Origin of the sequence: Nocardioides sp. NPDC023903, assembly GCF_040639295.1 — a bacterium.
GTDB lineage: Bacteria > Actinomycetota > Actinomycetes > Propionibacteriales > Nocardioidaceae > Nocardioides.
Genome location: NZ_JBEZZS010000001.1, coordinates 223,140 through 674,463, shown reverse-complemented (window position 1 = coordinate 674,463; position 451,324 = coordinate 223,140). Strand labels below are relative to the sequence as shown.

General features: G+C 69.3%; 423 protein-coding genes, 2 tRNA genes, 1 pseudogene and 2 riboswitches (2 of these 428 only partly in view). Of the genes and pseudogenes, 268 read left to right on the top strand and 158 right to left on the bottom strand.

Going from position 1 to position 451,324, the window contains the following annotated elements:
* Nucleotides 1–1,167: the 5' portion of a TIM barrel protein gene (locus AB0F44_RS03250; RefSeq protein ID WP_357352591.1), read on the bottom strand. It extends 642 nt beyond the left edge of the window; the window shows 1,167 of its 1,809 coding nt (coding positions 1–1,167); its start codon is at nt 1,165–1,167; its stop codon lies beyond the left edge, outside the window.
* An 82-nt stretch (nt 1,168–1,249) separates the two neighbouring features.
* On the opposite strand from AB0F44_RS03250, the gene AB0F44_RS03245 reads away from it, so the two are divergent.
* The 3 genes from AB0F44_RS03245 (at nt 1,250) to AB0F44_RS03235 (ending at nt 4,262) form a co-directional block, all read left to right on the top strand.
* On the top strand, nt 1,250–1,873 hold the full coding sequence (locus AB0F44_RS03245; RefSeq protein WP_357352589.1) for a TetR/AcrR family transcriptional regulator: 624 nt from the start codon (nt 1,250–1,252) through the stop codon (nt 1,871–1,873).
* 133 nt (nt 1,874–2,006) lie between these two features.
* Nucleotides 2,007–2,867, top strand: a complete 861-nt coding sequence (locus AB0F44_RS03240; RefSeq protein WP_357352587.1) for a shikimate dehydrogenase — start codon at nt 2,007–2,009, stop codon at nt 2,865–2,867.
* Nucleotides 2,868–2,933: 66 nt separating this feature from the next.
* The gene (locus AB0F44_RS03235) at nt 2,934–4,262 is read left to right on the top strand and encodes an MFS transporter (protein ID WP_350657738.1); all 1,329 of its coding nucleotides are present in this window, start codon (nt 2,934–2,936) and stop codon (nt 4,260–4,262) included.
* Nucleotides 4,263–4,307: 45 nt separating this feature from the next.
* On the opposite strand, the gene AB0F44_RS03230 is transcribed toward AB0F44_RS03235, so the two are convergent.
* From AB0F44_RS03230 to AB0F44_RS03205, 6 genes are all read right to left on the bottom strand, one after another.
* Nucleotides 4,308–5,255, bottom strand: coding sequence for an RNA polymerase sigma-70 factor (locus tag AB0F44_RS03230; protein ID WP_357352585.1), 948 nt, complete (start codon nt 5,253–5,255; stop codon nt 4,308–4,310).
* An 81-nt stretch (nt 5,256–5,336) separates the two neighbouring features.
* A complete protein-coding gene (locus AB0F44_RS03225) occupies nt 5,337–6,194 on the bottom strand; it encodes a phosphatidylinositol-specific phospholipase C/glycerophosphodiester phosphodiesterase family protein (protein ID WP_357352583.1) in 858 nt (285 codons plus the stop codon).
* Nucleotides 6,195–6,291: 97 nt separating this feature from the next.
* Nucleotides 6,292–6,663 carry a hypothetical protein gene (locus tag AB0F44_RS03220; protein ID WP_357352581.1) on the bottom strand — a complete coding sequence of 124 codons (372 nt, stop codon included), beginning with the start codon at nt 6,661–6,663 and terminating at the stop codon, nt 6,292–6,294.
* Nucleotides 6,660–7,859: an FAD-dependent oxidoreductase gene (locus tag AB0F44_RS03215; protein WP_357352579.1), complete on the bottom strand. Its 1,200-nt coding sequence runs from the start codon at nt 7,857–7,859 to the stop codon at nt 6,660–6,662. The genes AB0F44_RS03220 and AB0F44_RS03215 overlap by 4 nt, the downstream gene beginning before the upstream one ends.
* 44 nt (nt 7,860–7,903) lie before the next feature.
* Nucleotides 7,904–9,916 carry a family 20 glycosylhydrolase gene (locus AB0F44_RS03210; protein WP_357352577.1) on the bottom strand — a complete coding sequence of 671 codons (2,013 nt, stop codon included), beginning with the start codon at nt 9,914–9,916 and terminating at the stop codon, nt 7,904–7,906.
* Nucleotides 9,917–10,127: 211 nt separating this feature from the next.
* Nucleotides 10,128–10,700 carry a TetR/AcrR family transcriptional regulator gene (locus AB0F44_RS03205; RefSeq protein ID WP_357352575.1) on the bottom strand — a complete coding sequence of 191 codons (573 nt, stop codon included), beginning with the start codon at nt 10,698–10,700 and terminating at the stop codon, nt 10,128–10,130.
* 167 nt (nt 10,701–10,867) lie between these two features.
* On the opposite strand from AB0F44_RS03205, the gene AB0F44_RS03200 reads away from it, so the two are divergent.
* The 3 genes from AB0F44_RS03200 (at nt 10,868) to betT (ending at nt 16,332) form a co-directional block, all read left to right on the top strand.
* Nucleotides 10,868–12,370, top strand: a complete 1,503-nt coding sequence (locus AB0F44_RS03200) for an aldehyde dehydrogenase family protein (RefSeq protein ID WP_357352574.1) — start codon at nt 10,868–10,870, stop codon at nt 12,368–12,370.
* 5 nt (nt 12,371–12,375) lie between these two features.
* Nucleotides 12,376–14,112 (top strand): choline dehydrogenase, encoded by a 1,737-nt coding sequence (betA, locus tag AB0F44_RS03195; RefSeq protein ID WP_357352573.1) that lies wholly within the window; start codon nt 12,376–12,378, stop codon nt 14,110–14,112.
* 72 nt (nt 14,113–14,184) lie between these two features.
* A complete protein-coding gene (gene betT, locus AB0F44_RS03190; protein WP_357352571.1) occupies nt 14,185–16,332 on the top strand; it encodes a choline BCCT transporter BetT in 2,148 nt (715 codons plus the stop codon).
* On the opposite strand, the gene AB0F44_RS03185 is transcribed toward betT, so the two are convergent.
* From AB0F44_RS03185 to AB0F44_RS03175, 3 genes are all read right to left on the bottom strand, one after another.
* Entirely contained in the window at nt 16,313–16,882 is a 570-nt protein-coding gene (locus AB0F44_RS03185) for a Uma2 family endonuclease (RefSeq protein WP_357352569.1), read from the bottom strand. The genes betT and AB0F44_RS03185 overlap by 20 nt on opposite strands.
* A gap of 400 nt (nt 16,883–17,282) precedes the next feature.
* On the bottom strand, nt 17,283–18,557 hold the full coding sequence (locus tag AB0F44_RS03180) for a DUF222 domain-containing protein (protein WP_357352567.1): 1,275 nt from the start codon (nt 18,555–18,557) through the stop codon (nt 17,283–17,285).
* A 394-nt stretch (nt 18,558–18,951) separates the two neighbouring features.
* Nucleotides 18,952–19,347, bottom strand: a complete 396-nt coding sequence (locus tag AB0F44_RS03175) for a hypothetical protein (protein ID WP_357352565.1) — start codon at nt 19,345–19,347, stop codon at nt 18,952–18,954.
* Between the two features lie 106 nt (nt 19,348–19,453).
* On the opposite strand from AB0F44_RS03175, the gene AB0F44_RS03170 reads away from it, so the two are divergent.
* From AB0F44_RS03170 to AB0F44_RS03155, 4 genes are read left to right on the top strand one after another with little or no spacing between them, the layout of a single operon-like run.
* The gene (locus AB0F44_RS03170; protein ID WP_357352563.1) at nt 19,454–20,683 is read left to right on the top strand and encodes a cupin domain-containing protein; all 1,230 of its coding nucleotides are present in this window, start codon (nt 19,454–19,456) and stop codon (nt 20,681–20,683) included.
* Nucleotides 20,680–21,882: a fumarylacetoacetase gene (gene fahA, locus AB0F44_RS03165; RefSeq protein ID WP_357352561.1), complete on the top strand. Its 1,203-nt coding sequence runs from the start codon at nt 20,680–20,682 to the stop codon at nt 21,880–21,882. The genes AB0F44_RS03170 and fahA overlap by 4 nt, the downstream gene beginning before the upstream one ends.
* Nucleotides 21,879–22,268 carry a thioesterase family protein gene (locus tag AB0F44_RS03160; RefSeq protein WP_357352559.1) on the top strand — a complete coding sequence of 130 codons (390 nt, stop codon included), beginning with the start codon at nt 21,879–21,881 and terminating at the stop codon, nt 22,266–22,268. The genes fahA and AB0F44_RS03160 overlap by 4 nt, the downstream gene beginning before the upstream one ends.
* A 52-nt stretch (nt 22,269–22,320) precedes the next feature.
* On the top strand, nt 22,321–22,827 hold the full coding sequence (locus AB0F44_RS03155) for a pyridoxamine 5'-phosphate oxidase family protein (protein WP_357352557.1): 507 nt from the start codon (nt 22,321–22,323) through the stop codon (nt 22,825–22,827).
* 87 nt (nt 22,828–22,914) lie between these two features.
* On the opposite strand, the gene AB0F44_RS03150 is transcribed toward AB0F44_RS03155, so the two are convergent.
* The 3 genes from AB0F44_RS03150 to AB0F44_RS03140 are packed head-to-tail and all read right to left on the bottom strand — an operon-like array spanning nt 22,915 to nt 26,379.
* On the bottom strand, nt 22,915–24,450 hold the full coding sequence (locus tag AB0F44_RS03150; protein ID WP_357352555.1) for a long-chain fatty acid--CoA ligase: 1,536 nt from the start codon (nt 24,448–24,450) through the stop codon (nt 22,915–22,917).
* A 10-nt stretch (nt 24,451–24,460) separates the two neighbouring features.
* Nucleotides 24,461–25,594, bottom strand: a complete 1,134-nt coding sequence (locus AB0F44_RS03145) for a DUF5938 domain-containing protein (protein WP_357352553.1) — start codon at nt 25,592–25,594, stop codon at nt 24,461–24,463.
* A 2-nt stretch (nt 25,595–25,596) separates the two neighbouring features.
* Nucleotides 25,597–26,379, bottom strand: a complete 783-nt coding sequence (locus AB0F44_RS03140) for a glucose 1-dehydrogenase (RefSeq protein ID WP_357352551.1) — start codon at nt 26,377–26,379, stop codon at nt 25,597–25,599.
* Between the two features lie 138 nt (nt 26,380–26,517).
* Between AB0F44_RS03140 and AB0F44_RS03135 the strand changes: the two genes are divergently transcribed.
* Nucleotides 26,518–27,186 carry a TetR/AcrR family transcriptional regulator gene (locus tag AB0F44_RS03135; protein ID WP_350657760.1) on the top strand — a complete coding sequence of 223 codons (669 nt, stop codon included), beginning with the start codon at nt 26,518–26,520 and terminating at the stop codon, nt 27,184–27,186.
* Nucleotides 27,183–27,434 (top strand): hypothetical protein, encoded by a 252-nt coding sequence (locus AB0F44_RS03130; protein WP_357352549.1) that lies wholly within the window; start codon nt 27,183–27,185, stop codon nt 27,432–27,434. Before AB0F44_RS03135 ends, AB0F44_RS03130 begins: the two co-directional genes overlap by 4 nt.
* Before the next feature lie 3 nt (nt 27,435–27,437).
* Here the strand turns inward: AB0F44_RS03130 and AB0F44_RS03125 are convergent, their stop codons facing one another.
* On the bottom strand, nt 27,438–28,304 hold the full coding sequence (locus AB0F44_RS03125; protein ID WP_357352547.1) for a DMT family transporter: 867 nt from the start codon (nt 28,302–28,304) through the stop codon (nt 27,438–27,440).
* A gap of 91 nt (nt 28,305–28,395) precedes the next feature.
* Here AB0F44_RS03125 and AB0F44_RS03120 point away from each other — a divergent pair, with 91 nt between their 5' ends.
* A complete protein-coding gene (locus tag AB0F44_RS03120; protein WP_357352545.1) occupies nt 28,396–28,932 on the top strand; it encodes a DoxX family protein in 537 nt (178 codons plus the stop codon).
* On the opposite strand, the gene nhaA is transcribed toward AB0F44_RS03120, so the two are convergent.
* Nucleotides 28,929–30,812, bottom strand: a complete 1,884-nt coding sequence (gene nhaA, locus AB0F44_RS03115; protein ID WP_357352543.1) for a Na+/H+ antiporter NhaA — start codon at nt 30,810–30,812, stop codon at nt 28,929–28,931. The genes AB0F44_RS03120 and nhaA overlap by 4 nt on opposite strands.
* A 58-nt stretch (nt 30,813–30,870) precedes the next feature.
* The gene (locus tag AB0F44_RS03110; RefSeq protein ID WP_357352542.1) at nt 30,871–32,259 is read right to left on the bottom strand and encodes a hypothetical protein; all 1,389 of its coding nucleotides are present in this window, start codon (nt 32,257–32,259) and stop codon (nt 30,871–30,873) included.
* A 346-nt stretch (nt 32,260–32,605) separates the two neighbouring features.
* Here AB0F44_RS03110 and AB0F44_RS03105 point away from each other — a divergent pair, with 346 nt between their 5' ends.
* Nucleotides 32,606–33,328, top strand: a complete 723-nt coding sequence (locus AB0F44_RS03105; protein ID WP_357352540.1) for a TetR/AcrR family transcriptional regulator — start codon at nt 32,606–32,608, stop codon at nt 33,326–33,328.
* Between the two features lie 50 nt (nt 33,329–33,378).
* Entirely contained in the window at nt 33,379–33,795 is a 417-nt protein-coding gene (locus AB0F44_RS03100; RefSeq protein ID WP_357352538.1) for a VOC family protein, read from the top strand.
* On the opposite strand, the gene AB0F44_RS03095 is transcribed toward AB0F44_RS03100, so the two are convergent.
* From AB0F44_RS03095 to AB0F44_RS03085, 3 genes are all read right to left on the bottom strand, one after another.
* A complete protein-coding gene (locus tag AB0F44_RS03095; protein ID WP_357352536.1) occupies nt 33,784–34,659 on the bottom strand; it encodes an NAD(P)-binding domain-containing protein in 876 nt (291 codons plus the stop codon). The genes AB0F44_RS03100 and AB0F44_RS03095 overlap by 12 nt on opposite strands.
* Before the next feature lie 78 nt (nt 34,660–34,737).
* Entirely contained in the window at nt 34,738–35,556 is an 819-nt protein-coding gene (locus tag AB0F44_RS03090) for a sulfurtransferase (RefSeq protein WP_357352534.1), read from the bottom strand.
* Between the two features lie 24 nt (nt 35,557–35,580).
* Nucleotides 35,581–36,474 (bottom strand): LysR family transcriptional regulator, encoded by an 894-nt coding sequence (locus tag AB0F44_RS03085; protein WP_357352532.1) that lies wholly within the window; start codon nt 36,472–36,474, stop codon nt 35,581–35,583.
* 94 nt (nt 36,475–36,568) lie between these two features.
* Here AB0F44_RS03085 and AB0F44_RS03080 point away from each other — a divergent pair, with 94 nt between their 5' ends.
* Nucleotides 36,569–37,264, top strand: coding sequence for a type 1 glutamine amidotransferase domain-containing protein (locus tag AB0F44_RS03080; protein WP_357352530.1), 696 nt, complete (start codon nt 36,569–36,571; stop codon nt 37,262–37,264).
* Nucleotides 37,265–37,328: 64 nt separating this feature from the next.
* On the opposite strand, the gene AB0F44_RS03075 is transcribed toward AB0F44_RS03080, so the two are convergent.
* From AB0F44_RS03075 to AB0F44_RS03045, 7 genes are all read right to left on the bottom strand, one after another.
* Entirely contained in the window at nt 37,329–38,867 is a 1,539-nt protein-coding gene (locus tag AB0F44_RS03075; RefSeq protein ID WP_357352528.1) for an AbgT family transporter, read from the bottom strand.
* Nucleotides 38,868–38,872: 5 nt separating this feature from the next.
* A complete protein-coding gene (locus AB0F44_RS03070) occupies nt 38,873–39,853 on the bottom strand; it encodes a PHB depolymerase family esterase (protein ID WP_357352526.1) in 981 nt (326 codons plus the stop codon).
* A gap of 104 nt (nt 39,854–39,957) precedes the next feature.
* Nucleotides 39,958–40,719, bottom strand: coding sequence for a creatininase family protein (locus AB0F44_RS03065; protein ID WP_357352524.1), 762 nt, complete (start codon nt 40,717–40,719; stop codon nt 39,958–39,960).
* A complete protein-coding gene (locus AB0F44_RS03060) occupies nt 40,716–41,405 on the bottom strand; it encodes an FCD domain-containing protein (RefSeq protein ID WP_357352522.1) in 690 nt (229 codons plus the stop codon). Before AB0F44_RS03060 ends, AB0F44_RS03065 begins: the two co-directional genes overlap by 4 nt.
* 58 nt (nt 41,406–41,463) lie before the next feature.
* Nucleotides 41,464–42,378: a universal stress protein gene (locus AB0F44_RS03055; RefSeq protein ID WP_357352520.1), complete on the bottom strand. Its 915-nt coding sequence runs from the start codon at nt 42,376–42,378 to the stop codon at nt 41,464–41,466.
* Between the two features lie 4 nt (nt 42,379–42,382).
* Nucleotides 42,383–42,595 carry a hypothetical protein gene (locus AB0F44_RS03050; protein WP_357352518.1) on the bottom strand — a complete coding sequence of 71 codons (213 nt, stop codon included), beginning with the start codon at nt 42,593–42,595 and terminating at the stop codon, nt 42,383–42,385.
* Nucleotides 42,596–42,602: 7 nt separating this feature from the next.
* Nucleotides 42,603–43,199: a CBS domain-containing protein gene (locus AB0F44_RS03045; RefSeq protein ID WP_357352516.1), complete on the bottom strand. Its 597-nt coding sequence runs from the start codon at nt 43,197–43,199 to the stop codon at nt 42,603–42,605.
* A 186-nt stretch (nt 43,200–43,385) separates the two neighbouring features.
* Here AB0F44_RS03045 and AB0F44_RS03040 point away from each other — a divergent pair, with 186 nt between their 5' ends.
* From AB0F44_RS03040 to AB0F44_RS03005, 8 genes are all read left to right on the top strand, one after another.
* The gene (locus AB0F44_RS03040; RefSeq protein WP_357352514.1) at nt 43,386–44,285 is read left to right on the top strand and encodes a carbamate kinase; all 900 of its coding nucleotides are present in this window, start codon (nt 43,386–43,388) and stop codon (nt 44,283–44,285) included.
* Nucleotides 44,286–44,421: 136 nt separating this feature from the next.
* Complete coding sequence (locus AB0F44_RS03035; RefSeq protein WP_357352512.1) at nt 44,422–45,306, top strand: universal stress protein; 885 nt, start codon at nt 44,422–44,424, stop codon at nt 45,304–45,306.
* Nucleotides 45,303–46,289 (top strand): ABC transporter ATP-binding protein, encoded by a 987-nt coding sequence (locus AB0F44_RS03030; RefSeq protein WP_357352510.1) that lies wholly within the window; start codon nt 45,303–45,305, stop codon nt 46,287–46,289. The genes AB0F44_RS03035 and AB0F44_RS03030 overlap by 4 nt, the downstream gene beginning before the upstream one ends.
* 2 nt (nt 46,290–46,291) lie before the next feature.
* Nucleotides 46,292–47,467 carry an ABC transporter permease gene (locus AB0F44_RS03025; protein WP_357352508.1) on the top strand — a complete coding sequence of 392 codons (1,176 nt, stop codon included), beginning with the start codon at nt 46,292–46,294 and terminating at the stop codon, nt 47,465–47,467.
* Nucleotides 47,464–48,627, top strand: coding sequence for an ABC transporter permease (locus tag AB0F44_RS03020; protein ID WP_357352506.1), 1,164 nt, complete (start codon nt 47,464–47,466; stop codon nt 48,625–48,627). The genes AB0F44_RS03025 and AB0F44_RS03020 overlap by 4 nt, the downstream gene beginning before the upstream one ends.
* 173 nt (nt 48,628–48,800) lie before the next feature.
* The gene (locus AB0F44_RS03015) at nt 48,801–51,545 is read left to right on the top strand and encodes a GNAT family N-acetyltransferase (protein ID WP_357352504.1); all 2,745 of its coding nucleotides are present in this window, start codon (nt 48,801–48,803) and stop codon (nt 51,543–51,545) included.
* Nucleotides 51,545–52,543, top strand: coding sequence for a zinc-dependent alcohol dehydrogenase family protein (locus tag AB0F44_RS03010; RefSeq protein WP_357352502.1), 999 nt, complete (start codon nt 51,545–51,547; stop codon nt 52,541–52,543). Before AB0F44_RS03015 ends, AB0F44_RS03010 begins: the two co-directional genes overlap by 1 nt.
* 14 nt (nt 52,544–52,557) lie before the next feature.
* Entirely contained in the window at nt 52,558–54,024 is a 1,467-nt protein-coding gene (locus AB0F44_RS03005) for an AAA family ATPase (RefSeq protein WP_357352500.1), read from the top strand.
* Here the strand turns inward: AB0F44_RS03005 and AB0F44_RS03000 are convergent.
* Both AB0F44_RS03000 and AB0F44_RS02995 read right to left on the bottom strand, forming a co-directional pair.
* Complete coding sequence (locus AB0F44_RS03000; RefSeq protein WP_357352498.1) at nt 53,987–55,705, bottom strand: SulP family inorganic anion transporter; 1,719 nt, start codon at nt 55,703–55,705, stop codon at nt 53,987–53,989. The genes AB0F44_RS03005 and AB0F44_RS03000 overlap by 38 nt on opposite strands.
* Nucleotides 55,705–56,037 carry a metalloregulator ArsR/SmtB family transcription factor gene (locus AB0F44_RS02995; RefSeq protein ID WP_357352496.1) on the bottom strand — a complete coding sequence of 111 codons (333 nt, stop codon included), beginning with the start codon at nt 56,035–56,037 and terminating at the stop codon, nt 55,705–55,707. The genes AB0F44_RS03000 and AB0F44_RS02995 overlap by 1 nt, the downstream gene beginning before the upstream one ends.
* Nucleotides 56,038–56,250: 213 nt before the next feature.
* Between AB0F44_RS02995 and adhP the strand changes: the two genes are divergently transcribed.
* The gene (gene adhP, locus AB0F44_RS02990; protein WP_357352494.1) at nt 56,251–57,267 is read left to right on the top strand and encodes an alcohol dehydrogenase AdhP; all 1,017 of its coding nucleotides are present in this window, start codon (nt 56,251–56,253) and stop codon (nt 57,265–57,267) included.
* Between the two features lie 10 nt (nt 57,268–57,277).
* Here the strand turns inward: adhP and AB0F44_RS02985 are convergent, their stop codons facing one another.
* Nucleotides 57,278–58,252: a 1-phosphofructokinase family hexose kinase gene (locus AB0F44_RS02985; RefSeq protein ID WP_357352492.1), complete on the bottom strand. Its 975-nt coding sequence runs from the start codon at nt 58,250–58,252 to the stop codon at nt 57,278–57,280.
* Between the two features lie 232 nt (nt 58,253–58,484).
* On the opposite strand from AB0F44_RS02985, the gene AB0F44_RS02980 reads away from it, so the two are divergent.
* Nucleotides 58,485–59,681, top strand: coding sequence for a universal stress protein (locus AB0F44_RS02980; protein WP_357352490.1), 1,197 nt, complete (start codon nt 58,485–58,487; stop codon nt 59,679–59,681).
* 12 nt (nt 59,682–59,693) lie between these two features.
* Here the strand turns inward: AB0F44_RS02980 and AB0F44_RS02975 are convergent, their stop codons facing one another.
* Complete coding sequence (locus AB0F44_RS02975; RefSeq protein WP_357352488.1) at nt 59,694–60,677, bottom strand: hypothetical protein; 984 nt, start codon at nt 60,675–60,677, stop codon at nt 59,694–59,696.
* 1 nt (nt 60,678) lies between these two features.
* The gene (locus AB0F44_RS02970) at nt 60,679–61,200 is read right to left on the bottom strand and encodes a flavodoxin domain-containing protein (protein ID WP_357352714.1); all 522 of its coding nucleotides are present in this window, start codon (nt 61,198–61,200) and stop codon (nt 60,679–60,681) included.
* Between the two features lie 155 nt (nt 61,201–61,355).
* Here AB0F44_RS02970 and AB0F44_RS02965 point away from each other — a divergent pair, with 155 nt between their 5' ends.
* From AB0F44_RS02965 to AB0F44_RS02955, 3 genes are all read left to right on the top strand, one after another.
* Nucleotides 61,356–62,105, top strand: coding sequence for a DUF4389 domain-containing protein (locus AB0F44_RS02965; protein ID WP_357352486.1), 750 nt, complete (start codon nt 61,356–61,358; stop codon nt 62,103–62,105).
* A gap of 103 nt (nt 62,106–62,208) precedes the next feature.
* On the top strand, nt 62,209–62,880 hold the full coding sequence (locus AB0F44_RS02960; protein ID WP_357352484.1) for a response regulator transcription factor: 672 nt from the start codon (nt 62,209–62,211) through the stop codon (nt 62,878–62,880).
* A 134-nt stretch (nt 62,881–63,014) separates the two neighbouring features.
* Nucleotides 63,015–64,673 (top strand): GAF domain-containing protein, encoded by a 1,659-nt coding sequence (locus tag AB0F44_RS02955; RefSeq protein ID WP_357352482.1) that lies wholly within the window; start codon nt 63,015–63,017, stop codon nt 64,671–64,673.
* A 14-nt stretch (nt 64,674–64,687) separates the two neighbouring features.
* Here AB0F44_RS02955 and AB0F44_RS02950 read toward each other — a convergent pair whose 3' ends face one another.
* Nucleotides 64,688–66,163 (bottom strand): multicopper oxidase family protein, encoded by a 1,476-nt coding sequence (locus AB0F44_RS02950; protein WP_357352480.1) that lies wholly within the window; start codon nt 66,161–66,163, stop codon nt 64,688–64,690.
* Nucleotides 66,160–66,309, bottom strand: coding sequence for a hypothetical protein (locus AB0F44_RS02945; protein ID WP_357352478.1), 150 nt, complete (start codon nt 66,307–66,309; stop codon nt 66,160–66,162). Before AB0F44_RS02945 ends, AB0F44_RS02950 begins: the two co-directional genes overlap by 4 nt.
* 122 nt (nt 66,310–66,431) lie before the next feature.
* Here AB0F44_RS02945 and AB0F44_RS02940 point away from each other — a divergent pair, with 122 nt between their 5' ends.
* The 7 genes from AB0F44_RS02940 to AB0F44_RS02910 all read left to right on the top strand — a co-directional run bounded on the left by AB0F44_RS02940 (nt 66,432) and on the right by AB0F44_RS02910 (nt 74,672).
* Nucleotides 66,432–68,603: a copper-translocating P-type ATPase gene (locus AB0F44_RS02940; protein ID WP_357352476.1), complete on the top strand. Its 2,172-nt coding sequence runs from the start codon at nt 66,432–66,434 to the stop codon at nt 68,601–68,603.
* Between the two features lie 35 nt (nt 68,604–68,638).
* On the top strand, nt 68,639–69,376 hold the full coding sequence (locus AB0F44_RS02935; protein WP_357352474.1) for a response regulator transcription factor: 738 nt from the start codon (nt 68,639–68,641) through the stop codon (nt 69,374–69,376).
* Nucleotides 69,373–70,485, top strand: coding sequence for a HAMP domain-containing sensor histidine kinase (locus AB0F44_RS02930; protein WP_357352473.1), 1,113 nt, complete (start codon nt 69,373–69,375; stop codon nt 70,483–70,485). The genes AB0F44_RS02935 and AB0F44_RS02930 overlap by 4 nt, the downstream gene beginning before the upstream one ends.
* Nucleotides 70,485–72,122: a sulfate permease gene (gene sulP / locus AB0F44_RS02925; RefSeq protein WP_357352712.1), complete on the top strand. Its 1,638-nt coding sequence runs from the start codon at nt 70,485–70,487 to the stop codon at nt 72,120–72,122. Before AB0F44_RS02930 ends, sulP begins: the two co-directional genes overlap by 1 nt.
* 112 nt (nt 72,123–72,234) lie before the next feature.
* Entirely contained in the window at nt 72,235–73,197 is a 963-nt protein-coding gene (locus AB0F44_RS02920; RefSeq protein WP_357352471.1) for a universal stress protein, read from the top strand.
* Nucleotides 73,198–73,224: 27 nt separating this feature from the next.
* Nucleotides 73,225–73,875, top strand: coding sequence for a hypothetical protein (locus AB0F44_RS02915; protein WP_357352469.1), 651 nt, complete (start codon nt 73,225–73,227; stop codon nt 73,873–73,875).
* The gene (locus AB0F44_RS02910; RefSeq protein WP_357352467.1) at nt 73,872–74,672 is read left to right on the top strand and encodes a hypothetical protein; all 801 of its coding nucleotides are present in this window, start codon (nt 73,872–73,874) and stop codon (nt 74,670–74,672) included. Before AB0F44_RS02915 ends, AB0F44_RS02910 begins: the two co-directional genes overlap by 4 nt.
* Here the strand turns inward: AB0F44_RS02910 and AB0F44_RS02905 are convergent.
* Entirely contained in the window at nt 74,604–75,416 is an 813-nt protein-coding gene (locus tag AB0F44_RS02905) for a hypothetical protein (RefSeq protein ID WP_357352465.1), read from the bottom strand. The two genes, AB0F44_RS02910 and AB0F44_RS02905, sit on opposite strands and share 69 nt — an antisense overlap.
* Nucleotides 75,417–75,426: 10 nt before the next feature.
* Complete coding sequence (locus AB0F44_RS02900) at nt 75,427–75,834, bottom strand: hypothetical protein (protein ID WP_357352463.1); 408 nt, start codon at nt 75,832–75,834, stop codon at nt 75,427–75,429.
* Between the two features lie 274 nt (nt 75,835–76,108).
* Here AB0F44_RS02900 and AB0F44_RS02895 point away from each other — a divergent pair, with 274 nt between their 5' ends.
* The 3 genes from AB0F44_RS02895 (at nt 76,109) to AB0F44_RS02885 (ending at nt 78,941) form a co-directional block, all read left to right on the top strand.
* Nucleotides 76,109–76,804, top strand: a complete 696-nt coding sequence (locus tag AB0F44_RS02895) for a hypothetical protein (protein WP_357352461.1) — start codon at nt 76,109–76,111, stop codon at nt 76,802–76,804.
* 130 nt (nt 76,805–76,934) lie between these two features.
* Nucleotides 76,935–77,882, top strand: coding sequence for a universal stress protein (locus tag AB0F44_RS02890; RefSeq protein WP_357352460.1), 948 nt, complete (start codon nt 76,935–76,937; stop codon nt 77,880–77,882).
* Between the two features lie 120 nt (nt 77,883–78,002).
* Nucleotides 78,003–78,941 (top strand): universal stress protein, encoded by a 939-nt coding sequence (locus AB0F44_RS02885; RefSeq protein WP_357352458.1) that lies wholly within the window; start codon nt 78,003–78,005, stop codon nt 78,939–78,941.
* Nucleotides 78,942–79,026: 85 nt separating this feature from the next.
* On the opposite strand, the gene AB0F44_RS02880 is transcribed toward AB0F44_RS02885, so the two are convergent.
* Nucleotides 79,027–80,601 carry a GAF domain-containing protein gene (locus AB0F44_RS02880; protein ID WP_357352457.1) on the bottom strand — a complete coding sequence of 525 codons (1,575 nt, stop codon included), beginning with the start codon at nt 80,599–80,601 and terminating at the stop codon, nt 79,027–79,029.
* 239 nt (nt 80,602–80,840) lie between these two features.
* On the opposite strand from AB0F44_RS02880, the gene AB0F44_RS02875 reads away from it, so the two are divergent.
* The 5 genes from AB0F44_RS02875 to AB0F44_RS02855 all read left to right on the top strand — a co-directional run bounded on the left by AB0F44_RS02875 (nt 80,841) and on the right by AB0F44_RS02855 (nt 86,219).
* A complete protein-coding gene (locus AB0F44_RS02875) occupies nt 80,841–81,428 on the top strand; it encodes a hypothetical protein (protein WP_357352455.1) in 588 nt (195 codons plus the stop codon).
* Nucleotides 81,425–83,794, top strand: coding sequence for a phosphoenolpyruvate synthase (gene ppsA, locus AB0F44_RS02870; protein WP_357352710.1), 2,370 nt, complete (start codon nt 81,425–81,427; stop codon nt 83,792–83,794). The genes AB0F44_RS02875 and ppsA overlap by 4 nt, the downstream gene beginning before the upstream one ends.
* An 81-nt stretch (nt 83,795–83,875) precedes the next feature.
* Nucleotides 83,876–84,850, top strand: a complete 975-nt coding sequence (locus AB0F44_RS02865) for a universal stress protein (protein ID WP_357352453.1) — start codon at nt 83,876–83,878, stop codon at nt 84,848–84,850.
* A 14-nt stretch (nt 84,851–84,864) separates the two neighbouring features.
* The gene (locus AB0F44_RS02860) at nt 84,865–85,281 is read left to right on the top strand and encodes a pyridoxamine 5'-phosphate oxidase family protein (protein WP_357352451.1); all 417 of its coding nucleotides are present in this window, start codon (nt 84,865–84,867) and stop codon (nt 85,279–85,281) included.
* A gap of 50 nt (nt 85,282–85,331) precedes the next feature.
* Nucleotides 85,332–86,219: a universal stress protein gene (locus AB0F44_RS02855; RefSeq protein ID WP_357352449.1), complete on the top strand. Its 888-nt coding sequence runs from the start codon at nt 85,332–85,334 to the stop codon at nt 86,217–86,219.
* On the opposite strand, the gene AB0F44_RS02850 is transcribed toward AB0F44_RS02855, so the two are convergent.
* The 5 genes from AB0F44_RS02850 to AB0F44_RS02830 all read right to left on the bottom strand — a co-directional run bounded on the left by AB0F44_RS02850 (nt 86,177) and on the right by AB0F44_RS02830 (nt 90,896).
* Complete coding sequence (locus AB0F44_RS02850; RefSeq protein WP_357352447.1) at nt 86,177–87,361, bottom strand: FAD-dependent oxidoreductase; 1,185 nt, start codon at nt 87,359–87,361, stop codon at nt 86,177–86,179. The two genes, AB0F44_RS02855 and AB0F44_RS02850, sit on opposite strands and share 43 nt — an antisense overlap.
* A 29-nt stretch (nt 87,362–87,390) precedes the next feature.
* Nucleotides 87,391–87,585, bottom strand: a complete 195-nt coding sequence (locus AB0F44_RS02845) for a ferredoxin (protein WP_357352445.1) — start codon at nt 87,583–87,585, stop codon at nt 87,391–87,393.
* Entirely contained in the window at nt 87,582–88,994 is a 1,413-nt protein-coding gene (locus AB0F44_RS02840; RefSeq protein ID WP_357352443.1) for a fatty acid desaturase, read from the bottom strand. Before AB0F44_RS02840 ends, AB0F44_RS02845 begins: the two co-directional genes overlap by 4 nt.
* An 86-nt stretch (nt 88,995–89,080) precedes the next feature.
* Nucleotides 89,081–90,301 carry a helix-turn-helix domain-containing protein gene (locus AB0F44_RS02835; RefSeq protein WP_357352441.1) on the bottom strand — a complete coding sequence of 407 codons (1,221 nt, stop codon included), beginning with the start codon at nt 90,299–90,301 and terminating at the stop codon, nt 89,081–89,083.
* Nucleotides 90,302–90,380: 79 nt separating this feature from the next.
* The gene (locus tag AB0F44_RS02830) at nt 90,381–90,896 is read right to left on the bottom strand and encodes a GNAT family N-acetyltransferase (RefSeq protein ID WP_357352439.1); all 516 of its coding nucleotides are present in this window, start codon (nt 90,894–90,896) and stop codon (nt 90,381–90,383) included.
* A gap of 232 nt (nt 90,897–91,128) precedes the next feature.
* Between AB0F44_RS02830 and AB0F44_RS02825 the strand changes: the two genes are divergently transcribed.
* On the top strand, nt 91,129–92,811 hold the full coding sequence (locus AB0F44_RS02825) for an ABC-F family ATP-binding cassette domain-containing protein (RefSeq protein ID WP_357352437.1): 1,683 nt from the start codon (nt 91,129–91,131) through the stop codon (nt 92,809–92,811).
* A gap of 90 nt (nt 92,812–92,901) precedes the next feature.
* Here AB0F44_RS02825 and AB0F44_RS02820 read toward each other — a convergent pair whose 3' ends face one another.
* Nucleotides 92,902–93,150 (bottom strand): DUF433 domain-containing protein, encoded by a 249-nt coding sequence (locus tag AB0F44_RS02820; protein WP_357352435.1) that lies wholly within the window; start codon nt 93,148–93,150, stop codon nt 92,902–92,904.
* A gap of 96 nt (nt 93,151–93,246) precedes the next feature.
* Here AB0F44_RS02820 and AB0F44_RS02815 point away from each other — a divergent pair, with 96 nt between their 5' ends.
* A complete protein-coding gene (locus tag AB0F44_RS02815) occupies nt 93,247–94,020 on the top strand; it encodes a metalloregulator ArsR/SmtB family transcription factor (RefSeq protein WP_357352433.1) in 774 nt (257 codons plus the stop codon).
* A complete protein-coding gene (locus tag AB0F44_RS02810) occupies nt 94,017–94,397 on the top strand; it encodes a VOC family protein (protein WP_357352431.1) in 381 nt (126 codons plus the stop codon). Before AB0F44_RS02815 ends, AB0F44_RS02810 begins: the two co-directional genes overlap by 4 nt.
* Before the next feature lie 27 nt (nt 94,398–94,424).
* Here the strand turns inward: AB0F44_RS02810 and AB0F44_RS02805 are convergent, their stop codons facing one another.
* On the bottom strand, nt 94,425–95,024 hold the full coding sequence (locus AB0F44_RS02805; RefSeq protein ID WP_357352429.1) for a TetR/AcrR family transcriptional regulator: 600 nt from the start codon (nt 95,022–95,024) through the stop codon (nt 94,425–94,427).
* A 61-nt stretch (nt 95,025–95,085) separates the two neighbouring features.
* On the opposite strand from AB0F44_RS02805, the gene AB0F44_RS02800 reads away from it, so the two are divergent.
* On the top strand, nt 95,086–96,348 hold the full coding sequence (locus AB0F44_RS02800) for an oxygenase MpaB family protein (RefSeq protein ID WP_357352427.1): 1,263 nt from the start codon (nt 95,086–95,088) through the stop codon (nt 96,346–96,348).
* 3 nt (nt 96,349–96,351) lie between these two features.
* Here the strand turns inward: AB0F44_RS02800 and AB0F44_RS02795 are convergent, their stop codons facing one another.
* Genes AB0F44_RS02795 through AB0F44_RS02780 form a run of 4 tightly spaced genes read right to left on the bottom strand, consistent with a single transcriptional unit; the run spans nt 96,352 to nt 99,294 of the window.
* Complete coding sequence (locus AB0F44_RS02795) at nt 96,352–96,933, bottom strand: TetR/AcrR family transcriptional regulator (RefSeq protein WP_357352425.1); 582 nt, start codon at nt 96,931–96,933, stop codon at nt 96,352–96,354.
* A gap of 29 nt (nt 96,934–96,962) precedes the next feature.
* A complete protein-coding gene (locus tag AB0F44_RS02790; protein WP_357352423.1) occupies nt 96,963–97,433 on the bottom strand; it encodes a GNAT family N-acetyltransferase in 471 nt (156 codons plus the stop codon).
* Nucleotides 97,430–97,879 (bottom strand): hypothetical protein, encoded by a 450-nt coding sequence (locus tag AB0F44_RS02785; protein WP_357352421.1) that lies wholly within the window; start codon nt 97,877–97,879, stop codon nt 97,430–97,432. Before AB0F44_RS02785 ends, AB0F44_RS02790 begins: the two co-directional genes overlap by 4 nt.
* On the bottom strand, nt 97,876–99,294 hold the full coding sequence (locus AB0F44_RS02780; RefSeq protein WP_357352418.1) for an MFS transporter: 1,419 nt from the start codon (nt 99,292–99,294) through the stop codon (nt 97,876–97,878). Before AB0F44_RS02780 ends, AB0F44_RS02785 begins: the two co-directional genes overlap by 4 nt.
* A 156-nt stretch (nt 99,295–99,450) precedes the next feature.
* On the opposite strand from AB0F44_RS02780, the gene AB0F44_RS02775 reads away from it, so the two are divergent.
* Entirely contained in the window at nt 99,451–99,663 is a 213-nt protein-coding gene (locus AB0F44_RS02775; protein WP_350657846.1) for a dodecin, read from the top strand.
* 24 nt (nt 99,664–99,687) lie between these two features.
* On the opposite strand, the gene AB0F44_RS02770 is transcribed toward AB0F44_RS02775, so the two are convergent.
* A complete protein-coding gene (locus AB0F44_RS02770; RefSeq protein ID WP_357352708.1) occupies nt 99,688–100,188 on the bottom strand; it encodes an Lrp/AsnC family transcriptional regulator in 501 nt (166 codons plus the stop codon).
* Between the two features lie 104 nt (nt 100,189–100,292).
* Between AB0F44_RS02770 and AB0F44_RS02765 the strand changes: the two genes are divergently transcribed.
* From AB0F44_RS02765 to AB0F44_RS02755, 3 genes are all read left to right on the top strand, one after another.
* The gene (locus AB0F44_RS02765) at nt 100,293–101,477 is read left to right on the top strand and encodes an aminotransferase class I/II-fold pyridoxal phosphate-dependent enzyme (protein ID WP_357352416.1); all 1,185 of its coding nucleotides are present in this window, start codon (nt 100,293–100,295) and stop codon (nt 101,475–101,477) included.
* Nucleotides 101,478–101,598: 121 nt separating this feature from the next.
* Entirely contained in the window at nt 101,599–102,306 is a 708-nt protein-coding gene (locus AB0F44_RS02760; RefSeq protein WP_357352414.1) for a hypothetical protein, read from the top strand.
* Nucleotides 102,307–102,630: 324 nt separating this feature from the next.
* Nucleotides 102,631–103,281: a metallophosphoesterase gene (locus AB0F44_RS02755; RefSeq protein WP_357352412.1), complete on the top strand. Its 651-nt coding sequence runs from the start codon at nt 102,631–102,633 to the stop codon at nt 103,279–103,281.
* A gap of 52 nt (nt 103,282–103,333) precedes the next feature.
* Here the strand turns inward: AB0F44_RS02755 and AB0F44_RS02750 are convergent, their stop codons facing one another.
* Entirely contained in the window at nt 103,334–104,083 is a 750-nt protein-coding gene (locus AB0F44_RS02750; RefSeq protein WP_357352410.1) for a hypothetical protein, read from the bottom strand.
* Between the two features lie 293 nt (nt 104,084–104,376).
* Here AB0F44_RS02750 and AB0F44_RS02745 point away from each other — a divergent pair, with 293 nt between their 5' ends.
* The 4 genes from AB0F44_RS02745 to AB0F44_RS02730 are packed head-to-tail and all read left to right on the top strand — an operon-like array spanning nt 104,377 to nt 107,150.
* A complete protein-coding gene (locus AB0F44_RS02745) occupies nt 104,377–104,784 on the top strand; it encodes an SAV_915 family protein (protein WP_357352408.1) in 408 nt (135 codons plus the stop codon).
* On the top strand, nt 104,781–105,101 hold the full coding sequence (locus AB0F44_RS02740; protein WP_357352406.1) for a hypothetical protein: 321 nt from the start codon (nt 104,781–104,783) through the stop codon (nt 105,099–105,101). Before AB0F44_RS02745 ends, AB0F44_RS02740 begins: the two co-directional genes overlap by 4 nt.
* The gene (locus tag AB0F44_RS02735) at nt 105,098–106,342 is read left to right on the top strand and encodes a hypothetical protein (protein WP_357352404.1); all 1,245 of its coding nucleotides are present in this window, start codon (nt 105,098–105,100) and stop codon (nt 106,340–106,342) included. Before AB0F44_RS02740 ends, AB0F44_RS02735 begins: the two co-directional genes overlap by 4 nt.
* Complete coding sequence (locus AB0F44_RS02730) at nt 106,329–107,150, top strand: hypothetical protein (RefSeq protein WP_357352402.1); 822 nt, start codon at nt 106,329–106,331, stop codon at nt 107,148–107,150. Before AB0F44_RS02735 ends, AB0F44_RS02730 begins: the two co-directional genes overlap by 14 nt.
* Before the next feature lie 27 nt (nt 107,151–107,177).
* Here AB0F44_RS02730 and AB0F44_RS02725 read toward each other — a convergent pair whose 3' ends face one another.
* Both AB0F44_RS02725 and zwf read right to left on the bottom strand, forming a co-directional pair.
* Nucleotides 107,178–108,182 (bottom strand): 5'-3' exonuclease H3TH domain-containing protein, encoded by a 1,005-nt coding sequence (locus AB0F44_RS02725; RefSeq protein ID WP_357352401.1) that lies wholly within the window; start codon nt 108,180–108,182, stop codon nt 107,178–107,180.
* A gap of 57 nt (nt 108,183–108,239) precedes the next feature.
* Nucleotides 108,240–109,682: a glucose-6-phosphate dehydrogenase gene (zwf, locus tag AB0F44_RS02720; RefSeq protein ID WP_357352399.1), complete on the bottom strand. Its 1,443-nt coding sequence runs from the start codon at nt 109,680–109,682 to the stop codon at nt 108,240–108,242.
* Nucleotides 109,683–109,789: 107 nt separating this feature from the next.
* Here zwf and AB0F44_RS02715 point away from each other — a divergent pair, with 107 nt between their 5' ends.
* The 5 genes from AB0F44_RS02715 (at nt 109,790) to AB0F44_RS02695 (ending at nt 119,240) form a co-directional block, all read left to right on the top strand.
* Nucleotides 109,790–109,912 (top strand): hypothetical protein, encoded by a 123-nt coding sequence (locus AB0F44_RS02715; RefSeq protein WP_357352397.1) that lies wholly within the window; start codon nt 109,790–109,792, stop codon nt 109,910–109,912.
* A gap of 188 nt (nt 109,913–110,100) precedes the next feature.
* Nucleotides 110,101–111,786, top strand: coding sequence for a DUF262 domain-containing HNH endonuclease family protein (locus tag AB0F44_RS02710; RefSeq protein ID WP_357352395.1), 1,686 nt, complete (start codon nt 110,101–110,103; stop codon nt 111,784–111,786).
* 337 nt (nt 111,787–112,123) lie between these two features.
* Complete coding sequence (locus tag AB0F44_RS02705) at nt 112,124–117,538, top strand: DUF3320 domain-containing protein (protein ID WP_357352393.1); 5,415 nt, start codon at nt 112,124–112,126, stop codon at nt 117,536–117,538.
* A gap of 123 nt (nt 117,539–117,661) precedes the next feature.
* Complete coding sequence (locus AB0F44_RS02700) at nt 117,662–117,976, top strand: hypothetical protein (protein ID WP_357352391.1); 315 nt, start codon at nt 117,662–117,664, stop codon at nt 117,974–117,976.
* A gap of 97 nt (nt 117,977–118,073) precedes the next feature.
* Nucleotides 118,074–119,240, top strand: coding sequence for a hypothetical protein (locus AB0F44_RS02695; RefSeq protein WP_357352389.1), 1,167 nt, complete (start codon nt 118,074–118,076; stop codon nt 119,238–119,240).
* Between the two features lie 457 nt (nt 119,241–119,697).
* Here AB0F44_RS02695 and AB0F44_RS02690 read toward each other — a convergent pair whose 3' ends face one another.
* Nucleotides 119,698–120,114 carry a GIY-YIG nuclease family protein gene (locus tag AB0F44_RS02690; protein WP_357352387.1) on the bottom strand — a complete coding sequence of 139 codons (417 nt, stop codon included), beginning with the start codon at nt 120,112–120,114 and terminating at the stop codon, nt 119,698–119,700.
* A complete protein-coding gene (locus tag AB0F44_RS02685; protein ID WP_357352385.1) occupies nt 120,111–120,740 on the bottom strand; it encodes a hypothetical protein in 630 nt (209 codons plus the stop codon). Before AB0F44_RS02685 ends, AB0F44_RS02690 begins: the two co-directional genes overlap by 4 nt.
* A 251-nt stretch (nt 120,741–120,991) precedes the next feature.
* On the opposite strand from AB0F44_RS02685, the gene pglW reads away from it, so the two are divergent.
* The 6 genes from pglW to AB0F44_RS02655 all read left to right on the top strand — a co-directional run bounded on the left by pglW (nt 120,992) and on the right by AB0F44_RS02655 (nt 138,869).
* Nucleotides 120,992–125,110 carry a BREX system serine/threonine kinase PglW gene (pglW, locus tag AB0F44_RS02680; protein WP_357352383.1) on the top strand — a complete coding sequence of 1,373 codons (4,119 nt, stop codon included), beginning with the start codon at nt 120,992–120,994 and terminating at the stop codon, nt 125,108–125,110.
* Nucleotides 125,111–125,150: 40 nt separating this feature from the next.
* On the top strand, nt 125,151–128,957 hold the full coding sequence (pglX, locus tag AB0F44_RS02675; RefSeq protein ID WP_357352382.1) for a BREX-2 system adenine-specific DNA-methyltransferase PglX: 3,807 nt from the start codon (nt 125,151–125,153) through the stop codon (nt 128,955–128,957).
* A gap of 64 nt (nt 128,958–129,021) precedes the next feature.
* Nucleotides 129,022–132,798 (top strand): DUF6079 family protein, encoded by a 3,777-nt coding sequence (locus AB0F44_RS02670; protein ID WP_357352380.1) that lies wholly within the window; start codon nt 129,022–129,024, stop codon nt 132,796–132,798.
* Nucleotides 132,786–135,449, top strand: a complete 2,664-nt coding sequence (pglZ, locus tag AB0F44_RS02665; RefSeq protein ID WP_357352706.1) for a BREX-2 system phosphatase PglZ — start codon at nt 132,786–132,788, stop codon at nt 135,447–135,449. Before AB0F44_RS02670 ends, pglZ begins: the two co-directional genes overlap by 13 nt.
* Nucleotides 135,449–136,777, top strand: coding sequence for a BREX system ATP-binding protein BrxD (gene brxD, locus AB0F44_RS02660; RefSeq protein WP_357352378.1), 1,329 nt, complete (start codon nt 135,449–135,451; stop codon nt 136,775–136,777). The genes pglZ and brxD overlap by 1 nt, the downstream gene beginning before the upstream one ends.
* Nucleotides 136,755–138,869, top strand: a complete 2,115-nt coding sequence (locus AB0F44_RS02655; protein WP_357352376.1) for a DEAD/DEAH box helicase — start codon at nt 136,755–136,757, stop codon at nt 138,867–138,869. Before brxD ends, AB0F44_RS02655 begins: the two co-directional genes overlap by 23 nt.
* On the opposite strand, the gene AB0F44_RS02650 is transcribed toward AB0F44_RS02655, so the two are convergent.
* The 3 genes from AB0F44_RS02650 to AB0F44_RS02640 all read right to left on the bottom strand — a co-directional run bounded on the left by AB0F44_RS02650 (nt 138,792) and on the right by AB0F44_RS02640 (nt 143,428).
* Nucleotides 138,792–141,092, bottom strand: coding sequence for a DEAD/DEAH box helicase (locus AB0F44_RS02650; RefSeq protein ID WP_357352374.1), 2,301 nt, complete (start codon nt 141,090–141,092; stop codon nt 138,792–138,794). The genes AB0F44_RS02655 and AB0F44_RS02650 overlap by 78 nt on opposite strands.
* 588 nt (nt 141,093–141,680) lie before the next feature.
* On the bottom strand, nt 141,681–142,256 hold the full coding sequence (locus tag AB0F44_RS02645; protein ID WP_357352372.1) for a DUF4276 family protein: 576 nt from the start codon (nt 142,254–142,256) through the stop codon (nt 141,681–141,683).
* The gene (locus tag AB0F44_RS02640; protein ID WP_357352370.1) at nt 142,253–143,428 is read right to left on the bottom strand and encodes an AAA family ATPase; all 1,176 of its coding nucleotides are present in this window, start codon (nt 143,426–143,428) and stop codon (nt 142,253–142,255) included. The genes AB0F44_RS02645 and AB0F44_RS02640 overlap by 4 nt, the downstream gene beginning before the upstream one ends.
* Before the next feature lie 172 nt (nt 143,429–143,600).
* On the opposite strand from AB0F44_RS02640, the gene AB0F44_RS02635 reads away from it, so the two are divergent.
* The 8 genes from AB0F44_RS02635 to AB0F44_RS02600 all read left to right on the top strand — a co-directional run bounded on the left by AB0F44_RS02635 (nt 143,601) and on the right by AB0F44_RS02600 (nt 151,284).
* Nucleotides 143,601–144,674 carry a class I SAM-dependent methyltransferase gene (locus AB0F44_RS02635; RefSeq protein ID WP_357352368.1) on the top strand — a complete coding sequence of 358 codons (1,074 nt, stop codon included), beginning with the start codon at nt 143,601–143,603 and terminating at the stop codon, nt 144,672–144,674.
* A gap of 66 nt (nt 144,675–144,740) precedes the next feature.
* Nucleotides 144,741–145,448 (top strand): class E sortase, encoded by a 708-nt coding sequence (locus AB0F44_RS02630; protein WP_357352367.1) that lies wholly within the window; start codon nt 144,741–144,743, stop codon nt 145,446–145,448.
* Nucleotides 145,449–145,520: 72 nt separating this feature from the next.
* Nucleotides 145,521–146,198, top strand: a complete 678-nt coding sequence (locus AB0F44_RS02625) for a TetR/AcrR family transcriptional regulator (protein ID WP_357352365.1) — start codon at nt 145,521–145,523, stop codon at nt 146,196–146,198.
* Complete coding sequence (locus AB0F44_RS02620; RefSeq protein ID WP_357352363.1) at nt 146,195–147,475, top strand: NADH:flavin oxidoreductase/NADH oxidase family protein; 1,281 nt, start codon at nt 146,195–146,197, stop codon at nt 147,473–147,475. The genes AB0F44_RS02625 and AB0F44_RS02620 overlap by 4 nt, the downstream gene beginning before the upstream one ends.
* A gap of 50 nt (nt 147,476–147,525) precedes the next feature.
* A complete protein-coding gene (locus AB0F44_RS02615; RefSeq protein WP_357352361.1) occupies nt 147,526–148,479 on the top strand; it encodes an oxygenase MpaB family protein in 954 nt (317 codons plus the stop codon).
* Nucleotides 148,476–149,384 carry an alpha/beta fold hydrolase gene (locus AB0F44_RS02610; RefSeq protein ID WP_357352359.1) on the top strand — a complete coding sequence of 303 codons (909 nt, stop codon included), beginning with the start codon at nt 148,476–148,478 and terminating at the stop codon, nt 149,382–149,384. Before AB0F44_RS02615 ends, AB0F44_RS02610 begins: the two co-directional genes overlap by 4 nt.
* Entirely contained in the window at nt 149,384–150,262 is an 879-nt protein-coding gene (locus tag AB0F44_RS02605; protein WP_357352357.1) for a metal-dependent hydrolase, read from the top strand. Before AB0F44_RS02610 ends, AB0F44_RS02605 begins: the two co-directional genes overlap by 1 nt.
* Nucleotides 150,259–151,284 carry a PDR/VanB family oxidoreductase gene (locus tag AB0F44_RS02600; RefSeq protein ID WP_357352355.1) on the top strand — a complete coding sequence of 342 codons (1,026 nt, stop codon included), beginning with the start codon at nt 150,259–150,261 and terminating at the stop codon, nt 151,282–151,284. Before AB0F44_RS02605 ends, AB0F44_RS02600 begins: the two co-directional genes overlap by 4 nt.
* A 44-nt stretch (nt 151,285–151,328) precedes the next feature.
* On the opposite strand, the gene AB0F44_RS02595 is transcribed toward AB0F44_RS02600, so the two are convergent.
* Together AB0F44_RS02595 and AB0F44_RS02590 are read right to left on the bottom strand one after the other, a co-directional pair.
* Nucleotides 151,329–152,960 carry an ABC-F family ATP-binding cassette domain-containing protein gene (locus AB0F44_RS02595; RefSeq protein WP_357352353.1) on the bottom strand — a complete coding sequence of 544 codons (1,632 nt, stop codon included), beginning with the start codon at nt 152,958–152,960 and terminating at the stop codon, nt 151,329–151,331.
* Between the two features lie 255 nt (nt 152,961–153,215).
* A complete protein-coding gene (locus AB0F44_RS02590) occupies nt 153,216–154,787 on the bottom strand; it encodes a SulP family inorganic anion transporter (protein WP_357352351.1) in 1,572 nt (523 codons plus the stop codon).
* Nucleotides 154,788–154,895: 108 nt separating this feature from the next.
* Between AB0F44_RS02590 and AB0F44_RS02585 the strand changes: the two genes are divergently transcribed.
* From AB0F44_RS02585 to AB0F44_RS02575, 3 genes are read left to right on the top strand one after another with little or no spacing between them, the layout of a single operon-like run.
* Nucleotides 154,896–156,395: an arylsulfatase gene (locus AB0F44_RS02585; protein ID WP_357352349.1), complete on the top strand. Its 1,500-nt coding sequence runs from the start codon at nt 154,896–154,898 to the stop codon at nt 156,393–156,395.
* Nucleotides 156,395–157,381: a formylglycine-generating enzyme family protein gene (locus AB0F44_RS02580; RefSeq protein ID WP_357352347.1), complete on the top strand. Its 987-nt coding sequence runs from the start codon at nt 156,395–156,397 to the stop codon at nt 157,379–157,381. The genes AB0F44_RS02585 and AB0F44_RS02580 overlap by 1 nt, the downstream gene beginning before the upstream one ends.
* On the top strand, nt 157,378–158,277 hold the full coding sequence (locus AB0F44_RS02575; protein WP_357352345.1) for an HAD family hydrolase: 900 nt from the start codon (nt 157,378–157,380) through the stop codon (nt 158,275–158,277). Before AB0F44_RS02580 ends, AB0F44_RS02575 begins: the two co-directional genes overlap by 4 nt.
* Before the next feature lie 6 nt (nt 158,278–158,283).
* On the opposite strand, the gene AB0F44_RS02570 is transcribed toward AB0F44_RS02575, so the two are convergent.
* The gene (locus tag AB0F44_RS02570) at nt 158,284–158,484 is read right to left on the bottom strand and encodes a hypothetical protein (RefSeq protein WP_160023944.1); all 201 of its coding nucleotides are present in this window, start codon (nt 158,482–158,484) and stop codon (nt 158,284–158,286) included.
* A 138-nt stretch (nt 158,485–158,622) separates the two neighbouring features.
* Between AB0F44_RS02570 and AB0F44_RS02565 the strand changes: the two genes are divergently transcribed.
* The 3 genes from AB0F44_RS02565 to AB0F44_RS02555 are packed head-to-tail and all read left to right on the top strand — an operon-like array spanning nt 158,623 to nt 160,089.
* Nucleotides 158,623–159,108 carry a DUF1269 domain-containing protein gene (locus AB0F44_RS02565; RefSeq protein ID WP_357352343.1) on the top strand — a complete coding sequence of 162 codons (486 nt, stop codon included), beginning with the start codon at nt 158,623–158,625 and terminating at the stop codon, nt 159,106–159,108.
* Between the two features lie 4 nt (nt 159,109–159,112).
* The gene (locus tag AB0F44_RS02560) at nt 159,113–159,628 is read left to right on the top strand and encodes a DUF1269 domain-containing protein (RefSeq protein ID WP_357352341.1); all 516 of its coding nucleotides are present in this window, start codon (nt 159,113–159,115) and stop codon (nt 159,626–159,628) included.
* A 2-nt stretch (nt 159,629–159,630) separates the two neighbouring features.
* The gene (locus tag AB0F44_RS02555; RefSeq protein ID WP_357352339.1) at nt 159,631–160,089 is read left to right on the top strand and encodes a DUF6069 family protein; all 459 of its coding nucleotides are present in this window, start codon (nt 159,631–159,633) and stop codon (nt 160,087–160,089) included.
* Between the two features lie 21 nt (nt 160,090–160,110).
* Here the strand turns inward: AB0F44_RS02555 and AB0F44_RS02550 are convergent, their stop codons facing one another.
* Nucleotides 160,111–162,711: a LuxR C-terminal-related transcriptional regulator gene (locus tag AB0F44_RS02550; RefSeq protein ID WP_357352337.1), complete on the bottom strand. Its 2,601-nt coding sequence runs from the start codon at nt 162,709–162,711 to the stop codon at nt 160,111–160,113.
* A gap of 210 nt (nt 162,712–162,921) precedes the next feature.
* Between AB0F44_RS02550 and AB0F44_RS02545 the strand changes: the two genes are divergently transcribed.
* Complete coding sequence (locus AB0F44_RS02545) at nt 162,922–164,046, top strand: AI-2E family transporter (protein WP_357352335.1); 1,125 nt, start codon at nt 162,922–162,924, stop codon at nt 164,044–164,046.
* Here AB0F44_RS02545 and AB0F44_RS02540 read toward each other — a convergent pair.
* Nucleotides 163,993–164,193: a hypothetical protein gene (locus AB0F44_RS02540; RefSeq protein ID WP_357352333.1), complete on the bottom strand. Its 201-nt coding sequence runs from the start codon at nt 164,191–164,193 to the stop codon at nt 163,993–163,995. The two genes, AB0F44_RS02545 and AB0F44_RS02540, sit on opposite strands and share 54 nt — an antisense overlap.
* A gap of 150 nt (nt 164,194–164,343) precedes the next feature.
* Here AB0F44_RS02540 and AB0F44_RS02535 point away from each other — a divergent pair, with 150 nt between their 5' ends.
* From AB0F44_RS02535 to cls, 3 genes are read left to right on the top strand one after another with little or no spacing between them, the layout of a single operon-like run.
* Nucleotides 164,344–165,183, top strand: a complete 840-nt coding sequence (locus AB0F44_RS02535; RefSeq protein WP_357352331.1) for a YhjD/YihY/BrkB family envelope integrity protein — start codon at nt 164,344–164,346, stop codon at nt 165,181–165,183.
* Nucleotides 165,184–165,218: 35 nt separating this feature from the next.
* Nucleotides 165,219–165,887 (top strand): GAP family protein, encoded by a 669-nt coding sequence (locus AB0F44_RS02530; RefSeq protein ID WP_357352329.1) that lies wholly within the window; start codon nt 165,219–165,221, stop codon nt 165,885–165,887.
* Nucleotides 165,887–167,365: a cardiolipin synthase gene (gene cls / locus AB0F44_RS02525; RefSeq protein ID WP_357352327.1), complete on the top strand. Its 1,479-nt coding sequence runs from the start codon at nt 165,887–165,889 to the stop codon at nt 167,363–167,365. Before AB0F44_RS02530 ends, cls begins: the two co-directional genes overlap by 1 nt.
* Here the strand turns inward: cls and AB0F44_RS02520 are convergent.
* Nucleotides 167,337–169,073, bottom strand: a complete 1,737-nt coding sequence (locus AB0F44_RS02520; protein ID WP_357352325.1) for a SulP family inorganic anion transporter — start codon at nt 169,071–169,073, stop codon at nt 167,337–167,339. The genes cls and AB0F44_RS02520 overlap by 29 nt on opposite strands.
* A gap of 139 nt (nt 169,074–169,212) precedes the next feature.
* Between AB0F44_RS02520 and AB0F44_RS02515 the strand changes: the two genes are divergently transcribed.
* The 6 genes from AB0F44_RS02515 (at nt 169,213) to AB0F44_RS02490 (ending at nt 173,581) form a co-directional block, all read left to right on the top strand.
* On the top strand, nt 169,213–171,006 hold the full coding sequence (locus AB0F44_RS02515) for a SulP family inorganic anion transporter (protein ID WP_357352323.1): 1,794 nt from the start codon (nt 169,213–169,215) through the stop codon (nt 171,004–171,006).
* Nucleotides 171,007–171,110: 104 nt separating this feature from the next.
* Entirely contained in the window at nt 171,111–171,530 is a 420-nt protein-coding gene (locus AB0F44_RS02510) for a DUF6325 family protein (RefSeq protein ID WP_357352321.1), read from the top strand.
* Nucleotides 171,531–171,544: 14 nt separating this feature from the next.
* The gene (locus AB0F44_RS02505) at nt 171,545–171,871 is read left to right on the top strand and encodes an SHOCT domain-containing protein (RefSeq protein ID WP_357352319.1); all 327 of its coding nucleotides are present in this window, start codon (nt 171,545–171,547) and stop codon (nt 171,869–171,871) included.
* Nucleotides 171,872–171,895: 24 nt separating this feature from the next.
* A complete protein-coding gene (locus tag AB0F44_RS02500; protein ID WP_357352317.1) occupies nt 171,896–172,438 on the top strand; it encodes a DUF1269 domain-containing protein in 543 nt (180 codons plus the stop codon).
* A gap of 56 nt (nt 172,439–172,494) precedes the next feature.
* Entirely contained in the window at nt 172,495–172,923 is a 429-nt protein-coding gene (locus AB0F44_RS02495) for a hypothetical protein (protein WP_357352315.1), read from the top strand.
* Nucleotides 172,910–173,581 carry an HdeD family acid-resistance protein gene (locus tag AB0F44_RS02490; protein WP_357352313.1) on the top strand — a complete coding sequence of 224 codons (672 nt, stop codon included), beginning with the start codon at nt 172,910–172,912 and terminating at the stop codon, nt 173,579–173,581. Before AB0F44_RS02495 ends, AB0F44_RS02490 begins: the two co-directional genes overlap by 14 nt.
* A 57-nt stretch (nt 173,582–173,638) precedes the next feature.
* Here AB0F44_RS02490 and AB0F44_RS02485 read toward each other — a convergent pair whose 3' ends face one another.
* From AB0F44_RS02485 to AB0F44_RS02475, 3 genes are all read right to left on the bottom strand, one after another.
* The gene (locus AB0F44_RS02485) at nt 173,639–176,170 is read right to left on the bottom strand and encodes a LuxR C-terminal-related transcriptional regulator (protein WP_357352311.1); all 2,532 of its coding nucleotides are present in this window, start codon (nt 176,168–176,170) and stop codon (nt 173,639–173,641) included.
* A gap of 334 nt (nt 176,171–176,504) precedes the next feature.
* Nucleotides 176,505–177,146, bottom strand: a complete 642-nt coding sequence (locus AB0F44_RS02480) for a hypothetical protein (protein ID WP_357352309.1) — start codon at nt 177,144–177,146, stop codon at nt 176,505–176,507.
* Nucleotides 177,147–177,219: 73 nt separating this feature from the next.
* Nucleotides 177,220–178,992, bottom strand: coding sequence for a SulP family inorganic anion transporter (locus AB0F44_RS02475; RefSeq protein WP_357352307.1), 1,773 nt, complete (start codon nt 178,990–178,992; stop codon nt 177,220–177,222).
* Nucleotides 178,993–179,131: 139 nt separating this feature from the next.
* Between AB0F44_RS02475 and AB0F44_RS02470 the strand changes: the two genes are divergently transcribed.
* The 27 genes from AB0F44_RS02470 to AB0F44_RS02340 all read left to right on the top strand — a co-directional run bounded on the left by AB0F44_RS02470 (nt 179,132) and on the right by AB0F44_RS02340 (nt 205,328).
* Complete coding sequence (locus AB0F44_RS02470; RefSeq protein WP_357352305.1) at nt 179,132–179,956, top strand: amidohydrolase family protein; 825 nt, start codon at nt 179,132–179,134, stop codon at nt 179,954–179,956.
* An 88-nt stretch (nt 179,957–180,044) separates the two neighbouring features.
* The gene (locus AB0F44_RS02465; RefSeq protein ID WP_350657899.1) at nt 180,045–180,581 is read left to right on the top strand and encodes an MSMEG_0572/Sll0783 family nitrogen starvation response protein; all 537 of its coding nucleotides are present in this window, start codon (nt 180,045–180,047) and stop codon (nt 180,579–180,581) included.
* 10 nt (nt 180,582–180,591) lie between these two features.
* On the top strand, nt 180,592–181,671 hold the full coding sequence (locus tag AB0F44_RS02460) for an MSMEG_0568 family radical SAM protein (RefSeq protein ID WP_357352302.1): 1,080 nt from the start codon (nt 180,592–180,594) through the stop codon (nt 181,669–181,671).
* Nucleotides 181,668–183,080: an MSMEG_0567/sll0787 family protein gene (locus tag AB0F44_RS02455; RefSeq protein WP_357352300.1), complete on the top strand. Its 1,413-nt coding sequence runs from the start codon at nt 181,668–181,670 to the stop codon at nt 183,078–183,080. The genes AB0F44_RS02460 and AB0F44_RS02455 overlap by 4 nt, the downstream gene beginning before the upstream one ends.
* Nucleotides 183,077–183,988 (top strand): carbon-nitrogen hydrolase family protein, encoded by a 912-nt coding sequence (locus AB0F44_RS02450; RefSeq protein WP_357352298.1) that lies wholly within the window; start codon nt 183,077–183,079, stop codon nt 183,986–183,988. Before AB0F44_RS02455 ends, AB0F44_RS02450 begins: the two co-directional genes overlap by 4 nt.
* Nucleotides 183,981–184,295 (top strand): MSMEG_0570 family nitrogen starvation response protein, encoded by a 315-nt coding sequence (locus tag AB0F44_RS02445; RefSeq protein WP_357352296.1) that lies wholly within the window; start codon nt 183,981–183,983, stop codon nt 184,293–184,295. Before AB0F44_RS02450 ends, AB0F44_RS02445 begins: the two co-directional genes overlap by 8 nt.
* Nucleotides 184,292–185,611 (top strand): MSMEG_0569 family flavin-dependent oxidoreductase, encoded by a 1,320-nt coding sequence (locus AB0F44_RS02440; protein ID WP_357352294.1) that lies wholly within the window; start codon nt 184,292–184,294, stop codon nt 185,609–185,611. Before AB0F44_RS02445 ends, AB0F44_RS02440 begins: the two co-directional genes overlap by 4 nt.
* Nucleotides 185,612–185,653: 42 nt before the next feature.
* Nucleotides 185,654–186,508: a carbon-nitrogen hydrolase family protein gene (locus AB0F44_RS02435; RefSeq protein WP_357352292.1), complete on the top strand. Its 855-nt coding sequence runs from the start codon at nt 185,654–185,656 to the stop codon at nt 186,506–186,508.
* Nucleotides 186,505–187,590: an MSMEG_0565 family glycosyltransferase gene (locus AB0F44_RS02430; protein ID WP_357352290.1), complete on the top strand. Its 1,086-nt coding sequence runs from the start codon at nt 186,505–186,507 to the stop codon at nt 187,588–187,590. Before AB0F44_RS02435 ends, AB0F44_RS02430 begins: the two co-directional genes overlap by 4 nt.
* 108 nt (nt 187,591–187,698) lie before the next feature.
* On the top strand, nt 187,699–188,370 hold the full coding sequence (locus AB0F44_RS02425) for a FadR/GntR family transcriptional regulator (RefSeq protein ID WP_357352288.1): 672 nt from the start codon (nt 187,699–187,701) through the stop codon (nt 188,368–188,370).
* Complete coding sequence (locus AB0F44_RS02420; protein ID WP_357352286.1) at nt 188,367–189,791, top strand: amino acid permease; 1,425 nt, start codon at nt 188,367–188,369, stop codon at nt 189,789–189,791. Before AB0F44_RS02425 ends, AB0F44_RS02420 begins: the two co-directional genes overlap by 4 nt.
* Nucleotides 189,788–190,792 (top strand): asparaginase, encoded by a 1,005-nt coding sequence (locus AB0F44_RS02415; RefSeq protein WP_357352284.1) that lies wholly within the window; start codon nt 189,788–189,790, stop codon nt 190,790–190,792. Before AB0F44_RS02420 ends, AB0F44_RS02415 begins: the two co-directional genes overlap by 4 nt.
* On the top strand, nt 190,789–192,240 hold the full coding sequence (gene aspA / locus AB0F44_RS02410) for an aspartate ammonia-lyase (protein WP_357352282.1): 1,452 nt from the start codon (nt 190,789–190,791) through the stop codon (nt 192,238–192,240). Before AB0F44_RS02415 ends, aspA begins: the two co-directional genes overlap by 4 nt.
* Before the next feature lie 114 nt (nt 192,241–192,354).
* Nucleotides 192,355–192,732 (top strand): SHOCT domain-containing protein, encoded by a 378-nt coding sequence (locus AB0F44_RS02405; RefSeq protein ID WP_357352280.1) that lies wholly within the window; start codon nt 192,355–192,357, stop codon nt 192,730–192,732.
* Between the two features lie 137 nt (nt 192,733–192,869).
* Entirely contained in the window at nt 192,870–193,505 is a 636-nt protein-coding gene (locus AB0F44_RS02400; RefSeq protein WP_357352278.1) for a GAP family protein, read from the top strand.
* Between the two features lie 71 nt (nt 193,506–193,576).
* Nucleotides 193,577–194,347 (top strand): hypothetical protein, encoded by a 771-nt coding sequence (locus AB0F44_RS02395; RefSeq protein WP_357352276.1) that lies wholly within the window; start codon nt 193,577–193,579, stop codon nt 194,345–194,347.
* 119 nt (nt 194,348–194,466) lie between these two features.
* Nucleotides 194,467–194,748 carry a hypothetical protein gene (locus AB0F44_RS02390; protein WP_357352274.1) on the top strand — a complete coding sequence of 94 codons (282 nt, stop codon included), beginning with the start codon at nt 194,467–194,469 and terminating at the stop codon, nt 194,746–194,748.
* The gene (locus tag AB0F44_RS02385) at nt 194,745–194,969 is read left to right on the top strand and encodes a hypothetical protein (protein ID WP_357352273.1); all 225 of its coding nucleotides are present in this window, start codon (nt 194,745–194,747) and stop codon (nt 194,967–194,969) included. The genes AB0F44_RS02390 and AB0F44_RS02385 overlap by 4 nt, the downstream gene beginning before the upstream one ends.
* Nucleotides 194,966–195,496, top strand: coding sequence for a hypothetical protein (locus AB0F44_RS02380; protein WP_357352271.1), 531 nt, complete (start codon nt 194,966–194,968; stop codon nt 195,494–195,496). Before AB0F44_RS02385 ends, AB0F44_RS02380 begins: the two co-directional genes overlap by 4 nt.
* A gap of 223 nt (nt 195,497–195,719) precedes the next feature.
* On the top strand, nt 195,720–198,275 hold the full coding sequence (locus tag AB0F44_RS02375) for a LuxR C-terminal-related transcriptional regulator (protein WP_357352269.1): 2,556 nt from the start codon (nt 195,720–195,722) through the stop codon (nt 198,273–198,275).
* A gap of 121 nt (nt 198,276–198,396) precedes the next feature.
* Complete coding sequence (locus AB0F44_RS02370) at nt 198,397–198,945, top strand: hypothetical protein (protein WP_357352267.1); 549 nt, start codon at nt 198,397–198,399, stop codon at nt 198,943–198,945.
* Nucleotides 198,946–198,976: 31 nt separating this feature from the next.
* A complete protein-coding gene (locus AB0F44_RS02365) occupies nt 198,977–200,125 on the top strand; it encodes a DUF4331 family protein (RefSeq protein WP_357352265.1) in 1,149 nt (382 codons plus the stop codon).
* Nucleotide 200,126: 1 nt separating this feature from the next.
* The gene (locus AB0F44_RS02360; RefSeq protein WP_357352263.1) at nt 200,127–201,488 is read left to right on the top strand and encodes a Dyp-type peroxidase; all 1,362 of its coding nucleotides are present in this window, start codon (nt 200,127–200,129) and stop codon (nt 201,486–201,488) included.
* A complete protein-coding gene (locus AB0F44_RS02355; protein WP_357352261.1) occupies nt 201,485–202,345 on the top strand; it encodes an enoyl-CoA hydratase/isomerase family protein in 861 nt (286 codons plus the stop codon). Before AB0F44_RS02360 ends, AB0F44_RS02355 begins: the two co-directional genes overlap by 4 nt.
* 32 nt (nt 202,346–202,377) lie before the next feature.
* A complete protein-coding gene (locus AB0F44_RS02350; RefSeq protein WP_357352260.1) occupies nt 202,378–203,460 on the top strand; it encodes a sulfite oxidase in 1,083 nt (360 codons plus the stop codon).
* Between the two features lie 82 nt (nt 203,461–203,542).
* Nucleotides 203,543–204,316 carry a DUF1295 domain-containing protein gene (locus AB0F44_RS02345; RefSeq protein ID WP_357352258.1) on the top strand — a complete coding sequence of 258 codons (774 nt, stop codon included), beginning with the start codon at nt 203,543–203,545 and terminating at the stop codon, nt 204,314–204,316.
* A 232-nt stretch (nt 204,317–204,548) separates the two neighbouring features.
* Nucleotides 204,549–205,328 carry an ABC transporter permease gene (locus AB0F44_RS02340; protein ID WP_357352256.1) on the top strand — a complete coding sequence of 260 codons (780 nt, stop codon included), beginning with the start codon at nt 204,549–204,551 and terminating at the stop codon, nt 205,326–205,328.
* A 35-nt stretch (nt 205,329–205,363) separates the two neighbouring features.
* Here AB0F44_RS02340 and AB0F44_RS02335 read toward each other — a convergent pair whose 3' ends face one another.
* The 5 genes from AB0F44_RS02335 to AB0F44_RS02315 form a co-directional block, all read right to left on the bottom strand.
* Nucleotides 205,364–205,807 carry a hypothetical protein gene (locus tag AB0F44_RS02335; RefSeq protein ID WP_357352254.1) on the bottom strand — a complete coding sequence of 148 codons (444 nt, stop codon included), beginning with the start codon at nt 205,805–205,807 and terminating at the stop codon, nt 205,364–205,366.
* 115 nt (nt 205,808–205,922) lie between these two features.
* Nucleotides 205,923–207,665 (bottom strand): ABC transporter ATP-binding protein, encoded by a 1,743-nt coding sequence (locus AB0F44_RS02330; RefSeq protein ID WP_357352252.1) that lies wholly within the window; start codon nt 207,663–207,665, stop codon nt 205,923–205,925.
* Nucleotides 207,662–209,353: an ABC transporter ATP-binding protein gene (locus AB0F44_RS02325; RefSeq protein WP_357352250.1), complete on the bottom strand. Its 1,692-nt coding sequence runs from the start codon at nt 209,351–209,353 to the stop codon at nt 207,662–207,664. The genes AB0F44_RS02330 and AB0F44_RS02325 overlap by 4 nt, the downstream gene beginning before the upstream one ends.
* Nucleotides 209,354–209,457: 104 nt before the next feature.
* Nucleotides 209,458–210,390 (bottom strand): arginase family protein, encoded by a 933-nt coding sequence (locus AB0F44_RS02320; protein ID WP_357352249.1) that lies wholly within the window; start codon nt 210,388–210,390, stop codon nt 209,458–209,460.
* Between the two features lie 97 nt (nt 210,391–210,487).
* Nucleotides 210,488–210,573: transfer RNA gene (locus tag AB0F44_RS02315), tRNA-Leu, on the bottom strand.
* Between the two features lie 175 nt (nt 210,574–210,748).
* Here AB0F44_RS02315 and AB0F44_RS02310 point away from each other — a divergent pair.
* Entirely contained in the window at nt 210,749–211,033 is a 285-nt protein-coding gene (locus AB0F44_RS02310) for a hypothetical protein (RefSeq protein WP_357352247.1), read from the top strand.
* A gap of 40 nt (nt 211,034–211,073) precedes the next feature.
* On the opposite strand, the gene AB0F44_RS02305 is transcribed toward AB0F44_RS02310, so the two are convergent.
* Nucleotides 211,074–211,841, bottom strand: a complete 768-nt coding sequence (locus AB0F44_RS02305; RefSeq protein ID WP_357352245.1) for a glycerophosphodiester phosphodiesterase — start codon at nt 211,839–211,841, stop codon at nt 211,074–211,076.
* Between the two features lie 103 nt (nt 211,842–211,944).
* On the opposite strand from AB0F44_RS02305, the gene AB0F44_RS02300 reads away from it, so the two are divergent.
* The gene (locus AB0F44_RS02300; RefSeq protein WP_357352243.1) at nt 211,945–213,258 is read left to right on the top strand and encodes a M20/M25/M40 family metallo-hydrolase; all 1,314 of its coding nucleotides are present in this window, start codon (nt 211,945–211,947) and stop codon (nt 213,256–213,258) included.
* Nucleotides 213,259–213,362: 104 nt separating this feature from the next.
* Here the strand turns inward: AB0F44_RS02300 and AB0F44_RS02295 are convergent, their stop codons facing one another.
* The 4 genes from AB0F44_RS02295 to AB0F44_RS02280 form a co-directional block, all read right to left on the bottom strand.
* Nucleotides 213,363–214,205 (bottom strand): aminoglycoside phosphotransferase family protein, encoded by an 843-nt coding sequence (locus AB0F44_RS02295; protein WP_357352241.1) that lies wholly within the window; start codon nt 214,203–214,205, stop codon nt 213,363–213,365.
* 108 nt (nt 214,206–214,313) lie between these two features.
* Nucleotides 214,314–214,871: a histidine phosphatase family protein gene (locus tag AB0F44_RS02290; RefSeq protein ID WP_357352239.1), complete on the bottom strand. Its 558-nt coding sequence runs from the start codon at nt 214,869–214,871 to the stop codon at nt 214,314–214,316.
* Between the two features lie 46 nt (nt 214,872–214,917).
* The gene (locus AB0F44_RS02285; RefSeq protein WP_160028907.1) at nt 214,918–215,097 is read right to left on the bottom strand and encodes a DUF5703 family protein; all 180 of its coding nucleotides are present in this window, start codon (nt 215,095–215,097) and stop codon (nt 214,918–214,920) included.
* 125 nt (nt 215,098–215,222) lie between these two features.
* Entirely contained in the window at nt 215,223–216,173 is a 951-nt protein-coding gene (locus AB0F44_RS02280; protein WP_357352238.1) for an aldo/keto reductase, read from the bottom strand.
* A gap of 121 nt (nt 216,174–216,294) precedes the next feature.
* Here AB0F44_RS02280 and AB0F44_RS02275 point away from each other — a divergent pair, with 121 nt between their 5' ends.
* From AB0F44_RS02275 to AB0F44_RS02260, 4 genes are all read left to right on the top strand, one after another.
* Nucleotides 216,295–217,119 (top strand): undecaprenyl-diphosphate phosphatase, encoded by an 825-nt coding sequence (locus AB0F44_RS02275; RefSeq protein ID WP_357352236.1) that lies wholly within the window; start codon nt 216,295–216,297, stop codon nt 217,117–217,119.
* A 19-nt stretch (nt 217,120–217,138) separates the two neighbouring features.
* Nucleotides 217,139–218,395 (top strand): threonine ammonia-lyase IlvA, encoded by a 1,257-nt coding sequence (ilvA, locus tag AB0F44_RS02270; RefSeq protein WP_357352234.1) that lies wholly within the window; start codon nt 217,139–217,141, stop codon nt 218,393–218,395.
* The gene (locus AB0F44_RS02265; protein WP_357352232.1) at nt 218,395–219,588 is read left to right on the top strand and encodes a hypothetical protein; all 1,194 of its coding nucleotides are present in this window, start codon (nt 218,395–218,397) and stop codon (nt 219,586–219,588) included. The genes ilvA and AB0F44_RS02265 overlap by 1 nt, the downstream gene beginning before the upstream one ends.
* A gap of 65 nt (nt 219,589–219,653) precedes the next feature.
* Nucleotides 219,654–219,875: a hypothetical protein gene (locus AB0F44_RS02260; RefSeq protein ID WP_357352230.1), complete on the top strand. Its 222-nt coding sequence runs from the start codon at nt 219,654–219,656 to the stop codon at nt 219,873–219,875.
* An 8-nt stretch (nt 219,876–219,883) separates the two neighbouring features.
* On the opposite strand, the gene corA is transcribed toward AB0F44_RS02260, so the two are convergent.
* Complete coding sequence (corA, locus tag AB0F44_RS02255) at nt 219,884–220,864, bottom strand: magnesium/cobalt transporter CorA (protein ID WP_357352228.1); 981 nt, start codon at nt 220,862–220,864, stop codon at nt 219,884–219,886.
* Nucleotides 220,865–220,933: 69 nt separating this feature from the next.
* Between corA and AB0F44_RS02250 the strand changes: the two genes are divergently transcribed.
* From AB0F44_RS02250 to mshC, 4 genes are read left to right on the top strand one after another with little or no spacing between them, the layout of a single operon-like run.
* Nucleotides 220,934–221,671, top strand: a complete 738-nt coding sequence (locus AB0F44_RS02250) for a histidine phosphatase family protein (RefSeq protein ID WP_357352226.1) — start codon at nt 220,934–220,936, stop codon at nt 221,669–221,671.
* A 2-nt stretch (nt 221,672–221,673) separates the two neighbouring features.
* Nucleotides 221,674–222,279, top strand: coding sequence for a DUF3090 domain-containing protein (locus AB0F44_RS02245; RefSeq protein ID WP_350657946.1), 606 nt, complete (start codon nt 221,674–221,676; stop codon nt 222,277–222,279).
* Nucleotides 222,280–222,283: 4 nt separating this feature from the next.
* Nucleotides 222,284–223,057 carry an SCO1664 family protein gene (locus tag AB0F44_RS02240; protein ID WP_357352223.1) on the top strand — a complete coding sequence of 258 codons (774 nt, stop codon included), beginning with the start codon at nt 222,284–222,286 and terminating at the stop codon, nt 223,055–223,057.
* 32 nt (nt 223,058–223,089) lie between these two features.
* A complete protein-coding gene (gene mshC, locus AB0F44_RS02235) occupies nt 223,090–224,322 on the top strand; it encodes a cysteine--1-D-myo-inosityl 2-amino-2-deoxy-alpha-D-glucopyranoside ligase (protein WP_357352221.1) in 1,233 nt (410 codons plus the stop codon).
* A gap of 143 nt (nt 224,323–224,465) precedes the next feature.
* Here the strand turns inward: mshC and AB0F44_RS02230 are convergent, their stop codons facing one another.
* Entirely contained in the window at nt 224,466–225,314 is an 849-nt protein-coding gene (locus AB0F44_RS02230; protein WP_357352219.1) for a PAC2 family protein, read from the bottom strand.
* 189 nt (nt 225,315–225,503) lie between these two features.
* On the opposite strand from AB0F44_RS02230, the gene metH reads away from it, so the two are divergent.
* Entirely contained in the window at nt 225,504–229,217 is a 3,714-nt protein-coding gene (gene metH, locus AB0F44_RS02225; RefSeq protein WP_357352217.1) for a methionine synthase, read from the top strand.
* Here the strand turns inward: metH and AB0F44_RS02220 are convergent.
* Nucleotides 229,199–229,930, bottom strand: coding sequence for a hypothetical protein (locus tag AB0F44_RS02220; protein WP_357352215.1), 732 nt, complete (start codon nt 229,928–229,930; stop codon nt 229,199–229,201). The two genes, metH and AB0F44_RS02220, sit on opposite strands and share 19 nt — an antisense overlap.
* A 78-nt stretch (nt 229,931–230,008) precedes the next feature.
* Here AB0F44_RS02220 and AB0F44_RS02215 point away from each other — a divergent pair, with 78 nt between their 5' ends.
* Nucleotides 230,009–230,410 (top strand): TIGR03668 family PPOX class F420-dependent oxidoreductase, encoded by a 402-nt coding sequence (locus tag AB0F44_RS02215; protein ID WP_357352213.1) that lies wholly within the window; start codon nt 230,009–230,011, stop codon nt 230,408–230,410.
* Nucleotides 230,411–230,420: 10 nt separating this feature from the next.
* On the opposite strand, the gene AB0F44_RS02210 is transcribed toward AB0F44_RS02215, so the two are convergent.
* Complete coding sequence (locus tag AB0F44_RS02210; protein ID WP_357352211.1) at nt 230,421–231,335, bottom strand: hypothetical protein; 915 nt, start codon at nt 231,333–231,335, stop codon at nt 230,421–230,423.
* A 188-nt stretch (nt 231,336–231,523) separates the two neighbouring features.
* On the opposite strand from AB0F44_RS02210, the gene AB0F44_RS02205 reads away from it, so the two are divergent.
* The 10 genes from AB0F44_RS02205 to ribH all read left to right on the top strand — a co-directional run bounded on the left by AB0F44_RS02205 (nt 231,524) and on the right by ribH (nt 241,844).
* On the top strand, nt 231,524–232,021 hold the full coding sequence (locus tag AB0F44_RS02205) for a CBS domain-containing protein (RefSeq protein ID WP_357352209.1): 498 nt from the start codon (nt 231,524–231,526) through the stop codon (nt 232,019–232,021).
* Nucleotides 232,009–232,845 (top strand): formate dehydrogenase accessory sulfurtransferase FdhD, encoded by an 837-nt coding sequence (gene fdhD, locus AB0F44_RS02200; protein WP_357352207.1) that lies wholly within the window; start codon nt 232,009–232,011, stop codon nt 232,843–232,845. The genes AB0F44_RS02205 and fdhD overlap by 13 nt, the downstream gene beginning before the upstream one ends.
* Nucleotides 232,846–232,910: 65 nt before the next feature.
* Nucleotides 232,911–234,065 (top strand): sterol desaturase family protein, encoded by a 1,155-nt coding sequence (locus AB0F44_RS02195; RefSeq protein WP_357352205.1) that lies wholly within the window; start codon nt 232,911–232,913, stop codon nt 234,063–234,065.
* Nucleotides 234,066–234,941: 876 nt separating this feature from the next.
* Nucleotides 234,942–236,486, top strand: a complete 1,545-nt coding sequence (locus tag AB0F44_RS02190; RefSeq protein WP_357352203.1) for a hypothetical protein — start codon at nt 234,942–234,944, stop codon at nt 236,484–236,486.
* Between the two features lie 247 nt (nt 236,487–236,733).
* The gene (locus AB0F44_RS02185) at nt 236,734–237,429 is read left to right on the top strand and encodes an HAD family phosphatase (protein WP_357352201.1); all 696 of its coding nucleotides are present in this window, start codon (nt 236,734–236,736) and stop codon (nt 237,427–237,429) included.
* Between the two features lie 28 nt (nt 237,430–237,457).
* The gene (gene rpe / locus AB0F44_RS02180) at nt 237,458–238,126 is read left to right on the top strand and encodes a ribulose-phosphate 3-epimerase (RefSeq protein WP_357352199.1); all 669 of its coding nucleotides are present in this window, start codon (nt 237,458–237,460) and stop codon (nt 238,124–238,126) included.
* A 50-nt stretch (nt 238,127–238,176) separates the two neighbouring features.
* A riboswitch (FMN riboswitch) is annotated at nt 238,177–238,323 on the top strand.
* A 92-nt stretch (nt 238,324–238,415) separates the two neighbouring features.
* Nucleotides 238,416–239,501, top strand: a complete 1,086-nt coding sequence (gene ribD, locus AB0F44_RS02175; RefSeq protein WP_357352197.1) for a bifunctional diaminohydroxyphosphoribosylaminopyrimidine deaminase/5-amino-6-(5-phosphoribosylamino)uracil reductase RibD — start codon at nt 238,416–238,418, stop codon at nt 239,499–239,501.
* On the top strand, nt 239,501–240,097 hold the full coding sequence (locus tag AB0F44_RS02170; protein ID WP_357352195.1) for a riboflavin synthase: 597 nt from the start codon (nt 239,501–239,503) through the stop codon (nt 240,095–240,097). Before ribD ends, AB0F44_RS02170 begins: the two co-directional genes overlap by 1 nt.
* Nucleotides 240,094–241,365, top strand: coding sequence for a bifunctional 3,4-dihydroxy-2-butanone-4-phosphate synthase/GTP cyclohydrolase II (locus AB0F44_RS02165; RefSeq protein WP_357352193.1), 1,272 nt, complete (start codon nt 240,094–240,096; stop codon nt 241,363–241,365). Before AB0F44_RS02170 ends, AB0F44_RS02165 begins: the two co-directional genes overlap by 4 nt.
* The gene (gene ribH / locus AB0F44_RS02160; RefSeq protein ID WP_350657968.1) at nt 241,362–241,844 is read left to right on the top strand and encodes a 6,7-dimethyl-8-ribityllumazine synthase; all 483 of its coding nucleotides are present in this window, start codon (nt 241,362–241,364) and stop codon (nt 241,842–241,844) included. Before AB0F44_RS02165 ends, ribH begins: the two co-directional genes overlap by 4 nt.
* Nucleotides 241,845–241,859: 15 nt before the next feature.
* Here the strand turns inward: ribH and AB0F44_RS02155 are convergent, their stop codons facing one another.
* A complete protein-coding gene (locus AB0F44_RS02155; protein WP_357352191.1) occupies nt 241,860–242,468 on the bottom strand; it encodes a class I SAM-dependent methyltransferase in 609 nt (202 codons plus the stop codon).
* A 440-nt stretch (nt 242,469–242,908) separates the two neighbouring features.
* Here AB0F44_RS02155 and AB0F44_RS02150 point away from each other — a divergent pair, with 440 nt between their 5' ends.
* The gene (locus AB0F44_RS02150; RefSeq protein WP_357352189.1) at nt 242,909–244,150 is read left to right on the top strand and encodes a DUF222 domain-containing protein; all 1,242 of its coding nucleotides are present in this window, start codon (nt 242,909–242,911) and stop codon (nt 244,148–244,150) included.
* Between the two features lie 381 nt (nt 244,151–244,531).
* Here the strand turns inward: AB0F44_RS02150 and AB0F44_RS02145 are convergent, their stop codons facing one another.
* A complete protein-coding gene (locus tag AB0F44_RS02145) occupies nt 244,532–244,672 on the bottom strand; it encodes a hypothetical protein (protein ID WP_357352187.1) in 141 nt (46 codons plus the stop codon).
* A gap of 225 nt (nt 244,673–244,897) precedes the next feature.
* Here AB0F44_RS02145 and AB0F44_RS02140 point away from each other — a divergent pair, with 225 nt between their 5' ends.
* Genes AB0F44_RS02140 through AB0F44_RS02130 form a run of 3 tightly spaced genes read left to right on the top strand, consistent with a single transcriptional unit; the run spans nt 244,898 to nt 246,833 of the window.
* On the top strand, nt 244,898–245,254 hold the full coding sequence (locus tag AB0F44_RS02140) for a metalloregulator ArsR/SmtB family transcription factor (protein ID WP_357352185.1): 357 nt from the start codon (nt 244,898–244,900) through the stop codon (nt 245,252–245,254).
* The gene (locus AB0F44_RS02135; protein WP_357352183.1) at nt 245,251–246,294 is read left to right on the top strand and encodes a cation diffusion facilitator family transporter; all 1,044 of its coding nucleotides are present in this window, start codon (nt 245,251–245,253) and stop codon (nt 246,292–246,294) included. The genes AB0F44_RS02140 and AB0F44_RS02135 overlap by 4 nt, the downstream gene beginning before the upstream one ends.
* 11 nt (nt 246,295–246,305) lie before the next feature.
* Nucleotides 246,306–246,833: a gamma carbonic anhydrase family protein gene (locus AB0F44_RS02130; protein ID WP_357352181.1), complete on the top strand. Its 528-nt coding sequence runs from the start codon at nt 246,306–246,308 to the stop codon at nt 246,831–246,833.
* A 21-nt stretch (nt 246,834–246,854) separates the two neighbouring features.
* Here the strand turns inward: AB0F44_RS02130 and AB0F44_RS02125 are convergent, their stop codons facing one another.
* Nucleotides 246,855–247,475 carry a hypothetical protein gene (locus AB0F44_RS02125; RefSeq protein ID WP_357352179.1) on the bottom strand — a complete coding sequence of 207 codons (621 nt, stop codon included), beginning with the start codon at nt 247,473–247,475 and terminating at the stop codon, nt 246,855–246,857.
* On the bottom strand, nt 247,472–247,726 hold the full coding sequence (locus AB0F44_RS02120; RefSeq protein WP_160023855.1) for a helix-turn-helix transcriptional regulator: 255 nt from the start codon (nt 247,724–247,726) through the stop codon (nt 247,472–247,474). The genes AB0F44_RS02125 and AB0F44_RS02120 overlap by 4 nt, the downstream gene beginning before the upstream one ends.
* Nucleotides 247,727–247,833: 107 nt before the next feature.
* Here AB0F44_RS02120 and AB0F44_RS02115 point away from each other — a divergent pair, with 107 nt between their 5' ends.
* The 4 genes from AB0F44_RS02115 (at nt 247,834) to AB0F44_RS02100 (ending at nt 250,712) form a co-directional block, all read left to right on the top strand.
* Nucleotides 247,834–248,097 carry a phosphoribosyl-ATP diphosphatase gene (locus AB0F44_RS02115; RefSeq protein WP_008359350.1) on the top strand — a complete coding sequence of 88 codons (264 nt, stop codon included), beginning with the start codon at nt 247,834–247,836 and terminating at the stop codon, nt 248,095–248,097.
* Between the two features lie 9 nt (nt 248,098–248,106).
* Nucleotides 248,107–248,970 carry an ATP phosphoribosyltransferase gene (hisG, locus tag AB0F44_RS02110; RefSeq protein ID WP_357352177.1) on the top strand — a complete coding sequence of 288 codons (864 nt, stop codon included), beginning with the start codon at nt 248,107–248,109 and terminating at the stop codon, nt 248,968–248,970.
* A complete protein-coding gene (locus AB0F44_RS02105; RefSeq protein ID WP_357352175.1) occupies nt 248,954–249,406 on the top strand; it encodes a PH domain-containing protein in 453 nt (150 codons plus the stop codon). The genes hisG and AB0F44_RS02105 overlap by 17 nt, the downstream gene beginning before the upstream one ends.
* Nucleotides 249,407–249,497: 91 nt before the next feature.
* A complete protein-coding gene (locus AB0F44_RS02100) occupies nt 249,498–250,712 on the top strand; it encodes an SGNH/GDSL hydrolase family protein (protein WP_357352173.1) in 1,215 nt (404 codons plus the stop codon).
* Between the two features lie 21 nt (nt 250,713–250,733).
* Here AB0F44_RS02100 and AB0F44_RS02095 read toward each other — a convergent pair whose 3' ends face one another.
* Nucleotides 250,734–251,636, bottom strand: a complete 903-nt coding sequence (locus tag AB0F44_RS02095; protein ID WP_357352171.1) for an aldose 1-epimerase family protein — start codon at nt 251,634–251,636, stop codon at nt 250,734–250,736.
* Nucleotides 251,637–251,695: 59 nt separating this feature from the next.
* Here AB0F44_RS02095 and AB0F44_RS02090 point away from each other — a divergent pair, with 59 nt between their 5' ends.
* From AB0F44_RS02090 to AB0F44_RS02070, 5 genes are all read left to right on the top strand, one after another.
* Nucleotides 251,696–252,571, top strand: a complete 876-nt coding sequence (locus AB0F44_RS02090) for a LysR family transcriptional regulator (RefSeq protein ID WP_357352169.1) — start codon at nt 251,696–251,698, stop codon at nt 252,569–252,571.
* Nucleotides 252,572–252,699: 128 nt separating this feature from the next.
* Nucleotides 252,700–253,656, top strand: coding sequence for an ABC transporter substrate-binding protein (locus AB0F44_RS02085; RefSeq protein WP_357352167.1), 957 nt, complete (start codon nt 252,700–252,702; stop codon nt 253,654–253,656).
* A complete protein-coding gene (locus tag AB0F44_RS02080; protein ID WP_357352165.1) occupies nt 253,656–254,900 on the top strand; it encodes a betaine/proline/choline family ABC transporter ATP-binding protein in 1,245 nt (414 codons plus the stop codon). The genes AB0F44_RS02085 and AB0F44_RS02080 overlap by 1 nt, the downstream gene beginning before the upstream one ends.
* Nucleotides 254,893–255,795, top strand: coding sequence for an ABC transporter permease subunit (locus AB0F44_RS02075; protein WP_357352163.1), 903 nt, complete (start codon nt 254,893–254,895; stop codon nt 255,793–255,795). Before AB0F44_RS02080 ends, AB0F44_RS02075 begins: the two co-directional genes overlap by 8 nt.
* A 30-nt stretch (nt 255,796–255,825) precedes the next feature.
* Complete coding sequence (locus AB0F44_RS02070; RefSeq protein WP_357352161.1) at nt 255,826–256,773, top strand: TauD/TfdA family dioxygenase; 948 nt, start codon at nt 255,826–255,828, stop codon at nt 256,771–256,773.
* Here AB0F44_RS02070 and AB0F44_RS02065 read toward each other — a convergent pair.
* Together AB0F44_RS02065 and AB0F44_RS02060 are read right to left on the bottom strand one after the other, a co-directional pair.
* Nucleotides 256,770–257,309 carry a 4-amino-4-deoxy-L-arabinose transferase gene (locus AB0F44_RS02065; RefSeq protein WP_357352160.1) on the bottom strand — a complete coding sequence of 180 codons (540 nt, stop codon included), beginning with the start codon at nt 257,307–257,309 and terminating at the stop codon, nt 256,770–256,772. The genes AB0F44_RS02070 and AB0F44_RS02065 overlap by 4 nt on opposite strands.
* 1 nt (nt 257,310) lies before the next feature.
* Nucleotides 257,311–257,775 carry a hypothetical protein gene (locus AB0F44_RS02060; RefSeq protein WP_357352159.1) on the bottom strand — a complete coding sequence of 155 codons (465 nt, stop codon included), beginning with the start codon at nt 257,773–257,775 and terminating at the stop codon, nt 257,311–257,313.
* Between the two features lie 90 nt (nt 257,776–257,865).
* On the opposite strand from AB0F44_RS02060, the gene AB0F44_RS02055 reads away from it, so the two are divergent.
* From AB0F44_RS02055 to AB0F44_RS02015, 9 genes are all read left to right on the top strand, one after another.
* Nucleotides 257,866–258,360 (top strand): SseB family protein, encoded by a 495-nt coding sequence (locus tag AB0F44_RS02055; protein ID WP_160023843.1) that lies wholly within the window; start codon nt 257,866–257,868, stop codon nt 258,358–258,360.
* 306 nt (nt 258,361–258,666) lie between these two features.
* Nucleotides 258,667–259,410 carry a translation initiation factor IF-3 gene (infC, locus tag AB0F44_RS02050; RefSeq protein ID WP_357352157.1) on the top strand — a complete coding sequence of 248 codons (744 nt, stop codon included), beginning with the start codon at nt 258,667–258,669 and terminating at the stop codon, nt 259,408–259,410.
* 75 nt (nt 259,411–259,485) lie between these two features.
* The gene (locus tag AB0F44_RS02045) at nt 259,486–259,698 is read left to right on the top strand and encodes a 50S ribosomal protein L35 (protein ID WP_008359371.1); all 213 of its coding nucleotides are present in this window, start codon (nt 259,486–259,488) and stop codon (nt 259,696–259,698) included.
* Nucleotides 259,699–259,746: 48 nt separating this feature from the next.
* Nucleotides 259,747–260,130, top strand: coding sequence for a 50S ribosomal protein L20 (gene rplT / locus AB0F44_RS02040; protein ID WP_160023841.1), 384 nt, complete (start codon nt 259,747–259,749; stop codon nt 260,128–260,130).
* A gap of 84 nt (nt 260,131–260,214) precedes the next feature.
* Nucleotides 260,215–261,006, top strand: a complete 792-nt coding sequence (locus tag AB0F44_RS02035) for an RNA methyltransferase (protein WP_357352155.1) — start codon at nt 260,215–260,217, stop codon at nt 261,004–261,006.
* Between the two features lie 169 nt (nt 261,007–261,175).
* Nucleotides 261,176–262,219 (top strand): MerR family transcriptional regulator, encoded by a 1,044-nt coding sequence (locus tag AB0F44_RS02030; protein WP_357352153.1) that lies wholly within the window; start codon nt 261,176–261,178, stop codon nt 262,217–262,219.
* Nucleotides 262,220–262,223: 4 nt separating this feature from the next.
* Nucleotides 262,224–263,411: an MFS transporter gene (locus AB0F44_RS02025; protein ID WP_357352151.1), complete on the top strand. Its 1,188-nt coding sequence runs from the start codon at nt 262,224–262,226 to the stop codon at nt 263,409–263,411.
* Between the two features lie 69 nt (nt 263,412–263,480).
* A complete protein-coding gene (locus AB0F44_RS02020; RefSeq protein ID WP_357352149.1) occupies nt 263,481–264,683 on the top strand; it encodes an oxygenase MpaB family protein in 1,203 nt (400 codons plus the stop codon).
* A 35-nt stretch (nt 264,684–264,718) separates the two neighbouring features.
* Nucleotides 264,719–265,762, top strand: a complete 1,044-nt coding sequence (locus tag AB0F44_RS02015; RefSeq protein ID WP_357352147.1) for an ATP-binding protein — start codon at nt 264,719–264,721, stop codon at nt 265,760–265,762.
* A 4-nt stretch (nt 265,763–265,766) separates the two neighbouring features.
* Here the strand turns inward: AB0F44_RS02015 and AB0F44_RS02010 are convergent, their stop codons facing one another.
* The 3 genes from AB0F44_RS02010 to AB0F44_RS02000 are packed head-to-tail and all read right to left on the bottom strand — an operon-like array spanning nt 265,767 to nt 269,701.
* Nucleotides 265,767–267,866 (bottom strand): iron ABC transporter permease, encoded by a 2,100-nt coding sequence (locus AB0F44_RS02010; RefSeq protein WP_357352145.1) that lies wholly within the window; start codon nt 267,864–267,866, stop codon nt 265,767–265,769.
* Complete coding sequence (locus AB0F44_RS02005) at nt 267,863–268,876, bottom strand: iron-siderophore ABC transporter substrate-binding protein (RefSeq protein ID WP_357352143.1); 1,014 nt, start codon at nt 268,874–268,876, stop codon at nt 267,863–267,865. Before AB0F44_RS02005 ends, AB0F44_RS02010 begins: the two co-directional genes overlap by 4 nt.
* 27 nt (nt 268,877–268,903) lie before the next feature.
* Nucleotides 268,904–269,701 carry an ABC transporter ATP-binding protein gene (locus AB0F44_RS02000; protein WP_357352141.1) on the bottom strand — a complete coding sequence of 266 codons (798 nt, stop codon included), beginning with the start codon at nt 269,699–269,701 and terminating at the stop codon, nt 268,904–268,906.
* 162 nt (nt 269,702–269,863) lie between these two features.
* On the opposite strand from AB0F44_RS02000, the gene pheS reads away from it, so the two are divergent.
* Both pheS and pheT read left to right on the top strand, forming a co-directional pair.
* On the top strand, nt 269,864–270,985 hold the full coding sequence (gene pheS / locus AB0F44_RS01995; protein ID WP_357352139.1) for a phenylalanine--tRNA ligase subunit alpha: 1,122 nt from the start codon (nt 269,864–269,866) through the stop codon (nt 270,983–270,985).
* Entirely contained in the window at nt 270,982–273,471 is a 2,490-nt protein-coding gene (pheT, locus tag AB0F44_RS01990; RefSeq protein WP_357352137.1) for a phenylalanine--tRNA ligase subunit beta, read from the top strand. Before pheS ends, pheT begins: the two co-directional genes overlap by 4 nt.
* Nucleotides 273,472–273,537: 66 nt before the next feature.
* Here the strand turns inward: pheT and AB0F44_RS01985 are convergent, their stop codons facing one another.
* From AB0F44_RS01985 to AB0F44_RS01975, 3 genes are all read right to left on the bottom strand, one after another.
* A complete protein-coding gene (locus AB0F44_RS01985; protein ID WP_357352135.1) occupies nt 273,538–275,745 on the bottom strand; it encodes an acyltransferase family protein in 2,208 nt (735 codons plus the stop codon).
* Between the two features lie 61 nt (nt 275,746–275,806).
* Nucleotides 275,807–276,838, bottom strand: a complete 1,032-nt coding sequence (locus AB0F44_RS01980; RefSeq protein ID WP_357352133.1) for a beta-eliminating lyase-related protein — start codon at nt 276,836–276,838, stop codon at nt 275,807–275,809.
* The gene (locus AB0F44_RS01975) at nt 276,835–277,812 is read right to left on the bottom strand and encodes a GntR family transcriptional regulator (protein WP_357352131.1); all 978 of its coding nucleotides are present in this window, start codon (nt 277,810–277,812) and stop codon (nt 276,835–276,837) included. Before AB0F44_RS01975 ends, AB0F44_RS01980 begins: the two co-directional genes overlap by 4 nt.
* 148 nt (nt 277,813–277,960) lie before the next feature.
* On the opposite strand from AB0F44_RS01975, the gene AB0F44_RS01970 reads away from it, so the two are divergent.
* Together AB0F44_RS01970 and AB0F44_RS01965 are read left to right on the top strand one after the other, a co-directional pair.
* Entirely contained in the window at nt 277,961–279,079 is a 1,119-nt protein-coding gene (locus AB0F44_RS01970) for an FAD-dependent monooxygenase (RefSeq protein WP_357352129.1), read from the top strand.
* Between the two features lie 153 nt (nt 279,080–279,232).
* On the top strand, nt 279,233–282,202 hold the full coding sequence (locus AB0F44_RS01965; RefSeq protein ID WP_357352127.1) for a BTAD domain-containing putative transcriptional regulator: 2,970 nt from the start codon (nt 279,233–279,235) through the stop codon (nt 282,200–282,202).
* 14 nt (nt 282,203–282,216) lie between these two features.
* Here AB0F44_RS01965 and AB0F44_RS01960 read toward each other — a convergent pair whose 3' ends face one another.
* The 4 genes from AB0F44_RS01960 to AB0F44_RS01945 all read right to left on the bottom strand — a co-directional run bounded on the left by AB0F44_RS01960 (nt 282,217) and on the right by AB0F44_RS01945 (nt 285,531).
* Complete coding sequence (locus AB0F44_RS01960) at nt 282,217–283,035, bottom strand: ABC transporter permease (RefSeq protein WP_357352125.1); 819 nt, start codon at nt 283,033–283,035, stop codon at nt 282,217–282,219.
* A 1-nt stretch (nt 283,036) separates the two neighbouring features.
* Nucleotides 283,037–284,041, bottom strand: a complete 1,005-nt coding sequence (locus tag AB0F44_RS01955; RefSeq protein ID WP_357352123.1) for an ATP-binding cassette domain-containing protein — start codon at nt 284,039–284,041, stop codon at nt 283,037–283,039.
* Between the two features lie 91 nt (nt 284,042–284,132).
* Complete coding sequence (locus AB0F44_RS01950) at nt 284,133–284,687, bottom strand: TIGR00730 family Rossman fold protein (protein ID WP_357352121.1); 555 nt, start codon at nt 284,685–284,687, stop codon at nt 284,133–284,135.
* 10 nt (nt 284,688–284,697) lie between these two features.
* Nucleotides 284,698–285,531 carry a maleylpyruvate isomerase family mycothiol-dependent enzyme gene (locus AB0F44_RS01945; RefSeq protein ID WP_357352120.1) on the bottom strand — a complete coding sequence of 278 codons (834 nt, stop codon included), beginning with the start codon at nt 285,529–285,531 and terminating at the stop codon, nt 284,698–284,700.
* 80 nt (nt 285,532–285,611) lie between these two features.
* On the opposite strand from AB0F44_RS01945, the gene argC reads away from it, so the two are divergent.
* The 10 genes from argC to AB0F44_RS01895 all read left to right on the top strand — a co-directional run bounded on the left by argC (nt 285,612) and on the right by AB0F44_RS01895 (nt 294,685).
* Nucleotides 285,612–286,643, top strand: a complete 1,032-nt coding sequence (gene argC / locus AB0F44_RS01940; protein ID WP_357352118.1) for an N-acetyl-gamma-glutamyl-phosphate reductase — start codon at nt 285,612–285,614, stop codon at nt 286,641–286,643.
* Complete coding sequence (gene argB, locus AB0F44_RS01935) at nt 286,643–287,581, top strand: acetylglutamate kinase (RefSeq protein WP_357352704.1); 939 nt, start codon at nt 286,643–286,645, stop codon at nt 287,579–287,581. The genes argC and argB overlap by 1 nt, the downstream gene beginning before the upstream one ends.
* Nucleotides 287,578–288,753: an acetylornithine transaminase gene (locus AB0F44_RS01930; RefSeq protein ID WP_357352116.1), complete on the top strand. Its 1,176-nt coding sequence runs from the start codon at nt 287,578–287,580 to the stop codon at nt 288,751–288,753. The genes argB and AB0F44_RS01930 overlap by 4 nt, the downstream gene beginning before the upstream one ends.
* On the top strand, nt 288,750–289,673 hold the full coding sequence (gene argF, locus AB0F44_RS01925; protein ID WP_357352114.1) for an ornithine carbamoyltransferase: 924 nt from the start codon (nt 288,750–288,752) through the stop codon (nt 289,671–289,673). Before AB0F44_RS01930 ends, argF begins: the two co-directional genes overlap by 4 nt.
* A complete protein-coding gene (locus AB0F44_RS01920; protein ID WP_350658012.1) occupies nt 289,670–290,197 on the top strand; it encodes an arginine repressor in 528 nt (175 codons plus the stop codon). Before argF ends, AB0F44_RS01920 begins: the two co-directional genes overlap by 4 nt.
* Nucleotides 290,198–290,222: 25 nt before the next feature.
* On the top strand, nt 290,223–291,683 hold the full coding sequence (gene argG, locus AB0F44_RS01915) for an argininosuccinate synthase (RefSeq protein WP_357352112.1): 1,461 nt from the start codon (nt 290,223–290,225) through the stop codon (nt 291,681–291,683).
* Entirely contained in the window at nt 291,683–292,153 is a 471-nt protein-coding gene (locus AB0F44_RS01910; protein ID WP_357352110.1) for an NUDIX domain-containing protein, read from the top strand. Before argG ends, AB0F44_RS01910 begins: the two co-directional genes overlap by 1 nt.
* On the top strand, nt 292,150–293,571 hold the full coding sequence (gene argH, locus AB0F44_RS01905) for an argininosuccinate lyase (RefSeq protein WP_357352108.1): 1,422 nt from the start codon (nt 292,150–292,152) through the stop codon (nt 293,569–293,571). The genes AB0F44_RS01910 and argH overlap by 4 nt, the downstream gene beginning before the upstream one ends.
* A complete protein-coding gene (locus AB0F44_RS01900; RefSeq protein ID WP_357352106.1) occupies nt 293,571–294,140 on the top strand; it encodes a DNA-3-methyladenine glycosylase in 570 nt (189 codons plus the stop codon). Before argH ends, AB0F44_RS01900 begins: the two co-directional genes overlap by 1 nt.
* A 122-nt stretch (nt 294,141–294,262) precedes the next feature.
* On the top strand, nt 294,263–294,685 hold the full coding sequence (locus AB0F44_RS01895) for a single-stranded DNA-binding protein (protein WP_357352104.1): 423 nt from the start codon (nt 294,263–294,265) through the stop codon (nt 294,683–294,685).
* On the opposite strand, the gene AB0F44_RS01890 is transcribed toward AB0F44_RS01895, so the two are convergent.
* Entirely contained in the window at nt 294,682–295,842 is a 1,161-nt protein-coding gene (locus tag AB0F44_RS01890; protein ID WP_357352102.1) for a DUF1015 family protein, read from the bottom strand. The two genes, AB0F44_RS01895 and AB0F44_RS01890, sit on opposite strands and share 4 nt — an antisense overlap.
* Nucleotides 295,843–295,906: 64 nt before the next feature.
* On the opposite strand from AB0F44_RS01890, the gene AB0F44_RS01885 reads away from it, so the two are divergent.
* The 7 genes from AB0F44_RS01885 to AB0F44_RS01855 all read left to right on the top strand — a co-directional run bounded on the left by AB0F44_RS01885 (nt 295,907) and on the right by AB0F44_RS01855 (nt 304,677).
* Nucleotides 295,907–296,956, top strand: a complete 1,050-nt coding sequence (locus tag AB0F44_RS01885; RefSeq protein WP_357352100.1) for an HAD-IIA family hydrolase — start codon at nt 295,907–295,909, stop codon at nt 296,954–296,956.
* Nucleotides 296,953–297,225, top strand: coding sequence for a hypothetical protein (locus AB0F44_RS01880; RefSeq protein WP_357352098.1), 273 nt, complete (start codon nt 296,953–296,955; stop codon nt 297,223–297,225). The genes AB0F44_RS01885 and AB0F44_RS01880 overlap by 4 nt, the downstream gene beginning before the upstream one ends.
* An 11-nt stretch (nt 297,226–297,236) precedes the next feature.
* Nucleotides 297,237–298,100 (top strand): TlyA family RNA methyltransferase, encoded by an 864-nt coding sequence (locus tag AB0F44_RS01875; protein ID WP_357352096.1) that lies wholly within the window; start codon nt 297,237–297,239, stop codon nt 298,098–298,100.
* Between the two features lie 65 nt (nt 298,101–298,165).
* The gene (locus AB0F44_RS01870) at nt 298,166–299,092 is read left to right on the top strand and encodes an NAD kinase (protein WP_357352702.1); all 927 of its coding nucleotides are present in this window, start codon (nt 298,166–298,168) and stop codon (nt 299,090–299,092) included.
* On the top strand, nt 299,085–300,848 hold the full coding sequence (gene recN / locus AB0F44_RS01865) for a DNA repair protein RecN (protein ID WP_357352094.1): 1,764 nt from the start codon (nt 299,085–299,087) through the stop codon (nt 300,846–300,848). The genes AB0F44_RS01870 and recN overlap by 8 nt, the downstream gene beginning before the upstream one ends.
* Nucleotides 300,849–301,018: 170 nt before the next feature.
* On the top strand, nt 301,019–302,950 hold the full coding sequence (gene steA, locus AB0F44_RS01860; RefSeq protein WP_357352092.1) for a putative cytokinetic ring protein SteA: 1,932 nt from the start codon (nt 301,019–301,021) through the stop codon (nt 302,948–302,950).
* A 14-nt stretch (nt 302,951–302,964) separates the two neighbouring features.
* On the top strand, nt 302,965–304,677 hold the full coding sequence (locus AB0F44_RS01855) for a CTP synthase (RefSeq protein WP_160023764.1): 1,713 nt from the start codon (nt 302,965–302,967) through the stop codon (nt 304,675–304,677).
* Here AB0F44_RS01855 and AB0F44_RS01850 read toward each other — a convergent pair.
* The 5 genes from AB0F44_RS01850 to pepN (AB0F44_RS01830) all read right to left on the bottom strand — a co-directional run bounded on the left by AB0F44_RS01850 (nt 304,640) and on the right by pepN (AB0F44_RS01830) (nt 312,012).
* Nucleotides 304,640–306,361, bottom strand: coding sequence for an alpha-glucosidase (locus AB0F44_RS01850; RefSeq protein WP_357352089.1), 1,722 nt, complete (start codon nt 306,359–306,361; stop codon nt 304,640–304,642). The genes AB0F44_RS01855 and AB0F44_RS01850 overlap by 38 nt on opposite strands.
* 38 nt (nt 306,362–306,399) lie before the next feature.
* Nucleotides 306,400–307,362 (bottom strand): TIGR03885 family FMN-dependent LLM class oxidoreductase, encoded by a 963-nt coding sequence (locus AB0F44_RS01845; RefSeq protein WP_357352087.1) that lies wholly within the window; start codon nt 307,360–307,362, stop codon nt 306,400–306,402.
* 8 nt (nt 307,363–307,370) lie between these two features.
* On the bottom strand, nt 307,371–308,993 hold the full coding sequence (locus AB0F44_RS01840; RefSeq protein ID WP_357352085.1) for an alpha-amylase family protein: 1,623 nt from the start codon (nt 308,991–308,993) through the stop codon (nt 307,371–307,373).
* A 3-nt stretch (nt 308,994–308,996) separates the two neighbouring features.
* Nucleotides 308,997–309,470, bottom strand: coding sequence for an SRPBCC family protein (locus tag AB0F44_RS01835; protein WP_357352083.1), 474 nt, complete (start codon nt 309,468–309,470; stop codon nt 308,997–308,999).
* Between the two features lie 109 nt (nt 309,471–309,579).
* Entirely contained in the window at nt 309,580–312,012 is a 2,433-nt protein-coding gene (gene pepN, locus AB0F44_RS01830) for an aminopeptidase N (RefSeq protein WP_357352081.1), read from the bottom strand.
* A gap of 52 nt (nt 312,013–312,064) precedes the next feature.
* Between pepN (AB0F44_RS01830) and AB0F44_RS01825 the strand changes: the two genes are divergently transcribed.
* The 17 genes from AB0F44_RS01825 (at nt 312,065) to der (ending at nt 328,652) form a co-directional block, all read left to right on the top strand.
* On the top strand, nt 312,065–312,706 hold the full coding sequence (locus AB0F44_RS01825; protein ID WP_357352079.1) for an NUDIX hydrolase: 642 nt from the start codon (nt 312,065–312,067) through the stop codon (nt 312,704–312,706).
* Between the two features lie 136 nt (nt 312,707–312,842).
* On the top strand, nt 312,843–313,958 hold the full coding sequence (gene ald / locus AB0F44_RS01820) for an alanine dehydrogenase (RefSeq protein ID WP_357352077.1): 1,116 nt from the start codon (nt 312,843–312,845) through the stop codon (nt 313,956–313,958).
* Nucleotides 313,959–314,156: 198 nt separating this feature from the next.
* On the top strand, nt 314,157–315,065 hold the full coding sequence (gene xerD / locus AB0F44_RS01815) for a site-specific tyrosine recombinase XerD (RefSeq protein ID WP_357352700.1): 909 nt from the start codon (nt 314,157–314,159) through the stop codon (nt 315,063–315,065).
* On the top strand, nt 315,062–317,680 hold the full coding sequence (locus AB0F44_RS01810) for a DUF3516 domain-containing protein (protein WP_357352075.1): 2,619 nt from the start codon (nt 315,062–315,064) through the stop codon (nt 317,678–317,680). Before xerD ends, AB0F44_RS01810 begins: the two co-directional genes overlap by 4 nt.
* Nucleotides 317,681–317,710: 30 nt before the next feature.
* The gene (locus tag AB0F44_RS01805; protein WP_350713896.1) at nt 317,711–317,857 is read left to right on the top strand and encodes a hypothetical protein; all 147 of its coding nucleotides are present in this window, start codon (nt 317,711–317,713) and stop codon (nt 317,855–317,857) included.
* 258 nt (nt 317,858–318,115) lie between these two features.
* A complete protein-coding gene (locus AB0F44_RS01800) occupies nt 318,116–319,111 on the top strand; it encodes a ParA family protein (RefSeq protein WP_357352073.1) in 996 nt (331 codons plus the stop codon).
* Nucleotides 319,093–319,461, top strand: coding sequence for a hypothetical protein (locus AB0F44_RS01795; RefSeq protein WP_160023748.1), 369 nt, complete (start codon nt 319,093–319,095; stop codon nt 319,459–319,461). Before AB0F44_RS01800 ends, AB0F44_RS01795 begins: the two co-directional genes overlap by 19 nt.
* Entirely contained in the window at nt 319,458–320,369 is a 912-nt protein-coding gene (locus AB0F44_RS01790; RefSeq protein ID WP_357352070.1) for a segregation/condensation protein A, read from the top strand. Before AB0F44_RS01795 ends, AB0F44_RS01790 begins: the two co-directional genes overlap by 4 nt.
* Nucleotides 320,362–321,042: an SMC-Scp complex subunit ScpB gene (gene scpB, locus AB0F44_RS01785; RefSeq protein WP_357352068.1), complete on the top strand. Its 681-nt coding sequence runs from the start codon at nt 320,362–320,364 to the stop codon at nt 321,040–321,042. Before AB0F44_RS01790 ends, scpB begins: the two co-directional genes overlap by 8 nt.
* On the top strand, nt 321,039–321,806 hold the full coding sequence (locus tag AB0F44_RS01780; RefSeq protein WP_160023742.1) for a pseudouridine synthase: 768 nt from the start codon (nt 321,039–321,041) through the stop codon (nt 321,804–321,806). Before scpB ends, AB0F44_RS01780 begins: the two co-directional genes overlap by 4 nt.
* 202 nt (nt 321,807–322,008) lie before the next feature.
* A complete protein-coding gene (gene thrS / locus AB0F44_RS01775) occupies nt 322,009–323,298 on the top strand; it encodes a threonine--tRNA ligase (RefSeq protein ID WP_357352066.1) in 1,290 nt (429 codons plus the stop codon).
* A gap of 131 nt (nt 323,299–323,429) precedes the next feature.
* Nucleotides 323,430–324,233 (top strand): AraC family transcriptional regulator, encoded by an 804-nt coding sequence (locus tag AB0F44_RS01770; RefSeq protein ID WP_357352064.1) that lies wholly within the window; start codon nt 323,430–323,432, stop codon nt 324,231–324,233.
* Entirely contained in the window at nt 324,230–324,628 is a 399-nt protein-coding gene (locus AB0F44_RS01765; protein ID WP_357352062.1) for a VOC family protein, read from the top strand. Before AB0F44_RS01770 ends, AB0F44_RS01765 begins: the two co-directional genes overlap by 4 nt.
* A 102-nt stretch (nt 324,629–324,730) precedes the next feature.
* The gene (locus tag AB0F44_RS01760; RefSeq protein WP_357352060.1) at nt 324,731–325,831 is read left to right on the top strand and encodes a prephenate dehydrogenase; all 1,101 of its coding nucleotides are present in this window, start codon (nt 324,731–324,733) and stop codon (nt 325,829–325,831) included.
* Nucleotides 325,832–325,841: 10 nt separating this feature from the next.
* Nucleotides 325,842–326,537, top strand: coding sequence for a (d)CMP kinase (cmk, locus tag AB0F44_RS01755; protein ID WP_357352058.1), 696 nt, complete (start codon nt 325,842–325,844; stop codon nt 326,535–326,537).
* Nucleotides 326,534–327,274, top strand: coding sequence for a lysophospholipid acyltransferase family protein (locus AB0F44_RS01750; RefSeq protein ID WP_357352056.1), 741 nt, complete (start codon nt 326,534–326,536; stop codon nt 327,272–327,274). Before cmk ends, AB0F44_RS01750 begins: the two co-directional genes overlap by 4 nt.
* Nucleotides 327,267–328,652 (top strand): ribosome biogenesis GTPase Der, encoded by a 1,386-nt coding sequence (der, locus tag AB0F44_RS01745; protein ID WP_357352054.1) that lies wholly within the window; start codon nt 327,267–327,269, stop codon nt 328,650–328,652. Before AB0F44_RS01750 ends, der begins: the two co-directional genes overlap by 8 nt.
* Here the strand turns inward: der and AB0F44_RS01740 are convergent.
* Entirely contained in the window at nt 328,649–329,680 is a 1,032-nt protein-coding gene (locus tag AB0F44_RS01740) for a helix-turn-helix domain-containing protein (protein WP_357352052.1), read from the bottom strand. The genes der and AB0F44_RS01740 overlap by 4 nt on opposite strands.
* A 116-nt stretch (nt 329,681–329,796) precedes the next feature.
* Between AB0F44_RS01740 and AB0F44_RS01735 the strand changes: the two genes are divergently transcribed.
* Nucleotides 329,797–333,588, top strand: a complete 3,792-nt coding sequence (locus AB0F44_RS01735; protein WP_357352050.1) for a S8 family serine peptidase — start codon at nt 329,797–329,799, stop codon at nt 333,586–333,588.
* Nucleotides 333,589–333,660: 72 nt separating this feature from the next.
* Here AB0F44_RS01735 and AB0F44_RS01730 read toward each other — a convergent pair whose 3' ends face one another.
* Nucleotides 333,661–334,152: a MarR family transcriptional regulator gene (locus AB0F44_RS01730; protein ID WP_357352048.1), complete on the bottom strand. Its 492-nt coding sequence runs from the start codon at nt 334,150–334,152 to the stop codon at nt 333,661–333,663.
* A gap of 113 nt (nt 334,153–334,265) precedes the next feature.
* Here AB0F44_RS01730 and AB0F44_RS01725 point away from each other — a divergent pair, with 113 nt between their 5' ends.
* Nucleotides 334,266–334,760, top strand: coding sequence for a VOC family protein (locus tag AB0F44_RS01725; protein WP_357352046.1), 495 nt, complete (start codon nt 334,266–334,268; stop codon nt 334,758–334,760).
* Between the two features lie 45 nt (nt 334,761–334,805).
* Here the strand turns inward: AB0F44_RS01725 and AB0F44_RS01720 are convergent, their stop codons facing one another.
* From AB0F44_RS01720 to AB0F44_RS01710, 3 genes are all read right to left on the bottom strand, one after another.
* Nucleotides 334,806–335,384: a hypothetical protein gene (locus AB0F44_RS01720; RefSeq protein ID WP_350658041.1), complete on the bottom strand. Its 579-nt coding sequence runs from the start codon at nt 335,382–335,384 to the stop codon at nt 334,806–334,808.
* Nucleotides 335,385–335,465: 81 nt separating this feature from the next.
* A complete protein-coding gene (locus AB0F44_RS01715; RefSeq protein ID WP_357352044.1) occupies nt 335,466–336,848 on the bottom strand; it encodes a gluconate:H+ symporter in 1,383 nt (460 codons plus the stop codon).
* Nucleotides 336,845–337,345, bottom strand: coding sequence for a gluconokinase (locus AB0F44_RS01710; protein WP_357352698.1), 501 nt, complete (start codon nt 337,343–337,345; stop codon nt 336,845–336,847). Before AB0F44_RS01710 ends, AB0F44_RS01715 begins: the two co-directional genes overlap by 4 nt.
* 147 nt (nt 337,346–337,492) lie before the next feature.
* Between AB0F44_RS01710 and AB0F44_RS01705 the strand changes: the two genes are divergently transcribed.
* Together AB0F44_RS01705 and AB0F44_RS01700 are read left to right on the top strand one after the other, a co-directional pair.
* Nucleotides 337,493–338,230, top strand: a complete 738-nt coding sequence (locus tag AB0F44_RS01705) for an FCD domain-containing protein (RefSeq protein ID WP_357352043.1) — start codon at nt 337,493–337,495, stop codon at nt 338,228–338,230.
* A gap of 61 nt (nt 338,231–338,291) precedes the next feature.
* Nucleotides 338,292–338,365 (top strand) — tRNA-Pro (locus tag AB0F44_RS01700).
* A 130-nt stretch (nt 338,366–338,495) separates the two neighbouring features.
* Here AB0F44_RS01700 and AB0F44_RS01695 read toward each other — a convergent pair.
* The gene (locus tag AB0F44_RS01695; protein ID WP_357352041.1) at nt 338,496–340,379 is read right to left on the bottom strand and encodes a glycoside hydrolase family 15 protein; all 1,884 of its coding nucleotides are present in this window, start codon (nt 340,377–340,379) and stop codon (nt 338,496–338,498) included.
* A gap of 339 nt (nt 340,380–340,718) precedes the next feature.
* Between AB0F44_RS01695 and AB0F44_RS01690 the strand changes: the two genes are divergently transcribed.
* The 3 genes from AB0F44_RS01690 (at nt 340,719) to AB0F44_RS01680 (ending at nt 342,755) form a co-directional block, all read left to right on the top strand.
* Nucleotides 340,719–341,555: a class II glutamine amidotransferase gene (locus AB0F44_RS01690; RefSeq protein WP_357352039.1), complete on the top strand. Its 837-nt coding sequence runs from the start codon at nt 340,719–340,721 to the stop codon at nt 341,553–341,555.
* 169 nt (nt 341,556–341,724) lie between these two features.
* Nucleotides 341,725–342,231: a hypothetical protein gene (locus AB0F44_RS01685; protein ID WP_357352037.1), complete on the top strand. Its 507-nt coding sequence runs from the start codon at nt 341,725–341,727 to the stop codon at nt 342,229–342,231.
* 20 nt (nt 342,232–342,251) lie between these two features.
* Entirely contained in the window at nt 342,252–342,755 is a 504-nt protein-coding gene (locus AB0F44_RS01680; protein WP_357352035.1) for an RDD family protein, read from the top strand.
* 14 nt (nt 342,756–342,769) lie between these two features.
* Here the strand turns inward: AB0F44_RS01680 and AB0F44_RS01675 are convergent, their stop codons facing one another.
* On the bottom strand, nt 342,770–343,303 hold the full coding sequence (locus AB0F44_RS01675; RefSeq protein ID WP_357352033.1) for a cupin domain-containing protein: 534 nt from the start codon (nt 343,301–343,303) through the stop codon (nt 342,770–342,772).
* On the bottom strand, nt 343,303–344,199 hold the full coding sequence (locus tag AB0F44_RS01670) for a LysR substrate-binding domain-containing protein (protein WP_357352031.1): 897 nt from the start codon (nt 344,197–344,199) through the stop codon (nt 343,303–343,305). The genes AB0F44_RS01675 and AB0F44_RS01670 overlap by 1 nt, the downstream gene beginning before the upstream one ends.
* Nucleotides 344,200–344,367: 168 nt before the next feature.
* On the opposite strand from AB0F44_RS01670, the gene AB0F44_RS01665 reads away from it, so the two are divergent.
* From AB0F44_RS01665 to AB0F44_RS01625, 9 genes are all read left to right on the top strand, one after another.
* Nucleotides 344,368–345,714, top strand: coding sequence for an LLM class flavin-dependent oxidoreductase (locus AB0F44_RS01665; protein ID WP_357352029.1), 1,347 nt, complete (start codon nt 344,368–344,370; stop codon nt 345,712–345,714).
* A 75-nt stretch (nt 345,715–345,789) separates the two neighbouring features.
* Nucleotides 345,790–347,358, top strand: a complete 1,569-nt coding sequence (locus tag AB0F44_RS01660) for an ABC transporter substrate-binding protein (RefSeq protein WP_357352027.1) — start codon at nt 345,790–345,792, stop codon at nt 347,356–347,358.
* Complete coding sequence (locus AB0F44_RS01655) at nt 347,355–348,407, top strand: ABC transporter permease (RefSeq protein WP_357352025.1); 1,053 nt, start codon at nt 347,355–347,357, stop codon at nt 348,405–348,407. The genes AB0F44_RS01660 and AB0F44_RS01655 overlap by 4 nt, the downstream gene beginning before the upstream one ends.
* Nucleotides 348,404–349,273, top strand: coding sequence for an ABC transporter permease (locus AB0F44_RS01650; protein WP_357352023.1), 870 nt, complete (start codon nt 348,404–348,406; stop codon nt 349,271–349,273). Before AB0F44_RS01655 ends, AB0F44_RS01650 begins: the two co-directional genes overlap by 4 nt.
* Complete coding sequence (locus tag AB0F44_RS01645) at nt 349,260–350,267, top strand: ABC transporter ATP-binding protein (RefSeq protein ID WP_357352021.1); 1,008 nt, start codon at nt 349,260–349,262, stop codon at nt 350,265–350,267. Before AB0F44_RS01650 ends, AB0F44_RS01645 begins: the two co-directional genes overlap by 14 nt.
* Nucleotides 350,264–351,331 carry an ABC transporter ATP-binding protein gene (locus tag AB0F44_RS01640; protein ID WP_357352019.1) on the top strand — a complete coding sequence of 356 codons (1,068 nt, stop codon included), beginning with the start codon at nt 350,264–350,266 and terminating at the stop codon, nt 351,329–351,331. Before AB0F44_RS01645 ends, AB0F44_RS01640 begins: the two co-directional genes overlap by 4 nt.
* 15 nt (nt 351,332–351,346) lie before the next feature.
* Nucleotides 351,347–352,471 (top strand): LLM class flavin-dependent oxidoreductase, encoded by a 1,125-nt coding sequence (locus AB0F44_RS01635; protein WP_357352017.1) that lies wholly within the window; start codon nt 351,347–351,349, stop codon nt 352,469–352,471.
* A 12-nt stretch (nt 352,472–352,483) separates the two neighbouring features.
* Nucleotides 352,484–353,209, top strand: coding sequence for an alpha/beta hydrolase (locus tag AB0F44_RS01630; protein ID WP_357352015.1), 726 nt, complete (start codon nt 352,484–352,486; stop codon nt 353,207–353,209).
* Between the two features lie 10 nt (nt 353,210–353,219).
* Nucleotides 353,220–353,729 carry a flavin reductase family protein gene (locus AB0F44_RS01625; RefSeq protein WP_357352013.1) on the top strand — a complete coding sequence of 170 codons (510 nt, stop codon included), beginning with the start codon at nt 353,220–353,222 and terminating at the stop codon, nt 353,727–353,729.
* 9 nt (nt 353,730–353,738) lie between these two features.
* On the opposite strand, the gene AB0F44_RS01620 is transcribed toward AB0F44_RS01625, so the two are convergent.
* From AB0F44_RS01620 to AB0F44_RS01600, 5 genes are all read right to left on the bottom strand, one after another.
* Nucleotides 353,739–355,739, bottom strand: coding sequence for an AAA family ATPase (locus AB0F44_RS01620; protein ID WP_357352011.1), 2,001 nt, complete (start codon nt 355,737–355,739; stop codon nt 353,739–353,741).
* Nucleotides 355,740–355,845: 106 nt separating this feature from the next.
* Nucleotides 355,846–357,222 carry a glutamate decarboxylase gene (locus AB0F44_RS01615; RefSeq protein WP_357352009.1) on the bottom strand — a complete coding sequence of 459 codons (1,377 nt, stop codon included), beginning with the start codon at nt 357,220–357,222 and terminating at the stop codon, nt 355,846–355,848.
* Nucleotides 357,219–357,899, bottom strand: coding sequence for a hypothetical protein (locus AB0F44_RS01610; protein WP_357352007.1), 681 nt, complete (start codon nt 357,897–357,899; stop codon nt 357,219–357,221). Before AB0F44_RS01610 ends, AB0F44_RS01615 begins: the two co-directional genes overlap by 4 nt.
* Before the next feature lie 118 nt (nt 357,900–358,017).
* Nucleotides 358,018–359,640: a LuxR C-terminal-related transcriptional regulator gene (locus AB0F44_RS01605; protein WP_357352005.1), complete on the bottom strand. Its 1,623-nt coding sequence runs from the start codon at nt 359,638–359,640 to the stop codon at nt 358,018–358,020.
* 32 nt (nt 359,641–359,672) lie between these two features.
* Entirely contained in the window at nt 359,673–360,773 is a 1,101-nt protein-coding gene (locus tag AB0F44_RS01600; RefSeq protein ID WP_357352003.1) for an NAD(P)/FAD-dependent oxidoreductase, read from the bottom strand.
* A 145-nt stretch (nt 360,774–360,918) separates the two neighbouring features.
* On the opposite strand from AB0F44_RS01600, the gene AB0F44_RS01595 reads away from it, so the two are divergent.
* The 3 genes from AB0F44_RS01595 (at nt 360,919) to AB0F44_RS01585 (ending at nt 363,278) form a co-directional block, all read left to right on the top strand.
* Nucleotides 360,919–361,065, top strand: coding sequence for a hypothetical protein (locus AB0F44_RS01595; protein ID WP_357352001.1), 147 nt, complete (start codon nt 360,919–360,921; stop codon nt 361,063–361,065).
* Nucleotides 361,049–362,143, top strand: a complete 1,095-nt coding sequence (locus AB0F44_RS01590) for a beta-eliminating lyase-related protein (protein WP_357351999.1) — start codon at nt 361,049–361,051, stop codon at nt 362,141–362,143. The genes AB0F44_RS01595 and AB0F44_RS01590 overlap by 17 nt, the downstream gene beginning before the upstream one ends.
* Before the next feature lie 109 nt (nt 362,144–362,252).
* Nucleotides 362,253–363,278 carry a formylglycine-generating enzyme family protein gene (locus AB0F44_RS01585; protein ID WP_357351997.1) on the top strand — a complete coding sequence of 342 codons (1,026 nt, stop codon included), beginning with the start codon at nt 362,253–362,255 and terminating at the stop codon, nt 363,276–363,278.
* Nucleotides 363,279–363,293: 15 nt separating this feature from the next.
* Here the strand turns inward: AB0F44_RS01585 and AB0F44_RS01580 are convergent, their stop codons facing one another.
* Nucleotides 363,294–365,657 carry an arylsulfatase gene (locus AB0F44_RS01580; protein ID WP_357351995.1) on the bottom strand — a complete coding sequence of 788 codons (2,364 nt, stop codon included), beginning with the start codon at nt 365,655–365,657 and terminating at the stop codon, nt 363,294–363,296.
* A 157-nt stretch (nt 365,658–365,814) separates the two neighbouring features.
* On the opposite strand from AB0F44_RS01580, the gene AB0F44_RS01575 reads away from it, so the two are divergent.
* The 6 genes from AB0F44_RS01575 to AB0F44_RS01550 all read left to right on the top strand — a co-directional run bounded on the left by AB0F44_RS01575 (nt 365,815) and on the right by AB0F44_RS01550 (nt 371,928).
* Nucleotides 365,815–366,522 carry a GAP family protein gene (locus tag AB0F44_RS01575; RefSeq protein WP_357351993.1) on the top strand — a complete coding sequence of 236 codons (708 nt, stop codon included), beginning with the start codon at nt 365,815–365,817 and terminating at the stop codon, nt 366,520–366,522.
* A gap of 86 nt (nt 366,523–366,608) precedes the next feature.
* Entirely contained in the window at nt 366,609–366,833 is a 225-nt protein-coding gene (locus tag AB0F44_RS01570) for a heavy metal-associated domain-containing protein (RefSeq protein ID WP_160023692.1), read from the top strand.
* A gap of 18 nt (nt 366,834–366,851) precedes the next feature.
* Nucleotides 366,852–368,036: an aminotransferase class V-fold PLP-dependent enzyme gene (locus tag AB0F44_RS01565; protein ID WP_357351991.1), complete on the top strand. Its 1,185-nt coding sequence runs from the start codon at nt 366,852–366,854 to the stop codon at nt 368,034–368,036.
* A gap of 3 nt (nt 368,037–368,039) precedes the next feature.
* Nucleotides 368,040–369,269: a copper chaperone gene (locus AB0F44_RS01560; protein WP_357351989.1), complete on the top strand. Its 1,230-nt coding sequence runs from the start codon at nt 368,040–368,042 to the stop codon at nt 369,267–369,269.
* The gene (locus tag AB0F44_RS01555; protein ID WP_357351987.1) at nt 369,266–370,648 is read left to right on the top strand and encodes an alanine racemase; all 1,383 of its coding nucleotides are present in this window, start codon (nt 369,266–369,268) and stop codon (nt 370,646–370,648) included. Before AB0F44_RS01560 ends, AB0F44_RS01555 begins: the two co-directional genes overlap by 4 nt.
* Nucleotides 370,649–370,650: 2 nt before the next feature.
* A complete protein-coding gene (locus AB0F44_RS01550) occupies nt 370,651–371,928 on the top strand; it encodes a pyridoxal-phosphate dependent enzyme (RefSeq protein ID WP_357351985.1) in 1,278 nt (425 codons plus the stop codon).
* Nucleotides 371,929–371,931: 3 nt separating this feature from the next.
* Here the strand turns inward: AB0F44_RS01550 and AB0F44_RS01545 are convergent, their stop codons facing one another.
* The 5 genes from AB0F44_RS01545 to AB0F44_RS01525 form a co-directional block, all read right to left on the bottom strand.
* Nucleotides 371,932–372,513, bottom strand: a complete 582-nt coding sequence (locus AB0F44_RS01545) for a DUF5134 domain-containing protein (protein ID WP_357351983.1) — start codon at nt 372,511–372,513, stop codon at nt 371,932–371,934.
* 77 nt (nt 372,514–372,590) lie between these two features.
* Complete coding sequence (locus tag AB0F44_RS01540) at nt 372,591–372,848, bottom strand: HPr family phosphocarrier protein (RefSeq protein WP_357351981.1); 258 nt, start codon at nt 372,846–372,848, stop codon at nt 372,591–372,593.
* A 41-nt stretch (nt 372,849–372,889) separates the two neighbouring features.
* Entirely contained in the window at nt 372,890–374,947 is a 2,058-nt protein-coding gene (locus tag AB0F44_RS01535; protein ID WP_357352696.1) for a fructose-specific PTS transporter subunit EIIC, read from the bottom strand.
* Entirely contained in the window at nt 374,944–375,897 is a 954-nt protein-coding gene (locus tag AB0F44_RS01530; protein ID WP_357351979.1) for a 1-phosphofructokinase family hexose kinase, read from the bottom strand. The genes AB0F44_RS01535 and AB0F44_RS01530 overlap by 4 nt, the downstream gene beginning before the upstream one ends.
* On the bottom strand, nt 375,894–376,676 hold the full coding sequence (locus AB0F44_RS01525) for a DeoR/GlpR family DNA-binding transcription regulator (RefSeq protein WP_357351977.1): 783 nt from the start codon (nt 376,674–376,676) through the stop codon (nt 375,894–375,896). The genes AB0F44_RS01530 and AB0F44_RS01525 overlap by 4 nt, the downstream gene beginning before the upstream one ends.
* 106 nt (nt 376,677–376,782) lie before the next feature.
* Between AB0F44_RS01525 and ptsP the strand changes: the two genes are divergently transcribed.
* Together ptsP and AB0F44_RS01515 are read left to right on the top strand one after the other, a co-directional pair.
* Complete coding sequence (ptsP, locus tag AB0F44_RS01520; protein ID WP_357351975.1) at nt 376,783–378,459, top strand: phosphoenolpyruvate--protein phosphotransferase; 1,677 nt, start codon at nt 376,783–376,785, stop codon at nt 378,457–378,459.
* Between the two features lie 30 nt (nt 378,460–378,489).
* The gene (locus AB0F44_RS01515) at nt 378,490–378,915 is read left to right on the top strand and encodes an SRPBCC family protein (protein ID WP_357351973.1); all 426 of its coding nucleotides are present in this window, start codon (nt 378,490–378,492) and stop codon (nt 378,913–378,915) included.
* On the opposite strand, the gene AB0F44_RS01510 is transcribed toward AB0F44_RS01515, so the two are convergent.
* Nucleotides 378,912–380,090 carry an Ig-like domain-containing protein gene (locus AB0F44_RS01510; protein ID WP_357351971.1) on the bottom strand — a complete coding sequence of 393 codons (1,179 nt, stop codon included), beginning with the start codon at nt 380,088–380,090 and terminating at the stop codon, nt 378,912–378,914. The two genes, AB0F44_RS01515 and AB0F44_RS01510, sit on opposite strands and share 4 nt — an antisense overlap.
* A gap of 99 nt (nt 380,091–380,189) precedes the next feature.
* Between AB0F44_RS01510 and AB0F44_RS01505 the strand changes: the two genes are divergently transcribed.
* From AB0F44_RS01505 to AB0F44_RS01495, 3 genes are all read left to right on the top strand, one after another.
* Nucleotides 380,190–381,689: a DUF3375 domain-containing protein gene (locus tag AB0F44_RS01505; RefSeq protein ID WP_357351969.1), complete on the top strand. Its 1,500-nt coding sequence runs from the start codon at nt 380,190–380,192 to the stop codon at nt 381,687–381,689.
* 74 nt (nt 381,690–381,763) lie between these two features.
* Nucleotides 381,764–382,453 carry a DUF4194 domain-containing protein gene (locus AB0F44_RS01500; RefSeq protein WP_357351967.1) on the top strand — a complete coding sequence of 230 codons (690 nt, stop codon included), beginning with the start codon at nt 381,764–381,766 and terminating at the stop codon, nt 382,451–382,453.
* On the top strand, nt 382,450–385,815 hold the full coding sequence (locus AB0F44_RS01495) for an SbcC/MukB-like Walker B domain-containing protein (protein ID WP_357351965.1): 3,366 nt from the start codon (nt 382,450–382,452) through the stop codon (nt 385,813–385,815). The genes AB0F44_RS01500 and AB0F44_RS01495 overlap by 4 nt, the downstream gene beginning before the upstream one ends.
* 4 nt (nt 385,816–385,819) lie before the next feature.
* Here AB0F44_RS01495 and AB0F44_RS01490 read toward each other — a convergent pair whose 3' ends face one another.
* On the bottom strand, nt 385,820–386,941 hold the full coding sequence (locus tag AB0F44_RS01490) for an ionic transporter y4hA (protein WP_357351963.1): 1,122 nt from the start codon (nt 386,939–386,941) through the stop codon (nt 385,820–385,822).
* Between the two features lie 133 nt (nt 386,942–387,074).
* Here AB0F44_RS01490 and AB0F44_RS01485 point away from each other — a divergent pair, with 133 nt between their 5' ends.
* Nucleotides 387,075–388,799: a gamma-glutamyltransferase gene (locus AB0F44_RS01485; protein ID WP_357352695.1), complete on the top strand. Its 1,725-nt coding sequence runs from the start codon at nt 387,075–387,077 to the stop codon at nt 388,797–388,799.
* A 195-nt stretch (nt 388,800–388,994) separates the two neighbouring features.
* Nucleotides 388,995–389,330, top strand: coding sequence for a DUF1048 domain-containing protein (locus tag AB0F44_RS01480; RefSeq protein ID WP_357351962.1), 336 nt, complete (start codon nt 388,995–388,997; stop codon nt 389,328–389,330).
* A 165-nt stretch (nt 389,331–389,495) separates the two neighbouring features.
* Here the strand turns inward: AB0F44_RS01480 and AB0F44_RS01475 are convergent, their stop codons facing one another.
* The gene (locus AB0F44_RS01475) at nt 389,496–391,109 is read right to left on the bottom strand and encodes a GMC oxidoreductase (RefSeq protein WP_357351960.1); all 1,614 of its coding nucleotides are present in this window, start codon (nt 391,107–391,109) and stop codon (nt 389,496–389,498) included.
* A gap of 288 nt (nt 391,110–391,397) precedes the next feature.
* Between AB0F44_RS01475 and AB0F44_RS01470 the strand changes: the two genes are divergently transcribed.
* From AB0F44_RS01470 to AB0F44_RS01425, 10 genes are all read left to right on the top strand, one after another.
* Nucleotides 391,398–392,741 carry a hemolysin family protein gene (locus AB0F44_RS01470; RefSeq protein WP_357351958.1) on the top strand — a complete coding sequence of 448 codons (1,344 nt, stop codon included), beginning with the start codon at nt 391,398–391,400 and terminating at the stop codon, nt 392,739–392,741.
* Nucleotides 392,741–393,799: a hemolysin family protein gene (locus AB0F44_RS01465; protein WP_350658240.1), complete on the top strand. Its 1,059-nt coding sequence runs from the start codon at nt 392,741–392,743 to the stop codon at nt 393,797–393,799. The genes AB0F44_RS01470 and AB0F44_RS01465 overlap by 1 nt, the downstream gene beginning before the upstream one ends.
* A gap of 42 nt (nt 393,800–393,841) precedes the next feature.
* Nucleotides 393,842–394,531 (top strand): CDP-alcohol phosphatidyltransferase family protein, encoded by a 690-nt coding sequence (locus AB0F44_RS01460; protein ID WP_357351956.1) that lies wholly within the window; start codon nt 393,842–393,844, stop codon nt 394,529–394,531.
* Nucleotides 394,524–395,453, top strand: a complete 930-nt coding sequence (locus AB0F44_RS01455; RefSeq protein ID WP_357351954.1) for a DUF881 domain-containing protein — start codon at nt 394,524–394,526, stop codon at nt 395,451–395,453. The genes AB0F44_RS01460 and AB0F44_RS01455 overlap by 8 nt, the downstream gene beginning before the upstream one ends.
* Nucleotides 395,450–395,782, top strand: coding sequence for a small basic family protein (locus AB0F44_RS01450; protein ID WP_008359542.1), 333 nt, complete (start codon nt 395,450–395,452; stop codon nt 395,780–395,782). The genes AB0F44_RS01455 and AB0F44_RS01450 overlap by 4 nt, the downstream gene beginning before the upstream one ends.
* 19 nt (nt 395,783–395,801) lie before the next feature.
* A complete protein-coding gene (locus AB0F44_RS01445) occupies nt 395,802–397,124 on the top strand; it encodes a DUF881 domain-containing protein (protein ID WP_357351952.1) in 1,323 nt (440 codons plus the stop codon).
* Nucleotides 397,125–397,215: 91 nt separating this feature from the next.
* The gene (gene gcvH / locus AB0F44_RS01440) at nt 397,216–397,602 is read left to right on the top strand and encodes a glycine cleavage system protein GcvH (RefSeq protein ID WP_357351950.1); all 387 of its coding nucleotides are present in this window, start codon (nt 397,216–397,218) and stop codon (nt 397,600–397,602) included.
* A 126-nt stretch (nt 397,603–397,728) separates the two neighbouring features.
* Nucleotides 397,729–398,211, top strand: a complete 483-nt coding sequence (locus tag AB0F44_RS01435; protein WP_160023650.1) for an FHA domain-containing protein — start codon at nt 397,729–397,731, stop codon at nt 398,209–398,211.
* A 3-nt stretch (nt 398,212–398,214) separates the two neighbouring features.
* Nucleotides 398,215–398,967, top strand: a complete 753-nt coding sequence (locus AB0F44_RS01430; RefSeq protein ID WP_350658248.1) for a MerR family transcriptional regulator — start codon at nt 398,215–398,217, stop codon at nt 398,965–398,967.
* Between the two features lie 63 nt (nt 398,968–399,030).
* Nucleotides 399,031–399,498 (top strand): bifunctional nuclease family protein, encoded by a 468-nt coding sequence (locus tag AB0F44_RS01425; RefSeq protein ID WP_091042032.1) that lies wholly within the window; start codon nt 399,031–399,033, stop codon nt 399,496–399,498.
* Nucleotides 399,499–399,511: 13 nt separating this feature from the next.
* Here the strand turns inward: AB0F44_RS01425 and AB0F44_RS01420 are convergent, their stop codons facing one another.
* Nucleotides 399,512–400,339, bottom strand: a complete 828-nt coding sequence (locus AB0F44_RS01420) for a helix-turn-helix transcriptional regulator (protein ID WP_357351947.1) — start codon at nt 400,337–400,339, stop codon at nt 399,512–399,514.
* 151 nt (nt 400,340–400,490) lie between these two features.
* Here AB0F44_RS01420 and AB0F44_RS01415 point away from each other — a divergent pair, with 151 nt between their 5' ends.
* The 3 genes from AB0F44_RS01415 to gcvP all read left to right on the top strand — a co-directional run bounded on the left by AB0F44_RS01415 (nt 400,491) and on the right by gcvP (nt 405,859).
* Nucleotides 400,491–401,897: an MFS transporter gene (locus AB0F44_RS01415; RefSeq protein WP_357351945.1), complete on the top strand. Its 1,407-nt coding sequence runs from the start codon at nt 400,491–400,493 to the stop codon at nt 401,895–401,897.
* Between the two features lie 145 nt (nt 401,898–402,042).
* Nucleotides 402,043–402,660 carry a MerR family transcriptional regulator gene (locus AB0F44_RS01410; RefSeq protein WP_357351943.1) on the top strand — a complete coding sequence of 206 codons (618 nt, stop codon included), beginning with the start codon at nt 402,043–402,045 and terminating at the stop codon, nt 402,658–402,660.
* A gap of 160 nt (nt 402,661–402,820) precedes the next feature.
* A riboswitch (glycine riboswitch) is annotated at nt 402,821–402,911 on the top strand.
* A gap of 77 nt (nt 402,912–402,988) precedes the next feature.
* Nucleotides 402,989–405,859 (top strand): aminomethyl-transferring glycine dehydrogenase, encoded by a 2,871-nt coding sequence (gene gcvP / locus AB0F44_RS01405; protein ID WP_357351942.1) that lies wholly within the window; start codon nt 402,989–402,991, stop codon nt 405,857–405,859.
* A gap of 51 nt (nt 405,860–405,910) precedes the next feature.
* Here the strand turns inward: gcvP and AB0F44_RS01400 are convergent, their stop codons facing one another.
* The 4 genes from AB0F44_RS01400 to pepN (AB0F44_RS01385) form a co-directional block, all read right to left on the bottom strand.
* Complete coding sequence (locus AB0F44_RS01400; protein WP_357351940.1) at nt 405,911–407,134, bottom strand: hypothetical protein; 1,224 nt, start codon at nt 407,132–407,134, stop codon at nt 405,911–405,913.
* A 122-nt stretch (nt 407,135–407,256) separates the two neighbouring features.
* Nucleotides 407,257–410,178: an SMC family ATPase gene (locus AB0F44_RS01395; RefSeq protein ID WP_357351938.1), complete on the bottom strand. Its 2,922-nt coding sequence runs from the start codon at nt 410,176–410,178 to the stop codon at nt 407,257–407,259.
* Nucleotides 410,178–411,377: an exonuclease SbcCD subunit D gene (locus AB0F44_RS01390; protein ID WP_357351936.1), complete on the bottom strand. Its 1,200-nt coding sequence runs from the start codon at nt 411,375–411,377 to the stop codon at nt 410,178–410,180. The genes AB0F44_RS01395 and AB0F44_RS01390 overlap by 1 nt, the downstream gene beginning before the upstream one ends.
* A 61-nt stretch (nt 411,378–411,438) precedes the next feature.
* Nucleotides 411,439–413,889 carry an aminopeptidase N gene (pepN, locus tag AB0F44_RS01385; protein WP_357351934.1) on the bottom strand — a complete coding sequence of 817 codons (2,451 nt, stop codon included), beginning with the start codon at nt 413,887–413,889 and terminating at the stop codon, nt 411,439–411,441.
* A gap of 37 nt (nt 413,890–413,926) precedes the next feature.
* Here pepN (AB0F44_RS01385) and AB0F44_RS01380 point away from each other — a divergent pair, with 37 nt between their 5' ends.
* A complete protein-coding gene (locus AB0F44_RS01380; protein WP_357351932.1) occupies nt 413,927–414,364 on the top strand; it encodes an OsmC family protein in 438 nt (145 codons plus the stop codon).
* A gap of 12 nt (nt 414,365–414,376) precedes the next feature.
* Here the strand turns inward: AB0F44_RS01380 and AB0F44_RS01375 are convergent, their stop codons facing one another.
* Both AB0F44_RS01375 and AB0F44_RS01370 read right to left on the bottom strand, forming a co-directional pair.
* Nucleotides 414,377–415,438 carry an S-adenosylmethionine:tRNA ribosyltransferase-isomerase gene (locus AB0F44_RS01375; protein WP_357351930.1) on the bottom strand — a complete coding sequence of 354 codons (1,062 nt, stop codon included), beginning with the start codon at nt 415,436–415,438 and terminating at the stop codon, nt 414,377–414,379.
* Entirely contained in the window at nt 415,435–416,133 is a 699-nt protein-coding gene (locus tag AB0F44_RS01370; RefSeq protein WP_357351928.1) for an SDR family NAD(P)-dependent oxidoreductase, read from the bottom strand. Before AB0F44_RS01370 ends, AB0F44_RS01375 begins: the two co-directional genes overlap by 4 nt.
* 61 nt (nt 416,134–416,194) lie before the next feature.
* Here AB0F44_RS01370 and soxR point away from each other — a divergent pair, with 61 nt between their 5' ends.
* Nucleotides 416,195–416,668: a redox-sensitive transcriptional activator SoxR gene (soxR, locus tag AB0F44_RS01365; protein ID WP_357351926.1), complete on the top strand. Its 474-nt coding sequence runs from the start codon at nt 416,195–416,197 to the stop codon at nt 416,666–416,668.
* A gap of 105 nt (nt 416,669–416,773) precedes the next feature.
* Here soxR and AB0F44_RS01360 read toward each other — a convergent pair whose 3' ends face one another.
* Nucleotides 416,774–417,490, bottom strand: coding sequence for a peptidylprolyl isomerase (locus tag AB0F44_RS01360; protein ID WP_357351924.1), 717 nt, complete (start codon nt 417,488–417,490; stop codon nt 416,774–416,776).
* Between the two features lie 185 nt (nt 417,491–417,675).
* Between AB0F44_RS01360 and AB0F44_RS01355 the strand changes: the two genes are divergently transcribed.
* Nucleotides 417,676–418,146, top strand: coding sequence for a GNAT family N-acetyltransferase (locus AB0F44_RS01355; RefSeq protein WP_357351922.1), 471 nt, complete (start codon nt 417,676–417,678; stop codon nt 418,144–418,146).
* Here the strand turns inward: AB0F44_RS01355 and AB0F44_RS01350 are convergent.
* From AB0F44_RS01350 to AB0F44_RS01320, 7 genes are all read right to left on the bottom strand, one after another.
* A complete protein-coding gene (locus AB0F44_RS01350; protein ID WP_357351920.1) occupies nt 418,101–418,628 on the bottom strand; it encodes a MauE/DoxX family redox-associated membrane protein in 528 nt (175 codons plus the stop codon). The two genes, AB0F44_RS01355 and AB0F44_RS01350, sit on opposite strands and share 46 nt — an antisense overlap.
* A complete protein-coding gene (locus AB0F44_RS01345; RefSeq protein WP_355021396.1) occupies nt 418,625–418,816 on the bottom strand; it encodes a hypothetical protein in 192 nt (63 codons plus the stop codon). Before AB0F44_RS01345 ends, AB0F44_RS01350 begins: the two co-directional genes overlap by 4 nt.
* Nucleotides 418,817–418,911: 95 nt before the next feature.
* Nucleotides 418,912–420,192 carry a CehA/McbA family metallohydrolase gene (locus AB0F44_RS01340; RefSeq protein WP_357351918.1) on the bottom strand — a complete coding sequence of 427 codons (1,281 nt, stop codon included), beginning with the start codon at nt 420,190–420,192 and terminating at the stop codon, nt 418,912–418,914.
* A gap of 89 nt (nt 420,193–420,281) precedes the next feature.
* Nucleotides 420,282–421,406: an endonuclease/exonuclease/phosphatase family protein gene (locus tag AB0F44_RS01335; protein WP_357351916.1), complete on the bottom strand. Its 1,125-nt coding sequence runs from the start codon at nt 421,404–421,406 to the stop codon at nt 420,282–420,284.
* Between the two features lie 9 nt (nt 421,407–421,415).
* Nucleotides 421,416–422,165: a VOC family protein gene (locus tag AB0F44_RS01330; protein ID WP_357351914.1), complete on the bottom strand. Its 750-nt coding sequence runs from the start codon at nt 422,163–422,165 to the stop codon at nt 421,416–421,418.
* A gap of 96 nt (nt 422,166–422,261) precedes the next feature.
* Nucleotides 422,262–422,537, bottom strand: a complete 276-nt coding sequence (locus AB0F44_RS01325; protein WP_357351912.1) for a Fe-S cluster assembly protein HesB — start codon at nt 422,535–422,537, stop codon at nt 422,262–422,264.
* A gap of 84 nt (nt 422,538–422,621) precedes the next feature.
* Nucleotides 422,622–422,987 (bottom strand): MmcQ/YjbR family DNA-binding protein, encoded by a 366-nt coding sequence (locus AB0F44_RS01320; RefSeq protein WP_357351910.1) that lies wholly within the window; start codon nt 422,985–422,987, stop codon nt 422,622–422,624.
* Nucleotides 422,988–423,138: 151 nt separating this feature from the next.
* Here AB0F44_RS01320 and AB0F44_RS01315 point away from each other — a divergent pair, with 151 nt between their 5' ends.
* A complete protein-coding gene (locus tag AB0F44_RS01315) occupies nt 423,139–423,558 on the top strand; it encodes an SPW repeat protein (protein ID WP_357351908.1) in 420 nt (139 codons plus the stop codon).
* A gap of 63 nt (nt 423,559–423,621) precedes the next feature.
* On the opposite strand, the gene AB0F44_RS01310 is transcribed toward AB0F44_RS01315, so the two are convergent.
* Nucleotides 423,622–424,044, bottom strand: a complete 423-nt coding sequence (locus AB0F44_RS01310) for a PPOX class F420-dependent oxidoreductase (RefSeq protein ID WP_357351906.1) — start codon at nt 424,042–424,044, stop codon at nt 423,622–423,624.
* 83 nt (nt 424,045–424,127) lie between these two features.
* Nucleotides 424,128–424,688: a hypothetical protein gene (locus AB0F44_RS01305; RefSeq protein WP_357351905.1), complete on the bottom strand. Its 561-nt coding sequence runs from the start codon at nt 424,686–424,688 to the stop codon at nt 424,128–424,130.
* Nucleotides 424,689–424,733: 45 nt separating this feature from the next.
* Between AB0F44_RS01305 and AB0F44_RS01300 the strand changes: the two genes are divergently transcribed.
* Together AB0F44_RS01300 and AB0F44_RS01295 are read left to right on the top strand one after the other, a co-directional pair.
* The gene (locus tag AB0F44_RS01300) at nt 424,734–425,063 is read left to right on the top strand and encodes a helix-turn-helix domain-containing protein (RefSeq protein WP_357351903.1); all 330 of its coding nucleotides are present in this window, start codon (nt 424,734–424,736) and stop codon (nt 425,061–425,063) included.
* Nucleotides 425,064–425,126: 63 nt separating this feature from the next.
* Complete coding sequence (locus AB0F44_RS01295) at nt 425,127–426,545, top strand: aminopeptidase (RefSeq protein ID WP_357351900.1); 1,419 nt, start codon at nt 425,127–425,129, stop codon at nt 426,543–426,545.
* Nucleotides 426,546–426,566: 21 nt separating this feature from the next.
* Here the strand turns inward: AB0F44_RS01295 and AB0F44_RS01290 are convergent, their stop codons facing one another.
* Complete coding sequence (locus AB0F44_RS01290; RefSeq protein WP_357351899.1) at nt 426,567–426,917, bottom strand: DoxX family protein; 351 nt, start codon at nt 426,915–426,917, stop codon at nt 426,567–426,569.
* Nucleotides 426,918–427,046: 129 nt separating this feature from the next.
* Here AB0F44_RS01290 and AB0F44_RS01285 point away from each other — a divergent pair, with 129 nt between their 5' ends.
* The 3 genes from AB0F44_RS01285 (at nt 427,047) to AB0F44_RS01275 (ending at nt 428,909) form a co-directional block, all read left to right on the top strand.
* Nucleotides 427,047–427,388 carry a helix-turn-helix domain-containing protein gene (locus AB0F44_RS01285; protein WP_357351897.1) on the top strand — a complete coding sequence of 114 codons (342 nt, stop codon included), beginning with the start codon at nt 427,047–427,049 and terminating at the stop codon, nt 427,386–427,388.
* A 42-nt stretch (nt 427,389–427,430) separates the two neighbouring features.
* Nucleotides 427,431–428,309, top strand: coding sequence for an LLM class F420-dependent oxidoreductase (locus tag AB0F44_RS01280; RefSeq protein WP_357351895.1), 879 nt, complete (start codon nt 427,431–427,433; stop codon nt 428,307–428,309).
* A gap of 96 nt (nt 428,310–428,405) precedes the next feature.
* Entirely contained in the window at nt 428,406–428,909 is a 504-nt protein-coding gene (locus AB0F44_RS01275; RefSeq protein ID WP_357351893.1) for a DUF5994 family protein, read from the top strand.
* Here AB0F44_RS01275 and AB0F44_RS01270 read toward each other — a convergent pair.
* Nucleotides 428,906–430,402, bottom strand: coding sequence for a carboxyl transferase domain-containing protein (locus AB0F44_RS01270; protein ID WP_357351891.1), 1,497 nt, complete (start codon nt 430,400–430,402; stop codon nt 428,906–428,908). The two genes, AB0F44_RS01275 and AB0F44_RS01270, sit on opposite strands and share 4 nt — an antisense overlap.
* A 71-nt stretch (nt 430,403–430,473) precedes the next feature.
* On the opposite strand from AB0F44_RS01270, the gene AB0F44_RS01265 reads away from it, so the two are divergent.
* Nucleotides 430,474–430,986 (top strand): hypothetical protein, encoded by a 513-nt coding sequence (locus AB0F44_RS01265; protein WP_357351889.1) that lies wholly within the window; start codon nt 430,474–430,476, stop codon nt 430,984–430,986.
* 21 nt (nt 430,987–431,007) lie between these two features.
* Here the strand turns inward: AB0F44_RS01265 and AB0F44_RS01260 are convergent, their stop codons facing one another.
* Complete coding sequence (locus tag AB0F44_RS01260; RefSeq protein ID WP_357351887.1) at nt 431,008–431,517, bottom strand: hypothetical protein; 510 nt, start codon at nt 431,515–431,517, stop codon at nt 431,008–431,010.
* A 188-nt stretch (nt 431,518–431,705) separates the two neighbouring features.
* Entirely contained in the window at nt 431,706–432,224 is a 519-nt protein-coding gene (locus tag AB0F44_RS01255) for a pyridoxamine 5'-phosphate oxidase family protein (protein WP_357351885.1), read from the bottom strand.
* Nucleotides 432,225–432,342: 118 nt separating this feature from the next.
* Between AB0F44_RS01255 and AB0F44_RS01250 the strand changes: the two genes are divergently transcribed.
* The gene (locus tag AB0F44_RS01250) at nt 432,343–432,714 is read left to right on the top strand and encodes a hypothetical protein (protein WP_357351883.1); all 372 of its coding nucleotides are present in this window, start codon (nt 432,343–432,345) and stop codon (nt 432,712–432,714) included.
* 13 nt (nt 432,715–432,727) lie between these two features.
* On the opposite strand, the gene AB0F44_RS01245 is transcribed toward AB0F44_RS01250, so the two are convergent.
* Nucleotides 432,728–433,726 carry a helix-turn-helix domain-containing protein gene (locus tag AB0F44_RS01245; RefSeq protein ID WP_357351881.1) on the bottom strand — a complete coding sequence of 333 codons (999 nt, stop codon included), beginning with the start codon at nt 433,724–433,726 and terminating at the stop codon, nt 432,728–432,730.
* A 69-nt stretch (nt 433,727–433,795) separates the two neighbouring features.
* Between AB0F44_RS01245 and AB0F44_RS01240 the strand changes: the two genes are divergently transcribed.
* Both AB0F44_RS01240 and AB0F44_RS01235 read left to right on the top strand, forming a co-directional pair.
* Entirely contained in the window at nt 433,796–434,356 is a 561-nt protein-coding gene (locus AB0F44_RS01240) for a TetR/AcrR family transcriptional regulator (protein WP_357351879.1), read from the top strand.
* 105 nt (nt 434,357–434,461) lie between these two features.
* On the top strand, nt 434,462–435,283 hold the full coding sequence (locus AB0F44_RS01235; RefSeq protein WP_357351877.1) for an alpha/beta hydrolase: 822 nt from the start codon (nt 434,462–434,464) through the stop codon (nt 435,281–435,283).
* Between the two features lie 80 nt (nt 435,284–435,363).
* On the opposite strand, the gene AB0F44_RS01230 is transcribed toward AB0F44_RS01235, so the two are convergent.
* Nucleotides 435,364–436,686, bottom strand: a complete 1,323-nt coding sequence (locus AB0F44_RS01230) for an FAD-binding oxidoreductase (protein WP_357351875.1) — start codon at nt 436,684–436,686, stop codon at nt 435,364–435,366.
* 211 nt (nt 436,687–436,897) lie between these two features.
* A complete protein-coding gene (locus tag AB0F44_RS01225) occupies nt 436,898–437,275 on the bottom strand; it encodes a nuclear transport factor 2 family protein (RefSeq protein ID WP_357351873.1) in 378 nt (125 codons plus the stop codon).
* 79 nt (nt 437,276–437,354) lie between these two features.
* On the opposite strand from AB0F44_RS01225, the gene AB0F44_RS01220 reads away from it, so the two are divergent.
* Nucleotides 437,355–438,134, top strand: coding sequence for a class I SAM-dependent methyltransferase (locus AB0F44_RS01220; RefSeq protein WP_357351871.1), 780 nt, complete (start codon nt 437,355–437,357; stop codon nt 438,132–438,134).
* A gap of 7 nt (nt 438,135–438,141) precedes the next feature.
* On the opposite strand, the gene AB0F44_RS01215 is transcribed toward AB0F44_RS01220, so the two are convergent.
* A complete protein-coding gene (locus tag AB0F44_RS01215) occupies nt 438,142–439,155 on the bottom strand; it encodes a tyrosine-type recombinase/integrase (protein ID WP_357351870.1) in 1,014 nt (337 codons plus the stop codon).
* Nucleotides 439,156–439,299: 144 nt separating this feature from the next.
* On the opposite strand from AB0F44_RS01215, the gene AB0F44_RS01210 reads away from it, so the two are divergent.
* Nucleotides 439,300–440,238 (top strand): alpha/beta hydrolase, encoded by a 939-nt coding sequence (locus AB0F44_RS01210; protein WP_357351868.1) that lies wholly within the window; start codon nt 439,300–439,302, stop codon nt 440,236–440,238.
* Here AB0F44_RS01210 and AB0F44_RS01205 read toward each other — a convergent pair.
* Entirely contained in the window at nt 440,219–440,608 is a 390-nt protein-coding gene (locus tag AB0F44_RS01205; RefSeq protein ID WP_357351866.1) for a DUF1304 domain-containing protein, read from the bottom strand. The two genes, AB0F44_RS01210 and AB0F44_RS01205, sit on opposite strands and share 20 nt — an antisense overlap.
* Nucleotides 440,609–440,667: 59 nt before the next feature.
* Complete coding sequence (locus AB0F44_RS01200) at nt 440,668–440,970, bottom strand: hypothetical protein (RefSeq protein ID WP_357351864.1); 303 nt, start codon at nt 440,968–440,970, stop codon at nt 440,668–440,670.
* A gap of 29 nt (nt 440,971–440,999) precedes the next feature.
* Between AB0F44_RS01200 and AB0F44_RS01195 the strand changes: the two genes are divergently transcribed.
* Entirely contained in the window at nt 441,000–441,206 is a 207-nt protein-coding gene (locus AB0F44_RS01195; protein WP_357351863.1) for a hypothetical protein, read from the top strand.
* On the opposite strand, the gene AB0F44_RS01190 is transcribed toward AB0F44_RS01195, so the two are convergent.
* Entirely contained in the window at nt 441,203–441,559 is a 357-nt protein-coding gene (locus AB0F44_RS01190; RefSeq protein WP_357351861.1) for a TraR/DksA C4-type zinc finger protein, read from the bottom strand. The two genes, AB0F44_RS01195 and AB0F44_RS01190, sit on opposite strands and share 4 nt — an antisense overlap.
* A gap of 55 nt (nt 441,560–441,614) precedes the next feature.
* Here AB0F44_RS01190 and AB0F44_RS01185 point away from each other — a divergent pair, with 55 nt between their 5' ends.
* On the top strand, nt 441,615–442,124 hold the full coding sequence (locus AB0F44_RS01185) for a DUF1772 domain-containing protein (RefSeq protein ID WP_357351859.1): 510 nt from the start codon (nt 441,615–441,617) through the stop codon (nt 442,122–442,124).
* A gap of 113 nt (nt 442,125–442,237) precedes the next feature.
* The gene (locus AB0F44_RS01180; protein WP_357351857.1) at nt 442,238–443,191 is read left to right on the top strand and encodes a hypothetical protein; all 954 of its coding nucleotides are present in this window, start codon (nt 442,238–442,240) and stop codon (nt 443,189–443,191) included.
* A 2-nt stretch (nt 443,192–443,193) separates the two neighbouring features.
* Here AB0F44_RS01180 and AB0F44_RS01175 read toward each other — a convergent pair whose 3' ends face one another.
* Entirely contained in the window at nt 443,194–443,709 is a 516-nt protein-coding gene (locus AB0F44_RS01175; protein ID WP_357351855.1) for a putative immunity protein, read from the bottom strand.
* Nucleotides 443,706–444,095 carry a hypothetical protein gene (locus tag AB0F44_RS01170; protein WP_357351853.1) on the bottom strand — a complete coding sequence of 130 codons (390 nt, stop codon included), beginning with the start codon at nt 444,093–444,095 and terminating at the stop codon, nt 443,706–443,708. The genes AB0F44_RS01175 and AB0F44_RS01170 overlap by 4 nt, the downstream gene beginning before the upstream one ends.
* Nucleotides 444,096–444,375: 280 nt before the next feature.
* Here AB0F44_RS01170 and AB0F44_RS01165 point away from each other — a divergent pair, with 280 nt between their 5' ends.
* The 3 genes from AB0F44_RS01165 to AB0F44_RS01155 all read left to right on the top strand — a co-directional run bounded on the left by AB0F44_RS01165 (nt 444,376) and on the right by AB0F44_RS01155 (nt 447,436).
* Nucleotides 444,376–445,236 carry a zinc metalloprotease gene (locus AB0F44_RS01165; protein WP_357351851.1) on the top strand — a complete coding sequence of 287 codons (861 nt, stop codon included), beginning with the start codon at nt 444,376–444,378 and terminating at the stop codon, nt 445,234–445,236.
* Between the two features lie 94 nt (nt 445,237–445,330).
* Nucleotides 445,331–445,945 carry a GyrI-like domain-containing protein gene (locus AB0F44_RS01160; RefSeq protein WP_357351849.1) on the top strand — a complete coding sequence of 205 codons (615 nt, stop codon included), beginning with the start codon at nt 445,331–445,333 and terminating at the stop codon, nt 445,943–445,945.
* Nucleotides 445,946–446,062: 117 nt separating this feature from the next.
* On the top strand, nt 446,063–447,436 hold the full coding sequence (locus tag AB0F44_RS01155; RefSeq protein ID WP_357351847.1) for a lipase family protein: 1,374 nt from the start codon (nt 446,063–446,065) through the stop codon (nt 447,434–447,436).
* On the opposite strand, the gene ddaH is transcribed toward AB0F44_RS01155, so the two are convergent.
* Together ddaH and AB0F44_RS01145 are read right to left on the bottom strand one after the other, a co-directional pair.
* A complete protein-coding gene (gene ddaH, locus AB0F44_RS01150) occupies nt 447,427–448,197 on the bottom strand; it encodes a dimethylargininase (protein WP_357351845.1) in 771 nt (256 codons plus the stop codon). The genes AB0F44_RS01155 and ddaH overlap by 10 nt on opposite strands.
* Nucleotides 448,198–448,210: 13 nt before the next feature.
* The gene (locus AB0F44_RS01145; RefSeq protein WP_357351843.1) at nt 448,211–448,705 is read right to left on the bottom strand and encodes a GNAT family N-acetyltransferase; all 495 of its coding nucleotides are present in this window, start codon (nt 448,703–448,705) and stop codon (nt 448,211–448,213) included.
* A 74-nt stretch (nt 448,706–448,779) separates the two neighbouring features.
* Between AB0F44_RS01145 and AB0F44_RS01140 the strand changes: the two genes are divergently transcribed.
* A complete protein-coding gene (locus tag AB0F44_RS01140) occupies nt 448,780–449,403 on the top strand; it encodes a class I SAM-dependent methyltransferase (RefSeq protein ID WP_357351841.1) in 624 nt (207 codons plus the stop codon).
* A gap of 4 nt (nt 449,404–449,407) precedes the next feature.
* Here AB0F44_RS01140 and AB0F44_RS01135 read toward each other — a convergent pair whose 3' ends face one another.
* Together AB0F44_RS01135 and AB0F44_RS01130 are read right to left on the bottom strand one after the other, a co-directional pair.
* Nucleotides 449,408–449,890, bottom strand: a complete 483-nt coding sequence (locus AB0F44_RS01135; RefSeq protein ID WP_357351839.1) for a GNAT family N-acetyltransferase — start codon at nt 449,888–449,890, stop codon at nt 449,408–449,410.
* A gap of 21 nt (nt 449,891–449,911) precedes the next feature.
* Nucleotides 449,912–450,130, bottom strand: a pseudogene (locus AB0F44_RS01130) (VOC family protein); the annotation flags it as partial.
* A 38-nt stretch (nt 450,131–450,168) separates the two neighbouring features.
* Here AB0F44_RS01130 and AB0F44_RS01125 point away from each other — a divergent pair.
* On the top strand, nt 450,169–451,324 hold the 5' portion of the coding sequence (locus AB0F44_RS01125; protein ID WP_357351837.1) for a recombinase family protein. Its footprint extends 386 nt past the window's final position; 1,156 of the gene's 1,542 nt are visible here — the first part of the coding sequence; the start codon lies at nt 450,169–450,171; its stop codon lies off the right edge, out of view.

The following is a 451,324-nucleotide window of genomic DNA, read 5'->3' as shown; positions in this document are numbered from 1 at the left end:
GCGCAGCGCCTGCTCACCGGCGTACGTCCGGCGGTGGACCGGCGGCGCCATCAGCCGGGCGGCGCGCTCGGCGGCCGGGTCCGAGTCGGCGACGTCGAAGCCGACGGCCGCGATGCGCGGCTCGGCCGGGCTGCTGGGTACGTCGTTGCACACGATGCGGGCCGAGCCCCAGGTCCACAGGCGCACCTGCTTGCTGCGGTGGCGGCCACCGAAGTCGAAGCCGAGCTGCTCGAGCAGCACCTCGACCCCGGAGGTGTCCGGCGCCTTGATCTCGACGAAGTCGAAGGCCTCGGGCGCGGCCACCTGGGGCAGCCGGGGGAGTGGGCGCTGGGCGTGGTTGGCCTCATCGCCAAGCAGGTCGGCGGTGCGGTCGGCAAGCCAGCGCAGCGAGCGCTGGGCCTGACGGGCGGTGCGGACCGGATCGGTCTGGCGGAAGGTGTCGTTGAAGACCTCCAGCGACAGCGGGCCGTCGTAGCCGGCGCGCAGCACGTGGCCGAGGAACGCCGGCAGGTCGAAGCTGCCCTCGCCGGGGAAGAGCCGGTGGTGGCGGCTCCAGGAGAGCACGTCCATGCTGAGCGCGGGAGCGTCGGCCAGCTGCAGGAAGAAGATCTTCTCGGCCGGGATCTCCTCGATCTGCTTGGGGTCGTGGCCGCGCGAGAGGATATGGAAGCTGTCCAGGCAGATCCCGACGTTGGGGTGGTCGGCGAGCTCGACGATGCGCCACGAGCGCCGGTAGTCGTCGACGAACCGTCCCCAGGCGAGCGCCTCGTAGGCGAGCCGGACGTCGTACGTCGCGGCGAGATCGCCCAGCCGCCGCAGCTGTCCCGCGGAGACCTCGTCGTTGTCGACAGTCGCGGTGCCGACGTTGCTGCAGACCAGCATCAGGTCGATGCCGAGCCGGCGCATCAGCCGGAACTTCGCCTCGGCGCGGTGCAGTACGTCCTGGAAGGCGGTCTCGTCGACGCCTTCGGCGTCGCGGAAGGGCTGGTAGAGGTCGAGGGTGAGCCCGAGCCGTTCGGCGAGCGCCCGGATCTCCTCGGGGGACTGAGGTGCGGCGATGAGGTCGGGCTCGAAGATCTCGATCGCGTCGAAGCCGGCTTCGGCCGCGGCGTACATCTTCTGGACCAGGCCGCCGCTGAGGCAGACCGTGGCGATCGAGGTGCGCATGGTTCTCCGTTCGTCGCTAATGTACGAAACGGTACATACATTGATCCGCGTTGGGAAGCCAGTCGTGCTCTAGGCTCGGTGCATGGTTCAGTCTCGTGATGCCGAACGCACCCGGTCTGATTTGCTCGAGGTCGCGACCGAGATCTTCTCCGAGCAGGGCTACTCCGGTGCGCGGGTCGACGAGATCGCCGAGCGCACCCGCACCACGAAGCGGATGATCTACTACTACTTCGGCGGCAAGGAGGGGCTGTTCCTCGCTGTGCTCGAGGCTGCCTATCGCCGGATCCGCGAGCTCGAGCAGAGCCTGCACGCCGGCGACCTCGAGCCGGTCGACGCGATCCGCCGCATCGCCGAGCTCACCTTCGACCACCATGTCGACCACCCCGACTTCATCCGCCTCGTCTCCGTCGAGAACATCCACCGTGGCCGGCACCTGGAGAAGGTCGAGTCGCTGCGCGAGCTCGGCGCCCCGGCCGCCAGCGTCCTCGAGGAGGTGCTCGCCCGCGGCCGCGCCTCCGGCGAGCTCCGCGCCGACGTCGACGCCATCGACGTGCACATGATGATCAGCTCCTACTGCGTCTTCCAGGTTGCCAACAGCGCCACCTTCGGCTTCCTGTTCGGCCGGGACATGCTCGCGCCGGACGTACGCGAGCGCCACCGCCGCATCCTCGGCGACATCGTCGTCGGTTGGCTCACCGCTCACTGACGCACACCCCCGAAGAGCCCGTTCCCGCGCCGCGGGGACGGGCTTTTTGCCGTGCCGGGGTTGACGATGCGGGGCCGGATGTGATCCCCTTCACTCTCGTAACGTACTAGTTCGTACATTAAGGATCGTCTGGATGAAGTCTTCGTTTCTTGTCGGCCTGATCGGCGCGGGAGTAGGACCCTCGCTGAGTCCGGCGCTGCACATGCGCGAAGGGTTCGAGCACGGTTTGTCGTACGTCTACAAGACGCTCGACATCACCGAGCTGGGCGTCCCGGCCGAAGGTGTGGGCGACCTGATGAGGGAGGCTCGACGGCTCGGCTTCGACGCGCTCAACATCACCCACCCGTGCAAGGAGCTCGTGATCGAGCACCTCGACCGGCTCGACGACACCGCGGCCCGGCTCGGTGCGGTCAACACCGTCGTCTTCACCGATGAGGGTGCGGTCGGCTACAACACCGACACGACCGGCTTCGGTCACGCGCTGCGTACCGGGATGCCGGGTGCCCCGCTCGGCACCGTCGTGCAGCTCGGCGCGGGAGGGGCGGGCTCGGCCGTCGCTCACGCGCTCGTGGGCCAGGGTGTCGACCAGCTGGTCATCGCCGACATGGACCTCGACCGTGCCCAGGCGCGCGTCGAGGAGATCCGGCGTCACCACCCGGAGAGCACCGTCGAGGCGAGCCACGTCGACAAGCTGCCGGCGCTTCTTCCCGACGCTGACGGACTGGTCAACTGCACCCCGGTCGGCATGGCCGACCACCCCGGTACGCCGCTGGACACGAGTCTCCTCCGCCCCGAGCTGTGGGTGGCGGACATCGTCTACCGGCCTCTGGACACCGCGTTGCTGCAGGCGGCGCGTGAGGTCGGCTGCCGGACGCTCCACGGAGGCCACATGGCGGTCTACCAGGCCGTCGACGCCTTCCGGCTGATCACCGGCATCGACCCCGATGCCGAGCGGATGCTCGCCCACCTGCGCGAGCTGGCCGCGGCCGGCTGACCCAAACTTCAGACACCCCCCACCCGTCCGCGGTCAGGAACCGCGGGCCTACCCGAGGAGGACCCGATGGCGGGACCTGACACCGAGAACCAAGAAGGCAAGACCCCGGTACGGGCCGCGCTGGCCAGCTTCATGGGCAGTGCCGTCGAGTACTACGACTTCTTCGTCTTCGGCTCTGCCGCGGCGCTGATCTTTCCGCACGTCTTCTTCCCCAGCACCGGCGATGCCGCGCTGGTGATGTCGTTCGCGACGTTCGCGTTCGCGTACGTCGCCCGTCCTGTCGGCGCGGTCTTCGTCGGTCACTTCGGTGACCGGATCGGCCGCCGGAAGGTGCTGCTGTTCACCCTGCTGCTGATGGGTGGCGGCACGTTCCTGATCGGCTGTCTGCCGACGTACGATCAGGCTGGCTGGATCGCGCCCGCACTGCTGGTCTTCTGCCGGCTGCTCCAGGGGCTCTCGGCCGCGGGCGAGCAGGCCGGCGCCAGCTCGCTCACGCTCGAGCACGCCCCCGACGACAAGCGCTCCTTCTACACGTCCTGGACCCTCACCGGCACCCAGGGCGGCCAGATCCTGGCCGCGCTGGTCTTCATCCCGGTCGTAGCGCTGCCCGACGACATCAAGTACGGCATCGGCTGGCGGATCCCGTTCTGGCTCTCCGCGATTGTCGTGGTGGTGGCGTTCTTCATCCGCAGCCGCCTCAACGAGACCCCGGAGTTCGAGGAGGCCAAGGCCAACAACGAGGTCGCCAAGCTGCCCCTCGCGGTGCTGCTGCGTGACCACTGGGTCGACGTGCTGCGGGTCATCTGCTGCGCCTTCATCGCGGCCGTCTCCACGGTCTTCGGCAACCTGGCCATCGCCTACGGCGTCGCGGTCGGCATGGTCGACTCGATCACGCTGTGGCTGGTCGTCGCGGCCAACGTCGTCGCGCTGTTCACCCAGCCGATGTTCGGCCGGCTCGCGGACCGGATCGGACGCAAGCCGGTCTTCATCTACGGCGCCGTGGCCAGTGCGGTGATGATGCCGTTCTACCTGCTCTCGATGAGCCAGGGCAACGAGCTGCTCGTCTTCGCGCTCGCGATCGTCACCTTCTCCTTCGGCTACGCGGCAGCGAACGCGACCTGGCCGTCGTTCTACGGCGAGATGTTCTCGACCCCGGTGCGCTTCTCCGGTGTCGCGATCGGCACCCAGATCGGCTTCATGCTGGCCGGGTTCACGCCCTCGATCGTCACCGCTCTGGGTGGCGTGCAGGAGGGTGGATGGGTCGTCACCGCGGGCTACACCGCGGTCGTCTGCCTCGTCGCGTCGGTCGCCGCTCTGACCGCCCGCGAGACCAAGGACGTACGCACCGCCGACCTCGGTATGCGGCCGCTGGCCCGGCAGGGCGCAACGGTCTGACCCGCTGACCCGCTCAACCCCCGCGTCGCGGGCTGTGACCACCGGTCACAGTCCGCGACGGTGGCGGTTGCGGCGGCGTACGACGTCCTTCAGGTCGGCGACCGGGCCCAGGTGGCCCAGCTTCTCGGGGTTGGTGACCGAGCGGATCCGCTGGACCTGGCCATCGAGGATGTCGAGGGTCCAGGTGCCGAGGATGGCGCCGTCGGGGTCGCGCAGGATGGCACCCGGCTCGCCGTTGAGCTCGCGCTGCTCGAGGTGGGCGCCGATGGCGAGCAGCGGCGGCACGGCCGCGATCAGGATGCGGGCGGCCTTCTCGGCGCCGTAGCGGCCACCGGAGCCACCGGCGACGCCACCACCGTCGTTGACGGTCTCGACGTCGGCGGCCAGCAGTGCCTGGAGCCGGTCGAGGTCGCCGTCGCGCAGCGCCTCGAAAAACCGGCTGGAGAGCTCGACCCGCTTGCGCCGGTCGGCCTCGAACCGCGGCTTGCCCTCGTCCATGTGCCGCCGCGCCCGGGAGGCGAGCTGACGGCAGGCGGCCTCGGAACGGTCGACCGCCGCGGCGATGTCGGCGAAGCCGAAGTGGAAGACCTCGCGAAGCACGAAGACCGCCCGCTCCAGCGGACTGAGCCGCTCGAGGAGCAGCAGCGCGGCCATCGACACCGAGTCGGCCAGCTCCGTCGCGCGCTCAGGGCTGGCGTAGAGGCCAGCATGCTCGTCGACGTGGCTGTCGGTCGGCAGCGGCTCGGGGAACCACGGCCCGACGTACGTCTCCCGCCGCACCCGCGCGGAGCGCAGCACGTCGAGCGAGATCCGGGTGACCACGGTCGAGAGGTACGCCTTGAGCGAGTCGGGCTGCGTCGAGGTCCCCTCCAGTCGGAGCCAGGTCTCCTGCACCGCGTCCTCCGCCTCGCTCACGCTGCCGAGGATCCGGTAAGCGATCGAGAACAGCAGCGGGCGCAGCTCCTCGAACTCGATCTCGGTCTCAGGTGTCACGGTCGTCCTCCCTCAGGTCCACATCTTCCACCTTCGGGACGAGACGGCGCCTCGGACTGTGACATCGACCTTGGGACGTGCCTACCCGTTGGCGGTCAGGAAGGTGTCCAGATCCTCGAGGTCGTCGGTGTTGATGTGGTCGACCCCGGCTGCGAGCAGCTCGGTCCAGACCGCCTCGCGCGCGGGGCCGTCGGCGTCCGGCGTCGCCCAGAAGCGCACCCGGTAGCCCTGGGCATGAGCGTGATCGACGATCTCGTGAAGTTTGCGGCGCTCGGTCTCCGGCATCGGGCCGATGCCCTGCCAGACGAAGACCTTGGTCCAGTTGTCGCTGACCAGCGGCATCAGCGAGGCCGGCATGCCGGAGTGGAGGTCGCTCATCCGGCCGTCGTAGAAGCTGAACCGCTCGGTCGCGCTCCGCATCGTCTCCAGCGGCCGGTCACCGCTGATGACCGCCTCGACCGGACCGTCCTTGACGGTGCCGTTCTCGTAGCGGGTGAAGAGCTCCTCGTAGCCGCCGAGCTCCTTCTCGATCGCCGCGTAGGTCGCCTCGCCGGTGTTCTTGATGTCGATCAGGAGCTGGAAGGTGCCGTCGTAGCCCGGGTAGACGTCGCGTCCCTTGCCGCTGACGAGCTTCTTGAGTGGGGCGAGGTAGAGACCCTCCAGCGTCCGCGCCGGGTCGAGGTCCTTCGCGTCGTGCGCCACCAGCAGCTCGCCGTCGACCAGCCACACGTCGGCCTCGACGCTCGTGAAGCCGTGCTCCAGGGCATCGAGCAACGGACGCTCGTGCTCGTAGTCGTTGTGCGCATGCGCCTGCGGGTGCGGCGTACCGAGGTCAGCGGACGTCCGCGTGGAGTCGGTCGTGGTCGCCGTGGCGGCGGTGGGGGAGAGGAACGCGGCCGCGGCGAGGACCGCGGTCAGCGACCGGACGAAGGTACGCATCGGGATCTCTTTCGGTGAGGGTGGCCCTCAACCTGGCCGGGCAGCGTGATCCCGTGGCGACCGCCGTACGTCCCCTGCCTGAACTCCTCCCGAAGGCTCAGCCGAGGCAGACGAAGAGGGCCAGCCCGGCATACGCGAGGTTCACGACGCCCCGGGTGACGACCCCGCCGGTGGTGTCGCTGAGGCGGGAGGCACCGGCCGTGTGGCGGAGGTCGTCGAGGTGGACGAGCGTGTAGGCGAGGAACATCAGCACCGCCACGCCCGCCGCCCAGGGGCGGGTGGCCGAGACCAGCAGGCCGATTCCGATCACCACCTCGGCGATCCCGGAGGTGTACACCGTCAGCCGCTTGGCCGGCCACCACTCCGGAACGAGCGGCTCCACCTTGCCGGGCGCGACCAGATGGGCCACCCCGACGACGAGCAGGAGCGCGGCCAGGAGCCAGGCGACGACGGTGACCGCGAGACTCACAGGCTGGGCTCCCGGACCAGCGGCGTGACCGCTGCCGCCTGGACGCGTGCGGCGCGCGACCCGTCCTTGAGGCCGATCGCGGAGCCCGGGTGACGCGCCTCCATTCTCAGGGCCCAGATCGTGCTGCGGCAGACCAGCTCCTTCACCTTCGCTGCGGGCACGCCACGGAGGCGGGCGCCCACGGCCGAGTCGTCGCGGCGGGAGAAGTTCACCAGGCCCAGCCCGCGGCCGATACTGATGCACTCGCCCACGAACCCGATGCTGACCGGCTTCGGTGTCGCGCCCGCGAGGCGCTTGAGCACCGTCTCGGCCGCCAACGGCCCGAGCTGGTTGGCCGCCTGGCAGCTCATCCGGTACGGCAGCCCCGACGGCGCCGAGGCGTCCCCGGTCGCGACGATCCTGTCGTCGTCGACGCTGGTCAGGGTCTCGTCGGTGACCAGCCGGCCGACTTCGTCGGTGGAGAGCCCGCTGCGGCGGGCCAGATCCGGCGCGGTGAACCCGGCGGTCCAGATCGTCACCGAGCTGGTCAGCTCGCGGCCGTTGTCGAGGCGTACGCGGCCGTCCAGCACCTCCGCCACCCGGGCGCCCTCGACGATGCCGACGCCCAGCCGCCGCAGGGCGCGCTCGGCGTCTGCCCGGCCCTTCTCGTGCAGCCACGGGCCGAGCCTGTCGCCGCAGATCAGTGCCACGTTTCGGCCGGCCTCGGCGAGCTCGGAGGAGACCTCGATGCCGGTCGGTCCGCCGCCGACGACGACCACCGGCGCGTCGGCCGGCGTCGTCTCCAGAGCGGCCCGCAGCCGGGTCGCCTCCTCATAGGTCGAGATGCCGAAGGCGTGCTCCTGCGCTCCCGCGACCTGCGTCTCGCCGGTGCTGCCGACGGCGTAGACCAGATAGTCGTACGCCACTTCCTGCCCGTCCTCGAGCGCGACCGTCCGCGCGGCGGCATCGATGGCGCTCACCGTGCCGACGAGCAGACGCACGCGCGGGCTGAGGACGTCGGCGTAGGCCACCACGGCCTCGGACGAGCCGGCGACCAGCTGGTGCAGCCGGATCCGCTCGACGAAGTGGTCGCGCGAGTTGACCAGGGTGATGGCGATGTCGTCGCGCTTGGTGAGTCGGTTCGCGGCCATCACGCCGGCATATCCGCCGCCGATGACCACGACCCGGCTCCTCCTGAAGGTTCCTTGGTTGCTCATACCCCAAGGACACCGGCCCCGCCAGGTCTGTGACATCCACTCGGTCAGGAAACCGTGATGATGAACCTCGCCCTCGAGCCGTCGGAGGCCGTGATCGTGCCGCGGTACGTCCCCGGGGAGTCGTACGCATGAGCGGCCGTCACCGCATAGACCCCGGCAGCGTGAAGCGAATCCCGGGGTTCAGACACGGTGAACCGTGCGGGGACCGGAGCCGACCCGTCCCCGAAATCGACCGTCGCCGTGAGCGGTGCGGTCAGCGACGAGCCACCGGTGCTGTCCGCGTCGTCGACCTCGTCGACGGTGACCGCGGTCCCGTCCGTCTTGGTCCCGGGGGCGGCGAGCAGTCCGACCGACACCGATCCGGCCGATCCGACCGACAGCGCAGCATCGGTTCCGGCCAACTCGGTCGACCAGGCGATCTGTGGCCCGTCGTAGAAGTTGGTGCCGGCGGCGGCCAGTCGCGGACCGACGGAGACGAGCCGCGCCGCGAAGTCCGACGGCGAGCGCAGCGACTCGGCGGTCCAGCCGATCTCCCCGTGCGCGAGGATGCGCGGGAAGATCATGAACTCGGCCTGGTCGACGCCCCGGATCGTCTCGGACCACAGCGGCGCCTCGGTGCCGAGGATGTGCTCGTCCCCGACTCCCGCGATGACCTCCTGCGGGCTCCAGTCGTAGTAGTGCGTGACGTCGCAGTCGCCCGAGCACGCCCAAGAGAGCCCGATCGGCGTCTTCGGGTGATATTTCATGTCGAGGTAGGACATGTTGCCCGGCGAGACGAGCAGCTTGGCGCCGTCCTCGATGACGGCGCGTTTCGCGTGCTCGGTCGTGCCGGCCCAGTACTGAACACCATCACCCGCGGTGAGCCCGGATTCGGCGTACTCGTTCCAGCCGATCGTCTTCTTACCGAGTCCGTGGACGATCGCGAGTGCCCGCTCGACGAACGCCACGTAGCCGGCGTGGCCATAGCGCTGCGTCATCGCATGCGACTCGTCGCCGCCGACGTGCAGGAACTCGGACGGCGTGAGCGCAGCGAGCTGCGAGAAGACGTGCTCGATGAAGGTGTAGGTCACCTCGGAGGTCGGATCGAGGTAGGAGTAGCCGACGTCGATGGTCCCGTTGTGTGGCGCAACCGGCTCGTCCTCGGTCGCCGGGTGGCTCGACCCGGCGGTGTTGAGCTGCGGGATCGAGGCCAGGGCGGCATTCGTGTGGCCAGGGATGTCGATCTCGGGGATGATCTCGATCTCGCGCTCGGCGGCATACCGCACCAGCGAGCGGTAGTCGTCCTGGGTGTAGAACCCGGTGTGACCGTCGGCGCTCTGATACGGGTTGCCGAGCACCGCGGTCGCTCCCGAGACCCGGGTCAGCGCCGTGTAGTCGATGTCGTCACCGGCCGCCCGACCGGAGTTGGTGATCTCGATCCGCCATCCCTGGTCGTCGGCCAGGTGCATGTGCAGCACCGAGATCTTGGCCGCCGCCGCGGCGTCGATGACCTGCTTGACCTCGTCGACCTCGAGGAACGAGCGGGCAACATCGAGCATGAGTCCGCGGTAGCTGAATCGCGGCGCGTCCAGGATCGAGACCGCCGGCACCGTCCACGTCGTGTTGACGCGCGAGGGAGACGCGGCGAACGCCGGCAGCAGTTGACGCAGCGTCTGGGTGCCGTTGAACAGCCCGTGGCGACTCGCCCCGGTGACCCTGACCCCGTTGGCCGTCGAGGAGATCTTGTACGCCTCCGGGTTGCCCTCGACCTCGTCGAACCCGGCCTCGGGGTCGACGGTCAGGACGACGTCGCGAGGGGTCGGCCTGCCGGTGACGACCGGGAGGTCGAAGCCGGTCGCCGGGCGCAGCTCGGCGGCCATGAGGGCACCGACCTCGTCGGCGTCAGTGCCGCGGGCGACGATCCGCGACTGCTCGGTCAGGACGAAACCGGGACCGCCCTTGGCGCTCAGCTGGAGCGGCTTCGGCACCAGGCCGGGCACTGGGGTCTCGGCCTTGCCCAGGTGTTCGGCCCGGGGTTGAGCTGTGGCGGATGACGTCGTCGAAGTGGCGATGAGCATCATGGCGACGCCGACTGCCAACGCCGTTGTCAGAATTTGGATAGAGCCCGAACGAATCATGCGCATGCCTCCATCAGCGGCCAACTCGGTCAACCATCGAGGCTAACGGCGTCGGCGCCGCAGCGTCGCGAAATCAAGCGATCGGGGCGATCTCCGTCCAGGACCCGGCGGTGTGACATCGACTGGAGCGATCCGCGTCGCGGTCGCGCCATCAGGCCAGAGCGGCGACGGCGTCCGCTAGATCGTCGACGGACTGGGCGCGCTCTGGGAGGCTGCCGTCGGGACCCAGGCTGAGCTGGAAGCCCATGAAGGCGGCGTCGATGACGTGGGCTGCCCGTTCGGCGACGACGGGATCCACGCCGGACTTGTCCAGGTGCGCGATGAGAACGCCCATCCACAGCGTGTTGGCTTCGCGGACCGCCGAGACGTACGGCTCCCTGCCGAAGAGACCGAGCGCTGCCGCCTCCACGTAGATCCGGCTGCACCGATCGCCCTCCATCACCGCCCAGAGGTCATAGACGGCCGATCGCAGGTCCTTGGAGGGCTCGAGTGTGGCGACCTCGGCGACCGACCGATCGTTGGATGTGCGGAGCACGTCGGCGACCAGTTGGTCCTTGGTACCGAAGTGGTAGAGCAGGACCCGGTTGCTGGTGCCCAGCTCGGCCGCTAGCGGGCGCAGACTCAGGCCGATCAGGCCGTGCTCGTGGACGTAGTCGGTCGCCCGCTCGGCCCAGGCAGCGCGGCGCTGTGGATCCTTCGCAGGCGCGGTACCACCGGTCGTCATGCGGCGACTGTAACAACCGCCGCTGCCATTTGTATCAGTTGCAACAATTTTGTACCACCTGCAACAATTTTGTCCTCCCAGGCCTTGACCTGGCCCTTCACGTCGGCGCAGGATCATTTGCAATTCACCCGCGGTTGCCTGTTGAGCAACCCGACGTCGGAGGTTGCATGAGCCAGATCTACATCGACGGGCGCTGGTTGCCTGCGCAGTCGGGCGAGCAGCGGGAGATCCGCTGTCCCGCCGACGGCGCGGTCGTCGGAACCGTTGCGGAGGCTGGAGCGGAGGACACCCGGGCCGCGATCGCCGCGGCGCGGAATGCGTTCGACAGTGGCGAGTGGCCGGGGACGCCCGCGCGGGAGCGGGGCGACCTGCTGCTGAGGGTTGCCGATCTGCTCGAGCGGGACACCGCGATCATCGCCCGGGCGGAGTCGCTCGACACCGGGAAGCGGCTGGCCGAGAGCGAGTACGACGTCGCCGACGTGGTCTCGGTGTTCCGCCACTTCGGGCACGTCGCCACCGAGGACGCCGGGCGCGTGATCGACAGCGGCAACCCTGCTGTGAAGAGCCGGATCGTGCACGAGCCGATCGGGGTCTGCGGGCTGATCACCCCGTGGAACTACCCGCTGCTGCAGGTCGCCTGGAAGGTCGCGCCGTGCCTGGCCGCGGGCAACACGTTCGTGCTCAAGCCCAGCGAGATCACGCCGCACAGTGCGATCCATCTGATGAAGGTGCTCGAGGAGGCCGGCCTGCCGGCTGGTGTCGCCAACCTGGTGCTCGGCGAGGGTCCGACCGCCGGCGCCCCATTGTCCGAGGACCCCCGCGTCGACCTGGTCTCCTTCACCGGTGGCCTGGCCACCGGCAAGCGGCTGATGGCCAACGCCGCCGCGACGGTGAAGAAGGTGGCGCTGGAGCTCGGCGGCAAGAACCCGAACATCGTCTTCGCCGACTCCGACCGCGAGACCGCGCTCGACTTCGCGCTGACCGCCGTCTTCCTGCACTCCGGCCAGGTCTGCTCCGCCGGTGCGCGGCTGATCATCGAGGAGTCGATCAAGGACAGCTTCGTCGACGAGCTCGTCGCCCGGGCCGAGCAGATCCGTCTCGGCGGCCCCTTCGACGAGGAGGCCGAGACCGGCCCCCTGACCAGCAGCGCCCACCGCGACAAGGTGGAGGCGTACGTCGCGAAGGGTCTCGCCGAGGGTGCCACCCTCCGCACCGGTGGCAAGCGCCCCGACGACCCCGCGCTCGCCGACGGCTTCTACTACCTGCCGACGATCCTCGACGACTGCACCACCGACATGTCCGTCACCCAGGACGAGTCCTTCGGGCCGGTCCTCACCGTGGAGACCTTCACCGACGAGGACGACGCCGTCCGCATCGCCAACGACTCCATCTACGGCCTCGCCGGCGCGGTGTGGACCTCCGACGCCGGCCGCGCCGAGCGCGTCGCCGCCAGGCTCCGGATGGGCACGGTCTGGATCAACGACTACCACCCCTACGTGGCCCAGGCCGAGTGGGGCGGCTACAAGCAGTCCGGGATCGGGCGCGAGCTCGGTCAGGCCGGGCTGGAGGAGTACCGCGAGACCAAGCACATCTGGCACAACATCGACCCGAGCCCGCAGCACTGGTTCGCCCCGACCTCCCCCAACGTAAGCACCGCCGAGGAGAAGTGAAGACGATGACCCAGACCTACGACTACGTGATCGTCGGCGGTGGCTCGGCCGGCTCCGGGCTCGCCAACCGGCTCAGCGCCGACCCGTCCACGAAGGTTCTGGTCCTCGAGGCCGGTCACAGCGACTTCAAGATCGACCCGTTCATCCACATGCCCGCGGCGCTGCCGTTCCCGATCGGCTCGAAGCTCTACGACTGGGGCTACGAGACCGATCCCGAGCCCCACCTGGGCGGGCGCAAGGTCTACCACGCCCGCGGCAAGGTGCTCGGCGGCTCGAGCTCGATCAACGGGATGATCTTCCAGCGCGGCAACCCGATGGACTACGAGCGTTGGGCGGCCGACCCCGGCATGGAGACCTGGGACTACCGCCACTGCCTGCCCTACTTCAAGCGCATGGAGAGCCGCTTCCTCGAGGACGGCACCTCCGGCGCCGACCAGTGGCGCGGCGGCTCCGGCCCGCTGCATCTCGAGCGCGGCCCTGCCTCCAACCCGCTCTTCTCGGCGTTCTTCGAGGCCGCCCAGGAGGCCGGCTACCCGCTGACCGACGACGTCAACGGCTACCGCCAGGAGGGGTTCGCCCCCTTCGACCGCAACGTGAAGGACGGCCGCCGCTGGTCCGCCGCCCGGGCCTACCTGCACCCGGTGATGAACCGCCCCAACCTCGAGGTCGAGACCTTCGCGTACGCCACCAAGATCCGCTTCGACACCTCCGGCGACGTCCCGCGGGCGACCGGCGTGGACTACGTACGCGGTGTCGGCCGAGCGAGCCGCGATCACACCGTCAGCGCCGGCGAGGTGATTCTCTGCGGCGGCGCGATCAACACGCCCCAGCTCTTGCAGCTCTCTGGCGTGGGGGAGGAGTCCCTGCTGCGGCAGCACGGGATCGACGTCGTGCACAACCTTCCCGGCGTGGGGGAGAACCTCCAGGACCACCTCGAGGTCTACATCCAGTACGCCTCCAAGCAGCCGGTCTCGATCGCGCCCGGCCTGGTGTGGCACCAGCGGCCCAAGATCGCCTGGCAGTGGCTCTTCCAGAAGAAGGGCCTGGGCGCGACCAACCACTTCGAGGGCGGCGGGTTCGCCCGCTCCAACGAGGACGTGGACTGGCCCAACCTGATGTTCCACTTCCTGCCGATCGCGATCCGCTACGACGGGTCGATGGCGCCCGGCCAGGAGAAGGGCCAGCACGGCTACCAGGTGCACATCGGCCCGATGTACGCCGATACCCGCGGACACGTGCGGATCAAGAGCGCCGACCCGATGCGGAAGCCGTCGATGCTCTTCAACTACCTCTCCACCGCGACCGACCGGAAGGAGTGGGTGGAGGCGGTCCGAGTGGCGCGCAACATCCTGAACCAGCCCGCCTTCGCGCCGTTCAACGCGGGCGAGATGTCCCCGGGGCCGAGCGTGGAGACCGACGAGGAGATCCTCGAGTGGGTCCGCAAGGACGCCGAGACCGCGCTGCACCCCTCCTGCACCGCCGCGATGGGGACCGGCGAGATGGCCGTCACCGACCCCACCTCGATGAAGGTGCACGGCACCGAAGGACTACGGGTCGTGGACGCGAGCGTCTTCCCGTACGTCACCAACGGCAACATCTACGCGCCCGTGATGATGGTCGCTGAGAAGGCGGCCGACCTGATCGCCGGCAACACGCCGCTGGCGCCCTCCGATGTGCCCTACTACCGCCACCGCGACGACTCGCCGCTGTGGCCTGCGGGGGACCCGCGCAACAAGTCCTGAAATCCAATCGTGACCCGAACCGGCACCGGGTGGACTAGCCTGCCGGGCACCCCAAACCGGAGGAGACAGCTCATGCCGGAGACAATCGACCCGTCGCGTACGCCCTTGGGTGAACCCGCCGCAGACCCAGACGAGATCCCGACGACGAAGCCGGAGCTGAACAAGACCGTCTTCTTCGGCTCCGCCGGGGTGGTGGTCGCGTTCACGCTCTTCACGCTGCTCGCGCCGGACACCTCTGGCGCCGCGATCGGGCGCGTCGTGGGATGGATCTCGACGTACTTCGGCTGGTGGTACTTCGCACTCGCCGCTGCGCTGATCGCGTTCGTGCTGTTCATCTGCCTGTCCCGCTACGGGCGGATCCGGCTCGGCCCGGAGGAATCCCGCCCGGAGTACTCGATGTTCACCTGGACGGCGATGCTCTTCGCGGCCGGGATCGGCGCAGACCTGATGTTCTACTCGGTCGCCGAGCCCGTCTCGCAGTACCTCACCCCGCCGACCGGCGAGGGCGGCACCATCGCCGCCGCCGAGCAGGCGGTGGGCTGGACGCTGTTCCACTACGGCCTGTCCGGCTGGGCGATGTACGCCGTCATGGGCATGGCGCTGGGCTACTTCTCCTTCCGCCACGGGCTGCCGCTCTCGATCCGTTCCGCGCTCTACCCGATCTTCGGCAAGCGGGTTCATGGGCGGCTCGGGGACGGCATCGACATGGCCGCGGTGCTCGGCACCATCTTCGGCATCGCCACCTCGCTCGGCATCTCGATCGCCCTGCTCAACGCGGGTCTCAACGTTCTCTTCGGCATCCCCGAGGGCCGTGGCGCGCAGGTCGGCCTGGTCGTGGTCGCGGTGCTGCTCGGCACGATCTCGGCCGTCTCCGGGGTCGACAAGGGCATCCGGCGGCTCTCCGAGCTCAACGTGCTGCTCTCGCTGGCGCTGATGCTCTACGTGCTCTTCTCCGACAACACCGCGTTCCTGCTCAACTCGCTGGTGATGAACCTCGGCGACTATCTCGTGCACCTGCCCGGGATGAGCTTCGACACGATGCCGTACGACACCGTCGAGAACCCCGACGTCGGCGTCTGGAAGAACCTGTGGACACTCTTCTTCTGGGCGTGGTGGGTGGCCTGGTCGCCGTTCGTCGGGCTGTTCCTGGCGCGGATCTCGCGCGGGCGGACGATCCGGCAGTTCCTGGTCGGCGTCATGATGATCCCGTTCGGGTTCATCCTGCTGTGGGTCTCGATCTTCGGCAACAGCGCGCTCGGCCGTATCCGCGGCGGCGACGCCGAGTTCGGCGAGCTGACCAACGCCAACTACGCGCAGGGCTTCTACGCCTTCCTCGACAACTACCCGGGGGCGATCGCGCTGGTCGCGCTCGCCACCATGACCGGGTTCCTCTACTACGTCACCTCGGCCGACTCGGGCGCGCTGGTGATGGGCAACTTCACCTCGCGGCTGCCGCACCCGATGGCCGACTGCTCGATCCCGGTGCGGATCTTCTGGTCGGTCGCGATCGGCGCGCTGACCCTCGCTCTGATGTTCGCCGGCGGTGACGCGTGGCTGACCACGCTGACCAACGCGACGATCATCATGGGCCTGCCCTTCTCGATCGTGCTCGCCCTGGTCGCCGTGGGACTCCATCGCTCGCTACGGCTGGAGTCGTTCAAGACCGCGAGCGCACGCTACTCGTTCCCGGGCGCGATCTCCTCGGCCCGCCTGGCCGGGGCGGGCGAGGGCGGCGTACGTCCTTCGCTCGCGCAGCGGTTGCGCCGCTCGGTCACCTATCCCACCGCCAGGGACACCGAGCGATTCATCGACTCGGTCGCGAAGCCGGTCCTCGAGGAGGTCGCCACCGAGCTCTCCTCACACGGGCTGACGTCGGTGGTGACCGAGACCAAGGCCGTACGCGGCGTCGCTGGCGTCCAGATCCACACCGATCTGGAGGACGCGCCCGCGTTCGTCTACAAGGTCACCCCGCTGCCGTGCCCCGCTCCGACCTTCGCCGTCGGCCGGGTCACCGGCGATGTGTACTTCCGCGCCGAGGTCCACCTCGCCGAGGGCACCCAGGGCTACGACGTCAACGGCTACTCACGCGAGCAGCTGATGGGTGACGTCCTCGACCAGTACGAGCGCCACCTCTCCTACCTCCACCTCGTCCAGCAGGAGCAGCTGCCCGGCGAGGTGCCCGAGGTGCCGGCGGCGGACGTCAGCGGAGCAGATCGGTGAGGTCGATCTTGACCGGGAACGGCACCGGGACGTCGAGCCGGTCGCGGAAGATCCCGATCGGGACGTAGGCGTTGGTGAGGTCGTCGCGCTCGTAGACATGGATCGCGGGCGCGCCGTCCTCGTTCTCGATGCGCCAGTAGTGGGAGATCCCCGCCTCGGCGTACTTCTGCGGCTTCACCGCCCGGTCGCGGTGCTCGGACTCCGGCGAGACCACCTCGACCACCAAGGCGACGGTGTCGGCATCGTAGAACGAGGCCTGGTCGGAGATCCGTGCCGTGCTCACCAGCACGTCCGGCTCCGGCCGGTTGCGCCTGTCGAGCACCACCGTCAGCTCCCGATCCACTTCGAACTCGTCCGGCGCCTGCGCAGTCAGCGAGTTGGTCAGGGCCGTGACGAGCCGACTGTGCCAGCGGCGCTGCGGTGACATATTGAAGACCAGGGCTCCGTCGATGAGTTCGGTATGACGCGGCGCCTCGACGAGCATGTCGAGGTCTTCGGAGTACCAACCCTCCTCACGGGGAGGGTGCATCCAGTCGGGCAACGCGGTCATGTTTCGAGGATACCGCCTGTTGTTGGGGTCGGTGGGTGAGCGCGGACGTGACCGTTGCTTCGTTTCAGTGTTCGCCGCCGACCCTTGCTTCGATCGAGAAAGATTTCGCCTGTATCGGGTCGGCGGCGAGAGTGTGGCGCAGCGGATTCAGTTGGGCACGGGCTTGGGATCCGTGGCTGGTCGTGCGCGGGCGGCCCGGTGCCTCGTCGGTGCCTACGACAGTGGGCGTGACCTTGTGAATCGTTCACAGGCGAGCCGTCGCCCACTGATCCGAAGAGTTCCCCACGAGCGCGGAGCTTCCCCACCCTCCGGAGGGTGGGGAACCTTCACCGCGGTGGGGAAATGTCCCCACCAGCAGGGAACCGGCGAGCGTGGAGTCGAGAGGGCCTCGGCGAGCCGGTTAGGGGCGGCGGGTGAACCGGATGCTGCCGTCGGGTAGTCGCTCATGGGTGTAGGCAGGGTTGTGCGCCAGGCGGTGGTGATGGGGACACAGCAGCGCCCCATCTTTGAGGTTGGTCTTGCCGCCGGCGGCCCAGGGGTCGAGGTGGTGGGCGTCGCACCATTCGGGTGGCATGTCGCAGCCCTCGGCTTGGCAGCACTTCTGCTGCAACCGCATCGCCTTGCGCTGGATCGGCTGGAAGAACCGACTGTCCCTACCAGCGTCGAGGACCTGGCCGTCGCCGCCGAGGACCCAGGGGATGATGGTGGCGTTGCAGGCCATCCTTCTGGCCTCGGCTGCGGTGATGGTGGTGCCGTTGGTCTCGTCGTAGCCGAGGGTGGCGATGCCGAGGTCCTTGCGGAGCTCCTCGAGGCTGATGACCACGTTGATGGTGGTCGCGTCACCGCCGTGGCGGGGCAACCCTGCCGGGTCGACGGTCTCCAGCAGCCGGGCGAATCCCTGGCCCATCAACCGCTCCCACGGCGGCAAGGGCGCACCCTTGCCGACCAACTTCTGCTTGCGGGGCTGGGCCCAGGCCTCGACGAGCCGCTTGAACCGCATCCCGATCGAGGTCGAAAGGACGCCGTCGAAGCCGATGGTGCCGTCGTGGTTGTCCCACACCCGCAGCGCGGTCTTCTGCTGGGCGCGTTCCTCTTCAGCCAGGAGGGCTTTGGCTTCGGCGTCCTCGAACCGGACCGGATCGATCTCGGCCAGGATCCGTTTCCCGACGATCCGGAGTTCGTTCGCGGTCATGCGGGTGGCGTAGTCGACCAGCAGCTTCTCAGCCAGGACCAGATCTTCAACGCTCGCGACCGGGTCGGCCTCGATCTTGTCCAACGCCTTCACGATCACCCGGGCCTTGTCCAGGGACACCACGCCTTCAGCCAGGCCGGCAGCAACGTGCTCGTACTTCGCGACACTGGCCGCGAGCTTGATCTGGGACCGGGCCACGCCCTTGTCGATCAAGAGTTCAGCGCGCATCCACGCGGAGGCGTCTTTGGCGCCGGTCTCCTCGGCGATGTCGCCGGCAGAGGCGAGCACCCGGAGTTTGAGCGCGGTCTGCTTGGCCTGGATCCTCTCCAGTCCTACCAGGCGCTCCTTCTTCTGCCCGGTGCGCCAGTAGGCGGGATCTCGGGTCAGCAGCTTTTCGAGGGAGGATTCGATGGCAGCTATCTCTGCGTCGATCGCGTCCTCGGGGTCGGTTGACCACGGGTTGATGTCGCGTTCGAGACTCATCGCTTCCCTCCCTTCAAACGGGTGTTGTGATGTTCTGATTCTACGCCTCGAACACTCGCTTAACCACCCATTTATGCAGGTCAAAGGCGGTTTCGCGTTGAGTGAACGACCTCGTTTCTGTGGATGGTAAGTGGCCCGAAGGGCCACCCTTCCGCCCCATCAACCTCAGCTGTCCCAAACCAGACTCCTCTGCGCCACACCCCGGCCGCCGCCCCGATAACCAGCCAAATCTTTCTCGATCTGGTCCGGAGTCCAGGACCGCGAAGCGGCCGGCGAAGCCGGCGCCCGAAGGGCGTCCTTGACGCCGGTCCAGATCGAGAAGACCCTCCAAGAAAGGGTCGGCGGCCCACCCCAACCAAGAAAACACGGTCCGCAACAGAGGTGAAATTCAGACTCACCCGAAGTCGATGAGCCGCCCGTCCTCATGCATCACACAACCCCGCCCGATCCAAGCAACAGCATGCTCCTTGTCGCCAACAGCAATGTGCGAATAGCTAGGCGGAACCCAGATGAGCTCATAGTCGACGTCACCCAGCGCCGCCTCGGTAGCCCGAACAGCATCGTCGGAAGGGTCGAGGGTGCGTACGGCCTGTTCGACGGAGTCGAAGTACTTTCGGCCGGCCTCGGAGAGTTCCTTGGCGCACCATGCACACGTGCCCAACGACTCGACCTGCGCGGGAGTGGCCCTGACCGGGGCGTCTAGACCGAGGAGCTGGGGGCAGGCCCGGACATGCAGGAGACGACCCGTCGCGTGCGCGACGAAGAGGGTCTCGGGGGTGTCGGAGGGCATCTCCGGAGCCTAGGGGAGTGAGGCATGCCCCGGGAGGTACCTGGGACGAATTCAGGACGTTCGGCCCCCGTGATCGCTGTGGTCCAGGTCACGTACGATCCGGGGTATGGCGCATTACCAACAGCGCGGGCACATCCCGCCCAAGCGGCACACCCAACACCGCGACGGAGAAGGGAATCTCTACTACGAAGAGCTCATGGGCGAGGAAGGGTTCTCCTCGGACTCCTCCCTGCTCTACCACCGCCACATCCCCTCGGCGGTGAAGGACGTACGCATCTGGGAGCTGCCCGACCACGGCACCACCCCCAACCATCCACTGCGCCCGATGCACCTCGGGCTCCACGACCTTTTCCCTGGTGAGGACAGGCTGAGTTCGACTTGGGGGGCCAACGACGCGGTGACCGGGCGCCGACTGGTGCTCGGCAACGGCGACGTACGTCTTCACTATGCGGTGGCGGGGGAGACCTCGCCGCTCTACCGCAACGCGATCGGCGACGAGTGTGTCTACGTCGAGTCCGGGACCGGGGTCGTCGAGACGGTCTTCGGCGACCTGATGGTGGGGGAGGGCGACTACGTGGTGATCCCACGCGCCACCACCCACCGCTGGGTGCCGGTCGGCGACGCTCCGCTGCGGGTCTACGCGATCGAGGCGAACTCCCACATCGCCCCGCCGAAGCGCTACCTCTCCCGGTTCGGCCAGTTCCTCGAGCACGCCCCGTACTGCGAGCGGGACCTCCGGCTCCCGACCGACCCGCAGACCGTGGATACGACCGAGGCGGAGGCCCAAGGGATTGAGGTCTTCATCAAGCACCGCGGCCCGGGCGCCGGCGGCATCGCCGGCTCGGTCCACGTCCTCCCGCATCACCCGTTCGACGTCGTCGGCTGGGACGGCTGCCTCTACCCGTATGTCTTCAACATCGCCGACTACATGCCGATCACCGGCAAGGTCCACCAGCCGCCGCCCGCCCACCAGGTCTTCGAGGGCAACAACTTCGTGATCTGCAACTTCGTGCCCCGCAAGGTGGACTACCACGAGCTCGCGGTGCCAGTGCCCTACTACCACTCCAACGTCGACTCCGACGAGGTCATGTTCTACGTCGGTGGCGACTACGAGGCCCGCAAGGGCTCCGGGATCGGCATCGGCTCGATCACCCTCCACCCCGGCGGCCACGCCCACGGGCCGCAGCCCGGTGCGATGGAGCGCAGCCTGGGCGCGGAGTTCTTCGATGAGCTCGCGGTCATGGTCGACACCTTCCGGCCGCTGGAGGTCGGCGAGGCCGGCGCCACGGTCGACGACGGCAAGTACGCCTGGACCTGGGCGGGAGGCCGCCAGTGACGTCGTGGCTGGACATCAACAACAGTCAGTTCGGCCTCGAGGCACTCCCATATGCCACCTTCCGCACCTCCGCCGACGCGACGCCGCGGCTCGGAGTGCGGATCGGTGACCTGGTGCTCGACGTCGCCGCGGCGGCCGAGGGCTTGGCCGGGCACTGTGAAGGTGGCCTCGACGGGCTGCTCGCCGCAGGGCCGGACGCATGGGCCAAGGTGCGCGCGGAGGTGATCCGGCTGCTCACCGACCCCGCGTGCGAGGCCGAGGTCAGGCCGCACCTGGTACCGATCGAGGACGCCGACCTGCTGCTGCCGTTCACGGTGGCCGACTACGTCGACTTCTACGCTTCCGAGCATCACGCCTCCAACGTCGGGAAGATGTTCCGCCCCGACTCCGAGCCGCTGACGCCCAACTGGAAGCACCTGCCGATCGGCTACCACGGCCGCTCCGGCACGGTGGTCGTCTCCGGCACGGACGTCGTCCGGCCGACCGGGCTGCGGAAGACGCCCGACGGGATCGTCGACGGTCCCTCGATCCGGCTCGACATCGAGGCCGAGCTCGGGTTCGTGGTCGGAGTCGGCTCCGAGATGGCCCACCCCGTCCCGCTCGCCGAGGCCGCCGACCACATCTTCGGGATCACCCTCCTCAACGACTGGTCGGCGCGCGACATCCAGGCCTGGGAGTACGTCCCGCTGGGCCCGTTCCTCGGCAAGTCGTTCGCCACCTCGATCTCGCCGTGGGTGCTCCCGCTCGCGGCGCTCGAAGCGGCGCGCGTCCGGCCTCCGGAGCGAGACGTTCCACTAGCCGGCTACCTGGACGACTCGGCGCTGGCGCCCTGGGCCCTCGACCTCGCCTTCGAGGTGCGGCTCAACGGTTCGCTGGTCTCCGAGCCGCCGTACGCCACGATGTACTGGACCGCCCCGCAGATGCTCGCGCACATGACCGCCAACGGCGCCTCGCTGCGCGTCGGCGACCTCTTCGGCAGCGGCACGATCAGCGGCCCCGAGCCGGGCCAGCGCGGCTCGCTGCTCGAGCTCAGCTGGTCGGGGGCCGAGCCCTTCAAGCTGGACGACGGGTCGGTGCGTACGTTCCTGGAGGACGGCGACGAGGTCACCATCACCGCCACAGCGCCGGCGCCGGGCGGCGGCCGGATCGCGCTCGGCGAGGTCAGCGGGCGGATCCTGCCCGCGAAGGAGCGCGCATGACGTCGGTCTACGAGTTCACGCCCCGCTACTTCGAGGTCGACATGCAGGGGGTGATGTTCAACAGCTGGTACCTCGGCTACGTCGACGAGGCGATGAACCATTTCATCGACGCGCGCGGGGTGCCCTACTCCCGCTGGAAGGAGCTGGGTGTCGACGCCCACCTCGCCCACGCTGACCTGGACTGGAAGGCCGGCATCGGGTTCGGTGACCGCGTCCAGGTGCCGGTGCGCACCACCCGGATCGGGACCAAGAGCTTCACGCTCGAGTTCGAGTTCCGCCGGGGCGAGGACGTCATGTGCGCCGTGTCCGTCGTCTATGTGCTCGTCGCCGCGGACGGCTCGGGGTCGATCGCCATCCCGCCCGAGATCGCCGCCGCGATCGAATAGCCGCGCAAGAACGGTCAAGCGACCCGGAGGCCGTCGGTGTGAGACTCGTCGTGTGCACGAGACAGACGAAGAGATCGCCGACCTGCAACGCCTCCTGGACGCCTCGATCGGCCGCGCGAGCGGCCATCTGACCGGCATCGTCAACAACGACCAGCGCCTGAACGCCCGTCAGCTCGTCACCGAGCTGACGGGCATGAAGGTGCTGGTGCTGGCCACCGTGACCGCCCGTGGCGAGCCGCGGACGAGCTGCGTCGACGGCCACTTCGTACACGGCCGCTGGCTCTTCGGGACCTCTCCCACCGCCATCAAGGCCAAGCACATGCTCGCCCGCCCGGCGGTCAGCGCGACCCACGTCGACGGGGAGCGCGTCGGCGTCTTCACCCACGGCACGGCGCACGTGTTCTCCGAGGGGCCGGAGTTCGAGGAGCACAACGCCTACTTCACCGAGTTCTATGGCTCGGACCCGCAGACCTGGGAGGGGCCGGGCGTCGTCTACGCCACCATCGAGCCGAGCTGGATGGTGGCGTATGCCGCCGAACCCGCTTCGTTCCCGGGCTGAGTGCTTTACGGCCGAGTCGGCGCATCCGCCCCCTCTCGCTCGCTTCGCTTCGCGAGGCACGGGGGCAGATCCGCCGACTCGGCACCACTAAGTGAGGCTCTTCTTGATCTCGGTCTTGAGCACCTTGCCGACCTTCGAGCGTGGCAGATCCGGCCAGACCTCGATCTGCTTGGGGGTCTTGACCGCGCCGATCCGCTCCTTGACGTACGCCTTGAGGTCGGCGACGTCGACCTCGGCACCGGGCCGGGGCAGGATGACGGCGGTGACGCGCTCGCCCCACTTCTCGTCGGGAAGCCCGACCACCGCGCAGTCGGCGACGGCAGGGTGGGTCATCAGCGCCTGCTCGACCTCGGTGGAGTAGACGTTGAAACCGCCGGTGATCACCATGTCCTTGGCGCGGTCGACGATGTGCAGGAAGCCGTCCTCGTCGAGGAAGCCGATGTCGCCGGTGTGGTGCCAGCCGTGGGCGCTCGCCTCGGCGGTCGCCTCGGGGTTGTCGAGGTAGCCGCGCATGACCAGGGAGCTGCGTACGACGATCTCGCCACGCTCACCGGAGCCGAGCAGCGTGCCGCGCTCGCCCATGATCGACACGGTCACCAGCGGTGCCGGACGACCGGCCGAGGAGAGACGCTCCGTGGCGACGGTGCCGTCCTCGTGGAAGTGGTCGGCGGGCGCCATGGTCGCGATCATCATCGGCGCCTCGGTCTGCCCGAACAGCTGCGCCATCACCGGACCGATCCGGGTCAGCGCCTCCTCCAGTCGCGTCGCCGACATCGGCGCCGCGCCGTACCAGAAGCAGCGCAGCGACTCGAGGTCGGTCGACTTCAGCGCCGGGTGGTCCAGCACCAGGTAGATCAGCGTCGGCGGCAGGAACGTATGGGTGACGTGGTGGCGCTCGATGTGCTCGAGGAATGCGCCCACGTCCGGCGTACGCATCACCACGATCTTGCCGCCCAGACACAGCACCGGGAAGCAGAGCACCCCGGCGGCATGGGTGAGCGGCGCGAGCGCGAGATAGGTCGGACGTTCAGGCGCACCCGGCCACGGGTAGGCCATCAGGGTGATGGCCGACATCGTCTCCAGGTTGGCGCCGGTGAGCATGACGCCCTTGGGACGCCCGGTGGTCCCGCCGGTGCCGACGACCATCGCGAGGTCATCGATCTCATCAGCCGGCTCGAACACCTCGTCGGCAGAGCCGAGGAAGTCGTCCCAGTCGATCGCCCAGTCATAGGTCGCGTCGAGGCAGACCAGGGTGGTCAGCTCCGGCAGATCTCCGCGGATCTGGTCGACCAGGCCGGCGAAGGACGACTGGAAGATCAGCGCCGAGCAGCCAAAGAGGTCGAGGAGCTCCCGGTTCTCCGCCGCCTCGCTGCGCGGGTTGATCGGGCACCAGACGCCTCCGGCACGACTGATCCCGAAGACGGAGGCGAAGGCGACCGGGTCGTTGGCCGAGAGGACGGCGACCTTCGCGCCCGGGGCGACGCCGCGGGCCCGAAGGCCCGCGGCGACGCGCACCGAGAGATCGACGACCTCGGCATACGACCAGGTGTCCTCGCCGCAGACGAGACAGGGCGCGTCGCCTCCGAGCGAGGCACCCTTGTCCAGATAGTCGACGAGCCGCATCGGGCCGCCCTCAGCCGCGCTGCCGGGTCACGACCGGCTCCGAGACCAGGCCGAAGGCCTGCAGCTGGCCGAGGAGCTCGCGGTGACCGAACGCCTGGCAGCCCGAGGCGAAGCCCACCCGGCGAGGCGGCTGCTGCAGCAGCGAGTAGGCGACGTACGCCTGCAGCAGCCCGGTCTGCTTGTAGTTCTGGTTGCCGTGGATGACGCAGTGCGCGCGTCCGAGCGGGCCGGAGGCGTGGACCGAGTCGAGCGACTTGTTCAGCCGCGGGTTCTCGCGCGGCGGCATCTGGTTCATCACCTGGGCCGCCGTGGCGGTCAGCGCCTCGTCGCGCTGCTCGGCGTCCATGTCCTTGGTCGCCTCCAGCGCAGCCGCCACGATCTGCGGCACCCCGTTCATCAGCGCGGCGTTGAAGACGCCACCCTGGGCCTTGCAGCTGGCCACCTTCGGGTCACGGCGGTACCAGACCGGGTGCGAGGTGCCGCCCCACGGCAGCGAGAGCGCCAGCTCGTGCTGGCCCGGAACCACCAGCGGGACCAGACCGGCGGTGGGATCGAACTCGACGTACGCGTTCTGCTCGAGGAAGTGCGCCTTCGAGGTCGCCGCGTTGACCAAGATCGTGCGGGTCGAGGCGATCGTGGGGGAGCCACCCCAGAAGACCGCGATGTCGAGGGTGTCGAGGCCGGGCTGCTCGAGGCAGATCTCGGCGGCGATCTCGCCGGTGGTGTACATCTGCGCGATGCCCGGCGCGAGCAGCAGGCCCTTCTCGGCGAACCCCTCGCTGTAGGTCTCGTCGCAGGTGATCAGCCAGTCCTGCTCGCCGGTGGTGTCGGTGTAGTGGACGCCGGCGGCCATCGCCGCCTCCACGACCTCGGGACCGTACTGGGAGAACGGGCCGACGGTGTTGAGCACGACGCGCGCGCCGGTGAGCAGCTCGGTGAGCGCCTCGACGGAGTGCTCGACCTCGGCGATCTCGTAGTCGGCGGTCTCGATGCCGGGCACGTTGGCGGCCATCGAGGCGACCAGCTTGTCCTTGGAGCGGCCGGCGGCCACGAACGGCACCCCGAGCTCGCGCAGGTACTCACACACCAGTCGGCCGGTGTAGCCGGAGGCGCCGTAGACGACGACAGGCTTGTTCTCGCTCATGGTCACATCCCCATTCCGCCGTCGACCGCAAGGCCGACGCCGTTGACGAAGGCCGCCTGGTCGGAGGCCAGGAAGACGACTGCGTTGGCCATGTCCTCGACCGTGCCGAGGCGTCCCGACGGGGTCAGCTCGATGACGCCGCCGACGGCCGCCTCCGGAGACTCGAAGAGACCGAGCTTGGCGACGTCGTCGGCCAGCCTGGCACCCATCTCGGTCGGCACCAGGCCGGGGTAGATGCAGTTGACGCGTACGCCGTAGCCGAGCTTGCCGCTCTCCATCGCCGCGACCCGGGTCAGCCGGTCGACGGCGCTCTTGGTGGCCGAGTAGACCGAGATGCCGGGGAAGGCGATGGTGGCCGCGACCGAGGCGACGTTGACGATCACGCCTCCGTTGCCCGCGGCGCCGTCGGGCCGCATCGTACGCAGCCCGTGCTTGAGGCCGAGGGCGGTGCCAAGCACGTTGACCTCGAGCATCTTCCTCACATCGTTCGGGTCGAGCTCGGTGACCAGGCTGGTGATCTCGACACCGGCGTTGTTGACCAGGATGTCGAGCCCGCCGAAAGCCTCGACCGCGGCCGCCGCGCCCGCCTCCCAGGAGGCGTCGTCGGTGATGTCGAGGTGCACGAAAGTGCCGCCGATGGACTCGGCCACCTTGGCGCCCTGGTCGTCCTGCACGTCGGCGACGGCCACCTTGGCGCCGGCCGCCGCGAGCGCTCGGGCGATTCCCTCGCCCAAGCCTTGGGCACCGCCGGTGACGAGTGCTGTACGTCCACTCAGATCGGTCATCGTGACTCCTTCGTCGATGTGATGTGGACCACAGGTAATCGCGTATCTTGACGAGTGTCAAGATTTCTCTTGACGATTGACCAGAAAATGGTCCGGACGGCATCGAAGGACGCACGGGAGGGGGTATCGTTTCCGCCCATGACCCAGGTCGCCGCACCCAAGTCGCCTCGCCGCACGCCTGCCGACAAGCACGACGAACGCCGCAAGGCCCTCGCCGAGTCGGCGCTGCGTACGTTGGGGGAGTTGGGCTACGCCCGCGCCAGCCTGCGCGAGATCGCCAACAACTCCGAGTTCAGCCACGGCGTCGTGCACTACTACTTCAACGACAAGCTCGAGCTGATCGTCTTCTGCGTGCGCTACTACAAGGAGACCTGCGTCCACCGCTACGACGGTGTCGTCGCCGAGGCCACCTCCCCGGACGACCTCGTCGCCCGGTTCGGCGACAAGCTGGTCGAGACGATCGTCGAGGAAGCGCCGATGCACCGGCTCTGGTACGACCTGCGCTCGCAGTCCATGTTCGAGGAGAGCCTGCGCGAGGCGGTCACCCAGATCGACCAGAGCCTCGAGGACATGATCGCGCGGGTCGTGAACCGCTACGCCGCGCTCGCCGGCACCGAGCCCGCGATCGCGGCGCCGGTGGTCTACGGGATGTTCGACGGCGTCTTCCAGCAGGCGCTGCTTGGCTACCTCAACGGTCGCGACGGCGCTCTGGAGGACCTGCGCAACCAGGTGGCCGGGCTGATGCCGATGCTGCTGGCGCAGCCCGCCGAGACCACCATCAGCCACGAGCAGGGAGAGCTGGCATGACACCGATGATCGGCCTGCCCACCGGAGCCGAGTGGGCTTACCTGATCGGTGGCATCGTGCTGCTGCTGGTCTGGTTCGCGCTCACCGTGTGGTGGCTGGTGATGCTGGTGCAGGCTCTCCGGACACCGGACAGCGTGTGGGCCGCGGCCGACCAGAGCAAGATCCTCTACGTCCTGCTGATGATCTTCCTCGGCTGGCTCGGGGCGCTCCTCTACGTGGTCATCGCCCGGCCCAAGCTCCGTTCCTGAGCGCTACACGACCATCGCGACCACGGCGGCCGCGGCGAGGACCGTCGCGGCGACGCGTACCTTCCCGATCGGCTCGCGCAGCACCAGCGCCGCGGCGAGTGCGACCCAGATCAGGCTCGAGCTGCGCACCGCCGCCACCAGCGAGACCGGGGCGTGCAGGGTGGCGTAGAGGCTGAGGACGTACGAGGTGGGGATCAGCACTGCCAGCACGGCAACGGTCCGCGCATGGATCCTGAGCTGGCGAAGCCCCTCGGCGTACTTGCCATGGACGATCACACTCCACAGCACCACCTGGATGACCGTGCCGACGGCGTAGTAGGCGATCGGGTCGAGGCCGCGCTCGACGACCACCCAGCCGTCGTAGGTCGTGTAGCCGGCGATCGAGACGGCGATGCAGGCCGACCACAGCAGCGGCTTCGCCTGCAGCGAGCCCCGGTTGCGGACGGTCTCGAACAGCAGCGCCCCGACCGCCGCAGCCATCAGGAGTACGCCAGCCCACTGCGCCCAGCTCAGCCACTGCCCGAGCACCACCATGCCGGTGAGCGCCACCACGACCGGGGCGAGGCCGCGGGAGAGCGGGTAGATCTGGCTGACGTCGAAGTCCTGGTAGGCGACCTGGACCAGACCCATGGTCAGCGCATGCATCGCGGTGCTGCCGAGCGAGAGCAGGAGGAGCTCCCACGTCACCGCGATGCCGTGCCCGCGCACGATCATCACCACCGCGGTGACCGTGACGACGAGGCAGCTCTCCACGATCGCCACCGCCCACAGCGCCGGTCTCCCTGCGGGCGCGATGGTCTTCGACGCCGTGTTCCAGGCAGCGTGGGCGACCGCCGAGCCCAGGGCGAGAGTGACTCCGAGCAGCAGCATTCGGGCGAGCCTACGGCGTCGCTGCACGCATCGTGACCGGACTCCTCCTAGGGTGGGCCACTCCAGCCCCACAACACCGAGGACTTCTGTGATGGACCCCGTCGACCTGGCTCTGATGATTCTTCGTCTCGCCGTGGGTGGCACGATGATCGCGCACGGCGTCAACCACTGGCGCGGAGGCGGCAAGATCGCCGGCACCGCCGGCTGGTTCGAGAGCCTCGGCCTGCGCCACGGCACCCTGCAGGCGTGGGCCAGCGTGGTCACCGAGATCGGCGCCGGCGTACTGCTGATCCTGGGCCTGATCACGCCGCTGGCCGCAGCCGGCGTCGTCGCGGTGATGCTCGTGGCCGCGCTGCTGGCGCACCGCCCCAACGGGTTCTTCATCTTCAAGGACGGCTGGGAGTACGTCATGATCCTGGCCGTCGTCTCGGTCGTGCTCGGCGTCACCGGCCCCGGCACGATCTCGCTCGACGCGACCCTCGACATCGTCTACGACGGCTGGATCGGCGGCGCGGTCGCGCTCGGTGGCGGTCTGCTCGGCACCGCCCTGCTCCTGGCTGCCTTCTGGCGGCCGCAGCGGGACGAGGCGCCCGTGGAGGCCGAGGATGAGCCGAGCCCGGAGGCCTAACGCCGCGAGCGGATCCCGAGCCGAGCGGTCTCCCCGGTGGCGGAGCGTTCGAGTTCGGCGATGAGGGTGCGGGCGTCGTAGCGGCCCTCGTGGCGGTGTGACCCGACGAAGAACGTCGGGGTGCCCCGGGCGCCGCTGTCGTTGGCCGAGGCCATGTCCTCGCGGACGTGCTCGGCCAGCGCCGGGTCCTCGAGGTCGCGGAGGAACTGCTCGACGTCGAGCCCGAGGACACCGGCGTAGCCGGCGAGATCCTGGTGCTCGAGCTCGTTCTGATGCTCGAAGAGATGCTTGTGCATCTCCCAGAACTTGCCCTGCCGGGCGGCGGCTTCGGCGGCGACGGCGGCCAGCTCGGCATGTGGATGCTGGGTGAGGGGGAGGTGGCGTACGACGTAGCGGATCCGGGGCCCGAAGTAGTCGCGGACCTCGTTGGCGGTGCCGGTGGCACGGGCGCAGAAGGGGCACTCGTAGTCGAGGTACTCGACCAGGGTGACCTCGGCGTCCTCGGCGCCATAGATGTGGTCGCGCTCTGGGTCGACCGGGGGTGAGAGCAGCTTCGGCAGGGCTGCGTCACGCTGGCCGAGGAAGCGCGCGGCGAGCTGGAAGATCACCCAGCCGAGCGCGGAGGCGATCACGACGGCGAGAAGTACGCCGACGATCGCGTCGCGCTGAAGCGTCTCGGAGTCGAAGGCGAGGGTGGTGATCAGCAGCGCGACGGTGAAGCCGATCCCTGACAGCGCCGCGCCGCCGAGAACATGGCCGCCGCCGACGCCCTGGGGCAGCCTGCCGATCCGCAGCCGCGTGGCCACCAGCGCGCCGCCGCCGATCCCGAGCGTCTTGCCCAGGACCAGGCCGGCCACGACACCCCAGGTCACCGGCGAGCGCAGTGCCTCCCCGAGCACGCCGTCGCGCAGGTCGACGCCGGCGTTGGCGAGTGCGAAGACCGGCACGATGAGATAGCTAGTCGGTACGTGCAGCGTCTCCTGGAGCCGCTCGTTGACCGAGATCGTGCGGGTCAGCTCGTCGCGGGTCTCGCGCTGCAGCGTGGGCAGCGGCGACTGCCGGAAAGCCCGGAACCGCGAGGTCGCGACCTCCATCTGGGCCCGGGTCGGCTCCGCCGCCGGCACCAGCAGACCGGCCAGCATCCCTGCGATCGAGGCGTGCAGACCGGCGCCGAGGGTGGCCACCCAGGCGATCAGGACGAGCAGTACGTACGGCCCGGCCCGCCACACCTTCACCCGGTCGAGCACGAAGATCCCGACGAGGGCGAGCCCGGCCACCACCAGTGGGCCGACCTCGAGGTTCTCGGTGTAGGCGACTCCGATCACGCTCACCGCGACGATGTCGTCGATGACGGTCAGCGTGAGCAGGAAGATGCGCAGCTGGGTGGAGACCGCCGGTCCGACCAGCGCCAGCATGCCGAGCAGGAACGCGGTGTCGGTGCCGATCACGATGCCCCACCCGCGCGCCGCCTCACCGGAGGGGTTGAGCAGCAGGTAGATCATTGCCGGCAGGATCAGGCCGCCGGCGCCGGCGATCAGCGGGACCACCATGCGGCGACGGTCGGTCAGCTCTCCGACGGCGAGCTCGCGGCGTACCTCCAGGCCGACGACGAAGAAGAAGACCACCATCAGGCCGTCGTTGACCCAGTGGTGCAGGTTCATCGAGAGCCCGACGTCGCCGAACCGGACCGAGAACACCGTCTCCCACAGGTGCTCGTAGCCGTGCGACCACGGCGAGTTGGCCCAGGCCAGCGCCAGCAGCGAGGCGATCACCAGCAGCGCGGCGCTCGTCGACTCCAGATGCATGAAGTGCCGCAGCCTGGTGCCGAGCTGCCCGGTCAGGTCCTCGTCACGCCGGCACTGCGTCTGCTGTTTCCCCACGGAATGATCCTAGGCCGGGCCGGAGCCGCGACCTGTGGCTGTCCGTGTGAGAGTCGCCTCAGCGCCGTACGGCGACCAGACCGGCGAGCGTGCCCTGGAGCAGGGTGCCGTCGGGGAGGATCGTGCCGACCATCTGCAGGGTGTTGGCCAGCGGGCCGAGGCCGAGGAAGGTCTCGGAGAGGATCTCGCCGTCGGCGGGGTCGATCCGGGCCAGCCGCCAGGTCAGGCCGCTGCCGCGGCGGGTGACGGTATAGAGGACGTCCTCGCCGCGGGAGAGCCGGGGGACCGCGGCCGAGGGCACCTCGTTGCGCCAGACCGACGCACAGGCGCCGGAGCGCTCGTCGACGTCGATGCGCTCCATGCCGCCGGCGAAGTCGGCCTTTGCCGGGACGGACTCGCCCGCGTCCTCGGTCGCCTGAGCGGGGTAGGGATAGCCGTAGGTGCTGGCGATGTAGACCGAGTTCCCCCAAGCGACGGGTGAGTTCTCTGTGCCACTGCTCTCCTCGGTGAGGATCGGGAGCCGGCAGACCTCCCGCCCGTCGCGCGCCCGGTAGACGAGGAGGTTCTCGCGTGGGCTGGCGTTGTCGGTGATCACCACGAACTCCGCGCCCGTGCGCTCTCCGAAGAACGTCGGCGTCGACCCGCTGCCGTGGCTGAGCTGTCCCGGCTTGCGGGCCTCGCCACGGTCGTAAGGCTGTCGCCAGACGGTGCGCACGGCGTCGCCATCGGCACGCAGGAGGTACGTCGCATGGTCGGTCGTCACCGCGACGCCGCTGGGGGCGCTGGAGATGGAGTTGGCGACCTTCTCGTCGCGGGCGCCGAGGCTCGCGGTAACGACGTCGCCGTCGGGCGTGACGTACCCGGCACGACCCTGGGCGGTCGCGAACCAGACATTGGCGTCGTAGCCCGGTCCGACGGTCGTGACCGCATCGCCCTCCGGCAGGTTCAGCGGCACCTCGCGCTCCACGCCGATCGACCAACGGAGACCGGACTTGGAGTGAGCCAGCCAGAGCAGCGAGCCGGATCCGTCGACGGTGACGAGTCGCGACTCGTTGTCGACGTAGGCGTAGACGCCGCCGAGCAGCGACCCGGCCGAGAGGTGACGGCGGGCTACTGGGAGGAGCGTGGTGGGGTCGAGGAGGTAGAGGCTGGGCGCCCGGTCGATGTACTCGGTGCACAGCGCCTGCACCATCCCGTCGGCACCGGCGAGGATCGTCGGGCACACCGCGGGCAGCGGCACCGGCTGCGCGGGGGAGGAGTCGGCCCCCGGTCCGTCGAACGGCGTCGTGTCGGACGCCCCGGCGTCGCCGTGCATGTTCCAGGTGCCGTCCGGACCCGCGTACGGGTTCGGCGGCATGGTCGCGCCGGCCGCTGGGCCGACTGCCGGGCCGGCCACGAGGACGACGAGAGCCAGAAGGACGGTGGCGAGCGCGGTCCGGCGGGTCATGGAGAGGATCTAAGCATGAGTAAGTCGAGCGGGTCGGTCGGAGATCGTGTGGCGGTCGCCACAGGCGTTACACGAATGTCCAACAGATGCGTGACCTGTCACCCACATCGTCGTTAGCCCCTGTGACGGCGAGTAACAGCCGGATGACAGCGCCGACGCAAGTGGTGCGACCCGGTTCTCAGCCGTACATGGGGGCTTCCGCTGTATGTGTCCGGGTGTTGACGGGCGCAAACACGCACATCGTGGACATAGCCCGATAGAACTATGTCCAATAGGTCCTATGACTCATATTTTGTAGAGGACAAAGTCCTTTCAAGTCTTCCTTGAAAGTCTGGATGGGAGTTAGATGGGCAACATGACAACTAGGCGTTCTCGGCCCGGCCGCCCTAGGCATGTTCCCGACTCAGGTACGACCTCACCGCGTGACCAGATCCTGGATGCCGCATCGCGGCTGTTCGTCTCCCAGGGTTTCGCGGCGACGTCTACCCGCGAGATTGCCGACATGGTCGGCATCCGCCAGGCGTCCCTCTACTACCACTTCGCGGGGAAGGACGAGATCCTCGGCGAGCTGCTCCGCCGGTCGGTCCGCCCGACCACGGACAAGGTCGAGAAGATCCTCGACCAGGTGCCGCCGCTGGACTATGAGACGGCGCTCTACCTGCTGGTTCTCGTCGACGTACGCACCCTCGCCGACGTGCCACACAACGTCGGCATGCTCTACCAGCTCCCCGACGTGGCCAAGTGCGAGGTCTACGACGAGTTCCGCAACGAGCACGCGGAGCTGGCCGGACACTACGCACACCTGGCCGGCGAGATCGCCTCGAAGACGGTCCGCTCGACGGTCAGCCGCAAGCAACTGGGTGACCTGCTCATCCAGCAGGTCGAGGGCGTGATCAACATGCGCACCGAGGACCCGAACCGGAGGATCCCGTGCCGCGAGGCATGGGCGATCGCCGCCACCTGCCTGCGGATCTGCGACGTACCGCAGGAGAAGATCGACGCCGCGGCGCCCATCGCCATCGACCTGCTCCCGCAGTTCATCGACGAGAAGGTCGTCGAGCCCGCCTGACGTTCTATAACCCGGTGGACTCGGGTGCGCGGGTAGGTTTCGATGTGGGCATGACCCTCTTCGTCTCGCACACCACCATCGACTGCCACGACGCGTACTCGCTCTCGGAGTGGTGGAAGGCTCTGCTCGGCTACGTCGACGTGGAGGGTGACCCGAACCTCCCTGGTCACGAGGAGTGCATGATCCTCGACCCGGAGACGGGTCACCGGCTGCTGTTCATCGAGGTGCCCGACGAGGAGCTGCCCGCGAAGCGGATCCATCTGGACCTGCGCCCGCGCACCGGTACCCGCGACGAGGAGGTCGAGCGGCTCCTCGAGCTCGGCGCGACCCAGCTCGCGGATCATCGCGGGAAGTACGGCCCCGGGACCGGCTGGGTGATCTTCGCCGATCCCGAGGGCAACCAGCTCTGCGTGCTGCGCTCCGAGGCGGAGGTCGCCGCGCAGGAGGCGCAGGCGTCAGGGGCGTAGCAGCTCGTACATGCTGGAGAAACCCTGGTCACCGTGGCCCTGGGCGATCCGGCGGTCCATCAGCGACTTCACCTCCCGCATCCGTACCGCCTCGATTCCGGCGGACTCGCGGTGCCCGATCAGGTCGTCCATCAGTGCGGCCTGGACGTCGAGGGAGCCGAGGTCGGGGCCGTACGTCCCGCTCTTGATCGCGCCGGCCATCATCGTGAGCAGGCCGGCGTAGCCGTTCAATGACCCGGCGAGCCGCTCGGTGAACGCCCCCAGGTCCATGCCCTCCGTCTCGACCAGGCTGAGGGTGTGCAGGAAGCCGATCAGGAACTCGTAGCCCATCGCGACCTGGGCGTTGAACTCCACGGCCGCGTACCCGGCGTCGGCTCCGTGGTAGAGGACTGAGCCGAGCTCCCGCAGTGCCGGCTCAGCGGTCTCGAACGCGTCGCGGTCCCCGCTGAAGGCCAGCGACACCTTGGGTGTGCCGACATCGGGCGGGTCTCCCATGATCTTCCCGTCGACGTACGCCGCGCCGTGCTCGGCCGCCCAGCTCTCGTTCGCCCGTGCCTGGGCGGGGGAGCCACTGGTCAGGCTGACCAGGGTGTGGCCGGCGGCGGTCTGCCCGACCGACTCCAGGACGTCCTCGACCGCGGTGTTGTCCAGCAGGCTGAGGATCGTCAGCGGGCTGGCCGCGACCGCCTTCGCCGCGGTGGACGCGACCTCGGCTCCCGCGTCCGCGAGCGCCTCGGCCTTGTCGGCCGTCCTGTTCCAGACCGTGGTCCGGTAGCCGCGTTCGAGGTACGCCCGGGCGATCGCCGAACCCATGTTGCCCATCCCGATCACGGTCACGGCGGGTCGGTCGTTGCGTTCCGTCATGGTCCAGCTCCATCTCTCGTGGTGGATCACCATCGTCAAAGATGAAGTTGACTTGAGGTCAAGGCCATTGCTGTCGAGCTAGCCGGTCTCCACCGGGAGGTCGTGGTTGCTCCACTGGCTCCACGAGCCGGGGTAGAGCGCGGCGTCGTAGCCGGCGATCGCCAGTGCGGCGACCTCGTGGGCAGCGGTGACACCGGAGCCGCAGTAGGCGGTCACCGGCGAGCCGGCCTCGACGCCGAGCGCGGCGAACCGGGCCCGGAGCTCCTCGACTGGTCGGAATCTGCCGTCGGGGCCGAGGTTGTCGGCGGTCGGTGCGGAGACCGCGCCGGGGATGTGCCCGGCCTTCGGGTCGACGGGCTCGACCTCGCCGCGGTAGCGCTCGGCGGCACGGGCGTCGAGCAGAAGACCCTCGTACGCCTCGACCTGCTCGAACGGCAGGACCGGCAGGTGGCCCGGGGTGAGCGTCACCGTGCCAGGCGCAGGCGCGACGTCGTCGGTGGCCAGCGGGTGCCCGGCGGAGGTCCAGGCGCCGAGGGCACCGTCGAGGAGGCGTACGTCGGCGACGCCCGCCCAGCGCAGCAGCCACCAGGCGCGAGCGGCGGAGGTGTTTCCGACGGCGTCGTAGGCGACCACGGTGTCACCTTCGGAGATGCCCCACCGTCGGGCGGCGGTCTGCAGGTTCGCGAGCTCGGGGAGGGGGTGGCGGCCGTCGGTGGGCTCGCCGTGGCGGGCCAGCTCGGTGTCGAGGTCGACGTAGACGGCGCCGGGGATGTGGCCCTCGAGATAGGACTGGTGTCCGGGCGGGCCGCCGAGCTGCCAGCGTACGTCGAGGAGGACCGGGGGCTGGTCGGACGCGAGCGCGGTCGCGAGCTCGTCGGCGTCGATGAGTACGTTCACAGGGGAAGTCTTTCAGGAAAGCGGTCAGGTGCTGGCCCATCCGGCGGCTTCGGCGCTCAGGTGTCGGCAGACGTGGACGGCGGCCGGTGGCGCGCTGGGGCCGGTGACGAGCCAGAGGGTGTTGAGCGGGCCGAGCCTGGGTTCGTGGAGGCGTACGACAGTGCCGTCGGCGAGGGCTCCGTCGACCAGGTAGCGGGGGAGCACCGAGGCCCCGATGCCGGCGACGACGGCGCGGAGGATGCCGCGCAGGTCGGGCAGGACGAGCGCGGTGCGGTTGGTGGGGCGCTCGTCGAACTCGGTGAGCCAGTAGCGCCGGATGATCGGGAGGTCGGGGGAGTAGGCCGCCAGCGGTACGGCCGCGAGCGCGCGCACCGGGTCCTGCTCCAGGTCGGCGGGATCGATCTGTGCCGCGACCGCCGGCGACGCGACCAGGAGGAACTCCTCGTCGACCAGCACGGCCGACCGCAGCCGCTCGTCGCCAGGGCGTACGGAGGAGACGACGAGATCGAGGCGCTCGCCGGCCAGGTCGTCGAGCAGGTCCGGCGCCAGGCCGGTGGTCACCGAGACGTCGAGGCCGTCGCGTACGAGCGGGGCGAGGGCCGGCACGATCCTGGTGGCCATCACGTCGGCGGCGCCGCCGATCCGGATGCTCGCGGGGCCGATCGCGGGCTCGGTGCCGACGGCGCCGCGAAGCCGATCGACCAGCGGCGTGATCCGGGCGGCGAGTGCGTCCGCTCGCCCGGTCGGCACCAGCCCGGTGCGGGAGCGCTCGAACAGGGTCGCGCCGAGATCGTGCTCGAGCTTGCGGATCCGGGCGGTCACCGCGGGCTGGGTGAGATCGAGACGACGGGCTGCGGCGCTGATCGAGCGTTCCCGGTAGGCGTGCACGAACGCTTCCCAGAGGTCGAGCGAGGTCATAGAAATCATTATGACCGCACGGTTGGGTTCGGGAGTGAAGTGGGAGCAGGTCGTCGTTACGTCATCACCGAACCGAACAAGAAGGAAGAAACTCATGACACGCGTACTGATGGTCGTCTCGGCGGCCGATACCCTCGTCCTCGCCGACGGCACCGAGCACCCGACCGGCTACTGGGCCGAGGAGGTCGCCGCCTCTCACGAGACGCTCGCCGGAGCCGGCGTCGAGATCGACATCGCCACTCCGGGCGGCAAGGCGCCGACCGTCGACGCGCTCTCGCTCAGCGAGCAGGGCGGCGTCCAGCCCGAGGACGCCGAGCGCTTCGGTGCCTACCTCGACACCCTCGAGAAGGAGCTCGCCCACCCGCTCGATCTCGCCGACATCGACCCGGCCGCGTACGACGCCGTCTACATCCCCGGCGGCCACGCCCCGATGACGGACCTCGTCGAGGACGCCTCGCTCGCCGCGCTCCTGACCGCCACCGACTCCGCCGGCCGACCGGTCGTCGCGCTCTGCCACGGCGTCGCCGGCCTTCTCGCCGCGACCGGCGAAGGAGGCTGGCTCTTCGGTGGACGTCGGATGACCGGGTTCACCGACACCGAGGAGCAGCAGGGTGGCTACGGCGACAGCATCCCGTTCTCGGTCGAGCAGCGGATGCGTACGGCCGGCGGGATCGTCGAGGTCGGTGACCCCTGGAGCGACACCGTGATCGTCGACGGCACCCTGATCACCGGACAGAACCCGCAGTCCAGCGTTTCGACCGCGAAGGCGCTCCTGGAGCAGCTCGCCTGATCCACTCCCGAGACGTGACAAGGCCCGGCGACCTCAGCAGGTCGCCGGGCCTCGTCGTCGGAGGTCAGCGGACCGGAGCACCCGGGCCGAGCGGGATGCCGAGGGCCCACCAGAGGAAGAACAGAGCGGTCCAGGCGAGGCTCATCGCGATGGCCAGCGGCAGGGTGTAGGAGGCGAGGGTGCCGATGCCGGCGTCCTTGCGGTAGCGCTGCAGGAAGCCGAGGGCCATCACGAAGTAGGGGCTCATCGGGGTGATCGCGGTGGAGCCGGAGTCGGCGATGCGGAAGAGCGCCTGGGTGGTCTCCGGCGGCACCGAGAGCAGCATCAGCATCGGCACCAGGACGGGCGCGGCGATGGACCACATCGCCGAGCCGCTGGTGACCATGATGTTGACGATGCTCAGCAGCGCCAGGACGAGGAGGAAGACCACCCATACCGGGATGTTGCTGGTCTCGAGCGCCTCGGCGGAGTTGACCGCGAGGACGTCGCCGAGGTTGGACCATTCGAAGTACGCCAGGAACTGGGCGATCGCGAAGAAGAGCACCAGCACCGGCGCCATCTGCTTGATCCCTTGGCCCATCAGCGCGGGCACGTCGCCGGCCTTGGTGATCGAACCGGACAGCGTGCCGTACACGGTGCCGGCGAGGCCGAAGAGGAGGGCGACGACCGCGGCGATGCCGGTGAGGAACGGCGACTCGGTCAGCGACCCGTCCTCGCCGCGCAGGGGAGAGGACGGCGGGATCACGATGGCGGCGATGACCACGATCGCGGCCAGCAGGGTCACCAGTGACCAGCGCAGCGCCCGGCGCTCACGGCCGTCGAGCTCGAGCGAGCCGAAGTCGCCGTCGTCGGCGTCCTCGTCGGCGTCGAGGTCGGGCCGCTTGGAGAGCACGAACTTGGTCATCAGGGTGATCACCGCGGCCAGCAGGATCGAGGAGGCGATGTTGAAGAACCAGTTGCTGACGGGGGAGACGTACGCGCTCTCGTCGACGATCTGAGCCGCGGCGGTGGTGATGCCGGCGAAGATCGCGTCGTTGGGCGTGGGGATCGGGCTGGCGTCGTACCCGCTCGCGATCGCGGTGTAGGCGACCACGATCCCGAGGATCGGGGAGCGCCCCACGGCCCGGAAGGCGAGGCCGCCGAGCGGGACCAGGATGATGTACGCAGCCGCCGAGGCCACGTGGGCGACGGTTCCGGTGAACGCGACGGCGAAGACCACCCAGCCCACGGGCACCCGGGAGATGCCGGTCTTCATCGCGGCGGTGAGGAAGCCGGTGCGCTCGGCGACGGCGACGCCCATGATGACCACGACGATGGTCGCCATCGGCGGGAACTCGGCGAAGTTGGAGACCATCGTGGAGACCACCATCGCCAGGCCCTCGCCGCTGAGCAGGCTCTGTACGACGACCTCCTCCCCGTCGCTGGGGGAGATGACCGAGACTCCGGCGGCGGCGCAGATCGCACTGATCACGGCGAGGATCGCGGCGAGGATCCAGAAGAGCCAGAACGGGTGCGGCAGAGCGTTGCCGACGCGCTCGACCACGCCCATGGCGCGGATGATCCACGGCAGCCTGTCGCTGGTGGTGGTTGCGGTGCTGGTCATGGGAGTCACCCTTCGCTGGTGAGGCGGTGGCGGGAGAAGAAGTCCCAGATCACCGTCGCGGACTCGATGGTGTGGGTGACGTGACCGCCACCTGAGTAGATGTCGCCACCCGGCCAGACGTGGCCGCCGCCGTCGACGGCGACGTGCTGGACCTCGGCGCCCTGGTCGCACCCGGTCCATCGGGTGGTCTCGACGTCGCGGTTGGTGCGCGTGGCGGATGCGGTGCAGCCGTTGTGGTCGGCCCAGCCCTGCAACCACTCCGGGATCGCGGGCAGGTCACGGTCGGCGTCGCCCGCATAGGGGATGGTCGCGTCCGCGACACCGTGGATCTCCAGGATCGGGGTCGGCGGTGCCTCGGCGCAGCCGGTCCGGGTGCCCGGGTAGAGGGCGGGCGCGACGGGGGCGACGGCGGCGAACGTGTCCGGTAGCTGGCAGGCGAGCAGGGCGGCCAGGCCGGCGCCGTTGGACTTCCCGGTGGCATAGACGCGGGTCGTGTCGATGCAGTGGTCGGCCTCGATGGCGGCGAGCAGGTCGCTGGTGAAGGCGACGTCGTCGACGCCGGGCGCCTCGTACGGTGCGCCCTGCCAGGCGTTGCGATAGCCCGAGCCGGTGCCGATCGCGCCGTCGGGGTAGGCGACCACGGCCGGGAGGTCGGAGAGCTCGGAGTAGCCCTCGACCTCGACGCCGGTGCTGCCGCGGCCGTGATAGGCGACGATCAGCGGCCAGTCCGCGCGCCGGTCGTAGCCCTCGGGCAGGCGGAGTACGTAGCTGCGCTCGATGTCGCCGCTGGTCAGCTCGTACTTCTGGCTGCTGTCGGACTCCTGGTCCGTGGGTTTGGCGCAGGGCGCTGGGGTGCTCTCGCCAGCCGATCGGCCTTGGCCTGCGGCGTGGGTGAGGGCGGAGGTGGCGGTCGGTGCCAGGGACAGCGCGGCCACCGCCGCGACCGCGACGGCCGGGGCCAGGAGGCGGGATTGTCGTGGGGACATGGGGTGCTCCTTCGGGGCAGGTCGGTGCGTTTTCGGGTGTGCTGGATCGCCCGGCGACGCGGTGTGCGTCCCGGTCGGGTCCCGAGCTGGATGGGGCGGGTGGCCTAGGTGTCGAGCCACTCCTTGATGAAGGCGACGATGCGGTCGGTGGCCTCGGCGAGGATGGCGCGGCCGTCCTCGGCGGTGGCGCGACGCGGGTCGCCGAGCACGCCGCTGAGGGAGAGGCGGTCGTAGGGGAGGGCCACGGCGGGGTGGTTCACCGAGCGGGCCAGCCGGGCGAACGGGTCGAGCTCGTCGGGCGAGGTGGTGCCCGGGGCGAGCAGGTCGTGGCGTACGAGATGGGGGGCGATGTGCAGCATCTGGGCGGTCTCCGCCTCGCCACTGTGACCGGACACCGGGCTGAGCTCCATCGCGGCCACGGCGTCCCTGGCCAGCACGGTCACCGGCGCCCAGGCGAGCTCCAGGTCGGGCCGGTCGCGCAGCAGCTCCTGGGCCAGGGTGCCGAGGGTGGCGTTGTTGCCGCCGTGCCCGGTCACCACCAAGAACCGGCGCCAGCCGTGGACGGCCAGCGACTCGACGTACTCACGTACTACGGCGGCGAACAGCGCCGGGCGCAGGCTCACCGTGCCGGCGAAGGCCTGGTGGTGGGGGGAGACGCCGACCGGTACGCCGGGCCCGATGACGACCTTGCCGGGCAGGGCCTCGGCGACCGCATCGGCGACGGCCTCGGCGCGGATCTGATCGGTGGCCAGCGGGAGTCCGGCGCCGTGCTGCTCGAAGGCGCCGACGGGGATCACCACGACCGTCCCGCTCTCTGCGGCCGCTGCGGCCTCGAGGGTGGTCATCTCGGCGAGCATCGCGGTCATCGGGCCTGCTCCGGACCGAGGGTGGAGGCGATCGCCTCGCGGATCGCGAGCAGGTGCTCGCGGGTCAGGGCGGCCGCGGCATCGGGGTCCCCGTCGCGTACGGACTCGACGATCCGGAGGTGGTCGGCGTGGTCGCGGTCGCGGTCGGTGTAGCGGTGACGGATCTCGATCTGGTCGCGGGCCCTCACCTGGAGCAGCGCCTCGACGGTCTCGCGCAGCAGCAGGTTGCCCGAGGCGCCGGCGAGCGCGACGTGGAAGTGCAGCTCGGGCCGCTCGTCGGCGAACTGCGGCTTGAGCGAGTTGTCGGCCGAGAGCGTCAGCGCGGCCAGGTCGTCGTCGGTGCGCGCTGAGGCCGCGGCCGCCGCGACCGGCGGCTCGAGCACGATCCTGGCGTCGAGGAGTTCGAGGACCGACTCGCTGCGCGACTCCGAGACATGCGGGTTGACCAGCAGGCGCCGGTTCACCCCGCCGCTCACGTAGGTGCCCGATCCGTGCCGGAAGCGGATCACGTCGGTCGCCTCCAGGCGGCGCAGCGCCTCCCGGATCGTCGGTGTAGTCACCTCGAACCGTTTGGCCAGCTCGCGCGAGGAGGCCAGGGCGTCGCCCGGCTCCAGGCCCGCGGCCTCGATCATGGCGACGATCCCGTCGGCGATGCGTTCAGAGAGCGATGATGTGTTGCTGGTCACACTAAGTGACTAAATCACTTATTGAATTGTGCGTCAAGACCTCTTGCCGCGCAGTCCGTCAGCTCGGCAGCGGAAGGACCTCGACCGGGCAGCCCGCCTCGCGAAGCAGTGCGCGGGTCACCCCGCCCAGGTGTGGGAACGCGTTGAGATGCGAGGCTCGTCCCACGACGACGAGACGGGCCTCCTCGCTCGCGGCCACCAAGGCGTCGGCCGGGGCGTCCGCGAAGACGCGGGTCGCGAGGGGTGTCTGGGGATGCTCCGGGACCTGGTCGCGGGCCTTCACGACGAGATCTGCCAGATATTGCTCGCCACGCGCCGTCCAGTCCCGGGTGGTGGTGTGGTCGACCAGGTCCCCGTGAAGGGCCGGGAGGTCGAGACCGTGGAGCATCGTGACGGGCTCACCCAGCCGGGTCGCCTCATGGAGGGCGTGACCCAGCAGCTGCATGTCGCTCTTGTCGTCACTGACGCCGACGACGACTCCGGCGCGGCCCTCGGCCGACCAGTCTTCGGGGACCACGGTGACGGGGCAGTGGGCGTGCGTCGTGACCCGGGAGGAGATCGATCCAGTGAAGATCCGGCGGATGCGAGAGAACCCGCGGCGCTGGATCACGACTCGGTGTGCGTCCTCCGACTCCTCGATCAGGACGTGGGCCGCGTGGCCGCGCAACAGCTCGCCGGAGACATCGACGGCTCCGGCGACGACGTCCCGGGCGACCGCGGTGGCCTCACCGAGCAGCTCTTCGGCCATCCGCCCGACCGCGGAGTCATCGATGATCATCGACTGCGGCTGCATCGCGCCGGGGAGACCGAGGATGGGATCTCCGAACAGGACGTTCGCCTGAAAGACGTGCACCAGGCGCAACGGGTGGCCGCTGGTCGCGGCCAGCCGTCCGGCGTACTCCAGAAGTGCCGTCTCGACCTCGGGATCGAGGACGCCGACGACGATGGGAGCGGGTGCGATGTCGGCGGACATCAGCTCAGCCGGCCATCATGCACATGTGATCCGCGGTGAAGCCGCGGCGACCCTGGTGCATGCCCGGGTTGTGTGAGCCGTCGAAGCCCACGGCCTGAGCGCAGTGGACGACGTGGTGCCCGAACTCCTGCCCGTCCCCGGTGGCTGCCGATGCCGGGGCGACAAGCGCGAGGGAGGCTACTGCCGCCGCTGCTGCTGGGATCAGGATGCGTTTCATGGTGTGTTCACTCCTCGGTGTGTGGTTGCTGCGAGTCGGTACGTATCCGGGTGACTCCCGGGACGGTCGCTGCGGCGGACTCGGCCAGGGCGCGCTCCTTGGGTGTCGCCGGTCCGAAGATCACGGCACCGCCGTCTGCGACGTCGACGACCCAGTCGGGGTGACCGAGCTCGGTGACGAGCGCCGTCAGGTCCCGGACCATCGTGTCGTCGTCGCGGGCCAGCGCGCTGGCCACGTCGCTGCGGCTGATGACCCCGACGAGAACGTCGTCGTCATCCAGGACCGGGAGGCTCTTCAACGACCGGTCGGCCATGATGTCGACCGCCACGGCGACCTCTGCGCTCGCTCGCACGGCGATCGTCACCGGATTCATCACGTCTTCGACGTACGCCGCGGGCCGCTCGGTCACCGGCGCCGGCGGGAGCACATGCGCGCGAGGGTCCTGCAAGACGCGGTCGCGGATCAGGTCGATCTCGGCGACGACACCACAGACGCGGCCCACGGAGGTCACCACCGGCAGGGCCGTGATGTGGTGGTCACGGAGCAGGGCGAGCGCCTCCCTGACGGGAGTCTCTCTCCGTGCGGTGACGGGGGACGGGGTCATGATCTCTCGAACGAGCATGGTCATCCCCGCTGCGAGTGCTGGGCTTTCATAGCGCCAGCCTCGTCCGGCCGAGAAGGTCGGTCATGAGCGCAAGGTCCCGAGTCGGGGAGACCTTCGGCACTCCTGCGGAGATCGCGATCGGAGTGTGCTGGAACCGTCCACGACCATCCGAGGGGAGGGGCCTAGGTGAGGATCGTCGTCGCCATTGGCGGCAACGCCCTGCTGCGGCGTGGCGAGCGGCCGGATGCGGCACCCCAGCGCCGGCACGTGGCCGCGGCGGCGACCGCGCTGGCGGATATCGCTCGCGAGCACCAGGTCGTACTGGTCCATGGCAACGGCCCCCAGGTCGGCCTGCTGGCACTCGAGAGCGGCTCGGACCCCAGCCTCTCGGAGCCCTATCCGCTGGCCGACCTCGTCGCGGAGTCCCAGGGCCTCATCGGGCTCTGGCTCCAGCAGGCTCTGCTCGCCGAGATGGCCGGCGAGGTGGTGACGCTCGTCAGCCAGACCGTCGTGGATCCGGAGGACGGGGCGTTCCAGGTGCCGACCAAGTTCATCGGCCAGGTCTACGACGAGCTGTCGGCGCGCCGTTTCGCGGGCAGATACGGCTGGACCGTCCGGGCCGACCGCGGTGGCTGGCGACGCGTCGTCGCCTCCCCGCTTCCGTGTGACATCGTCGAGCTCCCCGTGGCTGAGCGTCTCCTCGACGCGGGTGTGACGGTCGTGCTCGCCGGTGGCGGGGGAGTGCCGGTCGTGGATCGAGACGGGCGCTACGAGAGTGTCGACGCGGTGGTCGACAAGGATCGGGCGGCTGCCCTCGTCGCGGAGAGGCTCGGCGCCGACCTGCTGCTCGTCATCACCGACGTCGAGGGCGTCATCCGGGACTTCGGCCGTCCCGAGGAGAAGGTGCTGCGCGACGTGAGCGTCGCCGAGCTGTCCTCGATGTGGTTCCCGGCGGGGTCGATGGGACCGAAGGTCGAGGCCGTCTGCGCCTTCACCCGACGGACCGGCCGACGCTCGGCGATCGGCTCTCTCGACCAGATCGACGGCGTTCTCGCCGGTACGGCGGGCACTCAGCTGCGGCGATGACGCCGGTGCCGGCGAGGACTCAGCGGACCTAGGTCCTCCGTGCGTGGCCCTGAAGGCCCTGACGTACGTCGGGCCGTCCCGACGAGATTGGAGGCTCGGGAGCCGGACGCGCGTGCCGTGCTCGCAAGGAGGGCAAATGTCGGAGCAAGACCGGATCCTGGTCGCCGTCGACGGGGGAGAGGGCGGCCGAGCGGCGATCCGCTACGCCGCGGCCCGGCGAGATGGCGCCGGCCTGTGGCTCGTCCACGTGGTCGACCTCGCGGTGGCGACCGGTGTCTTCTACCCGTACGGCTATTCGGGGCTGGCGGACCAGGTGCGTGAGGCCGGCGAGACCGTCCTGGACCGGGCGGAGAAGCTGGCCGCCGAGCTCGTCGGTGCCGACCACGTGACCGCGACGCTCCGGGACGGCGGTGTGGTCGCCGAGCTCGTCCATGTCGCCGCCGACGCCCGGATGGTGGTGCTCGGCGACGAGCGTCGCCACGGTCTGACCCGCATCGTGACCGGCTCGGTGACCGGCCGGGTCGCCTCCCGGGCGCCGGTGCCCGTCGTGGTCGTTCCGACCGGATGGGCTCCCGGTCAGGACGCCTACCGGATCGTCGTCGGCGTCGCGGATCTGGATGCCTCCGCCGAGCTCGTCGCGCACGCGTTGGGCGAGGCCGCCGACCGTGGTGGCGAGCTGGTGCTCGTCCACGCCTGGGAGCTGCCGGCCGTCTTCTACGACACGACCCTGGAACACGACCAGGCCGCCTGGGAGGCGGATGCTCGTCACCGCCTGATGCAGACGCTCGATCGGGCGCGGAACCTGGCAGCACACGCGGTCGGGACCGAGGCATGGATCCAGATCCGCCAGGGGCAGCCCGCCCAGCTCCTCGCCGACGAGTCGAAGGGGGCCGATCTGCTCGTCATCGGCCGACGCGGTCATGCGTTCCCGCTGCGGCGTCTGGGCGGCACCGGACACGCACTGCTCCGGGAGGCCGGCTGCCCCGTCGAGGTGGTTCCTCCCGCGCCCGAGGCGCCATGAACGTAGAGACCTCGCCGCTGCACGCGGCCGAGAACGCTCCACCGACGAGACCCGATGTGCTGCGGTGCACCGACCTCCACCGGTCCTTCGGACCGGTCAAGGCGGTGGACGGCTTCTCGTTCCACATCGGCAGCGGTGAGACGTACGGCCTCCTCGGCCCCAACGGGGCCGGCAAGACGACCATCATCTCGATGGTCGCGGGAGTGCTGGAGGCCGACTCCGGCTCGATGCTGGTCGAGGGCGTCGAGATGAATCCGGGCGCACTCGCGGCCAAGGCGGCCATCGGCTACGTCCCCCAGGAGGTCGCCCTCTACCCGGACCTGACCGGTCGGGAGAACCTGCTCTTCTTCGCCTCGCTGTACCGGATCGGCCGTCGCGAAGCCCGCAGCCGCGTCGAGGAGGTCCTCGACATCGTCGGGCTGACCGACCGCGCGGGCGACCGGGTCCAGAAGTACTCCGGTGGCATGAAGCGCCGGCTCAACATCGCGGTCGGGCTCATCCACCGGCCCCGCCTCCTGGTGCTCGACGAACCCACCGCGGGCGTCGACCCGCAGAGCCGCAACGCGATCCTCGCCAGCGTCGAGCGGCTCAGCACGGAGGGCATGGGGGTCCTCTACACGACCCACTACATGGAGGAGGCCGAGCGCCTCTGCGACCGGGTCGCGATCATGGACCTCGGCCGGCTGGTCGCCGAAGGAACGCCGCGGCAGCTGACCGCGCAGCTCGGCGAGTCCGAGCACATCCGACTCACCGTCGATGGCGACCTGACCCGGGTCGTCGAGGCCCTGCGCGAGCTCCCTCTCGCCAGTCGGGTGACGGGGTCCGGCGACGAGGTCGACGTGCTCGTGCAGGACGCCGAGTCGGCGCTTCCGCAGGTCATCGAGGTGGCTGCCGTCCACGGCACGGTGCGGTCGGTCACCGTGGAGGAGCCGGATCTGGAGACAGTCTTCCTCCGTCTCACCGGCAAGAAGCTGCGGGACTGACGATGCACGCCAGCCTGCTGATCGCGGCCAAGGACCTTCGGCAGCGTGCCCGGGACCGGTCCGCCTTCCTGCTCGCGGTCGTGGTGCCCTTCGCGCTGGCCGCCATCTTCAGCCTGCTGTTCGGGCCCGCGTCCACACCACGCGCCTTCGAGTATGCCGTCGTCGACCAGGACCACAGTGCCGTGTCGCGTACCTTCACCGACGAGGTCCTCGGCGCATTGCAGGAGCAGGGGGTCGCCGAGGTGCGCGAGCTCGATGAGGCGCAGGCACGGGCCGGCGTCCGGGACGGCGACCTGGACGCGGCGTTCGTCCTGCCGTCGGGATTCGCCGCGGACGTCGCGAGTCCGCGCCCTGCCGAGCTGCGGGTGGTCGGCAGCGCCGACTCCCCGACCGGGACCGTGGTGGCGCGCTCGGTCGCCCGCTCCTACGTCCGGGGCCTCGACGCGGCCCGGGTGAGCGTCGCCGCGGTCCAGGCGTCCCGGCCCGGCCTGACGCCCGCCGAGATCGAGCGGGTCGCGCAGGAGACCGTGCACGGCGTCACGCCGGTGGCGCTCGAGGACGTCTCGGCGACCACACGAGTGCTCGACACGAAGACGTACTTCGCGGCCGCGATGGCGGTCTTCTTCCTGCTGTTCACCGTCCAGTTCGGCGTCTCCTCGCTGGTCGACGAGCGCGACGAGGGCACCCTGGCGCGCCTGCTCGCGGCACCTGTCCAACGGTGGGCGATCCTGGTCGGAAAGCTGATCACCAGCCTGGTCCTCGGCATCGTCAGCCTCACGGTCCTGATGGTGGCCAGCTCGGTGATGCTCGGCGCCGACTGGGGCGATCCGCTCGGCGTGGCGCTCCTGATCGTCGCCGGGGTGCTGGCCGGGACCGGCATCGCCTCGGTGATCGCCTCGCTGGCGCGAACCTCCGAGCAGGCGGGAGCCTGGCAGGCTGTCGTCGCGGTGACCCTCGGCCTGCTCGGAGGCGCGTTCTTCCCGGCGCGTCAGGCCGGCGGCATGATGGCGAACCTCAGCCTGGTCACCCCGCACGCGTGGTTCCTGGGCGGGCTCGGTGACCTGGCAGGCGGTGGCGGAGCCGTCCAGGCGCTCCCCTCGGTCGCGGTGCTGCTGGGCATGGCCGCGGTCACCCTCGGGATCGCGCTGCTGCGGACCGGACGGGTGGTGGCGCCATGAGCGCGATCACCATCGCCTGGACCAACCTGCACCGCTTCCTGCGGGACCGCACCAACGCCTTCTTCTTCGTGCTCTTCCCGTTGCTGATGATCGCGGTGCTCGGCCTGGCCTTCGGCGGCGGGTCCGAGCCTCGGCTCGGGGTGGTGCAACCGGCGACCGGCGCGCTCTCGGGCGATCTGGTGGCCGCCTTCGAGGACGCCGACGGCATCGACGTACGCCACTTCGACACGCGCGCCGAGGCGGTCGCGGCGGTCGAGGAGGGCGCTCTCGAGGCGGCGGTGGTGATCCCGAAGACGTACGACACCCGGCTCGCGAGCGGAGCGGACACCACGGTGCAGTACCTGTCCAGGTCCGACCGGAGCGCACAGCAGATCGGCATGATCGTCCGGGCGGTCGTCGACGACCAGGCGGGCCGACTCCGGGTGGCCACGACTCTGCAGGACGAGCTCGGTGGTGGGTTCGGGGCCAACCTCGTCCGCGGCGACGAGTTCGCGGACCAGGTCGCCGACGTCGCCGTCTCGACCACCTCGGTCGGGTCCGCACCGCTGCCCGAGGATCTGGGCCGCTTCGATCTCGGCGCGAGCAGCCAGCTGCTGCTGTTCATCTTCGTCACGTCCATGACGTCAGCGGCGTCGCTGATCGAGACCCGGCGTCTCGGTGTGGCTCGCCGGATGTTCGCCACGCCCACCAGGGCCGCCACCATCGTGGCCGGGGAGGCTCTCGGGCGGGTGGCGATCGCGGTCGTCCAGGGCCTGGTCATCATGCTCGGCGCCGCCATGCTCTTCGGCGTCTCCTGGGGCGACCCGGTCGCCGCGGCGCTGGTGATGCTGTTGTTCGCGACGGTCGCCGGCGGAGCTGGCATGGTGCTCGGAGCCCTTGCCATGAACGTCCAGCAGTCGACCGCGGTCGGCCTCCTGGCCGGGCTGGGGATCTCTGCTCTGGGCGGCTCGATGATGCCGCTCGAGTTCTTCTCGCCCACGATGCTCACCGTCGCCCACCTGACGCCGCACGCCTGGGCAGCTGACGGCTTCGCCACCCTGGTGCGTCACGACGGGACGCTGCTCGACGTCCTGCCCCAGCTCGGGGTGCTGGCCGTGTTCGCGGCAGCCCTCTTTGGGCTCGGCTCGTGGGCGCTTCGCCGCCGGATCCTCGCCGGGTGAGGACGTCGGGCTGACCTCGGCCTGCCGAACGTCCTCGTACCTGGGGGACGTACGGCCCAGAGCCTTCGGACTCCGTTCTCTCGCGGCGCGCGGGCCGCGGGCGGTTCGCTGGTGTTGATGGCCCGACGCGTCCCGTGGCGCGGGTGCGGAGATCGACGGCAGGGGGTAGCACGATGACCGCTCGGATCGAGCTGGGTGTGCAGGGACCGGGCTGGGAGGACGTGCTGCTGCGCGACGGCACGATCGCCCGCATGCGTGATGCGGTGGCAGGGGACCGGGACCGGTTGGTCCGGCTGCACGATGCGTGCTCCGAGGGCGATCGCGGCGAGCCGTTCTTCCACGTCGGCCACCACGACGGAGTGCACTTCGTGGATTCCCTGCTGCCACGGCTCACCAGCGACGAGGCGTTCGGGAAGCTGGCGACCGTCGACGGTGACGTCGTCGGGCTGGCGACCGCCATGAAGACGGGACGCGACGAGGAGGCCGAGCTGGACCTGGTCGTTGCCGAAGGGTATGCCCAACGCGGCGTGGCCACCCTGCTGCTCGAGCATCTCGCCGTCGCGGCGGCCGGCTCCGGGGTGACCGACTTCGTGGCGTACGTGATGGCTGACAATGCCGCTGCGTTCGACGTCATTCGGAACTCCGGGTTCGAGATCACCTCGATTCCGCATGAGGAGACCGTCGAGCTGCGTTTCCCCGTGCGGCTCACCGATCGGGTGCTCGAGGCGATGATCTCACGTGAGCAGCGGGCAGACGCCGATTCTCTACGCGCGTTGCTGCGGCCGCGCTCCGTGGCCGTGATCGGGGCGAGCCGGCGTGTGGACCGGGCGGGGCACCAGGTCGTGCGCAACCTGCTGCGTGCCGGGTTCACCGGCACCATCCACCCCATCAACCCGCACAGTGACTACCTGCTCGGGCTCGGCTGTCGCTCCTCGATACGCGAGGTGGCACCGGTGGATCTGGCGATCGTCGCGGTGCCGGCCGCTCAGGTGCTGGAGGTCGTGCGGGACTGTGCCGACAGCGGCGTACGGAATCTGGTGATCCTTGCCAGCGGCTTCGCCGAGGAGGGCCCGGAGGGACGACGGCTCCAGGACGAGGTCCTTGTGGTGGCCCGGAGGGCGGGCATGCGGCTGGTGGGCCCCAACTGTCTCGGCATCGCCAACACCGACCCCGACGTGCGCCTGAACGCCACGTTCTCGCCGACGAGCGTGGCTCACGGACGAGTGGCGATGATGGCGCAGTCCGGTGCGGTGGGCATCGCCGCGCTGCAACGGGCCCACGAGCTCGGTGTCGGACTGTCGGCCTTCATCTCCTCGGGGAACAAGGCCGACGTCAGCGCCAACGACCTGCTCATGTACGCCGCCGAGGACGATGCCAGCGACGTGGTCGCGCTCTACCTGGAGTCGTTCGGCAACCCACGCAAGTTCTCTCGGGTGGCGAGGCGGCTTGCGGTACGCAAGCCGGTCGTCGCCCTGGTGGGCGGCAGCAGCCGGACCGGTCGGCAGGCGGCCGTCGGTCACACTGCGGCGGCGGTGACGTCCACGTCCGGGGTGGAAGCACTATTCCGGCAGTGCGGTGTGATCGGTGTGGAAGGCCTCGAGCAGCTGCTGCAGACGACCAGCGTGCTGGCCAACCAGCCGCTGCCCGGCGGCCGTCGGGTGGGGATCGTCAGCAACGCCGGCGGTCCGGGCATCCTGGCCGCTGATGCCTGCGAGCGCGCCGGTCTGCAGCTGACGACGCTGAGTGCCGAGACGATGGCCAGGATCCGCGAGACGGTGCCCGACGCGTCGTCGGTGCAGATGCCGGTCGACCTCGGGTCAGGAGTCACTGGAGAGGCCTACTCCGAGGTGGTCTCGACGATCGCCCGCAGCGGCGAGGTCGACATGCTGATCGTGCTGCGCACGGCGTTGCCCGCGCTCTCGTACGCATCCTTTGCCCGTGCGCTGCGCACAGCGTTGCGCCGCGCACCGGGGGATGCCACCGTTCCGGTCGCCACCGTGGCCGTCGTGCTCGACCAGCGGGGTCCGATTCGCCCGATCACTGCCGGGAGCCACCATGTGCCCGTCTTCGCGTTCCCTGAGGACGCAGCGCGTGCGCTCGGCCCGATCGCCACCTACGCAGAGTGGCGGGCCGAGCCACGCCAAGTCGTCGCCGATGCGGCGCCCGGCAGCCGGGCGGCGGCTCGTGACGTGATCACCAGGACGTCTTCGGTGGCGCCGGAAGGAGGCCGGCTGGCGGAGCCCGACGTGCGGCAGCTGCTCGCCGCGTACGGGATCGAGGTCTTGCCGAGCGTGCTCGCCGCCGATGCGGAGGCGGCCGTCGAGGCCGCTGGATGGCTGGGGTACCCGGTCGCGGTCAAGATCGCCGATCCCGACATCGTGCACCGCACCGATGTGGGCGGTGTGCGCGTCGGTCTGAAGGGTTCCGACGAGGTGCGCTCCGCTGCGCAGGAGCTGCTCGGCACCCCGACCGAGCACCCGGGCCTTCTCGTCCAGCGCCAGGTCCCCGAAGGGGTTGAGCTGATCGCCGGCGTCACCCAGGACGAGGTCTTCGGGCCGCTGGTCATGGTGGGGTACGGCGGCACGTACACCGAGCTGATCGACGACCGCAGCTTCCGGCTCACGCCACTCAGCCGTGCCGATGCCGCCGCAGCGCTCGCCGAGCTTCGCACCGCGCCGCTGCTCTCCGGCTACCGCGGCGCTCCCCGGTTGGACGCGGCCGCCGTCGAGCACCTCCTGGTCTGCCTCGGTCGCCTCGCCGACGATGTTCCGGAGGTTGCCGAGATCGACCTCAACCCGGTGATCGTGCACGAGCGTGGCGTCTCGGTCGTCGACGCGAAGGTGCGGTTGCGCCCGCTTCCGCAGGCACCCGACCCCGACCTCAGGAACATGCGCCCGCCCGCGGGGGAGGGTTCCTGATGGCGACGATGCGGGGGTGGCGTACGGCAGGTGACGGGCGCCTGTCGGTCGCCGAGCTCACGGTGCCCGAACCGGCTTCGGGCGAGGTCCTCATCGGAGTGGAGGCGTGCGGCGTGTGCCGGACGGACCTCCATGTCGTCGATGGCGATCTTCCCGCCCGCCGGAGTCCGGTCGTGCCGGGGCACGAGATCGTGGGCCGGGTGCTGGCTGGCTTCGATCATGAGATCGACGGTCCCCGTGTCGGTACACGGGTCGGTGTGCCGTGGTTGCGCTCGACCTGCGGGCGCTGCCGATGGTGTCGAGCCGGCGCCGAGAACCTCTGTGAGCGGTCGCGCTACACCGGGTGGGACGCCGACGGTGGCTACGCCGAGTACGCCGTCGCGCCCGCCTCATACACCTATCGGATCCCGGACTCGCTGGAACCGCTCCAGGCGGCGCCGCTGCTGTGCGCGGGGATCATCGGATACCGCGCGCTACGGCGCGCGGCGCTCCCGCCGGGAGGTCGCCTGGGCCTCTACGGGTTCGGCGCGAGCGCCCACCTGACCGCGCAGATCGCGATCCGCCAAGGCGCGGAGGTGCACGTCGTCACGCGCGGAGAAGCGGCACGCCGGCTCGCGCTCGACCTCGGGGCTGCCTCCGCGGTCGAGCCCGGCAGAGCCGTACCGCCACTCGACTCGGCGATCGTGTTCGCACCCTCCGGTGAGGTCGTACGCGACGCGCTCGCCGATCTCGGCGCCTCCGGAACCTGCGCGGTCGCAGGCATCCACGTCTCCGACATCCCGCCGCTGGACTATCAGCGCCATCTCTTCCGGGAGCGCACGCTCACCAGCGTCACCTCCAACACGAGGGCCGACGGGGTCGAGCTGTTGAGGCTCGCCGGCCGGCTGGGTATCCACGCCGAGGTCACGCCGTACGCCATGAGCGAGGCCGACCGGGCGCTCGCCGACCTCGCCGAGGACCGCGTCCGGGGCGTCGCGGTGCTCGACATGACCAGATGAAGCGAGGCCGCGCCATGCCGTATGGAGACCTGCGTGAGACACATTCGGGCCTGGTGGTGTTCGTGGGGGAGACCGCGTACAAGCTGAAGAAGCCGGTCGACCTCGGCTTCCTGGACTTTCGTGAGCCGGCGGTTCGCCGCCAGGTCTGCAGGCGGGAGCTGGAGCTCAACCGCCGGCTGGCGCCGGACGTGTACGTCGGTCTGACCGAGCTTCCGCTTGCCGACGGCTCCACCGAGCCCGCCGTCGTGATGCGGCGCATGCCCGACGACAGGCGCCTCGCCACCCTTGCCTGGCAAGGACAGGACGTCTCCGACGAGGTGCGCCGTGTCGCTCGGGTCATGGCCGCGTTCCACGCCCGTGCCGATCGGGGCGCCGAGATCGCGGCCGAGGGCAGCACGCCGGCGCTGCGCTCACGCTGGCGGCACAACCTGGAGGAGGTCGCCCGCTTCCTGGACACGCTTCTCGACGGGACCCTCATCGACGAGGTGGAGCGGCTCAGCGGCCGCTACCTGGACGGACGGGAGGCGCTGTTCGACGAGCGGATCCGCACCGGGCGAGTCGTCGACGGCCATGGAGATCTCCTCGCTGATGACATCTTCTGCCTGCCCGACGGACCTCGCATCCTCGACTGCCTCGAGTTCGACGACCGCCTGCGTCGTCTCGACGTGCTCGACGACATCGCATGCCTGGCGATGGACCTCGAACGGCTGGCGGCGCCCCAGGCCGCGGTCGAGCTGATGGCCGCCTACCGCGAGTTCAGCGCGGACACCTTCCCCGCCTCGTTGGCACATCACTACATCGCGTACCGCGCGTTCATGCGGGCCAAGGTCACCGCGCTGCGCACCGAACAGGCTCAGGCGACGCAGCGGGTCGCCGAGGAAGCCGCCGAAGCCGTACGTCTCGCCGAGCTCGCGCGCGACCACCTGCGCCGCGGAGAGGTCAGGCTCATCGCCGTCGGAGGAGCTCCGGGAACGGGCAAGTCCACCTTGGCCGGTGCAGTTGCCGACCGGCTCGACATGGTCTTGCTCAGCAGCGACCGGCTGCGGAAGGAGCTTGCCGGCATCGATCCGATGGTTCACGCCGCAGCTGGGTGGCAGGAGGGCATCTACAGCCCCGCGTGGACGAGGCGAACCTACGCCGAGCTGCTCGACCGCGCGACGGCGCTGCTTGCCCGCGGCGAGTCCGTCGTGCTCGATGCGTCCTGGACGGACCCGGCACATCGGGTTCTCGTGGAGTATGTCGCGAACACGACGTACAGCGACCTCACGATCCTGCGCTGCACGGTCGCCCCCGAGGTGGCCGCCGCCCGGATCGCCACGCGCGACAGCATCTCGGATGCCGACGAGACGGTGGCGGCCCACATGAGTCGAGCCGAGCCAGCTTGGCCAGGAGCCGTCACGATCGACACCAGCGGCACCGCTGCCGCAAGCGCGGAGGCGGCGATCAGGACGCTGAGCCTGCGGACGGGCGCCCGCCGCTGACGGTGTGGTCGATGCGGGCCGCGTGGAGGCGGGCGTGGGTGATGGCTTCGGGGGTGGTGGCGAAGAGGTGTCGCTCGTGGGCGAGCCGCTCGTAGACGCCGAGCTCGGTGAGCACCCGAGCATGTGCGGGGTGCACCCCGGAGAGCAGGACGGTGATCCCGCGACGTTCGAGGCGCCCGATGGTGTCGGCCAGGACGTGCGCGCCGGTGGCGTCGATATGGGTCACGTGGGACATCCTCAGGATCACCACTCGCACGCGACTGACCTCGGCGAGCTCGAGCAGGAAGTCGTGGGCCGCGGCGAAGAACAGCGGCCCGTCGATGCGGTAGGCGACGATGTGGTGGTCGAGCAGGTCGCGTTCCTCGTCGCGATGGTCGAGATCGTCCAACGGTGTCTGCTCGAGCCGCGCGGTCCGAGCGGTCTGCTGCAGGGCGAAGAACCCGGCGACCACCAAGCCGATGATGACGGCCAGCACGAGATCGAGGACGACGGTCGCCGCGGCGGTGAGGATCATGGTCGCGGCATCGCCGCGCGTGGAACGGATCAACGCGCCCAGGCTCGAGACCCGGATCATCTGCACGGCGGTGGCGAGCAGGACGCCCGCCAGGGCGGCCAGCGGGATCTCACCGACCCAGCGGGCCGCGAGGAGGACCACGCCGAGCAGCAGGACGGCATGCACGAGCGCGGCCAGGCGCGAGGTGGCCCCGGCGCGTACGTTGACGGCGGTACGTGCGATCGCCGCGGTCGCCGGGATGCCGCCGAACAGTGGACTGGCGATGTTGGCCAGCCCCTGGCCGAAAAGCTCACGGTCGGGGTCGTGACGCTGCCCGACGCTCATCGCGTCCGCCACGGTTGCCGAGAGCAGGCTCTCGAGCGCGCCGAGCGCGGTGACCGCGACTGCAGCGACCATCAGCGTGTCCAGGTCGCCCCACGGCACGTCCGGCACGTGCGGCGCGGGCAGGCCCGACGGGATGTGGCCGATGGTGGACAGGCCGATGTTCAGCCACGCGTTGGCGGCGGTGACCGCGCCCACCAGCAGGAGGGCGGCCGGCAGCCCGGGGCGCAACCTGGCGACCGTGAGGATCCCCAACGCAACCCCGAGGCCGGCGGCGGGTGCGGCCCAGCCGGGGTCGGCCGCCCACGCGGACACAGCGTCTCCTGCGAGGCTGAGGATCTTCTCGGCGTGCACCTCGACGCCGAGGACCGCCGGGAGCTGCTGCAGAGCGATGATGATCGCGATTCCGGCCGTGAATCCCTCCACCACGGAGACCGGGACGAAGCGGATCGCGCGGCCCGCACCGGTGACGGAGAGGACCAGCAGGAACACCCCCGCGAGGAGGCCGACCACCAGCACTCCGTCGGTGCCGTGGACGGCGACGATCGGGATCAGCACCACGGTCATCGCGCCGGTGGGCCCACTGACCTGTAAGTGGCTGCCACCGAAGACGGCGGCCACCGCCCCGGCGACGATCGCGGTCACGATCCCCGCGCCCGCACCGACACCGGAGCTGACACCGAACCCGAGCGCGAGCGGTAGCGCGACCAGCGCGACCATCACGCCGGCCAGCAGGTCGCGGCCGACCCGACCCTTGGTCCAGTCCTCGCGGCGCGGGCGCAGGGCCTCGAAACGGGAGAAGACCCCTGCCGCGCCGGCCCGGCCCGAGCCCATCAGGGATGACATCACTCGGGTGTGATCATCAGTTCGTCCTCGAACTCGCTGCGTGTCTCGGCCAGGCCCGCCAGGATCTTGCGGGCTGAGAGCAGGAGGTCGCGGACCTCGGGGACGCTGATGGAGTACACGACCTCGCCGGCGCGGCGCTGGGAGACGACCAGCGAGGTGCGTCGCAGCACCGATAGCTGCTGGGACAGGTTGCTGGGCTCGATCGCGATCCGTTCCAGCAGTTCGTGCACGGCGTGGTCGCGCTCGGCGAGAAGCTCCAGGATCCGGATCCGGGCCGGGTGGCCGAGGGTGCGGAAGAACTCGGCCTTGGCCTGGTAGAGCGGGACGCCCATCGAGCCCTCCTCGGGATCGGAACTGGAATGCAGCCATATTACACGACTTGAAAACATCTTCATGTTGTGGTTTCTGCATCGCCGACCAAGTGCCTTTCGGCCCAGGACATTCAGCACTCGGTTCCCGGTGGCCATCTGAGGTGCAGTGGAGGTCAGGTGCCGGCCACGTCTCGAGCCGGTCGAAACTCCGCCAGCCCGAAAGAGAGCATCAACATGAAGGCAGCAGTCGTCATCGGCTTCGACCAGCCCCTGGAGCTCCAGGAGCGCCCCATCCCCGAGCCGGGTCGCGGGCAGGTTCTCGTACGTCTCGAGGCCTGCGGGCTCTGTCACACCGACATCCACGCCGCCCACGGCGACTGGCCGGTCAAGCCCACGCCTCCGTTCGTCCCCGGCCATGAAGGGGTCGGCACCGTCACCGCCGTCGGCGCGGGCGTCACCCACCGTGCGATCGGCGACCGCGTCGCGATCGCCTGGCTCGGCCACGCATGCGGCCGCTGCGACCACTGCATCAACGGCTGGGAGACGCTCTGCGAGGAGCAGCAGAACAGCGGCTACTCGGTGGACGGCGCCTTCGCCGAGTACGCGGTGGCAGACGCGGACTATGTCGTGGCCGTCCCCGAGGCGGTGTCGTCGTTCGACGCGGCACCGCTGACCTGCGCCGGGGTGACGACGTACAAGGCGATCAAGGTCGCCCAGGTCACGCCGGGGGAGAGGGTCGCCATCTTCGGGATCGGCGGTCTTGGTCACCTCGCCGTGCAGTACGCCCGCCTGGTCGGCGCCGAGGTCATCGCGGTCGACCTGACGGAGGAGAAGCTCGAGCTCGCCCGCGAGCTGGGCGCCGACCACACGGTCAACGCGGCCACCACCGATCCCGTGCAGGCGATCGCGGACCTCGGCGGCGCCGATGTCGCGGTCGCGCTCGCGGTCACCCCCAAGTCGTTCGAGCAGGCGTTCGCGTCGCTGCGCCGCGGGGGCCGGCTGGTCTGCGTCGCACTGCCGCCCGAGATCGAGGGCCCGATGCACCTGCCGATCTTCCAGACCGTGCTCTTCGGCATCAGTGTCATCGGCTCCATCGTCGGCACCCGCGAAGACCTCGCCGAGGTCTTCCGCCTCCATGCGCTGGGACGCACCCGTGTCATCGCGGAGTCGCGCAAGCTCGAGGAGGTCAACGAGTCGATCGACGACGTCCTGCAAGGGCGGACCGCAGCACGGCTGGTCTTCGAGCTCTGACGTCGGACGCTCAGATCGCCCTACCCGACGTCGCCGCCGGTATCTGCGGACGTGTCGACGGAAGGTCGTTGGTGAACGCGGCGAGGTCTTCGCCGGAGAACACCGAGGTGCCCGGTGTGGCAATCATGGCCGCGCTGCAGGCGAGGCCGAGCCGGGTTGCCCGGGAGAGCTCCCAGCCGTGCACGAGCCCGGCGATGATCCCGGCGACGAGGGCGTCGCCGGCACCGACGCCGCTGACGACATCGCCCGCGACGGCTGGGAGAAGCTCCGCACCGGCCGGGGTCACCAGGGCGGCTCCCAGATGGCCGCGAGAGAGCACGACCGCGCCCGCATCCGTCGCCAGGAGCAGCTCTCGCGCGCCGGCCAGCTGCTCGTCGAGAGTGTCCAGCCTGCGCCCGAGGTGGTCCCCGAGCTCGCGCACGCTCGGCTTGAGCAAGAAGGTCCCATGCGCTTGCGCGAGGGCATCGCCGGAAGTGTCGAGGACCAGCCGCGCGCCGATCGAGTCGGCCTGGCTCCTCACCCAGGAGACGACGTCGGCGGAGGCGCCGGGCGGCAGGCTGCCGCTCAGCACGACGTACGCCGCCTGGTGCCCCCGTTGGCGTACGACCTCGAAGCAGCGGTGCAGGTCGGTGGCGGAGAGCTCGGTTCCGGGCAAGACGAAGCGATACTCCAGTCCCGTGCTGAGGTCGGTCACGTGGTGGCTGAGGCGGGTCTCGCCGGGGACCTCGATCGCCTCGAAGGGGAGCTCCTCGGCCTCCAGCAGCTCCGTCAGCGCCTGACCGATGTGACCGGCCACGGGAAAGACCGCCAGTGTCGGAATCCGGAGCACGTGCAGCACCCGGGCAACGTTGATGCCTCCGCCGCCAGGGTCGATCCGAGGGCTACTGCCCCGCATCTTGCTACCTGGGATCAGCCTCGGCACGGAGAAGGAGTCGTCCAGTGCCGGGTTCAGGGTGATGGTCACGACGTCCGGTGAGGCGAGCATCGTGGACTCCCTTCCAGAACCGTTGGCTTCCCAGGCAACCACCCCCTGCTCGACGGGACAGGTGGCGGAGGTCCCGGCACAGGTGACCAAGGTCTCGTGAGCTCCGGCTCGACCGGCACAAGACTGAGGATCAGGCGCCGCACGGGCGCCCACGGACTCATGGAGGACAGATGAGGACCATCATCAAGCGCCCGACATCCGGGGCGCCATCGAGCACAACCGGAGCTGATCAGTGAGTTCCCAGACTTCCTCCGAGGTGGAGCGCCACGCCGGCACGGTGTGGGCGGTGGACGTGTTCCTCGACAGCGAGGACGGCACCGTGCACGCCGAGGCGAAGCTCCACGCCAGCGGCCGAGAGGCCTTGGTCGGCACCGGGGACGCGGGTCTGTGCCCCGGTCAGGACCTGGCCGTGGGGGAGACGCTCGCCGCCAGTCGCGCCCTCGAGCAGCTTGCAGTCAGCCTGCTCGGCGACGCACGTCAACTGGTGGAGGGGCCGGGGCCGGAGGCGAGCGAGGAGCCCGAACGACGCATCCGCGCGCGGCGTTCCGTACCGAGGATGCTCGTCGGGATCGATCGGCCGCTCGGCCTCACCTCAGCCGCCCAGTGGTCGCTGACACATGCGGCGGCGAGCGGTCTCGGGATCGAGCTGTGTCACGTCGTCGACGATGCCGGTCCGGCGTGGGAACGTACGCTACGTGGCTCGGTCTCCGACGCGACGGACGAGATGGCAGATCTGGTCGAGGAGGTACGCCAGGATCACCCGGGCGTGAACGTCGCGTCCTCGGTCCTGGTCGGCTCGGAGAGCGCCCTGCTCGCCCGGTCGCTGGGCAGCGTGATGGTTGTCGTCGGCCGTGCCGACGAGGAGAGCGACGACCGCTCCTATGTGGGGGCGACGGCGATCACGATCGCACAGAACGCGTGGGTGCCGGTCGTGGCCGTGCCATCCGGCTGGTCGCCCCCAGCCACCGGGAGCCCCGTGGTCGTGGCGATCGACGCGCTCGAGCCGCACGTGGAGGCGGTGGAGTTCGCCCTGGCCTACGCGCACGAGCAGAGCCTCCCGCTCGTCGCTGTCTCGGTCTGGCAGCCAGGTGTGGCGCCGGGCACGCGCATGCTCCTCGAAAGCGGGGAGGAGTGGATGGAGCGCATCGCCGACGGCCAGGATGCGGCGGTGACCCCGCTACGGGCGCTCTACCAAGACGTCCCGGTGACACAGCGCACTCCGACCGGCCCTCCGGTGGAGGTCATCCTCGGCTTGGCCGAGAACGCATCGCTGCTGGTGGTGGGCAGACCCGGCCACGGTAGGCACTGGCGGATGCCGCTGGGGTCGGTGAGCCGGCGGCTGCTGCATCGTGCCACCGTCCCGGTCGCGGTCGTCCCGACCGGCTGGCACGCCTCTGCCGGTGCAGCGCCCGGTCCATCGGCGACCTGATCGAGCACCAGGTCACGACGAGGCGGCGCTCTCGTGGTGGAGGACGTCGTCGAGGGCACGCCGCGGGGTCGGCGGCAGCGACCGGTGGTGGCGCTGCGGCCAGCCGATGCGTACCAGCACCTGCGGGCAGGAGTTGTCGCCGAGCAGGTCGTGCTGCAATGTACGCCGGGTGGAGCCGACCTCGATCGGCTGCGTGTACGGCACCAGGGCCAGCCCTGAGGTGGTGCACGAGAGCCACATCGCGTCCAGTGCCTCCCCGGCGCGAAGCCAGGAGACCGGATCGTCCGACGCGGTCGCCAGGACCAGCCACTCCTCGGCCGACGGCCCGGCGTCGTCGTGGTCCTCGGTGAGGGTGCCGCTCGGGAAACGGGTGTACGAGGCCGGGTCGGCGTCGGGGGCGAGGAGGCTCGACTCCGGGACGCCCTCTTCGCTGCTTCCGCGCGTCCAGGAGTAGAGCTCGGCCAGGTAGGCCTCGTCGGTGGTCTGATGGGCACGGGACGTTTCCAGGGCGGCCAGGACGACCGGTCGCAGGTTGTCGGAGACCACGGACGCCACGACGCCGTAGTCGAGGACGAGCCCGGAGAGGTGCTCGAGTCGCTGGCGTGGCACCGGCCAGGACGAGACCTGCCGTCGGTCGGTGTGCCGCTGCTCGAGGGCGGCGACCCTGGTGAGGTCCTCGACGTCGGGATCTCGGGGCGTGAACGTCACCACGGCGAGGAGATCGGTACGGCCGCCATCGGGAACGCGGTGCACGCTGCACTCCCAGCCCATCCCGGCAGCTGCCACGACGAGCTCGTGCAGTGCGGCGCCGCAGCTCAACACGAGGTCGCGCTCGTTCGGGTCGGCGTGGAGGAGCTTGCGATGCGGGTCGGCCCGCAGCAGCAACATGGTGTCGCGTACGACCCATGCCCAGGGCTGGGTGTTGTGGACCGATGGCGCACGGCAGGCCAGCTCCACGATCGCACGCAAGGTGGTCTCGTTGGGGAGCGTCGACATCTCAGGCCACCTGCCGCTTCAGCTGGTGGCCGAGGTTCGCGGCCCAGTCGCTGGCGCGTGCCTCTTCGTCGCGGGCGAGGGGTCCCACGGTTGCGGCGACGTAGAAGCTGGTCGCCGGGGGTACGTCGTAGCCGCGGCGGCGCAGCAGATGGGCCACGTGCCGGGCGGCGGAGCCCGGGAGGTGGCGCATCGCTCGCGCCCGGGTGTCGAAGGTGGCGATTCGCACCGACTCCGGCTCCGCATCCGTCAGATCCTCGAGCCACTCCCGGACGCCGCGGGCCTCGACCTCGGCCGGAGCGCCCTGAAGCACGGCGTCGGCGCGCGTGCTGGGCCTGCTCAGCCCGAGCGCGTGCGTCGGTGCCCCGATCACGACCAGGTCGTGGTCGCGGAGCAGGTCATCGCCGGCAAGTGCCACCGGGATCACCTTGACCTTGACGCCGGCGGTCCGGAGTCCGTTGGCGACCGCGGTGGCGATCGTGGCGGTGTTGCCGAACATCGACTCGTACACGATTGCTGCTCGCATCTGGCTCACGTCCTTCCTCAGGCGCCGCGCCCTCCGCGGTCCTGCCAGTGTCACCACCTTCCGGCCGCATCGGCCCGCGCGGGCAGTGGCGCACGTCCCCGACCCGAGGACCTTGGTCCGATGCCGCCGGGCCGCATTGCGCGGAGGGTGGAGACATGAACTCATTCGATTCCCCGGTCGTGCTGGAGGGACGCCTCGACTCCGGGATCAGCCGCGCGCTGTGGCTGGTCAAGTGGCTGTTGCTGATCCCGCACTACGTCATCCTGCTCTTTCTCTGGATCGCCTTCGCCGTACTCACCGTGATCGCCTGGTTCGCCATCCTGTTCACCGGTCGCTACCCGCGAGGGATCTTCGACTTCAACCTCGGCGTGCTGCGCTGGACCTGGCGGGTGGACTACTACGGCTACGCCGCGCTCGGCACCGACGCCTATCCGCCGTTCACGCTCGAGGACGTGCCCGACTACCCGGCCCGCCTCCACATCGCCTATCCCGAGCAGCTCTCTCGCGGCCTGGTGCTGGTGAAGTCGTGGTTACTGGCGATCCCGCACCTGATGATCCTCGCCTTCTTCCTGGGCAGCGGCCTGTACGCGACCCAGGGGACCGACGCGATCGCCTGGTCCTGGGGGAGCGGGATCGTCGGACTGTTGGTCCTCTTCGCCGGCGTGGTGATGCTGTTCGGGCGTCGCTACCCACAGGGCATCTTCGACCTGGTCCTCGGTATCGACCGGTGGGCGGTTCGGGTCGCGGCGTACGTCTTCCTGATGACCGACACCTATCCGCCGTTCCGGCTCGACCAGGGTGGGAGCGATCCTGCCGGTCTGGTCCCGCCGGAGCCGTCGATGCCGTCGGGTGAGTCGGTGGCGCCCGAGCCCGAGCCCAGCCCCGTCGGAACGGGTCAGCAGTGAGCGCGAGCTACCGACGGACGCGGGTGCGTCTAGGGACCTTGGTCCTCGGCCTGCGGGCACGACGCGCATTGGCAGGGGCCATCCTCGGTCGTAGATTGAACAGGTGACCGAATCAGCAGGGCTGGAGAACACAGCAGAGCCCATCAGGGTCTTCCTGCTCGATGACCACGAGGTGATCCGCCGCGGGATCAAGGACCTCCTCGAGGACGAGGACGACATCATCGTCGTGGGCGAGTCGGGCCTCGCCGAGGAGGCTCGGCGCCGGATCCCGGCACTGCGGCCCCATGTCGCGATCCTCGATGGCCGGCTCCCGGACGGGTCCGGCATCGACGTGTGCCGCGACGTACGCTCTGTCGACCCCAGCATCGCCGCGCTGATCCTCACCTCGTTCGACGACGACGACGCGCTGTTCTCCGCGATCATGGCCGGCGCATCCGGCTACCTGCTCAAGCAGGTGCGCAGCGCCGACCTCGTCGAGACCGTTCGCCAGGTCGCCGCGGGCAAGTCGATGCTGGACCCCGCGGTCACCGCACAGGTCCTCGAGCGGATCCGCAGCGGTCCGAAGACCAACTCGGCCTTCGAGCACCTGACCGATCACGAGCGCCGGATCCTGGAGCTCATCGGTGAGGGGCTGACGAACCGCCAGATCGGCAAGGAGATGCACCTCGCGGAGAAGACGGTCAAGAACTACGTCTCCTCCCTGCTCGCGAAGTTGGGCCTGGAGAGCCGCACCCAAGCTGCGATTCTGGTGACCAGGACCTTGCAAGGGGGATAGGTTGGGGGCGTACCACTCATCCGATGGGGAGGGTCGATGTGGGACGCACACCGCCCCGACAGCGTCGTGGATCGAGTTCCACGACCGAAGTAGCGACAGTTCACGGTGCACCGTTCGACGAGCTGCTGACCGAAGTGCTCGACAGGGTCACCGATGCTCGAGACGAGCAGGTGCGGTGGCGGTTGCTGCTCGACGCCATCGTCACGATGGGGGCCGGGCTCTCCATCGACGATCTGCTGGACCGGATCGTCAAGGTCGCAGGGGCACTGGCCGGCGCGAAGTACGCAGCGCTCGGAGTCCTTGCCAGCGGCGGCGAGCGCCGGCTGCGCCTGTTCATCACCCACGGGCTCAGCGTGGAGGACCAGATCCTGATCGGCGACCTGCCGAGCGGACACGGCGTGCTCGGCCTGCTGATCGACCACCCGGAGCCGCTCCGGCTGCCTGAGATCACTGCGCATCGGTCGTCCTACGGGTTCCCCGCGAATCATCCGCCGATGCACTCCTTCCTCGGCGTCCCCGTCCGCATCGGCGAGAAGGTGTTCGGCAACCTCTACCTCACCGAGAAGATCGACGGCGACGAGTTCACCGACCAGGACGAGGACATCGTGGTCGCCCTGGCCGCCGCCGCCGGCGTCGCGATCGAGAACGCCTTGCTGGCCGAGGAGGCTGCCCGCCGCAGCCGGTGGCTCGACGCCCGGGCCGAGATCACCAGTGCGCTGATGGGCGACATCGACCGCACCACCACCCTTCAGCTGGTGGCCGACCGGGCCCGCGAGATCTCCGGTGCCGACGTCTCCTGGATCGTGACCGGACCCACGGCCGAACGGCTGCGGGTGGAGGTGGTCTCCGGGACCGACATCGACGTCGAGGCCCTGAAGGACGCGCCGCTGCGCGAGTCGGTCGCCGGCCAGGCGATCGGCGTCGGCGCGCCGATGATGGTGGAGGACATCGCGACCGCCGCCGGTGGCGGAAGCGCGGCCGCCGTCATCGACCTGAGCGACATCGGGCCTGGCGTGCTCGTGCCGCTGGGACGTACCGACCCCTCCGAGGAGATGAACGCGGTGGGCGTGCTCGCGCTCGCCTGGCGCCGCGAGCACGCGGACCAGGCACAGGACGTGGATCTGGCCGTCGCCAACGCCTTCGCCGAGCAGGTCGCGCTGGCCATCCGGCTCGCGCAGAGCCGCGAGGAGCGCCAGCGCCTGGCCGTCTACGACGATCGCGACCGGATCGGACGCGACCTCCATGACATCGTGATCCAGCGGCTCTTCGTCATCGGCATGCGGCTGCAGGGCGGGCTCAACCTGGCCGAGAGCCCCAAGCTTCGCGCCCGCCTCGACAAGGCGGTGGATGACATCGACGACACCATCCGCGATCTCCGGCGAGCGGTCTTCGAGCTGGGCGCCCCCGAGCACAGCGGTGACATCCAGTCCCAGGTCACCGATGTGGTCAACCGGGCTGCGGAGTCGCTCAAGTTCCGTCCGGCGCTCATCTTCTCGGGTCCGGTCCGGCTCCGGTCCACGCCCGAGGTCACCCAGGACGTCCTCGCCGTCCTCGGCGAGGCACTGTCCAACACCGTGCGTCACGCGCATGCCAGCGAGGTGGAGGTCTCGCTCTCGGCAGGCGCCGACCTCCTGCTCCGGGTACGCGACGACGGAGTCGGGGTCCCTGCCGACGTGGTGGAGAGCGGGCTGGCCAACATGCGGCACCGTGCCGAGCTGAGAGGCGGCCGGTGCACCGTGGAGCCCGCCCAGCCGAAGGGCACCGTGGTGGAGTGGTCGGTGCCTCTCGGCTGAGTGCCCGTCGGCCGTCAGCTGGGGTTGTCGTAGACGAGGGCGGCCATCATCCCGGCCTCGGCGTGGTAGATGTTGTGGCAGTGGGCGGCCCAGTTGCCCGGGTTGTCGGCCTCGAGCTCGACGACCATCCGCTGCATGGGTGTGAGCAGGACGGTGTCTTTGCGCAGGCCGTTGGACAGCGCGAACGTGTGGCCGTGGAGATGCATGGGGTGGGTCATCATCGTCATGTTGGTCATCTGCACTGAGACACGCTTTCCGGGTTCGATCGCGATCGGCTCATTCTTGCCGTACGGCGCTCCGTTGATCGCCCATTCGTAGCTGCTCATCCGCCCGCTGAGAGCGAGATCGACGCTCTGGCCGATTTCCTTGTCCGGAAGGCGAGCAGCGGCGGCGGGCCGTAGATCGGAGCCGAGGAGCACCGGGCCGGTCAGCTCCCGGATCTCCGCCGCACGCGCCGGGGTGGGGATCGGGCCCGGGCCGGTGCGGACCACGGCGAGAGCGGCGCCATCCTTGCCGATCGGCGTGGCCACGAGCGGGAAGACGCCGTCGGCCAAGGTCACGACGACGTCGTATCGCTCACCCATGCCGATGTAGAAGGCGTCTGCCTCCCGCTCCTGGACGGCGAACCCGTCGGTGTGGGTGACGGTCATCCGGTGATCGCCCAACGCGACGGCGAAGATGGTGTCGGCCGCGGCGTTGATGACCCGGATCCGGACCCGCTGACCGGGCTTTGCTCGCAGCACGTCAGGCGCGGAGCCGACGCGACCGTTTATCAGAAAGTGCGGGTAGGTGACGTCGCCGGCGTCCCCGAACGGTGAGCCGCCACCCATACCAGCCATGCCGTCCATGCCACCCATGTGCATGCCGCCGGAGGACTGACCCGCCATGAGCTCCGCGAGCACCTCGTCGGGGGTCGTGCCCGTGCCGTCGATCCAGTCGTCGAGGACGACGATCCACTCCGCGTCGTAGGCGCCCGGCTCGTGGGGATCGTCGATGATGAGGGGTGCGTAGAGGCCACGGTCGAGCTGCACGCCGACATGCGGATGATAGAAGTACGTGCCGGGATCGGGCGCGATGAACTCGTACGTGAACTGCTGCCGGCTGGCCACGGCCTTCTGGGTGAGACCGGGTACGCCGTCGGCCGCGTTCTGCAGGGCGATCCCGTGCCAGTGGACGCTCGTCTCGACCGGCAGCTGGTTGTCGACGGTGATCCGCACCAGGTCGCCCGCCGTCGCCCGCACGAGAGGACCGGGCAGGACGTCGTCGTACGCCCAGGTGGACACGGTCGGGCCACCGAGGTCGAGGGTCGTCGGTCGTGCGGTGAGGGTCTTGGTGACCACGCTCCGGCCCGACCTCGGCTTCAGCGGCGTCGGCGTCGGAGTCGGCACGACGATCCCGCTCCCGGTGGTGTTGCCGGAGCAGGCCGCGAAGAGGCCTCCGCCCGCGACGGCCAGGCCGCCGCGCAGCAGGGTGCGCCTGGACACATTCATGTCGATGTCTTCTCTCGGTCTTCTCTTGTGGGGTCACGCAGGGGGCCGATGATCCAGCCGATCGCGCACGCGACCAGCGCCCACAGCCCGATCAGACCGATCAGGCCGAGGGCCATCCACAGCCACATGCCGCCCATCCCCATCATGAGTTCGATCGTGCCGGTCGGTTCTTGAGGTCTCCGGGAGTTTCCATGAAGGTTTGACGAAGGTTGGCGTCGCGAGCAGCGGATGGCTCGACCGGCGGTCTGCGTTGGGCGAGCATGGGGCCATGAGCAGCCACGAACACGGACCTGCCGCGGCCTCGGAGTGGACCTGCCCGATGCATCCCGAGATCCGGCGGCCCGGTCCGGGAGCGTGCCCGATCTGCGGGATGGCGCTGGAGCCGGTCACGGTGAGCCTGGACGACGCTCCGAGCGCGGAGCTGCGCGACTTGACCCGCCGGCTGTGGATCGGCGTCGTGCTCAGCGTGCCAGTGGTCGTGCTGGAGATGGGGAGCCACCTCATCTCGACCATCGGCGACCTGGTCCCGCCACAGACGTCCAACTGGATCCAGCTCGTGCTGGCCACCCCGGTGGTGCTGTGGTGCGGCTGGCCGTTCTTCGTACGTGGCTGGGCCTCGGTCCGCACCCGGAGCCTCAACATGTTCACCCTGATCGCGATGGGCACCGGCGTGGCATGGCTCTACAGCGTCGTCGCCACGGTCGCGCCCGGTATCTTCCCGGCCTCCTTCCGCAAGGACATGGGCGACGGGATGGCCAGCGGTGCGGTCGACGTGTACTTCGAAGCGGCGGCCGTCATCACCGTGCTGGTGCTGGTGGGGCAGGTGCTGGAGCTGCGGGCACGGGAGCAGACCTCCGGCGCCATCCGTGCTCTGCTCGACCTGGCGCCGAAGACCGCGCGCCGGGTGCGCGCCGACGGCACCGACGAGGAGATCGGGCTCGACGAGGTCCAGATCGGCGACCGGCTGCGGGTACGGCCGGGCGAGAAGGTCCCCGTGGACGGCGCGGTCCTCGAGGGTCGCTCGGCGTTGGACGAGTCGCTGGTGACCGGCGAGTCGATGCCAGTGACCAAGCAGGCCGGCGACGCGGTGATCGGCGGCACCATCAACACCACCGGTGCGCTGCTGATCGATGCCCAACGGGTCGGCACCGACACGGTGCTCGCGCGCATCGTCGCCCTGGTTGCCGAGGCCCAGCGCTCCCGTGCCCCGATCCAGCGCACCGCCGACCGGGTCGCCGGGATCTTCGTACCGGCGGTGATCGGGATCGCGCTGCTGGCGTTCGCGGTGTGGTTCCTGGTGGGACCCGACCCGAGGTTCGCGCACGGCATGATCGCAGCCGTCGCCGTCCTCATCATCGCCTGTCCCTGCGCGCTGGGGCTGGCCACGCCGATCAGCATCAAGGTGGGCGTCGGTCGTGGCGCCGAGCGCGGCGTACTCATCAAGAACGCCGAGGCGCTGGAGCGGATGGAGAAGGTCGAGGTCGTGGTGGTCGACAAGACCGGCACCCTTACCGAGGGCCGGCCGGCCGTCACCGCGGTCGAGGTCGCCGATCCGAGCGGTCCCTCGGTCGAGGAGCTGCTGCGTCTGGCCGCCGCGGTCGAGCGCGCCTCCGAGCATCCGCTGGCCCGCGCGATCGTCGAGGCCGCGCAGGCCCGCGAGCTGATCCTGCCGGAGGTGACCGACTTCGACTCGCCCGTTGGGCGCGGCGTCGTCGGAACCGTCGAAGGCCGCAGGATCCGGCTCGGCAGCTCAGAGTTCCTGGCCGGCGAGCACGTCGATGCCGGCTCGCTCGCCGAGCCGGCCGAGCAGCTCCGCGCCCAGGGCGCGACCGCGATCTTCCTCTCCGTCGACCAGAACGTGGCCGCCGTCCTGGCGATCGCGGATCCGGTCAAGGAGACCACGCCCGCCGCGGTGGCCGATCTCGCGAGCCAGGGTGTGGAGGTGGTGATGCTGACCGGCGACAACCGTACGACCGCCGAGGCTGTGGCCCGCACGCTGGGGATCGAGCACGTCGAGGCCGGTGTGCTCCCGGACCGCAAGGCCGAGGTCGTCCAACGCATCCAGGCCGAGGGCAAGGTCGTCGCGATGGCCGGCGACGGTGTCAACGACGCGCCGGCGCTGGCCGCCGCGGACGTCGGGCTGGCGATGAGCTCGGGCACCGACGTGGCTCTGGAGTCCGCCGGGGTCACCCTGCTCAACGGAGACCTGATGGGGATCGCCCGCGCCCGTCGCCTCTCCGCCAGGACCATGCGCAACATCCGGCAGAACCTGGTCTTCGCGTTCGTCTACAACGTCGCCGGGATCCCGATCGCGGCGGGCGTCCTCTACCCGTTCACGGGCCTGCTGCTTTCGCCGATCATCGCCGCGGCGGCGATGGCGCTCTCCTCGGTCAGCGTGATCACCAACGCGCTGCGTCTGCGTACCGAGCGCCTCGATTGAGACCACCGGACCACGCTGCCCGCCACACTGGACCCATGCACACCCATACCTCGTCGAGCGGCCGGGTGCTCGTCGTCGAGGACGAACGACCGCTCGCCCAGATCGTCGCGGACTACCTCGCCAAGGCCGGGTACGACGCGATCCAGGTCCACACCGGACCCGACGGAGTCAGCACCGCCCGCGACCTCGATCCGGACCTCGTCGTGCTCGACCTGGGTCTGCCGGGGCTGGACGGCGTCGAGGTCTGCCGCGAGATCCGCACCTTCTCCGACTGCTACATCATCATGGTCACCGCCCGCGACGACGAGATCGACAAGCTGATCGGTCTCGGCGTGGGCGCCGACGACTACCTCACCAAACCCTTCTCGCTGCGCGAGCTGGTCGCGCGGGTCCAGGCCGCCCTGCGACGGCCGCGTGCCAGCAGGCTCGCGGCCGCGCCCGACGCCGGACACGCGTGGACCTTCGAGGGGCTGACGGTCGACACCGCCACCCGTGAGGTGACCCGGGCCGGCGTACCGGTCGGGCTGACTCGTACCGAGTTCGACATCCTCGCCTCCCTCGCCGAGCATCCTCGCCGTGCCTTGAGCCGCCAGCAGATCGTCGACATGGTCTGGGGCGAAGGCTGGGGCGGCGACGCGCACATCGTCGATGTCCATGTCGCCCACCTGCGCAAGAAGATCGGCGACGATCCGGCCACGCCCCGTTACGTCGACACCGTGCGCGGCGTCGGCTACCGGTTCGTCGCCGAGCCCTCGAGAGAGGCTGCCGAATGAAGCGACCGACCTGGCGGATCGGCACTCGCCTGCTCCTGGCGCAGGCACTCGTCCTCGTCGCCGCGATCCTCACCGCGGCAGTGATCGCCGCCCTCGTCGGGCCACCGATCTTCCAGGCGCACATGCTTCGGGCCGACCACGCACCCGACCCGTCCGAGCGGATGCACGTCGAGGAGGCCTATCGCACCGCCAGCGCGATCTCTCTCGGCCTCGCGGTCGCCGCCGCCCTCCTGATCGCCCTGCTCGTGACCTGGTATCTCACGCGTCGGTTCCAGACGCCGCTCACGGACATGACCCGCGCCGCCACCGCGATGGCAGGCGGAAGGTACGACGCCCGCGTCCCGGTCGGTGACGCCGGCCCCGAGATGGACTCCTTGGCCGTCGCGTTCAACTCGATGGCCGGCGAGCTCGCCCGGACCGAGGACACCCGGCGCCGGCTGCTCTCGGACCTGGCGCACGAGCTGCGTACTCCTGTCGCGACGCTCGCCGCCTACCTCGAAGGACTCGAGGACGGCGTCACCCCGTGGAACGAAGACACCCGCACACTGCTGGCCGACCAGGTGCACCGCCTCGGCCGCTTGGCGGGCGACATCGATGCGGTGTCTCGGGCGGAGGAGGGGCGTCTGAGCCTCGAGCCGGCGCCGGTGGCGGTCGCGGATCTCGTGGAGACGGCCGTACGAGCACAACAGGCGTCGTACGCCGCGAAGGGCGTCGCCCTCAGCATCGACGGCGGACCTCCCGTCACGATCGACGCCGACGAGTCCCGACTGATCCAGGTCCTGACCAACCTCCTCGACAACGCCCGCCGGCATACGCCGGAGCATGGCAGCGTGAGCATCGACTGGGACCGCGTGGACCAGCGCGTCAGGATTCGCGTCACCGACACCGGCGACGGCATCCCCGCGGCCCAGCTGCCGCACATCTTCGAACGCTTCTATCGCGGAGACACCGCCCGCGACCGCGAGCACCAGGGATCGGGGATCGGCCTCACCATCAGCAGGGCCATCGCGACCGCCCACGGCGGAACCCTGGAGGCAACCAGTGGCGGAGCCGGTGCCGGCTCGTCGCTGGTCCTGACCCTCCCCGTGTCACGGACGTACGCCGCGTGATGCCGCCGTGGATCGCCGGCTACCAGCGGCGCTGGCTGTGGCTCGACCTGCTCGCCGGAGTGACGATCACCGCCTACCTGGTGCCCCAGGTGATGGCGTACGCCGAGCTGGCCGGTCTCCCTCCCGAGACCGGGCTGTGGGCGTGCGTCGGTGCGATGGTGGTCTACGGGCTGCTGGGCACCTCCCGGCTGCTCTCGGTCGGTCCGGAGTCGACCACCGCGCTGATGACGGCGGCGGCGATCGGCGCCACCCCGGCCGCGGCCGACGACCCCGCCTCGTTCGCGGCGACGCTCGCGCTCGTCGTCGCCGCGATCTGCGTGGTGGGCTGGTTCGTGCGGGTCTCGGTGCTGGCCGAGCTCTTCTCGCGTCCGGTGCTGGTCGGCTACATGGCGGGGATCGCGGTCCTTATGATCATCTCCCAGCTCGACAACCTCACCGGCGTCGCGATCACCGGCGACGGGGTGCTGGCGGAGCTGCGCAGCTTTCTCGGCAACCTCGACCAGGTCCATGTCCCCACGCTGCTGCTCGGTGGCGGCGCAGCCGCCGCGATGATCGTCGGCTCCCGGCTCGCCCCGCGGGCACCGGTGGCGCTGATCGGCATGCTCGCCGCCACTGCGCTGGTGGCACTGCTCGGTGAGGGGTCCGGGCTACGGCTGGTCGGCGATATCCCGAGCCGGCCTCCGGCCCCGGGACTCCCGATCCTGGACCCGGGCACCATCGTCGCGATGCTCGCCCCGGCACTCGGCGTCGCCTTCGTCGGCTACACCGACAACATTCTCACCGGCCGCGCCTTCGCCCGCGGCGGCGAACATGTCGACGCGCGGCGGGAGCTGCTCGCCCTGGGCGGAGCCAACCTCGGCTCGGCGCTTCTGCACGGGTTCCCGGTCAGCAGCAGCGGCAGCAGGACCGCCATCGGTCACGCCGTGGGCGGGCGTACGCAGCTGACCTCGTACTTCGCGGCCGCCACCACGGTGGCCGCCGTGCTGCTCCTGGCGCCGGTCCTGGAGGCGTTCCCCGAGGCCGCGCTCGGCGCTGTCGTGGTCTACGCCGCCACCAAGCTGGTCGAGGTGGGCGAGCTGCGCCGCTTCGCCCGCTTCCGGCGCAGTGAGCTCGTTCTCGCCCTGGTCACGACGGTGGCGGTGCTCGCCGCCGGGGTGATGTGGGGCGTACTGATCGCAGTGGGCCTCTCGGTGCTCGACCTGCTGCGGCGGGTCGCTCACCCGCACGACGCGGTCCTCGGCCACGTACCAGGGCTGGCCGGCATGCACGACGTGGACGACCACCCCGAGGCCGAGGAGGTGCCCGGCCTGCTGGTCTACCGCTACGACTCGCCGCTCTTCTTCGCCAACGCCGAGGACTTCCGCACCCGCGCGCTCGCGGCGGTCGACGCCGCCGAGCGGCCGGTGGAGTGGTTCCTGCTGAACGCCGAGGCGAACACAGAGGTCGACGTCACCGCGGTGGACGCGCTGGAGGCGCTCCGCGCCGCGCTGAGCGAGCGAGGCATCGTCTTCGCGATCGCCAGGATCAAGCAGGATCTGCGTGATTCGCTGGCTCCCTCCGGCATCCTGGACCGGATCGGTGAGGAGCGGCTCTTCCCGACCCTTCCCACCGCCGTCGAGGCCTACCGGCAGCGGTAAGCGGCGGACCAAGGTCCTCGGATCCCGGAACCGACGTCCCTGCCCGCTGGCGCCGACCTCGATGAGAGTGGGAACGGGACGGCCGGATGCGCCGCGCCCGTGAGGAGACGACATGTCCGAGAACAACCGGATCCTGGTGGGCATCGACAGGGGAGCGGGTAACGGGGCGGCGATCGCCTACGCCGCGGCTGAGGCCGGCTTGGACGACGCCGACCTCTGGCTGGTGCACGTGACCCTGTCCCAGCCGGCCGATGTGATCGGCCCCTATCCCTACCCATCGTTCGGAGAGGACGTCCGCCGAGCCGGGAACGAGCTGCTGGAGAAGGCCACCGAGGAAGCCGTCGCGTATGTCGGTGCCGAGCATGTGACCGCGACCCTCCTGGAGAGCCCCGTGGTCTCCGGGCTGGTTCACTGCGCTGCCGCCGCCCGGCTGGTGGTCCTCGGCGACGATCGTAGACAGGGCCTGGAGCGCATCATGACCGGGTCGGTCATGAACCGGGTCGCGGGCCATGCGCCGGTCCCGGTCGTCATGGTGCCGAGCGGCTGGTCGCCCGAGAACTCGACTCGCAGGGTGGTCGTGGCGGTGAAGGACTGCGTGAGCTCGGCGGGACTGCTCGCCCAGGCCCTGAAGCACGCGGTCGACCGGAGCGCAGAGCTGGTCGTGCTCCACGCCTGGCAGCTGGACACCGTCTACGACGACATGACCGTGGCTCACCTGGACATGAGCGGCTGGGAGAACGACGCCCGCCGCGCCTTGAAGAACGCGCTGGTCCGCGCCCGTCGCCGAGTCCCGCACGCCGCAGACGTGGACGTCCGGATCGAGGTTCGCCACGGCCAGCCGGCCAGGGAAATCACCGAGGAGACCAGGAACGCCGATCTCCTGATCGTCGGCCGCCGCCGGCACTCCTTCCCCCTGGGGCGTCTGGGCAACACCGGCCGTGCGGTCATCCGCGAGAGCCGCTGCCCGGTCGAGATCCAGCCCCCGATTCCCGATGTCCTCACCGCCGCCGACCTCGTCCTCGAGCACGACGGCCTGTTCGAGAAGGCCGGCGTCGACCCGGCGCCCGCCGTCTGAGTCCCGGGCTCCGACGTGTCGACAGTGATGCCCCGCCGCCTGCGGTTCGGCCGGTCCTGGTTCGTCCGGTGGACCGTGACGGTCACGGTGGCGGAGACTTTGGGGTTCATCGCGCCTGCGTTCATCGGCACCATCACGACCGGCCTGCCGACCTACGCGGCCCTCCCGGCGCTGCTCGCGGCGGGGGCGGTCGAGGGCGCCGTCCTCGGCTGGGCGCAGGTGACCGTGCTTCGTCGCGCGGTCCCTGGTGTGAACGTCCTGCGCTGGGTGATGCTCACCGCGGGGGCGGCGGTGGTGGCGTACCTGCTCGGGACGGTGGTCACGCTGGCCGCGGCCGGATCGGAGTCGGTGCGCATCGTCGTTTCCGCCCTGTGCGGCGCCCTCCTGCTGGCATCGATCGGGGGCGCGCAGTGGATCGAGCTGCGTCACCACGTGGCCCGGGCTGTCACCTGGATTCCGGTCACGGCTGTCGCCTGGCTCCTCGCCCTGGGCGTGTTCCTCGCCATCGCCACCCCGCTGTGGCACGAGGGCCAGCGGGTCTGGGTCGCCATCATGATCGGGGTGGGCGCCGGCGCCGTGATGGCGTTCGTCCAGGCGACGGTGACCGGATGGTGGTTGGTTCGGCTGTTCCACCCGACCCGGGAAGCACCGCTTCGGACAGCGGTGGACTCGAGATGAGATTCGTTCGCTCCAGCACAGCGGATCGGCTGCCCGATGCTGACCCGTCGTGGCACCGGCTCTACCGAGCGGGGGCAGTCTCGGCCGGCCTGGCTGTGGCCCTGTACGTCGCGGCCCTGGTGGTCTTCGCGGTCGCCGCGGCCCCTCCGGCCTCTGGCGGGGCGGAGACGCTCGAGTACGTCGATGCTCATCGCACGATCTACATCGCGCGTCAGCTGATGTGGCTGGTCCCGAGCCTCCTCCTCATGGTGGTCTTCCTCGCTCTCGCCATTGCGCTGAGCCATCTGGACAAGAGCTTCGCGATGATCGCAGGTGTGGTCTCGGGCGCATCGTGGGCGGTGTCGTTCGCCTGGCCGACCACCGGTGACGGTTCGCTGGCCATGGTCGTGCTGAGCGACAAGTACGCGGCCGCCACGACGGCGGCCGACCAGGCCGGCTTCGTGGCTGGGGCCGAGGTCCTGATCGCGCTCAACGATGTTCCGGCGGTGATCGGGGCTCTGCAGACTCTCGGCATCGTGCTGATCTCGCTGCTGATGCTGAAGGGCGTCGCCTGGAGGGGGCTTGCCTGGTTCGGTGTGGTGACCGGCGGCGTCGGGTTCGTCTCGGAGGTCCTGCGACCTGTCCTCGGCTGGGCCTATGCGTTCTACGGCGTCCTGCTGTTCGTATGGCTGATCTGGACAGGCTTCGCGCTGTGGAGACTGGCAGCGGAGGCGATCTCGGAGTCGGGTTCACAGCTGCCGTCCGGCCCGCGAGGGGACCGCGCGCAGCCAGAGGACCAGAGGGACGAGAGTCGCTGAGGCGAGTACGACGAACAACACGACGCCACCCAGCGTCGCCACGTCGGAGGCGGGATCGGCTCGGTGCCCGAGCCACTGGTCGACCGCGACACCGATCGCCTCGATCATCCAGAAGAACAGCCCGGCCCCGGCGAGGAAGACGCCCGAGGGCCGGCGCTGCCAGAGCAGCACGGCCACGATCGCCAGGGCGGGCAGCCAGACCGCGAGGTCCTGGACGTAGATGGGGTTGGTGGTCAGGCCGGTCCCGTCCAGGAAGCCGGGCGGGTCCTCAGCCAGATCAGGTACGACGAACCGCAGCCAGGCCAACGCGTTGAGCACGACCACGGTCAGGATGAACGCGGCGATGCTGCGCGCGGGCAGCCTGCTGCCCGGCACCAGAAGCGGCAGGGGGTCGAGCAGGACGCTGACCAATGACCACAGTGACAGCCCGAGCAGGGCGACGTAGGCCAGGAACAGCTCGTTGAAGGGTGTGGCGTACACCAGCAGAGTGGCGTTGTAGAGGAGGTAGCCGAGCGCGCCGATCAGGGCAGCCCGCCCCCGGACCGAGCAACGGATCGACGTGACCAGTCCCACCACCAGCACCGGCAGCGCCAGCGCGAACATGGTGAGCGCAGTGCCGCGCGCGGAGCCGTTCATCACCGGCGTCCCGTTGAGGATCCCGTCCACGAAGAACGTGGGACCGGCAGCGACCACCACCAGCACTGCAACGGCGGCACAGAGGCGCTGGGTCCGCCGACTGATCACTGCATCGCCCTCACGCGCTTCCAGCCGCGTCAATCGATGAAGCCTCTTCTGCCTGCCGCGCTGGTGTCCACGCCACCACGAGGGCACCCGTCACGAGGTAGATCACCTGCAGGAAATGGAACCCACGGATCGAGGCGACCTCTCCCACGATCCAGAACACCATGATCGTTCCCGCGACGATGCTGGCGAGCTGCCAGCCGTGGCTGCGTTTGGCAAGGGCGGTGGCGGCGATCAAGGAGCTGCCGCCTACCACGGCCATCAGGATCACGCCCGGGAAGTAGTTGCTGGGGAAGTCGGTGTCGCGGACCCAGGATGCCTGTTCGGGAATCCAGTCGGTCATCAGCGCGAGCCCTCCGACCGTGGCGCTCAAGCCGTTGAACAGCAGCAACCCGAGCAGGACCTTGCTCTTGCGGCTCATCGCGCCTCCGTCGCCGGGAACAGGTGGGGGTGTCATCCCTCATGACGTGACCACGCTGGCACCGCTCGAGGTCTCGAAGCAGGTGGCGAAGGTCCTCGTGACTCTGCGCCAAAGTCCTCACAACGAGCGTCCCGGTCACGACATGGTGGTCGATGGGGAACGGTTGGTGAGACTCAGCGAGTGACCTACGCCTGCCGTCGTCGGGGCTTTGGTCCCGGACCCGGAGGAACCCTGGCCCGTCCGCCCGTGCCCGGCCAGCCGGGAAGGTGACCACATGAGAGGTTGGGTCTGGTCGGCCGTGGCCGCCATCGTGGCCGGTTGCGGCATGGCCGCACTCATGGCGTGGTCCGTGCCCATGACGGTCGGTTGGTGGGCGGGCGCGAGCTTCATCACCGTCTCGCTGTTGGTGTGCCTGGGACCCGATACGGGCCCGATCCAGTGGAAGGTCGTGCTCGTCAGGAGCCTGCTGTGGCCGACCACGGCGCTGGCTGCCGCAGGGCTCATCTACGCGCTCGGTTGGACGAGTGGTCTGCTGGTGACCGCCGCGGGACTCGCCGCCGCCTGGGAGATGGGGTGGCTCGGCTGGCCCCCGCGCACCGCGCGACCGGTGAAGCGCCGTCACCGGGTGGGCAGGCGGCGCTCTCGCGCAGAGACAGCGGCAGAGTCAGCGGCAGTGGCGATCAGACCACACGTGATCGATCCGGTCGAGGCTGTCTTGGCGGTCACCGACGGGCTGACCGACTCGGACCTGTGCATGGCCTGGCGATCCAGCTATGTGGCCCTCGACCGGGCTATGGACCCGGGAGCGAAGCTGCGGGCGGTCGAGATCCGCGAGCTGCTTCTCGACGAGCTCGGGCGACGCGACGCCCCAGGACTGGAGGCATGGTTCCGTTCCGGTGCCCGGGCGGCAGGCGGCCCGGACCGCTATCTCCGGGGCGCAGCGCCTCGGCCGTGGGGAGGCGCGTGCTGAGCCTCGGGAGCCTGAGGACTTTGTTCCCGACCTGGCGGACCTACGTCCCTGGCCCCCTCCGCAACCGGCGGGTTTCGCTGAAGGCCACTGGAGCGATCAGCCGATCACCCGATCTCGTGAGGGAGGACATATGACCGCGACCTCGAGTCCTGGCGGGCAGACCGCGGTGGGCGAGGAGCCCTCGGGTCCCCCGACCCGCCCGCTGCCACCGCTCGAACCGAGGGTCGTGGTCGGCGTGGACGGCTCCGAGCCCAACCGAGCCGCTGTGGCGTACGCGATCGCGGAAGCGGCTGCCTCCGGCCGGCCGCTAGTGCCGATCGGCGCCGTCCGACACCCGGTGCGACATCAGGATGGCGCCGTCGACGGGCGCCGGTGGCCCGTGCTGAAAGAGATCGAGCGTCAGGTCGAAGCCGCACATGCCGGCGTACGGACGGTGTCGTTGATCGAGTTCGACCACCCGGTGCCGGCTCTGCTCGGGTACTCGGACGTGGAGGACCTGCTGGTTGTCGGCAAACGTGGCCTCGGCGGTACTCATCGGTTCCTGGTCGGGTCGACGGCGATGAGGGTCGCCGGACGGGCCCTCGGGACCGTGGTGGTCGTGCCGCCTGGATGGAGCCCGACGGACCACCGAGGGGAACCAGTGGTCGTCGGCGTGGACCCGGACAGTCTTCATGCACCGGTGCTGCGCGCCGCGTTCGAGCGGGCCCGCCGCGACGGGGTCGAGCTGGTGGTGATGCACTCGGTCAACCTGCGTCCTGTACTCGTCTGGGACCCGACCGCCAACGCACCGCTCGTACGCGACGGCCAGGAACGCAGCACCGTGAATCTCGAGGCAGCGATCAAACCGCTACGTGAGGAGTATCCGCAGGTCCGCCTCACGATCGAGCGAGACCGCGGCCACGCCGCCGGCATCGTCTTGGCCAGGTCGATCGGTGCTCAGCTGATCGTGCTCGGACGACGCCACGACGCGCGCGGCACCTGGGGCCTCGGACCGGTAGCACGCGAGGTGATTCACAACGCAGAGGTGCCTGTCGCCGTGGTGCCCTGCCCGTCCGAGCCGGATGACCACGATCGTTGAGCGGGCGCGGTCATGGACCTTGATCCCGATGTGCCCGGACCATGGTCTCTCCGCGCGGCGCATGGATGAGGGTTTGCTGGGGGCGTCTGTGGGAGCGAACCGGAGGAGCTGTGCGTTGCGATGACCTATGAGAAGGACCAGGTGAAGGAGAAGGACCAGGTGAAGGTCGTGGTCGGTGTCGACGGCTCCGAGCGCAACCGGGCCGCGGTGGACTACGCCGTCGCCTCGGCGCTGGCGACGAGCGGGCTGCTGACGCTGGTCGGGGTGGTCGACGTCGGCGTCCCTGACCAGCAGGAGGCCGCTGCGGCCCGGGGGCACGAATGGGTGCTCCTCGAGGACATCCGCGACCGCGTGGTGGCCGTGCACCCGCAGCTGAGCGTGCGTACCCTCGTCCGGTTCGGCCATCCGGTGTCCGCATTACTGGCGGCCGTCGGCGAGCGTGACCTGCTCGTCGTCGGGAAGCGCGGTATGGGTCCCTTGCGGAGCATGCGCATCGGGACCACCGCGCTCCGCCTCGCCGCTCGCGCGTCGTCTCCGCTGGTGGTGGTGCCGCCGGTATGGAACGCAAGGCCTCATCACCCGGGCACCATCGTCGTCGGCGTCGATCCGGCGGCGGATGACGAGGAGTCGCTCCGGCTGGCGTTCCGGGAGGCGATGCGGTCTGCGGCACCGTTGCGCGTCGTATCCGCGATCGACCTGCGGCCCATGCTCGTCTGGGACAAAGTCCTCGGCGCGCCCCTCTATCGGCAGTGGGAGCAGCGCAGCGTGGCGGCGTTGGAGGAACTGGTCGGCCCGCTCCGGGACGAGTTTCCCGGCGTGGCGGTCACCGCGGTGCGAGACAACGGCCACGCCGCCGACGTACTGACCGACCACGTCAGCGACCCCCAGCTCATCGTCCTGGGCCGAGATCATCACAACGGTGCCTCGATCGGACTGGGTGCGGTGGCGCGGGAGGTGCTCGACAGGGCCGAGGTCCCGGTGCTGGTCGTCCCCGTGGCGCGGCTGAACGGCCACGGCCGATCGGCACCGATGTCGGACTCGACGGCTGGGGCCGCCTAGAGCCTCCGGAGCCGGCCCAGGGGGTGGGCCGGAGCCGGGGAAGACGCCCGGTGGGGCTGGTCACGCATCAGCCTCACCGGGCAGTTCACTCGTCGAGCGGCGCGCGCCAGGTCAGCTGGGTCTCGCCGGGTTCGCGGTCGCCGATCGAGACCATTCCGCTGAGTTCGATCACGCGCTCTCGTATGTTGCGCAGCCAACTCCCCGTCGTTCCGAGGCCTCCGCCGTCAGTGACCTGGAGTCCCAACCACCGGCGGCCGTCCGCGTCGGTCTCGACGCTTACCTCGACGGAGACCAGGATGGCCTTCTCCTGCCGGGCGATGCTAGAGAGGACTTGGCGCAGCACGGCGAGAAGCTCGTTGCTAATCGTCTGCGGCACCGGCGTATCCACGAGACCAGTGGTGCGGAGCTCGGGAGTGAAGCCGAGAGCGCCGGCGTACTCGGTGAGCAGCGCGTGCAACGAGTCGCGAATCCCCTCCGCTGCGCTCGGCTGGAGCTGGAAGATCGTGGAGCGGATGTCGCGGATCGTGCTGTCGAGGTCGGCGATCGCCTCATCGATGCGGTGCTGCACCCCCGGACCGGTCGCCTTCACCCGGGTGCCCTCGAGGAGCAGGGCGGTCGAGAAGAGGCGTTGGATCACCAGGTCGTGCAGGTCTCGGGCGATCCGGTCACGGTCGGTGACAAGAGCCCCCGCTTGGTGCTCGGCGACCGCATGGACGCGGTCCAGCGCGACCGCCGCCTGGTCGGCGAACGAGGTGAGGAGATCGTGCTGGGACCGGGCGGTCCGGAGGTCGGAGACCACCGCGACGACGACTGCGGGCCTGTACAGATGGCCGCGCAGAGGCGCCAGCACGACCACGGATCCGTCGGCCACCGCCACGGGCGGCACGCTCTCACCCTTGGCGGCGGTCTCGAACGCTTCGCGGACCTCGATGCAGGTGGTGAGGATCTCCGCGGCGGGAAGCCCGTCCGTGGCCAGCACCTCCGGGCCGTCACTGCCTTGCTGAACCACACCGACGCCCTCGGCGCCGCAGGCCGGGCGTATGCAGGTGGCGACCAGCTCGACCGCGCGGACGGTCGTGGTGGGCATCTGGAGGGCGTTGTACATCTGCGACGAGGCGGCAAGCCAGGCGCGCTGCCGCTCGGCGGCGGCAAAGACCCGCGCGTTCTCGATCACGGTGCCGGCCGCGGAGGCCAGTGCGGTGACCAGGACCTCGTCCTCGTCGGTGAAGGGCCGGCCGTGGGCCTTCCCGGTGAGATAGAGGTTGCCGTAGACGGTGCCACGGATCGTCACCGGAGTGCCCAGGAACGACGTCATCGGCGGATGGTGCGGCGGGAACCCGTAGGAGGCTGGATGATCCTGCAGTCGTTCGAGACGGATCGGTCGCGGGTCGTTGATCAGCAGACCGAGGATGCCGCGTCCGTGAGGGTTCTGCCCGATGCGGGACCGGGTGGGCTCGTCGATCCCGTGATAGACGAACTCCACGAGCGTACGGTCGTCGCCGAGGACGCCGAGGGCACCGTAGCGGGCGTCGGTGATGGCGCGGGCAGAGCGCACGATCCGGTCGAGGACCCCGGGAAGGTCCAGATCGGAGTTCATGACGTTGATGGCGTCGAGCACTGCCCGTGCAGCATCCGGCAGCCCCGTCTCCGGCGATGCCATGACGTTCACTCTAGACCGGCGGCGCCGGGACTTCTCGGTAAAGGACTGCAGAGCCCCCACCTCGGTGATTTCCGCCTCGAGATCATCGAAACCGACGAGCGGTCACGGTCGGCAGTCCTGCGGCGCCGGGGACGAAGGGCCCGCTCGGGGCGGACCCCGTTCCCTCGACCCGACGGTTTCGGCGGCGGTTGGCTGAAGGTGTCCGGCCAAGACGGGCCGGCGAGACCGTGGGAGGAATCATGACTTCAATCTCCACACCAGGCTCCGCGACAACGCTGCCGGGGCACTACCCGCTGCCCGCCGCGCGGATGCTCGGGACGCTGAGGATCGCGTTCGGGCTCACGTTCCTGTGGGCCTTCTTCGACAAGCTGCTCGCGTTGGGCTTCCACACCGGTGCGATCACCAACGAGGCCGGCACCCGAACCGGTATCGACTTCTTCGCCCAGGACGCCGCCTGGATCAACGGTGGCAGTCCCACCGAGGGCTACCTGTCCAACGTGCCCGAGAACAACTGGCTGCAGGGCATGTGGAACGACATGGCGGGTCAGCCGTGGGCCGACTGGCTGTTCATGATCGGGCTGCTCGGCGTGGGCCTCACGCTCACGTTCGGCATCGGGATGCGGGTCGGGGCCATCGCCGGCGCGACGATGTACGTCCTGATGTGGTTCTCCAGCTTCCCGCTGGATCAGAACCCGATCATCGACGACCACCTGCTCGGTGCGCTCACGGTCGGCGTCCTGGCACTGACGTACGCCGGCGACACCTGGGGCTTCGGCAAGCAGTGGGCACGGATGCCGCTCGTCATGCACCACCCGTGGCTGCGATGACCACCCGCCCGACGCGCTACACACGTACGTTCGGGGAGGTCGGCATCGCCGACGTCCCCTTGGTCGGCGGCAAGAACGCCTCCCTCGGTGAGATGTACCGCGGCCTCCACGATCGTGACATCCGCGTGCCCAACGGGTTCGCGGTGACGGCCGACGGCTATCGCCACTTCCTGCATGCCTCTGGCATCGACTCGGCTCTGGTGACGATCTTCGCCGATCTCGACGTCGACGACCGCGAGAACCTCGCCGAGCGCGCTGCCCGGGCCCGAGGCCTTCTCCTCACCGCAGACCTTCCCCAGGACCTCGCCGAGGAGGTTGTGAAGGCCTTCCAGACCCTACGGCTGGAGTACGGCAGCGACGTCGCGCTCGCGGTCAGGTCCTCGGCCACGGCCGAGGACCTGCCGGACGCGAGCTTCGCCGGCCAGCACGAGTCCTACCTTCACGTCCAGGGCGAGGAGGCGCTGCTCGACGCCGTACGCCGTTGCTTCGCCTCGATCTTCACCGACCGGGCGGTCGACTACCGGGCGCGGCACGGCTATGACCAGCTGTCGGTGGCGCTCTCGGTCGGAGTGATGAAGATGGTGCGCTCCGACCTCGCCTGTTCAGGGGTCACCTTCACCCTCGACACGGAGTCGGGGTTCCGGGACGTCGTCTTCGTGACCGGCTCCTACGGTCTCGGCGAGAACGTCGTACAGGGCCTGGTCGAACCCGATGAGTTCTACGTGCACAAGCCGACGTACGCAGCCGGCCACCGCGCCGTGCTGAGCCGCCGTCTCGGGAGCAAGGCGGTGCGCATGGTGCTGGGGGAGACCGAGCCGGTGCGGAACGAGCCCACGCCGCCTGCCGACCGCGGCCGTTTCTGCCTCACCGACGAGGAGGTGCTCGAGCTGGCCGGTGCGGCGATGACCATCGAGCGCCACTACGGCAAGCCGATGGACATCGAGTGGGCCAAGGACGGCACCGACGGTCTGCTGTACGTCGTCCAGGCCCGCCCCGAGACGGTGGCCGCGAGGAGGCGACCGGCGGTCATGACCCGGTTCGTGGTCGAGGCGCACGGCGACCTGATCACCACCGGCCGCGCGGTCGGTGCCAGGGTCGGCGCAGGCCCTGCCCGGATCGTCCGCAGCATCGGGGAGGACGTGGGCTTTGCCCATGGTGACGTGCTGGTCGCAACCAGCACCAGCCCCGACTGGGAGCCGCTGATGAAGATCGCCTCCGCGGTCGTCACCGAGCACGGCGGTCGCACCTGTCACGCAGCGATCGTCGCCCGCGAGCTCGGCATCCCGGCCGTGGTCGGCACCGGTGACGCGACCCGCACGATCACCGACGGCGAGGAGGTCACCGTCTCCTGCGCGGAAGGCGATGACGGCCACGTCTATCGCGGCCTGGCCGACTTCCACGCGAACGAGGTCGCCACCGAGCTGACCGCGCGTCCGCGGACACACGTCATGCTCAACCTCGGCAACCCCGGGATCGCGTTCGAGTCGTCCTTCCTGCCCAACGACGGGGTCGGGCTGGCGCGGATGGAGTTCATCCTCGCCGAGCACGTGCGTGTGCACCCGCTCGCCGCGCTGCATCCCGAGCGCATCACCGACGCCGGCCAGCGCGCAGAAGTCCAGCGCCTCGTGGGCGGTGATGGCGCGGCGTACGTGATCGAGAGACTGGCCGAGGGGATCGGCACCATCGCCGCGGCCTTCCACCCCAAGCCTGTCGTCGTGCGCCTCTCCGACTTCAAGACCAACGAGTACGCGGCACTCCTCGGCGGTGCGGCCTTCGAGCCGGCCGAGCCCAATCCGATGCTCGGCTTCCGCGGGGCCGCGCGCTACGCCCATCCGGCCTATACCGAGGGATTCGCGCTCGAATGCGCCGCGCTTCGCCGGGTTCGCGAGGAGATGGGCCTGGAGAACGTCGTCGTCATGGTGCCGTTCGTCCGACGTCTCGACGAGGCCGACCGCGTGCTGGCCCGGATGGCGGAGCTCGGGCTGCGCCGCGGGAAGCACCGCCTGAAGGTCTATGCGATGTGCGAGATCCCGTCGAACGTCATCCTGGTCGACGAGTTCGCCAAGCGGTTCGACGGGTTCTCGATCGGCAGCAACGACCTCACCCAGCTCACCCTCGGCGTGGACCGCGACAGCGAGCTGGTCGCCTTCGACTATGACGAGCGCGACCCTGCGGTCGAGCGGATGATCGCTCTTGCGGTCCAAGGCTGTCGGCGTCACGGCATGCACTCCGGCATCTGCGGCCAGGCGCCCTCGGACCACCCCGAGGTCGTACGTTCCCTCGTCAGGCTCGGCATCGACGCGATCAGTGTCACGCCCGACTCGATCCTCGCGGTCACGCAGACCGTGCTCGCGGCCGAGGGGTGAGCCGTGATGGGCGACCAAAGGCCCTTGCCTCGGGCCGAGGGTCCCTGTCGGAGGACGGCCCCGCGGACCGACGCTGGATACATGGCTGAAGTAATCAACGAGCGTAGAGATCTCATCCTGGCAGGGGTCGACGGCACCGAGGCCGGGCTCGCCGCCGCCCGCTATGCGGCCGCTGAGGCGGCTCGGTCCGGTGCCGCGTTGCACCTGGTCTACGTGGTCGACCCGTACGCACCGCCGCTGCCGACCTGGCCGGTGGCGCCCACGGCCCCCGACTCCAGGATGGGTCAGCTCGGACGAGCGATCCTCGCAGAGGCGGAGGACGCGGTCGCGGAGAGCGGTGCGGTGGTGACCACGGACCTGCTGCTCGGCCTGCCGGCGACGGTCCTGGCCCAGGAGTCTGCCAAGGCACGGTTGGTCGTGCTGGGTGACCAGCCGCGGAGGGGGCTCGACCGGATCATCACCTCCTCCATCCTCGCCCCGGTCGCCGCTCACGCGCCCGTGCCGATGATCGCCGTCCCCGCTACCTGGGTGCCCGGGGACGAACGCCGCGAGATCGTCGTCGGGGTCCAGGACGCCGCCGGCTCCATCGCCCTCGTACGCCGCGGCCTGGAGATGGCGGCCGAGCGGGGCGCGCCCCTGCGGCTTCTGCACGCCTGGCACACCTTCGGGGCCTTCCAGGACTACCTCGCCGTCGGGAGCGAGGAGCAGGCCTGGATCGACCGGGCCGAGCGAGAGCTCACCGCCACCCTGGGCGCGGCCCGAGCGGACTCGGGCCCGAAGGTGGCCGGAGTCGATGCCCGGGTCGACGTCGTGCACGCCCAAACGGCGTACGCCCTGGTGGAGGCATCCCGGACCGCGGATCTGCTGATCCTCGGCCATGGCCGGAGCTTCCGCGGCTTCGGGCATCTGGGCGGGACTGCCCGGGCCGTGCTTCGGGAGAGCATCTGCCCGGTCGAGATCGACCCCTCCGTGGCACCGGCGTTCGAGGGGGACGCCGGAGCCACGGACGGGGTGATGACAGCAGACAGCCGGCCGGTCGGTGCCGGGCGACAGTGACGAAGGAGAAGACGATGTATCTGGCAGCACGATGGTTCCCCGGTCACCTGACCGAGCTCGACCGCGCCGAATGCGTGGAGCTGCTCGAGCGGAGCGAGGTCGGAAGAGTCGCCTTCGGCGACCCGGACGGACCTCTGGTCCTGCCGGTCAACCACGTCATGGTGGGCGAACGGATCGTGTTCCGTGCCGCGCCGCGCACGGCGATCGCGGACCACGTCGGCACCGGACAGGTGTCGTATCAGATCGACGAGTTCGACTCCTACACCTCCTCGGGCTGGAGCGTGCTGGCACGCGGGTCCGCGGAGTTCGTCGACGGCGTCTGGCTGACGGCGCACGACCTCAGGCCGGAGCCGTGGGCGGACGGCCGGCGAACGCTGTTCGTGTGCATCACGCCGACCCAGATCACCGGCCGGCGCGTCGTGCCGGTCTGAACCACCCCCACAAACGAGTAGAGCACAGACGAGAAGACGGAAGAGTCGAGATGACGTACGCAGCAATCCCCGAGGGCGCAGTCCTGGTCGGGGTCGAGAACTGGCCGGCAGCGGCCGAGAGCGTGTCGTGGGCGGTCGAGCAGGCCTACCGCGACGGACGTGACGTGGGCCTGGTCCATGTGGTGTCGGCCACGACCCTGGAGACGCCGCCCGGATTCCGGGCCGGTGCCCCCTCGGAGCCCGAGCAGGCGCACGGGTCGGTGGTGCTGTCGAGCGCCGGTCGCTACGCCGAGCGTCGCCTCGATGAGCTCTCCAGAGCCGCGGCGTTCGACGGATACCGGCGCCCGGAGGTGACCACGTCCCAGCAGATCGGGTCGTTGGAGCCCGCGCTCGTTGCCGCGTCCGGCCATGCGTCGATGCTGGTGCTCGGGTCGAGAGGCAAGGGACCGATCGGCAGCTGGATCCTCGGCTCGGTCAGCCGGTCCGTCGTCTATGACGCGAAGTGCCCGGTCGTCGTGCTGTGCCCGGGCGGCGGCGGCGTGGGCCGAGGTGTGCTCGTCGGCATCGACGGGACCAGCGACTCCATTCCCGCCCTGGAGTTCGCCTTCGACCAGGCCGACCAGCGGAACCTGCCGGTGACGGTGCTGTACTGCTACCGCGCCAGTGGCGCCGAGCGGCCCGACGCCGACCGGGTGCTGGTCGCGGAGTGTGTGGCCGGACTTCGGGAGCGCTATCCGGACCTGCATCCACACCTGCGGATCCAGGCCGGAAGCCTCGGGCACGCGCTCGCGGAGCAGGCCCAGACCATGCACATGGTCGTGGTCGGTGGCGGGGGAGCGGTGGCCAACCATCTCCTGGACCACGCGCACAGCGTCGTCGTCACCGTGCCGACGACCTACTCCCGAGCTGGTACGACGCCTCCCGCCCCGGCCAGGTGAGCACGGACGTCGGATCGAGGCTGGGCGGCGAGGGCGCGGCGGAGCCGGGCGACCGGGCCGGGGCTGTCGATGCCGACCGCGCCGACAGGGCGGCCCTCTCGCCGGTAGAGGATGAACCCGTCGCCGTGGTCCTCCTCATCGGCGGCGGTCGTCTCGCCGACGACCTGGATCCGGTGCCCGTGCCAGGTCGACCAGGCGAACGGTACGGAGGCGAAGACCTCGGTGGCTCCCGCGGCGTTCGCGCCGGCGACCCGGCCCTGTTCACCGGCAGCGGTCCAGTGCTCGTTGCGCTCGCCGTCGACGCACGCCACGTCCCCCGCGGCCCAGACCCCGGGCGCGCTGGTCGCGAGCCGGCGGTCGCAGAGAACCCCGCCGGAGCGAGCGTCCAGGGCGACGCCGCTGTCGGCTAGCCATGCCGTTGCCGGGCGGGCGCCGATGCCCAGGACCACGGCGTCGGCCGCGAGGGTCTCACCGGTGCTCAGCTCGACCTCGTCGACGCCGCGGTCTGAAGTCCTCACGCCGGACACGGTGGTCCTGGTGAGCAGCCTGACGCCGGCGTCGGCGTGCAGCTGCATCAGCCGCCCGGCCGCGAGCGGTCCGACCGCGCGCTCCAGCGGGCGGCTGCTCGCCTCGACGACCGTGACCTCGATCCCGCGGGCGCGGGCGGCCGAGGCGATCTCGGAGCCGATGAACCCGGCCCCGACGATCACCACGCGGCGCGATCGGGCCAGGGAGTCGCGTACGGCGAGCGCGTCGTCGTAGCGACGGAGCACGTGCACGCCGGGGAGGCCGGTCAGCCCGGGCAGGGTGGTTGCCGTGCTGCCGGTGGCGATCACGAGCGCGTCGTAGCCGAGGTCTCCGGCGCTGGTGGTCACCGTCCGGTGCGCGGTGTCGAGGCCGTCGACGCGCACTCCGGAGAGGTGGCGTACCTGCAGCTCCTGGATCACCTCGCTCGACCTCAGCATCGGCACACCGGGCTGCTCGTCGCTGGCGAGCGCCGCCTTCGACAGCGGTGGCCGGTCATAGGGCGGGTGCGGCTCGTCGCCGACGATCGTGATCGGCCCGGACCAGCCGGCCTGTCGTGCGCCTTCGACGGCGCGGAGCCCGGCCAGGCCGGCGCCGACGACCAGAAGTGATGGCATTCGTCTTCCTCCGACTCGATGGGTCGCGCTCAGCCGAGGAGGCGGAGCGCGGAGACCGGGCAGGAGTCGACGGCTGCCTTGACGTACCCGCGGTCCGGGTCGGGCACCTCGTCGGTGAGGACCTCGACGAGGCCGTCGTCGCCGATCTGGAAGTAGGTGTCGGCCTGGGCCTCGCACATGCCGATGCCCTCGCACAGCGTCTTGTCCGCTTCGATCGTGTTCACAGCACTGACTCCTTCAGCGGGATGAAGTCGACCTTCTCGCGTACGCCGCAGTCCGGGCAGCACCAGTCGTCGGGGATGTCTCGCCAGGCCGTGCCGGCGGCGAAGCCCTCGAGCTCGTTGCCGACCGCGACCTCGTACACGTAGCCGCAGCCCGGGCACCGTCCGGCGGCGACCTCGTCGTCGAAGGTCTGCCGGGTCTGGTCGAGCTTCACGGTGTCCTCGGCCGCGGGATCCGCGGGCGGCGGGAACTTGGCGAGCAGCTTGTCGCGCCGGCCGGGGCGTACGTTCGCCTGGCGGATATCGCCGTCGAAGTGGGCGACCACGCGCTTGTCCATCACGCGGCGCCACAGCGGCGGGACCAGGGCCAGCACGATCATGCCGGCGTAGCCGGTCGGCAGAGCCGGGGACTCCCGATAGTCACGCAGGGTCTGGTAGCGCCGGGTGGGGTTGGCGTGGTGGTCGCTGTGCCGCTGCAGGTGGTAGAGGAGCACGTTGGTGGCGATGTTGTTGGAGTTCCACGAGTGCATCGGCAGCACCCGCTCGTAGCGCCCCGACGTGGTCTTCTGCCGCAGCATCCCGTAGTGCTCCAGGTAGTTGACGACCTCCAGCAGGGAGAACCCGATGACGGCCTGGAGGACGAGGTAGGGCAGGATCCCGACGCCCAGCCAGAGCGTCATCGCGGCCCACAGGGCCACGCTCATCAGCCAGGCGTTGAGGACGTCGTTGCCGAGGTGGAACGGGTGGGTGCCCTTGCGCCGGTAGCGCTTGGCCTCCAGGCCCCAGGCGCTCCGCAGCGACCCGAACACCGTGCGGAACCAGAACCCGTAGAGGTTCTCGCCCATCCGGGAGGAGGCCGGGTCCTCCAGCGTTGCGACACGTACGTGGTGGCCGCGGTTGTGCTCGATGTAGAAGTGTCCGTAGAAGCTCTGCGCGAGGGCGATCTTGGACAGCCAGCGCTCGTGGCTCTCCTTCTTGTGGCCGAGCTCGTGGGCGGTGTTGATGCCGATGCCACCGATGAACCCGATGGTGAGAGCCAGGCCGATCTTGTGCGCCAACGGCCAGTCCTGGGTCGCGATCAGGTACATCGCGAAGGCGAACCCGGCGTACTGGATCGGGAGGAACGCGAAGGTGATGTAGCGGTAGTACCTGTCCTCCTCGAGCTCCTCGATGACGTCGTCGGGCGGGTTGGAGCGGTCCAGGCCGGCCGCGAAGTCGATGGCCGGGACGAGGCCCAGGACGACAATCGGCCCCGTCCACAGGAACACGCCCCAGCCGGTCAGGGCGTAGCCGCCTACGGCGATGAAGGCGAAGGACGGGACCACGAGTCCGAGGAGCCATAGGTAGCGCTTCCTGTCCCGCCACCTCTCGGTGGAGCCCCTGTCGACGGTGCCACTGGCGTCGAGTGTCATCTGCTGCCTCCTGTGATCTCGGTTACGACCACTGTCAGAATGGACGTACGCAGCAGCGAAGTCTCTGGCCGATCAGGCCGAATCGCTCACAGAAAACTGTGCGTATTCACAGTCGGCTTCGTGAGGAAGGCGTCGTGGTAGTCGAGCGCCAGCAGCAGGTCGCCGGCCCGCTCGCGCAACGGGCGTCCGAGGAGCCGCTCGGCCTGGGCGACGCGGTAGCGGATGGTGTTCTTGTGGATGCCGAGCCGCTCGGCGAGCCTGTCTGCCGTCTCGGCCGAGGTGAGCACCTCGCGTACGGTCTCGCGGAGCCGGTCGTGGGGCGGTTCGGCCAGCCCGCGCAGCGTCGTCCGGGCGAACCGCTCGGCGGCAGCGGGGTCGTGTGCGATGAGGACCAGGGCAGCCACGTCGTCGTAGGCGGTTACCGGGTCTTGACGGCCCGGTGCCTGTGCGACTCGTTGGGCCGCCTGGGCGTCGAGATGCGCTGCGACGAAACCGTCGAGCCCGCTCCCACCGATGCCCATCGTCACGCGGACGGCTGAGGGATCGATCGCGATGTCGGTCACGGTGTCCGGCTGTTCGCTCAGGGCGAGCCAGGCCCACATCTCCCTGCCGCCTGGGCGCACCAGCACCGACCGGGTGTGGCCGCCGGCTCGGCGGGAGACGGCGGTGAGGGCCGGCTCCAGCTGCTCGATCGAGTCGGCGGTGAGCGCGTGCGCGACCAGGGCGACATGGCCGGGGATGTTGATCGGGTGGCCGTCCAGCGCGGCGGACAGCTCGGTGGGGGAGACGCTCCGGGTGTCCAGCGCCTCGGAGACCACCTCGAAGCGGCGCGCGTCCCCACGCTGCCGGATCCGGTTCGTCTCGGTCTGGTGGATGAGCACCGACTGCTCGACCGAGCAGCCGAACCACGCGGTGGCCTTCGTCCAGAACCAGACCAGCAGGGCTTCGTGGTCGAGATCGCTGGGCGCCTGTCGGACGACCTGCACCGCGAAGTCCCAGCTCGCCTCCTGAGCCCGCTGGTAGACCTTGAGCAGCAACGGGAGACCGAGATGGCGGCGCGCGGCCTCGAGTGCGATGGCGTGTGCGGTCGGGACCAGCTCGAACTCCGCGTCCGGCAGCGTGATCCGGTCGAGGAAGGCGTACCAGTGCTCTTCGACGGCTTTCAGGAGGAGGGGTCGGAGATCGGCCAGATCGATCTCGCCGTCGGCCAGGATCGCGTCGGCGGTCGACGCGGCCCAGCGGGCGACCTCCTCGGGCCGGCGTTGCTCGTCGGCGAATTCCGCCAACCAGTCACTGATGTCGGTCATCGCACTCACCTCTCTCGACGCGCCGGATTCGCGCAGTCTACAAACGCCGGGCCGGGCGGCGGTGGCGCGGAGACGAGGCTCAGATCTGCATCCGGAGGACCGCGCCGGGCCAGGGCTCGGGCTGCCCGGTGTCGACTGTGAACCGTCGCTCCAGCGCGAACCCGAATCCTTCGTACGTCCGGACGAGCGCCTGGTCGTCGCCGGCGTAGCAGTCGAGCCTCAGCTGGGCGACACCTCGCTCCCGGGCGATCCCGACCGCGTCGTCGACCAGCGTCCGGCCGATGCCGGAACCGCTTCGGGCACGGTCGGTGACGAGCAGCTGCAGGTAGAGCTCGGGGATCGGGGCGGGATCGACGTACGGCAGCGGTTCGTCGGCCAGCACGCAGACCCCGACCACCTGCCCGTCCGCCTCGGCGATGCGCGCGGTCCGCTCGGAGAGCATCGTCCGGATCTGCTCCACCCGCGCCTCGACGGACGAGAACGGCGCCTCGCCCCACTGCCCGGTGCGGCCCTGCGAGGCGAGCCAGGCGACGGCGGTGTCGAGGAGACTCATGGCTGCTGGGAGATCGCTGACCGACCCGGTTCTGACACGCATGGAGCGAACGCTGGCACGGCTCCGATCGGCTGTCGAACGCTTTGGACGTGGTGTCGAAAAACCAGTCGCGGGCCCAGATGAGCGGCTGATAGCGTGTGCCGCGATGGGTACTCTGAAGCGATAGATCGGGACGCTGCGTCGAGTCTTCTCCGCAGTGGGTCCTGAGCGACCGCGCCGTCCGACCCGGCGCGCTCGAGGTCCGTGTTCCGACCCGTCGCCAAGAGGAGTCCTCGTGTTCCCGTCTGCTTTCTCTCCCTCCGCCGTACGCAGCCACCGCGTCTGTGAGCTGCGCTCGGCCACCGTCCGCTTCGCCGAGCGGATCGTCCTCGACCGTGTCGACCTCGCCGTCGGCCCGGCCGACCGACTCGCCGTCATCGGCGACAACGGCGCCGGCAAATCGACCCTGCTCGACCTGCTTGCCGGTGCCGTGAAACCGGTCGCCGGGGAGGCCCACGTCGTCATCCCCGGCGGCATCGCACACGCCGCCCAAGAGCCACGGTTCCCGGCCGGAGCGACGGTGCGAGATGCCGTCGACCTCGTGCTCGCGGACCTGCGGGCGCTCGAGTCGCGCATCCAGAGTTGCGCTGAGCGCCTGTCGATCGCCGGCGACCAGGATCAGCCGGCGCTGCTCGAGGAGCTCGGCGAGCTGATCGACCGGTTCGAAGCCCGCGACGGCTACGGCGTCGACCGGCGCGTCGACGCCGCACTCGACCAGCTCGGTCTGGGTGCTGTCGACCGGGGGCGTCCGGTCGAGGGGCTCTCCGGGGGCGAGCGCGCCCGGCTCGCTCTCGCCGTGGCGCTGTCGGCCAACGCAGAGCTGCTTCTGCTCGACGAGCCGACCAACGACCTCGACGGTGCGGCGCTCACCTGGCTCGAGTCGCAGCTGGACGCACATCGCGGGGCGATGGTCGTGGTCACCCATGACCGGGCCTTCCTCGAGCGGAACGCCTCCGACATCGTCCAGGTGCGCGACGGCGGGCTGCGCCGCTACGGCAACGGGTACGCCGGCTTCCTCGTGGCGCGAGCTACCGAGCGGCGACGCCAGGCCGAGCGGCACGAGGAGTGGAAGGCCGACCTTTCCCGCAACGAGGCGCTCGTCGCGGCGAACGCGTTTCGACTCTCCGCGATCCCGCGCAAGCTCGAGCTCGACGGATTCGGTCACGGCGCCTTCCGGGCGCGCAGCCGCGACCATGGCGCGATGGGCCGGATCCGGATGGCTAAGGAGCGTGTCGCCCGGCTGCGGGCCGATCCAGTCGCGCCGCCACCTGAGCCGCTCCGGTTCGCCGCCGGTCTCGGGTCCGACGCGTCGCCGGCCGACGGGCCCTACGTCGCTCTTCGTGACGTACGTCGTGACGCCGGTGCCTGGCTGCAGATGGCCGCGTGGTCCCTGAGTGCCGGGGACCGCTGGCTGGTGACCGGACCGAACGGGGCCGGCAAGACGACGCTCCTGCGGCTGCTGGTCGGCGAGCTCGCTCCGGATTCGGGGACCATCGAGCGCGCCCCGGGGGTGCGGATCTCTTGGCTCCGCCAGGATGTCGCGGCGCCACCTGCGGGCTCGGTCGCCGGCGTGTTCGCCCGAACCGTGGGGATCCACCGCGAGGACGCCATCGAGCGCCTGCGGCGGTTCGGACTGTTGCGCGAGGACGAGCTGGGCCGCCCCGTGCGGGGTCTCTCGGTCGGGCAGCGTCGCCGCCTCGACCTTGCGATCGCGCTGGCAGACCCTGGTGACGTACTGCTTCTGGACGAGCCGACCAACCACCTCGACCCCGAGCTCGTCGATCAGCTCGAGGACGCCCTCGACGCCCATCCCGGCGCCGTCGTCACCGTCACCCACGATCGCCACTGGATCCGCCGCGCCTCGGGGGCGCGGCGCGTACGTGTGCACGGCGGTGGTCGGGCGGAAGTCACCGGCTGAGGTGCTCCCTGGGCGAACGAATTTTCGTTCGCCCAGGCGAACGCCGCACCCGTGGGCCGTCGACCGGCAGGTTCTAGTCGGGAAGCAGCCTCACGCAGATTCGTGCGGCGGAAGGTAGAAGTCACGCTGCGCGAGCGCGGCGGCGTACGCGAAGACCTCGCGGGCATCTTCTGGGGCGAGGAACGGGAAGTCCTCGCAGACCTCCTCGAAGGTCATTCCGGCGGCGAAGAGCTCGAGGAACTGGGCGGCCCCGAACCGGAAGCCGCGAATGCACGGCTGACCACCGAGCTTGTCGGGCTCTACGGTCAGCCGGTCGAAGCCCGGAACTGTCTGTGTCATGCGTTGAAATCTACGCCTCTGGACCTCCTGATTGTTGTCGCGACGAATCAGGCGAACCCATTGACATGAAACCAAATGGTTTCCTATTCTGGATCTGTGGAACAGGTGTTTCGAGCCCTTGGTGATCCGACTCGGCGGGCGCTGCTCGACGCGCTGTTGCAAGAGGACGGGCAGACGCTGTCCTCGCTGGTGAGCCGTCATTCGATGACCCGCCCGGCGGTGGCGAAGCACCTGGCGATCCTTGAGGAGGCCGGCCTGGTGGTCGTCGTGCGCAAGGGACGCGAGAAGCACCACTTCCTCAACGTCGTGCCGATCCGCGAGATCCATGACCGCTGGGTGACGAAGTACACCGAGACCTGGGCGAGTGGCCTCGCCGAGCTGAAACGAGACCTGGAGCGCACGATGGAGAAAGTCTTCGAGATCTATATCCGCACCACGCCGGAGCGGCTGTGGGAGGCGATCACCGATCCGCAGATCCGCGCGAAGTACCACTTCGGTGCCGGTGTCCACTCCGACTGGACCCCGGGATCGGGCTTCACGATGGTGCACCCGGGGTCGAACGGGCCGCTCGCGGAGGGCGAGAACGTCGTCGTGGAGCCGCCGACGCGGCTCGTGCAGTCGATGCGCACGCTCTGGTCCGACGCTGCCGAGGAGCAGGGCACCACTCGCGTGACCTGGGAGATCGAGCCTGTCGGCGACTCCTGCCGCCTCACCGTCACCCATGACCAGCTGCGCGGCGACGCGCCCCCGGAGCTCTACGGCGGCTGGCCGATGATCCTGTCCGGCCTCAAGACGTGGCTGGAGACGGGGGAGACCCTGACCACCCCGGGATCGCAGATGTACGACTCGAACCGAGAGGAACCCTCATGAGCACCATCACCGACATCCGCACCATCGGCATCACCACGTCCGACCAGGACAAGGCCATCACCTTCTACCGCGACACCCTGGACTTCGTCGTACGCCTCGACGTCGACGGTCCGACCCGCTGGATCGAGGTCGCTCCGGCCGGCGCCGACGTCTCCCTCGCCCTGGTCGCCGGCGATCGCGAAGCAGGGGAGGTCACCGAGACCGGCATCCGGTTCAACGTCCCCGACGCGGCCGCCGCACGCGAGACGCTCAGCGCCCGTGGAGTGAGCGTCGGTGAGCTGCTGCTCTGGCCGGGCGTACCGCCGATGTTCACCTTCGACGACCCCGACGGGAACCGCTTCGTGATCCTCGAGCAGACGGCAGCCGAAGCATCATGACCACCCCGTGTCCCTGAAGGTCTCGCCTCATCGAGCGGTGTGGGCCAGGTAGCCCGCGGTGAGCGCGACCATCTCCTCGAGCACGGCCTCGCGCGGGTAGGGCGGTCGGTCGAGCACCCAGCGCAGCGCGATGTTCTCCATCGCCACCACCAGCACCCACGCCGTGATCTGCGGGTCGGGGCGGGTCACCGCATCCGATCCGGCCCGCAGATAGGCGGCCGTGAGGTCGCGTACGCGGTTGACGAGAGCCGCATGGCGATCTCGGTTGCGGGAGGCGGGGAGCTCTTCGATCAGGACGCGCAGGAGGGCCGGATCCTGCTCCAGCCCGGCGAGGAGGGCATCTGCGACCGACCGGATCGCCGGGGTGCCGGTGCTGCTCGCCTGTAGCGCCAACGCCGAGGCGGTGCGCTCGGAGACGTCCTCCCAGTAGCGGCTGATCACGATGTCGAGGATCGAGGCCTTGTCGGAGAAGTACTGGTAGAGCGAGCCGGGGCTGATTCCGGCGGCGACCGCGACGCGGTTGGTCGAGAAGGTCTCGTAGCCGTCGTCGATCAGCACTTGGCGTCCGGCCTCCAGGATGCGCTCGACCGTCGCCCTCGAGCGGGCCTGGGTGGGTGTCTTGCGCATGGCCCTACGTTAGGCAGAACGCGAATTGAAAGCGAGCTCTGGCTCGCATCACGCTTTAAGTATGACAACAGTCGCGCAGCAGGGCACCCAACCCACCGGATTCCCCACACGTTTCCGCGAAGGCGAGGCGCGCAGCCGCCGTCTCGGGCGGCCGTTGCGCCTCCTGGGACGCATCGCCGAGGTCGACGAGGACCTGATGGAGCGGATCGGACGGGCGTTCAGCGAGCGGGATGAGGCCGGCGCGCGGCTGGCGGAGGCGATCCGGATGCGAGCCGGGACGCCGGGCAAGGTCACGATGACCCAGCTGCGTACGGCCCTGGAGCACGGTGTCGCGGCGGTGGAGTCCCCGCCTCCGGCGCTGGCCGACTTCTTCGCGCAGGTCGAGGCCACCCCGGACTGGGTCGACTGGGACCTCGTCGACGAGGGCAGCCGCGTGTTCACGCGACTCGGCCAGAATGCGGCCGACGTGCTCCTGCAGCTCTCGCTCATCAGCGGCTACCGGTTCGGCGGTCCGCCAGACCTGCTCGTGGCCACCGGCGGGCTGACCGGCAGCACCACCCGGCGACGCCTCGCCGAGACCCAGCACTGGGCGGTGAGCCTGCGTAGGCCCGGCGCGCTGCGGCCACCGGCGCCCGGATCGGGTTCGGGTGAGGCGTGGCGGCTCACCGTTCACGTACGGGCCATGCATGCGCTGGTCAACGCCGGGTTCGAACCCAGGTGGGACACCGGCAGGTGGGGGCTGCCGATCAACCAGGCCGACCAGGCGGCCACGCTGGGCCTGTTCGACGGCGTACTCATCATCGGGTGCCGGGCACTGGGAGTGCCGATCTCCAGGCGGGACGCCCGGGCGCTGATGCATCTGTGGAAGTACGTCGGCTGGCTGATGGGCGTCGACGAGGACTTCCTCGTCGACGACGAGTGGGAGCGGCACCGGATCAACTACCACGTGCTGCTCTCGCAGGCGGAGATCTCCGAGGCAGGACCGCAGCTGGCGCAGGCGGCGGTCGACGTCCAGAGGGATCGCAGCTATCCGGGTTGGCCGGGTTCCTTGGAGCGGGTGCGTGGCTGGTACGAGAAGGAGCGGGTCCTCTCGATGCTGACCGTCTTCCTCGGGACCAGGTCGATGCATGAGCTCGGCCTTCCGACGAGACCCCCGTGGGCGCACGCCTACCTGCTGCCGCTGAACCTGCTCAGGTATCGGGTCCTCGGCCGAACCGCGACGGGCCGGGATCGCCTGGAGAGGCGAGGTGAACGAAATGCCGACTCGCTGCTGGCCAGCTACTTCGGCCGAGAGCGCGCGGCGGTCGGCAACCTCCCGGAGTGAGCGTCAGTCGCGGGTGGCACCGGGAGGGGTGAGGGCGGCCTGGACGGTTCCGTCGATCAGGGCGGCGGCGTCGGCCGCCTTGATCTCGCCCCGGAAGACCGCGCCGGAGGCCGCGTGGAGGACGCTCTGGAGCAGGGTCAGCTGCCACTCGAGCGGCTGGTCGTCGCGGAAGCTACCGTCGCGCCGACCGCGCTCCATGAGCGGCTTCCAGCGGTCGACCAGCCCGACGTGAACCGCCTGGAACTGCTCCTGGGGCATGCTCTGCTCGGCCGCGACGATCAGCGCGCCGTACTGCTGCGTCAGTCGCCACGACGCCTCGAGGAGCCTGCTGAGAGCGGCACGGGGATCGCCGTCGAGGTCGACCCCACCGAGTGCTTCGTCGGCCTGCTGGATCGCACGTTCGACGACCTGGGTCACCAGGGTCGCCCGGGACTCGAAGTGGCCGTAGAGCGTGACCCGCCCGACGCCAGCCGCCTTGGCGATGTCGGCGACGCTGACGTCGGGATCGCGGGCGAGGCAGGCGGTTGCCGCGTCCATGATCGACTCGATGTTCTTACGTGCGTCGGCGCGCTTGAGGGTCGTCACGGCCGGAACCTCCCACGAGATGTTGTGCATCAGGGTATCGGCTGCCGTGCGGCCGGCCACGCGCACATCACCTTGGCGCGGACCGTGGCGCCGAGGCGGCGGTAGAACCGGATCGCGGCGTCGTTGTCGGGTTGTACGCCCCAGGTGATCGTGAGGCCGCCGGAGCGGCCGGCCAGCTCGGTCATCAGCAGCCTGCCGACGCCCGCGTCGCGATGGCCGGGACGGACGTAGAGGTCGTCGAGGGCGATGATGTCGCTGCCCGACCTCAGGTGCAGGCGGCGTACGGCAGAGACGTAGCCGACCGGCTCTCCGTCGATCTCGGCGAGCAGCACGATGATGTCCGGGCGCTCGAGGTAGCCGGCCCACTGCGCGGCGGTCACGGTGACGGAGTCGGACTGGGCCTGATGGGCGGCGATCTCGCCGATGAGCGTGCGGACGGTCTCGGCGTCGTCAGGGGTGGCTTCGCGTACGACGACGTCCGGGTCGGGCTGTGCGGTCATGCTGGTTCCCGGTCGGTCGCGGCGTGGGCGTGATGTGCGTGGCTCCCGGAGTATTCGCCAGGGCGCGCGAGCATCGCGACGAGCATGAAGAGCAGCATGAATACGTGACCGAGCAGCATCAGGCCACCCGCGTCGATGACCCCGAGCCAGAGGAAGGGAAAGAGGACCACGAAGCCGGCGTACATCGCCGCTGACATCTCGAGGATCGACCTCGATCCGTGGCCGCGGAAACGCATCCAGGCGGCCATGGGGATCACCATCGTGGTGGCCATGACGAGCGAGTCGACGTCGGCGCGATGCACCCACGCGCTCTCCGGCGCTCCGCCGACGGCGAGCAGCCAGAGCGGGTAGAGCACCATCATTCCGACGGCCATCGCGATGACCATCTGGAGGTAGTGGAGCGCGAACGAGAGCGCGCGGGGTCTGGGGCGGTGGGTCTTCGTCATGAGTCGGTCTCCTGATGGGTCTCGGTGGATGCGGGTCGGCCGGGGATCAGTGCCCCGGCGAGGACGGCGGCGAGCGCTGCGATCACGGCCGCGACCAGGTAGGCCCGCTCGAAGCCGTCGGTGGTGCCGTCGACGAGGCTGGCCGCGGCGACGCCGGACATCACCGCCGCGCCGAGCGAGGCGCCGAGCTCGTGGAAGGTGCTCAGGATGCCGGAGGCCACGCCCGCGAGGTGCGGCTCGACCTGGCTCAGCGCGGTCGCGGCCGCGACCACGAACAGGACCCCGAGGCCGGCGGAGCCGACGCTGACCGCGATCACGGTGGACAGCGTGTTCATGCTGATCGCGGGTACGACGAGCCCGGCGGCAGCGATGAGCAGCCCGGCGACCCCGAGGGTGCGAGCGCCGAGGCGGCCGATGAATCTGCCGGCCAACTGCGCGCCGACCATGGTCGCGGCGGCGACGGGAAGGAACAGCAGCCCGGTCGCGAGCGCCCCGTGCCCGGCGGCGCCCTGCAGATAAAACGTCCCGAGGAAGAACACTGCCACCATCAGCCCGGTCGCCACGAACAGCACGAACGTGCCCGACAAGACCGGCCGCCGCGTGACCAGCGCCGGGTCGATGAGGGGATGACGCGTACGTCGCAACCAGCCGGCCAGGATGGCGTAGCCGACGATTCCGCCCGCGAGGAGGACGAGGGTGCGGCTCGAGGTCCAGCCCTCGTCGCCGGCCTCGATGAAGCCGAGGATCAGCAGGCCGGTGGAGGCGGTGACGATCAGTGCGCCGATGAGATCGAGACGTACGTCGCCTCCCCAGGCCGGCAGCGACGGGAGCTGCCGGGCCAGAAGGATTGCCACGACGACGCCGACGGGCACGTTGATCAGGAAGACCCACTCCCAACCCGGTCCGGCGGTCAGGGCGCCGCCGAGAAGTACGCCGATCGCGGCCCCTCCGGCCCCGAGTGCCGACCAGATCCCGAGCGCGCGGTTGCGCTCCTCGCCGTCGAAGAGCCGGACCACGATCGAGAGGGCAGCGGGGGAGAGCATCGCCGCCCCGACCCCTTGGGCGACCCGTCCGCCGATCGCCATCTCGGCGCTCGTGGCGAGGCCGGTAGCCAGGGAGGCCACGGTGAAGGTCGCGAGCCCAGCGAGCACCACGGGCTTCGGGCCGAACAGGTCGGCAGCCCGCCCGCCGAGCAGCATCAACCCGCCGAACGCGAGCGTGTACGCACTGACCACCCAGGTCAGCGCATCGCGCCCGAGGCCGAGGTCGGCGCCCATGTGCGGCAGCGCGATCGCCACCACGGTGACGTCGAGGATCAGCATGAACTGCGCCAGCCCCAGCAACCCGAGCAGCCGCCATCGGCGCGGGTCGGCGGACTGGTCGACGGCTTCGCCTGCGTTGGTGTTTGAAGTCATGGCGCGCCTCCTGAGGCACAAGTTGAACATTGATGTACGAGATACTAACTCGAACACCGATGTACGACAACGGGGTTTCTCGAGGCGTCACCCCTTGCACGGTCTCGAGGTCGCGCCCAAGGTGGATACAGCGACCATCGAGAGAAGGGCAGGCCCATGTCTTCACACACCTACCGCGTCACCGAGATCGTCGGGACCTCAGACGAAGGACTCGAGCAGGCGATCCGCAACGGCGTCGGCCGAGCAAGCAAGACGCTGCGGCACCTGGACTGGTTCGAGGTCACGCAGATCCGCGGACACGTCGACGACGACGACATCCAGCACTTCCAGGTCGGGCTGAAGGTCGGCTTCCGGATGGAGGACGAGTGACGGCGCCGCGGCGCTGAACGGGGACTACGCGGGGTCGCGCGGCAGTACGCCCGGCCCCTCACGCAGCTCGAACACGAGCTGCGTCTCGGTCTGCCGTACGACCCGGTGGACGGTCACGTGCTGCAGGACGAAGTCGCGCAGGGCCTCGGCATCCTCGACGGCGACGTGGAGGTGGAAGTCGTCAGCGCCGGCGACGTGGAAGGCCTGGATCACACCAGGGGTCGTGGCCAGATCGTCGTAGAGCTTTTCGACGTGCTCTTTGCTGTGGCTGCCGAGCCGCACCTTGATCACGGCCTGCAGCGGGTAGCCCAGAGAACGGACGTCGACGTCGAGGCGGCGGCCGGTGATGACGCCGCTGTCGCGCAGCGCCCGCAACCGGTAGGCGCAGGTCGACTCGGCGAGGCCGAGGCGCGATGCGAGCGCCTTGTTGGTGAGCTCGGGGTTGGCGGCGAGCTCGCTCAGGATGCGTCGGTCGACGGAGTCGAGGGCGGCTGCGGATGGTTGTACTTTCGCCAACGGGCTCACCTGGATCACTGGTCGAATTGCTCGAAGTCGTCAGTATCGGGGATTGGATGGGATCTTCGGCAATCGATATGGCTTGATCTTGTGGTTCCGGCCAGCATCGCGTCATGCCGATTGCGAACCCTCACCTCGACTCGCTCGCCGTCCACGCCGGCCGGGAGGACCTGGCGATGTACGGCGTCCACGCCCTCCCGATCGATCTGTCCTCGACCAATCCGCTGCCCGACATCGAGCGCGGTGGCGCGTCGTACGAGGCGATGGCGACCGGTGGCCATCCGCTCCCGGACGGCGGTTCCGTCTACCAGCGGCTGTGGAACCCCACCGTCGCGCGGTTCGAGTCGGCGCTGGCGCAGCTGGAGCAGGCCGAGACCGCCGTCGCATACGCCTCGGGCATGGCGGCGATGACCGCAGCGATCATCGCGAGCACCTCGTTCAACGGCAAGCGGCACGTCGTCGCCGTCCGCCCGCTGTACGGCGGCACCGACCACCTGCTCGCCTCCGGCCTGCTTGGCGTGGAGGTGACGTTCTGTACGGAGCACGAGGTCGCCGCCTCCGTCCGGTCGGACACGGCGCTGGTGGTGCTCGAGACCCCGGCCAACCCGACCCTCGACCTGGTCGACATCGCGACCGTCGTCGCGGCTGCTGGTGACGTACCGGTGCTCGTGGACAACACCTTCGCCACCCCGATCCTGCAGAACCCGCTCACCCTAGGCGCGGCGATGTCGCTGCACAGCGCCACCAAGTACATCGGCGGCCACGGCGACGTCGTCGGTGGTGTGATCGCGTGCGACGAGGAGATTGCTGCGCGCCTGCGCCAGGTCCGTGCGGTCACCGGTGGCCTCCTGCACCCGCTGGGTGCCTATCTCCTCCACCGTGGCCTCGCCACCCTGCCCACCCGCGTACGGACCCAGCAGGCCGGCGCGGTCGAGATCGCGGAGTGGCTGCAAAGGCACCCGGCAGTCGAGCGGGTCTACTTCCCCGGGGAGGACGATGATCGGGGTCTGGTCGGCAAGCAGATGCGCGGCCCCGGTGCCATGGTCACGATCGCGCTGCGCGGCGGGTACGACGCAGCCGCCCGCGTGACCTCGTCGGTCCAGCTCTTCACCCACGCGGTCTCGCTCGGCGGCGTCGACTCGCTGATCCAGCACCCCGCCGGCCTCACCCACCGCCCGGTCGCGGCTCACGCCAAGCCCTCAGCGAACCTCGTACGCCTCTCGATCGGACTCGAGAGCCCTGAGGACCTGATGACCGACCTCGACCAGGCCCTCTCGAGTACGCCCGAGTTCGCCTGAACAACCTGGGAGGGCCGCGGTCTTCGTGTGCCGAATACTCGGTACCTCGCCCTGCGGCTCCACACCACCGATTCGCCAGGGAGGAGCGTCGACGTCACTGCTACAGCCCAGGGGAGACGCGATGACGCAGAACGCGAACGGGGATACAGAGGCTCCGACCGTGCTCCAAGAGCCAGCACCGGTGCAAGAGAGCCCCGACGTGCAGAACCCGGCGCCGGTCGGCAGGTGGCCGTGGCAGATCTCGGCGGCCATCGCGGCCGTTGCTCTGATCGCTTTGCTTGTGGTCCTGGCGTACGGCTGGGTCTACATCGTCCAGCACAACGAAGCGCAGGAGCGCGCAGACTGGGAGCAGCTGCTCGGCATCATCGACCGGGTCCAGAACATCGCGCTGTTCGTGCTCGGCGCACTCCTCGGTGTGTCAGTCACGGGCGCCGCGGCGAAGGGCGCGGCTACCGTTGCCGACCAGAACAAGAAGGAAGCCGAGAAGCAGCACGATGCGGCCATGCAGAACATGCAGGCGGCGGCGAACAACATGAAGGTCGCCGAGGTCGCCGTACGTGACACTCGCGCCGCCGCGTCGGAGCTCGCCTCGCAGATAGCCCAGGTGAAGGCCAGCTCTGCCCAGGACCTCCTCGACAGGATCGGCGAGAACCTCCAGGTCCTCGACCTTGCCCAGACCAACTCGGCCGACCCGCTGAGCGATCTCGGCCTGAACGGGGCCAGTCGATACGTGGTGCTTCCGGAGTCGACCCTTGACGCCGTGGGTGGCGCACCCGACACGCGCGACGCGGAGAAGCTGGTCGCTGAGCTCCAAGACCGGTGGGCGTGAGCAGGATTTGCTGACCGGCGTCACGTGGAAACCCGATTGTGTCGGCGGGTGAGAAGCGGTCAGGCTGGCACACATGACACGCCCAGCACCGCTCGACGCCGCCCGCGACCTGGTCGGCACGCGAGCTCCTCGCCCTCGATGAGGTGGCCGGAACCAGCTGGGCAACGACGCTTCATGAGTCGCTCCAGCTCGCCATGACAGGCGACACGAAATCACTGGAGCGGGCCGCCGATGCGGCACTCGCGGAGGCTGGAGGCAGGCTCTGGGACGGCCACCGCCAGGTCGCCGCAGGATGGTGACGATGAACAGAACGAGGAGTACGCGATGACGGTTTGGTTCACCTCGGACCTACACCTTGGCCACGCGCGCCTGCTCGAGCTGTCCGAGGCGCGGGGAGCGGCGTTCGCGTCGATCGATGAGCATGATGCGCGTCTGGTGGCGAACTGGAACGAGACCGTGGCGCCGGAGGACACGGTGTGGGTCCTGGGCGACGTAGACATGCACGGCAAAGATGCCTCGCTCGCACGAATCTCCACGCTGGCGGGCACGAAGATCCTCGTGGCCGGAAATCACGACGCCTGCTGGGCGGGCATGCGAGACGGCTGGCGAAAGCGTGACCGTTATCTGGCAGCGGGGTTCGCGGCGGTGATGGACTTCGGGGTTGCCAAGCTCCCGCCCGTACGTCAAGGCGGGTCGGCCACCCGCGTACTGCTGTCCCACTTTCCCTACGCGGGCGACTCGCACGACGAGGACCGCTACTCGCAGTTCCGGCTTCGCGATGAGGGTGTGACCCTGCTCCACGGTCACGCGCATGACGCATTCCGCGAGGGGCGTACGCCCAAGGGGACCTGGGGCATCAATGTCGGTGTCGACTGGTGGGACTACCGGCCGGTCTCGGCAGAGCGGCTCGCTGAGCATCTCGAGGATCTCCGCCATGAGCGCGTGGCCCCGGTCGCGGGCGATTCGGATCGTTAGCGGGACGCCCGACAGCCGTGCCATGTGCGAGCATCCGACCTGCTTCGAGCGATCAGTCGGGGGATCGGTTCATAGACGGGCCGGGCCGACCCTTGGGGTCACGCACCAGGTCGTCGAGATACTCGGAGAGCGGGACCGGTCCTGCGGCCAGGAGGCCGAATGGGACAGAGAACTCCGTGCTCGGGCCACTGAGGGCGATTTCGACCCGTGGCGTTTCACGAATCTCGACTCGGTCCAGCTGGTCCCACGCCGCCTCCCGGGTCTTGCGGTAGCCGACATACGTGATCGTTGAATGCGTCAGGACGAGCCTGTTCATCCGGAAACGTCCGCGAAACAGCATCGCGACGACAGGGATCAGCATGACCGCAACGATCAGCGAGATCGCGAACATCGAAGCCGATCCAGCTTCCATGCCGTCTCGAAAAACGCCGATGGCGAAGGCGATCGGAAACCCAGTCGCGCAAAGCAGCATCGCGATCAGCATTGTGGCCACCGAGCGCAGGCCGTGGATCACGACGCCGTCGTTCGTGGGCGCCGTTTCCAAGGCGGTCGAACGTCGCCGGACTGTGGCGATGACCAACAGTCCGTAGCCAAGAAGGAGAGCCGTGGAGGCGAGCACGGCCGAGATCCGGCCCGGAATCGATCCCGAGGTGCCGACGGTGAACCCGAAGACCGCTATCGGCAGCACGATCAGGGCAATACCGTGTGTCCGCAACAGCGGCCAAGTCACGACGGCGAGCGGTGAGAACTTCCCAGAAACGGGGGCGCCGCCAGCCGATTCAGCCCCAGAACGTGATCGCATCACCTGAATCCTCCAGCCCGTGGTTCTTGTTCGGAGCGTCTCAACTGACACCCAATCCTCATGCAGCGTCGGCGGTATGCCCAACAACTAGTCGCCCGCCGTCCGTCTTCCTCCCAGGTGGCGTGGACGGAGCCCACGCTCGGCGCTGTGCGCGCTCTGAGGATCGACCTGTCTGCACGCCCGAAGAGGACCCTCCGGTAACGTGTGCTGAGGTCGATTCTCGGCAGAAGGGGCCAGATGTGAATGACACCGGGGCGTCTGGACCGACGCCGTTGCCGCCAGACTATCCGCCGATGCTCTACGTCCCGTGCGTGAGGCACGTGAAGGACCCTGACGAACTCGAGGTGGAGTATCGGTCTACGCGGGACGGGCGGATTGCGTTGCTGGTGTACTCGGCCCTCGACAGGCTGCACGCCTGCTGCGGTAAGGGTCAGCCGTGGTTTCTGATGCCGACGCTCAAGCTTGACGACCTCTATCAAGTCCACCCATTCGACACTGTTCTGCTTGATGTCGTGCTTCCTGACGACCTCAAGAAGCCAGCGGAATCGACCGACGGTGACGGGCAGGCACGGGAGTCTGCTGCGTCTGCGGAACGGCCTGCGGTCGCGCCGTCCGAGCCGGGATCCGTTACGCCTTCGGCCGATGGCGGAAGTGTCTATGTGGGGCGAGACTCGTTGGCTAGCCGGATGGGTGGCCGGTGAGAGATGGCGGCGGCGGAGGCCGCGACATCAAGGTCAATGAGGATGTTGTTCGCGGCGCCTCGGAGCAGCTGATCTCGGCTGCGTCTGTTCTGGACCCGGCGGGCAAGTCGTTGCCCGGGCTGGGGAACACCGGCGAGGCCGCGGCGATCCTGGGACTGATCTTGGCGGGCTTTGCCGAGGTGGGCGGCCGGTTGTCCATGGAGTCCGAGACGATCGGTACGGCGGCTCGTGAAGCAGTCAGCGCGACGGCAGATGCCGACCAGCGGGCCGCGGCCGAGTCGCTACTGATCAAGGGTCCGATGGAGACGAAGCAGTGAAGGATGCCGGGGGCGGGGGAGGCACCGGAGGCGACCTCGACACCGAGCTTGATGGCAGCCCCGGTTCGATTCGCGCTGTGGCCGACTGGCTGCGGGGCGACTTCGGAAACGGCGCTGAGGATATCGCCGAGACGGCTCACCGGCAGAAGAACCGGACCGAGTCGGACTGGACCGGGGAAGCCGGCACCGCTTTTGCCGGACGTGTGAAGGAATTGGCCAAGGCGGGTGACGGTGCGAAGACCACAGCGAAGTCGGTCGCTGTAGATGTCGACGCATTGGCTGCGGACCTCGAGCGCGCTCAGAACGATCTCGAGTCTGTCCGGTCGACTGCATCTGGTGATGGGCTTACGGTCGTTGGCACGATCATCAAGAACCCAGGGTCCGGACCCGCTTCTCCTGGAGACTTGCCAGCCGGCGCGGATCAGGCCGCAACCGACGCCTGGAACAAGGCCAATGACGCGGTCGAGGCGCATAACAAACGTGTCGATGCGTGGGATCGCGCGGTGAAGCGGGCGAAGGAGATCTTCAAAGAATGGTACGACTCGCTCGATGACGCTCCGGGGCTGTGGGAAAAGCACCACAAAAACCTTGTCGGGCTGACCGCCCCGCTGCTTGCCAGCAAGTTCGAGATCACCTTGGTTGCCAAGGCGTATCCGGCGCTCGCCGGTCAGATCGACTTCCTCAACGAGCAGGTCGCTCGCAACCTCGAACATGCCGACGCCATGAACGACAACGGCGTCGTGCGCGACCGCTCGCGCTACTACCAGATTCTCGACGAGATCGACGACCTCAAGACCAACCAGATTCCAGAGGCCACCAAAGCGGTCAAGAACATCGAGGTGCCGAAGGGCGTAACCCGCGGTCTGTGGGCCCTCGACGTGCTCGCGACCGGCTACGCGATCAAGGCCGACATGGACGAAGGCGAATCCGCCGGTCAGGCCGTGACTTCCAACGGCGTGTCCATGGTCGCGAGCATCGCTGCTGGTGCCTATATCGGCGGAGTCATCGGGACCGCAATCCCGGTACCTGTCCTGGGCACAGCGGTTGGAATTGTCGCCGGCGCTGCGGTAGGAACGGTAACCGGGGCCATCACATCGGGCTTGATCGACTCGGTCTGGGAGAACGGCCTGACCTCCCTTGATGATGCGGGCAAAGCGATCAACAGCGGGTGGAACGAGGTCAAGGACACCGGCGCAGCGATCGGTGATCTAGCAGAAAGTGCATGGGATGCCGTCTTCTGACCCTTACGTCTCCAGCAGTTCGAGCAGGAGCCGTCGAACGACCCGACTGTCTAAGCCTCTTGGCTGGGTCGTCGCCGTACTGGTTGTTCTCGCGGGAGCGTTCGTCGCCTATCAGGGCGTGGCCGATGCCGGGCTGAGCGGCCCAGGTCGTGCGGTGGCGTTGTCATTGGCAGTGGCGCTGGTGCTAAGCGCCATCGCACTGGTCCTGGCGCTGGTTCCCACCAGCGGGCGGGGACGAGTGAGGTTGACCGATGATGGTCGGACGATCGAGTTGAAGATGAGGGCGCGTACGCCGCTGACCATGCTGCTGGTCGGGATCGGTTTCACCGGGTTCTTCCTCGCGGCGGGAATCGCCGTGGGCGTTCCTGGTGGGGGAGTGCTCGTCTGGGTGATCGGTCTCCTTTTCATCATCCTGATCCCAGACTCCATCAGAGCGCTGGCACGCAAGCCCACGCTCCGCCTGTCTGCCGACAGGGTCGAGCTTCGTGGTTGGACCACCGACGTCGTCATTGCTTGGGACGATGTCCACACCGTTCTGTACGACGACAGCGACCCGATACGTCCGCGTCTCAATCTTCTCGGTCGAACGACATCGCCCTCGTTCACGGTGCAGAGCAGCAAGCTGATCGTTCCGATGGACCGAACGCCCAAGCATCCTGAGCTCTCGGTGTATCTCGCGGCGTTCGACGAACCCGATCGCTTGCGTGCATCTCTAGAGCATCTTCAGCGGATGAGCGCTGGTGAGCGAGCGTCCTGGATCGGGCCCGGAGCGGTTGAGCTTCTGGATGGGACGCTGCAGCGGGCTTGACGCTGTCCGCCCTCTGCGGGATGAGGTCTACGAGACCGTCGAAGCGGGATTCGTACTCAGCACTCGTTGCGCGACGGCGGTGGTGCCTTCGACACCGAGGAAGCCGACGACGCGGGAGACCCGATCCAGGTCGAGGGGGAGGAGGCCGGGGGTGCCGGGGACGTCCGGGGTGAGGCGGAGGTCGAGGTCGTCGCGGCAGGTCATCATCCGCAGGTTGAAGTCGTAACGCGCCCGGGCGTCGGGGGCGGAGAGTGCGCGGACGACGCGCGGGGCGATACGGCGTACGCCGGTGTCGGCCGCCCACGCGTCGAGGATCTCAGTCACCTTCTGCCCGTCGTTGTCGGAGATGTCGGACCAGACGCCGTCCATCGGGCCGACCTGGTCGAGGAGGGCCGCCGCGGACTTCTCGCCGATGCCGCTCACGCCGGGCAGGTTGTCGCTGGCGTCACCGCGCAGGGCGGCGTACTCCAGATAACGCGAGGCCGGCACGCCGTACATCGCATACAACCGGGCGGGGTTGAGCAGGGGAGAGCCGTTGATCCCGCCGTTGATCAGTCGCAGAACCTTGGTGTGCTCGCTGATCAGCGCGAACGCGTCACGGTCGGAGGTGATCACGACGCAGTCCCAGCCGTTGCGGCCGGCCCAGGCCGCGGCGGAGGCGTTGACGTCGTCGGCCTCGAGGCCCGGGGGAGTGACGGTCGCGAGCCCGAGGGCGTCGAGGAGCGAGCCGGCCCGGTCGAGCTGCTCGGCCAGCAGCGGGTCCTTCTCGGGGCGGCCGGCCTTGTAGTCGGGATAGGCGTCCCTGCGTACGGACGCGGTGCGGTCGTCGAGACCGAAGAGCACCGCGTCCGGAGCGAAGGCGTCGATCGAGTCGAGGATCTGCCGCAGCATCCCGTGCAGCGCCCAGGCGGGCCGGCCGGCACGGTCGATCATGCGGGTGTGCGCCCGGGCGTGATGGTTGCGGTGCAGCAGCGACGGGGCGTCGACGACGAGCAGGAGGCGGCGGGGGCTCGGCGAGCTGGTCATCGACATCGCGCCCATCGTAGAGGTGCGATGCCCGGTTCGACCGAGCCCCTGGCCATACGCGGCCTAGTTCGACCGGTTCCTTCCTAGCCGCCAGCCGCCGACCGGCAGCTCGAGCGCCGACTCCGGGCCCCAGGATCCCTGCGGGTAGCTCTCCACGGCGGGCCGATGCTCGAGGACCGGCTGGCAGATCTCCCACAGCCGCTCCACCTCGCGCGCACTGGTGAACAAGGTCCGGTCGCCGTTCATGACGTCGAGAAGCAGCCGCTCGTACGCCTCCAGCGGCCCGGCGTCCGGGGTGTCCCCGGCGAGGTCGAGGCGGAAAACCCCCTCGACCAGCGCCATGCCGGGGCCGGGGCGCTTGGCCCGGACGTCGATCTCGATCCGGGCGTCGTCGCTGAGCTCGATCACCAGCTCGTTGGGCTCTGCCCGGCCGGAGTCCGCCGGCTGCAGCCACTGGTGACGCGGGTCGATGAACCGGATCGTGATCGTCCGCCGTCCGGCCGCGAGCGCCTTGCCGGTGCGAAGGTAGAACGGCACCCCGCGCCACCGGTCGTTGTCGATCCACGCCTCGATGGCGACGTACGTCTCCACGTCGGAGTCTTCGGCGACGTCGGGCTCCTCGCGATAGCCGTCATACTGCCCGAAGACCACGCGCTCGGGGTCCAGCGGCCGAACGGCAGCGAAGGCGGCGGCCTTCGCCGCGCGGATCGCGCCCTCGCGGAAGGCGTGCGGATCCTCCATCGCCACGAACCCGAGCAGCTGGCACAGGTGGGTGGTGACCATGTCGCGCAGGCAGCCGGTGCCCTCGTAGAAGCTGCCGCGCCCGGTGACGGTGAGCTTCTCCGGTACGTCGATCTGCACCGACTCGATGCTGTGCCGGTTCCACGCGGGCTCGAAGAGACCGTTGGCGAAGCGCAGCGCCAGCAGGTTCTGCACGGCCTCCTTCCCGATGAAGTGGTCGATTCGGAAGACCTGCACCTCCTCGAACGCCTCGCTGAGCACCGCGTCGAGCTCGCGCGCCGAGGCAAGATCGGTGCCGAACGGCTTCTCTGCGACCAGCCGGCTGCGGACGTTCAGCTTCTCCCGGGCGAACATCCCGACCATCCCCTCCACGGCCTGCGGTGGCACGGAGAGATAGAGAAGGCGCTGTACGTCGCCGACCGTCTGACCGCCATCCAGCGCGAGCCGGTCCTCGGCCTCGTGCACCGCCTTGGCCAGCGCGGTGCCGTCCTCGGCGGAGGAGGCGACGAACCGGATCCGCTCCAGCAGCGGCCCGGCGACGGACTCGTCGACGTCTCCGACGAACTCCTTCAGCGCCTGGCGAACGTGGTCACGAAAGTCGTCGTCGCTGCCGGGCGAGCGCCGCCCGCTGCCGATGATCGCGAGCTGATCGGGAAGCCGCTTCGCGAGCGCGAGCCGATACAACCCGGGGAACAGTTTGCGCGCGGCCAGGTCACCGGTCGCGCCGAAGAGGACGAGTACGTGCGGGGCTGGTTTGGTGGGCACATCCTTAGTCTCCGCCACCCGCGGTAATCGGTGCCAGGGACTCGCGCTACCAGGGTGCGTTCAGCTTCGAATCACGGTCGCAGCATCGGCTGCCCAGGCTTCGTGAGGTGACGCAAGACGCCGTCCTCGGTGTTTGTGCCGATGACGCCCGTGGCGCCCTCGAGGCTTTCGGGGCGGCATTGGCGGCGGTGTGGGTGTACGTGGCGCGCCCGGCGCTGAGCTCGATGTAGGTGACCTGCGGGTGGTGCGTGTCGATCTGCGCGATGAGCGGAACCCACCATCGGCGGCGCCGGCGGTCAGCGTGACAGGCGCGTCCATCAACGCAAAGGCGAACTCGTCACCGCGGTGAGGCTGTAGCGTCACCCGAGAACCGCAATCGGGCAAACAGCCTCGACACTTTGGAGAGGACTTGGTGCAAGTGAAGTTGCTTGAAGCCGGCGAGGTGCAGGTAGGCAAGGTCTTCTCTGCGGAGTATGACTTCGTGATCCCGGAGTACCAACGACCGTATGCCTGGGGTAAGGACGAGACGCTTCAGCTGCTCGATGACCTCCGTGACGCCCTGACCCGAACCAGCGACGAGCCATACTTCCTCGGGTCGATCGTGCTGGTGAAGCAGAAGGGTCTTCCTACCTCTGAGGTGATTGACGGTCAGCAGCGACTGACGACGTTGACCATCCTGTGCGCTGTGCTTCGAGACCTCACGAGCAACGCCTCGTTGCGGGCTGACATCCATAAGTTCGTAGAGGAACCTGAGGTGGTGTGGGACGACAAGGCAGCACGGGTGCGGCTGAAGCTGCGCAAGCGTGACGCGAAGTTCTTCAAGAAGCACGTGCAGACTGACGGCTCGATTGATGACTTGATGGCTCAGTCCGATCAGGTGCTGGAGACCGACTCCCAGAAGTCAATCCGTGACAATGCCATAGCCCTGTACAGAGCGCTTGCCGGGTGGTCTGCCGAGGAGCGGACGGCTCTCTTCAAGATGCTCGGAGGCCGCACATACCTCGTGGTCGTCAGCACTCCCGACCTTACGAGCGCGTACCGAATCTTCAGCGTCATGAACTCGCGTGGTCTGCCGCTGACGGCGCCAGACATCTTCAAGTCGACCGTGATCGGGGAGATCGCGGACGACGACGAGCGGGCGGCGTACGCCGAGACCTGGGAGGATCTGGAGCAGGAACTGGGCCGTGATCAGTTCGCCGAGCTCTTCCTTCACCTACGCACGCTCGTGGTGAAGAAAAAGGGTGTCAAGGGCTTGCTCATTGAGTTCCCCGAGCTCGTCCTCTCGAAGTACCTGCCGACGAACGCTAAGGGCTTCATCGACGACTTCCTCACACCGTATGCCCAGGCCAACATGCGTCTGGTCAATCGTGACTTCGACAAGACGGACCCGAAGTGGAGCTTGATCAACGGCTGGCTTCAGCGGCTTGCCCAGTTCGATAACCAGGACTGGCGGCCAGCTGCGCTATGGGCGCTGAAGAACCACGCTGACGACCCGGTGTTCCTGGATGCCTTTCTACGGAAACTCGAGCGCCTAGCTGCCAGCCTCTTCGTTCGTCGTATCTACACAACTCCACGGGTGGCTCGCTACAACGAGCTTCTCGAGCAGCTCGATGGCGGCCACGGGCTCGATGCAGACAGATTCGAACTTTCGCCCGAGGAGCGCGCTGCCACGACACAACACCTCGGCGGCGACATCTACCTCGTCAGTAAGATCACCAAGTTCATCCTCCTGCGCACGGACGAGATCTTGGCGAGGACTTCGGGCGTTGTCTATGAGCACGACAAGATCACCATCGAGCACGTTCTCCCACAGACTCCGAGCAGCGACAGCGAGTGGCGGCAGAACTTCACCAACGAAGAACGAGTCGCGTGGACCCACAAGTTGGGCAATCTCGTGCTCCTCAACAGGGCAAAGAACGCCACCGCCAACAACTTCGACTTCGCCTACAAGAAGAATCAGTACTTCACTAGCACGAATGGCGTGGCGAACTTCGCGCTGACTACCCAGGTCATCGGGGAGCAGGAATGGACGCCGAAGGTCATTCAGGCACGTCAGGAGGCGCTTCTTGGACTCTTGATCGACGAGTGGTCGTTGGCGACGTGATGTGCGGCGCCGCGCGATGTTACTCATCGGATCGGATTGAACATTTCGATTCACGGGTTTGTCCGGCACTCCAGGCGCTAAGCACATTGACACGCACGGGGACACCTCGACGCCTCCGATGACGCGTTGATGGGACTGGGTCGAAGTCTTGAGGAAGCCATCCCAGCTTGGCTTACAGGTATGAGGTCGGCAGGTCTCATCCGCGAGCACGAGTCCCGACTGGGCCGTACCCAAATTGGTGTAGCCGGTTCTGCTCTCGAACCTGATCCGGCGAATCGTAAAGATCCTGCTTCTGCCGTACGAACGACGGCTCAGAGTGGTGATCGGGAGTAGAACAGTGCCTCAGGACGACGAGATCAAGGCGGCTCTCAAGGCATGGCGTGACGGACTCGTTGGCTTGACGCGCCAGAGTGCGCTCATCAAGTTCCGCGCGCCCAAGACGTCGTCGCTGCTTATTGACTCCCCGGACGCTGACGAAGTCCTGGCCCTCCTGAGGTCTAGCAAGTCGCAGGCTTTCCGCGGCGACGTGGACCTTGATGACTCGAACGGGCCGCGGCAGCTCCCGTCGGGGGTGTTTTTTCATTCGCCAAGGCCCGACGGCGAGGTAGGCCCTGTGGTCAGGAACCTGATGCGGAAAGCGGCTGCAGAGTTCCTCGATCGAGGTCTAACGGTGCTGTATGTCGCGTTCGGCATGCTGGATTGGCGCGACGTTGATGAGACAGCGATGGTCTCCCCTGTCTTGCTGGTGCCGGTGCAGCTGCTGCCCGAGGGGCCCAAGGGGACGCCACGCATCACCGTTGGTGAGGACGACCCGGTGATCAATCCTGCGCTCGCATTGCGGCTGAAGGAGTTCGGGATCGAGCTTCCGACTGCACAGGACATCGAGGGTCTCACGGTCTCCGAGACCCTAGCCGAGGTACGCGCTGCGCTGACCACTAGCAAGGCGTTCGTCGGTTGGACGCTTCGTGACGCTGTCTACTTGGCTACCTTCTCCTTCGCCAAAGAGGCGATGTTCAAGGATCTGCTCGACAACGAAGCCGCTATTCTTGACCACCCTGTGGTGCGAGCATTGGCGACGTCGGACCCGATGCAGCAGTCGACGGAGTTCCAGTTCGATCCGATCGATCCTGAGGACATCGACAGGCTCGCCCCGCCAGAAGCGACGCCATTGGTCCTGGACGCCGATTCGTCTCAGCGGACCGCGGTTGCCGCGGCCTTGGCAGGCAAGACCTTCGTCATGGACGGCCCACCAGGAACTGGTAAGTCTCAGACGATCGCCAACATGATCGGCGCGCTTCTCCACGCCGGCAAGACCGTGCTGTTCGTCTCAGAGAAGATCGCGGCACTCGAAGTCGTACGCAACCGTCTGGCCGCCGCCGGGCTCGGGTCTTACCTGATGGAACTTCACTCTCACAAGGCCAGTCGAAAAGAGGTCGCGACCGAGCTCTTGAAGACGCTCGACAATGTCGCCAGGCCACCCGTGGAGATGCCGACGCTTGCCCGCCAGTCCCTCAAGGACCGCCGGGAGTCGCTCAATGACTACGCGTCGGCGATGAACGAGATCCGCGAACCACTGAACAAGTCGCTGCACCATGTGCTGGGAGACTACGCGAACCTCGTGGGCACACCGACCGCGCCGGTCCCAGAGGTCGCGCCGACCGATCTCAGCGAAGGCGACTACCTCGGCATTCAGGAGACTCTGGCAAAGCTCGTACGTGCGTGGCGCCCGGCTGCGCAGGGTAACTCGTTCCTGTGGCGCGACGTCGTCGACGAGCAGTCGCTGGAGGTACGCCTCTACCAGGCTGAATCCGCGCTCGAGGAACTGCGAGGTACGGTCGCGCTGAACGCTAACCTGGTCGAGGCATTCGAGCTGACTAGGCCCTCCGACACACCTCAGCTCATCGAGCTGATTGAGCATCAGCATCGCCCACACCCAGATCGCATCGTGGAGCGATGGCTTACGGCTGACTCGGTCGAGGCTCTAGCCTCTGCGCGCGCAGACTTCGGCCAGCAGATCGCTCGGTTGAGGAATGCTGAAGCTGCAGTGCTACAAGCATGCTCGCGACCATGGACCGCCTTTCCTGAACTGGGGTCGCTGCCGCCTACCCCTCTGTCAGTCGCGGTCTCACCACTCGCAGCCGATCTGCAAGCGTCGCCGGCCGCAGACCTGTCCGCGACCGCGGACCGATTCGAGGCCGACGCCCGGATGCTCGGGGAGTGGGTTGGCTCACTCTCGTCGTTGGCAGGCAACCTAGGGCTTCCTCCGGTGGACACGTTCACTGACGTCGAACGCATTGCACGGCTGATTGATCTGCGTTCCCAGAACACCCGTCCGGATCGCCGCTGGTTCACCACCGCCGGGCTCGCTGATGCACGCGCGCTAGCAGCCCAGATGCGCGAACATGTTGCCGCATTGACTGCTTCTGAGGCGAAGGCTGCGGTGGTCTTCACTCCGGCAGCACTTCACGCACCGCTGGCCGATCTGCAGGATCGGTTCGCGAACCTGCACAAGGGTTTGAAGAAACTCTCAGGCAACTACCGCATGGACAAGCGAGCCGTAGCGGGACTTCTCACCGATGCTGCCGACGTCAAGATCGGTATCACGCATCTCGCCGACGCCGTCGCGTGGGGCGAATCCAACCAGGCTTTCCAAAGGCTTGCCGCAGCTCGAGGCGAAGCGCTCGGTACGCACTGGGCAGGGCGGGACACAGACTTCGTATCCCTCGACCTCGCTTTCAGGATCGTGGAAGAAGTCCTCACTCTCACCGTTGGCGAGGTGCCCGCAGCGTTGGTGACCTATCTGACAGGGACTGAATCCAACGACGCGTTCCAGACCGTCGCAGATGCTGCGCGTGCCGATATCGATAGGTGGAAACGCGAACTTCGACCGGCGCCGGCGCTGTCAGGTCGGCCCGAATTGGTGCTCGGATCCATCGGTCATGCCATCGATTGGCTCACCGCCCATGTCCAGCCAGCCCGGCGCGGAGCAGACCGCATCAACGCCGTCGCGAGCATTACTGGTGGCATCCACACGCTGGCCGAAGTCAACGACCTGGTCGAGCTCGTCGCCAACGCCAAACGTGGCACCGAAGAGATCGTCGCCGCCGAAGCGACCTATCGAGCGGTGCTCGGGGACTTCTTCAATTTCGGGGAAACCGATCTTGACCTGCTCGACGAAGCAATCGGATGGGCAATCGGCCTTCGTTTGATCGCAAAGGGACCGCTCACAACCAGCCAAGTAAAGGCGCTGGAGGACTCCAATCTTGTCGAGGCGACGTGGCCCGCCTACGACGGATGGATGCAGGCAAGCAGCAGGATCATCAGCGCCTTCGCTCCCCAGCGGCACAATGAACTCGCCGCGGAGCTTGACGACTACAGCGGTGCCTTGGAGATGACAGCCGACCTCCGAGGCGACACTGTTGGTCAGCAGGAGTGGTTCGACTACCAACACGCGTACGCCGACCTCGCCGCACGCGGACTCGACACCGCCGTCGACTTCTGCATTCAGCAGCGGCTTGCCGAGCGCGAGGTTCCGAACGTCGTCAACCGAGCTCTGCTGCGCGGCTGGTCGGACGCGATGATCCAATCCGACGCACGACTCCGGCCGTTACTCGCGGGGGACCGCGATGCGCTCGTCGAGGAGTACCGAACCCTCGACCGCGACCTCCTCAAAACGGCGACCGCTGACATCGTTCTTGCCGCCAACGCCCGTCGCCCGGTCAACACGACCATGGGCGAACCCGGCGTGATCCGTCGCGAAGGCGGCAAGCAGAGAAAGCACAGGCCAGTTCGCGACCTGATGTCGCTGACTCGCAACGTCACCCCCAGCATCAAGCCGGTCTTCATGATGTCGCCTTTGGCAGTCTCGCAGTACCTGCCATCCGACATGAAGTTCGACGTCGTCATCTTTGACGAGGCATCACAGGTGACGCCGGGAGATGCCATCAACTGCATCTACCGTGGCAAAGCAATGATCCTGGCCGGCGATGACAAGCAGCTTCCACCAACCTCGTTCTTTGAGCGCATGGCCGATGACGAAGACGAGGAGACTGACGTCAAGGACTTCCAGTCAGTCTTGGAGCTGGCGAAGGCGTCAGGGGCGTTCAACAACCTCGGTCTGCGATGGCACTACCGATCCCGGCACGAGGACTTGATCGCGTACTCGAACTACAAATTCTACGAGGGCAAGCTCGTCACCTTCCCTTCCGCGCACGCCGAGGGTGACGACGTCGGCGTCGAGTTCTTCCATGCCCACGGCACCTACCGCCGCGGGGGAGGTGCCTACAACCCGGTCGAGGCGGCAAAGGTTGCCGAAAGGGTCATCGAACACTTCACTAACCGTCCAACCCTGACGCTCGGAGTGGTGACGTTCTCCGTTGCCCAGGCCGATGCAGTCCAGAGCGCCATCGATGAAGCCAGAGTCGACAGGCGCGACCTCGACCGATTCTTCGACACCGAGGACCGCCTCGATGGGTTCTTCATCCGTGCGTTGGAGCAGGTTCAAGGCGACGAGCGCGATGTCATCATCTTCTCCGTCGGATACGGGCCGGACGAAGCAGGCAAGGTGTCAACCGGGTTCGGCGCACTCAACAAGGAGAAGGGATGGCGGCGCCTCAACGTCGGCATCACCCGTGCTCGGCAGCGGGTCGAGGTCGTTGCATCCATGCACGCTGGACAGATCCCGCCTTCGACCAACGAGAACGTCGAGTACTTCCGCGGCTACCTCGACTATGCCGAGAAGGGCCCACAAACGCTCGCCGTCCCGTACTCGTCGACGGGACTCGATCCCGACTCGCCGTTCGAAGAGTCGGTCATTGCAACTCTCCAGGGGTGGGGCTATATCGTCGAACCACAGGTCGGAGCCGCTGGCTTCCGCATCGATATCGGCGTCCGCCACCCCGCTTACCCTGGCATGTTCGCAATCGGCATCGAATGTGATGGCTATCAGTACCACTCCGCTCCAGCCGCTCGCGACCGCGACCGGCTCCGTGATCAGATCCTCGTCGGCCTTGGCTGGCGACTCCACCGGATCTGGGGTACCGCCTGGTACCGCGACCGCACGATCGAGGAGACCCGACTACGGGCTGCAATCGAGGAAGCGATCGCTGCACCCCTTGAAAACCGAACGAAGCGGGTGACGCCCGTCGAACGACCGGTCGTTGAGACCGAACAGGCAGACATCGCAGCTCTACCGACCTGGACAAGCTCGTACACGGTGGCCCCAGCCCGAGGTCTACCTTGGTGGGTAGACCCCGGCGACGCAGGCAATCACCTCCACATGGTCGAAGCCATCGAAGCCCTCGTCGCGCACGAGGCGCCGATTCATCTCGACGTGGCGTACGAACGTCTCCGGTCCTGGTGGAATGTCGGCCGCATCGGCGTGAACATCCGCGCGAACATCGACTTGGCAATCAAGCGGGCGCAGGTGGTCCGCGACGGTGTATTCCTCTTGGCGCCAGCGGCTGACGTGACTCTGGTGAGAATCCCGGGTGGCGGCGTTGCCCGCAAGGTTGAACAGGTTCATCTCGATGAACTTGCTATGGCGGCAGTCTTGACTATTCGCGACGTGGGCGCCGTGACTCGGTCCGAAGCGGTGCAGGGCATCGCTCGTGTCTTCGGGTGGACGAGGACGGGCGCTGTTGTCGAGCGACGCATCAACGAGGCCATCGATCGGGTCATCGCGACCGACGACGTCCTCCGTTCTGATGACGACACCCTCACCCTCGCGAAACCCGCGACTGGATCACGGTGACGTGAAGCTACGACCCCAAGGGCAAAGGCCTGATTGGCGTGGTCAGCGATCCAGTGTGGTGGCCTCCGCTGACCCCGCAGGCACCTAGCGCGGTTGACGGGCGCCGGTTCTAGGATGCCCAACATGACAGACGACGACATGCTCTTTCAGCTCGGCGACGAACCCGAGGCGCAGGCGGCCGCGGCTCAGCCTGCGGCCGCCTGGCAGATCGAGCAACTGCGAACTGCGTTGGACACCCTGGGCATGACGGAGATGTCCGAGCGGCAGAGGGTCGTCGAGGAGCTTGTCGGTCACCCGATCACTGCGTTGAAAGAACTGACGTACGACGAGGTTCGCCCGCTTCTCGAGGGGCTTCACGCTAGGAAGGCGGCTTCGCCGACATCGTCAACATCGGCCTGGGACGATCGCGACGAGGACACTTGGATTGACCGTCTCTGAGCAGCGCCACGGACTGGCGTGCTCTTCTCCCCAATGTGGGGTACGGACTTGAATGCGCGGGTTCAAAGCGGAAGGGGGTTCGGATACGTTTCGCGGCATGCCCCTGGACGTCAAAGAGCAGCACATCGCAGTCTTCGGTGAGAGCGGTTCGGGGAAGACGGTGCTGGTCTCGTCGTTCTTCGGTCCGACTACTGAGCCGGCGTCGTCAAATGACCTGTGGGACCTGATTGCCGACAATCCTGGACAGGGTGCGCGGCTCACGCAGAATTACCTAGGTATGAAGAACTCCTCGAAGACGCCGCAAGCCACCAGGTTCATGGCGACGACGTACTCCTTCACGGTGAGGCTGAAGGGTGGACAAAATAGTCAGCCCTACCAGGGGCTCCGGCTCGGGTGGCACGACTATCCCGGCGAGTGGTTTCACGAGGAGCCCAGCAGCGAGGAGGAGGGCAAGCGGCGTATCGAGACGTTCCGCTCTCTTCTCGGTTCAGACGTCGCGTTCTTGCTGGTTGACGGGCAGAAGCTGCTCGACAACAAGGGTGAGGAGGAGCGGTACCTCAAGGCGCTCGTCAGAAACTTCCGGCAAGGGATGCTTCACCTTCAGGATGACATCCTCCAGGACAAAGGTCCCCTGACCAGGTTCCCGCGGATCTGGATCGTCGCTCTGTCGAAGGCCGACCTGTTCCCGGAATGGAACGTGCATGATTTCCACGACCTTGTTATGGAGAAGGCAGGCGAGGATCTTGCGATGTTTCTCGAGACGCTCAAGCCGATGGTGTCAGCACCCGAAGCGCTCTCGGTGGGGGAGGACTTCATGCTGCTCTCGTCGGCCAAGTTCGAGCTTTCGTCGGCCGGGCCTGAGCCCGTTGACATTGATGTGCGGAACCAGGTCGGCCTCGACCTGATCCTGCCGGTCGCCTTCATGCTCCCCTTGGAGCGGATTGCTCAGTGGATGGAGCAGACACAGATCCCAATGACAGTGCTCCGCGCGTTCGCGGCAGGTGCTGGCGGTTTCGCGAACCTGCTTACAGACAACAGGCAGTTGGTTGAGTCACTGCTGTCGATGATCCCCAGGGTCGGATCTCTCGCTGCTAGGGCAGCGGTCCCTGCGATCATCGATGCTGCCCTGCTCGTTGATGACCGCCTCAAGGAGATGAATGCCCAGGCTCGGGAAGCCCAGAACAATCTGGCGGCCACACTCACGCAGTTCAAGATTGACCTGGAGCGGGGCAGAGCCCAGGGCTTGCTGCGGAGAAGAACGTGAGTGGGACGCCGGACTTGACGGAGCGTTTTATCTGGGCGACCCGTGGGCGTAGCTGGGGCTTTCGGTTCCTACTTCGGGGTGGGATGTCCGATCCGCTCCTGGAGTATGAACGGATCTTCAGGGAGCTTGCGGACGATCCCCTGACCTACGGGCGGGCCGGAGGGAAGGTTGCCCTGCGATTCCCGGATCCAGGTGGTCGGTGCGACACGGCTGGGCGTGTCATCCCACACGAGTTCGTAGTGTCGGGCGACGTTGCAGACCGCATCGAGTCGGCTGAGGACGGACGTGACCAAGTCTGGCCCTTGGTCGAAGTGGTTTATGCCGGCGTTTGGGACGCCAACACGCCGCCCGCAGATACGGACGTCCTACGCGCGTTCCGATCGGTCAATGCGAGCGGAAGATCCGACGGCTCGAAGTAGCGGATGGACGCTTGGCAATCGACGCCGACGTTTCGCCGTCAGATCAGGTTCAGTGCAGGCATCCGGCTCTCCAGGAGCCGACGTTCAAGCGAGTGAGCTTCCTCCCGGCTCTTGCACTCAAGCCAGCTGATCTCGGCGGTCGCGAACCATTCGCTGACGATAGCGATCTGCTCCGGCGTCATCACTGTCGGTCGGCGTCGCGCATACTTGCGGGTGACTCCGAGCGCCTTGACCGCGACCGAGGCCCGAAGGGTGCTGCGGCTTAGGTCCAAGGACGAGCTGAGATGCGTACCGAGTCGGGCACGCAGGTTCCTGGCCTTTCCTACGTAGACGCACTCGCCGTCCTGGAACCAGGCGTACACGCCTGGAGAGCGCGGGATCTCGCCGCTGGACAAGCTTGCGGTGGCGAGACGCGTGGCGGAGAACAGCGCTGCCCATTCTGAGCTCGTGCTCATGGGACCAAGTCGGCCGCAAGCCTCTTGCCAGGTGACCAGTCCTGGCTCCTCAGAGTCTCGTCCGCAGTGACCATGACGAACTTGAGGCGTCGGGCGAGGTCGCCTTGGAGAGCCATGATCCCGTTGAAGAAGGTGCCGGCTCGTCGTCGAGTCGGCGCGTACTCGGCGAGCTTGGACAGAAGGAGCGTCTCGAAGGCCGCCGACTCGACCCAGTCGACCGAGGTGCGGAAACCGAGGAGTGCGCGTACGCCGGTCTTCTCGACGAACGAGCTTGCCTGCTTCTCGTTGAACAACGTGAGGCACGAGCCGAGGTGGATGTAGCAGCCAGCGGCACTCTCACCGAGGACCTCGGCGAGAGCGTCGAGACTGGTGTGGTTGCGGCTCGACCAGGCCAGCCATCCCTTGTCGCCGTGAGCAGCCAGGTAGAGCACGAGATAGTCGTCGTACCGGGCTTGACCCCACAGGTTGAGGTAGTGCTCGACCTCACCGGTGGTGGCGACCTTCCGATGGATAGCCTTGATCGCGCCGAGTCGTTCCAGGAGTTCCAGCACGGGCAGGACTGAGGTGCGCTTGCGAAGGTCCGCATCCCACTCGCCTTCCAGGCAGAAGACACCGTTCGTCGCCATCGTTCCTCCTTCGAGGGTGTTGCGCGGGTCGAGCGCAGCCCCGGTCGCGAGTGACTCTAGGGACCTGTGCAGGAGCCGGGGTGTGTTCCAGCGTTCGCATTCGCGACGTCCCCAACATCGGGTATGGAAGGCAAGCAATCGGCCAACGGGCCGATGACCCGCTGTGGCACGATGTGACGGTACTGATGGTGGATCGATGACGATGGGGATGCAGGCCGACGATGAAGGCTGACTCGGGCCACTGGATTGTCATGGGTCCCGCGGCAACGCCTGCGGAGCAGAAGGCACTCGACGACTTTCGCGAGCTGCTTCCTGAGGACGGGATCACCACGGCCTGGGCGAACCTGACGTTCATCGACAACAACGGACGTTCCGCAGAGATCGACGTCCTGCTGCTGACCAAGTCGGGGCTGTACGTCGTCGAGCTGAAGGGGTGGCACGGCACGATCCGCGGCACCTCGCAACGCTGGGACCACGGCACCCGCAACGTCGAGAACCCATGGTTGGCGACCGACCGGAAGGCCAAGCGGCTTGCTGAGGTCCTGAAGGACGCCGCGCCCAACGCCGCCCGTAAGACGGTGCCATTCCTGAACGCGAAGGTCGTGCTCCACGGCACCGACAGCAACATCGAGCTCGACGAGCGAGGACGCAGCAACGTACTCGCGCTCGACGGTTATGGCGTCAAGGCGAAGCCGTCGCTGCCGAAGCTCAGCACCTTCCTCGCCGAGCAGCCGAGCAGCCCGCACCATCGGATCGACCTCGTCAGGGCCAAGCAGATCCAGGCATTGTGCGGGAAGGCCGGCTTCCGGGCGGCGCCGAAGGTGCGCATGGTCGGTGACTACAAGGTGTCGGACTCGACGCCGATCGCCGAAGGTCCGGACTGGCAGGACGTGCTGGTCGAGCACCCTCATCTGAGCGAGATCAAGCTTCGCGTCCGCCTTTATGACGTCGAGCCGAAGGCGGCGGCGAGTGAGCGCCAGCGAGTGGAGCAGCTCGCACAGCGAGAGTTCCAGCTCACCTACGGCATCAGGCATGACGGCATCGCGGTGCCGAACGAGTTCAAGAAGACCGATGACGGCCCTGCCCTGGTCTTCGAGTACGACGACTCAGAGCTGCCGCTCGACGCCTACCTTGCGACGCAGGGCGCCGAGCTCAGCTTCGAGCAGCGCTTCGCCCTGGTCGACCGACTCGGCGAGATCCTGCGTTTCGCGCACCAGCGTCACCTGATCCACCGAGCGCTGAGCCCGCAGCGAGTGTGGGTCAGGCCGTCGAAGCGTGGATTGCCGAGCATCTCCATCCGTGACTGGTACTTCGGCCAGAAGGACCGCAGCAGCCAGGCCACGACGCGCTGGACCTCGATCAGCGCCGGTGTCAGCGACATCATGGGTGTCGCCAACCAGGAAGACTGGCTCTACATCGCCCCTGAGGCGCGACAGTCAACCGAAGGACTCCCCGGGGTCCCGCTAGATGTCTATGGCTTCGGCACTCTTGCTTACCTCATCCTGACCGGCCGGCCGCCCGCTGAGAACATCGCGGAGCTCGAGCGCAAGCTTGCCGAGACGAAGGCGCTCGACCCGCGTGCCTCCGCACAAGGCATTCCTGACGGCATCGCAGACGTAGTCGCTCTGGCGACGGCCGTCTCCGAATCCGATCGGCCAGAGACGATCTCTGAGGCGGTAGACCTCTTCCGGATCGGCTGGAAGGACGTACGCCAGCCCGACGAGGCCGAGCCAACGAAGGCGGAGGACCCGCTCGATGGGCAGGCGGGCGACATCGTGGCGGACAGGTTCATCGTGGTGTCCCGTCGTGGAGAGGGCTCCAGTGGCATCGCCCTCGCGGTGAATGACTGTGACTCCGGCGACGAGCGCGAAGTCATCCTTAAGATCGCTCGCAGCGCCGGCGCCGACCGCCGCCTGGCCGCAGAAGCGGACGTCCTGCGGGCGCTCGACCACAAGAGGATCGTCAAGCTGATCGACGGTCCCATCGACGTCGACGGGCGCCAGGCGCTCCTCATGACCGACGCGGGCCCGGAAACGCTCGCGACGAGGCTCGCGAAGGAAGGGCGCTCGACGATCGGCCAGCTCCAGCAGTTCGGCAGCGACCTACTGGAGGCGATGGTCTACATGGAGGGCAAGGGCGTCTTCCACCGCGACATCAAGCCGGCGAACCTCGGGATCATCCCCGACCCCGGCTCGCGCAAGCCGACCTTGGTGCTCTTCGATCTCTCGCTCGCCAACGAGAGCATCGACAACGTCGAGTCTGGCACCACCGGATACCTCGACCCCTTCCTCGGCCGCGGACGGCGGCAGCGCTATGACCGTGCGGCCGAGCTGTACGCCGTCTCGGCCACGCTCTTCGAAATGGCGACCGGTGTCCTCCCGTGGTGGTCCAACGGGGCGAGCCAGCCGCCGGACAGCAAGGCAGCGCCGGTCATCGAACGGGCTGCGTTTGAGCACTCGGTCGCCACCCAGCTCACCCAGCTCTTCAAGAAGGCTCTCCACCCCGATGTGGAGCGTAGGTTCCGCAGCGCGGATGAACTCGCGCTGGCCTGGCATGAGGTCTTCGCAGCTCTGGACTCGAGCGAGGAGACTGCTGAGAGCAACGACGAGCTCGCGAAGAAGGCGACGGTCGAGACCCCGTTGGAGCGCTCTGGCCTCTCGGCGCGCGCAAGATCGGGACTGGCACGCCTCGATGTCGCGACGGTCGGCGACCTGCTCGGCGTGCATCCGATCAACATCAACACCATCCGCGGCCTGGGGGAGACCTACCGCAAGGAGATCCAGCGCCGGATCAAGGAGTGGCGGCTGCGCCTGAGTGCCACCGAAGAGGCCAATGTGGCAGCCTCGGGGCAATACGGCACCGAGCGCCTCGTCGCGAGCCTCCTCGACCGCCTCAACAGCGAGGATCAGGTCGTGCTCAAGGCCGTGCTGGGCCTGACCGAAGAGACCGCCGAGGCGCAGCCGACCTGGCCGACTACCGCCGAGGTGGCCAAGCACCTCGGCCTCGCCCGCGATCAGGTCACGCGCAAGGTCGATGCGGCAGTCGTGGCCTGGCTCAAGGACTCCACCTCCCCAGTCCAGGGCGTACTGGACGACGCGACCCGCATTCTGGCCCGGGAGGGCCGCGTGCTCACGATGGCCACGCTCGCCATGGGCGTGGTCGCCGAACGAGGATCGCTCCTCGACGGTCCCGAGCGCGCACGCCACGGGGCCGCGCTCCTGCGAGCAGCCTTCGAGCATGACCTCCGTGACGACGAGCCCAAGCTCGAGCTGCGCCGCAGCAGCAAGCGCGCGACCCTCATCGCCCTGCATGAGACGGCTGACCCCGACGGCACCGGTCGGGAGTACCCGACGGCGGACGTGCTCATCGAGACCGCCGCCGAGCTGGGCAGCGAAGCGGACGCCCTGATCACTGAGGGCGTTGTCGCCCTTACCGTCGCGAGCCGACGACTGCGCGAAGTCGCTGACGAGATCGGTGGCGAGGTCCTGAGCCTTGATGATCGGGGGCTGCTGAGGCTTGGGGCCGAGGCCAGCACGAACGCCGCCGTCTCGGGCTTCGACGAGCTCTACCCGCGTGACCTCGACGCCAAGTCGGCGCTGGAGCTCGCGCTGAGCGGGAAGCCCGGTCGGCAGATCAGCGAGATCTCCGTGCGCAAGAGCGTGAAGACTCGCTTTCCGATGGTGGACCTGCCTACGGCGGCACACGAGCTGGACGAGCTGGTCACCGCGGTGATGCCGGGCATGGTGCGCCGCGGTGACGTCTACGAGCCAGCCACGGCACGCGACAGCTCGATCACCGGCACGACGGGCACGATGCTGCCGCCCACGGCGATCCCTGAGGCAGCCGTCCGGTTGCAGGAATCGCTGCGCCGGCACGGTGCACTCACCCTGTGCACGACCCCGAAGCGCTACCTCAAGGCTTCCACGGACCTCACGACATTCTTCGATGTCGAGGTCCTCGACGTCGCAGCGCTGCTGGTCGAGGCAACCAAGGAGACTGCGGCCTCCTACGACATTGCCTGGCCGTTCGTCCTCGGTGTTGATGCGGGTGAGAAGGGCGGCAGCGACTGGGCCAACCTCACCGGCCTCGTGCGCGAGGCGGTCGAACCCCGGTGGCACCAGCGCATCGCGACCGAGTCACCGCTGCTGGTCGTCAATCCGGGTCCCCTGGTGCGTTACGGCATGAGCAGCTTGCTGGCTCACCTTCTGGATGTTGGCAACCCACGGCCCGCGGCCCGCTGGTTGCTGGTCGCGATGCAGGCCCACCAGGCCGTTCCGAGGCTCGAGGGCCAACCGGTGCCGCTCGGGCCCAGCGGCTGGATCACACTGCCCTCCGACCTCTCGGCCCTGGCTCTGAGCACCGCCGGATGAGTCGCTGTTCCGCCCCACAGGACCCACAGCGTGTGACACGATGCTGTACGCACGCCGGGGCCGAAAGACGAGCGATGTCCGGAGCTGCCGCACAGAGCAGGCACCCCGCCCCGCCGCTGCCACATCTCGACGCCGACGGCGTCGTGCGAGAAGTAGAAGGAACCATTTCTTGATTGACTCCGCCGCGCTCCTCAAGGACCTCAAGGTCCAGCTCAAGCTCCTGCAGGCTGACCTGCGCGAGCGCGCCGAGGACGCAGACAACAGCTGGGGCAAGCGACTGAAGGAGGAGTATGCCGAGGCTCGCCGCCGTGAGCGAACCGGTCACTCCTGGATCGTTTGGCGCGACAACGAGGTCGACCAGGCCGCCGTCGCATGGATCATCGCCACCACGTTCCTCCGCTTCTGCGAGGACAACGACCTGCTGAGCGGCGCCCAGATCGACGGCAGCCCCGTGCCGGTCGGCTGGGTAGCCGGCCCTGGCGACCGCACCGCACGCGCCGAGGAGAATCTCACCGCCTACTTCCTCGTCAACCCGACCCACAACCGCCGCGACTGGCTGCAGCAGGGATTCAAAGTGTTGGCCGCGCAGCCTGCAGGCAAGGCGCTTGTCGACCCGGGACACAACCCGGTCTGGTCCGCGCTGATCAGTCCCGAGTCGGCCACCAGCCTGATCGACTTCTGGCGCCGCACCGACACGTCCGGAGACCTGGTCCACGACTTCACCGACCCTGAACTCGGCACCCGCTTCCTCGGCGACCTCTACCAAGACCTCTCCGACCACGCGAAGAAGACGTACGCCCTTCTGCAGACCCCGGTCTTCGTCGAAGAGTTCATCCTCGACCAGACGCTGACCCCAGCGATCAAGGAGTTCGGCCTCGACGGCCTCAAGCTCATCGACCCCACCTGTGGGTCTGGTCACTTCCTCCTGGGAGCCTTCGATCGGCTCGTCGCGGAGTGGGAGACCGAGGCTCCAGCGATGAACGCCAAAGAGCGAGTACGTCGGGCGATGGACTCGATCCACGGCGTTGACCTCAACCCATTCGCCGTCGCGATCGCTCGCTTCCGCCTCACCGTCACGGGGCTCAAGGCGACGGGCGAGCGGTCCCTGGTCGCGCTGCCCGAGGTGGCTTATCACCTCGCTATCGGCGACTCGCTGCTCGGTGAACGAGGCATGACTCAGACCGAGATCAACATCGACGGTGGTGAGGACGAGCCGGAGTTCCTCTACGACACCGAGGACCTCACCGACTACCACGGCATTCTCGAGCAGGGCCAGTATCACGTTGTCGTCGGCAACCCGCCTTACATCACCGTCAAGGACAAGGCGCTCAACGCCCGCTACCGCGAGCACTACAAGACGGCCGCCGGCAAGTACGCCCTCTCCGCCCCGTTCGCCGAACTGTTCTTCCGCCTCGCCATCCGTGGCGAGCAGAGTATGCCGGCTGGGTACGTCGGCCAGATCACCGCCAACTCGTTCATGAAGCGAGAGTTCGGCAAGAAGCTCATCGAGAGCCTCTTCGCAGGACATCACCTCGGCAACCCGGTCGACCTACGAGCCGTAATCGACACCTCCGGCGCCTACATCCCCGGCCACGGCACCCCGACCGTCATCCTGGTCGGGCGTCGTCGGCGGCCGGTAGGAGAAGTGGTACGCGCCGTGCTCGGTGTACGCGGCGAGCCTGGCCAGCCGAATGAGCCGTCGAAGGGTTTGGTCTGGTGCGAAATAGTTTCCCACCTCGACCAGCCAGGATATGAAGGCAAGTACGTCTCGGTGGGTGACGTGGAGCGTGCACTGCTTGCAGCGCACCCGTGGTCGCTTGCTGGCGGTGGGGCCGGGGAACTGCAGGGGGCTTTGGAGGCGACGGCCCGGTCGGTGCTTGGTAGCCGGACCACAGACATTGGCGTGATGGCGGTGCTCGGCGAGGAGGAGGCATTCGTGATCCCGCAGCGGTCTACCGAGCCGATGCGACCAATCGTTGTGGGTGAAGACATTCGTGATTACTGCCTGACGAGCTCACCGCGTTTGTGGCCCTATGACTCGGACTTGCGTCCGTCAACGGCCGCCCGGGACTCGCATTGGATCTGGCCGTTCCGCAAGGTTGTATCGGGATACTTGATGTTCTCGAAGACCAGGGAGCAGCGCGGCTTGGAATGGTTCGAGTATGGCCTGCTCGCGAAGCCGAAATTGAGGACGGAGCTGTCAATCGGATTCGCATTCGTGGCGACGCACAACCACTTCGTGCTTGACCGGGGCGGGAAGACGTTTAATCGCACTGCACCGGTGATCAAGTTGCCGGAGGGGGCGTCGGAGGAGGAGCATCTGGAGTTGATCGGGGTGCTCAACAGTTCTACGGCGTGCTTCTGGCTCAAGCAGGTCAGCCACAACAAGGGCAGCACTGTCGACACAAAGGGTGCTCGTCAGACACAGGTTCCTTGGGAGGACTTCTACGAGTTCACCGGGACCAAGCTGGAGCAGTTCCCGATGCCGACGACGCTGCCGTTGGAGCGTGGACGGGCCCTGGATTCACTGGCTCAGGAATTGGCAAAGAGCTCGCCGGCGGCGGTGATCGGCGCGTGGCTGACTCTTCAAACCGAGCAAGGCTCTTTGCGTGCTGTGCTCGATAATGCAGAGGATCGGTGGATTGGTCTGCGTCAGCGGATGGTGTTCGAACAGGAGGAGCTCGACTGGGAGGTCTACGGGCTCTATGGGCTGATCGATCAGGCCGCTGATGTGTTGGTCTCGCCACCGGCTCGCTGGCGCTCGCCGGGCTCGACCGACGGGAGCGATGAGGGCTGGAGTGCTGATGGCTCGATCGGGCGTTGGCTTGATCTCGGGGAGCGGGCGTTCGAGGTCAGCTTGGCTCGCCGCGTCGAGGCGGGTGACGAGGAGACGGCTTGGTTCGCTCGGCATTCCTCAAAGCCGATCACGGAGCTGCCGAAGCGTTGGCCGGATGGATACCGAGCGATCGTGGAGCGACGACTGGAGTTGATCGAGTCTGACCCTAGTATCCGGCTCTTGGAGAAGCCGGAGTTCAAGCGACGGTGGGCGGTCACGCCGTGGGAGACTCAGCGAGAGAGGGCGCTGGAGGGCGCGATTCTGGATCGGCTGGAACTGCCGGAACTGTGGCGTGACGAGCAGGGACCGGCGGCGCGGTCGGTCGCAGAGCTCGCTGATCTGCTACGGGCCGATGAGGTGCTGCGGGAGCTGGTGAGCGTGCTGACCGGTGACGTCGAGCCTGACCCGGGAAAGGTGCTCGGGACGCTGGTGGTCGAAGAGGCGGTTCCGTACCTTGCTGCGCACAGATACAAGCCGTCGGGGCTAGAGAAGTTCCGGACCTGGCAGGAGACCTGGGAGCTGCAGCGTCGCGAGGACGCGGGGGAGAAGGTCGACATCGCTGTGCCGCCGAAGTATGGGCAGGTGGACTTCCGCAAGCCGGCGTATTGGAAGGCGCGCGGGAAGCTGGACGTGCCGAAGGAGCGGTTCATCCTCTATCCCGGCCTGGGACGCGAAAGCGATGGGTCGCCGGTGCTGGGCTGGGCCGGCTGGGACCACCGGGACCAGGCGCTCGCGCTGGGACGTGAGCTGCCGCTGCAGGAGTCGTTGGTGTCGTCAACACCCGAGGCGGCTGCCGAAGTGCTGGTGCCGATGGTCGCTGGGCTCGTCGAGCTGGAGCCGTGGCTGTGGCAGTGGCATGCCGAGGAGGACCCGGCGTTCGGCGCGAGCCCGGCGGCGGTGATCGGACAGGTCGTGGATCAGTACCTCGCGCAGCTGGAGAAGACTCGTGATCAGGTGACCGAGTGGGCTCCGTCAGCGACCACACGTGGGCGAAAGGCTAAGACCTCGTGACGTCAGTCATGACAGCATCGGACCAGGACGTCCGGACACCGACTCAGGAAGGGCTGACCAGGCGATGACGCCGACCGATCTCTCGATGCCGTTGCGCGATGCGATCGACATTCCGGTCGTGGTCCATGATGACGACTTCGTCCTGCAGATCCACCGCGCCCAAGAGGCTGCCGATCAGACTCTCGACGACTATGTCGTCACCGACGCGATTGCTGCGGCGATCGACGACGGGCTCAAGATCGTCGAAGGTGCGGTCACGAGTAGGACATCCAAGGGTGCATTCGTACACGGCTCCTTCGGTGCCGGTAAGTCGCACTATATGGCGGTGCTGCATCTGCTTCTGACCGGCAACACGCACGCCCGGACGATGTCCGGGCTTCAGGATGTCGTTGCCGACCGTTCGTCGCTGCTCGAGCGTAAGTTCCTCGCGGTCGATTACCACTTCGTCGGCGCGGACTCGGTTGAGTCAGCGCTCTTCGGGGGATACCTGCGTACGGTCAGGGCGAAGCACCCCGACGCGGTCGCGCCAGTGCTGCACCGCTCCGAGGCGCTCCTGGAGAATGCCGACCAGCTGCGCAAGCAGCTGGGGGACGAGGCGTTCTTCGCCAAGCTCGACGGTGGGACCGGTGGCACCGGCTGGGCGAAGTTTGGCGGCGGTGGGATCACCCCGGCGGCGTACGACTTAGCCCGGTCCGCGGACCCGAGTGACCCCGCCCGGCAGAACCTGGTCGCCCAGCTGGTCAAGAACTATTTCTCCGGGTTCGAGACGACCGGCACCTGGCTTGATATGTCGACGGGGCTCGAGGCGATGGCGAACCACGCCAAGGGGCTCGGCTACGAGGGGATCGTGCTGTTCCTCGACGAGCTGGTCCTGTGGCTATCGGCGCACCTGCGTGACAGCACGTTCATTTCGACCGAGACTTCAAAGGTCGCGAAGCTGGTCGAGACCGGCAACGCCCGGCTCGCGGTCCCGCTGGTCTCCTTCGTTGCACGGCAGCGCAACCTGAAGGACTTCGTCGGAGAGAGCCACGGGGCTGAGAAGGTTGCCCTCGACGACTCCTTCCAGTGGTGGGAGGGGCGCTTCGAGAAGATCACCCTGCCCGCGGCGGACCTGCCCCAGATCGTCCAGCGACGTCTGCTCACGCCGAGCAGCGACGCTGGCAAAACGGCGATTGCTAAGGCGATCGCCAGGGTGCGCGCCAACCCCAAGTCGTACAACCATCTGCTCACCGATGAGGCCCACTCGAGCGCGACTGACTTCCAGATGGTTTACCCGTTCTCGCCGGCACTCGTGGATGCAATGATCGCTCTATCGGCGATCATGCAGCGGGAGCGTACGGCTCTGAAGATCATGAGCGAGCTGCTCGCCAAGGGGCGCGATGAGCTGACCGTCGGCGACGTCATTGGCGTAGGCGATCTCTTCGACGCGGTCGTGCTCGGCGACTCCGAGCCGCTCAGCGACGACATGAAGAGCGTGTTCAAGGCGGCGCGGGTCTTCTACACGCAAAAGATGCGTCCCTACCTACTGAGCCGGAACGGACTGAGCGAGTCCGAGGCGCGCGGACTAGAACGTACACACCCGTTCCGACGCGACGATCGGATCGCGAAGACGCTGCTGATCGCGGCGATCGCCCCGGGGGCTACGTCGCTGAAGGACATGACCGCCTCGAAGCTGGCTGCGCTCAACTTCGGGTCGGTGGTCTCGATGCTTCCGGGGCAGGAGGCCGCGCAGGTCGTGACCAAGGTCAAGGAGTGGTCGGGCGAGTTCGGCGAGATCACCGTTGGTCACCAGGCTGGCGACCCGGTCATCTCGCTGCAGCTGTCCGGCATCGACCTGGACTCAGTGCTGGTTCATGTCCAGATGGAGGACAACGCACCCAACCGGCGGCGGCTCATCCGGGAACTTCTCGTCGAGCAGATCGGCGCGGTGCGGACCGGGGCGATCGGCAGCGAATACTCCCTCACCCACGTCTGGCGTGGTCAGAAGCGAGACGTCGACGTCATCTTCGGCAACATCCGTGACCGGCAGACCATGCCGGAGTCTGCGCTTCAGGCCATCGACGGGCGATGGCGGCTGATCATCGACTACCCGTTCGACGAGGCCGACCATCGGCCGACCGACGATGTCGAAAGACTTCGACAGCTGCGTGAAAGTGGCCTGGACACAGACTCGATCGCCTGGCTGGCGCACTTCATCACGGCTGCCCGGCTGGAGGACGTCGGCAAGCTGGTGACGCTCGATTATCTGCTGACCGGCAACCGCTTCGACCAATACTCGGGGTCGCTTCCGGTCGCCGAGCGAGAGCCTGCCCGCCGCCAGCTGAGCAACCAGCGGGACTCGCTGCGGGAGCAGGTGCTCGCATCACTGCGGCAGGCGTACGGCATCGATGCCGCTTCCGAGGACCAGATGGGCGCTTTGGTGCCGGACGGTCGCGTGTTCGTCGCTCTGGCTCGTGACTACGACCCGTTGAAGCCGTCTTCGCCCAATTTCCAGGGTGCCGTCACCGCGGTCCTCGGCCGAGCGCTCGATGCTCGCTATCCCAAGCACCCGAAGATCGACCGTGACGGTGACGAGGTCCGTCGTGGTGAGCTCACTGCCGTCCTGGACCTGGCTCGACGGGCGATGGCCGCCGGGAGCCGGATCGAAGGGGTGGACCGGCCCACCGCCAACAAGGTGCGCCGGGTCGTCGACGCTTTCGGCGTCGGCAAACTCACCGAGACGACCTATGTGTTGCAGCCGCAGTTCTTCCGGTGGCACGACGACTTCACCAAGGCCGCGGTGTCCGGCGACGTCACTGTTCGCGAGCTACGGGCCTCCATCGCCGACTTCGGGTTCACGACGGACGTGGCAGACCTGCTCGTCCTTGCCTGGGCAGCGATGACCGACCGCGAGCTCAAGCGCTACGGCGGGCGACTCTCGGAACCGGGGATCGGGACCCTGGTGCCCGAGGTGACACTGCACGAGCCGATGCTGCCTACAGCTGAGGAGTGGACCCAGGCGCGGGAGAGAGCGAAGGCGCTCTTCGGGGTTGGCGCGAGCGAGTTCCACCTCTCCAGTGCGTCCCTCGAGCGTCTCAGCGCAGCTATCGGCAGTGAGACCAAGGACCGAGCGGCGGACGTCGACGCCCTTGTGAGACGGCTGGACGAGCACGCTGCCCCGCTGGGGCTCTCTGACGTGAGTCCCCGGCTCGCATCGGCTCGACGGGCACGCGACCTCGTATCCTCGCTCAACCAGGCGAGCAGCGGCATCGATCGGATTCGAGTGCTGGCGGAGTTCGATCTTCCCGACGAGCTTCCGGCGCTCGCGACCTCCATTGCCAGCGCAGGTGAGGTGCAGGCTGCGCTCTCTGGCGCCAACTGGCGGCTGATCGACCAGCTCGCCAGTCTCGGTGGAGATGAGGCTGCTGAGGCCGTACGCGATCTTCAGAAGGTCGCTGAGGCTGAGGAGCTGCACTCCAAGCTGCGGCCGGCGCTCTCGGAGGCTGCGGCGACGGTGACGAGCATTCTTGTCGAGCGGAGTCCGCAACCGAGGGGTCCGTCGCCCGAAGAGCTGGAGGCGACTCGGCGCGCGGAGGAAGAGCGGCGCCGCGCCGAGGAAACGCGGGCACGTGAGCTCGCCGAACAACACCGACGTCTGGCCGAGGAACAAGAGCGAGTCCACCTTGAACGGGAGGAGCTCGACCGTCAGCGGCGCGAGGCGGAGGAGCGGGCGCGGCTGACCAAGTCCGAATACATCGAGCATTCATCAGAGCTCGAGACACTTCTCCGCGCTTTCGTCGAGGAGCTCTCGAACCCGGTGCCGGGCAAGAAGCTGCGGGTGTCGTGGCGATGGGAGGACTGAGCCAGAGCGTCCGGGCTGTCGTCGTGTCCCCGGCGATGGTGCAGCAACGGGCGTCGGACCTGGTGAAGTCGGGTCAACGGGTCCTCGTGCTGCGGGCGCGCCCGCAGTGGAACGGGGGCGACGTCAAGGTTGGCGATCACTCCGTTCGAGTCATCCCGGCGGTCTCACAGCTCGCGATCCTTGATGCCTACGCCTCCCTGGGGCCTGACGACTACGCGGTGATCCTCACCGATAGGCCGGCGAAGGATCTCGGCGAGGCTGTTCTGGCACGGGCCTACAAGCAGCAGGTCGAGATGCCAGATGAATGGCAGGCCGTGCCGCGGCTCTTCCAGGGTGCTCGCGAGGTCAGCCATGACCTTCGACGGCTGGACTGGGCAGCGACGGCGCTGCTGGACCATCAGCCGGTCGGCGGCTGGCCGCGCTCGCCCGATGTCGCGGTGACGGACCGGCACGCGATCGGTGCTCTCCTCGGTCAAGTCACGGGCCTCGGCGCGACGGTCGAGATCGACGGGGCCGTGCTCCTCTCCTCGCTCGGGCGGCGTGACCTCCGCTCGACCTGGGCCTCGGCGGACGAGAGCCTGCGTCGGCATCTGATCGCCTGGGCTGAGGACGAGTATGGTGCGCCGGCCGCATTCGCGCTCAAGGTCGCACAGCGTCAAGAGCATGTGACACCCCTTGCCGTCGGGCTTGCACTTGACGTGCTCTGGCCGGAGGACGGGACAGCACCTGGTCCTGAGCAGGTCGCTGCGCGGGTGCGGGTCGAGCGTTTCGTAGACGGCCGGACGGTTTCTGTGGAAGAGGCCAAGGCTGTTGCTCGGGTCGCGAAGGCGACCGTGCTGCGCGTCGGTGCCGAAGACTCGCCCGAGGTTGCGATCGCATTGCAGCAGGCCGAGGCGCTTCTGGGTGACCTCGAATGGCCTGCTGGTGCAGAGCGTTCCACTGTTCTGCGGCCCGGTTATCGGGCTCGAGTTCGGAGGTTGGCTGAGGCCCTCACCTCCGAGGAGGGCGTTGAAGATGCGTTGGTCGCGGTGCATGAGCATCGCCTCGGCCGGACGTCGCCCGCACCTGAGATGGCGGTTCGTCTTCACCGATGGCTCACCGTGCCGGAAGCTGTGCTCGTAGGCCTGGCCGATGATCTGCAGACACAGATGTCCGACGGCGCCTGGGTCGATGCTGCGCTGGGGGCGCTGTGGAGCGGGTCTGATGATCCGGTGGTGTCCGATGCGTACCGGACTCTGGTGGGTAAGGCCCGTTTGCGTCGCCACTCCCGTGACGAGGCTGCTGCCGGTCGGCTCTCATCGGCGTTGACCGTCGGGCCGCCGGCGCGGCTGTCGGATGCGCCGATCGGTGTCGAGCGCGTCTTGAGCGATGTCGTCGACCCTTGGCGCAAGGGAGGCGCGCTGCTGGTTGTCCTGGACGGGCTGAGCAGCTCGATCGGGACGTCGTTGGCTGGGGAAGTTGCCCGAGCCGGGCTCGTAGAACATGTGCCGGACGCCAGCGCGAAGCGGGTGGGGGCGGTCGCGGTCCTGCCGTCTCTGACGAGCATCTCCCGTACGTCCTTATTCTGCGGCGAGGTGCGCGAAGGAGGAGCGGACGATGAGAAGAAGGGGCTGGCGACTGCCTTTCCAGGCTCCTTGGTCTTCCACAAGAACGACCTTCGGGCGAAGTCCGGCGAGGCGCTACCGGCTGCCGTCGCTGAAGCCGTCAACAACCCGAAGGTGCCGGTGGTTGGGGTGGTCATCAACGCCATCGACGACGCCGTGCACAAGAACGACACCTCAGCCCTGTCGTGGAGCGTTGACCAGCTCACTCCGCTGCGGTCGCTGCTGGACGCTGCAGTCGCCACGCGGCGGACCGTCATCATCACCTCCGACCACGGCCACGTCGTCGAACGTGACACTGAGGCGCTCTCGATGCCTCGCGCCGATGCTCGGTGGCGCTCTGGCGGAGTCGCGCCTCGGGCGGGTGAGGTCGAAGTGAGCGGCGCGCGAGTGGTCGCACCCGAGGGGAGCGCCATCTTGCTCTGGCGAGAGGACGCGCACTTCGGCCCGCGGCGGGCCGGGTATCACGGTGGAGCCAGTCTCGCTGAGATCACCGTGCCGGTGCTCGTCTTCCAGCCGGCAACTGCGTTGGACAAGATCCCGCCAGGATGGATGCAGGCGCCGCCGCAGGTGCCGACCTGGTGGAACGAACCACTCGTCTCACGGGCCGCCGCTCCGATACGGACGGAGGGGACTGCGAAGAAGAAGCGCAAGCCTTCACGCCCTGTGATCAACGATGAGGATGCACTGTTCTCCGTCGATATCCCTGCCGCGCCGTCGGAGACTTCGTCTCGATTCGATGTCGTCGACGCACTGCTTGCCTCCAAGGCGTACGCCGACCAACGCGCGATGGCAGGAAGGCGTGCCCTTCCCGATGCCGAGGTCGCGGCGTTTCTGCGTGTCGTCCTCGAGCGAGAAGGCCGCGCGCATAAGGACACCGTGGCCGCGGCGGCCCGAATTGCCGCTCCCGAGGTGGGCAAGGTCTTCGCCGCCGTCAAGCGGCTGATCAACGTCGAAGGGTTCGAGGTGCTCCGTCTCGACAGCGACGGTGTCACGTATCGCATCGATGAGGCGCTGCTGCGCGAACAGTTCGAGCTCGGCGGTCGATAATGACCGACGTCCCGATCAGTCCACGGCGCCGGCGCGATGTCATCGACGCGCTCCGGCGGGGGACCGTTCCACAGCACGGGCTCGATGTGCTGGCGGTCGGTCTGGCACGCTTCGAAGCAGCCATCGATGACGAGCTCTCCTCGGTCGCTGGCGGCGGTGCGGGCTTCAAAGCCGTTCGGGGTGAGTACGGGTCCGGCAAGACGTTCTTCGCTCGCTGGCTGACCGAGCGAGCCAAAAGGCTCAACTTCGCCACCGCGGAGATCCAGATCAGCGAGACCGAGACGCCGCTGCACAAGCTCGAGACGGTCTATCGGCGGGTGGTCGAGAACCTGTCGACGCCAACTGCGTCCTCAGGGGCGTTGCGGGATGTGGTGGACGGGTGGCTCTACTTCCTCGACCAAGACGCTAGCTCGAACGGGTCCTCGGCCACGGATGAAGCGACGGACGAACTGATGCAGAAGCGGCTGGCGACCGTTTCTCGAGAAGCGCCCGCGTTCGCGGCGGTCCTGCGGCAATATCGGTTGGCGCAGGCATCTGGTGATTCGGCACAGGCTGATGGGCTGCTGGCCTGGCTGGGCGGGCAGCCGCATGTGGCTGCCTCGGTTAAGCGCTCTGCCGGTGTGAGAGGCGACCTCGATCACTATGGCGCACTTGGATTTCTGCAAGGGCTGTTGACCGTTCTGCGCGACTCTGACTATGCCGGCCTAGTCATCGTGCTGGATGAGGTCGAGACGCTGCAGAGGATGAGATCGGACGTACGGGAGAAGTCGCTCAACGCACTGAGGCAGCTGTTGGACGAGATCGACGGTGGCCGTTTCCCGGGGTTGTATGTGCTCATGACAGGCACGCCGGCGTTCTATGACGGTCAGCAAGGTCTTCAGCGGCTACCGCCGCTGGCGCAGCGGCTCCAGACCGACTTCCAGACCGATCCGCGGTGGGACAACCCGCGGGCCCCACAGATCCGGCTGCCTGGGTTCACCCCGGAGTCGCTCGTCGAGCTCGGGAGCCGAGTCCGGGACATCTTCGCAACTGGGGCGGCGGATCCCGATCGGGTTCGAGGGGTCGTGGACGATGAGTATGTCTCTGACCTTGCGTCGGCAGTCGGCGGCGAGCTAGGCGGCCGGACTGGCGTGGCTCCCAGGCTGTTTCTGAAGAAGCTGGTCGCCGACGTGCTCGACCGCGTTGACCTTTACGGGGACTTCGACCCTCGTCGTGACTACCACCTCACCTTGTCGTCCGCTGAGCTCACAGATGTGGAGCGGGAGGCGCAGGCGCGCGGAGATCGTCGGGCCGCGACGTCCGTCGATGACATCGACCTGGACGTCTGAGGATCTCGTGGGCGGCGAGACGGGTCTCGACGAAAGCATCGACTACCACATCGTCAACAGTCTCGGTTGGCGCTCGTTACGGCCGCTGCAGGCGGCAGCGGTGCGACCGGTGCGCAGTGGCGCCGACTGCGTGCTGGTGGCTCCGACTGCGGGAGGTAAAACCGAGGCCGCGATCTTCCCGCTGATCTCCGAGATGGTCGCGGGTGGTTGGTCGGGAACCACGGTCCTGTACGTCACGCCGCTACGGGCATTGCTCAACAACCTGTATCCACGGGTAGAGGCGTACGGCGCGTGGCTCGGTCGGACCGTGTCACTCTGGCATGGCGACGTCGGTGCTTCGGAACGGCGGAGGATCCTGGCGTCCCGGCCCGATGTCCTGCTGACCACACCGGAGTCGCTCGAGGCGATGCTGGTCTCGCGTCGCGTCGACCATGCATCGTTCTTCTCGTCGCTGCGAGCGGTGGTGATAGACGAGCTGCACTCGTTTGCTGGCTCGGATCGGGGTTGGCACCTGCTGGCCGTGCTGGAACGGCTCGAGCGTCTCGCAGGTCGACCGATCCAGAGGGTCGGTCTCTCAGCGACGGTCGGGAATCCCGAGGCGGTGGGCCGATGGATGCAAGGTTCAACCGTTGCCCGGCGGCCGGTCGAGGTCGTGCGTGAAGATGGGGCGGGCGCTTCTGTCGAGCCCGAGGTCAGCCTCGACTACGTCGGAAGCATGGAGAACGCCGCAACGGTGATCTCACGGCTCCATCGAGGTGAGAAGAGACTGGTGTTCCTGGAGTCGCGACGCAGCGCTGAGGAGCTCGCCTTCCTGCTGCGAGAGCGCGGGGTCACGACGTACGTCTCTCACTCCTCGCTCTCGGCCGATGAACGACGGCGCAGCGAACAGGCGTTCGCCGAGGCCAAGGACACCGTCATCGTGGCCACCTCGACGCTCGAGCTCGGGGTCGACATCGGCGACCTTGACAGAGTCATCCAGATCGATGCGCCAAGGGCGGTGTCGTCTTTCCTGCAGCGGCTCGGTCGGACAGGCCGTCGCCCAGGGACTTCTCGCAACACGCTCTTCCTTGCGACTGACCTTGCTGGGTTGTTGTCGGCCTCTGCGTTGCTTCTGTTGTGGGAACGAGGTTTCGTTGAGGATGTCGTTCCGCCGGTGCATCCGCGTCACCTGGCCGCTCAGCAGCTGCTGGCTCTGGCGCTGCAGGAGAGCTCTTACGGTGCCTCAACCTGGCGCTCCTGGTGGCGGGATCTCCCGCTGATGGATGACGGTGCTGAGGTGCTGGAGTTCCTACTCGGTGAAGGATTCCTCATCGAGGACTCTGGGATGCTTTCCATCGGGCCGCGGGCGGAGGAGGAGTTCGGCCGGCGAAACTTCATGGACTTGCTCGCGTCCTTCACCGCCGACCTCGAGCTGCGGGTCGTTGCGGGAACGAAGGAGATCGGTTTCGTCTCTCCTCTGGCGCTCCCGCGGCCTTCCGACCGGAAGCAGAAGCCGCTCGTGCTGGCTGGTCGCGGCTGGTTTGTCCGCAGCATCGACTGGGACCGCTTCACCGTCTGGGTCGAAGAGGTCCCGACCAAGGGAGATGTGAGATGGCCCTCCGACCAGATCGTTGAGTCTTTCGAGATCTGTCAGGCCAAGCGCCAAGTGATCCTTGGCGCCACGCCGTCGGTGACGTTGTCGAAGCGTGTGCCGGTCGTCCTCGAGCGATTGCGTGAACAGCGTGTTGAACATGTTGATGCCGCCTCAACGGTTCTTCAGCGTCGGCCATCAGGGTCGGACATTCTCTGGACTTGGGCAGGGCTGAAGGCCAACGCCACGTTGCTGGCCGGCCTCGGCCTCGACTCGTCCGGCGTCGAGAACGAAAGGATCCTCCTTCCGGAGGACGTTGACCTGCGGCAGATATCAACGGCAGACGCTCGAGTCGTCCCGGTAGTCGATGACGAAGCGGTGCGTGGACTCAAGTTCTCCGCGGCGTTGCCACCGGGCCTGGCTGCAAAGACCTTGGGGGAGCGCTTAGCGGATCCGCAGGGCGCCAAGGCCGTGCTTAGGAGCGCAGTGGCGCAGGCCCGACCGGTGCAGGCCGAGGGTTGAAAGCGCTAGGGCGGGGGAACGGTCAGTGCGCGACTCGCTCATGGTGTGACTGTGGCTCACGTTCTTGGCCGAGACTCCGCAATCGGTGACTATATGAAGCCCCAGTCGATGAGGGTGCATCTGGCTTTCGGTGACGAGGAACTCGTCGTCAGTCAACAGTCCTCGCGTCTTGAGCTGTGCGAGCCGTTCCAATTGGTCGACTAGCGTGGCCCCGGTGGATGGAGTGTCAACGGTCGGTGGTGCCGCTTGAGGAGCGCTTGTTGAGGCCGCAGGCATGCCCAGGTCTGCAGCTGGGGGGCTTTCGTGGTCCTTGGAAGCCGCCGTCAAGCTAGCACTCTCGAAAGGTGACCCAACGATTGTCCGTGAAGTTCTACTGCCGAGCCCCGAATCCATGACCGGCTTCGCGGAGAAGGGCGAGAGGGTCACGTCTGGACTGACGGACTTCTTGGTTGCGGGTTGCTTCTCGACATTGGGAGCCTCTGCCCTCTTTGAAGGTCCCTCTGTGTGGTCCAGATCGGTCCAGCGGGCACGGTCTCCACGCGTGCAGTCGTATTGGACGAAACGGTCGCGTTTGATGACAAGCACGAACCCCCGTGCACGTAGCACATGTGCTCCTGGCGTCTTCCCGCTCTTGGCGTACTTGCCGCGTTTGAGAAGTTCTCCCAGAAGAATTCGGAGCTCCCGCTGCGCCGTCGCGTCGTCAACGAATGGATGTGCGCGCTTGTACTGATCGATGACGAGCTGAGTCACAGCCACATCGTCGGGATCGATTTCGAGCCGAGGTGGGACTTTCGAAGGCACGTCCTGTGCCACCGCCGCGGCAGTCGGTGATGCCCTCGTCTGACGACGATAGACAATCGTCGAGGGTGCGATCTCGTCGTTGCGGAAGGTGAGTGCTTCGACGTGATCAGCGCTTTCAACGATCAGGTCTAGGCAGCCTTCGGTGCCGTCAGTCTCGGTGAGGTCTTCGGCAGTGTTCATGGCGTAAACGACGATGAAGGTCGCCTTTCGGCCGTCTCGTTTGAGGCGGAGGACGCGGCCCATTCGCTGAATCATCTGACGTCGTGATTTGGAACCTCCCATGACGATGGCGAGGTCGATGTCGGGCACGTCGATGCCTTCATCGAGGACCGTGGGTGCCACGAGTGCCTTGAGGCGGCCAACCTTCAGTCCGAGCAGTCGCTCCTTGCGCTCGGCACGTGACAAGTCGCTGTGAACCGGGGCGGCCCTGACGTTCTGCTCGGCCAAAACAGATGCCAGTGCTTCGGCGGTTTCGACCCGGCGGGTGAAGACAATTGCGCCTTTGGAATCACGGACCATGGGGGTGAGGACCTCCATCGCGTTGAGCTTGTTCCAAGCGTTCGTCATCACGTCGATGCGTTGAGAGAACGCTTTCAGGTACCGGCGCGCGACATCGCAGATGGTGGGATCGCTGTCGGCGTCGGTGGCCTGCTGGACCTCATGTAGGAAGACGCCGAACGGATCGGCGCGGAACCCTGCTGCGAGCAGTTGGCTCCGGGTGTCCTTGGCGGTTTCATCGGCGCGTTCGTACGCGTGCCGCTCAGCAGGGGTGAGCGGCACGCCGAGGAGCTTGACGTCGTAGCGCGCCACGATGCCGTCCTCGATTGCGCGGCCGAATCCGATCTTGTAGACAGGCGGTCCGCCGAAATAGTTCAGGAGGGTTTCGAGGCCGTCGTCGTTGCGTTCGAAGGTTGCGGTCAGGCCGAGCCGCCTCCGATAAGATGGATGTAGCGCCTTGCCCCACTGCTCTGCGCCGTAACGGTGGCACTCATCGGCGATCAGGAGCACCTTGCCATCGGCGCGAGTGGGTGGCGCGAGATAGAGCGATTGAACAGTTCCGACGACGACATCGTGCGAATGGAAGTCGGCCTGGCGACCATCGCCGAGAGCTCCAACGGCCCGAATTCCCAACTCGCGCAGACTCTTGACCCACTGATCGACCAGATCAATCGTGGGCACGGCGATGACGACGCTGTAGTCATCAGCGAGGGCTTCGCGTGTGGCTTCGATGCCGACGCGCGACTTACCGGTTCCCGTTACCGCCTCGATGACACCATGGCGCGCGTGGTTGCACCATGCATCCAGCGCTTCGACCTGCCAGGCACGCAACGGCGGGGTGTTCAACGGCCGGCGGGTCTGCCAGTCAGGTGCCGGGCGCGAGGCTTCCAGGAGCCATTCCTTACCGTGGGCGGTGAGGCTCATCTGACCTTGAACATTCACGTCGGTGTAGCGAAGGTGAACTGAACCGGAGTCAAGTCGGTGTCCGTCCAGGCATGTTGTGCGACCGATCTCATCCTTGAACCGCGGCCACATCAGCGGACCAGCCAGGTCGACTCGCGTAAGTAGTTGACGCAAGCGGGACCGGCACAATGATTCAGTCGGAAGCGTCGAAGATGGTGCGGATCTTGCACCTGCAGCAGCGGAGCGGTCGTACACGAGAGATTCCTATCAGGAACAACCGCCGACTTTGCCCGGATCCGCTGCATCTTCTCCAGGTGGTTACCTTTGGCGTACCACTCGGCGACCGTGCTCGGCATCGACATCGATCAGTCGTCGGTGGACATAGCCGTGGCGAAGGCCCGGGAGGCAGGGGTCGAGGACCGGGTGGTTCGCGTGCCAGGACGCTGCTCCTCTTGAGGAGGGACAGTCGATGTGGCGTTCGCCTTCGAGCGCGTGCACGACATGTCCCCGGCCGTTCGAGGTGCTCAGCGCGGTCCGGAGGACGCCGGGCCTGGTGGATCTCGCTCTACCGGCTCTCCTAATCCTGCCCCGCGGCGAGGTAGTAAGAGATCAGAAGCCGGGGCTCTTACCGACCAACTCAATGACGGCGCTCTGCAGACACCGGAAGCTCGGGCACCGTTCGGAAGCAGCGTCGATGTCGAATATGGCGCTGAACGCCACTTGATGAAGGGTTTCCTGATAGGGCTCCAACATCTGGTCTGAGAGTCGGCCTTTCGCATCTCGGGGTGACTCGGGATTGCCAGGAAAAGATGCGTCGTCCTTGACGCTGCGATGCGAGCGAAGCGACTCGATCGCAGCCAAGAACCATGCCTCATATTCTTTGACCGCCACGACGGCTCGGACCTGCGCGCGAAGGTCGGTGTCCACGTAGTCGATGAGCTGGGCCCTGAGCACCGCAGGATCGTCGTCATCCGCGTCGAGAAGCACGAGTACGCCACCATTCGCACCCACACGACTGCCTTGAAGACGTACCGCACGACGGAGCTCGTTCTTCATCGCCGACTTGGGAACGCGGTGGGGTGGGGCGATGATCCTTGCATGTGGCGCGAGTCGACGCATAAGCTCTGGTACAGCTTTTACTTCTCCGTGACCCTCAACGATCACGGCCAAACTCGTGTGGCTCATGCGGACAGCTCGGTGCCATTGTGAGGTTCTGCGGGTTGGAGCTGGTCGACCCGTAGCAACTCGCCCGGAGTGTAGAGGCTCTCTCTAATGGCGGCGAACCCAGGCGCGTCCAATCGGGCGATCACCGATCTCCCGCCGTCGCTGCGCACGGCAATGATCTCCTCGGGGCGCAGGTCGGGTGAATCGAGCAGATCGGGGCTGTGGGTAGTCGCGATCACCTGCCGCGTCCTACTCGCGCTTCGGATGGCGTCGAGGAGAAGACCAGCCCCAGCTGGATGCAACGCCGTCTCGGGCTCCTCGATGACTACCGGCGCGAGATCTGGTCCGCTAGGTGCGAAGAGCGCAACCAAGATGCCTAGAACGCGAAGTGTGCCGTCGCTCATCGAAGTAGCGGGGAAGGTCCACGTGCTGCTTGCTCCGTCTGAACGTTGACGGAACTCCAGAGTCTCCCAGCCACCAAGATTGCGCCGCGCCACCGACTCAATTCCGGGAACAATCAGACGTAGGTAGTCCTCAATCCGAGTCTTCAATGCGGGGTCTGAACGTCGAAGCTGGTCCAGCACGCTGGCGACGTTCGAGCCGTCCCGCTTGAGTAGATCGCCGGCATCTGGTTTCTGCAGCGCCCGCATCGAGTCAGGGTTGAGGCTGAACACATTGATGCCCGCGAGTCCGTCAAAAACGGGCCGGAATGCCTCCTGCCCGGAGAGGGCGACAAGGAGCAACCTATCGTCGGTCACCTTCGGAACGACGACGCCAGCGCTCGCCTGGACCTTCCCGCCGCGGATCTCATAGTGAAAGGTTCCAGTTGGCCCCATCACGTAACAATGCTCGTAGGTAACTTTGAAGTCACCACCCTTGGCCGCGCCGACCTGGAAGCCGAACTGCCCAGAGAAGTCATCGCCGTTGAAGAACACCTCTACGCCGAGATGGGTCGGTCGTCCGCCGGAGCGCCTTCGCACCTCCCCGACCCCGCCTCTCTCACGTAAGGCATTGTCGAGACTCTCATTGAGCGCTTGGGCCACGAAACGCAGACTGTCTACGAAGTTTGACTTCCCGGAGCCGTTAGGTCCGACGACGAGAGAAAGTGGGCCGAGTTGCACGTCGCAAGCTTCAATGCTGCGGTACTGCCGCAACTCGAGCTTCCAGATGTCGAACCGGCGGGAAATTGCCATGCTTCGAGCCTAGCCGAAGCACGGCACTCGTGTGCGGGGGAGACTCCGCACGGATGGCACGCTGCGCTGGACGACATGAACATCGCATCATAGGTCGAAGTGCCATACCTCAAACCAAGTACGACCAGAATCGGGCTGCCGAGGTGAACGTGGCCGGGGAGATGGTGGAGAGATGGATGCATCGCAGCAGACGGCGGATGAAGTCGCTGAGCGGCTTTTCGGTTCGCTTCTCGGCACGGTCGAGATCGTCTCGGTGTTCATCGGAGACCGGCTGGGGTGGTATCGATCCCTGGCGGATGAGGGGCCGGCGAGTGCGGTCGAGCTGGCGGGGCGTACGGGGACACAGGTGCGGTACGCACGGGAGTGGCTCGAGCAGCAGGCGGTGGTGGGGCTGTTGGTGGTCGATAAGGACGGCGAGGCTGACGATCGCCGGTTCGCCATTCCGGCCAGCACGGCGGAGGTGATGACGGACTCGACCAGCCTGGCTTATCTGGTGCCCATCGCCCGGATGTTCGGGACGGTCGGCTCGGCGCTGCCTCGGCTCATGGAGGCGTACCGGAATGGGGGCGGAGTCAGCTGGGACGAGCTCGGCGACGACGCTCGGCAGTCCCAGGCCGATGGCAATCGTCCGTGGTACGAGAAGCAGCTCGGGCCGGCGCTGGCCGGCGTGCCCACCGTTCATGACACCCTCTCCGCTCCGGGATGTCGGATTCTCGATGTCGGATGCGGTGGGGGATGGTCGAGCATCTCGCTGGCTCGCGCCTACCCCGAGGCCACCGTGCTCGGCATCGACATCGACCAGCCGTCGGTCGACATGGCCGTGGCGAACGCCCGCGAGGGGGGTGTCGAGGACCGGGTGCGGTTCGTGTGCCAGGACGCAGCCACCATTGACGAGGGGACCGTCGACGTCGCTTTCGCCTTCGAGTGCGTGCACGACATGCCTCGGCCGGTCGAGGTGCTCAGCGCGGTGCGGAGGACGCTCGTGCCCGGTGGATCCGTGGTGGTGATGGACGAGGCGGTGGCGGACAGCTTCGCGCCGGACGGGGACGAGATGGAGCGGCTGATGTACGGGTTCAGCCTTTTGGTGTGTCTGCCGGATGGGCTCTCCTCGCCCCCGAGCGTCGGCACCGGAACGGTGATGCGCCCATCGACCTTGCAGGGCTACGGCGAGGCCGCGGGGTTCAGCGGGTTCGAGGTCCTCCCGATCGAGGACTTCGGGTTCTGGCGCTTCTACCGGCTGTCCTGATCGGCCTTTCCACGCGGCGTACCGTGGGTTCACTTAACCGGACCCGCTCGAGGCGACTCTATGAACATGACTTCACCCTGGATGGTCGCCGCGGCATTCACCGCTCTTGGTGCGCTCGTGCTCGGAGGGTGCGCCACTCCGGAGAGCGAGGTCGACGAGTTGGCCACGGTCACCACATCGTCGCCCGCTCCGGCGCCGTCACCATCCACTTCGCCGACGCCGCCGCCCTCACCGTCGGCCACCGAGACGCCGCTGTCCTCCGACGGCCGGCCGATGCGCGGGGAGCTGTCCATCCCACGGATCGGCGTCACCGATCTCGAGGTCGTGCCCTATCGAGGATGGACCGACGACGCTCCAGGGACCGAGATCCAGAACGGCGGCGTCGCGGCCAGCCCGTACGGCCCTCGCGGCGGCACCGGGCCTGGTGGGATCGGCAACTACCAAGTGACCGCGCACCGGCTCTCCTCCACGCGGGCGTTCCTGAGGCTGCCTGAGCTCGAGCCGGGGGACCGGGTCCGGTTGCGGACCGAGGAGGCGACGTACGTCTATCGCATCACCGGCACCCGGGAGACGTCGTTCCGGTCGGCGGCGTCGCTGCGCGCGCAGCGCGCCGCCGTCCCCGGCAAACCCGGCCAGGAGCCCACGCGCGCGACGATCACGCTGTCGACCTGCGCCACGCCTGAGGACCACGCCGAGGGCAACTACTGGTCCGACGAGTTCGACAATCCCGAGCATCGCATCGACAAGATCGGCGTCCTCGTCGCCGTGCGATGACCTCTCGGTACGTGACACCCGACACATCTAGAACTATTGCTCTAGAGCGTCTGCTCTATTTAGATTGTCTGCATGGCCCGACAGAGACTCCACACGCTCGACGATCTCCTTGACGTCGCCGAACAGATCGTGACCAGCGGTGACCCCTCCGGGCTGACGCTGCGATCCCTGGCCGCTGCGGCGGGTGCGTCCAACGGGACGATCTACCATGCGTTCGGGTCGAAGGACGTGCTGCTCGCGCGGCTGTGGCTCCGGTCCTCGTCTCGGCTGCGCGAGCTCATGGCGGAGGCGATGACGGCTGGCACCGGATCGACCGGCACCGCTGGGGTGGATGCGGTCGTTGCGGTGGCGCTGGCTCCTGTCGAGTTCGTACGCCGGTTTCCGGCGAGCGCCCGGCTGTTCTTCGCCCAGCGTCGTGATCAGCTCTTCTCCGGTGACCTTCCTCCGGAGGTCGAAGCCGAACTGGCTGCGGTGCAGGGGCGGTTCGTCGAGGTGCTGGTCACGCTGGCGCGTGGCGTGTGGGAGCGCGGTGACCGTGTCGCGGTCGAAGCGATCGCGGTCTGCGTCGTCGACCTGCCCGGCGGGATCGTGCGCCGTTGCCTCCTCGAGGACCGCGAGGCCGACGAGGCAACCGCCTCCCGCTTGGAGGCCGCCGTACGCGCGATCGTCGCGCTTCCGCTGGAGCCACGTCCACCCAGGCCAGCGCCTTCACCATCCACGTCACCGTCCGCACCGAGGAGCAACCCATGAACCGCACCTCAGCCACCACGAGCCCGAACGGCTCGCCGACCAGCGGGAAGGATCGGTCGGTTTTGGCACAGCCGCTGGAGCTGCCGAACGGCTTCGTGATCCCGAACCGTCTCGCCAAGGCTGCCCTCAGCGAGGGCCTGGGGCGTCGCGACTTCACTCCGGGCACCCGCATCAAGAACCTCTACCGGCGTTGGGCCGAGAGCGGTGTCGGGCTCTCGATCACCGGCAACGTGATGGTCGACCGCAACGCGGTCGGTGAGCCGGGCAACGTCGTGGTCGAGGATCATCGCCACGCCGAAGACCTGGCCGAGTGGGCGCGGGTGGCGAAGTCCGGCGGCTCGAAGGTGTGGGTCCAGATCAACCACCCGGGCCGTCAGACGCCGCGTACGCTCACCCCTCATCCCGTGGCGCCGTCGGCGATCGCCGTGCCTGGCGCAGGTGGTCTCTTCGCCGAGCCTCGCGAGCTGAGCGGGCGCGATATCGACGACCTGATCCGTCGCTTTGCGACCACGGCGGCGGTCGTGACCGAAGCAGGCTTCGACGGCGTACAGATCCATGGCGCGCACGGCTATCTGATCAGCCAGTTCCTCTCGCCACTCTCCAACCAACGCACCGACGCCTGGGGTGGGACGCCGCAGAAGCGGCGCCGCTTCGTGGTCGAGGTCTTCCGCGCCATCCGCGCGGAGGTCGGACCACGCACCCCGGTCGCGATCAAGCTCAACTCTGCCGACTTCCAGAAGGGTGGGTTCGGCGAGGAGGAGTCGCTCGAGGTCGTCCATGCGCTCGCCGAAGAGGGCCTGGATCTTCTGGAGGTCTCCGGTGGCACCTACACCTCGGCGGCCATGCTGGGCGTGGACCCGTCGCTGAAGGCGAGCACACGGCGGCGGGAGGCGTACTTCCTCTTCTACGCCGAACGGGTCCGGGCCGAGCTGCCCGAGCTGCCGTTGATGCTCACCGGTGGGTTCCGTACCGCCGGGGGGATGGTCGACGCCGTCGAGTCCGGCGCCGTCGACCTCGTCGGCCTCGGCCGTCCGCTCGCGGTGCAGCCGGACTACCCGGCCGAGCTGCTGGCCGGCCGCGCCGACGAGAGCGTCGTCAGCCCGCGGCGCAGCGGGATCCGGCTGCTCGACAACCTCACCGAGCTGAGCTACTACAGCGTCCAGATGTGGCGGATGGCCAAGGGCAAGGAACCGGCCCCCGGCAGGCACGCCGCCATCAATGTCACCCAGTACCTCCTCAACAACGGCCTGGAGAGCCTGCGCTCCCCGCGCGGCTGACCCGGAAGGAACGACGTGACCATGACACCGACCCAGGATGGTGCCGTCTGATGACAGCTCCTGTGAACCGTACGGAGGGCTTTCCCCCGATCCGGCCCGCGAACCGTACCGAGCTCCTCGCGGCGGGCTCGCCCGTCCGGCGGATCCTCGCGGAACCGCTGATCGCGCTCTATGGCCTGCCCGGATTCCTGCTGCCGCTCATGCACCCGGCGACGGCCTCGGCGACACTGAAGCGCGACAAGGTCTTCGCCGACCCGGATGCCGACATCCTCGACTTCGCCCGGCGCCTTCGCGACACCCTGGAGATGATCTCCGGCGTCGCCCACGCCGGCGACGAGGCCGACCATGTCTCTTACGCCATGCGCGAGCTGCACCGGCCGATGCGTGGTGAGGACACTCGGGGTGCGCCCTACCATGCCTGGACCCGCGACGTCTGGACGTGGAACTGGGCCGCGATCACGGCCGGCTACATGCGCGGCTACGAAGTGCTTCGCGGCTGGCCCACGCAGGAGTTCCGCGACGACGCCTATCTCGGGTTCATCGAGGTCGGTCGGCGCTTCGGTGTGCTCGGGATGCCGGCGACGTACGACGAGTTCCTGACCATCTGGCCGGCGGAGCGTGATCGGGTGGCGGATCCCCGCAACACGGGCGTCCAGACGCTGGTGGGCCTGACTGATGCCCGCGGGCTGCCCGCACCCCGGGCCCTGCGGCGGCTGCCGCTGTCCGTGTGGGCGCTCGTCAGCGCGCCGATCCGGCACTTCCTCAGGGTGGCGATCATGGCCGGGCTGAGGCCGGAGGAGCGCGACATGATCGGCTTTCCCGAGCGCCCGCTGGACCACGCCAGCCTCCGTGTTCACGTGACCTTCTGGCGACTGATCCTCCCGCCCCAAGTGTCCTACCGCGTCGGGCTGGCCTGGATGTCCGCCCGCGCCCGCTGGTCGGAGCCGGTGTGGCGTACGCGCTTCTCGGCCGACGCACTCACCTCGAGGACGGAGTCCGCATGACCACAGTGACCACCAGCGACGGGCATGACCTCGCCGTCCACAGCGCCGGTGACATCTCGAAGCCGACCGTCGTCCTCGTCCACGGGTTTCCGGACGACCACACCGCCTGGGAAGGGATCGTCGAGCGTCTGGCCGCGGATCATCATGTCGTCACCTACGACACCCGAGGCACCGGTGCCTCCGGCAGGCCGGGCCGGATCGCCGACTACCGTCTCGACCAGCTTGCCGCCGACCTGCAGGCGGTCATCGACCACGTCGACACCGGCGGAGGAGTCCACCTGGTCGGCCACGACTGGGGATCCGTGCAGGCGTGGCATCTGATCACCGACCCACGTGTCCGCCGCGTCCTCAGCTTCACCTCCGTCTCCGGGCCGTGCATCGACCACGTGCCGGGCTGGGTCGCCCGCAAGGCGAAGGCGGGCAGGTACGGGGACATCGCCACAATGTGGAAGTCCCCGCTCTACATGGGTCTCTTCTCGATCCCGCTACTGGCGCCGTTGCTGGCCCGTCTCGGACTCATCGATGCGACCCTCAAGCTCGCGATCAAGGCCATCGAGCAGCCCGAGCAGGTCGACCGGCGGCCCGCTGGGCCGAGCGCCCGCCGTAACGCCGCGTCGATCCGCATCTACGGCGCCAACGTCATCTCGCGCCTGCGCAACCCGGCCCGCGGCGGCACCGACGTACCGGTCCAGGTGCTGACTCCGCATCGAGACATCTTCGTCCCGCCGGTCACCCAGCGCGACCCGCATCCCGACATCCCGACGATCGAGATCCGCGAGATCCCGGGCGGGCACTGGGCCCCGACGTACAACCCCACCGTGGTGGGTGACCTGGTGGCGGGCTGGATCGCGCGCCATCAGCAGGCAGACGGCCTGCAAGACATGAGCTCCGAGGAGGTTCGGTGATGAGTGGGAAGCACGTACGGGATTCGCGGCAGGTTGCTCTGAATGCACGCCATGTCACCTGGGACTGGACCGGGTTGGGGATGCACTACATGGGTGGTGACCCGGTGGCGACCCATATCGCCAACGGTATGAACCTGCTGCTTCCCGAGGGTGAGGTCTTCTTCGTCCAGGCGTTCCAGGAGGCACTGCCGCTGATCAAGGACGATGTGCTGCGCGAGGATGTCGTCGGGTTCATCGGACAGGAGGCGATGCATTCCAGCTCGCACCAGTCCATCCTCGACCACCTCGCCGGTGAGGGACTCGACGTCGGGCCGTTCACCGATGAGATTCAGCGGTTCTTCCGTACGGTGCTGGGTCCTCGCGATCTGGAGGGGCGTCGAGCGCGCTCGTGGCTCATCGAGCGCGTGGCCATGGTGGCCGCGATCGAGCACTTCACCTCGTGGCTCGGCGACTGGGGCCTCAACGCCGAGGGATGGGACCGGGCGCTCGACCCGAAGGTCCTCGACCTGTTCCGGTGGCACCTGGCCGAGGAGGTCGAGCACCGGCACGTCGCGTTCGATCTCTTCACCCACCTCGACGGGAGCTACCTGCGACGGGTTCGCAGCTGGATGATCGCGTCGGTCGGTCTGGCGATCCTATGGACCAAGGGCACCGTCTACCTGATGTCGGTCGATCCCGAGCTGAGCGCGGGCCGGCGCAGGATCCGGCTGGTCGACGTGAGACGCGCTTACAGGCGGGGATACATCTTCACCCCCTGGCAGGTCATGAAGATGTGGTTCCAGTACTTCAGGCCGTCCTACCACCCGCGCGACTACGGCTCCACGAGCCAGGCCGTCGCCTATCTCGCTCAGTCCCCGGCAGCGCGAGCGGCCGGATGAGCGACCGCGTCGTGGCGATGCTGGAGCGGTGCGTCGCAGGGTACGCCGACGTCGCCTCACGATCGCGCATCCGGGAGATCGCAGAGGTGGACCGCGACCTGCACGTGGAAGTGACCGCCGCCGACCTCCTCGCCTCCGATGTCATGGGTGTGACGATCGCCGGGTCGGCCGGTGAGGAGTTGCCGGCGTGGCACCCAGGCGCTCACATCGATCTGGTGCTGCCATCCGGGCGGCAGCGCCAGTACTCGCTGTGCGGTGACCCTGCCGACCGTTCCTCGTACAGGATCGCCGTGCGTCGCCTGGACGAGGGTGGCGGTGGGTCGATCGAGGTCCACGAGATGACCGAGGGCACCGCAGTGACGGTCCGCGGACCACGGAACGCATTTCCTTTCGCCTACCCGCACCTCGCGAAGCACGACATCCGTGATATTGCCTTCGTCGCGGGTGGCATCGGCATCACCGCACTGCTGCCGATGGTGCGAGCGGCCTCGGCCGCGGGCGTCCCGTGGAGCCTGACCTACGTCGGCCGGGACGAGGGGACCATGCCGTTCCTGGCCGAGGTCCGCGCGATCGTCGGCGGCCACGTGCGGGTGCTGTACGGGAGACCGAGCCCCGAGGACGTCTTGACCGCGGTCGGATCTGGGACGTCGGTGTACTTCTGCGGACCGTCACCGTTCCTCGACACGATTCGCAAAGCGCTGGCTGACAGGCCGCACGAGGGATTCCACTTCGAGCGGTTCACGCCGCCGGAGACCGTCGATGGCCGGTCGTTCCGGATCCGCCTGGCACGATCCGGACACGATATCGAGGTGCCCGCCGATCGTTCGGCGCTGGCCGCGATCCGTGACGTCCGACCCGACGTGCCGTACTCCTGCCAGCAGGGGTTCTGCGGAACCTGCCGCGTTGACGTCCTACGTGGGAAGCCCGACCAGCGTGGAACGGCGAGCTTCCTGGACCGACCCGGCACCATGCTCGTCTGTGTCGACCGAAGCGACGACCCGAATCTGACCATCGACCTGTGAGTGGCTGTCCGACCGGTGACGCGCCCGGCCGTCGTGGTCGGGCTTCACGTGCCTGACGCGCGACCGGCAGGTCCGTTCAGGTCGCGACGCTGATGCATCCGCCCGTCCCCCTCGAGCTCGATGACGGTGTCGATGCCGATCCGCTCCAGGAAGCCGTGGTCGTGGCTGACCACGAGCAGTGCGCCGCGGTAGGCGTCGAGGGCCTCGGCGAGCTGCTCGACGCTGGTGATGTCGAGGTTGTTGGTCGGCTCGTCGAGGATCAGCAGCTGGGCGGGCGGGTCGGCCAGGAGAAGGCGGGCGAGGGAGACGCGGAAGCGTTCGCCACCCGAGAGCGTACGCACCGGACGGTCCACGCTGTCGCCCCGAAGCAGGAGCCGGGCGAGCTGGTTGCGGATGGTGCCGGGCGGCAGGTCGGACGCCACGCTGCGTACGTTCTCCATCGCACTGGCGTCGTCGTCGAGTCCGTCGAGGCGCTGGGGGAGGAGGCCGACCAGGTCGGTGAGGAGACGGCCATGAGGCCGCCCCGGCACCGGGTCGCCACCTTGGACCAGCTGGTCGAGAAGGGTCGACTTGCCGGAGCCGTTCGCCCCGATCAGCGCCACCCGTTCCGGCCCCTGGATCACGATGGTCCGGTCCTCGTCCTCCAGTTCCGCGATCCGCCGGCCTCGCGGCACTCCGGGGTCGGGGAGGGTGAGGTGGATGTGCTCGTCGTTGCGTACGCGGGAACCGGCTGCGTCGACGGCGGCCTGGGCGGCCTTCACCTTGTCGTCGAGCGTCGAGCGGAGCGAGCCGGCGGACGCCTGGGCCTTGCTGGCACGGTTGCCGGCCAGGATCTTCGGGATCCCGCCGTCCTTCTGGGTCTTCTTCGCCGTCCGCTCGCGACGGGCGAGCTTCGTCTCCGCCTCGATGCGCTGCCGCTTCTCGACCTTGAGCGCCTGCTGAGCCGAGCGCGCAGCCTGCTCGGCGGCCGCCTGCTCCTGTTCCCGGTGCTCCTTCCAGGCACTGTACGGTCCGCCGAACGTGCTCAGCGTCGCGCCGAACAGCTCGGTGGTGCTGTCCATGTGCTCGAGCAGATCGAGGTCGTGGCTGACGACGACGAGCGTCCCCGGCCACTGGTCGACGAACTCGGCGAGCTTGGCGCGGGTGGCTCGGTCGAGGTTGTTCGTCGGCTCGTCGAGCAGCGTGATCGGCGTACGGCGAATGCGGAGGCCGGTGATCGCGATCAGCATGCCCTCGCCGCCGGAGATCTCGGCGACGCGACGGTCGAGGTCGGCCGCGGAGAAGCCGATCTGGTCCAAGGCCTCGTCGGCACGGGACTCGATGTCCCAGTCGTCGCCGATCGTGTCGAAGTGGCGCTGGTCGACCGAACCGTCCTCGATCGCCCGGATCGCGGCGAGGATGCCGTCGATGCCGAGCAGGTCGGCGATCGTCGTGTCCTGCCGCAGGGTGAGCGTCTGCGGCAGGTAGCCGACCTCGCCACTGGCGTCGATCTTCCCGGAGGTCGGTGTCAGCTCGCCCGCGATGAGGCGGAGCAGGGTGGACTTGCCGGCGCCGTTGCGACCGATCAGACCGGTCCGGTCGGTGCCGAAGGTGCCGGTGACCCGTTCAAGCGCGACGGTGCCGTCGGGCCACTCGAAGGTCAGGTCGCGCAGGGTGATGGCAGATGGGGTGGACATGGCTGTGTTCTCTCGTCTCTTCCGTCGAGCGCCGAGATGGCGCGACGGGATCAGGTACGTGTCGACAGGAACGCGAACGTGCCGGAGAGCCCCACGCGTCGACGCCCGGGAAGGGCGGACGCGCGTGTGCGTCGAGAAGTGATCGTTCACCGGTGCGGGATGCCCGCACGGGCGAAGCCACCGGCAGTCCGGTGGCTAGATCTTGTCCACTTCGATCAGCTCCACGCCTTCACTTTAACAGCCATGCCGGCCCGCTCACCCGACGAACCCGTCCTGCTCCGCCTCCACGAACCACGGTGCTCGGCGGAGGACGGGCAGCACATCATCGGGCACGTCGAGGAGCACCAGATCGGTCTCGTTGGCAGCGAGGTCGTCGCGCAGCGAGCGGAGGGTGTTGAGCAGCGGGACGGTGACGTGAATCAGCGCCGAGACGTCGAGGGTGACCGTTCGGGGATCGGCGGCCTGGACCAGCCCGAGCGCCGCGTCGTAGGTCGCTTGGGCGTTGCCGGTGTAGAGGTCGCCTGTGAGCACGAGCGGCAGCACGCCCACTGGCCCCGGCGACGGCTCGAGCCGGCGCACCCGCGGCTGGTTCACCGCGCGGATGACCAGCAGGAGGGTGAGACCGACGCCCACCGCGACGCCGAGGAGCATCCCGCCGGTCAGGCCGACGGCGGCGACGGCGAGCGCGACCCAGAGCTCGGCCCGGTCGATGGCGGCGTACGTCCAAAGCTCTCGCGGGTCCAGCAGACCGGCCACGGCGACCAGCACCATGGCGGCCAGGATGGCCTGGGGCAGGTCGGCCAGCAGGGGAGCCAGCGCGAGAGCGACGAGCAGCGCCAGGCCCACGGTGACCAGAGCGGAGAGCTGGGTTCGGGCGCCCGATCGGAGGTTCACAGCCGACTGCGAGAACCCGCCAGCCGGGGGCAGCGACTGGGTGAGCCCGCCGGCCAGGGCGCCGATGCCGGTGGCGACCAGCTCACGGTTCACATCGATGGGTGGCTCGTGGCGACGCCGGTTGGTCCGCGCCACCAGCACCGTCTCCAGGAACGACATCAGCGCGATCGCGATCGCGCCGGGGAGCAGCCCGATCACGTCGTCGACGACCGGCAGGCTCAGGGACGGCAGCCCGGTTGGCACCGGGTCGATGAGGGCGAGACCGCGATCCTCCACGGCGCTGAGCGCCACCAGACATATGCCCGCCGCGACGACCACGAGTGGCCCCGGCACGGCGGGCGCCAGCCGCCGGAGGACCAGGAGCATCACGATCGCGGCGATCCCGACCACCGCGGTCACCGCCGAGAGCTCAGGGAGCTCGCGGGCGACCGCGACCAGCTCCTCGACGAAGCCTTCCGCCTCCGGGTCCGCCGACAGACCGAGCAGAGCCGGCAGCTGACTGGCGACGACGGTGAGTCCCACGCCGAGCCGGATCCCGGTCATGGTGGCGGGGGAGATGCTCTCGACCAGCGCGCCCAGCCGGGCCAGCCGCATGATCAGCAGACAGACGCCCACCAGGAAGGTCAGCGTGAACGCGGCCCGCATGAGCTCGTCGGGGCCACGCTCCGGCAGGGTGGCCAGCGAGCTGGCCACCAGGACGGAGATGGTCGACGTCGTCGAGACGCTCAGCGCGCGTGAGCCACCGAGCAGGGCGTACGCCGCCATCGGCAGCAAGCACGTGTAGAGCCCGACGCTCGCAGGCATGCCCGCGATCGTGGCGTACGCCATGGCCTGGGGGATCACGACCGTCCCGGTCGCGAGCCCGGCGAGCACGTCGCCGCGCAGCCACGAGCGGTCGTAGCCGCGCATCGTCGGGATCAGCCACGTCTTCACGGCCCCACCCCATCGGGACCGGGTGGTCCGGCAGGTCACCCGAGTCGGGTGAGGTCGCCCGCGCGACGACTTGCCTAGCCTCCGAGCACATACACGAGGAGGTTCTTCATGTCCGACAAGCCCAACATCCTGGTCATCTGGGGCGACGACATCGGCATCAGCAACCTGAGCTGCTACAGCGACGGGCTGATGGGCTACCGCACCCCGAACATCGACAGGATCGCAGCCGAGGGCATCCGGTTCACCGACTCCTACGGCGAGCAGAGCTGTACGGCGGGCCGCGCGGCGTTCATCACCGGGCAGAACCCTTACCGGACAGGCCTGACCAAGGTCGGCATGCCCGGCGCGGACCTCGGTCTGCGTGCGGAGGACCCGACGATCGCGACGGCGCTGAAGTCCCTTGGCTACGCGACCGGGCAGTTCGGCAAGAACCACTTCGGCGACCGCGACGAGTTCCTGCCGACGGCGCACGGCTTCGACGAGTTCTTCGGCAACCTCTACCACCTCAACGCCGAGGAGGAGCCGGAGCAGTTCGACTACCCCTCGGAGGAGGACTTCCCCAACTTCCGCAAGAGGTTCGGGCCGCGCGGCGTCATCCACTCCTGGGCCAACGACGACGGCACCCAGCGCATCGAGGACACCGGCCCGCTCACCAAGGAGCGGATGAAGACGATCGACGAGGAGATCGTCCCCGAGGCGCTCCGGTTCATGACCGACGCGAGCTCGAGCGACACCCCGTTCTTCGTGTGGCTCAACACCACGCACATGCACTTCCGGACCCACGCCAAGGACGGCAGCCGCGGCAAGGCCGGCCGGTGGCAGTCGGAGTACCACGACACGATGGTCGACCACGACGAGCTGGTCGGGTCGGTCCTGGACTACCTCGACGAGAACGGGCTGGCCGACAACACCATCGTCATGTACTCCACCGACAACGGGCCACACATGAACAGCTGGCCCGACGCCGGCATGACCCCGTTCCGCAACGAGAAGAACTCGAACTGGGAGGGCGCCTACCGGGTGCCGGCCATGGTCCGCTGGCCCGGTCGCATCCCCGCCGGGGAGGTACGCAACGGGATCGTCAGTCACAACGACTGGTTCGTCACCCTGCTCGCCGCGGCTGGTGACACCGACGTCGCCGACCGGCTCAAGACCGGGACCGAGCTGGCGGGAACGACGTACAAGGTGCACCTGGACGGTCACAACCAGCTCGACTACTTCACCGGGGAGGCCGAGGAGAGCCCGCGCAAGCATTTCTTCTACGTCACCGACGACGGCGACCTCGCTGGCATGCGGTTCGACAACTGGAAGTTCATCTTCCTCGAGCAGCGTCAGACCGGGACGCTGGCCATCTGGCTGGACCCGTTGGTGGAGCTGCGAGCGCCCAAGATCTACAACCTGCGCCTGGACCCGTTCGAGAAGGCGGAGGGCACGTCGAACACCTACTTCGACTGGATGCTCGAACACGCCTGGCTGCTCATCCCGGCACAGACGTACGTCGCGCAGATGCTGTCCTCGCTGATCGAGTTCCCGCCGCGGCAGACGCCGGCGACGTTCAGCGTCGACCAGCTGATGGAGAAGCTCAAGGCCGGCATGCCGAGCAGCTGATGACCAGCCAGACCATCACCAGCCAGCACAGCACGAGACACCCGGCCGTCGACCTGCCCGGCGCCACCTTCACGATGGGGTCCGACGACCACTATCCGGAGGAAGCCCCGACTCACCGCGTGCGGGTCGGGGCGTTCTCCATCGACGCGCACCAGGTCACCAACGAGCAGTTCGCGAGATTCGTGCGCAAGACCCGCTACGTCACCGTCGCCGAGCGACCGGTCGACCCGGCCGACTTCCCCGACGCACCGCCGGAGAACCTGCAACCGGGCTCGCTCGTCTTCACGCCGACCCCCGGCCCGGTCGACCTCCGGCACGTCAGTCAGTGGTGGACCTGGACGCCGGGGGCGTGCTGGTCAGCGCCGGAAGGGCCGGGAAGCTCGGTCAAGCGCCGGCCCGACCATCCCGTCGTCCATGTCGCGTTGGAGGACGCCCTCGCGTACGCCGCCTGGGCCGGCGGCGACCTGCCCACCGAGGCCGAGTGGGAGTACGCCTCCCGCGGAGGGCTCGAAGGAGCGGCCTTCACGTGGGGCGACGAGCCGCGCCCGGAAGGCCGGATCATGGCCAACACCTGGGACGGTCTCGACTTCCCGTGGCGCCACACCCGCGAGAGCGGCTTCTCCCGCACCTCCCCGGTCGGAAGCTTCCCGGCCAACGGCTTCGGACTCTTCGACATGGCCGGCAACGTGTGGGAGTGGACCAGCGACTGGTGGACCGACCGGCACCCCGACGAGGTCGCGAAGCCGTGCTGCGTACCCGTCAACCCGCGCGGTGGCGACGCCGAGCAGAGCTTCGACCCCGCGCAGCCCCAGTTCCGGATCGCCCGCAAGGTCGTCAAGGGCGGCTCGCACCTCTGCGCCGACACCTACTGCCTGCGCTACCGGCCCGCGGCACGCCGCCCGCAGATGGTCGACACCGGCACCAGCCACATGGGCTTCCGATGCGTACGCCGCCCGGAACCCGAGCAACCGAAGGAGACACCGTGAACGACCAACTGCTGCCGTCCTGGCGTCCGGGTGCCACCCGCGACGCTGTCCTCGCCTTCCTCGACGCGGCCGAGGAGGTGCCCGTGGCCGACCGCATGGCCTGCTTCGACAACGACGGCACCCTGTGGTGCGAGCGCCCGTCCTACGTCCAGCTCGACTTCTTCCTCGACGCGCTGCGCACCAGTGCGGAGGCCGACCCGTCGGTGAAGGAGCAGGCGGAGTTCGCGGCGCTGCTCTCGGGTGACCAGCAGGCGATCGGCGACATCGGGCTGGAGCGGATCGCGATGGCGCTCACCGGCCTCTTCAACGGCCTCTCGCCACAGGAGTTCACCGCGCGAACCCGCGAGTTCATGGCTCACGGGAAGCACCAGACCCTCGGGCGGCTGCACCGCACCTGCACCTACGTACCGATGCTCGAGCTCATCGCCGAGCTGCGGCGCCGCGACTTCGCAGTGACCGTCGTGACCGGGGGAGGGACCGAGTTCGTCCGCGCCATCAGCCAGGACCTCTACGGCGTGCCGCCCGAGGCGGTGGTGGGCACGCTCATCGAGTACGACTACGCCCCGGACCCGCCGCGCCTGAGCCGGTCGGGACGCCTGGTCGGTGCCGCCAACGAAGGCACCGCCAAGGTGTCGAACATCCAGACCCAGCTGGGACGACGCCCGATCCTCGCCGTCGGCAACTCCGGCGGCGACCGGGAGATGCTGGAGTGGGCGGCGGCCGGCGATGGCCCGACGCTCGCGCTGCTCGTCAACCACGACGACGCCGAGCGCGAGTTCTCCTACGTCAGCACCGCACAGACCTTCACCGAGCCCGAGCCGATCACCGACGTCGGTGCCCGGCTCGGCTGGACCGTGATCAGCATGGCCCGCGACTGGGAGACGATCTTCGCCTGACCGTTACTAGTCGGGGATCGTGACGACCTCAATGACGTCGATGTCATCGGCACGCAGCGCGTGCAGGACACCCTGCAGCGCCTCCTGGTCGGGGACCTCGCCGGTGAGCGTCGACTGCTCGTGATGCGCCTGGACGGCCAGCTGGGGGAACGCCTTCTGGAGCTCACGGGATAGTTCACCGTTCACTCTGATCAGGACCCTCGTCATGGTCTTCCTCGACTGCTCACGTACTGCACGCTACGAATCACTCCCGCACCATGGTTCACCGAATTCGGGTGATGCTGGACGCCAGCCGCGAACGGGATCGTCGTCGGTGAACGCAGTCGACGACAGCAAGGACCAGAGATGGCGACCCTGACGGTATGGAAGTACGACACGACCGAAGGTGCAGACCAGGCCGTGAAGAACCTCGAGGAGCTCGTCAAGCAGGATCTCCTGGTCCTCGAGGACGCCGCGACCGTGCACTGGGAGGTCGGCAAGAAGAAGCCGAAGACCCGCCAGCTGACCAGCACCAAAGCCATGGGGGCGATGAGCGGCACCTTCTGGGGCATGCTCTTCGGCCTCATCTTCTTCGTGCCGCTGCTCGGGGCAGCGGTCGGCGCGGCGACCGGCGCCCTGACCGGGTCGCTGACCGATGTCGGCATCGACGACGCTTTCATCAACAAGGTCCGAGACCAGGTCACTCCCGGCACCTCGGCACTGTTCCTGATGACCTCCGACACGGTGGTCGACAAGGTTCACGAGGCCATGAAGGGCCACGAGGGCGAGCTCATCTTCACCAACCTCAGCAGTGAGCAGGAGAAGGCGCTGCGCGAGGTCTTCGCCGAGTGACGTCATGGCCAGCCTGACCGCGTGGGTCTACGACCGGATCATGGGCGCTACGGACGCCGAGGTCTGGCTCAAGGACCTGCAGGAGCGTGGTGCGCTCACCGTGCACGACGCCATCACGCTCACCTGGTTCCCAGGAGCTGAGGAGCCGCAGATCGGCCATCTTCGCCACCGTACGGCGGGCGCCGCAGCCAAGGGCTCGTTGCTCGGTGGTCTTCTCGGGATCCTCGTGTTCAACCCGGTCGCGGGCGCCGTTGTGGGGGCGGCGTCCGCGGCCGCGGTTCAACGTCTGAGGCAGGCCGGCATCGGTGACGAGGTGCTCACCGAGGTCGCCGAGCAGCTCGGGCCCGGCAAGTCCGCACTCGTGGTGCTGAGCAGCGATGCGGACCCGGACGCGGTCGCCGCGGCCATGAAGCACGGAAACCCCACGCTCGTCTACGCCGAGCTGGACGACGAGGTCGCCGAGGAGCTCAAGGAGCTCCTCCGCACCGAGACCACAGAACCGACTGACGACGGAGACTGATCATGGCGATGAACCAACCTCCCACCCGACGACTGCAGCCGACGATCAACGCCGGCCGCCTCTGGGCGGGCGGCGCCGCCGCCGCGGTCGTGGCCGCGCTGCTCGCGGTCGCCGGCATCGTGATCGCCCGGGGCATCTTCGACGTACCCATCCTCGCTCCTGAGGGCGACGGGGTCTGGGGAGACGCCTCGACGTGGTGGTACGCCGTCTGGGCAGCGGTCGCCGGGCTGCTGGCCACGGCCATCGCCCATGTCCTCCTCCTGACCACACCGCAGCCGCAGACCTTCTTCGGCTGGATCGTCGGCCTGGCCACCGTCATCGCGGCGCTGTGGCCCTTCACGTCCGACGCGGGTCTCGACACCAAGCTCGTCACGATGATGATCAACCTGGTGATCGGGATCGCCATCGGCTCGCTGGTGTCGTCCGTCGCCCGGAGCGCGATCGTCCCCGAGATCCGGTGACGTCTCGCGGGCGATGCGGCCTCAGATCAGCCCGCGCTCGCGTGCCTCACGCACCGCCGCCGAGCGCGTGTTCACGCCGAGCTTCTGGTAGATCGAGCGTACGTGCGTCTTCACGGTGTTCTCGCTGACCCTTTCCGCCTCCGCGATCTCGGGGATCGTCAGCCGCGAGGGGAGGTCGTGGAGCACGTCGACCTCGCGGGCGCTCAACAGCGTGCCGATGACCCCGGTGGCGAGGTCCTCAGGCTCGGCGTGGTCGGTGAGCAGGGCCGCGACGAAGTCCTCGGCGGGCCCGAAGCGTGAGCGGTTCTTCGAGAGCAGCGGCTCCAGATGCGGCCACAAGTCGACGAACGGCCGGCGGAAGTTGTTCGGCACCGCCCACTCGAGCGCCTTCCTGAGCGCGTCGAAGGCGCGGACGTCGTTGTCCAGGGACGACTCCAGAGCCGCGGCCAGCACCTGCGCGTAGACGACGGTCGTCGGTGCGTGCGCCGGGCGGGTCCCGTCGAGCACCGGCTCGAGCTCGGCCAGCGCGTCTCGGGCCCGTCCGGTGGCGGCGAGGATCTGCGCGTCCGGGATCGCGCACTCGGCGCTGCCGGGCATCTGGTCGCGCACACGTGCCGCGATCTCCCCAGCCCAGCTCTCGTTGCCGATGGCGAGGGCCATCCTGACCTCCTGAGGCGTGCCGGCGCTGATTGCCGCAGGAGAGACATGGTGGGCGGCGTCGAGCTGCCAGATCCGCCGGAAGGTCTCGGCGGCCGCGGCGCGGTCCGGGCCGGTCGTGGCCTCGAAGGTCGCCAGGGAGTGCATGCCGCGTATACCGAGCCCGACCTCGGCGTTGTTCACCCCGTCCAGCGCTCGCATGCCGAGCTCGGCGTACTCCAGCTGTGCGTGGCCATCTCCCGTCTGGAAGGCGGTCCACGCGGCCACCAGGTAGGAGTGGGCGAGCCTCGGCGAGTCCCGCCAGCCGTGCTGGGTGGCGAACGCGATGGCCTGGTCGGACCAGTCGTGGGCGCCCTGAAAGTCGCACATGGCGCTGGTCATCCCGGACAGCTGCGACATGGTCTCGAGTACGACCTGGTCGTAGCGACGGCTGCGGGCCAGCACGAGCGCCTGCTCGAGGTCGTCGATGGCTCCCTGGTAGTCGCCGGCGCGCATCCGGGCGGGTCCACGCTGGGCGAGGAGCACCAGGTTGACGTCGCTGTCACCCGTCATGGCGACATCGAGGATCGCGCTGTCCTGCATGGCCGCGACGACGTCGCCCCCGGCGAGGGCCCGCTGGACGACGGCCGCGGCGAGCATCGCCTTGTACGTCGGCTCGGACGGCGGATCGCCGGCCGGCACCGCGCCCAGTGCTTCGTCGGCCGCAGGGAGGTCGTTCACGTCCAGCGCCGCCAAAGCGGCGATGACCGCGACCCGATGGTCGGTGACGGGCGAATCGCGGGACCTGATGGCGTCGCGTACGAGATCGCCGCGGCCGGACAGCACCATGTGGAGCCCGTTCGCGCGGAGCAGGCTGTCGAGGAGGTCCTGGTCCCCGCTCCGGGCCGCATGCCGCAGCGCGGTCGCGGCTTCGCCGTGCGCGTCGAGCCAGACTGCGGTGGCCCGGTGTTGGCGCGCAGGAGCCTCGACGTCGCGGCGGGCCATAGCGGCGAGCAGGCAGTTCCGCAGCAGGGCGTGGTAGCGGTACCACGCCGAGTCGCCCGACTGGCTGACGAGCGCGTTCGCTGTGCACAGCCGGTCGAGGAGGGCGCCGGCGTCGGGCCTGCCGGAGAGGTGGGCAGCCAGGTCGATGGACAGGTGGTGGGGCGCGCAGGTCGCGTAGAGGAACTCGACCAGTTCCGGGTCGAGCCGGTGGACGACCTCGGTCAGGACGTACTCGATCACCGTGCGGACGTCGCCGTCGAAGGATGCGACGACCTCGGTGGGGTCGTCGCCGACCATGGCTGCGACCACCGCCATCCGAAGCGCGGCAGCCCAGCCCTCGGTCAGGCCGACGAGATTCGAGATCGCGTCGGCCGTCATCGGTAGGTCGCTGGCCGCGAACAGCTCCAGCGCCTCGCCGTCGGTGAAGGCGAGATCCTTGCCGCGTACGTCCGAGAGCGACCCGTCGAGCCGCAGCCGGTGGAGCGCGAGCGCCGGCTCGGACCGGCAGGCCAGCACCAGCCCCACGTCGGGTGGCAGCTCGGCGAGGAGGATGTCGAGCCCGCGCAGCACCTCGGCATCGTGGAGCAGATGGACGTCGTCCAGCACGATCCAGCGCACACCCGCGACCAGGAGCGACTCGACCACCTTCGTGACGAACCTCGGTTCGGTGCCCTGCCGGGGCGGGGTCAACCCGTCGAGCTGCGCTGTCCTCCCGGGCAGCCCGGCGAGGACGAGGGCCTCGATCAGCGCCGACCAGAACTCGTACGGCCCGTCGTCCTGCTTGTGCAGCGACAACCAGGCAACCGGCTCATCGCGGGCGGCGGCACGGGTGGCCCAGTCGGCCACGAGCATGCTCTTCCCGTAGCCCGCGGGAGCGCAGACCAGAGTGAACCGGCATTGCCCGACGGCGTCCTCGACCAACCGGTCCCGGCTGACGAACGTGGGCAATATCCGCGGGACGCGCAGCCTCGTCGGCGCCACGTAGGCACGAGAACCGGTGTCTAACATCCGCAAACGAACGCTCCTTACGCCTCCGATAAGTCTTTACCGGCAACCATCCAATCAGCGACTCCTCGTTAAAGTAAGGAGCCAAAGGGCCCGTATACGGGGCGGGGAATACGCCCAGTCGGGTGGTCGCGCTCACCCCTATCGGGTGATACGGGCAAACCGGACGGGCTAGACCATGGTGCCGTGAGCCCCAGGACACAGAGCCCGGAAGAGCCGGCCACGAGCTGGCCACCGCAGTTCAGGGTCCTGGCGGTCCTGCTCGGATCCGCTGCGGTGGTGATCCTCGTGGCCGGACTGCAGGCAGCCAGCGGCATCCTCGGACCGCTGTTCCTCGCGATGGTGCTGACCATCGTCGTCCACCCGGCCCGGAACTGGCTGGCGCAGCGCCTCCCGGCCGGCGTCGCCACCGCCCTCTCCATCATCGCGGTCGTCGTCGGGATCGTCGGTCTCGGCCTGTGCGTGCTGCTCGCGGTGGCTCGCTTCGCCACCTTGCTGAGCACCTACGGCGATGTCGCCAAGGAGCGCGTCGAGGACCTGACCGACTGGCTCACCAAGGTCGGCATCGGCACGGACGAGGTGCTCAAGATCGTCGAGTCGTTCGACCTCTCGAACCTGCTGTCCGTGGTCTCCGGTGCACTGAACGGGATGTTCGGGGTGCTGTCCACGATGGTCTTCATCCTGGCCCTGTGCCTGTTCATGGCCATCGACGCGACGGCGCTGCCGCGCCAGCTGGCGTCGGTCAGCCGCCGGCGCCCGGGCCTCGTAGATGCCCTGTCCTCGTTCTCGGTCGGAACGCGTCGCTACCTGCTGGTCTCGACGGTGTTCGGCTTGATCGTCGCCGCCCTCGACACGCTGGCCCTCTATCTGCTGGGCGTGCCGGCGCCGCTGGTGTGGGGACTGCTCGCGTTCCTGACCAACTACATTCCGAACATCGGCTTCGTGATCGGCCTGATACCACCGGCGATCCTGGCGCTGCTGGACGACGACCTCTCGCTGATGCTCGCGGTCATCGCCGTCTACTGCCTCCTGAACGTGGTGATCCAGTCGGTGATCCAGCCGAAGGTCGTCGGTGAGGCGGTGGGCCTCTCGGTGACGCTGACGTTCCTGTCACTGATCTTCTGGTCCTGGGTCATGGGTCCGATCGGTGCCGTGATGGCGGTCCCGTTCACCCTGTTCGTGCGCGCGGTCTTCGTGGAGGCCGATCCGGAGAAGGGCTGGCTGATGCCGCTCATCGCGGGAAGTGCCCCGGTGGAGCTACTCGGGGATGGTGACGATCTCGATGACGTCGACCCCCAGAGAGCTGAGTAGGTCCAGCACACCCTGCAGCTCCTTGGCGTCTGCGAGGTCACCGACCAGGGTCGTCGTCGCCGGCTGCGTGGCCCGGGTCAGGTGAGGGAACGTCTCGATGACGTCGTCCGACACCGACGAGCCCACCCGGATGAGGATCCGGGTCATGAGCGCGTCACGCCGATCAGGTGTCCGTTCACGTTGGCTCCAGAGAGTGGCCTTGGACGGTGGTCTGATCAAGGTAAGCGGACCGGCGCCCGGAGCGGTCACCGGAAACGGGCGAGGGTGAGCCGTCATTCCGCGGGGAACACTGCTCACGTGGACGTGGCTGCCCTGCGGGGCCGGGTGGAGGCCTTGGTCGCCCACGTGCCCCTGCTGCGGAAGCTGGCCACAGAGGTCGTTCGGATCGAGTTCATCGACCGGTGCATGCTGATCGCCGCCCAGGCACTCTTGGCCATGGTGCCGATGCTGGTCGTGCTCGCGGCCTTTTTGCCCCACCTCACCGGGAACGTCCTGGCACAGGTCTCGCAGGTCACCGGCGTCGGCGACGAGGCGGTACGCCAGGTGTCGGGAGAGGTCAACCTGGATCAGGTGCGTTCGGAGACGGGCGCGGTGGGCCTGGCGATCACGATCGTGTCGGCGACGTCCTTCGGCCGCGCCGTGCAGCGGATGCTCGAGCGGGTCTGGGAGCAGGAGCACGTCGGAGGCCTGCGGGGAGCCCGTCGTTGTCTGCTCTGGGTCGTTGCCTGGCTGGGCTGCCTCGGAGTGGTCAACACGGTGGTCAGCCTGCTCACCGATCCCGGGGACCTGCTCCGTCTGTTGCTCCAGATCCTGGGCGCGTGCGCCCTCTGGTGGGGGAGCAGCTGGGTTCTGCTGTTCGGACGTGCCCGGGGACTGCTGCTGCTCCCGGGCGCGGTGCTGACCGGCGTCGTGCAGGTCCTCTACAGCCGAGGCTCGTCGTGGTTGATGCCTGCCTATGTCGAGTCGAACGCCGAGCAGTTCGGGATGCTGGGCGTGATCCTCGCGCTCTCGACCTGGCTGATCGGTTTCGGCGGCATCATCGTCGGCGGCGCGCTGCTCGGCCGGCTGATCGTCGAGGACCCGGTCATCGCCTGGTTCGTGCAGCAGGTGCGTACGTTTCTCACCCGGAGAAGGTGAGGCCGGCGGAGGCCGGCTTGCGCTGAAGTCTGGCCATGGGTGAAGCAATAGGCGAGTCTCTGCCGATCGCCGTGGGTGTGCTCGTCAGCCCCATGCCGATCGTCGCACTGGTACTCATGCTGGTCAGCCGCCACGCCAGCTCCAACGGGACGGCCTTCGTCGTCGGGTGGCTGGCGGGCATCTTCGTGCTCGGTACGCTCGTCGCCCTGCTCGTCGGCGCGGCCGGATCGGGAGACGCGGAGACCCCGACCTGGGCGGCCCTGCTGAAGATCCTCCTCGGAGCTCTGCTCCTCCTGCTCGCCGTACGCAGCTGGCAGGGCAGGCCGGGCGAGGGAGAGCCCGCCCCGACGCCGTCGTGGATGGAGGCGCTGGACGAGTTCAACGCGTTCAAGGCGTTCGGCACGGGCGTACTCCTGGGATCGGTCAACCCCAAGAACCTGCTGCTCGTGGTCTCGGCCGCCAGCACGATCGCGACGGCGACGGCGGTGACCAGCGAGCGGATCGTGGCGATGGCCGTCTTCACCTTCGTCGCCAGCCTGGGCGTGCTGGTGCCGTTCGGCATCTACCTGATGGCCGGTGAGCGCGCGGCCCGGCTGCTGGAGGGCATCAAGGTCTGGATGATCGCCAACAACGCGGCCATCATGACGGTCCTCCTCGTCGTGCTCGGGGCCAAGATGGTCGGCGACGGAGTGGGGGCGCTCTGATGGACGCCTCCACCTTGGTCGCGAGCCTCGTCAGCGCGGCTCTCGTCGTCGCCCACATCAGCGTCTGTGTGGTGGCGCTGGGCGTGATCCCTGGCGGCCGGAAGCCGTCGACGGGCCTTGCCTGGCTGTTCCTCATCCTGGCGGTGCCGGCGTTCGGCCTGCTCGCCTTCCTGCTCTTCGGGAGCACCAGCGTCGGCCGCAAGCGCCGGGAATGGCAGCGCCAGGTCAACGAGCGGATCAGCGCCGAGCTCAGGTACGACCCCGCGGCCCTGACGGCTCCCGCGGGCTCGTCGGCGGGGGCCGTCCGGCTGAACGAGCGCCTGGGATCCTTGCCGCTGACCGGCGACAACCGGGTCGAGGTGCACCCCGAGTACGCGGAGACGATCGCGGCGATGACGCAGGACGTACGCCGGGCGCGATCCTTCGTGCACGTCGAGTTCTACATCTCCGCCTGGGACGACGTCACCAGTGACTTCTTCGAGTCGCTCGTCGAGGCGGTCGACCGCGGAGTGGAGGTGCGCTTCCTCTTCGACCACCTCGGCTCTCGCGGCATTCCCGGCCACCAGGACATGCTGTCGAGGCTCGAGGGTTCCGGAATCAAGTGGGCGTCGATGCTGCCGGTCCGGCCGCTGCGCGGTGAGCTCCGCCGCCCGGACCTGCGCAACCACCGCAAGATCCTCGTCGTCGACGGGGTCGTTGCGTACGCCGGCTCGCAGAACCTCATCGAGCCCGGTTACGACAAGCCCAAGAACCATAAGGCCGGGCGCGAGTGGGTCGACCTGATGCTTCGGATCGAGGGCCCGGCGGTGCGGGACCTGGCGATCGTCTTCGCGACCGACTGGTACGCCGAGACCGCCGAGAACATCCGGGACCTGCTCGCCCCGCGAGCACCCTTGGAGGGCGAGCGGAGCGAACGGGCTGCAAAGGGAGTCGCCTGCCAGGTCGTGCCGAGCGGCCCCGGCTTCGTGACCGAGAACAACCTGCGCCTGTTCAACACGCTGATCTACGGCGCGCAGTCGAGGATCTGCCTGGTCAGCCCCTACTTCGTGCCTGACGAGTCACTTCTCTACGCTGTCACGTCGGCCGCCCAGCGAGGCGTCGAGGTCGAGCTGTTCGTGAACGAGGGCGCCGACCAGTTCATGGTCTTCCACGCACAGCGCTCCTACTACGCCGAACTCCTCGACACCGGTGTCCGGATCCGGCTCTACCCCGCGCCGTACGTCCTCCACACCAAGTTCTTCACGGTCGACGACACGATCGCTGTGGTCGGCTCCTCGAACATGGACTACCGCTCCTTCGCGCTCAACTATGAGGTCATCGTGCTGCTCGAGAGCGAGCAGGTGGTCGACGACCTCCAGAGCGTGCTCGGCGACTACCGGGAGAAATCGAGCGAGCTCAGCATCGAGGCGTGGTCGCGACGCGGGCGCGGGGCCGCGTACGTCGACAACGTCATGCGCCTGACGGCGGCTCTTCAGTAGCTGCGTCTTGGGCAGCCGCCGCGAGGGCGGCCTCGACGGTCGGGTAGACCGGCGGCTCACCCTCCTCGGCGGCCTTCGTCAGGACGTCGCGGACCTGGCCCACGTCTCCGGCGAGCGCCAGGTCGGCGCCGAGGCGCTGCAGATCGGTACGCAGCTGGGTCAGCATCTCGGTGGCGGTGACGTCGATCGACGGTGTCGCCCTGCCGTCGAGCACGACCAACCGAAGGTCTGGCACGTCCGTGGCGAGCTCGCGGATCTGCTCGCGTACGAAGTCGGCGTTGACGAACAGGAGAGGCGCCTCGACCCTGACCACCAGGACACCCGGGATCCCTGCGTACGCAGGGTTTCGGCTCTGGTCGACCCACAGCCCCGGGTGCGCGGACGCACTGCCGTCATCCGTCCCCTCGACAGGGGCCAGCGGCGCGATGTGCGGCCGCGAGGTCCGGGCGATGAGCAGGACGACCGAGGCGGCGATACCGATCACGAGACCGGGCAGGGTGTCGAAGACGAGCACGCCGATCAGCGCCGCCACGGCGCCGACGAAGTCCGCGCGGGCGCTGATCTGGTAGATCTTGGTGACCTGTCCGGTCCGGACCCGCCACAGCCGGCGCAGGGCGGAGATGTCGACGAGCTCGATCACCGCGGCGATCACGATCGCTGCGAGAGTGGCCTCGGGAAGGTCGGCGAAGAGCTTGGTCATGAACAGCAGCGTGAGCAGCGTGAGCACTGCGGCGGTCACCGCCGAGAGCTGCGACTTCGCCCCGGCCGAGCCGTTGACGGCGGTCTTGGACAGCGAGCCGTTGACCACCATGCCGCTGGCGAGGCCGGCACCCAGGTTGGAGACGCCCAGGCCGAGCAGCTCGCGGTTCGGGTCGATGTCATAGCCGCTCTTGGCCGCGTACGTCTTCGCCGCGCCCAGGCCCTCGGCGAACCCGACGAGCATCACGCCGACGGCGGCCGCGAGGAGGTCGCGGAACTCAGGAGCCGACACGTCCGGAAGCCCGATGGCGGGCAGGCCGGCATCGATGTGGCCCACGATGGCGAGCCCGCGTTCGTCGAGGCCGAGCAGGGCGGTGAGCCCGATGCAGACCAGCGCCACGATCAGGGAGGCGGGAAGGAGCGGCACCAGCCGCCGCAGCACGAGCAGGACGGCGAGGCTGCCCACCCCGATGGCGATGGTCAGGGCATCGACGTCACCCAGCTGGCGCAGCAGGTCCCAGGCCTTCTCGAAGAAGTTGCCCGAGCCCTTCTCCACACCCACCAGCGGCGGCAGCTGACCGATGATGATCGTCAGCGCGAGCCCGATGATGAAGCCTCGTAGGACCGGCTCGCTGATGAACGCGGCCAGGAAGCCCAAGCGCATCAGGCCGGCGATGAGTGCGACGATCCCGGTCGCGATGGCCAGCCCGACGGTGAGCGCGACGACATCGGCCCCACCGGACGCGAAGTCCGCCACGATCCCGGCCGAGAGCGCTGCGGTGGCCGACATCGGCGCGACGATCAGATGGCGCGAGGAACCCAGCAGGCTGTAGAGCACCAGGGCGGGCACGGCCGCGTAGAGGCCCACGACCGGCGGCACGCCGGCGATGGTGGCGTACGCCAACGACTCCGGTACGAGCACGGCCCATACGGTGAGCCCGGCGAGGACGTCGGACCTGATCCAGGACGGCGAGTAGCCGCTGAACGACGGAGCGATGAGTCTGGCCACGATCGGTGAGGCTGCTACGCCGGGCCTGTTCCGGGATCGCCCGGAAGGGGTGAGCCTCGGGTCTCCCGTCCCGGGGAGGATGCGTTGACGGCGTGGGCCCGACGTCCGTACGCCTTCCCCTCCCTGGATTGGAGCGCCGGTGGCCAAGGGCGACATGGATCCCGACCCGGACGGTCGTACGTCGCTGCGCAGGCTCTACGCGGGGTCTCTGCGTCGCACCCAGGCACGTGCGGAACGGGTGCTGCGGAGAGAGGTCCGAGAGATCACCCCGCAGAAGCGCCACTGGCGCCGTGACCTCGTCGCCGGACTGCCCGGGGCCATCGCCAGCGTGCCCGACGGGATGGCGTCGAGCGTGCTCGCCGGGGTCAACCCGACCCACGGGCTCTACGCCTCCTTCGCCGGTCCCATCGCGGGCGGCCTGAGCTCCTCGACCCGGATGATGGTGGTCACCACCACCAGCGCCTCGGCGCTGGCCGCCGGCTCGGTCCTGGCCGGTCACGACCCCGACGACCGGTCGGCGGCGATGCTGCTGCTGACTATCGTCGCGGGCGGGGTGATGCTCCTGGCCGCGCTGTTCAAGCTGAGTCGCTACATCCGGTTCGTGTCCTACTCGGTGATGCTCGGTTTCCTCACCGGGGTCTCGGTCAACATCGTGCTCGGCCAGCTACCGGACATCGCCGGCGTCGACGCCGAGGGACCCTTCGCCGCCGCCAAGGCGTGGGACCTTCTCACCCGGCTCGACGAGAGCAGTCTGCCCACCGTAGCGACCGGGCTGGGGGCGCTGCTCCTGCTGCTGGTGCTGGCTCCGACCCGGCTGGCGGTGGCCTCGCCATTGGTCGCCCTCGTCGTGCCGACCGTCACCGTTCTGGTGACGGGGGCCGATGTGGTCAGCGTGGAGGACTCCGGCAAGATCCCGCAGGGGCTGCCCGTCCCGCAGCTGCCCGACCTGAGCCTGCTCGACATGGACATGGTCACAGGTGCGATCGCCATCGCCGCGCTCGTGCTCATCCAGGGGGCAGGGGTGTCCGAAGCCGTCCCGAACCCCGACGGCAGCAGGTCGTCGACGCGCCGGGACTTCACCGCGCAGGGCCTCGCCAACGTCGCCTCGGGGTTCTTCGGCGGGCAGCCGGTCGGCGGGTCCGTGGGCCAGACGGCCCTCAATGCGACGGCGGGCGCTGCCTCGCGGTGGGGTGCGATCTGGACGGGTATCTGGATGGCGGTGATCCTCGTGCTGCTCTCGGGAATCGTCGGCAAGGTCGCGATGCCGACCCTCGCCGCGGTGCTCATCTACGCAGGGGCGGCGTCCATCCGTCCACGCGAGGTGGTGAGCGTCGCGCGGACCGGCGTCATTCCGGCCGTCGCCATGACGGCGACCTTCGTGGCCGTCCTCCTGCTGCCGGTCGCGCAGGCGGTCGGCATCGGTGTGATCGCCTCGCTCCTGCTGCAACTGCGGCAGGACTCCCTGGATCTCCGGCTCGTCCGCATCGAGCGGGACGAGGAGGGGCGCTTCATCGAGAGCCCGGTGCCGCGGACGCTGACGCGTGGCGAGCTCGTCGTGCTCGAGGCGTACGGCTCGCTGTTCTATGCCGGGGCGAGGACGCTGCAGCGTCTGCTGCCGCTCCCTCCCGAAGGGCCTGAGCCGGAGCAGGGCGAGGAGGCGGCCACCGCAGTGGTGCTGCGGCTGCGGGGGCGCACGACGCTGGGCGCCACGTTCTTGAAGGTCGTGGGGGACTACGCCCGGGATCTGGACGGAGCGGGCGCGCGTCTGTACCTGTCCGGGGTCGACCCGGAGCTGGTCGAGCACTGGTCGGCGGACGGCACGCTCCGACGGCTCAGCGGGGTCCACATCGAGCCGGCCACCCAGATCCTGGGGGAGTCCACGCACGCCGCGGTGGTCGCTTCCCGGGAGCCGCCCTCCGACCGGCCGGAATGACCCGGCGGAAGGTCACCCGTTGCGGGTGAGCAGCACGAGCGCATCGCGTCCTAGCGTCGGAATCGTCCTGCCGCCCGGCAGGCGCGTGATACGTGGGAGGCACGATGGAACGCGGCCCGGTCGAGATCCTCTTCCTGTCGATGTCGGAGGACGTCGAGCTCGGCGACCTCGCGGCAGTGCTGCGGCAACCGGTCGAGAGCGGAGTGATCCGGATCATCGACTGCGTGCTGATGGCCAAGGACGCCGGCGGCAGTTTCCGGGCTCTCGACCTGGAAGAGGCCGAGGGTCTGCCTGCGGAGCTCGAGGGGCTTCAGATCGACGCCAACGACCTGCTCAGCGACACCGACATCGAAACGTTCGCCTCCGCCCTCGAGCCCGGTCAGGCCGGCCTCGCGGTCGTCTACGAGCAGATCTGGGCGCGGGAGGCCGTCAGACAGATCCGCAGCGTCGGTGCCGAGGTCGAGCTGTTCCTGCGCGTGCCGCCCGAGGACGTCGACGTCGCCTTCGCTTCCGCCGCCCGCTAGAGAGGAGACACGCTATGTTGCGCAGACGCATGGGTCGGCCCGGTCTCATCGGTGCCGTTGCACGTACGGCCGTCGTCGCCGGAACCGCCACCGCCACGTCGAACGCCGTCAACCGCCGGCAGGCGGCCAAGGCCCAGGAACAGGCCGAGGCACAGGCGTACGAGCAACAGCAGTACGCCGCGGCCCAGCCGCCCACGCCGCCACCGGCCGCTCCGGCGGCCCCCGCGGCACCGGCGCAGAGCGATCTGACCGGTCAGCTCGCCAAGCTGGGTGAGCTGCACAGTCAGGGAGTGCTCAGCGACGAGGAGTTCGCAGCCGCCAAGCAGCGACTGCTCAGCTGACGGACACCAGGAGCGGGGGAGGACATGACGACCGGAACGCTGACCGTGTGGAAGTTCGACACTGCTGACGCAGCCGAGGAGACCATGCACGCGCTGGAGGAGCTGGCCCGTGAGGGCCTCATCGACCTCCACGACGCCGCGGCGCTCTCCTGGCCGTCGAGCACCACGAAGCTGACCAGCGAGCTGCATCCAGCCGCGGCCGGGGGCGGGGGAGAGCTGGGCGAGTCCTTCTGGGGGCTTCTGCTCGGCTACATCTTCTTCGTGCCGCTGCTCGGCGCGGCCATGGGCACCGCCACCGGGCTGTCCTCAGGAGCCCTGAGCGCCGTCGGGATCGACGACGGCTTCATCAACAGGGTCCGTGACCGCGTCACCCCCGGGACCTCGGCACTGTTCGTGCTGACCACGGACAGTGTCGTCGACACCGTCTTGGACACGCTCGGAGGGCGCCTGCCCTCCGATCCGATCTTCACCGACCTGACCCACGGCCAGGAAGCAGTGCTGCGCGACGTCTTCGGTGCCGGAGGATCGCCCGTTGCGGGTGAGCCCGCCGGCGCGGAAGCGGCCTAACTTCTCGTTCACTGAAGCGGTCGACGAGAAACCGCTACGACCACAGGGAGTACCCCATGAGCACCACCACACCACGAGGCGGAGGCTACGACACTCCGGTCAAGACCGCCTTCGCCTTCTCCGGCGCGATCTTCGCAGGCACCATCCTCACGACGGTAGGCATCTTCCAGATCCTCGCCGGCATCGCTGCCGTGGCCGAGGACAAGGTCTACGTCAACGGCATCGACTACGTCTATCAGTTCGACATCACCGCCTGGGGCTGGATCCACATCGTCCTGGGTGCGATCGCGATAGCGGTCGGCATCGGCATGATCCTGGGACAGACCTGGGCCCGTGTCGCCGGCATCGTGATCGCGGTCATCGGCTCGATCTCCGCGTTCATGTTCATGCCCTACTACCCGTTCTGGTCGCTCGCGATGCTGGCGCTCTACATCTTCGTCATCTGGTCGCTCGCACAGCTGATGTCGAGCCGTGCCGAGCTCTGACATGGCGAGCTCCGACATCCCCAGCTCCGACCGCCCGAGCCCCGACGTACGGGGCTCGGGCGTCGGGCCGGATCCGAGCGCGACGCCCGCTCCGGAGCGTCGCGTGGGCTCCGGGTCCGTGTTCGAGGGCCTCGGGGACTACTGGGGCCTGGTCCTGGCCTACGGGCTGGTCACCACGGTGCTCGGCGTCATCCTGGCGGTCTGGCCGAAGCAGACGCTCGTCGTCCTCGCGGTGATCGTGGCGATCCAGATCATCGTGTCGGGACTGTTCCGCCTCATCGCCGCCATAGCCGGCCGCTCCATGGACGGCGGCCTGCGGGCGGTCGTCGGCTTCTCGGGGGCGCTGGCGATCATCGTCGGCCTGCTGTTCCTGCGTGACCCGGTGCAGACGCTGCTCATCGTCACCCTCCTGCTCGGAGCCTGGTGGGTCATCGGAGGCATCGTCGACATCATCGGCGCCGTCCTCCGGCCGGACCCGGGCCGACGGATGTGGGACATCACCGCCGGGGCCATCACGGTCCTCGCCGGTGCCGTGCTCCTCATCAACCCGGAGCTGTCCCTGGGTGCGCTCCTGGTGGTCTCCTGCGTGTGGCTGATCGCCGTCGGCCTCATCGCCATCGTGATGGCCTTCCGCCTCCGCGCCGAGGCCAAGAGCTGAGGTTCGGACCCGGCCGAGAGCGAGCTCATCGCCTCGGCCGGGTCCGCGCGGAGATCGTCAGATGAGGTTCAGGCTCCGCGCCACCGCCAGCGCCTGACTGCGCCGCGAGGCGCCGAGCTTGGCGTACAGGCTGCTGACGTGGGTCTTCACCGTGTTCTCGGAGACGAACAGCGCGGCGCTGATGTCGGCGTACGTCGATCCACGCGCGAGCTCGCGAAGGACGTCGCGCTCCCGGGCGCTCAGGCCGGGGAGAGGCCCGGCCGACTCGTCGACGGTCTCGGTCGGCCGGGGCGTGCCCTGGTCGAAGTACGTCGTCAGGCTGGGCATGTCCGCCATGCCGGACGAGATCCGGCTGATCCAGCGTTGCGGCCGAAGGGCGGGGTACCTTCCCAGCATGGTCTGGACGGGCGTCCCCTGTCGGGTCCAGCCGAGGAACGGGATCGCGTTCTGGCGCACCTCGGTCTCGATCGCGACCTGCTGGAGGTGCTCGGCCGCTGCGGCCACGTCCCCCAGCTCGTGGAGCAGCTCCGCGCGTCCGACGAGCGCGACGCCCCGGGTCATCGGCTGGGACCAGGTCGCCTGCCGCGCGGCCGTTTCGAAGTGGTCCGCGGCGAGTCGCCGGTTTCCGTCGAGGTCGGCACGCAGCGCCTTGACCAGCGCGGCCTCGCCTGCCATCCCGCGCTCGGTGAGCGCGGCCTCCACGGTCTTCAGCGAACGCCGGTCGGTGGCCAGCGCGGCCAGCTCGGCCCGGTTGAGCAGCAGAGCCACCTGCAGGTGGTCCGGCAGCCGGAAGGCCCCGGGCAGGTCCAACGGCTCCCCGAGAATCTGGCGTGCCCGTACGACCGAGTGGCCGGACAGGGTGATGTGTGCCTCCCTGAGTCGCATCCAGAACCGGGTGCACAGGTCCGCGGGATGGAGCGTTGCGTCCGGGATCGGCGCCATCTCGAGCCAGGGGAGCCGTGCGGTGCGCGCCAGGGCTGCGGCCAGCGCGGTCCGGGTGCGGGTGAAGTCGCTACGAGGGCTCGGCTGGCGACCTTGGTCGGCCCGCTCGAGCAGGGTGGCGGCCTCGTCTGCGATCTCTCCGCAGGCCGCCTCGCGACCGAGCATGTACTCGGTCATCGCCAGGTGGCTGGAGGCGTCGGCCCCGACTGCCGGCATGTCCCAGGTGCGGGCCAGTCCGATCGCCGAGGTGAGGCTCTGCTCCGCCTCCAGCAGCTGACCGAGCCAGCTCTGGGTGATGCCGAGCTCGGTGAGCAGCTGCGGCAGGATGTCCGCCTCGCCGCCGGTGCCGTGCCTGCCCCGGACGACCTCGGCCGCCCTGTCGGCCGCCGGGCGGAGGGGCTCGAGACCGAGGCGCGCCCGCATCAGACCGATGCAGGCGAGCTCTTCCTCCGACATCGCCGCCGACTCCGCCAGGCACCGGTCGAGCCAGTGCTCGGCCTCGGGTACGTCGCCGTCGAGCCAGGCCTCGATCGCGAGGGCCAGCCACGCCCTCGGGGTGGTCTCGACGTGCTCGGCGAGGTTGCGTGCGAAGGCGCTGAGGCGGTCGCCGTTGCCCCGCATCACCGCCCGGATGCCGTCGTCGGCGAGCACGACCGCCATCTCCTCGTGGGCCCCGACGGCCTCGAGCCGGCGCAGCGCGCCTCGCGCTTCGCCACGCGTCCGGTCGATTCGGACGGCACGCACCACCGTCGATCGTGCCCGGGCGATGTCGACCCCGCCGGCGACCAGCCGGCGGCGTACGACCTCCGCGAGCAGCGGATGGATCCGGTAGGCCTCCTCGGCCCCAGCGTCGGGGACGAGCGGGACCGCGCGCGTCACCAGCAGCCCGGTGCTCTCCAGATCGGCCAGCGTCTCTCCGGCGCTCGGGTCCTGGGAGAGATGGGCGGCGGTCCTGGCGGTCACGACGGTCTCTGCGGACGTGCACAGCAGCAGGTGTCTCGCGCGTGCGGACAGCGACGCGAACACCTCGCTCGCCACCCGGTCACCGAGGCCGACGGTTCCGTCCTCGAAAGCGGCCTCGCCCGCCCTGCCCGGAGGGCTCGCATGGACCGACCGGGCCGCGAGGACGACCGCGGCACACCAGCCGCGGGCCTGCTGGACGATGGCGTCGATGACCGGTCTGGAGTGGGTGCGGGCGTGCTCGACGATGAGCGCCTCGGCTTCGGCGTCGGTCAGCTGCAGCACGTTGCCTCGTACGACCGAGAAGTTGCCGAGCAGCTCCGGCACGAGCCTGGTGAAGGGCAGGTCCCAACGGCTGATCATCACCAGCCGCATCGAGTCGGGGTCGTCGTTGAGTCTCTCGTTGAGCATCCGATGCGTGGCGGCGCGCAACAGGTGTGCGTCGTCGATGACGATGCGCGGGGGAGTGCCCTCTGCTGCCTCGTCGAGCATGTCGGAAAGCTGATCGGGGGTCATCGTGCCGTCGGCATCCACCCAGCGCTGTGCGCGTGGGGGTTCGTCGCCGGTCTGCTGCCGCAGCCATCCGGCGACCCCCAGGGTCTTGCCGGCACCGGCGGGCGCGATCAGCAGCGTGATCGCGGCATCGGCGGAGCGGTCGAGGTCGGCCCACAGGGAGCGGCGCGGCACGTAGACCCTCGGGAGGCGAGGCCATGGGGCGCTGGCTGGGTCGTCACCTGCCCTCGATGTGGGTACCACCACCGGCGCCTCGCGGCGCGGCATCGGTGCGGGTCCTTCTGTCGTCGAGTCTGTAGCGGGCGCTGACCTGCTGCGCTGCACAACCCCTCCCCTCAGTCAGAGCTCAGATGCCACGCCGGCGTCGTGCGCTCGTGCTGGGGGGAGTGTGCTGATGAGCGGCACCGCGCCGTCGGTGAGCCAGGCATGATTGTCCGGACTTCCCGCGATGCTTCTCAAAGTAAATGGCAAAAGATTGAGAAGGATCACCTATTTCAGGTGACCCGGGTCAGATCATCTTCGGGAACGTCATCAGCACGACTGCCAGGAGCACGAAGCCGACGCCGCCGATGCAGAGCAGCGCCCACTGAGCGCTGCGGCGGCGCATCCGCTCGGAGAGGGCCGCGAAGAAGAGCACGGAGGCGAAGCCGATGGTCAGCACCGTGTAGTTGTCGCCGCGCTGGTTGTTGCGGAGCGCCTGGCGGAACTTGCGGTCGGCCGTCGCGTCTGCGGCTCTCGCGTCGACGGACTCGGGGATGACGTACTCCTTCATGTCGAAGGGCGTGGCGGGAGCGTCGGGGTCCTTCAGCGGCCGGGTGTCGAGCCATCCCGGGAAGACCGTGGCTAACGGCTCCGGGAACCGCGCCTGGAGGAACTCGGTGAGCTCGGTGTCGCCGCTCTGATAGGCCTGGAGCCACTGCGTGAAGAGAGAGACCTGGACCGACAGCTTCCGGTTGGCCGTGGACTCCATCCGGGCGGCCTCGATCCGGTTCGTGGATGCCTGCGAGAACGAGATCGACATGGCGCCGCTCCACTTGCTGGCCTGGAAGCCGGTCCACGCGGTCAGGATCGCCGTCACGGACAGCAGCAGGATCGCGATCAGCTCGCGCCAATCCGTACGCGAGTGCTGAGGGGCCTCCGAGGTCGTCACGGTCCCAGCGTGCGTGCCCCGGGAGGTGTCGGTGATCGCCGGAAAGGGGTGAACCAGCGGACGCTGGCGACGGTTAGAGGGCCATCTGGTCGGGTGGCCAGTCACCCTCGTGCGGGTCGCGGTGGGTGCGTCCGGCCGACGGCCGCTCATGATCCGTGGGCTCGTCCTCGTCCTGCGCCACCCACGCGACGGCGTCCTCGTAGGCCTCCCGGGTGGCCTCCCAGATCACCGCGGTGCCCTGGTAGACCGAGCCTTCCGGGCCGAGCGTGCCGTCGGTCTGCAGCTGGCGCACCAGCCGCTCGTTGTCGGTGACGATCACCAGCCTGCTGCCGAGGTCGGCGAGCCCGGCGGCGTACGTCCCCAGCACCTCGAGCAGGGTCGCGCCGGCGTCGTCGGCGCCACGCAGCCGCAGGATCACCACTGACCTGCGTGAGGCCGGCGTCAGGTCGGGCATCTGCGAGCGCAGCGCGTTGGCCGTGGCGAAGAAGATCGGCCCGTACGGCTGGAGCACCACCACCTCGCGCTCGCCGAGGCTCCCCGGCGGGTTGGTCTCGATGACCCGTTGGTCCGCGCCCATCACCAGCCGGCGGGTGACCAGCCGTGAGGACTGGCCGATCACGAACAGCAGCACCGACAGTCCGACACCGACCAGCACGGCATATTGCAACGGCATCAGCAGGGTGAGCACCAGGGTCGTCAGCATCACCGTCAGCGGCACCGGCCCGGTCTTGCCGACCGCGATCAGCTTGGCTGGCTTGACGGTGCTGACACCGACCACGATCAGCAGTCCAGCGAGGGCCGGCATGGCGACGAGCTCGACGACGGCGGAGAAGAGAGCGATGACGGCGGCCATGACTGCGGCCGCGACCAGGAGTGCGAACCGGTTCCGGGCGCCTGCGTTGACGACCAGCGAGGTGGCCGACATCGACCCGCCCACGGGTACGCCGCGGAAGAGGCCGGAGGCGATGTTGCCCGCTCCCTGGCCGATGAAGTCGCGCGAGGGACTGGTGGTGCCGTCCGGGTTCGGGAAGCCCGCCGAGACCCCGGCGCCCTGGACCAGCCCGACGAACGCGAGCGCGGCGGCGGGGAGGAGGAGGTCGATCGTGGCCGACAGGTCGGGGAACACCGGGAGCGGCAGCGAGCCGGGCACCTCGGCGACGTCGGCGACCAGCGCCACGGTGTCGCTGCCCAGCGTGTTGAGCAAGGCGGCCAGCGCGGAGCCCACGGCGACGGCCACCACCAGTCCGGTGGCGCCCAGGCGGGTGCGCTGCAGGACGAGGATGCCCGCGACGGTGGTCAGGCCGACCACCAGCGACGCGAGGTCGACCCTGTGAAGGTGCAGGAGCAGGTCCAGCGCCGCGGTCACGCGGTTGCTTCCCTGGGAGTCGTAGCCGGTGAAATTGTCGAGCTGTCCGAGCACGATGCTGATCCCGACCGCGGAGATGAACCCCGTCATCACCGACTTGGACACGAACCGCAGCAGCCGGCCCAGGCGGAGCGCGCCGGCGACGATCATGACCACGCCGGTGAGGATCGACAGGGTGGCGAGCGCTCGCACCGGGTCGTCGTAGGCGTCGAGGTCGACGTCGGCGACGATGATCGCCATCGCCCCCGTGCCCTGGATCGCCATCGCCGCGGTCCCGGTGAACAGCGCCCCGCCGGCGAGCCCGAACAGGTAGCCGTAGAGCCCGGCGACCGGGTTCACCCCGGCGAGCAGACCGCTGGCGAGCCCGTCCGGGACCGACTCGATGCCGAGCACGGCGCCGGCGGCGGCATCGCGTCGGACCGTACGCCGATCGAAGAGATGGCGAGGCAGAGAGATCCGCTCGCGCAGCCAGGTCAGCACCGCACCATCGCAGCGCCGCTCGCGTGAGGCCGCCTCACCTGACTCGGGTGAGGCGGGTTACCTCGAACTTACGAACCGAAACGGGTTCCGTATTCCACCCGTAACCAGTCCGAAACGGCTGGGCCGAAGGCTTGATGCCATGACCAAGCCCCTCCGCGACGCCCACCGCCACATCGGCCGGCTGCCGGCGTATCCGTTCTACGGAGGCCCGGCGATCGCCGCCGACGTCACCGCGCGCGGCACCGTGAAGGAGCTGGTCGCGGACCTCGACGCCGATCGGATCGAGCGGGCGCTGGTGCTGCCGAACTACGGCGTGCCCGACCCGGACGCGGCCTTCGCTCTCAATCACCTGGCGATCGAGGCGGCTCAGAGCGACGACCGGATCCGGTGTGGCCTGTGGGTCTCGCCCAAGGCGGCCGACTCGGCCCGCAACGACGCGGCCCTCGCCCTCGCCGGCGAGGAGGGCGTGGCCGCGCTCAAGACCAGCTTCCTGCTCGGTGGGCATCCCGCCGACCCGGAGTGCCTCGAGCAGCTCGACAAGGTCTTCGCCACCGCCCGTGAGCACGACCTGACCGTGCACGTGCACACCTCGCCCGGCGCCGCCTCCGACGTCGACCAGATCGGCACGCTCGTGGAGCGCTACGCCCGGGACGTACGTCTCCATCTCGTGCACCTCGGCGGCGGGATGAGCGGCCACATGAAGCTCATCGGTGGCCGGCTCTTCGACTGGATCGAGGCCGGGATGCAGGTCTACACCGACACCAGCTGGGCGATCGGCTTCGCGCCGGCCTGGCTGGTCCAGGAGATCGAGCGCCGCGGCATCGGGCACGACCGCATCCTCTTCGCCACCGATGCGCCCTGGGGCGACTTCGCCGGCGAGCACGCCCGGCTGGCCGCCGCGGCCGGCGACGGCGAGCTCGCCGACGCCTTCTTCCACCACAACTTCTCAGCCCTCTACGGCTGAGACCGGCAGCTCGACTGCCGGCCGCTCGTCAAGGACGACGAGCCCGCTCCCACCCGCATCGCCCCTTCCACCTCTCTTGGAGACCCCAGTGACCACTGACACCGCTGACATCGACGCCCAGATCGCCGAGAACATGGCCAAGTCGCTCGGCGAGATCCCGCACCCCTCGCAGCAGCCGGGCACCAACATCTACGGCTCGACCAAGATCTTCCCCGACTACCAGGCCGAGGACGGGGAGACGTACTTCACCCTCGTCCACGGCATCCCGCACGAGTCCTCCGTCAGCTTCGTCGCCGTCCTGCAGGCGACCCGGGCGCTGCGCAAGGGCTTTGAGTCCGCCGTCTACTTCTACGGCCCCGGGACGCTGGCGTGCATGGCCTCGCGCGGCTTCCCGACGATGGGCGACGCCGCGTTCCCGGGGGAGACCAACGTCAACGGCGCGATCGAGACGTTCATCAAGGAGGGCGGCACCGTCTTCTGCTGCCGCTTCGGGATGGCGCTGCACGGCCTGCGCGAGGAGGACCTGATCGAGGGCGTCGTGCCCTCGCACCCGCTCGACGTCCAGGACGCGCTGATCCACTACGCCCGCAAGGGCGCCATCATCAACTCGACCTACAACCTCTGAGGGCCCGGCCATGACCTCGCCGATCTCGTCCAGCACCCGCGTCGACGTCGCCATCCAGGGGATCCGCCTGCTCGACGCCCCGGTTGCCCGCCGCTCGGGCGCGGGGCCGAGCGACGACGGGCACGTCCTCCTGGACGGGGTCGGCGCGGCCATCCCGCTCAACCCCCGCAGCCCCTATTCCGTACGCGGCGGAAAGCTGCTCCTCGACGGCGCCGACACCGGTCTCGGGGTCGAGGCCGTCGCCCGGCCACGCTTCTACGACCTGGTGACCGCCGACGGCGTCGGCTACGACAAGATCGCCCGTCTGCACTCGGCCAACGTGCTCGCCACCACCGTCGTGCAGACCTGTGCGCGCTACGAGGTGGAGGAGCGCTGCCGGTTCTGCGCGATCGAGGAGTCGCTGCGCCAGGGCTCCACGATCGCGGTCAAGCAGCCCGCCCAACTCGCCGAGGTCGCCAAGGCGGCGGTCGAGCTTGACGGCGTCACCCAGATGGTGATGACCACCGGCACCTCCCGCGGCCGCGACCGCGGCGCGACACATCTGGCACGCTGCGTGCGCGCAGTGCGCGAGGCGGTGCCCGACCTCCCCATCCAGGTGCAGTGCGAGCCACCTGGCGACCTCGCCTCGATCCAGGAGCTGTACGACGCCGGTGCCCGCTCGATCGGGATCCACGTCGAGTCCCTCGACGAGTCGGCACGGCTCCGCTGGATGCCGGGCAAGGGCTCGGTGCCCATGAGCGAATACAGGGCAGCCTGGGCGGAAGCGGTCCGGGTCTTCGGCTGGAACCAGGTCTCGACCTACCTCCTGGTCGGTCTCGGCGAGGACCCCGACGAGCTGGTCGCCGGCTGCGAGGAGCTCATCGCCATGGGCGTCTACCCCTTCGTCGTGCCCTACCGTCCGCTGGCGGGCACTCTGGCCAAGGACGTCGACGGCGTCGAGGCGCCGCCGCACGCCGACGTCTACCGGGTCACCTCCCGGGTCGCCGCGCTGCTGCGCCGGGCCGGCATGGCCGGCGCGGACCAGGCCGCCGGCTGCGCCTCGTGTGGTGCCTGCTCGGCACTCGGTGCCTGTGGGGAGGAATCGGCATGACCGAGCTCCTCGACGACGTCATCCTCGCTGGTGCTGTACGCCGCTCGCCGAGCCTCGAGGGCTACACCGTGGTCCGGGCCGAGACCGCGGCCGACCTGAAGGCGTACCTCCGGCTGCGCCGGGAGGTCTTCGTCACCGAGCAAAGCCTCTTCCCGGGCTCCGACCTCGACGACGTCGACGACGACCCACGCCGGATCGTCCTGCTCGCCCGCTCGGACGACGGCGAGGTCCTGGGTGGCGTACGCCTTCATCCGGCGCAGCCGGAGGGTCGCGATGTGGGCTGGTGGCGGGGGAGCCGGCTGGCGGTCAAGCAGGACGCCCGCCAGCTTCTCGGTGTCGGTGCGGCGCTGGTTCGGGCGGCCTGCGCGGCGGCCGAGCAGGCCGGTGCGCTCCGCTTCGACGCCACCGTCCAGTCCCGGAACGAGGGGCTGTTCCGCAGGCTCGGCTGGATCCCGCGCGAGCGGGTTCACCTCCACGACATGACCCATGTCGTGATGGAGTGGCCGGTCCGGCGCATCCGGCAGCTGTCCGAGGCCACCAAGTCGCCGCTGGGCGACCTGGTCGGTGCCCTGGTGGGCCAGTCGACCCCGGGATTCCAGGGTGACGACGGGGCTCCGGTCCCGGGCAGCGACCTCGTCGCGGCCTGCGACGCGATCCTTCCCTCGATGGTCGAGCGCGACCCCGAGTGGGCCGGCTGGTGTGCGGTCCTGGTCAACGTCAACGACCTGTCCGCGATGGGCGCGGAACCGGTCGGCCTGCTCGACGCCATCGGGGCCCGCGACGCCTCCTTCGCGCGCCGGATCGTGCGCGGCCTGGCCGAGGCCGCGCAGGCGTGGGGCGTACCCGTCCTCGGCGGACACACCCAGCTCGGCGTCCCGGCCGCGCTCTCGGTGACCGCGCTGGGACGCACCGAGTGGCCTGTCCCGGGCGGTGGGGGAGCACCCGGTGATGTCCTGAGGCTGAGCGCAGACCTGGGCGGAGGGTGGCGACCCGGCTATCGCGGCCGTCAGTGGGACTCGTCCTCGCATCGCACCTCGGCCGAGCTGCGGGCACTGTCCGGAGTCGTGCCGTCGCTGGCACCGACGGCGGCAAAGGACGTCAGCATGGCCGGGGTGGTCGGCACCGCGGGGATGCTGGCCGAGGCGAGCGGCTGCCGCGCGATCATCGACGTCGGCGCCGTCCCAACCCCGGCCACAGCCTCGACCGCGGACTGGCTCACCTGCTTCCCGGGTTTCGCGATGCTCACCGCGGAGGCGGCCGCTCGCACCGAACCCGAGCTGCCCGGCTTCCTCTCCTCGGCCGTCTGCGGCGAGCTCGTTCCCGGCACGGGCGTCGGCCTGCGCTGGCTGGACGGCACCGTCACCGACGCCATCGACCACACCGTCACCGGACTAGGACCTGCTTCATGACCACCAGCACTCAGCCCGGCACCGCCGTGGCCGCCGTCTGCGCCGGCTTCGGCCGCGACGTGGACCAGAACCTCGCCCAGATCGGCGGCCTCATCGAGGACGCCCGACAGGCCGGGGTCGGCCTGCTCGCCCTCCCCGAGGCCTGCCTCGGCGGCTACCTCTCCGTCCTCGGCGCTGGCCGCGACGGCAGCCACGACGAGACGCCCGAGGACCTCCCGCCGGTGATGGACATCGACGGACCCGAGCTCCGGCGCGTCGCCGAGCTGGCCGGAGACATGACCGTGGTCGTCGGGTTGTGCGAGTCCGACGGCGCGGACCGCTACAACACCGCCGCCGTCGTCACCGGCGACGGCGTGCTGGGCGCCCACCGCAAGGTCCACCAGCCGCTCGGCGAGAACCTCTACTACGCGGCCGGGGAGGGATTCGGCTGCGTGGACACACCGGCCGGCCGGATCGGCACGATGATCTGCTACGACAAGGCGTTCCCCGAGGGAGCGCGGGCGCTGGCCGTCGACGGCGCCGAGATCATCGCCTGCATCTCCGCCTGGCCTGCCTCGCGCACCGCCACCAGCGCCTCCATCGAGGACGACCGGTGGACGAAGCGGTTCAACCTCTTCGACGCCGCCCGGGCTCTCGAGAACCAGGTGGTCTGGCTGGCCTCCAACCAGCACGGGACGTTCGGCAAGCTCCGCTTCGTCGCCAACGCGAAGGTGGTCGGTCCGGGAGGCGACATCTTGGCGACCACCGGCGTCGACGCCGGCATGGCCGTGGCCGAGCTGGACGTACCCAGTGCTCTGACGACGGCGCGGCGGGCGATGTTCCACCTCCGTGACCGCCGGCCGGGGGCGTACCCCTCCGCGCTGGCGACCGCCGAGCCGCTCTCCCAGGTGGGTGAGGGGCATGCCTGAGATGACCTTCACCGTGCGCTGGCCCGACGGCAGGGTCGAGGACTGCTACTCACCCTCGCTGGTGGTGCACGACCATCTGGTCACCGGCCGGACCTACGCCGTCGAGGACTTCCTCGACCGCAGCCTCACCGCCCTGGCCACCGCCTCCGAGCGCGTCCGGGCGAAGTTCGGCTTCGCCTGCACCAGCGCGATGGCGACGTCCGACCAGCTGCGGGCCTCGGCCGCGGCGTACGCCTCCGACCAGCGCGTCACCGTCCTCGCCATGCACCCGCCCCTTCCCGTCACCCCGAAGCAGGAGTCCCGATGACCACCCACCGCGCCACCGTCGCGATCGTCGGCGGGGGACAGGCCGGCCTGGCCGCGAGCTGGTTCCTCGTCCGTGACGGGGTCGACCATGTCGTCCTCGAGGCGGGCACCGCCGGCCACGAGTGGGCCGACACCCGCTGGGACAACTTCACCCTCGTGACGCCCAACTGGCACTGCCGCCTGCCCGGCTACGAGTACGCCGGGCCCGACCCGGACGGCTTCATGACCCGCGACGAGGTGGTGGCGTGGCTCGCCGGCTACGCGCCGACCTTCGGCCCTCCGCTGCGCGAGCACACCCGGGTGACCTCGCTGACCCAACGCGCGGGAGGCGGGTTCCTGGTCGAGGCCGAGGGCCCCGATGGCGCCGAGACCTGGGAGGTCGAGCACGTCGTGGTCGCCACCGGCGGCTACCACATGCCGGTCGTCCCGGCCTGGGCGCCAGCCCTCGACCCCGCCATCGACCAGCTGCACTCGGCCGACTACAAGAGCGCCTCGCGGCTTCGCCCGGGCGGCGTGCTGGTGGTCGGCTCGGGCCAGTCCGGTGCGCAGATCGCCGAGGACCTGCACCTGGAGGGACGTCAGGTGCATCTCGCGATCGGCGACGCACCCCGGGTCGCCCGGTTCCACCGCGGCCGCGACTGCATGACCTGGCTGGCCGAGATGGGGCTCTACGACACCCCGGTCACCAGCTATCCGGGCGGCCTGGCCGCGCGGGAGAAGACCAACCACTACGTCACCGGTCGCGACGGTGGACGCGACATCGATCTGCGCCAGTTCGCGGCCGAGGGCATGCGGCTCTATGGCCGGCTCGCCTCCGGGGCCGGCACCGACCTCGTGCTCGAGCCGACGTTGCGGGAGGCGCTCGGCTCCGCCGACGACGTCTACCGCTCGATCTGCCGCGACATCGACGCGCACATCGCCGCTCGGGGCCTCGACGTCCCACCCGCGGAGCCCTATCGCCCGGTCTGGGAGCCGGAGTCGGATCCCACCTCCCTCGACCTCGCCGCGGCGGGTGTCTCGACGGTGATCTGGGCGATCGGCTACCGGCCCGACTACCGATGGGTCCGTGTGGGTGTCTTCGACGGCACCGGACGACCTACCCACACCCGTGGCGTTACCGCGGTCCCCGGGCTCTCCTTCCTCGGCCTGCCCTGGCTGCACACGTGGGGCTCGGGGCGCTACCTCGGCATCGCCGCCGACGCGGAGCACATCGCCGGCACGATCACCGGCAATGGCCTTCGGGCCGTCGAGCGCGCCGCCGAGCTGGCCCGGCGCCGCTCGCCCGGCCCGCTGGACACCTCGGCCGCGGTCGCCTGAGGCATCGTCCACCCAGGATCGAGGACGGATAGGTTGAGGAGCATGTCGAAGGTACGCATCGGGGCGGTCGCGGCCCACTTCGGACGCGATCTGCCGCGCGCGGTCGCCAAGCTCGAGGGGATCGTCGAGGACGCCCGGCGCAACGACGTACGCCTCCTGGTGCTGCCGGACGCGACCCTCGGTGGCTACCTCTCCGACCTGCGTCACCCCGACCCGCACGCGTTGCCGCCGGCCCTGGCCGAGGACTCCTTCGAGATCGGCCGGATGATCGCGATGGCCGGCGAGATGGTGGTCTGCCTGGGGTACGCCGAGGAGGTCGTCGTCGACGGTCAGGCGCGGCTCTACAACTCCGCCGTCTGTCTCAGCGGTGACGGCGTGCTCGGCCGGCACCGCAAGGTGCACCAGCCCGCCGGCGAGTCGCTGGTCTACGCGGCGGGGGAGGGGTTCGCGGCCTTCGACACCCCGGTCGGGCGGCTCGGGATGCTCATCGACTACGACAAGACCTTCCCGGAGGCGGCCCGCACCCTCGCCCTCGACGGCGCCTCGGTGATCGCCTGCCTCTCCGCCTGGCCGGCCTCGGTGACCGACCGCGCCTCGCGTCTCCCGCAGGACCGCCAGTCCCGGCTCTTCGACCTCTACGACCAGGCCCGGGCCGCCGAGAACCAGGTCGTCTGGGTCTCCTCCAACCAGACCGGCGTCATGGGCGGGCTGCGGTTCCTGGGACAGGCCAAGGTGGTCGGTCCCGGTGGCGAGATCCTGGCCCGCACGACCTCGAAGGGCGGCCTGGCCGTCGCGGAGATCGACGTCGAGGCGGAGATCGCCCGGTCGCGGCGGGTCCTCCACCACCTCAAGGAGCTGACCCCGACGGCGTACACGTTCCCGGGGAGCTCGCGATGAGGATCGCGCTGCTGACGTACTCCACCCGGCCCCGCGGTGGGGTCGTGCACACGCTGGCGCTGGCCGAGGCACTCGCGGCGCTCGGCGAGGACGTCCACGTCTGGACCCTCGGCCGCCACGGCGACACCGCGTTCTTCCGGCCGGTCGACCCCGCCGTCACGGTCCACGCGGTGCCCTTCGAGGCCCGCGACGAGGAGACGGTGGGGGAGCGGATCGTACGTTCCATCGACGTCCTGCGAGCCGCCTTCGCGCAGCAGCGGGACCGCTACGATATCGTGCACGCCCAGGACTGCATCAGCGCCAACGCCGCCCTGCCCTGCATCCGCACCATCCACCACCTCGACCACTTCACCACCCCGCAGCTCGCCGCCTGCCACGAGAAGGCCGTCGTCGATCCGTACGCCCGCATCTGCGTCTCGCAGTCGGTGGCGGACGAGGTCGCGGCCGGATGGGGGCTCACCCCCACCGTCATCCCAAACGGCGTCGACGCCGCCCGGTTCGCGGCCGGAGCCACCGACGCCGCCGGGCGTGCGGCGTGGCGGGCGCGGCTCGGCCGCTACTTGCTCGCCCTCGGTGGGATCGAGCCGCGCAAGGGATCGCTCGACCTGCTCGAGGCGTACGCCGCGCTGCGCGCCTCCGATCCCGGTCAGGCCGACCTGACGCTGGTCTTCGGTGGCGGGGAGACCCTCTTCGACTACCGCGACTATCGGGCGGCGTTCGACGCCCGGGTCCGCGAGCTGGACGTGCCCGTCGTCATCACCGGAGTGCTCGAGGAGGACGAGCTCCCATCGCTGGTCGCCGAGGCCGGCGCCCTCGCGATGGTGTCGACCAAGGAAGGGTTCGGGCTCGCGGCCCTGGAGGCCCTGGCCGCGGGCGTACCCGTCGTCGCCCGTGACCTGCCCGTGCTCCGCGAGGTCTTCGCCGAGACCGTCGCCTACGCCACGACGCCGGCAGAGATCTCCGTCGCGCTGGGCAAGATCCTGGACACGCGGCCGGACCCGACCGGCGGGCGGGACCTCGCCGCCGGCTACACCTGGGCTCGCGCCGCCCGCGCCCACCGCGAGTTCTACAGCCGCATCTGAGGTTCCTGAGCCGTGCCGGGTTGACAGTCGCCGGTGACGCCCATCACACTCACTGCCATGAACCTGTCAGACAGGCAAACAGTCAAACCGATCCGGCGTGCCAATGCCATGGAGCTCGTCCTCGCCGAGCTGCGCTCGGAGATCGAGTCCGGCACCTTCCCCGTCGGCACCCGGCTGCCTTCCGAGGCGACCCTGGTCCGCGACCTGGGGGTCAGCCGCCCGGTCGTCCGTGAGGCGCTGCGGGCGTTGCAGGCGCTCGGCATGACGGAGTCGCAAACGGGGCGGGGCACGTTCGTGGTCTCCGACCGTGCCGCCGACAACCCGACCTTCGGCAGCTACTCCGCGCGCGACCTGGTGGAGGCACGTCGACATGTCGAGGTCCCGGCCGCCGGGTACGCCGCGGCTCGGCACAGCGGTGACGACCTCGACGAGATGCGCAGCCTGCTCGAACGGATGGAGCGCGAGGAGGACGGCGCGGTCTGGGTCGCGCTCGACTCCCTGTTCCACATCGCCATCGCCCGCGCGTCGGCCAACCCGGTCTTCGGCAAGGTGATCGAGGAGATCCGCGAGGCCCTCGCGACCCAGTCCGCCCTGCTCAACAAGCTCGACGAGACGCGGCGTACGGCTTCCGACGCCGAGCACCGCCTGATCGTCGACGCCATCGCCTCCGGGTCCTCGGACACCGCGGAGGCGGCGATGCGCGCCCACCTCGAGCACGTCGACGGCGCGCTCGAGGACATCGTCCGCGACCCCACCACCGACAGGAACACCGACCGATGACCCTGCCAACCTCTGCCGACACCGAAGCCCGGCCCGCCGACGCGGGCGACGAGGGCTACGGCAAGTCCCTGACGCCGCGCCACATCACGATGATCGCGATCGGCGGCGCCATCGGCACCGGCCTGTTCCTCGGCGCCGGCGGGCGCCTGGCCACTGCAGGGCCGTCGCTGGCGATCGCGTACGCCGCGTGCGGCCTCGTCGCGTTCATCGTCGTGCGCTGCCTCGGCGAGCTGATCCTCTATCGGCCGTCCTCCGGCGCCTTCGTCTCCTACGCCCGCGAGTTCCTCGGCGAGAAGGGCGCCTACACCGCCGGTTGGATGTACTTCCTGAACTGGTCGACCACCGGCATCGCCGACATCACCGCGATCGCGCTCTACGCGCACTACTGGTCGTTCTTCGCGCCGGTCCCGCAATGGGTGCTCGCCTTGGGTGCCCTGGTGATCGTGCTGACGCTCAACCTCCTCTCGGTGCGCCTGTTCGGCGAGATGGAATTCTGGTTCGCACTGATCAAGGTGGCCACGCTGGTGGTCTTCATGGCGATCGCGATCGTGCTCATCGTGACCCGGCACCCGATCGACGGCACCACTCCCGGACCCCAGCTGATCACCGATCACGGCGGGATGTTCCCCGCCGGCGTACTCCCGATGGTCCTGGTCATCCAGGGCGTCGTCTTCGCCTACGCCTCCATCGAGCTGGTCGGCGTCGCCGCAGGTGAGACGGCGGACCCGCGCCGCGTCATGCCCCGCGCCATCAACACGATCATCTGGCGCATCGGCATCTTCTACGTCGGCTCGGTCGTGCTGCTCGCCATGCTGCTGCCGTGGTCGGCCTACTCCGCCGACGAGAGCCCGTTCGTGACAGTGCTGTCCCGGGTCGGCGTACCGGGTGCGGGTGACGTGATGAACCTGGTGGTCCTCACCGCCGCGATGTCGAGCCTCAACTCCGGGCTCTACTCCACGGGCCGGATCCTGCGCTCGCTGGCCGCTGCCGGCACCGCTCCGCGCTTCGCTGCGGCGATGAACCGGCACAAGGTGCCCTACGGCGGCATCCTGATGACCGCCTGCGTCTGCGTCCTCGGCGTCGGGCTCAACTACGTCGTGCCCGCCCAGGCGTTCGAGATCGTCCTCAACCTGGCCTCGGTCGGCATCATCGCCACCTGGGCGATCATCCTGATCAGCCACACGATCTTCGTACGCCGCAGCCGCACCGGCGAGATCGAGCGTCCGGCCTTCCGGGTGCCGCGGTCGCCGTTCCCGCAGTTCCTCGCGCTGGCGTTCCTCGCCCTGGTCCTGATCCTGATGTTCTTCGACGACGTCGGGCGGATCACGCTGCTCGCGATGCCGGTGCTGCTGGCGGCACTGGTCGGTGGCTGGTTCCTGGTCCGCGACCGGATCGACAGCTCCGCGATGGAGGTGCGATGAGCGGGTCCCACCTCTTGCCGCAGATCGCCGAACCGGCGCCGATGCGGGTGCCCGCCCACGAGCCGCTGGTCGAGGTCTGGCGCGGCGAGATGGTGGAGGGCCTCCACCACGGCTCGGCCGTCCTCCTCGAACCCGACGGCCGAGTACGCCTGGCGGTCGGCGACATCGAGGCGGCGTTCTACCCGCGGTCGGCAGCAAAGCCGATGCAGGCGGTGGCGATGGTGCGCGCCGGACTCGACGTCAGCGACGACCTGCTCGCGCTCGCCGCGTCCAGCCACTCCGGCGAGGCGGTCCATCTGTCGGGAGCGCGCCGGCTGCTGGTCTCCGCCGGCCTCGGCGAGGACGCGTTGCGGAACCCGCCGGACCTGCCGTACGACCCGGTCGAGCGCGAGGCATGGCTGCGTGCCGACCGGCAGCCCAGCCAGCTCGCGCACAACTGCTCGGGCAAGCATGCGGCGATGCTCGTGACCTGCGTGGCCGCGCGCTGGGAGCACGACAGCTACCTCGATCCCAGGCATCCCCTCCAGGTCGCGGTCCGTACGACCGTCGAGGACCTCACCGGGCAACGGGCCGCGACGGTGACCGCAGACGGCTGCGGCACCCCGCTCTTCGGGATCTCGCTCCGGGGGCTCGCTCACGCCGCCCAGCGTCTCGTGCTGGCCCCCTACGGCAGCGCCGAGCACCGGGTCGCCGCGGCGATGCGACGCCACCCCGAGATGGTGGCCGGCAGTCGCCGCGACGTCACCACCCTGATGCAGGCAGTCCCCGGACTGCTGGCCAAGGACGGGTTCGAAGGAGTCCAGATCGCGGCGTTGCCCGACGGCACCAGCCTCGCGCTCAAGGTCGCCGACGGCGCCGATCGGGCCCGCCTCCCGGCGCTGCTCGCCCTGCTGGCCGACAGCGGAGTCGCCCCCGACCTCCTCGCCCCGTTCGCTCCTGCCGACCTGCGCCCCGCCCAAGCGCTCACCCCGACCCGTACCGACCCGACGGAGAAGCCATGACCCGACCGACCCGCCGCGAGCACGACCTCCTCGGCGACCTGGACGTTCCCGCGGACGCGTACTGGGGTGTTCACACTGCCCGCGCCCGCGCCAACTTCCCCATCACCGGCACCACGATCGGCACCTATCCGCACCTGGTGAACGCGCTGAGCGCCGTCAAGCAGGCTGCCGCGCTGGCCAACCTCGAGCTCGGCCTCCTCGACCCCGAGCGCGCCCGGGCCATCGCGTCCGCATGCGCGGAGATCCGCACCGGCGCGCTGCACGACCAGTTCGTCGTCGACGTCATCCAGGGTGGCGCCGGCACCTCGACCAACATGAACGCCAACGAGGTCATCGCCAACCGGGCCCTCGAGCTGCTCGGTCACGACAAGGGCAGCTACGACCACCTCCACCCCAACGAGCACGTCAACCTCAGCCAGTCGACGAACGACGCCTACCCGACCGCCGTCAACGTCGCGACCATCGTCGCGGTCGGTGCGCTGGCCGACGCCATGCGCGTCCTCGAAGACGCGTTCGCCGCGAAGGCCGAGGAGTTCCGCGGCATCCTCAAGATGGGACGTACGCAGCTCCAGGACGCCGTGCCGATGACGGTCGGCCAGGAGTTCCGCACCTACGCGGTGATGCTGGGGGAGGACCGGCTCCGCCTCCAGGAGGCCGTCACGCTTCTGCACGAGATCAACCTGGGCGCGACCGCGATCGGCACCGGGCTCAACGCGCCCGCAGGCTATGCCGAGATCGCCCGACGTCACCTGGCCGAGATCACCGGTCTGCCGCTGGTCACCGCGCCGGACCTGATCGAGGCGACGCAGGACTGCGGGGCGTTCGTCCACCTGTCCGGCGTGCTCAAGCGGGTCGCGGTCAAGGTGTCCAAGACCTGCAACGACCTGCGACTGCTCTCCTCCGGGCCGCGAGCCGGGCTCGGTGAGATCAACCTGCCCCCGGTCCAGGCCGGGTCCTCGATCATGCCGGGCAAGGTCAACCCGGTCATCCCGGAGGTCGTCAACCAGGTCGCGTTCGAGGTCATCGGCAACGACGTCACCGTCACCATGGCGGCCGAGGCGGGCCAGCTCCAGCTCAACGCGTTCGAGCCCGTCATCCTGCACTCACTGGTCGGCAGCATCACCCACCTGGCTGCCGCCTGCCGCGTGCTCGCGGAGCGCTGCGTACGAGGTATCACGGTCAACGGCGATCTGACCCGCGCCCAGGTCGAGCGCTCGATCGGGCTCGTCACCGCGCTGAACCCCGAGATCGGGTACGTCGCCGCGACCGAGATCGCCCGCGAGGCGCTCAGCAGCGGTCGTGGCGTCGCCGAGCTGATCCTCGAGCGCGGCCTGGTCTCACCCGAACGGCTCGCCCACCTGCTCCGGCCCGAGCAGCTCGCCCACCCCGGCACCGCCGAGGAACCAGGCATGGCTGGGCCGGTCGGTTTGGATGTCGCCGGTGCGTGATGGGCGGACCACCTGACGGCGCCTGGGCCAGGTCTCACCCATTGCGGGTGAAGGGAAGCCCTGCTGGAGGGCGAAGCATGTGTCTGCACCTTCCGAATGACAGGAGAACTTCTCATGAGCTTCTGGGACATCATCTGGTTCATCATCGTGTCCTTCGCCTTCGTGGCGTACCTGATGGTCCTGTTCAACATCGTCACCGACCTCTTCCGGGACAAATCGGTCTCCGGGGGTATGAAGGCCGTCTGGATGCTCGGCCTCATCTTCTTGCCGTTCCTCATCGCCGTGATCTACCTGATCGTCCGGGGCAAGGGGATGGCGGAGCGCCAGAACGAGGCGGTCCAGAACGTCCGGGCGGCTCAGGACGACTACATCCGCTCGGTTGCCGGCTCATCTCCCGCTGAGGAGATCGCCAAGGCTCAGCAGCTGCTCGATGCCGGGACGATCACCCAGGCCGAATTCGCCGCACTCAAGGCGAAGGCCGTGACGCCCTGACCGGGGACCGTGCTCTCGTCCTCCCGGGGTGAGGAATTCTGCTCGCGCGTGCCGCACGGTGATCTCGTCAGGTGCTTCATTCCTTTGTGCCGCCCGACACCGATGGACAGCACACGACAGCATTCCGAGGGACCCGGATGGACAACCTGTTGAAGGTCGTGCCGCTGGCGGTGGTGATGATCGCCGGTCCGCAGATCATCACGGCCATCATGCTCGCGACGAGCGAGAGGGCGCGGCGGAACTCCTATGCCTACGTCGCGGGCGCGATGGTGGCGTCCACCGCCGCCACGGCCGTGTTCTACTACGCGGCGCGTGCACTGGGTCTCGAGGGATCCGACGGAGATTCAGGCTCGGCCGTGGTCGACTGGCTCCTCGTGCTCGTGCTGCTGGTCGCGGCCGTGCGGGTGTTTCTCAAGCGGCACGACACCGAGCCCCCGAAGTACATGCGGAAGCTGCAGACGGCAACGCCCAGCGCCTCGTTCCGGATCGGCCTCCTCCTGTTCTTGATCATGCCGACCAATCTGCTCGTCACCTTCACCGTCGGCACGCTCCTGGCGTCCCAGGGGGAGCCGCTGTGGCGGTCGATCGGCTTCTTGCTCGTCACCGGGCTGCTGATCAGCTCACCTCTCCTGGTGCTGCTGCTGATGGGCAAGCGAGCCGACACTGTTCTGCCGGCCCTCCGGAGCTGGATGAACGCGAACTCCTGGGTGGTCAGCGAGATCGTTCTCGCACTGTTCCTGCTACTGCAGATCCAGTCGATCGTGAGCGCTTGACCCAGTGCGGCACCTGGTCGTCCGCTCCGGGTGATGCCCCGGCCCTCTCGGCCGTGGAAGCGTGATCGACCATGTCCACAAGCACCCAGCCACCGGGACTGCTCTCCGCCGAACAGCTCGGTCAGCTGCTCGAGCTGACCAAGCAGGCCGACAGCGTCGAGCTGAAGATGACCGTGCCGAGCGCCGAACGACCTCTGGCCGTGGCCGCCCTGGGGCTGGATCCGCTGGAAGCCCAGGTCCGGCAGGTGGTCTTCTTCGACACCGCTGACCTGGCCCTCAACCAACGCGGGGTCGTCGTCCGCGCCCGTCGGATCCAGGGACGCAACGACGACTCGGTCGTGAAGGTGCGGCCCGTGAACCCGACCGAAGTCTCGAAGGCGCGCAAGTCCAAGAACCTGACCGTAGAGGTCGATGCGATGCCAGGAGGCTTCGTCTGCTCGGCCTCGATGAAGGCGACCCTCGGCCGGACCGACGTCAAGGAGGTCGCCGCGGGCACGAGGGCGATCCGCAAGCTGTACACGAAGGAGCAGCAGAGCTTCTTCCGGGCCAACGCCGCCTCCGACCTCGAGCTCGATGACCTGGTGCGCCTTGGCCCGATCACCGTCCTGAAGCAGAAGGTGAGGCCACAGGGGTACGCCGGCCGGCTGGTCGCCGAGCTGTGGTTCTACCCGGATGGCTCGCGAATCCTCGAGCTCTCCTCCAGGTGCGCACCTGTGAACGCCTTCCAGGTCGCCGCGGAGCTCAAGGCGTTCCTGGTCAATCGTGGACTGGAGATCTCGGGCGACCAGCAGACCAAGACCACAACGGCGCTCGCGTACTTCGCAGGCGAGCTGGCCGCGTAGCCGCACCGGCGAGTCCGTGATCCTCATCCACCGCGGACGACGCCTCGTCGCTGCTTCGGCGCCAGGCTTGCTTCAGCTGTAGCGGCCAGGCACCGAGCGCGGGAAGTCGAGTTGAGACCATGGATCAGAACCCGCGGGAGCCGGCAGCCGCCGCCGCCGCCGATGCCCAGGCCTTCGAGATACGGGTCGCCGGCCTGGTCCCGCAGCAGGTCCTGGTGCAGCTCGTCGACGTCGAGACCTCGTCGCGAGAGATGAGAACCGTGTTGATCCGCCGGTGTCGGGACCAAGCCGAGCTCCACGGGTTCCTCGCGAGACTTCGGACCTTCGGTCTCGAGGTCGTGGAGGTCCGACGGCTCATCACCGGGACGGCGGACGAGGAGTCGAGCGAGGGTGACGAATGAGTGAGGCTGGGCCCGACGCAGAGGTCGTTTTCGAGCTGACCGTCGAAGGCGAGCTGGGTCCGGTGCTCCGTTGCGCGTTGCAACCGGATGTCGTGGAGCGGCAGTCGTGCACGGTCTTTCGAACCACGGCCGGCGCGGGTCTTGGACTGGCCGACCTCGTGGGCATGCTGGATGCGGAGGGGCTGACCGTGGAGAGCATCCGGGTGGCCGGCCTCCGATGAACAGCGAGGATGTGGGCCGCGAGGTCGGCGAGCCGCAAGCGGGACAGGAGCCGCGGTTCGGTCGCGGGCCCGGCGCGGTCGCCGGCGCCGTCTACGGCCTCGTCTCGATCATCGCCATCATCGCCGGAGCCTCACACTTCGACGACTCTGCCGGCCGAGTCCTCGCCTTCGCCGTGGTCTCCAGTGCCGTGATCTGGACCGTGCACGTCTACGCGTCGATCCTGGCCGGCTCGGGGTCGGAGGTCGCGCCGTGGCGCAGCGTACTCATCGCGGCCGTGCGCCACGAGATCGGAATCGTGGAGGGTGTGGTCGTTCCGCTGCTCATCCTGCTTCTCGGAGCGATCGGGTGGCTTGAGGACGGACGTGCCATCGCCTGGTCCATGTGGTCCGGCGTCGTGCTCCTGGTTCTCATCCCGCTGTTCTGGCTTCGTCGCACGGGCCGATCGTGGGCTCGGTCCTTGATCGCGTCCGGGGCGTGCGGGCTGCTCGGCCTGGGCCTGACCTGGATGAAGGTCCTGCTGCACTGACCCACGCGAGCTGACGCATACGGACTATGTACGGCACCAGGGCGTCGTACTAACGTAAAGAGTTCCTCGGGACTGACGTTCCCCCTGTTCAATCCGTTGGGCGCTCTGCGCACTGGTTCGATCTAGGAGGCACGTCGACGCGATGGGTCCTCACCCCGGCGATGGCTGGTTCGGCATCCCGACGATTCCCTCGGCGTACGTCCGGCGACCCCGCCTCTTACAGATGCTCGATCGCAGCGACGCGTGCCCGTTCGTGCTGGTCAGCGCGCCGGCTGGAACCGGGAAGACGGCCTTGGTGGCGGACTGGGTCGCGGCAGGCGAGGAGCAGGATCGCACAGCGTGGATCACCTTCGAGGGGACCGACGTCGCGTTCTGGCCGGGCCTCTTCGGGTGCCTCGAAAGCCTGGGCGTAGCGGTTTCACCCGATACGGTCCGCGGGGACGAGAGCCCGCTCGACCGCCAGGTTCGACGGACGGTTGCGGAGGCGGTCAGCTGCCAACCGGAACGGCTGACGGTCGTGGTGGACGGGTACGAACTGCTCTCCGCCGATGTGGCGGAAGATCTGGACTTCCTGTTGCGCCACACCGGCGACCGCCTCCGGCTGGTGATGGCGACGCGAGCCGATCCGGTGCTTCCGCTGTACCGGTACCGGCTCGATGACATGGTCGTAGAGGTACGGATGTCGGACCTGGCCTTCACCGACGAGGAAGCCGGCGAGCTGATCCTGCGGGCCGGAGTGAACCTGACGCAGGGTTCCGTGGGGGCGCTCAACGCCCGGACGAAGGGCTGGGCGGCAGGGCTGCGGTTCGGCGCACAGCTGCTGCGGCTGCGGCCGGATCCGGATGACGCCGTCGCGGAGATCGTCGGCGACACCGGCAACATCGCGGAGTACCTCGTGGGCGAGGTGCTGGCCGCCCAGAGCCCGGAGGTGCGGGCTCTGCTCCTGGCAACGAGCGTCCCGGACACCATCCAGCCGGGACTGGGCGAGGCGCTTGCCGGTCCCACGGCCGAACGTACGCTGACCTTCCTGACCCGGGACAACGTGTTCATCGAGCCCGTACCCGGCCGTACCGGTTGCTATCGGTACCACCCGCTCTTCCGGGATCTCCTCCGCGCCGTGCTCGCCTATGAGTCGCCTGATGAGATGAGGCGACTGCAGCGAACGGCGGCCGAGTGGTATGCCCACGACGGTCAGGTCACTGAATCTGTTGGTCACTTCGTCGCGATCGAGGCCTGGGAAGAGGCGGCCGCAGAGGTGGTCGACGACCTGGCAGTCGGCCAGCTGTTGCTCGACGACAGCACGAGTGCCTTGACCAGGTCCTTGCGGTCGATCCCGTCCGAGCTGGAGGACCCCGCATCCACCGTCGTGAGAGCAACCCTCGCGTTGGGGGCCGGTGACACCACCAGCTTCACCAACGAACTGGCTCAGGTGAGGATCGGGTCGGGCCAGCGTTCAGGGTCTCATCTCTGGGCCACGAACGTCTCGGTCCGGGTGCTGGAAGCCGTGGGCGCACAGGCGTCGGAGGACCCGAGCGAAGCGATGTCGCTCGCCACGGCCGCCGAACAGGCGTTGGATGCGCCAGACCGCGGGCCGAAGGGCAGCTCCCGCCCCGAGTTGATTGCACTCGTCATCCTCAGCAAGGGCATCGCGGCCCTGCGGCAGGGAAGGCTGGCCGCAGCCGACGCGATGTTCAAGTCTGGCGTCGCCGCGGCTGCGGCCGCCGGATCCGAGGCCGTGCTGGTGGAGTGTCTGGGCTACCAGGCCGTCATCGCCTGCCGCCGGGGCAAGCTCTCCAGGGCTGCGAAGCTCGGGGCTCGAGCGATCGATGCTGCCGAGCGCATCGGTGTCACCCCGGACCGGTTGGCCGCCACCTGGGTAGCCCTGGCCTGGGTCGAGATGGAGAGGTACGACTTGCGCCTGGCAGCCGATCACGTCCAGTCGGTCGAGCGGCTGGACCTGCCGCTGCGGGATCCAGTTCCACCTGCCTTCCTGGCCATGGTCAGGGCGCGCCTCCAGATGGCGCACGGTGACCGGCTGGGCGCACTCAACGGGCTCGAGCAGGCGGCTGCCGGGATCATGGACGAGCATGGCTGGCTGGGTCGGCAGCTACGCATCGAGCTCGCCCACGTCCGAGTCGCCGCTGGTGAGCCGGCGGCGGTGGCTCAGGTCGAGGGCCTCGACGACGAGCCGGAGGCGGCCCTCGTGGTCGGACTCGCTCAGCTGCAGCTGGGCGGTCCGAACGCCGCCAACGCCGCGATGTCCACGGTGTTGTCGAAGCGGGCTGCCGTGCCGATCCAGGTCTCCGGCTGGCTGGTCGAGTGCGCGCGTCGGCTCCACGACGGACCATCGGGTCGGGCACGCGTGGCGCTCGAGCGGGCCCTCACGCTGGCCTCGCCGGAACGAGTGCGACGCCCGTTCCACGAGGCGCCCTCAGTGGTGCGGCAGCTGCTCATGCGGGATCAGCAGCTGAGCGCCGAACACCAATGGCTCTTCGAGATCTCGATGGGCCCGTCACGGAGGTTGTCCGTCCGCAAGCCTGCGCTGGCTGCCGTCGCGGCGAGCCCATCGGAGCTTGTTGTCGAAGAGCTCACGGAGAAGGAGCAGGAGGTCCTGGGTCACCTGGCGGACCTCCTCACCACCGAGGAGATCGCAAGCGTCATGTACATCTCCGTCAACACGATTCGCACCCACGTGCGCAACATCCTTCGGAAGTTGGGCGTCACGCGCCGCAACGATGCCGTCAGGCGGGCACGCGAGTTGCGGCTTCTGCCGCAGTGAGCGGCCGGTCGCAGCCCATCCCGCGGATCCGGGTCATCCGTAGCGGATGAGGTGAGCGGAGCGGACGTCGTCCTACCGTCGGAGGGCTGGAGTCTCCAGCGGGAGAACCCGGAGGTACCCCGTGACCACATCGGACGTCAACGCCCCGCAGCCTGGGCTGAGCGTCGGGACGACGAGCGAGTTCAGCCTGTTCTTCCGGGTCAAGCCCGGTGAGGCGCCGTCCCTGCGCAAGGCACTGGTGGAGCTCCAGGACACCCCCGGCTACCGGCCGGGCGACTACGGGATGGCGATCCAGACCATCCACGAGGCGCGATTCGTGCTGTTCGACGACGACACCCGGCTGGCGTTCATCACCAGCTTCGACGGTCCGTGGGACGCCTACATGGAGGACTTCTTCACCTCGGGTCCGACCTTGGCCCTCTTCGACGTGATCTTCAGCCACGTCGAGGGGTACGACGGGCTGCCGGACGTCGCGGCCGTGCGCTCGTTCGTCCTGGGAGCGGAGCAGAGCGCCGCTGCATACGCCCGCAACTACGGCGGCACGGTCAAGGAGATCCGCAAGGCGCAGCGTGTGAACAGCGCCTTCCAGCAGGTCCTCGATCACCCGCAGGCCGGCGAGATCCTCGAGCACCCGGCGATGCGGCCCTTGCTCGACGAGGCCGGCGACTAGCCGCGCGAGCGGGGCGAGGCGAGGAGCAGCAGTGTCTGATCACATCTCTGGGCCGCGCGCCCTGGCCGATCCGATCGCGGACATCACCGACTTCTACGCATTTCCGGGCCCCGGCTCCCCGGGTCGCCTCGTCTTGGTGATGAACACGCTGCCGATGGCCAAACCCAACGAGCTGTTCTCGGCCGGGTTGCTCTACCGCTTCCGACTGAGGCCTCTGAGCGCGCCCGCCGCAGACTCGACCGGTGGAACGTTCGTCCCGGGCGACGAAGAGATGGTCCTCGACTGCGTCTTCGACCCACCCGAGCATGTGACGAACCCGGATACCGGTCGACCGGACCACGTGCAGCACGGCAGCTGCGTGACTCCGAAGGGCGAGAAGGTCACCTTCCGCGTCAACGACGAGTCCGGCGGCACCGGCGGCGGTGTCCGCGTCTTCGCCGGGGTGCGGTGGGACCCGTTCATCATGGACGCCCGCGCTGCGCTGGCCACGATCGCGACGCGCAAGCTCGCGTTCACCGAGGACGGGTCGATCTTCCTGGACGGCAAGAACGTGCTGAGCATCGTGGTCGAGATCGACACCGGTCTGCTGCCGGGCAGGATGCTCGTGGGCGTGGTGGCCGAGACCCTGACCCGCGGCGAGTTCAACGTCCGCATCGAACGGGTCGGCCGGCCCGAGGTGAAGAACATGATGCTGGCCCCGAAGGACTTCGACCAGGTCAACCAGGATCTGGAGATCCGCGACCTCTACAACATGGAGGACGCGTTCCACCTCGGCGAGTCGTACCACGGGGCTTTCCGGGCGCGCCTGGACGCCAACCTCGCGTTCTGGGACGGCCTCGACGGCAAGCAGGACTGGCCCCTCGGAGAGGACGGGAGCCACCCGCTGACCGACCTCGTCCTCGCCGACTACCTGGTCGTCGACGCCACCTTGCCGTACGCCGAGCAGGGGTCGTTCCTCGAGATCGAGCTGGCCGCCCGACGTGGCGAGCTGCATCAGACGTGCGGGGGCCGGGCCCTGAACGACGACGTGATGGACACCCTCTTCACCCAGCTCGTCAACGCGGGCCAAGGCCCCACGATCCGTGACGGCGTCGACTCCGCCAGCCGCCCGGCCACCACCACGTTCCCGTATCTGGTCGCGGCGAACCCGGATCCACCTGAACCTCCGGAGCATCACTGACATGGACGACGTGACCCTCGAGCTCGACGACATCCAGTCCGGTGCGCTGTTCGAGCGCCCCTCGCCGTACGTGGGTGTCTACCTGCTGCTCAGCATCCACGATCGCCGGGACGGCCGTGAGCTGGTCCGGCGACTGCACCGGCTCCTCACCGCCGCCGGCGAGGCCAGCGAGGAGGGCGAGACCTCGCTGACGGTCGCTTTCACCTACCAGGGGCTGAAGGCGCTCGGCGTGCCGCAGGCGTCCCTCGACAGCTTCGTCCCCGAGTTTCGGGAGGGCATGGCGGCTCGGGCCGAGATCCTGGGGGACGTCGGCGAGAGCAGTCCCGACCACTGGGAGAAGCCGCTGGGCAGCGCCGACGTCCACGTTGCGATCTCCGTGCTCTCGCCAAACGAGGGCCGGGTCCGGGCTGTCGCCGAGAAGGCCCGCCGAGCCCATGCCGACCTGTCCGGCGTCGAGGTCATCTGGCGCCAGGACTGCTACCAGCTCGCGACGGGACGTACGTCGTTCGGCTTCAAGGACGGCATCGGTCAACCCGCAGTCGAAGGAAGCGGCCGACCCGCCACGGACTCGCGCGAGCTCCCGCTCAAGGCAGGGGAGATCATCCTCGGCTATCCCGACGAGACGGGCGAGCTCGCTCCGATGCCGTCCCCTGAGGTGTTGGGGCGCAACGGCACGTACGTCGTGTTCCGCAAGCTGCACACCAAGGTGGCGGCGTACCGGTCCTACCTGCGGGCGAGGGCGACGTCGCGGGCGGAGGAGGAGCTTCTCGGCGCCAAGATGGTCGGCCGCTGGCAGAGCGGCGCCCCTCTCGCGCTTGCGCCGGAACACGACGCCCCTGAGCTCGGCAGCGACCCGTCTCGCAACAACGACTTCGCCTACGGAGACGACCCGCGCGGCTTCAAGTGCCCGGTCGGTGCCCATGCGCGCCGCGCCAACCCTCGCGACGCCTTGAACTATGAAGGCAGCGTCGACGTGCGGCTGCACCGGATGATCCGACGCGGCACCAGCTACGGCCCGGCACTGCCCGACGACGTGCTCGAGGACGACGGGGCCGAGCGCGGCATCGTGTTCGTGTTCGTCGGTGCGCACCTGAAGCGGCAGTTCGAGTTCGTGAAGACCCAGTGGCTCAACGACGGGATCTTCATCGGCGCCCCGCTCGAGTCGGACCCTCTCGCTGGAGCTCGCGAGGAGGCCGGCACGTTCACGATCCCGCAACGACCGATCCGGCGCCGGCTGCAGGACCTGCCGCCGTTCGTGGTCACCCGCGGCGGCGAGTACTGCTTCGCCCCGAGCCTGAGCGCGCTGCGCTGGCTCGCCGACCTGGAACCCGACGACCCTGCCACCCAGAGAGGAAGCAGATGAGCACCTCGAGCACCGACCGCTGGGAAGCACTCGATTTCGCCCCACCGGCCCCCGACATCGAGGAGACCGAACCGTCGGTCCTCCTCGACTACCTCTCCGACGGCGCCGTCGCCCGGATCACGCTCAACCGCCCCCATGCCGACAATGCGATCTCGACCGAGATGGGTGCCCGGCTGACCGAGGCCGTCGAGGAGATCGCGGTGCGGACCGGCGTACGGGTCGTCATCCTGACGGGCGCGGGGGATCGCGCGTTCTCGGTCGGCAGCGACCTGCGGCAGCGCAAGGCGATGACCAAGGAGGACTGGCTGCGGCAGCGCCAGGCCTTCGACCGCACCCTGTACACGGTGCGTCAGCTGCGCAAGCCGATCTTCGCCGCCGTCAACGGGATCGCGTACGGCGGCGGTTGCGAGCTGGCTCAGAGCACCGACTTCATCATCGCCTCCACCACCGCGACGTTCGGCCAGCCCGAGGCGATGCTCGGCCTGGCGGCCGGGGGCGGCTCGCCGGCGCTGCTGCCTCGCCTGCTGCCGCGCGGCAAGGCGCTCCAGATGCTGATGACCGGCGACCCGGTTTCCTCGGCGGAGGCGTACCGGCTGGGCATGGTCAACGAGCTGCACGAACCCGGCGACCTGGCGTCAGCGGCACTGGCGATCGCGGACAAGATCGCCAGCAACTCGCCGACCGCGGTCCAGGCGGTGAAGCGGGCCGTGCACCTGGGGGAGGGGCAGCCGATCGAGGAGGCCATCGCGATCATGATGGACGCCCACTGGCGCTCCGCGGTCCATCCCGACCGCGTCGAGGGCATCGGCGCCTTCAACGACGGCCGCGAACCCACCTTCGCCGACTCCGACTTCTGACCCGTCACCTGCCCCAAGGAGGCTGAACCAGCATGAACGTTGATGAAGAACTCGAGGCGGCCCGGGCCGCACTGGTGATGATCAACCCCGCGCCGTACAACGCCGAGGCGCCACCGACTGCCCTGGTCGGGGACCTCACGCCGGTTGAGCTCCACTACGTGCGCAGCAACTTCGCGGTGCCCGACCACGACGGCACCCTGAAGATCGGCGGCGCGGTCGGCAGGCCCATGACCCTGACGCTCGATGACCTGCGCGCGATGCCTGCCCACGACCGCACGGTCACCCTCGAGTGCGCCGGCAACGGCCGCCTGGAGATGAGGCCGCTGCCGACGGGGGAGCCCTGGGGAGACTTCGCCGTCTCCACCGCACAGTGGACCGGAGCCCGGCTCCATGACGTTCTCGCAGAGGTCAAGCCGGCGACCGACGGGGTCGAGCTCCTCGCCACCGGCGCCGACCACGGGTCGTACCACCTGCAGGCGATCCTCCCGGAGACCGACCAGGACAATCTCACCTTCACCCGCGCGCTGCCGCTGTCGCAGGCCACCGACCCGGATTCGGGGATCCTCATCGCCTACGAGATGAACGGCCGGCCCCTCGGTCGGGACCACGGCGCCCCGTTCCGGCTGATCGTCCCGCACTGGTACGCCGTCGCCTCCGTGAAATGGCTCGAACGCCTCGACGTCCTCACTGAGCCGTACACCGGCGAGTTCCAGACCGGTCACTACATCTACGAATGGCCCGACCAGCCCCACGAGCCCGTCACCCTGATGCGGGTCCGCGCCCGCATCACCGAGCCCGCACCCGGCTCGGTCCTCACCCAAGAGACCTGCACCGTCCGCGGGAAGGCTTGGTCGGGCACCGGTCCGGTCACGACGGTCGAGGTCAGTCTCACGGGCGAAGGCGACTGGCAGCCGGCGCGGTTGGAGCCGGCCGTCCCGGGCGACTTCGGGTGGCAGGACTGGAGCTTCACCTGGGACGGGATCGGCGTCGGCCGGCACACCCTTCGAGCCAGGGCGACCGACGCTGCCGGGAACGTGCAGCCCGATGTACCGCCGTGGAACCGCCTGGGCTACGGGAACAACGCCATCGAAGTCATCTACGTCGACCGACGGTAGCCCTCCAGGATGTGCTGCGCGCACACCGACATGGGCGCGGCACCTCTCGCGGGGCGAGGCTCTCCGTTCGTACGTTTCGGGCATGTCAGCTACGACGGAGCCACCTACACCGACCGGCGCAGGGGTGGCACGGCCGGTGCCGCGCTACGCACGACTCATTCGCGGATTGCAGCAGCGGTTGGTCATCGACATGCCCGGCGGACCGCGGATCGTCGGCTTCGCGACGGTGATCAACTTCCAGAAGTGCTTGATGTTCGTCTACCTGGGCGCACTCATGTGGCTCTACAACGACCACACGCCGGCTGCCGCGAGTACTGCGGCATGGATCTATCTGGCCCTGCATGGCTCGTACGGACTGGTCTGGTACCTCAAGGACAAGGCGTTCCCCGACACCGGGTGGCAGCATCGGCTCACCGTGCCGGGGGCCGTGAACGCCATTCTCGCCGTTCTCGGTTGGTACTGGCTGTTCGGCTGGCTGCTGATCTCCGGTCGCGGAGGCGACTATCCGATCGATGACAGGCCGTGGTTCGCGGTGTGCATCACCCTCGTCGTGCTGGGGTCAGTGGTGATGATCGCGGCCGACGCGCAGAAGTTCTTCACGCTCCGCGTCCAGCGCGGCCTTATCACCGACGGGATGTTCCGCTTCGTACGGCACCCGAACTACACCGGCGAGATGATGATCTACCTCGGCTTCGCGCTGATGGTCTGGCACTGGCTGCCGTTCCTGGTGCTGGCCTGGGTGTGGGGTGGTGTCTTCACGGCGAACATGCTGGCCAAGGAGGCGAGCATGAGCCGATACCCCGAGTGGGCGGCCTACAAGGCGCGCACGCGTTGGGTGATCCCCTTCGTCCTGTGATGCGCGGCGCTGCGCGCGGGCGAGCTCTGGTCCCCGGGTGGTCAGTCGACGAGTCGCTCCTGGCACTGCGCGAGATCGGCTACGGCGTTCACCGCTTCGCCCGCATCGCCGGCTATACCGGGGCGTCGCGCGACACCATTCACGTTGAACCCACCAACGCCTGAACGGCCGCGGTTCCGGCGGCTCGATGATCGCTTTGCTGTGGAGTGAGGGGTCTGGCAGGCTCGTGCCTGTGCTGGCGCTGGCTGGTGTTACCCCGTCGCCGGACTGGCGCCTCGCAGCGGTTCTCGTCGTGCTCGTGGTCTTCGCCGTCGCCGCGTCTCTGCTCGGTCGCTTGGGCGTCGGGCGCGAGCATGTGACCGCGGCTTGCCGCGCGGTGGTGCAGCTGGCGGTGGTCTCGTTGGTGATCGCTGCGACGCTGCGCTCCCTGTGGTGGTCCCTGACCTTCGTGGCCGTGATGCTGATCGTGGCGACCGGCACCTCTGCCAGGCGTATCGGTGTCCCGATGGGGCAGGCCTGGTGGATCGGGTTCGCCATCACCGCGGGTGCGGCACCAGTTGTCGGCTTGTGTCTCGCGTCCGGTGTGATCCCGCTGAATGGGGCGGGGATCATCCCGATCGCGGGCATCGTGATCGGGGGAGCGATGACGTCAGCGACGCTCACCGGTCGCCGGGCCTCGGACGAGCTGGCGGCGCAGCAGGGCGCGTACGAGGCAGGGCTCGCGATCGGTCTTCAGGCCGTCGATGCGGCATCTTTGGTCGTGCAGCCGACCGCGCGAGAGGGGCTGACTCCCGGGCTGGATCAGACCCGTACGGTCGGACTGGTCACCCTCCCTGGTGCCTTCGTCGGCGTCCTGCTGGGAGGTGGAACTCCGTTGGAGGCAGGCGCGGCACAGGTGCTCGTGCTCATCGGGCTGATGGCCGCGCAGGCGATCACAGCCGCACTCCTGCTCCGGCAGATGGCGATCGGTCGGGTCGTACGTCGTGATCTCGCGTTGGTTCATCCCCGCTGAGAGAACGGAGCGGTGTGGGCGGTCGACCAGAGGAGCTAGTGGCGGCGCTTGCGGGTCGCGATCTGGTCAGAGAGCTGCTGCACGTGGGCGGGGTCCGCGTCCCGGGCAAGGGCGACATAGTGGTCCATGACGGCCGGCCGGTAGCGCACGGGCAACGTCTGTCCTGGGGCGAGTCGGGTGAGCTCGGTGATGGTGAGGTTTTCGTCCGCGACACCGCGGAACGAGATGCCGTCGGCGGTCTCCACGTCGAACATCAGCACCACGCGTGGGTTGCTGTTGACCTCCCGCCAGTCGACGAGTACGCCGAGCGCGAGCGCCCCCGCACGCAGTTCCGCATTGCGCTTCCGCGCGTCACTGCTCAGGAGCGGGTTCGGGGCGACGCCGGGGAAGTCGGGCCCGACGCCGAGCGATTCCCGACTCAGGTCGGGCCTGAGCTGCGCCATCAGGTCGTTGAGCTTCTTCTTCTTCGAACCGAACATCCTGGCCTCTCCCTCATACTGGGGCCGGAGTCTCGGCCTGGCTCTTCGCACTGAACCGCGATTGTACGTCGCCGGCCATTCCCTTACTGACGTCCCGTCGGTTTCGGGGCGAGGTTCAGAGCCCGCGCCAGGCCGACCACAGCTGGGCGTATCGGCCCCCACCCGCGACGAGCTCGGCGTGGGTGCCGGTCTCGACGATCCTGCCCTGCTCCATGACGACGATCCGGTCGGCGGACTCGGCCTGGGTGAGTCGATGGGCGATCACCAGTGACGTACGCCCGGAGGTGACCGCCAGCGCGGCCCGCTCGAGGTCGCGCGCGCCGCTCGAGCCGGCCTCGGCGGTGGCCTCGTCGAGGACGACGGCGACCGGGTCGGCGAGGAGCACGCGCGCCAGGGCGAGCTTCTGGACGAGTGCGGGGGTCAGCTGGTGGGCGCCGTCGCCGACAAGGGTCTCCAGCCCGTCCGGGAGCGCGGCGACCTCGGCCCAGGCCTCGACCTCGCGCAGCGCCTTCTCCAGCACCGCATCGTTCGCGCCCGGTGCGGCCAGAGTGAGGTTGTCGCGGACGCTGCCGGTGAAGGTGTGTACCTCCTGGGTGACCAGGGCGGCCCGGCTCCGGCCGCCGCGGACCGGGAGCCCGCCGACCACTACGTCGCCTGCGCTCGGGGTGAGCTGGCCGGCCACGGCTGCGCCGAGCGTCGACTTGCCCGCACCCGAGGCGCCGACCACCGCGACCAGCTCCCCGTCGGCAAGGGTGAGGTCGACGCGGTCGAGAGCCGGCCGGCCCGGCACGTACTCGTGATGCAGGCCGGTGACCACGATGCCGGAGCCGTCCGGCTCCTCGGCGGCCGCCGAGGCCGGGCGCTCGAGGAGGGCGAGCCCGGCGAGGCGTACGAGCGAGGCACCGACCGACTGCACGTCGTCGAAGAGAGCGATGACCGCGCCGATCGGGTTGAAGAGCCGGTGGAAGTAGAGGGCAGCAGCGGTGACGGCGCCGACGCTGGCAGCATCCGCGCGGACCAGGAAGAAGCCGGTGCCGAGGATGGCCAGCAGGCCCATCAGCTCGGCCCGGTTGTTGCGGCCCAGGAAGCGCATCAGCATGGCGAACACCTCGACCGAGATCGACGCCGAGGTCCACGAGGCGGCGCGCACCTTCTCCTGGTGCTGCTCGGCGATGCCGTACGCCCGCAGGGTCCGGTTGCCGTGGACACCGGTCAGGAACGCCTCGGCGCGCACGCCGTTGGCCTCGCGCTCGCGGCGGTAGTAGGGACCCGAGCGGGGGAGGTACCAGCGCAGCGCCATCACGTAGAACGGCGCGGCGAACAGTCCGGCGAGCCCGAGTCGCCAGTCGAGCGCCATCAGGCCGGCTGTCGTGAAGACGATCGCGATCACCGAGTTGAGCATGAGCGGGACGACGTCGGCCATGGAGCCGCCGATGAGGCGTACGTCGTCGCCGACCCGGGACACCAGGTCGCCGCTGCCGCTCTCCTCGAGCCGCTGGGTGTCCAGGTGCAGGGCACGGTCGAGGACCTCCTCGCGGAGCTCCGCCAGCGCGGGCTCGGCCACTCGGGCGAGCAGGTGGATCGAGACCGCCCCGGCTGCGCCGGCGACGAGCGCGGCACCGAGGATCCAGACGCCGGCGGTGACGATGTCGGATCCCGGGGAGCCGGCGCCGACCAGGTCGACCATCCGGCCGAGCATCCAGGGAGCCACCAGGCCGGCCAGTCCCTCGAGAGCGAAGACGGCCAGGCACGCCGCCAACAGAAGCGGACGGCGGGTGAGCAGGCGCCGCGCGAGACCGGCCGCCTCCCGTGGTGTGGAGACGGGGAGCTGCGTCAGCTTCTGGCCCTGGGCGGTCATCGCAGCACCGCCGCGCAGTAGTCGGTGTGGGCGGCCAGCTCGTCGTGGGTGCCTCGGGCCGCCACCCGGCCGGCTCGGACCCAGACCACCTCGTCCGCGGCAGCCAGGAGCAGCGGGCTGCTGGTGAACAGCAGGGTGGCGAGGTCGGAGCCTGGGCTGTGCCGTAGTCGGCGCAGCTCTTCGGCGACGTACTGCTCGGTGACGGCGTCGATCGCGGTCGTGGGGTCGTGCAGGACCAGCACGGGCGTCTCCGCGGCGAGTGCCCGGGCGAGACCGAGCCGTTGGCGTTGGCCGCCGGAGAGGCTCTGCCCGTCGACGGCCACGTGCGTGGCCAGGCCGTCGGGCGCGACCGCCACCAGCTCGGTGGCCGATGCGGCCGCCAGAACGGCCGTGACCTGGTCGTCGTCTAGGCGGTCGAGCGGGTCGACGTTGCTCCGCAGGGTGCCCTCGAAGAGGTCGACATGGTGGTCGGCGACGAGCAGCCGGTCGCGTACGTCGGAGAGTGCGAGCTCGGTGAGCGTCTCGCCGCCGAGCCGGACGGTTCCGTGCTCGGGCAGTGACTCGCCGTGGAGCAGAGAGAGGAGTGTGGCCGGCACCGCCGGGTCGTCGGCGACGACCGCCACCAGCCGCCCCGGCTGCACCGCGAGCGACAGCTCGGCGACCGGACCGGCGGCGACGTGGTCGAGCTCCAGGTCGTGGCTGTGCGCGCGCCGCTCGCCCTCGACGACCAGCGCGGGCGTCGAGAGGAACCCCACGATCCGGGCCGCCGAGGCGCGGGACTGCGCGACCCGGGCGACCAGGGCGCTGAGCATCCGCATCGGCTCGGCCACGAACTGCGCCAGCCCGACGACCGCCACCAGCTCGCCGACGCTCAGGTCGCCAGAGAGGGTCCGCAGGCCGGCGACGATCGCGATCACCGCCAGGAAGACTCCGCTCCCGGCCGAGGTGATGCCGGTCAGTAGCCCGGCCCAGCCGGCGGCGGCGACGCTCGTGTGAGCGGCCGTACGACTCTCGCGGCGATAGCGCTCCAGCGCCACCTCCACGCCGCCGATGCCCTTGAGCGGCCGGATCCCGCGGATCAGGTCGCTGGCGATCCCCGTCGTACGTCCTAGCGCCTCCTGCCGTCGCGCACTGCGGTGGGCGAGGCCTGGTGCGACCAGGTGGGTGGCGCCGAGGACGAGGGGGACGCCGACCAGGACGATCAGGGCGAGCCACGGGTCGATGACGGCGAGGACGACGCCGCTCACCACCAGCCCGATCGCGCCGGCGACCGACAGCGCCACTTGGCGGATGACCTCCCCGACGAGGTCCGCGTCGCCGGTGGCCAGCGCCAGCAGGTCCCCGGAGAGCCGATCGGTCCGCGCGCCGCGCGGGTCGAGCACGTGCCCCGAGACCTCGGTGCGCAACCGATGGCTCTCGACGTGGACGGCGCGGTTACCGATCCGAGCGCCGAACCGGTAGGACAGACTCAGCACCAGGAAGTGCAGGCACAGGACCACCGCCCACAGCACCAGCTCCCGCAAGTCACCGGTCGTCACCGCCCGGTCGATCATCACGCCGATCAAGACCGTGACCATTGCCTCGCACACCTGCCACAGCGTGATCAAGGCCGACGAGGCGATCACGGCGCGCCGCTGACGTCGCAGCGACCGCCGCATCAGCGCACCCGGCGTACGGGGTGTGGACACCGGGTCCTCCAGAAGGTCCGAAGCGGTTGAGTTAGGTCAGCCTAACTTGGACCTGTCTGGACGGGAGCGTCGGCTCCGGCTCCCTGGGCGGCTCTCGCGGTGCATCAGCGTTTCGCCGCGGCGGCGTGGCGGAGGAAGAGGCACTCCATCGCCACCTGCGCGGCGAGGCTCGCCGTGATGCCCAAGTGGTCGTGCGGCGGGCTGACCGTGTTGATGTCGAAGGCCGCGAACTCGAGTCCGCGCAGGCCGCGCAGGATCGCCAGACCCTCCCGCACCGTGATGCCGCCCCAGGACGGCGTGACGACGCCCGGCGAGACCGAGGGATCGAAGACGTCCATGTCCCAGCAGAGGTAGATCGGCACGCCGACGAGCCGCTCCCGGAGGCGAGCGACGAGTGCGGGAATGCCCATCTCGACGATCCGGTCCATCGTGATCACCTCGTAGCCGAGGCCGGTCGCTACGCCGACGATGCCGGGCCGCCCGTCGTACGCGGTGTCGCGCATCCCCACGTGCACAGACCCTGCCGGATCGATGAGCCCCTCGCGGACGGCGTGCACGAACGTGTTGGCGTTGTTGTACTCGTAGGGGTAGATGCCCTCGTAGGCGTCGGTGTGGGCGTCGAAGTGCAGCACCGCGAACTCGCGCCCGAGCGTCTTCTTGAGTGCGCGCAGCTGCGGCAGGGTGACGGCGCCGTCGCCGCCGAAGGTCAGCGGGGTCGCGCCGGCAGCGAGGATCGCGGCGACCCCGGCCTCCACCGCGTCGAAGCTCTGCTCCACGTTGCCTGGCAGCACCTTCGCGTCGCCCGTGTCGACGACGCCGAGATCGCCCAGCAAGTCGACGTCGAAGCCGTCCAGATGCTCGGCGACGAGGGCGGAGTGGGTGCGTACGTGGGCCGGACCCGAGCGCGCCCCGACCCGGGTCGGGTGGTAGCCCATGTCGAAGGGAACGCCCATGACGGCGACCGAGCTGGTTGCGTCCGCCGGCCGGGCGGGAACCCCGAAGAGAGTGCCGACGGGGGCGAGCGAGGCGTTCTCCATGTGCTCAGCATGTCAGAGCCAAGCCGCGACGCGGCTGGACGATCGTGCGGCCCCGTGAAATGCGAGAAACCCCAGGTCTCCCTGGGGTTTCTCGCTGTGCGCGAGGGGGGACTTGAACCCCCACCCACTAATACGTGGACTAGCACCTCAAGCTAGCGCGTCTGCCTATTCCGCCACCCGCGCGCAACAGGAAGAACATTATCAGGAGGGGGCCGGGGTGCCGAATCGGGGGCCTGTGGCGGGATGGGCCAATGATGACCATGGGGCGCGGGGGTGAATCGGGTAGACCCAGGTGGAGGCGTAGGGCACGCTGGACGCAGCGAGGGAGACAAGCCCTCGATCTCGTGGAGGTGGTTCGATGCTCTCTCTGATCGTGATGATCGGGTTCCTCGCCATCGTCGTGGCGCTCGGGGCCGGTGTCGTACTTGCGGTGCGTCAGGGACGCGGTGACAGTGCGACGGATCTCGACGGTGACGGGGTGCCCTATGACGGCGTCGGTGCGGTCGGGCGTACGAAGGCCGAGGAGGAACGAGCCCAGGCAGGGAGTCTGGACTCGCTGGGAGATGCGGGTGGACCGAGTCCGAGCACGGCTGACGTAGAGGCGGCTCGTCGGCTCGACGAGGAGTCGCGCCGGCGGCGCTGAGCCTGCGCTCGACCGACCAGGCTCGACCGACCTGTCAGGATCAGGCCGGCAACAGTGCCCGCGCGGGGTGGTTGCTGGTGACCATCCAGACCCGCTTGTCGTACACGAAACGGCGCAGGCGGCCGGGGTTGTCGACGGTCCAGACGAGGACCTTGATGTTGCGGCGGTGTGCCCAGCGCAGCAGCCATACGTCGGCGAGACGCTGCTCGACGACGACCAGGTTGGAGCGGCAGCGACGGATGCGGCCCTCGGGGAAGAACTCCGAGAGCTTGAGATGGACGAGCTTGAACGGGTGGTGGCGGAAGTCGACGCCACCGAGTGAGAGACCGACGAGGGTCTCGGGGGCGCGGAGGTCGGCCCAGTCACGAAGGACGCGTACGGACTCGTCGACCATCGTGGTCACGATGAAGCTCTCGTTCATCACCTCGAGGGCGATCTCGGCGGCGTCGACCTCGTGCGGGAGCCCGAGGTAGTTCGACGGCGAGGCGAACTTGAGGTCGATGTGAGCGTGCTTGCCGTGGGTGGCGAGCAGCTCGAGAGCCTCCCGGTAGCGCACCAGGCGGTACGGCGCGAGCCGCGACAGCGCTGCGTACGTCCTGCCCGCGATCTTGACCCTGCGGCCGATCCGGTCGCGGATGTGGCCGTCGTGGTGGAGGACGAACTCGCCGTCGCGGGTGCGGTGCACGTCGAACTCGACGTAGTCGACCTCCATCTGGACGGCCTCCAGAAGCGACTCCCAGGAGTTGTCACGGTGCCCCGACTGACGCGCCGCGGCGCGGTGAGCGGAGAGGAGGGCACGCTTCTGCATGCGCCCATGGAAACCCACGCATCCATCCGCACTGAAATCCTCAGGTTGCGCATAGGTGGACGTCAGGGGGCGGTTTGTCGCATGCGGTCGATACGGTGGCGGTATGACCAGCGCCGAGACCGAGGTCGTCGACCTCTGCCGTGACCTGATCCGCATCGACACGAGCAACTTTGGAAACGACCCGGGCCCGGGGGAGCGGAAGGCGGCCGAGTACGTCGCGGCGCAGCTCGACGAGGTCGGCATCTCCTCGGAGATCTACGAGTCGGAGCACGGTCGGGCCTCGGTCGTCGCGCAGTGGGGCGGGGGCTCGACAGGCTCGACCACCGATCGGCAGGACGGGCTGCTCCTCCACGGTCACTTGGATGTCGTCCCCGCCGCTGCGCACGACTGGCAGGTCGACCCGTTCTCGGGGGAGATCCAGGACGGGTACGTCTGGGGTCGAGGCGCTGTCGACATGAAGGACTTCGACGCGATGCTGCTCGCGGTCGTCCGTGAGCGCCAGCGCACCGGGCGGATCCCCGAGCGCCCGATCACTCTCGCCTTCACCGCCGACGAAGAGGCCGGCGGGATGAAGGGAGCCCACGTGCTCGTCGAGGACCACCCCGACCTGCTCGCCCACTGCACCGAGGCGGTCGGAGAGGTCGGTGGCTTCTCGACCACGGTGAAGGGACGCCGCCTCTACCTCATCGAGGCCGCCGAGAAGGGCATGGCCTGGATGAAGCTGACCGCCCGCGGCACCGCCGGGCACGGCTCGATGATCAACCGCGACAACCCGATCACCAGGCTCTCCGGCGCGATCGCGCGCATCGGTGCCCACGAGTGGCCGGTGCAGCTGACCCCGACGATGCAGACGCTGCTCGCCGCGGTCGGCGAGATCGCGGGGGAGGAGCCCACGCCGGAGAACGCCGAGCGGCTCGTGGAGGAGTTCGGCCCGGCCGCCCGGATGATCGGCGCCACTCTGCGCAACGTCACCAACCCGACCATGACCAGCGCCGGCTACAAGGTCAACGTCATCCCCACCGAGGCCACCGCCCATGTCGACGGCCGCTTCCTGCCGGGCTTCGAGGACGACTTCTTCGAGACCCTGCGCAAGCTGTGCGGCGAGGGGATCGACATCGAGTTCGACCAGAACCAGATGCCCTGGGAGACCCCCTACGACGGTGCCCTCGTCGCCGCGATGGAGAGCTCGCTGATCGCCGAGGACCCCGACGCCCTGGTCGCTCCCTACCTCATGTCCGCCGGCACCGACGCCAAGCACTTCAAGCGGCTCGGGATGAGGACGTACGGCTTCGCGCCGCTGCGCCTGCCCGAGGAACTCGACTTCACCGCCCTCTTCCACGGCGTCGACGAGCGGGTGCCGGTTGACGCGCTCCAGTTCGGGGCGCGGGTCATGGACCGCTTCCTCGACCAGGTGTGACCGCAGAGTCGGCTCGAACCGACGAGAAACCCCGCCGAGTCGGCGCGTTATGACGAGCCGACTCGGCGGGGATCTTGGTCAGGACGAGCCGACTCGGCGTCGGTTCAGGGGACTAGGCCGGTGAGGGTGTCCACGCTCAGGGCGGCTACCTCGGCGTGGCCGGTGCGGTGCGCCCAGGCGGCGACCGAGATGGCGTCGCGAACCTGGAGGCGGTGCCAGGCCTCGGGCTCGCGGGGGTCGGAGCCGTAGCCCTCGAGGAAGGCCTTCTCGAAGGTGTCGTTGCGGGGGAAGTCCTGCGCGGAGAGGCGAGAGAGGTCGTAGCGGGCCGGCCGGAAGCCGAAACGGCCGGAGTCGATCACGCGGAGGATGCCCGCGTCGACGACCCAGCTGGTCGGCTGCCAGTCGCCGTGGGTGGGGACGAGCACCGTCGTCGGCGTCGGCCACGAGGTGATCTCGGTGCGAAGACGCTCGGTCAGGCCGGCCTCGAGGCCGGCCCCGTCCAGCGATGCGAGGGCGCGCTCGTCGAGCTCCGGCTCGTAGTCCTCGTCCTCGACGCTGGCCTGGCCGTGGAACGTCGCCAGCAGCTCGCCCGCCTGGCGGTAGATCTCTGGGTCGTGGATGGCGGGCGATGTGCTCGCGGGCTCGCCGTCGAGGTGGGTCATCACGATGATGCGGGCGTCGAGGTCGGCCTCGACGAGGCTCGGCGCGCGGCCGGCGTCGGTCCAGGGGGCCAGCCAGCTGCGGTGGGCCGCGAGCTCACGGTCGATGTGGCGTACGCCTTCTGTCGTGGTCTTCACCAGGAACCGGTCGTCATCGGCTGAGAGCACGAGGGCGGTGGTGCCGGCGCGGTGCAGTGCGCTGCGGTCGGCGACCACCTCGGCTCCGGGGAGCCATTGGTCGAGGAGGTCGCGCTGGGCGGGGGTCAGGGTGTCGAGTGCCGAGATCACGGGCGGATCCTGCCAGCGCTGGGAAGGCTTGCGAGGCCGTGTCGCGGCGAGATGTCCATGTTGTTGGAACCTTGTGGGCGCCGCTTATCCAGATCGGCCCAGATCGGCTCAAATAGGGAGGATGACCTCGGCGTTGAACGTCTCCACGACGGGCTCGCCGCCGAGGTTGGGTCCGATGCTGGTCAGGGTGGCGTTGCCGATCGGGCCGATGCGCATCCAGGTCGCTGGAGGGGCGTTGAGGACCTCGCGTACGAACCAGGCGACCACGAACGCGTGGGTGACCAGCACGACCTCCTCGTCGTGGTGCTCGAACCAGAGCTTGTGCCAGGCGGCGGTGAGGTCGGCGCCGTCGAGGTCGCGCTCAGCCTCCGGTACGTCCTCGAACCACTCCCAACGGTGGGTCGGGTAGTCGCCGCGCCGCTCCGCCGACGGTACCGGGGTGCGGTCGGCGAGAAGGTCGGAGGGCACCGGTCCCGCGCCGAGGTTCTCGGTGAGGATGCCGGCCGTCTCGGACGTACGCCGGCTCGGGCCGTGCAGCACCTGACGGACCGGACGGAACGCGAGTCGGTTGGCGAGCGCCTGGACCTGGCGGCGGCCGAGGTCGGAGAGGCCGGGGTCGGCCGTGTCCCCGCCGGCGGCTTCGCCGTGGCGTACGAGATGGATCACCCGCAGGACCCTAATATCTGGACGCGCGAGGAGCGCGGAGACGCGCTCAGACCGTGAGCCGCTGCCGGATGATCTTGCGCCGAAGCGTCACCCGGCGGGTGCCGTCGGCGGTGATCCGGACGCGGTCGAGCTCCCAGCCGCCGTGCTCGGCGCGCTCGACGAGGAGCTTGGTGACGATGTTGCGGGAGAACTCACGCGAGAAGATCACCTTGTCGTACTCCCACATCACTCCCGGGCGGGGCGGACGGCGTTCGGCTCGAGCCAAGGCAGCACTCCTTCTGATGGACTACTCAGGAGAACCAGTGTGCCTGAAGAGATGTTCCTTCGGGGTGGTGTTTTCGGTCCTGGGACTCAGACGGCGGAGACGTCGTCGAGGGCGAGCGCGATCTCGGGCGGGAGGGTGAGGTCGGCGACCTGCAGCGCCTCCTTGAGCTGAGCCGCGGTGCGTGCGCCGAGGATCGGCGCGGTGACGCCCGGCCGGTCGCGTACCCAGGCCAGCGAGACCTGCAGTGGGGTCCACTCCAGGCCTTCGGCGGCCTTGGCGACGGCGGTGACGATCCCACGGGAGCGCTCGTCGTGGAAGGCGTCCACCCGGGCCGAGAAGTTCGGGTCGGCGCCGCGGGAGTGCGACGGGATGCCGGTGCGGTACTTCCCGGTGAGCACGCCGCCTGCCAGCGGTGACCAGGCCAGCAGGCCCATCCCCAGCGCCTCGGTGGCCGGCAGGACCTCGTACTCGATGTCGCGGGCGAGCAGCGAGTACTCCACCTGCGTCGAGGCCAGCGTCGCCCGCCCGGGGACGGCCCGCTGCCAGGTCGCCGCCTGGGCGGTCTGCCAGCCGCTGTAGTTCGAGACACCGACGTAGGCGGCCCGGCCGCTGCTCAGCGCCATGTCGAGCGCCGTCAGCGTCTCCTCGAGCGGCACCTCGGGGGACCAGACGTGCACCTGCCACAGGTCGAGGTGGTCGACGCCGAGCCGCTTCAGCGAGGCGTCGAGGCCGGTCAGCAGGCCACCGCGAGAGGTGTCCACGCCCCGGTTGCCGCCGCGCCAGGTGATCCCGCCCTTGGTCGCCAGGACGACGTCGTCGCGAGCCACGACACGCTCCTCGAGGAGCGAGCCGAGCAGCGCCTCCGAGGCCCCGTCGCCGTAGCCGGCGGCGGTGTCGACCAGCGTGCCGCCGGCCTCGGCGAAACCGGCCAGCTGCTCACGGGCCTCGTGCTCATCGGTCACGCTGCCCCAGGTCATGGTGCCCAGGGCGAGAGACGAGACTCGCAGCCCAGTGGCTCCGAGGAGTCGGCTCTGCATGAGAACAATCTATCCGTGCCCTCCGCAGGGCCCCTGCCGGACACGCTGGCAGTGACGGCGGACACACCGACAGGGAGGCAGCGGTCGGGTGCTGGGTACATGCCCCTTAGAGTTTCCGCCCGTGGATTATCTGCAGGCGATCGCACTGGGCATTCTTCAGGCACTCACCGAGTTCCTGCCCATCTCATCCAGCGCGCACCTGCGCATCTTCCCCGAGCTGCTCGGCTGGGGAGACCCCGGCGCGGCGTTCACCGCCGTGATCCAGATCGGCACCGAGTTGGCCGTGGTCTTCTACATGTGGCGCAACATCCGCGACATCATCGTGACCTGGTTCCGGAGCCTCTTCAACGCCGAGCTGCGCAGCCACACCGACGCCCGGATGGGCTGGTTCATCATCGTCGGCTCGATCCCGATCGTGGTGATTGGCTTCGTGATGAAGGACATCATCGAGCACGATCTGCGCAGCCTGTACGTCGTCGGCACCATGCTCGTGGTCATGGGCATCGTCCTCGGGATCGCCGACCGGATCGGCGCGAACCGCAAGCATTTCGACGACCTGTCCTGGCGCGACGCGATCCTGATGGGCTGCGCCCAGGCCTGCGCACTGATTCCCGGCGTCTCGCGCTCGGGAGCGACGATCTCGATGGGCCGCGCGCTCGGCTACGAGCGGGCGACCGTGACCCGCTACGCCTTCCTGCTGGCACTGCCGGCAGTCTTCGGCGCCGGCCTGTTCGAGATGGGCGAGATCGCCCACGGTGCCAACCTCTACGGCTGGGGCCCGACGATTGTCGCCACGATCGTCTCGTTCGTCCTCGGCTACGCCGTGATCGCCTGGCTGCTGAAGTACCTCTCCCACAACACCTACACCCCGTTCGTGATCTACCGGGTCGTCCTCGGTCTCGTGGTTCTGGGACTCCTCGGCGCGGGTGTGCTCACCGAGTGGTGATCGTGACAAACTCAGGCACGTGCCTGAGTCCGGTGTGAAGCCCGCCGTAACACCCGCAGCGATCGAGGAAGCCGCTGCGCGCACGATCGCCACGCGCACGGCGGTCGAACGCTCGGTCAGACTCTCAGAGAGGTACGCCGCAGAGGTCCTGCTCAAGCGGGAGGACCTGCAGCTGGGGCGCTCCTACAAGGTCCGGGGCGCCTACAACCTGATGAGCTCGCTGACGCCCGAGGAGCTCGAGCGGGGCGTCGTGTGTGCGTCGGCCGGCAACCATGCTCAGGGTGTCGCTATCTCCTGTGCCCGCCTCGGGGTGCCCGGCCACATCGTGGTGCCGACCAACACGCCCAAGCAGAAGCGGGATCGGATCACTGCCCTCGGTGGCTCGCACGTGACGCTCACCCTGCACGGCTCGACCTACGACGAGGCCTCCGCGTACGCCTACGAGCTCGGTCGCGGGCTCGGGGCCACCTACGTCTCCGCCTTCGACGACCCGCGCACCATCGCCGGGCAGGGCACGGTCGGCTACGAGCTGACCTCCCAGATCGGTGAGCCGCTGGACGTGCTGCTGCTGCCGGTCGGTGGCGGTGGGCTCGCCTCGGGCGTGTCCACCTGGGTGCGCGAGGTCTGGCCGCAGACCCGGATCATCGGGGTCGAGCCCGCGGGCGCCGCCTCGATGGCGGCCGCGATCGAGGCCGGTGGACCGGTCCGGCTGGACACGCTCGACACGTTCGTGGACGGCGCGGCGGTCGCGACCGCGGGGAAGGTGACGTACCCGATCGTCAAGGAGTACGTCGACGATCTCGTCTCCGTGCCCGTCGGGGCGATCTGCGTGGAGATGCTCGAGCTCTACCAGACCGAGGGGATCATCGCCGAGCCCGCTGGCGCGCTTGCGGTGGCGGCCCTGGGGCAGATCGACCTGCGCGGCGCCACGCGCGTCGGTGCCGTTCTCTCCGGTGGCAACAACGACGTCTCCCGCTACTCCGACGTGCTCGAGCGGGCCCTGATCCACCAGGGTCTGCGCCACTACTTCCTGGTCTCGTTCCCGCAGGCTCCCGGGGCGCTGCGCGGCTTCCTCGACGACGTGCTGGCCGATGGCGAGGACATCGTCGTCTTCGAGTACGTCAAGAAGTCCAACCGCGAGCACGGTCCCGCGCTGATCGGCATCGACCTCGACTCTGCCGACGGCCTCGACGGGCTGCTCGAGCGGATGGGTGCCAGCGACCTGGTCATCGAGCGGATCGAGCCCGACTCGCCGCTGTTCACCTTCCTGCACTGATGCGCACTGCCGAGGTCGTGAGGCCTTTCGCTGTCGCCGCGGTCCTGGCCGGGATCGTCGCGGGGTGCTCCAGCCAGGCTGTCGATGCCGGCAGCGATCCCGGCCGGATCACCCACCGCGCCGTCGCAGCGGTCGCGCTCGAGCACCTGCCGACCGACACCTCCAGCCGGTCCGCCTCCTACACCGACGAGTCCACGCCTCGCGAGCAGGTCTCGGTCGACCTTCGCTACGGCGCCGACGGCGAGTACGACGGCGACCTGGTGAACGTCGCCGTCTCGGCTCAGCCGCCCGAGGAGGGTGAGGCGTGCCGCAGCGAGCTCGGGCAGCACTGCGTCGACCTGCCGACCGAGGTGAAGGACGCCGAGATGCAGCTGCGCTGGACCGAGGAGGAGCCCGAGGAGGACCCCGGCGTCGTTGACATCGTGCTGCTGCGCGAGGGTGGTGAGACTGCCTCGATCGGCTACGCCGGCCCGACGATCACCGGTGACCCCCGCAAGCTCGACATGCCGATCGGTGTCGAGAAGCTCGTCGCAGTCGTCGAGGACCCACGACTGCGCTACCAGGCGACCTCCTCGACCCTCGCCCTCGGTGAGGAGCTCGACGACTGGGAGGGCGGCGAGCCCGACCCCGCGGCGTACGAGCTGGTGCGCAACACCGACCACGGCATCGCCCAGGCCTATGTCGGCGGCCGGGGTGGCTACGGCTACTACAAGGGCGTCACCCGGTCGCCGCTGCGGGAGCAGTTCGGCCCCGACGCCATCGGAGGCCGGCTGCTGCAGCGCTCCTCACCCGACTTCACGGGTATGCCGGATGCCGACATCGACGTCCTCGCCGCGCCGTCACCGCCCGCCTGGATGACCCGCGAGCCCTGCTCGGCGCCGGCGCTGCGCAAGCACTGTGTCACCACGAAGGGCGAACGTGGCCCGCTGGTCTTCGCCTGGCAGCCGGCCAAAGACGACGACGCGGGCTGGGCCTGGATGATCTCTGTGCGCGAGAAGGAGGTCGTCGCGGTCCGCTACCAGGGCCCGCGGATGCCCGCCGGCTACGACGATGCGGCGATGCTCACCGAGTGGTACCAGGGCGAGCAGCTCGACTCACAGGGCGGCGAGGCCGACTCGGAGTTCGCCGACGACCTCTCCCTGTGGTGCGACCGGGAGCACCTCGACGCCCGCCCGGTCAAGCAGCTCGACTAGTTTTCCGGGTCTGCAGGCGTAAGATCTCGCGCGTCAACTTCGCCAAACGTGAAACACTGGCAGCAATGAGTACCACCCCGCACCACCTAGCGTGGCTCGAGGCGAAAGCCGAGAAGTACGTCGAAGACGCGAAGGTCTTCACGAGCGCGAGAAGTAGTGACCTTCAGGTCGGCGGACTCACGGGGGAGCAGTGGGCCACCGTGTATCGAGCCGTTGCCCACGAGCTTCGAGAGTGCGCACGCGAGGCCGCAGAGCAACAGCCGCGCCGTCCGTGGCGCAGAGGGTAGCGACGCGGTCAGAACCAGCCCGACTTCCGGAAGAAGATCCACATCCCGGTGATCACGCCGCCCATCAGCAGCAGCGCGAACGGGTAGCCGAACCTCCAGTCGAGCTCGGGCATGTAGGTGAAGTTCATCCCGTAGATCCCGGCGATGAGGGTCGGCACCACGATCATCGCCGCGCCCGCCGAGATCTTGCGCATGTCGTCGTTCTGCTGGAGCGAGATCTGCGCCAGATGGGCCTCGAAGGCAGAGGACAGCAACGTCTCTAGGTTCTCGATCGACTCCACGATGGAGGCGAGATGGTCGAGGACGTCGCGGAAGTACGGGCGTAGGTCAGGGTCGATCCCGCCCTCTCCGTTGGCGAAGCGGCGCACCGGCTCCCGCAGCGGCATCACCGCGCGGCGTACCTCCGCGATCTCCCGGCGGAGCCGGTAGATCCGGGCCGAGTCGTGGGTGCGCTCGTCGGAGAAGACCGAGGTCTCGACCTCGTCGACGTCCTTGGTGAGCTCGGTGGCGACGTCCACGTAGCCGTCCACGATGTAGTCGACCACCGCGTGGACCGCTGAGTACGGACCCTCGTTGAGGAGCTGCTCGTCGCTGGTCTCCAGCAGCTCGCGGGCCGGCGCGAGCCGGGATCCGCGACCGTGGCGGACCGTGATCACGTAGTCGGGGCCGATGAAGAAGGCGACCTCGCCGGTCTCGACGGCATCCTCGGAGTCGACGTACCAGAGCGTCTTCACGACCAGGAACATCCCGCCCTCGTAGCGCTCCAGCTTGGGCCGCTGGTGCGCGGTCAGCGCATCCTCGACGGCGAGCGGATGCAGCCCGAAGGCCTCGGCGACCTCCTCGAGCTCGTACTGGCTGGGCTGGTAGAGCCCGAGCCAGACGAAGTCGCCCTCATCCTTCACGCCGCTGCGGAGCGTGGCGTAGTCGTGGGGCGCGCAGTCGATCCTGTCGCGCGCACCGCCGCGGTAGAGAGCGCTGTCGACGATCACGTTGTCAGGTTAGGCCATGCTGCCCGGCATTGTGGGCCGGCTTCACCGGGATGGATAGGGTCGCCAGTCGTGGCGACGATGATCCTGGTGAGACACGGCCGTACGACGGCGAACGCATCCGGCACCCTGGCCGGCCGGCTTCCTGGGGTGAGACTGGACGAGCGCGGCGTGGAGCAGGCGAGCAGAGCGGCCGAGCGGATCGCGCCGGTCCCGCTGGCACTGGCGGTGACCAGCCCGATGGAGCGCTGCCAGCAGACACTGTCGGTGATCCTCGAGGGTCGCGCCGAGCAGCCCACCGTCGTGGTGGAGGAGGGCGTCTCCGAGTGCGACTACGGCGAGTGGCAGGGGGAGAAGATCACCACGCTGGCGCGCCGCAAGCTGTGGAAGACGGTGCAGACCCAGCCCTCCGCGGTCACCTTCCCCGGTGGCGAGTCGATGGCCGCCATGCAGGCCCGAGGGGTCGCGGCCGTACGCCGCCACGACGCCGCCGTCACGGCCGCGCACGGAGACTCGGCCGTCTGGCTGTGCGTGAGCCACGGCGACCTGATCAAGTCGATCCTCGCCGACGCGCTCGGGATGCACCTGGACCTCTTCCAGCGGCTGCACGTCGACCCGGCCTCGATCTCGGTCGTGCGCTACGGGGAGGGGCGTCCCTCGGTCCTGGCCACGAACACGCATGCCGGCGATCTGTCTTGGCTCGCCCCGAAGCCGGCCGCGAAGAAGGGACGCAAGTCGTCCCGGCGACGCAACGACGACGCGGTCGTGGGCGGCGGCTCGGGTCCTGAGCCTGGTCTGGATAAGGTTTGACCATGCCTGTGATGCACGCCTTCGACCCGCCCGAGCGATTCGTCGTCGGCACCGTCGGCGAGCCCGGGGCGCGTACGTTCTTCCTCCAGGCGCGTGAGGGAGCCCGAGTCGTCTCCGTGGCCCTGGAGAAGCAGCAGGTCACGGTGCTCGCCGAACGGCTCGACGAGCTCCTCGACGAGGTGATGAAGTCGGCGCCCGCCGTGGTGCCGGCGGTCGCTCCCTTCGACCTCGACGACAACGGACCGCTGGAGCAGCCGATCGAGGAGGAGTTCCGGGCGGGCACGATGACGCTGGCCTGGGACCCCGACGAGGACAAGGTCGTCCTCGAGGTCTTCCCGATCAGCGAGACCGAGATCATCGCCGAGGTCGACGAGTCGGGCCAGCTGGTCGACGAGGACGCGGTGGCTGCCATCGAGCTGGACGAGCCGGAGCCCGACGAGGTGCTCCTGGTCCGGATCGCCCCGCGCAACGCCCGTGCCTTCGTGAAGCGGGCCGAGGCGGTGCTGGGCGCCGGACGCCCCAACTGCCCGTTCTGCGGCAACCCGATCGATCCCGAGGGACACCTGTGCGTCCGGGCGAACGGGTTCAAGCGGCGCGACCCGGTCTGAGCAGATGAGCGAGCGAATCATCGCCCCGGAGAGTGACGGGGCCATGGAGCTCGTCGGGCGGCTGACGACGGCCTCGAACGCGACCTTCCTGGCCACTATCGGCGAGACCGAGGTGGTCTACAAGCCGATCGCGGGGGAGCGGCCGCTGTGGGACTTCCCCGACGGGCAGCTCGCGCATCGCGAGGTCGCCGCCCACCTCGTCTCAGAGACGCTGGGATGGTCGGTGGTCCCCGAGACCTGGCTCGGCGACGGGCCGCACGGCCCCGGGATGATCCAGCGCTGGGTCCACGCCGACGAGAGCCTCGACCCGGTCACCATCGTGCCGGAGGGGGAGGTGCCTGGTGGCTACCTCCGGGTCTTCGACGGCTTCGACGATCAGGACCGGGTCGTCACCCTGGCCCACGAGGACACGCCCGGGCTGCGACGGATGGCGGTCTTCGACGCGATCACCAACAACGCCGACCGCAAGGGCGGTCACGTCCTGCCGATCTCCGGTGGGCGCCGTTACGGCTGCGACCACGGGCTGACCTTTCACGAGGAGCCGAAGCTGCGCACCATCCTGTGGGGGTGGCGGGGGCAGGGCTTCTCCGACGAGGAGCTCTCCGGTATCCGTGCGGTGCACGCGGGGCTCGCCGGTGCGTTGGGGCGGGAGCTGGCTGCGTACCTCACGGGTCGGGAGGTCGACGCGCTCGGCCGGCGCTGCGAGACCCTGCTCGCCGAGGGGGTCTTCCCGCGGCCGGAGTACGACCGCCATGTCATCCCGTGGCCGCCCTTCTGAGACACGTGGTCCCCGCCAAGTAGGCTGCACCCATGCGCGCATGGTCTGCACCCGAAGTCCCAGAACTGTCCGTCAACGGGCCCGAGGTGCAGCTCTATGACCATCAGCGGGACGCGGTCGTCCCGACGGAGGGTCAGGGGCGGCGTTCGCTGTACGTATGTGGCATCACGCCCTACGACGCGACCCACATCGGCCACGCCAACACCTACGTCGCCTTCGACCTGCTCCACCGGGCGTGGCTCAACGCCGGCTACGAGGTCGGCTACACCCAGAACGTCACCGACGTCGACGACCCGCTGCTCGAGCGAGCGGACAAGGTCGGGATCGAGTGGGAGGCGCTCGCCGAGCGCGAGACCGAGCTCTTCCGGCAGGACATGGAGGCGCTGCGGGTCGTGCCGCCGCAGCACTACATCGGCGCGGTCGAATCGATCCCGCTGGTGATCTCGCTGATCGGCGAGCTCGAGGAGGCCGGCGCGATCTACAAGGTCGACGAGGACGTCTACGCCTCGGTGGCTGTCGACGACGCGTTCGGCGAGGAGTCTCGCCTGAGCCGTTCGGAGATGCTGGAGCTCTTCGGTGAGCGTGGCGGCGACCCCGAGCGGGCCGGCAAGAAGGACCCGCTCGACCCGCTGCTGTGGCGCGCCGAGCGTCCCGGCGAGCCGGCCTGGCCCTCGCCGTACGGTCCCGGCCGTCCCGGCTGGCACATCGAGTGCACCGCGATCGCGCTGGAGCACCTCGGCGCCGGGTTCACCGTCCAGGCCGGCGGCTCCGACCTGGTCTTCCCGCACCACGAGATGTCCGGCTCGCACGCGCGGTCGGCAGGCAAGGACTTCGCCGAGATCTACACCCACGGCGGGATGGTGGCCTACGACGGCCACAAGATGTCCAAGTCCCGCGGCAACCTGGTCTTCGTCTCCGCCCTGCGCAACTCCGAGATCGACCCGATGGCGATCCGGCTGGTGCTGCTGGGCCACCACTACCGCGACGACTGGGAGTGGACCGACGCCAAGCTCTTCGACGCCGTCGACAAGATCGCCGAGTGGCGCAAGGCCGTCGCTCTCGGCCGCGGCGCCCCCGCGGCCCCGGTCGTCGAGACGATCCTCGGTGCCCTGGCTGACGACCTCGACGCCCCGCGTGCGGTCCAGGCCGTCGACGCCTGGGTCGCCGCCACCCTCGGCGAGGGCGGTCTCGCCGAGACCTCCGACGCTCTCGCCGGCGAGACGATCTCCCAGATCGTCGACGCGGCGCTCGGCATCAAGCTCTGATCGCCGGCCTCAGGGGCCACATGCGTCACACCGCTCGGGCTTTTCCTGCACTTCTCGGGTGTTGCATTGCCTGAGAAGCGCAGGGATACCCGGTTAACCGGGTATCCCTGCAACCGGTTAACCGGGTATCCCTGCAGCCGGTCCTACGAGTCGTCCGTACGCCGCTTGAGGTAGCGCTCGAACTCCCGGGCGATCGCGTCGCCACTGGCCTCGGGGAGGTCGGCGGTGTCGCGGGCCTCCTCGAGGGAGCGTACGTAGTCGGAGACGTCCTCGTCCTCCTCGGCGAGGTCGTTGACGCCGCGCTCCCAGGCTCGGGCGTCCTCGGGGAGGTCGCCGAGGGGGATGGAGCACTGCAGCAGGTCCTCGAGCTTGTTGATGATCGCGAGGGTGGCCTTGGGGCAGGGCGGGGCGGCGACGTAGTGGGGGACCGCAGCCCAGTACGAGACCGCGGGGATGTCGGACTGGACGCAGGCCTCCTGGAGCACGCCGACGATGCCGGTCGGCCCCTCGTAGGACGGCGAGTCGAGCTTGAGCCGGTCGACGAGGTCGGGCTCGGTGGCGGTGCCGGAGACCGGGATCGGCCGGGTGTGCGGAGCGTCGGCGAGGAGCGCGCCGAGGGTCACCACGAGCTGGCCGCCGAGCTCGTCGACGCATTCCAAGATCTCGCCGACGAACTGCTTCCAGCGCATGTTGGGCTCGATGCCGCGCACCAGGATGATGTCGCGGTCCAGGTCGGGCGGGGAGCAGACGGCGACCTGGGTGGTGGGCCAGGTGATGGAACGGAAGCCGTTCGCGTCGGTGCCGGTGACCGGCCGGTTGACCTGGTAGTCGTAGAAGTCCTCGGGATCGATCTCGGCCACCACCCGCGCGTGCCAGACGTCCATTAGATGGTCAACCGTGCCGGAGGCGGCATCGGCCGCGTCGTTCCAGCCCTCGAACGCGGCGATCACCACAGGATCGACCAGGTCGCGGGTCTCTTCGATCTCGATCACACCTCCACCCTAGTCACCGAGGCCAGGGAGTCGGCGTCGTTCACCCTGCGTACACCTTCTCAATTCCCACCTGGTGGACTGCCAGTGTCAGGATTCGGAATGAAATGGCATGGCCTGCGCACCTACGCCGTAGCGTGTTTCAGGCAAAGCCGTGCACACCACCGTGCCCGCCCGGGAGAGGAAACAAGAGTGAGTCTGCGCCCTGATGTCACCGAGACCCTGACCGCCACCCTGAAGGAGCGGATCATGGTGCTCGACGGCGCGATGGGCACTGCGATCCAACGTGACCGTCCCGACGAGGCCGGCTATCGCGGTGAGCGGTTCAAGGACTGGCCCACCGACCTCATCGGCAACAACGACCTGCTCAACCTGACCCAGCCGCAGATCATCGAGGGCATCCACCGCGAGTATCTCGAGGCCGGCGCCGACATCATCGAGACCAACACCTTCAACGCCAACGCGGTCTCGCTGAGCGACTACGACCTGGCCGACCTCGCCTACGAGATCAACTTCGAGGCGGCCCGCCTGGCTCGTGCGGCCGCGGACATCTACTCGACCCCCGACAAGCCGCGCTACGTCGCCGGCGCGCTCGGCCCGACGACGCGTACCGCCTCCATCAGCCCCGACGTGAACGACCCCGGCGCCCGAAACGTCACCTACGAGCAGCTCCGCGACGCCTACGCCGACGCGACCCGCGCGCTCCTCGAGGGCGGCTCGGACCTGATCTTCATCGAGACCATCTTCGACACCCTCAACGCCAAGGCGGCGATCTTCGCTGTCCAGCAGGTCTTCGAGGAGTACGGCCGCCGCTGGCCGGTCGTGATCTCCGGGACGATCACGGACGCCAGCGGCCGCACCCTGTCGGGGCAGGTCACCGAGGCGTTCTGGGATTCCGTACGCCACGCCGACCCGCTCCTGGTCGGCCTCAACTGTGCGCTCGGCGCCCAGGAGATGCGCCCCTACATCGCCGAGCTCTCCCGGATCTCGGACGCGTTCGTCTCCTGCTACCCGAACGCGGGGCTCCCGAACGCCTTCGGCGAGTACGACGAAGGCCCGAGTGACACCGCAGGCCACGTCCACGAGTTCGCCACCGCCGGGTTCGTGAACCTGGTCGGCGGCTGCTGCGGCACCACGCCGGCCCACATCGCCGAGATCGCCAAGCAGGTCGAGGGGGTCGCGCCCCGCGACGTCCCCGAGGTCGAGCCCGCGCTGCGGCTCTCCGGCCTGGAGCCGTTCACCGTGACCGAGGAGAGCCTCTTCGTCAACGTGGGGGAGCGGACCAACATCACCGGGTCCGCGAAGTTCCGCAACCTGATCAAGGCCGGCGACTTCGACACCGCGCTCTCCGTGGCCGCGCAGCAGGTCGAGAACGGCGCGCAGGTCATCGACGTCAACATGGACGAGGGCATGATCGACGGGGTCGCGGCGATGACCCGGTTCCTGACCCTGGTCGCCTCCGAGCCCGACATCTCCCGGGTCCCGATCATGATCGACTCCTCCAAGTGGGAGGTCATCGAGGCCGGCCTCAAGCTCGTCCAGGGCAAGCCGATCGTCAACTCGATCTCGCTCAAGGAGGGCGTTGAGTCCTTCGTCGAGCACGCCCAGCTGTGCAAGCGCTACGGCGCCGCCGCGGTCGTGATGGCCTTCGACGAGGACGGCCAGGCCGACTCCTACGAGCGCAGGATCGCGGTGTGCGAGCGCGCCTACCGGATCCTCGTCGACGAGGTCGGCTTCGAGCCCGACGACATCATCTTCGACCCCAACGTGTTCGCGGTCGCGACCGGGATCGAGGAGCACGCGACGTACGGCGTGGACTTCATCGAGGCCGTCCGCTGGATCAAGCAGAACCTCCCCGGGGCGAAGGTCTCCGGGGGCATCTCCAACGTGAGCTTCTCCTTCCGCGGCAACAACCCCGTGCGAGAGGCGATCCACGCGGTCTTCCTCTACCACGCGATCGAGGCGGGCCTGGACATGGGCATCGTCAACGCCGGCGCGCTGGTGCCCTACTCCGAGGTCGACTCCGAGCTGCGGGACCGGATCGAGGACGTCGTCCTCAACCGGCGCCCCGACGCCGCCGAGCGGCTGCTCGAGATCGCCTCGAAGTACAACAAGGACTCACCCGAGGCGGAGGCCAAGGCCGAGGCCTGGCGCGAGCTGCCCGTCGGCGAGCGGATCACCCACGCGCTGGTCAAGGGCCTGGACGCCTACGTCGAGGCCGACACCGAGGAGCTCCGCGCCGAGATCTCGGCTCGCGGTGGCCGTCCGATCGAGGTCATCGAGGGGCCGCTGATGGACGGTATGAACGTCGTCGGCGACCTGTTCGGTGCCGGCAAGATGTTCCTGCCGCAGGTGGTCAAGAGCGCCCGGGTGATGAAGAAGGCGGTCGCCTACCTGATCCCGTTCATCGAGGCCGAGAAGAAGCCGGGCGATGCCGAGACCAAGAACGGCACCATCGTGATGGCCACGGTCAAGGGCGACGTCCACGACATCGGCAAGAACATCGTCGGCGTGGTGCTGCAGTGCAACAACTACGAGGTGATCGACCTCGGTGTGATGGTGCCTGCACAGAAGATCCTCGACGCCGCCAAGGAGCACGACGCCGACATCATCGGCCTCTCCGGCCTGATCACGCCGTCGCTGGACGAGATGGTCGGCTTCGCCACCGAGATGCAGCGCGTCGGGCTCGACCTGCCGCTGCTCATCGGCGGCGCCACCACCTCGCGGGCCCACACCGCTGTCAAGATCGACAAGGCCTACGACGGCCCCGTCGTCTGGGTCAAGGACGCCTCCCGTTCGGTGCCGACCGCGGCGGCCCTCCTCGACGCCGGCCGGCGCGAGAAGCTGATGGCCGAGGTCAAGGTCGACTACGACTCGCTCCGCGAGCGCCACGCCGAGCGGCGCGAGCGGGTGTCCCTGACGTACGTCAAGGCGAAGGCCAACAAGCCCGAGATCGACTTCTCGAAGTTGCCGGCGGAGCCGGCGCAGCCCGGCGTGCACACGCTGCTGGAGTATCCGATCGCCGAGCTGCGCGACTACATCGACTGGCAGCCGTTCTTCAACGCCTGGGAGATGAAGGGCCGCTTCCCCGACATCCTCAACAACCCGGCGACCGGCGAGACCGCGCGCAAGCTCTACGACGACGCGCAGGAGATGCTCGACAAGATCATCGAGGAGAAGTGGCTCGAGGCACGCGGCGTCTACGGCCTCTTCCCGGCCAACTCGACCGGTGAGGACGTCGTCGTCTATGCCGACGACTCGCGCACCGAGGAGCGCGCCACGCTGTTCCAGCTGCGTCAGCAGGGCCAGCACCGCGACGGCATCTCCAACAAGTCGATGGCCGACTTCGTCGCGCCGGTGGGCGAGGGGGCTGACCACGTCGGCGCCTTCGCGGTGACCGCGGGGATCGGCCTGCCCGACCGGGTCAAGGCGTTCAAGGACGACCTCGACGACTACTCCGCGATCCTCCTGGAGGCGCTCGCCGACCGCCTCGCCGAGGCCTTCGCCGAGCGGCTCCACGAGCGCGTACGCACCGAGTTCTGGGGCTACGCCGCCGACGAGGGCGGCGACGGCAAGCTCGCCAACGAGGACCTGATCGCCGAGAAGTACTCCGGCATCCGCCCCGCTCCGGGCTACCCGGCCTGCCCCGACCACACCGAGAAGCAGACCATCTGGTCGCTCCTCGACGTCGAGGCGAACACCGGCATCAAGCTCACCGAGTCGATGGCGATGTGGCCCGGCGCCTCGGTCTCGGGCCTCTACTACGGCCACCCCGACTCGCAGTACTTCGTCGTCGGCCGTATCGGTCAGGACCAGGTCGCCGACTACGCCCGGCGCAAGGGCTGGACGATGACCGAGGCCGAGCGCTGGCTGTCGCCCAACCTGGGCTACGACCCGGAGGACTGATCCTCGGGGTTGTCCAGCCATGCCGGCGGGACGTGACCAACGCTGACCACGTTCCAGAATGCCGTACGCCGCGTCAGGATCGTGACGAGGTGGTAGCCGTCCGGGTGGCGGGTGAGCACGCCCGCCACCGGGTCGCGCTCCCGGTCCAGGGCCAGCGGGATCAGGTGGGCCCAGGTCTCGGTGGCGGGGTACCAGTAGGCGCCGACCGTCGAGGAGTCCCAGGAGCGGAGGGCTGCGTTTGCCTCGGCGACCGCCGGCCGGAGTCGGGCCAAGAGCTCCTCGGGCTCCATGCCGGCGCGGTCGGCGTGGTCGTACGCGATGTGCAGACCACCCACGGACGTGATCCGTGAACCGTTGTCGAAGGCAGGTGGCGCCCAGCTCTCCAGCGCGGTCCGGCAGCGCTGGCAGTCGTCGTCGCGGCTCCAGTCGGCGAACTCGACGTCGTCGACGGCCAGGTCCTCACCGCGGCTGGTGACCAGCACCAGCCGCAGCCCGTCCTGGTCGCGCAGGGGCAGCGGGTTGTGCTCGAGCCCGTCGCGGAAGTGCAGCAGCGCGGAGGCCTCGTTGACCCCGATCCGGTGGACGACCGCGCTGCGCAGCCCTTGGAGCCGCGCCTTCGGCGACTCCTGCCTCAGCAGCGCCGGATCGACCAGGTCCGCCAGCCACTCGACCAGGTCGACGGTGAGCAGCCGCTCGGCCTCAGCAGGCAGCACGAGTCAGGAGGTCGGGAGCCATGCGGGACACCGTATCCGTCTCCCGGCCGCCCTCGCCGACGCGGATAGGCTCGGACGGTGCGACACGAGGAGCAGTGGGCCAGGGAGCGGTTCGCCGGTGCCCGGGTGGCGCGGCTGGCGACGGTCTCGGCCGATGCGGCGCCCCGGATCGTGCCGATCGTGTTCGCCCTGGTGGGCGACGTGATCATCACCGCGGTCGACCACAAGCCCAAGTCGACCACCCGGCTGCGGCGGCTCGAGGACATCGCGGCGAACCCGGCGGTGTCGCTCCTGGTCGACGCCTACGACGACGACTGGTCGCAGCTGTGGTGGGCGCGCGCCGATGGCGTCGCGCGGGTGCATGCGACCCATGACCTCGCCCCGCTGGTCGCGAAGTACGCCGACTACCGCGAGCAGCCACCCACCGGCCCGGTGATCGTCATCGAGGTCACCCGGTGGTCCAGCTGGTCGGCGACCTGAGGCCCCGGGATCAGCGCGAGCGTCGGAAGGGGCGCAGGATCTCCCCGCTGGGAGACGGACCGCGGGAGGGCATCGCCGGAGGCACCGGCGGGGCGGCTCCGGCCCAGGGGCTGCGCGCGTCCAGGACGGTGGCCCACTGTGACGCGGTGGGACGCAGTCCGGGAGGGCCGGCGGCCTGATCCATCAGCCGGGTCAGCGGACCGACCAGGATGCCGGCCTGGCCGGCGAAGGTCAGATCGGGCCGGAGGGCGGGGGCGGCGTTGCGGTCGCCGGTGAGCACGCGGGCGATCGTGAGGGCCAGCTTGAAGCGGTCGCTGTCGGCCGTCGGCGGCAGGCCGAGGTTGGTGGGGTCCTCCCAGCCGCGGGTGTCGGCAGGCGGCAGCACGCCGTCCTCGCCGGCGGGCCGGATCCCGTCGCAGTCGAGCAGCATGACCCGGGGGATCGGCGACACCGACCAGGCGATGTTGCGCGGCGAGAGATCGCCGAGGACGAGCCCCTGCCGGTGCAGCGCGTCCATCACCGCGGCCAGCGCCCGCATCAGCAGCACCCGCTCGTAGATCCCGGGACTGCGTACATCGCCCGTGTCCACGAGCAGGCCCAGCTCCGCGAGCGCGGTGGCGGGACCGAACCCGGCCAGGAACGGCTCGTGGACCCGTTGCATCAGGAAGCCGGCGGTGCGCAGCCCGTCGAGCACGACCGTGTGCGGCCAGGCGGCGAAGTGGTCCACCAGCAGACCCTCGCTCTCGACCAGCCCACGGATCCGCACCAGCTCCGCCAGGGCACGGCCGTCCACCAGCCCGAGCTCTCGCGTGCGGTACAGCTTCGCGACCGTCCCGGGGTGGTCGGCCAGCTCGATGATGCGGCCCTGAGAGCCCTGGGCGATATGTCGTCCAAGGCTCAGGTCGCTGAGCTGGATCTCGTTCACGGAACCTCCGGCACCCGTCGTAGGTAGGCAGATCGTACGTGGCTCGGCGATCCCGTGCCGAGTCGACGGCTCATCTGGCGGCACCCGGCTGACAGAATGGTCCGGGGCCCGGGACCGGCGACGAGGACGGGCAGCGCGGCGTACCGTGGTCTTCATCAGGACCGGCAGCGCGAACGAGAAGAGGACAGGTGCCCCTCAGCAGGATCGAGGAGTCGACCACCCGCAAGCAGGGTGGGGTCGAGTTCGGCGGCGGACGGCTCGCGTACGCGCCCGGCGAGGCGACCGTGGCCGACGCCATGGTCCGCCGGCCGAAGCTGCTCCCCGCCACGGCGACCGGTCGCGACGTACGCGATCTCTTCGGCGACGACCACGTGCACGCGGCGCTCGTCGTCGATGACGGCCTGCTGCTGACGGTGATCGAACCGCACGAGGTCGAGGCGAGCGGGGACGGACCGGCGAGGACGATGGGCGCGCTGCGGGGCCGCACGGTCGCCCCCGACGCCGACCTCTGGGAGACCTGGGTGTGGATGATCGGCAACCGGTGCCGCAGGCTGGCTGTGGTCGAGGACGGCCGCTGTGTCGGGCTCCTCTGCCTCAAGCGCACCAGCCGGGGCTTCTGCTGCGACGCCGGCATCCGCGCGAGGGCTCGACAGACCACACGACAGGAGCTGACATGGGACGAGTGACAGTTGGACGGCCCGTGCTGCGGGTACGCGACGGCGTGATCTCGCGGCGACCCGACACGCTGGCCGCGGAGGAGCCTATGGAGATCAGGGTCAACGGGCGACCGCTGACCGTCACGATGCGCACTCCCGGGGGCGACTTCGACCTCGCCATCGGCTTCCTGGTCAGCGAGGGTGTCGTGCACTCCGCCGAGGATGTCGCCAGCGTCCGCTACTGCGCCGGTGCCACCGCCGACGGCGGCAACACCTACAACGTGGTCGACGTGGGCCTGGCCGCCCACGTAGCCCCGCCCGACGCCTCCCTGGAGCGCAGCTTCTACACGACCTCCTCGTGCGGACTGTGCGGGAAGGCGTCGCTCGAGGCGGTGCGTACGTCCTCGGCCTGGTCGGTCGCGGAGGACACCCTCCGAGTCACGCCCGAGCTGCTGACCACCCTGCCGGAGCGGCTGCGGGAGGCGCAGCGCGTCTTCGACAGCACCGGCGGCCTGCACGCGGCCGGGCTCTTCGACGCGGAGGGCGACCTGCTCTGCGTACGCGAGGACGTCGGGCGCCACAACGCGGTCGACAAGGTCATCGGGCACGCCCTGCGCGAGGGGCTGGTGCCGCTGCGCAACAGCATGCTGATGGTGAGCGGCCGGGCCTCCTTCGAGCTCGTCCAGAAGGCCGTGATGGCCGGCATCCCACTGCTCGCCGCGGTCTCGGCGCCGTCCTCGCTCGCCGTCGACCTGGCCGACGACAACGGCCTGACCCTGGTCGGCTTCCTGCGCGGCTCCTCGATGAACATCTACTCAGGAACCGACCGCATCGCGGCTGTGCCCGTCGGCTGAGTCCACGTCGGAATTGAGTACGCCGGCTCAGGCGCAGCCGGTGGGGCGGCGGCCAGACTGCTGCCATGTCCGAGACCGACACCGAAACCGCCACCCGGCGCCCGCGCTTCGCCCTGCTGCGCCACCACCTGTTCGCGCCGGCCGCCTCGTGCTTCCTGGGCGTCCTGAGCCTGGCGACGGTGCTCTGCTTCCACTTCCCGGAGCTGCTGACCACCCGTGAGTTCCGCGCGGTCTACACCGAGGACTTCGCGCGTACGCTGCTGCTCGTCGGCCTCGCGGCCGCCTTCTTCGCCGGCACGATCGCGGTGCTGCGCGACCAGCACAAGCGGATGGCCTTCCTCGGCGTCGGGACGGCGACCGCCGCGGTGCTGCTCGGCGGCACCGAGGTCCCGTTCGACGGCCCGGTCAACGACACACCGTTCTCGCTCGGCCTCGACTGGTTCGTGCTCGCCCTGTTCTTCTCCGCGCTGGTCTTCATCCCGCTCGAGCACGCCTTCGCGCGCCGCCCGGTGCCGGTCTTCCGGCCCGGCTGGCGCACCGACGCGTGCTACTTCTTCATGAGCCACGTCCTGGTTCAGCTCATCCTGATCATGGTCACGACCTCGACGTCGCTGGTGGTCTCGTCGGTGAAGGTGCCGGGCGTACAGGCCTGGATCGACGACCTGCCGTTCCTCGTCGCCTTCCTGCTCGCCGTCTTCCTTGCCGACCTGGCCCAGGCGGTGCTGCACCGCTGCTACCACCGGATCATGGTGCTGTGGCGCTTCCACGCGGTGCACCACTCCAGCCCCGAGCTCGACTGGCTTGCCGGCTCCCGGGTGCACTTCGTCGAGACCGTGCTGACCCGCAGCATCGTGCTGCTGCCGCTGCTGTTCCTCGGCTTCTCGACCTCGGTCGTCAACGCATACGCCGTGCTGGTCGGCATCCAGGCGGTCGTCGCGCACGCCAACCTCGGCATCCGATTCGGCTTTCTCGAATATCTGATCGTGCTGCCGCGCTACCACCACTGGCACCACGCCCGGCACCTCGACTACTGGGACCGCAACTACGCCATCCACCTGCCGGTGATCGACATGCTGATGGGCTCCTTCAAGCTGCCACGCGACGGCAGTTGGCCAGAGGAGTACGGCGTCCTCAAGCGCGAGACCGTCCCTGTCGGGATCGTCGCCCAGCACGTCGCCCCGTTCCGCGGCCAACGGACCTACGACGAGTACGTCCGCTAAGGTCGCGTTTCCGTGCGCGAGAGTGATAGACGTCCTGACTAGTTCTGGCGCAGCCGGCTGCGGTGCTCCGGGTGGTTACTTCGTGGGAGACGGGCGTGTCATGCGGGTTGCGGGATCGCGGCGATGTCGGGGACTGCGGCGATGACTGCAGCCGCCCTGCGCCAGACCGCCTGAGTACGGTGTCCCCGGTCAGTGCGAAAGAGCTGGGTCTAGGCGGTCAGGTCAGCGGCGACCTGGGTGAGCATCATCCAGATCCCTGTTGATGTCGACGTGCCGCGACGGGAACGGTCCGAGCCCAAAGCTCGCGGCGTGCCGGATCCTGTCCTAGACCCAAGCGTGAGAACGGTGGGTTGGTCCTCGAGGCAGGCCAAGTGTCGATCAAAATGATGGTGACAGAGGCTTACGAGCGCCAGTGATCGTGCTCATCGAACAGCGACAGCCCAACACCCGGATCCCGGATCCCGGATCCCGGTGCTCGCGGGCGAACGACGACCCGCCTTCCGTCCGGCCCCTTGGCCACCACCGAATCGAGCCAGGTGAGTTCGGCCGCATTCCCACTTCACGTGACCGCCGTCGCGTCGAGGGTGCGGGTCCAGTTCTTCGGGCTAGGTAGATGGCATCGCGCAGGGGTCAATGATCGCGAAGCCGCCCATTTGCGGCGAGCCCGTCCAGCATCTTGTGCGAACCTAGGAGCAAAGTTAGACCGGATCAGCAGTTTGGGCGGTGCTCGTCGTGACCGAGGCGGTCGTCGTCGACGTCCACCTCGATCTCCGGTTCGGCCGGCTGAAGTACTTGGCTAGGTGAAGTACTTGATCGTCCTGCCTCGCGATCACCGACCGCACCACGCCCGGCACATGCAGGTGCGATACTCCCGGAGTGGTACCAACGGACGTCGTCAGGACAAGGGCTCGCGAGGCCGTAGCCGACTTTGCTGTCAAAGCACTTGCGCTACGTCCGCGCCCTAGGGCGACGGGGAACCGCTCTGTCATCGCGTTCGATGACTTTCGCCAGACGGTGCGGCGATATCGGCCGAGCAATCTGCTCCCCGCGCTGGCGGAACTTGCTCTTGTCGGGGCGCAAGAGCCGGAAAAACGTACGGAGCTGATGGTCGCGATTCCGCCGTGGGCGATCGCAACTGCTGCGCGTGAGTCGGTGTTGTGGGGAAACGAGTACCGGCGCGATGACGTCGACGGCGAGGCTCTTCGCCGGATCATGTCCGCCCACGCACGCATCGCCGAGATCGACACTGAGAAGGGCGATGACCAGTTGATTGACGTTCTAACACGTGTCGCCTACGAGCAGTTCCCCTACCAAGCCTCCGCAGCTGCGGAGGTCAGTCGGAGCCAAGCTCTACTAGTCGACGGACTGGGGGAGGCTGGCGCTAGAACTTTCACCTTACAGACCGCCGACCGTCTTCTTGGCGCACCTCTCGGACAGATGGTCGGTGCGACATTCATGCTGCATGCCCTTGCTTCGGGCCGGGGCGGATGGATCGACTTAAGCGCCTTTGACGATCCCTCCTTCGATGTCATCTTCCGTACCTGGCCGCGGGAGGTCCTTGACCTACGTGCAGAGCAGTTGAGCGTCACTTTCGACGAGTTCAAGCAGAGGTACGAAGCTGCACCTAAGGCGCCGCCCGGTAACGCACGGTTCGACTACAACCCGTTGGTGGACGTGCCCTTGCTGAGGATGGGAGATGGTCGCCTTTTAGCGCCTCAGCCGTCGTTGATTATGCGGACGGTGACGCCTGAGGTCCTCTTCTACCGAGGCGTCGAGGAGTTTGGATCTCAGCCATTCGGCACCGATATGGGGCTGCTCACTCAGCACTATGTGGGCAAGCAGTTGAGGCTCTTGGAGCCATCGGTGACGCTCTTCCCGGAGGTCGAGTACTGGGTGGGCAAGTCCCGTAAAGACAGCACGGATTGGTTCTTGGTCTTTGAATCTCTGGTCGTGATGATCGAGGTGAAGTCGGCTCGCTACGGCTGGTTTGCGCAGGCGGCAGGGGACGGATACAAAGACCGTGCCCATAGTCCGCTGGTGAAGGGCGTCGACCAACTGATCACGACCGCGGGCCTGCTGGCTGAAGGCAGACCTGAGTTCGCACATATCCCAACAGATCGGCCCTTGGTGGGGATCTTGGTGACCGCTGAGCCGTTCTACATGGCAAACACACCGTGGGTTCGTGATGAGGTGCTGTCACGAGGTGACATCCCGATCACCGTGGCATCGCTCAGTGATATCGAGCGGATGGTTTGCTTGTCGACCGATGACGTAGAGCGAAGACTCTTGAAGATGATCAACGATCCCGAGCGCATGATGCACCCCCTGGACGTGGGAATGGACCTAGTCGGTGAGGTGCTGCGGAACCCGATTCTGGAGGCCGCGTGGGATGGCTATCCATGGCCAGGGGATCGACAGTAAGAGGGGCCTGACTGACTGGCGCGCACCCGTAGGCCAGTTGCGTAACCAACTTCGGTTGCAGCGTCACCTTCCGAGGTGCCTTTGATTACCGGTGAAAACCTGTCGATTCGAGCCGACAGGCAGTGATGGTGCGGTGGTCGGCGTTGTGGAGCCAGCGAGGCTGCAAGGCGTGTGCAAGGTCCAGAGGCGCTTGGGCTATGGTCAACCCTTGCGAGTAGGACAACACATCGGCGTTCTGGAGGCCACGTTGAGCACCGCTTCTGCGAGCGAACTTGCTGGTCAGATTCATGAGCGCCGATCCGGTCCGCCGAAGGCCGTCCTGATGGACATGGACGGCACCCTGGTCGACACCGAGCCCTACTGGATCGCCGCGGAGTACGCCATCGCCGAGCGGTTCGGGGCGACCTGGTCCGAGGAGCAGGCGATGGAGCTGGTCGGCAACGCGCTGATCGAGTCGGCGCGGTTGGTCAAAGAGGGCATGGGCCTTCCCCACGAGCCGGAGGAGATCGTCGAGATGCTCCTCGACGGCGTGGTCGAGCAGGTCGAGCGCGAGGTCCCGTGGCGACCGGGAGCGCGCGAGCTGCTCACCGACCTGTTCGAGCAGGGTGTGCCGTGCGCGCTGGTGACGATGTCGTACGCCCGGTTCGTCGGCCCCATCCTCCAGCAGCTTCCCGAAGGCACCTTCAAGGTGATCGTCACCGGCGACATGGTCCGCAACGGCAAGCCCCACCCCGAGCCCTACCTCACCGCGGCGGCCGCGCTCGGTGTCGCCGCCGAGGACACCATCGCGGTCGAGGACTCCAACACCGGAGCCCGCTCCGCCGAGGCCGCCGGCTGCACCGTCCTGGTGGTCGAGAACCACGTCCCCGTCGCCCCCGGCGAGCGCCGGGTCTTCCGCGACACGCTCGAAGGAATGACGTACGCCGACCTGGCTGCCCTCTGACCCCTCGGGGTCATCTAGGGTGCCTTCCGTGGGCCACATCCAGATCACTCCGTCCATCCTGAACGCCGACTTCGCCGCCCTCGGGGCGGAGGTTGCCCGGATCCCCAGCGCCGACTGGGTCCATGTCGACGTGATGGACAACCACTTCGTGCCAAACCTGACCTTCGGCCCGGCGATGGTCGAGGCGCTCGCGCGGTCCACGTCCGTGCCGCTCGACGCCCATCTGATGATCGAGAACGCCGACCGCGAGGCCCCCGCCTACGTCGAGGCCGGCTGTGGCTCGGTGACCTTCCACGTCGAGGCCACCAAGGCGCCGGTCCGGCTGGCCCGCGAGATCCGCGCCAAGGGTGCCCGGGCCTCGATGGCGCTCAAGCCGGCGACCCCGATCGAGCCGTACGAGGACATGCTGGCCGAGCTCGACATGGTGCTGCTGATGACCGTCGAGCCCGGTTTCGGCGGGCAGAAGTTCCTCGATCTGGTGCTGCCCAAGATCCGCCGGGCGCGGGCGATGATGGACAAGGCCGGCGTCGAGACCTGGCTGCAGGTGGACGGCGGGGTGTCCTTGGAGACCATCGAGCGTTGCGCTGAGGCCGGGGCCGACGTCTTCGTCGCAGGCTCCGCCGTCTACTCGGCCGCGGACCCCGATGCGATGGTCAACGCGCTTCGCGACAAGGCCGTCTCAGCAGTCGACGCCTGATCCGGCGTCGTGCCACGTGTGTGGCACACTGGTCGTAGACGAGCTTGTGCTCGCGTGCTCTGGGGTCGGTGAAATTCCGAGCCGGCGGTGACTGGATCAAGGTCCAGAAGTCCGCGACCCGATGGCAGCCAGTCATCGGTTGACCAGGTGAGAATCCTGGACCGACGGTTAAAGTCCGGATGGGAAGACGCACGCAGCCCGATTCGTCGTGACCGCTCTGGACCAACAGGGCGCGGCGCGATGTCTCGGCCTGACCCCGGAGTCCGTGAGACGGACCAGAGGGGATCAGATGAAGTGCTTGGACCAGCGTGACCCGGAGCCGGGAGCGATGCGTCGCGCCCTGGAGCTGGCCGCTGCGATCGGCGCCCCGGGACCTGCCATCTACCCGAACCCACGGGTGGGCTGCGTACTCCTGGCGCCTGACGGGTCGATGATCGCCGAGGGCTATCACCGCGGGCCCGGCACGCCTCACGCCGAGGTCGATGCGCTGGCCGGCGCCGGGGAGGCTGCTCGGGGAGCGACGGCAGTCGTGACGCTCGAGCCGTGCAACCACACCGGCCGCACCGGCCCCTGCTCGCAGGCGCTGATCGAGGCCGGCGTCGCCCGTGTCGTCTACGCCCAGTCCGACCCGAACCCGGTCGCCGCCGGCGGTGCCGCCACGCTGAAGCAGGCGGGCATCGAGGTCGAGCAGGGTCTGTACGCAGCGGAGTCCCGTGAGCTCAACCGGGTCTGGACCCGGGCGGCCGAGCTGCAGCGCCCCTACGTCACCTGGAAGTTTGCCACCACGCTCGACGGGCGCAGCGCGGCCGCCGACGGCACCTCGCGCTGGGTCTCCTCGCGCGCCGCGCGGCTCGACACCCACAAGCTGCGGGCACTGAGCGACACGATGCTGGTCGGGACCAACACGGTCGCGGTCGACGACCCCGCGCTGACGGTCCGTGACCTGGAGGACCGGCCGGTCGGCGTACAGCCTCTCCGGGTCGTCATGGGGGAGCGCGACCTTCCTGAGGACCGCCGGATCTTCGACGCGCAGGCGCCGTCCCTCCACCTCCGCACGCGCGACCCACACGAGGCGCTGGCCGCCCTGTGGGAGCGCGAGCGCCGCCACGTCTTTCTCGAGGGTGGGCCGACGCTGGCCGCAGCCTTCCTGGAGGCGGGCCTCGTCGACGAGATCGTCGTCTACGTCGCCCCGTTCCTGCTCGGCGCCGGCCGCTCGGCCGTCGCCGACCTCGGGATCACCACCATCTCCGACGCCTTCCGGCCGCGGGTGCGCTCAGTCGACGTGCTCTCGCCGGCCGCTCCGGGCGAGGAGCCGAACGTTCGCCTGATTTTAGAACCACACAGCATTCTGGAACCGCAGAAAGGGGAGCAGTGATGTTCACCGGGATTGTTGAGGAGCTCGGCACCGTCGCCGGGATCGAGGACCAGGGCGACGCCGTACGCCTGAGCATCTCCGCCGCCACCGTGCTGTCGGACGCCGAGTTGGGAGCCTCCATCGCGGTCAACGGCTGCTGCCTGACCGTTGCCACGCTGGGCGAGAACGAGTGGACTGCCGATGTGATGCTGGAGACGCTCAAGCGCACCAGCCTGCACGCGCTCTCCGTCGGCGACCAGGTCAACCTGGAGCGCGCGGTCACCCCAAGCACCCGGCTCGGTGGCCACATCGTTCAGGGCCATGTCGACGGCGTCGGCCGCGTCGTCTCGCGTGAGCCCAGTGAGCACTGGGAGGTCGTCACGATCTCCCTCGATCCTGAGCTCGCGCGCTACGTCGTTGAGAAGGGCTCGATCGCGGTCGACGGGATCAGCCTCACCGTCGTCTCCGTGACCGACGACGTGTTCACGGTCAGCCTCATCCCCGAGACCCTGGCGCGTACGTCGCTGGGGTTCCGGGCCGTCGGCGACGAGGTCAACCTCGAGACCGACATCATCGCCAAGCACGTCGAGAAGCTTCTGGGAGGGGTTCAGCCGTGAGTATCGAACACAGCGGCATCGAGAACGGCACGGAGCAGTACGTGGGGGTCCGGCTGGATCCGGTCGAGAACGCGATCGCCGACCTGGCGGCCGGCAAGCCGGTCGTGGTCGTCGACGACGAGGACCGGGAGAACGAGGGCGACCTGATCTTCTCCGCCGAGCTGGCGACCCCGGAGGTGATGGCGTTCGCGATCCGCTGGTCCTCCGGCGTGATCTGCGTGGCGCTGCAGGGGGAGCGGCTCGACGCCCTCGACCTGCCGCCGATGACCCGTGTCAACGAGGACCGCAAGCAGACCGCCTATGCGGTCTCGGTCGACGCCCGCGAGGGCGTCTCGACCGGCATCTCGGCCGCTGACCGGGCGCTCACGACCCGGCTGCTCGCCGGTCCGTCGTCGGTTGCCGGGGACCTGACCCGGCCCGGCCACGTCTTCCCGCTGCGGGCACGCGACGGGGGAGTGCTGGTGCGCGTCGGTCACACCGAAGCCGCTGTCGACCTGACCCGGCTGGCCGGTCTGGAGCCCGCCGGTGCGCTGGTCGAGCTCGTCAACGACGACGGCACCATGCAGCGCGCCCCGCAGTTGCGGGAGTTCGCCGACGAGCACGGTCTCGCGATGATCTCGATCGCCGACCTGGTCACCTACCGGCGGCGTACGGAGGTGCTGGTCGAGCGGCGCGCGGTGACGCGGCTGCCTACAGAGTTCGGTGACTTCACCGCGTACGGCTATCGCACAATCGACGACGATGTCGAGCACGTCGCGCTGGTCTACGGGGACATCGCAGGATGCGACCCGGTGCTCGCGCGAGTGCACTCGGAGTGCCTGACCGGGGACGTGTTCGGGTCGCGGCGCTGCGACTGCGGCCCGCAGTTGCGCGAGGCTCTCTCGCGGATCGCGGCCGAGGGCTGCGGTGTGGTGGTCTACCTGCGCGGCCACGAGGGCCGCGGCATCGGGCTGCTCGCCAAGCTGCAGGCCTACCAGCTCCAGGACGGCGGTCGCGACACCGTCGACGCCAACCTCGATCTCGGCCTCCCGGCCGACGCGCGACACTACGGCGCCGCCTCCCAGATCCTGCGCGACCTCAAGGTCGACTCGGTTCGCCTGATGACCAACAACCCCGAGAAGGTGAGTCACCTGGAGGCGTACGGTGTCGAGGTCGCCGAGCGGGTCCCGCTCACCCCGCGACCCAACGAGCACAACCTCGCCTACCTGCTGACCAAGCGTGACCGGATGGGTCACGCGCTGCCCGATCTGTCTGAGGAGAACCGATGAGTGGCAAGGGAGCCCCGACCCCCGAGGTCGTCGACGCGAGCGATCTGCGGGTCGCCGTCGTGGCCGCGCGCTGGCACGACGAGGTGATGGCCGGCCTGTTGAACGGCGCCGAACGAGCGCTGAAGGACGCCGCAGTCGGCGGCCTGACGGTCGTCCGGGTCCCGGGCGCCTTCGAACTCCCCGTCGCCGCGGCCGCGCTCGCCAAGTCGGGCTACGACGCCATCGTCGCGCTCGGCGTCGTCATCCGCGGTGGCACTCCGCACTTCGATTACGTCTGCTCGGCCGCCACCGACGGGCTGAACCGGATCGCGATCGACCACCTCATCCCCGTCGGTTTCGGCCTACTGACCTGCGACAACGAGGAGCAGGCGCTCGACCGCGCCGGGCTCGAGGGGTCCAGCGAGGACAAGGGCTATGAGGCCGCCGCGGCAGCCATGGAGACAGCGCTCGCCCTGCGCGACTGCGTACGCCACTACTGACGGCTCACAGGCTTGTCACTCGGTGCGCGTCGCGACCAGATCACCCTGGCGGCGGCGCGCACCCGGGTCCTGCCGGGTTGACGCCTGCTCAACGACGAACCCGTACGGTGCCAGCAGGTCCCCGAGCGCCTCGGCGGACCAGTAGTACGCCGTGTGCACTGCGTGGTCGAACGCCTCGCCGGGCTCGCCGTCGAAGAAGCCGATCAGCGCCGAGCCGCCTGGCGTGAGTACGCGGGCGAACTCGTCGAGGATCGCGGGAAGATCGGCGGGTGGGGTGTGGATGATCGAGTACCACGCCAGGATGCCGCCGATCGACCGGTCCTCCAGCGGGAGCGCGGCTAGGTCCGCTCGCTCGAAGCTGACGTTTGGATACGTTGCTTGTGCAGCCGCGATGAACTCGGCCGACGCATCCACACCGACCACCTCGCGTACGCCGCTCGCGGTCAGCTCTTGGCTCCAGAGTCCGGGGCCGCAGCCGGCGTCTAGGAGGCGGCCGGTCGTGGTGTGTCGCCACGTCGTGATCGTCTCGCGGTCGCGTTCGGCGAGCTTGTCGATCGTTCCGAAGAGGTCGATGTACTCAGCTGCGCGGCCGTCGTAGGCCGCGCCGATCTCTGTCATGGTCATCGGGGACAGAGGGTAGCGGCTGATGTGTGTCGGTTTGGTCTCGTGCGGAGTTCCAGCGCGGGTGGGGCCAATACGTTGTCTGGGTTGGGAGATTTAGAAGCAGGGTGTCTGGGTTGGGTGCCATTTGGCTGTCTTGCGGGCTTCCAGCAGCGGTCTGGCTTGGGTTTGGGATATCTGTCCCTGATTGGGTTTGGTTGTTTTGCGTTGTGTGGTAGGCTCGGCGCAGGCGTAAACGTGAAGGCCGACCACCTCGAAAGAGGCGTGCCCTATCCACCCGGGAGACATCGGGTGTGGGGTAATCCAGGGGAACCAGGGGCGTGAACGCTGAGCTGCGAGGGTAAGTAATAGCCCGTACTCCGGGCCTCCGAGACCAGCGAACCAACCGGGATTCTGCACAGGCAGAAACCCTTGAGTTCGTACGTCGGGAGGTGACCGGTTCGATGACCACGCTGCAACAGCCACAACACCCTGTCCTGGGGGCCGTGGTCGCGATCACCGCCTCCCTCGATGCGGTTGCTGAGGCGAATCCAGCGTTCATGGCCACCGACCAGAAGGCCGCCACCCTGCTCGAGATCGCCCGGGCCAAAGCCCAGCTGGCTGAGCTCGAACTGCGGGTGCTCGCCGCCGCCGCTGACGTGGCCGCCGAGAGTGCGGCCCGGGATGTGGCGGCGTGGTTGCATCACCACACCCATCAACGCGCCGAGGTCCTCCGCGCCGACCTGCGGCTGGCCGAGGCGCTCGACCGTTCCTACACGCTGGTCGCGGCGGCGATGCGGGCCGGCGCCTGCAACCCAGCCCAAGCCCAGGTGATCGTCGACGCGCTTGACGACCTCCCCGCCGACCTCGATCCCGAGATCAAGACGAAGGCCGAAGAAGCGCTGGTTGCCTATGCGACCGAGTTCGACCCGACCCAGCTGCGTCGCTTGGGGCGGCGGATCCTGGATCTGATCGCGCCCGAGATCGCTGAGGCCGAAGAAGCCCGACGGCTCGCGGCCGAGGAAGCCCACGCGAGGAAGAAGACCCGGCTGGCCATGCGGCGCCTCGGGGACGGCACCACCCGGATCTCTGCGGTGGTCCCGGATGCGGCCGCGGACCGGCTGGCCACCAACCTCGAAGCCTTCGCCTCACCGCGCCGCGATGACGGCACCCGCACCGACACCGGCGACTACCTGCCCTACGACCGGCGCCTGGGACGTGCGTTCTGCCAGCTGCTCGAAACCCTCGACCCGACCCGGCTCCCGATCCACGGCGGCGACGCCACCACCGTGATCGTCACGATCGACATCGACCAGCTCCGCAAGGAAGCCGGCATCGCCCAGATCCTCGGCGGCAGCCCGATCACCGCCGCCGAAGCACGACGCCTGGCCTGCACCGCAAACATCATCCCGGCCGTCCTCGGGAGCGCGTCGGAGGTGCTGGACTTCGGCCGCAAGGAACGCTTCTTCACCGCCGCCCAACGCCGAGCGCTGCTCCTGCGGTCGGCGACCTGTGAAGCCGAAGGCTGTGACATCCCCGGCACCTGGGCCGAGGCCCACCACTGGATCGCCTGGGCCCAAGGCGGAGCGACCGACCTCGACAACGCCGCCCTGCTCTGCAGCCATCACCACCACCGCGCCCACGACACCGCGTACCTCCACGAACGCCTCCCCAACGGCGACATCCGCTTCACCAGACGCACATAGACCGACCGATCACAACCAGTCACCGCACTCGCCGAGCGGACGACACCCGCTAGCCATGCCGAGTCGGCGCATCTGCCCCACGCCACGACACCGAGTCGGCGCGTCTGTCTCACTCCCATGACGCCGAACTACCCAAGCCGATGCCGTCCCTCTGGGCAGATCCGGGTCGAGAGTGCCTGTCTCGTCGACCTCGCTGCGTCCGATGGCGCGGACGCGGACAAGGCCGCCGCCTAGTGACCGCGGGTGTGGGCGAGATCGTCGAAAACGTACCAACCACGCGGCTGGCGCCGGCATCCAGTCGCCCCTGTCACGTGGCGTCCGTATGGCACGCCGGTCGTGGCCGATGTCGCCCTGGCCGACCTCGCTGGGCTCCAAAAGCGTTCACCAGATCCGCTCCGGCGCCGCACCCGGCCCGGGCAACGCTGCGACCGGCGCTCTGCTCGCCACGGCGACGGTGACCAGCTGAACCGCTGCGACCCCGGCCGCCGGCCAGATCTCCGGCTCGAGCCCGGCTTCGGTCACCGCCTCTGCCACGGGTACCGTCGCGCACTTCCGGATTCAGACCTCCGGCGGCACGGCTCTCTCGAGGGCTCCGTCGGCACGGTGAAGGCGCCCGTCAGGCCGTTGCGAACGGCTTCGTGCGGCTGCGAGTCTCGCATCCGCTCCGATTGTGTGAGGCAGACGCGCCGACTCGACGTTGTTGCGGACGGCGTGCCCTCTAGCCCGTCGTTGCGCTACAATTTGCGCATGCATGCAAATACGCAACCTCCGGTGTGGGAGGACGACGTCGTGACTCTTGCCGTCGAGGTGCTGCGGATGTTGGCGGATCCGACGCGTCTGCAGATGGCGGGGCTGTTGCTGGATGAGGAGCGGTCGGTCTCCGAGCTTGCCTCGATGTTGGACAAGCCGGTGCCAGGGGTCTCGCAGCATCTGGCGAAGATGCGGATGGCTCGGTTGGTGACGACGCGGAAGGAGGGGACTTCGGTGCTCTATCGCGTCGAGAACGGGCATGTGCGCCAGTTGGTCCTCGACACGATCGGGCACGTGGAGCATCTCCTCGATCAGGTCCCGGCGCACCACCGGTCCGGGGAGGAGTCGGCATGACCCATACGCTGCACGACCACCCACGCGACCACGCCCACGACAGCCACGGTCACGGACACGGCCACGACCACAGCCATGCGCACGATGGGCGCTGGTCTCGGGTCAAGCACGCGGTCTCGGACGTCTTCGGGGCTCATTCCCACGATGCGGCGGACCAGATCGACGAGGCGTTGGAGGCCGACGTACGTGGCCGGCGGGCGCTGTGGATCAGCCTCGGTGTCCTCGCGCTGACGGCGGGGCTGCAGGCGGTCGTGGTGACTCTGACCGGGTCGGTCGCTCTGCTGGGGGACACGCTTCACAATGTCGCGGACGCGCTGACGGCGGTGCCGTTGCTCGTGGCGTTCTGGCTCGCCCGGCGTCCGGCCAACGACCGGTTCACCTATGGCTACGGACGGGCGGAGGACCTCGCCGGTCTCTTCGTCGTCGCCATGATTGCGCTCTCCAGCATCCTGGCGGGCTGGGAGGCCATCGACCGGCTCTTCCATCCGCGCGAGGTCGAGCACGTCTGGGCGGTTGCGGCGGCCGGGGTGGTCGGGTTCCTGGGCAACGAGATCGTCGCGCGCTACCGGATCCGGGTGGGCCGCCAGATCGGCTCGGCGGCGCTGGTCGCCGACGGGCTCCATGCGCGTACGGATGGCTTCACCTCGCTGGCCGTGGTGCTCGGTGCTGCCGGGGTCGCGGTCGGGCTTCCGTGGGCCGACCCGGTGATCGGGCTGCTGATCGCCATCGCGATCCTCGGCGTGCTGCGCTCGGCGCTCAAGCAGGTCGGCGCCCGGCTGATGGACGCGGTCACCCCGGATGACGTACGCAGGGCTAGGGAGGCGGTCGGCGCGGTGGACGGCGTGCTCGAGGTCCGCAGCCTGAGGCTGCGGTGGATCGGGCACACCCTCCATGCCGACGGCGACATCACCGTGCCTGCCGACCTCCCGGTCTCCGCCGGCCACGACATCGCCCACCACGCCGAGGAGCACCTCTTGGAGGCGCTGCCGCGGCTGACCAGCGTGGTCCTCCACGTCAGCCCCGACGGCGCGCACGCCTAGGATCTGCGTCGATGAACATCTTCGAATTCGACGGCAAGAGTCCGCAGATCCATCCCGACGCCTGGGTGGCGCCGACAGCGACGCTGATCGGTGACGTACGCCTCGGGCCCAACGCCAGTGTTTGGTACGGCGCCGTGCTGCGCGCTGACGTCGGGCCGATCATCATCGGCGAGGGCTCCAACGTGCAGGACAACTCGGTGCTGCACGTACGCCCCGGCTCCTCGCTGGAGATGGGGGCCCACAGCACGGTCGCGCACGGCTGCGTGGTGCATGGGGACCGGATCGGGACCGGGTCGCTGATCGGCAACGGGGCAGTGGTCTCCGACGCCGTGGTCATCGGCGACGGCTGCCTGATCGCCGCCGGCGCGATGGTGGTCGAGGGGACCGACGTGCCCGACCACAGTCTGGTGATGGGTGTGCCCGCGAAGATCCGCGGCAAGATCGAGCCCGGCAGCAACCCCGCGGCGATCCTCGAGCTCAACGCGCCCGGCTACGTTGAGTTCATGAAGTTGCACCGCGCGACCGTACGTCCCGTATAACCCTCATCCTGAGGTTGAGGGTCAGTCGGCGCCGCAGGCCACGCAGTGGAGCGAGCCGACCCGGCGGTCGGCGTCGCAGGTCGCGCATGGGGCGATGGTCTCGCGGCCGCAGCCCTCGCAGTGCTTGCCGCGGACCGGGTAGCCGCAGTAGGGGCAGTCGCCCTTGCGTACGCGCATGGCCGGGATCCGCTTGGCCAGGAGCCGCTGGACGGCGACGAACACGCCCACAGTGGCCGCGGCGCCGAACAGCGACAGGATGAGCGGGCCGAAGTCGGCGTACTCGAAGGTGTAGTGGAAGGCGAAGACCAGGGCCATGATCACCCCGGTCGCGGCGAGCGCGAAGCCGAGCGGGAGGAAGCGGGAGCCGCTGCGGCGCAGCCGGTAGAGGACCCAGAATCCGACCAGGCAGAGCAGGATGATGAAGCCGAGGCGAATGCCGATCTGGATCGCCTCGTGGCCCGGGATCTCGCACGGCGTCTGGCCGTTGTTGCACTGGTCCCAGTCCATGTAGAGCGGCCACCAGCCGGCGACCTTGACGTAGAACCAGACGGTGCCGACGAGCAGGAAGGCGGTCAGCGCGACCGCCAGGAACCGCTCGCTGCGGGTCGACTCGACCTCGTCGGCGGCAATAGGGGTCTTCATGGCGTACTCCTGTGGGCTCGGGTGCGGGGGTGGAAGCCGACCTCGAGGCGGCAGTCGAGAGCGGCGGCCACCCGGAGGAGGGTGTCGATCTTGGGTGGGCGGGACCCGGACTCCAGCCGTGCGATCGCCGACTGCGTCGTGCCGCAGAGCTCGGCGAGCTCGCGCTGGGACAGGCCCCGCGCGACCCGGTGCTCGGTGACCTGCGCGGCGATCCCGACGTAGAACGCGGTGTCCTCGTCGTCGGTGCTCATAAAATCGAAGGTATCGCAGTCCTGCTATGACTGTCCATAGCAGGACTGCTATCGATTCGGTGAGACGATTCGGGTGCGGGGTCGCGTACGGCCTAGGCTTGACGCTCGTGAAGACGTTCGACGAGCTCTGGGCCGAGCTGAGTGAGAAGGCCCGGACCCGACCTGAAGGATCCGGCACCGTGGCACAGCTCGACGCCGGGGTCCATGCGATCGGGAAGAAGCTGGTCGAGGAGGCCGCCGAGTCCTGGATGGCGGCCGAGTACGAGGGCAAGGAAGCGACCGCGGAGGAGATCTCCCAGCTGCTCTACCACGCCCAGGTGCTCATGCTCGCCAGCGGAATCTCGATCGACGACGTCTACTCACACCTGTAGGGAACCCTGATGACAACCGATGACAAGCTTCTCCGGATCGCCGTGCCCAACAAGGGCTCGCTGTCCAGCTCCGCCTCCGAGCTGCTGCGCGAGGCCGGCTACCGCCAGCGCGACGACTCCAAGCGCCTGACCCTCATCGACGAGGAGAACGGCGTCGAGTTCTTCTACCTGCGCCCGCGCGACATCGCGCTCTACGTCGGCGAAGGCACCCTCGACATCGGCATCACCGGCCGCGACCTGCTCCTCGACTCCGGCGCCAAGGCCGACGAGGTCATCGGGCTCGGCTTCGGCCGTTCCCGCTTCCACTTCGCCAGCCGCGCCGGCGCTTTCACCTCGATCGAGGAGCTGCGCGGCAAGCGGATCGCGACCTCCTACGTTGGTGTCGTCTCGGCGTTCCTGGAGCGCGAGGGGATCGACGCGAGCGTCACCCGGCTCGACGGCGCCGTCGAGACCTCGATCCAGCTCGGTGTCGCCGACGCGATCGCCGACGTGGTCGAGACCGGCTCCACGATGCGGCAGGCCGGCCTGGAGATCTTCGGTGAGCCGATCATGCGCTCCGAGGCCGTGGTGATCACCCGTTCAGGGGAGCAGTTGCCGGAGGCGTACGAGACCTTCAAGCGCCGCCTCGACGGCGTCCTGATCGCGCGCAGCTACGTGATGATGGACTACGACATCCGCGCCGAGGACCTCTCCGAGGCGTCCGCGATGACGCCTGGCCTCGAGGGGCCGACGGTCAGCCCGCTGCACCGCGAGGGCTGGGTCGCCGTCCGCGCGATGGTGCCGCGCGCCGGCTCGCAGAAGCTGATGGACGACCTGTACGCCGTGGGTGCCCGCGCGATCCTGCTGACGGAGATCAATGCCTGCCGGATCTGACCTGCCGGTGAAGCTGCCGCACACCTGGCGCCCGCTCGGGGCCCGCGTGATGGGCTGGTTCCTCGTGGCCGCCTTGGCGATCATGTGCACGATGGTCTGGGTCGGGTTCACGCCCGAGATCAAGGCGCAGGTGACCATGTTCGAACGGCTCACCTTCGGTTTCGTCGGCCTGCTGATCCTGACCTGCGTGCACGCGGTGACCCGGTCGCGGGTCGTCGCCCGTGAGGGCGGCCTGACCGTGGTCAACGGCTACAAGCGCCGCGACCTGGAGTGGGCCGAGGTCCTCGCGATCAACTTCCCCCGCGGCGCTCCCTGGCCCAACATCGACCTCGCCTCGGGCCACAACATCTCCGTCCTCGGCATCCAGGCCTCCGACGGGGGCTCGTCGAAGAAGGCCGTACGCACGCTGCGCACGCTGGCCGAACAGCTGTCCTGACAGCGACCCTCCGGCGAACCACTTACTACGCTTCGGGGAAGACTCGCCCGAACCTCTGATGGCGGCGCCCGCGGCGACTTAACGTGTCTGCGTGATCTCATGGACTCGTGCTCTCGCGGCGCTGGCGGCTGTCCTCACTCTGGTCTCGACCGTGCCGGCCCAGGCCGCGCCGGTGCACCCGGTCGGCACCTGGGGCGCCTCGGCCGACGAGGTCGGCGGTGCGACCGGCGCCGCCGGTCTGGCGGACCGGTCGGTGCGCAACCTGGTGCACACCTCGCTGGGTGGCTCCGGCGTACGCATCACCCTCTCCAACGTGTTCGGCGACCGTCCGGTGACCTTCACCTCGGCACACCTCGGTCTGGCCGGGGACGGAGCCGCGGTGGTGCGCGGTACGAACCGGCAGGTGACCTTCGAAGGCGCCGACGAGGTCACCGTCGCCCCCGGCACCGAGGTGCTCAGCGACCCGGTCGACGCGACAGTGTCGGCCGATACGACCCTCGCGGTGAGCTTCCACGTCGTCGGCGAGAGCGGCCCGATCACCGGGCACGACGTCGCCACGCAGACCTCCTACGTCGCCGGGACGGCCGGTGCGGACGTGGCCGGCCAGGAGTCGGGGGAGGCGTTCACGACGCAGATCTCCAGCTGGTACTGGGTCGAGAGCGTCGTCGTCGAGAAGCCGCGCCGGGTCAAGACCGCGGTGCTCTTCGGCGACTCGATCACCGACGGCAACGGCTCCACGGTCGGCGCCAACCGGCGCTACCCCGACGTGCTGGCGGACCGGGTGGCTGCGAGCTCGTACGCCGGCCGATTCGGGATGATGAACGAGGGCATCTCCGCCAACCGCATGCTCGTCGACAGCACCGGTGGCCAGCGCGGTCTGGACCGCTTCCGGCGCGACGTCCTGGACCAGCCGGGCGTCTCCACGGTCGTGCTGCTGGAGGGGATCAACGACATCCGGTGGGACGACGCCGATGACGCCTCCGACCTGATCGTGGCCTATCGCGCCCTGATCGCCCAGGCGCACGCCGAGGACGTGTGCGTCGTCGGCGCCACCCTGACCCCGTACGAGGGCGGCAGCCGCTACACCCCCGCGCGGGACCGGGTGCGGGTCGCGGTCAACGAGTGGATCCGGACCTCCGGCGAGTTCGACGGCGTCGTCGACTTCGACGCCGCCACACGTGACCCTGAGCGACCGGCACGGTTCCTGCCGGCGTACGACTCCGGGGACCACCTGCACCCCGGCGACGCCGGCTACGCGGCGATGGCCGAGGCGTTCGACCTGTCGTTGCTGGAGTGCGACCGCTAGACGATCAGATCCCGGCGACGATCAGATCGCGGTGATGCCCCAGGTGACCTCGTAGCGCTCGTCGGGGGCGAGCGCGACCAGGTCGGTGCCGGAGTTGAACGCGTCCGGGGGAGCGGTCATCGGCTCGACGGCGAGACCGCCGCGTGCCGGCGACTGGTCGTCGGCGCTGTAGACCATCAGCCACGGGTGGTGCTCGTCGACCCAGAGCGCGACGCCACCGTCGGGGCCCTGGATCGTGACGGTCGCCCGCCCGTCCTCGCCACGGTCGAGATCGGTGAAGGCGTGGTCGAGGACGACATCGCCGATGGGCTTGACGGAGGTGAAGTCGTAGGTCGTCCCTGTCGTCGCCTCGCTCGCGGTGGGCAGCTTGCGCTCGGGGTCGGAGAGCAGGCGCGTCCGCGCCGGGAGGGTGAGCGTCCACTGGTCGACCGGACCGGCCCCGGCGGTGAGATAGGGGTGGGCGCCGGCGGCGTAGGGCGCGGGGGAGTCGGCGTGGTTGGTCGCCGACTGGGTCACGGTGAGCCCGTCGGGCCCGATGGCGTACGTCACCTCGAGGTCGAGCGTCCACGGATAGCCGCTCTGCGCCATCAGCCGGGTGGCCAGGGTGATCGAGTCCTTGGCCTCGTCGATGGGCAGCCACTGCGACCACCGCACCAGCCCGTGGGAGGCGTTGTTGCGCGCGACCTCGGTGACCCCGAGCTGATAGGTCTTCCCACCGAACTCGTAGCGACCGTCACGGATCCGGTTGGGCCACGGCGCCAGCAGCTGACCCTTGCCGCCGCTGGACTGCTCGTCGTCGCCGAACCCGGCGATCAGCTCCCGCCCCTCATAGGACAGCAGCCGCAGCGCGCCACCACTCTCCGTCACCGTCGCGGTGTAGCCCCCGCCGTCGATCGTGAACTGCTCTCCACTCGGTCTCAGCACGGTCACAGGCTATCGAGTGGCCGGTCCACCCCGGTGGCCGGTCGGGTTAGCCTCTGGCCATGGAGCGACGACAGCTGGAGTTCTTCCTCGCCATCGCCGAGGCCGGCAGCTTCACCAGCGCCGCGGCACGGCTCCACGTCGCCCAGCCGTCGTTGTCGTACGCCGTGCGCGGGCTCGAACGGGAGCTCGGCGGTCCGCTCTTCGAGCGCCACGGCAGGGGAGTGCGGCTCACTCCGGCGGGCTCGGCGCTGCTCGGGCCGGCCCGCCGGGTCGTACGCGGCTTCGAGCTCGCCGCGGGGGCGGTCCGGTCGGTCTCGGACAAGGGTTTCGGCCGGCTGCGGATCACCTCCAGCACGGTGTGGGCGATCGAGCCGCTGGTGCCGGTGCTGGCCGAGTTCCGGCGGATCCAGCCCGCCGCGCAGGTCGTCGTCACCGACCCGCAGCACCGCTCCGACGTCCTCGACCAGGTGCGCAAGGGCGAGGCCGACGTGGGGCTGATCGACGGCGCGACGCCACACGGGCCGTTCGGCTCGCACCGGCTCGCAGAGCACGAGCTGGTGGCGGTCCTGCCGCCCTCGCGCGAGGCTCCGGAGGAGATCCTGATCGAGGAGCTCGCCGAGATCGGCCTGATCGCGACGCCGGCCGGCACGGCGCTGCGTACGTTCCTGGACGCTCGCCTCGAGGCCGCCGGCCTGCCCACCGAAGTGGCCATCGAGACGGCCCACGTCGCCTCGATCATCCCGCTGGTGCTGGCCCGCGCCGGGGTGGCGGTGCTGACCGAGGGCATGGCAGGAGCGGCGTCGCGGGCGGGCGCGCAGGTCGTGCCGCTGACCCCGGTGGCGCGGGTGAGCGTGTCACTGGTGTGGCTGGAGGAGCGCGGTGACGCGCTTGTCGAGCAGTTCGTCGCGCTGGCTCAGGACCTCACCGACCAATGACTTACCTATAGAGATTCTCTATCGCAGCATCTCGATCCTGGTCTTGCTCACTGTGCGGACGTGCTGGAACACCCAGAAGGCAATGTCTAGTGTGTTAGACATATATGAACCGATTGGATGGAGCACGCATGCGCCGCCCCCAACGCCTTGCTGTGGCCGCCCTCGCCATCGCGGCGACAGCCGGCACCCTGACCGCCTGCACGACCGCCAGCGAGCGTGACGGCTTCGCCCAGAGCGACTCCGGAGGAGCCGAGAACTCGGTGGTCCTCGCCGAGCAGCCCTGGGTCGACCTCCAGGTCGAGAACGAGATCGCGGTCCAGATCCTCCAGGAGCTCGGCTACGACGCGAGCATCAAGAAGAACCTGTCCGTCGAGAACGCGGCGACCGCGGTCTCCTCGGGCCAGATCGACGCCTACCTCGGCAACTGGTGGCCGTCGCAGGAGCCCAGCTTCGGCGACCCAATCGACGAGGGCGACGTCGAGGTGCTCTCCACGATCGTGAAGGGCACCGAGTACGCCCCGGCTGTCCCGGGCGATGTCGCCGACGAGCTCGGGATCGCCTCGCTCGCCGACCTCGACGCCAACGCCTCGACCTTCGGCAAGAAGATCTACGGCATCGAGGCCGGCTCCCCGGGCAACGAGACGATCCAGAAGGCGATCGACGAGGACGCGTACGGCTTGGGGGACTGGAAGCTCGTCGCCAGCGGCACCCCGGCGATGCTCGCCCAGGTCGAGAAGTCGCAGAAGGCCGGCCAGCCGATCGTGTTCCTCGGCTGGAGCCCGCACTGGATGACCGTGCAGTTCGACGCGGCCTTCCTCGAGGACCCCGACAAGGTCTGGGGCGGCGCCGGTGAGATCCGTACGGTCACCCGCAAGGGGTTCGAGGACGACAACCCGGAGATCGCCGAGTTCCTCTCGAACCTGACCTTCACCACCGACGAGGCCGGGCAGTTCTACTACGACCACGACAAGTCCGGGAAGGAGCTCGCCGACATCGCGAAGGCCTGGATCGACGACAACCCCGACAAGGTCGCCGAGTTCCTCGATGGGGTCGAGGACGCCGACGGAGAGAAGGCGGAGATCTGATGAGCGAGACGACACAAGAGCCGGCGATCGTCGGGCGTGGCCTGAGCAAGGTCTACGGCCTCGGCAGGAGGCAGGCCGAGAAGGCACTGGCCGCCCAGGACCCACGTACGGCGGCCGCCGCCGCGGGCGGCTACCTCGGCGCTCACGAGATCGACTTCGAGATCGCCAAGGGCGAGATGTTCGTTGTCATGGGTCTGTCAGGCTCGGGCAAGTCGACCGTGCTGCGGATGATCAACCGGCTCAACGAGCCCAGCGCCGGCGAGCTCCTGATCGACGGCGAGGACATCACCAAGGTCTCCGACCAGCGGCTGCGCGAGCTCCGCAACAACGGCATCGGGATGGTCTTCCAGCACTTCTCGCTCTTCCCGCACCGGACGGTGCGGGAGAACGCGGCGTACGGCCTGAAGGTACGCGGCATCGCGAAGCCCGAGCGTCTCGAGAAGGCCGACGCCGCCCTCGACCGGGTCGGCCTGGGCGGGCGTGGCGACAAGCTCCCGCACGAGCTCTCCGGCGGCATGCGGCAGCGGGTCGGTCTTGCCCGCGCGCTGGCCGTGGACCCGCCGATCCTGCTGATGGACGAGCCGTTCTCGGCGCTGGACCCACTGATCCGGCGCGACATGCAGGACCTGCTGGTCGAGCTGCAGGCCCAGGACCAGCGCACCACGGTCTTCGTCACCCACGACCTCAACGAGGCGATGCGGATCGGCGACCGGGTGATGGTGATGCGCGAGGGCCGGGTCATCCAGCTCGCTCCCGGACCCGAGATCGTCGCCCATCCTGCTGACGACTACGTCAGCGAGTTCGTCTCCGACGTCGACCGCGCCCGGGTGCTCAGCGCCGCCGACCTGATCCGGCCGGCGCGCCTCGTACTCCCCGAGGACATCACGCCCCACGACGCGCTGCGCCGGCTGGGAGAGAACGAGGTCACCGGTGCGTTCGTGACCGGCGCGGACGACAGGCTGCTGGGTGTCGTCACCGACGACCGGCTGGTGAGCCTGACCCGCCGCGGCGCCAAGAGCGTCCACGGCGCGCTGGGGGACGACTACCACCACGTCAAGGAGGGCGACGTGATCGGCGACTTCATGCACCTGGCCGGCCGCCAGGTCGTGCCCGTCACCGTCCTCGACGAGGACGGCAGGCTGCGCGGCGTGGTGCCGCGGGGCGCGATCCTCTCGGCGCTCTCGACCGTGAACGACACCGTGAACGACACCGCCGACGAGGCCGCGGAGGTGGCCCATGCCTGACCTTCACATCGGCGACATCGGTGAGGACGTCATCAACTTCCTCACCGACAACCTCGGACCGTTCTTCGACGGCATCAAGGAGGCGCTCAACTTCCTGCTCCGGATGGTCTACAACGTGCTCGGCGGGCTGCCGCCGGTCGCGATGATCATCGTGCTCGCCGTGATCGCGCTGCTCGTCACCCGCAAGGTCGTGCTGACCCTGGTGCTGACCATCGGGCTGCTCCTGATCGAGTCGATGGACCTGTGGTACGAGACGATGCAGACCACCACCTCGGTGCTCGTGGCGACGCTCGTCGCGCTGGTGATCGGCATCCCGCTGGGCATCTGGTCCGCCTTCTCGCCACCGCTGCGGGCGGCGCTGCGTCCGGTCCTCGACCTGATGCAGACGCTGCCGGTCTTCGTCTACCTGCTGCCGACGATCCTCTTCTTCGGTGTCGGCGACGCGCCCGGCCTGGTCGCCACGATCGTCTTCGCGCTGCCGCCCGCGGTCCGGCTCACCCAGCTCGGGATCAACCAGGTCGACGCCGAGACCGTCGAGGCGGCCACCGCCTTCGGCGCCGGCCGCTGGGAGATCCTGCGCGAGGTCCAGCTCCCGCTCGCCAAGGAGTCGATCATGACCGGCGTCAACCAGGTCATCATGCTGGCCCTCTCGATGGTCGTCGTGGCCGGCCTGGTCGGCGGCTCCGGCCTCGGCGGTGTCGTCGTCAACGCGGTCCAGGGCCTGCAGATCGGTGCCTCGATCGAAGGCGGTCTGGCCGTCGTGGTGATCGCGATCTATCTCGACCGCGTCTCCGCCGCGCTCGGCGGCCAGCGTGGGCTGGTGCCGTCCTGGTGGCCGAAGCTCGGCCGCGGTGCCCACGCGAAGACTCCCGAGCCCGAGCTCACCCCCGCCTGAATCCACATCCCTGATCGGAGGAGAACGACTGTGACCATCACCGAGCTGCATCGCCCCGCGGACGTCGTCGAGACGCCCTCGGGCGTGCGGATCCGTCGCGCCGGCGCCCGGATCGGCGCCGTCATCGAGGGCCTGCACCTGGCCGAGGCCGACGACACCCAGATCCAGGACGTACGCAACGCCCTGCTGCGCCACAAGGTGCTCTTCTTCCGAGGCCAGGACGGGCTCACCGACAAGGCGCAGAGCGCCTTCGCGGCCCGGTTCGGTGAGCTGACGACCGCGCACCCAACGGTCAACACCGGCTCCGGACGGGTGCTACGGGTCACCGCCAACGCCGGGATGGCGGCCAACGCGTGGCACACCGACGTCACCTTCGTCGACCGCGTCCCGGCGATCTCGGTGCTCCGCGCGGTGACCCTGCCGCCCTACGGTGGCACCACGATCTGGGCCAACACCGCGGCCGCCTACGACCGGCTCCCGGCACCGCTGAAGGCGCTGGCCGACGCGCTGTGGGCGGTGCACACCAACTCCTACGACTACGCCCAGCGCGACGAGGAGCACGAGCAGCCCGACGCCAACTACTCCCGCGACGACTTCGCCTCGGTCCACTTCGAGACCCGGCACCCGGTCGTACGTGTCCACCCCGAGACGGGGGAGCGGACGCTGGTCCTGGGCAGCTTCGTCAAGGAGTTCGACGGGCTCACCTCCACCGAGTCGATCCACCTGTTCAACCTGCTCCAGGACCGGGTCACCAAGCTCGAGAACACCATCCGCTGGGCCTGGCAGTCCGGCGACGTGGCGATGTGGGACAACCGCGCCACCCAGCACTACGCGGTCGCCGACTTCGACCACCACCCGCGCGAGATGCGCCGGGTCACGGTCGCGGGTGACGTACCGGTCTCGGTCGACGGGCGGCGCTCGGAGGTCCTCCAGGGCGACGCGCGGGCCTACAGCCGCCTGGACGAGCTGATCTCCTAGCTCGCCCCGACGATGATGTCGGCGCGGGCGGCCGTCTGCTCACGGGCGAACAGCTCGGTCTCGGCCGCCGCCCACGCCTCCCAGTGCGGCGCGAACGCGTCGCCGTCGCGCTCGATGCCGCGCCGCATCCTGGTCTCGTAGGGCGCGTCGACCCAGGCCAGGGCGGTTCGGAGGTCGTCGTACGCGGCGGCCCCGCTGCCCACGCCTTCGATCACCAGCAGCGGGGCGGGAGGCACAGTGACGGTCTCGGCGAACTCGCCCTTGACCCAGTCGTAGCGCCGATAGGAGCCGGTCGCGCCCTCGACCAGGGGGAGCAGGATCGAGTCGAGCTGGTCGGTGATCCCCGGGAGGCCGTCCCAGCCCTCGAAGAGGTCGTCCATGTGGATGACCGGGGCGCCGGTGAGGTCAGCGACGGCGGTGGCCAGCGTGGTCTTCCCCGACCCGGCCGGGCCGTCGATGCTGATGAGCCGCCCGGGACCGAGGGTCGCCGGCCGGCTCATCGCGATGGAGAGCAGGTCGGCTGCGGCAGAGGCCACGTCAGGAGATCCCGTACTTCTTCAAGATGTCGTTGACGTCGGCCATGTCCTCGTCATCGTCGTCGACGACCGGGCCCTTGGCGCCCTTCGGAGCCGCGACCGAGGCCGGCCCGGCCGAACCGGCGGGTGCGGTACCGGCAGCCGCCTTCCGGGCTGCTCGGCTCGGCTTCTCCTTGGTGGGCAGGAGGCGGGCGACGAAGATCAGCACGATGGCGAGGGCAGCGATGCCGAACCCGATCCAGATGGTCGGGCTGAAGACCAGGCGCGCGGCCCAGTCGGCGATCGCGTCGACGATCCTGCCGCCGGCGCGCAGCAGCCCGGTCAGGTACGCCGCCGGGGCGAGCAGCGTCCACCCCGCAGCCTTCACACCGGCGCCGAGGCCGCGCCGTCGGAACGCGACCCAGGTCCAGATCCCGCCCAGAACGGTGAGCGCTGCGGCTAGTGCGAGGTAGGCGCCTTGGTCCATACCTGCAGTCTTCCACCGTCGTGGTCGTCTGGCACCCGGACTGTCCCCGATATCGGCCCTGATGTTGCTCTGTTGTTGAATGGGGAGGCGATGAACGACAAACGACTCCTCGGCACGGCATTTCCCGGCGACACCGGGGAGACCAGCCCTGAGGTCGCGACCGTGATGAGGTCGTACGCCGCGGGCCAGGCCACGCACGCCGACGTGCTCACCACCCTGGCCGCTGCCCGGGTGCTCGTCCCCGTCGTCGCGGTGCTCGGGGAGGTCGAGGTCGACGAGGCCGGGCTGGCCCACGACAAGACCTCCGACATGGCGACCGTGCTGCTCACCGGCGCCGACGGGAGGCAGGCGCTGCTCGGGTTCACCGGCACCGCGCCGCTGCAGGCGTGGCAGGCCGACGCCCGCCCGGTTCCGGTCTCCCTGCGTGACGCCGCCCAGGCAGCCGTCCACGACGGTGCTGACGCCCTCGTGCTCGATCTCGCCGGCCCGGTGCCGTTCGCGATCGAGGGCGACGACCTGCAGAAGGTGGCCGAAGGCTGGCAGCTGGCGACCGTCGGGCCGCGCACGGCCTGGGTGCGGCCCTGACGATCGGGCCTGAGGATTGGGCCTGAGGATTGGGACAGCGAGGAATGTTGCAGTAGTGTTCCGTGTTGACCGATCAGCCGACGTACGCCGTCGGTTTGATCCAGCAAGCGGAGATCACAACAGCGTTCTCCCACCCGCATCGACCGCCCAGCAACAGAGGTCGTCGGGTCCGGTCCCGAAGACAGTGGCCCCAGAATTCTAGGGGTCAATGGATTCGGTGGTGCGAGCCCGTTCGCGGGTGAGCGTCTTGACTGGCTTCCGCTTGTGACAATCCAGCGGAAGCCTTTTTCGATTTCCGGACCGCCCGTGCACGCGGCCCGGAGGCCGAGATCCAGAGCCTCCGCAGCCACAACAACTGGAGGACACATCAGCACTGAGCTTCGTATCAACGACCGGATCCGGGTTCCCGAGGTCCGCCTCGTTGGTCCCAACGGAGAGACGGTCGGCATCGTGCCGACCCCTGACGCGCTGCGCCTGGCCCAGGAGGCCGACCTCGACCTGGTCGAGATCGCCCCGCAGGGCAAGCCGCCGGTCTGCAAGCTCATGGACTACGGGAAGTTCAAGTACGAGAACGCCCAGAAGGCCCGTGAAGCCCGTCGAAACCAGACGAACGTGATCATCAAGGAGATGAAGCTTCGTCCGAAGATCGACAAGCACGACTACGAGACCAAGAAGGGTCACGTCGTGCGGTTCCTCAACGCTGGGGACAAGGTCAAGATCACGATCATGTTCCGCGGTCGTGAGCAGCACCGTCCCGAGCTCGGCTTCCGCCTGCTGCAGCAGCTGGCCGACGACGTCCAGGAGCTGGGCTTCGTCGAGTCCTCGCCCAAGCAGGACGGCCGCAACATGATCATGGTGCTCGGCCCCCACAAGAAGAAGGCCGACGCCAAGGTCGAGGCGAAGGAGGCCAAGGAGGAGAAGGCCGCCGAGCGCGCCGCCGACGAGGCCGCCGAGAAGGCGGAGCGTACGGCTGCGAACGCCGCGCGTCCGGCCTCCACTCCGAAGGTCAAGCGCCGTTCGGAGAACCTCGACCCCGACATCGACGTCTGAGCCTCCCGGGCCCAGCAAGAGACTTCCGCCGCCGCGGCGCCCCGTGACCGGCCGGACGACGAAAGAGAGAAGAACATGCCGAAGAACAAGACCCACTCCGGTTCCAAGAAGCGCTTCAAGGTGACCGGTTCCGGGAAGATCCAGCGCTTGCAGGCCGGCCGTAAGTCCGGCGCTGCGTTCGCCTCCGCGCCGACGACCGGCTCCCGCAAGAAGCACCGTCGCAACGCCGGTCTGGTGGAGCTCGCCCCCGCCGACGTGAAGCGCGCGAAGAAGCTGCTCGGTCGCTGAGACCGCTGATCACCCGAACTTTCCCCAAAGCATTCAAGGAGCACTGAAATGGCACGCGTCAAGCGCGCAGTGAACGCTGCGAAGAAGCGTCGCACCACCCTCGAGCGGGCCTCCGGTTACCGGGGCCAGCGCTCGCGCCTCTACCGCAAGGCGAAGGAGCAGGTCACCCACTCGCTGGTCTACTCCTACAACGACCGCCGCAAGAACAAGGGCAACTTCCGCAAGCTGTGGATCCAGCGGATCAACGCCGCGGCGCGTGCCGAGGGCATGACCTACAACCGCTTCATCCAGGGTCTCAACCTGGCCGGCATCGAGGTCGACCGCAAGATCCTCGCCGAGCTCGCCGTCAACGACGTCGCCGCGTTCAACGCGATCGTCGCCCAGGCCAAGGCTGCTCTGCCGGAGGACGTCAACGCCCCGGCGAACGCCTGAGCTTGCGTCTGAAACGACGCCCCCACCGGCCGCTGTGCCGGGCTGGGGGCGTCGTTCTCTGTTGTGACATGGGAGTCTTCGTCAGTGAATGAGTCGGGGGAGAACGTGAAGCTGTCCGCGGGGAACGCGCGCGTCAAGGAGATCCGCAAGCTCGCGCGACGCGCGGTCCGCTCGGAGCGGCGAGCCTTCCTGGCAGATGGTCCGAAGGCGGTCGAGGGGGCGCTCGGCGTTCCTGGTTGCGTGCAGGAGATCTTCGCGACGGAAGCCGGAGCCGAGACGTACGCCTCCCTGCTGGCCGATCAGCCGGTCACGCTGGTCGAGGACCGAGCGATGGCCGGCCTCTCCGACTCGGTCACCCCGGCCGGGGTGGTGGCACTGTGCCGGTTCTTCGACGTTCCGCTCGGCGACATCGTGGGTCCGCTCGTGGTGATCTGTGCCGACGTACGCGATCCCGGCAACGCCGGCACCGTCATCCGCTGTGCGGATGCGGCCGGTGCGTCCGGGGTCATTCTGGCCGGCGACTCGGTCGACCTCTACAACCCCAAGACCATCCGGGCCTCGGTCGGCTCCGCCTTCCACCTCCCGGTCGCGATCGAGCGGAACCCGCTGGTCGCGGTCAAGGCAGCCAAAGCCGCCGGCCTGACGGTCCTGGCCGCCGACATGCACGGCACCGCCGACCTGTTCAGCGCCGACGCGCTCCTCGCCCGGCCCACCGCCTGGCTGATGGGCAACGAGGCCTGGGGCCTTCCGCCCGATCTCGCCGCCGAGGCCGACGAGATCGTGAGCATCCCGATCTTCGGCAGGGCCGAATCCCTCAACCTCTCCACCGCCGCCGCCCTCTGCCTCTACGCCTCGGCGCGGGCGCAGCGTAGGTGAATGCTCACCGAGGTGACTCGGTGAACGTTGCTGGCCGAGACGTCACTCGCGTCGGCCGAGTCGGCACTTCGGTGACATCTCGGCCGACGTACGTGACGTTTCGGCCGACGCGCGTGACGCCTCGGCGGGGGCTTGACCTTCAACTCGCGTGAAGGACGATGGTTGCGGGATGGATGAGCCACTGTTGACGATCGGGGCGTTCGCGCGGGCGGTGGGCCTGACCGCGAGCGCGCTGCGGCATTACGACGAGTGCGGGTTGCTGGTGCCGGCGGAGGTCGACTCCGGGACGGGCTACCGCTACTACACGCCCGAGCTCGCCGACCGGGCCCGGCTGATCGTGGGCATGCGCGAGGCAGGGGTCCCGATCGAGACGATGCGGGTGGTGCTCGACTCGCCTGCCGGCGAGGCGAGGGCGGCGCTGGCGGGGTTCCTCGAGGACCAGAGCGCGCGCACGGCCAGGGCCGAGGAGGCCGTACGCGGTGTGCTGGCCGCCGTCGACGCCGGTCCCGCCGCGAGGCCTGCGCTCGTGGAGCTGTCCGGTCCCGTCCTGGCCGCGGCGATCCGGCAGGTGCGGCACGCGGCGGAGTCCGATCCGGCCTCCGAGCTCGCTTCTGTTCTCATCGACGTAGGGGGCGCCGGCGTGGACGTGGTGGCGACCAACCGCTACTGGATGGCGGTGCGGGAGCTGCCCGCGGTCGCCGAGGGGGACGGCGGCCGGGCGGTCCTGCCCCTGCCCGACGCGGCCGCGCTGGCCGACCGGCTGGATGCGATCGCCATCGCCGAGCTGCGCATCGCCGACGGCACCCTGACCCTCGCCGCGCAGGAGCTGGGCCGCGACACCACCTACCCGGCGCATCGGCTGGTGCTGGCCGGCCTGGAGCCGGCCGTGACCCGTGCGGTGCTCAGCAAAGCCGACCTGCTCGCGGGTCTAGACGCGGCCGCCTACGCCGAGGTCGACCTCTTCCTCGGCGACCAGGCGCGGCTCCGCTCGCCGCACACCGCCGAGCAGAGCGACGTACGCGGCGTGGTGACCGGCCCGTCGACCCGGCTAAGGCTCGGCACGGCCCTGTTCGGCCGCGCGCTGGCAGCATGCCTGGGCGACGAGGTGCAGCTCGCGGTGACCGCGCCGGACCGACCGGTGGTGGTGACCTCGCCCTACCAGCCAGGGTTCACCGCGCTGGTCATGCCCGTGCGGCACGACTCCCAAGGCTGAGTCCGTGGGAGTGGCCCAGGGCCGGGGGTTCCGCCCCTGGCTGGCAGCGTCGACCGCATCGGTCTTCGGCGACTCGCTGACCTTCTTCGCGATCGGCTGGGCGGCGGCCGGGTTCGGTGCCGACGCGGCCAGCCTGGTGCTGACGATCGAGGGCATCCCGCTGGCCGTGCTGGTGCTCGCAGGGGGAGTGCTGGCCGACCGGATCGGGATCCGGCGGACGATGGCCGCCTGCGACGCCGCGATGGTGCTGGTCATGGCCGCGTTCGCGGTCGGCGCGATCGGTGGCGCGGGACTGTGGATGCTGGTCGCGGTCGGTGCCCTCTCGGGCACCATCCAGGCCCTGCGGCGACCCGCTGAAGGAGTCTTCCCGCGGCTGTTCGGGGCAGAGGATCTGGATCGGCGGATGGCGCTGGTCGGCTCGGCCCACCAGATCGCCCGCACCGCGGGGCCAGCGGCCGGCGGCTTCCTGATGGGTCACGGCGGCCTGCCGCTGACCGCCGGCCTGGACGCGGCCACGTACGCCATCGTGCTCGTCGCGCTCCTCCTGGTCCGGCCACCGCACGAGCCGGCTCACGAGCCCGCCCAGGGCTCGGTCTGGCGCAGCCTGGCCGACGGTGCGCGGACGGCGGTGCGCACGCCCGGGGTCGTTCCGGTCCTGGTCGCCATCACCGGCCTCGCCGCGACCGTGCTCCCGCTGGTCATGCTCGCTCTGCCGCTCGCCGGCCGCGAACGCGGCTGGACGGCCGCCGAGACGGGGCTCGTCTCCGGCGCCTGGGTGGCCGGGGGACTGGTGATGACCCTCGCCGTCGCCCGCTGGGGCGCACCGCGAGCACCGGTCGCGGTCGCCGGCCCTGCAATCGCGGCCGGCGGGGTGGTCCTGCTGGCGGTGCGTACGGAGATCTGGGCGGGGATCCTCGCGGTCGGCCTCGTCGGCGTCGGCACCACCATGCTGACCAGCTACCTCCTGCCGGCCTATGTCGCCCGCACCCCGCCAGAGATGCTCGCCCGGTTCTCGAGCCTGACCCAGCTGGCCCAGACCGGCCCGGTCCTGCTCGCGACGCCGCTGCTCGGTGCGGCGGCCGGGGTCGACGTACGGCTGGCTCTTGCCGTCATCTCCGCACTGCTCCTGGCCACCGTGCCGGCCGCCGCCCGGGTCGCCCGGCTTCCTCACCCGATACCCCACCGGGTCTGATACACGAAAGGTAAATCTGTTTCACTCGGGATGCGGAGGTTCTCTCAGGGCGATGCGAAGGAGCACGGCATGACGAACGTGAGCAGACGACGACTGTTGGCCTCGGGCGGTGCGGCGGCTGCCGCGGGCGCGACCTTCCCGCTGTGGACGTGGTCGCCGAGCGCCTCGATCGCGGGCACGGGGGAGGGGCTGGATCCCGAGTACGTCTGGGACGTCCGCGCCGACCCGGTCATCGAGCGTCTCTACGGCGAAGGCACCGACAAGGTCGCAGAGGTCAACGAGGCCCTGTTGGGCTGGACCACCAACGACCAGCCGGTCCCCGACGGGCTGCCGGGCTACCTGACCGACTTCATCGAGGAGGCACGCCGCCTCCCGACCTGGGCAGACCAGGGGAAGCTGCAGCTGGCCGGCACCTTCAACGAGGAGAGGTACGGCTTCTTCCTCGCGCTCCTCTACACCCTCGGCAGCGGCCTGATCAGCTGCGCCATCAAGCGCGAGGCGTGGTCGGTCTACTACTCCTACGGTGGCGCGAACATGCGCGACCGGATCGCCAAGACGACCGTGCTGGGCTACGACGTGATGGACGCCCAGGGCTGGACCGCCTCCGGACGGCTGATGGTCGACTCGGTCAAGACCCGGATGGTCCACGCCGCCGTACGCCACCTGCTCCCGCAGTCACCGCATTGGACGAAGGTCGGCGCCGGCCAGGAGATCCCGATCAGCCAGGCCGACATCCTGGTCACCTTCCACAGCCTCGGCACCTGGGTGATGAAGAAGTTCACCGAGTGGGACATCGCGCCGAGCAAGGAGCTCGCCGAGGCCTTCCTGCACGCCTGGAACGTCGACCTCCACCTCCTCGGCGTGCAGGAGCAGTACCTGCCGAAGGACTGGGCAGCGGCCTACGCGCAGTACGACCAGGTGATGGGCCCGGCGACGGGCGGCACCCGGGAGGGAGTCGAGCTCGCCCAGGCGCTGCTCGACGCCGTGATCGGCGAGGGCAACCCGCTGCTGCGCCACGAGCTGGAGTCGCTGGGGCGCTACGTGATCGGGGACGCGTACGCCGACATGATCGCCTTCGACAAGGACCCGGTGCTCGCGCCGGTCTGGGCGAGCGCCGTGCCGCTGCTGGTCCGGTCCTACCAGAGCACCGTCCCCAACATCCCGCTCGTCTCCAACCTGCTCCCCGAGGCCGTGCACACCTTCATCAAGATCTACTTCTCGCCCGGCGACCCGGCGCCGATCACGCTGCCGCTGAGCAATCGGCCGGAGTAGCGGCCCAGGACTGTCCGTCGGTCTAGGGTGGCGGCGTGGACGCCAGAGAACTCGCCGATGCCCTGCCCGACGGTGTCGTCGTCGCCGACGCGGATGGCGCGGTCGTCCTGGTCTCCGCCCTGGCCGGGCGAATGCTCGGCGTCGACCCGGTCTCGAGCCTGGGGAAGCCGTTGGGTGACGTACTCACGCTGAGGGACACCGAAGGGCAGACCTGGACCGAGGCCAACCGGCCCTACGACACGTTGCGGACCGTGACCGGCACGCCCGAGCAGGCGTGGCTGCTGCCCGACGGCACCGAGGTGCTGGTCGTCTCGACGATCCGGCGCCCTTCCCTGGATGCCGACGTCGACCAGGTCTCGATCTCGCTGCGCTCGGGCCGAGGCCGCAAGCGCCTGGACCGGGAGCGGTCCGACCTGGTGGCCACGGTCGCCCACGAGCTGCGCTCGCCGCTGACCGGGGTCAAGGGGTTCGTCCAGGCGCTCCTGAACCGGTGGGACCGGCTCAACGACGATCAGAAGAAGCTGATGCTCAAGACCGTCGCCTCCGATTCCGACCGGCTCTCCAGGCTGATCGCCGAGCTCCTGGACGTCGCCCGGATCGACACCGGTCGGCTGCAGCTCTACCCGCGCGCCAGCGACGCGACGGTGCTGGTCACCCGGGTGGTCGAGTCGGTGCGCTCGGCCACCTCCCGGCCGATCGAGCTCGACGTCTCCGCCGGTGAGGACGAGCTCGAGATCCACGCCGACCCGGACAAGTTCACCCAGGTGGTCACCAACCTCGTCGAGAACGCCGTACGCCACGGAGACGGCGTCGTCACCGTGAGCCTGGGTGTGCGGCCGGACGACCCCGACCAGGTCCTGCTGGTCGTCGAGGACCGTGGCGAGGGCATCCCCGCCGAGCTGCGCCTGCGCGTGTTCACGAAGTTCTGGAAGCACGGCGCCCGCGGCGGCTCGGGCCTGGGCCTCTACATCGTCGGCGGCCTCACCCGCGCCCACAGCGGCTCGGTCACGATCGCCGACGCCGACGGCGGCGGGGCCCGCATCGAGGTCAGCTGGCCCCGGAATCCGCCGTCGGCGTGAGTTCCTACGGCCTGGAGCGGGCCAGCAGGAAGATGAAGTACGGCGCGCCGATGAGCGCGACGACGAGACCCGCGGGGATCTGGGCGGGACTGATCGCGGTGCGGCCGATGGCATCGGCGACCACGAGGAGCAACGCCCCGACCAGGATGGCGACCGGTACGACCCGCGCGCTGCGCCCGCCGACGAGGGCGCGCGCGATGTGCGGTGCGACCAGACCGACGAAGCCGACGACACCGACGGCGGAGACCGCCATCGCGGTGAGCACCGCGGCGGTCAGCAGGATCAGCAGCCGTACCCGCTCCGAGGAGACTCCGACCAGCCGTGGCGTGTCGTCGTCCAGTGTGAGCAGGTCCAGCTCGCGGCGCACCACGAAGGCGATGGGAATCGCGACGGCCAGTGCGACCGCGACCGGGATGACCTGCTCCCAGCTGCGACCGTAGGTCGAGCCGGACAGCCAGGTGTAGATCCGCGGCGTGTCCCACGGGTTGGAGCGCACCAGCAGGAAGGTGCTGAGCGAGACCGACCCGTACCAGACGCCGATGCCGATGAGCACCAGCCGGTCGGTGTCGATGCCGTGCCGCCAGGCCAGGCCGTAGACGACGCCGAAGGCGACCAGCGCCCCGACGGTCGCGGCGATGAGCATGGTGGACGTCGACGCCGCGGCCGAGCTGCCGCCGCTCCAGCCGGAGGAGAGCCCGGTGACCACGATGACCGCACCCACCCCGGCGCCGCCGGTGATGCCCAGGATCCCGGGCTCGGCCAGCGGGTTGCGGCAGGTGGCCTGGACGAAGGTGCCCGCGAGAGCGAGGGCCCCACCGGCGAGGACGGCGGCCGCGACCCGGGGCGCGCGCTCGTCGAGAGCGAACTGGACCAGCGGGATGCCCTCACCCTGCAGCCAGGCGACGATGTCGCCGGTGTAGAGCCATTGATGACCGGCGAGCAGGCCGACGATCGTGGCTCCGACGGTCAGTGCGAGCAGCAGGACCAGCACCACCATGAACCGGAGCCGGCTGCGGATGGTGACGGTGGCGCCGGGTGGCCGGCGCGTGGGACCGGAGTCGCGCCCGCCACGGGCCAGGAGCACCATCACGACCGCACCGGCGATCGTCGTGGTCACCCCGGTGGGCACCGACATGGCCTCGTCCGCACCGAGCACCGCACGGACGACGACGTCCGCCACGACCACGACGAGGGCGCCCACGAGACCGGCGGCCGGGATCAGGACGGCGTGCCGGTTCAGGGTCGGCACGACCCGGCCGAGCAGGCGTACCAGGACCGGGGCGCAGAGCCCGACGAAGCCGATCGGCCCCGCCAGCGTCACCGATGCCGCGGTGAGCAGCACCGCGAGCAGGGTCCCGATCGCCCGGGTCGAGCGGACCGGGACGCCGAGGACCGAGGCGGCGTCGTCGCCGGCGGAGAGCAGGTCGAGCCGGCGAGCGAGCAGCAGGCCGCAGACCGTCGCCACCACGACCACCGGCGCCACCTGCCAGAACGCCTGCAGCCCGAGCTGGCTCAGCGATCCGCTGCCCCAGGCGAACAGGCTGGTGGTCTCCTCGGAGTAGAGGATGAGCAGCGTCGAGGTAGCGGCCTGGAGCGCGAGCGCCACCGCCGATCCGGCCAGGATCAGCCGGGTCGTCGAGGTGCCCGCGCCGCCGGCCAGCGCGAGCACGATCCCGGCGGCCACGAGGCCGCCGAGGAAGGCCGTGATGCCGGAGGCCCACAGCGGGACCGACAGACCGAACGCGGCGACCAGGGTGACCGCGAAGTACGCGCCGCCCGTCACCGCCAGGGTGTCGGGGGCAGCCATCGCGTTGCGCGCGAGCGACTGCAGGAGCGCCCCGGCGACGCCGAGGGCGAACCCGACCGCGATGCCCGCGGCGAGCCGCGGGATCCGCGACCCGGTGATGATCTCCATCGTCGACGCGGTCGCGCCGTGGGACTGCTCACGCCCGAGCAGCGCGTCGAGGAAGTCGGCGGGCCCTACGCCCGAGGTGCCCTGGGTGAGATGCCAGGACGCGGTGAGCAGCAGCCCGGCGAGCAGGCACAGGAGGACGACAGACGCGCCTCCGGCACCCGCTCGCGGGGCCTTGACGGCATCGGTCACTTGAGCAGGTCGACGTACGCGTCCAGGACCTGCTCGGCCGAGCGGGGTCCGCCGAAGGTCCAGATGCCCTCGGGGAAGGCGTGGGTGCGGCCCTCGCTGACGGCGGGGATCGACTTCCAGACCTTGTTCTTGGCCAGCTCGGCGTTGATGTCGCCGGCGGGGTCGACGGTGCCGGTGTGGAAGAAGGTGGCGTCGCCGAGCGTGGTCATGCCCTCGATGTCGGTCTGCCCGAGGCCGTACGCAGGGTCGACCTCGCCCGTCCAGGCGTTCTTCAGCCCGACCTCCTCGCCGAGCTCACCGATCAGCGAGCCCTGGCCGAACGGGCGGATCGCCACGTTGGCGCCGTCGATCCAGCCGTCGAAGTAGACGAACTCGGTGCCCGCGGCGTCGGACTCCTCGACCGCCTTCTTGGAGGCGGCGAGCTTGTCCTCGAACTCGCCGACGACCTTTTCGGCTTGCTCCTCACGACCGGTCGCCTCGGCGATCATCTCGAAGGTGGTCACCATGTTGGCGACGGGGTCCTTGGCGTCGGCGCCCTTGGTGGCGAGGACGGGGACGTCGTACTTGGCGAGCTGCTTGAGGATCTCGTCGTCTGCCGTGTAGGCCTCGACGACGATCAGGTCGGGGTTGGTGCCGAAGAGAGTCTCCAGGTTCGGCTCGCCCCGGGTGCCGACCTCGGTGGCGCTCTCGGGGAGCTCCTCCGCGGTGTCCCAGGTGCGGAAGCCCTTGCCGTCGGCGACCGCGACCGGGTCGACACACAGGCTGAGCAGGTCCTCGGTCTGCTGCCACTCCAGCACGGCGACGCGCTCGGCGGGCTTGTCGAGCTCGACCTTGTTGCCGAAGGAGTCGGTGAGGCTGACCGGGCCGGTGGAGGTCGCGACACCCTCGCAGCCGGCGGTGGCCTTCTTCTCGGGCTCACCGGACTCGGCAGCGGTCGTCGTCTGTCCGCATGCGGCCAGCATCAGGGCGCCGGCCGCTGTCAGGGCAGCAGTGGTCGTACGTCGAAACATCGTCTTTCCTCTTCGTGTCCGCCGGCGTCAGAGCCGGGCGTGATGCCTGCCGCGTGGCTCGACCCGGACGCGCCCGGTCTCCAGATCGGAGGTCACCTCGATCGGGAGCCCGTACACCTCAGAGAGGTGTTCGGCGGTGAGCACGTCAGCGGGTTCGCCGGCGGCGTGCACATCGCCGTGGTGCAGCAGTACGACCTGGTCCGCCACTGCGGCGGTCTGGTTCAGGTCGTGCAGGACGACGCCGATGGCCGTCCCGTGGTGGTCCGCGAGATCGCGGACCAAGTCAAGGATCTCGACCTGGTAGCGCAGGTCGAGATGGTTGGTGGGCTCGTCGAGGAGCAGTACGCCGGTGTCCTGGGCCAGGCAGCTGGCCAGCCAGACACGCTGCAGCTCGCCACCGGAGAGCTGGTCTACGGCCCGGTCCGCCATTGTGGCGGTCCCGGTGAGCTCCATCGCCCGGTCGATGCTCTCCAAGTCCTCCTCCGTCAGGGCGGCGAAGCGCCGGCGGTGGGGGTGGCGCCCGAATCCGACGACGTCGCGCACCGTCAGGCCGGAGGGGTGCGGGCGGGACTGGGAGAGCAGGGTGACCTTGCGCGCGAACGCCCGTGCGTTCAGCGGCGCGCTGTCGGCACCCTCGAGCTGGACCGACCCAGAGGTCACCCGGTGCAGCCGGGCCAGGGAGCGCAGCACGGTCGACTTCCCCGAGCCGTTCGGCCCGATCAGCGCGGTCACCCGACCCGCCTCGAGACCGATCGAGACACCATGGACCACGGTGGCACGGGCGTAGCCGAGCACGAGGTCATGACCGGAAAGGGCAGGAGGCATGAGGTGAGGCTAGCCTAACTCTTTCCGGGGCTGTCCATAGGGGCCCGGCATTCGGTCGGCTAAATCTGGACCGTCGACACCCTTCACGGGTTACCGGTTCGCGTCACGGGCCGCCGGATTCCTAGACTGTCGCTCACACACTCGATGCGACGAAAGCCAGTGATGTCCGGTCCCAACACCGACTATGACCCGGTAGAGGTCACCCCCTTGAAGGCAGAGGAGGTCGAGGCCGCGCGCGACGCTGCGCTGAAGGCCATCGACGCCGCGACCAGTCTCGAGGAGCTCAAGCAGACCCGGCTCGACCACGCCGGTGACCGTTCGCCGCTGGCCCTGGCCAACCGCGAGATCGGCGCGCTGCCACCGGCGGCACGCAAGGACGCAGGCCAGCGCGTCGGCAAGGCGCGTGGCGCCGTCAACCAGGCGCTCGCCGCGCGCCAGAAGGTGCTCGAGGCCGAGCACGAGGCGCGGATGCTGGTCGAGGAGACCGTCGACGTGACGCTCCCGACCGACCGGGTCCCGGCCGGTGGGCGGCACCCGCTCACCACCGGCGCGGAGTACATCGCCGACATCTTCGTGGCGATGGGCTGGGAGGTCGCCGAGGGTCCGCTCATCGAGGCCGAGTGGCTCAACTTCGATGCCCTCAACCTGGGCCCGGACCACCCGGCCCGCACCATGCAGGACACCTTCTGGACCGAGCCGGCCGAGAACCACGTCGTTCTCCGGACCCACACGAGCCCGGTCCAGGCGCGCACCATGCTGACCCGCGAGGCGCCGATCTACGTGGTCTGCCCCGGACGCGTCTTCCGCACCGACGAGTACGACGCGACCCACTCGCCGATGTTCCACCAGGTCGAGGGCCTCGCCATCGACGAGGGCATCTCGATGGCGAACCTGAAGGGCACCCTGGACCACTTCGCCACCCAGATGTTCGGCGAGGGCATCGTGACCCGGTTCCGGCCGTCGTACTTCCCCTTCACCGAGCCCTCGGCAGAGGTCGATCTGACCTGCTTCGTCTGCCGTGGCGCGCAGGTCGTCGACGCCGGAGACGGTCAGCTCGTCACCTGTCGCACCTGCAAGGGCGAGGGCTGGATCGAGTGGGGCGGCTGCGGGATCGTGAACCCGCGCGTCCTGGTGGCGTGTGGTGTCGACCCGGAGAAGTACAGCGGCTTCGCGTTCGGGATGGGCATCGACCGCACCCTGATGTTCCGCACCGGCCTGTCCGACCTGCGCACCCTCTTCGAGGGTGACGTCCGGCTTACTACTGCATTCGGGAGTGAACTGTGAAGGCCCCCCTCTCCTGGATCAAGGAGTACGTCGACCTGCCCGCCGATCTCGGCATCGAGGAGATCACCGACCGGCTGACCATGCTCGGCCTCAAGCTGGAGGCGATCGAGACCTCCGGCGCCGGCATCGAGGGCCCGCTCGTGGTCGGCCAGGTGCTCACCCAGGAGCCCGAGCCGCAGAAGAACGGCAAGACGATCAACTGGTGCACCGTCGACGTCGGTGAGGCCAACGGCACCGGTGAGCCCCAGGGGATCGTCTGCGGCGCGCACAACTTCAAGCCGGGCGACAAGGTCGTCGTGATCCTGCCCGGTGGCGTGCTGCCCGGGAACTTCCAGATCTCGGCGCGCAAGACGTACGGCCACATGTCGGCCGGAATGATCTGCTCCGCCCGCGAGCTCGGGCTGGGGGAGGAGGCCGACGGCATCATCGTGCTGCCGGCCGACGCTCCCGCGCCCGGGACCGACGCCCGCGAGGTGCTCGGGCTCGGCGAGGAGATCATCGAGTTCGAGATCAACCCCGACCGTGCCTACGCCCTGTCGATGCGCGGCATCGCGCGGGACGCGGCGCTCGGCTTCGACGTACCGTTCCACGACCCTGCGCAGGTCGACTACCCGGTCGCCGACGGGTCGGGCTACCCGGTCCGGCTCGAGGACGACGGCTGCGACCACTTCGTCACTCGCGTGATCACGGGGTTCGACCCGAGCGCGCCGACGCCCGAGTTCATCAAGAAGCGGCTCGAGGCCACCGGCGTACGCTCGATCTCGCTGGCCGTCGACGTCTCCAACTACGTGATGATGGAGCTCGGCCAGCCGACGCACTGCTACGACCGGGCCAAGCTGTCCGGCGACATCGTGGTGCGGCGGGCGAGCGAGGGCGAGAAGATCACCACGCTCGACGACGTGGTCCGGGTGCTCTCCGAGCAGGACCTGCTGATCACCGACGACTCCGGCCCGATCGGCATCGCCGGTGTCATGGGCGGGGCGTCCACGGAGATCTCGGAGTCGACCACGGACATCGTGGTCGAGGCCGCGCACTTCGACCCGACCACCGTCTTCCGCTCCCAGAAGCGCCACAAGCTCCCCTCGGAGGCGTCCAAGCGCTTCGAGCGCGGCGTCGACCCGCTGCTGCCGCCCGCCGCGGCCCAGCGCGTCGTCGAGCTGCTCGTCGAGCACGGTGGCGGCCAGGCCGTCGGTGTCTCCGAGGTCGGGCCGGGGGCCTCGCTCGAGACCCGCGAGCCGTTCCGGACCATCACGATCCCGGTCGACCTGCCGGCCCGGATCATCGGGCTCGACATCGACGAGGCGACGGTGGTGAAGTCGCTCGAGCTGATCGGCGCGCGGGTCGCCGTGTCGGGTGACTCGCTGCGCGCGACCATCCCGAGCTACCGCGTCGACCTCACCGACCCCTACGACCTCGTCGAAGAGGTCGCCCGCATCGTCGGCTACGACAAGGTTCCCTCGGTGCTGCCGCGCCGGGCGACCGGTGGTGGTCTGACCCGCGCTCAGCAGCTGCGCCGCCGGATCGGGCGTGCGCTGGCCGGCGCCGGGCTGGTCGAGGTCGTCGACTTCCCGTTCGTGGGCGAGGCCGACTTCGATCGCCTCGGACTGCCCGCCGACGACGTGCTGCGGCACACCGTCAAGCTGGCCAACCCGCTCAGCAGCGAGGAGCCCGGCTACACCACGACGCTGCTCCCGGGCCTGCTCAAGGTCGCCGCGCGCAACGTCTCCCGAGGTCAGGACGGGGTCGCGCTCTTCGAGACCGCGACCGTCGCCTTCCCGGTCGACCAGGCCGCGCCGATCTACGGCGTCGACCGTCGCCCGACCGCCGAAGAGCTCGAGAAGCTCCTCGCCGCGATCCCGCGCCAGCCGCTGCACCTCGCAGTCGTGCTCGCCGGGGAGCGTACGCGTGGTGGCTGGTGGGGCGCCGCCGAGACGGCATCGTGGGCCGACGCCATCGATGTCGTACGCCGCCTGGGCACGGAGCTCGGAGTCCCCGTCGAGGTCGCCTCGGCATCGCGGGCGCCGTGGCACCCGGGTCGCTGCGCGGTCGTCGCCGTCGACGGTGTCGAGTTCGGCCACGCCGGTGAGCTGCACCCCAACGTCTGTAAGGCGTTCGGGCTGCCCGCTCGTTCGGCAGCGGTCGAGATCGACCTCGACTTCCTGATCTCGAAGGTGCCCGCCACCGCCGCCGGCCCGGTCTTCTCGACCATGCCGATCGCGAAGGAGGACGTCGCGCTGACCGTGTCGGTCGACGTCACCGTGGCCGCCGTCGAGGCGGCGCTGCGCGAGGGTGCCGGCCCGCTGCTGGAGACGGTGCGGCTCTTCGACGTCTACGAGGGCGACCAGGTCGGCGAGGGCAAGAAGTCGCTCGCCTTCGCGCTGCGTTTCCGCGCTCCCGACCGCACGCTGAAGGCCGAGGAGACGGCGGCCGCACGTGACGCAGCGGTCGCCAGGGCGGCCGAGCTCACCGGCGCCGTCCAGCGCTGAGGATCTGACCAGAACGGGGAGGGCCGCTCGCGTGATGCGAGCGGCCCTCCCTGCTGCGTACGGCCGCTATCCTCGGCCGCGGATGCCCAGCTCGCGGGCCAGCGGCTCGGCGAGCTGGGGTGCGTACTGGCGTGACATGTGGGTGCCGTCGTAGTGGGTGATGGTGTCGCCGACGACGGCGGGGCAGGACCCGTCCCAGCAGAAGTAGGAGCTCATGTCGGCGACGTCGACACCGACCTTCTCGGCCGCCCGGACCTGCACGTCGATCGACCGCTCCCGCGACTTGACCGGGCCCATCAGGCAGTCGCCCAGCGTGGCGCCGGGGCGGGACAGGCAGGTGCCGGCGTTGGCGTCGAATCCCTGGATGTCGCGGATCAGCACCGTACGCTTCGTGTGCTTGTCCACGCGGCGCAGGAAGTCGGCGTAGGCCGGACGCATGAGCTCGTCGATCTTGCTGGTCTCACCGACCCATTCGCCGTCCTCGTCGAAGACGCCCTGGATCGGCGGGGCGGTGGAGACGACGGTCAGGTCGGGGTCGAGGCGGCGGAACTGCTTGAAGGCCCAGCGGTTGAAGTCGTCGCACTCGGTGTAGGGGTCCTTCTCTCCGCCGCGGTCGGTGGTGATCGAGGCTGAGACGCAGCGGTTCTTGACCAGGAAGTACGTCCGGAAGCCATGCTTCTTCGCGATGTCGTTCAGCGTCGGGACCCAGTGCAGGGCATGGGAGTTCCCGAAGACCACCATCGTCCGCTTCCCGTCGGGGTCGCCATCGACGCACAGGTCGCGCTCGGAGTCGTCGGTGTAGTCGCACCTGGTCCGGCCCGGTTTGAGGGAGTCGAGCTCGGTGAGCGCGGGACGCAGTTCGGTCGGGACCGGCGTGTCCTCGCGCGCCGCGAGCACCGAGGCCCGCACCAGCGCCTCCTGCTTGTCCAGCGACGGATCGGCCGCAGGTGCGTCGGCCAGGGTGATCGCCGGCTGGAAGGAGCCGCGGGTGGCCTCATAGTCGGCGTAGGCGGTGCCGCCGAATGCGATGGCCGCCACGAGCGCGATGCTGACCGGGTAGAAGGTCAGCGCGCGCCGGGTCGGCCGCCACAGCGCCCCCTCACGGAACGGAGCCTCGACGAGCCGGAAGGAGACGTACGCCAGCACGAACGCGCTCGCGACGGCCAAGCCGCGCTCGGGCCAGGTGAGCTCACGCTGGAGGACGATCTCGGGCAGCACCAGGAGCGGCCAGTGCCACAGGTAGAGCGAGAAGGACCAGTCACCGATCGCCCGCATCGGTGCCACCGACAGCAGCCGGGCGCCGGTCGTCGTCTGGCCCGAGGGAATGGCCCCGGCGAGGATGACGGCCGCGGAGCCGAGCACCGGGAGCGCGGCGTGGTAGCCGGGGAACGGGGTGGCCTCGTCATAGGCCAGGCAGGCCCAGAGGATCGCGGCCAGCCCGCCCAGGACGAGGATCTCGCGGACCAGGGGTGGGCCCGCGAGCCGCTGCATCACCCGGCTGCTGGTGACCAGGATCGCCAGAGCCGCGCCGATCCCGAGCTCCCAGGCGCGGGTGAGCGAGGAGAAGTAGGCCGCGGTGGCCTCCCCGGGCGTGTGGACGATCGACCAGGCCAGGCTTGCGAGGGTGATCAGCGCGATCGCGGCCAGCAGGAACCTGCGGGGCCGTGCCGAGCCCTGCTCGCTGTCGCGCTCGGCACCGCGTGAGCGGCCGATCCTGCTCGCCAGGACGATGCAGATCAGCGCGACGAGCGGCCAGACCAGGTAGAACTGCTCCTCGACCGCCAGCGACCAGAAGTGCTGGACCGGAGAGGGCGGCAGCTCGGCCTGGAAGTAGTCGGTGCCGGCGATGGCCATCCGGATGTTGGCCGCGAAGGCCGAGGCCCAGACCGCGTCGACGGCGAGCGGGGTGACCTGCGCCGGGCCCAGCAGGACCACCGCAGCGACCACGGTGACCGCCAGGGTGAAGGTGGCGGCCGGGAGGATGCGCCGGGCCCGGCGCGCGTAGAAGCGTCTCAGCGATATCCGGCCGGTGCGGCCGAGCTCACCGACGAGCTGCTGGGTGATCAGGAAGCCCGAGATGACGAAGAAGACATCGACGCCGACGAACCCGCCGGCGAACCAGGAGACTCCCGCGTGGGCGGCTAGGACAGTGAGGATGGCGACGGCGCGTAGCCCCTGGACGTCGCCACGTAGCCGTTTCGCCGGCGCGGAGGCAGGCGAGGTCGAAACGGTCGTGCTGGGGGTTAGGTGGGGGACCTGGAGGTCGTGAGACATAGGCGGGAAAGGTTACCGAGTTCACCCCTTGGATACCCAGATTTGGCCTCGCGGCTGTGTCTCAGCTCGGGTCGGCGGCCTCGAGGTGGCTCAGGACGGTGCCGACGTCCTCGCTCGTCGTCTGCCACGACGTCACGAACCGGACCTGGCCGCCGAGCCGGTAGAAGAGCACCCCGGCCGCCTCCAGGCGGTCGGCCGCCTCCTCGGGGAGGTCCACCCAGGCGAGGTTGGCGTCGACGGAGTTGGTGATGCGTACGCCTGCCGTCCGTAGGCCGGCCGCGAGCTCGGCCATCCGCTCGTTGGCGTTGCGGGCGTTGTGGAGCCAGAGGTCGTCGCTGAGGTAGGCCAGCAGCTGGGCCGACTGGTAGCGCATCTTCGAGGTGACATGGCCGCTGCGCTTGGTGCGGTAGACGAGCTCGTCTGCGGGAGCGTCGGTGAAGCAGACGATCGCCTCGGCCGAGAGTGCGCCGTTCTTGGTCGCGCCGAGGGAGAGTACGTCGACGCCGGCCCGCCAGGTGAGGTCGGCCGGCGCGGCGCCGGTGGCCACGACGGCGTTCGCGAATCGGGCGCCGTCCAGGTGGACCCGCAGGTCGCGGGTCTTCGCGATCCCGGTGAGCTCGGAGATCTCCGCGACGGAGTAGACCGTGCCGTAGTCGGACGGTGAGGTCAGCGACAGGACGGCCGGCTGAGAGTGGTGCGGGTCGCCCCAACGTACGCCGTCCAGGTGGGCCTGCAGCGCCTCCGGCGCCATCTTGTAGCCCTCGCCCGCGACGCCCGTCATGACCGCGCCGCCGCTCAGGTAGGAGGTCGCTCCGCCCTCGCTGCTCAGGATGTGCGCGGTCTCGTGGCACACCACCGAGCCCCAGGGCGGGGTCAGCGCGGAGAGGGAGAGCGCGTTGGCGGCGGTGCCGCTCAGCACCGGGAACACCCGCGCCGTCGGGTGCTCGAAGACCTCCCGGACCCGGTTCTCCAGTGCGGCGGTGACCTCGTCGCCTCCGTAGGCGAGCGCGGAGCCGGAGTTGACGGCGGCCATCGCCTCCATGATCGCGGGGGAGACGGAGGCGGCGTTGTCAGAGCGCAGTTCGACGGTCACGGACCCATTCTGGCGATCGCCTGGTCGCCTCGGTCAGCGGGTCGCTCGCGATGCCGTCGTGCGTACGCCTCGATGCCGTCGAGGAGAAGGCCGTAGCCGAGGTCGAAGAGCTCGTCGAGGTCCATGTCGTAGCCGTCGGCGAGCAGGGCGGTCGGGCCGAAGAGGCGGGCGACGTGGGGGAAGCGGGTCCGGAAGGCGTCGTCGCTGAAGTGGGGGACGTACTGACGATCGGTCCACTCGTCGGCCGAGACCCCGGTCTGGGACATCGCCTCGTCCTCGCGCTCGATGTTCGCCGCCAGCGCGGCGACGTGGTTGTAGAGCAGCACATGCATGTCGAACTGCGTCTTCGGTGGCAGGCCGAGACCCTCGAGCGCGCCGAGCAGCCGGTCGCCGAAGCGGAGCAGGTTGGGGAGCATCATCGGCCGGGTCAGCGGCTGGGTGCGGCCCAGCCACGGGTGGTTGCGGTGCAGCCGCCACAGCTCGCGGCCGAGCGACTCGGCGCGTTCGCGCCAGGGGGCGTCCGGATCGAGGGTGAACGGCGAGGCGGCGTAGACCGCGTCGGCCATCGCCGCGACCAGCTCGTCCTTGCCCTCGACGAAGCGGTAGAGGGACATCGGGGCGACGCCGCAGCGGCCGGCGACAGCGCGCATCGAGACCGCGTCCAGTCCCTCGGCATCGGCGATCCCGACCGCCTCGACCAGGATGCGCTGGCGGGTGAGGGCCTTCGCCGTGGGGGTCCGTGAGGCGTCGTCCCGGGGCGCGACCACCGTGCCTGACCGGGGGCGGGTGATCACCAGCCCCTCGGCGCGGAGGACGTCGAGGGCCTTCGTCGCGGTCGCGAGTGCGACGCCGAACTCCTGGGCGAGCTGTCGGGTCGAGGGCACCTTGTCGCCAGGGGCGATCTCGGTGGCATCGATGCGCCGGGTCAGCTCGGCGGCGATGCGGACGTACGTCGGTTCGGTCGAGCCGGCCACGGTGGCCCTCCTTCTTCTCTGTGCTAGGACAGATTCTAGTCATAGAACCACTGTGCTAGTCCAGATCAAGTTATGTATTGCCAGGTCAGAGGCATGTTCGCTACGGTCCGTCAGGACCCAGATATACGCCGTATCCGAAGGAACTCACATGACCACTGTCCTCATCTCCGGCTCCAGCGTGGCCGGCACCGCCCTCGCCTTCTGGCTCCGCGAGCAGGGCCTGACTCCCGTCGTCGTCGAGCGCGCACCGGCGCTGCGTCGCGGCGGCCAGGCCGTCGACGTACGCGGCGCCGCGCTCACCGTCCTGCGTCGCATGGGGCTCGAAGCCCCGGCCCGGGCGCTGAAGAACGTCTCCAACGGCATGAACATGCTCGACGCCGACGGCAATGAGCTGATGCGCTCGGAGGAGTTCGCGCTCTCCTCGGGGCAGCTCGGCTCCGACGACATCGAGATCCTCCGCGAGGATCTCGTCGACCTCGTCCACGGGCGTCTCGACGGCGTCGAACACATCTACGGCGACTCGATCACCGCGATCCGTGAGGACGCCGACGGGGTCTTGGTCGAGTTCGAGCACGCCGCCCCGCGCCGCTTCGACCTCGTCGTCGGCGCCGATGGCCTCCACTCCAACACCCGACGGCTCGTCTTCGGCCCCGAGGCCGACTACATCCACCACCTCGGCACCTACCTGTCGGTGTTCAGCCAGGAGAACTTCCTCGGCATGGACCGCTGGCAGACCTGGATCAACAACGGCAGCGACGGTGGCGCCGTGATGACAGTGCGCGACAACCAGGAGCTGCGGGTCTTCCTCGGCTTCGCCGCCGACCCCATCGACTACGACCACCACGACATCGAGGCGCAGCGGCGCCTCCTCGCCGAGCACGTGACCGGGTTCGGCTGGGAGGTCCCCAACCTCATCGAGCGGATGTGGACCGCCGAGGACTTCTACTTCGACGCGATGGCGCAGATCAAGATCGACTCCTGGTCGCGCGGACGCACCGTCCTCCTCGGCGACGCGGCCCACTGCGCCGCGCCGCTCTCGGGTCAGGGCACGAGCCTCGCCCTCGTAGGCGCCTACGTGCTCGCCCTCGAGCTCGGTCGCGCCGCAGATCACGGCGAGGCCTTCGTCGCCTATGAGAAGCGGATGCGCCCGTTCGTCGAGGCCAACCAGGAGCTAGCCCTCATCGACCGCCGCACCGTCGACCCCGACGAGTCGACGCGGCGCCTAGATGCAGTCAAGAACCTGATCGACCTCGACGCGGCCGGCTAGGACGCGGGGTAACACGTTGTTCGTAGGACTACTCGCCCTATCTAATGGGGCGAGCAGTCCTACGAACGACGTGTTACATGCGGGCGGCACGTCGAGAAGAAGCTGGATCGATCCCGTACGTACGCGATATATCGCTATGACAGAATGGCGGCTGTGACGACGCTGAGTGTGCTGGACGAGGTCACCTGGGCGGGCGCGCCGGTGGCCGGCGAGCGGACCCGGGCGCTGCTGCGCGCGCTGGTCGAGGCCGGTCCGCGGGGCGCCTCGGAGGCTGCTCTCGTCGAGGCGGTCTGGGGGCGCGACGACGTGCCGGCCAACCCTTCGAAGGCGCTCCAGGTGGTGGTCTCCCGCGCCCGGGCGGCGACCGACTCCGGCGCCATCGAACGTACGCCGCGGGGCTACCGCGTCAACCTCCAGGCCGGCGACGTCGACGCCTGGTCGCTGCGTCCCGAGGCACTGAGGCTGGCCGCTGAGAAGAGGTACGCCGAGGCGCTCCCGCTCCTCGAACGGCTCCTCGGTCTCGACCCCGACGAGGAGGTCACCGAGGCGGTGCTGAGGGCGGTCGCCGCGGTGCACGGTGTGCCGGCGGCGCTGGAGCGCTTCGAGGCGTACCGGACCGGGCTGGCCGACGGGCTCGGCGTCGACCCGAGCCCGCGGTTGCGGGCCGTCCATGCCGAGCTGCTCGCGCGCGACCGCCCGGTGCGCTCGGGGCTGCGTCACGACGCCGACGTGCTGATCGGCCGCGAGCAGGACGCCGCCGAGGTCTCCGCCCTGCTGAAGAGCTCGCGGGTCGTCACGATCCTCGGGCCCGGCGGGCTGGGGAAGACCAGCCTGGCCCAGGTGATCGCCCACGACGCCGAGGAGCCGGTGATCCACTTCGTCGAGCTGGTCGGCGTGACCGCTCCCGAGGACCTGGTCAGCGAGGTCGGCTCGGCTCTCGGCGTACGCGACTCGGTCGCCCACCGCGACCGGCTCACCCCCGACCAGCGGGCCGACGTGCGGTCGCGGATCGCGCAGCAGCTCGACGGCGTGCCGACCCTGCTCGTGCTCGACAACTGCGAGCACATCGTGGCCGCCGTCGCCGACCTGGTCGCGTTCCTGGTCGCTATGGCGCGCGACCTGACCGTCCTGACCACCTCCCGGAGCCCGCTCGCCATCGGCGCGGAGCGGGTCTACCCGCTCGGTCGGCTGGGGACGTACGACGGCAGTGAGCTGTTCCGGCGCCGCGCCGTCGCCGCGCGGCCCGGTGTCCACCTCGACGAGGTCCGGGTCGACGAGATCGTCACCCGGCTCGACGGCCTGCCGCTGGCGATCGAGCTGGCCGCGGTGAAGGTGCGCGCGATGTCGGTCGACGACATCGCGCGGCGGCTGGAGAACAGGTTCGAGCTGCTGCGCGGTGGCGACCGCAGCGCTCCCGACCGCCACCAGACCCTGGTCGCGGTCATCGACTGGTCCTGGAACCTCCTCTCCGAACGCGAGCGGCGGGCGATGCGCTGGCTCTCGGTCTTCCATGACGGGTTCACCCTCGCGGCCGCCGAGGCGATGCTCGGCGCCGACACGTTCGCGGCGATCGAGGAGCTCGTCGATCAGTCGCTGCTGACGGTCGTCGACGCACCGCTGGGATTCCGCTACCGGATGCTCGAGACGGTCCGCGAGTTCGGCCGGATGCAGCTGATCGACGCCGGCGAGGAAACCGCGGCTCGCGCCACGCAGCGCGCGTGGGCGCGGGACTACGCGGACGCGAGCGCCGGCCGGATCTACTCCCCGGAGCAGTTCGACGCCATGGACGAGCTGCGCGCCGAGGAGAGCAACCTCGCCGACATCCTGCGCCAGGTCCTGGCCGACGACGAAGCCGAGTCCGTGATCCGTCTCTTCTGCGCGATGGGTGTCTTCTGGACCATCGCGGGAGAGCACCAGCGGGTGATCATGCTGGCCGGGCCGGTCGCTGATCTGCTCGCCGAGTGGGAGCCGCCTCCCGAGCTGCTGGAGAAGACCCGGCTGGTACTGGCCCTGCTGCTCTTCGGCGCCGCCGTCACCGGTGGCTCCGGTCTCGAGCGCCTGATGACGATCCTGGACCGGGTCGGCGCCGAGGCCGCGGACCCACAGCTCAGGGTGATGCTGAAGGTCATGCAGGCGATGGCCGGCACCGTCGCCGGAGCCGGCCGGCCGCTCGAGGACGAGCTGGCCGACCTGGTCACCGACCCCGACCCGGAGGTGCGCGCTCGTGCCTACACCTTCCTCAGCCACGAGCGGGAGAACCTCGGCGACCCCGAGGGCGCCGTTGCCGCGGGGAGGGAGGCGCTGCGCCTCACCGGCACCGACGGCGGACTGTGGCCACAGGCGATGCTGCACGCCCAGCTCAGCGGCCTCTATGCCCAGCTCGGCCGTCTCGGCGAGGCAGCGGAGCATGCCCGCGAGGCCGTCCCGGTCCTGCGCCGTCTCGGTGCCGACGACGACCTCGTCCAGACCCACGCCATCCTGGTGACGTACGCAGTCGAGCAGGGCCGCCTCGAGGAGGCGGCTGAGATGCTGGCCGAGCTCGCTGAGGAACAGCCGCGCGGTGGCTTCGGCTCTCGGGGCGCCGTCCACGGCGCCCGCGCTCAGCTCCTCCTCGCCCAGGGACGGGTCGGCGAGGGGCTGGCGCTGTTCCGCGAGGTGGTGGCTTCGATGGGCGAGCTGCCGTTCCCGGGATTCACCGACGACCCCGACCTGGTGCCGTGGCGAGTGGCGGCCGAGGCGGTCACCGTCGTCACCTGCGCCCGGCACGCTGAGGGCACCGAGGGCTCAGACCTCTTCGGCGCCCTGGTGGCCAAAGCGCCGCGCCTCGTCTCCGACGAGCGCAGGGCTCAGGACTATCCCGTCACCGGGATGGTGTTCCTCGCGCTCGGGCTGTGGGGCCTGCTGCGGGACGCGCTGCCGCGCGAGGAGTCCGTACGGTTGGTGGTGCTGGCCGACCGGTTCGGCTACTCCCGCTCGTTCCTGGACATGCGCTGGGAGCTCGCGGTCGCCGACGCGACCCGGCTCGCGCCGGGCGTACTCGAGCGGGTCTCGGAGGAGTACGGCGAACGCCGCGGGCTCGCCCTGCTGGACGAGGCCCGCGGCGTCATCGCGCGCTTGGGCTGAGACCGGCGAGCCGGTCAGAGCTTCTTGCTGTAGCTCCACACCGAGAGCGGCGCGAAGATCGCGACGACCGCGGCGCAGCCGACGAGCGCCCACACGACGCTCAGGGTGACGTCGCCGGCGTTCATCAGGTCCCGGGTGGCGTTGATGACCAGCGTGACCGGGTTGACGTCGACGAAGTGCTGCAGCCAGTCCGGCATGGTCTCCTTCGGTACGAACGCGGGGGAGAGGAAGGTCAGCGGGAACATGATCATCATGCCCAGGCCCTGCACCCCGCCCGCCGTCTTCAGGACCGTGCCGAGCCAGGTGAAGATCCAGCTCAGCGACCAGCCGGCGAAGATGGTCAGCGCCCAGCCGGCGAGCACCCCGCCGACGCCGCCACCGGGCCGGTAGCCCATCAGCAGGCCGACCACGATGGTCAGCGTTGCCGCGATCCCGTAGCGGAGCAGGTCCGCGACGGCGGGTCCGGCCAGCGGCGCGATCCGGGCGATCGGGAGCGCCTTGAACCGGTCGAAGACGCCCTTGTCCATGTCCTCGCGCAGCTGGGTGCCGCGAGCCATCGAGGCGGTCAGCGCGGTCTGGGCGAGGATTCCGGTGATGATGGTCGGCAGGTACGACTTCACGTCACCGGAGATCGCGCCGCCGAAGATGTAGGCGAACATCGCGGTGAACAGCAGCGGCTGGATCGTCACGTCGAAGAACTGCTCGGGGTTGCGCATCATCTTGATGTACGCCCGGCGGGCCATGGTCAGCGTCTGGCTTATCGTCTCGCCCACGCCCGGGCGGGCCTTGAGCGGGCGGTCGGCGACGGCGTACGTGGAGATCAGTGCAGCCATCTCAGGCCACCTCCTCGGTGTGGATGTCGGTGTCGGTGCGGGTAGCGTCGTCTGAGCTCTCGGTGCCGTGACCGGTCAGGGCGAGGAAGACCTCGTCCAAGGTCGGCTGCTGCACGTTGGCGGTGGTGATGGAGATGCCCGCGTGGCGAAGGCCGATGAGCACGTCTGCGGCCCGGTCGGCATCGGCCAGCGGTACGTTGACGCCGCCCGCCTCGGGAGTGAGCACCGGGTGATCGCCCGTGACCTTCTCGACCACGGCAGCGGCGGTGGCGACCTGCGTCTTGTCGCTCAGGCGCAGGTGCAGCGTCGAGTTGCCGACGGAGGTCTTGAGCTGCTCCGAGGTGCCTTCGGCGACCTTGACGCCCCGGTCGATGACCGCGATCCGGTCGGCGAGCTGGTCGGCCTCGTCGAGGTACTGCGTGGTCAGCAGGACGGTGGAGCCGCCGGCGACCAGCGTACGGATGGTGTCCCACATCTGGCCCCGGGTGCGTGGGTCCAGGCCGGTGGTCGGCTCGTCGAGGAAGATCAGCGGCGGGCGGGACAGGAGCGAGGCAGCGAGGTCGAGGCGGCGGCGCATCCCGCCGGAGAACTTCGAGATCTGCCGCTTGGCGGCCTCCTGGAGCCCGAAGGACTCCAGCAGCTCCTCCGAGGCGGCCCGGGCGGACTTGCCGGACATGCCCAGCAGGCGGCCGAAGAGGACCAGGTTCTCGGTGGCGGTGAGGTTCTCGTCGACGGAGGCGTACTGCCCCGTCACGCCGACGAGCTGACGCACCTGGTGGGGGTGCGCCTTGACGTCGACCCCGAAGATCTCCGCCTTGCCGGCATCGATCGGGAGCAGGGTCGCGAGCATCTTCAAGGTGGTGGTCTTGCCGGCGCCGTTGGGGCCCAGCACGCCGAAGACCTCGCCGCGGCGGATCTCGAGGTCGATCCCGTCGACCGCGGTGAAGTCTCCGAAGGTCTTGACCAGACCTGAGGCCGATACGGCCAGTTCGGTGGTTGTTGTCATGCTCCCAGGGTGTGGGGCGCCGGTTTCAGGGCGCCTTCACCGTGGTTTCACGACTGCCGGCCCGGTTTCAGTGCCGGTTTCAGTGCCGGTTTCAGCGGGCTGCGTCGAGGCGGGCGAGGACGTCGTCGAGGTCCTCGCCCACCACCAGCGACTCGGCGGGGGAGCCGTGCAGGAAGCCCGCCGCGGCGATGCGCTCCATCATCTCCACGAGCGGGTCCCAGAAGCCGTTGATGTTGAGCAGGCCGACCGGCTTGCCGTGCAGCGAGAGGGTCTGCCAGGTCCAGACCTCGAAGAGCTCCTCGAGGGTGCCGATCCCGCCCGGGAGCGCGAGGAAGGCGTCCGCGCGCTCGGCCATGAGCGCCTTGCGCTCGTGCATGGTGTCGACCACGACCGTCTGCATCCCCGGCGCGCCTTCGACGCGACCCCACTCGCGTTCGACCATGAACCGTGGGATCACGCCGAAGACCTTGCCGTTGCCGTCGATCGCACCCTGGGAGATCTGGCCCATCAGGCCGCCGCCGCCCGCTCCGTAGACCAGCTCGATCTCGCGCTCGGCGAGGCCCTTGCCGACCTCGTAAGCCTTCTCCATGAGCGCCGGGTCGTTGCCGTCGCGGGAGCCGAGAAAGACCGCCAGGTGCTTGATCATGGGCGTGAGATTAGTCGTCGTCGGTGATCGCCTGGTTCGTCAACGCGCGGAAGCGCTCGTAGACGTCCTTGTCGCCGGTGACCTTGATGCCCTCGTCGTCACGGCGGCGCCAGAGCCAGGCGTCCAGGTCGGCCGCGGTGCCCTCGACGACGGCGTCCGGCTCGGTCCCGGCGGGGACGTCGTCCGTAGAGACGACGCTGAGGTCGGGCTCGTCCTCGAGGCTGTCGCCGTTGGGGCGGGTGCCGGAGACGAGGCCGAGCTCGACCCAGGTCTGGGTGTCGGTGTCGACCGCGTCGACGCGTACGTACTGACCGCCTCCGGCGAAGCTCGCCCACTCGGGCTTACCGCCGTAGAACACGTCGAGGATCTCGTCGATCCCGTCGGCGGCCAGGGCCGGGTCGAGCGGCGTCACGGCGCCGGCGGTGAGCTCGGCGTCGAGGCGGTGGATGAGGATCTCGTGGGCCTGCCTGCGGTAGGTGAACGCGGCGGTCTGGTCCGGCGACCAGGACCAGGTGGGCTCCTCGGGCCCGGTCTGCTCCAGGGTCTTGAGGAACCTGGCGTTGAGCTCGTCGAAGTGGGCGAGCAGGTCCTGGTAGGTCGCGTCCTCCGGGCGCTCCGGCTCCGAGTAGGTCTCGCTGCTGGGCTCGGCCGGCCGACTCTCCAGAACGTACGTCCAGAAGTGCTGCACCTCGGCGGCGACGTGCCACAGCAGGTCGGCGGCGGTCCACTCCGGAGCGGTCGGAACCGGGGCGGTGGGGTCCGTGTCTGCGAGTACGGCACGGAAGCGCGCCGACTCCGACCGGATGTGGTCGAGGTAGGCGGTGGGGGTGAGGCGGGTTGTCATGGAGCGAACACTAAGGGCCCACGTCTCAATCTCCGAACGGGTTTTGCGAGATGCATGCAGCCTGACGTATGTTCATACACATGACGAAGAAGCGCGTCGCCGTCGCCGGTGCCAGTGGATATGCCGGAGGTGAGCTGCTCAGGCTGCTGCTGGCCCACCCCGAGGTGGAGATCGGCGCCCTGACCGCCGCCTCCAGTGCGGGCAAGACCCTGGGGAGCCTCCAGCCCCACCTGATCCCGCTCGCCGACCGAGTCCTCGAGCCCACCAACGCCGAGACCCTCGCCGGTCACGACGTGGTCTTCCTGGCGCTGCCGCACGGGGAGTCCGGGCCGATCGCGGCGGGCCTTCCCGACGACGTCGTCGTGATCGACTGCGGCGCCGACTACCGGCTGGCCGACGCCGAGACGTGGACGAAGTTCTACGGCACCGACCACGCCGGCACCTGGCCCTACGGTCTTCCCGAGCTCCCCGGACAGCGGGGCGCGCTCACCTCGGCCAACCGGATCGCGGTGCCGGGCTGCTTCCCGACTGTCTCCACTCTGGCCCTCGCCCCGGCGGTCGAGGCCGGCATCGTCGAGCCCGAGGTCGTCGTGGTCGCCGCCACCGGCACCAGCGGCGCGGGGAAGTCGTCCAAGCCGCACCTGATCGGTGCCGAGGTCATGGGCAACGTCAGCGCCTACGGCGTCGGTGGCGTCCACCGGCACACCCCCGAGATCGTCCAGAACCTCTCCGGACTGGTCGACGGCGAGGTGTCGGTCTCCTTCACCCCGGTGCTGGTGCCGATGCCGCGCGGCATCCTGGCCACCTGCTCGGCCAAGCTCGGCGAGGGCGTGACGGCCGCCGATGCGCGTGCGGTTTATGAGAAGGCGTACGGCGAAGAGCCCTTCGTCCACCTGCTCCCCGATGGCCAGTGGCCCCAGACCCAGGCCGTGCTCGGCTCCAACGCGGTCCACCTGCAGGTGACCGTCGACGAGGCCGCCGGGCGGCTGGTCGTCGTCGGCGCCGAGGACAACCTCGCCAAGGGCACCGCCGGGGGAGCGATCCAGTGCATGAACCTGGCGCTCGGCCTCGAGGAGACCACCGGCCTGACCACGGTTGGAGTGGCCCCGTGATCGATCTCGAGACCGTCGCCCACGAGCCCGGTCGGCCCGACCCCGCCAAGGCGCGTACGCTCGCCGGCGCGCTGCCGTGGCTGAAGGAGTATCACGGCAAGATCGTCGTGGTGAAGTACGGCGGCAACGCCATGACCGACGACAAGCTCAAGCGTGCCTTCGCCGAGGACATCGCCTTCATGCGATTCGCCGGCTTCAAGCCGGTCGTCGTGCACGGCGGTGGCCCCCAGATCTCGAGCATGCTTGGCCGGCTCGGCATCGAGTCGGAGTTCCGCGGCGGGCTGAGGGTGACCACCCCGGAGGCCATGGACGTCGTGCGGATGGTCCTGGTCGGCCAGGTCCAGCGTGAGCTCGTCGGGCTGATCAACGAGCACGGCCCGTTGGCCGTCGGACTCTCCGGCGAGGACGCTGGACTCTTCACCGCCGAGCCTGCCAGCACCGTCATAGACGGTGAGGAGGTCGATCTCGGCCAGGTCGGCGAGGTCGTCGACGTACGTCCCGAATCTGTCCTCGACCTCATCCAGGCCGGCCGGATCCCCGTGGTTTCCAGCGTCGCGCCCGACGTGGACGGCGCCGTCTACAACGTCAACGCCGACCGCGCTGCCTCGGCCCTGGCGGTCGCGCTCGAAGCCGAGAAGCTGCTGGTCCTGACCGACGTCGAGGGTCTCTACCTCGACTGGCCGGACCCCGAGGAGGTCATCGGCGAGATCAGCCCCGAGGCGCTGGAGAGCATCCTCCCGGAGCTGGCCAGCGGGATGATCCCGAAGATGAGCGCCTGCCTCGAGGCGGTCAAGGGCGGCGTCAAGCGCGCCACCGTCGTCGACGGTCGCGCCGAGCACGCCGTACTGCTGGAGCTGTTCACCGCCGAGGGGGTCGGCACCCAGGTGCTCCCCGGCGTCACCACCAAGACCCGCAAGGCAAGGGAGCTCGACAAATGACGACGTACTCTGAGCGCTACGCCGGCGCCCTGATGAACACCTTCGGCGCTCCCAAGCTGGTCCTCACCCGAGGCGAGGGCGCCCACGTGTGGGACGAGGACGGCAAGGAGTACGTCGACCTGCTGGCCGGCATCGCCGTCAACGCGCTCGGCCACGCCCACCCGGCGCTGGTCTCCGCAGTGACCTCCCAGATGGAGTCCCTCGGCCACGTCTCCAACTTCTTCACCTCCCACCCCCAGGTCGAGCTGGCCGAGGCGCTGCTCGCCCGGGTTCCCGGAGGCGAGACCGGCCGGGTCTTCTTCACCAACTCCGGCACCGAGGCCAACGAGGCGGGCTTCAAGCTGACCCGGCGCACCGGGCGGAAGCACATCGTGGCTGCTCAGGGCGCCTTTCACGGGCGTTCGATGGGTGCCCTGGCGCTGACTGCCAAGGAGGCCTACCGGGCGCCGTTCGAGCCGCTGCCGGGCGAGGTCACGTTCGTCCCCTACGGCGATGCCGAGGCGCTGGCGGCTGCGGTCACCGACGAGACCGCGGCGATCATCCTCGAGCCGATCCAGGGTGAGGCCGGCGTCATCGTGCCGCCCGCCGACTACCTGGCTGCCGCTCGGGCAGTGGCCGACGAGCACGGCGCGCTGCTCTGGCTCGACGAGGTGCAGTCCGGCCTGGGCCGCACCGGTCGCTGGTTCGCCCACGAGACCTCCGGCATCACCGCCGACATCGTCACCCTCGCCAAGGGCCTCGGCGGTGGCTTCCCGATCGGTGCCTGCATCGGTCTGGGCCGGGCCGCGACACTCTTCGAGCCCGGCAACCACGGCACCACCTTCGGTGGCAACCCGGTCGCCTGCGCGGCCGGCCTCGCGGTGATCAACACCATCGAGGCCGACGGGCTCCTCGAGCACGTCACCGTGCTCGGCCAGAAGCTGCGCGACGGTCTCGCCGCCGACCCGCGGGTCGCCAGGGTCGACGGCGAGGGCCTCTTCATCGGAGTGGTTCTCGCCGGTCTCGACTCGGGTGCTGTCGCCGCGGCCGCCCTCGAGGCGGGCTTCATCCTCAACAACGCGACGCCCGAGCGGATCCGGATCGTCCCGCCGCTCGTGCTCACCGAGGACGACGCCGAGAGCCTCCTGGCCGCCTGGCCCGCGATCTTGGACGCGGCGGAGGAGAAGAAGTGACCAGACACTTCCTCCGCGACGACGACCTCACCCCGGCCGAGCAGGCCGAGGTGCTGGCGCTCGCGGCGGAGATGAAGCAGGACCCCTACGCCGCCAAGCCGCTCGCCGGACCGGTGACCGTGGCCACGATCTACGACAAGCCGACTCTGCGCACGCAGGCGTCGTTCTCCTCCGGGATCGCTGAGCTCGGCGGTCACTCGATGCTCGTCGACGGCCGCCTGGCCGGGATCGGCGAACGCGAGTCGGTCGCCGACGTCGCCCGGGTGCTCGGTCGGCAGGCGGGCGAGATCGTGTGGCGTACGTTCGCGCAGTCGAGCATCGAGGAGATGGCGGCGTACGCCGGGGTTCCGGTCATCAACGCGCTGACCGACGAGTTCCACCCCTGCCAGCTGCTCGCCGACCTGCTGACGGTGCGGGAGCACAAGGGATCCCTGGCTGGCCTGACCGCGGCCTTCCTCGGTGACGCGGCCTGCAACATGGGCAACTCCTGGGCGCTGGCCGGGGCGATCGCCGGGATGCACGTCCGGTTCGGAGCCCCGGACGGCTACGCGCCCGACGCGGAGGTGCTGGTCAGGGCCAAGGAGATCGCCGAGGAGACCGGCGGCTCGGTCACGGTGACCTCGGACCCGGTCGCGGCGGCAGCCGGGGCCGACGTACTCATCACCGACACCTGGGTCTCGATGGGCAAGGAGAGCGAGGCGGCCGCGCGGGCAGCGGTGTTCTCGCCCTACGCGCTCACCACCGGCCTGCTCGGCCACGCCGACCCCGACGCCGTCGTGCTGCACTGCCTGCCCGCCTACCGCGGCAAGGAGATCGAGGCCGAGGTGCTCGACGGTCCGCGGAGCCTGGTGTGGGACGAGGCGGAGAACCGGCGCCACGCCCAGAAGGCGATCCTGGCCTTCCTGTGGGAGCGACGATGACGACCAACGAGACCCAGCGGCCCGCGACCAAGGGCGCGCGCCAGTCCCTGATCGCCGACATCATCTGGGGCCGGGAGATCCGGTCCCAGACCGAGCTCTCCGAGGCGCTGCTCGCCCACGGGGTCCACGTCACCCAGGCGACGCTCTCGCGTGACCTGGACGAGCTCGACGCGGTGAAAGTGCGGGCTCCTTCCGGTGCGCTGGTCTACGCGGTTCCCGGCGAGGGCGGTGACCGCACCGCCGTCGCACCGGGGGAGTCGGCCAGCGGTCGCAGCAAGCTCGGCCGACTCGCCCGCGAGCTGCTGGTGAGCGCCGACGGCAGTGGGAACCTGGTGGTGCTGCGTACTCCTGCAGGGGGTGCCCAGTACTTCGCCTCCGCCATCGACCGGGCCGAATATCCCGACATCCTCGGCACCATCGCCGGCGACGACACCGTGCTCGTCATCGGCCGCGAGCCGAAGGGCGGCGCTGCGCTCGTCAACCGCTTCCTCAGCCTCGCCGGCAAGACCACAGACATTCCGTAAGTTTCGAAGCAAGGAGCAACATCTCGTGAGCAAGGTCCTGACCTCCCTTCCCAAGGGTGAGCGCGTCGGCATCGCCTTCTCCGGAGGTCTCGACACCTCCGTGGCGGTCGCCTGGATGCGCGACAAGGGCGCGGTGCCGTGCACCTACACCGCCGACATCGGGCAGTACGACGAGCCCGACATCTCCGGCGTCCCGGACCGCGCGATGGCCTACGGCGCCGAGATCGCCCGCGCCATCGACATCAAGCCGCAGCTTGTCGAGGAGGGCCTGGCCGCACTCGCCTGCGGTGCCTTCCACATCCGCTCCGGTGGCCGTGCCTACTTCAACACCACGCCTTTGGGGCGTGCGGTGACCGGCACCATGCTGGTGCGGGCCATGCAGGCCGACGACGTCAACATCTGGGGCGACGGGTCGACCTTCAAGGGCAACGACATCGAGCGGTTCTACCGCTACGGCCTGATGGCCAACCCCGAGCTTCGCATCTACAAGCCGTGGCTCGACGCCGACTTCGTCCACGAGCTCGGTGGACGCCACGAGATGTCGGAGTGGCTGGTCGCTCACAACCTGCCCTACCGCGACTCCACCGAGAAGGCATACTCCACCGACGCCAACATCTGGGGCGCCACCCACGAGGCCAAGACCCTGGAGCACCTCGACGTGTCGCTGGAGACCGTCGAGCCGATCATGGGCGTGAAGTTCTGGGACCCGTCGGTCTCCATCGAGACCGAGGACGTCTCGGTGAGCTTCGTCGAGGGCCGCCCGGTGGCGATCAACGGCAAGTCCTACACCGACCCGGTCGAGCTGGTCTACGAGGCCAACGCGATCGGCGGCCGCCACGGCCTGGGCATGTCCGACCAGATCGAGAACCGGATCATCGAGGCCAAGTCCCGCGGCATCTACGAGGCGCCGGGCATGGCGCTGCTGTGGGCGGCGTACGAGCGGCTGCTCAACGCCGTGCACAACGAGGACACCATGTCCAACTACTACAACCAGGGCCGCAAGCTCGGCCGGCTGCTCTACGAGGGCCGCTGGCTCGACCCGCAGGCGCTCATGCTGCGTGAGTCGATCCAGCGCTGGATCGCCTCGCTGGTCTCCGGCACCGTCACGCTCCGGCTGCGCCGGGGTGAGGACTACACCGTGTTGAACACTGAGGGTTCCCACTTCTCCTACCACCCCGAGAAGCTCTCCATGGAGCGCGTCGAGAACGCCGCCTTCGGCCCCGTCGACCGCATCGGCCAGCTCACCATGCGCAACCTCGACATCGCCGACTCCCGCTCCAAGCTGGAGATCTACGCCGGGCATCCCCTGGACCAGGGAACGGTGCTCGTCGAGCACGGCACCCTCTTCGGCGAGCTGCCCGCCGGCGGCTTCGACCGAATCGCCGCCACCGACGGCAAGCCGCTCCCGGCCGCTCTTCCGATCGAGGAGACCGTCCTGGACGACACCATCCTCGACGAGGCCGCGCTGGAGGCGGGCAACGACTGATGGTGCGTGTGCACCGCGAGTCCGCGCGGGTTCTCCCGGTCAGTGCCGACGGTGAGGTGCTGCTTCTGCAGGACACCGACCCGGGGGACCCGTCGCGGGGCGCCTACTGGACCAGCATCGGGGGCGCCATCGACCCCGGCGAGGCCGCGGTAGGCGCTGCGGCGCGGGAGCTGTGGGAGGAGGCCGGCATCCGGGTCCTGCCCGAGGCACTGGTCGGCCCCGTCCAGATCCACGCCGACGAGTACAGCTGGAACGGCGTCGACTACAGCGGCCACAACATCTACTTCGCCGTCGCGCTCGACCGTGAGGTCGAGATCAGCTTCGCCAACCTGGAGCCGATCGAGGTCGGATCGGTCGTCCAGGCCGGCTGGTGGACGCCGGACAAGCTTCGCGCCGAGGGCACCGCGTCCCCGGGCGCACTTCCTGACATCATGGAGATCGCCATCAAAGCCGTACGAGGAGAGTCGTGACCACGCCTGCCAACACCACCAACGAGGGCAAGCTCTGGGGCGGCCGGTTCGCCGGTGGTCCTTCGCCGGAGCTCGAAGCGCTCTCGCGCTCGACGCAGTTCGACTGGCGGCTGGCGCTCTACGACATCGCCGGGTCGCATGCTCATGCCAAGGCGCTGGGGGCGGCCGGGCTGCTCACCGGTGACGAGGAGAACGAGATCCACCGCGGTCTGGACGTCCTCGCCGACCGGTTCACCGCCGGACGGCTGCTGCCTGCTGCCTCCGACGAGGACGTACACGGTGCGCTGGAGAGGCTGCTCATCGAGGAGATCGGTCCTGATGTCGGCGGCAAGCTGCGGGCCGGGCGCTCGCGCAACGACCAGATCGCGACGCTCTTCCGGAGCTATCTGCTCGACCACGAGCGGGTGTTGCGTGGGCTCGTCCTCGATCTCATCGAGGCGCTCGCCGCGCAGGCAGACGAGAACATGGGCGCGATCATGCCGGGACGTACGCACCTCCAGCACGCTCAGCCGGTGCTGCTCTCGCACCACCTGATGGCGCACGCCTGGTCGCTGCTGCGCGACGTCGACCGACTCAACGACTGGCAGGCGCGGGTCGTGTGCGATTCGCCGTACGGGTCCGGGGCGCTCGCGGGGCAGTCGCTGGGGCTCGACCCCGAGCTGGTCGCCTCCGAGCTCGGCTTCACCGGTTCGAGCGCGAACTCGATCGATGGGACCGCTTCGCGTGACTTCGTCGCCGAGTTCGCCTACGTGTGCGCCCAGATCGGCGTCGACATCAGCCGGATCGCCGAGGAGATCATCCTGTGGGCGACCAAGGAGTTCGACTTCGTCACGCTGCACGACTCCTGGTCGACAGGCTCGAGCATCATGCCGCAGAAGAAGAACCCCGACATCTCCGAGCTGGCCCGCGGCAAGGCGGGGCGTCTGGTCGGCAACCTGACCGGGCTGCTGACCACGCTGAAGGCGCTGCCGTTGGCGTACAACCGCGACCTGCAGGAGGACAAGGAGCCGGTCTTCGACTCCCTAGACACCCTCGAGGTGCTGCTCCCGGCCTTCACCGGTCAGGTCGCGACGTTGGTCTACAACACCGACCGGATGGCCGAGCTCGCCCCTCAGGGCTTCTCGCTGGCCACCGACATCGCCGAGTGGCTGGTCCTGCAGGGAACCCCCTTCCGGATCGCGCACGAGCTCGCCGGCGCCTGCGTCCAGGCGGCGGAGAAGCGCGGCGTGGAGCTGGACGCGCTCACCGACGAGGAGTTCGCCACGATCTCGCCGGCGCTGACCCCTGACGTACGTCTGGTGCTGACCATCGAAGGCTCTGTCGCGTCTCGCGACGGCCGTGGTGGCACCGCTCCCGACCGGGTCGCCGAACAGCTCGCCGAGCTCCGGGCCAAGGCCGCCGGGTTCCGTCCGTCGTAGTGCTCACGAGCCTGCTGAACCAGCGCCCCGAGGTGACCGCTCCGCGGCTCCTCGGGGCGACGCTGTCCTTCGACGGTGTGAAGGTGCGGCTCACCGAGGTGGAGGCGTACGCGGCCGACGATCCCGGCTCGCACGCTTTCCGGGGCGAGACGAACCGCAACCGGGTGATGTTCGGTCCACCGGGGCGGCTCTATGTCTACTTCACCTACGGGATGCACTATTGCGCGAACCTGGTCTGCCATCCGGAGGGTGAGCCCGGAGGGATCCTGCTGCGTGCCGGCGAGATCATCGACGGGATCGAGGTCGCCCGGGAGCGACGTGGAGCCGTACGCGACGTCGACCTCGCCCGCGGACCCGCGCGGCTGTGCTCAGCGCTCGGGATCGACCTCACCATGAACGGGACGACTGACTTCGAGCTGGACCTGGCGCCGGCCGAGACGTGGGCGGGGATCGAGGTGGCCGCCGGACCGCGGGTCGGGCTGCGTCTCGCCCCGGACCGGCCTTGGCGGTTCTGGGTCTCGGGTGACCCGACGGTCTCGCCCTATCGGCCGGCCAAAGCGCTCGGATAGCCGCCGGGACGGGCCGATGACCGTCCACAGGCCTGGTTCGGACCGGGGTTCTCCACAGGCCGCGCGGGCTCGGGCGGGACTGTCGGTGCCCCTGATCAGGATGGTGGTCGGAGGTGATCGAGATGACGGTCGCAAGGGTAGAGAAGGAGCCATCACCGGATGATGGCGAGCGGATCGGGCCGGCCGGCGGGCTGGCGACGGTCAACGAGGTGCGGTTGATCGGCCGGCTGTCGCTGGCCGCGGAGGAGAAGGACCTGCCGAGCGGAGATCAGCTCACCGCGTTCCGAGTGGTCGTGAACAGGCCACGTGACAAACGCCGGGGGAGCAGCCGGGTGCAGATCGACGCGCTCGAGTGTCACACCTGGGTCGCTCGGGTCCGCCGAGCGGCGATGACCTGGCAGGTCGGAGACGTCATCGAGGTCAACGGCTCCCTGCGTCGCCGGTTCTTCAAGACCGGCGGTCGGCTGCAGTCGATGACCGAGGTGGAGGTGTCGTCGGCCAGACGGGTGAGCCGGGCGGCTGCCGCGGCCAGGCAGGCGAGCTAGTGGCGCGACTTCTCCAGCCGCGCCGAGTCCAGAAGACGGATGAGTACGCCCGGGTGCGGCTTGGGCTGGAACGAGGTCGCCTTTTCCGGGAGCAGCTGCCCGATCGAGGCGGAGGAGAGGATCGTGTCGAACGTCGGTGCTGCCAGCAGCACCGCGACGTCGCGACCCGGGCGGGCCCGTTTCAGCGCCGCATCGACCTGGTGGGCGTGCAGCACCCGCGACGGCTGCTTGCGCAGCTCCGGGAGGACGCGGTCGTGCAGATAGCCGACATCGCCGGTGATCGGGCTGTTGGCGGTGTCCACGTCGAGGGTGGCCCAGCCGCGGCCGTCGCTGAGCACGATGACACCGGGTCCGAGCCTGCTCAGAGCGGCGTCGCGGCCGCCGGCGGTCCACTCGGCTCCGACGGACTCGGCCGCGGCCCGTAGGTCGCGCAGGTTCACGCCCGCCAGCACCCGGTGGATCGCTCCGAGCTGCAACGGCGTGTCGTCTTGGTCGATGAGCATCGCCAGACCGAAGTCGGTCGCGGCGCCGTCGCCGGGCTCGGCGAGCCCCTGGAGCTCGGCGTACGCCGCATAGCGGTGGTGTCCGTCGGCGATCAGTGCCTGCTGGCTCGCCCATGCCTTGCGCAGTTGCCCGATCAGCGCCTCGTCGGTGATCGCCCAGACACGGTGGTGCTGGCCGCCGTGGTCGTCGTACTGCTCCTCGGGAGTGCCGCTCTGCACCCGGTCGAGCAGGGCCGCGATCCCGTCGGGTGCGTGGTAGGTGAGGAGGATCGGCGCCGGGTGCACCCGCATCTGTCGCATCCGGGAGGCGAGCTGCTCGGCCTGGGCGGTGCGTACGCCCTCGTGGGGGATGACCGCGGCAACAGCGGGGTCGTCGGTGCGGTGCGAGACGTCGAGGATCCCGACGACGCCACGCACGGTGATCCCGGCAGCGGTGTACTCGTGGAGGTAGAGCGCGAGGTCCTGGTGCTGGCGCAGATCGCCACGCGCCAGCCACGAGCTGATCCGGGAGGCGACCCCTCGATAGGGGCGGGAGTAGAGCCGCGCGGAGGTCGGGTCACCGATCCGCGAAGGCGCCAACGAGAGCGCTCGAAATGGCTCCAGGCGCAGCGGACGCCCGAGGTACGGCGCCCTGACCACACCCGTATCGTCCATCCGCACATCGTAGGGTCACACTGGTGCCATTCGCCGAACCCCCGACCCAGAGAAGGAACTTCGTGTGCTGACCGGCCATCAGTTGAAGGGCTCAGCCCAGGTGCTCGCCACCGCCCATGACGTGGCGATGCTCGACCTCGACGGTGTGGTCTACATCGGCGGCACAGCGGTCCGGCGCGCCCCCGAGTCGCTCGCCGCCGCACGCGAGGCCGGGCTCCGGCTGGCGTTCATCACCAACAACGCCGCCCGGCCTCCGGCCAAGGTCGCCGAGAACATCCGCAACCTGGGGATCGAGGCGACCGCCGAGGACGTGGTCACCTCGGCCCAGGCCGCCGCGCATGTCCTGGCCGAGCGCCTCGCCCCGGGGGCGAAGGTCGTCAACCTGGGTGCCGCCGGCCTGCGCGAGCCGCTCGAGGCCGCCGGCCTGGTGCCGGTGGCCGTCGACGAGGACGCCGAGGCGATCGTCACGGGCTACAACCCCGAGCTGCTGTGGAAGGACATCCTGCGCGCGGCCGTGCGGATCAAGGACGGGCTCTTCTGGGTCGCCAGCAACACTGACATGACCTTCCCGGCGGCCTACGGGATCGCGCCGGGTCACGGCGTCCTGGTCGACACCCTGCGCCGCTTCTCGGGCGTCGAGCCGGTCGTGGCGGGCAAGCCGTCGCGACCGCTGCTGGAGGAGACCATCCGGCGCACCGAGGCCGATCACCCGCTGATGGTCGGCGACCGGCTCGACACTGACATCGAGGGCGGCCGCAACGCCGGCATCGACACGCTGCTGGTGCTCACCGGGGTCACCGGGCTCGAGGATCTGGTCGCGGCCGAGCCGCAGCGGCGCCCGTCCTACATCTCCGCCGACCTGGGCGGGCTGCTGGAGGCCCATTCGGCGCCGGAGACCGACGGCACGACCGCGCGGCTCGGTGGCTGGACGGCAGAGGTACGCGACGGTGAGCTGCGGGTCACCGGCGACGGCGCCACGGACGACTGGTGGCGAGTGGCTGCGGCCGGTGCCTGGGCACACCTGGACGCCACCGGATCGGTGGTCACGATCGGTGCACAGGCCGTGCCGCCTCGCCCGGATGCCGACGGCGGGACGGTAGTCTCGGCCTCATGAGCGAGCAGCATTTCGACGAGACTCCGGCCGAGGACTCGGCCGGTCTGGGCAGCGGCGGCAGTGCGCCGCACACAGGTGTCGCCCGCGTCGACGCGGTGCTCGAGACGCTGGACCGGCTCGACGAGCTCCCGCTGACCGAGCACGTCGGCGTCTTCGAGGCCGCTCACACCGAGCTGCGTCGCGCCCTGGACCCCGACACCGGGACCCACGACGCGATGGCCCGGATCGCCGCGGCGTCCGGCGAGTCCCAGCCGACCGACCAGCCCTGAGAGGCGAGCGCATGCCTCCTCGCCGCCTGCGCCTCGACGCCGAGCTGGTCCGGCGCAAGCTGGCCCGCTCCCGCGAGCACGCCAGCGAGCTGATCGCCGCCGGGCGGGTCACCGTGTCGGGGAACCGAGCCACCAAGCCGGCCACGGGCGTCACCACCGACGTCGCGATCGTGGTCACCGAGGACCCCGACCGACCTGACTTCGTCTCCCGCGGCGGGCACAAGCTCGCCGGAGCCCTCGCGGCGTTCGAACCGCTGGGACTCTCGGTCAACGGCCGCCGCTGCCTCGACGCCGGCGCGTCGACGGGCGGGTTCACCGACGTACTGCTGCGAAACGAGGCCCGGCAGGTCGTCGCCGTCGACGTCGGCTACGGCCAGCTCGCCTGGCGGCTGCAGCAGGACGAGCGAGTCGTCGTCCACGATCGCACCAACATCCGCGACCTCTCCCTCGACGTGGTCGGCGAACCGGTTGACGTCGTCGTCGGCGACCTCTCCTTCATCTCCCTCGAGCTCGTCCTGGACGCCCTGATCCGGGTCACCAGCCCCGACGGTGACCTGGCGCTGATGGTCAAGCCGCAGTTCGAGGTCGGCAAGGACCGCGTCGGCAAGGGTGGCGTGGTTCGCGACCCTGTCCTGCGCGCCGAGGCCGTCAACGCCGTCGCTGCGGCCGCCGCGAGGCGCGGCTGGGGAGCACGCGCGGTCACGACCAGCCCGCTCCCGGGCCCGTCGGGCAACGTCGAGTTCTTCCTGTGGCTGCGCCGCGGCGAGGCCACCGTCACCGAGGCGGAGATCGAGGAGGCCGTACGCGAGCAGCGCGGCCTGGAGAGCCCCGCCACCGGGGTTGTGTCGGTGCCGTCTGAGAAGGTTGATCCGTGACCGATGCCGACACCGCTCAGGTGGACCCAGCGCCTGTGGACCCAGCCGAGGTTCGGCGGGTCTTCATGCTCATCCACACCGGGCGCGAGGAGGCCCGCGAGGTCGGCCTCGCCTGTGCCAAGTCGTTGGCGGTCCACGGGATCGTGGTCAGGGTGCTGGCCAGTGAGGCCGCCGATCTGGGCATCGACCCGGAGGCGTACGAACCGAAGCTCGAGCTCGCCGCCGACGAGGACGACGCGAGCCGTGACTGCGAGCTGGCGCTGGTCATCGGCGGCGACGGCACCATCCTGCGCGCGGCCGAGATCGTCCAGCCCCACCGCACCCCGGTTCTCGGGGTCAACCTGGGACACGTCGGGTTCCTGGCGGAGGCGGAGTACGACGACGTCGAGTCGACGATCGAGGCGATCGTGCAGCGTCGCTACACCTCCGAGGACCGCCTCGCGCTCGAGGTCAGCGTCTTCGAGGACGGCAAGAAGGTCTTCCGTACGTTCGCGGTCAACGAGGCCAGCGTCGAGAAGGCCGCGCGTGAACGGATGCTCGAGGTCGTCGTCGAGATCGACGGCCGGCCGCTGTCGAGATGGGGCTGCGACGGCGTCGTCTGCGCGACCCCGACCGGCTCGACGGCCTACAACTTCTCCGCCGGCGGCCCGGTTGTGTGGCCGGGCGTCGAGGCGCTGCTGCTGACCCCGATCAGCGCCCACGCGCTCTTCGCGCGGGCCATGGTGGTCGCGCCGACCTCGGTGCTGGCCGTCGAGGTCATCTCGCGGGCCGATGGCGCCGGCGTGCTCTGGTGCGACGGCCGGCGTTCCTACGACCTGGGCCCAGGTGCTCGGATCGAGGTCACCCGGGGGGTGGAGCCTGTGAGACTCGTCCGTCTGCACCAGGCCCCGTTCACGGATCGTCTGGTGCGGAAGTTCGGACTGTCTGTGGAGGGATGGCGAGGCGCCGCGGAACGGCGTCCGTTCAGGATGAACGGAGGCGAGAATGCTTGAGGAGATCAGGATCTCCGGACTCGGGATCATCGAGTCCTCGACCCTGGAGCTCGGACCAGGGCTGACCGTGGTGACCGGCGAGACCGGCGCGGGCAAGACCATGATCGTGACCGCGCTCGGGCTGCTGCTCGGTGGCCGCGGTGACGCCGGCTCGGTCCGCAAGGGCAAGAAGGCGGCCCGGGTCGAGGGCGTCATCGACGCCCGGTCGCTGCCCGGCGTCATCGAGGCGACCGAGGAGGCCGGGGGAGAGGTCGAGGAGGGCCGCGTCCTGGTGGCCCGCACCGTTGCCGCCGAAGGCCGAGCGAGGGCGTACGTCGGGGGAGCGACCGTCCCGGTCGCGACCCTCGGATCGGTGACCTCGCCGCTGGTCGCGGTCCACGGCCAGTCCGACCAGCACCGGCTGCTGCAGCCGCGTGCCCAGCGCGACTCGCTCGACCGCTTCGGTGGGGACGCGGTCGCCAAGCTCATCGCCGCCTACGGCGACATCTACGCCGAGCTCCAGAAGGTCGAGCGCGAGCTCGACGAGGTCACCACCCACGCCCGTGAGCGGGCACAGGAGGCCGACCTGCTCCGCTTCGGCCTCGGTGAGGTCGAGGAGGTCTCGCCCGAGTCCGGCGAGGACGTCACCCTCGCCCAGGAGGAGGAGAAGCTCGGCTACGCCGACACGCTGCGCACCGCCGCCGAGCAGGCCCGCGAGGCGCTCTCCTCGGAGGTCGACGCCCCCGACGCGCTGGGCGCCATCTCGGCCGCGCGCCAGGCCCTCGACGGCGTACGCGACCACGACCCTGACGCCGCCTCCCTGGCCGACCGCCTCGCGGAGGTCTCCTACCTGCTCTCCGACCTCGCCGCCGACGTCGCCTCCTATGCGACCGCGATCGAGACCGACCCAGCCCGGCTCTCCGTGGTCTCCGAGCGCCGCGCGGCGCTGACCGCGCTCACCCGGAAGTACGGCGAGACCATCGACGAGGTGCTCGCCTGGGCCGAGACCGGCGCCAAGCGCCTCCTCGAGCTCGACTCCGACGACGACCGGATCGAGGAGCTCCGCGGGGAGCGTACGCGTCTGCGAGCCGACCTCGCCGAGGCCGGCCTGGCGCTGTCCGCCGCCCGCACCGACGCCGCCGGCGCCCTCGCCGAGGCGGTCAGCGACGAGCTCACCGGACTGGCCATGCCGCATGCGCGACTGGTGGCGGACGTACGCCAGAAGGAGACCGACGCGCCTGCGTCGGAGGACGAGCCACACGCACCGCTGCAGGTCGGCTCGGGCAAGGCCCAGCGCTGGCTGCGCTACGGCTCCAACGGCCTCGACGAGGTCGAGCTGCTGCTGGCCGCCAACACCGGCTCGGAGCCCCGCCCGCTCCACAAGGGCGCCTCCGGCGGTGAGCTCTCCCGGGTGATGCTGGCGATCGAGGTGGTCCTGGCGGCCACCAGCCCGGTCCCGACCTTCGTCTTCGACGAGGTCGACGCCGGCGTCGGCGGCACCGCCGCGGTCGAGATCGGCCGCCGCCTCGCCCACCTCGCCCGCACCGCCCAGGTCCTGGTCGTCACCCACCTGCCCCAGGTCGCCGCCTTCGCCGACCACCACGTCGCCGTCGAGAAGACCAGCGACGGCGTGGTCACCAGCTCCGGCCTCACCGTCCTCGACGACGAGTCCCGCGAGCGCGAGCTCTCCCGCATGCTGGCCGGGCTGACTGCCTCCGACACCGCCATCGCCCACGCTCGCGAGCTCCTCGAGGTGGCCCGCTCAGCCAAGCTCTGATCCCGCCGAAACCTCAGTTTTGGCGACCCGAGTCGGTCGTTGTGGCGAACGACACACACCATGGCGACCGTCTCGGCCGCCAAACGTACGCATTCGGCCGCCACAACTACCGACTCGCCGGATGGGAGATCCGGGGACGCGCCCTGGCGCCGGGGGAGGATTGGCGGGACATGAGACTGCCTACCCGCCAGATTCCCTCCGTACTTCCAGGCATCCGCGGCACGCTCCGCTCGGGGCGGCCGACCAGAGCGCTGATCCCGCGGCTCAAAGAGGGCGACATCGCGGTCATCGACCATGTCGACCTGGACCGCAGCACCGCGCTGGCGATCGCGTCGAAGGGCGTGATCGCCGTGGTCAACGCCCAGCCGATGGTCTCGGGCCGCTACCCGAACCGGGGGCCGCAGACGCTGGCCGACGCAGGGATCGAGCTGATCGACAAGATCGGCGAGGCCGGTTGGGAGAAGCTGGTCGACGGGCGGAAGGGCCGGATCCTCGACGGCGAGGTCTTCGACGGTGAGCAGCTGCTGACCTCGGGCCGTGCGCTCGACCAGGAGTCGCTCGACAAGGACCTCGAGGACGCCAAGCGCGGCCTGAGCTCCCACCTGGATCTTTTCACCCACAACAGCAGCGAGCTGCTCAAGCGTGAGGAGGAGGTGCTGCTGCACGGCAACGGCGTACCTCCTCTGGACACGCCGCTGGCCGGCCGTCCCGTCGTGGTGGTCGCCGACCACCCCGACCTGGGCCGGTTGCTCGGCGACCTCGCCGGTTTCCTGCGCGAGCAGCGCCCGGCGATCATCGCGGTGGGTCCCGCGGCGAAGAGGCTGTCCAAGAAACAGGTACGCCACGCCGTCATCGTCCTGGGCCCCGACACCGACACCTACCCCGAACCGAAGGTGCTCACCAGCGCCGCCGAGATCGTCCTCGCGCCCGGCGCCTCCGCGAGCGAGAACGCCACCGAGCTCCTCGACCGGATCGGCGTGCAGCCGAAGCGGTTCGAGTCCGCCCTCGCCCCGGAGGACGCGGCCCTCCTGGTCGCCTACGCCCAGCACCCCTCGCTGGTGGTCGGGGCCGGGCTGAGCACCACGCTGACCGACTTCCTCGAGGACCAGCGCCCGGGACTGGCCGGCACCTACCTGACCCGGCTCGCGCTCGGCCCGACGCTGATCGACGCCTCCGCGGTCCCGGCGGTGCGCCGCAAGGAGCCCCGCAGCCGTCGCCTCGTCCTCCCGATGCTGGCCGCGGTGACGGCGCTGGCGATCGGCGTACCCGCCGGCATCTGGGCCGCCGACCACGACCTCACCGCGATCGGCTCGGGGATCGTGAACAGAGCCGGCGACGGAGCCGCGGCGAGCCCGACCTCCGGCGAGAGCGATACGAAGAGCGCGAAGGACCCGCAGCAGAGCGCCGAGGCCCAGTTCGTCGCCGAGGCCGGCGACGCGCTCCTGCCGGGCAGGCTCACCGGCCAGAAGGTCGCCGTCGTCACCCTTCCCGGCGCTGACCAGAAGACGGTCGCCGCGCTCACCGGCAACATCAAGGCAGCCGGCGGCGAGACGACGGGGGTGCTCGACGTACGACCGAACCTGCTGGACCCGGACCGCAAGCAGTACGTCGACAGCCTGTCCACCCAGCTGGTCAAGCAGCTCGGCCGCGGAGACGCGGGACAGGCGACCTATCAGCGGATGGGCCAGGTGATCGGGGAGACCTACGCCGGCACGAAGCCGCCCGCGGCGTTCGACCAGCCAGCCAAGACCGCCGCTGTGGCGTTGCTCACCGGCGACCTGGTCAAGGCCCAGGGACGGCCGACCGGACCGGCCGGCCTCGTCCTGGTCGTCCTCGGCGAGGACAGCAAGGACACGACCGCGGTCGAGGGTCTGGTCGAGGGCATCGGCGCGACCACGAAAGGCCTGGTCGTGACGGCACCCACGGGCTCCGAGGACCTCGACACGCTCCGCGCCAATGACTGGCCGGGCTGGTTCGCATCGGTCGACGGGATCGAGACCACCACCAGTCAGGTCGCCGCTCCGCTCGCGCTGGCTCGACAGATGAATCAACAAGGTGGCGATTTCGGTGCGTCAGGTTTCGGTGGCCTGCTGAAGCGTTGATAGGATCGAGGCCCATGAAGTCGGCGAGCTTGACCAAGCACATTTTTGTCACCGGGGGCGTCGCCTCCTCATTGGGAAAGGGCCTGACGGCATCGTCCCTCGGCCGTCTTCTCCGTTCGCGTGGCCTGAGCGTGACCATGCAGAAGCTGGACCCGTACCTCAACGTGGACCCCGGCACCATGAACCCGTTCCAGCACGGTGAGGTCTTCGTGACCAACGACGGTGCCGAGACCGATCTCGACATCGGCCACTACGAGCGGTTCCTCGACACCGACCTGGTCGGCCACGCCAACGTGACCACCGGGCAGGTCTACTCCAACGTGATCGCCAAGGAGCGCCGCGGCGACTACCTCGGTGAGACCGTCCAGGTGATCCCGCACATCACCGACGAGATCTCCGAGCGGGTCCTGGCCATGCACGGCCCCGAGATCGACGTGGTGATCACCGAGATCGGCGGCACCGTCGGCGACATCGAGTCGCTGCCATTCCTCGAGGCCGCCCGCCAGGTGCGCCAGCGTCTCGGCCGCGACAACGTCTTCTTCGTGCACGTCTCCCTGGTGCCCTACATCGGCCCGTCCAAGGAGCTCAAGACGAAGCCGACCCAGCACTCGGTGATGGCGCTGCGCCAGATCGGCATCCAGCCCGACGCCATCGTGTGCCGCGCCGACCGCGAGCTGCCCGAGGGCATCAAGCGCAAGATCGCGCTCATGTGCGACGTCGACGAAGACGCCGTGGTGACCGCCGCCGACGCCCCGAGCATCTACGACATCCCGAAGGTGCTCCACCGCGAGGGCCTGGACGCCTATGTCGTACGCAAGCTCGACCTGCCCTTCCGCGACGTCGACTGGGCGCTGTGGGAGGACCTGCTCCGCCGGGTGCACCACCCCAAGGAGGAGCTGACCATCGGTCTGGTCGGCAAGTACATCGACCTGCCCGACGCCTACCTGAGCGTCGGCGAGGCGCTGCGCGCCGGCGGTTTCGCCAACGAGGCCAAGGTCAACATCCGCTGGATCCCCTCCGACGAGTGCGAGACCCCCGAGGGCGCCGCGAAGAATCTCCACGACGTCGACGCCGTCTGCGTCCCCGGCGGTTTCGGGATCCGTGGCCTGGAGGGCAAGCTCGGCGCGCTGACCTACACCCGCACCCACCAGATCCCCACGCTCGGCCTGTGCCTGGGCCTGCAGTGCATGGTCATCGAGTACGCCCGCAACGTGCTCGGCCTGGAGAAGGCCGACTCCACCGAGTTCGACGCCGAGACCCCCGAGCCCGTCATCGCGACGATGGAGGAGCAGAAGGCGTACGTCGAGGGCGCGGGCGACCTCGGAGGCACCATGCGTCTGGGTCTCTACCCGGCCGAGCTCAAGAAGGGCTCGATCGCGGCCGAGGTCTACGGCGAGACCTCCATCGAGGAGCGTCACCGCCACCGCTACGAGGTCAACAACGCCTACCGCGACCAGCTGGAGGACGCGGGCCTGGTCTTCTCCGGCCTCTCGCCCGACAACCAGCTCGTTGAGTTCGTCGAGCTGCCCCGCGACGTACACCCTTACTACGTCTCCACCCAGGCCCACCCCGAGCTCCGCTCGCGGCCGACCCGCCCGCACCCGCTCTTCGCCGGGCTGGTGAAGGCGGCCCTCGACCGGCAGAAGGAGCAGCGGTTCCCGATCGACGAGACCAACCTGCGCCGCGAGGTCAGCGAGGTCGAGCTGCCGGAGACGGCTGACGCCTGAGAAAGACTCGGGCCTCCCACGGCTCGAGCGTCGTGCTGTCGTGCGGTCCCTCGACGTTCGCCAGGACGACGGGGGAGTCCGCGGTCGCACGCTGCAGCCCGGGCGGGACCTCGGCGGCGTCTCCGGAGAAGTTGGCGACCACTCGCAACTCCTCACCGTCTTGGCGTCGGGTGAACGCGAAGAGTTGAGGATCGTCCGGTTCGTCCAGGGTGAAGTCCCCGAGTGCCACCACCGGTTCGTCGTGACGTAGCCGGATCAGGTCGCGGTGGTAGGAGAACACCGAGGCCGGGTCGTCCACCTGGCTCGACGCGTTCACCTCCGGGTAGTTCGGGTTGACCGGCAGCCACGGGCGACCGGTGGTGAAGCCGGCGTTGGGCGAGGCGTCCCACTGCATCGGCGTCCTGCCGTTGTCGCGGCTCCTCGCCCGCAGGGACGCCAGGAGCGCCTCCGGATCCTCGCCCATGGCCACCGACTCCTTGTAGTAGTTGATCGACTCGATGTCGGCGAACTGCTCGATCGAGGTGAACGGGAAGTTCGACATCCCGAGCTCCTGGCCCTGGTAGATGTACGGCGTCCCGCGCTGCAGATGGAGGACGGTGGCCAGGAGCTTCGCCGACCGTTCGCGGAACTCGCCGTCGTCGCCGAACCGTGAGACCACGCGCGGCCGGTCGTGGTTGTCCCAGTACAAGCTGTTCCAGCCGACGTCGGACAACCCCTCCTGCCAGGCGGCGAGGGAGCCGCGCAGAAGGCGCATGTCGAAGGGGAGTACGTCCCACTTCGATGCACCGCGGTCGATCTGCAGGTGCTCCAGCTGGAACACCATGTCGAGCTCCTGGCGCTTCTGGTCGGTGTACTTGCGGGCCTCCTCGATGGAGACGTCGAGGGTCTCGCCGACGAGGAGCAGCGGTCGTTCGACTCCGGCGAAGACCTCGCGGTGCATCTCGGCGAGGTACTCGTGGATCCGGGGCCCGTCGACGACCTGCCGGCCGAGGGTGGCGAAGCGCTCACCTGGCCGGACTTTCCCGTCGGGAAGCGCGGGATCCTTGGAGATCAGGTTGATCACGTCCATCCGGAACCCGTCGATGTCCCGATCGAGCCACCAGCGCATCATGTCGTAGACAGCGTGCCTGACCTCCGGGTTCTCCCAGTTCAGGTCCGGCTGCTTCTTCGAGAACAGGTGCATGTAGTAGTCACCGCTCTCCTCGTCGTACTCCCACGCCGGGCCCGAGAAGAAGGAGCCCCAGTTGTTGGGCTCCGACCCGGGCTCACCGGGGACCGTCCCGTCTCGAGGCGGCCGCCACCAGTACCAGTCCCGCTTGGCGCTGTCGGGTCCGGAGCGGGACTCGATGAACCAGGGGTGCTCGTCGGAGGTGTGGTTCACCACCAGGTCCATCACCAGCTTGATCCCGCGCGCGTGTAGCTGCTTCACGAGCGCGTCGAGATCCGCCATGGATCCGAACACCGGGTCGACGTCGTGATAATCGCTGATGTCGTAGCCGTTGTCGTCCATGGGGGAGGGATAGACCGGCGAGATCCAGACCACGTCCACACCCAGCTTCTCGAGGTGGACGAGATGCTCCAGGATGCCGCCGAGATCACCGACGCCGTTGCCGTCGGTGTCCGCGAAACTGCGTGGGTAGATCTGGTAGACCACCGCGGACTGCCACCATTTCTTCGCACTCACGCTGACGTCCGGTGCCCGCGATCAATCGCGCATATGCGTCAACAGGCGCGAACCTGGGGCAGCACCTTGGCGCCGAAGACGTCCACGAACTCCTCCTGCTCGACCCCGACCTGGTGCAGATACACCCGGTCGACACCGAGCTGGGCGTAGTCGGCGAGCACTTCCGCATGGCGAGCGAGGTCGCTCGACATGACGATGCTGTCCTCGAGCGCCTCGGCCGGTACGTGGGCGGTGGCCGCATCGACCTGCGCCGGCACCTCGAGTTCCTCGTTCAGCACCGGAGGCAGCGCGTTGGCCCGCCACTGGTCCAGTGCCTGGGCACGGACCCCCTCCTCCGAGCGTGCCCACGAGAGGTGCATCTGGACGTGGACCGGTTTGGCGGCCCCCGCGCCCTCACGGAAGGCTCTGATGACCTCACGCAGCCTCGGCAGCGGAGCGTTCACGGTGATGAGGCCGTCCGCCCACCCGGCCACCGCACGGGCGGTCTCCGGGCTCAGTGCCGCGGCGAACAGGGGCGGCGGCTCCGTCGGCAGCGTGTACACACGGGCGGCGCGCAGCCGCACCAGTCCGTCGTGGTCCACGGTCTCGCCGCCGAGCAGGCGGCGGATGACGTCGGCGCACTCGGCGAGCCGCGCGTTGCGTACGTCCTTGGTCGGCCAGGGCCGCCCGGTGACGTGCTCGTTGAGGGCCTGCCCTGAGCCGAGGGCCGGGATGAACCGCCCAGGTGCGATCTCCAGCAGCGTCGCGATCGCCTGGGCTGTGACCGCGGGGTGATACCGGTCGCCCGGGGCGGTGACCACCCCGTACGGCAGCGTGGTCGTGGCCAGGGCGGCGCCGAGCCACGCCCAGGCGTACCCGGCCTCGCCCTGACGTTCGCTCCACGGCGTGAGGTGGTCGGAGGAGAGGACGGCGTCGAAGCCGGCCTCCTCCGCCCGCCGGGCCAGCCGCAGGAGGCGCGAGGGAGCGAACTGCTCATGAGAGGCGTGGAATCCGATCTCCATGGTGGTGCCTACTCACTCCGGAGCCACCGGTAGCCGTAACCGTGCAGTTCGAGCTCCTCACCCTTCGCCGAGTCCTCGTAGGGCTGGTCGACGACGAGCTGATCCCATTCGCGCTGCAGCTCCGGAGGAAGCGTGACCGTGGTTCCACGGCGATCCAGGTTGGCCAGCAGCAACAAGGTGGACCGCTCGTCGGCGTAGCTGACCGCGAACACGTGCCGTTGCGGCACGGCCACCGGTCGCGCTGCCGTGGCGAGGAGCGGACCGTGCTCGCGACGTACGTTCAAGAGCGTGTGCATCGTGCACAGCAGCGAGTCCGGGTCGCGGAGCTCGTCCTCGACGTTGACCTGGGTGTAGCCGAACGGGCCCTTGGTGATGACCGGGTGCACCAGCTGGATCGCGTGGGCCTCGGAGAAGCCGGCGTTCTGGCCCTGCGACCACTGCATCGGCGGCCGGACCGCGGCCCGGTCCGGAAGCTCCGGCTGGTCGCCCATCCCGATCTCGTCGCCGTACAGGATGATCGGACTGCCCGGGAGAGAGCAGAGCAGGAAGGCAGCGAGCCTCCGTTGCCGCGGGTCGCCCAGCATCGGAGCCAGGCGTCGGCGGATGCCGCGACCGAACGCGCGCATTGTCGGCTGCGGGGCGAAGATCGCCATCGTCTCCTCGCGCTCGGCGGGGGTGAGCCGCTCGAGGTCGAGCTCGTCGTGGTTGCGCAGCCAGACCGCGTAGTTGCAGCTCTCCGGCGGAAGCGGCTCCGCCTCCAGGGCGGCCCGCAACGGCTCCGCGTCGTTCCGGGCGAGCGCCAGGAACAGGTAGTTGTTGAGCCAGAAGTTGAGCAGCGTGGTCACCCGGTCGCCGTCGGCGAAGTAGTCGGCGTACTGCTGCGGCTCCACGTCGGCCTCGGCCATCAGCACCCCGTCGGGACGGAAGCGCTGGACGGTGCTCCGCATCTCCTCGAGGAACCAGAAGCCGTCGTCGTGACCGTCCGCTCGACCCGCCTCGGCCACGATGTACGGCGCCGCGTCGACCCGGAACCCGGCGGCGCCCCGCTCGAGCCAGAACTCCATGATCTTGCGGATCTCGTCGCGCACCTCGGGGTTGGCGACGTTCAGGTCCGGCTCGTGTCGGTAGAACGTGTGGCGGTAGTACTGCCCCGCCTCCTCGCTCCAGGCCCAGACCGAGTCCTCCACGGAGGGAAAGATCGGCTCGACGATCGTCTCGTGCGGCTCGTCGGTCCAGATGTAGAAGTCGCGGAACCGCGACTCCCGGTCGCGGCAGGCCGCGCGGAACCACGGGTGCGCCACCGACGTGTGCTGCACGACCAGATCGAGGATGACCTCGAGCCCCAGCTCCTTGGCGCGAGCCATGAGGTCCTCGAAGTCATCCATCGTGCCGAACCGGTCCGACACCTCGACATGGTCGATCACGTCGTAGCCACCGTCGAGGTACGGAGTGCGGTAGAACGGCTGGAGCCATACCGCACTCGCACCGAGATCCTTGACGTGGTCGAGCTTCTCCGTCACTCCGCGGAGGTCGCCGATCCCGTTCCCGATGCTGTCACGGAACAGGGCTACGGCGATCTGGTAGATGACCGCCTTCTGATACCACGGAACATCCTCATCCTCGGGTCGCATGCGTCAGTGACGTACCTCGCCGGTCGGCTTCACCTCGCCACGCCAGGCACCGGTCTCGGTGCCGCGGTGCTCGATGAAGTCCTTGAAGCGCTCGAGGTCGCCCTTGGCCCGCATGTCGACGATCTTCAGCACGTCACCGGTCTTCTCGACCGCGCCCTCGGGCTCGTACTCCAGGCGCAGCGTCACCTGGGTCGTCTTCGCCATCGGGTCCTGGGTGAACGACACCGTCCCCTTGTTCTGGGCACCCTCGACGGCGCGCCAGGTGATGCGCTCGTCGGGAACCTGGTCGACGATCTCGGCATCCCATTCGCGGGTCACACCGCCGATCTCGGCCTTCCAGTGCAGGTGCTTGTCGTCGAGCTGCTTGACCGACTCGACGCCCTCCATGAACTGGGGGAACGACTCGAACTGGGTCCACTGGTCGTACGCGGTGCTGACCGGGACTTCGACCTGGACGCTCTTCTCGATGGTGCTCATGTCGTAACTCCTTCTCGATTGCGTACGACACGAGGGGTACCCGGCGTTCTCGCGGGCCATACCTTCTCGATCCCGGCTGCGCCGATGTTTACGCCGATGCCGGATCGGCTCACAACGCGCGAGCCGCGACCTGCCTCGAATGCACGTCGGCGAGACGGATGACCGTCTGCCGGACGAAGGGGACCAGCGCGCCGCTCTCACAGGCGGCGCGGGCGGTAGCGGCGACGTCCTCACCGGCCAGCACCGGGTAGAAGCGGAGCTGGAGCCCGTAGGCGAGCAGCCCGCCACCCCTGATGTCGGCGACGGCGTCGAGGTAGCGCTGGGCGTACGGCGCCAGGATCTCCTCCTGGTCGGGCCGCCAGAACGCCGAGCTCAGGGCGTACCCGCCGTCGGTGCGCGGCAGCCGGCGCTCGATCATGGTCACCTGCCAGGCCTCCTCCTTGGCCTCCGCGAGCGGCTGCGCCGTGCGTACGCCCAGAGCACTGACCCACGACTCGGGGTCCGGGTCGCGGACCTCCAGGGCGGTGACCGCCTCGGCGTCGTAGTCACCCGTCTCGGCGCGCCGCCCGAGCAGCCGCCAGGCCACCTGTACGTCCCCAGCAGCCCCGCGCTCGGCCAGCGCGAGCTGCTCGGGCGTGGAGGCGTGCGAGGCGAGGACGCGAAGAGCGGTGTCGCGGTTGGCCGGGTCCTCGGCGAGCGCCGCGGCCGCCCCGGCGACCAGCGCGCGCTGCTCGGCGACCCGCTCGGGCGCCGTCCAGAGCTCGGCAGCGGTGACGGCCATGCCCAGGAACTCGCCGGTGACCTGCGGGTTGCGCTCGCGCTCGAGGACCGAGAGGACGCGTGCGACGACCTCTGGGCCGGCGATCTCGCCGCGGAACAGGGCGGTCCAGGCGCTGTTGACCGCGACCGCGCGCGCCACCGCGTCGGGCAGCAGGCCGGCATTCCGGCCGAGCCAGGTCTCGCTCGCCTCGTCCGAGCGCACGGCCGCGAAGGTCACGTCGGTCGCGTTGACCAGGTGAGCGGCCGCATCGGGGAGCGAGACCGCGACGGGCTCGCCCGCCACGGTGACCGGAGTGGTGGCTAGCAGGGCGCCGGAGTCGTCGTAGGAGGCGATGTCGAGCCGGTGCGGACGTACGGTCCCGTCGGCGCTGGTGACCGAGACCTTGCCGTCGGCGAGGGTGATCACGTCGGTGCCGGCGTGGTCGAGCCACGCGGTCGTCCAGGCGGAGAGGTCCTTGCCCGCGGCCGCACCGAAGGCGCCCATCAGGTCGTCGAGGACGGTGTTGCCGTAGGCGTGCTCGGCGAAGTAGGCCTGCAGCCCGGCGAGGTAGGCCTCCTCGCCGATGTAGGCGTGCAGCTGCTGCAGCACCGCCTGGCCCTTCATGTAGGTGATCGCGTCGAAGTTGGCCATCGCCACGTCGACGCTGGACACCACGCCGCGGATCGGGTGGGTGGCGGGCGTCGCGTCGATGTCATACCCCGCCTTCTTCTCGGTCAGCGCGATCGAGGCCCACACGTCGGCGTAGTCGGGGAGCGCTGCCGAGGCCCACACGGCCGCCCACGAGGCGAAAGCCTCGTTGAGCCACAGGTCGTCCCACCAGCGCATCGTGACCAGGTCGCCGAACCACATGTGCGCCATCTCGTGGAGGACCACGTTGGTGCGCTCGGTGCGGTCGGCGTGGGTCGGTGCGGTGCGGTAGAGGTAGACGTCGCTGTGGGTGACCGCGCCCCAGTTCTCCATCGCTCCGCCCATGTCGGGCACGAAGATCTGGTCATAGCGCCGCTGCGGGAACGGCATCCCGAACTTGGTGCCGAACCAGGCCAGCCCGTGCTCGGTGACCTGCAGGATCTCCTCCCGGTCCCGCTCGAGCTGGCTGCGCAGCGACTGACGGGCGTAGAGCCCCAGGTCGTAACCGCCGCGCTCCTCGCGTACCTCGACGAACGGGCCGGCGTTGACCACCACGACGTACGTCGAGAGCGGGGGAGTGTCCTCGAAGACCCAGGTCCGCGCGCCGGCTGCCGCGTCCGAGACGCTCGCGGGTGCGGAGTTGGAGAGCACGGTCCATTGCTCGGGCGCCGCCACGGTGAACCCGTGCACGGCCTTGAGGTCGGGCTGGTCGAAGCAGGCCCACAGCCGGCGGGCGTCGTCGGGCTCGAACGAGGTCCACACGTAGACGTTGCCGTCGGACGGGTCGACCGTACGCAGCACTCCCTCGGAGGAGGCGGTGTCGGACTGGGAAGCGGTCACGACCAGGGTGTTGGTCTCGGCGAGGTCCTCGAGCGGGATCCGGCCGGCGCTGATCGTGGCGAGGTCGAGATCGGTGCCGTTGAGGGTGGCCGCGCTGACCTCGGCCACACAGTCGACGAACGTGCTCGAGCCGGGGGTGGCGGAGAAGGTGATCGTGGAGACGCTGGAGAGCGTCTCGCCCTCCAGCAGACCGGTCATGTCGAGCGCGATGTCGTAGCGCTCGACGGTGACCGTGGCGGCCCGCGCGGCCGCCTCCTCCTGGGTGAGTGAGGCAGGGGCGGCGGGGGAGGTCACTTCGACAAGCTCAGTACATCGCTCTGACATGAGCCGAGGGTAGCCTCGGGCCATGACATCGGACGCACGAATTTCCGACTCGCCCGTGCCACTGGATCAGGGGCCGCTCACCGAGTGGGACGTCCCGGAGAGCTGGCCGGTCGCCTCGAGCGAGGACCTCCACCGTGACGGCTGGGTGGTCGCGCTGCGTGCCGACCGGATCAATCGTCCCGGTCACGAGGACGAGGAGCCGTTCCGCCGCCTGGTCGTCGAGCACCCGGGCGCCGCTGTCGTGCTGGCCCTGGACGAGGAGGAGCGGGCCCTGGTCATCACCCAGTACCGCCACCCCGCCAAGCGACGCTTCGTCGAGCTGCCGGCCGGCCTGATCGACTATCCCGGCGAGGACCCGCTCGCTGTCGCCGTGCGCGAGCTGCGTGAGGAGGTGGCCCACGAGGCGGCCGAGTGGACGCCGCTGCTCGCGACGTACGCCTCGCCCGGTCTCACGGAGGAGATCCACCACTTCTTCCTCGCCCGCGGTCTGACCGCGACGGATCGTGACGGCTTCGAGCTCGAGCACGAGGAGGCTGAGATGAGCATCCACTGGGTGCCCTTCGAGGAGCTCCTGGAAGCCGTGCTGAGCGGCCGTGCGACCGACTCGCCGGTCGTCCAGGCCGTGCTTGCGTACGCAGCTCTCAAATCTCGTGGCAGAGTCTGATCAGGGGGGTCTGGTCAGGACCGAACGACGTGATTTGGTGACTTGCGCCACACCGGGTTAGACATGCCGCGTCAGGCGGCGCACATCCGGCTGACCCGTAGACCCACGGACCACCACATTCAGGGGAAGAAACACAATGAGAATCGGCGTACCCAAGGAAGTCAAGAACCACGAGTACCGGGTGGCGATCACCCCCTCGGGCGTCCACGAGCTGGTGGCCAACGGCCACGAGGTCTTCGTCGAGGCCGGTGCCGGCGTCGGATCCTCGATCCCGGACAGCGACTACGCCGCGGTCGGTGCCAAGATCCTCGGCGATGCCGACGAGACCTGGGGCAACGCCGACATGGTGCTCAAGGTCAAGGAGCCGGTCGCGGAGGAGTACCACCGCCTGCGCGAGGGCCTGACCCTGTTCACCTACCTCCACCTGGCCGCCGACAAGCCGCTGACGGAAGAGCTGCTGGCCAAGAAGGTCACCGCGATCGCGTACGAGACCGTCGAGCTGCCCAACCGGGCGCTGCCGCTGCTCTACCCGATGTCGGAGGTCGCCGGCTGCCTGGCGCCTCAGGTCGGCGCCTACAACCTGCTCAAGGCCCAGGGCGGCCGCGGCACGCTGATGGGTGGTGTCGGCGGTGTTGCCAACGCCAAGGTCGTCATCATCGGTGCCGGCGTCTCCGGGCAGAACGCCGCCAACATCGCTCTGGGGATGGGCGCGGACGTCACGCTGCTCGACACCGACCTGGAGAAGCTGCGGATGTCGTTCTGGCGCTACTCCAACCAGGTCCACGGGCTCGCGTCGAACAAGCTCGCGCTCGAGGAGCAGGTTCTCCAGGCCGACTTGGTCATCGGCGCCGTGCTGATCCCGGGCGCGGCTGCGCCGAAGCTGGTCACCAACGACCTGGTCTCGCGGATGAAGCCGGGCTCGGTGCTCGTCGACATCGCCATCGACCAGGGTGGCTGCTTCGAGGACTCCCACGCCACCACCCACGCGGACCCGACCTACCAGGTCCACAACTCGACCTTCTACTGCGTGGCCAACATGCCCGGCGCGGTCCCCAACACCTCCACCTACGCGCTCACGAACGCGACGATGCCGTACGCCGTCGCGCTGGCCAACAAGGGCTGGACCCAGGCGCTGCGTGACGACGCCGCGCTCGCCAAGGGCCTCAACACCCACGCCGGCCAGCTCACCTACGGCCCCGTCGGCGAGGCGGTCGGGATCGACTCCGTCGCGCTCGCGGACGTGCTCGGCTGATCTCCTCAGGAGTCACAGGAGTCACGCCGTACAGGCAATTCCGGCACTTCTCTGGCAATGCAATGCCCGAGAAGTGCCGGAATACCCGGTTAACCGGGTATTCCTCCCAACCCCTGGTTGGATGGACCCGTGACTGCCGCATCGAACGTCTCGAGCTCCGCTACGGCGGTATCCAATGCCTCGGGCTCCGCTTCGGCGGTGGAGCACGCGATGCGCACCTACCTCGACCACCTCACCGTCGAGCGGGGGCTGGCGGCCAACACGCTGTCGTCCTACCGGCGTGACCTGAGGAGGTACGCCGAGTTCCTCGCCCAGCAGCGCGTCGATGACCTCGCCGGGGTCTCGGAGGCGACTGTGTCGGGGTTCCTGGCGCACCTGCGCGAAGGCAGCGAAGATCATCCGGCGCTCAGCGCGACCTCGGCGGCGCGGACGGTCGTCGCGGTGCGCGGGTTCCACAAGTTCGCGGTGGCCGACGGGCTGGTCGAGGCCAACCCGGCTGGCCACGTGAAGCCGCCGCGCGCGGAGAAGCGGCTCCCGAAGGCGCTGCCGCTGGCCGACGTGGAGGCGATCCTGGAGGCGGCGGGCGCGCCCGGGACGCCGCTCGCACTGCGCGACCGCGCCCTCCTCGAGGTGCTCTACGGCACCGGCGCCCGCATCTCCGAGGCGGTCGGCCTCGACGTCGACGACCTCGACCGGGTCGACCACGTCGTACTCCTGCGAGGCAAGGGCGGCAAGGAGCGGATCGTCCCGGTCGGCTCCTACGCCATCGAGGCGGTCGAGGCCTACCTGACCCGCGCTCGCCCCGATCTCGCGGCCGCCCGCTCAGGCGGCGCCCTCTTCCTCAACGCCCGCGGCGGGCGCCTCTCCCGACAGTCGGCCTGGACCGTCCTGACCCGCGCCGCCAAACGCGCCGGGATCGAGAAGGACGTCTCGCCCCACACCCTGCGCCACTCCTTCGCCACCCACCTACTGGACGGCGGCGCCGACGTACGTGTCGTGCAGGAGCTGCTGGGCCATGCGTCGGTGACCACGACGCAGATCTACACTCTTGTCACCGTGGACAATCTCCGAGAGGTCTTCGCGACCGCACACCCGAGGGCCCTGTGACCGTTTCGACCAAACCCGGCGACTGGATCCCCAAGGTCGGAGCGAGCCCCGACGACGTCTATGAGGCGGTCGTGGCGTGGGCCGAGGGGAGTGGGCGCAGCCTCTATCCCCACCAGGACGAGGCGATCATGTCTATCCTGGCCGGCGACAACGTCATCCTGGCGACTCCGACCGGCTCGGGGAAGTCCCTGGTCGCGGCGGGCGCGCACGCGGCGGCGCTGGCCGAGGACAAGGTCTCGTTCTACACCGCGCCGATCAAGGCGCTGGTCAGCGAGAAGTTCTTCGACCTCGTCGAGACCTTCGGGGCCGAGAACGTCGGGATGCTCACCGGGGACGCGAGCGTCAACGCCGACGCCCCGATCATCTGCTGCACCGCCGAGGTGCTCGCCAACCTCGCGCTGCGAGAAGGAAAGCACGCCGACGTCGGGCTCGTGATCATGGACGAGTTCCACTACTACGGCGAGCCGGACCGCGGCTGGGCGTGGCAGGTGCCGCTGCTCGAGCTCCCGCAGGCTCAGTTCCTGCTGCTCTCCGCGACCCTCGGCGACACCAGCGCCCTGGCCGAGGACATGACCAAGCGAAACGGGCGCGACACCATCCTCGTCGACCAGGCGGAACGACCCGTTCCGCTCACCTTCGACTGGCGTCTCACGCCGCTCCAGGAGACCCTCGAGGAGCTCGTCACCACGGGCCAGGCGCCGGTCTACGTCGTCCACTTCACCCAGAAGGACGCCGTCACCCACGGCACCTCCCTGCTCAACGCCGGCTGGCTCAAGCTCTCCAACGAGGAGAAGGACCAGATCGCCAGGCGGCTCGAACCGGTCCGCTTCGCCGCCGGCTTCGGCAAGACGCTCTCCAAGCTCCTCAGGAAGGGCATCGGCGTCCACCACGCCGGCATGCTCCCCAGATACAGAAGGCTCGTCGAGCAGCTCGCCCAAGCCGGGCTGCTCAAGGTCATCGCCGGCACCGACACCCTCGGCGTCGGCATCAACGTCCCGATCCGCACGGTGCTCTTCACCGGCCTGGCCAAGTTCGACGGCCGCCGCCAGCGCATCCTGCGGACCAGGGAGTTCCTCCAGATCGCTGGAAGGGCCGGCCGGGCGGGCTTCGACACCCAGGGCTACGTCGTCGTCCAGGCGCCTGAGCACATCATCGAGAACGAGAAGGCCAAGGCGAAGTCCGAGGAGCGCCGCAAGGCCGGCAAGAAGAACTCCAAGGCCCAGCTCAAGAAGCCGCCCGAGGGCACGGTCGTGTGGACCGAGGCGACCTTCACCAAGCTCGTCGACGGCGCCCCCGAACCGCTGCAGAGCAAGATGAAGGTCGACAACTCGATGATCCTCAACGTCGTCGCCCGCGACGAGGACGCCTTCGAGGTGATGCGCCGGATCACCATGGACAACCACGAGGAGCAGCGCACCCAGCTCAAGCTCGCCCGCCGGGCCCTGCGCCTGACCCGCTCTCTGGTCCACAGCGGGGTCCTGACCAGGCTCGCCGAGCCTGACGCGTACGGGCGGCGCTATGTCCTCACCGAGGACCTTCCCGCCGACTTCGCGCTCAACCAGCCGCTGGCCCACTTCGCCCTCGCCGCCCTGGACACGCTCGATCCGGAGTCCCCGGAGCACACCCTCGAGATCGTCTCGGTGATCGAGTCCGTCCTCGAGCCCCCGCGCCAGATCCTCTTCGCCCAGCAGCACGAGGCCCGCGGCAAGGCGATCGAGAACATGAAGGCCGACGGCGTCGAGTACGACGAACGGATGGCCCTCATCGAGGAGATCACCTGGCCCAAGCCGATGGCCGAGCGGCTCGAGGCGCTCTTCGAGGTCTACCGCGGCACCCACCCGTGGCTGCCCGAGGACGCCCTCGACCCGAAGTCGATCCTGCGTGAGATGTACGAGCAGGGAATGACCTTCACCGACGTCGTTCGCCGCTACCAGCTCGCCCGCTCCGAGGGCCTGGTGCTGCGCTATCTGACCGACGCTTACCGCACCTTCCGGCACACGGTCCCCGAGAGCCACAAGAGCCCCGAGATCGAGGACCTCATCGAGTGGCTGGGGGAGACCATCCGGCAGACCGACTCCTCGCTCCTGGACGAGTGGGAGGCGCTCTCCGACCCCGAGCACATCCCGTCGGCCGTCGCCCACCACGAGGCGCCACCGCCACCGAGGTCGCTGTCCCAGCAGACCCGTGCCTTCGAGATCATGGTCCGCAACGCGATGTGGGCGCGGGTCGACGCGGTTTCGCGAGACGACCTCGACACGCTGATGTCGCTGGAGCGCTCCGCCGCCGACCGGCTCGAGCCCGCGCGCGATGTCGTGATGACCAGGTCCCGCTGGGACGACGCCCTGGAGGCCTACTTCGCCGAGCACGACGACGTGGGCATCTCCGCCGACTCACGATCGCCCAAGCTGCTCACCTGGACCGCCGAGCGCGGCGCTCCCGCGGGCGTCGACGCGGATGACGAGGCGTACGACGAGACCCGCATCTGGCGGGTCACCCAGACCCTCGACGACCCGGCCGGCGACCACGACTGGGTGATCGAGGCGGTGGCCGATCTGGACGCGAGCGACGAGGCCGGCGAGCTGGTTCTGGCGACGGTGGCGATGCGTCGGCTGTGACGGGTTGCTCCGTTCCGCTAGCGTTGGGGCGTGCGCAAGCTACTGAAGAACCCCGTCGTCGTCGCGGCCATCGCCAAGATCGCCAACGAGGCTCGCAAGCCCGAGAACCAGAAGAAGATCAAGGACGCTGCGAGCAAGGCCTACGACCAGTTCCAGAAGCGCCGTAAGTCGCACTGAGAGCCGCCGATCGAGCGGAGATTCATCCACAGGTTTCTCCACAGCGGAGGCCTGTCCTGTGGGGCTGGCGGTGCGCCAAGTGCACAGGTCATCAACAGATTCCGGTCGCGTAGCAGAATCACCCGGATTTGCCTTGTGACACGCCCGGCGCGGCTCCTACAGTCGCGCAGATCCGGGTCTTAGAGTCGCCGTGTCGACATATAGACCCGCTAGCCGTGATCGTCCCAGGGCCGCGGCAACTGAACCGGGGGTGGAGGAATGGAAGACAGCTATTTCGGAGCAGGTGGCGCGACCGCGCCGCAGATGCCTCCGCAGACGCCGGCAGCCCCGCCGCCGGCCTATCCGCCTTCGGCCCGGCTGCGCGCCAACGCTCCCGAGCCCGACGCGGGCTCGTTCGACGGTCCGGGCAAGAACAAGAAGGGCCCGACCGGTCGCCCCTGGCCCAACCTCCCCGAGCCCGGCCCCGCCACCGGCGGCCCGGCGCGTACGGTCGCGATGGTCAACCAGAAGGGTGGCGTCGGCAAGACCACGACCACCATCAACCTGGGTGCCGCGCTGGCCGAGCACGGCCGCAAGGTCCTGATGGTCGACTTCGACCCGCAGGGGTCGCTCTCCGTCGGTCTGGGTCTCCAGCCCAACGAGATCGAGCTGACCGTCTACAACCTGCTGATGGAGCGTGACATCACGCTCGACGACGTCGTCGTCCCCTCCGGCATCGACGGTGTCGACCTGCTCCCAGCCAACATCGACCTCTCCGCCGCCGAGGTGCAGCTGGTCCAGGAGGTAGCCCGCGAGCAGACCCTGGCACGCGCCCTGGCTCCGGCCGTTCCCAACTACGACGTGATCCTCATCGACTGCCAGCCGAGCCTGGGCCTGCTGACCGTCAACGCGCTCACCGCCTCCGACTCCGTGGTCGTGCCGCTGGAGTGCGAATACTTCGCGCTGCGCGGCGTCGCCCTGCTCAAGGACACCATCGACAAGGTTCAGGAGCGGCTCAACCCGCGTCTGAAGATCGACGGAATACTGGGCACGATGTACGACAGCCGCACCATGCACAGCCGCGAGGTCATGGAGACCCTCGTCAACGGCTGGGGCGACCGCGTCTTCCACAGCGTCATCCGCCGCACCGTGAAGTTCGCCGACTCGACTGTGGTCGGCGAGCCGATCACCGAGTACGCCTCCAGCTCGACCGGCGCCGACTCCTACCGGATGCTCGCCAAGGAGGTGCTGGCCCGATGGCAACGCGGCGAGTGAGGGTTCCGGCCGCCGACGATCTGTTCCGGCGTACGTCCGACGGTGCTGCCGCTGCGGGGCCCGCCGCCGAGGCGAAGGCTCGCCCGGTGCACGCCGTGCCCGAGCCGGCCGAGGAGACGCCGGCCGCCAAGAAGCGGTCCAGCGGCCGCGTACGTCATGACGAGAAGATGACGGTCTACATCACCTCCGAGGAGCTGCTCGACCTCGAGCACGCCCGGCTCAACCTGCGGGCCAAGCACAGCATCGCGGTCGACCGCGGCCGGCTGGTGCGCGAGGCGCTCGCGATCGTGCTGGCCGACCTGGAGGAGTACGGGGACGACAGCGCCCTCGTGCACCGGCTCGCCGAGTGACGGTCACGCAGATGCCGGCTGGGCCGACGACGGATGGCCCTGCGGGGGCCGAGCAGGAGTCGAGCGGCACCGGGGGTTTCGAGGTCCACCTCGGCAACTTCGAAGGTCCCTTCGACCTGTTGCTCAGCCTGATCGCCAAGCACAAGCTCGACATCACCGAGGTCTCCCTGGCCACGGTGACCGACGAGTTCATCGCGTACGTCAAGAAGGGCGCCGCCGACAGCGGGTCCTGGGATCTCGAGCAGACCTCCAACTTCCTGCTGGTCGCGAGCACGCTGCTCGACCTCAAGGCGGCCCGGCTGCTGCCACAGGGCGACGTCGAGGACGAGGAGGACCTGGCGCTGCTCGAGGCGCGCGACCTCCTCTTCGCGCGGCTGCTGCAGTACAAGGCGTTCAAGCTGGTCGCGGCCGTCTTCGGCGAGCGGCTGGCGAAGGAGTCCAAGCGCCACCCGCGCTCGGTCCAGCTCGAACCGCGCTACGCCGGGCTGTTGCCGGAGGTGCTGATCGGGATCGGGCTGGACCAGTTCGCCCAGCTCGCCGCCGCCGCCATGGCACCCAAGCCGGGGCCGCCCGAGATCGGGCTGTCCCACATCCACGGCTCGAAGGTGTCGGTCAAGGAGCAGGCGGCGCTGGTCATCGAGCGGCTGCGCGCCGGGGGACAGGTGACCTTCCGTGGCCTGTGCTCCGACTCGCCGGACACGCTCACCACCGTGGCCCGGTTCCTCTCGCTGCTGGAGCTCTTCCGCGAGGGTGCGGTCGCCTTCGACCAGGTCACCGCGCTGGGCGAGCTGACCGTACGCTGGACCGGCGACGAGGCTCTCGATGTCGATGAGCTGATCCAGGACGAGTTCGAGGGTCAGCCGCCCGCAGCGGGCGGCGCCGATGACGGGGAGAAGGACGATGACTGAGGCTGCGACCGGGGAGACCACCGAGGACACCCTGGCGATCGAGTTCGCCGACCTGCGGCCCGCGCTCGAGGCGGTACTGATGGTCGCCGACGAGCCGCTGGCGGCGGCATCGCTGGCCTCGGCGGTCGGCCACCCCACGGCTGCGGTGATCGACGCCCTGCAGGCCCTGACGGCCGAATACACCGAGCAGGGCCGCGGCTTCGACCTGCGCAACGTCGCGGGCGGCTGGCGGTTCTACACCCGCGAGGAGTACGCCGCCGTCGTCGAGGGCTTCGTGCTCGAGGGCCAGCAGGCCCGGCTGACCCAAGCGGCTTTGGAGACGTTGGCCGTGGTTGCCTACAAGCAGCCCGTCTCGCGCGCCCGGGTCTCCGCGATCCGCGGCGTCAACGTCGACGGCGTGATGCGTACGCTGCTCACCCGCGGCCTCGTCGAGGAGGCCGGGCAGGACCACGAGACCGGCGCCAACCTCTACCGCACCACCGGCTACTTCCTCGAGCGGATCGGCATCACCGACCTCGGCGAGCTGCCCGAGCTGGCTCCCTATCTGCCCGACCTCGCCGACATGGAGGAGGAGCTGACCGAGCAGGTCAGCCAAGAGGCGCTCGCCGCGCAGCCCGAAGAAGGCGCGGCGAATGGGTCCGACTCTGACGATGCGGCAGAATCGCAAGCGTGAGTGACCTGCCTGAGCGAGACGATCTGCCGCTGGACGACGAGGGCCTGATCCGGCTCCAGAAGCTGCTGGCCCTGGCCGGCATCGCGTCGCGCCGCGGCAGCGAGATCCTGATGCTCAACGGCTCCGTCGAGGTCAATGGCGAGGTCGTCACCCGGCTCGGCACCAAGGTCGACCCCGGCAAGGACGTCGTACGCGTCGACGGCAAGCGGCTCCCGCCGATCTCCGGCAAGGTCTACCTGGCCCTCAACAAGCCGCGTGGGGTCGTCTCGACGATGAGCGACCCGGAGGGGCGCCGCAACCTCTCCGACCTGGTCGCCGACCGCCCGGAGCGTCTGTTCCACGTCGGCCGTCTCGACACCGACACCGAGGGCCTGATCATCCTCACCAACGACGGTGACTTCGCCCACCGGCTCGCCCACCCCAGCTACGAGGTCGACAAGACCTACGTCGCCGAGGTCAGTGGCGAGATCTTCCCCAACGTACGCAAGCGGCTCCTCGCCGGCGTCACCCTCGAGGACGGCCCGGTCACCGTGACCAAGGCCCGAATCATGGAGACCCGCAAGGACAAGTCGATCATCGAGCTGGTCATCCACGAGGGACGCAACCGCATCGTGCGGCGTCTCCTCGACCATCTCGGCCACCCGGTCACCCGGCTGACCCGGACTCGGATCGGCCCGGTCCGGCTGGGCACCATGAAGCCGGGCGAGATGCGCGACCTCTCCCGCGAGGAGCTCGGCGAGCTCCTCGACACCACCGAGCTCTGACGGCTCGGAAACCCTGGTGCGTACGCCTGCCCGAGCCGTTAAGGTGATCGGCATGCAGCAGCGCGCGATGAGCACGACGACGCCGGACCCACTCCGGCGCTGACCTGCTGTCCACTTTTCGCAGACCGCCCCGGAGCATTGCTCCGGGGCGGTTCTCGTCTCTGGTGGATGTGCTCCGTGGCCGAAACCCAGGAGCACACTCATGAACCTCGACCCCGCAGACCGTCTCGAGCCCCGCTTCGACCATCGAGACCTCAACCGCGACCTCGCCATCTTCGCCACCGACCCACTGGCCGGCTCCGGGCTGCCGCTCTGGCTGCCCGACGGAGCGGTCATCTTCGCCGAGCTGGAGGGGCTCGCGGCCGACCTGGCCAGGGCTGACGGCTGCGTACCGGTCAAGACCCCGGTGCTCGGGAAACGTGGGCTCTTCGAGCGCTCGGGTCACTGGGCGAAGTTCGCCGAGGACATGTTCCCGCCGATGTCGATGGGATCGGGTTCGGACGAGGACGATCTCGTGCTCCGTCCGGCCAACTGCCCCCACCATGCGCTGGTCTACAAGGCTCGCCAGCACTCCTACCGCGAGCTTCCGATCCGGCTGCACGAGCTCGCCCCGATGTTCCGCGCCGAGCGCTCCGGGGTGCTCTCAGGGCTGAGCCGGGTGCGCCAGATCAACCTCGACGACACCCATGTCTTCTGCCGCCCCGACCAGGTGGCCGAGGAGGCGGGGAAGGCGCTGCGCTCGGCGCTAAAGGCACAGGAGATCCTCGGTCTGCGGGTCGACTACGTACGCCTCTCCCTCCGCGACGCCTCACCTTCCTACCTCGGCTCCGTCGAGCAGTGGGACGGTGCCGAGGAGGCGCTGCGAAAGGCAGCGTCCGAGGCCGGCGTCGAGGTCGTGGTGGCCCTGGGCGAGGCCGCCTTCTACGGACCCAAACTGGACCTGCAGGTCATCGACCCTGCGGGACAGAGTGGATCGTCTCGGGCTCCACTTCGACAGGAGGAGACCATCGCCACCGTCCAGGTCGACTTCAATCAGCCCGAGCGGTTCGACCTGAGCTACGACGCCGCCGATGGCTCCCGAGAGCGGGTCGTGATGGTCCATCGCGGGACCGTCGGGTCGATGGAGCGCGTCACCGCTGCGCTCCTGGAGCGCTACCAGGGTCGTCTTCCGCTGTGGCTGGCGCCGTCCCAGATCGCCGTCCTCCCTGTCTCCGCGGATCAGGACGCTGCTGCTCGGGGGCTCGTCGATGCGCTTGTTGCCGAGGGGCTTCGTCCGCGTCTGGACGCTGGCGGGTCGCTCGGTGCTCGGATCCGCGAGTCTCGTCGTCGGCGGGAGCCGTTGATCGCTGTCATCGGCTCTGTCGAGGCTGATGCGGGGCAGGTTCAGGTGCGTGACGTCTCGGCGGGGGTCGAGCGTCGGGTTGATGTCGATGATCTGGTAGCTGCGATGAAGGCGGCGTATGTGTCGCGGGCGGTTGATGTCTCCTGGTGAGACCTTGGGCCGTCGACCCGGGTCGGCGGCCATCAGCCCAGCCCGCCACACCGCCCCGCGCTATCGCACACCATCCCCGCGCGAGGCGATAGTGCATGGGCAACCCGCTCCGACCGTGGCACCATCGAGATATGACCGTGCCGGAGGTGCTGCGGCCCTATGTCACCTCGCTGGTCACCTACGACGTCGACTTTGGGGCGCCGGGGGTGCATCGGGGGATGCCGTCGACCGAGATCACTTTCGTGCTCTCGGTCGATGAGCCGTTGGTGACCTCATGGGGGAGCGGGACGGAGCCGGTGACGGCTTGGTCACTGGTCTCGGGCCTGCACACTCGGCCGGCGGCGATCCATCATCACGGCTCCCAGCGGGGCGTACAGCTGGGGCTTACCACTGCGGGGGTGCGGGCGCTGTTCGGGATGCCGGCCGCGGCGTGGCACGGCGAGCTCCTCGCCCTGGACGAGGTCGCGGCACCTGGTGGCGTACGTCATCTTCCGGAGCGGCTGGCCGAGGCCGATCCGCGGCAGTGGGCGCGGTTGGTGGTGAGCAGCCTGGTCGAGGCGCTGGCGCGCCACGGCGAGCCCGGGCCGAGGGCGGAGGTGGGGCGTGCGCTGGCGCTGCTGACCGGGGGAGCGGGAGTGCAGCAGGTGGCCGACGACGTCGGTTACAGCCGCCGGCGGATCAGCGACCTGGTGCGCGCCGAGACCGGGGTGGCGCCGAAGCAGTTCCAGCGGCTGGCGCGCTTCGACCGCTCCCGCGGCCTCGTCGGCCGGATGCCGCTGGCCCGGGCGGCGACGGTCTGTGGCTACGCCGACCAGGCGCACCTGACCCGGGAGTGGCAGGAGTTCGGCGGCTGTACGCCGACGACCTGGCTGCGTGAGGAGTTCCCATTCGTTCAAGACCTGGCCGACGCCCAAGCGGTTGACTCGGATGCATGAGCACTGAGCAGAAGAACGATGTAGCGAAGATCAAGTACTGGCAGTCGATGGCGTTCGAGGACGCCGAGGCGATGATGACGTGGCTGAGCGCAATCGGCTTCGTCGAGCACGCCACCTACCGCGAGGGCGGCATCGTGCACCACGCGGAATGGCTCTGGCCTGGGGGAGGCGGGCTGATGTTCGGACAGGTACGCGAGGTCGGCGGCATCAAGAACACCGGTGTGTCCTCCGCCTACCTGGTCACCGACGACCCCGACGCCGTCTTCGACAAGGCGGTCGCCGCCGGGGCCACCGTGGACCGGCCGATGGTCGACCAGGACTACGGCGGCCGTGGCGGCACCGTCACGGATCCGGAGGGCAACTCCTGGTCCATCGGTAGCTACCAGCCGTCCTGATCGCCGGGCGATATCGCACACCCTGCTCGCCGGCCGCGATAGCGCACCGCAGGCGCTGAGACGAGGAGGGTCCGGAGGCACCGACCGTTTAGCCTTGGAGACATGACACAGACCGGGGAAGCAGGGGGAGGGCTGTCGACTCTGGCCGGCCCGGTCGAGATCGTCGGTGTCGGCCTGCTCGGCACCTCGGTGGCGCTCGCCTGTGCCTCCGCCGGGCTCGACGTGCTCCTGAGCGACTCGGTCGCCAGTCACGTACGCACCGCGACGGGCCTCGGGGCCGGCCGCCGCCGCAAGCCCGGCGACACGCCGCAGCTGGTCGTCGTCGCGGTCCCGCCGGCCCACCTCGGTGAGGTGATCACCCGCGCGCTCGCGGACAGCCCCGACGCAGTCGTGACCGACGTCGGCAGCGTGAAGGCTTCGCCGCTGGCCTACGTGCGCGAGCACGGCCCCGGCGACGTACGCCGCTACGTCGGCGGGCACCCGATGGCCGGTAGCGAGCGCTCCGGGCCGCTGGCCGCGACCTCGACGCTGTTCGAGGGGCGGCCCTGGGCGGTCACTCCGCACCAGGAGGCCGACCCCGAGGCGACCGAGCTGGTCGGCGAGCTCGCCACGCTGTGCGGCGCCGTTCCGCTCACCCTCAGCCCTGAGGACCACGACCAGGCCGTCGCCCGCACCTCCCACGTCCCGCACCTGATGGCCGCCCTGGTGGCCGGCCGGCTCGCGGTGGCGCCGGAGGGACACCTCGGCCTCAGTGGCCAGGGGGTACGCGACGTGACCCGGGTCGCCGCCGGCGACCCCGGCCTCTACGGCCAGATCGTGGCCGGCAACGCCCGCGCGGTGACCGACCTGCTCACCGAGGTGCGCGCCCAGCTCGACGAGATGATCGCGGCGGTCGGCACCGGTGACGCGGCCGCTCTGGACGTACTTCTCAAGGAGGGGCAGGCTGGGACAAGAGCCATCCCCGGCAAGCACGGCCGGCCGCAGACCGCGCAGGCGATCATCTACGTCACGGTGCCCGACGAGCCCGGCAACCTGGCCCGTCTCTTCGCCGACGCGGGGGAGAGCGGCGTCAACATCGAGGACGTACGCATCGACCACGACCCCGGCCGCCCGGTCGGTGTCATGGAGCTGATCGTGGCCGACGACGCGGCCGACCGGATGCAGACGGTTCTGGAGTCCCGGGGTTGGGTCGCTCACCGGTAGGCTCCCGCCCGTGAGCAGCAGCAATCCCACCACTGACCCCGCACGCATCGTCATCGCCGTCGACGGCACCTCTGGCTCCGGAAAGTCGAGCACCTCGCGCGGCGTCGCCGACCGCCTGGGCATGCGCTTCCTCGACACCGGTGCGATGTACCGGGCGATGACCTGGTGGATGCTGAGCAACGACATCGACGTGCACGACGCGGATGCGATCGCCGCCGCGGCCGGCAAGCCGGTGATCACCTCCGGCACCGACCCGCTCGCCCCGACGATCGCCCTCGACGGGGCCGACGTCTCGGTCGAGATCCGCAGCGACCGGGTCAACGCCGCGGTCTCCCCGGTCGCGACGGTCCCCGAGGTCCGCGCCCGCCTGATCGCGCTCCAGCAGCAGGAGATCCGGGATGCGCTCGCCGCCGGCTCTGGCATCGTGGTCGAGGGCCGTGACATCGGCACCGCGGTCTGGCCCCAGGCCGACCTGAAGCTGTACGTCACCGCCGACCCCGCCGCCCGCGCCGCGCGACGCGCGGCCGAGGAGGGCGGCACCGACGCGGAGGCCGTCCGCGCGTCGCTGGAGAACCGCGACAAGATCGACTCCACCAAGGGCGGTGCGGTGGTGCCGGAGGGCGCCACCCACCTCGACACGACGCCCTACACGCTAGAGGAGGTCATCGACCTCGTCGTCGACCTCGCCGAGAAGGCGGGGGAGTGAGCGCGAGCCCGCCTGCGGGTACGCCCCGCACCGACCTTCCCCGCACCGACGGGGTCCCGCATCCAAGCCGGTGGGCGCTCTATCACATCAACGTCTACGCCCGGCGGCTGATCCGGCGTCGATTCGACGTGCGGCTGCACGAGACCGCCAACATCCCGGCGACCGGGCCGGTCGTCTTCGCCTCCAACCACATCGGGATCATCGACGGTCCGCTGCTGGCGATCTTCACGCCGCGTCCGGTGCACGCGCTGACCAAGCTCGAGATGTTCGAGCACTGGTTCCTCGGGCCGTTCCTGCGCTGGGCCGGCCAGATCCCGCTCTACCGGTTCGGCAGCGACCCCGCAGCGGTGAAGATGGCGCTGCGGGTGCTGCACGAGGGCAACGCGATGGGCATCTATCCCGAGGGCACCCGCGGCGCCGGCGACCTGTCCCATTTCAACCGCGGCGCCGCCTATCTCGCCCTCGCGTCCGGTGCTCCCGTGGTGCCGGTGACGATGCTCGGCAGCCGCGATCCGGGTGGCGGGATCTCGTCGCTGCCCCACAAAGGTGCTCTGATCGACATCGTCTATGGCGAGCCTTTCCACGTGGAGCGCGTAGGCTGGCCGCGTACCAGGGAACAAGTCGGGCATGTCTCGGGTTTGCTCCAGAAGCACATGCAGGTCCAACAGGACCATGCCTTGGCGTTGACCGGTCGCGAACTGCCCGGTCCGCTACCTAGCGAGGAGAACAATGACTGACCCCGACGTTTCGTACGAAGACGTGCGGAACTTGACCGAGACCGACGAGACCCCGACCGGCCCGCTGCCGGTGCTGGCGGTCGTCGGGCGCCCGAACGTCGGGAAGTCGACCCTGGTCAACCGGATCATCGGTCGTCGCGAGGCCGTCGTCCAGGATGTACCCGGAGTGACCCGCGACCGCGTCTCCTACGACGCCGACTGGAACGGCAAGGCGTTCACGCTGGTCGACACCGGCGGCTGGGACCCCGACGCCCAGGGCCTGGCCGAGCGGATCGCCGCTCAGGCCGAGATCGCGGTCTCCCTGGCCGACGCCGTCCTCTTCGTGGTCGACGCGACCGTCGGCATCACCGACTCCGACGAGGCAGTCGTACGCATCCTGCGCAAGTCCGGCAAGCCGGTCATCCTGGCCGCCAACAAGGTCGACGACCTGCGCACCGAGGCCGAGGCCGCAGCGCTGTGGAACCTCGGGCTCGGTGAGCCCTGGCCGGTCTCCGCGCTGCACGGCCGCGGATCGGGCGACATGCTCGACGCGATCCTCGCGGTTCTCCCCGACCCGCCGCCGCTTCCCGAGGGCACCGAGATCGGTGGCCCGCGGCGGATCGCGCTGGTAGGCAAGCCCAACGTCGGCAAGTCGAGCCTGCTGAACAAGCTGGCGCAGGAGGAGCGGGCGGTCGTCGACAACGTCGCCGGCACCACCGTGGACCCGGTCGACGAGCTGATCGAGCTCGGCGGCCGCGAGTGGCGCTTCATCGACACCGCCGGGATCCGCAAGCGGGTCAAGGAGGCGTCGGGCCACGAGTACTACGCCTCCCTGCGCACCACGACCGCCATCGACCGCGCCGAGGTGGCCGTGCTGGTCCTCGACGGTGGGGAGAAGATCTCCGAGCAGGACATCCGGATCCTGCAGACCGTCCGCGAGGCCGGCCGGGCGCTGGTGATCGCGTTCAACAAGTGGGACCTCGTCGACGAGGACCGTCGCTGGCAGCTCGACCGCGAGATCGAGCGCGATCTCGTCCAGGTGAAGTGGGCCCCGCGGATCAACATCACCGCGCGCACCGGCTGGCACGTCGACCGCCTGGTCCCGGCTCTCGACAAGGCCCTCGAGGGCTGGGAGACGCGGATCGGCACCGGCGCGCTGAACTCGTTCCTCGGTCGCCTCGTCGCCGAGCACCCGCACCCGGTCCGGTCCGGCAAGCAGCCGAAGATCCTCTTCGGCACCCAGCCCTCCACCGCGCCGCCGACGTTCGTCCTGTTCACCAGCGGCAAGCTCGAGGCCTCCTACGAGCGCTTCATCGAGCGCCGTCTGCGCGAGGAGTTCGGTTTCGTCGGCACCCCGATCGTGCTCCAGCAGCGGGTCCGGGAGAAGCGCAAGCGCTAGTTCTCCGGCGGGGCGGGCGTCAGCTGACCGCCCGTCCCTGCCTGCACCCAGCCGTTGTTCGCCGCGTGCCAGCCCAGCTGCATCCGGGTCTCGACGCCGGCCAGGTCGAGCAGTGCCCGCACCCGGCGTTGCACGGTGCGCAGCGACGTACCAAGCTGTTTGGCGACGGCCTGGTCGGTGAGCCCGGCGAGCAGCAGCCCGAGGACCTGCGCGTCCTCGTCGTCGACCTGGTCCGCGACGTCGCCGGTGAGCCCTGAGGTGCCCACCAGCATCGGCGTCGCCTGGTCCCATACGTTCTCGAAGAGGGCGATCAGCGCGTCGAGCAGGGTGCTCTCCCGGACCAGCAGCGCGCCGACGACGTCGCCGGAGGAGGTCAGCGGCATCAGGGCGAGCCGCCGGTCGACGATGATGAGCTTGAGCGGCACGTGATCGGCGAACCGGACCTCCTCGCCCGCGTCCGTCGCCTCGATCGCCTCGTCGACCGTCACGTCGTGGCTCTCGAGCATGCTGCGTTCCACGACGACGCGGTACAGCACGCCGCGCGCGACGGCCTTGTTCTCGGCCGAGTTCTGCTGGCTCGAGGTCACGATCACCGGCGGGCGGACGAATGCGTCGACACGCTCGCGCGCGCCGAGCTGGACCTGCTCGAACCTGTGCCGGACGGCGTCCTCGCCGTGGATGACATCGACGACGTCCGTGGGTCCGCGGCCGGCGGCCGCCACCCGGTACGCCTCGTCGAGGCGGCTGAGCTCGATCTCGGCATGTCGCACCTCGTCCTGCTGTCGAGCGAGCAGCGCGCCGAGTGCGATCGCGGGCGGGGCGGCGGCGAAGCGCCGCTCGTCTCCGGTGATCCGCGCGGCCAGGCCGTACTCCTCGAGCCGGCGCAGCAGCAGATGAGCCTCTCCCGGGGAGGTGCCGAAGGCGCTGAGGGCGGCCGCGAACTCGGCGGCGGTGGCGGAGGGCATGGTGATGAGCTCGCCGTAGGCGAGGGTCTCATCAGGGGTCAGACCGAGCACGTGGCCGAGCATGGCACTTCTGCGACAGGCACGGGGCGTTCCGGCTCTGACGGAGTCTCGCCATGCCGTAAAGCCGCCACGACATCGCTCTTGTCGCCTGTCGCGCCCCATTGACAAGGTCCATCTCCATGAGACCCCCAACCACATCCGGCTTATCGGCCGCCACCAAGGCCGTCGCGGCAGCTGCTGCGGCGACCGCCCTGGTCGCGACCATGGCCACCAGCGCGCATGCGACCCCAGGCACCGATCCGACGCCTGAGGGCCCCCGGACCGACGCCGGCAGCACCACGGCCGGCACGGCACCACGTACGCCCGCCCTCGACGACGGACGGACCACGATCACCCTCGTGACCGGCGACGTCATCGACGTGACCGCCACCGATGACGGCGTCCTGACCCTCGGGTTCGACGCCGCCGGCGGTGCGATCGAGACCCAGCAGGTGGGCGACCACCTCTACGCGATCCCGACCGCTGCCAAGCCCTACCTGGCCGCGGGCACCCTCGATCGTCGGCTGTTCGACCTCACCGCGCTCCTCGAGATGCGCTACGACGACGAGACGGTCGACGCCACGCCGCTGATCCTGGAGCAGGCCTCGACCCGCGCCAAGGCAGGGAAGCTGCCGGGCGCCGAGCGTACGCTCGACCTGCCGAGCATCGACGCTGACGCCGTCGCGGTGAGCAAGAAGAAGGCGTCCGCGTTCTGGTCGGCCGTGGCCACCGACGGCGGGGCGTCCGCGCGCGCCGCGGGTCCGGCCGGGAAGCTCGGGGGCGGCGTCGAGAAGATCTGGCTCGACGGCAAGGCCGAGACGACCCTGGACCGCAGCACCGCGCAGATCGGTGCGCCCGAGGCGTGGGCCGCGGGCTTCGAGGGCAAGGGCGCCACGGTCGCGGTGCTCGACACCGGCATCGACTCCACCCACCCCGACGTCGCCAGCCAGGTCGACGAGGCGCAGTCGTTCGTCCCGGGAGAGGAGGCCACCAGCGACGTGCAGGGGCACGGCACGCACGTCGCCTCCACCGTCCTGGGCACCGGCGCGGCCAGCGAAGGTCTCTACAAGGGCGTCGCCCCGGGTGCCGACCTGCTGGTCGGCAAGGTCCTCGACAACGGCGGCTACGGCCAAGACTCCTGGATCATCGCCGGCATGGAGTGGGGCGCGGCGAACGCCGACATCGTCTCGATGAGCCTCGGCGACTCCAGCCTCAACGACGGCACCGACCCGATGGCGCAGGCGCTCAACGCGCTGAGCGAGGAGACGGGCGCGCTGTTCGTCGTCGCGGCCGGCAACAGCTACGCCGAGGGATCGCTCGGCAGCCCCGGCACGGCGGACGCCGCCCTCACGGTCGGTGCGGTCGACGACGGTGACGTACGCGCCGACTTCTCCAGCTACGGCCCGCGGGTCGGCGACCACGCGATCAAGCCCGAACTGACTGCACCTGGCGTCGGCATCGTCGCGGCCCGCTCCCAGCAAGCGTCCGGCGAGGGCTGGTACCGCTCGATGGACGGCACCTCGATGGCCACCCCGCACGTCGCGGGAGCGGCCGCGATCCTCAAGGGCGCCCACCCCGACCTCACCGGTGAGCAGCTCAAGAACGCTCTGGTCTCCTCGGCCGCCGACATCGACGCTCCGGCGTACGAGGTCGGCACGGGCCGCCTCGACGTGCCCGCCGCTCTCGACGGCGTGGACGGCTCCGGCGACGGGTTCCTCGGCTTCTACGGCTGGCCGCACGACGGCGACGAGCCCGCCAGCGGCACCGTCACCTACACCAACTCCACCGACGCCGACGTGACGCTCGCGTTGAGCACCGACGTCGTCGGGCCCGACGGCAAGGCGAGCGACCTCGTCTCAGCATCTGCCGAGGAGGTCGTGGTCCCGGCCGGCGGAAGCGCCGAGGTCACCATCACGGCCGACGCAGATGACGCCGCCCTGACCGGTAAGTACAGCGGCGCCGTCGTCGCCACCTCTGGTGAGATCACCGTGCGCACCGCGACCGCGCTGGTCAAGGAGGAGGAGCGCTACGGCCTCGACATCACCGCGCTCGACCGGTCCGGCGAGCCCGCCACCGGCTACGTCGACTTCTACCGCTACGGCGACCAGTTCGTCAGCAGCCTGCCGATCGACCCGGCCACGGGCACGGTGCCGACCCAGCGCCTGCAGCCCGGCACGTACTCGGCCACGGCGTTCCTCGACGTCGCCGGCTCCCAGGGCCCCGGCTCGACCGGCGTCGCGCTGGTCGGGAACCCGCAGGTCGTCGTCACCGACAAGGACCAGTCCCTCGTGCTCGACGCGCGCGACGCCGACGAGCTAGCCCTGAAGACGCCCAAGGACAGCGACGTCGCCTACCGCCGGTTCCAGTTCTTCAACGACTCCGGCATCGGCGGGCTCTACGCGACCTTCGGCGCCACCTACGCCGTCCCGGTCGACGTCGACTCGATCTACGCGGAGGCCACCGGCCCCGTCGACAGCGCCGAGTTCGACTTCGCCGTACGCTGGCGGGCCACCGAGCCGGCACTGGACGTGACGGCGCGCAGCTCACGGGCGCTCGCCTTCGACCCGGTCTACCAGCTCGGCTCGTCCAGGCTCGACGGCCGGGTGTCGCTGCGGACCGTCGCCGCTGGCAAGGGCACGACCGCCGACTACGAGGGCGTCGACGCCAAGGGCCGCGCCGTCCTCGTGACCAGGGACGACGCCGTCAGCACCGAGGAGCGGGAGGCCGCCGCCCAGGCGGCCGGAGCGGCGCTGCTCGTGGTCGTCAACGACCGTCCGGGCCCGCTGGTCGACTTCGTCACCCAGGAGGACCTGCCCGTCGTCTCGGTTCGGTCGGCTCAGGGCGAGAAGCTCGTGGCCGCCGCCGCGAAGGGCAGGGTGACCCTGGAGGGCAAGGCCGTGGAGTTCCCGTCCTACCTCTACGACGTCTCCAAGAGCTGGCCCGGTGAGATCCCGGCCGAGCTCGCGCTGGCACCGACGACCCGGCAGCTCGCCACCGTGGAGAGCCGCTACCACGACACCCAGGAGCGGCTCGCCGTCGACGATCGTGCCGACTGCCGCGACTACCAGTGGCCGCCGTGCCTCAGCGTCCGGGCGCTGCAGCCCACGGCGACCGACCGGACCGACTACGTCTCCACCTACGACGGCGTCACCTGGTACGAGAACGTGGATCACGAGAGCACCTGGGAGCAGCGGGGCGTGCGACAGGCGTACGAGCCGCGCAGCACCACGGTGCGCAACTGGTTCGCTCCGGTGACCGCGCCCCGCACCGGCGACGGCTACTGGGGTCCGCGACACAGCGGCGACTGGTTCCAGGTCAACGTCGCCCACGCCAGCGGGCCCGCCGGGATCACCGGTGGGTTCCCGTGGGGCGAGACCCCGGTGACCTCCCGCCTCTTCCAGGGCGACAAGCTGGTGCGCGAGGGCATCGGCCAGGCGGTCCAGGCCGCGGTCCCCGCGGCCGAGGGCCCGCAGACGTACCGGTTCGAGATCGACACCGATGCGGCCGGCGACGCCCACCGATACTCGACCAGCACGCGTACGTCCTGGACGTTCGTGGCCGACCAGGCGGATCCCGTCCCGCCCGGCGAGGCCGGTACGCCGCTGCCGCTGCTCCAGCTCGACTACGACGTGGACACGGCGCTGGACGGCACGGTGCGGGCGGGTGCCGAGGTCCCGTTCGCGGTGGTGCCCTACACCGTTCCGGGTGCCCCGAGGGCCGGCTCCGTGTCCGGGGCGACGCTGGAGGTCAGCTACGACGGCGGCTCGACCTGGACCGCGGTGAAGCTGCGCAAGGACGGTGTCCGTTGGGAGACGCGCCTGCGCATCCCCGCGCGCGGCGCCGACCTGGTCTCGCTGCGGGCCACCGCCCGCGACGACGCCGGCAACACGGTGACCCAGAAGGTCGTCTCGGCATTCGGGGCCGAGCGCTAGCAGCGCAACGAAGAGGCCCGCAGGTCACCGATGGTGACCTGCGGGCCTCGGTCTACGTTGTGGGGCCGACGGCTAGGCGGCGGAGCCGTCCGCGGCGGCCCGGGCCGGCTTGACCTCGAGGCGCTCGAGCACGCCCTGGTAGAGCTTGGTCAGGGCGGCGACCTCCTCGGGGGTGAAGGCGTCGAACATGACCTGGCGGATCAGCTTCACGTGCTCAGGGGCAGCGGCCTCGATGGCCTCGAGCCCGGCCGGGGTGAGGTCGACGAAGGCACCACGCCGGTCGTCGAGGCACTCGCGACGCTCGACGAGGCCGCGCGCAGCCATCCGCATCACCTGGCGCGAGAGCCGGCTCTTCTCCCACTGCAGCTTGTCGCCGAGCTCGTACATCCGCAGCGAGCGGTCGGGGACGTCGGTCAGGTTGACCAGGACGTCGTAGTCGGCGAGGGAGAGGCCGTTCTTGGCCTGGAGGTCGCGGTTCATCCGCGAGGTGAGCTGTGCGTTGACGGCAAGCCAGGAGCGCCACGCGACCTGTTCGTCATTACTGAGCCACTTGACCTCGTCCATAAGGCACACCTTACCGAGTCGGAACTGGTGCTTTCAGCACCGGCGCCCATTACCGGCAACTGTTGACGCAGAAACTAGACTGGATCTGAAACGTTATGGCTGAGGAGAGCACGATGAGCATCGACATGGACTTCATCACGAAGGACCGTGAGCGGATCAAGAAGGAGTACCTCCGCGAGGAGGGCCTCCGCCCGGCCAGCACGGCCCGCGGCATCCACCACACCGCGCTGCTCTCCTCGGACGTACGCAGGTCGATCGACTTCTACCAGGGGCTCCTGGAGTTCCCGCTGACCGAGATCTTCGAGAACCGCGACTACGCCGGCTCCGACCACTTCTTCTTCGACGTCGGGGCAGGCAACCTGCTGGCCTTCTTCACGCTTCCCGGTCTCGACCTGGGCCCGTACGCCGAGGTGCTCGGCGGGCTGCACCACATCGCGATCTCGGTGACCGCGGAGAAGTGGGACTACCTGCGCGCCAAGCTCGATGACGCGGGCGTCGACTACATGGTCGAGTCCAAGTCGTCGATCTACTTCATGGGGCCCGACGGCGAGCGGCTCGAGCTCCTCGCCGATCCGCTGGGGGAGATGTACGGCACCAAGGTGCTCTGAGACCCTGCGCAGCCGGGACGGGCCGTCTGCCCGTCCCGGCCGCGCTCAGGGACGGTCGAACGGGTCCTCGGGCACCTCGAGCTCGAGCTGCTCGGCGTAGACCTGCTCCTCGGCGCGCCGGTCGGCCAGCCACGCCGTCAGCGCCACGACGACCAGCTGCGAGCGGGACTCCGCGGCCATCTCGTGGACCATGGCGTCAAGCACGTCGACGTTCGTCGCCAGCAGACGCAGGGGCATCGTGACGTACGGGTCCTCGAGGCGCTTCGGCTGCGGGACGGTGCGCATGAAGGTGCCGTCGGAGACGGGCCGGGTCTTCTCGCGCAGCGCGGCCTGGTGGGCACGCAGGAGGACCGGCAGCCGGGGGCGGGTCGCCGCGACGGCGTCGAGCATGACATCGACCAACGAGCGCGGGACCTCCTGGCTGTAGGTCTTCCACTGCGCCGCCAGGGATGCCGGCACGGAGAGGCTGATCGCCTGCACCGGCATGCCCTGGCGCCGCCCGGCACCCTCCCGCTTCGACTTCGTGCGGTGGGCCGGGGTGCCCTTGCGAGAGATCGGGTCGAGCTTGCTGGTTGGTGCTGTGTTGCCCGGGGCTGTGTTGTCAGCAAGGGGGAAGTCCGACACGGTGAGCTCCTGTGGTGGGTGTGATCCATGTGTCAGGAGTGATTCTGTCGGACAGCACCGACAGTTTCGCCAGGGCGGGTGTCAGATCACCAGGCTGAGCGCCAGCACGAACACCAGACCGGACACGGAGAGCACCGTCTCCATCAGCGACCAGGACTTGATCGTCTGGACGACGTCGAGGCCGAAGTACTCCTTGACCAGCCAGAACCCGGCGTCGTTCACGTGGGAGAAGAACACCGAGCCGGCGCCGACGGCGAGCACCACGAGCGAGACCTCGGCGGCCGGCATGTTGGCGACCAGATCGACCACCAGCGACGAAGCGGTGATCGTGGCGACGGTCGCGGAGCCGGTGGCGAGGCGGATGAGGACCGCGAGCACCCAGGCCAGCACGATCGCGGACACACCGGAGCCCTGGGCCCAGTCGGCGAGCTGGGTGCCGATGCCGGTGTCGATCAGCGACTGCTTGAACCCGCCACCAGCGGCGACGATGAGCACGATGCCCGCGATCGGCGGTAGCGACATCTCGACCGTCTTGGCGATCTGGCGGCGGTCCATCCCGGAACCGCGGCCGAGCGTGAACATGGCGACGAGGACCGCGATGGTCAGCGCGACGAGCGGGTAGCCGATCACGTCGAAGACCTGCTGGACATTGTTCTCGGGGTCGTTGATGACAATGTCGACGATCGCCTTGGCGAGCATCAGCACGAGCGGCAGCAGGACGCTGAACAGGGTGACGCCGAAGGACGGGCGACGGGCGTCGGCGTTGCTCACCGGGGTGGCGTCGAAGGTGTGCGGCGCGTCCACGACGACCCAGCGGCCCGCGAGCTTGCCGAACAGCGGTCCGCTGACGACGATGACCGGGATGGCGACCAGTACGCCGAGCGCGAGCGTCGTGCCGAGGTCGGCCTGGAGCGCGCCGATAGCGGCCAGCGGACCCGGGTGCGGCGGCACCAGGCCGTGCATCGCCGAGAGGCCCGCGAGTGTGGGGATGCCGACGGTGATCAGTGAGACCTGCGCCCGACGGGCGACGAGGTAGATGACCGGCATCAGCAGCACCAGGCCGATCTCGAAGAACATCGGCAGGCCGATGATCGCGCCGACGAGCGCCATCGCCCACGGCAGCGTACGAACCGAGGACCTGCCCACGATCGTGTCGACGATCTGGTCGGCACCGCCGGAGTCGGCGAGGAGCTTGGCGAACATCGCGCCCAGCGCGATCAGCAGGCCGACGCTGGTGGCGGTCGCGCCGAAGCCTTCACCGAAGGAGGTGATCACGTCCATCACGTTGCGTCCCGCCAGCACGCCGACCGCGACGCCGCCCAACAGGAGCGCGAGGAAGGGGTGCAGCTTCACGTAGGTGATGAGGACGACGATCAGGGCGATCGAGGCCAGTGCGGCGGCGAGGAGTACGCCTCCTGATGCGACCGGTGCGACCGGCTCGGTCGCGGCGGCGAGGATGTTCATGCGGACTCCCTGGTCAGGTTCGAGGTCGGGTTCATGGTGGTGAGGTAGCGGTCGACGATCGCGTCGATGTCCTGGTCGATGTCGATGGTCGTGCCCTGCTCGTCGGGAGCGAGGGGCTCGAGGGTCGCGAACTGCGAGCGCAGCAGCGACGGCGGCATGAAGTGCCCCGCGCGGGCGGCCAGGCGCGCTTCGACCACCTCCGGGGTGCCGCTGAGGTGGAGGAGCTGGAGGCCGCGGGCACGACTGTGGAGCAGATCGCGGTAGCTGCGCTTGAGCGCCGAGCAGCTCAGCACCGCGCCGGTCTGCTCGTGCTCGGCGAGCCAGCCGCCGAGCGTCTCCAGCCACGGTTGCCGGTCGTGATCGTTCAGCGCACGACCCGAGGCCATCTTCGCGATGTTCTCCGGCGGGTGGAAGTCGTCGGCGTCGGCGAAGGGGACCCGGAGGCGCTGAGCGATCGCAGCGCCGACGGTCGACTTGCCGGAGCCGGAGACTCCCATGACGACGAGGAGGCGGTGTCCTGAGCCTGTCGAAGGGGGGTTCTGTGTCACGCGTCACAGGGTGCATCAAAAGGCATCCGTTTGGCAAGGTGGGGTGTCATAACGGATTCTGATTACGTCGCGCTTGGATTGTGCGACGATGCCGCAGTGACGACTTCCAGCGGTGATGCCGTACATCGACTGCACCAGAGCGTCCGAGACGCTCTCGGGCGCAGGATCGTCTCCGCCGAGCTGCCGCCAGGGGCCGTTCTCACGCTGGAGGGGATCCAGGCGACGTACGACGTCTCGCGCCCGGTCGCGCGGGAGTCGGTGCGCGTTCTCCAGGCGATGGGCATGGTCACCACACGGCGACGTGTCGGTATCACCGTCCTCCCGCGGCAGGAGTGGAACGTCTTCGACCCGCTGGTCATTCGCTGGCGGCTCGACGGCGAGGGCCGGCGCGAGCAGCTGCTGTCGCTCTCCGAGCTGCGGCTCGGGTTCGAGCCGATCGCGGCCCGGCTCGCCGCCGAGCGGGCCGAGCCCCAGCACCACGGCGAGCTGGCCCGATCCGTGGCCGACATGGTCGTCCACGCCGCCGCCGGTGACCTGGAGGCCTATCTGGAGGCCGACACGGCCTTCCATCGGGTCCTGCTCAACGCCTGCGGCAACGACATGCTCGCCGCGTTCGGCGACCTCGTCGCAGAGCTACTCGCCGGACGTACGCACCACCACCTGATGCCCGACAAGCCGAACCCGACCGCCATCGAGCTGCACGAGAAGGTGGCGATCGCGGTGCGCAACGGCGACCCGGCGGCCGCCGAGGAGGCCATGCGGGCCATCATCGACGAAGCCGCCGAGGCCCTCGCCTCCGCCGACGACCCGCCGGAGAGGGATACCGATTGGTGAGCGCGTGAAGCCGTGCGGTAATGTTCGGAGCGCTTCGAGCGGAGAAATCCACTCGCAGTTTCGGGCTGTGGCGCAGCTTGGTAGCGCACTTGACTGGGGGTCAAGGGGCCGCAGGTTCAAATCCTGTCAGCCCGACAGATCGCCCCTGACCTGCTCATGCAGGTCAGGGGCGTTTTTGCGTCTGTCCGCGAGGTTCACCACGTTGCCCGTTGGCGGGGCCATGGGCCCATTGGGGTGCTTGCGGCGGCGGCGCGGATGGACGCGCTCAGCCCGGCGGGCGCTCGCGTTCGTCGAGAAGGGCGGCTATACCGTCGCCGGACACGTGACCCGGACGGCCGGCGAGGTCGAGCTGGGCGTCCAGTGTGAGCGCGGCGTTGATGAGCGACAGGTGGGTGAAGGCCTGCGGGAAGTTGCCGATCTGCTCTCCGTTGACGGCGATCTCCTCGGAGTAGAGGCCGACGTGGTTGGCGTAGGTGAGCATCTTCTCGAACACTACCCTCGCCTTCTCGACCCGTCCGGCGCGGGCCATGGCGTCGACGTACCACATGGTGCAGATGGAGAAGGTCCCCTCCGACCCCTGCAGCCCGTCGGGTGAGGCGGCCGGGTCGTAGCGGTAGACCAGGCCGTCGGTCTCCAGCTCCTCCTCGATGGCGTCGAGGGTCGACAGCCACCGCGGGTCCTGCGAGGAGATGAAGCCGACGACCGGCGCCAGGAGCACGGAGGCGTCGAGCACGTCGGTCTCGTAGTGCTGGACGAAGGCCTGGCGCTTCTCGTGCCAGCCGGCGGTCATGATCTGCTCGTAGATGGCCTCGCGCGCCGCCGTCCACCGCGCGATGTCGGCTGCTCGCCCTCGCCCGTACTTCGTGGTCTGCCGGATCCCGCGGTCGAAGGCGACCCAGCACATCACCCGTCCGTACGTGAACGACTGGAGACCGCCGCGTGTTTCCCAGATGCCCGCGTCGGGCTGGTCCCAGTTCTCGGACAGCCAGTTCAAGATCCGGGAGAACGTCTGGAGGCCTTCGTAGCTGGCGGGCAGCGCACCCAGCCGGTCGGCCTCGTAGGCGCAGTCGGCGAACTCGCCGTAGATGTCCTGCTGTATCTGGTCGGCAGCTCCGTTGCCGATCCGGACCGGGCGCGATTCCTTGTAGCCGCTGAAGTGATCGAGGGTCTCCTCGACGAGGTCGGGGGAGCCGTCGACCCGGTACATGATCTTCAGGGGAACGGCTTCGTTGGCGGCTGCGGATTCGCGCGCCCGGTCCCCGACCCAGCGCGCGAGCTGCGCGGCCTCCTCGGTGAAGCCGAGACCGAGCAGGGCGCGTACCGAGAACGACGAGTCTCGGATCCACGTGAAGCGGTAGTCCCAGTTGCGCTCTCCCCCCAACTGTTCGGGGAGGCCGGCGGTGACAGCCGCGATCAGTGCGCCTGTCGGGGCGTAGGTCATCAGTTTGAGGGTGATGGCGGACCGGTTGACCATCTCGCGCCACCGCCCCCGGTAGGTCGAGCGCGCCAACCACGAGCGCCAGAAGCCGACCGTGCCCTCGAGCGCCGCGAGCACCTCTCCCTCCTCGACGCGGCGGGGCCCGTCCCCGGCCGTCTCAAGGACGAAGCCGACGTCCTGGCCCTCCTCGACCTCGAACGACGCCACCACGTCGTCGCCGACCTGTTCGAGGGGTACCCCGGCGTGGAGCACGAGGCGGGTGCCACCCGACTCGAACACCGCCCCCGAAGGGGTCACCTCGACCGTATGGGAGGCACGGCCGTAGTCGAAGCGGGGCGCGCACGAAATCCGGAACCGCGTCCGCCCGCGCACGCCCCGCACGACGCGGACGATCGTGTGCTGATCCCGGGCCACATCGGGATCCGAGATCGGCATGAAATCGATCACCGAGCTCGTGCTCGCCTCGACCATGAACCGGGTGGCGAGAACCGCCGAGTCGCCCAGGTAGGCCTGCCTGGTCAGGTAGCCGTCTCCCTCCGGAGCGATCCGGAAGTGGCCGCCGCGGTCAGCGTCGAGCAGGGACGCGAACACGCTCGGTGAGTCGAAGCGCGGGGTGCAGAACCAATCGAGGTCGCCGTTGCTCGCCACCAGCGCCGCGGTCTGCAGGTCGCCGATGATCGCGTGGTCGGCGATCGAGGGCTGCTCGGCCATGAGCTTCTCCTCATCCTCGTAGGACGGGTGTCGCCGGCGGGCAGACGCCCGCCGGGTGCGGCACCGTTCGCCGTCGGCATCGGTGGTTCGATTCTCGCGCCCCGCCGCCCCACCGACATCACCCACTAGGGATGAAACAGCTGTCGGCGCCCTGACCTCACCGTTGACGGATGGATGGCAGTCAGGGGCTCACCGTTTATCTCCAGCGCCGTTATCCGCAACGGGTGATCCGCTGGGCCCGCCTTCGCTGTTGAACTGGAGCAGTCGCGCTCCGATGTGTGTCGGTGGCGGAGAAGGGAGATCGACATGTGTCGTTGGCTCGCATACTCAGGTTCGCCGGTGCTCCTGGAGGACCTTCTGTTCAAGCCGGAGAACTCCCTCGTGGTGCAGAGCAAGCACTCACGGCTGGGCGTGGAGACGGTCAACGGTGACGGCTTCGGCGTCGGCTGGTACGGCGCCCAGGACACCCCAGGGACCTACCACAGCATCGAGCCCGCCTGGAACGACCGCAACCTCCGAGAGCTCTCGGCCCACGCTTCCGCCGGTCGGGTCTTCGCGCACATCCGAGCGACGACCGGCACGGCGGTCCAGCAGACCAACTGCCATCCCTTCCGCCACGGCCGCTGGCTTTGGATGCACAACGGGGCCATCGCCGACTTCCCGTTGCTGAAGCGCGACCTGACCCTGGCCGTCGAGCCCGGGCTGTTCCCCGACATCGAGGGATCGACGGACTCGGAGCTGTTCTTCTTCCTCGCCCTGACCTTCGGACTCCAAGAGAACCCGCCGGAAGCGGTGGCTCAGGCAGTTGGCCTCATCGAGGAGACGGGGCGACGCCACGGAGTCGAGTACCCGATCCAGATGTCGGTGGCGACCACCGACGGGGAAACGACGTGGGCATTCCGATACTCCAGTGAGGGTAGGTCCCGATCGCTGTTCCACAACACCGACGTCGCCACACTCCGTCTCCAATACCCCGACAACCCAGTACTGCATCAGCTTTCCGATGACGCACGCCTCGTAGTGTCCGAACCGTTGGGGGACCTGCGGGGGGCGTGGCGAGAGGTGCCGGAGTCCTCCTGCCTCATCGTCAAGGGCGGCCGCGAGGAACTGCAGGGGTTCGCACCTTCGCCTGCATCACCCGACGTGGGTGATGAGAGACAGACCAGACGGCTCTAGGCTTCCAGCGATCCACGACCGGAGGAGGCGGAACCGACGATGGGAATCTTGCGCGTACGACGAGGCGACGACACCTTCGTGCTCGAGGACGTCTCCGGCGCGGTCGTCGCCCTCGAGTCGTTGACCGGCTGATTGCCGTGACGCTCCGCGTGTCCAAGCCGGCGAAGTCATGACCGAGGGTCGGCAGAACGGCAAGAGGCTCCTCGGCCGGGTCGCCGGCGCGGTGACGGAAAGGGTCGTCGACACCGTCGACCCCGACATCGTCCTGGAACACGTCGACCTCAACGCGCTGCTCAGCCGGGTGGACCTCGACGCGGTTCTGGCGCGGGTCGACATGAACCGGCTCCTCGAGACGGTCGATATCGATGCGTTGCTCGCACGCGTCGACCTCAACACCCTCCTCGCCGACGTAGACCTGGACGCCCTGCTGAGGAACGTCGACCTCGAGGCGCTCGTACGCCGCTCCGGCATCCCCGACATCGTCGCGGAGAGCACCTACTCGATGGCCGGATCCGCCCTCGACGTCGCCCGGCGACAGCTGGTGGGGCTCGACGTCGTCGTCGACCGGATCGTGGACCGGCTGATGCGACGGAGCGAGGACGAGCGACGGGAAGGGCCGCCCAACCTGGTTGCGGCCCAGCGAGGGGCGCCCGACCCGGGAACGGCAGCACGATGACCCGCCGGGTACGTCGCTCGGTGTCCGGACACTATGCGGGAGCGATCAGCAGGGCAGTTGCCGCCGCCATCGATGGCCTTCTCATCGCCGGCCTCTACACGCTGGGCGTCGCCGGGTTCGGCTACCTGCTCGAGATGTTCACGTCCAAGTCGCTCACCGACGACCGCTCGACCCTGCTCGGGATCGCTGGCTTCGTGATCTGGGCCTTCTGCTACGTCTTCATCAGCCTCGCCATCACCGGCCGGACGATTGGCAAGGGACTGACCGGACTGCGCGTCGTACGCGCCGACGGCGCTGCACCAGGGGTGCGCACCATGTTCGTCAGGACGCTGGTTTTTCCCCTCAGCGTGATCTTCTTCGGGATCGGCCTGCTCCTGATCGTGGTGCAGCGTGAACATCGTTCTGTCCACGACTTGATCGCCAAGACCTGTGTTGTCTATGACTGGGGAGACCGGAGCGCTGAGATGCCGGGACCACTCTCGGACTTCCTCAACCGCGCCCAATCGGACTCGCCGCAGCGCTGACGGCGTCCGCAGGCTCAGGAGCCGTTCTCGTCGCGGAGGCGGACCTCGGACCAGTCGAGCCCGTCGAGATTCACGACGATCGCCTCCTGGGTGGTGCGGGCGATCACGACGACAGCCTCGGTGTCGGTGTCGGGGTTCTCCTCGCGGTGAGGAACCCACGGCGGCACGAAGACGTAGTCGCCGGGGCCGGTCTCCACGCGGGTCTCGACGGGTTCGTCACCCTCGGTGTCGAGGAAGACGAAGACCGGGTTGCCGGAGACGACGTAGATCGCGGTCTCGGAGGCGCCGTGGTGGTGGTTGGCCGAGGCGGTCGAGGCCGGGACGTGGGTCTGGCCCATCCACAGGTTCTTCGCGCCGACGGTCTTGCCGCTGACCGCCTCGAGCCTCCGCATCCCAGAGGTCTGTCCGGTCTGGTCGACCAGGCCGGAGGGAGCCACGTGGTGGAGATGCCGGTGGAAGGCGTCGATCTCGGCGGGGACGAGGACGCCGCTCGGAGTGCGGATGTAGTCCCCCTCGGAGGACCCGGCGGGTACGTGAACGGCGGACATCAGGCTCCTTTGGCCAGGGTGAGAACGGGGTCGTTGCCCGGCAGGGCGAGCAGCGGTCGCAGGACGGCGGCCACCTGTGCGGCCGTCTCCTTGGGCAGGCCGGGTCGGGTGCAGACGTAGAGCGGCAGTGGGTCGGGTGTCGGGAGGTCGGGCACCCGGACCAGGCCTTCAGGCGTCTCGCCGAGGGTGGCCATGAGTGCGACGCCGAGGCCGGCGCCGACGGCTGCCTGAACACCGGCCAGCTGGATGGCCTCGGCGCCGATGGTTGCCGGGATCGAGTGATCGGCGAGCGTCTCCAACGCCCGGCTACGAAGCGCGCACGGTTCGTCGAAGGCGACGATGGGCACGGGGCTGGTCGCCGCCGGGAGACGCCAGGAGTGCGAGGCGAACCAGGTGAGGGTCAGGTCTCCGACATAGAGGGCCCGGGGATCGTCGGCCTGCTGGATCAGCAGGGCCAGGTCGACCCCACCGGTGGTGAGGCCCTCGCGCAGCTTGTTGCCGCGGTCGATCCGGAATCGGAAGTCGCGCTTCGGCACCGACTGGGACAGCGCTCTGGACACGTTGGGCAAGAGCTGTGCGGCGGCGTGCTCGGTCGACCCGATCGTGACCGTGACCGGGGCGTCGGTGGGGGAGGGACGAAACTTCGCCACCGTCTCATCATGCAGCGCGATGATCCGGCGCGCCTGCGTCAGGAGCACAGCCCCATCGGCGGTGAACCGGGATCCACGACCTTGCCGCTCGACCAGCGTGCGCCCGATCGCGGCCTCCAGGCGGCGTACGTGCTGGCTGACCGCGCTCTGGGTCAGGTGCAGCGCGGTGGCGGCCCGCTGGAAGCCGCCGAAGTCTGCGACGGCTACGAGGCTGCGCAGAGGGGCGATATCCAGATTCTGACTCATGTCGATCAGACTAATACACAATTGATGAGCGTTCGTGATGGTTCAGCATCGTGGAACGTCGTTGGACCCGGTGCCATTTGTTTATCAAACTCATAGACATAAGGCTCTCTGGGAAGAGGGCCACCGCGGGCTGACAACCGGCCGCGGCTGACCACCCACGGAGGCAGCATGTCCCGACGCACGATCAAGCTGGGCGCCGTTCCGTACGGCACCGGCGGTCCGGGCCAGCACCGGCTCTGGCTCGACCCGGAGATCCCCGGCGACGCGAGCGTGAACATCGACTGGTTCATCCAGACAGCCAAGCTCGCCGAGCAGGGCCGCTTCGACCTGATGTTCATCGTGGACAGCCAGTTCATCACCCCGCACAGCCCGCCGCACTACCTCAACCGTCTCGAACCGCTCACCCTGCTCTCCGCGGTGGCCACCCACACGAAGCATCTCGGTCTGGTCGGCACCGCGACCACGAGCTTCAACAGCCCCTTCAACCTGGTACGCCGCTTCGCCTCCCTCGACCTGATCAGCCACGGTCGCGCCGGGTGGAACGTGGTCACCACCGGTGACGCCGGCACCGCGACCAACTACGGGCTCGACGAGCACTACGACTACGACACCCGCTACGGCCGCGCCCAGGAGTACGTCGAGCTTGCCCGTGCCCTGTGGGACTCCTACGAGGACGACGCGTTCGTACGCGACCGCGAGACCGCCCGGTTCCTCGACCCCGACAAGCAGCACGCGCTGAACCACGAAGGCACCTACTTCAAGGTCGCCGGCCCGCTCAACCTGCAGCGCAGCCCGCAAGGACATCCGGTCATCTTCCAGGCCGGTGACTCCGACCAGGGCCGCGACCTCGGTGCCTCCATGGGGGAGGGGATCTTCACCCACGCTCCCGACATCGGCAGCGGCCAGGCGTTCTACGACGACATCAAGACCCGTGCCCGCGGCTTCGGCCGCAACCCCGACGACCTCGTGATCATGCCGGGGGTGAAGGTCGTCGTCGGCGACACCGACGAGGAGGCCCGTGAGATCGAGGCCACCGACCACGAGCGCGACCACGGCTTCGCGGAGGCCCTCGCCGAGTTCGGCCGTCCCTTCGGCTGGCACGACTTCCGGCAGTACGACCTCGACGCACCCTTCCCGGCCGAGGCGCTCGAGCACGGCGAGCGATCCTTCTTCACCCAAGCCCAGAAGATCACCCAGCGCGCGGTCGAGAACGGCTGGACGCTGCGCCAGACCGTGGAGGCGACCCGGGTCTTCCGCAAGTCGGAGTTCGTCGGCAGCCCAGAGACGGTGGCCACCAAGCTGCAGGAGTGGTGGGACGCACGGGCCTGCGACGGCTTCAACATCGGCGTCGACCACCCCGCCAACTTCCGGCGGATCGTGGAGGAGGTCATCCCGATCCTGACCGAGCGCGGCGTCTTCCGCCGCGAGTACGAGGCCACCACCCTCCGCGGAAACCTCGGCCTTCCGATCCCAGAGAACCGCCACACCCTGGCTCGCCGCACCACGACGAGCTGACCTCCAACAGCGCTCGGGCGCCGACGACACACCCACCTCACCGCCAGAGACGACACAGGAAGACCGATCCCTCCCATGGCCAACAAGGCACCCGCGCCCATGCGCAAGCTCTCGACCACGTCATCCACGCCGACCCTGAGCCGGCGCAGCCTGCTCGGCCTCACCCTCGGCGCCGCGGCCGTGTTCGCCCTGGAGGCCTGCGGCTCCGAGACCGGCGCCAGTACGTCCGGTGGACGGATCACCTGGGCCTGGCAGCTGCCCACCACCTGGGACCCGGTGACCTCCTCGGCCGGCTCCGACGTCCAGATGCTGGCGCTCGTCTACGAGGCCATCACCGGCCTCGACGAGAAGGGCAACCCGGTGCCGTGGCTGGCCGAGAAGTGGACGTACAACTCCCAGGGCACGCAGGTGACCTTCACCCTGAAGCAGGGGTTGAAGTTCAGCGACGACACGCCCCTGAACGCGGCGGCGGTGGCCAAGTCGATCGAACGCGGCCGGACCGCCGACGGCTCCCTGATCGCGCCCCAGATGATCGGGATCACCAAGGTGACCGCCTCGGGCGACCTCGACGTGGTGCTCGACCTGGCCGAGGTCGACTACCAGATCCCGGCCCTGTTCGCCGGCAAGACGGGCATGGTCGTCAACCCCGCCGCCTTCGAGAAGGACGCCGCCTCCCTGGCCACGAAGCCGGCCGGCTCGGGGCCGTTCAGCCTGACCACGTACGTCCAGAACGACCACGCCGAGCTGGTGAAGAACGCCCACTTCCAGCTCGCCGACGAGATCAAGGTCGACGAGTTCCACCTCTACCCCCAGCCCGACCCGGCCACCGCGGTCGCCTCGGTCCAGTCCGGCCAGTACAACGTCGCCCGCATCTCCGGCGCCCAGGTCGAACAGGCCAGGCAGGCAGGCCTCGAGGTGCAGATCCTCGACTCGATGTTCGTCTCGTGCCTCGACGTACATGCCGGGAAGAAGCCCTTCGACGACCCCGCGGTCGTCGAGGCGCTCAAGCTCGGCATCGACCGGGAGAAGATCAAGAAGGTCGCCAACTTCGACATCGGCGAGGTCAACTACCAGCTCTTTCCCAAGGGGTACGTCGGCTACAACCCCGAGCTCGAGGGCGTCTACGAGTACAACCCGGAGAAGGCGAAGCAGGTCCTCGCGGACGCCGGCCACACCGGCCCGGTCAAGGGCGAGTTCACCAGCAGCGGCCAGGCCGCGGCCGCCGTCGAGCTGATCCAGGCCCAGCTCAAGGAGATCGGGATCGAGCTCACGATCAAGTCGATCCCGCAGACCCAGCACACCCAGCTCGTATACATCGAGCACTCCCAGGCGCTCACCTACGACGGCTTCGCCGGCCGGGAGTCGCCGGTGCAGGCCTTCCAGGTCCTCTTCGGCAAGGAAGGCCTGATGAACCCCAACCGCGCCACGAACCCCGCCCTGGAGGCCCAGCTCAAGAAGGTCCGGGCCACCCCGACCGACGACCCCGCCTATCCGTCGGTCCTGCAGGAGGCGACGAGGATCGCGATCACCAGCTTCCCGAACACCTTCCTCTACAACGCGCCGCGGATCATCGTCCGCAAGAACGCCACTGCGCTGCCCGCCTCGCCGAGCCTGCAGCGCTTCGAGGGGGTGACGACCTCGTGAGCGTGGCCCAAGCCACCGCTTCCACGGCCACGTACGCAGAGCGGCCCGTGGACGCGGCGGCTCGACCGAGGGCCAGGGCCGTCGGCGGCTGGGTCCGCCGCATCCTCAACTTGGTCGCGATCACCGCGGCCGTGCTGTTGCTGGCCTCGGTCATCACCTTCGCGCTCGGGGCGATGGCGAAGACCAACCCGGCCGCGGCGGTGCTCGGCGAGACCGCGACCGAGGCCGACATCGCCCGGCTCGACCACCAGTTCGGTCTCGACCGCCCGCTGGTGGTCCAGTACGCCGACTGGCTCGGCTCCGCGCTGCAAGGCGACCTCGGGGTCTCCTGGTTCACGACCGTCCCGGTCGCCGACAGCATCGCCCAGGCGCTGCCGGTCGACCTCTCCATCGCCCTGCTCGCCATCGTGCTGGCGGTCCTGATCGGCGGGTCGGCCGGGATCGGCGCGGCGCTGAGCAACGGGGGAGTCTTCGACCGGGCGGTCACCGTCGTCTGCTCCCTGCTCGGCACGCTCCCGCCGTTCGTGATCGGGATGGCGCTGATCGTGGTCTTCGCGGTCAAGGCGAAGCTGCTTCCCGCCGGGGGCTACGTACCGATCGGGGAGAACCCGGCCGAGTGGCTCCGCTTCGCGATCCTGCCCTCCTTGGCGCTGAGCCTCGACGTGGCGGCCTCGATCGCCCGGCAGCTGCGCACCTCGCTGGTCGGGGCGCTGCGGGAGAACTACGCGATCGGCGCCCAGATGCGCGGCTTCGGTCGCCGCCGGGTCCTGTTCGGCCACGTGCTGCGCAACGCCGCAGCTCCCACGCTGGCCGTCATCGGCCTGGCGATCCCGCTCGTCATCGGCGGTGCCGTCATGACCGAGAAGCTCTTCGGCCTGCCCGGCATCGCCCAGCTCGCCCTGCAGTCCTCGGAGAAGGGGGACGTACCCGTGGTCCTCGGCACCCTGCTGGTCACCGCGGTCGTCGTGGTCATCGCCAGCCTGGTGGTCAACGTCGCCCAGGCCGCGCTCGACCCGGCCGCCCGCGGCACGAAGGGCTGGAAACGATGAGAACGCTCAAGGCCCTGTGGGCCCAGCCCGCAAGCCGCTTCGCCTTCGCGGTCCTGACCGTGATCGCCTTCCTGGTCGTCTTCGGCGGCGCCCTGGCGCCGTACGACCCACTGCGGCAGTTCAGTGACGAGGTGCTCCAGGCCCCGTCCGGGAAGCACCTGCTCGGCACCGACTACGTCGGGCGCGACGTCCTGTCGCGGCTCATGGCCGGCACCCGGCTCTCGGTGGTCGGTGCTCTGGAGGCGGTCGCGATCGCCGCGGTCCTCGGCGTCCCCTCCGGGCTGGCCTCGGCCTGGATGGGCAGGGTCGGGGAGTGGGTCTCGCTGCGGATCGCCGACACCCTGATGATCCTGCCGTTCACCGTCTTCGCCATCGCCGTGGCCGGCACCATCGGCAACGGCCTGCAGCAGGCGATGATCGCGGTCGGCGTCCTGATCAGCCCGATGTTCTTCCGGGTCACCCGGGCGGTGGCCCTCGGCCTTCGGCGGACGCAGTACGTCGAGGCCGCCGAGCTGATGGGTGCGAGCCAGTGGTGGACGCTGCGCAAGCACATCTGGAGCAAGGTGCTTCCCAACGTCGCCGTCGCCGCCGCGCACGCCACCGGCGCCAGCCTGCTGGTGGTCGCCTCGCTCTCGTTCCTCGGGATCGGCGTCCAGCCGCCGGCCCCGACCTGGGGCGGGATGCTCTCGGCCGACCTCGGCTACCTCGCCCAGCAGAGCTGGGCGCCGATCTTCCCGGCGCTCCTGATGATGGCGACCGTCGGCTCCCTCAACATCCTGGCCGACGGCATCCGTGACGCCGGCACCCAGCGCCGCCGCCCATCCCGGGCGCGCGACCGGAAGGAGACCGTCGATGTCGCAGCCTGAGCCAGACACGTACGCCACCAGCCCCCGCACCCTCACCGTCGAGGACCTGCAGGTCAGCGTCGGGGAGCACCTCGTCGCCGTGAACGGGGTCTCCTTCCAGATCCGCCGCGGCGAGGCCGTCGGCCTGGTCGGCGAGTCCGGTAGCGGCAAGACGCTCACCTGCCGCGCCGTCCTCGGGCTGCTGCCCGAGACCGGTGAGGTCGACGCCGGCACCATCACCCTCGGCGAGGGAGCCGCTGCCGTCGACCTCACCGGCGCCGCACGACCCGCCTGGGACCGTGTCCGCGGCACTCGCATCGGCGCGGTCTTCCAGGATCCCGGCTCCTACCTCAACCCCAGCATCACCGTCGGCCGTCAGCTCGTCGAGCAGCTCCGTGTTCGCGGCGGACTCGGCAAGCCAGACGCCCGCGAACGTGCCGTCGAGCTCTTCGGCCAGGTCGGTCTCCACGACCCCGCAGGTGTCTTCCACCAGTACCCCCACCAGCTCTCGGGCGGGATGCTCCAGCGCGTCCTGATCGCCATCGCCGTCGCCTGCGATCCCGAGCTGCTCATCGCCGACGAGGCCACCACCGCCCTCGACGCCGTCATCCAGGCCGAGATCCTCGAGCTCATCGCCCGCCTGCGCCGCGACCACGAGCTCTCCCTGCTGCTGGTCACCCACGACCTCGCGGTCGTCGCCGAGACCTGTGACCGGATCCTGGTCATGTACGGCGGAGAGATCGTCGAGTCCGGTCCGACCGAGCAGGTGCTCACCGACCCGCGCCATCCCTACACCCGCGCCCTGCTCTCGGTGGCCACCATCGGGGACTGGTCGCGCCGCACCCTCGAGGTCATCCCCGGTCAGCCGCCGGCAGCGGGGGAGCGGATGCCGGGTTGCCGGTTCGCCCCGCGCTGCCGGCACGCAGCCCAGGCGTGCCTCGGCGGACCCGTGCCCCTGACCGACATCGGACCTGTGCGTAGTGCTCGCTGCGTACGTCTGGAGGCTTCCGCATGAGTACGCCGCTGCTGAGCATCACCGATCTCTCGGTCACCTACGCGCCCCCACGCCAGGGCACGCACCTCGGCACTGGCGCCGCGCTGCGAGACGTCAGCCTCGAGGTTCGTCCCGGCGAGATCCTCGGCATCGTCGGCGAGACCGGATCGGGCAAGACGACCCTCGCCCGCGCCATCGTCGGCCTGGTTGCGCCGGCCACCGGGTCGATCGTCTTCGACGGCGCCGACATCGGCGGGCTCACGGGGGCCGCGCAGCGCCGGTTCCGCCGCAGCGGCCAGGTCCAGCTCGTCTTCCAGGACCCGCTGCGCTCCCTCGACCCCGACCTCACCGTCGACCAGATCGTCTCCGAGCCGCTGGCCGTGGGTGGCGTACCCCGTAGCGAGCAGCGCGCCCGGGTCGAGGAGGCCATCGGGCTCGTCGGTCTCGACCCGGCCGACATCGGTGACCGGCTTCCGCGCCAGCTCTCCGGCGGTCAGCGGCAGCGGATCGCGCTCGCCCGCGCCATCGTCACCCGTCCCAAGCTGCTCTTCTGCGACGAACCGGTCAGCGCGCTGGACGTCTCCAACCGCAACCTCGTGCTCAGCCTGCTGGACCGGCTACGCCGCGAGCTCGGCCTCGCCGTCGTGATCATCGCCCACGACCTGTCCTCGCTGGCCGGGATCGCCGACCGGATCGCCGTGTTCTACCGCAGCCGGCTTGTCGAGACCGGCCCGGTCGAGGAGGTCCTGACCCGCCCGGCGCATCCCTACACCGGCCTCCTCACCGCCTCCGCGCCCTCGGTCGGCCACGAGGACCGACTCCGTCCGGCCGACATCCGGCCGGCGACGGGCGCCGATCCCTTCCCCACCGGGCCCGGCGCCTGCGTGTTCGCCGCCCGATGCCGGTTCGCCCACGACGCCTGCCAGCAGGAGCCGTCCGCCCTGCCGCTGCCCGGTGCCACCGAGCGGAGCGCCGCCTGCCACGTCGCCGCCACCTGGCTCGGCCAGATCCGCACCGAGGGCATCGGGGCTCTCGAGCTCGCCAACAACCTCACCGCCAGCGACCTTCCGGCACTCCGCCGGTAGACGAAAGGACCGAGCATGACCTACGACAACGTCGAGATCCTCGGCATGATCGGCACCGCCGACGCCTCCGAGATCCGGCCGTCCGACGGCACCGTCATCGACCCCGATTACACCGCCCGCTTCGCCCAGGCACACGAAGACGGCGGCTTCGACCGCGTCCTGATCGGCTACGGCTCCGGCTGGTCCGAAGGGACCCAGGTCGCCGCGTACGCCGCCGCCCGAACCGAGCGGCTCGGCCTGCTCATCGCCCACCGGCCCGGAGTCGTGCACCCGACCCTGGCCTCGCGCACCTTCACCACGCTCGACCAGTTCTCCAACGGCCGGGTCGCGCTCAACATCGTCACCGGCAGCAGCGACGTCGAGCAGCGCCGCGAGGGCGACTTCGTCCCCCACGACGAGAGGTACGCCCGCACCGACGAGTACCTCCAGGTCCTCCGGGCCGCATGGGACACCAAGGGACCGCGGGACTTCGAGGGCGCCTACTACCGCTTCGAGGGATTCACGCCCCAGGTCTTCCCCTACGCGGACCGCCACCTCGAGCTCTTCTTCGGCGGCAGCTCGCCTGCGGCGTACCGGGTCGGGGCCAAGCACGCCGACACCTACATGCTCTGGGGCGAGCCGCTCAAGCAGACCGGCGAGCAGATCGCCACCATCACCGAGAAGGCAGCCGAGGCCGGACGTACGCAGCGCCCCAGGGTCTCGGTCTCCTTCCGACCGATCCTCGGCAAGACCGACGAGGCCGCCTGGGAGCGCGCCCACAGCATCCTGGACACCGTGAACGGTGAGATCGGCGCCCAGTTCAAGCAGAAGGTCAACAAGCTCCATCCGCAGGGCGCCGCCCCGGAGAACGCCGGCTCGCAGCGGCTGCTCGCGGTCGCGGAGACCGGTGACCTCCACGACCGCTGCCTGTGGACCCCGACCACCAAGGCCGTCGGCGGAGGCGGCAACTCCACCGCGCTGGTCGGGTCACCGGAGACCGTGGCCGCCGCGATCCTCGACTACGTCGAGATCGGCGTGAACACGGTGCTCATCCGCGGCTACGACCCGCTCCAGGACGCCATCGACTACGGCCGCGACCTGCTCCCGCTGGTCCGCCAGGAGCTCGCCCACCGCGCCGCCCGGACCCGCGTCGCGATCTGACAGGAGCAACACATGACCATCGTCACCGAGACCACCATCCGCACCGCCTGGGACGAGCCGCCCGGGGGCACCCCGCGCGGCACGCTGATCGTGCTGACCGGACGCGGGGAGACCGCGGCGACGTACCAGCGCTTCGGCCGTCGGCTCTCGGCCGACGCGTACAAGGTGCGGCTCGTCGAGACCGACCTGAGCGACCTGCCGACAGCTCGTGCCGAGGTCGAACGGCTCTTGGCCGATGAGTCCCTGCCCGCACCCAAGGTGCTGGTCGGCAGCGACGCGGGAGCCACCCTGGCCGCGACGGTGATCAACGACGTCGCCGCGGACGCCGCCGTCATCGCCGGGATCGCGCTGCCGGAGTCGGCCACCATCGACGGCTGGGACGACGAGGTTGACGCCCGCAGCGCGTGCCCCGTCCACCGCAAGGTGATCGGGGATGACGACGGCTTCGGCAGGGGAGCGTTGAGCGCGAAACTTCCCGGCGAGTGGTCCGAGCTGAGCCTTCCGGTCCCCGCGAAGCCCGTGCTGGTCGTGCACGGTGACGCAGACCCGGTCACGCCCGCCGAGCTGGCGATCAAGGCGTACGCCGACGCCCCAACCGTCCACCGCCGGCTCGTCGCCGGCGGGCGCCACGACATCCTCAACGACGTCTCCCACCGCTCGGTCGCGGCCACGATCGTCACCTTCCTCGAGTCGCTCAAGCTCGGCAGCGACCTTCCCGCCATCGTCTACAAGGCGTAGGAGACTCCCGATGACCGTCTCGCCCCTGCACACCAACCAGGACCTCGACCCCGCCGCCCTGCGTAAGGCATTCGGCATCTTCCCGACTGGGGTGGTCGCCGTGGCCGCGCAGGTGGACGGTGGGCCTACCGGGCTGGCTGCCTCCTCCTTCACGAGCGTCAGCCTCGACCCACCACTGGTCTCCTTCTCGGTCGCCGCGACCTCGAAGACGTGGCCCGACCTGCGCCGCGCCTCCCACCTGGGTGTCACCGTGCTGGCCGACCACCAGGGCGAGGTCTGCCGCAGGCTGGCGGGACCGGTCGAGCATCGCTTCGACGGGGCTGCGTACACCGTGACCGAGGATGGCGCCGTCGCACTCGATGACGGGCTCGCCCTCTTCGACTGCACGATCTACCGCGAGGTCGAGGCCGGTGACCACATCATCGTGCTGCTTCGACTGCACGCGGTGGCTCACCCCGACGCCGGCAGTCCGCTGATCTTCCACCGCAGCGGTTTCGGAAGGCTCGCCGACACGGCGTGAACCGCCACTTCACGGTCGAGAACGCAGCTCAAGGCTGAGGAGGCGTTTCGTCGCCCTGGTCTGGGCGACATAGAGGTCGCGCAGGCCGGCATCCCTGGCGGCTCGTACGCCCTCAGGGTCGACGATGATCACGGTGTCGAACTCCAGGCCACGAGCCTCGGGCGCGGCGACGATCGTGGCGCCGGCTCTGTGGACCTCGGCCTCGAGTGCCTGCGAGCGCTCGGTGGTGGCGATGGCTCCGATCAGCTCGCCCGGGTGCTCGTCGGCGATCTCGGTGATCAGGGTGCTCAGCGTGGAGCGGAGGCTCTCCTCGGTCACGTCGAGGATGCGTGGCTGCTCTCCGTGCCGGATGGATCTGGAGAGCCGCTGATCCGGGGCGATCTCGGCGAGCAGCGGTTCGGTCGCGAGCAGGATCTCTGTCGTCGTACGGTAGTTGACCGTCAGCCTGTGGTGAGCGAACCGCTCGCCGACGAACGGCTCCAAGGCCTCGTCCCACGTCCGGAGGGTGGTCGAAGGGCCCGCCTGGGCGAGATCGCCGACGACCGTCATCGACCGGTTCGGGCAACGACGCATCAGCGCGCGCCACTGCATCTCCGAGAGCTGCTGGGCCTCGTCCACCACGATGTGGCCGTAGCTGGTCTCCGGGGCTCCGTCGACGAGTGCGCGGGCCTCGTCCAGGAGGGCGAGGTCTGCGTCGCTCCACCCGTCGCCGCGGCCGACGCCGAGGTCGTTCAGCAGTTCGCGGACGAGATCGTCGGCGACGAGTCGAGGCCAGACCCGGGTGATCGCCCGGTCGATGGACGGGTCGTCGAGGAGATCGTCGCGAATGCTGTCCCAGTCGATGTCCAGATCATCCGTGGAGGGATCGTTCCCCGTGAAGCGGTCGAGATCGATGCCCAGGTGCGCCTCCAGCTCCTCCTCGAAGTCAGAGATCTCCTTCGCGGTGCTGCGCTCCAGCTCGTTGACCAGATCGTCGATGACGTACTCGGTGAAGAGCTCGCGAGCGCGGTTGTGCCCGATGTCCTCCTGCAGCGCCTGGCGCCGAGCGGCGTCGACCACGGCCGGGTCGAGCCGCACCGTGTCATGGGTCGTCTTCAGCTCCAGCGGTACGCCGTGGGGCTGGTGATCCCGCACGAGCCGGGCGAGGTCGTCGGAGAGCGCCGCGCGCCCCTTGATCCGCGCGACGTGGTCCGGCTCGGTCCGCGTCGCCTCGACGCCCACCAGATCGGACATGGTCGCCAGCCGTACGTCGTTCTCGCCGAGCGAGGGCAGCACCTCCGAGATGTAGCTGAGGAACCGCCGGTTCGGCCCGAAGACGAGCACCCCTTGCTCGGCGATCGACGGGAAGGCGTACAGCACATAGGCCGCGCGATGCAGGGCGACGATGGTCTTGCCGGTGCCGGGACCGCCGTCGACCACCATGACTCCGCGATGAGGAGACCGTACGATCTCGTCCTGCTCGGCCTGAAGTGTCGCCGCAGCCTCGTGCATCCGCCCGGTCCGCGCCGTGCTCAGCGCTGCGACGAGCGGACTGTCCCCGACGAGGTCCACGGCCGTCGGCGAGGAGCCGTCGAGGATCTCGTCGTTGATGTCGACGACGCTGCGGCCGTCGAGGCGCAGGTGCCGACGCCTGCGCACTCCCATCGGTGCGGCCATCGTCGCCGCGTAGAACGGTCGCGCGGCCTCGGCCCGCCAGTCGATCAGCAGCGGGTTGCCGCCCTCTGTGCGCAGCCCGATCCGACCGATGTGCAGAGGCTCGCCCTCATCGGAACGGTCGACCCGCCCGAAGCACAGCGAGTGCTCCGCCGCCTGCAGTTGCCGGATGCTCTCGGTGAGCCGCTCGACCTCCAGGTCCCTGGCGTACCGCTCGCTCGGCCCATCGACAGGCGCCGCGATCGCCCGCTCCTGTGCTGCCCGTCTCGCGCTCACCTCGGCGTGAAGAAGCGCGTACATCGCGTCGACCGACCGCTGCTCCTCGTCGACCTGACCGGCCCTGTCCTGCTCGCTCACGTACCCCCGCCTTCCGTTTCCGGGGGTCAACTATGAGCGGCAGCCTGGGTAAAGACAACGTTGATCTTTTTCAGGATCCGTGACCTCGGACCCTCGTCGGGGCGAGTCAGTACCCGGTCCCTCGCTTGACCTGTTCGCGCTCGGTCGGATGGGCGCCGCCCTTCTCGTCCAGGGTCGCGCAGGCGTCGGCTATGTCGCGGGTGAGCCGCTCGACCTGCTCGCGACTCATCGTCTCCTTGACGAGCGCACGCATGATCTTCACGTTCTCCGCGTTGGGCGGCAGCGTGTAGGCCGGGACCATCCAGCCGCGCTCGGCCGAGAGCTGCCAGGCGATGTCGGACTCGTCGTAGGTCGTGCGGTCGCCGGTGAGGCGGAACGCCACGAGCGGGAGCTGCTCGAGGCCGTCGCCGATCACCTCGAAGCGGCCGCTGTCGCGGAGGTTCTTCGCCAGGGCCCTGGCGTTCTGCTGCATCTGCTTCATCACGTACGTGTAGCCGTCGCGACCCAGCCGGACGAAGTTGTAGTACTGCGCCAGCACCATCGACGCACCCGTCGAGAAGTTCAGGGTGAACGTCGCGTCGGTCTTGCCGAGGTAGTTCTCGTAGAACACCAGGTCCTCGGCGAGGTCAGACTTCTCGCGGAACACCAACCAGCCGATCCCGGGGTAGACCAGCCCGTACTTGTGTCCGGAGACGTTGATGGAGCGGACCTGCTCGAGGCGGAAGTCCCAGGGGGAGTCGGGGTAGAGGAACGGCCACACGAAGCCACCGCTGGCCGCGTCGACGTGCAGCGGGATGTCCATGTCCCGCTCCTTCTTGACGTCGAGCAGCAGCTGGTTGATCCCGACGACGTCGTCCATGTGCCCGGTGAACGTCGTGCCCAGGACAGCGACCACGCCGATGGTGTTCTCGTCGAGGTGCGGCGCCACGTCCTCGGGGCCGATGGTGAACTTCTTCTCCTCGAGCGGGACGATCCGCGGCTCGACGTCGAAGTACCGGCAGAACTTCTCCCATACGACGTGGACGTCGCCGCCGAACACGAGATTGGGCCGGTCCACCGAGGCGTTCGCGGCCTTCCGGCGCTGCTTCCACTTCCACTTCAGGGACAGGGCGCCGAGCATGATCGCCTCGGACGAGCCCTGGGTGCGACAGCCGGTCGTCTCGCCGGGGGCGTGGTAGAGGTCTGCGAGCATCCGTACGCAGCGCTGCTCGATCTCCGCGGAGATCGGGTACTCCGCGTGGTCGATGAAGTTGCGGTGCAGGTTCTCCGCGATGATCCGCTGTGCCTCGGGCTCCATCCAGGTCGTCACGAACGTCGCGAGGTTGCGTTGCGGGTCACCTTCCATGACCAGGTCCTCGCCGAGCAGGCGCATCGCGTCGACCGGGCGCATCCCGCTCTCGGGGAAGGTGGTCGATGGGGCCGCCTCGGTCAGGAATCGGTTGCCGTAGAGCCCTTCGGCTTCTGCGTCGCTGAGTCGTGTCATGGCTGAACCGCCGTTCTTGTCGTAGTGGGTGTGTCGAGTGCCTGGATGACCCCGCCGACCGCGAAACACACCGCGCCGGCGAACGTCCCCCAGTTGACGAGCCCGGTGTTGATCTCGTCCGAGGTCGCCGGGCGGGTGAAGGCTGCGATGCCGGCGAGGAAGAAGAGGACAGACCCGAGCTGGTTGACCGCGACCACCCACCAGCCGACCAGATGGGCCAGCACTCGTACGCGCCCCGCGCCCACGTCGAGCATCGCCAGGCGACCGGAGACCAGGAAGCAGACACAGCCGGTCATGTCGGGGAGCCAGATCCAGCCGTCGGACTGACGCGGCGTCAGGCCCGCGGCGAAGGCGGCCACCAGGCTGACCGCGAAGAAGAGCGTCCCCACGAACAGCACGTACGCGCTCAGCCAGCTGCGCGAGTGCGGCCGGAAGCGCCACCAGGGCGTGCGCTCGCCGGTGTCGGTGTCGGTGTTGTTGGCCAGCAGGATCGAGACGTAGCCACCGAGCGAGAAGAAGCAGCCCCCGACCAGGTACGTGACGTTGACGGTGGGCAGGCTGACCACCCCGAGCTGGGCGAAAGCCGCGCCCAGCGCGAACAACGAGCCACCGACAACGAACGCGACAGCGGCGACCAGGTTCAACTGGGTCGTCGGACGCGTCAGTGCCTGGTCCATTGCGGCGGCCACTCCCTCCCTCTCCCTATGCACCGTCAGCCTCGATGAGCCAGGGCGTGGCGTCCTCATCCGGTCCGGGTGATTTCCATCTGCACCGGGCCGCCGGAACCGCTTGTGGTCAGACCACGCCGTGCTCGAAGGCGAAGGCCGTCGCGGCGGTGCGGGAACGAACGTCGAGCTTGGTGAAGATGTTGGAGAGGTGACGGGCGACGGTCTTCTCGCTGAGGACCAGGTCGGCGGCAATCTGGGCGTTGCTGCGGCCGGAGGCGACCAGGCGGAGCACCTCGGCCTCGCGGGCGCTGAGGCCGGCGGGCAGAGAGGCAGGGGCGAGCAGGAGCTCGGCGTCGTCGGCGGCGGGCCGGGCGCCGATCTGGCGGAATACCGTACGTGCCGCCTCGAGCTCGCGCCGGGACGACTCGGTGTCGCCGACGCCGGCCAGTGCGCGCCCGGTCAGCAGCCGCGCCTGGCTCCGCTCGTACGTGGCCTCGGCCCGCGCCCACAGCTGCTGAGCCTTGCGCAGGTAGGGAAGGGCACCGGCTGCGTCTCCCGAGGCCAGCTCGACGGCGCCGTGCGCGTGCGCGGCCGCGGCCTCGAGCCAGACGCAGCCGAAGTGTCCGGCCAGCCCGTCCAGCTCGTCCGCGACCTGTCGGGCCCGGTCGGCCTCGCCAGCACCGAGCAGCACCTCGACGGCCGCAGGCAGGAGCCGGCATCGCTGCACGGGACCATCGGTCTCCACCAGCAGCCGCTCGATGGCGGCGAGCGCCGCCGCGCCCTGGCCGCGAGCCGACCAGAGCAGCGCCAGGCCGGGCTGCGGGTCGAAGCCCCGGTCGGCCGCGCGCTCGTAGGCGGCGTCCGCCTCGGCGTACTCGCCGCGCAGCCGGAGCACCTCGCCTGCCTCGTACGCCGCCAGCCCGGCCGCGTCCGGGGCGTTCACCTCCTGATAGCGGCGGGTCGCGTGCTCGAACTCCTCCAGCGCCAGCTGCCACTGGCCGTGCAGCCGCAGTAGCTGGCCGCGGTGGACGGCGCACTGGCCGGTGAACGTCAACAGCCCGGGCTGGGCGGCACACCAGCGTTCGAGGGCCGCCGTCCACTCCGCCACCCGCCCGAAGTCGCTGATCTCCTGGCAGCCCTCGATCGCGGTGCAGTAGACGTGCCCGGCCACGACCGGGGAGGCCTCGCCCGCGATCACCCGGACCATCGCCTCGTCGAGCAGGGCGAGGCCCTCGGCGACCCGCCCGGAGTAGAGCGCCATCCGTCCCTGGGAGCAGAGCCCCAGCGCCGTGAGGTCGGGTTCGCCGTAACGCCGCCCGCGCTCGGCCACCTTGTCGGCGAAGCCGCCCGCCGTGGCGAAGTCGCCGGCGCTCAGCGCCCGGAACATCCGCAGGAAGTCCACCCACCCGAGCTCGACCCCGTCGTCGACGTCGGCAACCAGGCTCTCTGCACGCGAGGTCCAGCCGCGGGCCAGGGCGCCCTCCCCGTGGACGTGAGAGGTCATCGTGATCCGGAAGGCGCAGCGAACCGAGCGGCCGAGGTCGGAGGCGTCCTGGCTCTTGCGAAAGGCGCGGTGCAGGGCGGTGACCGTGACGTCGTGGTGTCCGGTCAGCTCGGCGGCGACGGCGAAGTCCTCGAGCTCCTCGGCCGAGAGCATCTCCGGGTCGGCGCCCGACCAGGCGGCGTACGCCGCGCCCCAGTCACCGCGGACGAAGTCGGCGCGGGCGCTCTCCAGCTGGACGTGGGCCACGGCAGGCACCTCCACTGGAGAGCGTACTCGGATCAGGCGGCGAGCGAGTGGGGTGCGGCCTGCCGCATCCGGGTCGTGACCCGGTCGGCGACCAGTGCCGCGTCGCGTCCCGCGCCGGCCAGGAGCATCGAGCTGAAGGCGTACTGGAAGCTGAGGCCGCAGAAGAACAGCCCCTCGGCCTCCGCCACCACGCCGCGCATCTCCCTCGGCCAGCCGTCCTCGTCGAGCACCGGGAGGTGGATCCAGTCGAAGACCTGCCGGAAGCCGGTGGCCCACACGACGTTGGTGACCTCGCGAGGCGCGCCGTCGATCACGGGCAGCCCGTCGCGGACCTCCTCGATCCTGGCGGTGACCCGCTCGACGCCGCGGTCGGCCAGGTCCGAGCGCTTCACCCGCAGCATCGGCCCGCCGTGACGCCGGACCTCGGACATCTCCTTGCGGCCGATCGGCGTACGCCGGGTGATGACGTGCCGCCACGCGAAGAGCAGCACGGGGAAGATCACGTGCATGACCGGCGAGTCCAGGCGCGGTGGGATCTCGCCGCAGTCTCGGCCGGCCAGGATCGTCGGCCGCGACTCGGCGACCTCGAAGGCGATGTCGCAGCCGGAGTGACTCGCGCCGACGACGAGCACCGGACCCTCGCGCAGCTGCCCGGGGCGGCGGTACTCGCTGGAGTGGAGCTGCAGGATCGACGGGTCGAGCTGCGCGGAGATCGCCGGGACGTTCGGCGTACGGCCGAAGGAGCCAGTCGCGACCACGACGTTGTCGCAGGTCCAGATGCCGCGGTCGGTCGTCACCCGGAAGCCGTCACCGTCCGGCTCCAGCCTGGAGACTCGGGTCTCGAGCCGCACCGGCAGCTCGAAGGTGCGGGCGTACGTCTCCAGGTAGTCGGCGACGTCATCCTTCCCGGGGAACGACCACCGCTTCGCAGGGAACGCCAAGCCCGGCAGGGAGTCGTACTTGGCGGGGGAGTAGAGCCGGAGCGAGTCCCACTGGCGCCGCCAGTTGTCACCGACCCGAGCGTTCGCGTCGATGATCACGAACGGGCGGCCGCGGCGTCGCAGGTGGTAACCGGTCGCCAGGCCCGCCTGGCCGGCGCCGATGATGATCGTCTCGATGTGTGTGGTGTCCATGCTGATGACGCTAGATCCGCACCTCGCCGCTCCGCGTCGGTCGTACGGCGCATTCGCCTGCGGTGGGTAGTGGGTCGATCTACCCATGGGGCGGCTGCCGCGATTTTCCGCACACGGAGCGCTGAGTTGGGGCGATACTCGGAGGATGACGAACCAGCCCCCGGAAGACTTCAGCAAGCTCCCGCCGTCGGTGCCGCTGGAGGAGACGATCGCCTACCAGCTCGAGGATGTGATCCCGCGCGGCCCCGAAGGTGGCGGAGAGGCGCTCGATGGCGGTGGGGACGGCGACTGAGCAGCCTCTGGAACAGCGGCTACGGGCGGCGATGATCGCCTGCCGCGAGAGCGTTTTTCCGGCGTACGCGAGCCCGGCGGAGGTGTTCGACGGGCTGGCCGAGGCGTGCCGGGAGCTGGGGATCGAGGAGTGGGACGTCTATGCCGAGCGGGGTCCGGTGGCGCGGCTGGAGGCGGAGGTCGGCGAGCTGCTCGGGAAGCCGGCGGCGTACTTCCCCTCGGGGGTGATGGCGCAGCAGGTGGCGCTGCGGATCCACGCCGACAACGCGGGCAACCGGCGGGTCGCGATGCCCGACCTCTCGCACCTGCTCGTCCACGAGGACGACGGACCGAGGATCCTCCAGGACCTGCTGGTCGAACACCTCACCACCGGGCGTACGACCCCGACGAAGGCCCACCTGGACGCGATCCCGGGGCCGCTGGCTGCGTGTCTGGTCGAGATCCCGTTGCGCGATGCGGGTTGCCTGCTGCCGACGTTCGACGAGCTCGCGGAGCTGGCCGAGGCGTGCCGTGAGCGCGGGATCGCGTTCCATGTCGACGGCGCCCGGATCTGGGAGTCGCAGCAGTGGTTCGGCAAGCCGCTGGCGGACATCGCCGGCCTCGCGGACACCGTCTACACCAGCTTCTACAAGGGCCTCGGCGGGCTCGCCGGAGCGGCGCTGCTGGGCGATGAGGACTTCATCGCGCAGGCCCGGCTTTGGCGCCACCGCATGGGTGGCACCCTCTACCGGTCCATCGCCGAGGCGGTCGCCGCCCTGGTCGGCCTGCGGGACCGGCTCCCGCACATCGGCCAGTGCGTGACGTGGGGACGTGCCCTGGCCGACGCGCTCCCGGCGTACATCACCGTCCAGCCGCCCGTGCCGCACACCAACACCTTCCTGCTGTACGCAGCGGGCGACCCGGACCAGGTCAACACCCGCCTCCTCGCCGAGATGGAGGAGCAGTCGCTCGCGTTCAGCAGACCCTGGACGGCGGCCGAGGAGCCGGGTCGGATGGTGACCGAGATGACGGTAGGCCGGGGTGCGCTCGGGCTGGACCCCTCGACGGTCGCCGGGCATCTTGCCGCGCTGCTGGACTGAGGCCGAGCCCCTGCCCGCTCACCCGTCTCGGGTGGTGCGTCGGGGACCGTCCCGTTCCTACGCTCGACGCATCGCGATACCCCACGCTTCTACCGGAGGATGTTGAGAGATGGGCTCCCACCAGGTCGAGACCTCACCGACTGCCAGGACCGGGCAGGTGCTCGTCACCGGCGGCCTGGACCTGGTGGGCAGCGACCGCTTCTACCCCGAGGAGAGCCCGGTGGTCGAGGTCGCCGTGGGTGACGTGTGGTGGGATCCGCACCCGGTGACGAACGCGCAGTTCGCGGCCTTCGTGGCCGAGACCGGGCATGTCACCGTCGCCGAGCGCGATCTCGACCCCGCCGACTTCCCGGGTGCCGACCCGGCGCTGCTGGTGCCCGGTTCGCAGGTGTTCACCCAGGCACCGGGTCCGGTCCCGTTGCACGACTGGACCCGGTGGTGGCGCTGGCAGCCCGGTGCCCAGTGGCGCCACCCCGACGGGCCTGAGGCTGACGTGGGAAGCCGGCCTGGACGCCAGGTCGCGGACTGGACCGAGATCCCGGACCACCCGGTCGTGCACGTCGGCTGGGAGGACGCCCTGGCGTACGCCCGCTGGGCCGGCAAGGATCTCCCGACCGAGGCCGAGTGGGAGCACGCCGCCCGCGGTGGCCTCGTCGGCGCCGACTACGCGTGGGGTGACGAGCTCGCTCCGGCCGGCCGCCTGATGGCGAACACCTGGCAGGGGCAGTGGCCGTGGCGCAGCGAAGACCCGCGCGGCCACGACCGCACCAGCCCGGTCGCCTCCTACCCGCCGAACGGACATGGTCTCTACGACATGGTCGGCAACGTGTGGGAATGGACCCGCACTCCCTGGACGCCCGACCATCGTGACCTCATCGCCCCACCTCACGGCCGGCCCGGGGCGAATGCGCCCGCGCGGCAGGCCGACATCGCTGCGCCCTCCTGCTGCGGCGGCAGTCAACACCCCGGCTCCGTCGCCGACGAGGTCAAGGAGACCGATCGGATGGTGACGAAGGGCGGTTCGCACCTGTGCTCGCCGCAGTACTGCCGGCGCTACCGCCCCGCCGCCCGCCAGGGGCACGGGGTACGGGACACGACGTCGCACGTCGGCTTCCGCTGCGTCGTGGCCGCCTAGACCCCGCTGGACGGATCACTGCTTGTACATGGCGACGCGGAAGAAGTCGGCGGGGTCGATGAGGTGGTCGTGCGAGTCGTCCCCGCCTTCGATCTCGATGAACCTGATCGTGCCGGTGAAGCCGTTGTCGCCAAACCCGTAGTCGTCCGTGACCGGGGAGAGGATGTCACGACCGACGTCGGTCGGCTCGTAGCCGAACCCGATGGGCTGGGTGTGTTCCACGCGGCCTGTTCCCACCTGGTCGTCGTCGATGGTGAGGGTGACGGTGCCGCCCTTGCCGAGCCCTCCACCGTCGTAGGCGAAGGCCATCCCGATCGTGTGCTTCCCGGGAGGCACCGAGCGGTCGCCGCGGACGTGCGTCCGGTCGATGCCGAACAGGTTGTAGCAGAAGGTCGGGACGCCATCCTTGAGATAGAGCGACCAGCCGCCGCCGTGACCACCGAGATTCATCAGCACCCCATGGGCGCCATCGTCCGGTACGTCGACCGACGCGATGAGGGTCCAGGACTTGTTGCGCCAGTTGACGACGTGCTGCTCGGTCAGGCCGCCCATGCCGGGAAAGAGCAGCTGCCTGTTCCCGATGAGCGAGGGCTTCTTGCTGTACTCGGGCAGTACGCGCTCAAACGAGCGGTCATCGAGCGGTAGCGCGCCGTAGCGGGCCGCCTCGATGAGGAAGAGCCGCTGCAGCTGGTGCAGCCGGTCGGGCTGCTCGGCAGAGAGGTCGCGCGCCTGGGACCAGTCGGAGCGGCCGTCGTAGAGCTCCCAGACGTCGTCGTCGAAGGCGATGCCGACGTCGCCCGTGGTCTGCCACGGGGTGCGGTGCTTGGTGACCGCCGACCAGCCCCGGTGGTAGATGGCTCGGTTGCCGAAGATCTCGAAGTACTGGGTCTCGTGTCGTTCGGGTGCGGCGGCCTCGTCGAAGCAGTACGCCATGCTGTGGCCGTGCATCGGCTCCTGGGTCACGCCGTTGACCTGAACGGGGTGCGGCAGCCCGGCGGCTTCCAGCACGGTCGGTGCGACATCGATGACATGAGTGAACTGACTGCGGATCTCGCCCGTGGCCTCGATGCCGTTGGGCCAGTGCACGATGGTGCCGTTGCGGGTGCCGCCCCAGTGCGAGGCGACCTGCTTGGTCCACTGGTAGGGCGTACACATGGCGTGCGCCCACCCGACGGCGTAGTGCGGCGAGGACTCGGGGCCGCCCAGCTTGTCGAGCTGGCTCATCAAGAACTCGGGCGTCTCGAGGGCAGCCATCCCGTTGAGGCTGATGAGCTCGTTGAACGTGCCGTTCACCGTGCCCTCGGCCGAGGCTCCGTTGTCGCCGATGATCAGGTAGACGAGGGTGTCGTCGATCAGCCCCATCGCCTCGATGGCGTCGACCAGACGACCGACATGGTGGTCGGTGTGCTCGAGGAAGCCGGCGTAGTTCTCCATCTGTCGGCGCAGGATGGGCTTGAGAGCCTCGTCCATGTCGTCCCAGGCAGGGATCTCGGCGTGCCGGGTGGTCAGCTCGGTGTCGGCGGGGATGACGCCGAGCTCCTTCTGGCGGGCGAAGGTACGTTCGCGCTGAACGTCCCAGCCGTCGTCGAACTTTCCGGCGTACTTGTCGGCCCACTCCTTCGGCACGTGGTGCGGTGCATGGGTGGCGCCGGGGGCGAAGTACATGAAGAACGGCTTGTCCGGGATCAGGGCCTTCTGTGCCTGGACCCAGCTGATGGCGTGGTCGGTCAGGTCCTCGGTCAGGTGATAGCCCTCCTCCGGAGTGCCCGACGGCTCCACGGATCGGGTGCCCTCGACGAGGGTCGGGTAGTACTGGTCGGTCTCTCCGCCGAGGAACCCGTAGAAATGCTCGAAGCCGTTGCCGGGAGCCGGCCAGCGGTCGAACGGACCGGCTTGGCTGGTCTCCCAGAGCGGTACCTCATGGCACTTGCCGACGTGAGCGGTGGCGTAGCCGTTGAGCTTGAGGATCTCGGGCAACGGAGCGCAGGTGTTCGGGCGCATCGAATTGTAGCCCGGGGTGGACGTCGACATCTCGGTGATGCCTCCCATGCCCACCGTGTGGTGGTTGCGCCCCGAGATGAGAGCAGCCCGGGTCGGCGAGCAGATGGCTGTGGTGTGGAACCGGTTGAACCGGAGACCGCCCGCGGCGAGCCGCTCGGCGACCGGTGTGTGCACGGGGCCTCCGAACACGTTGGACGCGGCGAACCCGACGTCGTCGAGCAGGACGACCAGCACATTCGGGGCTCCGGCGGGCGGCCGGAGCTGCTGGATCGGAGGGAAGTCGACCTCCGGGTCCTTCGCGTCGTAGAGGACCGTCCTGGGGTCCGCGATGTCCGGAGTGGGCAGTATCGACCGCTGGGGCACACGCTCATCGCTCATGGACTGACTTTCACCGACCGATGGGTCGGTCTGGATCACCTCAATCGGGTGAGCGTATTCGGGCTCAGGCGGTGAGCGTCGACCGACGGCGGCGAGCGGCTGGAGTTCGCCCGGAAGGGGTGAGGACGGCGGCCGGGCGCGTGGCGAGGTTGTGCCTATGTGGGAACTCGCCGGGCAGCTGCTGCCGGAGATGGTGGGGTTGGCGGTCACCCCGGCTGCGGTTGTCGCCTGCTTGCTGCTGCTCGGGTCATCGCACCCCTACCGCAACGTCGTCGCGCTGGCGGTGCCCTTCCTGGCTGTCTACGGGGTGCTGTCGGTCGCCGCGCTGGCGGCGGGGCGGGCGGCTGATGCCGCCAGCGACGATCCGTCGACGACTCGCGGCTGGATGAGCATCGTCGTCGGCGTCATCTTCCTCGCCGTGGCGGTCATGTCGTGGCTCCGGCCGCGGCTGCAGTCGGCCGCGGGTGCTGCCTCGGCGCGGGCGACGCACCGGGCGGACACGGAGGAGCCTGTCTGGGTCTCGCGACTACGTGATCCGTCCGTCGGCCTGGTGCTCGCCGCCGGCCTGTTGCTGGCGGTCGTGAACCCCAATGTGGCCATCCTGGTCTCTGGTCTGGGCATCGTGGTCACTGCCGACGTGAGACTCAGCGCGCAGATCAGCGGCATCGTGCTGCTGCTGGCGGCGAGCATGATCGACTTCGTCGTACCTCTGCTCGTCTTCGTCCTCGCCGGCGAGCGTGGCCGCGGCTGGCTTCGGTCCGCGACCGGATGGCTCCTCGCCCACAACCACGTCATCAGCATCGTGGTGCTCCTCGCCTTCGGCGTGCTGTTCGTCGGTCGCGGGCTGGCACAGGTCACGGCCTGAGCGCCGACCGACGCGAACCGACCTCGCGACCCCTCGTTCGGTGATATTTTTGGGCGACCACCGAAGTCCTACTGAAGGGCAGTTTCATGTCGGTTCAGTTCGAAGTGCGCATCGATGGAATGACCTGTCACCGCTGTGTCGAGACCGTGACGAGCGCTCTCGGTGGCCTGGAGGGCGTCGAGGGGGTCGTGGTCGACCTGAACCCGGGAGCCGTGTCGAGCGCCCGCGTCACCGCCGACGGACCGCTCGAACCGAGGGTCGTCAGATCCACGCTCGCCAAGGCCGGATTCACGATCGCTCGCGAACCCTGACCGGCCGAGGAGTCGTCCGTGCCCGGCCTCGGCTCCCGTCAGCACTTCCCAGCTCTCACCGCCGAACCTGACCTCGTCTACCTCGACGCGGCGTCCGGCACTCCCTGTCCCGAACCGGTCATCGCCCAGCTCACCGCCGAGCTGCGCGGGCCCGCCGCCAACCCCGGTAGGGGCGGACACCCGTGGGCCCGGGACGCGCTGCGCCGCTTCGAGGAGTCCCGCGCCACCGTCGCGGCGTTCCTCGGCGCCTCGTTCCCCGACGAGGTCGCCTTCACCCGCGGCGCCACCGGCGCGACGGCGTTCCTCGCCGACCGCTGGGGACCGGCGGCGCTCGCGAACGGCGGGGACATCCTCTACTGCCCCGGCGACCACCTCTCCACGGTGCGGCCATGGCTCCGGCTCGCTGAACGGATGCGGCACCAGGGCGTCCGGGCGGTGGCGTACCGCCGCGACCGGCTGGGGCGTATCGACCCAGACGACTTCGCGCGAGCCGCGAGCGACCGCACCGCGGTCGTCGTCGTCACCGGCGTACACAATCTCCACGGCACCTGGGCCGACCTCGACGCCCTGGCGATCCCGCCGGCCGCGACGGTCTGCCTCGACTGCTCCCAGAGCGCCGGGCGGCTGCCCCTGCGCCTGGCCGAGTCCCAGGCCGAGCTCGCCGTCGTCTCGGGCCACAAGATGTTCGGGCCCCCCGGCACGGGCACGGTCTACGTACGCCGTGGTCAGCATCTTCGGATCGCGGTCGACCGGGCGGCTGCGCGGAGCGGGCCGGCGCGACACGTCTCCCCGCTCACCGACGCCGCCGAGGAGGGCAGCCTCGACGGTGCCGGCGCGGCGGCGCTCGCGAGCGCCACCGCGTTCCTGGACACGATCGGCCTCGACCGGGTCGGTACCCACCTCGCCACCCTCGCCGCCCGCTTCGCGGACGGCGCCTCCCGCATCGGAGGCGTCACCCTCCTCGTGCCGCCGGTCGATGCGGGACGGCCGCACAGCGGGATCTCCGCCTTCGCCGTCGACGGCCAGGCGGGTGCCGACGTGGCCTTCGCCCTCGAACGCCGCGGCGTCTACGTACGTGCCGGCGACCACTGTCTGGACGGGCCGCGGGAGGACGCGGTCCGGGTGAGCTTCCACCTGTACAACGACGAGAACGACGTCGACCGACTCCTGCAGGGCCTCGCCGCCGCTGCCGAAAGGGACTGACACGTGCAGAACGAAGGCATCAGGTACGACCGCGCCGCCGCCGCCCGCATCCTGGCCGAGGTCGCAGGTGCCGACTTCCTGGCCGGCCCGGCCCCGGTGGTGGCCGAGGTGTCGGTGGACTACCGCGTCGAGGAGCTCAGCCCGGAGCCCGGGCCAGAGTCGGAGGGAACGCTGACGACCGGACAGCGGCGCTACCTGGGGTCCTTCATGCAGCCGTGCCGGCCCGACCAGGTCGTCAGCGCCACGCACCGCGTCACCTGGCGCGACTCCCGCGGCATTGCGAACAGCGGCCACATCGGACCGGGGCCGCTCGGCCCGATCCTGCCGATCGCAGCCAGGGAGGCGGTGATCGCCGTCGGTGACGCGGTCGCCGCCGCCGACCCCGTCACGGCCCGCTCGGACGCGCTCGGCGACGACGCCCTCGACGTCCTCGCCGACACCACCACCGACCAGGAGCCCGCCGAGATCTTCCGCGTCGGCGCCGAGGCCGCCGGCCGGGCGCTCGTCCAGCACGGCATGCTCGCCGGTCAGGTCGGGATCGAGGACCCGGTCGAGTTCGCGGAGGCGATGTGGGACTCCGGGCTCTACGGCACGGTCGCGTCGACCTGGTTCTGGGAGCTGCAGGCCTCCACCTACCGCAGGGGCATGATCCCCGTGAGCCTGGAGGGGTCCGGCGGCCGCCTGCGCTACACCGCCGACAGCGTCGCGCTGCTCGCCGAGATGAAGCGCCGCACCATCGCCGACGCCCACGAGGTGATGGACCGGGCCCGCGAGGAGGGCCTCGGGGTGCGTGCCGCCATCCAGCGCTACCACGTCGAGCTCGACCAGATCTCGCGACAGTACGCCCTGCTGCCGGCAGGGGAGCGGCCCGTCTGCCTCGGGCAGCGGGCCCATCAGGTCGACGGGCAGCGCGTCCAGCCGCTCGCCGCCGTCGCCGAGGCGCTCACCGGCGCCTTCCGGTCCGCGGTCGATTCGGTGCGGATCGTCGACATCTCCGAGTCGGCCGCGCGGGACGTACGTTTCGCCGCGGGGGAGCAGGAGTTCGGGGTCCCGGACATGACCTGCCGGCACTGCCGGGTGACGATCACCGCCGTCTTCGACGCCCAGGCGGCCGAGCTGATCGACGTCGACCTGCACGGGAAGCGGGTGCGGGCCAGGTTCACCGACGCCGGGCAGCGCGACCGGGTCTTCGCTGACCTGCGCGACTGCGGCTACACGGTGGCCGACGGGTGAGCCATCGCCTTCCGCTCCCGGCCGCGCGGCATCCGCTCGCTGCCCGCTTCCTCGCCGACCCTGCTGCCGTGGACGAGGCGATCGAACGGTTCGGGTCGCCGCTCCACGTGGTATTTCCCCAGGTCATGGCCGAGAACGCTGCTTCGCTCGCGGGCGTGCTGCGGCGCCACGGCGTGCCGTACGAGATCTTCTATGCGCACAAGGTGAACGCCTCGGCCGCGCTCCTCGCCGAGGCGTCCGCGGCCGGAATCGGCGCGGACGTGGCGTCGGCGGCCGAGCTCGACCGGGCCCTGGCCGCGGGGTTCGCGCCGAACCGGATCGAGGCCACCGGCCCGAAGTCGGCGGCGTTCATCGAGCGGATCGCCGCGTTCGGGGTCACCGCCAACGCGGACGACATGTGGGAGCTCGACCGGCTCGCCGCTGCGGCGCCGGCGGGCAGCGCCGTCCCGGTCCTGCTGCGACTCTCCGGCTTCGCCTCGCCCGCGGTGCCGCAGTCGCGGTTCGGCATCGATCTCGCCGACGCCGACGCCGCCCTCGAGACCGTACGCTGCGCCCCCGGCCTCGACCTGCGCGGTGTCGCGTTCCACCTCGACACGGCCGACCCCGCCGCCCGGGTGGACGCGCTGACCGAGTCGATGGCGGTCGTCGCCGCCGCGCACCGGAAGGGTCTGCGGCCGTCGGTGATCGACATCGGCGGTGGGTTCCGCCAGCGCTTCGTCGAGGACCCCGAGCCGTTCCAGAGGTACTCGCAGGCGCTTGCCGCCGCGGCTCCGGGGGAGCTGGTGTGGCCCGGTCACGACCTCGGGCTCCGGCGCGCTGGAGCCGTCGGAGGGGCACCGGCCGCGCACAAGTACGGCAACCACCACCCTGCCACGGACGTCCTGGAGCGGTTCCTGACCGCCGAGATCGAGCGGCGACCGGTCGCCGAGGTCCTGCGCGAGTGCATGCTCACGCTGTGGATCGAACCCGGCAAGGCCCTGGTCGACCACGCCGGCCTCACGCTGGCGTCGGTGCTCTACTGCAAGCGCGCCGCCAGCCGCGACCTGGTCGTGCTCGACCTGTCCCGCAATCAGGTCACCCCCGCCGACCAGGAGGTTCTGCTGGACCCGGTCCTCGTCGACGGCCACGGAGAGCCACCGGCGGAGGGCGTGTTCCTCGCCGGCCGGCTGTGCCTGGAGTCGGACCTGGTCAGCCGCCGCAAGGTGTTCCTCGAGTCCGAGCCGAGCAGCGGCGACGTACTCGCGTTCGTCAACACCGCCGCCTATCAGATGGACCTGTCGGCCTCCTCCGCCGGCGGGCATCCGCCGCCGCCCAAGGTCGCGGCGGTCTGGGACGGCGAACGGTTCGCCTTCGCCGCCGACGACCACCACGGGAGCTGACCATGCGATACGACAGCGTGCTCGACATGATCGGCGACACCCCGCTGCTGCGGCTCGATCCGGCCGGCCACGGTGTGCCCGAGGCCGAGATCTTCCTGAAACTGGAGTCGGCGAACCCGTTCGGCTCGGTCAAGGACCGCGTCGCCTGGGGGCTGCTGCGCGACCACATGGATCAGATCGTCGAGGACGAGCAGGTCGTCCTGGAGGCATCGAGCGGCAACACCGCGAAGGCGCTCCAGATCATCGCCTCGATGCACGGGGTCCGGTTCCGTGCCTTCACCAACAGGGTTCGGGTGCGCGAGGTCCGCGAGATGCTGTCGCTGCTGGGCGCCGAGGTGACCGAGATGCCCGGTCTCTCCGAGTGTCCGGACCCGACCGCGCCCAACGATGTGTTCGGGGTCATCGGCGACCTCATGGAGGGCGAGCCCGGCCGCTACCACCACACCTCGCAGTACACCAACGAGGACAACCTGAGAGCCCACTACGAGCAGACCGGGCACGAGATCTACCGCGACGCCGGCCCGGTCGACCTGCTGGTGGGCGGGCTCGGCACCACCGGCTCCACCCGAGGGGCCGCGACCTACCTGCGCGAGCGCAACCCGGAGACCGCCGTGGTCGGCGTCGTCGCCGCCGAAGGCGACTTCATCCCCGGCATCCGCTCGGCGGCGGAGATGTGGGAGGTGGGGCTCTTCGAACCCGGCTTCTACGACGCGATCGCCGCCGTCGACTCGGCCGACGCGATCTCCGCGAGCCTCGAGCTCGCCACCCGGCACGGTGTGCTCGCCGGCCCCACCACCGGGGCGGCCTATGCCGCCGCTCGGGAACGGCTCCTGTCCGGCCCCGGGGGCCCGGTCACGGCGGTCGTCATTGCGTGCGACCGCATGGAGCCGTACCTCTCCTACTACCGCCACCGCCGTCCCGACCTGTTCGGCTCGGCCCACCCCGCTCCGGACGAGGCAGCGCCGTCGGCGGCGCCCGAGGAGCTCGAGGCGTGGACCGCAGCGGGCGAGCATGTGGTCGTCGTGGACGTACGCACGGCGCTGGCGTTCCAGGCCGGCCACATCCCTGGTGCGATCAACCTCCGCGACGACCTGCTCGAGCAGGTCATGGAGGCGGGGATGCCGTTCTCCGAGGCGTCCCGAGTGGTGTTCGCCTGCCCGACGGGGGACCGGTCGGCGCGATTCGCAGCTCGGGCCGCCGCGACCGGCCGTCGGGCCTACAACCTCGAGGGCGGCGTCCTCGGCTGGCGGGACAGCGGGAGGCCGCTCGCGGGAGTCTGATCCTCACGCGGGGAGTAGGACGAGCATCGTGCCCATCCCGGCCGCCATCAGCCCATGGCCGATGGCGGGCAGCCGGTGCGTGCGCACCGCGGTCGCGCGCACCAGCCACCAGAGCATCCCGACCGCGCACACCGCGACGAACAGCGAGTTGACCGCGATCGCCCAGCCGGGAGGTTGCCCGGCCGGTGCGATCGCCGCCGCGCTGCCGTGGCCCGCATGACCCTGGACGCCGCTCGCGTGGGCGTCCGCCATGAGCAGCGGCATCGCGGCGAGCATCCAGATCATCGCGGCGTTGAGGGCGAGATGTCCGACCACGTCGGCACGCCGGGCCCTATCGCTCGCGCCCCGCAAGGCGGGCACCAGCGCCAGGGTCAGCACTGCGAAGAGCGCGACCTGCGCCCAGACCGCGACGTCCGAGACGATCACCCAGATCATCAGGATCATCGCGGCGCTCATCGCCGCGTGGTTGAGGTGGAGGACGGTCTCCCCGCCCGAGGGTGGGCAGACCACGAGAATCCAGATCCCCGCGGTGCCCGTGAGCACGAAGGCCACGGTCAGCAGAAGGTCCCAAGGAGGATCGACCACACCAACAACGTACTACCGCAACGCCTCGGAGGAGGCCGGTCGACGATTTCGGTGCCGCAGGCCGGAAAGCGCCTCGCTCAGGCGTCGAGATCCTGGGCGACGAGCGCGGCGATGGTGTCGACCGCGGCCTGGTCCGGTCCGGTGACCTCGACCTTGTCGCCGTTGGCGGCGCCGAGGGTCATGATCAGCAGGGACGAGGCCGCGTCGACCGGCTCGCCGCCGGGGACGGCGAGAGTGATCTCGGAGCCGAGCTCGTCGACCTTCTCGGAGATGATCGCGGCGGGGCGGGCGTGCAGGCCGACGGCGGAGCCGACGGTGACGGTCTGGGTGGGCATGATGCTCCTTCGGTGGTGGATTGTCGGACGTACGGGGTGGTTCAGCTGGTCGCGACGGCCGGGACCGGAGCGCGGCCGACGGACTTGAGGGCGATCACCATGCCTGCGCCGACGATGACGCCGGCGGCGAGCGCGATCAGGTAGCCGAGCACGTTGGTGACGGCGAAGAGGACGAAGATGCCGCCGTGCGGTGCACGTACGCCGACGTCGAAGAGCTGGGAGAGCCCGCCGGTCACGGCGCTGCCGACCATGATCGCCGGGATGACGCGCATCGGGTCGCCCGCGGCGAAGGGGATCGCTCCCTCGGTGATGAACGAGGCGCCGAGCAGCCAGCCGGCCTTGCCGTTCTCGTGCTCTGCGGGGGTGAAGAGCTGCGGACGTACGACGGTGGCCAGCGCCAGCGCGATCGGCGGGACCATGCCGGCGAGCATGACCGCGGCCATGATCCGCAGCTCGGGGGAGTCGGCGGCGAGCGAGGCGGCACCGACGCCGGTGGCGGCGAAGCTGTAGGCGACCTTGTTGAGCGGGCCGCCCATGTCGAAGGCCATCATCAGACCGAGCACCGCGCCGAGGGCGACGGCGCTGGTGCCGTCCAGGGCGGCGAGGCCGTCGGTGAGCTGCTGCATCAGCCAGTTGATCGGCTTGCCGAGCACGACGATCATCACCAGACCGGCCAGGATCGAGGTCACCAGCGGGATCACCAACACGGGCATCAGGCCGCGCGCCCAGCTCGGGACCCGCCATCCGCTGACCCAGTGGGCGATCACGCCGGCGAGGACACCGCCCGCGATCGCGCCTAGGAAGCCGGTCGCGGGTGCCGCGACGCCGTCGGCGTTGACCACGCCGAACAGGTTGGCGGCCAGCGCACCCATGATGAAGCCCGGGGCGATGCCGGGGCGGTCGGCGATGGCGTACGCGATGTAGCCCGCCAACGCCGGGATGAACAGCATGAACGCGGTCTTGCCGATCACGAAGAACAGTGCGCCCAGGTAGACGGCGAGGCCGCTGTCGAAGAGGGCGTGGTCGAGACCGAGAGCCTGAACGTCAGGGAGGTTGGTCAGGGTGTTGTCGACCATGACCGCGCCGTAGACGTCGGTGATGTCGTAGCCGCCGAGCAGGAAGCTCAGTGCGATCAGCAGGCCGCCGGCGGCGACGAACGGGATCATGTAGGAGACACCGGTCATCAGGACCCGGCGGGTCCGTCCGCCCCAGCTCTCCGAGGCGCCGGCGGACTCCGACGAGTCGCCCCTGCCGGACTCGACGCGGGCGGCGCCCGGGTCCCCGGCGGCGGCGAGTGCCTCGGCGATCATCGCGTCGGCGTCGTCGATCGGCCGCTTCACGCCGGAGGAGACCAGCGGCTTGCCGGCGAAGCGGCTCCGGTCGCGGACCCCGACGTCGACGGCGAAGATGGCGGCGTCGGCCCGGGCGATCGTCTCGGCGGGCAACGGCGTCGCCCCGGCCGAGCCCTGGGTCTCGACCGCGATCTCCACGCCGGCTCGCGCGGCTGCCGCCTCGAGAGCCTCGGCCGCCATGTAGGTGTGGGCGATGCCGGTCGGGCAGGCGGTCACCGCGACCAGGGAGCGCTTCTCAGTCGCAGCCGCAGCTGGGGCGGGCTCGGGCGTCGTGCTCTTGGCTGAGGCCGGCACGTCGCCGACCGCTTCGAGGATGGTCTGGGCAGCCTGCTCGGCCGAGTCGGTCTCCCGCAGGGTCTGGCCGAACTCGGGCCGGGCAAGCGCACGGGCCAGCTTGGTCAGGATGGTCAGATGAGTGGCATCGCCGCCCGCGGGTGCCCCGATCAGGAAGGCGAGGTCGGCCGGGCCGTCCTTGCCGCCGAAGTCGACCGGCGGCGAGAGCCGGGCGAAGGCCACCACGGGCTCCTCGACCCCGGAGGTACGGCAATGCGGGATCGCCAGGCCGCCGGGGAGACCGGTGGCGGAGACCTCCTCGCGGGCCAGCGCGTCGGCGACGAGCGCGTCGAGGTCGGTGGCCCGGCCGGAGTCGGCCACGCGCTGGGCCAGGGCACGGATGACATCGAGCTTGTCAGGGCCGAGATCGGCGTCGAGGGCGACAAGCTCGGGGGCGATGAGTGCGGACATCAGAGTCCTCCGGTGATGGGGTCGAGGTCGCGTACGGACACGAGGTCGGCACGGACCTGGGGTGGGGTGGGGAGGGTGGTGCCGGGGAGGCCGGCGGCTGCACTGCCGTACGCGACGGCGAGCCCGAGACGTTCAGGGGCGGAAAGTCCGCGCAGGTCGGCGAGGAGATAGCCGAACAGCGAGCTGTCGCCGGCACCGACCGTGCTGACGACCTCGGTGGGCGGCGGCGTGGCGTGCCAGGTGCCTTCCTTGGAGACGAGGACGGCGCCGTTTCCGCCAAGCGTCGCGAGCACGGCGGTGACGCCGCGCTCGACCAGGGTCCGGGCTGCCGCTGCTGCGGCGGCCGGGTCGTCGAGGGAGTCGGAACCGGTGATGGAGGCCAGCTCCTCGGCGTTGGGCTTGAGCAGGTCGGGTGCGCCGGCCGGGAGTCCGGCGGCGAGCGCCTCGAGGGGTGCCTCGCTGGTGTCGACGGCGATGCGGGTGCCGGTGGATCGCAGCGCGCTCACCACCTCGGCGTACCAACCGGAGGGCGCCTCGGGCGGCAGTGAGCCGGCGAGGACGACCCAGCGGGCCTGCTCGGCCTCCTTCACGAGCCGGTCCGCCAGGGCGTCGAGCAGCGCCGGGGTCGCGGTGGCGCCCGGGCCGTTGAGCTTGGTCGTGGTGCCGTCGGGCTCGGTCACGGTGGTGTTGATCCGCGGCCGGCCGGCGGGCCCGACCGTGACCACGTCGAGCCCCGAGGCCCGCAGCTCCGTGACCATCGGGTCGAGGTCGGGGCAGGGGAGCACGGCACGGGTGGGGACGCCCGCGGCGTACGCGGCTCCGGAGATGTTCACGCCCTTGCCGCCCGGCTGCGAGGTGGTGGTGTGAGCGCGCAGCACCTCGCCGCGGCGCAGCGTGCTGGTGAGCATCACGGTGTGGTCGATGCTCGGGTTGGCGGTCAGGGTGACGATCATGCGATCAGCACCTCGAGGCCGCTCTCGCGGAGCTCGTCGGCGACGTCGTCGTCGATGTCGCTGTCGGTGACGAGCACGTCGACGTTGCCCAGCGCGGCGAAGCGGAGCGTGGTCTCCACGCCGATCTTGCTGGAGTCGGTGAGGCACACGACCCGGCGGGCGGCGTTGACCAGCGCACGCTTTGTCGCTGCCTCCTCGTGGTCGGGGGTGGAGAGGCCGTGAGCCAGCGTCAGCCCGTTGGTCGCCACGAAGGTGACGTCGACCCGCAGCTTGCTCAGTGCGTCCACGGTCTCGGCGCCGACCGCGGCCTGGGTGGCCGGCCGGACGCGACCGGGCAGCAGGTGGAGCTCGATCTGAGGGCTGCCGGCCAGCATGGCGGCGACCGGGACCGAGTGGGTCACCACGGTGAGCTGGTGGTCGCGCGGCAGGGCGTGGGCGAACCTGCTGGTCGTCGTGCCGGCGTCGATCGCGATCGTGCCGCCTTCAGTGGGGAGGAGTGCGAGCGCGGCCCGCGCGATGCGGTCTTTCTGCGCGGTGAAGGTCTGCTCCCGCTCGCCGAGCGCGGACTCGAGCACGGCCATGGTCTCCACCGGAACCGCGCCACCATGGACCCGGCGAACCAGGCCACGTCGCTCGAGAGTGGAGAGGTCTCGCCGCACGGTCTCGGTGGTGACCTCGAACCGCTCGGCGATGTCGGCCACGGATATCCGCCCGCGCTCGGCGACGAGACGGGCCGTCGCGATCTGTCGCTCCTCGGCGTACATCGCGGCCTCCTTCATGATCGGTGTGGTTTCGAGTGGGTTTCGGGGCTGTGAATGCCCACATATGTTGTTTTATGCCCGAATGTGTTGACTCGTCAAGGGGTTAGGGCAGATATTTGTGGTCATGGTCACGTCTCACTCATCTGTCCTCTCTGGCACTCCGGTGGTCCCGGGGATCGTGCTGGCACCCGTCCACGTGGTGCGGACCGAGGTCGATCCCGCCGCGCTCGAGGCCTTCGAACGGCGCGGGTTCGACCAGCCTGAGGACGCCCTCGCGGCCTACCAAGCGGCCGCCACCGCCGTCGCCGACGGGTACGCCCGCCGGGCCGAGCAAGCCTCCGGCGCAGCCGCTTCCGTCCTGAGCGCGAGCGCCGGCCTGGCCCGGGACAAGGGGCTGCGAGTCGCCGTGGAGAAGCACCTGCGGGCGGGGGAGGGACTGGTCGCCTCCTTCGCGGCGGCGGTGGAGCAGTTCGCCACGCTGTTCAGCGGGATGGGCGGCCTGATGGCCGAGCGGGTCACCGACCTGCGCGATATCGAGCGCCGGGTCCTCGCCCACCTCGCCGGCGAACCCGAGCCGGGCGTGGACCTGCCCGAAGGGCGGTGCGTGCTGGTCGCCGCCGACCTGGCACCCTCCGACACCGCCGCCCTCGATCCGGCCCGCGTGGTCGCGCTGGTCACCGAGCGGGGCGGTCCCACCAGCCACACCGCGATCATCGCCCGCCAGCTCGGCATCCCGTGCCTGGTCGGCGTGGCCGGCGCGACCGGCATCGTCTCGGGCACTCCTGTGCTCGTCGACGGCCAAGCCGGGATCGTTGAGCTGGAGCCGGGTTCGGACGCCGCCACCCGCGCCGAGGCCGACTTCGCCCGGCGCCAGGCGGTCGCCGCCTGGACCGGCCCTGGACGCACCGCCGACGGCCACCCCGTGGCCCTGCTCGCCAATGTCGCCGACGGCTCCTCGGCACGCGACGCGGCCGCCGGCCAGGTCGAGGGCGTGGGCCTCTTCCGTACCGAGCTCTGCTTCCTCGACCGCCGTGAGGAGCCCACCGTCGAGGAGCAGGCCGACGTCTACGCCGAGGTGCTGGCACCCTTCGCCGGCCGCGGCCACGTCGTCGTACGCACCCTGGACGCGGGCTCGGACAAGCCGATCGCGTTCGCGACCCATGAGGGCGAGGAGAACCCGGCCCTGGGCGTACGCGGCCTGCGGCTCGCCGCCGACAACCCCGGCCTGCTGGAGCGCCAGCTGGACGCCATCGCGATCGCCGCCGAGCGCACCGGAGCGGACACCTGGGTGATGGCGCCGATGGTCGCGACCGTCCAGGAGGCCGCCGACTTCGCCGCCCTCGTCCGCGCCCGCGGCCTCAAGCCGGGCGTGATGGTCGAGGTGCCGGCTGCGGCGCTGATGGCCCACCGGATGCTGGAGGTGGTCGACTTCCTCTCCATCGGCACCAACGACCTGACCCAGTACGCCATGGCCGCCGACCGGCTGGCCACCGACCTCGCCCACCTCACCGATCCCTGGCAGTCGGCGGTGCTGCAGCTCATCGCGATCACCGCCGAAGCGGGGCGTACGGCCGGCAAGCCCGTCGGGATCTGCGGCGAAGCCGCCGCCGACCCGCTGCTCGCACCCGTGCTCGTCGGCCTGGGCGTCACCTCGCTTTCGATGGCACCCGCGGCCGTGGCCGCCGTCGGCGCCCGGCTCGAGTCCGTGACCGCCGGCCTGTGCGACGAAGCCGCCGAGGCCGCTCTCGGCGCGCTGTCACCCGCCCAGGGCCGTGAGGCGGTTGCGACGCTCCTGGGCTGACTCGGCGGCCGTACGCGGCACACTGGGCTCATGCCCGCGCACTACGTCTTCGCCGAGACCTGGGAGCTGCCTATGTCGACTGAGGTGGTGCGAGATGTGCTGGTCGACCTGGAGCGCTATCCCGAGTGGTGGCCGCAGGTGCGGGCGGTGGCGAAGCTGGGGGAGGACGACGCGTTGCTGGTGTGCCGTTCGACGCTGCCGTACGACCTGGAGATCGTGCTGCACGCGGTCAGCCGCGACCTGCCGACGCTGGAGGTCGGGATCGGCGGCGACCTGGACGGGTTCGCGCGGTGGACGCTGACGCCGGCGCCGGGTGGGAGCCGGATGGTGTTCGAGCAGGAGGTCGTCGTGGACGGCCTGCTCGGTCTGGCCTCGTCCTTGCTGCGGCCGGTGCTGACCTGGAACCACCGGCAGATGATGCTCGGCTGCCGCGCGGGGCTGGTCGCCGCGGTCTAGAGCGCGGAGCCCTTCTGGTATTCGGCCCAGGACAGGTTCCAGTCGCCGAAGCCGTTGTCCCACTCCATCTTCCGGTCGGTGCCGGTGGTCTCGACGATGTCGCCGATGCGGGCCAGGCCGTAGAGCCAGGCGGCGTTGGCGGTGGAGAGGCCGGTGCAGCCGTGCGAGACGTTGGCGTAGCCCTGGGACCCGGTCGACCACGGCGCGGCGTGGATGAACTCGCCGGAGTTGCTGATCCGCATGGCGTACTCGACGTCGTCGAGGGAGTAGTAGTCGCTCGAGCTCTGGTCGGAGATGCCGATCGTCTCCGATCGCATCTCCTTGACGCGGTGCTTCTCGGAGATGACCTTGATCCCCGACCGCGTGGTGAAACCGGGCTTGCCGGTGGTGATCGGGATCGTACGCAGCAGCTTGCCGTTGCTGAAGACCTTCATCTGATGCGTACGCGCGTTGACCTTGAAGACGTGCGCGTCACCGACCTTGTAGGTGGCGGTGCGGCTGTGCTGGCCGTAGACGTCCCCGCCGGCGGAGGCGCCGTTGATGTCGAGGTCGACCTTGATCGTGGTGCCGGGCTTCCAGTACGTCTGCGGACGGTAGCGGGCCTCGGTGTCGGAGACCCAGTACCAGGAGCCGGTCTGGGCTGGGGTGGAGGTGACGTGCATGCGCTTCTCGAAGGAGGCGTGGTCCTTGACGGGCAGGTCGAAGTAGACCGCGACCGGCATCCCGACGCCGACCTCGGACTTGTCGACGGGGACGATCGTGGCGAAGGTCTGCTGGGCCAGGGAGAGCGAGCGGGTGGTGAAGCTGCTGGTGACCTTGCCGGTCTCACCGGTCGCGGTGACCGTGTAGCGCAGCGCCGGGTCGAGCAGGTCGTTGGCCGTCCACGTCTTCTTGTCCTCGGAGAGCGAGCCGGGCACGGTGCGGCCGTCGGGCTTGGCGACCTTCACGCTCGTGAACTCGCCCGAGGTCGCAGTCACCGTCACGGTGCTGTCGACAGGCACGTCCTTGGCCCCGTCGGCGGGGGAGATCTTGGCCGTGAGGGGCGTCGCCGACGGCGAGGCGCTGGCCGACTCGCCGTTCGCGGCGGACTCCGGGCTCTCTGAGTTCCCGGCGCAGCCGGAGAGTGCGATCAGGGCCACCACGGCCGCTACGACAGGAAAAGGACGAACCCGCATGGGATAACTATGCGGTAGGCGGCAACCGAATTCTCGGCGCGTCCGCGCGTGTGATCAAGGTTGTGGTGTTGTCGGTGCTGCCACGTACGGTATCTGCCGATGAGTGACACTCGCGTCGAGGCGGCGTACGTCGGGGCTCTGGCCGCCTTCAAGAACCCGATGCTCGACCTCCTGCACGGCCGGTTCGCGCCGTTCGTGGTGGCGGTGCTCTCGGTGACCTTCACCTCTGAGCGGGCCGCGGTGCCCGTGGTGGACGCGCACGCCGAGATCGGCGACATGCTGGACCGGCTCCGGGCGACCGGCCACGCCGAGGGCGAGGGTGGCGAGGTGATGCTGCCAGTCGGCACGGCGCGCGAGCTGTGCCGCCAATGGGTGCGCGCCGGGTGGCTGCTGCGCCAGATCGAGGGCGAGGACGAGGTCTACCGTCTCTCCGCCCATGCCGTGGGTGCCCTGGAGATCGCCGGACGGGCGAGCGGGTCGCGGGCGCGGGTCTCGGAGTCGCGGGTCAGGACGCTGCTGGAGGCGGTCGAGCGGCTCGCCCTGGATGCCGACCCCGACGTGCTGACCCGGGTGGCGCGGCTGACCGAGGAGATCGCCGAGCGGCGTGCCGAGATCGCCCGCCTGGACCGCACCGGCGTCGTCGACACCGTCGATGACGACACCCTGCTGGAGCAGGCCGAGAACATCCTCCACCTGACCCGTGAGCTTCCCGCCGACTTCGCGCGGGTGGTCGAGTCGATCCGGGCGATGCAGCGTGACGTGGTGACCGACCTGCGCCAGGACGTACGTCCGGCCGGCGAGGTCCTGCGCGAGTACCTGCAGCGCGGCAAGGACGTGATGGCCTCCACGCAGGAGGGCAAGGCGTTCGCCGGCGCGCTGCGGATGATCGGCGACCCGCGCCGCCTCGACGACCTGGCCACCAACCTGCGAACCGTGCTGCGACACCGGTTCACCCGCGAGATGGGCCCGCCCGAACGGGCCGAGCTGGCCGCGGTCGGACGCCGGATCGAGACGGGCGTCGCCGAGGTGCTGGCCGCCCAACAGACGGCCTCCCACGTGATCACCACCCAGGTGCGTACGCACGACCCGGCCCGCGACCGGCAGGTCGACGACCTGCTGCGCGATGTGATGGTCGGCTTCCAGGCGTGGATGCCGTCCTCGCGGCCGGCCGAGTCCGTCGAGCCGCTGCGCCGGCTGCCCGTCGCCGACCTGGGTCACCTGCGCCAGTCGGTCAGCGAGCTGCGACCGCCCGAGCCGCCGGCGCCGCTGGCCGACTGGGGCGATGTGGAGAGCGCTGTCGAGGACACCAAGGCGTGGGGTGGGCCGGGCTACCGGGCGATCGAGGCCCACCTGGACGCCTATGTGGCTGCCCGCGGAACCGAGGAGCCGGTCGACCTGGCCGAGGTCTTCGCGGCCGCGCCCGAGGAGATCCGGCGCCCGGTCGACCTGCTCGGGCTGCTCGAGATCGCGCATCGCCGCGGGATGGCCGAGACGGGGGAGATCTCCACGATCGAGGCGGTCCGGGCCGACGGGATTCGGCGGCGGTTCGCGTTCGGCGGAGTGAAGTTGACGGCGGATGGCAAAGGGGATGGGCGTTGAGTGAGACGGTGACATCGGCCGAGGCTGAGGCTAACCCTCAGGTCGAGGTTGAGGCTGAGATCACGGCTGGAACCGTGGCCTACGGCAGCGAGCCGGAAGGCTTCATCGAGCCCGTCTCGATGGAGGACGACCCGACCGAGCTCTTCGTCGGCGACCGCGGCGTCCTCGACGCCGACATCCGCCGGGTGCTGGTCCAGCTGCTGCGCCGCCGGTTCATCACGGCCGAGAAGAGCCCCCGGCAGTGGCGTACGTTGCTCGACCACCAGGCCGTGATCGAGTCGCGGCTCCATGACCTCTTCATCCGGCTCGTCGTCGACCACGACCGCGGCATCGCCTACAAGCGGCAGGTGCGCTCGGAGGAGCTCGACGTGCCGGTGCTCCTCAAGGACGACGCCTACACGCGCGCCGAGACGCTCGTTCTGGTTCACCTTCGCACCGTCTTCCAGCGTGAGCGTGGCGCGGGGGAGAAGTCCGCGCGGGTGGATGTCGACGAGCTCGAGCAGACCGTGCTGACCTACTTCGACCTCGCCGGCGGCGACGCCGCCGCCCGGCGCGAGATCCGGCGGGCCGTCGAGCGACTCGCTCGGGAGGGCCTGATCGAGGAGGAGTCCGAGGGCCGCTTCCGGATCACGCCGCTCGTCGAGATCGTGCTGAGCGTCGAGAAGCTCTCCGAGCTCAAGGCGTGGCTGAGGGAATCCGCTGGTCGAGGGCCACTTCGTTCAGACCCTCGCGCCAGCGACGACGCGGAGGAGATCGAAGAATGAGCATGATCGACAGCCTCTTCGGCCTCATCCCCGCGCGATCGAACGGGCGGCAGTGGGTCGCGAGCGAGCTGCAGCTGGTCAACTGGGGCGGCTACGACGGCGCTCACCGGGTGCGGTTCTCGCCGAGCGCGACGCTGCTCACCGGAGGCTCCGGGTCGGGCAAGTCGACGCTGATGGACGCCTACATCGCGCTGATCATGCCTCACACGACGCCCTTCAACGGTGCCTCCAACGGCGGCGTCGTCGGACGGCCGCGCGGCCAGGACCAGCGCAACATCCTCTCCTACGCACGCGGCAAGATCGACGAGGCGAAGACCGTCGACGGCACCAAGATCCGGGTCTTGCGCGGCGACGGCCGTGACACCTGGTCAGCGATCGCGATGACCTGGGAGGACCAGACCGGGGCCCGCTTCACCGCGGTCCGGGCCTGGTACGTTCCCGCGTCCGCCAAGAACCTGGACGACGTCACCAAGCTCCGTGCCGTCGCCGAGGCGGGCTTCGACGTACGTGACCTGGAGCCGGTCGCTGCCCACCGTTTCACCCGCACCGCGGTCTCCGAAGTCGGTCTGACCCCGATCGACACCGACCGCGACTTCACCGCGCGGATCCACTCCGCGCTCGGGATCGGTGCCGCCGGCGACGGTGAGAAGGCGGTCAACCTGCTCGGCCGGATCCAGGCTGGGCAGCAGATCACCACGGTCGACGACCTCTACAAGAAGATGGTCCTCGAGGAGCCCGAGACCATAGCGACCGCCGATGGCGTCGTTGCCCACTTCGACGAGCTCTCCGCGACCCGTGACCGGATGGTCACCGCGCAGCAGCAGGTGCGCGCGCTGACGCCGATCCGTGAGCACCGGGCGGCGATCGAGGACGCCGCCTCCAGGCTGGACGTGATCGACGGGATCGGCGCCTTCGGCGACGAGACGACCCCCGCCGGGCTCTGGCGGGCCGGCAAGCGGGTCGACCTGCTGAGCGAGCTGGAGTCGGACCTCAGCTCCCGCAAGAGCGCCGCGGAGAAGACGGTCGCCGAGAAGCAGGCGCTCATCGACGCCGCCGAGTCCGAGCGCGACGGTCTCGCGGTCACCGTCGCCGCCTCCGGCGGCCGGCGCCTCGAGGAGGCCACCCGCGAGATCAGGTCCGCCGAGACCCGGGTCGACAACGTACGCCGCGCCCGCGAAGCGCTCGACAACGAGCTCGCCGTCCTCGGCGCGACGGCCACGAGCCCGGACGAGTTCGAGACCCTCCAGGCGACCGCGCACGAGGCCCTCGTCGATGACGATGCCCGCACGAGTGCCCTCAACGCCTATGCCGCGGCCCGCTCGGCCGAGGCCGACGCGATCGGCGTGGTCGGCCGGCTCGAGAGCGAGCTCGCCGATGCCGAGAAGACGAAGAACAACATCCCCGAGCCGCTGCGGGCGGCCCGTGCGGTGCTCGCGGAGGCGGCCGGGCTGAGTCCGGCAGAGATGCCGTTCGTCGGTGAGCTGGTCGAGGTACGCACCGAGCACGAGGCCTGGCGCGAGGCGTTCAACCTGGCCCTAGGTGGGTTCGCCACCACGATGCTCGTCGACGCCGCTCACGTCGGCGCCTTCCGGGCGGCGATCGAGTCGGTACGCCAGCGCACCCGGATCCGCTACGAGGCCGTCCACACGGGCATGAAGGACGGTGTGCACAGTCTGGACGAGGGCACCCTTCCGGGACGCCTGGACTACCGCCGCGGCGTGTTCACCGGCTGGCTCAAGAAGCGGCTGACCGAACGACACGGCTACGTGTGTGTGCAGACGCCCGCGCTCCTCGGTCAGCACCGGATGGCGCTGACCGTCACCGGCCAGGTCTCGCAGGGGACCCGCGGTGCCCACGGTGGTCACGGCGCCGGCAACGTGCTCGGGTTCACCAACACCCGCCGCGTCGCCGAGCTCACCGAGCTCCTCGAGACGGCGCGCAAGGACGCCGAGACAGCGAAGGTCGCGGTCACAGAGGCCGAGCGGGCCATCAAGGACCTCGACCTGCGGCGTACGTCCTTCAAGGCGGTCTCCGCGCTCACCTGGGACCAGATCGATGTCGCCGGGGCCGAAGGCGAGCGCGACCGGTGGGCGGCGGTGATCGAGGAGGTCACGGCCGACAACCCCGAGATCGCCACGCTGCAGAAGCGGCTCAAGGACGCTCGCGCCAAGGTCGACTCGCTACGTGAAGGGATCGGGGCCGCCAAGAGCACCTTCAAGGACCTCGACGTGCGCTGGAGCGACGTCGTCGAGCAGGTCGACCGCGCCAAGGACGCGCTGGAGGACGCGGAGGCCTCGGGCACCGATGTCGCCCCGGCTCAGGCCGACTATCTCGAGCAGCTCTTCAAGGCGGCCGGCGGTGAGGGGGCAGGCCGGCGCGAGGACGCGCTCGCCGAGCTCGACGCCGTCTTCGCCCGGGCGGGCGAGAACCTCGACGCCGACCGCGCCGCCGCGGAGGAGACGATCGGGGCCGCCCGCGTCCAGCTGCGGCAGACCTTCGAGTCGTTCCTGGAGCGCTGGCCCAACCCGAACCTGCACACCGACCCGGACGCCTCCTACGCCGACTTCGACCGCCTCCTCGACGAGCTGCAGACCAGCGGCCTGCACGAGCTCGAGGTCGAGTGGCGCGACTCCCTGCTCAACCTGTCGGGCAACGACCTGACCAACCTCGATTCGACCCTGGCGCGAGCCGTGCGTGAGATCCGTGACCGGATCGACCCGATCAACCAGATCCTCGGCGAGCTGCCGTTCAACGACGACGGTCACCGGCTGCGGATCGACACCCAGGAGGGCCAGTCTGCGGTACGCGGCCGCTTCCGCAAGGAGCTTCGCGCCGTGCGCGACCTGATCGAGAAGGCCTCGTCCAACGAGACCCGCGAGCAGGCTTACACCCGGATGTCGCGGCTCATCGACCGGATGCGCCGCACGGCGCCGGACTTCGCCGACCTGATCGACGTACGCAACCACGTGCGCGTCAGCGCCGAGAAGGTCGCCGCCGACACCGGTGAGCACGTCGCCCTCTACGACCACATCGGCGAGAAGTCCGGTGGCGAGTCGCAGGAGCTGGTCGCCTTCATCGTCGGCGCCGCGCTGCGCTACCAGCTCGGCGACGCCGGCGCCGACCGGCCTCGCTATGCGCCGGTCTTCCTCGACGAGGCGCTGATCAAGGCCGACGCCCGCTTCACCGGCCGCGCCATCGGAGCCTGGCGAGGCCTCGGCTTCCAGCTCATCATCGGCGCCCCCAACGACAAGCACAGCGCCATCGAGCCGCACGTCGACGTGCAGTACACCGTGCTCAAGGATGCCGAGGGACACTCGTTCCCGAAGCTGGAGGTCGGCCTCGAAGAGATCCCGGCCTCATGACCGGCTAGGGCTGCATCGATAGGAACAGGAACGCGGCCAGCAGGACCAGGTGGACGAACCCCTGCAGGGCGTAGACGCGGCCTTGGACGACGGTGAGCCCGGTGACGAAGACCGAGATCACCAGTAGCACGATCTGGGTCGGCTCGAGACCCAGCTCGAGGGGGCCGCTGAGCCAGATCATCGCGACGGCTAGGGCCGGGATGGTCAGACCGATCGACGCCATCGCGGAGCCGTAGGCGAGGTTGAGGCTTGTCTGGACCCGGTCGCGGGAGGCGTTGCGCACGGCGGCGATCGACTCGGGAGCGAGGACGAGGAGGGCGATCACGACGCCGACGACCGCGTATGGGAACCCGAGGCTCTTGACGGTGCTCTCGATCGTGGGGGAGAGGACCTTCGCCAGGCCGACCACGGCGATGAGGGAGACCAGGAGGAGGGCCAGGCTGAGGCCGGCCTCGCGCGTGGACGGCGGGTCGGCGTGGCCGTCTTTGTCGAGATCGACCAGCCCGGTCATCCGGCCATGCTCGTCGCTGGTGACGGGGAGGAAGAAGTCGCGGTGGCGGACGGTCTGGGTGAAGAGGAAGGCGACGTAGAGCGCCAGCGAGGCGATGGCGGCGAAGACGAGCTGCGAGGTCGAGTACTGCGGGCCCTGCGCCGACGTCGTGAACCTCGGCAGCACCAGCGTGAGACCGGCCAGGGCGATGACGGTGGCGACCGCCGAGCCGGTGCCGGCGGCGTTGAAGCTGACCAGCCCGTGCTTGAGGGCGCCGACCATGAGCGAGAGTCCGACGATGCCGTTGAGGGTGATCATCACCGCGGCGAAGACGGTGTCGCGGGCGTAGGTGCTGGTGCTGTCGCCACCGCTGGTCATCAGCATCACGATCAGGCCGACCTCGATCACGGTCACCGCGATCGCCAGGATCAGCGAGCCGAAGGGCTCGCCGACCTTGTGGGCGACGACCTCGGCGTGGTGGACCGCGCCCAGCACCGCGCCGATCAGCACAGCCGCCACCACGGCCAGGATCGTCCAGTGGTCGTGGCGGAGCCACGAGAAGACCAGCACCACCAGTGCGAGTACCGGCACGACGACTGACCATTGAAGGCGGCCCCGGACCGCTGGCGCACTCATGGGGCGACCCTATCCTGGGGCCGGGGCCGCCGACGGGATGCTCGACGCGCGCTCGTAGCCTGAAGGCGTGCCTTCCTCCTACACCCCTCCGGCAGCGTTCAAGACCCGTCCCGACCTGCTGGGGAGGTTCGGCATGGTCGGCTCGACGCACTGGCTGGCCAGCGGTGCCGCGCAGGCGGTGCTCGAGCGCGGCGGCAACGCCTTCGACGCGGTGGTCGCGGGCGGCTTCGTGCTGCACGTGGTCGAACCCCACCTCAACGGGCCGGGCGGCGACCTGGTCGGGATCTTCGCCGCTGCCGACGGTGCGCCGACGGTGCTGATGGGCCAGGGGCCGGCGCCGGCGGGGGCCTCGGTGGAGCACATGCGGGCCGAGGGGCTCGAGCTGGTACCCGGCTCGGGTGCGTTGGCCGCTGCCGTGCCGGGCGCGGTCGAGGCCTGGCTGATGCTGCTGCGTGACCACGGCACCTGGGAGCTGGGCGAGGTGCTCGCCTATGCCATCGACTACGCCCGCAACGGCCATCCGATCCTGGGCCGGGCGGTCTCCACGATCGCCGCCGTGGCCGACCTGTTCCGCGATCACTGGCCCACCTCTGCTGCCCACTGGCTCGTCGACGGCGAGCTGCCGGAGCCGGACACGATGGTTCGCAACGAGGCGTACGCCGCCGTGCTCGACCGTCTCGTGGCCGCCGGCGAGGGCGCCGCGACCCGCGAGGAGCGCATCGACGCGGCGCGTGCAGCCTGGGGGAGCGGCTTCGTCGCCGAGGCGATCGAGCGGTTCGTAAGTACGCCGCACCGCCACTCCTCCGGAACCGACCATTCCGGTGTGATCACGGCGGCCGACATGGCTGGGTTCTCGGCTGCGTACGAGACTCCAGTGACGACCGAGTTCCGGGGCCACACGATCGCGAAGGCCGGGCCGTGGACGCAGGGGCCGGTGCTGCTGCAGACCCTCAACCTGCTCGAGCCGCTCGATGACGCGCTCCTCGACCCGAGCAACCCGGACGGCGCGCACACGATCCTGGAGGCGACCAAGCTCGCCTTCGCCGACCGCGACGCCCACTACGGCGACGGCGCCGATCCGGCCGTGATCGAGACCCTCCTCTCCCAGGAGTACGCAGCCACCCGCCGGCCCCTGATCACTGATGTCGCCTCGGCCGAGGTGAGGCCCGGGCTGGGTGCGAAGGCCTTCCCGCCCCTGCGCGAGACCTACGACCCCGCCGCCGTCGCGTCTGGGGTGGGCGAGCCGACGGTCTCGCGCGAGGGCGAGACCCGAGGCGACACGTGCCACATCGACGTCGCCGATCGCTGGGGCAACATGATCGCGGTCACCCCCTCGGGCGGGTGGCTGCAGTCGTCGCCGACGATTCCGGAGCTCGGCTTCTGCCTCGGCACCCGGCTGCAGATGACCTGGCTCGAGCCCGGCCTGCCGTCCACGCTCACCCCCGGCCGGCGGCCGCGCACGACTCTCACCCCCACCCTCGTTCTGCGCGATGGTCGGGCCGTCACCGCCGTCGGCTCACCTGGCGGCGACCAGCAGGATCAGTGGCAGCTGCTCTACCTGCTGCGTACTCTCGTCGGCGGCTATTCGCCTCAGGAGGCCATCGACGCTCCGGCGCTCAACTCGACATCGTTTCCCGGGTCCTTCTGGCCGCGTACTTGGACTCCCGCCGGTGCGGTGCTCGAGGATCGGCTCGGGGATTCGGTCGTCGAGGGGCTGCGGCGTCGGGGGCATGCTGTTGAGCTGAGCGGGGACTGGTCTCTGGGGCGGCTTTCTGCGGTTACTCGTGATCCTGAGACTGGGACGCTCTCTGCTGCTGCTAATGCTCGGGGTGCGCAGGGGTACGCCGTCGGGCGCTGACGCCGCTGGCCGACCCCTGGGCGAAGCGAGGTTTCCCGCCGCTCCGGCGGCTCGGCCAGCGGAGCTAGGCGGCTCTCGAGAACTTTCTTCGGATCGGTGCTTGACCTTGACGCTACGTCAGGGCTGCACGCTTCTTACACGGCCCCAAACAAGGGGGACGGGGAAGCACACCAACCGATCACAAGGAGTACGACCATGAACAATCTCCTCAGCCGCCTCGTAGGTGACAAGAAGGACTGGAAGCGCATGGAAGCCCGCGCCGCCGAGCTTCCCGCGGACTACCGCACCGTCTATGGCGAGATGAAGAGCTACATGTGGCGCTTCACCACCGGCGACGGGATGGACATCGTCGCGATCCTCCGCGAGATTCTCGACCTCTTCGAGACCGAGGCGGCTGCGGGTCGTTCGGTCATCGAGGTCACCGGGACCGACCTGGCGGCATTCTGCGATGCACGGCTGCCCGAGCAGCACGACGCCTACCGCGCCAAGCTCCGCGCGAACCTCAACGAGGTCGCTCAGAAGCTTGCGTGAGGTGGCGGGAAAACGTAAGAGCCCCGCTGGCGTCTCGGGTCACCAGCGGGGCAAGAACAATGTTGCCGCATCACCTAAGGGGTTGTCACCCCCTTTCGGCAAAATCTGCAGAATTTTGCATTGCATGATCTTGCTGAAAGGGGGAACGGCTCAGAACGAGCCCCGTCAGATGACCGTTCCGACGTCCTTGGCAACGATGTTGTCCATCGCGCGCTCGGCGACGGCGGCGATGGTCATCGACGGGTTGCACGCTCCGGTGGTCCCCGGGATGAGCGCTCCGTCGAGGACGTAGAGGCCGTCCTGGCCCTGTACCCGGCCGTCGAGATCGCAGACGGTGCCCATGTTGGCGCCGCCGAGCGGGTGCCAGGTGCTGTTGACGATGCTGTTGGTGTCGATCAGGGCGCCGAGGCCGCCGCTGATCTTCGAGACCCGCTCGTGGATGGCGCGATAGCTCGCCGAGTCGCCGCCGAAGGGGAAACGCAGGCTCACCGAGTCGGTGAACGAGCTGTAGCGGAAGCTGCCGCGGTCGGCACTGACGCCGAAGCCGACCAGCATCGTGGCGCCCAGGTCGAGGCCGAGGGGGAGTGGTGGCAGCGACGCCTGGATGACGGTGTTGGCCGTGGTCGGGTCGGCCCAGTCCTGGGTCTGATAGACGACGGGCCCACCCTGCGTACCGGTCAGGTTCTCGTCGAAGGGGCGCCACATGTAGATCCGGTCGCCGTTGGTGCCCCAGCCCTGGCCGAGCTTCTCGGGAAGGTCCGGGATGGTGCCGGTCGCTTCGGCGCGGACCAGGAGCTTGCTGGTGTTCAGCGAGCCGGCCGCCATGACCAGCGCGCGGGTGGTCAGGATCTTCTGCTCGACCACATCACCGGCGTCGTTGGTGCGGTCCACGTGGACCTCCCAGCGACCATCGGCGGCCCGGGCCACGCTCGTCACGTTGTGGCGAGTGGCGACGTGCACCAGGCCGGTGGCCTCGGCCTGCTCGATGTAGGTGACGTCGACGGAGTGCTTGCCGCCGTTGTTGACGCCGAGTGCGCAGTCGCCGTTGGTGTAGGACGGCGTCATCTCGCCGCGCAGCTCCGCGAGCGCGTAGGACCAGTCGATCGGCATCGGGATCTTCTGCAGGTCGTAGCCGGCGGCCTCCACGCGCTGGCCGAACGTACGCGAGACCCGGTAGTTGTCCGAGGCGATCAGCTCGTCGGGCGCGGTCGCGGCGCCGAGCATCTTGGCAACGCGTGGGTAATGGACCCGGTCCATGAGCTCGTAGTCGAGCTCGTTCGGGAACCAGGTGTTGAAGACCTCCGCGGACGGCTGCAGCGTCATGCCCTGGTAGACCAGCGAGCCGCCGCCGACGCCGGCCGCGCACATGGCGAGCATGTTCTGGCCGAGGACCGGCTCGAGCAGGCCGACGTACGGGCCGAAGTTCAGGGGAGTGCCGAGCAGCTTCTGCAGCGGCTTGAGCGCCTCGGGCGCGGTGGTGTGGAACAGCACCCGCTTGTCGAGAGAGCGCACCGTCGGGAAGGTCTGCGCGTCCGGGCCCGTTGGCCAGCGGCGGCCACGCTCGAGCACCGTGACCGGTACGCCGGCCTCCGCCAGCCGCAGCGCGGCCACGCCGCCACCGAACCCGGAGCCGATGACGACCGCCCGGTGCTCCTCCCGCACCAGTCGTACGCGACGGGGCGAGGTGGCTGCGGCGGGACCGGCGAGCAGACCGGACGCTGCGGCACCGGCGGCACTGGCAGCGCCGGCCAGGAACGTACGTCGTGAGGCTGAGGACATGGTCAAGGGGACTCCCTCGGCTCGTGAATCGTCGGTTACTGCCGCGTAAGAGTTGACGAACGGGCCGGGTGTGTCAAGGTTCACAGCCCCGTTCTGGACAACTGTGTCCGGAACGCGACACGTCTCTCATGGCCCCGTACAGCAACGCAGAAGGCGCAACCACAGCCATGTAGGCTGACGGCACTTCCAACAGCTAAGGACGATCTGAACCCCGATGGACGGACCGCAACCCGGCCAATATCCATGCCCGCTGAGTGATTCGCGGCAGCACCCGTCGAGGTTGGTGTGATGACCGAGGTGCTGTTCATCCTCCTGGCGCTGCTGCTGGTCGCCGCCTGTGGTGTGTTCGTGGCCGCCGAGTTCTCCCTGGTCACGGTCGACCACTCCCAGGTGGAGATGGCCGCCGAGCAGGGCGACAAGGCCGCCCAGGGCGTGCTCCGCGCGATGAAGGAGCTCTCGAGCAACCTCTCCGGCGCGCAGGTCGGCATCACCGTGACCAATCTCGGCATCGGCTGGATGTCGGAGCCTGCGATCGCCGAGCTGATCGACGCGCCGCTGCTCGCCACCGGGCTTCCCGAGGGCGCGGTGGCGGCGATCGCGGTGGCCGTCGCGCTGACCCTCTCCACGATCGTGACGATGCTCTTCGGTGAGCTCGTCCCCAAGAACCTCGCGCTGGCGCTGCCCCTGGAGACCGCGCGCGTCACCCAGGGCCCGATGCGGGCCTTCACCCGGCTCATGCGCGGCCCGATCAAGGTGCTCAACGGCACCGCCAACGCCATCGTGCGTCGCCTCGGCATGGAACCGCAGGAGGAGCTGCGCTCGGCGCGCAGCTCGGCCGAGCTCTCCTCGCTGATCCAGCGCAGCGCCCACGAGGGCACCCTCGACGCCGACACCGCCGAGCTGATGGAGCGCTCGGTCGAGTTCGGCACCCGCACGGCGGGGGAGATCATGACCCCGCGCGTACGCGTCCACAGCCTCGACCACAACGACCGCGCCGAAGCGCTGATCGAGCTCACGAGGCGTACCGGCAACTCCCGCTTCCCGGTGCTCGACGACAACGAGGCCGTGGTCGGCACCGTGCACGTCAAGGCGGCCGTGGCGCTGCCGGTGCACGAGCGCCCCACAGCCAAGGTCAAGCACCTGATGGTGCCGCCGGTGGTCGTGCCCGACTCGCTGCGCTTGGACCCGCTGATGGCGCTGCTGCGCGCCGAGGGGTTCCAGCTGGCCGTGGTGCTCGACGAGTACGGCGACCAGGCCGGCATCGTCACCCTCGAGGACGTGATCGAGGAGATCGTGGGCGATATCGCAGACGAGCACGACCCGCTCAGCGCCCGCGCCCGGCTGCGCCGGGACGGCGGCTGGTCGCTGTCGGGGCTGCTGCGTCCCGACGAGGTCGAGGACATCACCGGTGTCGCCCTGCCCGAGAGCGAGGACTACGACACCGTGGCCGGTCTGATGCTGAGCCTGCTGGGCCGCATCCCCGAGCCGGGCGCGAGCGCCGAGCTGACGGTGCCCGGCAACCCGCCGCCCGACTCCGACGATGACGACGTCTACGCGAGGTACGTGAAGCTGACCGTGGAGATCATGGACGGGCGCAGGATCGACCGGATCTCGATGCAGGTGATCGGCTGATGAGCACCACCATGGGACTCGTGCTCGGCCTCGTGCTGCTGCTCGCCAACGCCTTCTTCGTCGGCTCGGAGTTCGCGCTGGTCTCAGCCCGGCGCAGCCAGATCGAGCCCGCCGCCCAGGCTGGCTCGCAGATGGCCCGGATCACTCTGCGGGCGATGGAGAACATCAGCCTGATGATGGCCGGCGCCCAGCTGGGCATCACCGTCTGCTCGGTGCTGCTGCTGGCGATCACCGAGCCGGCGCTCGCGCACCTGCTCGAGCCCGGCTTCGACCTGATCGGTCTGCCAGAGGCCTTCCACCATCCGGTCGCGTTCGTGATCGCGATGCTCGTGGTCACCTACCTGCACGTGGTGGTCGGCGAGATGGTGCCGAAGAATATCGCACTGGCCGGTCCCGACAAGGCCGCTCTCGTCCTCGGCCCGGCCATCTACGCGGTCGTCTACGTGCTGCGCCCGATCATCGTCGCCTTCAACTACGTCGCCAACGCCTGCGTCCGGGCGCTCGGCATCGAACCCAAGGACGAGGTGAGCTCCGCCTTCACCCGTGCGGAGGTGGCCGCCATGGTCGAGGAGTCGCGCGGCGAAGGGCTCCTGGAGGAGGACGAGTACGGCCGCCTGGCCGGCGCGCTCGGCTTCACCGAGAAGACGGTCGCCAAGGTCACCATCCCGATCTCCGACTGGACGATCGTGCCGCGGGGTGCCTCGGGTTCCGACATCGAGGCGGTGTGCGCCACGACCGGCTACAGCCGGTTCCCGGTCGCGGGCGATAACGGCGACCTGGTCGGCTACCTGCACATCAAGGACGTACTCGAGCCCGATGACGTACGCCGCCGGCAGCCCGTCCAGAACAAGTGGATCCGTCCGTTCGCGACGGTCACGCCTGACGACGCGCTCCACGAGACGCTCGAGACCCTGCAGCGCCGCGGCGCCCACCTGGCCCGGGTCGTCCGTGAGGACGGCAGCACCATCGGCCTGGCGACGCTGGAGGATGTCATCGAGGAGCTGGTCGGCGAGATCCGCGACGCCGCCCACGCCGACGACTCAACGGCTACCGACTAGGGTTGGCTCGTGCCGCGTCTGGTGACAGAGGAGAAGCCGCAGATGCCCAACCGTCGATCCGGTGATCCCCGCCTGCAACATGGCCGGGACGCGCGGCGACCGCGGGGCTCGGCCGACCGCAACCAGCCCGTGCTCGGCAAGCTGCTCAGCATCCTGCGGCTCGTCTACGCGCCGGTGATGCTGTGGGCGGTGATGATCGCCGAGGACGACACGATCGCGCTGTCCGCGTTCGGTCTCGCGGTGGTCACCGACCTGCTCGACAGCTGGCTCAACCGCAAGCAGCTGGGACGCCGCCGCTCGGGCGAGCTGCTGGACGTGGTGGCCAACACCGTCTTCGTGCTCGCCGCGACACTCGCGCTCTGGCAGATCGACGTGATCCCGTGGCCGATCGCGCTGCTGGTGCCGCTGCGGCTCGTCGGCCTGTTGGCGATGATCCCGGCGCTGCGCAGCCGTGGGGTGCGTACGCTGCCGGTGCATCTCCTCGGCAAGGTGGGGGCCTTCTGCCTGCTGGCCTCCTTCCCGCTGCTCTACCTCACCCATGAGATCCCCGAGACGCTCGACCTCGGCCTGGAGCCGAGCCTGCCGATCCAGCTGGCGCAGGCCTTCGGCTGGGCGTTCGCGCTGTGGGGGATCCTGCTGCTGTGGTGGAGCCTGGTCCTCTACGCCCAGGAGGTACGTCGCCTGATGGCCACCACGCCACCGCTGGAGAAGGGCGGGGCGACCCGTGCCTGACCAGATCCCCGGCTCCGAGGACCTGCGCGCCTACGTCACCAAGCCACTGCTGGACCGCATCACCGACAATGCGATCGACTCCGACTACATGGCCGCTGCCGCTAGGCGCGAGCCCACGGCGGAGGAGCCGACCCGGCGTCGCCGGCCGGGGATGTGGGCGATGGTGGTCGTGGGACTCTTCGCACTGCTGGCCACGACCGCCGCGGTGCAGACCTCGCGCAACGAGGACGTCCGCCAGACCAGCAGACAGGTCCTGGTCGACCGCATCGAGCAGCGCCAGGACCGGATCTCCGACCTGCACCAGCAGATCTCCGAGCTGCGCGAGGACAACCAGAGCCGCGAGTCGGCGCTCAACGCGCTCGGGCTGCGGGCCGAGTCGGCGTCCTCGACCGCCGCGGCGACCGCGGAGGAGACCGGTTTCGCCCCGGTGACCGGCTCGGGGATCAGGATCACCATCGACAACGCCGCCGACGGCAACGAGGGCGGCACCGTGCGCGACTACGATCTCGCCGTGATCGTCAACGGCCTGTGGCAGGCGGGTGCGACCGCCGTCGCCGTCGACGGCCAGCGGGTCACCCCGCGCAGCGGCGTGATCACCTCCGGCGCCGCCCTCCGGATGAACGACGTCTCGCTCTCTCCGCCCTATGAGGTGTCGGCCATCGGCGACACGCGTACGCTGGCCGCACGCTTCGCCGAGACGGTCTCCGGCGCGATGATCCACACCACGACGCAGGACTACGGGATGCCCTACGACGTCGAGAACATCGACCGGCTCACCCTTCCCGCGGCGCCCGCTGATCTGCTGGAGTTGACCCACCTCGGGGCCAAGTCCGACGACAAGGGCACCAAGGGCTCCGAGAAGCCCACCGACAACACCGACGAAGACTCTGAAGAGAACAGCGAAGGGGACCGCGAAGAATGATCGCCGTCATCGGCCTAGTGATCGGCATCGTGCTGGGACTGTTCTTCCAGCCCGAGGTGCCCGTCGGCCTCGCGCCTTACCTGCCGATCGCCGTCGTCGCCGCGCTGGACGCCGTCTTCGGTGCGCTGCGCGCGTTCATGGACGGCATCTTCGACGACAAGGTCTTCGTCGTCTCGTTCATCAGCAACGTGGTCATCGCCGCCGGCATCGTCTACCTCGGTGACCGCCTCGGCGTCGGCGGCCAGCTGTCCACGGGCGTCATCGTCGTCCTCGGCATCCGCATCTTCACCAACGTCGCAGCCATCCGGAGGCACATCTTCCATGCCTGACCGGAAGAGGAGGCCACCGGTGAAGCGGACCGCGGCCAAGCGGACTCCTGCGAAGAAGGCACCGGCGAAGAAGCCCGCCACGCCTCCGGAGGAGACCGTCACCGAGGACGTCACCACGCCCGAGGCCTCAGACGATGGTACGCAGCCTGCTGAGCAGACACCCGCGGAGACTGTCGAGACGACCGACGCCGCGGAGGCCGAGGAGCCGTCGGAGACGGACGCGGTCGATGAGGCCGGGTCTGATGAGGGTGGGTCCGAGGAGACTGTCGACGCGCCTGAGGAGCCGGTGGCCGAGGAGTCGGACGACACCGAGGTGACGGAGGACGAGCCGGTCGAGCCCACCGACAAGGCGGACGACGTCGAGCCTGTCGAGCCCGTCGACTTCGTCGAGCCTGCTGAGCCTGTCGAGCCGGCCGACGTCGAGGAGGCGGCCGCCGAAGACCTCGAGAAGGCCGACGAGCCTGAGGAGCCCGCTGAGAGCACGGAGCCCGACGAGGTCGAGGACGCGGCTGAAGACGAGCAGACCAAGCAGGCCGATGGGGCCGACGAGGTCGCCGAAGCCGAGGAAGTGCCGAAGACCCAGAAGCCTGATGAGTCCGACGAGCCTGACGAGCCCGAGGAGGAGCCGGCGCCGCTGGTCGGCCGGGCGCGGCTCTTCGACGCGCTGACCCACTTCCGGCGCGGCCAGGTGGCCGTCGCGGTCCTTCTCTGCGTACTCGGCTACGCCGCCGTGGTGCAGGTCCAGACGAACACCGAGGACTCGACGTACGCCGGTCTGCGCGAGCAGGAGCTGATCGACATCCTCTCCGGCCTGGCCGGCACGACGCAGAAGGCGCAGGAGCAGATCGAGGAGCTCGAGGCGACCCGCGACGAGCTCGAGGACCAGACCCTCCAGCAGCAGACCGCGCTCCAGCGTGCCGAGGAGCAGGTCGACACGCTCCGGGTGATCGCCGGGACGGTGCCGGTCAGCGGCCCGGGGATCACGATCGAGATCGACCCCGGCGCCGACCCGCTCCGGCTGACCGCGCTCCTCGACCTGATCGAGGAGCTGCGTACGAGTGGTGCCGAGGCGATGGAGATCGAGGGGGCCGACGGCGAGGCCGTACGCCTGGTCGCGTCGTCCTCGATCGAGGTCAGCCAGCCCGCCGAGGGACTCAACGTCGGCGGCGAGCTGATCAGCCCGCCCTACCGCCTCCAGGTGATCGGCCCGCCCGACACGCTGGCCGGTGCGATCGACTTCTACCAGGGCCCGCAGGACCAGCTCGAGGAGCAGGGCGCGGAGGTAAAGGTGGAGTCGGAGGAGAAGATCGACATCGAGTCGATTCACACCGTGTCCCGCTGACCGTTTCGTCGGTGGGTCGCAGTAGGGTTTCGACAACGGCTGCGGGACGATCTTCCGCAGCCAGACCAGTACGCCTGATGAGGAGATGGCCGTGTACCCCGAGGACCTGAAGTACACCAGCGAGCACGAGTGGCTGCGCAACCCTGGCGAGACCGAGGGCTCCGTACGGATCGGGATCACCAACTACGCCCAGGACGCCCTCGGCGACATTGTCTACGTGTCGATGCCCAGCCTCGGCGACACGATCAAGTCGGGCGAGAGCTGCGGCGAGCTGGAGTCGACCAAGTCGGTCAGCGACATCTACGCGCCGATCTCCGGCGAGGTCGTCGCGGTCAACGGATCGCTTGACGCCACACCCGAGCTGGTCAACGACGACCCCTACGGCGGGGGCTGGCTCTTCGAGGTCACGCCGTCCGATCCTGCCGAGCTGGAGAGCCTCCTCGACGCCGCGGCGTACGAGGCATCACTCGACGCCTAAGGCTGTGCGCTAAGAATTGGCGCAGCCCAACCGAACACCTGGGCCGACCTGATAGGTTGCGGATACCATCCCTCAACGTTCACTTGAGGGTAGGTGCCCGGCCCTCGATGAACCTGGAGCTCAAAAATGTCCGTGTGCCCCGCTTGCGGCAGCCAGAACCCCGACGAAGCGCGGTTCTGCTCGCAGTGTGGCGTAAGCCTGACCGGGACCGACCAGACCTCGACGATTCAGCTCGGGGCTGACGCCGACACCTCCGACCGGGTGCTCAGCCCGGTCGAGGCGGCCACCGTCGAGGCCCTGCCGCGGGGCAACGGCATGCTCGTCGTGCAGCGTGGTCCCGGTGCCGGAAGCCGCTTCTTGCTCGACCAGGACACCGTGGTCGCGGGTCGCCACCCGGACAGCGACATCTTCCTCGACGACGTCACCGTCTCGCGTCGCCACGCGGAGTTCGCGCGCACCGGCGACACCTTCGAGGTCTCCGACGTCGGCAGCCTCAACGGCACCTATGTCAACCGTGACCGGATCGAGAAGGTCGTCCTCAAGGACGGTGACGAGGTCCAGGTCGGCAAGTTCCGGCTCGTCTTCTACGCCGGACACGAAGGGGCGTAGCCGATGGCCGCCGCCGCGATGCCTGACCCACAACGGCCGGCTAGCGACTCGGGGGAGCGGCTCAACATCGGGCAGGTCCTGGACCAGTTGCGTCCGGACTTTCCCACGGTCACCATCCCGAAGATCCGGTTTCTCGAGGACAAGGGACTGATCAAGCCGGAGCGTACGCCCGCGGGCTACCGCAAGTTCTCCCGCCGTGATGTGGAGCGGCTGCGCTATGTCCTGAGGATGCAGCGCGACCACTACCTGCCGCTCAAGGTCATCGGCGAGCACCTCGACGCGATCGACCGAGGCCTCGAGCCGCCGGCGATCGAGGCGACCGTGCCCACGGTCCCGACGGTCGCCCTGACCCCCAGCGGCGCGCCCGGGGCGGAGTCGTTCCGTCGTACGGACAACATGCGGATCTCGCGACGCGAGCTCCTCAAGGTGGCCGAGGTCGACGACGCCCTGCTGACCGAGCTGGAGAAGATGGCACTGGTGGTGCCGCTGCGCAGCGGTCACTACGACACCGACGCCCTCGCGATCGCGCGCACGGCCAAGGAGCTGGCCGAGTTCGGGATCGAGCCCCGTCACCTGCGCGGCATGAAGGCCGCCGCCGACCGCGAGGTCGGTCTCATCGAGCAGATCGTGGCGCCGCTGCGGCGCCCCGGGAACGCTGGAGCGCAGGGCCGGGCCGAGGAGATCGGCAGCGAGATCGCCTCGCTGGCGGTCCGTCTGCACGCCACCTTGGTGAAGTCAGGGCTGCGCGACCGCTGACTCGGTTCATTCGCCGGTCAACCGGGCTGCTGTCGCGACCCGGAGACGGGTAGGGTGGATGACATGCGCGAGGTCGATGTGCTCGGAGTCCGAGTGGAGATGCCCTCCAACCAGCCGATCGTGCTGTTGCGCGAGGTGGCGGGTGAGCGATACCTGCCCATCTGGATCGGCGCGGTGGAGGCGACCGCGATCGCCTTCGCCCAGCAGGGTGTGGTGCCGCCGCGGCCGCTGACCCACGACCTGCTCAAGGACGTGCTGGAGGCGACCGGCAACGAGCTGACCGAGGTGCAGATCACCTCGGTCACCGACCGCGTCTTCTACGCCAACCTGGTCTTCGCCTCGGGCGTCGAGGTGAGCGCGCGACCTTCGGACTCGATCGCGCTGGCGCTGCGTACCGGGACCAAGATCGTGGTCTCCGACGAGGTTCTCGACGAGGCGGGACTCGCTGTCCCGGCCGAGCAGGAGGACGAGATCGAGAAGTTCCGCGAGTTCCTCGACGAGATCACCCCCGAGGACTTCGAGTCCCACTGAGGCTCGGGCGGGATCACTCGCTCAGCGCGAGCATCGCCTTCTCATCGATCGTGTCGGCCTCTGCCTGGTAGACGACCAGGCGCTGACCGCCGGTGCGGGCAAGCTGCATGACCTCGTAGGTGAGCGTCATCCGGCCCACGTGCGGATGATCGAACGTCTTGGTGCCACCGCTGCGCTCGCAGACGTCGTAGCGTTCCCACATCTCGGCGAACTCCGGCGACTTGAGCAGCAGCTCGCCAACGAGCGCCGCCAGCCGGGGTGAGTCGACGTCGGTGCCACCGATGGCGCGCAGGTGGGCGACCGAGCTGGCCACCGTCTGATACCAAGGGTCGAGCAGGCGTCGGCCCACCGGGTCGAGGAAGTGGTAGCGGGTCAGATTCCGGTGCTCCCGCGGCCCCTCCCACAGCCCTGGGTAGAGCCGCCGGCCCGGCCCGTTGGCGGCAAGTGCATCGTTGTGCCTGCTGAAGACGAAGGCAGGCAGCGGTCGCAGCTGCTCGATCATGGCGAGCACCGAGGGACGTACGGTCGTGTCGGTCGTCGCCCGGGGCTCGCTGAAGCGTCCCGAGGCGACCTCGGCCAGCTCGTGCAGGCGCTGATGGGCATCGCCGGTCAGGCGCAGCGTGCGGGCCAGGGAGTCGAGGACGGCCGTCGACGGGTTGGTCTCCCGTCCGCGCTCCAGCCGGGTGTAGTAGTCGACCGACACGCCCGCGAGAGCAGCCAGCTCCTCGCGCCGCAGTCCAGGCGTACGCCGCACGCCGGTGCCGGCGGGCAGACCCGCCTCCTCCGGCGTGACCCGTGCCCGGCGGGCGCGCAGGTAGCGCCCGAGCTCAGTCGAAGCCATGTCACTCATCCCTACCAGTGTGCCGCAGGTCTTGCTCGCGTGAGGGGCCGTGCCACACCCACCCCTGGTGACACCCCGGCATCGCGCGGTCTGCCTCCGCGCGCGCGACGCGACCAGACTTTCGGGGACAACGACCTGGAGGAGGAGCACGATGACCGCAGTTGCCCACGAGGCGTCGAGCGGAAGTCCGGCAACTGTGCCGGCGGGGAGCTTTCGAGCGCTGCTCGCTGCGCTGCTGGGCTTCACGGTGATCACCGTCGACGTCTCCGCGGTGAACATCGCACTGCCCTATCTGCATCGGGACCTGGGCGGAGGGATGGCCGGGCTGCAGTGGGTCGTGGACGCGTACACGCTGATGTTCGCGGCGCTGATGCTCTCGGCTGGAGCGGTGACGGACCGGGTCGGCCCGGTGCGGGCCTACGCGCTGGGCGTGGTGCTGTTCACCGTCGCATCCGTGGCCTGCGCGGCCGCGCCGGTGATGCCGGTGCTCATCGCGGCGCGAGTGCTCCAGGGCGCTGCCGCCGCGCTGGTCATGCCGGCGTCGCTGGCGCTGGTCCGGGTGGCGTACGACGACGCGCGGGCCCGGGCGCAGGCCATCGCCGTGTGGACCATCGGCGGATCCGCGGCGATGGCGCTGGGTCCGGTGGCCGGAGGCCTGCTGAGCGAGTACGCCGGCTGGCGCTGGGTGTTCCTGGTCAACGTGCCGGTCGGGATCCTGATCGTGGTCCTGCTGGCCGGCCTGCGGATCCGGGCGGTACGGCGCCGGGCGCCGCTCGACCTCCTAGGCCAGGCGCTGGCCGTGGTCGCGCTGTCCGCGCTGACGTACGCCGTCATCGACGCCGGCCACACTGGCTGGCACATGCCCGCCCTGCTCGCGGCGGCGGTGGCGATCTCGGCGGCCGTCGCCTTCGTCGTGGTGGAGCGCCGCTCGGCGGCGCCGGTGCTGCCGCTCGGTCTGGTCGCTCGGGGCAGGGTGGCGGTCGCGCTGGTCTCCGGGTTCGGGATCAACTTCGGATTCTACGGCGGGATCTTTCTGCTCGGGCTCTACTACCAGCAGGTGCGGGGCTGGAGCGGTGCCGCGGCGGGGCTGATGTTCGTCATCCCGGCGGCCATGACCACCTGCGCCAACGTGCTCGCGCCACGTCTGGCGTACGTCATGGGCCGGCGCCCGCTCATCGCTGGCGGCCAGCTGATCCTCGCGGTGGGGATGCTCGCCCTGCTCCCGCTCACGACGACCACGCCGGTCTGGCTGGTCCTCGTCCTGCTCGTCCCGCTCTCCACCGGCGGCGCGCTGGCGATCACGCTCGTCACCGCGGACCTGATCGACGCCGTCGAGCCCGCCCGGGTCGGTGTCGCCACCGGCGCGCTGAGCACGTTCCGGCAGACGGGCGGCGCGATCGCGGTCGCCATTTTCGGCGGTCTGGGAGCCGGCGCGAGCGGGATCCTCACCCTTCCCGGGATGCGGGTCTGCCTCCTCGTGGGAGCCGTGGTACTGGCGCTGACGGCATTGGTCGCGACGACCAGGCGCCGCAAGCCTCATGCTCTACTTGAGGGTTAGGCTGGACGACACGCCGGAGGGGGTTCTTTGACCAGGGCCCTTGCGGCGCTTACCTTGTAGTTGTCTCTGTTGTAACTCCAACGATGTGGTCCCCCCGCCGCAGCCGTTCATTCCCCGAGTGGAGTTACGCACAACGGAGTAGACGATGGAGGACATCGTGTTCGACCACGAACAGAAGCCCGGCCACGGCGCCGATGACGCGCAACGCGCGGCGGAGCAGGCTGACGAGCAGGGCCTTCTCTTCACCGACGATGTCTCGACCCTGCCCAGCGACACCGGTTACCGCGGCCCGACGGCCTGTAACGCGGCCGGGATCAGCTACCGCCAGCTCGACTACTGGGCCCGCACCGGTCTCGTCGAGCCGAGCGTGCGCGGGGCCACCGGCTCCGGCACCCAGCGGCTCTACTCCTTCCGCGACATCCTGATCCTCAAGGTCATCAAGCGACTCCTCGACGCCGGCATCTCGCTGCAGCAGATCCGCGCTGCCGTGCAGCACCTGCGCGAGCGGGGCACCGACGACCTGACCCGCGTCACCCTGATGAGCGATGGCGCCTCGGTCTATGAGTGCACCAGCAACGACGAGGTCATCGACCTTCTCCAGGGCGGGCAGGGCGTCTTCGGCATCGCCATCGGTGGCGTCTGGCGCGAGATCGAGGGCACCCTCTCCGAGCTCCCGAGCGAGCGTGCGGCCGAGGACGGCGAGCAGGTCGCCTCGATGTCCGACGAGCTCTCCGCCCGCCGCGCCGCCCGCAACGCCGGCTGAAGTAAACCTCACGTAACACTCGACCCCGAGACCCCGCAGAGACGACCGGAGCGAGGTCGAACGGCGAGCTTGCTCGTCCGTTCGCGCAGAGCGAGGGAGTAACCGCGCGGAGCGCGGAGGCGGGGCCTCGGGGTCGAGTCGTTTATGCTGGTGGTGCTGACCATCCCGCACGGGAGAGCTCCTCTCGAAGGGGCGCCGAAGGGGCAATTCCTCCCCGGAAACTCTCAGGCATCCACGACTGTGCGGACCAGGCAACTCTGAAGCGGCGCAGGTGCGGTGACAGAGGGGGAGGGCGTACGAGTTGTCTTAGATGCCCTCAGGAGCCACTGTGTCCGACACGCCCACTCTGTCCGAGCTCGACGCCGCCTCCCCGTTCGTGGAGCGCCACGTCGGACTCTCGGCCGCCGACGAGGCGACCATGCTGCAACGGCTCGGATACGACTCGGTCGCGGCGATGATGGACGCCGCGGTGCCGGCCGGGATCCGCTCGGTCGAGTCATTGGACCTGCCGGCCGCGCTGAGCGAGGCGCAGGTCGCGTCGTTGGCGCGGGAGATCGCCGCCTCCAACAAGCCCGGCGAGCCGATGATCGGGCTCGGCTACCACGCCACCGTGACGCCGCCGGTGATCCGTCGCAACGTGCTCGAGGACCCGAGCTGGTACACCGCCTACACGCCCTACCAGCCCGAGATCTCCCAGGGCCGCCTCGAGGCGCTCATCAACTTCCAGACCATGGTCGGCGACCTGACCGGTCTGCCGGTGGCCAACTCCTCGCTCCTGGACGAGGGCACCGCGGCCGCCGAGGCGCTGGCGCTGGTGCACCGGGCGAACCGCAAGGGTTCCGGCCCGTTCATCATCGACGTCGACGCCCTGCCGCAGTCGATCGAGGTCGTGAAGGTGCGCGCCGAGGCGATGGGCCTCGAGGTCGTCGTGGCCGACCTCTCGCAGGGCCTGCCCGAGGGCGACGCGATCGGCGTGCTGGTCCAGTACCCCGGCGCCTCCGGTCGCGTGCCCGACCTCAAGCCGGTCATCGACGCCGCCCATGAGCGCGGCGCGCTCGCAGTCGTCGCCGCCGACCTGCTCGCTCTCACCGTCCTCGAGGCGCCCGGCACCCTCGGCGCCGACGTCGTCGTCGGCTCCACCCAGCGCTTCGGCATCCCGCTCTTCTACGGCGGCCCGCACGCCGGCTACATGGCCGTCCACGAGGGGATCGAGCGGCACCTGCCCGGTCGCCTCGTCGGCGTCTCCGTCGACGCCGAGGGGCGGCCCGCGTACCGCCTCGCTCTGCAGACCCGCGAGCAGCACATCCGCCGTGAGAAGGCGACCTCCAACATCTGCACCGCGCAGGTGCTGCTGGCCGTCGGCGCTTCGATGTACGCCGTCTACCACGGCCCCGCCGGGCTGCGGACGATCGCGACCCGCACCCACCGCTACGCCGCCGTGCTGGCCGCCGCGCTCAAGTCGGCCGGGCTCCCGCTGGTCTCGGAGACGTTCTTCGACACGCTGGGTGTCACCGTGCCCGGCCGGGCGGCCGACGTCGTCACCGCGGCCCGTCGCTTCGGCGTACATCTTCGTCTCGTCGACGCCGACACCGTCGGCATCTCGACCTCGGAGGCGACCACCCGCTCGACCCTGTCGGCCGTGCTCAACGCCTTCGGCGTCTCGGGGGCGGACCTGGACGAGATCGACCGCACCACGGCCAGCGCGCTGCCCGACGGCCTGGTGCGCACCACCGACTACCTCACCCACGAGGTCTTCAACGCGCACCACAGCGAGACCCAGATGCTGCGCTACCTGCACAAGCTGGCGGCGCGCGACTACGCGCTCGACAAGGGCATGATTCCGCTCGGCTCGTGCACCATGAAGCTCAACGCGACCACCGAGATGGAGCCGATCTCGCTGCCCGGCTTCGCCGACCTGCACCCGTTCGTGCCCGCCGAGGACGCCGCCGGCTACACGCGCCTCGTCGGAGAGCTGGAGGGGTGGCTGGCCGAGGTCACCGGCTACGACGAGGTCTCCATCCAGCCGAACGCCGGCTCGCAGGGCGAGTTCGCCGGCCTGATGGCGATCCGCGGCTACCTGGACGCACAGGGCCAGGGGCACCGCAAGATCTGCCTGATGCCTTCCTCGGCGCACGGCACCAACGCCGCCTCGGCCGTGATGGCCGGGATGAAGGTCGAGGTCGTGAAGTCGTCCGAGGACGGCACGGTCGACCTCGACGACCTGCGGGCCAAGCTCGACGCCCATGGTGAGAACGTCGCCGCGATCATGGTGACCTACCCCTCGACCCACGGGGTCTACGAGGAGGGCATCACCGAGGTCTGCTCGCTGGTGCACGAGGCCGGTGGTCAGGTCTACATCGATGGCGCCAACTTCAACGCGCTCCTGGGCTACGCCAAGCCCGGCGAGTTCGGCGGCGACGTCTCCCACCTCAACCTGCACAAGACCTTCTGCATCCCGCACGGCGGAGGCGGCCCGGGCGTCGGTCCGGTCGCGGTTCGTTCCCACCTGGCGCCCTACCTGCCCTCGCACTCTCTGCACCCGGACGCCTCGAAGCGCTCGGGTATCGGCGCGATCTCGGCCGCTCCGTACGGCTCGGCAGGCATCCTGCCGATCTCGTGGGCGTACGTCCGGCTCATGGGCGCCGAGGGCCTGACCCGGGCGACGTCGGCCGCGGTGCTGTCGGCCAACTACGTGGCCGCGCGGCTCAACGAGCACTTCCCGGTGCTCTACCGTGGCGAGACCGGCCTGGTCGCCCACGAGTGCATCCTCGACCTGCGGCAGATCACGAAGGAGACCGGTGTCACCGTCGACGACGTGGCCAAGCGGCTCATCGACTACGGCTTCCACGCCCCGACGATGTCCTTCCCGGTCGCCGGCACGCTCATGGTCGAGCCCACCGAGTCCGAGGACCTCGGCGAGCTGGACCGGTTCATCGACGCGATGATCGCGATCAAGGGTGAGATCGACCGGGTCGCCTCGGGTGAGTGGACCGCCGAGACCTCGGTCCTGCGCGGAGCCCCGCACACCTCTCGCGCCCTCGTCGGCGACTGGGACCGTGCCTACTCCCGCGAGGAGGCCGTCTTCCCGCGCGGAATCGACCCCGACAAGTACTGGCCGCCGGTGGCCCGCATCGACAACACCTACGGCGACCGCAACCTGGTCTGCTCCTGCCCGCCCGTGGAGTCCTTCGCCGAGTGACCCATTCGCCGAGTCGGCGCGTCATGACGCGCCGACTCGGCGAGGTTTTGGTCAGTTGAGGGTCATGGTGGGCTCGCCGTTGGCGTTGAGCCCGGTGCCGTGGGTGCAGGTGCCGGCCCTCGGCGCGCCACCGTTGTAGGCCTGGCGCAGGCAGTTGCGCAGGGCGAGCTGGCCCCAGTGGTTCGGGTGCAGACTCTCCTGGATGTAGTAGTTGCCGCTCGTGGTGGAGACGGTGCGGATCTGGTTGACCCACTCGGTCTTGTCGACCGCGCCGGAGGCTCGCCAGCTCGACAGCCCCTTCTCCTCGAGAAGGCCCACCGTGTTCTCACACAGACGGCGGCCCGCGAACGCGCCGGAGACGTTGAGCGTCTTGATGTTGGTCAGCCCGGAGTCGGTCGCCGCACCCGAGATCGCATTGTTGATCGTCGGCAGGATCGTGTTGTACGCGTAGTCGGCGTCCGCGTTCCAGAAGCCGCAGCCGCCGGTGTTCTGACGGGTGTAGCCAGACTCGCTGTAGCGGTAGACCGACGAGGTCGCCAGCGGCGAGGGCACGTTCTGGACGATCAGGGTCCACGCGTTGTCTGCGTAGCCCGCGTTGCGCATGGCGGTGCGTACGTTCTGGAAGGCGGTGGCGATCCTCGCGCGCACGGCGGCGACATTGCTGGCTGCCATCGCGCTGGTGACGACCGAGTCGTCCTTGCAGTAGTCCTTGCTCCAGGACGGCGAGGTCAGGAAGTTCTGGACGCACTGGGTGACGATGCTGCCGAAGTTGAAGTCGTTGCCGCCGATGCCGATCGTCACCGCCTTGACGTTGTGGCTCGCCGCGAAGTTCTGCAGCATGAGGGCCTGGCCCTGGTTGCCGCCGCTGGAGTAGAAGTCGATGCCGGGCTTGAAGTAGCCCTCGTTGGTCGTGGTCGTGCTGACCTTCGCGCCCGAGCAGGCCAGGTTGAGCCCGTTCGCGCCACCGCCGATGTACGCCTCAGCGGCCGTGCTGCGGTGGCACCGGTTGATCGTCTCGGCCGTGTGGGTGGCGTTGTCGAAGTACGTCGCGCTCCCGCCCGCGTCGATCAGCGACTCGCCGGAGTTGCTGTTGCCGGCCCAACGGCCGGCCTCACCGGAGACGTAGCTGTCACCCACGGTGACCATCCACGGCGTGCCGCTGCCGGGGCCGTCGGCGTGTGCAGGAGAGGCCATCAACGATGTTGCCGAGAACAGGGATGCTGGCAGGAGAAGGGTCGCGGCGACCTTGGCGACACGGGTGGTGAGACGCGGCACGGAAACCTCCGGTTGGGTTTGGGACGGCTTCCGCGGTGCGGAGCCGCCTCAGGCTAGTGACGTACGTCACGCCAGGGAATGGCCGGGAAGTAACACCTGTCGATCCGTTACCGACTAGTTGGTCAGGCGCCGAGGACCTGAAGGGTGGATCCCTCGCGGCCCTTGGCGACCGCCAGCTGGGTGGGGATGCGCTCGCGCATCTCGGTGACGTGGCTGACCACGCCGATGATGCGACCGCCCTCGCGGAGGGTGTCGAGGACATCGAGTACGTCATCGAGGGTGTCGGCGTCCAGGGAGCCGAAGCCCTCGTCGACGAAGAGGGTGTCGAGCATCTGGCCGCCGGCCTCGTTCATGATGACGTCGGCCAGGCCGAGCGCGAGCGCGAGGGAGACCACGAAGGTCTCGCCCCCCGACAGGGTGGCCGGGTCCCTCGACTCGCCGGACCAGTCGTCTCGGACCATCAGCGCCAAGCCACCGCGGCGGTCGCCGGCACCCTTGGCCGCGGAGTGCTCCAGGGCGTAGCGCTGGTCGCTCATCTTCGCCAGCCGCTCGTTCGCGGCGGCGACGACCTGGGTGAGTCGGTAGGCGACGACGTAGGCCGACAGGCTCATCTGGAGCTGGTTGTCGCTGCTCTTGCCCTCGGCGAAGGCGGCGATCCGGACGGCGACCTCGAGGTCGTCGCGTACGGGGGCCCAGGCCGAGAGCGCCCGGGTCAGGTCGCGTTGCAGCGAGTCGAGGCGGGCGGCCCGGTTGGCGGCGGTGTCGGCCGCCGAACGGGCGGCGTCGGCGGCGTCAGCGGCCTTGCGGTGGGCGGTGGTGAGCGCCGACAGGTCCGGCTCGTCGGTGGCCAGGATCTCCGCGGCGCCGGGGGAGTCGAGGGTCGCTCGGGCGGCCGCCAGACTGTCGGCGTACGTCTTGATCTGGCTGTTCAGCGCCGCGACCCGCTCCGGGGGGAGAGCAGCGGCGAGGGCGCTCTCGGGGGTATCGAAGCCTGCCCGGAGAGCGGTGGCGGTGAGGGTGCGCTCAGCGCCGGCGAGCGCCTCGGCGGCGCGGGTGGCGGCCTCGAGGCGCTCGAGGCTCGTGGTCGCGGCGCGGTGGTCGCGGTCGAGCGCGGCGAGCAGGGCGTCGAGATCCGGGTGGTCGCCACGGACCTCGGTCAGCTGTTCCTCGAGACGTTCGCGTTCCTCGGTGAGGTGACGCAGGGTGGTCTCGAGCTCGGCGGCGCGGGTCTCGAGGTCGGCACGGAGCGTCGCCGAACGGGCCCGGCTCTCCTCGGCGGCGGTGAGCTGGGCGCGCAGGCTGGCCTCGCGGGCGGCCGTACGCTCCAGCCCGGCCAGCCGCTCGGCCATCGACGCGGCCGGCTCGTCGGTCTCCCCGGCGGCCTCCTGGGCGAGCTGGAGACGGGTGGTGAGGTCGCGTACGTGCTGGTCGCGGGCGTGCTCCTCGGCGCTGGCATTGTCGTAGGTCGCCTGGGCGGCTTTCTCGGCAGCCGCGTCGGGGGCGCCGTCGGCGGGGGAGGCCTTATGCGGGTGGTCGTGGGACCCGCACACCGGGCAGTCCGCGCCGACCGCGAGCGCGCCGGCGAGCTCGGCGGCGATGCCGTCCAACCGGGCCTGGCGTACGTCGAGGTAGAGGGTGCGTGCCTCCATGGCGGCCGTTCTGGCCGACTCGTGCCTGGCCCGGGCGTCCACGAGTTCTCGGGTCAGCCGGCCGACCTCGGTGACCGCGGCGACCTGAGCGCGCAGCACCGGGATGGCCGCGGCGGCCTCGGTGGCCGCCGCCAGGTCAGCGGTGAGGGCCTCGGCCTGCTGCGGCAGCTCCTCGGCGAGCCGCGCCTGCTCGCGGGTCTGGGTGAGGAGGCGGTCGCGCTGCGTGCCAGTGGCCGCCAGCTCGCGGGTGACCTCGCTGAGACGGCGCTGGACCGGCACCAGGGCACGGGCGTGCGCGAGCTGGGCCGAGATCCGGTCGACGGCTGCCTTGGCATCGGTCAGGGTCAGGTCGCTCGGGGCGAGCGAGGTCGCCTTGGCGTGCTCGCGCCGTGCCTGGTCGGCGAGCTCGCTGACCCCCGCCACGGCCTCGGCACGCTGGGCCGCCTCGACGCGGCGTACGCGCTCCTCCTGCTCCTCGGCCGTGGCGACGAGACGGCTCTCGGCGGCAGCGGCCGCACGCAGGCCACGCTGCTTCTCGGCCATCGCTCGGGCGGCGTCGAGGGCGGCGAGGGTCTCCGACTCCGCGGCCAGGGCCTCCATCGCGGCGCCGGAGGTGACCGCCTGCGACTCGGTGGCCTCCTCGGCCAGTGCGCGGGACCAGGTGGCGATCGCGCCGTCGCCGGCGGGGAGGCCGAGGTCATGGACGTCCCAGTCGTCGGGGAGCGTGACGGCCGCGGTCTCGCTGATTCGGCTGACCACCTCGGCGACGCCGGCGTTGAGCTCCTCGGAGCGCCGCCGGAGCTCGACGCGGCGCTCACGTAGCCAGCGCTCGACATCGGCGAAGCGCTCGGTGCGGAAGAGCCGCTCCAGCAGCCGCTTGCGCTCCTCGGCGCTGGAGCGGAGGAAGGCCTGGAAGCGGCCCTGGGGGAGCATCGCGACCTGCACGAACTGGGTCAGCGTCATGCCGAGGAGGTCCGAGACGAGGTGGCCGGCCTCGTCGAGGCGGGTGGTGAGGGTGCGCCACTCCTCGCCGACCTGCTCCATGAGCACGACTGAGGCCTGCTGGGTCGTGGTGCCGGCGCCACGCCGCTTGGGCCGCTCCCACGACGGTGAGCGGGTGATCCGGAAGCGTCGCTGGGCGAGTGTCGCCTCCAGGACGACCCGCGTCGCGACCTCGGCCGGGGCCCGGTCGCTGCGCAGCCGCTTCGCGACCGAACGGTCACCGGGGACGTCGCCGTATAGCGCGAAGCAGACTGCGTCCAGGACGCTCGTCTTGCCGGCTCCGGTGGCGCCGGAGAGCAGGAAGAGCCCTGCCTCGGAGAGCTGGTCGAAGTCGACGCTCACCGTGCCCGTGAACGGGCCGAACGCGGACACCTCCAGGTGGTGAAGGCGCATCAGAAGAGCACCTCGAGCCACTCCTCTTCCTCGTCCCCGCCGGAGCGCGAGTCGAGCGAGTCGACCTCGGGGTCCTCACAGCAGGCGTCCACGGCGGTCTGCAGCAGCGCCAGCTCGGCCTTGGCCGCGGGCTCGCCGCGGAGCTCGGCCACGAACTCGGTGACCAGGTCGATGTCCCGCCGCGGCCGGGACGGGTCGGGCTGGGACAGGGCACCCAGGACCGGCGCGGTCGACTCGAACCCCAGCACGAGGGTGTGCGGGAACCGCCGCCGCAGCCGCTCCATGGCCTGGGCAGGGCGGATCCGGTCGGTCAGGGTGATCTGCAGCCACGACTGCTCGTGGACCTCGTGACGGGGGTCGCTCAGGAGCTCCTCGAGGGTGCCTCGCAACCGGGCCAGGCCACGCGGGACCGGCGCCTCCACGAACTCGCTGGCGACGAAACCGGACTCGTCGAGATCGATGAGCCAGGAGCCCTTGAGATGGTTGGCCTCGGAGAAGGAGTACGCCAGCGGGGAGCCGCTGTAGCGCACCGTGTCGGTGATCGTGTGGCGGCCGTGGAGGTGACCGAGGGCGGCGTAAGAGATGTCCTCGAAGAGGCTGGCGGGAACCATCGACACGCCACCGACGGAGATGTCGCGCTCGGAGTCGGAGGGCTCCGCACCGGTGACGAAGGCATGGGCCATGACGACGCTGCGGCCACCCCGGCCGTCTAGGTCGGCGCGTACCCGCCGCATCGCCTCGCCGAGCGCCGCCTGGTGGGAGCGCGACTCCAACCCCCAGGACGCCCTGGCAGCGTCGGGATCGAGGTAGGGGAGGCCGTAGAACGCCACCTCGCCGTGCGCGTCGGGGAGCATCACCGGGCGGCCGACGCCGGCCAGGTCGGTGCGGATGAAGATGCCGGCGGCGTCGATCAGCTCGGAGCCGAACCCCAGCCGCTGGGCCGAGTCGTGGTTGCCGCTGGTGATGACGACCTTCGCCCGCGAGGCCGCCAGCCGAGAGAGCGCCTCCGAGGCCAGCCGCACCGCGTCGACCTGCGGAAGCGCACGGTCGTAGACATCGCCGGATACGCACACCACGTCGACGGATCCCTGCTCCACCACGGAGAGGAGATGATCGACGTACGCCGCTTGGTGCCCGAGCATGCCCTCCCTGTGGAAGGACCGGCCTAGGTGCCAGTCGGAGGTGTGCAGGATCCGCATGAAACGAAAACTATCGGTGAGCACGGACAGTCTTGCCCCCGACTCACCGCCGGAGCCTCGGCTACGCGGGATAGGTAACCTTGATCGCCAGCTGCCGCTGCAGGTTGTCGGCGGCATCGGCCACCCGGCGGCGTACGCCCGGGTCGAGATCGAGCTCGATGACCGCCCGCGCGGCGGCGAGGGTCTCCTCGGTCACCGAGCCGCTCGGGAAGAACGCCTCGGCGGCCTCGGCGAGGCTCCAGCCCGAGCGCTTCTCGGCGGTGGCGGGGAGCTCGGCGAAGTAGCGCTCGACGTACCCCGCGGTGAGCTCGGCCGGCCCGGTCCAGAATGCCCGCCCGGCGGCCAGGATGTCGTAGTTGGGCAGGTCGGTCTCGCCGGTGAACACCGACCAGCCGTACGTCTTCGCCTCCGCGTCGGGGATGCTGACCAGGGCGCCGTTGAGGTGGATGCGTGCCTCGTTCGCCGGCTCCGCGTCGTACGCCGCCTGCAGCTCCTCGCGGGTCGCGAAGCCGTTCTCGGCGAGCTTGGCGAGGATGCGCCAGCGCAGGTCGAGGTCGGTCTCGATCCCGGCAGGGGGAGTGGCGAGCCATTCCCGCAGCAGGGACTCGGAGCTCGCCGAGCGGATCGCCGCGCGATAGGAAGACAGCTGCAGCTCAGACCCGGGAGCGACCTCGGCGAGCTTGCGGAGGGCGGCCTCGTGGAGCCGCTCGCGCGCCCCTGCGGGTGCCAGCGGTACCACCGAGCCGAAGAGCCACGGCATGGTGCGCCGCGGGGTGTCCTCGAGGTCCTCGACGGGCAGCGACGCCTCGGCGATGTCGATGACGTCGGCCGGGTCGACCGCGGCGTTGAACCAGGCGCTGCGCAGGTTGTTCCACACGCCGGCGCGCAGACCGTCGTCGGTGACCTCCGGGAGGGCGGCCTTGAGCGCCTGCACCGTCTCCCAGTCGGGGATGGCCGAGGCCCAGGTGTCGTCGTAGGGGTCGAGCACGACCGCGTTGGCGGCGACCTGGAGCGGCGTCTTGTCGCCGCTCACCGTGATGTCCTCGGTGGTCCACTGGGTGCCGTTGAGGACCACCGCGCGGAAGGTGTGGGAGCGGTCGGCGGGGTGCAGCGACGGAGCGGTGCGGTTGACGACCATCTTGGCCGGGTCCCACGAGAGCGTGTCCGGGCCGGCGGTGAGCAGCCACTGGGTGGTGAAGGTGTCGAGGTCGAACTCGACGCCCGCCTCGGCCGCGGCAGAGGCCCAGGAGCCGAACAGGTCGTGCATCGTCGCGTTGCCGAACCGGTGCCGGTTGAAGTGGTCGATCGCGCCGGCGAAGAAGACGTCGTCGCCCAGAGACGCGGCGAGCTGGCGCAGGATCGCCGAGCCCTTGGAGTAGGAGATCCCGTCGAAGTTCTGCAGCGCCGAGACGGCGTCCTCGGCGCCGTTGCCGGCGACCGAGTGCGTCGAGCCGCGCTGGTCGGCGGTCAGGCCCCACTGGCGGCGGGCGTAGGACATGTCGGCCCAGGCGTCGGCGTACTCGGTCACCTCGGCGGTCACCCGGTTGCCCATGTATTCGGCGAACGACTCGTTGAGCCACAGGTCGTCCCACCACTGCGGCGTGACCAGGTCGCCGAACCACTGGTGAGCCATCTCGTGGGCGACCGTGGTGGCACGCTGGATCCGCATGCCACGGGTCACGCGAGAGGTGAAGACGAGCGGGTCCCGGAAGGTCACGCAGCCCGGGTTCTCCATCGCGCCCGCGTTGAACTCCGGCACGAACGCCTGGTGGTAGTTGCCGAACGGGTAGCGGATGCCGAAGAGCCGGTGGAACTCGTCGAAGCATTGCTTGGTGATCGTGAAGAGCTCCTCGGCGTCCTTGTCGAGGTCGGCGGCGATGCTCTGCCGCGAGCTCAGCGACAGCGGGATCCCGTCGTGCTCGTCATGGATCATGTGCCACGGGCCGGCGACGAGCGTGACGAAGTACGTCGAGAGCGGCTGGCTCCGCTCGAACTCCCAGGTCCCGGGCGCAGTCTGGGTGCCCGGCGCGTTGCCGATCACCGTCCAGTCGTGCGGTGCGGTGACGTGGAAGGTGTAGGGCGCCTTCAGGTCGGGCTGGTCGAAGCAGGCGAAGATCGTCGGGGCGGCGTCCATGAAGCACATCCCGTAGACGTAGGCCCGCCCGTCGGCCGGGTCGACGCTGCGGTGGAGTCCCTCGCCGTCGTTGCGGAACGGCATGGTGGCCTCGACGACGAGCTCGTTCGGGCCCTCGTCCGTGCTGATCGGGAGACGCCCCTTGGCGAGCGTGGCCGGGTCGATCGGAGCCCCGTTGAGGCTGATGCGCTCGACCGAGACGGGCTTCAGGTCGAGGAACGTCGGTCCGCCGCTCGAGGTGAACCGGATCGTCGTGACGGAGCCGAACGTCTCCTCGCTGGAGGCGAGATCGAGGCGTACGTCGTAGTCCTCGATCTTCAGCAGGCTGGCACGGGCGGCGGCCTCGTCTCGGCGCAGGGGCAGGCTCTGGGTGCTCACGTCGCACAGGCTAACGGGCGGATGGCACTCTTTCCCCATGACTGACTCTGCTGCAGACCTGCGCTCGGTATCTCTGGAGAAGATCGGCGAGCACCGCTTCCGTGCGACCAACGAGCGCGGAGGCACCGTGGTGATCGGCCACGGCGACGACCCCGACTTCACCCCGGTCGAGCTGCTCCTCGCCGCCCTGGCCGGCTGCAGCGCCCTGGACGTCGACTTCATCACCGGCAAGCGGTCCCCGATGGAGACCTTCGAGGCCCTCGCCGCGGCCCGGAAGATCCGCGACGAGCAGGGCAACCGCCTGGTCGACATCGCGGTCACCTTCGACATCACCTTCCCCGAGGGCGAGGCCGGCGATGCCGCCCGCAAGGTACTCCCGGACGCGATCAAGAAGTCCGAGACCCGCCTGTGCACCGTCGGCCGCACCGTCTCCGTCGGCACCCCGGTGGCTTACGGCGAGGGCGCCCTGTCCTAGGGGGCGGCGCGCTCAGGGGAGCAGGAGCGCGGAGTCGCCGAACTCGTGCCACAGATAGCCCTCGGCGACCGCAGCGTCGTAGGCAGCCTGGGTGAGCGCGGGACCGGCGACAGCCTCGACCAGCAGCAGATGGCTGGCCTGTGGGTCGTGCCAGCCGGTGATGAGCCCGTTGACGACGTACGGCGGGTTGGCGGGCGTGATGACCCGGTCGGTCCAGCCGCTCGCCGCCCTGACCGCGCCGGTCGCGGGGATGACCGCCGACTCGAGGGCTCGGGTGACGGTGGTGCCGGCCGCGACGACGCGGCCACCGGCGTACCTGGTCTGCTCCACCAGCCGGGCCGTGGTCTCGGAGACCTCGAACCACTCCGCCCCGGGGGCCTCGCCGACCTCCTGGGAGGAGACGCCGGTGTGCAGGGTAATGGGCGCGATCTGGATGCCGCGCGTGACCAGCTCGGTGACCAGCGGGTGGGTGAACGGGCGCGCCGCCGAGGGCATCTCCGCGCTCCCGGGGCGGTGCCCGAAGACGGTCTGGTAGGCCGAGAGCGGGTAGCGCCGGTCTAGATAGCCGTACGCGATCGGGCGGCCCGCCCGCGCGAGCTCGGCGGTCACGTCGCCGGTGACCCGGGCCCGCCACAGCCGATTGCCCTCGCCAGTGGGGGAGGAGGCGCGGCCGTCGGGGTAGGGCTCTCGGAGCGTGACCCGGAGACCGGCGGTCACGATCACGTCGCCCTCGTCGGCGTCGAGCACGGGCCGTGATGCGTCCGGGGCCGAGCGGATCTCCACGGCCCAGCCCGTGTCGAGACGCTGGGCGAGGTGGAGCACCACCCGGCCGCGCCCGATCAGGTCGGCGTCGAGCTGGCGCGCCTCGGTCACCGAGTCGTTGACCACGACCAGGTCGCCGGGGGAGAGGTGGTCGGCAAGACTGCGGAACCGGGAATGTCGTACGCCACCCGGTGATGCCACGAGCAGCCGCACCCCGTCGCGTTCCATGCCGCGCCACTCCGCGGGCGCGGGGGCTGTGGTGTCCTCAGGAAAAGGGAACGTGGTGGTCGGTCGTTCGGCGAGCATGGTCATCGGGATACCCCTACTGATGCGAGTTCGGTGGCGCGGTAGCGCCCGGACGGCTGGTCGCCGGAGAGCAGTGCGAGCAGGTGCGGAACGACCGATTCCGGCAGCGGCCGGTCGGAGATGTCCTCACCGGGGAACGCGGCCTCGTGCATGGCGGTGCGCATGTCGCCGGGATCGACGGCGTACGCACGGATGCCGTTCTCCTCGCCGAGGGTGAGGATCAGGTGGTCGAGCGCGGCCTTGCTCGCTGCGTACGTTCCCCAGGTCGGGTAGTGCTCGACCGCCGCGTCGCTCGAGACGCCCACGAGGGTGCCGCGCGAGGCGATCAGGTAGGGGAGGAGTCGCTGGGTGAGCGAGAGCGGAGCGAGCAGGTTCGTCTCGAGCACGCTCGAGAAGAGGCTCTCGGGGACCTCGGCCAGCGGCAGCATCGGGCCGAGCTCGCTGGCGTTGTGCACGAGCAGGTCGAGGCGCCCGTGGCGGGCGACGGCGGCGGCGATCGCGTCCTGATGGTCGAGATCGCGTACGTCGCCGCTCAGCGTCGTCACCCGTGAGCTGTCTGGCAGCGCGGCATGGAGACGGTCGGCGTCGCGGGCGTCGGTGACGACGCTCCAACCCTTGTCGATGAGGGAGGCCGCGAGGGCGAGTCCCAGCCCTGCGGATCCGCCGGTGATGACGGCTACTTCGTTGTCTGATCTGTTCATGCCCCCTAGGATTCAACCTAAAGTGAACTTGAGATCAAGGGCTGTGACAGAAAAGAGTGAGATGAACACCCACGACCTGCTCACGATGGGCGAGGTGACTCGGCGCAGCGGCTACGCGGCCTCCGCGGTGCGCTACTACGAGAGCCAGGGCCTGATCCGGGCCGAGCGATCGGCCGGAGGACAGCGTACGTTCGAGCGCGGCGTCTTGCGCCGGCTTGCCTTCATCAGGGCGGCCGCCAACGTCGGGCTCTCCCTGGACGAGATCAAGGCCGAGCTCGACTGCCTGCCGGGGGACCGCACCCCCACGAAGGCCGACTGGGCGCGCATGTCCCGGCACTGGCGCCGCCGTCTCGAGGAGCAGATCCACGCCCTCGAGCGTCTCCGCGACAACCTCGACTCCTGCATCGGCTGCGGCTGCCTCTCCCTGCAGCGCTGCGGCATCTCCAACCCCAACGACGCCGCGGCCGCCCAGAGCCCCGGCGCCGCGTACCTCCCCAAGGTACTGCGCCGCGACCCACCCCGTCGCCGCGCCTAGCCAGCCGAGGCGTCACTCCCGTCGGCCGAAGCGTCACCTACGTCGACCGAGGCGTCACGTGCGTGCCATCTCGGCCGACGTAGGTGACGCCTCGGCGAGGTTTGATCAGCCGACGGTGATGGTCTCGAACTCGACGGGCGTCTTGGGGGCGCCGGTGCCGTCGGGGCCTGCCTCGGCCACGCCGGCCTCGCCGACCTTCTCGAGGGTCTTGATGGCGGCCTCGTCGAGGGTGCCGAAGACGGTGTAGGCCGGCGGGAGCTGGGTGTCGCCGAAGACCATGAAGAACTGGCTGCCGCCGGAGTTGGGCTGGCCGGTGTTGGCCATCGCGAGGGTGCCGGCGGGGAAGGTGTCGGTGTCCTTGAACTCGTCGGGGATCGTGTAGCCCGGGCCGCCGGTGCCCTCGCCGGTCGGGTCGCCGCACTGCAGCAGCGCGAAGCCGGGGTTGTTGCCGAGGCGGTGGCAGCTGGTGGCGTCGTAGTAGTCCTGGGAGGCCAGCGAGAGGAACGAGTTGACCGTGCAGGGCGCCTTGTCGGCGTCGAGCGTGATCGCAAGCGGGCCGACGGAGGTGTTGATGGTGGCGGCGACCTTGCCGGTGTACTGCGCGGTCTTCTCCGGCTGGTCGACCTCCTTGGAGGCACCCATCGGGTCCTCGACGTAGTCACAGCTCGTCGAACCGGGCTTCACGATCGACTTCCAGTCGCTGGACTCGCTCGACTTCGGGCCCTTGCTCTCCGTGGCCTGGCCGCCATCGTCGGAACCACAGGCGGAGAGCGTCAGGAGCAGGGCAGCGGCGGCAACGGCCGGGAGCGCACGAGAAGGCATGCCCAGATGCTAGGGGAGCGGCCCGAACAATCCGTCGACCGACCCCACGTGGCACAGCCGGCGTCATCCGTCGCCAGCATCGGAGTCGCGCACTATCGCACAGGCTGGTTGCCAGCCGCGATGCTGCACCAGCCTCGTCGCACCCACCCAGCCACGACGGGGGAGGGGTGGGCTACCCTCCTGCCGTGCCATTGATTTGCCTGCGTTTCGAGCTCGACGACCTGACCCGGCCCGAGGTGATCCGGCTCCTGGAGGAGCACCTCGAGGACATGTACGCGGCGTCGCCGGCGGAGTCGGTGCACGCGCTCGACCTCGAGGCACTGAAGGTGCCCGAGATCGCGTTCTGGTCAGCCTGGGAGGGCGACGAGCTCGTCGGCTGCGGCGCGCTGAAGTCGCTCGGCGAGGGCGACTACGAGCTCAAGTCGATGCGCACCACGGCCGCCGCCCGCGGCCGCGGCGTCGCGACCGCGATGCTGCGCCACCTGCTGGCGGAAGCCAGGTCACGCGGCGGTCGCCGGGTGCTCCTGGAGACCGGGACCGAAGGCTTCTACGAACCCGCCCGGCGCCTCTACGCGGGCAACGGCTTCACCGAGTGCCCGCCCTTCGGTAGCTACGTGCTCGACCCCAACTCGGTCTTCTTCGAGCTCTCGCTGTAGTCGTCGACCGGCGGAGCGCCGCGTCGGAACAGCAGGTCGTCGAGAGCGAGCTTGGTGCGGCGTACGACGATCAGGTAGACCGCGATCGCGAGCCAGCCGAGATCGCGGAGGGTGTCGGCGAGATAGCTGGGGTCGGCCGAGGCCCCGCCACCGCCGAAGCAGCCGCAGTCGATGTTGAGCCCGCGCGCCCACGCCGCGGTGATCCCGACGAGGAACGAGCACAGGCCGAGCGCCGTCGCCACGGCGGCGGTGCGCGTGAACAGCCCGAGGATCAGCAGCACGCCGAGGACGACCTCGGCGATCGGCATCGCGATGGCGTACGCCGGGGCCAGCTGCCACGGCAGCAGCTGGTAGCCGCGCACCGCCTGCTCGGTGATCGCCGGCTCGGGGAGCTTGGCGAGTCCGGCGGCGAGGAAGACGAAGCCGAGGTAGAGGCGGCCGGCGAGACCGATCCAGCCGAGCAGATCAGCGCGGGTTCTCATGAGAGCACCACCCAGGAGGTGCGGAGGACGCCGAAGACGACGAACGCCGCCACGACCGCGTAACCGGCCCAAAGCACCGGCGCCGGCGAGACCTCGTCCCGGATCTCACGCCGCACGAACCACACCCCGAGCGCCAGCACGGCCACGGAGACCGCGACCAGCCCGACGACGTACCACACCTCGTTCACGTCGCCAGCGTGCCACAGCCGAGACCCGGAACCATCGCCCGGACGCCCGCCTTCAGCGCATCTTCAGGCTGCGGGCCGCCTTCTCAGGAAACACGTCAGGGTTGCAGCCACCACGGGCTGGTGTAGGCGATGCCCAGGTCGTTGCAGGGATGGCCCTCCGGCCCTGGGGTCGCGTTGGCCTGAGTCGGGTCGCTGACCCGCAGCAGCACCCAGTCGCCGTCATCGACGGAGACGGGCACCGTGACCGAGACCGGGTCGCCGACGCGGAACGCGACGACGTCGGCCACAAGAGGCACCGACGGACCCGGGCGCAGCACCTGCAGATGCAGCTCCCGGCCGATCCACTCCTCGTCGCGAGCCAGGTCGAGCGTGAACCGCATGTCGCCGCCACGGCCGGGGACCACCGAGCCCATCCGGTGCTCGACGCCGTCCAGCGTGGCCGCCGCGTCGACCCGAAGCCCCGAGGTGCGGGTGGCGAAGAACCTCCGCGCCCGCATCGCCTCGAAGACGCCGGCGCGGTCGTGGGAGGCGACCCACAGCCCGGTGCGTCCCTTGCCCTCCGGGTGGCCCCAGTCGGTGCCGTGCTCGTCGGTGACTCCGCTGATCCCGGTGCGCCAGCCGGCGTTGAGGCACTGGCACAGGGGAGAGGTCCGCCCGTCGGCAAAGCCTTCGAAGAGATAGTCGTCCCCACGGTTGAACATCTCCAGCGACACCATCCGCTCCCGGGCCCGCGCGTCGTAGCGGAACTCCTGGAACCGGAACGGCTCCCGCCCGGGATGGTTGAACCCGGCGATCCCGTCTGACCCGCCATCGATCAGCGGCGTGGAAGGCGAGCGCATCAGCCAGTCGAAGAACGGCCGCATCGCACCGGCGTCGACGATGTCAGTGAAGTGCTTGCTTCCCCACACGTTGATATGACCCAACAACGGCTCCGACCACTCGAAGCCACGGATGGCGGTGAAGGTGCCGTCGGCATTGGCAGCATCGGCCAGCTCGCGAGTCCGGGCCCAATCGGAGCGAGTGATGCCGCCGATCTGCTTGTACGCCGCCGGCAGCAGCCCCGCGAGCGCATCGCCGAGGATGTGGTCCGAGACCGTCGCATGGTCTGTGAGCGCCGCGACGTCCAGCCCGGCGCTCCGCATCAAGTCGAAGGCGAGGTCGGGGTCGCCGGAGCCGTCCGACATCAGCGTGTGGTTGTGCAGGTCGGCGTGGACCAGCGTGGTCCCGGACGAGAGCCGCGACAGACGGCTCGCCCCCACCCCGGCCCGAGCGGTAGCCGAGGCCGCAGCACCGGTGAACGGCGAGGCCATCGACGCCAGCAGGAGCCCGGCTCCCGCCGCCCCCAGTGCCGTACGCCGCGTGAGCGGCCTGCTCATCGACCGAAGAGTCCCATGCTGCTGTCCGTGTCCGAGGCACATGGCCCCTATTTCACGCAGATCCCAGCGGCGTACGGGAGGCTTTCAGATCACAGGTCGGTGAAGTCGGCGTAGAGACAGGCATGGTCGGAGGCCGCGTGCTGCTCCGCGGTCAGTGTCGGGAACAGGTCCCACGGGTCCTTGGTCCGCGGCCCGTGCCACACGCCTTTGCGGAAGACGCCGCCACCGGTCTGCTTGGCGCGCAGCGCGGGGGAGAGGAGCAGGTAGTCGATCTTGGAGTCCTCGTTGCCGGAACCGTACGTTCCGCGGCGGTGGTTCCAGTCCCAGTGCTCGTGCTCGCTGGCGTCGGCAAGCCCGTCGACCGACAGCAGCGGCTTCAGCGACTCGCTGGAGGGGGAGTCGTTGAGGTCACCGGCGACGCAGACGTGCTCGATCCCTTCCCCGAGCAGTCCCTGGTAGATCTCCGCAACCCGCTTCGCCTGCCGGCCGCGGCGCTTGGCACCCAGCGGATCGCCCTTCTCCGAGTAGCCCTTGGACTTGAAGTGGTTGGCGAGCACCACGATCCGCGCGCCGCTGGGAGCGTCGAGGTGATACTCGCAGCAGTCGCGGGAGAAGATCACGCCCTCGTCGTCGCGGTCGAAGATGTGAGTGCGCAGCTGCACCAGGCGGTAGCCGTCGCCGACCATCACGCCGACGTCGATACCGCGTTCGTCGTTGCCCTCGACGACCATCACCTGCTCGTACGCTTCGGCGCCGACCTCCGGCAGCAGCGTCTGGGAGAACATGTGCAGCCCCGGGCGGTCGTCGGCCTCGACGACCACCGCGACCTCGGCCCGCAGCTCGGCGAAGACGCGCGCGGTGTTCTCCGTGGCGATCTCGTCGACGGCGATGGTCTTGAGCTCGACGAACCCGACCCAGTCGTTGCGTCCCTTCGCGACCAGCTCCACCGGCCCCGAGCGCGGGCGTTTGAGCAGCTTGCCGCGCATCTTCCGCAGCCGTGCGAACTCGCCCTCGTCGCTCTTCAGCAGGCCGAGCTTCTCGAGGTTGGCCACGATCTCCTGCTCATCGCCCTGATAGCTGGGCTGGGCGAGAAGGGTGGAGACGCGGGAGTGAGCGGTCAGGACCGCTCGCCGCGTCTTGGCATCGGCCGCTTCGGCGTCCATCGCCTTCGGTCGCGCGAAGAGGTTTTCGACGTTGAACGATGCGAGGCGCATCTCCCCAGGCTAGGCCACCCGAGCGGTCACCGGGTCGCGATCGGTGAGGCAGTAGATCTGCCCGTACGGCGCGCGCATCACCGTCCACCACTCGAAGACGCCGACCGTGTCGGCGCCGAGCGCCTCGTGGCGGCAGGTCTCCGAAGCGCGGTTGGCGACCGCGAAGTCGGGATGCGCCCTGACCTCACCGTCCTCGTCCTCGAGCCGCTGCAGGAGGAACCGGAGCCCGCCGTGCGGATCGGGGTCGGCGAGGCGTACGAACTCGGGGGACTTGGTCTGCTCGGGAGTGCGCCCGGTGACCGCAGCCCAGAAGGCGACCTCCTGGTCCCAGCGCGAGCGAGGGATGTCGATGCACACCTGGTCGAGCACCCGCTCCGGCTCCGAGCGCGCGAAGCGCGGCTGGGTCCCCTCGCCGAGCGTGTGGCAGAAGAGCATGCCTCCGGGGGAGCGCATCACCGGAACGCCGTCGTAATTCCATGCCGGACTCGCTCCGTGGGACGTCGACCGCTCGACCGCAGCCTCACGATCGGCGGCGTCGAGATCGACATGGATCCGTGGCTCGCCGTCGTCGAGAGCCTGCATCTTCAGCCAGGAATCGCCCGTCTGCGGCACGAGCGTGAGGAACTGGTCATCCTCGCCCCTCGGCGGCGAGAGCGCCCATCCTGTGGCCGCCGACCAGAATCCGACCGCCTCCTCCCATCGTTCACGCGGGACGTCGAGGAAGAGATGGAACCAGGCAGGTTCGCCAGTGGTGCTCATGTCCGCGACCCTACGCGTGCGGCGAGGCCGATGTGGCCGAAAACGACGTACGCCGGGGTGCACCGCGACTGCGGCACACCCCGGCGTAGCACGGGATCAACCCTGCTGAGAGATTCCGAACTGGACGTTGCCGGAGGCATCCATCCCGGCGTCGAGGACCTTGTCGTCGAGCTCGGCGGCGGCGCCCTGGTCGAGGAAGACCTTCGCACCCTCCTGCTCGATGACCTGGTCCTCCGCCTCGGCGGTCGGGACCAGGGCGGCGCTCAATGCGCCGTCCGGTTCTGCGTTGGAGGCGAGCCGGAGGCCGGCGCCCTGGGCCTGCTCGGAGATCGAGCGGACGATCGTGGTGGCGTTCTCGGTCAGCTGAAGCATGTCGAGATCTTCCATGGTTGGGTACGGAGTACCCGCTCAACCATTCCTCACAGATCGGCCTCGTTCAAGCCCGGCATGCCGGGCTCAGGCCTCCCAGCCCTCCGGACGCAGCTTCTTCGGGAGCTTCGAGACGACCGTCGCGTACGACTCGTCGACCGCCTCCAGGAGCTCCTCGTCCGGGATCGCACCACCCCAGGCGAGGTCGTTCCACCCCGAGCGGCCGATGTAGCCGGTGACGCTCACATCGTCGGGATAGCGCAGCAGCCACTCGTCGGCGATCTCCCGGGACGGCCCGCACTTCAGCCCCACTTTCGTGTCCCCGAGGAACGCGAAGATCTTGCCTCGCTCACCCGGGCCGACCTTGATCACCGGGTGCTCGTGGTCCCACGGGTTGTCCGGCCAGGCACCGGGCTTGGTGAGGCAGTAGGCCTGCAACGACGTCACGTCCATGGCGACCATGGTGCCACCGACGGAGGCCGTGAGGGGCCGCGATTTGGGGCGGGTCAATTGCTGCTTCGCGGGCCTAGAATTGATCGCGAGGACAGTCGTTCTTCCTTTGGCATTGGGCTGAGGAGGTGAAACTCAAATGTCGTCTGAACACATGTCCATTCAGGAACATCCCGACATCGCGGCACTCCGAGACCGGTTCGATCTGACCGGCTCCTCCGCCACCGCTCAGGTGGTCGAGGGTGTCACGATGATGGCCGGTCTCTATCTGGCCATATCGCCGTGGGTCGTCGGCTTCAACACCACGGCATCACCATTGATGGTCAGCAACCTGATCATCGGTCTCGCCGTCGCTCTGCTGGCGCTCGGGTTCGCGTCGGCGTTCGGCCGCACACACGGTCTGGCCTGGACCGTACCGCTCATGGGTGTATGGGCGATCGTCTCGCCGTGGCTCATGAACGGCGTCGACACAACCGGTGGAATGATCGCCTCCAACGTGATCGTCGGAGCCGTCATCATGCTGTGCGGACTCGGCTCGTCCGGGCTCGGCACATTGTTCAATCCGCGTAGGTGAGCGCGCGGAACCGTCACCGACCGGCCGAGCGAGGAGCGCTCGGCCGGCCTTCCGGCGGCTGGGTCAGCCGATGTCGGCGCCGTAGACCTTCGTGACCGCGATGGTGATGAGCACGCGTCGGTCCTTGACCATCACCTCGCGGTACTCCTCCCAGTCGGGGTGCTCGCCGGCGCCGCGCCGGTAGTAGTCGACGAGCGCGTCGACCTCTGGGCTGTCGGGGCTCACGCCGGGTCCGGTGAGCGTGACCGTGCCCTCGGCTGTCGCCCAGGACCGCCCTCCGGGGCCATCGACCTCGATCGCCGCCCGCGGGTCGCGGCGGAGGTTCTTGGTCTTCACCAGCCCCTCGCGGGTGGAGATCAGGATCTCGCTGCGCTCGTGGTCGTAGTACTGCCACACCGGCGAGAGCTGCGGTAGCCCGTTCGCCTTGATCGTGGCCAGGATCCCGTGGCGGGTCGTGGCGAGCAGGTCGTGCGGGTCGAACGTCATCTGACGCGCCTCCTCGATGCGGTCTGTGCCGACTAGAAGACACTCCGGCGCCAAATCCTTCCCTTGGACCTTTCTCGGCGTGATCACCGGGGGATGGCGTCGGTCCCGGGTTCGAGAGGAAGGCGAAGGGTGCGTACGGCGTAGGAGATCGCGTGGTACCAGCCGGCGAGCAGGGTGACCTCGAGCGCCGCATCCGTGCCGACCGCCTCGACCAGCTCGGACCAGGTGGCGTCGTCCAGCTCGTTGTCGTGGTGCAGCGCGTCCACGGCGGCGATCACCGCGGCATCGGCCGGCTCGGGCCAGCATGGATCGTTCGCCGTTCCCGCGCCCAGGGAACGGAGCTGGGCCTCATCGAGCTCGGCCTTCGCGCCGAATGTCGTCACGTGGATGCCCCATTCGTAGTCGGCGCCGCACAGCGCAGTCGTACGCAGGATCACGATCTCCCGGTGGCGCAGCGTCATCGCCGCGCGCCGGGACAGGTAGTAGGACCCCCAGCCGGAGATCCCGCGAGCGAGATCCGGTCGTCGGGCGAGGACGCGAAAGAGCTGGATCGGCGGCCCGAGCAGGTCGAGGGCCGCAGCGGTCTCGTCGTCGTACGGCGGTTCGAGCGGTTCGACTCGAGGTTGCTTCGAATTCAGAGGCATGTCTGGCACACTAGGTCACATGCTTCGAAAAAGAAAGCAGATGTCATGACCACCCCACTTCCCGGGAAACCGGTTCGGGGCTCCACCACGGGCCGGCCGATCATGGCCCTGCTCGACCTGCTGGGCCGCCGCTGGACCCTGCGCGTGATCTGGGAGCTCCGCGAAGAGACGGCAGCACCGACCTTCCGTGATCTGCAGAACCGGTGCGGGGGAGTGTCCTCGAGTGTGCTCTCCGCCCGCCTGCGCGAGCTGACGGAGGCCGGGGTCGTGCAACATCTCGGCGACGGATACCGCCTGAGCGAGACCGGTCGCGACCTCCTCCGCAGGCTCGAGCCGCTGGACGAGTGGGCCACCCGCTGGCACCCCAGCGATTAATCGGCGGCGGTGTCGTCGGAGACCCGCTAGGTTGCCGAGGACCCGCACCGAAGGAGACCCCACATGCGTGCATTGATCGGCCGGATTCTGGTGGCGATGGGGCTGGCATCCCTGCTCCTCGTCACACCCGCCAGCCCCGTGGCAGCCGCCGAGGACGACATCCTCGACCGCCTGCTCGCCATCGAAGGCGTCAGCCTGATCCAGGAGAAGCCCGTCCAGGGCTACCGCTACTTCGTCCTGAACTTCACCCAGCCGGTCGACCACCGGCGGCCCGACGGTGACACCTTCCAGCAGCGGTTCACCGTGCTCCACAAGGACACCGCCCGCCCCACGGTGTTCCAGACCAGCGGCTACAACGTCTCGACCAACCCCGGCCGCAGCGAGCCGACCCGCATCATCGACGGCAACCAGGTGTCGATGGAGTACCGGTTCTTCACCCCGTCGCGGCCCGACCCGGCCGACTGGGACGACCTCGACATCTGGCAGGCCGCCAGCGACCAGCACGCCATCTTCAAGGCGCTGAAGCCGATCTACTCCGCCAACTGGCTCGCCACCGGCGGCTCGAAGGGCGGCATGACCGCCACGTACTTCGAGCGGTTCTACCCCCGTGACATGGATGGCATCGTCGCCTACGTCGCGCCGAACGACGTGGTCAACCGCGAGGACTCCGCCTACGACGAGTTCTTCGCCACCGTCGGCACCGAGGACTGCCGCGACCGGCTCAACGGCGTCCAGCGCGAGGCGCTCGTCCGCCGCGAGCCGCTCAAGACGAAGTACGCCGAGCTGGCCGCGGCCGAGGGCTACACGTTCGACACCGTGGGCAGCCTGGACGCTGCGTACGAGATGGTCGTGCTGGACTACGTCTGGGCCTTCTGGCAGTACGCCGGCACCGCCCAGTGCTCGAACATCCCCGCCGACGCGGCGACCGCCAGCGACCAGGCGATCTGGGACTCGATCGACTACTACTCGGGCTTCAGCTTCTACACCGACCAGGGTCTGAGCCCCTACACGCCGTACTACTACCAGGCGGGCACCGAGCTCGGCGCCCCGACGATCGGCTTCCCGCACATCGAGGACGAGCTGATCCGCTACGGCTATGCGCCGCCGCGCAGCTTCGTCCCGCGCGAGATCGACATGCGGTTCGACCCGTCCGCGATGCGTGACGTCGACTCGTGGGTGCGCAAGCACGCCAACCAGATGCTCTTCGTCTACGGCGAGGCCGACCCGTGGGGTGCCGAGCGCTTCCGCCCGGGCATCTTCGCCAACGACTCCTACGTCTTCACCGCGCCGGGCATGAACCACGGTGCCAACGTTGCCGGCCTGGTCGCCGACGAGCGCGAGCTCGCCACGGCCCGGATCCTGGAGTGGGCCGGAGTCGCGACCGCCGCGGTCGAGGCCGACGCGTCGAAGGCGAAGCCGCTGGCCACCTACGACGCGAAGCTCGACAAGCGCGACCTCAAGCGGGAGCCGCTGCTGCGCTGACCGCGGCCGGCGTCTCCGGGTTCAGAGTGACAGCACCCGGAGGACGAGCGCCGCGACGGAGACGAGGGCGAGAGCCACCGTGGGCACGGAGCCCTTGGTGTCGCCGGCCCGCAGGTGGGTGATGATCGCGCCGATGAAGTAGAGCGCGAGCGCCCCCGCGGCCGCGACACCGAGGGCTCCGACCCAGTTGCCGACAACGAGGCCGATCGCGCCGAGAATGAGGAGAACGCCGAGAACGGGTACGTGCTTGGCGGCGACGCCGAGGCCACCCATCTGCTCGACCAGGGCCGGCTGCCTGGTCACCTTGGCCGTCCCGGATGCCAGGCAGACGAGGGCGAGCAGGGACGAGACGACGATGTACGCGATGAACACGCGTGTACTCCTTTGGCGGACCCGCTCGGGCGGGTGATCTCGAGGCCGGTCGATGGGCCGGCAACCGCAGAGTCTGTGTGCGGGGGCGACACGTTGGCAACTAGAGCATTAGCAACTTATCCTGAGTAAGTGACCATCAACGCTGCCCAGATCGACGGGAAGTCGTGCACCGTCTTCCAGCGCACGCTCGAGCGCGTCGGACAACGCTGGTCCGGGGCGGTGCTCTATGCCGCCGTGGGCGGTGCGCGCCGCTTCGGTGAGTACCGGCGTACGGTCGAGGGGATCTCGGACCGGATGCTCTCCCTGCGCCTCAAGGAGCTCGAGCGCGACGGCTTCCTGGTGCGGGAGGTGATTCCCTCGACTCCGGTGCAGGTCCTCTACCGTCCGACCCCAGTCGGCGCGGAGCTGATCGCCGCCCTCCAGCCGCTGGGGGAGTGGGGCCACAAGCACCTCGCAGAGCTGCCCGATTGAGGGCTTGTCTTCGAGCGCGCTCGAAGACATAGCGTCTGAGGTATGGATCTTGGACTCCACTACTTCTCATTCACCCACCCCGAGTGGGAGACCGCGCTCGCCGACAAGCTGACGGAGACCGCCCGCATCGCGGACCAAGGCGGCGTCGACCTGCTCACCGTCATGGACCACTGGTTCCAGATGGAGCAGGCCGGCGGCCCCTTCGAGCCGATGCTCGAGGGCTACACCACGCTGGGTTACCTGGCCGGGATCACCGACAACGTACGCCTCAGCCTCCTCGTCACCGGAGTGACCTACCGCCACCCGGGGCTGCTCGCGAAGATCGTCACCACGCTCGACCGGCTCTCCGGCGGCCGCGCGCTGCTGGGCATCGGTGCGGCGTGGTACGAGCGCGAGCACCAGGGGCTCGGCGTGCCGTACCCGTCGACCGCCGAGCGGTTCGAGCGCCTGGAGGAGACCCTGGAGATCTGCCGCCAGATGTGGTCGGAGAACGACGGCGCCTACGAGGGCAAGCACTACCAGCTCGCTGAGACGATCTCGCTGCCGCAGCCGGTCAACGGCACGGTGCCGGTCCTGATCGGCGGGGGAGGCGAGAAGAAGACGCTGCGCCTGGTCGCCAAGTACGGACAGGGCACGAACCTCTTCGGCGGCCCCGGCCCCGAGGCGGTCGAGTCCGTCAGGCACAAGCTCGAGGTGCTGCGCGGCCACTGCGACGACCTCGGCACCGACTACGACGCGATCGAGAAGACCATCCTCTTCCAGGGCCCCTCGGTCGAGGACCCGGACGCCTTCCTGAAGTCGATGGAGGAGTACGCCGCTCTGGGCATCACGCTCGTCGGGCTGATGCCGACTCCGTACGTCGACCCGGTGCCGTGGACCACCTCGCTCGTCGATCTGGTGCCGCGGTTGAAGGAGATCTAAGAAGCCGGATCTCGTTGACCGGCACCGTACACTTGTTCTAACCACACTGCCGGCCGTACTCGTCGAGTCCGCAGGGCAGCACGAAGGGCGGGCGTCATGACGACGTCACCGACAGTAGAGCTCATCACCGCGGTTCGCGTCGATCTTCGGATCCGACTGGACAACAGTTTCTCGTCCGGTCCGATCGACGGAGCCTGGTGGCCGCAGTCACGCGACCTTCAGGCCGAGGCCGCCGATCTCGTCGATCACTTTCCCCACCGCGTTGGCCGGATCTCGCGGCTGTTGTTCTCCCGGCCCGACTGGGACTCGGTCGCCGGGGCGCCGAGCGTCCGCAAGATCCGCGCCGCGCGCGGGATCGTGAAGGTCGGCTCGTTCCCGTCCGACGACACCCACCTCGTGGTGGTTTCGATGGCCACCGGGGACCGGCTGCGCCTGCTGGTGGTGCCTCACGACACCGCCCCCGACCGCGCCGAGAGGATCATGGAGCAGGCGGCCGACGACCGGAACACCTACCGTCCGGCGCAGCTGCTCGGTCTCGATGGTCCCGACCAGAGCGAGATCGGCCAGCAGATCTGGGACAACGACGGCGGAGCCTTCTAGGCACGGCGCAGCGTGGCGGCGATGACGCTGCGGGTCTCGGCAGGGTCGATGACATCGTCGATCTCGAACATCCGCGCGGCGTTGAGCGCGCTGGCCTGCTTGCGGTATTCATCGGTGAGAGCGGAGACCCGCTCCTCACGCTCCGCCTCGGGCAGCTCGGCGAGCTCGGCGGCCATGGAGAGGCGTACCGCACCCTCCAGGCCCATCGGGCCGAGGTGGGCGTCAGGCCATGCGACGGTGAGCAGCGGGCGATGGGTGCTCCCGCCGAGCATCGCCTGCGCACCGAGCCCGTAGCCGCGTCGCAGGATCACGCCGACCAGCGGAGTCGACAGCTGCGCACCGGCGACGACCATCCGGGACGCGTGGCGGACCAGGCCGCCACGTTCGGCGTCGGGGCCGACCATGAAGCCTGGGGTGTCGACCAGCGAGACCACCGGGAGGCCCCAGCGCTCGCAGAGCGCGAGGAAGTCGGCGGCCTTGACCGACGCGTCGCTGGTGAGCGCTCCGGCAAGGTGCGTCGACTGGTTGGCGATCACCCCGACCGCGATCCCGTCGATCCGCGCCAGCGCGGTGACAAGCTCGGGGGCGTACGCCTCACGGAGCCAGGTCACCGAGTCGACGTCGGCAAGAGCCTCGACGACCGGACGTACGTCGAAGGCCTCGCGGTCGTTGAGGGGGAGAAGCGTCCGCAAGTCCGCCTGGTCGCCGGCCTCGCCGCCATCGGCGGTCGGCTCGAGGTAGGAGAGGATGCTGCGTACGGCCTCGACGGCTGCCGCCTCGTCCTCGACGAGCAGGTCGATGACGCCGTTGGCGGTCTGGTCCTTGACTGGTCCGATCTCCTCCGGCGCGAAGCTTCCGAGCCCGCCGCCGGCGATCATCGCCGGCCCGGCCATGCCGAGGTTGGCGTCCGGGGTGGCGATGCGGAGGTCGGCACTGCCGGCCAGGACCGCATTGCCGGCGAAGCACCGCCCTGAGACGACGGCGATCCGCGGCACAACGCCCTCGAGCTCGCCCCAGAGCGCGAACGAGCCGACGTCGAGCGCGGACACGAGCGGGATGTCCGTGTCACCGGGACGACCGCCGCCACCCTCGGTGAAGAAGACCGCCGGCAGCCGCATCCGCCCGATGACCTCGATCAGCCGGTCCGACTTGCGATGCCCGCGCATGCCCTGCGTACCGGCCATCACCAGGTAGTCGTAGGACAGCACCGCGCACGGCTTCCCGGCCACGGTCGCGGTCCCTCCGACGATGCCGTCGGCGGGTGTCTCGACGACGAGCTCAGCCAGGTCACGGCGGCGTTCCTGGGCCGCGGTGATAAACCTCCCGTACTCGACGAACGAGCCCGGGTCGACCAGGTCGGCGATGTTCTCCCGAGCCGTACGTCGCCCCTTGGCGTGCCACCGGGCGACCTTGTCGGCTCGGGCCGCGTCCGTCGTCAGGAAGCGGCGGGCGTAGAGCTCGGTCAGTCCCGTGGCAGGCGTGTCGTCGGTCACGGGCACATGGTGCCACGGGCCAGATGTCGGCTTCCTTGAAAGCGCTCGATGCGTGGAGTAAGAATGATTACATGCTTACAACTGAGTTGCGCGGGTGGTTCAGCGGACGACTGCCCGATGGTGTGTACGACGAGATCGTCGATGTGGTGGTCGACCGCGAGGAGATCACCGTCATCGGGCGGATCAAGGAGCCGAAGACCGCTGAAGGCGCTTCGGACGAAGAGCGAGCTGCTGCCAACGAGGGGCGGGCGAGCGAGTTTCGCGAGCGCACCCGTGAGGACCGGATGGCCGTCGCGCGGCAGGCCGAACGCAAGTTCGACCGGAAGGTGTCGTGGGCGGTCGAGATCGGGGGAGAGCGGCACCTCTTCACCAACGTCTCGGCGCCGGTCATGACCCGACTGCGTCAGCCCGAGCGCGCTGTCCTCGACCTGTTGGTCTCGGGCGGCGTCGCCCGGAGCCGCAGCGATGCGCTCGGTTGGTGCGTCAAACTCGTGCAGCAGCACTCGAGCGAGTGGCTCGAGGAGCTCCAGCAGTCGCTGGTCAACGTCGAGCGAGTACGCGCCAACGGTCCCGACAAGGACTGAGGCGTGTCGTGAAGCGGGTCGTCAGTCGACCAGCTCGCCGAAGGAGAAGGTGCCCGGGACGGTGATGGTCGCCAGGCTGTCCTCGTCGGTGACCGAGATGCTCGACCAGGTCGACACCGTGTGCACTGCCTTCTGCCCGTTGGGGCAGTCGAGAACGGTGCTGGGCGCGGGTGCGGTCACCGTCAAGGAGCCGGTCACGTTGCCGTTCCTGGCAGCCTTGAACTCGCCGGACTTCGAGTAGTCGCCGCTGATCACGGTCTTCTTCGGGTCATCCGGGTTGTGACCACCTCGGTTGACGCACTGATAGGTCGCGTCGAGGTGAGCGGTCACGGTGATCGTCTCAACCGAACCGCTCTCGAGGCCGGCCTCCTTGAACGCGACGGTGACGGAGGACGGATCGGCGTCCGTGACCTTGGTCAGGTTCTTGATGAAGTGCGGGCTGCCGCTCGCGAAGGCGGGTGCGGCGGCCAGGGCCGTCGCACAAGCGGTGGCGGCGATCGTGGTGAAGATGCTTTGGATGCGCATGCTCATGTTCCCCCAAGATGAAGTGTCCTGGGTGCAGTTACCCGGACGCTGTGGAGTGTGGCACGGCGATTCGACGGGCATCCATAGCCCTTTCGGCCTATTCGGAAGAGATCTAGGGCGAACGCGCGCAAACACATCGATCTGATGCCTCGGCATCAGACGACAGTGGCGCCCGTCCCGGCTCGCGGAAAGTCCTAGTGGGTACGGGCAGCGTCTCGCTCGGCGCGCTGCTGAACCAGCTCCTCGACCTGAGTCGGAAGCGTGGTCTCGAAGTCGATCAGCTTCGCCCAGGTAGGGGTGACGACGATCCGGACCATGCGCTCGTACAGCGAGCGGACCTCGGCCTCCCAGACGACCCGCTGCTCGGGCGTCATCTCGTAGGAGCCGTTCATCTGGAGGTACTCCCAGGGGATTCCCTCGACGAGGTCGAGCTCGACCGTGCCGCGGATGAACAGGATCTTGGGTGGGTGCACCTCGGTGTCGATGGTCAGCGCGACCACCGGGTTGTGACGCAGCGAGATGAGCTTGGGAGAGTTCGGCGTGGTGCACATGACGACCTCTGATCCGTTCCAGGCGAACCCGATCGGGACGGCCCTCGGGGTGCCGTCCTTGGCGACGTACGCCAGTCGGGTCAGGTCGCGCGCCAGGAGCTCCTGGCTCAGCGGGCGGCTGAGAACCTCGTTGATCTCGTCGGGCTGCATGGTGTTCGACATCTGCTTCTCCTTGGATGCGGGCGACCTCGACTGTCGCCTTCATTCCATGAACGGAGTCGTTCGCGTCGTCTCTACATTCTGCGCACCGGATGACCAGCCGTCGGACAGGATGGTTCTCATGGACTCTGAGAGTGCGCGGCGCTCGGCCGCCTTCGTAGGACTCGCCACGCTGCCGATCGGGGCAGCGATCCTCTTTGCGCCGGATCGGGTGGGCCGGGCGCTGAAGCTCGGTGACCACCCCGCGGTGCTGCGAGCGATCGGAGTCGCGGACCTGGCGCTCGTGCCCGGGTTGCTGGCGGGTCGCCGCAGGCTGCCATGGATGGCGGCTCGCGCCGGGCTCAACGTGGCGATCGCGGCGTACTGCGTGAGCCTCGCGCGCAGCGAGGGCAACATCGGGCCGAAGATCGCAGCGCCGGCCCTGGCGCTCGCCACGGCTGCCGACGCCCGGACGATCCTCGCCCTGCGCCGTAGCGAGAGTCGCCGGTCCTGAGCGGCTGCGCGGTCTAGGTCCCGCTCGACACCATCGTCGCCGCGCGCGCCGCGACATCGATCTGGGCGCGGAAGCGGCGACGGTAGGCCGACGGCGAGACACCCAGGCGTGCGACGAAGGTGCGGCGGAGGGCCTCTGCGCTCGAGAATCCGGCATCGGATGCCGCCTGCGCCACCGAGCAGCCGGCCTCCAGCCAGCTCCGCGCGAGGTCGAAACGGACGCTGGCGGCGTACTCGGCAGGGCTCATCCCGACCTCGTCCTGGAAGAGGCGCGTGAGGTGGCGAGGGCTGATGTTGGCGTGGCGCGCCAGTGAGATGACGCTGTGCCGGTACGACGGATCCTGGGCGATGAGCTCGGTGATGACACGCACCGGGCTGTCGGGCACCGCGACGGCACGCAGGGGAGTGGAGAACTGGGTCTGCTCGCCCGATCGCCGCAGGTAGATGAGCAGCCCCTGCGCGACCCGGCGGGCCGCTGCTGCGCCGAGGTCGTCCTCGACCAGGGCGAGCGCGAGGTCGATGCCGGCGGCGACGCCGGCCGATGTCGCGACGTACCGATCGCGTACGAAGATCCGGTCAGGCTGGACATCGACGAGGGGGAACCGACGCGCCAGGTCGTCGGTGAACTTCCAGTGCGTGGTCGCGCTGCGACCATCGAGCAGACCGAGCTCGGCGAGCACGAATGCGCCGCTGCAGATCGACACGACACGGCTGGCCCGATCGGCCAGCGTTGCCGCGGCGGTGAGCAGCTCGTCGGTCACGAAGACCGAGGGCGCACGCTCGCTGCCCGGGACGATGAGCGTGTCGAGAGGTGGGGCGTCGGCTGCGGAAGCACTCACCGCGACACCGCCGCCGACCGACGTCGTCACCGCGGCGCCCGAAGGCGAGAGCAGGACCACCTCGTACGCCTTCGCCGCCTGGTTCGCCTCCACGAAGACCTCGGCGGGACCGACATAGTCCAGCGCTTTCACGCCGTCGAACAGGAGGAATCCGATCCGCCTCGTACCAGCCATCAACGTCCTCTCTGGGTTATGGAATGAGTATTCCATAACGTCCAAGGCGATGACCGGTAGATTCGGGGAATGGCCAGACCTCGGGAGATCTCAGTCACAGCGGTACGTGACGCGGCACTCGACGTGTTTCGCGAGCACGGCTACGAACGCGCCTCCATGCACGACCTCGCCGCGCACACGGGTGCCGGCAACGGCAGCATCTACGCGGCGTTCGGGAGCAAGCGCGGCCTCTTCCTCGCGGCCCTCGAAGCGTACTGCGGCGGCAGGATCACGCTGACGACGGAGGCATTGGCGGGGGAGGGCGGGGCACGTGAAGCCGTACGCCGTTACTTGCTGCGCATCGCCGACGACTGCACCGCAGATCCGCGGCGGCTCGGCTGCCTCATGGTGCGGTCCCTGGCAGAGCTCGCCGACCGTGACCCCGAGGTGGTCGGCATCTGCCGGCGGACCCTCGACGCGATGGAGGAGCGAATCGCGGCCCGGATCGGAACCGGCACCGGAGCAGGCACGCTCGCGCACGAGATCCTGCTCTTCTCTCAGGCACTGATCCAGGCCGGGGCCACCGCCACGTCACGGCGAGAGCTGCGCGAGTCGGCAGACGCTTACGTCGACCGGCTCGTCCTGGCCTGACGCGTCCGATTCCGAGGGATTCGCGGCCGCTCCGGCAGGCGACTCGGTGCGGTGTGCGCGGCGAGGATGGTGATGTCCTCGCTGCACCGATCAAACAGGAGCACCATGCCCTTCTTCACCACATCCGACGGCACCGACATCCACTACTCAGACTGGGGGACCGGTCAGCCGATCGTGTTCAGCCACGGTTGGCCCCTGAGCTCCGACGCGTGGTCGCTCGAGCGCAAGACGCTCGCCGACGCCGGCTACCGGGTCATCGCCCACGACCGCCGCGGCCACGGAAAGTCCGCCCAGCCCTGGCAGGGCAACGACATGGACACCTACGCCCGCGACCTCGCCGAGCTCGTCGAGCATCTCGACCTGCGTGACGCGGTCTTCGTCGGCCACTCGACCGGCGGGGGAGAGGTCGTCCGTTGTGCGGCCCAGCACGGGAACGGCCGCGTCGCCAAGGTCGTCACGATCGGAGCGGTGCCGCCGATCATGCTCAAGACCGAGGCGTACCCCGAGGGCCTTCCGATCGAGGTCTTCGACGGGATCCGGGCCGGTGTGCTCGCCGACCGCTCGAACTTCTACCGCGAGCTCGCGCCGTCGTTCTTCGGCTTCAACCGCGAGGGTGTCGAGACCTCGCAGGGCGCGATCGACGACTTCTGGCGCCAGGGGATGCTCGCCGGGATCCAGGCGGCGTACGAGTGCGTTGCTGCCTTCTCGGCGACCGACTTCACCGAGGACCTCAAGGCTCTTGACGTGCCGATCTTCGTCGCGCACGGCGACGACGACCAGATCGTGCCGATCGGGAACGCGGCGCTGAAGTCCATCGAGCTGGTCAAGGACGGCACGCTCAAGGTCTACCCGGGCGCGCCGCACGGGATCTTCGGCACGTACCAGCAGGAGCTGATCCAGGACATCCTCGACTTCATCAAGAAGTGACCGGGGAGTGACTCCTTGGGTGCGGTGCCGCCTCGTGCGGTGCCGCACCCGGCCCTCGTCCTGGATCCAGGGATCAGCGGTCAGGGCGCGATGTTCTGGTTGTGGCTGAACAGGTTCCCCGGGTCGTAGGCCTGCTTGACCTTCCGGAGTCGCGCGTAGTTGCTGCCGTAGGTGTCGGTGACGCGGCCCTGGTCGTCGTCGGACATGAAGTTCACGTACCCGCCGGCCTCGGAGTGCGGCGTGAGCGCGGCGGCGTAGTCGCGGACCCAGGCGATGTTGGCGGCGTCGTCGGAGGCATCCGGCCAGGCGGAGACGATGACCGTCGAGAACGTCGCGTGCCGGTAGGAGAACGCGGTGTCCGTCGCACCGACACGGGAGGCGGCACCGTTGATCGGGTACAGGTGCATCGTCGAGCTCGCGTTCGGCGCCTTCGGACCGTGGGCCAGGTGCACCTCGATCGCTTCGTCGGTCAGCTCGGTGACGTAGTTGCCCTTCCAGTAGCTGCGTACGCCACGGGGGAAGAGGTCGTCGAACGCGCTGTTGAGCCACGGGTACGGCATGGGGGCGACCATCTCGCCGACGCGCGGCGCGAGGTCGCGGAACGGCTGCATCGCCGCCTCGCTCTCCTCTGTCGGCCCGCTCCAGTGGACGACGGCGACGCAGAACGTGTCGCCGTGGCGCTCCTCCGGAAGGAAGGGGAGGGGAGGTGCCACCTGGAACGCCGGGAAGCCACCGCAGCGTTCGTCTGCTTCGGTGACCCAGGTGCGGAAGAGGCGCAGCAGGTCGCCGGCGTGCTCCAGCTCGTAGAAGAAGAGTCCGACGACCGGCTGGTCGACGGGGTGCAGGTCGAACTCGAAGGCCGTGACGACCCCGAAGTTCCCGCTGCCTCCGCGGAGCGCCCAGAACAGGTCGGCGTTCTCGGACTCGCTGGCGTGGCGGAGCTGCCCGTCGGCGGTGACGACGTCGACCGATCGAAGATTGTCGATCGAGAGCCCGAAACCGCGCGTGAGGTATCCGATGCCGCCGCCGAGCGTCAGGCCGCCGACGCCAGTCGTCGAGACGATCCCGCCCGGCGTGGCGAGGCCGTGCGCATGGGTGGCTTCGTTGAGGTCGGCCAGGGTTGCGCCGCCGCCCACTCGAGCGGTTCGAGCGTCGGCATCGACCTCGACGGAACGCATGGGGGACAGGTCGATCACCAAGCCGTCATCGATCGTCCCGTAGCCGGGTGAGCTGTGGCCCCCGCCGCGCACGGCCAGAGGCAGGCCGGTGTCGCGTGCGAAGTTCACCGCAGCGATGACGTCGTCGGCGTCCTCGGCCTGCAGGACGGCGACCGGTCGACGGTCGATCATTCCGTTCCACACGGCTCGTGCGGTTTCGTAGTCGGAGTCGTCGGGCGTGATCACACGCCCTCGTACTTGGTCGCGAAGTTCAGTGGTAGGTGTCATGACGCCAGCGTCATCCGCAGCGATCGCACCTCCCTGTCCTGAGACGCCACGTCATCCAGTTCCGGTACGAGAAGGGTCCCTTCAGCGCATAACTTGACATAATGTGCATTATCGGCGAATCAGGGCGATAACCGTCTCCGCACGTCAAGGGCCGTTCTCGGCCTGTGGCTTATTGCTGGTCGCGCCACGTACCGGTCCAGTCATACAGCGGAGCGGTGGTGGCGTACTCGCGGAGGTAGGCGATGCGATCGCCGTCGAGCCTCGCAATCGTGGATCCCTCGAAAACGGCGGCTTGATCTCGCCAGGTGCACGCGAAACTCCATTCAGCCATCATGAAGTCACCAGCTGCGGCAATCGTCGTGATGTCCCAGGCGTCGACGCGACCGCCGGCGGCAAACCACGCGTTCATCCATTGCTCCACGCGTGGGCGACCCCGGTAGACCGGTCCATAGGACTCGATCACTACGCAGTCATCGGTCAGCGTGGTCAGCACCGCGCCGACGTCGTGGCGCCGCCAGGCATCGATGTAGGTGTGCAACTGAGTCACCACTCGGCGACCTTAGCGGGTCGGCTGGTGCGCCACAGCGTGAACTGTGGCGGATAGCAGGCAAGTAAGGTGCGCTGTTGTGGCAGATGACTTCGACCCGACCGCACACAACCGGGTCGCGTGGGACGAGCTGGTCGACAGTGACAACGAATGGTCTCGGCCGGTTGGTCCCGAGGTCATCGCCCGGGCACGTGAAGGTGATTGGTCGGTGGTTCTGATCGGTCACGAGCTGATTCCGCGTGACTGGTTCCCGTCCGAGCTGGCCGGTGTCCGGGTGCTCTGCCTTGCATCTGGCGGCGGCCAGCAAGGCCCCGTCCTTGCCGCAGCGGGCGCCACGGTGACCGTCTTCGACAACTCTCCCAAGCAGCTGGCCCGCGATGACGAGGTGGCGGCTCGTGACGGGCTGGAGCTTCGTACCGTCCTCGGCGACATGCGCGACCTCAGTGTCTTCGACGACGCCAGCTTCGACGTGATCGTCAACCCGGTGTCGAACGTGTTCTGTCCCGACCTCACGCCCGTCTGGGAGGAAACGTCCCGCGTGCTGCGCCCTGGCGGGACGCTCCTGGTCGGATTCATGAACCCGGACGTCTACATCTTCGACGAGGTGGCGCTCGACCGACGGGAACTGGTGGTACGTCACCGGCTGCCGTTCAGCTCGCTCGACCTCTCCGAGGCTGACCGGAAGCGCGCCTATGGAAGCGGCCCCATCGAGTACAGCCACTCGCTGACCGCGCAGATCGGCGGGCAGCTGGCCGCCGGGTTCATCCTCACGCACCTCACCGAAGCGCCGCACCACGCAGACATCACCGCGCAGCACCTCCCCGGCTACATAGCGACCCGTGCAGTGAAGCCAGGGTGAGCAATGGTCAGTCAGGTGGTGGCGCAGCCGTCTCTCGCAGGACCTCACGCGCCGGTGAGAGCAGCACGGCATCGCGCGTGTCGGCGGCGGTCGCCTTGACGTAGATCCCGGTCGTCTTGAGATCTTCGTGGCCGAGCAGCCCCTGCACGGCAGGCACGGGTACGCCCGAACGGATCAATCCCTTGGCTGCACTGTGCCGGAACGCATGCGCGGCTTCGCCAGGCTGCTTCGGGACACCCGCGAGGCGGATCCAGGTCTCGACCAGATGATTGAGCGCGCCAGGACGCAGCTGTTTGCCGGAGGTCAGCACGAACAGGCTGTCAGCCGCGTCACGAGCGCCGAAACGGGCCTCCAGCTCGGCCAGATAGAGGTCGACCGCATCCACGGCCTCGGGCGGCAGCGGCAGGTTGCGCTGCTTGTCGCCCTTGCCGATGACCCGCACCAGCGTCTCGCCGTCGGGCTCGCGCCGGATGGCGCCGATGGTGAGACCGCACAGCTCCGCGGCACGTACGCCGGTGGTGACCAGCACCGCGAAGATCGCCCGGTCGCGAGCCGGCCAGCGGCGGCGGTCGGTGCCTTCGCGCGGTGTCGAGGCGACCCGCGCCAGGCGGCGGAGCTCGTCGACGCTCCATCCGGCCGGCAGCCGGCTGGGCCGCTCGGGTGCCTCGATACGCAACGTGGGATCCACCAGCAGGTGTCCCTCGAGCTGCAGCCAATGGGTGAAGAGGCGCAGCGTGCCGACGCGACGCTGACAGGTCGCCGCGGCCGAGCTCTCCCGCAGCGACCTGTATGCGATGCGTACGTTCTGGTCGGTCAGCGCCGAGATCGGCACCAGCGCCAGCACCTCGGCATCGGGCTCGCCGCCCGCGTCGACATGCAGCTGCCGCGCCCAGGCCGCGATGTCCTGGCGGTAGGCACTACGGGACTTGTCGTTGAGTCCGCGGCGCGTGAGTGTCGCCCGGTCGGTCAGGAAGTCCTCGACGACATCGCCGAACATCACACCATCGTCAGGTACGCTCACATCCCCCGATATTACAGTCTTTTCGAACATTTCTGCGATAGGGGGTACTATCGCGGAAATCCGGTGAGGTGGCAGACTCCAGCCGTGGCCGACACCGCTGTAACTCACCGCACCGAACACATCAATGGAATCGACCTTCACTGGGTGGAGTCAGGACCGGCCGACGGCCGGCTCGTGCTCCTGGTGCACGGGTTCCCGGAGTCCTGGTACTCGTGGCGCCACCAGATCGCGGCGCTCGCCGACGCTGGCTACCGGGTGGTCGCGATCGACGTACGTGGATATGGCAGGTCCTCGAAACCGGGTGCCATCGAGGACTACCGGATGCTGCGCCATGTCGGCGACAACGTCGGCCTGGTGCACGCCCTGGGCGCGCAGACAGCCACCATCGTCGGGCATGACTGGGGCGCTCCCATCGCCTGGACAACGGCTCAGCTGAGGCCCGACGTCTTCACCGCCGTGGCCGGCCTGTCGGTGCCGTTCAGCCCCTCCGGACGCCGGCGGCCGACCGAGGCGATGGCGGAGGCCGGCGGTGACGACGAAGACTTCTACATCTCCTACTTCCAGACCCCGGGCGTCGTCGAGGCCGAGATCCTGCCCGACGTACGCCGCTGGCTGCTCGGCATGTACTACTCGATCTCGGGCGATGGTGTGCTCGCCGCCGGTGGGGATCCGCGCGGAGCGCTCGGGTTGGTGCCGCGCGGCGACCGGCTCTCGGACCAGTTCGTCTACCCCACCGATATGCCCGAGTGGCTCACCGAGGCTGACGTCGACTTCTACGCCGCCGAGTTCGCCGACTCCGACTTCTTCGGACCGCTCGCGCGCTACCGCAACATCGACCGCGACTGGGAGGATCTCGCGGCCTTCGGCGACGTGCCGATCACCGTGCCGTCGCTCTTCGTCGCCGGCGAGTACGACGGCCCGGCGATCACCGGCCGCCGCCAGATCGAACGCTTCGACCAGACCCTGCCGGGACTCACTCGGATGGAGGTACTCCCCCGGTGTGGACACTGGGTCCAGCAGGAGCGCCCCGAGGAGACCAACCAGCTCCTGCTCGAGTTCCTGGCTAGCGCAGCGCGACGCTGATCGCCAGGAGGACGACGGCGAGCAGTGGGATCACGCCCTGCTTGAGGGCTGCGCTGCGCTTGTCGGGCGAGAAGATGAACAGCACCGCGGCCGCGGCTGCCATTGAGCCGGCTCCCGCGAAGACCAGAGCAACGCCGACCGCTGCGGAGCACACCGGGTACAGGACGATGCCGACAGCGGTGACGATGGCGAGGAAGAGGTTGTAGAAGCCCTGGTTGAAGGCCAGTTCCTTGGTCGCCTCGGCCTCCTCGGCGCCGATCCCGAACACCGCCCGCGTCTTCGGGGTCGTCCAGGTCAAGGACTCCATGACGAAGATGTAGACGTGCACCAAGGCGGCCAGCCCGGCGAGCACCAATCCAGCAACGACCATCACAGACCTCTTCCGGGTTGGGTGCTCGAGCACCGGCTGAGGCTGACAGTAACCGATCGTCAGAACCGCACCGGGAACACCTCGGTGCGCGCGACGGCCGCGTCGCGCTCGGCGCTGAGTGCCGTACGCCGCTCGTCGTTCATGTAGGCGTCCAGCGAGGCCTGGTCCGGGAACCGGAAGAGCTGGATCTCGTCGGGCTGCCCGGGTGCGTCGTCGGCGATCGCGCGGTGCACCACTTCGCCGCCGTGTTCCGAGATCAGCCTCAGGACCCGGTCCTCGTAGGCATGGAGGGCATCGGCCTCTCCCCCATGCGCCCACAGCAGACAGCACAGGCGGATCGAGTCATCGGTGGCACCTGACATGACGGCCACCGTACCGAAGGGACTCGCGCATGGACGCGGCCGACATCGGGTACCTGCGCGCAATGACGAGCTACGTCCTGGACATGGTAGGCGCCACGGTCGTGGTGCTCATCGTCCTGATGGTGCTCGCGGCGGCGGCCGGTTTCCTGCTCGCCAGGCTGGAGAGGCGGCGCGCCCGCCGGATCCACGACGACCTCGTCGAGATGCGCGACCAGCCCGGTCGCCACCGCCGCTAGCGCAGCCGTCCCCTCGGCTTCCCGGCACAGTTGATGCAGGTACGCGCCACCGGGCGCGCCTCGAGCCGGCCCTCGCCGATCGGCTCGCCGCAGTCCTCACAGGTCCCGTACGTGCCCGAATCGACCCGCTCCACGGCAGCCTCGATCTCGGCGAGATGCTCTCGCGCCTGACGTACGAGCGCTTGGACCTGGGATCGCTCGAACGCGATCGTCGCGCCCTCCGGATCGTGCTCGTCGTCGGCGTTGGTGTCGCGCGAGGCCGCGACGACGGCGTCGAAGTCGTCGCTCAGGTCTGCCAGGCGTGCGAGCGTCTGCCGACGCTCCGCAGCGAGCCGTACGCGAGCCTGATCCATGTGGTCGACGGTAATTGGATGGCCCACGCCACCGAAACCCGATTGTCTGGCTCCCGTGATCGAGGATGTCCGAACTCTGGCGCTGGTCGCCGCGACGATGACCATGGGCCTGATGGCGGGCTACTTCGCTCTCTACGCCCACACGATCATGCCGGGCCTGGGCATCACGGACGACCGTACGTTCGTCGGCTCGTTCCAGGCGCTGGACCGGGCGATCATCAATCCGTGGTTCATGGCGACCGGGTTCCTCGGCTCGCTGGTGTTCACCGCGCTGGTTGTGGCGCTGTCCCTCGGGTCCGCTGAGCGCGGGCTGCTGCCGTGGGCGCTGGCCGCGCTGGTCCTCTACCTGGTCGCCTTCGTCATCACCATCGCAGTGCATCTTCCGCTCAACGACGCGCTCAAGGCGGCAGGATCACCGGACCGGATCGCCGACCTCGGCCAGGTCCGCGCGGCGTTCGATGAGGCGAGATGGGTCCGCTGGAACGTCGTACGCACCGTCGCCACGACGGCTGCCTTCGGCTGTCTCGCCTGGAGCCTTGTTCTCCAAGGTCGCCTGTCGGCCTGACTCACGAGCGCGGCTAATTGGCGTGGCGCCCGGGTGGTGATCGGGCCAGGATCGGTGGATGTCGCAGGTCTCGGCTGCCACTGCTTCGCCCGCACCGAGTCAAGGAGCGTTTCATGAACCGACGTCTACCGACAGCCGTAGCGATCGCGATGACTGCGATCACCGCGCTGCCCGCCACCGCGGCGGCGGCCTCCGATCCGCACCTCCCTGATACCTATGTCGTCTCCGAGGAGCCCGGCTTCCAGCCCGAAGGCATCGAAGTCACCCCGAACGGCACCATCTACGTCTCCAGCATCGGCAACGGTGACGTGCTGCGCGGCCACGTGACGAGCACACGGTTCGAGCAGTTCGCCTCCGGCGCGGCCGCAGGCCGCGCACATGCGCTGGGACTGCATGCGGATTCGCACGGCCGGCTGTACGTCGCGGGGAAGACCCAGCTCGACGTCTACCGCGCCGACGGCACTCTGCTGACGACGCTGCGTGCCGAGTCCGGACCGGTCGGCGAGCCGTTCCTCAACGATCTCGTCATCACGCCGCACGCGGTCTACGTCACCGACTCCACGAACGCCGTGGTGTGGCGCGCACCGCTCGGGGACGAGGTCGGTCCGCTGGAGCGATGGTTCGACGCGCGCACGGTCGTGCCGGGGTTCCCGCCGGAGTTCATGTACCTGAACGGCATCGACGCCTCCGAGGACGGCGAGACACTGCTCGTCTCGTCGCAGGGCCTCGAGAAGCTGATCCGGGTCGACGTCGCGGATCGCTCCGGTGAGCTGGTGGACCTCGGCGGGCACAGCTTCGGGCCTGACGGCATCGAGCTGCGCGGCACGACCCTCTACGCCGTCCTGAACTACGCAGCTCCGGGTGGCGCGCAGGGCGTGTACGTTGCCGAACTCGACGAGTCGCTGAGCCACGGTCAGGTGATCGCATCCGCCGCCGAGGGGTTCGCCACGCCGACGACCTTGGCCGTGACCCGCGGCCGGGTCCTGGTCGTGAACAGCCAGATCGATGACGGAGCCGGGACTCCCCCGTATACGATCTCTGCGGTCGACGACCCCATCGCGGACTGACCTCAGCAGTCGAAGACCGACCAGCAGATCGCGTTGCGGATCCGCTGGTCGTCGAGGACGAGGTCGCGGACGGGGTCCGGGAGCTGCTCGCGCTGCCAGCGGCACTCCCGCCTCCCAGCTTCGATGGCCTCGCCGGGAGGCGCGGCGTCGCGTGCGGCCTTGATGGCGTACGCCGCCGCGCCCAGGTCGTGGGCCGCGACGTGGGCGACCACGCCGGCCTGGCCGGCGGCGTAGGCGGCATTGCGAGCGGCTCCGCGCAACGGCCGGGCCGCACCCATGGCGTGACCGCCGAGAGCGCGGGCCTCCATCATCTTCAGCTCACCTCGGGTCCAGGCCCGCGCCGCCTCGATGGCCTCGCGCGGACGGGGGTCGTCGGGGCACTCCACCTCGAAGAGCGGGAGGACGTGCTCGGCGCAGGTCGCGGCCCACAGCGCGAGCAGCTGGTGGTCGGCGTCGGTGAGCGTGCCGCCGCGGCGGACGGTGATCAGGCGCGGGTCGCGCTCCTTGGCCAGGATCATCGCTCTCCCCCGGTCTCCGGGCGGTCCGGTCCGGGGCCGTCGGGATGGGTGAGGTCGTAGGCGGCAGAGACCTTCTTCGGTACGCAGAGGCGCCAGGCGTCCACCACGAACTCGCACGCCTCGACGGGGTCGAGCGCGGCCAGGGACGACTCCACCCAGTTGAACCGCATCTCCGACTCGCGGGGCAGGTGGAACCTGTCGGGCGCGCTGGCGACCAGCGCGGCGCGCTCCTCCTTCGGGAAGCCGAACCCCATCTCGGTCTCGTCCAGGGAGAAGGCGACGTAGACGATCGACCCGACCCGGAACTTCAGCCGATTGCGTACGAAGACCTCGTAGGACCGCTCCAGGCTCGAGCCGAGCCAGTGCACGTCGTCCACGGTTGCCATGCTCCGGAGCGTACCCATGTCTCGATGGCGACGAAGAGCTCATTCTCTTTGGGCACCGGCGTCCGTTACGGCTCAGTTAAATCCCTCCGGTCATGGACAAATCTGCAAGCGTTACATTCCCGTGCAACGAAATTTGGTGTTGAGTCAGCGCTCGAAATCCAGGCCCCAGACCCCGTGGGCCCGGACTGAGTGAGAGGACCCCCATCACATGATGTTGAACCGTTCAGCTCGCATCGCAGCGACGGCAATCAGCTTGGCGCTCGGTGCCGCGTCGGTGGCCATGACCGCCGTCCCTGCAGCGGCGTGGGCTCCGCAGGAGTCGAAGGCCGCCTGCATCGAGCCGGCCGACCACGACGAGGCCGACGCCGCCCGAGGTGGCTCCGGCGGGGACCACCGCGAGATCTCCGCGGCGGAGCAGCAGCGGATCGAGGCCCGCACGGCGGCGATCCTGGCCAAGAAGGGCAGCAACGCGCGCACCGCGGCCACCGTTCCCGTCTACATCCACAAGATGCTGGGCACCGACGGATCCGGCGACGTGACCCAGGCGCAGATCGACGCGCAGATCGCCGAGCTCAACCAGGACTTCGCAGGTCAGGAGCTGGCTGGCACGGCCGCAGACACCGGTTTCACGTTCACGCTCGCGGGCGTCGACACCTACTACAACAACCAGTGGCACAAGGACCGCCAGTCGACGACCTACCGCACCCAGACCCGCCTGGGCGGCAGGAACGCGCTCAACATCTGGCTCGTCGACTTCGGCTACCTCGGCATCGCGACGTTCCCGTGGGACTACTCGCGCAACCCGGGCATCGACGGCATCCGCGTGCAGTACTCCTCGCTTCCTGGCGGCTCGGCCACCAACTACGACCAAGGCAAGACCGCGACCCACGAGGCCGGCCACTGGTTCGGGCTCTACCACACCTTCCAGGGTGGCTGCACCACGACCAACGACGAGGTCGCGGACACCCCGGCTCAGGCCAGCTCGACCTCGGGCTGCCCGACCGGCCGTGACTCCTGCAGCCTGCCCGGCCTGGACCCGATCCACAACTACATGGACTACAGCTACGACAGCTGCTACAACCAGTTCACCCTGGGTCAGAGCACCCGGATGGACCAGATGTGGGCGGCCTACCGCGCCTGATCATCGGGCCTGATCATCACCGCTGCTCGCCTGGCGCGTCCTGTGTGACTCGCCAGGCGAGCAGCTGCCATGTCCGGAGCGTCATCATGTCTCCATGGCGACGAAGACCGATCTGAAGAAGACGCTCGACAGCTTTCGGGCACGCCAGGGCGAGTTCCGGGTGCTCGAGGTGCCGCCACTCCCCTACCTGATGGTCGACGGGCACGGTGACCCCAACACCGCCCAGGAGTACGCGGATGCGCTCGCGACGCTCTATCCGGTGGCGTACAAGCTGAAGTTCGCCAGCAAGAACGAGGGCCGTGACTACGTGGTGCCGCCGCTGGAGGCGCTGTGGTGGGCCGAGGACATGGACGCGTTCACCCGGGCACGGGACAAGTCCCAGTGGGACTGGACCGCGATGATCATGACGCCCGACTGGATCACCGAACAGATGTTCGACGAGGCGGTCTCGAAGGTCGGCGCCAAAGACCGCCCGGCAAGCCTGGACAAGGTGCGGCTGGAGACGCTCGCGGAAGGCACCTGCGTGCAGACGCTGCACATCGGGCCTTACGACGACGAGGGTCCGGTGCTCGAGGAGCTGCACGAGCGGTTCATCCCCGAGAACGGGCTGCGGATGACCGGGAAGCACCACGAGATCTATCTCGGTGATCCGCGGCGGGTGGAGCCCGCGAAGCTCCGGACGATCCTGCGCCAGCCGCTCGCCTCATAACGCCCGCGAATCTCGGTGTACAAGTGTGGACTGAAACCCTTGTCACCGTGACGGCGCTCACATTACTCTTCAGTAACTCGGGACGAAGCGGTCCCGCTTACGTGAGGAGAGTCCCCCATGGCTCAGCACGCATCGAGACTGTTCGTAAAGCGTCCCGGCAAGCACGCCGCACGCACCCTGGCGACGGCTCTGGCCGTCGCCGCTGTCATGCCCGCCGCCCTGGCCGCGCCGGCCGAAGCCGCCGACCAGAGCACCGCCGTCGTCTCCCGCGGCGTCGAGATCCCGGAGTTCTACAACCCACCAGCCGAGCTTCCTGCGGCGGACGGTGAGCTCGTACGCACTGAGCCACTCCCCCTCGGCGTCGGTCTCTCGATCCCGGGCATCGGCTCACTGCCCGGCACCGCGACCCGCGTCATGTACAAGACGACCGACAACAACGGCGCCGCGGCTGCGGTGACCGGCGCCTACATCGAGCCGTTCGCGGCCTGGACCGGTGCCGGCGACCGGCCGCTCGTGGTCGTAGCACCCGGCACCATGGGCCAGGGCGACCAGTGCTCGGCCTCGCTGGGGCTGGAGCGTCCGATCCTCTTCAACGGCAAGACCGTCTCGGTGGGCTACGAGGACATCGGGATCTACCGCCTCCTGGCGCGCGGTGTGGCGGTCATGGTCACCGACTACGTCGGCCTGGGAGCCACCGACCGGCTCCACACCTATGTCGACCGCGTCGACGGCGGACATGCCGTCCTCGACGCCGCGCGGGCAGCGCGCGCGGTCCCGGACGCATCGGTGACCGCCGGGTCGCGGGTCGCCCTCTACGGCTACAGCCAGGGCGGCGGCGCGACCGGGTCGGCCTCCGAGCTCGCCGCGACGTACGCCCCCGAGATCAACCTCGTGGGTGCCTACGTCGGCGCTCCGCCCGCCGACCTGCGGGCGACCGCGGTCGGGATCGACGGGTCGGCGCTGGTGGCGGCGCTGGCCTGGACCATCAACGGTCTCGCCCAGTCCAACCCGGAGCTGCGGCCGATCCTGGACGAGAACCTCAACGAGGCCGGCCACGCGGCGCTCGAGGACCTCTCGACAGCGTGCGTCGCCGACGGCATCTTCGGCTACCCGTTCCAACGAAGCGCCAGCTGGACCACGACCGGCGAGAGCCTCGACGACATCATCGAGCGCGAGCCGACGGTGCGGGCGATCATCTCCGAGCAGAAGCTCGGGCACCTCGCCCCGCGGATCCCGGTACGCCTGGCCACCGGCACCCAGGACGACATCGTCCCGCACGAGCAGTCCCGCCAGCTCGCCGTCGACTGGTGCGGTCAGGGAGTGAAGGTGACCTACCAGGCGGTCGTCCTGCCCAACCTCGGCGACGGGCTGGTCACCAACCACGTCACCCCGCTGCTCGTCGACCAGACCGCCGCAATCAACTGGATCACCGACCGGGTCAAGGGCGTCGCCGCCGGATCCAACTGCGCGTCGATGCCCGTTCAGCCCTGAGCTGTTCGTAGCCGCACGGACAGGCAGGTGACACAGCCTTCGAGCTTCTCGAACTCGGAGATGTCGACCGGCACGACCGTGTAGCCACGCTCTTCGAAGATCGCTCGGCTCAGCGGTGCCGAGGCGGCCATCAGCAGCGTGCGGTCGTCGAGGACGACCACGTGGGAGCCCGGTTCCTCCGGGACCGGCAGGAACCGGGCTCCCCACACGCTCGGGTCGTCGACCAGCGGCTCGTGGCCGATGACGGTGCCGTCGGGCAGCGCGGTGACGGCCGACTTGAGATGGAGCACCTTCGTGAGGGGGACCGCGAGGACCTCGGCGCCCAGCGGTCCGAGCAGTGCCCGGAGCTGCGCGATCCCCTCGGCGTTCGTACGCCCGCCCTCCCCCACCCACACGGTGTCGCCGTGCTTGAGCACGTCGCCGCCATCGAGGGTTCCGGGCGCCTCGATGTGGGCGATCCGGTAGCCCCGCGCGCGGACGGCGTCCTCGGCCGCGTCGATCTCCGGGCGCCGTTCCAGCGCACCCGGCCGGCTGATCACGGCCAGATCCCCGAAGACGACCATCGTGTCCTCGACGAAGACCGAGTCCGGGCAGTCGTCGGCGGGGTCGACCTCGTGGGTGGTCCAGCCGACGGAGCGCATCGCAGCGACGTACGCCTCCCACTGCTCGTGCGCGAGATCTACGTCGACCGGGCTCCGCTCGATGTGGGTGACGAGCCCCTCGGCGAGGCGGGGCGAGGGGCGGCGTACGAGAGCGTGCATGAGTGAAGTATCCCTATCCGATCCAGAACCGGAGCTCGTTGCCGAGCTGCTCGTCGATCACCCCGCCGTTCTTCTCGATCACCCGCCGGGACGCGTCGTTGTCCGGGGCGCAGGTGAGCAGGGCGCGCGAGACGCCGTGCTCGCGGGCCTTCTCGAGGCCGAGCTCGAGCATCCGGGTCGCGTGGCCCTGGCGCCGCCACGGGGCGACGACGTGGTAGCCGATGTGACCGCCGTCGACGGCGAGCTCCGGTGTCAGCGTGTGGCGTACGACGAGGGTGCCGAGATAGTGCTCCTCGGAGACGTACCAGTAGACCGTCGACATCACGTCCCAGCGCTCCTTGTCGTAATCCCTGGCAGCGACGAATGCGTCGAAGTCCTCGCTGGCCGGCCCGAGCCAGTCGGTGTCGGTGCCACGCAGGAGACAGTCGGCCTGTTCGCCGGTGAGATAGGAGGTGCGTACGGCCGTCGTCGGACGGACCAGGCGGGGTGGTTCGCTGAGGGTGATCATCGCCGGCCAGGCAACCACACGGCGTGCCCAGAACGCACCAGATTTTGGCGGGGGCGGCGGCTAGATTGAGCCCCATGAGCGAGGACGAGGGACGCAGGATGTTCGAGCCGGAGTCGTGGGAGGAGCGCTACGCCGGTGAGGAGAAGGTCTGGAGCGGCAACCCGAACCCGCAGCTCGTCGCCGAGGTCTCCGAACTCACGCCCGGGACGGCGCTCGATGTCGGCTGCGGCGAGGGCGGCGACGTCATCTGGCTCGCGCAGCAGGGCTGGACGGTCACCGGCGCCGACTTCTCGGTCAACGGGCTGGCCCGGGCGAGGCGGCATGCCGAGGACGCCGGGGTCGCGGACCGTACGTCCTGGTGGCAGGTCGACGCCCGCACCTTCGACGCCGGAGACCGGCAGTTCGACCTGGTCACCTGCCACTTCCTGCACACCCCCGACGGGAGCATGGTCGATGTCGCCGGCCGTCTGGCCACCGCGGTCGCGCCCGGTGGCCACCTCCTCGTCGTCGGCCACGCGCCCTCCGAGGTCTTCGCGCGCCACGGCCATCACAACGCGATGTTCCTCGCCTCGGACCTGATCCCCGGCCTGCCCGACGGGTTCGAGCCAGTCGTCGTCGAGCAGCGCCCCCGCCTGACCATCCGCGACGGCGTCCCGGTCCAGATCGACGACTCAACCCTGCTCGCGCGCCGAGGGTAGGGCCTCAGCCGCGGACCATCCTGCGCTCGATGCCTACGAGGTCGGCCTTGGTCTCGCCGTCGAACCGGAAGCCCTGACGTTCGTAGAACGCCGTTGCGCGCTGGTTGCCGTCGAGAACCCAGAGGTACGCAGCAGAACCCCCGATCGCGGCCTCGAACAGCGCATGGCCGAGGCCGGTGCCGTACCTCTCCGAGCGGACGTAGAGGGCGGAGAGCTCGAGCGACGGCAGTCCCGGGTGGTCGTCGCGAGCAGGCCCGGAACTGGCGAAGCCCAGCAGTCGCCCCGGCTCGTCGGCCTCGGCCACCAGGTTGGAGATCGGGCCGGTGTCGATGTTCGTACGCCAGCGATCGACCCTCACCGACCGCAGAGATCTCCGCTCAGCGAAGATCCGGTCGGGCATCAGCCCGGCGTACGCCTCCTCCCACACGTCGAGATGGAGGTCGGTCAACGCTTCGGCGTCATCGACGACAGCCGCCCTGATCTTCATGCCCGGAGGATAGGGAGAGGCTCAGTCGAGACACCACTCGTTTCCCTCGGGGTCCTGCATGACGATGAAGCCGAGGCTCATCGGCGGGTCGGGTTCGAAGCGGCGGACGCGGGTGGCTCCCAGCGCAACGACGCGCTCGCACTCGGCCTCGAGTGCGGCCATCCGCTCCTCGCCCTGCAGTCCGGGAGCGGCGCGGACGTCGAGGTGGACGCGGTTCTTGGCGGTCTTCGACTCGGGGATGTGGTACGAACTAATAACACTCCCGAACGGACCCGCTCATGACCATCGCGCTGTACACCCGCCTCTCCCCCAAGCCCAACGGCAAGTACGAAGGGGTCGACGACCAGATCACCTGGGGCACCACCTACGCCGCGAACACGTGGCCCGGCGAACCCGTCGAGATCTTCGCCGACCGAGGCATCTCGGCTGCCAATGGCGACCACCGGCCCGACTTCGAACGCCTCCGTGAATGGATCCGGGCCCGGAAGGTCGACCGTGTCTGGGTCGTCGAGCAGTCGCGTCTCACCCGCGACGAGATCGAGTGGTTCAACCTGCGGGCGGACCTGATCGGCGCCGACATCACCGAGGTCCACACGAATCGGGATGGCATCGTGAAGGTCATGGACGCGGTGGCCGGGATCAAGGCGGTGATCAACGCCGACGAGCGCCGGAAGATGCTCCGCCGTCAGGCCGACACGCTCGCTGAGAAGGCCGGACGCGGTGAGCCGCCCGGGGTGAAGCCCTTCGGGTACGTGCACGCCAAGACCGACGACGGCGTGAGGACTTACGAGGTCGTTCCCGAGCAGGCCGCCGTGATTCGGTACGCCGCTGAGAAGGTGCTTGCAGGCTGGTCGCTGGCCTCCGTCGCGATCGAGATGAACAAGCCCGCCGCCGAGCGGGACCCCGAACTCGTGCCGACCTCCGGCGATTACGCCGACACGTGGAAGGACGGCGTGCTCGGTGTCCACGATGGAAGGATCACCCCGGGTGCGGTCAAGAACTGGCTCACGGTCCCGACCATCGCTGGGTTACGGCAGCACTCCGGCGAGGTCATCGGCGACGGCAACTGGCCCGCGATCCTCGACAAGGCCACCCACCGAACCCTGAAGGCTCGCTTGACCGGTGAGCGCGCGGTGAAGCGCGCCAATGGCGGCACCTATGCGATCGGGTCAGCCCACAAGGGCTTCAGCGGTCGAAAGTACCTCCTGACCGGAGGGCTCGCGATCTGCGGCTACAACCACGACGACGACACGACCTGCGGCGTGGCCCTCACCGGCATGCCGATCCGCCTTCGGCTGCGGAAGGGCGAGACCACGCCGCGTGTGAAGCCGTACCTGATGTGCCACCCGAAGAACGGTGGCAAGGGGCACCTGGGGATCATGCTCCCCGAGATCGAGGAGTACGTCGTCTCGGAGTTGTTCAAGCACCTCGACA

What these genes read in the sequence shown, in the direction of transcription:
- AB0F44_RS03245 (WP_357352589.1), top strand. Translation starts at nt 1,250, where the DNA reads ATGGTTCAGTCTCGTGATGCCGAACGCACCCGGTCTGATTTGCTCGAG.
- AB0F44_RS03240 (WP_357352587.1), top strand. Translation starts at nt 2,007, where the DNA reads ATGAAGTCTTCGTTTCTTGTCGGCCTGATCGGCGCGGGAGTAGGACCC.
- AB0F44_RS03235 (WP_350657738.1), top strand. Translation starts at nt 2,934, where the DNA reads ATGGCGGGACCTGACACCGAGAACCAAGAAGGCAAGACCCCGGTACGG.
- AB0F44_RS03225 (WP_357352583.1), bottom strand. Translation starts at nt 6,194, where the DNA reads ATGCGTACCTTCGTCCGGTCGCTGACCGCGGTCCTCGCCGCGGCCGCG.
- AB0F44_RS03215 (WP_357352579.1), bottom strand. Translation starts at nt 7,859, where the DNA reads ATGAGCAACCAAGGAACCTTCAGGAGGAGCCGGGTCGTGGTCATCGGC.
- AB0F44_RS03210 (WP_357352577.1), bottom strand. Translation starts at nt 9,916, where the DNA reads ATGCTCATCGCCACTTCGACGACGTCATCCGCCACAGCTCAACCCCGG.
- AB0F44_RS03205 (WP_357352575.1), bottom strand. Translation starts at nt 10,700, where the DNA reads ATGACGACCGGTGGTACCGCGCCTGCGAAGGATCCACAGCGCCGCGCT.
- AB0F44_RS03200 (WP_357352574.1), top strand. Translation starts at nt 10,868, where the DNA reads ATGAGCCAGATCTACATCGACGGGCGCTGGTTGCCTGCGCAGTCGGGC.
- betA (WP_357352573.1), top strand. Translation starts at nt 12,376, where the DNA reads ATGACCCAGACCTACGACTACGTGATCGTCGGCGGTGGCTCGGCCGGC.
- betT (WP_357352571.1), top strand. Translation starts at nt 14,185, where the DNA reads ATGCCGGAGACAATCGACCCGTCGCGTACGCCCTTGGGTGAACCCGCC.
- AB0F44_RS03185 (WP_357352569.1), bottom strand. Translation starts at nt 16,882, where the DNA reads ATGACCGCGTTGCCCGACTGGATGCACCCTCCCCGTGAGGAGGGTTGG.
- AB0F44_RS03180 (WP_357352567.1), bottom strand. Translation starts at nt 18,557, where the DNA reads ATGAGTCTCGAACGCGACATCAACCCGTGGTCAACCGACCCCGAGGAC.
- AB0F44_RS03175 (WP_357352565.1), bottom strand. Translation starts at nt 19,347, where the DNA reads ATGCCCTCCGACACCCCCGAGACCCTCTTCGTCGCGCACGCGACGGGT.
- AB0F44_RS03170 (WP_357352563.1), top strand. Translation starts at nt 19,454, where the DNA reads ATGGCGCATTACCAACAGCGCGGGCACATCCCGCCCAAGCGGCACACC.
- AB0F44_RS03160 (WP_357352559.1), top strand. Translation starts at nt 21,879, where the DNA reads ATGACGTCGGTCTACGAGTTCACGCCCCGCTACTTCGAGGTCGACATG.
- AB0F44_RS03150 (WP_357352555.1), bottom strand. Translation starts at nt 24,450, where the DNA reads ATGCGGCTCGTCGACTATCTGGACAAGGGTGCCTCGCTCGGAGGCGAC.
- AB0F44_RS03145 (WP_357352553.1), bottom strand. Translation starts at nt 25,594, where the DNA reads ATGAGCGAGAACAAGCCTGTCGTCGTCTACGGCGCCTCCGGCTACACC.
- AB0F44_RS03140 (WP_357352551.1), bottom strand. Translation starts at nt 26,379, where the DNA reads ATGACCGATCTGAGTGGACGTACAGCACTCGTCACCGGCGGTGCCCAA.
- AB0F44_RS03135 (WP_350657760.1), top strand. Translation starts at nt 26,518, where the DNA reads ATGACCCAGGTCGCCGCACCCAAGTCGCCTCGCCGCACGCCTGCCGAC.
- AB0F44_RS03130 (WP_357352549.1), top strand. Translation starts at nt 27,183, where the DNA reads ATGACACCGATGATCGGCCTGCCCACCGGAGCCGAGTGGGCTTACCTG.
- AB0F44_RS03125 (WP_357352547.1), bottom strand. Translation starts at nt 28,304, where the DNA reads ATGCTGCTGCTCGGAGTCACTCTCGCCCTGGGCTCGGCGGTCGCCCAC.
- AB0F44_RS03120 (WP_357352545.1), top strand. Translation starts at nt 28,396, where the DNA reads ATGGACCCCGTCGACCTGGCTCTGATGATTCTTCGTCTCGCCGTGGGT.
- AB0F44_RS03110 (WP_357352542.1), bottom strand. Translation starts at nt 32,259, where the DNA reads ATGACCCGCCGGACCGCGCTCGCCACCGTCCTTCTGGCTCTCGTCGTC.
- AB0F44_RS03105 (WP_357352540.1), top strand. Translation starts at nt 32,606, where the DNA reads ATGGGCAACATGACAACTAGGCGTTCTCGGCCCGGCCGCCCTAGGCAT.
- AB0F44_RS03100 (WP_357352538.1), top strand. Translation starts at nt 33,379, where the DNA reads ATGACCCTCTTCGTCTCGCACACCACCATCGACTGCCACGACGCGTAC.
- AB0F44_RS03095 (WP_357352536.1), bottom strand. Translation starts at nt 34,659, where the DNA reads ATGACGGAACGCAACGACCGACCCGCCGTGACCGTGATCGGGATGGGC.
- AB0F44_RS03085 (WP_357352532.1), bottom strand. Translation starts at nt 36,474, where the DNA reads ATGACCTCGCTCGACCTCTGGGAAGCGTTCGTGCACGCCTACCGGGAA.
- AB0F44_RS03080 (WP_357352530.1), top strand. Translation starts at nt 36,569, where the DNA reads ATGACACGCGTACTGATGGTCGTCTCGGCGGCCGATACCCTCGTCCTC.
- AB0F44_RS03075 (WP_357352528.1), bottom strand. Translation starts at nt 38,867, where the DNA reads ATGACCAGCACCGCAACCACCACCAGCGACAGGCTGCCGTGGATCATC.
- AB0F44_RS03070 (WP_357352526.1), bottom strand. Translation starts at nt 39,853, where the DNA reads ATGTCCCCACGACAATCCCGCCTCCTGGCCCCGGCCGTCGCGGTCGCG.
- AB0F44_RS03065 (WP_357352524.1), bottom strand. Translation starts at nt 40,719, where the DNA reads ATGACCGCGATGCTCGCCGAGATGACCACCCTCGAGGCCGCAGCGGCC.
- AB0F44_RS03055 (WP_357352520.1), bottom strand. Translation starts at nt 42,378, where the DNA reads ATGTCCGCCGACATCGCACCCGCTCCCATCGTCGTCGGCGTCCTCGAT.
- AB0F44_RS03050 (WP_357352518.1), bottom strand. Translation starts at nt 42,595, where the DNA reads ATGAAACGCATCCTGATCCCAGCAGCAGCGGCGGCAGTAGCCTCCCTC.
- AB0F44_RS03045 (WP_357352516.1), bottom strand. Translation starts at nt 43,199, where the DNA reads ATGACCCCGTCCCCCGTCACCGCACGGAGAGAGACTCCCGTCAGGGAG.
- AB0F44_RS03035 (WP_357352512.1), top strand. Translation starts at nt 44,422, where the DNA reads ATGTCGGAGCAAGACCGGATCCTGGTCGCCGTCGACGGGGGAGAGGGC.
- AB0F44_RS03030 (WP_357352510.1), top strand. Translation starts at nt 45,303, where the DNA reads ATGAACGTAGAGACCTCGCCGCTGCACGCGGCCGAGAACGCTCCACCG.
- AB0F44_RS03025 (WP_357352508.1), top strand. Translation starts at nt 46,292, where the DNA reads ATGCACGCCAGCCTGCTGATCGCGGCCAAGGACCTTCGGCAGCGTGCC.
- AB0F44_RS03020 (WP_357352506.1), top strand. Translation starts at nt 47,464, where the DNA reads ATGAGCGCGATCACCATCGCCTGGACCAACCTGCACCGCTTCCTGCGG.
- AB0F44_RS03015 (WP_357352504.1), top strand. Translation starts at nt 48,801, where the DNA reads ATGACCGCTCGGATCGAGCTGGGTGTGCAGGGACCGGGCTGGGAGGAC.
- AB0F44_RS03010 (WP_357352502.1), top strand. Translation starts at nt 51,545, where the DNA reads ATGGCGACGATGCGGGGGTGGCGTACGGCAGGTGACGGGCGCCTGTCG.
- AB0F44_RS03005 (WP_357352500.1), top strand. Translation starts at nt 52,558, where the DNA reads ATGCCGTATGGAGACCTGCGTGAGACACATTCGGGCCTGGTGGTGTTC.
- AB0F44_RS03000 (WP_357352498.1), bottom strand. Translation starts at nt 55,705, where the DNA reads ATGTCATCCCTGATGGGCTCGGGCCGGGCCGGCGCGGCAGGGGTCTTC.
- AB0F44_RS02995 (WP_357352496.1), bottom strand. Translation starts at nt 56,037, where the DNA reads ATGGGCGTCCCGCTCTACCAGGCCAAGGCCGAGTTCTTCCGCACCCTC.
- adhP (WP_357352494.1), top strand. Translation starts at nt 56,251, where the DNA reads ATGAAGGCAGCAGTCGTCATCGGCTTCGACCAGCCCCTGGAGCTCCAG.
- AB0F44_RS02985 (WP_357352492.1), bottom strand. Translation starts at nt 58,252, where the DNA reads ATGCTCGCCTCACCGGACGTCGTGACCATCACCCTGAACCCGGCACTG.
- AB0F44_RS02975 (WP_357352488.1), bottom strand. Translation starts at nt 60,677, where the DNA reads ATGTCGACGCTCCCCAACGAGACCACCTTGCGTGCGATCGTGGAGCTG.
- AB0F44_RS02970 (WP_357352714.1), bottom strand. Translation starts at nt 61,200, where the DNA reads ATGCGAGCAGCAATCGTGTACGAGTCGATGTTCGGCAACACCGCCACG.
- AB0F44_RS02965 (WP_357352486.1), top strand. Translation starts at nt 61,356, where the DNA reads ATGAACTCATTCGATTCCCCGGTCGTGCTGGAGGGACGCCTCGACTCC.
- AB0F44_RS02950 (WP_357352480.1), bottom strand. Translation starts at nt 66,163, where the DNA reads ATGAATGTGTCCAGGCGCACCCTGCTGCGCGGCGGCCTGGCCGTCGCG.
- AB0F44_RS02945 (WP_357352478.1), bottom strand. Translation starts at nt 66,309, where the DNA reads ATGATGGGGATGGGCGGCATGTGGCTGTGGATGGCCCTCGGCCTGATC.
- AB0F44_RS02940 (WP_357352476.1), top strand. Translation starts at nt 66,432, where the DNA reads ATGAGCAGCCACGAACACGGACCTGCCGCGGCCTCGGAGTGGACCTGC.
- AB0F44_RS02935 (WP_357352474.1), top strand. Translation starts at nt 68,639, where the DNA reads ATGCACACCCATACCTCGTCGAGCGGCCGGGTGCTCGTCGTCGAGGAC.
- AB0F44_RS02930 (WP_357352473.1), top strand. Translation starts at nt 69,373, where the DNA reads ATGAAGCGACCGACCTGGCGGATCGGCACTCGCCTGCTCCTGGCGCAG.
- sulP (WP_357352712.1), top strand. Translation starts at nt 70,485, where the DNA reads ATGCCGCCGTGGATCGCCGGCTACCAGCGGCGCTGGCTGTGGCTCGAC.
- AB0F44_RS02920 (WP_357352471.1), top strand. Translation starts at nt 72,235, where the DNA reads ATGTCCGAGAACAACCGGATCCTGGTGGGCATCGACAGGGGAGCGGGT.
- AB0F44_RS02915 (WP_357352469.1), top strand. Translation starts at nt 73,225, where the DNA reads ATGCCCCGCCGCCTGCGGTTCGGCCGGTCCTGGTTCGTCCGGTGGACC.
- AB0F44_RS02910 (WP_357352467.1), top strand. Translation starts at nt 73,872, where the DNA reads ATGAGATTCGTTCGCTCCAGCACAGCGGATCGGCTGCCCGATGCTGAC.
- AB0F44_RS02900 (WP_357352463.1), bottom strand. Translation starts at nt 75,834, where the DNA reads ATGAGCCGCAAGAGCAAGGTCCTGCTCGGGTTGCTGCTGTTCAACGGC.
- AB0F44_RS02895 (WP_357352461.1), top strand. Translation starts at nt 76,109, where the DNA reads ATGAGAGGTTGGGTCTGGTCGGCCGTGGCCGCCATCGTGGCCGGTTGC.
- AB0F44_RS02890 (WP_357352460.1), top strand. Translation starts at nt 76,935, where the DNA reads ATGACCGCGACCTCGAGTCCTGGCGGGCAGACCGCGGTGGGCGAGGAG.
- AB0F44_RS02885 (WP_357352458.1), top strand. Translation starts at nt 78,003, where the DNA reads ATGACCTATGAGAAGGACCAGGTGAAGGAGAAGGACCAGGTGAAGGTC.
- AB0F44_RS02880 (WP_357352457.1), bottom strand. Translation starts at nt 80,601, where the DNA reads ATGGCATCGCCGGAGACGGGGCTGCCGGATGCTGCACGGGCAGTGCTC.
- AB0F44_RS02875 (WP_357352455.1), top strand. Translation starts at nt 80,841, where the DNA reads ATGACTTCAATCTCCACACCAGGCTCCGCGACAACGCTGCCGGGGCAC.
- ppsA (WP_357352710.1), top strand. Translation starts at nt 81,425, where the DNA reads ATGACCACCCGCCCGACGCGCTACACACGTACGTTCGGGGAGGTCGGC.
- AB0F44_RS02865 (WP_357352453.1), top strand. Translation starts at nt 83,876, where the DNA reads ATGGCTGAAGTAATCAACGAGCGTAGAGATCTCATCCTGGCAGGGGTC.
- AB0F44_RS02860 (WP_357352451.1), top strand. Translation starts at nt 84,865, where the DNA reads ATGTATCTGGCAGCACGATGGTTCCCCGGTCACCTGACCGAGCTCGAC.
- AB0F44_RS02855 (WP_357352449.1), top strand. Translation starts at nt 85,332, where the DNA reads ATGACGTACGCAGCAATCCCCGAGGGCGCAGTCCTGGTCGGGGTCGAG.
- AB0F44_RS02850 (WP_357352447.1), bottom strand. Translation starts at nt 87,361, where the DNA reads ATGCCATCACTTCTGGTCGTCGGCGCCGGCCTGGCCGGGCTCCGCGCC.
- AB0F44_RS02840 (WP_357352443.1), bottom strand. Translation starts at nt 88,994, where the DNA reads ATGACACTCGACGCCAGTGGCACCGTCGACAGGGGCTCCACCGAGAGG.
- AB0F44_RS02835 (WP_357352441.1), bottom strand. Translation starts at nt 90,301, where the DNA reads ATGACCGACATCAGTGACTGGTTGGCGGAATTCGCCGACGAGCAACGC.
- AB0F44_RS02830 (WP_357352439.1), bottom strand. Translation starts at nt 90,896, where the DNA reads ATGCGTGTCAGAACCGGGTCGGTCAGCGATCTCCCAGCAGCCATGAGT.
- AB0F44_RS02820 (WP_357352435.1), bottom strand. Translation starts at nt 93,150, where the DNA reads ATGACACAGACAGTTCCGGGCTTCGACCGGCTGACCGTAGAGCCCGAC.
- AB0F44_RS02810 (WP_357352431.1), top strand. Translation starts at nt 94,017, where the DNA reads ATGAGCACCATCACCGACATCCGCACCATCGGCATCACCACGTCCGAC.
- AB0F44_RS02805 (WP_357352429.1), bottom strand. Translation starts at nt 95,024, where the DNA reads ATGCGCAAGACACCCACCCAGGCCCGCTCGAGGGCGACGGTCGAGCGC.
- AB0F44_RS02800 (WP_357352427.1), top strand. Translation starts at nt 95,086, where the DNA reads ATGACAACAGTCGCGCAGCAGGGCACCCAACCCACCGGATTCCCCACA.
- AB0F44_RS02790 (WP_357352423.1), bottom strand. Translation starts at nt 97,433, where the DNA reads ATGACCGCACAGCCCGACCCGGACGTCGTCGTACGCGAAGCCACCCCT.
- AB0F44_RS02785 (WP_357352421.1), bottom strand. Translation starts at nt 97,879, where the DNA reads ATGACGAAGACCCACCGCCCCAGACCCCGCGCGCTCTCGTTCGCGCTC.
- AB0F44_RS02780 (WP_357352418.1), bottom strand. Translation starts at nt 99,294, where the DNA reads ATGACTTCAAACACCAACGCAGGCGAAGCCGTCGACCAGTCCGCCGAC.
- AB0F44_RS02775 (WP_350657846.1), top strand. Translation starts at nt 99,451, where the DNA reads ATGTCTTCACACACCTACCGCGTCACCGAGATCGTCGGGACCTCAGAC.
- AB0F44_RS02765 (WP_357352416.1), top strand. Translation starts at nt 100,293, where the DNA reads ATGCCGATTGCGAACCCTCACCTCGACTCGCTCGCCGTCCACGCCGGC.
- AB0F44_RS02760 (WP_357352414.1), top strand. Translation starts at nt 101,599, where the DNA reads ATGACGCAGAACGCGAACGGGGATACAGAGGCTCCGACCGTGCTCCAA.
- AB0F44_RS02755 (WP_357352412.1), top strand. Translation starts at nt 102,631, where the DNA reads ATGACGGTTTGGTTCACCTCGGACCTACACCTTGGCCACGCGCGCCTG.
- AB0F44_RS02750 (WP_357352410.1), bottom strand. Translation starts at nt 104,083, where the DNA reads ATGCGATCACGTTCTGGGGCTGAATCGGCTGGCGGCGCCCCCGTTTCT.
- AB0F44_RS02745 (WP_357352408.1), top strand. Translation starts at nt 104,377, where the DNA reads ATGCTCTACGTCCCGTGCGTGAGGCACGTGAAGGACCCTGACGAACTC.
- AB0F44_RS02730 (WP_357352402.1), top strand. Translation starts at nt 106,329, where the DNA reads ATGCCGTCTTCTGACCCTTACGTCTCCAGCAGTTCGAGCAGGAGCCGT.
- AB0F44_RS02725 (WP_357352401.1), bottom strand. Translation starts at nt 108,182, where the DNA reads ATGTCGATGACCAGCTCGCCGAGCCCCCGCCGCCTCCTGCTCGTCGTC.
- AB0F44_RS02700 (WP_357352391.1), top strand. Translation starts at nt 117,662, where the DNA reads ATGACAGACGACGACATGCTCTTTCAGCTCGGCGACGAACCCGAGGCG.
- AB0F44_RS02695 (WP_357352389.1), top strand. Translation starts at nt 118,074, where the DNA reads ATGCCCCTGGACGTCAAAGAGCAGCACATCGCAGTCTTCGGTGAGAGC.
- AB0F44_RS02690 (WP_357352387.1), bottom strand. Translation starts at nt 120,114, where the DNA reads ATGAGCACGAGCTCAGAATGGGCAGCGCTGTTCTCCGCCACGCGTCTC.
- AB0F44_RS02685 (WP_357352385.1), bottom strand. Translation starts at nt 120,740, where the DNA reads ATGGCGACGAACGGTGTCTTCTGCCTGGAAGGCGAGTGGGATGCGGAC.
- pglW (WP_357352383.1), top strand. Translation starts at nt 120,992, where the DNA reads ATGGGTCCCGCGGCAACGCCTGCGGAGCAGAAGGCACTCGACGACTTT.
- pglX (WP_357352382.1), top strand. Translation starts at nt 125,151, where the DNA reads ATGCTGTACGCACGCCGGGGCCGAAAGACGAGCGATGTCCGGAGCTGC.
- AB0F44_RS02670 (WP_357352380.1), top strand. Translation starts at nt 129,022, where the DNA reads ATGACGCCGACCGATCTCTCGATGCCGTTGCGCGATGCGATCGACATT.
- pglZ (WP_357352706.1), top strand. Translation starts at nt 132,786, where the DNA reads ATGGGAGGACTGAGCCAGAGCGTCCGGGCTGTCGTCGTGTCCCCGGCG.
- brxD (WP_357352378.1), top strand. Translation starts at nt 135,449, where the DNA reads ATGACCGACGTCCCGATCAGTCCACGGCGCCGGCGCGATGTCATCGAC.
- AB0F44_RS02655 (WP_357352376.1), top strand. Translation starts at nt 136,755, where the DNA reads ATGACATCGACCTGGACGTCTGAGGATCTCGTGGGCGGCGAGACGGGT.
- AB0F44_RS02650 (WP_357352374.1), bottom strand. Translation starts at nt 141,092, where the DNA reads ATGAGCCTCACCGCCCACGGTAAGGAATGGCTCCTGGAAGCCTCGCGC.
- AB0F44_RS02645 (WP_357352372.1), bottom strand. Translation starts at nt 142,256, where the DNA reads ATGAGCCACACGAGTTTGGCCGTGATCGTTGAGGGTCACGGAGAAGTA.
- AB0F44_RS02640 (WP_357352370.1), bottom strand. Translation starts at nt 143,428, where the DNA reads ATGGCAATTTCCCGCCGGTTCGACATCTGGAAGCTCGAGTTGCGGCAG.
- AB0F44_RS02635 (WP_357352368.1), top strand. Translation starts at nt 143,601, where the DNA reads ATGGATGCATCGCAGCAGACGGCGGATGAAGTCGCTGAGCGGCTTTTC.
- AB0F44_RS02630 (WP_357352367.1), top strand. Translation starts at nt 144,741, where the DNA reads ATGACTTCACCCTGGATGGTCGCCGCGGCATTCACCGCTCTTGGTGCG.
- AB0F44_RS02625 (WP_357352365.1), top strand. Translation starts at nt 145,521, where the DNA reads ATGGCCCGACAGAGACTCCACACGCTCGACGATCTCCTTGACGTCGCC.
- AB0F44_RS02620 (WP_357352363.1), top strand. Translation starts at nt 146,195, where the DNA reads ATGAACCGCACCTCAGCCACCACGAGCCCGAACGGCTCGCCGACCAGC.
- AB0F44_RS02615 (WP_357352361.1), top strand. Translation starts at nt 147,526, where the DNA reads ATGACAGCTCCTGTGAACCGTACGGAGGGCTTTCCCCCGATCCGGCCC.
- AB0F44_RS02610 (WP_357352359.1), top strand. Translation starts at nt 148,476, where the DNA reads ATGACCACAGTGACCACCAGCGACGGGCATGACCTCGCCGTCCACAGC.
- AB0F44_RS02605 (WP_357352357.1), top strand. Translation starts at nt 149,384, where the DNA reads ATGAGTGGGAAGCACGTACGGGATTCGCGGCAGGTTGCTCTGAATGCA.
- AB0F44_RS02600 (WP_357352355.1), top strand. Translation starts at nt 150,259, where the DNA reads ATGAGCGACCGCGTCGTGGCGATGCTGGAGCGGTGCGTCGCAGGGTAC.
- AB0F44_RS02595 (WP_357352353.1), bottom strand. Translation starts at nt 152,960, where the DNA reads ATGTCCACCCCATCTGCCATCACCCTGCGCGACCTGACCTTCGAGTGG.
- AB0F44_RS02585 (WP_357352349.1), top strand. Translation starts at nt 154,896, where the DNA reads ATGTCCGACAAGCCCAACATCCTGGTCATCTGGGGCGACGACATCGGC.
- AB0F44_RS02580 (WP_357352347.1), top strand. Translation starts at nt 156,395, where the DNA reads ATGACCAGCCAGACCATCACCAGCCAGCACAGCACGAGACACCCGGCC.
- AB0F44_RS02570 (WP_160023944.1), bottom strand. Translation starts at nt 158,484, where the DNA reads ATGACGAGGGTCCTGATCAGAGTGAACGGTGAACTATCCCGTGAGCTC.
- AB0F44_RS02565 (WP_357352343.1), top strand. Translation starts at nt 158,623, where the DNA reads ATGGCGACCCTGACGGTATGGAAGTACGACACGACCGAAGGTGCAGAC.
- AB0F44_RS02560 (WP_357352341.1), top strand. Translation starts at nt 159,113, where the DNA reads ATGGCCAGCCTGACCGCGTGGGTCTACGACCGGATCATGGGCGCTACG.
- AB0F44_RS02555 (WP_357352339.1), top strand. Translation starts at nt 159,631, where the DNA reads ATGGCGATGAACCAACCTCCCACCCGACGACTGCAGCCGACGATCAAC.
- AB0F44_RS02540 (WP_357352333.1), bottom strand. Translation starts at nt 164,193, where the DNA reads ATGACCCGGATCCTCATCCGGGTGGGCTCGTCGGTGTCGGACGACGTC.
- AB0F44_RS02530 (WP_357352329.1), top strand. Translation starts at nt 165,219, where the DNA reads ATGGGTGAAGCAATAGGCGAGTCTCTGCCGATCGCCGTGGGTGTGCTC.
- cls (WP_357352327.1), top strand. Translation starts at nt 165,887, where the DNA reads ATGGACGCCTCCACCTTGGTCGCGAGCCTCGTCAGCGCGGCTCTCGTC.
- AB0F44_RS02510 (WP_357352321.1), top strand. Translation starts at nt 171,111, where the DNA reads ATGGAACGCGGCCCGGTCGAGATCCTCTTCCTGTCGATGTCGGAGGAC.
- AB0F44_RS02505 (WP_357352319.1), top strand. Translation starts at nt 171,545, where the DNA reads ATGTTGCGCAGACGCATGGGTCGGCCCGGTCTCATCGGTGCCGTTGCA.
- AB0F44_RS02500 (WP_357352317.1), top strand. Translation starts at nt 171,896, where the DNA reads ATGACGACCGGAACGCTGACCGTGTGGAAGTTCGACACTGCTGACGCA.
- AB0F44_RS02495 (WP_357352315.1), top strand. Translation starts at nt 172,495, where the DNA reads ATGAGCACCACCACACCACGAGGCGGAGGCTACGACACTCCGGTCAAG.
- AB0F44_RS02470 (WP_357352305.1), top strand. Translation starts at nt 179,132, where the DNA reads ATGACCAAGCCCCTCCGCGACGCCCACCGCCACATCGGCCGGCTGCCG.
- AB0F44_RS02460 (WP_357352302.1), top strand. Translation starts at nt 180,592, where the DNA reads ATGACCTCGCCGATCTCGTCCAGCACCCGCGTCGACGTCGCCATCCAG.
- AB0F44_RS02455 (WP_357352300.1), top strand. Translation starts at nt 181,668, where the DNA reads ATGACCGAGCTCCTCGACGACGTCATCCTCGCTGGTGCTGTACGCCGC.
- AB0F44_RS02450 (WP_357352298.1), top strand. Translation starts at nt 183,077, where the DNA reads ATGACCACCAGCACTCAGCCCGGCACCGCCGTGGCCGCCGTCTGCGCC.
- AB0F44_RS02445 (WP_357352296.1), top strand. Translation starts at nt 183,981, where the DNA reads ATGCCTGAGATGACCTTCACCGTGCGCTGGCCCGACGGCAGGGTCGAG.
- AB0F44_RS02440 (WP_357352294.1), top strand. Translation starts at nt 184,292, where the DNA reads ATGACCACCCACCGCGCCACCGTCGCGATCGTCGGCGGGGGACAGGCC.
- AB0F44_RS02435 (WP_357352292.1), top strand. Translation starts at nt 185,654, where the DNA reads ATGTCGAAGGTACGCATCGGGGCGGTCGCGGCCCACTTCGGACGCGAT.
- AB0F44_RS02430 (WP_357352290.1), top strand. Translation starts at nt 186,505, where the DNA reads ATGAGGATCGCGCTGCTGACGTACTCCACCCGGCCCCGCGGTGGGGTC.
- AB0F44_RS02425 (WP_357352288.1), top strand. Translation starts at nt 187,699, where the DNA reads ATGGAGCTCGTCCTCGCCGAGCTGCGCTCGGAGATCGAGTCCGGCACC.
- AB0F44_RS02420 (WP_357352286.1), top strand. Translation starts at nt 188,367, where the DNA reads ATGACCCTGCCAACCTCTGCCGACACCGAAGCCCGGCCCGCCGACGCG.
- AB0F44_RS02415 (WP_357352284.1), top strand. Translation starts at nt 189,788, where the DNA reads ATGAGCGGGTCCCACCTCTTGCCGCAGATCGCCGAACCGGCGCCGATG.
- aspA (WP_357352282.1), top strand. Translation starts at nt 190,789, where the DNA reads ATGACCCGACCGACCCGCCGCGAGCACGACCTCCTCGGCGACCTGGAC.
- AB0F44_RS02405 (WP_357352280.1), top strand. Translation starts at nt 192,355, where the DNA reads ATGAGCTTCTGGGACATCATCTGGTTCATCATCGTGTCCTTCGCCTTC.
- AB0F44_RS02400 (WP_357352278.1), top strand. Translation starts at nt 192,870, where the DNA reads ATGGACAACCTGTTGAAGGTCGTGCCGCTGGCGGTGGTGATGATCGCC.
- AB0F44_RS02395 (WP_357352276.1), top strand. Translation starts at nt 193,577, where the DNA reads ATGTCCACAAGCACCCAGCCACCGGGACTGCTCTCCGCCGAACAGCTC.
- AB0F44_RS02390 (WP_357352274.1), top strand. Translation starts at nt 194,467, where the DNA reads ATGGATCAGAACCCGCGGGAGCCGGCAGCCGCCGCCGCCGCCGATGCC.
- AB0F44_RS02385 (WP_357352273.1), top strand. Translation starts at nt 194,745, where the DNA reads ATGAGTGAGGCTGGGCCCGACGCAGAGGTCGTTTTCGAGCTGACCGTC.
- AB0F44_RS02380 (WP_357352271.1), top strand. Translation starts at nt 194,966, where the DNA reads ATGAACAGCGAGGATGTGGGCCGCGAGGTCGGCGAGCCGCAAGCGGGA.
- AB0F44_RS02375 (WP_357352269.1), top strand. Translation starts at nt 195,720, where the DNA reads ATGCTCGATCGCAGCGACGCGTGCCCGTTCGTGCTGGTCAGCGCGCCG.
- AB0F44_RS02360 (WP_357352263.1), top strand. Translation starts at nt 200,127, where the DNA reads ATGGACGACGTGACCCTCGAGCTCGACGACATCCAGTCCGGTGCGCTG.
- AB0F44_RS02355 (WP_357352261.1), top strand. Translation starts at nt 201,485, where the DNA reads ATGAGCACCTCGAGCACCGACCGCTGGGAAGCACTCGATTTCGCCCCA.
- AB0F44_RS02350 (WP_357352260.1), top strand. Translation starts at nt 202,378, where the DNA reads ATGAACGTTGATGAAGAACTCGAGGCGGCCCGGGCCGCACTGGTGATG.
- AB0F44_RS02345 (WP_357352258.1), top strand. Translation starts at nt 203,543, where the DNA reads ATGTCAGCTACGACGGAGCCACCTACACCGACCGGCGCAGGGGTGGCA.
- AB0F44_RS02335 (WP_357352254.1), bottom strand. Translation starts at nt 205,807, where the DNA reads ATGTTCGGTTCGAAGAAGAAGAAGCTCAACGACCTGATGGCGCAGCTC.
- AB0F44_RS02330 (WP_357352252.1), bottom strand. Translation starts at nt 207,665, where the DNA reads ATGACCGCCCAGGGCCAGAAGCTGACGCAGCTCCCCGTCTCCACACCA.
- AB0F44_RS02320 (WP_357352249.1), bottom strand. Translation starts at nt 210,390, where the DNA reads ATGGAGAACGCCTCGCTCGCCCCCGTCGGCACTCTCTTCGGGGTTCCC.
- AB0F44_RS02310 (WP_357352247.1), top strand. Translation starts at nt 210,749, where the DNA reads ATGCTCTCTCTGATCGTGATGATCGGGTTCCTCGCCATCGTCGTGGCG.
- AB0F44_RS02305 (WP_357352245.1), bottom strand. Translation starts at nt 211,841, where the DNA reads ATGCAGAAGCGTGCCCTCCTCTCCGCTCACCGCGCCGCGGCGCGTCAG.
- AB0F44_RS02300 (WP_357352243.1), top strand. Translation starts at nt 211,945, where the DNA reads ATGACCAGCGCCGAGACCGAGGTCGTCGACCTCTGCCGTGACCTGATC.
- AB0F44_RS02285 (WP_160028907.1), bottom strand. Translation starts at nt 215,097, where the DNA reads ATGTGGGAGTACGACAAGGTGATCTTCTCGCGTGAGTTCTCCCGCAAC.
- AB0F44_RS02280 (WP_357352238.1), bottom strand. Translation starts at nt 216,173, where the DNA reads ATGCAGAGCCGACTCCTCGGAGCCACTGGGCTGCGAGTCTCGTCTCTC.
- AB0F44_RS02265 (WP_357352232.1), top strand. Translation starts at nt 218,395, where the DNA reads ATGCGCACTGCCGAGGTCGTGAGGCCTTTCGCTGTCGCCGCGGTCCTG.
- AB0F44_RS02260 (WP_357352230.1), top strand. Translation starts at nt 219,654, where the DNA reads ATGAGTACCACCCCGCACCACCTAGCGTGGCTCGAGGCGAAAGCCGAG.
- AB0F44_RS02245 (WP_350657946.1), top strand. Translation starts at nt 221,674, where the DNA reads ATGCCTGTGATGCACGCCTTCGACCCGCCCGAGCGATTCGTCGTCGGC.
- AB0F44_RS02240 (WP_357352223.1), top strand. Translation starts at nt 222,284, where the DNA reads ATGAGCGAGCGAATCATCGCCCCGGAGAGTGACGGGGCCATGGAGCTC.
- mshC (WP_357352221.1), top strand. Translation starts at nt 223,090, where the DNA reads ATGCGCGCATGGTCTGCACCCGAAGTCCCAGAACTGTCCGTCAACGGG.
- fdhD (WP_357352207.1), top strand. Translation starts at nt 232,009, where the DNA reads ATGGGACGAGTGACAGTTGGACGGCCCGTGCTGCGGGTACGCGACGGC.
- AB0F44_RS02195 (WP_357352205.1), top strand. Translation starts at nt 232,911, where the DNA reads ATGTCCGAGACCGACACCGAAACCGCCACCCGGCGCCCGCGCTTCGCC.
- ribD (WP_357352197.1), top strand. Translation starts at nt 238,416, where the DNA reads ATGAAGTGCTTGGACCAGCGTGACCCGGAGCCGGGAGCGATGCGTCGC.
- AB0F44_RS02170 (WP_357352195.1), top strand. Translation starts at nt 239,501, where the DNA reads ATGTTCACCGGGATTGTTGAGGAGCTCGGCACCGTCGCCGGGATCGAG.
- ribH (WP_350657968.1), top strand. Translation starts at nt 241,362, where the DNA reads ATGAGTGGCAAGGGAGCCCCGACCCCCGAGGTCGTCGACGCGAGCGAT.
- AB0F44_RS02155 (WP_357352191.1), bottom strand. Translation starts at nt 242,468, where the DNA reads ATGACCATGACAGAGATCGGCGCGGCCTACGACGGCCGCGCAGCTGAG.
- AB0F44_RS02150 (WP_357352189.1), top strand. Translation starts at nt 242,909, where the DNA reads ATGACCACGCTGCAACAGCCACAACACCCTGTCCTGGGGGCCGTGGTC.
- AB0F44_RS02140 (WP_357352185.1), top strand. Translation starts at nt 244,898, where the DNA reads ATGCATGCAAATACGCAACCTCCGGTGTGGGAGGACGACGTCGTGACT.
- AB0F44_RS02135 (WP_357352183.1), top strand. Translation starts at nt 245,251, where the DNA reads ATGACCCATACGCTGCACGACCACCCACGCGACCACGCCCACGACAGC.
- AB0F44_RS02130 (WP_357352181.1), top strand. Translation starts at nt 246,306, where the DNA reads ATGAACATCTTCGAATTCGACGGCAAGAGTCCGCAGATCCATCCCGAC.
- AB0F44_RS02125 (WP_357352179.1), bottom strand. Translation starts at nt 247,475, where the DNA reads ATGAAGACCCCTATTGCCGCCGACGAGGTCGAGTCGACCCGCAGCGAG.
- AB0F44_RS02120 (WP_160023855.1), bottom strand. Translation starts at nt 247,726, where the DNA reads ATGAGCACCGACGACGAGGACACCGCGTTCTACGTCGGGATCGCCGCG.
- hisG (WP_357352177.1), top strand. Translation starts at nt 248,107, where the DNA reads ATGACAACCGATGACAAGCTTCTCCGGATCGCCGTGCCCAACAAGGGC.
- AB0F44_RS02105 (WP_357352175.1), top strand. Translation starts at nt 248,954, where the DNA reads ATGCCTGCCGGATCTGACCTGCCGGTGAAGCTGCCGCACACCTGGCGC.
- AB0F44_RS02090 (WP_357352169.1), top strand. Translation starts at nt 251,696, where the DNA reads ATGGAGCGACGACAGCTGGAGTTCTTCCTCGCCATCGCCGAGGCCGGC.
- AB0F44_RS02085 (WP_357352167.1), top strand. Translation starts at nt 252,700, where the DNA reads ATGCGCCGCCCCCAACGCCTTGCTGTGGCCGCCCTCGCCATCGCGGCG.
- AB0F44_RS02080 (WP_357352165.1), top strand. Translation starts at nt 253,656, where the DNA reads ATGAGCGAGACGACACAAGAGCCGGCGATCGTCGGGCGTGGCCTGAGC.
- AB0F44_RS02075 (WP_357352163.1), top strand. Translation starts at nt 254,893, where the DNA reads ATGCCTGACCTTCACATCGGCGACATCGGTGAGGACGTCATCAACTTC.
- AB0F44_RS02060 (WP_357352159.1), bottom strand. Translation starts at nt 257,775, where the DNA reads ATGGACCAAGGCGCCTACCTCGCACTAGCCGCAGCGCTCACCGTTCTG.
- AB0F44_RS02055 (WP_160023843.1), top strand. Translation starts at nt 257,866, where the DNA reads ATGAACGACAAACGACTCCTCGGCACGGCATTTCCCGGCGACACCGGG.
- AB0F44_RS02045 (WP_008359371.1), top strand. Translation starts at nt 259,486, where the DNA reads ATGCCGAAGAACAAGACCCACTCCGGTTCCAAGAAGCGCTTCAAGGTG.
- rplT (WP_160023841.1), top strand. Translation starts at nt 259,747, where the DNA reads ATGGCACGCGTCAAGCGCGCAGTGAACGCTGCGAAGAAGCGTCGCACC.
- AB0F44_RS02030 (WP_357352153.1), top strand. Translation starts at nt 261,176, where the DNA reads ATGGATGAGCCACTGTTGACGATCGGGGCGTTCGCGCGGGCGGTGGGC.
- AB0F44_RS02020 (WP_357352149.1), top strand. Translation starts at nt 263,481, where the DNA reads ATGACGAACGTGAGCAGACGACGACTGTTGGCCTCGGGCGGTGCGGCG.
- AB0F44_RS02005 (WP_357352143.1), bottom strand. Translation starts at nt 268,876, where the DNA reads ATGTTTCGACGTACGACCACTGCTGCCCTGACAGCGGCCGGCGCCCTG.
- AB0F44_RS02000 (WP_357352141.1), bottom strand. Translation starts at nt 269,701, where the DNA reads ATGCCTCCTGCCCTTTCCGGTCATGACCTCGTGCTCGGCTACGCCCGT.
- pheS (WP_357352139.1), top strand. Translation starts at nt 269,864, where the DNA reads ATGTCCGGTCCCAACACCGACTATGACCCGGTAGAGGTCACCCCCTTG.
- AB0F44_RS01985 (WP_357352135.1), bottom strand. Translation starts at nt 275,745, where the DNA reads ATGTCTCACGACCTCCAGGTCCCCCACCTAACCCCCAGCACGACCGTT.
- AB0F44_RS01970 (WP_357352129.1), top strand. Translation starts at nt 277,961, where the DNA reads ATGACCACTGTCCTCATCTCCGGCTCCAGCGTGGCCGGCACCGCCCTC.
- AB0F44_RS01960 (WP_357352125.1), bottom strand. Translation starts at nt 283,035, where the DNA reads ATGGCTGCACTGATCTCCACGTACGCCGTCGCCGACCGCCCGCTCAAG.
- AB0F44_RS01955 (WP_357352123.1), bottom strand. Translation starts at nt 284,041, where the DNA reads ATGACAACAACCACCGAACTGGCCGTATCGGCCTCAGGTCTGGTCAAG.
- AB0F44_RS01950 (WP_357352121.1), bottom strand. Translation starts at nt 284,687, where the DNA reads ATGATCAAGCACCTGGCGGTCTTTCTCGGCTCCCGCGACGGCAACGAC.
- AB0F44_RS01945 (WP_357352120.1), bottom strand. Translation starts at nt 285,531, where the DNA reads ATGACAACCCGCCTCACCCCCACCGCCTACCTCGACCACATCCGGTCG.
- argC (WP_357352118.1), top strand. Translation starts at nt 285,612, where the DNA reads ATGACGAAGAAGCGCGTCGCCGTCGCCGGTGCCAGTGGATATGCCGGA.
- AB0F44_RS01930 (WP_357352116.1), top strand. Translation starts at nt 287,578, where the DNA reads ATGACGACGTACTCTGAGCGCTACGCCGGCGCCCTGATGAACACCTTC.
- AB0F44_RS01920 (WP_350658012.1), top strand. Translation starts at nt 289,670, where the DNA reads ATGACGACCAACGAGACCCAGCGGCCCGCGACCAAGGGCGCGCGCCAG.
- AB0F44_RS01910 (WP_357352110.1), top strand. Translation starts at nt 291,683, where the DNA reads ATGGTGCGTGTGCACCGCGAGTCCGCGCGGGTTCTCCCGGTCAGTGCC.
- AB0F44_RS01895 (WP_357352104.1), top strand. Translation starts at nt 294,263, where the DNA reads ATGACGGTCGCAAGGGTAGAGAAGGAGCCATCACCGGATGATGGCGAG.
- AB0F44_RS01890 (WP_357352102.1), bottom strand. Translation starts at nt 295,842, where the DNA reads ATGGACGATACGGGTGTGGTCAGGGCGCCGTACCTCGGGCGTCCGCTG.
- AB0F44_RS01880 (WP_357352098.1), top strand. Translation starts at nt 296,953, where the DNA reads ATGAGCGAGCAGCATTTCGACGAGACTCCGGCCGAGGACTCGGCCGGT.
- AB0F44_RS01875 (WP_357352096.1), top strand. Translation starts at nt 297,237, where the DNA reads ATGCCTCCTCGCCGCCTGCGCCTCGACGCCGAGCTGGTCCGGCGCAAG.
- AB0F44_RS01870 (WP_357352702.1), top strand. Translation starts at nt 298,166, where the DNA reads ATGCTCATCCACACCGGGCGCGAGGAGGCCCGCGAGGTCGGCCTCGCC.
- recN (WP_357352094.1), top strand. Translation starts at nt 299,085, where the DNA reads ATGCTTGAGGAGATCAGGATCTCCGGACTCGGGATCATCGAGTCCTCG.
- steA (WP_357352092.1), top strand. Translation starts at nt 301,019, where the DNA reads ATGAGACTGCCTACCCGCCAGATTCCCTCCGTACTTCCAGGCATCCGC.
- AB0F44_RS01855 (WP_160023764.1), top strand. Translation starts at nt 302,965, where the DNA reads ATGAAGTCGGCGAGCTTGACCAAGCACATTTTTGTCACCGGGGGCGTC.
- AB0F44_RS01845 (WP_357352087.1), bottom strand. Translation starts at nt 307,362, where the DNA reads ATGGAGATCGGATTCCACGCCTCTCATGAGCAGTTCGCTCCCTCGCGC.
- AB0F44_RS01840 (WP_357352085.1), bottom strand. Translation starts at nt 308,993, where the DNA reads ATGCGACCCGAGGATGAGGATGTTCCGTGGTATCAGAAGGCGGTCATC.
- AB0F44_RS01835 (WP_357352083.1), bottom strand. Translation starts at nt 309,470, where the DNA reads ATGAGCACCATCGAGAAGAGCGTCCAGGTCGAAGTCCCGGTCAGCACC.
- AB0F44_RS01825 (WP_357352079.1), top strand. Translation starts at nt 312,065, where the DNA reads ATGACATCGGACGCACGAATTTCCGACTCGCCCGTGCCACTGGATCAG.
- ald (WP_357352077.1), top strand. Translation starts at nt 312,843, where the DNA reads ATGAGAATCGGCGTACCCAAGGAAGTCAAGAACCACGAGTACCGGGTG.
- AB0F44_RS01800 (WP_357352073.1), top strand. Translation starts at nt 318,116, where the DNA reads ATGGAAGACAGCTATTTCGGAGCAGGTGGCGCGACCGCGCCGCAGATG.
- AB0F44_RS01795 (WP_160023748.1), top strand. Translation starts at nt 319,093, where the DNA reads ATGGCAACGCGGCGAGTGAGGGTTCCGGCCGCCGACGATCTGTTCCGG.
- scpB (WP_357352068.1), top strand. Translation starts at nt 320,362, where the DNA reads ATGACTGAGGCTGCGACCGGGGAGACCACCGAGGACACCCTGGCGATC.
- thrS (WP_357352066.1), top strand. Translation starts at nt 322,009, where the DNA reads ATGAACCTCGACCCCGCAGACCGTCTCGAGCCCCGCTTCGACCATCGA.
- AB0F44_RS01770 (WP_357352064.1), top strand. Translation starts at nt 323,430, where the DNA reads ATGACCGTGCCGGAGGTGCTGCGGCCCTATGTCACCTCGCTGGTCACC.
- AB0F44_RS01765 (WP_357352062.1), top strand. Translation starts at nt 324,230, where the DNA reads ATGAGCACTGAGCAGAAGAACGATGTAGCGAAGATCAAGTACTGGCAG.
- AB0F44_RS01760 (WP_357352060.1), top strand. Translation starts at nt 324,731, where the DNA reads ATGACACAGACCGGGGAAGCAGGGGGAGGGCTGTCGACTCTGGCCGGC.
- der (WP_357352054.1), top strand. Translation starts at nt 327,267, where the DNA reads ATGACTGACCCCGACGTTTCGTACGAAGACGTGCGGAACTTGACCGAG.
- AB0F44_RS01740 (WP_357352052.1), bottom strand. Translation starts at nt 329,680, where the DNA reads ATGCTCGGCCACGTGCTCGGTCTGACCCCTGATGAGACCCTCGCCTAC.
- AB0F44_RS01735 (WP_357352050.1), top strand. Translation starts at nt 329,797, where the DNA reads ATGAGACCCCCAACCACATCCGGCTTATCGGCCGCCACCAAGGCCGTC.
- AB0F44_RS01730 (WP_357352048.1), bottom strand. Translation starts at nt 334,152, where the DNA reads ATGGACGAGGTCAAGTGGCTCAGTAATGACGAACAGGTCGCGTGGCGC.
- AB0F44_RS01725 (WP_357352046.1), top strand. Translation starts at nt 334,266, where the DNA reads ATGAGCATCGACATGGACTTCATCACGAAGGACCGTGAGCGGATCAAG.
- AB0F44_RS01715 (WP_357352044.1), bottom strand. Translation starts at nt 336,848, where the DNA reads ATGAACATCCTCGCCGCCGCGACCGAGCCGGTCGCACCGGTCGCATCA.
- AB0F44_RS01710 (WP_357352698.1), bottom strand. Translation starts at nt 337,345, where the DNA reads ATGGGAGTCTCCGGCTCCGGCAAGTCGACCGTCGGCGCTGCGATCGCT.
- AB0F44_RS01695 (WP_357352041.1), bottom strand. Translation starts at nt 340,379, where the DNA reads ATGGCCGAGCAGCCCTCGATCGCCGACCACGCGATCATCGGCGACCTG.
- AB0F44_RS01685 (WP_357352037.1), top strand. Translation starts at nt 341,725, where the DNA reads ATGACCGAGGGTCGGCAGAACGGCAAGAGGCTCCTCGGCCGGGTCGCC.
- AB0F44_RS01675 (WP_357352033.1), bottom strand. Translation starts at nt 343,303, where the DNA reads ATGTCCGCCGTTCACGTACCCGCCGGGTCCTCCGAGGGGGACTACATC.
- AB0F44_RS01670 (WP_357352031.1), bottom strand. Translation starts at nt 344,199, where the DNA reads ATGAGTCAGAATCTGGATATCGCCCCTCTGCGCAGCCTCGTAGCCGTC.
- AB0F44_RS01665 (WP_357352029.1), top strand. Translation starts at nt 344,368, where the DNA reads ATGTCCCGACGCACGATCAAGCTGGGCGCCGTTCCGTACGGCACCGGC.
- AB0F44_RS01660 (WP_357352027.1), top strand. Translation starts at nt 345,790, where the DNA reads ATGGCCAACAAGGCACCCGCGCCCATGCGCAAGCTCTCGACCACGTCA.
- AB0F44_RS01650 (WP_357352023.1), top strand. Translation starts at nt 348,404, where the DNA reads ATGAGAACGCTCAAGGCCCTGTGGGCCCAGCCCGCAAGCCGCTTCGCC.
- AB0F44_RS01645 (WP_357352021.1), top strand. Translation starts at nt 349,260, where the DNA reads ATGTCGCAGCCTGAGCCAGACACGTACGCCACCAGCCCCCGCACCCTC.
- AB0F44_RS01640 (WP_357352019.1), top strand. Translation starts at nt 350,264, where the DNA reads ATGAGTACGCCGCTGCTGAGCATCACCGATCTCTCGGTCACCTACGCG.
- AB0F44_RS01635 (WP_357352017.1), top strand. Translation starts at nt 351,347, where the DNA reads ATGACCTACGACAACGTCGAGATCCTCGGCATGATCGGCACCGCCGAC.
- AB0F44_RS01630 (WP_357352015.1), top strand. Translation starts at nt 352,484, where the DNA reads ATGACCATCGTCACCGAGACCACCATCCGCACCGCCTGGGACGAGCCG.
- AB0F44_RS01625 (WP_357352013.1), top strand. Translation starts at nt 353,220, where the DNA reads ATGACCGTCTCGCCCCTGCACACCAACCAGGACCTCGACCCCGCCGCC.
- AB0F44_RS01615 (WP_357352009.1), bottom strand. Translation starts at nt 357,222, where the DNA reads ATGACACGACTCAGCGACGCAGAAGCCGAAGGGCTCTACGGCAACCGA.
- AB0F44_RS01610 (WP_357352007.1), bottom strand. Translation starts at nt 357,899, where the DNA reads ATGGACCAGGCACTGACGCGTCCGACGACCCAGTTGAACCTGGTCGCC.
- AB0F44_RS01600 (WP_357352003.1), bottom strand. Translation starts at nt 360,773, where the DNA reads ATGGACACCACACACATCGAGACGATCATCATCGGCGCCGGCCAGGCG.
- AB0F44_RS01595 (WP_357352001.1), top strand. Translation starts at nt 360,919, where the DNA reads ATGACGAACCAGCCCCCGGAAGACTTCAGCAAGCTCCCGCCGTCGGTG.
- AB0F44_RS01585 (WP_357351997.1), top strand. Translation starts at nt 362,253, where the DNA reads ATGGGCTCCCACCAGGTCGAGACCTCACCGACTGCCAGGACCGGGCAG.
- AB0F44_RS01580 (WP_357351995.1), bottom strand. Translation starts at nt 365,657, where the DNA reads ATGAGCGATGAGCGTGTGCCCCAGCGGTCGATACTGCCCACTCCGGAC.
- AB0F44_RS01575 (WP_357351993.1), top strand. Translation starts at nt 365,815, where the DNA reads ATGTGGGAACTCGCCGGGCAGCTGCTGCCGGAGATGGTGGGGTTGGCG.
- AB0F44_RS01570 (WP_160023692.1), top strand. Translation starts at nt 366,609, where the DNA reads ATGTCGGTTCAGTTCGAAGTGCGCATCGATGGAATGACCTGTCACCGC.
- AB0F44_RS01550 (WP_357351985.1), top strand. Translation starts at nt 370,651, where the DNA reads ATGCGATACGACAGCGTGCTCGACATGATCGGCGACACCCCGCTGCTG.
- AB0F44_RS01540 (WP_357351981.1), bottom strand. Translation starts at nt 372,848, where the DNA reads ATGCCCACCCAGACCGTCACCGTCGGCTCCGCCGTCGGCCTGCACGCC.
- AB0F44_RS01530 (WP_357351979.1), bottom strand. Translation starts at nt 375,897, where the DNA reads ATGATCGTCACCCTGACCGCCAACCCGAGCATCGACCACACCGTGATG.
- AB0F44_RS01525 (WP_357351977.1), bottom strand. Translation starts at nt 376,676, where the DNA reads ATGAAGGAGGCCGCGATGTACGCCGAGGAGCGACAGATCGCGACGGCC.
- ptsP (WP_357351975.1), top strand. Translation starts at nt 376,783, where the DNA reads ATGGTCACGTCTCACTCATCTGTCCTCTCTGGCACTCCGGTGGTCCCG.
- AB0F44_RS01515 (WP_357351973.1), top strand. Translation starts at nt 378,490, where the DNA reads ATGCCCGCGCACTACGTCTTCGCCGAGACCTGGGAGCTGCCTATGTCG.
- AB0F44_RS01510 (WP_357351971.1), bottom strand. Translation starts at nt 380,090, where the DNA reads ATGCGGGTTCGTCCTTTTCCTGTCGTAGCGGCCGTGGTGGCCCTGATC.
- AB0F44_RS01505 (WP_357351969.1), top strand. Translation starts at nt 380,190, where the DNA reads ATGAGTGACACTCGCGTCGAGGCGGCGTACGTCGGGGCTCTGGCCGCC.
- AB0F44_RS01495 (WP_357351965.1), top strand. Translation starts at nt 382,450, where the DNA reads ATGAGCATGATCGACAGCCTCTTCGGCCTCATCCCCGCGCGATCGAAC.
- AB0F44_RS01490 (WP_357351963.1), bottom strand. Translation starts at nt 386,941, where the DNA reads ATGAGTGCGCCAGCGGTCCGGGGCCGCCTTCAATGGTCAGTCGTCGTG.
- AB0F44_RS01485 (WP_357352695.1), top strand. Translation starts at nt 387,075, where the DNA reads ATGGTCGGCTCGACGCACTGGCTGGCCAGCGGTGCCGCGCAGGCGGTG.
- AB0F44_RS01480 (WP_357351962.1), top strand. Translation starts at nt 388,995, where the DNA reads ATGAACAATCTCCTCAGCCGCCTCGTAGGTGACAAGAAGGACTGGAAG.
- AB0F44_RS01475 (WP_357351960.1), bottom strand. Translation starts at nt 391,109, where the DNA reads ATGTCCTCAGCCTCACGACGTACGTTCCTGGCCGGCGCTGCCAGTGCC.
- AB0F44_RS01470 (WP_357351958.1), top strand. Translation starts at nt 391,398, where the DNA reads ATGACCGAGGTGCTGTTCATCCTCCTGGCGCTGCTGCTGGTCGCCGCC.
- AB0F44_RS01465 (WP_350658240.1), top strand. Translation starts at nt 392,741, where the DNA reads ATGAGCACCACCATGGGACTCGTGCTCGGCCTCGTGCTGCTGCTCGCC.
- AB0F44_RS01460 (WP_357351956.1), top strand. Translation starts at nt 393,842, where the DNA reads ATGCCCAACCGTCGATCCGGTGATCCCCGCCTGCAACATGGCCGGGAC.
- AB0F44_RS01450 (WP_008359542.1), top strand. Translation starts at nt 395,450, where the DNA reads ATGATCGCCGTCATCGGCCTAGTGATCGGCATCGTGCTGGGACTGTTC.
- AB0F44_RS01435 (WP_160023650.1), top strand. Translation starts at nt 397,729, where the DNA reads ATGTCCGTGTGCCCCGCTTGCGGCAGCCAGAACCCCGACGAAGCGCGG.
- AB0F44_RS01430 (WP_350658248.1), top strand. Translation starts at nt 398,215, where the DNA reads ATGGCCGCCGCCGCGATGCCTGACCCACAACGGCCGGCTAGCGACTCG.
- AB0F44_RS01425 (WP_091042032.1), top strand. Translation starts at nt 399,031, where the DNA reads ATGCGCGAGGTCGATGTGCTCGGAGTCCGAGTGGAGATGCCCTCCAAC.
- AB0F44_RS01420 (WP_357351947.1), bottom strand. Translation starts at nt 400,339, where the DNA reads ATGGCTTCGACTGAGCTCGGGCGCTACCTGCGCGCCCGCCGGGCACGG.
- AB0F44_RS01415 (WP_357351945.1), top strand. Translation starts at nt 400,491, where the DNA reads ATGACCGCAGTTGCCCACGAGGCGTCGAGCGGAAGTCCGGCAACTGTG.
- AB0F44_RS01410 (WP_357351943.1), top strand. Translation starts at nt 402,043, where the DNA reads ATGGAGGACATCGTGTTCGACCACGAACAGAAGCCCGGCCACGGCGCC.
- AB0F44_RS01395 (WP_357351938.1), bottom strand. Translation starts at nt 410,178, where the DNA reads ATGCGCCTTCACCACCTGGAGGTGTCCGCGTTCGGCCCGTTCACGGGC.
- AB0F44_RS01390 (WP_357351936.1), bottom strand. Translation starts at nt 411,377, where the DNA reads ATGCGGATCCTGCACACCTCCGACTGGCACCTAGGCCGGTCCTTCCAC.
- AB0F44_RS01380 (WP_357351932.1), top strand. Translation starts at nt 413,927, where the DNA reads ATGACTGACTCTGCTGCAGACCTGCGCTCGGTATCTCTGGAGAAGATC.
- AB0F44_RS01375 (WP_357351930.1), bottom strand. Translation starts at nt 415,438, where the DNA reads ATGACCATGCTCGCCGAACGACCGACCACCACGTTCCCTTTTCCTGAG.
- AB0F44_RS01370 (WP_357351928.1), bottom strand. Translation starts at nt 416,133, where the DNA reads ATGAACAGATCAGACAACGAAGTAGCCGTCATCACCGGCGGATCCGCA.
- soxR (WP_357351926.1), top strand. Translation starts at nt 416,195, where the DNA reads ATGAACACCCACGACCTGCTCACGATGGGCGAGGTGACTCGGCGCAGC.
- AB0F44_RS01360 (WP_357351924.1), bottom strand. Translation starts at nt 417,490, where the DNA reads ATGCCTTCTCGTGCGCTCCCGGCCGTTGCCGCCGCTGCCCTGCTCCTG.
- AB0F44_RS01350 (WP_357351920.1), bottom strand. Translation starts at nt 418,628, where the DNA reads ATGAGAACCCGCGCTGATCTGCTCGGCTGGATCGGTCTCGCCGGCCGC.
- AB0F44_RS01340 (WP_357351918.1), bottom strand. Translation starts at nt 420,192, where the DNA reads ATGAGCAGGCCGCTCACGCGGCGTACGGCACTGGGGGCGGCGGGAGCC.
- AB0F44_RS01335 (WP_357351916.1), bottom strand. Translation starts at nt 421,406, where the DNA reads ATGCGCCTCGCATCGTTCAACGTCGAAAACCTCTTCGCGCGACCGAAG.
- AB0F44_RS01330 (WP_357351914.1), bottom strand. Translation starts at nt 422,165, where the DNA reads ATGAGCACCACTGGCGAACCTGCCTGGTTCCATCTCTTCCTCGACGTC.
- AB0F44_RS01325 (WP_357351912.1), bottom strand. Translation starts at nt 422,537, where the DNA reads ATGCTTCAGCTGACCGAGAACGCCACCACGATCGTCCGCTCGATCTCC.
- AB0F44_RS01320 (WP_357351910.1), bottom strand. Translation starts at nt 422,987, where the DNA reads ATGGACGTGACGTCGTTGCAGGCCTACTGCCTCACCAAGCCCGGTGCC.
- AB0F44_RS01315 (WP_357351908.1), top strand. Translation starts at nt 423,139, where the DNA reads ATGTCCATTCAGGAACATCCCGACATCGCGGCACTCCGAGACCGGTTC.
- AB0F44_RS01310 (WP_357351906.1), bottom strand. Translation starts at nt 424,044, where the DNA reads ATGACGTTCGACCCGCACGACCTGCTCGCCACGACCCGCCACGGGATC.
- AB0F44_RS01305 (WP_357351905.1), bottom strand. Translation starts at nt 424,688, where the DNA reads ATGCCTCTGAATTCGAAGCAACCTCGAGTCGAACCGCTCGAACCGCCG.
- AB0F44_RS01300 (WP_357351903.1), top strand. Translation starts at nt 424,734, where the DNA reads ATGACCACCCCACTTCCCGGGAAACCGGTTCGGGGCTCCACCACGGGC.
- AB0F44_RS01295 (WP_357351900.1), top strand. Translation starts at nt 425,127, where the DNA reads ATGCGTGCATTGATCGGCCGGATTCTGGTGGCGATGGGGCTGGCATCC.
- AB0F44_RS01280 (WP_357351895.1), top strand. Translation starts at nt 427,431, where the DNA reads ATGGATCTTGGACTCCACTACTTCTCATTCACCCACCCCGAGTGGGAG.
- AB0F44_RS01275 (WP_357351893.1), top strand. Translation starts at nt 428,406, where the DNA reads ATGACGACGTCACCGACAGTAGAGCTCATCACCGCGGTTCGCGTCGAT.
- AB0F44_RS01265 (WP_357351889.1), top strand. Translation starts at nt 430,474, where the DNA reads ATGCTTACAACTGAGTTGCGCGGGTGGTTCAGCGGACGACTGCCCGAT.
- AB0F44_RS01260 (WP_357351887.1), bottom strand. Translation starts at nt 431,517, where the DNA reads ATGAGCATGCGCATCCAAAGCATCTTCACCACGATCGCCGCCACCGCT.
- AB0F44_RS01255 (WP_357351885.1), bottom strand. Translation starts at nt 432,224, where the DNA reads ATGTCGAACACCATGCAGCCCGACGAGATCAACGAGGTTCTCAGCCGC.
- AB0F44_RS01250 (WP_357351883.1), top strand. Translation starts at nt 432,343, where the DNA reads ATGGACTCTGAGAGTGCGCGGCGCTCGGCCGCCTTCGTAGGACTCGCC.
- AB0F44_RS01245 (WP_357351881.1), bottom strand. Translation starts at nt 433,726, where the DNA reads ATGGCTGGTACGAGGCGGATCGGATTCCTCCTGTTCGACGGCGTGAAA.
- AB0F44_RS01240 (WP_357351879.1), top strand. Translation starts at nt 433,796, where the DNA reads ATGGCCAGACCTCGGGAGATCTCAGTCACAGCGGTACGTGACGCGGCA.
- AB0F44_RS01235 (WP_357351877.1), top strand. Translation starts at nt 434,462, where the DNA reads ATGCCCTTCTTCACCACATCCGACGGCACCGACATCCACTACTCAGAC.
- AB0F44_RS01205 (WP_357351866.1), bottom strand. Translation starts at nt 440,608, where the DNA reads ATGGTCGTTGCTGGATTGGTGCTCGCCGGGCTGGCCGCCTTGGTGCAC.
- AB0F44_RS01200 (WP_357351864.1), bottom strand. Translation starts at nt 440,970, where the DNA reads ATGTCAGGTGCCACCGATGACTCGATCCGCCTGTGCTGTCTGCTGTGG.
- AB0F44_RS01195 (WP_357351863.1), top strand. Translation starts at nt 441,000, where the DNA reads ATGGACGCGGCCGACATCGGGTACCTGCGCGCAATGACGAGCTACGTC.
- AB0F44_RS01190 (WP_357351861.1), bottom strand. Translation starts at nt 441,559, where the DNA reads ATGGATCAGGCTCGCGTACGGCTCGCTGCGGAGCGTCGGCAGACGCTC.
- AB0F44_RS01180 (WP_357351857.1), top strand. Translation starts at nt 442,238, where the DNA reads ATGAACCGACGTCTACCGACAGCCGTAGCGATCGCGATGACTGCGATC.
- AB0F44_RS01175 (WP_357351855.1), bottom strand. Translation starts at nt 443,709, where the DNA reads ATGATCCTGGCCAAGGAGCGCGACCCGCGCCTGATCACCGTCCGCCGC.
- AB0F44_RS01170 (WP_357351853.1), bottom strand. Translation starts at nt 444,095, where the DNA reads ATGGCAACCGTGGACGACGTGCACTGGCTCGGCTCGAGCCTGGAGCGG.
- AB0F44_RS01165 (WP_357351851.1), top strand. Translation starts at nt 444,376, where the DNA reads ATGACCGCCGTCCCTGCAGCGGCGTGGGCTCCGCAGGAGTCGAAGGCC.
- AB0F44_RS01160 (WP_357351849.1), top strand. Translation starts at nt 445,331, where the DNA reads ATGGCGACGAAGACCGATCTGAAGAAGACGCTCGACAGCTTTCGGGCA.
- AB0F44_RS01155 (WP_357351847.1), top strand. Translation starts at nt 446,063, where the DNA reads ATGGCTCAGCACGCATCGAGACTGTTCGTAAAGCGTCCCGGCAAGCAC.
- ddaH (WP_357351845.1), bottom strand. Translation starts at nt 448,197, where the DNA reads ATGCACGCTCTCGTACGCCGCCCCTCGCCCCGCCTCGCCGAGGGGCTC.
- AB0F44_RS01145 (WP_357351843.1), bottom strand. Translation starts at nt 448,705, where the DNA reads ATGATCACCCTCAGCGAACCACCCCGCCTGGTCCGTCCGACGACGGCC.
- AB0F44_RS01140 (WP_357351841.1), top strand. Translation starts at nt 448,780, where the DNA reads ATGAGCGAGGACGAGGGACGCAGGATGTTCGAGCCGGAGTCGTGGGAG.
- AB0F44_RS01135 (WP_357351839.1), bottom strand. Translation starts at nt 449,890, where the DNA reads ATGAAGATCAGGGCGGCTGTCGTCGATGACGCCGAAGCGTTGACCGAC.